Consider the following 460336-nt stretch of genomic DNA (forward strand, 5'->3'; position numbering starts at 1 on the left):
TCCGGCGGCTCGGCGGTGCCGGTCGCCCGTCGGGCCTCCTGCTCGCGGCGGACGCGCCGGGCCGAGGCGTCCGCCCGGGCCTTGCGCAGGTCCGGCACGGCGGCGGCGGCCACGACGGCGGCGCACCCGGCCTTGGCCCAGCCGCGCGCGGTGCGCGACCGGATCAGGTCGGGGGTGGCGTAGTAGGCGGTGGTGGCGGCCCCGGTCACCGCGGCGACGAGCACGCGGGAGGCCGGCGGGGTCGTCGGCATGACGGTCCCTCCTGGTCGGCTGGTGGGTCCGTGCCACGCTAGCCCGGCCCCCGGGCGCGGGCATCCGCCTCCGGGTGGAGGTCGTGCGCCGTCAGGCGGAACCGGTCAGCGGCAGGGCGCGGACGGACCGGAACCGACGCGGCTGCCCGTCGACCGGGTCCGTGAACGCCACCTCGGCGGCCAGCAGCTGGAGCGGGTGCCGGAAGTCGTCGACCTCGACGTCCCGGACCTCGGGGTACAGCGGGTCGCCGACGATCGGGATGCCGAGCCCCAGCAGGTGCAGCCGGAGCTGGTGCGTGCGGCCCGTGCGGGGCGACAGCCGGTAGACCCCGAGCCCGTCGACCTCCTCGACCAGCTCGACCCGGGTCTCGGCGTTCACCGGCGCCCCCGGCACGACCTCCGCCTGCCACGAGCCCCGCTCCTTGCGGATGTGGTCCCGCACCACGACCGGCAGCTCCAGGTCCGGGCGCAGCGGCGCGAGCGCCCGGTAGGTCTTCTCGACCGCGCGCCGCTCGAACGCCGTCTGGTACGGCGCGCGCCAGCGGGCCTCGGTCGCGAGCAGCAGCAGGCCGGACGTCACCCGGTCCAGGCGGTGCAGCGGCGACAGCTCGGGCAGGCCCAGCTCCTCGCGCATCCGCACGACGACGCTCTGCCGCACGTGCCGCCCGCGCGGGATCGTCGACAGGAACGGCGGCTTGTCGACGACCACCAGGCGCTCGTCCCGGTGCACCACGTGGACCTCGCCGGGGACCTCCGGCTCCTCGCGGAGGTCGCGGTGGAAGAACACGAACAGGTGCGGCAGGTACGGGTCGTCCTCCCGGAGCGCGCGGCCGTCCTCCGCGACGAACCGCCCTGCCGCCAGCATCGCCGGCACGTCGACGTGCTCGGGCAGGCGATCCCGCAGCCACGCGCCCATCGTCGACCACGTCACCGGGTGCGCGCGGTCGCGGTCGGGCGTCCGGACCCACGCGGCCCCCAGCCCGTGGCGCGGCGGGAGCGGTGAACGGGGAGGCACGGGGCGATCGTACGGTCGCCTCCCGGACGCCGGCCGCGCCCCCTCCCGCAGCGCCCCCTCCCGTCGCGTCCCCTCCCGTCGCGTCCCCTCCTGCAGCGCCGAGACAGGACCGGCGCGTCGAGACAGGGCGCTCGGGGGCCCTGTCTCGACGCGGAGGTCCTGTCTCGGCATCGCCGCACCGAGGCCCACGGCACTAGTTGGCGATACCAGGTAGTGGGCGCTACCGTGGAGCCATGGCCCCACCCGTCCGCGACAGCCAGCTCCTCAAGGGCGTCCTGCCGATGCTCGTCCTCGCGGCGCTCACCGAGCAGGAGTCCTACGGCTACCAGCTCGTGAACCGCCTCCACGACGCCGGTCTCACCGACCTCACCACCGGGACCGTGTACCCGGTGCTCAACCGCCTCGAGCGCGACGGGCAGATCCGCTCGCGGCTCGTCCCGTCCACCTCCGGACCCGCCCGCAAGTACTACCGGCCGACCGACGACGGCGCCGACGAGCTGACCGCCGCGTCCGCCGCCTGGGACGCCCTCGACCGCACGGTCCGCACGGTGCTGTCCGCCGCCCGCACCCCCCACCACGAGGAGACCCGATGACCTCCCTGCGCGACCGCCTGCATCGCGACCTCACGATCACCCGGTTCTCCTGGGCCGTGCAGGACCACCCGCAGTCCCGGCACCTCACCCGCGAGCTGCGCCGCGAGCTCGACACCACCGCCGCCGAGATCGGGATGGCCCGCGCGATCGCCGACCTCGGCAGCCCCCGCGCGCTCGCCGACGGCCACCTCGCCGAGCTCGACGGCCCGGCGCCGCGCTGGACGGCGGGCGCGGTCTGGGGCGGGATCGTCCTCGCGTTCGTGCTCTACACGCAGATGGCCTACGCGTTCGGCACCCTGGACGCGCTCGCCGGTCTCGCCGGGACCGACACCCTGACCGCGCACCGCGAGGTGGTCGGCGCCCGCATCACGTTCGAGGCCGGCCCCGACGGGCTGATGTCGACGCTGCGCCCGTCCTGGGGCTGGTTGCTGCTGCACGTCCTCGCGTTCACCGTGCCGTTCCTGCTCGGCGCCCGGGTCTGGCGGGTCCGGCCCGCGCGCCGGCGTCCCGCGGTCCGACCCGCGACCGGCGACGCTCGGGCCTGAGCACGACGCCCGGACCGGGGCGGTCCGACCGGAGGCTGACGCGTCACCGACCTGCGTCTCCGTAGCGTCGTGGCCCGTGAGCCACCCCCGCACCCGCCCCTCGTCCGCCCGCTCCCGGCGCCGCCGGCGCGCCTGGACCGCCGCCGCCGCGGTGGTCCTGGTGGTCGCCGGCGCCGCCGTCTGGGGGGTCGGGCGCTACGGACCGCGGTTCGGCGTGTACCTGGTGCCGCCGGGCCCGCAGCGGTACGCCGACGTCGCGCTCGACCTGATGTCCGGCGGCTACGCGGCGGACGGCCCCGCGTGGGAGGCGGCGCAGGAGGCCGTCCGCGCCGCCGCCGCCCAGGCCGACGACGTCGCCGACCTGCACGCCGTGCTCGCGGAGGCCGTGCGGGTCGCGGGCGGACCGCACTCGGCCTTCCTCACCCCCGACGAGGCCGCGGCGACGCAGACCGCCGCCGACGAGGCGCCCGGCCCGACCGTCACCACCACCGGCGGCGTCACCACGCTGGTCCTCCCCGAGCTGGCCGGCGGCTCCCCCCGGACGCAGCAGCGGTACGCCGACACCCTCGCCGACGGGATCGCGGCCGCCGCCCCGGCGACCTGCGGCTGGGTCGTCGACCTGCGCGGGAACACGGGCGGCACCATGTACCCGATGCTGTCCGGCGTCTCCGCGCTGCTGCCGGAAGGGCCCGCGCTCTTCTTCAGCGACCGGCACGGCCGGACGACCGCCCAGGTCACGGTCCAGGAGGACGGCGCGGGCCTGAACGGCCGGACCACGACCCGCGTCCGGGCGACCCCCGGGGTCTCCGGCGCCGTCGCCGTCCTCCAGGACGAGCGCACCGCCTCGAGCGGGGAGGTCGTGCTCACCGCGTTCCGCGGGCTCGACCACGTCGCGACGTTCGGGGCGCCCAGCGCGGGCTACACCTCCGCGAACACGCCCTACCGGCTGTACGACGGCGCCGAGCTCGTCGTGACCGAGAGCGTCTACGTCGACCGCGACGGCGTCGTCCTCGACGAGGTCCCGCTCCCGGCCGCCCACCCGACCGCCGGCCCCGACGCCGAGGCCGCCGGGCGCGCGTGGCTCGCGGAGCAGGGGTGCGCCGCGGGGTGACGGGTCAGCCGTCGGCCTCGACTTCCGCGACCTGGCCGTCCTCGACGTGCCACCGCCGGGTCAGCCGGACGCTGTCGAGCATCCGGCGGTCGTGGGTCACCAGCAGCACGGTCCCGTCGAACGCCTCGAGCGCCTGCTCCAGCTGCTCGATGGCCGGCAGGTCGAGGTGGTTCGTCGGCTCGTCGAGCACCAGCAGGTTGACCCCGCGGGCCTGGAGCAGCGCCAGCGCGGCCCGGGTGCGCTCGCCCGGCGACAGCGACGACGCCGGGCGGGCGACGTGGTGCCCGCCGAGCCCGAACTTCGCCAGCAGGGTCCGCACGTCCGCCGTCGTCCAGTCCGGCACGACGCGGGAGAACGCGTCGGCGAGCGGGGTGTCGCCCTCGAACGCCGCGCGCGCCTGGTCGACCTCCCCGACGAGCACGCCGGAGCCGAGGTCGACCCGGCCGTCGTCCGGCGCGAGCCGGCCCAGCAGCAGCCCGAGCAGCGTCGTCTTCCCGGCGCCGTTGGGTCCGGTGATCGCGACCCGGTCCTGCCAGTCCAGCTGCAGGTCGACGGGCCCGAGCACGAACGCGCCCCGACGGACCGTCGCCGCCCGGGCCGCCGCGACGACCGTCCCGGACCGGGGCGCCGCGGCGATGGTCATCTGCAGCTGCCACTCCTTGCGGGGCTCGTCGACGACGTCCAGGCGCTCGATCAGCCGTTCCGTCTGCCGGGCCTTCGCCGCCTGCTTCTCCGAGGAGTCCGCGCGGAACTTGCGGCCGATCTTGTCCTTGTCCGTCGACTTCCGCCGGGCGTTCTTCACGCCCTTGTCCATCCACGCGCGCTGCATCCGGGCACGCGCCGACAGCGCGTCGCGGCGGGCGGCGTAGTCCTCGTAGGCCTCCCGGGCCTGGCGGCGGGCGGTCGACCGCTCCTCCAGGTACGCGTCGTACGAGCCGCCGTACACCGCGACCCGCTGCAGGCTCCGGTCGATCTCCACGACCGAGGTCACCGTGCGGCTGAGGAACTCCCGGTCGTGGCTGACCACCACCACCGGGGCGTCCACCCGGTCGACGAACTCCTCGAGCCGCGCGAGCCCGTCGAGGTCGAGGTCGTTCGTCGGCTCGTCCAGCAGGTACAGGTCGTACCGGGACAGCAGCAGCGCCGCGAGCCCCACCCGGGCGGCCTGCCCGCCGGACAGCGCCGTCATCGGCAGGTCCAGGTCGACGTCCAGCCCGAGGTCCGCGAGCACGGACCCGGTCCGGGAGTCCAGGTCCCCGCCGCCCAGGCCCATCCACCGCTCCAGCGCGTCGCCGAACGCGTCGTCCGCGCCCGGCTCACCCGCGGCCATCCGGTCCGCCGCCGCGTCCATCGCGACCTGCGCGGGCCCGACACCGGTCCGCCGCTCCAGGTGCTCGCGCACCGACTCGTCCGCGCGCCGCTCGATCTCCTGCGCGAGGTACCCGAGCCGCGCGTCCTGCGGGGACACCGCCACCGACCCCGCGTCCGGCGCGCGGTGCCCCGCGAGGATCCGCAGCAGCGTGGACTTGCCGGCGCCGTTCGGGCCGACGAGCCCCACGACGTCCCCGGGGGCGACCACGAGGTCCACCCCCGCGAACAGCTGACGGTCGCCGAAGCCGGCCCCGACTCCCCTGGCCTGCACGGTGGCGCTCATGGGGCCATTGTCGCGGGTCACGGCACGCGCAGGATCCGCACCGGGTCACGACGGGCGGCGAGCACGGCGGACGGCACCGCGCCCACGACCCCGACCACGCCGCTGAGCACCACCACCCCCGCCGCGAACCCCCACGGCAGCACCCGCCCCGACGTCTGGAGCACCAGGAGCGTGCCGGCCGCCGTCCCTGCGACCGCACCGGCTGCCCCGGCCACGGCGCTCTGCAGCACGACGAGCGCGACGATCGCGCTGCGGGACGCCCCGAGCGCGCGCTGCCGACCCAGGTCCCGTCGGCGTCCGGCGACCCCGGCCGCGGTCGTCAGGGTGACGAGCAGCAGCCCGACCACCAGCACGGTCGCCATCAGCTGGCGTGACGACTCCCCCAGCGCTCCGGACAGCACCTCCCGCAGGTCGAGCGCCCCCTGCGCGACCTCGACGTCGACCGCCGCCGGGGTGCCTGCCGGGACCACCGCCGTCACGAGGTCGGCCACCGCCTGGACGTCGTACCCCGCCGCGACCCGCAGGTAGACGTAGCGAACGGTCGTCGTGCCCGGTTCGGCGCTGCTCACCAGCACGCTGTCGGCGAGCGCGGCCAGGGGTTCCACGGCGGCGAACGTCCCGACCACGGGCACGACCCCGCCGGCCACGCCGGCCGCCCCCGAGCCGGTGCCGGGGGCGAGACCGAGCTTCCGCGGCGGCCCGGGTCCCGGCCACCGCCTCGCCGGCCCGCGCCGCGCGGCCCGCGGTCAGGCGGAGGTCCGGGGGCAGGTCGCCGAGCACGTCCCGGGCGGTCACGGGCACCCCGGTGCGGGTGCCGCCGACACCCGGCAGCGTGGCGTCGGCGGCCGGGCCGAGCGCGAAGGCCCACTCGACGCCGTCGACCGCCCGGACGGCGTCCACCACGTCGGGGGCGATGCGCGCGGACCCGGTGCTGTCGGTCACGGTGACGAGGCGGGTCCCGAGCTGGTCGACCGTCGACAGCACCTGGTCCTCGGTCGCCGCCGTGCGTCCGGTCGTCGCGACGGTGACGAGGCACACGAGCGCGATCACCAGCCCCGGGGTCGAGGACGTCAGCGGTCGGGCACGCGACGCGGCCCAGGCCTCGGCGAGGAACGCCCGGGCGGCCTTCACAGGACCACCCGGTGGTCGGCCTGCCGCGCGAGGTCCGCGTCGTGGGTCGCCACCACGACCGTCGCACCCGCCGCGGCGAGGTCGGTGAGCGCGCCCCACACCACCCCCGCCGACGTGGGGTCGAGGTTGCCGGTGGGTTCGTCGCCGAACACGAGCTCCGGCTCGGTGAGCAGCGCCCGGCACAGGCCGACCCGCTGGGCCTGGCCCCCGGAGACCTCACCGGGACGGTGCCCGGCACGGTCGCCCAGGCCGAACCGCTCGAGCAGGTCGCGCGCCCGGCGGCGCGCCTCCTGCCGGTGCAGCCCGGCGAACACCGCGGGCTCGCACGCGTTGTCCAGGACGGTGCGCGCCGGGTCGAGCATCGCGTCCTGGAAGACGAAGCCCGTGGTCGAGGCCCGCCAGGCGGACCGGTCCGCGTCGGCCAGGGCGGCCACGTCGAGCCCGTCCCACAGCACCCGACCGGCCCGTGGCCGCAGCAGCCCGGCCAGCACGTACAGGAGCGTGGACTTGCCCGAGCCCGACGCCCCGGTGAGGACGGTGACCGCCCCGGCCGGGAACCGCAGGTCGACCCCGTCCAGCACCGGTGGCGCGGACCGCCGGTACGCGAAGGTCACGTCCGCGCACACCAGCCGCGCGCCGGTCACGACGTCCCGCCCTCGCGCGACACCGTGAGGATCTGCTGACCGACGACCACCCCGTCCACGACCGCGCGCGACCCGTCCGTCACCAGCACCGTGACCGGGAGGTGGGCACCGTCCGGCGTCGACACGACGTAGCCGCCGGTGGCGTCCTGGCCGAGCGCCGCCACCGGGACGACAGGACCGGACGCCTGCGGGACGATCTCGACCTCGGCGGTCAGGCTGCCCGCCGAGGGCTGGAGCGGGAGCACCGCGCAGTCGCCACCGCACACCGGGCCCCCGTCCGGGCCGACGAGGGCGAGGACCGTCGTCGCACGCTCGTCCTCGGCGGGGAGCGCGGGCCCGACGACCGCCGCCCAGACGTGGTCGAGGTACCGCACCTCGACGGGCGCGCCCTCCCGCGGGACCGTCGAGGTGTCGTCCACCGTGACCGTCAGCATCGGCTCGTCCAGGACGACGTCCACGGTCGCCGTCGACTCGTCCACCCGGCGTCCGACCACCACGTCCTCGCCGAGGACCACCCGCGCCGGGACCTGCGGGGCGAACACCAGGTCACCCGCGCGCACCTCGCCGGTCGGCTCGAGACCCAGCGACCGCTGCCACGCCCGGACCGCCCGCTCCGTGCGTGCGTCGAACGAGCCGTCCGTCGCACGGGTGAGCAGGCCCTCGCCGCGCAGCAGGCCCTGGAGCTGCGTCACGTCCTGGCCGGTGTCGCCGCGAGCCAGGCCACGGAACGCGGGCACCTCGCCCGCAGCCAGCACCACGGGCCGTTCGTCGAGCCGGAACAGGACCGCCCCCGCGTCCACGGACGACCCGGACTCCACCGCGATCCCGGTGACCGTGCCCGACGCGGGGGCGACGGCCACGGTCCGACGCGGCCAGGTCACCCCCACCCGGAACGTCGACGTCCGTCCCACCACCGCCTCCTGGACGGTGTGGACGACGTCCGGCTGCACGTCGGCCGCGGCCTCCGGCGGGACGAGCGTGGCGCGCCCCGCGACGAAGCCCGCGGTCGCGAGCACCCCGGCGACGACGACCCAGCCCGCCAGGACCCGGACCCGGCGCCTCACGAGACGCCCCCGAACGTCCAGCGCTCGGGGCACACCTCCTGGAGCTCCGCGATGGCCTGCTGCCCGAGCGGGACCAGCGCCGGGTCGCCGTAGGGCCACCACGGATCACCGACCGGCTCGCCCGCCTGCGCCGCCAGACCCTCCTCCACGTACCGGTCGACCGACGGCGGGCGACGCTCCAGCTCGACGCCCTGCGCCACCAGGCAGGCGTGGGTGTCGACGTCGTACCGGTACATCGCGCGCAGCGTCTCCGCGGTCAGCGGCTCGGAGACGAAGGACGTGTCGATCCCCTGCTCCACCAGGCACGCGTCCCGGTCCGCACCGGCGCGCTCGGCCTCTGCCTGGGACGCGAACGGCTCCGCGAACCCGGCCGACTCGTCCACCGTCAGCTGCCACCCCCGCCCGTCCATGCAGGCCTGGAGCCGGACGACGAACTGCTCGGCGCGCTGCGCCTGCTCCGCCATCCAACCCGGCTCGGACCACGACGCGTCCGGCGCCGGGGTCGTCGGGCTCGGTGCGCACCCGGCGACCACGAGGGCGACCAGCGCCGGCGCGGCGAGGTGGTGTCTCACGTCGGATCCTCTCGGTGCGCGGTCCCCCGGGCGTTCGAGGTCGCAGCACAGTCCTAGCCCGTCGAGGACCACTCACCCGGGGCGCGCACCCGCGGCCCCGGACCCGGGTAGGTGGTGACCCGCCCCGTCAGCCGACGGCGTCCAGCGCCGCGAGGAACGCCAGCACCCGCTGCGTCGCGACCGCCGCGGCGGCGGGCTCGTGGTCCGGGTGCCCGGGCTCGGCGAAGAGGTGCCCGGTCGCCGGGTACACGAACAGCTCGGCACCGGGGACGTCCGTGCTGAACTCCTGCTCGGCGTCGACCTCGCGCCACGGGTCGCCGTCGGCGACGTGCGCCTGCGCCGGCACGCCCGGGGGCCAGGTCGCGCCCCACCACGACGGCGCGACGGCACCGGAGAGGAAGAAGGCCCCGCGCGCGCCGGGTCGGGCGAGCACCTGCTCGGCGGCCCGGGCCGCACCGAACGACACCCCGCCGTAGACGACGTCGGCCGGCAGGTCCTCGACCGCCTCGGCCGCACGCCGCGCGAACACCGCCTCGCCGAGCGTCTCGACGTGCGCCACCCCGTCGGCGACGTCGGCGAACGTCGCCCCGTCGAACAGGTCCGGCGTGTGCACCGTGCGGCCGGTGACCCGCAGCAGGTCGGCGAACGCGTGCACGTCCGGGGTGAGCCCGCCGGAGTGGTGGAACAGGACGACGTCGACCATCCGCCGAGGCTACGCGGGGCGCTCGCAGCCGGCGCGCCGCAACGCGCTCACGGGGTGACCGGCCCGCCCGTCCACGCGTCACCGTCCCGCGTGAGCAGCACCCGCTCCTGCGGGTCGGCGGAGACGTCGAGCCGGTCGACGGCGTCGACGCGCACCTCGACCCAGGCGAACCGGTCGAACCAGGCGTCGTCGGGTTCATCGACGCCCGCGGCCGTCGTTGTCGCGTCCGGCGCGAGCGGCGCGCCAGGGGGCGTCGGGGACGCGTACGCGCGGCGGGTGTGCGCGCCGAACCCGGCCCACCGGCGGCGCCGCTCCTCGGGATCGGTCACGACCGTGGCCCGTCCCGTCAGCCGCAGCTGCACGCCGGTGGCGTCGTCGTAGACCGTCACCGCGACCCGCGGCTCCACCCGCAGCTCGTGCACCTTCGCGGAGCGGACGTCCGTGGCGAACGCGACCGTGCCCCGGTCCGGGTCGCACGCCCGCAGGATCACCGACCGCACCTGCGGGGCGCCGGTCGGGTCGACCGTGGCGAGGGCCGCGAGGGTCGAGCCGGTGCGGCGGGAGGTCGCCTCCGTCAGGGTCCGCCAGGTGGCCGCGAGCGTCGCGGGCACGTCGGGACCGGTCGGCTGCGCGGTCGTCATGCGTCCAGCATGCCGGGGTGCGCCACTGCCGCGTCCCCCGGGACGGTTTGCGTCATATCTGATGCATGTTCTCGTTGGAAGCCCGATGAATCACTCATGATTCGATCGCCCCCTGGACCGGACACCGCCTCACACATCGCGCGCCGCCGATCCCTTGCGTCCGGGACCGTGGCACCCTCTCGCGTTCGGCCGATCGCCTCCCAGGCAGCAGTGCCTCAGGCCCCCTCGGCCCGCCCCTCGCGCCAGTACCCCATGAACGCCACGGACTTCCGGTCCACCCCACAGGTCCCGACGAGGTGCCGCCGCAGGGTCTTGATCGCCCCGGCCTCCCCCGCGAGCCACGCGTACAGCGCGGTGGACTGCCGCAGCGGCTCGCCGGTGGCGTGGTCCACGGGGACCTCCCACAGGATGCCGCTGTCGATGTCGACGTCCTCGAGCTCCATGCCCTCGGGCAGCGGGGCGTCGTGCGGGATGAGGCGCTTGCACGCGGCCTGCACGGCGGGGACGAGCAGCGAGCCGTGGGCGGCGCCGTCGCGGGGCAGCCACCGGACGGTGACGCCGGCGGGCGCGTCGACAGGGATGTGGTCGCCGGCGTGCGGGACCTCGATGACGGCCTCGCCGCGGGCGTCGCGGGGCAGCCGGTCGAGGATGCCGACGATCGCGGGGGCGGCGGTCTCGTCTCCGGCGAGCAGCAGGCGGTCGGCGTGGGCCGGCGGGACGAAGTCGATGCCACCGGCGGGGCCGTCGTGCTCGCGGTTCGGGCCGAGGACCACCAGGGTGTCCCCGACCTGCGCGCAGCCCGCCCACCGGGAGGCGGGGCCGGCGTCGCCGTGCAGCACGACGTCGACGTCGAGCTCGCGGACGTCGTGCCGGACGCCGCGGGCCGTGTAGGTGCGGATGGGGTGCCGGAGCTCGTCGGGGAGCTCGCGCCAGTCCAGGTACCAGGACTCGCCCTGGGGGACGACGTCGTAGCCGCAGGGCAGCGGGAGCAGCAGCTTGATGCGCTGGTCGTACCCGTTGTCGGCGAACTGGTCGAGGTCGTCGCCGGTGAACGTGAACCGGCGGAACGACGGGCTGAGGTCGGTGATCCGCGCCACGCGGACGGCGAAGAACCGGAACGGCGTCGTGACGGCCGGGGCGGTGGTGGACGCGGTCATGCGATCACCGTACATCGAAGGTAAGGCTTACCTCTATGAGGTGTCCCACACCGTGGGCACCGCCGGTCAGGCGACCGACGTGCCGAACGCGAGACCCAGGAGGTAGGTCGCCGCCGCGGCGCCGAGGCCGATCGCGAGCTGGCGCAGCGCGCGCTTCGCGGGCGACGACCCCGACAGCACGCCCACCGTCGCGCCGGTGCCGAGCAGGGCGATGCCGACCAGCGTCGTCGCGACGCCCACGGCGAGCCAGCCCTCGAGACCGAACAGGTACGGGAGCACGGGGATGATCGCGCCGCCGGCGAAGAAGCAGAAGCTCGCGGCCGCCGCGCCGACCGCGCTGCCCACGGACTCGTGCTCGTCGACCTCCGGCGCGCCGTCCTCGGGCGCGTCGCCGCCGCCGAGGTCGCTGGCGAGCACGGGCGACGCCGCGTCCAGCAGCGCCGCGCGGGCCAGGACCTCGCTCGCGCGCGCGGCGGCCTCGTCCGCGGACATGCCCCGGGCCCGGTAGACCAGCGCCAGCTCGTTGGCGTCCAGGTCGAGGTGCGGCAGCGCCTCGCGGGCCTGCGCGCTGGGCCGGGACGCCTCCAGCAGCTCCCGCTGGGACCGCACCGACACGTACTCGCCCGCGCCCATCGACAGCGCACCGGCGAGCAGCCCCGCGAGTCCGGTCAGCAGCACGGTCGAGGTCGCGACGCCGCTCGCGCCGATGCCGAGCACCAGCGCGAGGTTGCTCACCAGGCCGTCGTTGGCGCCGAACACCGCGGCGCGGAACGTCCCGGAGATCCGGTTGCGGCCCCGCATCGCGAGGCTCCGCACGACCTCCTCGTGGATCCGCTCGTCGGCGGCCATCGTCGCGGTGGCGTCGACGTCCTGCTCGTACGCGGACCGGGCCTCGGCGCGCTGGGCGAGCGCGAGCACGAACACCCCGCCGAACCGGCGCGCCATCCAGCCGAGGCCGCGCGACCGGATGTCGCCCGGCAGCGGGCGGCCGACCTGGTCCCCCAGGAGGTCGAGCCAGTGCTGCTCGTGCCGCTTCTCGGCGTCGGCCAGGGCGAGCAGGATGGCGCGCTCCTCACCGGTACGGCGCGAGGCGAGGTCGCGGTAGGCGGCGGCCTCGGCGCGCTCGTCCGCGAGGTAGCGGCGCCAGCGGCGGACCTGGCGGGCGGTCGGGGTGGCGGAACGGGCGCCCGCAGGGCTGTCGGTGGGTGGCACGGTGATCCATGGTGCGTGCAGCCAGACGCCGAGTCACGCGATCCGGGCCGATTCGGGCGCCCGAATCGACCCGTCCGCACGACCCCGGCGCGCGCGGCCGGACGCCCTCGCAACCCCGGCGTTGCTCAGACGTCCGGTTGCGCAACCACCGGGCTCAGGACGACGGGGCCGCGGCGCGGAGCTTGTCCAGCAGCGGACCGGCCGCCTCGTCCAGGAACCGCTGCTGGGCCGCGTCGCCGACCTGCACCAGCGCGATGTCGGTGAACCCCGCCTCCCAGTACGCGGACACCGCCTCGACGACCGCGTCCAGGTCGGGGCCGCACGGGATCGTCTGCGCGACGTCGTCCGGCCGCACGAACTGGCTGGCGGCGTCGAAGCCCTCCGTGGTCGGTAGGTCGGCGTTCACGTGCCAGCCACCGGCGAACCAGCGGAACTGCTCGTGGGCCCGCCGCGTCGCGACCTCGGCGTCCGGGTCCCAGGAGATCGGGATCTGGCCGATCTTCCGCGACGGCGCGGGGGTGCGGTCGCCCGCGGCCTCGGCGCGGGCGTCGTCCCAGCCCTGGATCAGCTCGGCCTTCGGCTCGGTCGCGACCAGGTGGTCGACCAGCGGGGCGAACCGGGAGATCGACTGCGAGCCGGAGACCGCGACCGCGAGCTCGACCGGGTCCTCGGGGAGGTCCCAGAGCCTCGCGGAGTCCGTGCGGAAGTGCACGCCGTCGAACGTGAGCCGCTCGCCGTCGAGCAGGGCGGAGATGATCTCGACGGCCTCCTCGAGCATGTCGTGCCGCTCACCGACAGCGGGCCAGCGCTCCCCGACCACGTGCTCGTTGAGGTTCTCGCCGGCGCCGAGGCCCAGCGTGAACCGGCCGTCCGACAGCACGCCGACCGTGGCGGCCTTCTGCGCGACGACGGCCGGGTGGTAGCGGACCGTCGGGCAGGTCACGTACGTCATCAGGTCCACCCGCGACGTCGCGTGGGCGACCGCCCCGAGCAGCGACCAGGCGTACGGCGCGTGGCCCTGCTCGTCGAGCCACGGGAAGTAGTGGTCGCTGGACACCTCGAAGTCGAAGCCGACCTTCTCGGCGTCGACGGCGTACCCCACGAGCTGCTTCGGCCCGGACTGCTCGGTCATGAGGGTGTACCCGAATCGCGTCATCCCCCGACTCTCACACCGCACGGCCGCTCCGGCACCCGGAGGCGCCGGCCGCCGCTCGGCCGCCGAGACAGGACCGCCGCGCCGAGACAGGGCGCCCGGAGGCCCTGTCTCGGCGGCACGGTCCTGTGTCGGCGCGCCCGGGTCAGGCCGCGAGCGCCGCGCGGAGGGCGTCGACCAGCGGCGTCGTCGGGCGGCCGATCAGGCGCGCCAGCGTGCCGTCCGACTCGGCCAGCAGGCCGTCGCGGGTGTTCTCGTCGAGCGCGACGACGAACCCGGCGGTGCCCTCGTCGAGGCCCGCGGCGACCAGACCGGCGTGGCGCTCCTCGGAGGTCACGGCGCGGTAGACGACCGGGCGGCCCAGCACCTCGGTCGCGGCGGCGGCGAGCTCGTCGTAGCCCCACGCGTAGTCGCCGGCGAGCTCGTAGACCGCGCCGTCGTGCCCCTCGGTGCGGAGCACGACCGCGGCGGCGGCCGCGAAGTCGTCGCGGGGCGCGCTGGCGACGCGGCCCTCGCCGGCGGCGGCGACGATCTCGCCGGTCTCACGGGCCTGCTGCAGGTCGCCGAGGTAGTTCTCGGTGTACCAGCCGTTGCGCAGGATCGTGAAGGTCAGCCCGGACGCGCGCAGCACCTCCTCCGTGGCCTTGTGCTCCGGCGCGAGCACCAGGGCGCTGGTGTCGGCCTTCGGCGCGGAGGTGTAGACGAGGCGGCCGACGCCGGCGCGGACGGCCGCGTCGATCACGGCGGTGTGCTGGGCGACGCGCTGCCCGACCTCGCTGCTGGACACGAGCAGCACGGTGTCCGCGCCCGCGAGCGCCGCGTCGAGGGTCTCGGGGGCGGCGTAGTCGACGGCGGCGACGCGGACGCCCCGCTCGGCGAGGTCGGCGAGGCGCTCGGTGCGGCGGCCCGTCGCGACGACCTGGTCGGCGGGGACGCCGTCGGCCAGCAGGTGCTCGACGACGAGGCGGCCGAGGTGGCCGGTGGCACCGGTGACGACGATCGACATGGGGGTTCCTCTCGGTGGTGCGTGCGTGATCACCCCGTGCAACCGCCGACGCCCGGGGTGCCTTCCGGATCGCCGGTACCCACTTTGACGTAAGGTACTGGCGTGAGCGTAAGCATGCAGGCCACGGCCCCGCAGGTGCAGGAATCCGTCCTCGCCGGACTGATGACGGGCGGCGTGCTGCCCGCCGCCTGCCCCAGCCGCGTCGTCCTGGACCACGTGACCAGCAAGTGGGGCGTCCTCGTGCTGGTGGCGCTGTCGGAGCGCACGCTGCGCTGGGGCGAGCTGCGCCGGCTCGTCGAGGGGATCAGCGAGAAGATGCTGGCCTCGACGCTGCGCACCCTGGAGGCCGACGGCCTGGTGCTGCGCGAGGCGACCCCGTCGATCCCGCCGCGGGTCGACTACTCCCTGACCCCGCTCGGCGACGAGCTGGCCGCGCACCTGCTGCCGCTGATGGCCTGGATCACCCGGCACGCGGACACCATCGTCGCCCGTCCCTGAGCACTGCACGGGACCACCACCTACTCACCCCGGCGGCCACATCCGGGGCGCCTACGATGGCCGCGAACCCCACGACCCCGAACGAAGGACGAGCACGTGCGCCGCACGGCCACCGCCACCCTCCTCGCCGCCTCCCTGGTCCTGCTCGCCGCGTGCAGCGGCGGGTCCTCGGACGCGGACCCCACCCCGTCCGCGACGGCCTCCGCCGCCGCGACCGCGAGCGCCGCGGACGTCGCCGCCCTCGAGGCCGTCACCGTCACCGGCGAGCCCGGCGCGGAGCCGACCCTCGAGTTCGACCAGCCGTTCACCGTCTCCGCCGACGTCGCGCGCATCGCCGTCCCCGGCGACGGCGAAACCGTCGAGCGGGGCCACCAGGTGATGCTCAACATCGCCGCGGTCTCCGGCACCGACGGCTCGGCCCAGGGCGGGACCTACGGCGCCGAGCCGCAGGCCTACGTCATGGAGGAGGGCAACGTCCCCGACGCCCTGCTCGACGTGCTGGTCGGCGCCCAGGTCGGCGCCCGCGCGCTCTACGCGAGCCCGGCCGCGGAGGACGCCATCCTCATGGCCGTCGAGATCATGAGCACCGAGGCGATCCCGACGCGCGCCGAGGGCACCGCGGTCACCGACATCCCCGCGGGCCTGCCCACGGTCACCCTGGCCGAGGACGGCGCCCCGTCGATCGAGACCGTCGAGGGCGAGCCGCCGGCCGAGCTCGTCGTCCAGCCGCTCATCCAGGGCGCGGGCGCCGCGGTCGAGGCCGGCCAGACGCTCACCGTGCAGTACTCGGGCTGGCTGTGGGACGGCACCCCGTTCGACTCCTCCTGGGAGCGCGGCTCGGCCTCGTCGTTCCAGCTGAGCGGGGTCATCCCGGGCTGGCAGCAGGGCCTCGCGGGGCAGACCGTCGGCAGCCAGGTGCTGCTCGTCATCCCGCCGGACCTGGGCTACGGCGCCGAGGGCAACGACTCCATCCCCGGCGGCTCGACGCTGATCTTCGTGGTGGACATCCTGTCCGCCTCCTGAGCCCCGGCTCCTCGGGAGGGCCCCCGGTCGCACACCGCGACCGGGGGCCCTTCTGCGCGTGGACCCGCGCCGATAACCTGGCGGCCTGCGGTGGTCTGCGGCACACAGGAGGCCCGGATGGACACGGCGACGACGCCGACGGTGCGCGACGTGGCGCTGGTGGGCCACGGCGGTGCGGGCAAGACGACCCTGGCGGAGGCGCTGCTGCTGCGGGCGGGGGCCGTCCCCCGGGCCGGCCGTGTCGCCGACGGCACAGCCGTGTGCGACCACGAGCCCGAGGAGGTCGCGCGCGGCTCGTCGGTCGCGCTCGGCGTCGCGGACCTCGACTGGACGTGCAGCCGGGGCTGCCCGCACCGGATCACGCTGCTGGACGCCCCGGGGTCGCCGGACTTCGCCGGTGCGGTGGACGCGGCCCTGGCCGTCGCGGACCTCGCGGTGGTCGTCGTGAGCGCGGTCGACGGGGTCCAGTCCGGCACCGAGGCAGCGTGGCGGCGGTGCGACGAGGCCGGGCTCCCGCGGCTGGTGGTCGTCACCCAGGAGGACCGCGCCCGCGCGGACTTCCACCGGGTGCTCGACCAGGTCCGCGACCTCGCGGCGCGCACCGGCCACGACCCCGCGGGCGTGCTGCCGCTGGAGCTGCCGCTCGGGGAGGAGCAGGCGCTGCACGGCGTCGCGGACGTCCTGTCCGGCCGGGCCCTCGACTACGACCCCGACGGGCGGCACCACGACGGCGACCTGCCCGCGGACGTCGCCGGGCAGGAGCGGCTGCTGCACGACGCGGTGACGGAGGAGATCGTCGCCCACGACGACGAGCAGCTGGAGCGCTACCTCGCGGGCGAGGCGCCCGGCACCGCGGACCTGGTCCGGGCGCTCGCCCACGAGGTCCTCGCGGGCGACGCGATCCCGGTGCTGGTCGCGTCGGGGACCACCGGGGTGGGCGTCGACCGCCTGGCGGACCTGCTGTGCGAGGTCGGTCCGGCGCCCGCGGACCGGCCGGCGCGGGTGCGGGTCGGCGGTGACGGCGCGACCGCGGAGACCACCCTGCCGGCCGACCCGGACGGCGAGCCGGTGCTGCACGTGTTCCGGACGGTCGCGGACCCGTTCGTCGGGCAGGTGTCGGTGTTCCGGGTGCTGTCCGGCACCGTGCGCCCGGGCGACCACCTGGTCAACACCACCACGGGCGTCACGGAGCGGCTGCACGGGCTGTTCCGGCTGCGCGGACGCGAGCACGTGCCGACCGACGTGGTCCGCGCGGGCGACATCGCCGCGGTCGCCAAGCTCACCGGGACGCCCACGGGCAGCCTGCTCGCCGGGCGCGCCCAGCCCGTCCGCCCCGCGGACCTGCCGGCCCGTCCGCCGGTGCTGGCGGTCGCGGTCGCGCCGGTCAGCCAGGCCGACGACGACCGGCTGTCGGGTGCGCTCGCCCGGCTCGTCGCCGAGGACCCGACGCTGCACGTCGACCGGACAGCGCACCAGACCGTGCTGCGCGGGCTCGGCGACGCGCACCTCGCCGTCGCGGTCGAGCGGCTCGCGCGGGTGTTCGGCGTGCACGTCACCACCGAGCCGGTCCGGATCTCCTACCGGGAGACGCTCGCCGGACCCGCGGCGGCCGAGGGGCGGCTGAAGAAGCAGTCCGGGGGCCACGGGCAGTTCGCCGTGGTGCAGCTGCGCCTGACGCCGCTGCCGGCGGGTACGGGGTTCGCGTTCGTCGACTCCGTGGTCGGCGGGGCGGTGCCGCGGTCCTACCTGCCGGCCGTCGAGCGCGGAGCGGCCGAGGCGCTGGCGGCGGGCGGTCCGCTGGGCCACCCCGTCGTGGACGTGCAGGTCGAGGTGCACGACGGGCGCGCGCACGCCGTCGACTCCTCGGACATGGCGTTCCGCACGGCCGCCGCCGCCGGGGTGCGCGCGGCGCTGGCGTCGGCGGGCACGGTGCTGCTGGAGCCCACCCTGCACGTCGAGGTGCTGGTCCCGGCGGCCGCGCAGGGGGACGTGCTCGGCGACCTCTCCGGGCGGCGCGGCCGGATCAGCGCGACCGGCACCACCGACGACGGCCGGGTCCGGATCGAGGCGGTCGCCCCGGAGGCCGAGCTCGCCCGGTACGCGCTGGACCTGCGGGCGCTGACCGGCGGGTACGGGGAGGTCGTGTTCACCCCCGGGCCGTACGAGCTGCGGCCGGGGCACCTGGCCCCGGCCTGAGCGCCGGCCGGCGTCAGCCCGCGACCGCCTCCGGCACCGGGACCCCGCTGCCGAGCCGGCCCTCGTACACGTCGATCTTCAGCTGGATCGCCGCCAGGTGCTCCGCCGCCTCGGCGAGCTGGGCCCGGACGGCGTCCCGGTGCGCCTGGAGCATCGCGAGCCGCTCCGGCTCCGTGCTCTCGCCCCGGCGGACCAGGTCGGCGTAGGCGCGGATCTCCCGGATCGGCATGCCCGTGGACCGCAGCCGGGTCAGCAGGTGCAGCCACGCGAGGTCGCGCCGGGTGTAGCGGCGGTGCCCGGACGACGCCCGCCCGACGTCGTCCAGCAGCAGCCCGTCGCGCTCGTAGTACCGCAGCGTGTGCGGGGTCAGCCCGGTCGCCGCCGCGGCCTCGGCGATGGTGAGCGTGCGGGTGTCGTCGGTCACGGCACCCAGCATGCGCCCGCTCACCGCCCGATGCTGCTCATGTCGGGGTACCGGTCCCCGGCGACGGCCTCCGGCGGGACGGCGGCCGCGAGCGCCGCGAGGTCCTCGGCGGTGAGCCGGACGTCGGCCGCGGCGACGTTCTGCTCGAGGTAGCGGACCCGCCGGGTGCCGGGGATCGGCACGACGTCCTCGCCCTGCGCGAGCACCCAGGCCAGCGCGAGCTGCGCGGCGGTGACCCCGCGGTCCGCGGCGAGCGCCTGCACGCGCTCGACCAGCACACGGTTCGCGTCGAACGCGTCACCCGAGAACCGGGGGTTGGCACGGCGGAAGTCGTCGTCGGCCAGGTCGGTCGCGGCCGTGATCGACCCGGTGAGCATCCCGCGGCCGAGCGGCGAGTACGGGACCAGGCCGATGCCGAGCTCCCGCAGGGTCGGCAGCACGGCGTCCTCGACGTCGCGGGTCCACAGCGAGTACTCGGTCTGCACCGCGGTGACCGGGTGCACGGCGTGCGCGCGCCGGATGGTGTCCGCGCCGGCCTCGGACAGGCCGATGTGCCGGATCTTGCCGGCCGCGACCGCCTCGGCGAGCGCCCCGACGGTCTCCTCCACGGGGACCTGCGGGTCGACGCGGTGCTGGTAGTACAGGTCGACGTGGTCGACGCCGAGCCGCTGCAGGCTCGCGTCCAGCGCGGCCCGGACGTACTCCGGGCGGCCGTCCACGCGTCGCGCGCCCGCCGCGTCGGGGTCGCGCACGACGCCGAACTTGGTCGCGAGGACCACCTCGTCGCGCCGTCCGGCGATCGCCCGGCCGACCAGGCGCTCGTTCGTGTGCGGGCCGTAGATGTCGGCGGTGTCGAGCAGGGTGACGCCCAGGTCGAGCGCCCGGTGGATCGTGGCGACGGACTCACGCTCCTGGTCCGAGCCGGGCGCGGACGTCGCGCCGTAGAACTCCGACATGCCCATGCAGCCGAGGCCGAGGGCGGAGACCGTGAGGGCGGTGCCGTGCGCGGCGCTGCCGAGGGTGCGGGTGCTGAGGCTCATGGGTGCGACCGTCCTCCTTCGAGCGCGCTCGAAGTCAAGCCGGACCGCGAACGCGCTGCGGACCGGGCCGACCGGTCGTAGCGTCGGAGCACCACCCGCTCGTCGAGGAGGACACCCCGTGAAGCTCCGCCATCTCCCCGTCCGGCTCGGTGCCGGCGCGTACATCCTCAGCTTCCGGCGTCGACAAGCTCAGCGCCGACGAGCAGGCCGCCGCCGGCTACCACGGCATGGCCGCCGGCGCGTACCCGTTCCTGGAGGACGTCGACCCGAAGACGTTCACGAGGGCGCTCGCGGCCACGGAGATCGGCCTCGGCGTCGCCCTGCTGGTGCCGGTGCTGCCGCGCGTCGCCGTCGCGACCGGGTTCACGGCGTTCTCCGCGGGCCTGGTCGGCATGTTCTGGCGCACCCCGGCGCTGCGGCGCGGCGCGAACGACCCCCGCCCCAGCCCGGACGGCATCGGCGTCGCGAAGGACGTCATCATGCTCGGCGCCGCCGCGTCCTACCTGGTCGACGCCCTGACGTCCTCGGCGAAGAAGGCCGGCGTCAAGGCCACGAAGAAGGCGAGGAAGGCCGTCCACCACTGACTAGGCTCGCCGGTGCCCCACCCGCCGGAACCGAGGAGCCACCCGTGCGTCAGCCCACCCGCTGGGAGCAGATCGGCCGGCAGAACCCCGACCGGTCCACCTGGTACGTCGAGCGGTTCCGGACGATGGCCGCCGAGGGCGCCGACCTGGCGGGCGAGGCGCGGACGGTCGACGCGATGCTCCCGCGGGGCGCGCGCGTGCTCGACGCCGGCTGCGGGCCCGGCCGGGTCGGCGGCGAGCTGGTCCGTCGCGGGCACACCGTGGTCGGCGTCGACGTGGACCCCGTCCTCGTCGAGGCCGCCCGCGCCGACCACCCCGGCGGGGACTGGCACGTCGGCGACCTCGCGGAGCTCGACCTGCCGGCGGCCGGCGTCACGGAGAAGTTCGACGTCGCGGTGATGGCGGGCAACGTGCTGACGTTCGTCGCGCCCGGCACGGAGGTCGAGGTGCTCCGCCGGATCCGCGCGCACCTGGTCCCCGGGGGGCGGCTCGTCGTCGGCTTCGGCGCCGGGCGCGGCTACGCGTTCGAGTCGCTGGACGACGACGCCCGCGCGGCCGGGCTGCGCGTCCAGCAGCGGTTCAGCACCTGGGACCTGCGGCCGTTCGAGCCCGACGCGGACTTCCTGGTCGCGGTGCTGGGCTGACCGCTCACGGCACCCGCAGCACCCGCACGGGGTCGGACCGCGCCGCCACCACCGCGGGGACGACGGCGCCCGCCACGGTGCTGAGCACGGTGAGCACGAGGAGGGCCGCCAGGAAGCCCCCACCCGGCGGGCGGCCCGCGGCCTGGGCGGCCACCCCCGCCCCCACGACCACGCCGAGCAGCGCACCGCCGGACGCGGCCGCCCCGGTGTGCAGCAGCGCGAGCGCCACGACCGCGGACCGGGTGGCCCCGAGGGCACGCCTGCGGCCGAGGTCGGTACGCCGGGCGAGCGTGCTCATCCACGACACGACGAACGACACGACCGCACCCCCGCCGAGGACCGTCCCGAGCAGCAGCAGCGCCTCCCGGTCGAGCCGCCTCGCCAGCGCGTCCCGGAGCGCGACCACCCCCTGCGAGGTCTCCACGGTCACCGTCCCGCCCCCCGCAGCCTGCTCCGGCAGCAGGCTCCGGACGCCCTCGGCCACCGCCGCCACCGACTCGGGACCGTCGGCCCGGACGTAGACGTGCAGGAGCCGGGTGGCCGCGGGGTCCCCCTCGGGGACGAGCAGCGCGAGGTCGGCGAGCCGGTCCAGCGGCCCCTCGGCGGTGAACCCCCCGACGACCGCGACCCGCCGGTCACCCGACGCGAGGGTCCCGGACGGTGCGGCCATACGGAGCGCCGCCTGGGCGCGCTCGCCCACCCACGCCTCACCCGGCTCCGGGGCCCGCCCCGCACGCGGCGCGAGCTCGGGCGGCAGCCTCCCGACGACCGGGCGCAGCGGGACGCCGACGGCCCCCACCCGCAGGCCGGCGTTCTCGACGTCGACGACCGGCCCCAGACCCAGCACCCACGCGACGCCCTGCACGCCCGAGGCGGCCGCGACGAACCTCCCGTCGATCACCGGCTCGGCGCCCCCGTCGCTCACGACCACCAGGGCCGACCCCAGGCCGTCGACGGTGTCCAGGACCGCCCGGCGCGAGGCGTCGGACCGCCCGGCGCTCGCCGCGGCGAGCAGGGCGACGGTCCCCGCGAGCACCGCGAGCAGCACGCTCGTGACCCTCTGCGCGCGCAGGCTGCGTACCGCCTCCGTCGCGACGGTGCGACCCGTCCGGGGACGGTCGACGGGCGCAGCGGGCTCGGATCGCCGGCTCACGGGCGGGCACCCTCGAACAGCACCAGCACCTGCCCGGCGACCACCCCCTCGACCACGGCGCGTCCGCCGTCGTCCGCGAGCACGCGAACGGCCACCTCCGTGCCGGTGTCCAGCGCGACCGACACCTCGCCGCCCGGGTCGGTGCGCAGCGCGGCCACCGGGACGACCGGACCGCGCGCCTCGGGGACGACGACGACCTCGGCGGTCAGCACGACGACGCCCGTCGACGACGGCACCGCCGCGCACTGCGCCCCGCAGACCGGGCCGCCGTCCGGCGCGAGCAGCGGGACGGTCGCCCGGCCGCTCGCGTCGGTCACCGCGGGCCCCGTGACCGCGGGCCACCGGGCGTCACCGAGGACGACGACCACCTGGTCACCGGGCTCGGGAAGCCGCCGCTGCCCGTCCTCGGCCACGAGCGCGATCTCCGGGTCGCCGGCCCACGCGGTCCCCAGCGGCGCACCCTGCTGGATCGGGACGCCGACGGCGACCGCCTCGTCCAGCTCCACCCGCGCGGGGAGGGCCGGGCTGAACACCACGTCGCCCGCGCGCACGACACCGTCCGGCGGGACGCCGAGCGACCGCTGCCAGGCGCGCACCGCCCGCACCGTCGACGGCCCGAGCTCCCCGTCCGCGGCCGCCGTCAGGAGCCCGACCGCGCGGAGGTGGCGCTGCAGCTGGCGGACGTCCTCGCCGGTGTCCCCGAGCGTGAGGTCGCGGTAGGACGGCACCACGCCGTCCAGCACCACCACGGGTCGTTCGTCCACGCGCAGCAGGACCGTCCCGGACTCCACGACCTCGCCGGGTCGCGGGCCGTGCCCGGTCACCACACCGCTGCCGGACGCGACGCCGAGCGGGACCTGCTGGCGCGACGCGTGCGCCGTGTACGAGGCCGTCCGCCCGACCGACCCGTCCTGCACCCGGTAGGTCAGCCGGTCGGTCCCGTCCTCCGCGGGAGCCGGCGGCGGCCCGAGCAGCTGCCAGCCCGCGACGACCCCCGCGCCGGTACCCAGGGCGCACGCCAACGACCACGCCGCAGCGGTCCCGCGCGCCCGGCCGGTGCGCCTCACTCGGCCCACCACGGCTCCGGGCAGGTGTCGGCCAGCGCGTTCATCTCGGCAGCGGACAGACGGACGGGAAGGTCTCCGTAGGGCCCCCAGACCGTCACGCCCGCACCGTCTGCACCAACGGCACCGGTGATCTCCTCGACGAACGCCTCCTGGGACGGGGGCGCCGGCACGTCGTGCCCGGCATCCAGCACGCAGCGCCAGGTGTCGACCTGACGCTCGTAGACCAGCTCGGCGCGGTCGCGGGACAGCGAGGTCGGCGAGGTCCCGAGCCCCATCTCGGCCCGGCACGCGTCCCGGTCGGACTCCCAGCGCGGGAAGTCCGCGTCGTCGAACGGCTCGACCACGCCGCCGAACTGGTCGACCGTGACGTTCCAGCCCTTCCCGGCGACGCAGCCCTGCAACGCCTCCCGGTGCTCGGCCTGCCGCTGGGCCTGGTCCGCCATCCACCCCGGCCGCTCGAACGGCACCCCGCCGACGTCATCCCCGGCGCCGGCGCACCCGGACAGCGCGACCGCCGCGCACGCGACCAGGACGGCCCCGCGCGCGGCGGCCGCTCGCGGCGTCACGGGCACCTGGTCCCCGCCGAGTAGATGCTCGTCGTCGCGTGGACGCTCGCACGGACGACGTACTGCTGACCCGTGTACGTCGTCGCGCCGGAGTTGGTCTTCTCGCCCTTGTCCCAGGACTTCCCGTCGGCACCGTGGGTCGTCCGGCCGGTCGTCTGGGACGCGATGACGACCTCACGGAGGGGGCAGCCCCGCTCGTACATGGTCTGGGTCGACGCCGCCTGCGCGACCGTCGCCCCGGCGAGGGCGAGCGCGCCGCTCAGCGCGGCGACGCACAGAGCACCGACGGCGGGGCGTCGGGTCAGAGGATGCTGCACGAGTCACCCCCGGTCGTGACCGTCCCGGAGACGATCTGCCAGGTGTAGGCCGCCTCCGACCCGGTGCGGGTCGTCCGGGTCGCGTTCGTTCCGGTCCCCTTGTCCCAGGACCTGGCGTGGGTGAGGTCGCGGTGCGTCGTCGCGCCGCTGGTGTGCGAGGTGATGACGTGCTGGAGCCCGCTCGGGCACCTCGCCGCGTCGCCCCGCTTCTCGTCGGCGGCCGCGGGCAGGGCGCCCGTGCTGCCGAGGATCAGGAGCGCTCCTAGGGCCCCCGCTGAGACCGAGTGTCGAGCTCGCATGTCGGATCATTCCTTCGTCGTCGGCGGATATGACGCGCGGCTGACCCGACGGGTGGATTTCTTTCTCCCCGCCGGCCGAAAATCAACGTATCCACACCGGCGCACAGGGCACAACCCCAAGATTCCCCGGTCACATTTCGGGCATTTCCTCTCGAATTGGTGCGGCCTCGTGCGCCCCTTCGACCTGCCGCGACCGCCGCCCACGTCCTACGCTCGGCACATGGCCCGGTACCTCGACGTCCACCCGCACGACCCGCAGGCACGGTCGGTGGCCCAGCTGGTCGCCCTGCTGCGCGACGACGCGCTGATCGCCTACCCGACGGACTCGGGCTACGCGCTCGGCTGCCGTCTGGAGAGCCACGCCGGCGCGGACCGGATCCGGTCGATCCGGCACCTCGACGACCGGCACCACTTCACGCTGATGTGCGCGGACTTCGCGCAGCTCGGCCAGCTGGTCCGGCTGGACAACGCGCCGTTCCGCGCGATCAAGGCCGCGACCCCGGGCCCGTACACGTTCATCCTCCCGGCGACGAAGGAGGTGCCGCGCCGGCTCGCGCACCCGAAGAAGAAGACCGTCGGCGTGCGCATCCCGGACAGCCGGGTGGTGCAGGCGATCCTGCGCGAGCTCGGCGAGCCGCTGCTGTCCTCGACGCTGATCCTGCCGGGGCGCACCGAGCCGGAGACCGACGGCTGGACGGTCAAGGAGGAGCTGGACCACCTGGTCGAGGCGGTCGTCGACGCGGGCGAGTGCGGCACCGAGCCGACCACGGTCGTCGACTGGTCGGACGGCTACCCCGAGGTCGTCCGCGTCGGCGCGGGCGACCCGGACCGCTTCGCCTGACGGTGCCGTCGGTGCACCCGGACCCCGCACCCGCCGGCCCGCCCGGCGACCCCGGCCGGCCCGAGGACCCCGGGTTCCCCGCGGCGGCGGCGGCGCGGGCGCTCGACCTCGCCGAGCTCGACGGGAGCGTCGTCGAGTGCCGGGCGTGCCCGCGGCTGGTCGCGTGGCGCGAGCACGTCGCGACCGTGAAGCGCGCGGCGTTCCGCGACGAGACCTACTGGGCCCGGCCCGCGCCGGGGTTCGGGGACCCCGACGCCGGGGTGCTGGTGGTCGGCCTCGCGCCGGCCGCGCACGGGGCGAACCGCACCGGCCGGATGTTCACCGGCGACCGGTCGGGCGACTTCCTGTTCGCGGCGATGCACCGGGTCGGGATGGCCTCGCAGCCCACCTCCGTGCACGCGGGCGACGGCCTGACCCTCACCGGCGTCCGGATCACCGCACCGGTGCACTGCGCCCCGCCGGACAACAAGCCCCTGCCGGAGGAGCGGCACCGCTGCGGTCCGTGGCTGGCGCGCGAGCTCGAGCTGGTGCGGCCGCGGGTGGCGGTGGTGCTCGGCGGGTTCGGCTGGGACGCGCTGCTGCGGACCCTCGCCGAGCAGGGCTGGGCGGTCCCGCGCCCCCGCCCGCGGTTCGCCCACGGCGCCGAGGAGGTGCTCCACCGCCCCGGCACCGGGGAGCGGCTGATGCTCCTGGGCTGCTACCACGTCAGCCAGCAGAACACCTTCACGGGCCGCCTTACCCCCGCGATGCTGGACGCCGTCCTGCGCCGCTCCCTCACGCTCGCGGGCGGGTGAGGGGGCCGAGGTCGAGGGTTTCGTGCTGGAAGGCCCGCTGAAACCCTCGACCTCGCGCGAAACCCTCGACCTCGCCCGGCGAGTCAGCCGACGATGCGGCCGCCCGTGACGACGATGCGCTCGCCCGTGATGTAGCTGGCCTCCTGGCTCGCGAGGAAGACGTACGCGGGGGCGAGCTCCGCGGGCTGGCCGGCGCGGCCGAGCGGGGTGTCGCCGCCGAACTCCTTGACCTTCTCACCCGGCATCGTGGCCGGGATCAGCGGCGTCCAGATCGGCCCCGGCGCGACGGCGTTGACCCGGACGCCCTGCTCGGCGACCTGCTGCGCGAGCGCCTTCGTGAAGTTGAGGATCGCCGCCTTGGTGCTGGCGTAGTCGATGAGCTGCGGGCTCGGCTCGAACGCCTGGACCGACGTCGTGCTGATCACCGAGGACCCGGGGCGCAGGTGCGGCAGCGCGGCCTTCGTGATCCAGAACAGCGCGTAGACGTTGGTCTTCATCGTCCGGTCCAGCTGCTCGGTGGTGAGGTCCAGCAGGCCGCCGTCCTGGGCCATCTGGTAGGCGGCGTTGTTCACCAGCACCTCGAGGCCGCCGAGCTCCGCGACGGTCCGCTCGACGACCTCGGCGCAGAACGCCTCGTCGCGGATGTCGCCGGGCAGGGCGAGCGCGCGCCGGCCCGCGGCCTCGACCAGGCGCACCGTCTCCTGGGCGTCGGGCTCCTCCTCGGGCAGGTAGACGATCGCGACGTCCGCGCCCTCCCGGGCGTAGGCGATCGCGACCGCGCGTCCGATGCCCGAGTCGCCGCCGGTGATGAGCGCGCGCTTCCCCTCGAGCCGGCCGGAGCCGACGTAGGTGTCCTCGCCGTGGTCCGGCTGCTGCTGCATGTCGCCGGTGAGGCCGGGGTGCGCGATGTCGCGGTCGGGCTGCTGGGGAGCGGGGTGCTGGGTGGTCGGGTCCTGGGGTGTCGTCTGGTCGCTCATACCTCTCCATGCTCCGGGTCCTGCCGCCGGGCGCCACCGGAGGGGTGATCTCGCTCCCCCGAGTTGCCGCACCGGGCGCCGCCCGCGCACAGTGGCCCCCGGCCACCCGCGCCACCCCGCCCCGCGTCCGCGCAGGAGAACGTGCACGACGCACGCACACCCGCCGCACAGGGTCCGCGCAGGTGGCGCCCTAGGGTGTCGACCCGGACATGACGGCAGGAGCGGACGTGAGCGACGACGAGCAGTACGTCGAGATCTGGGGTGACCGGGTGTCGATGCGGGACCTGGTCGTCGCGCTCGCGGCGTGCGCGGCCGCGACGGTCGCCGCCGTGGTGCTGGGGCGCGTGCTCGGGCAGTCCGAGTTCTTCTGGGGGCTCGGCGGCGCGGTCGTCGGGTTCGCCGCCGCGGTCGCCCTGGTGCGCCCGAAGCGCGACGTGCAGATCGTCGCCGACGACGACCCCGCCGCCTGAGCCCGGCCGTGGACCTCACCCTGCTGCTGCCGATGGTCGGCGCCGCCCTCGCGGCGGTCGCGCTCTACACGCTCATCGGGTTCATCCCCGGCACCGACGAGACCTCCGTGCTGCTGCCGGTCACGCTCGCCCTGGTGCTGGCGGGGACGGACCCGCAGGTCGTGCTGGCGTTCTTCATCGCCGCCGTCGTGACGCTGAACCTCACCAACTCGATCCCGACCGCGCTCGTCGGCCTGCCCGGCGGGGTGCTGTCGGCGCCGATGATCGACCACGCGCTGCACCTCAAGCAGCAGGGCCGGGCCGCGGAGACGATCCGCAAGATGGCCGCCGGCTCGGTCGTCGGGACGCTGATCTCCGTGCCGCTGGCGCTGCTGATCGCCGGGGCGATCACCCCGTTCGCGGACCAGCTGCGCGAGTACGGGTCGCTGCTGTTCGTCGGCGGCGCCGTGGTCCTGGCGCTGCTCGGCCGGAACAAGGTGCTCTCGCTGCTGGCGATCGTGCCGCTGGGCCTGCTGTTCCAGGGGGTGCAGGCGCTCTACCGGCAGCAGGGAGTGATCCCCGAGGACGGCACGATCACCGTGTCGTTCTTCCTCGCGATCACCGCGGGTCCGCTGCTGCTGTCGCTCACCACGCTGCTCAACCCCACGCTGCGCGCCGCGCTCCCCCGCGCCGGCCGGACGCCGGTGCGGATCACCCGCACGGAGCTGCAGGGCGCACCGCTGAGCCCGCGGCGGCTGCTGACCCGCGCCGAGCTCGGCACCAGCGCCGCGGTGTCCGCCGCGTCCACGCCGCTGTTCTTCCTCAGCCCGGTCGCCCTGACCCTGCTGATGGGCGAGGCCGCGGGCAGCCGCGCGAAGGACCCGGTGCAGCGGTCGTCGCGGGTCATCACGGCGATGGCCGCCCTCGCGCACTCGACGTACCTGGCCGGGGTCATCATCCCGCTGCTGGCGATCGGGCTGCCGCTGTCCCCCGTCGCGGTCGGCCCGGCCAACGCGCTGTTCAACGCGCCGCCGGTGCTGACCCTCGACCAGAACCTGCACCACCTGCTGTCGACGTCGCAGTTCGTCGTCGCGGTGCTGGTCGGCGGGGTGCTCGCGCTGGTGCTGTCGTACGTGCTCGCGGTCCGGTACTCGTTCCGGCTGACCGCGATCGTGACCCGGTACGTGCCGCACGAGGCCGTGCTGGCGCTGTTCGTGGTGTTCGTCCTGCTGCTGGCGTACCTGGACGCGGGACTCGTGAACGTCTTCGCCGTGCTGCTCGTCGGGCTGACGTGCGGCACGCTGAACCGGTTGGGCGTCAACTTCGGGGTGCAGTTCATGTCGCTGTACGCGGCCCCGTGGTTCGTCCTGCACCTGATGTGAAGGAGCCGACCATCCCGAGCCCCGTGCCCAGCCGCACCCGCGGCACCGGCAGCACCCGCGCCAAGGCGATCCTCGTCGGCGAGCACGCCGTCGTGTACGGCGAGCCCGCCATCGCGCTGCCGCTGGCCAGCCTGCCGATGCGGGCCACCGCGCGCCGCGAGGAGGGGCCGCTCGTGCTGGAGTCGGTGCTGTACTCGGGGACCCTCGCGGACGCCCCCGAGGTGCTGGCCGCGCCGCGGGCCGCGATCGAGGCGACCCTCGACCACCTCGGCCTGCCGCACACCGGCATCACGCTGTCGACGGAGTCGACGATCCCCGCGGCCCGCGGCCTGGGGTCCAGCGCCGCGACCGCCGGTGCGCTCGCGCTCGCGCTGGCGGACCTCGCCGGGCGGACGCTGACCGCCCAGGAGCACTTCGACCTCGTCCAGGTCGGCGAGCGCGTCGCGCACGGCAACCCGTCGGGGCTCGACGCCCGCACCACCGCCTCCACCGAGCCCGTCTGGTTCCAGGCCGGGGAGATCCGGTCCCTCGACCTGCGCCTGCAGGCGCACCTGGTCGTGGCCGACACCGGTGTGCACGGGCGGACCCGGGTCGCCGTCGCGGACGTCCGGTCGTTCCGGGAGCGGCACCCGGCCCGGGGGGCGGAGCTGATCGCCGAGCTCGGGCAGATCACCCGGGACGTCGTCGACGACCTCGCGCTGGACCGGCCGACGGAGCTCGGCGTGCGGATGACCCGCGCGCACCGGGCGCTCGCCGAGCTCGGGGTGTCCTCCGTCGAGCTGGACCGCCTGGTGGACGCGGCCCTCGACGCGGGCGCCCTCGGGGCCAAGCTCACCGGCGGTGGCCAGGGGGGATGCCTGCTCGCGCTCGCGACCGACGCGGACGCCGCTGGTAAGATCGCCGCTGCCCTGCGCCGCGCGGGCGCGGCGCGCACCTGGTTGCACCGGACCGACGTGCGGCTCCCCTCCGCCCCCTCCGCCCAGGTGTCCCCCGGATGACGAACTCCGCGACCGCGGTCGCGCACGCCAACATCGCGCTCGCCAAGTACTGGGGCAAGCGCGACGAGACCCTGGCGATCCCCGCGACGTCCAGCCTGTCCCTCACGCTCGACGCGTTCCACGCGACGACGACCGTGACCGTGGGCGGCGACGCCGACGCCGGCACCCTCGACGGCCGGCCGATGTCCGACGGCGAGCTGGGCCGGGTCAGCGCGTTCCTCGACCTCGTGCGCGAGCGTGCCGGGTCCACCGAGCGGGCGACCGTGACCTCGACCTCCACCGTGCCGACCGGCGCGGGCCTGGCGTCGTCCGCGAGCGGGTTCGCCGCGCTCGCCGGTGCCGCAGCGGCCGCGTACGGGCTGGACCTCGACCCCCGGGACCTGTCCCGGCTGGCCCGACGCGGCTCCGGCTCGGCGTCCCGGTCCGTGTTCGGGGGCCTGGTCGTCTGGCACGGCGGCACCGACGACGCGACCTCGTACGCCGAGCCCGTCCCCGGCGGCGAGGCGGGCGGCCCCCTCGACCCCGCGATGGCCGTCGTGGTGCTGGACGCGGGCCAGAAGGCGGTGTCCAGCCGCGTCGCGATGCGCCGCACCGTCGAGACCTCCCCGTACTTCCCCGCGTGGGTCGACGCGACCGAGCGCGACGTGACGCTGATGCTCGACGCCGTGGCCGCGGGCGACCTCGCGACGCTCGGCGGGCTCGCCGAGTCGAACGCCCTGCGGATGCACGCCACGATGCTCGGCGCCCGTCCGCCGGTCCGGTACTGGACCGCCCACACCGTCGCGGTGCTGGACGAGGTCCTCGCGCTGCGGGCCGAGGGCCTGCCGTGCTGGGCGACCATCGACGCCGGCCCCAACGTCAAGGTGCTGTGCGCCGCCGCCGACCTCGACGTGGTCGCGACCGCCCTGGCCCGCGGGCCCGGCGGGGACGAGGCACGCCGCGTCGTCACCGCCCGCCCGGGCCCGGACCTGCGGGTCGTCCCCGGCGCCGAGGCGCCGTCCCCCACGGAGGTCCCCGCGTGATCGAGGTCTGCGCGTCCGGCAAGCTGTTCGTCGCCGGCGAGTACGCGGTGGTCGAGGCCGGCTACCCGGCGGTGATCGTCGCCGTCGACCGGCACGTCACCGTCCGCCTCGACCGCGCGGAGGGCGCCGGGTCGATCGCGTCCGACCAGTACGGCCGGATGCCCGTCGTCTGGCGCCGGGACGGCGACCGCGTCGTGCTCGACCACGACAGCCGCCCGTTCGACTACGTGCTCGCGGCGATCGACGTCGTCGAGCGGTTCGCCGCCGAGCAGGGCCGCACGCTCGGGTTCTACGACATCACCATCTCCAGCGAGCTCGACGACTCGTCGGGGCGGAAGTTCGGCCTCGGGTCCTCCGCCGCCGTGACCGCCGCGACCGTGCGGGCCCTCGACCTGTTCTACGAGCTGGGGCTGCCCACCGAGCGGCTGCTCAAGCTGGCGCTGCTCGCCACGGTCCAGGTCAACCCGATGGGCTCCGGCGGCGACGTCGCGGCGAGCCTCTACGGCGGCTGGATCCGGTACGCCGCGCTCGACCGGGACTGGCTGCGCGCCGCGATCGCCGCCGGCGGGTCCGGCACGACCCCGCTCACCGACCTGCTCGACGCCGACTGGCCCGGCCTGTCGGTGCGCCGGCTGCCGATGCCGCAGTCGATGCGCCTCGTCGTCGGCTGGACCGGCGTCCCCGCGTCGACGACCCGCCTGGTCGAGGCGATGCAGTCCCGCAAGGGCGCCGCCGAGAGCCACTACCCCGACTTCCTCGCCGCCTCGCGGGAGTGCGTCGACGCGCTGTCCGACGCCATCGAGCGCGACGACGCCCCGGCCGCCAAGGCCGAGATCCGCCGGGCCCGTGGGCTGCTGACCTCGCTGGCCCGGGCCGCGGGCGTCGACATCGAGACGCCCGCGCTGCGCACGCTGTGCGAGACCGCCGAGAGCGTGGGCGCGGCCGCGAAGTCCTCCGGGGCCGGCGGCGGCGACTGCGGGATCGTCCTGGTCGACGCCGACACCGACCTCGAGCCGATGCTGCGCGACTGGGAGCTCTCGGACGTGCGGCACCTGTCGCTGCGGGTCCAGCCGCCGCGGGAGCCGCGCCCGTGAGCCCCGCCCAGGACCCGGGTCCCGCCGAGCAGGACGCGCGCCGCAAGGACGACCACGTCCGCCTCGCGTCCGCCCAGCACGCCGAGCCCCGCGCGCACGACTTCGACCACGTCCGGCCGCTGAACCACCCGCTCGCGGCGGGCGACCGGTCGCGGGTGTCCCTCGCGACGCACGGCCGGGTGCTGTCCTGGCCGGTGCCGCTGTACATCAACGGCATGACGGGCGGCACCGCCCACACCGCGACGATCAACCGCGCCCTCGCCCTCGCCGCCCGCGAGACCGGCGTCCCGATCGCCTCCGGGTCGACCGGCATCCTGCACCGCGAACCGGCCGCGATCCCGTCGTTCCGGGTGCTGCGCGAGCTCAACCCCGACGGGTTCGTGCTCGCGAACGTCAACCCCAACCTCACGCCCGCGCAGGCCCGGCGGTCCGTGGAGATCCTCGAGGCCGACGGCCTGCAGATCCACGTGAACCCCGCGCAGGAGATCGTGATGCCCGAGGGCGACCGCGACTTCACGCGGTGGGTCGACAACATCGCGGCGGTCGTCGCCACCGTCGGCGTGCCGGTGGTCGTCAAGGAGGTCGGCGCGGGCATGACGCGCGGGACCGTCCAGCAGCTGCGCGACCTCGGCGTCGCGGCCGTCGACGTGTCCGGCCGCGGCGGCACCGACTTCACCGCCATCGAGTCCGCGCGGCGCGACGACGGCGGCATGGACTACCTCGCCGGCTGGGGGCAGTCGGCGGTCGAGGGCCTGCTCGACGCGGCGTCCGTGGACGGCGTCGACCTGCTGGCCTCCGGCGGCGTGCGGCACCCGCTGGACGTCGTGCGGGCGCTCGCCCTGGGCGCCACCGCGGTCGGCGTCGCCGGCGGGTTCCTGCGGGTCCTGCTCACCGAGGGCGAGGCCGCGCTCATCACGCGGATCCAGGCCTGGCTCACGCAGATCGGCGACATCATGACGCTGCTCGGCGCGCACACCGTCGAGGACCTGCGGTACGTGGACCTGCTGATCACCGGCCCCGTGCGGGAGTTCTGCGAGCTGCGGGGCGTCGACGCGGTGTCCTACGCCCGCCGCAGCGGCCGCTGACCCCCGCCGCGTCCGCACCGGATGCGCCGTTCCGCTCAGCACGGGGCCCCACCCGGCCGATAAGTCCTCGGGGTGGTGACGCGATGGTCCAGGGGAACGGTGCAGGGCACCGCACGGCGCGACGCGCACGGCGGCTGACCCGCTGGTGGGGCGCTGACGCGCGCACCTCCGACGTGCCCCGGGCGCGGTCCGGCGCCGACGCCCCCGACTCGTGGTTCGACGACTGGCTCACCGGCACCCCCGCCGACAGCGCCGGGACCGGCCGCGCGCTCGCGCAGGCCGCCGCGTCCGGCTGGGTCACGCTCAGCGGCCTGAACCGCCCCGGCAGCACCCGCGCGACCGTCGAGCACCTGGCCGTCGGCCCCGGCGGCATCGTCGTCGTCGAGACGCTGCACTGGGACGGCGAGGTCTCCGTCGCCGGCGGCACGCTCCGGCACCGCGGCTACGGCCGCACCCCCGACGTCGCGGAGGTCGCCGGCGCCGCCGGTGCCCTCACCGCGCTGCTCGCCCCCACGCACCGCCGCGCCGTGCACGCCGTCGTCTGCCTCGCGGGCCGGGACCTCGAGCCGGTCGCCGTCTGCGGCGGGGCCGTCGCGGTCGGCGAGCACCAGCTCGCGGACTACCTCACCGCCCTGCCGCAGCGCCTGGTCGCCGCCGACGTCCCGCTGGTGGTCGACTACCTGACCGCGGAGCTCGCCGGTCCCGCCAGCCCCGAGCTGCTGACGGTGGACGACGTGTTCCGCCCGGCGGTCGTGTGGGACGCGCCGACCGTCCCCGCGGGCGCACCGGCCCGGACCGCGCTGCCCGCCGAGCCGTCCCACGACGCCCCCGGGTACGACCAGCCGGACAACGTCCACCCCGAGGGCCACCCCGACCAGGACGTCGACCGCCCCGCGCCGAGCGTCGCCCCCGACCGGCGCCGCCCCGCGGTCGGTGACGGGCTGCTGCGGCTCGGCATGCTCGTGCTGGGCCTGCTCACGGTCGGCAACGTCCTCCTGGCCTGGCTGGACGCGACGCACTGACACCCGCCGGGCGCCCTGCGCGACCCGGGTCTACGGTGACGCGCATGGACGGACGGCTGACCGCGGACCAGTTCCTCGCCGCCGACGGGGTCGGTGACTGGCGGGTGGTGCACGGCACCGCCTGCACCCGGTTCCGCACCGGGTCGTTCACGGCCGGCGTCGAGCTGGTCGAGGCCATCGGCGAGCTCGCCGACACCGCGGGCCACCACCCGGACGTCGACCTCCGCTACGGGAGCGTGACGGTCCGCCTGGTGTCGCACGACGTGGGCGGCCTCACCACCCGGGACAGCGACCTCGCCCAGCAGATCTCCGCGGTCGCGCGCGAGCTCGACGTCCCCGCCGCCCCGCAGGAGGTGCTGCCCGCGCCGCCGTCCGACGACGTCCGCCACGACGAGGAGGGCCGACCCGAGATCCCCCTGGACGGCGACGAGCTGGACACCCTGGTCGGGTTCCTGGAGTTCCACCGCGCGACGCTCGAGTGGAAGACCCGGGGGCTCGACGCCGCCGGACTCGGCGCGACCCTGCACCCGACGACCATGACGCTCGGCGGGCTGCTCAAGCACCTCGCGTACGTCGAGGACGACTGGTTCTCCCGCACCCTGCACGACCACGAGCGCGCCGAGCCGTGGCGGTCCGTCGACTGGGCCGCCGACCGCGACTGGGACTGGCACTCCGCCGCGGACGACTCCCCCGAGCAGCTGCGCGCGCTCTGGCAGGCCGCGGTCGAGCGGTCCCGCGCGCTGCTCGCGGAGGCGCTGGCGGTCGGCGACGCGGGGGCGCTCGCGCGGCGACGCCTGCCCGACGGCAGCGCGCCGAGCGTCCGGTGGATCCTCGCGCACATGGTCGAGGAGTACGCGCGGCACAACGGGCACGCGGACCTGCTGCGGGAGGCCGTGGACGGGTCGACGGGGGAGTGACGTCCCGGGTACGGGCAACTCTGCTAACGGTAGCGTAGCGACTCTGCTAACGGTAGCGTAGCGACTCTGCTAACGGTAGCGTAGCGACTCTGCTAACGGTAGCGTAGCGACTCTGCTAACGGTAGCGTAGCGACTCTGCTAACGGTAGCGTGAGGGCATGTTCCCGTACGAGCGCCGCGTCGTCGACACCCTGCTCGACGACCTCGTGCCCCACCTTCCCGCGCTCGCGCTCCAGGGGCCGAAGGGCGTCGGCAAGACGGCCACGGCACGCGAGCGGGCGCGCTCGGTGCTCCGACTCGACGACCCGGCCGACCGGGCGCTCCTCGAAGCCCGACCCGACCTGCCGACCACCCTGCCTGCCCCCGTGCTGATCGACGAGTGGCAGCGCCACCCCGACGTGTGGGACACGGTGCGGCGCGACGTCGACGACCGCGGCATCCCCGGCCGCTACCTCCTGACCGGGTCCGCCACGCCCGCCGGAGTCCCCACGCACTCCGGTGCCGGGCGGATCGTCCCGCTGCGCATGCGACCCCTCTCGCTCGCCGAGCGAGGGATCGAGACCCCCACCGTCTCGCTCGCCGACCTCCTCGCCGGCGAGGCCACCCCCGGGGGCCGGACGACCGTCGGGCTCGCCACCTACGTCGAGGAGATCGTCGCCTCCGGCTTCCCGGGCATCCGGCCGCGGCCGGGGCGGGCCCGCCGCCAGCTGCTCGACGCCTACCTCGACACGGTCGTCGAGCGGGAGTTCGCCGAGCAGGGGCTCGCCGTACGGCGACCTGAGCGGCTGCGCGCCTGGCTCCGTGCGTTCGCGGCGGCCACCAGCACGACCGCCAGCTACAACGCGATCCTCGACGCCGCGACGCCCGGCGAGGTCGACAAGCCCGCGAAGACCACGACGATCGCGTACCGCGACGTGCTCGCCTCGCTGTGGCTGATCGACTCCCTGGACGCCTGGCAGCCGGGCACGAACGACCTCGGGCGCCTCGCCGGCGCCCCGAAGCACCAGCCAGCCGACCCCGGGCTCGCCGCGCGGCTCCTCGGCCTGGACGCCCGCGCGCTGCTCGCGACCGGGGACGACGGTCCCAGCCGGGGCGCCGTGCTCGGCGGCCTCTTCGAGCACCTCGTCGCGATGTCCGTCCAGACCTACGCGCAGGCCGCCGAGGCGTCGGTCCTGCACCTGCGCACCCGCAACGGCGATCGCGAGGTCGACCTGATCGTCCGACGGCCGGACGGGAGGGTCCTGGCGATCGAGGTCAAGCTGACCCGCGTGGTCACCGACGCCGACACCCGGCACCTGCGCTGGCTCCGGGACCGGGTCGGGGACCAGCTCGTGGACGCGGTCGTCGTCAGCACGGGCGCCGACGCCTACCGCCGTCCGGACGGCGTCGCGGTGGTCCCGGCCGCACTCCTGGGCCCCTGACCCGCCCGCAGCCGGCGCCGGCCCCGAGGTCGCACCTCCCGGCCGAGGTCGCCCGCCACGAGCAGCGACCTCGGCTGCGAGGGGCGACCTCGGCGGTGGCGACCTCGGGCGGTGGTGGTCGGGCGGGAATGCGCGCCCCGCCGGGGCGGTTCGTCCCGGGTGTGAGCCTGCTGATGAGCCCCCTGACCCTGCGCGGCACGACGTTCCGCAACCGCGTCTGGCTGGCCCCGATGTGCCAGTACTCCGCCGGACCCGACGGCGTGCCCACCGACTGGCACCTCGCCCACCTGGGCGCGCGGGCCGTCGGCGGTTTCGGCCTCGTGATGGCGGAGGCGACCGCCGTCGTCCCCGAGGGCCGGATCTCCCCGCAGGACGTGGGCCTGTGGGACGACGCCCAGGTCGCGGCGTGGCGCCCGATCACCGCGTTCGTGCGCGGGCGCGGCGCCGTCGCCGGGGTGCAGCTCGCGCACGCGGGCCGCAAGGCCTCCACGTACCGCGGGTTCGGCGAGGGCTCGGGCACGGTCCCGGTCGACGACGGCGGGTGGGAGACGGTCGGCCCGTCGGCCGAGGCGTTCGCCGGCTACGCCGCGCCGCAGGAGCTCACGGCCGCGCAGGTCGCCGACGTCCCGGGGCAGTTCGCCGCCGCGACCCGGCGGGCGCTGGACGCCGGCTTCGACGTGGTCGAGGTCCACGCGGCCCACGGCTACCTGCTGCACCAGTTCCTGTCCCCGCTGTCGAACCACCGCACGGACGCGTACGGCGGCCCGCTCGAGGCCCGCGCGCGCCTGCTGCTCGACACGGTCGACGCGGTGCGCGGCGTCCTGCCCGAGGACCGGCCGCTGCTGGTCCGCGTCTCGGCAACCGACTGGACCGAGGGCGGCCTCACCGTCGAGGACGTCGCCCGGGTGGCCGCCTGGCTCCGGGAGCACGGCGTCGACCTCGTGGACGTGTCCACCGGCGGGAACGTGCACGCGACGATCCCCGTCGGCCCCGGCTACCAGGTCCCCGCCGCCGGGCAGATCCGGGCGACCGCCGGGGTCGCGACCGCCGCGGTCGGGCTCATCACCACCGCGGAGCAGGCCGAGCAGGTCCTCGCGGAGGGCGCCGCGGACGCCGTCATGATCGGGCGCCCGGCCCTGTTCGACCCGAGCTGGCCGCTGCGGGCCGCGCACGCGCTGGACGACAAGACGCCCGCCCTGGACCACCTCGGCGACCCGGGCGCGACCGTCCGCCCGGGCGAGCCCACGGGCTGGCCCGTGCAGTACGCGCGCGGCTCCTGGGGCTGAGGGCCCCGGTCAGGTGCTGGTGAGCGCCCCGCTCACCAGCACCAGGACCATCGCCGCGACGCCGAGCGCGCCCGCGATGATCGCGAACACCGCCCGCCCCCGGCCGTGCCCGCCCCGGCGGCCGACGCGCAGCGCCCAGAAGCCCAGCCCGATCGCGACCACACCGAGCGGCCACAGCAGCAGCGAGAACAGGCCCACGTAGCCGGCGACGATCGACTGCCACGAGCGGCCCACGGGTGCGATCCAGTGCAGCGCGTCGGTGGGGTGCGCGCCGGGGCGCTCCGGCGCGGGCTGCCACGACGTGACCGCGGGCTGGGCCGCGTAGCCGGCGAACCCCGCGTGCGCGGCGTACCCGGCCGACGGCGCCCCCGGCCCGGCCGGGGCGGCGTACGGACCGCCGGCCGGGGCGGCGTACGGACCGCCGGCCGGCGCCGCGACGGGGGCCGCGGGTGCGCGGCGGGCGTGGGCGGGCGCCTGCTGCCCCGACGCGGAGTGCGCACCGGGACCCCGCACGGGCGCCCAGGAGGCGGCGTCCTCAGCCGTCGCGGGGCCGCCGGGCGCCGCGCGCCCGGGCCCGGGGACGGGGACGGGGCGGGGCAGGACGGGAGCCGGCGCGGCCGCAGGGTCGGGCGTGACCTGCTCGGTCCACCCCGCACCGTCGAACCACCGCAGCACCCCGGCCGTCACGCCGTCGGGGTACCACCCGGGCGCAGGCAGGGGCAGCGACTCCGTCATGGAGTGGGGGTCGGCAGATCGCGGCCCGGTGATGACCCCCGACCTCGACCGTCCCCCGTTCGGCCCAGTCCCCGGACGGGTCACCGACGCGTGATCCCGCGGGGGCAACCGGTTCCCGGGGAGAGCCCCCGCGCCCGCCGGCGCGACACACCCCGCCCCGTAACCCCCCGGACACCTCCGCCGCGTACCGTCCGTCCACCGGCCGCACCGAGGCGCGCGGCGCACCGCAGGACCCGACCGATCGACAGGGGGCACGCCGCGTGTTCGAGCACGTCGACCCGTTCATCGGGACCGAGGCCACGGCCCTGCCGCCGCAGTCCGGGCTGGCCGCGACCTGGTGGTGGCCGAAGCCGCAGGTCGGCAACACCCACCCGGGCGCCACGTACCCGCTGGGGATGGTGAGCGCGTGCGCGTACTCGGGGGCGTACCCGACGGGGTACGGGCGGTACGACCTGTCGACGGAGGGCCGGCCGCCGGAGCTGCACACGTCGCAGCGGGCGTCGGGGTTCACGCACTTCCAGCAGTCGGGGACCGGCGCGATCCGCAAGTACTACAACTACGTGCGCGTGACGCCGATGCTCCAGCCGCTCGACGACCTGGGCCGGCTGTGGGACCTCACCGACGAGACCGCCGAGCCCGGCTACTACGCGGCCACGCTCGAGTCGGGCATCCGGTGCGAGGTGACGGTCGGGCCGAAGTCGGCGGTGCACCGGTACACGTTCCCCGCCCACCGGGACGCGCGCCTCGTCATCGACCTCAGCCTCGGCGGCCTGGACATCCCGTACGGCCGGACCGTGCCGCTGCGGGCGCACCTCGAGTCCCTGGCACCGGGCGTCGCGCAGGGCGAGATCACCGTGGAGGGCGCGCCGCTGGCGGTGCACGTCGAGTGCGACGCACCCGGTGCGGCCCAGTGGCGGCAGCTGCTCTGGTACGACCGCCGCCTGATGCCCGGCGGGACCCGGCTCGACTTCGACCGGATCCGCCCGACGACCCTGCGGCCGTTCGGCCTGATGTGGGCGGGCCGGGCCGAACCGGGGCAGGTCGTCGAGCTGCGGTTCGGGTTCTCGCTGCGCGGCGTGGAGCAGGCGCGCCAGAACCTGGTCCGCGAGTGCGGGCCGGGCCCGTCGTCGTTCTCCGAGCGGCGGGCGCGCACGGCGCACACGTGGCGGCAGCACCTCGCGAAGGTCCAGGTCGACACCCCGTCGGCGGACAAGCAGACGGTCCTGTCGACCGCGCTCTACCACTCGCTGGTGAAGCCCTGCCTGGCGCCGGACGAGAGCCCGTTCTGGCCGACCGACACCCCCTTCGCGTACGACATCGCGACCATGTGGGACATCTACCGGACCCAGCTGCCGCTGCTGACCGCGCTGGTACCGGACAAGGCGGTCGAGCTGGCGACGGCCATCCTGCACATCGCCGAGGAGGAGGGGAACTTCCCGATCGGCTACCGGATGGCCCGCGGGGCGGACCGGTTCTCCCGGCAGGGCAGCGCGCTGGCGCACACGTTCTTCGCCGACCTGTGCGCCCTCGGGCTGCCGCTCGACTGGGACTGGGCGCTGGTGCACCTGCACAACGACCTGCGCCGGACGTACGGCGAGGAGTTCCTGCTGCACGGCCGGACCCACCCGATCAGCCACACCCTGGACCTCGCGTTCGGGTACTTCTGCACGTCCGTGATCGCCCGGCACGTCGGCGACCGGACGCTCGTCGACCAGTTCGCGCCGCTGGCCGCGCGCTGGCGGAACGCGTTCGACCCCGCGACCGGTCTGCTGGTCGACTCCACGTTCTACGAGGGCGGCCGGTGGAACTACTCGTTCCGGCTGCTGCACGACATGGCGGCGCGGATCGAGGGCGCGGGGGGCGACGACGCCTTCGTGGGTCTGCTCGACCGGTTCTTCGGGTTCGGCGCCGACCCGGTGCGGCAGCCGGGCCTCGCGCCCACCGAGGACGAGATGCTCGCCGGCTACGGCCTGCACCGGTTCGAGGGCCTGAACAACGAGCCCGACATGGAGGCCCCGTGGGCCTACCAGTACGCCGGTCGCCCGGACCGCACCGCCGAGGTCGTGCACGCCGTCACCCAGCAGCAGTTCGGCACCGGACGCGGCGGGCTGCCCGGCAACGACGACTCCGGCGGGCTGTCGTCCTGGTACGTCTGGGCGAGCCTCGGCCTGTTCCCCGTCGCCGGGCAGAACCTGTTCCTGCTCAACGCGCCGGCCTGGCGCGAGGCGCGGATCGACGTGGGCGGCCGGCCGTTCACGATCGAGACCACCGGGTTCGTCGAACCCGAGCCGGACCGGCCGGCGCAGCACGTCCAGCGGATCCGCCTCGACGGCGTCGAGCTGGACCGCACCTGGCTCACCGGCACCGAGCTGCACGCCGGCGGGCGCCTCCAGGTCGACCTCGGCCCGGAGCCCGGCCCGTGGAACGCCGCCGCACGACCCCCCTCGACCAGCACCTCGTCCGCCGCGCAGCCCGCGCCGCACCCCCTCGGAGGCACGCCGTGACCGACACCACCCTGCGCACCACCGAGGACGCCGCCGCGCCCCGGCGGGTCGACCGCCGCCTGGTCATCGTCGTGCGCGCCGACCCGGTGATCTGCGGGCACTCCGGCGAGGCCCGGAACCTCGCCGAGGCGGCGCTGGACCGCGGGTTCGACGAGGTCCGGATCGTGACGTGGCCGATCGACCGCCTGCAGGCGGCCGGGCTGCCGCTGAAGCCGCTGGACCGGGTGCTGCCGTACCGGGACGGCGTGGTCGTCGAGCGCCCCGACCCGGTCGGTGACTACAAGGTCCCGGACGGCCGGTACGTCGCGGGGCTCATCGGCCGCCTGGTCGAGCTGTTCACCGACGGCGTCCCGACCGTCGCGCTGTCGCTGTACCTGAGCCCGCACGCCACCGCCGTCGCGGACGCCGTGCACGTCGCCCGCCGCACCGGCCTGCCCGTGCAGGTCACGACGGTCGCGGAGGCCGTCGGGTCGGACGTCACCAACGTGGTGCGTGCCGCCGTCGAGGCCGACCGGTTCGGTGCCGCCGCGCACGTGCTGACGTCCTACCTGGCCCACGACGTCTGCCTCGCGGTCTCGGAGTACACCCGCGACCTGATCGTGTCCGAGGCGGAGGCCGTCGACGCGAAGCACGGCACCACGTTCGCCGCGCAGTGCCGCGAGCGCGTGCGGATCTCCTACCCCGCGGTCGACGTGCAGCAGTACCTGTCCCGCGACGACGCCGAGACCGACGCCGCGCTCGCCGCGCGCGGGCTCGACCGCGACGGCTACGTGCTCTACCTGTCGCGGCTCGCGGCGGCGAAGGGCGTCGACGACCTGATCGACGGGTACGCCGCCAGCTCGGCGCCCGGCACGCACCGCCTGGTCATCGCCGGGAACGGCCCGGAGGCCGCGGTGCTCCGGGCGCACGCCGCGGCGTCGCCGGTCGCGGACCGGGTGCTGTTCCTCGACGACGTGTCCGACGACGAGAAGCCGCACCTCATGGCCGGCGCCGCCGCCTACGTGCTGCCCAGCAAGCCGCGCCCCGAGTTCGTCGAGACGTTCGGCATCGCGCTGGTCGAGAAGATGCTGTCCGGCGGCGGGCCGGTCATCACGACCGACACGGGCGGCATCCCCGAGGCCGTCGGCGACACGGCGCTGATCGTGCCCGTGGAGGACCCGGCCGCCATCGCCGCGGCCCTCGACCGGGCGCTGGGCGTCTCCGCCGAGGAGCGCGAGGCGTGGGCCGGGCGGTCGCGGGAGTTCGCGCTCCAGTTCGACCGGTCCGTCGTGCTCGACAAGATCCTCGAGGCGGTGGACGCGCTCACGCCGGCGGGGTGAGCGCGTCGCGGGGCCTCAGCCGCAGGTGTCGCAGACGCCCGTCGCGGGGAGGATCGTGAAGCACGTCGGGCAGGCGATCTCGACCGGCTCGCGCTTGACCGCGCGGGTGCTGGTCGTGGACCCCGCGCGGGGCTTGGCGGGGGCCTTGGCCCGGGGCGCGCGGGCGGGCGCGGCCGCACGCTCCGGGACGGGGACCGTGAACCCGCGGCGCCCGAGCAGCGCCTGCGCGGACGTCTCGCCGCCGTGGAACTCGTCGGCGGTCGCGAGCCGCCCGGTCGCGAACCGGTGCGCGACGCCGAGGATCGCCAGGGTCGGGTACTGCTTGCCCTCGTGCTCGAACGTGGCCGTGTCGGTGCCCCCGAAGCCGTAGACGCCGAGGAAGTCCTCGGCACCCCGGGACCGGTGCTCGGCGATCGCCTGGAGGATGTGCTGACGCGTCACCGCGGAGAAGGTTGCCACGTGGCGGCAGTCTACGTCGCCGCCTCCCGGCGACCGTCCGCCGGGGTCCCTCGCGCCGGTCCCCGCAGGCCCTCCCACCGCGCGGACCAGGCCCGCAGCCGGTAGGAACGACGTCATGACCCGCGTCGGATTCCACAACTCGCACGAGCAGGTCCACCCCTCCGCGCTCCTCGCGGCCACCCAGCACGCCGAGCAGGCCGGCTTCGACGCCGCGATGTGCTCGGACCACTGGGCCCCGTGGAGCGTCCACCAGGGCCACTCCGGGTTCGCCTGGACGTGGCTGGGCGCCGCGATGGCGACGACCAGGCTGCCGTTCGGCGTGGTCAACGCCCCCGGGCAGCGGTACCACCCGGCGATCATCGCGCAGGCCGCGGCGACGCTCGGGGCGATGTTCCCGGGCCGGTTCTGGGTGGCCCTCGGGTCCGGCGAGAACATGAACGAGCACATCACCGGTGACGCCTGGCCCCCCAAGGCCGAGCGCGACGCCCGGCTGCGGGAGTCGGTCGAGGTCATCCGCGCGCTGCTCGCCGGGGAGGAGGTCACCCACCACGGGCTCGTCACCGTGGACCGGGCGCAGCTGTGGACGCTGCCCGAGGTGCCGCCGCGGCTGGTCGGCCCCGCCGTGTCCGTCGAGACCGCGCGGGCGCACGCCGACTGGGCTGACGGCCTCGTCACGGTCAACCAGGAGCCCGGGAAGCTGCGCCGCGTCGTCGAGGCCTACCGCGAGGCCGGCGGTCGCGGGCCGATCTCCCTGCAGGTGCACGTCTCGTACGCGACCGACCCCGCCGAGGCCTGGCGGCTCGCCCGCGAGCAGTGGGCGGGCAACGCCGCGGGGCCGCCCCGGGCGTGGGACATCGCGACCACCGAGGAGTTCGACCGCGTCGCGCAGACCGTCGACGACGACACCCTCGGCACCTCGGTGGTGATCGAGCACGACCCCGCGCGGCTCCGGGACCGGCTGGTCGACCTGGTCGAGATCGGGTTCGACGAGGTCTACCTGCACCAGGTCGCGACCGACGTCCGCCCCGACCACCACAAGCACGCCGACGCCACCCCCACGGTCACCCACCCGCCGTCGTCGCTGGACGCGTTCATCGACCTCGCCGCCGAGCACCTGCTGCCCGCCCTGCGCCAGGTCGACGCCGGCACCGAGGGGGCGGCCGCGTGAGGATCCGCGACACCGGCGACCTCTGGTGGAAGAACGCCGTCGTCTACTGCCTCGACGTCGAGACCTACATGGACTGGAACGACGACGGAGTCGGCGACCTGCCCGGCCTCGTCCAGCGCCTCGACCACCTGGCCGAGCTCGGCGTCACCTGCCTGTGGCTGATGCCCTTCTACCCGACCGCCGACCGCGACGACGGCTACGACATCACCGACTTCTTCGGCGTCGACCCGCGCCTCGGGGACGCCGGCGACCTCGTCGAGCTGATCCGCACCGCCCGCGACCGCGGCATCCGGGTCATCGCGGACCTGGTCGTCAACCACACCTCCGACCGGCACCCCTGGTTCCGGTCCGCGCGCAGCAGCCCCGACAGCCCCTACCGGGACTTCTACGTCTGGCGCACCGACGAGCCGCCGCCCACGGGCGACGAGGTGATCTTCCCCGACCAGGAGGACGGGATCTGGACGTACGACGAGACCGCCGGTGCCTGGTACCGGCACCGGTTCTACCGCCACCAGCCCGACCTCAACACCGCGAACCCGCAGGTCCGGGACGCCATCGCGAAGGTGGTCGGCTACTGGTCCGAGCTCGGGTTGTCCGGGTTCCGGGTCGACGCCGTGCCGTTCATGCTCGCCGACGCCGCGAACAGCCCCCACGACGACATCGAGCACCCGCACGAGTTCCTCAAGGCGCTGCGGTCGTTCCTGTCCCGCCGGGTCGGCGACGCGATCCTGATGGGCGAGGTCAACCTCCCGTACGACGAGCAGCGGCAGTTCTTCGGCGACCAGGACGGCGACGGCTCCGCCGAGGGCGACGAGCTCACGCTCCAGTTCGACTTCATCGCGATGCAGCAGATGTACCTCTCGCTCGCCCGGCAGGACGCGGGCCCGATCGCCCAGGCGCTGCGCGACCGCCCGGAGATCCCGCACGACGCGCAGTGGGCGACGTTCGTCCGCAACCACGACGAGCTGACCCTCGACAAGCTGTCCGACGACGAGCGCGCCGAGGTGTTCGCCGCGTTCGGCCCCGACGAGGACATGCAGCTCTACGGCCGCGGCCTGCGCCGACGCCTGCCCCCGATGCTCGGCGGCGACCCGCGCCGGGTGCGGATGGTCTACTCGCTGCTGTTCACGCTGCCCGGCACGCCCGTGCTGTTCTACGGCGAGGAGATCGGCATGGGCGAGAACCTCGCCGCCGACGGCCGCCTCGCCGTACGGACCCCGATGCAGTGGACGTCGGGGCGCAACGGCGGCTTCTCCGCCGCGGAGCGCCGGCGCCTCGCCGGGCCCGTCGTCGAGGACGGCTACGCCCCCGAGCACGTGAACGTCGCCGACCAGCGGCGCGACCCCGACTCGCTGCTGACGTTCCTCCAGACGCTGATCCGCCGGTACCGGGAGTGCCCGGAGCTCGGCTGGGCGACCAGCACCGAGATCCTCGACCAGCCGCACCCCGCCGTCCTCGCCCACCGGGCGACCTGGCAGGACGCGTCGATGGTCGCGCTGCACAACCTCGGGCCCGACGCCGTCACCGTGCCGCTGCGGCTCGCGGACCTGAAGCGCGACCCCAGCGACCCCGGACCCGCCGACGGCACCGCGTCGACCCGCAGCCACGCCGCCGACGACCGGTCCGTGCGGCTCGTCGACCTGCTCGAGGACGGCGCGTACCCCGTCGGGGAGGACGGGCGGGTGGACGTCGAGCTGCCGGGGTACGGGTACCGGTGGCTGCGGGTGGTGCGGCCGGGGTCGCGGCGGCTGCTGTGAACGCGAGCCGGCTGCCGTGAGCGCCCGGCGGCGCGCGTGAGTGGTCGGCGCAGCAGCACCTAGGCACGTTCCCGGGTGGCCGCGGTGCTGGCAGGCTCGTCCGGTGATCCGTGCGTTTCTCGACGAGTCCGAGTCCAACGGCGCGAAGGACCCGCACACGTACCTGGTGGGTGCCGCGGTGCTGCTCGAGGAGCACGTGGCGGAGGTCTGCGACCGCATCGCGACGTTCAGGCTCCCCGGCCAGGCGAAGCTGCACTGGCGTGACGAGAGCGACCGACGTCAGCGGTCGATCATCCGCGCGATCGGGGCGATGCCGGTCGAGGCGGTGCTCGCGGTGCACGTCGGTCCCCGACGGCGCCCCGAGGCCCGTCGGCATCGTGCCCTCCGGACGCTGCTCCCCGAGCTCGCGGCACTGGGCGTGAGCCGGCTCGACGTCGAGTCGCGCGGCGCCAAGGCCGACCAACGGGACCGCGCGCTGCTCGACCAGATGCGCCGGTCGCGGATGTTCGACACCGCGCAGCCGGCGATGCGGATGGATCACCCGGTGGGACGCTCGCAGCCCGGGCTGTGGCTCGCCGACTCCATCTGCGGGGCCGTCGTCGCCGCGCGCTGCGGCGACACGCAGCACGCGGAGGCGCTCGGCACCCGGCTCCGCGTCATCGAGGCGCCCTAGACGCGCGAAACCCCGGGCCCTGTCGTCCGGCAGGATGTCCCGGGGTTCACTTCCAGCCGCTCCGCGGATGGGCTGGCATCGACCTTCATCGTAACCAGGTCCACGCCCCACCCGCTACCTCACCCTCGGGTGACCGACCACCGCCCCGCCGCGAGATCCACCAGGCGCGGCAGGATCACGTCGCCGGCGGCGCGCAGCCCGTCGTGCAGGTACTCGTTGGTGACCCAGACCTGCGCGTTGCCGACCGCGTCCGCGGTGCCGAGCGCCAGGTCGAGGTCCACGTACGGGTCGTCGACGTACTGCACCGCGGCCAGCGGCACGTCGTTGGCCGCGAGGCGGTCGGGGTCGTACAGCGCGGGCCACGACGTCCGGGCCGCGAGCGCCTCCGCCGCGCCACGGAACGGCCGCAGCGCCCGCACGTCGGCGAACATCCACGGGAACACCGCCTCACCGGTCAGACCGAGCGGGCGCGCGGCGGGGTCGAGCCCGGGGCGCCGGTCCAGCTCGGCCTGCGCGGCCCAGCCCCCGGCACGCTCGCCCTGGTGGTAGATCGTCTCCTGCAGGACCGCGTACAGCGGGTTGGCGTCGAACCCGGTCTGCGTCTGCACGGCCAGCGCGAACGCGTCGTCCGGGGTGCCGTCGGCGTCGGCGTCGAGGGTGTCGAGCAGCCAGTGCAGGCCGTCGACGCCGGTGCTCATGCCGAGCGGCATCCCGAGCGTCTGGAGCCGCGGGACGGTGAGCACGTCCCCGTCGGGCAGCCGGACGTCGCCCGCGGCCAGCCGGTCCGCGAGCGCCGACAACCGGGCCACGTCGTCCGGGTACCGGCGGGCCGACGCCGCGACGCGGGCCTCCTGGCGCGGGAACGTGCGCGCGTAGACGTCCTCGGCGGTCGCGGTCGTGCCGGGCAGGCCGCCGGTCACGTAGCAGGCGGTCAGCGCCTCCGGGTGCCGCGACAGGTACGTCAGCGTGAGGAACCCGCCGTAGGACTGGCCGAGCGTCGCCCACCGCCGCCCGCCGTAGACCGCGTGCCGCACCGCCTCGGCGTCCTCGACGACCGCGTCCGCGCGGAAGCACGCGAGGTAGTCGGCCGCGTCGTCCGCCGTGTCGAACCAGGCCATCGTCCGGCCGTCGACCCGGCCCGACCGGCCTGTGCCGCGCTGGTCGAGCAGCACCACGCGGTGCGTGCGGAGCGCGGTGGTCCACCAGCCGCCCCCGAGGGGGCGCGGCGACATGCCGCCCGGACCACCCTGGAGGAACAGCAGCAGCGGCAGGTCCTCGCCGTCGCGCGCCGGGTCCACGAGCTCGCGGGCGAACACGTCGATGTCCCGGTAGCGCGTCGGGTCAGCGCGGTCGACGGGCACCCGCACCCGGTGGTCGCGCACCAGCACCGGCGGCACCGCGAGGGGTCCGGTCGTCGTGGCGCCGGGACGGGTCGCGGCAGGGCGGGCGGCGGGCGCGGGCGACGAGGTCACGACCAGCACCCTAGGACCCCCGGCGGGACGGTCAGGGGACGGGCGTGTTTCGGTGGCGTCACCGCCCGCCCCGGCGGGTGACACCTGCGTGAAATCCTGCCCGGCGTCCTTGTCGGGCCCGATCCCGGCCGCCGAGACTCGCCGCAGCGCGCCCGACGACGGGCGCGGAGACGCGAGACACCCGGGGGCAGGTGGCGATGACGACCGACGACACGCTCGGGAGCACCGGGCTCGCGGACCCGGACCCGCCGTTCGGCCTGCTGCCGGTGGGCGCGCCGGCACCGCGCTGGCTGCACGCCGCGCTCTGCGACGCGTGGGGCTGGGACCCGGTGCGGACGGCCGTCGACCTCGTCGGGCTGTCGCACAACGCGACGTTCCGCGTCCGCGTCGGCGCGGTCCCGGTCGCCATGACCCGGGTCGCGCACCCCGCCTACATGGAGGACACGGCGGCCGCGGAGTCGGAGATCGCCTGGCTGCGGGCGCTGGCGGTCGACGGGACCGTCCGCGTCCCCACGGTGGTGCCGACCGCCGACGGCAGCGGCGTCGCGATGGCCACCGACGACCGCGAACGGCACTGGATGTGCCTGACCACGACGTTCACCCCCGGGCTGCCGCTCGACGAGGTGCTGCCGACCGCGCCCGACCCCGCGGCGCTGCACCGGCGGGTCGGACGGACGGCGGCGCTGCTGCACGACCACGCGCTGGCGTTCCACCGGCCCCGGGACTTCGTCCGCCCGACCTGGGAGCCCGCCGACCTGGTCGGGCCCGACAGCCGCTGGGGCCCGTGGGAGGCCGCTGCGCTGCCGGACGCCGACCGGGCGCTGCTGCTTCGCGCGCGCGACGCCGCCCTCGCGGTGCTGGACGACGCGTCGCGGGCACCCGACGTCTGGGGCCTCGTGCACGCCGACCTCCGACCGGGGAACCTGCTGGTCGACGGCGACGACCTCACGGTGATCGACTTCGACGACTGCGGGTTCTCGTGGTTCGTGCTCGACCTCGCCGCCGCGCTGTCCTACGTCGAGCACCTCCCCGACGCCCCGGACCGCGCCCGGGCGTGGGCGGAGGGCTACCAGGAGGTCCGGCCCCTGACCGCCACCGACCAGCGGATCGCCTGCGCGCTGTCGATGCTCCGCCGCCTGCAGCTGCTCGGTCGCACCGCCACGGACCCCCGCGGTGGCCCGTCCGGTGCGCTCCGCGCCGAGCAGCCCGCCGGGACGGTGCTGGTCGCGGAGCGGTACCTCGCGTCGCCGACGTGGCTGCTGACGTGACCGCGGCTGCGCCCGCCCCGGCCCCGCTGCGCCGCCGACCCCGCTGGGCCACCGACCCCCCGCTGCGGACGCCGAGACAGGTCCGGCGCGCCGAGGTAGGACGTGCGCAGGCCCTGTCTCGACGCGGAGGTCCTGACTCGGCGTCGGAGCGGTGGCAGGGTGGGGCGATGAGCGACGCGCACCCCGGCACCGGCGACCTCGCCCGCCTGACCGACCTGATCCGCGAGTTCAGCGTCGAGCGCGACTGGGTGCAGTTCCACGACCCGAAGTCGCTGGTGCTCGCCCTGGTCGGGGAGGTCGGCGAGCTCGCCGAGCTGGTCCAGTGGCTCCCCGCCGACGCCGCCGCCGAGCACTTCGCCGACCCCGACCGGCACCGGCGCGCGGGCGAGGAGATCGCCGACGTCCTCGTCTACCTGCTGCGGCTCGCGGACGTGCTCGGCGTGGACGTGCTCCAGGCGACGCTCGACAAGCAGGCGGAGGCGCGGCGGCGGTTCCCGGTCGACTCGGTGCGCGGGATCGCGCCGCACCGGGACTGACCCCGCTCGGGACGCGGCCACCGAGCCCTCCACAGGCGACGTCCCCGCGCGTCGTCCCCAGACCGGGCCTCCGCCCCCGGCGGACGCGACCCCCGCGGTGTCAGGGTCGGCCCGACGCGGCGCGCACGGCACCGCCCGGACGACGGGAGAGCCCCACGATGACCCCCCACGCCACCAGCACGCCCAGCGCGTACCAGAGCAGGTCGAGCGGCCCGAACGTCGTACCGAGCAGGTACCGCAGCGGCGGCCAGGCCTCGACCGCCCGCGCCGGCCCTCCGGTGGCCTGCGCGACCTCGACGGCCCAGCACACACCGACCGCGAGGGCCGCGTGCGCCGCCGACGACCACCGGGGCAGCGCCCACCGGAGCAGGAGCAGCACCAGCACCGCGTACAGCGCGTCGCCGAGGGCGTCCCCGACCGCGCCCGAGCCGAACCGCGCCGTCGCCAGGCCCGCGGCGACGACCGCGGCCCCGGCGAGCACGGTCGACCGCCACGGGCGCACCGGTCGGAGCCGGCGCACGCGACCGGGAGCTGCACCGACCCCGGCACGACCGGCACCGGCACGAGCCGCACCGGCGCCGCGCTCGGGTCCTGAGTCGCCCACGCCACCTCCCGCGTCCACGGCGGCGCGCCTCGTGCCCCCACCGTCGACGACGCTAGGGGACGCGCACGCCCGCCGGGCGACGCGCCGGGCGGCAGCCGGAGGAGGTGCTGTGTCGGTGCCGTGTGCGACGGTTCCGCGGTGAGTCGCGCCACCCGTCCCCGCCGCCGCACGTCCGCACCACCGCGCCGGGGGCGCCGGCTCGGCTGGGTGTGGCTCGTCCTGGTCCTGGCCGTCGGGCTCGGCACCGGGCTGCCCGTCTGGTCGGAGGCGCGCGAGTCGGCGCGGTTCCCCGTCACCGCCGTCGACCTGGACCGAGCGCGGGCGGAGCTGGACGGGCTGACGGTGAAGGGCCGCGCGCCGCGCACCGGCTACGACCGGGACCAGTTCGGGCCCGCGTGGGCGGACGTGGACCGCAACGGCTGCGACACCCGGAACGACGTCCTGGCCCGGGACCTCACCGCGGTCACGTTCCAGGAGGACACCCACGACTGCGTCGTCCTGTCGGGCACCCTGGACGACCCGTACACGGGGGAGGCGATCGACTTCGTGCGCGGGCCGGCCAGCGCGGCCGTGCAGATCGATCACGTCGTCGCCCTGTCGGACGCGTGGCAGAAGGGCGCGCAGCAGTGGGACGCCGAGACGCGCCGGCAGTTCGCGAACGACCCGGCGAACCTGCTGGCGGTCGACGGCCCGACCAACGGGGCGAAGGGGGACGGCGACACCGCGACGTGGCTGCCGCCGAGCACCGGCTACCGGTGCGCGTACGTCGTCCGGCAGGTCCGGGTGAAGGCCGCCTACGGGCTGTGGGTCACCGAGGCCGAGCGCGCCGCGATGGACCGCCAGCTGGACCGGTGCGTCGTCGCCGGCTGACGCGTCAGAGCAGCGGTCGCTGCAGGATCCACGACCCGCCGAGCACCAGCGCCCCGACGCACACCACCAGGAACGCCCCGACCCAGAACCCGCCCGGCAGCGGTGTCAGCCGCCCGAGCACGTCCGCGTCGGAGGTGCCCCGCCCGCGGGTCCGCCGCCGCTGCGACTGCATCTCCAGCACCGCCCGCGGCGCGCCGAGCAGCAGGTACCAGGTGACCGCGTACGCCACGGCGACCTGCACCGGGGCGCTCCCCCACCAGCTCACGCCGACCAGCACGACCCCGGTCACCAGCACCGACCACAGCCCGTACCAGTTCCGGATCTGCACCAGCACGAGCACCAGCGCCAGCAGCAGCCCCCACAGCAGCCCGACGGCGTAGCCCTGCCCGAGCACCCACGCCGCCCCGAGCCCGAGCACCGCGGGCCCGACGTACCCGGCGAACGCGGTGGCGACCATCCCGGGACCCCGGGGCTTCCCGACGGACACGGTCAGCCCCGAGGTGTCGGAGTGCAGCCGGATCCCCGACAGCCGACGGCCGGACAACACCGCCACGAGCCCGTGCGCCGCCTCGTGGACGATCGTCAGCACGTGCCGGGACAGGTGCCACAGCGTCGGGACCGCGAGCAGGGCCAGCGCCACCAGCAGCGTGCCGACCAGCACCACCTGTCCGGGCGCCGGTTGCACGGTCGTCGCGCGGTCCCAGATCTCCCCGGGCAGCGACCGCAGGGTGTCGAGCACGCCGCTCACAGCTGGTCGAGGGTGATGTCGTCGAGCTCGACCACGAGGTGCAGGCCGTCCGCGGCGACGGTCGCCCCGGTGATCGAGGCGCCGGCGGGCAGCTCGTCGACGACCCCGAGCTCCGCGAGCCGCCCCGCGATCCCGTCCGGGAGCGACCCCGCGTCGATCGAAAGCCCCGCGAGCGTGGCACCGGTGATGGTCGCGGTCAGCCCTTCGGCCCCGGCGGGCGCGACCGTGAGCCCGACCGAGACGGGCACCCCGGCGAGCGACCCGCCGGCGACCAGCGTCTCCCCGTCCACGGTGAGCTCGAGGTCCCAGCCGGTCTTCTCCCGCAGCAGCGTCTGGAGCACGGCGGTGGGCACGGTCGCGGTCGCCACGACGTGCTCGGCGCCACGGGTCCCGCGGATCGCCACACCCGACGCGGCGACGTCGAGGTCGGTGACCTCGAGCCCCTGGAGCACCGCGCCCGACGCGGCGAGGTGCACGTCGTCGAGCGTGCCTCCGACGACCTGGGTGAGGAACGGGAACCCGTCGATGCGGACCGCGAGGTCCGTGGCGGACAGCCGCGAGCGCACGGCGTCGGCGGCGGCGTCCTCGGCGATCCCGTGGGTCACGCGGTCGGCGAGCAGCGCGCCCCCGACGACGACCAGGACGGCGAGCGTGGATCCGATGAGGCAGCCGAGGCGGCGGCGAGGAGAGCGGGTCACGCCCCGAGGGTACGAGGCGCGGCGGGGCGGCGGCTGGGAACGCGACGCTCCTCGCCCGGTTGCGGGCCCCCGCTGCCCGACGTTGACTTCCAGGGAGCAGGGGCACGCAGCGGCACCGAGCGGACGGGAGCGCCAGCATGGGCATCGGGGACTTCGTCGACAAGGCCAAGAAGGCCGTCGCGGGCAACGAGGACAAGATCGCCGGCGCGATCGACAAGGCGGCGGACGCCGTGAAGGCGCGCACCGGCGACTCGACCGACCGGAAGATCGACCAGGCCACCGACAAGGCCCGGGACTTCCTGGAGAAGCAGAAGCGGGACGCCGCTGACCGCCCGCCGGTCCGCCACGACGAGCGCCCCGACCCGCCCGCCCTGTAGAGAGGAACCGCGTGAGCGACACCGGACAGCCGGACCCCACCACCCCCGACCGACCGGTGCTGCTCGTGCTGCACGGCGCGCGCGGCGACCTCGCGCAGCGCATGGTCTACCCCGGCCTGGCGGCGCTCGCCGCGGGCGGGCTGATGCCGGAGCGCTGGCTGGTCGTGGGCACCGGCCGCAAGCCGGTCGGCGACGACGAGATCGCCGACCTCGTGCGGGACTCCCTGCGCGAGCACGGCGACCCGGAGCACGCCGACGCCCTCGACGGCCACGTGCGGTACGCGACGACCTTCACCGAGGACGAGCCGGGCGAGCTCGTGGACGCGATCCGCGACGCGACGCGGGAGCTCGCGGGCGACGAGGGCGCGGACGTCCTCGTCGTGCACTACCTCGCCGTACCGCCGTCGGCGTTCGCGCCGACCACCCGCGCGCTGCGGGTGCACGACCTCGCGGACGGCGTGCGCGTCGTGTTCGAGAAGCCCTACGGCACCTCCCCGGAGTCGTTCGAGGAGCTCGACGCCCTGGTGCACGAGGTGCTCGACGAGGAGCAGGTGTTCCGGATCGACCACTTCCTCGGCAAGGAGGCGACCCAGAACCTGCACGTGCTGCGGTTCGCCAACGAGCTGTTCGGCGGGGTCTGGTCGCGCGAGCACGTCGCGCAGGTGCAGATCGACGTCCCGGAGACGCTGGACGTCGCCGACCGTGCGGACTTCTACGACGAGACCGGCGCCGCGCTCGACATGCTGGTCACCCACCTGTTCCAGGTGGCGGCCGAGGTCGCGATGGAGCCGCCGGCCCGGATGGACCCGGACCACCTGGCCGCCGCCCGCGAGGACGTGATCCACCGGTTCCGGCCGCTGGACCCGACCGAGGACGTGGTGCTCGGGCAGTTCGACGGCTACCGGGGCATCGAGGGCGTCGCGGACGACTCGACCACCGACACGTTCGTCGCCGCGCGCCTGTGGGTCGACGCCGACCGGTGGCGGGGCGTGCCGTTCCTGCTGCGAACCGGCAAGCGGATGGCCGCGCAGGCGCAGCGGGTCACGCTGGTGCTGCGCACCCCGGACGAGCTGTTCGGCGAGCCCGCCGGCCCGGGCCGGATCAGCGTCTCCCTGGCCGGGGACGGCGCGATCGACATCACCACCACCGTGAAGATGCCCGGGCCCGACCTGCGGCTCGCGACGGGGACGGCCTCGCTGGCCCTGACCGACGTCGAGCCGGGCGACCCGCTGCCCCCGTACGCGTCCCTGCTGCACGACGTGCTGGTCGGGGACCGGACGCTGTTCACGACGCCGGAGGGGCTGCGGTCCGCGTTCGCGGCGTTCGCCCCGCTGCTCGGCCCGGACCGCCCGGACCCCGAGCCGTACGCGCCGGGGTCGTGGGGTCCCGCCCGGGCCGACGCGCTCGCCGGCCCGGACGGGTGGGTCCTCACTCGTAGCTGACGGCGTCCAGCACGCGCATCCGGGCGGCACGGGTGGCCGGCCACACCGCGGCCAGCACACCCACGACCACCGCGAGCACCAGCATCCCCGACAGGTTGCCCCACGGGATCACCAGCTCGGACAGGCCGTCCTCGGCGTAGACGGTCGGCAGGGTCGCGGCCAGCGACACCCCGACCGCCAGCCCGACGACGGTGCCGAACACCGCGGTGAGCACCGACTCGACGACCACCGTCCCCGCGAGCTGCAGGCGCCCGAGGCCGACCGCGCGCAGCAGCCCGATCTCCCGGGTCCGCTCGATGACGGACAGCGCGAGGGTGTTGACGATGCCGAGCACCGCGATCACCACGGACAGCCCGAGCAGCGCGTACAGGATCACGAGCACCTGGTTGACCTGGTCCGCGAGGTTGGACACGAACTCGTCGCGGGTGAGCACGGACACGACCACGTACGGCGAGACCGTCGCGGCGACCGCGTCCTTCAGCTCGGCGACGTCGACGCCGTCAGCGGCGGAGACGAGCACCGTGTCGACCGTCTGCTGCTCCGCGGGGACCAGCGCGTCGAGCGTGTCCTGCGCGACCACGACGCCCGCGCCGAGCACGTTGCTGGAGAACACCGCGCCGATCGTGAGCTCCTGCTCGCCTGCGGGGGTGGTGACGACGAGCGTGTCGCCGACCGACCAGCCCTGCGTCTCCGCCGCAGACTCCTGCACCACGGCGTCGCCGTCGGCGATCGTCGCCAGGTCGCCGTCGATCGTCTCGGCGTCGACGGACCGGCCGAACATGTCCTCCGGCACGCCCGCCACGTACTGCACCCCGGCGTCGGTCCCGTCCCCGGAGGTCACGGTCAGCGGCGCGAAGGCCATCGCGTCCGCCTCGCCCACCTCGGGCAGTGCGGCCACGTCGGCGACCGCGCCGGCCGGGATCGCCCGGGTCGCGGACTGCAGGACCAGGTCGGCGTGCGTCTGGGACTCGACCACCCCGGCGACCGACTCCTGCGCCGACACCGCGATCACGGACACGCCGCCGACGAGGGCCATACCGATCATCAGCGCGCCCGCGGTGTTCGCGGTGCGGCGCGGGTTGCGCACCACGTTGCCGCGCGCGAGCCGCCCGACGGGGCGCAGCAGCCGCACGAACGGCCACGCCAGCACCGACAGCACGCTGCGCGCCAGGCTCGGCGCGAGCGCGAGCACCCCGAGCAGCACCCCGGCCGCGCCGGCCCCGAGCGCCGTGCCCGCGGCCTCCGCCTCCGGGTTCAGCACCGCGGCGAGCACCCCGGCGACCCCGAGGCCCACGAGCACCAGGCCGCCGAGGGCCCGCACCCGCATCGAGCGCTCGGGCACCGTCACCTCGTCCCGCATGGCCTCGACCGGCGGCACCAGCGCGGCACGTCGGGCGGGCACCGCGGCGGCGAGCACGCTGACCAGCGTCCCCACCGCGAGCGAGACGCCGATGGTCGCGCCGTCGACGGGGATGTCGCCGCCGAGGTCCATGCCCGCCGACGCGAGCACGGCCTTCAGGCCCTGGACCAGCCCCAGCCCGCCCGCCACGCCGATGGCCGACCCGAGCAGACCCACCACCGCGGCCTGCACCAGGATCGACGCGAACACCTGCGCCGGCGACGCGCCGACGGCCCGCAGCAGCGCGAACTCCCGCATGCGCTGCCGCACCGACATCGCGAAGGTGTTGGAGATGATGAACGCGCCCACGAACAGGGCGATCGCCGCGAACACCAGCAGGAACGTCGTGACGAACCCGAGCATGTCGTCGATCGCGGCCTTGGAGTCGTCGCGCAGCTCCTGCCCGGTGACCACCTCGGCGCCGGTGGGCGCCAGGGGCGTCAGCCGTTCGACGAGCTGCTCCGGGGTGGTGCCGTCCGCCGCGTACACCGCGATGTCCGCGACCCCGTCGTCCGGGGCGAACAGCGCGTACGCGGTGTCGGCGTCGATCAGCACGATCGTGGCGCCCGCCATCGGGCCGCCCATGTCGACCCGGCCGACCACCTCGACGTCGGTGACCTGACCGCCGATCACGGCCTGGGTGTCGTCCCCGATCGCCAGGCCGGAGGACTCCAGCGTGGCCGTCTCCAGCGCGACCTCCCCGGCGCGCTCCGGGCCGCGGCCCTCGACGACCTCGACCGCCGGGTCCTCGTCCAGGTACGGGAACGCGAAGCTGGGTGCCTGGGTGCTCTGCACCGCGGTGCCGTCGGCGCCGACCAGGACGATCGGGCCCTGCACCTCCGGGATGGCCTGCCGGACGCCGTCGACCCCGGCGACCTCGGTGGCGAGGTCCCGCGGGACCGTGCCGGTGACGGCGCCGTCCTCCACGAGGGACGCACCCTCGGCGGGGGTCGGACGCAGGTACGCGTCCGCGGGGGCGGCGGCGTCGACGATCCCGGAGAACGTCCCCGACATCATCGCCCGCAGCGAGAAGGTCCCGGCCACGAACGCGACGCCGAGGGCGACCGCGAGCAGCGAGAGCAGGAACCGGACCAGGTGCGCGCGGATCCCGCGCAGGGCGACTCTCAGCATCAGCCGGCCACCGCGGCGGCGGGACGCAGCGCGGCGAGCGCCGCGAGCACGGAGTCGGGCGTGGGGTCGGTCAGCTCGCCGACCAGGTCCCCGTCCGCGAGGAACAGCACGCGGTGCGCGTAGGACGCCGCCGTCGGGTCGTGCGTGACCATGACGACCGACTGGCCCAGCTCGTCGACGGACCGGCGCAGGAAGCCCAGCACCTCGCCGGAGGACGTCGAGTCGAGGTTGCCGGTGGGCTCGTCCGCGAACACCACGGACGGCCGGGACACCAGGGCGCGCGCGCACGCGACGCGCTGCTGCTGCCCGCCGGACAGCTCCGTCGGCTTGTGGTCGAGGCGGTCCGCGAGCCCGACGGCCTGCACGACCGCGTCCAGGTGCGCGCGGTCGACCGGGCGGCGCGCGATGTCCAGGGGCAGCGTGATGTTCTCGAGCGCCGTCAGGGTCGGGACCAGGTTGAACGCCTGGAAGATGAAGCCGAGGTGGTCGCGCCGCAGCCGGGTCAGCTGCCGCTCGGGCATCCCGCTGACCTCGAGGCCGTCGACGACCACGGTCCCGGAGTCCGCGCGGTCCAGCCCCGCCATGCAGTGCATGAGCGTCGACTTGCCCGACCCGGACGGGCCCATGATCGCGGTCAGCTCGCCGCGGCCGAAGTCCACGTCCACCCCCGCCAGCGCGCGCACGGTGGTGTCGCCCCTGCCGTACGTCTTCACCAGTCCGCGTGCGCTGGCGATCGGTGTGACCTCGTTGGTCGTCATGGTCCTCAGTTCCTCGGTTGCGGGTGCGGCCCGTCGATCGTCCCGTGGGCCCCGTGACCGGCGGCATCGGTGAAACCCCTGGTCGGCCCCTGATCCTCCCCCCGGGGTGCAGCCGGGGTCCGGGACCCGGGGGGCCTGCTGGCGCTGTGGCGCGCGTCACACCTGCGTCCTAGTGTGGGGCACGAGGTGCTCCGATGGTGTGGTCCCTGCTGCTGTGGCTGACCCTGCCGGCGCTGACCTTCGCGCTCGCCCTGCGGCTGCTCGGCGGCGGCTGGTCGACGTCGCGCCGCCGCACGGGCCCGACCGCCCGGCTGCGCGCGCGGGTCGCCGGTGCGCTCGACGGGGTCGCGTCCCGGGTCCGGCACGGTCGGCACCCCGCACCCGACTCCGACCCGTTCGACGCCCTGCACGTGCAGGTGCGGCTCGGGATCGTCGCGGACCACCTGCGCGAGCTCGAGGACGACACCCACGCGTGGGCGCGCGCGGAGCGGATCATCGCGAGCCAGCTCGCCTACGACGCGCTGCTCGCGGACGCGTGCCGGCTCGCCGGGGTGGAGGTGCTGCCCCGCGCGAAGGGCGACCCGTGGGAGCGGCTGCGCGAGGAGGTCGAGCTCGCCGCACGAGGGTGGACCTGGTGAGGGTGGACCTGGTGAGGGTGGATCTGGTGCGCGTGGACCTGGTGGGCGTCAGCCCGCGACGACCGTGAGGGTGCTCGACCCGTCGCCCCGCCGCCGGACCTCGATCCGCTCGGCCACCGCCTGCTTCATCGCCTCGACGTGCGACACCACCCCGACCACGCGACCGCCGGCGCGGAGCCGCCCGAGCTCGCCGAGCACGGCGTCGAGCGTGTGCGGGTCGAGGCTGCCGAACCCCTCGTCGATGAACAGCGTGCCGAGCTCGACGCCGCCCGCCTCGGCGGTGACGACGTCGGCCATCCCGAGCGCCAGGCACAGCGCCACGTAGAACGTCTCGCCGCCGGACAGCGTCCGCGGGTCGCGCCCGGCGCCCGTGGTGTGGTCGAGCACCCGCATCGCCAAACCGGTGCGCCGGCTGCGGACGTCCTCCTTCTCGTCGCTGCGCTCCAGCTCGTAGCGCCCGTCCGACATCTCGCGCAGCCGGTCGTTGGCCGCGGCCACCACGTCCTCGAACCGGCGGACCAGGACGTACGTCGCCAGCGACAGCGCGCGCGCGTTGTCCGCGTCGGCGCCCCCGGCGAGCCGGGCCATCCGCGTGACCGGGCCGGCGGCGGCCGCGGCGGCGGTGAGCGCGGCGGTCGCGGCGCCGACGTGCACGGCGGCGGCCTCGGCCCGCTCGGCGCGGTCCTGCACCGAGCCGAGCGCGGCCGCGGCCACCTCCGCCTCGGCGCGGGTCCGGGCGAGCGCGCCGTCGAGCTCCGCGACCTGGCCCGCGACGGCGGCGGGGTCCTCGTCCGCGACCGCGGCGACCTCGGGGTCGGCCAGCCCGTCGGCGACCCGCGCGACCGCGGCCCGGTGGGCCTGCACGGCCCGCTCCGCGGCGGCGGCGTCGGTCCCGGCGGCGACCGCGGCGCGGGCCGCGTCCTCGTCCGCGAAGCCCTGCTCGTCCAGCAGCCCGGCGAGCTCCTCGGCCCGGGCGGTCACCGCACGGTCGGCCTGGGCGCAGCGGTCCAGGGCGGCGAGCACCCCGGCGGCGCCGTCGACCCGGGCCTGCTCCGCCCCCTGCCGGGCGAGCACGGTGGGGTGGTCCTCGCGGGCCTGCTCGACCTCGACGCGGTCCGTGGCGATCTGCTGCTCCGCGCGCGCCAGGGCGTGCGACGCCTCGACGTGGGCGTCCCCGAGGCGCACCCGGTCGGACCGCAGCTGCTCGGTGTCGCGGTCGTGCTCGGCGACGGACGCCTTCAGCCGGTCCCGCGCCAGGGCGGCGGCCTCGGCCTCGGCGAGGTCGTCCCGGCGGAGCCGGACCCGCTCGGCAGCGGCCTCGGCGAGATCCGCGGCGTCCTCCGCCGCCGGCAGCCCCTCGATCCGCTCGCGCAGCCCCGTGCACCGGGCGGTCAGCGACACCACGGTCCCGTCGCACGCGTTGACGGCCTGCTCCGCGGTCCGGCGGTGCTGCTCGGCGGCGGTGACGTCCTCCTCGCGGACGTGGTCCGCGCCCAGCGGCGCGGGGTGCGGGTGCTCCGCGCTCCCGCACACCGGGCACGGCTCGTCGGCGACGAGGCCCGCCGCGAGCTTCCCCGCGAACCCGTCCAGGCGGGCGGTGCGCAGCCGCGCCTCCTCCTGGACCGCCGACCGGGCGGTGGCGGCGGCGGCCGTCCGCGCCTCGACGGCCGCCGCCAGGTCCTGCTCGGCGGCGACCAGGTCCCGGACCGCGCCGAGCACGGCCTGCGCGTCCGCGAGGTCCCGCGCGCGGGCGGGGGCCGTCGCCGCGAGGTCGGTGGCGGCGTCCAGCTGCTCGACCAGCGTCGCGCGCCCGGCGGGCCGGTCCGCGAGCAGCGCGTCGGCCTCCGCCATCACCCGCACCCGGGTCTCGAGCTCGTCCCGGAGCCGCTCCCGCTCGCGCTCCCGGCGGGGCAGGGCGTCCTCGATCGCGACGACCCGGGCGAGCGTGGCGACCAGCGCCGCCCCCGCCTCCCGCACCGCGTGCAGCGCTCCGGGCAGGCCCGGGTCCGCCAGGGCGGCGTCGGCGTCACCCGGCGCGAGACCGGTCGGCGCGGCGTCCAGCGCCGCCCGCAGCTCCTTGCGTGCCCCCGACCGGGCGCCCACGGCGTCGTCCAGGCCGCGCAGCGCCGGGCGCACGACAGCGGCCCGGCGGGCCACGTCCACCCGCGCCACGTCGGCGGCGTGCTGCTCGGCGGCGGACTCCAGCCGGAGCTGCTCGTCCAGCAGGGCCACCCGTCGCTGCACGAGCCGGAGGCGGTCGGCCGCCGCCTGCGCCGCGGTCCGCACCTCGGCCGCGTGCGCGGCGGCGCGGGTCGCGAGCAGCCGCGCCTCGTCGACCTGCTGCCGGAGCGCGGCGAGCCGCTCCTCGACCAGCGCCGGCACCGCCGCGGTGTCGTCCGCCGCGGCGTCGCGCAGCACGGCGACCGCGTCCTCGTCCGCCCCCGACGCCCCCGCGAACCGCGCGACGCACTCCTGCAGGTACGCCCGCGCGTCGGTGACGCCCCGCTGGGCCTCGCGACGCAGCTCGTCGAGCCGCTGCTGCACCTGCTCGTAGACCTCGGTGCCGAAGATCCGCTGCAGCAGGCCGCGGCGCTGCTCGGGGTCGGCGCGCAGGAACGCCGCGAACTCGCCCTGCGGCAGGACCATCGTCTGGACGAACTGCGCCCGGTCCAGGCCCACCACGCGCGTGAGCTCGGCACCGGCCTCGTCCAGCCGCGTCGACAGCAGCTCCCCCGCCGGCGGCTCGTCGCCGTCACGCGGGAAGCTGGGCGCCCCGGTCAGCCGCCACAGCTGCACGGTCGCCTGCTGCCGGGCGCGGCCGGTGCCCCGGCGCTTGGCACGCTCGTAGGCCGGCGTGCGCCGCACCCGGTAGACGCCCGCCCCGGTCTCGAACACGAGCTCGACGACGGTCTCCGTGTCGTCCGCCGCGAACGCCGAGCGCAGCCGGTCCTCGCTGGCCGACGCCGACGCGACCTTCCCGTAGAGCGCGAACACGATCGCGTCGATCACCGTCGACTTGCCCGCCCCGGTCGGACCCTCGAGCAGGAACAGCCCGCCCGCGGACAGCGCGGCGAAGTCGACGACGTGCCGGCCCGCGAACGGCCCGACCGCCTGCATCGTGAGGTGATGCAGCCGCATCAGGCGCTCCGACCCGCGGCGGCGACGTGCTCGTAGGCGCGACGCAGCACCGCGGCCTCGGCCTCGGAGGGGCGCCGGCCGCTCACGTGCTCGACGAACTCGGCGGCGACCTCCAGCGGGTCGCGCGCGGCGGTGACCTCCGCGGCGCGGGGCGCCCCGACGCGGGCGGGCGGCTGGTGCTGCACCACGAGGGCGTGCGGGAACCGGCCGCGCACCCGGCGGTACAGGTCGGTCGGGCGGTGGTCGTCGGTCACGGTCACCCGGACCCAGTCGGCCACGTGCGCGTCGCCGGCGGGGCCGAGCAGGTCCTCGAGCGGGCCCGTCAGGTCGGTGAGCCGCCGCGGCACCGGCGCCGGGACCAGCCGGACCTCGGGCGCGCCGACGCCGCCGAGGTCGACGAGCGCGGTCGACTTGGCCTGCCGGGCCTCCGAGAACGAGTACGCCAGCGGCGAGCCCGAGTACCGCAGCACCGTCGGGCCGTCCGGGTCGCCGACCCGCTGCGCGCCGTGCAGGTGCCCGAGGGCGACGTAGTCCACCCCGTCGAACACCGCCGCCGGCGCGTGGTCCACGCCACCGACCCGGATGTCCCGCTCCGACTCGCTGGCCGCGCCCCCGACGACGAACGCGTGCGCGAGCACCACGGACCGCGGGGCCGCACGGCCGGCGGCGACGGCGGCCGTGGTGCGCGCGGCCAGGTCGGCGCGCACCCGGTCCATCGCCGCGCCGAGCACGGCGGCGTGCGACCGGGCCAGCGGCTGCTCCGCGTCGGGGGCGGCGAGAGCCCGGCGGGCGGCGTCGGGGTCGAGGTACGGCAGCCCGTAGACGAGCACGTCGCCGTCGGGGCCGCTCAGCTCGACCGGCCGGTCCACGTCCTCCACCCGCGCGAGCACCCGCACCCGGTCCTGCATCACGGCCGCGCCGAAGCCCAGCCGGATCGCGGAGTCGTGGTTGCCCGGCGTCACCACCACGACCGCGTGCTCGGCGAGCCGGCGCAGCGCGTCGGACAGCTGGGCGACCGACTCGACCGGCGGGATCGCGCGGTCGTAGACGTCGCCGGCGACCAGGACGACGTCCACGCGCTCCTCGCGCACGACCTCGACCAGGTGGTCGAGGAACGCCTGCTGGTGCGCCGTCAGGTCGACGCCGTGCAGGGTGCGGCCCAGGTGCCAGTCGGAGGTGTGCAGGAGCCGCATGCGTCGAAACTAGCCGGGACCACCGACATCCCCGCACTTCCCGGGCATCGCCTGTGGACGACGGGCGTGGCGGGAGCCCGTCAGGCGATGGCGCGCTCGGGCTCGACCTCGATCACACCGGCCATGCCGAGCATGTCGAGCTTGTCGAGCACCTCCCGGTGCGGGTCGCGCAGGGTGACCGGCTGCCCGGTCTCGGTCGCCGCCAGGTGGAGCTGCAGCACGAACGCCAGGCCGGAGGAGTCGATGAACGTCACGTCACCGGCGTCGACCACCACCGGGTCGGTGCTCGTCAGGGCCTGCGCCATCGACGAGCTCGCCTCCGCGCGGAGGGCGCCGTCGACCTCGCCCCACAGCCGGACCACCGTGCGCCCGGCGACGGGCAGCACCTCGATGCCCCCGATCGGGGCGGGCTGGTCGGTCGGGTCCATCGGTTCTCGTCTTCTCTCGTCCTGGGGTGGTGCCGTGCGTGCCCTCGGGGGTGGCTGCCCGGGGCCGTGCGCGGGGCCGCGGAGATCATGGACCGCTGCGGAGCGGTGCGCACCCGGAGGTGTCCCGCTCCCGTCGGCCGGCACTGGCTCACGTCGGTCCTGCTCGGGCGCTTCTGCCGTGGTCAACGCGGCCGGGCCGCCGTTCGTTCCCGTGCGCGGGTGATCTTTGACCGTCCCTTGACCGTACGCGTGGCGGCGGGGCGGTGCACGGCGGTCAGCCGGCGTCCTGGGGCATCGGGTCAGTGACGTCCGCCACGGTCGCGTCGAGCACGCGCACGAGGTCGTCCCCCGCCACCGTCGCGCCGACCCCGTGGCCGCCGCCGCCGATCGACGCCGGTCGCCCCGGCACCCGCGCGTCGGCGACCACGGGCCACGCCCGCAGCGAGCCGAACGGCGTGATCGTGCCGCGCTCGTAGCCCGTCACCTCGCGGGCGGTCGCGGCGTCCGGCATCGACATCCGGCTGACCCCCAGCAGCGTGCGGAAGCTGGGCCACGAGATGGTCCGGTCGCCCGGCACGAGCACGAACAGGTAGTCGTCGTCGCCGCGCCGCACGACCAGCGTCTTGACGATCCCCGAGGGGTCGACGCCCCGGGCGGCGGCGGCCTCGGCCAGCGACCCCACGCGCCCGTGCCGGGTGATCGTGTGCGCGATGCCGGACGCCGCGAGCGCGTCGGCGGCCCGCCGCTCGCCCTCGGCCGGTCCCGCCCCGTCGTCCTGCCCCGTGCTCGTCATGGCCGCCACCCTACGAGCCACCTACGACACGAGCCCGCCGTCCACCACGGCGACCGTCGACCCGTGCCACGTCCGCCGCAGCCAGCGGTCGTGCGACGCGACGACCACCGCACCCGGGGCCTGCCGCAGCGCCTCGGCCAGCTCGTCCGCGAGCGCCAGCGAGATGTGGTTGGTCGGCTCGTCCAGCAGCAGCACGTCCGGCGCCTGCGCGACCAGCAGCGCGAGCACCACCCGGCGCCGCTGCCCGACCGACAGCTCCCGCAGCGGCCGGTCGACGTCCCGCGGCGCCACGAGACCGAGCTCCACCAGCGGGACGACGTCCGGCACCCCGTCGGTCACCAGGCCGTAGACCGTCCGGGGCGTGCGCGCGTCGTCGGACAGCCCGACGTCCTGCTCCAGCAGCGCCACCCGGGCGCCGCGGGCCCGGTGCACGACCCCCGCCCCGGCCGCCACGTCACCGGCGAGCAGGTGCAGCAGCGTCGACTTCCCGGAGCCGTTCGGCCCCGTGACCAGCAGGGCGGTGTCCCGGTGCACGTCGAGCGCGGCCACCGCGAGCCGGCCCGCGACCCGCGCGTCGCGCACCGCGAGCAGCGCACCGTCCGCCGCGGTGCCGGTCGCGGTGCCGCCGGTCGTGAGCGTGCCCCGGAACCGCAGCGGACGCGGCGGGCGCGGCACCGGCGCGGCCTCGATGTCGTCGAGGCGTCTGCGGGCGTCCCGGACCCGGCGGGACACCTGGTGCGCGACCCGGTCCGCGTAGCGGCCGTAGGACATCGTGTTGCGGTCCGTCATCGCCCGGCCCGGCGCGACCGACCGCGCGGACCCGTCCGAGCCCAGCGACGCGCGCAGCGCCGCGACCTCGTCGCGCTCGGCCTCCCACCGCTCCTGCCACTGCCGGCGCGCCACCCGCTGCGCCTCCCGGTAGTCCGCGAACCGACCGCCGACCACGCGGACGCCGCCCAGCACCGGGTCGAGGTCGAGCACCTCGGTCGCCACCTCGTCGAGGAACACCCGGTCGTGGCTCGCGAGCACGACGGCGCCCGGCAGGTCGACCAGGGACGCCGCGAGGAACTCCGCGGCCGCGTCGTCGAGGTGGTTGGTCGGCTCGTCCAGCAGCACGGCGCCCGGGCGTCGGACCAGCACCGCCGCGAGCGCCAGCCGGCTGCGCTGACCGCCGGACAGGGTGCGGCTCGGGCGCGCGGGGTCCACGCCCGCCAGGCCGAGGCCCGCGAGGACCCGCTGCGCCCGGGCGTCGGCGTCCCAGACCTCGGCGGCCTGCGCGCGGGCGAGCGCGAGGTCGTAGCGGGTCGCGGGGTCGTCGGCGCCGTCGGCGCCCTCGGTCCCGAGCGCCGCCGCGGCGTCCTCGAGCTCGGCCGCCACCGCCCGGACGGCCGCGAGCGCGTCCTCGACGACGTCGTGCACCGTGGCCTCCGGCCCGAACGGCGGCTCCTGGTGCAGGTGCGCCAGGTCGTCGGGCCGGTGCACGGCACCGGAGTCGGGTCGGTCGGCTCCGGCCAGCAGCCGGAGCAGGGTGGACTTGCCCGCGCCGTTCTCGCCGACCACGGCGAGCCGGTGGCCCGGCGCGACGGCGAGGCTGACGTCGGTCAGCACGCGGCGGTCGCCGAACAGGCGGGAGACCCCCACGGCGCGCAGGACCGGGGAGTCGGGAGGACGGACGGGGTTGCCGGGTACCGGCATCGCAGATCACCACCAGGAGCACCGGGGCCGCGTCGGCGGCGTCGGCGCGAGTCGGGACAGGACTCGGGGCGGCTCAGATCCACATGACGCCGACCGTACGGTCGTCCGGTGCCGGCCGTCGACCTGTTTCCGGCGTCGCCGGGGCCGCTCGGCGTCCACGGACGCCGCCGAGACAGGACCGCCCCGCCGAGACAGGACCCGCAGACGTCCTGTCTCGGCGCGGAGGCCCTGTCTCGGCGAGGCCGTCGGCGCGGACCGGGCCGGGGGCGGGGCGGGAGCGGGGCGGGAGCGGGGGCGGGGCGGGAGCGGGGGCCCGGGATCCGCCCTCGGCGAATCGAGATCGCGTGGACGGGGCGGGTGCGGTGACAATGGACCGCCGTGACTGCCGCCGACCCCACCTCCCCCGCTCCCGCCCCTCGTGGCGGGGACGCCGGCGACGGCGCGGGTCGGCCCCGGCGTCGACGCGGCGGGCGCGGCCGACGCCCGGCCACCGCCACGTCGCAGCAGCCCGACCGGCAGCGCCCGGCCCGCGGTGACCAGACCCGCGGTGACCGGCCCCGCGGTGACCGGACCCGCCGCCTCGCCGCGCTCGCCGACGCCCGCCGCGCCGCCGTCCTCCCGCCGGTCACCTACCCGGAGCAGCTGCCGGTCTCGGCCCGCCGGTCGGAGATCGCCGCGGCGATCCGGGACCACCAGGTCGTGATCGTCGCGGGCGAGACCGGCTCCGGGAAGACCACCCAGCTGCCGAAGATCGCCCTCGAGCTCGGTCTCGGCCGGGACGGTCAGATCGGCCACACCCAGCCCCGCCGGATCGCGGCGCGCACGGTCGCGGAGCGGATCGCCGAGGAGCTCGGCACCAGCATCGGCGAGCTGGTCGGCTACCAGGTGCGGTTCACCGACGAGTCGTCGGAGCGGACGCTCGTCAAGGTGATGACCGACGGCATCCTGCTCGCGCAGATCCAGCGGGACCCGGAGCTGCGGGCGTACGACACGCTGATCATCGACGAGGCGCACGAGCGGTCCCTCAACATCGACTTCATCCTCGGGTACCTGGCGCAGCTGCTGCCGCGGCGCCCGGACCTGAAGGTCGTCATCACGTCCGCGACGATCGACTCGGCGCGGTTCGCGGCGCACTTCGCCGGTCCCGCGGACGCCGAGCACCCGGATGGCGTGCCCGCGCCGGTGGTCGAGGTCACCGGCCGCACGTACCCGGTGGAGATCCGGTACCGCCCGCTGTCCCCGGACGTCCCCACGGACGACCCCGACGACCCGACGCCCGCGCGTCCGGCGAAGGGCCCGGGCCGGGGCGCGCCCGCGAAGACCCCGCCGCCGCCCGAGGACCGCGACCTGATGACCGCGATCTGCGAGGCGGTCGACGAGCTCAGCGCCGAGGGCCCGGGCGACGTCCTGGTGTTCCTGTCCGGCGAGCGGGAGATCCGCGACGCGGAGGAGGCCCTGCGCGGCCACCTGGGCGTGCGGGTGCAGGACTCCCGCCGGCCGGACGCGGTCGAGCTTGCTGCCGCTGTACGGGCGGCTGTCCGCCGCGGAGCAGCACCGGGTGTTCCAGCAGCACGGCACGCGACGGGTCGTGCTGGCCACGAACGTCGCGGAGACGTCGCTGACCGTGCCGGGCATCCGGTACGTCGTCGACCCGGGCACGGCGCGCATCTCCCGGTACTCGAAGGCCACGAAGGTCCAGCGGCTGCCGATCGAGCCGATCTCGCAGGCGTCCGCGAACCAGCGGTCCGGCCGGTGCGGGCGCGTCGCCGACGGCATCGCGATCCGGTTGTACTCCGAGGACGACTTCGGTTCCCGGCCCCGGTTCACCGAGCCGGAGATCCTGCGCACGTCGCTGGCGTCCGTGATCCTGCAGATGATCTCCGCGGGCGTCGCGACCGGGCCGGACGACGTCGCGGCGTTCCCGTTCGTCGACCCGCCGGACACGCGGGCCGTGCGCGACGGCGTGCAGCTGCTCACCGAGCTGAACGCGCTGGACGCGGGACCCGCCGGCACGCGGCTCACCGACACCGGCCGCGCCCTGGCGCAGCTGCCGATGGACCCGCGGCTCGCGCGGATGATCGTCGAGGGCGGGCGGCGTGGTGTCGCGCGCGAGGTCATGGTCATCGCGGCCGCGCTGTCGATCCAGGACCCCCGCGAGCGTCCCGTCGAGAACCGCGCGCACGCCGACCAGCTGCACGCGCGGTTCGCCGACCCGTCGTCGGACTTCCTGTCGTACCTGAACCTGTGGCAGTACGTGCGGGACGCCCAGCGCGACCTGTCCGGGTCGGCGTTCCGGCGGATGTGCAAGGCGGAGCACCTCAACTACCTGCGGCTGCGGGAGTGGCAGGACGTCGTCACGCAGCTCAAGGAGATGGCCAAGCCGCTCGGGATCGCCGTGAACCCCCCGCGGCAGACCGACCGGGACCTGGCCGCCGACCGCGACCCGGCCACCGAGGGCCGCGGCGCGCTGCGCCTCGAGTGGGACGGCGACCGCGTGCACGTGGCGCTGCTGGCCGGGCTGCTCTCCCAGATCGGCATGCAGGAGGCCTCCGACCTCACCGGCGGCGGCGCCGCGAAGGGCCGTCAGCAGGGCGGTCGCGACGGCCGCGCCCCGGACCGTCGGGGCCGCAACGAGTACCTGGGCGCGCGCGGTGCCCGGTTCGCGATCTTCCCGGGCTCGGGCCTCGCGAAGAAGCCGCCGGCCTGGATCATGGCGGGCGAGCTCGTCGAGACCTCGCGCCTGTGGGCGCGGGACGCCGCGCGCATCCAGCCGGAGTGGGCGGAGGACCTGGCGTCGCACCTGGTCAAGCGCTCCTACTCCGAGCCGTCGTGGTCGTCCAAGCAGGGCGCCGCGATGGCCGTCGAGCGGGTGATGCTCTACGGCGTCCCGATCGTCACCGGCCGCCGCGTCCTGTTCGCCAAGGTCGACGCCGAGCACGCGCGCGAGCTGTTCATCCGGCACGCGCTCGTCGAGGGCGACTGGACCACCCACCACGCGTTCTTCGCGGAGAACCGCCGGCTCCTCGACGAGGCGGAGGACCTGGAGGCCCGGTCCCGTCGCCGCGGCCTGGTCGTCGACGACGACGCGCTGTTCGCGTTCTACGACGAGCGCATCCCCGAGGACGTCGTGTCGGCGCGGCACTTCGACCAGTGGTGGAAGGGCGCCCGGCGCGAGCACCCGGACCTGCTGACGTTCACGCGCGAGCTGCTGGTCGCGGACGACTCCGGTGTCGACGAGTCGTCGTTCCCGTCGACGTGGCCGCAGGGCGACCTGGAGCTGCCGCTGACCTACCAGTTCCAGCCCGGCACCGACGCGGACGGCGTCACCGTGCACGTGCCGCTCGTCGCGCTCGCACGGGTCCGGCCCGAGGGGTTCGACTGGATGGTCCCGGGGCTGCGCGAGGAGCTGGCGACCGCCACGATCCGCGCCCTGCCGAAGCCGGTCCGGGTCCAGCTCGTCCCGGCGCCGGACGTGGCGCGCGACGTGGTGGCCTGGCTGGACGCGCACGCCGCCTCCTGGGCCGACACGGTCCGGGCCGCCGACGCCGCGCCGTCGTTCCACGACGCGTTCCGGCAGGCGGTGCGGGCGCTGCGCGACGTCGACGTCCCGGCGGACGCGTTCGACGCCGAGAAGCTGCCCCCGCACCTGCGGGTCACGTTCCGCGTGGTCGACGACCGGGGTCGGGTCGTCGACGAGGGCAAGGAGCTGGCCGTGCTGCAGCGCCGGCTCGCCGCGCGCACCCAGGACGCGGTGAGCAGCGCCGTCCGCACCGCGGTCCGGGACGCGATGGCGGACGCCCGCGCAGCCGGCGGCGCCGCACCGGCACCCACGGCTCCGGTGCCCGGCCGACGACCCGCGCCGACCCCGGCCCTGCCCGGCTTCGACGGCACCGACCTCACCACGTGGCCGGACCTGCCGGGCGGCGCGCTGCCCGAGCGGGTCGAGACCCAGGACCCGAGCGGCCTGACCGTCCGCGGCTACCCCGCGCTCGTCGAGCACGGCGGACCGTCCGGCGTGCGGGTCCGGGTGGAGGTGCTGGCCGACGCCGGCGAGCAGGCCGTCCGGCACCGCGCGGGCCTGCGCCGGCTGCTGCTGCTCGACGTCGGCCTGCCCGCGGGCCGGATCACCAGCCGGTGGACGGGGACGCAGGCGCTGACGCTCGCAGCCAGCCCGTACCCGAGCACGGACGCGCTGGTCACGGATGTGCAGCTCGCCGCCGTCGACCGGCTCCTGACCGCGCACCTCGGCGACCGCCCGGCGACCTCGGTCCGCACCGCGGACACCTACGCCGCCGCGCGCACCGCCGTCCGGGCCGGGCTGGAGGACACGGTGCACGGCGTCGTCGGCGACCTCGTCGCGGTGCTCGCCGCCGCCCGGGACCTCGACGGCGCGGTCCGCGGCACCCGGTCGCTCGCGCTGCTCGGCGCGGTCCAGGACGTGAAGCAGCAGGCCGAGGCGCTGGTGCACGACGGGTTCGTCGCCGAGACCGGGGCCGAGCGGCTGCCGCACCTCGCCCGCTACCTGCGCGCCGCCGCCCGCCGCCTCGACAAGGCCGGCGACAACCCGGCGCGCGACGAGCAGCTCGCCTGGCAGGTGCGCGACCTGGAGCAGCTGCTCGGCCAGACCCGGGCCCGCGTCACGTCCCGGACGCTGGTCCCCGCCGACCTGGCCGCGCTCGACGAGGTCCGCTGGCTGCTCGAGGAGCTCCGCGTCAGCCTGTTCGCCCAGCAGCTCGGCACCCCGACGCCGGTCAGCGAGAAGCGCATCCGCAAGGCCCTGTCCGCCCTGGCGTGAGGCGCGGTCCGGGGTCTGCGTAGGTGGTCGGAGCGCCCGCCCGTCCCCTCATCGGGCCGATACGGTCACGGGATGCGGGTGGGCATCTACGTGGACGGGTACAACCTCTACTACGGGGGGCGGCATCTCGCTGCGTCGAGCACGGCGCGCTGGAAGTGGCTGGACGTCCGCAGCCTGCTGTCGGACGTCGTCGGCGCCCAGCGCGGGTGGCCCGGGGCGTCGATCGAGCGGATCGTGTACTGCACGGCGCGCATCGACGCACGGATCAACCCCGAGGGCCACGCCGAGCAGGACGTCTACCTCAAGGCGCTGCTGGCCTCCGCGAGCGTCGACCACATCGAGTACGGCAAGTACGTCACCGGGGTCCGTGCGCGTCCCCTGGCCGTCAGGGGCCCGACGCCCGCGGCGGCGCCGACGCTCGTGCGGGCGGACTGGCCGATCATGGTGCAGTCGGCTCTCGGCACCGCGCAGCCGGACGCCCTGTTCATGGTGTCGACCCTCCACCAGGAGGAGAAGGGCAGTGACGTCAACGTCGCCTCGCACCTCCTGGTCGACGCGCTGAGCGGGCGGATCGACGCCGCGGTCGTGGTGTCGAACGACTCGGATCTGAAGTACCCCGTCCAGCTCGTCCGGACCCGCATCCCACTCGGCGTGGTGAACCCGCGAGGAGGTCACCACGCCGGCGACCTCCGAGGCCGCCCGGACGACGGCGCCGGGCGGCACTGGTGGCGGCGCCTCGGCCTCGCCGACTTCACAGCGCACCAGCTCCCGGAGACGGTGGGCGGGTACACGCGCCCACCGAGATGGTGAGGTCGCCCGCGGCCGATGGTCCTGTATAGTGGTGCACATAACTCACCCGGTCCCTCGTGGGCCGGGTTTTTCTCTGCCTTCCCGGCCCACGAGCGCGGTGCCGGACGTGCCGGTGGGCGCGGACCGCGCGGCCTCAGCCCTCGTGCGAGAGCCGCGCGTAGTCCTGGTCCTTCGTCTCCTTGGACAGGAGCAGCGCGACCAGGGTGAGGACGCCCATCGCCGACAGGTACACGCCGACCAGCCACGTCCCGCCGTCCGCCGCCGCCCACAGGGCCAGCGCGACGATCGGCGCGAGCGCCGCACCGAGGATCGACGACACGTTGTACGCGACCGCCGAGCCCGTGTAGCGGACGTTGGTCGGGAACAGCTCGGGCAGCAGCGCGCCCATCGGGCCGAACGTCGCGCCCATCAGCATGAACCCGAGCACCAGGAACGCCTGCGTCAGCGCGCCGGTGAAGACCAGGTCCTCGCGGACGGTCAGGAACAGCCCGAACGACAGCCCGAACACGATGATCAGCGACGTCACCCCGATGAGCAGCTCGCGCCGGCCGACCCGGTCCGCGAGCGGGCCGGACAGCATCGTGAAGATGCCGAAGAAGATCACGCCGATGATCTGCATGAGCACGAAGTGCACGTAGGGGATGCCGAGGCCGCCGGGCTCGCCGTCCTCGGGCGCGACCGCGCGAGTGCCGAACGTCAGCGTGAAGTTCGTCATCAGGTAGAACAGCACGTAGGTCGCCAGCATGATGAACGTGCCGAGGATCGTCTCGCGCCAGTGGTACCGCAGCGTCGTGCCGAGCGGGATCTTGGTGATCCGGCCCTTCTTCTCGGCCGCGGAGAACGCCTCCGACTCGACCAGCCGCAGCCGGACCCACAGGCCGATGATCACCATGACGGCCGAGAACAGGAACGGCACGCGCCAGCCCCACGACATGAACGCCGCAGAGCCCTGGCCGAGCACGCCGTTGATGACGAGGAAGATGCCGTTCGCGATGATGAAGCCGAGCGGGGCGCCGAGCTGCGGGAACGTGCCGTACCAGGCGCGCTTGCCGGCGGGGGCGTTCTCGGTGGCGACCAGCGCCGCGCCGGACCACTCGCCGCCGAGCGCGAAGCCCTGGGCGAGCCGCAGCACCAGCAGCAGCACCGCCGCGGAGACGCCGATGTGGTCGAACGTCGGCAGCACGCCGATCAGGAACGTCGCGATGCCCATCGTCAGCAACGAGTAGACGAGCGTCGTCTTGCGGCCGCGCCGGTCGCCGAGGTGGCCGTAGAACACCGCGCCGACGGGCCGGGCGATCATCGCGGCGCCGAACACGGCGAACGACGCGAGCAGCGCGGTGGTGTCGTTGCCGGTGGGGAAGAACAAGCTTGGGGAACACGAGCACCGCGGCGGTCGCGTACACGTAGAAGTCGTAGAACTCGATGGTGGTGCCCACGAGGCTCGCGGCGATGACGCGCGACGGCGAGTTCAGCGGCCGGCTCTCGGCCGGCGTGGCGGTGGGCGCTGCGGTGGCGGACATGCGGGTCGACTCCGGTGGTGCGGCGGTGGCGGGCACGCCGGCACCGGCGGACGTCGGTGACGGTCGGCTCGCAGGTCGGCCCCGGGACGGTCGGTGCTCCAGCGCGTCTGCGACCTTACGCCGTCTCAGCCAGCAGACAGAGCGCGTCCACGGAATGGACGGTGCCTCCGCGGGCGTCCACAGCCACTCGGAGCGCGAGGGCTGTGCGCGCACGGGCGGGCGTGTCGGGCCGGTGCGGCAGAGTGGCAGCCATGACCAGCACCGACGCCCTCGACCCCGGACCCGTCGCCCCGGCACGCCGCTGCTTTGGCGACGGCGACCCGCTGTACGAGGCGTACCACGACGACGAGTGGGGCGTGCCCGTGCACGGCGACCGCGCGCTGTACGAGCGGATGACCCTCGAGGCGTTCCAGTCCGGTCTCGCCTGGATCACGGTGCTCCGCAAGCGCGAGGGCTTCCGGGCGGCGTTCGCGGACTTCGACGCCGAGGTCGTGGCCGGCTACGACGAGCACGACGTCGAGCGGCTGATGGCCGACACCGGCATCATCCGGAACCGGGCGAAGATCACCGCCGCGATCGCCAACGCCCGCGCGCTGCTGGACCTGCACGCCGCGGGCCGCACGCTCGACGACGTGTTCTGGTCCGCCGCGCCGCCGCGCGACGAGGCCGACCGGCCGCGCTCGTTCGCGGACGTCCCGGCCAGCACGCCGGAGTCGGTGGCGCTGGCCAAGGAGCTCAAGCGGCTCGGCTTCCGGTTCGTCGGCCCGACGACGGCCTACGCGGCGATGCAGGCGTGCGGGATGGTCGACGACCACCTGGCGGGGTGCCCGGTCGTGCTGGCCCGCACGGGCGACTGACACCACACGCCCGTCAGGGACGGGCAACGTCCCGCACGCGGTCGACGCGCGTGTCTAGTGCGGAATTGCCTTGCAAGTCTACCCCAGGGAGGACTACCCTGATGAAGCGGACGGCGGTGCTGCGTCGCATCCAGCGCGCGGCGAAGTCGGCGGGCCTGCCCTACCGGACGGTGGAGCTCACCAACCACACGGGCGTCGTGGTGGGCGAGGTCCGGTCGACACTCGGCCGGCACTCCGAGATCGACGACGTCACCGCCCGCCGGTTCTTCGGCCAGTTCGCGGACGTGCTCGGGAAGGGATGGTGGCGATGACCCGGTACACGGTGACGGCCGAGCGGGGCCGACGGTGGTGGCTGCTGCAGTGCGTCGAGGTCCCCGGAGCCCTGTCCGAGGTGGCCCGGCTCGACCAGGCGGACGACGCGATGCGTGAGGCCATCGCCTTCGTCGCCCAGGTCGAGCCGAGCGACGTCGAGATCGTCCTCCAGCCGGTGGTGCCGCCCACCGTCGACGAGCACGTCGAGCTCGCCGCCCGCTACCGCGAGCAGGCGCAGCGGGCGAACAGCGCGGCAGCGCGCGAGTCGAGGGCCGCAGCCCGCGCGCTGCGCGAGGCCGGGCTCTCGGTCCGGGACGTCGGCACGGTGCTGGGCGTGTCGCACCAGCGCGCGCACCAGCTGCTCACCGCCTGACGCGCGCCCCGGCGCAGGGGTGCGCGTGACCGCCCGTCAGTACGAGGCGGTCAGCGACGAGATGACGACGGACACCACGATCGTCAGCGCCAGCGCGCCGAGCCCGACGAACAGCCCCCAGCGCCACCACCAGGCCACCGTCACCTCGCGGTCCGCACCGGACGCGGCGACCTCCTCCGGGGACAGCGGCCGCGTGGCCCACCCCTGGTCGGTCGCGGTCGCGAGCGCGTACCGGTACCCGAACGCCACCTGGAACAGCCAGAAGAAGTGGAAGTACCCGTAGTTCAGCACGAGCGCCTGCGTCGGGCTCACCTGCCGCGACACGTTCTTGCGTCCCCAGCCGAAGAAGATCACTGCCACCCCTGTCGTCGACGGCCGCGGCCGGCGCCGCGCCGGGGCGACCCTAGCGGGATCCCGACCGCGGCGGCTCCGCAGTCACCCGCGCGGCGGCACGCACCCGCACGGCGCGCACCGGCCGGCTCAGCGCGCCGCGACGTCCTGGAACGCGCGCACCGGCGACCCGTCGACGTCCACCGCGAACCGCAGCACCGCCCCACCCAGGCGCTGCTCCGTGTTCGGGGGACCGGGCAGGGCGTCGCCGCCCGTCCCGGACCCGCCGGTCGACGCCGTGGTGACGAACAGGTCGCCGGACCCGGGCGCGCCGAACCCCGCGCACGTGACGTTCGGCGTCGGCACCGCGTACGCGCCGCGCGGGGTGCCGTCCGCGTCGAACCGGAGCACGTGCCCGCCGCCGTACAGCGCCACCCACAGCCCGCCCTCGGCGTCGACGGTGGTGCCGTCCGGACGCGGCCCGCCGTCCGCGAGCGCCAGGAACGGCTCCGGCGTGCCCGGCACCCCGGTTCCCCCGTCGTACGTCGCCCGGTAGACCACGCGCGTCCAGGTGTCGGTGAGGTAGAGCGTCCCGCCGTCGGGGCTCCACCCCAGGCCGTTGCCGATCCCCACACCGGTGAACGGCGTCTCGACCCGCAGCACGCCCGGCCCCGCGTCCGGGTCCGGGTCCGCGACGACCCGGTGCACCACGCCGTCCCCGGCGACACCGGCGCGGGGCATCGTCGTGATCCAGAGCCGCCCGGCCCCGTCGCACGCGCCGTCGTTGAACCGGTAGTCCGCGGGCATGCCGTCCGGTCGGGTCAGCGGACCGAGCCGGGTGCCGTCGTGCACGCCGAGCCCGTCGGCGGTGGCCAGCAGCAGCCCGCCCGACGCGGCCGGCCACGCGAGGCCCACCGGCGACGGGGTGCTGAGGACGCCGTCCCGGTCGGGGTCGGCGTCCGCCCAGCGGTGCACGGCGCGACCGTCGATGTCGACCCAGACGAGCGTCCCGGTCCGGGCGTCCCAGAGCGGGCGCTCGCCGAGCTCCCGCGCGCTGGTCGCCCACCACCTCCCCGTCGGTCCGGGCCCCCGTCGTCAGGTCGCGGACGTCGAGGCGGTCGCGGGCGGCGGGACGGGGCAGCGTGGACAGGTCGACGGGAGTCATCCCCCGCACGATGGCACGGGCTCGGCGGTCCCGCGCCTCAGACGCCCGACCAGGCGGTGAGCTTCTCCGGGTTGAGCACGATCCACACGTCGACGACCGCCCCGGCCGCGACGCCGACGGACACCACGCCCAGCAGCAGTCCGGCGTGCCGCAGCAGGAGCACGGGACCGTCGACCGACGCCGCCGGCTCGAGTGCCGCCCCGGGGTTCTTGGCCAGCACGCCGAGCAGGAACCGGGCGACCCGGTCCGCGCCGACCACGGGGCGGCGGGCGGCGGACACGTGCCCGCCGCCGTCGGCCCGCAGCTCGACCGCCGGGTCGAGCAGCGCGACGAGCGCACCGAGGTCACCGCCGGTGGCCGCTGCGGCGAACGCGCGGGTCACCTCCGCGTGCGCGGCGGGTGCGGTGTCCAGGGCCGGGTGCGCGTGCACCTTGCGGCGCGCGGACGTCGCGAGCTGCCGGGTCGCCGCGGACGACCGGCCGACCACCTCCGCGATCTCCGCGAACGGCGTGCCGAACACGTCGTGCAGGACGAACGCCACCCGCTCGGCCGGGGTCAGCCGCTCGAGCACGACCAGCAGCGCGCTGCCGACCGCCTCGTCGAGGGTGACCCGGTCCGCGGGGTCGACCGCCGGCGCGCCCGCGAGCGGCGCGGCGCCGGGCAGCGGCTCCGGCAGCCACTCCCCGACGTACCGCTCGCGGCGTGCCCGGGCCGAGCCGAGGACGTCCAGGCACACCCGCCCGGCCACGCGGGTCAGCCAGGCGCGCGGGGACACCACGGCCTCGCGGTCGCGCGGGTCCATGCGGTACCAGCGGACGTAGGTCTCCTGGACCGCCTCCTCGGCGTCCGCGAGCGTGCCGAGCATCCGGTAGGCCAGGGCCAGCAGGTGCCGCCGCTCGCCCTCGACCGCGGCCACGAGGGCGTCGTCGTCGGTCACCGGCTCAGCGTGCCCGAGCGGCGAGCCAGGTGGCCAGGGTCGTGGTGGCGGTCCGGACCGCCACCCCGGCGTCGGGCGCGTCGGACGGCACCAGCGCACCGGGCGTGCCCCCGGTGCCGAACGGGTCCGCCGCGGGGTCGACCTGCACCTCGCGGGGGTCGCCGGCGGCGGTGAGCACCCGGCGGACCCAGACGTCGGTGGGCATCCGCTCCGGCCCCGCGACGTCCACCCGACCCGCCTGTCCGCCCGTGCCCGTCGCCAGGTCCGCGAGCACGTCGACCACGTCGTCCACCGCCACGGGCCGCACCACGTCGGCCCCGACCCGGACCCGTCCGTCGACGGTGCCCTGGTCCGCCACCGCGTCGGCGAACTCGAAGAACTGCGTCGCCCGCAGCACCGTCGTCGGGACGTCCCCGGCCACCGCCGCCCGCTCCTGGGCGACCTTCGCCGCGAAGTACGGGTTGCCCGGCACCCGGTCGACCCCCACGACCGACAGCAGCACCGACCGCCGCACCCCGGCGCCGGCCGCGGCGTCCGCGATGTGGACCGCCGACGCCGGGAAGAACTCGCCCGCCCGGGTGAAGTCGGGGGTGTTCGTCGCGTCCACGACGACCTCCGCCCCGGCCACCGCCGCGGCGAGCCCGGCACCCGTCCACGTGTCCACTCCGGTGCGGCGCGACGCGGCCACGGCGTCGTGCCCCCGCCCGCGCAGCACGGTCACCAGCCGCGCCCCGACCAGTCCTGCTCCCCCGACCACCACGATCCGCATGTCCGGTCCCTCCGTCGTGCGGGCCCGGCGGGCCCGCTCACCCCCTGGACGACGCAGCGGCCCACGATGTGAGCGGGTGTGACGCGCGCCACCACTACGTGACGCGTCAGGGGCACTGGACGCCCCGCCGGAGCCGCCCTACTGTGGCCGCACCATCCAGAGCGACCGAGAGACCTGGCTCGACGACGTCGCAGCAACCCCCCTCCCCGTGAGGGTGTGGGTGCTTCCGCCAGGTCCGATGGAGCTGACGATGAGCAGTCACGACGTACCCGTGCACCCGCACGACCTCGACCACCCGCGCGCCGCCGTGGTCGACGGCCTCGGCGCCGTCGACCGGCCGACCGTGTCCTTCGAGCTGTTCCCGCCCCGGAACCCCGACGCCGCGCCGCGGCTGTGGTCGACCGTGCAGCAGCTCGCCGCCGTCCGGCCCGACTTCGTCTCGGTCACCTACGGCGCGTCCGGCAGCACGCGGGACACCACCCGCGCCCTCGTCCGCCGCCTGCTGCGGGAGACCTCGCTGAACCCGATCGCCCACCTCACGTGCGTCGCCGCGTCGCGGGAGGACCTGGCCGCGACCGTCGAGGAGTTCCTGGACGAGGGCGTGCGGTCGTTCCTGGCGCTGCGCGGCGACCCGCCCGCCGACGGCTCCTGGGCCCCGCACCCCGACGGCCTGCCCACCGCGGCCGCCCTGGTCCGCCTGCTCCGCGAGGTCGAGGCCCGTCGCTGCGCGAGCAGCCCCGCGCAGGCGGTCCGCGCCGCGACCCGGCACCTGTCCGTCGCCGTCGCGGCGTTCCCCCGGGGCAACCCCGGAGCCGGCAGCACGCGGGAGCAGGACGTCGCGGCGCTGCTGGCCAAGCAGGAGGCCGGCGCGGACTTCGCGATCACCCAGGTGTTCTACGACGCCGCGTCCTACCGCGAGCTGCTGGAGCTCGCCCGCGACGCGGGCGTCACGATCCCGGTGATCCCGGGGATCATCCCGATGACCGACCCCGCCCGGCTGCGCCGCGTGGCCCAGCTGACCGGGGTGCCCGTCCCCGCGGACGTCCTGGACCGGCTCGACGCGTTCGACGGCGACGACCCCGCGGACGTCGCGCGGCGGCACCGCGTGGGCACCCGGCTCGGCGTCGACCTCGCGCACGCCGTGCTCGACGGCGGCGCGCCGGGGATCCACCTCTACACGTTCAACACCCACGGCCCCGCGCTCGACCTCCTCGAGGGCGCCGGCCTGGGTGGCGACGGGCCGCCCGCGCGCGCCGCCGTCGCGACCGACGACCACCTGACCCCTGTCCCCACCACCTGAGGCGAGAGATGACCGAGCAGACCCACCCCTTCCCGTCCGGCACCGTCCTGGGCTACCCGCGCATCGGACCCCGCCGGGAAGCTGAAGAAGGCCCTGGAGGCGTTCTGGGCCGGCCGCGCGAGCGCCGAGGAGGTCGAGGCCACCGCCGCGGACCTGCGCCGCCGGACCCGCACCCGGCTCGCGGAGCTCGGGCTCGACACCCGGCTCCCCGCCATCCCGAGCGCGTTCTCCTTCTACGACCAGGTGCTCGACGCGACCGCCGTGCTCGGCGCCGTGCCGGAGCGGTTCGCCGACCTGGCGACCGACGGCGCCCTGGACCTCGCGGGCTACTCCACGGTGGCGCGCGGCCGCGGCGACGACCTGCCGCTCGAGATGACCAAGTGGTTCGACTCGAACTACCACTACCTGGTCCCGGAGATCGGCCCGGCGACGGCCTTCCGGTACGCGAGCGACCGCCCGGTGCGCGAGTTCGCCGAGGGCCTCGCCGACGGCGTGCTGACCCGACCGGTGCTCGTCGGACCGGTGACGTACCTGGCGCTCGCGAAGCCCACCGAGGACGCCCCCGAGGGCTTCCACCCGCTGGACCGGCTCGCCGACGTGCTGCCCGTGTACGTCGAGCTGCTCCGCGACCTCGCGCGGGCCGGCGCGACCTGGGTGCAGCTGGACGAGCCGGCGCTGGTGTCCGACTCCACGGGTGTGCCCGCCGACCGCCTGCTCGCCGCCGCGGCGGAGGCGTACCGCGTGCTCGCGACCGACCTGCCCGCCGCCGAGCGGCCCGCGGTGCTGGTGGCCGCCCCGTACGGCGACCTGCGCGACGCGCTGCCGGTGCTCGCGGCCACCGACGTCGAGGGCCTGGCGCTCGACCTCGTCCGCGGCTCCGTCCCGGCGGGACCCGTCCCCGGGCTGGCGGGCAAGGTGCTGGTCGGCGGCGTCGTCGACGGTCACAACATCTGGCGCGCGGACCTCGACGCGGCGCTCGGCGGCCTGGAGCGGCTGGAGGGCCTGGGCGCCCGCCAGGTCGCGGTCGGCACGTCCACGTCGCTGTTCCACGTGCCGCACGACGTCGAGGACGAGCCGCAGCTCGACCCGACGCTGCGGTCCTGGCTCGCGTTCGCCGACCAGAAGACCGTCGAGGTCGTCACGCTCGCGACCGGCCTGACCGAGGGCCGCGAGGCCGTGCACGCCGAGCTGCTCGCGGCCGCCGACGCGCGCCGCTCGCGTGCCGAGGCGCCCGGCGTGGTCCGGCCCGAGGTCCGCGACCGGCTCGCCGGCCTGTCCGCCGACGCGTTCCGCCGCGGCGACTTCGAGACCCGTCGCGCCGCGCAGGCCGAGCGGCTCCGGCTGCCGGCGCTGCCGACGACGACGATCGGCTCGTTCCCGCAGACCCCGGAGATCCGGCACGCCCGCGCCGCGTTCACGCGGGGTGACCTGACCACCGAGCAGTACGAGGACGAGATGCGCGCCGAGGTGCGCCGCGTCGTCGAGCTGCAGGAGCAGATCGGCCTGGACGTGCTGGTGCACGGCGAGCCCGAGCGCAACGACATGGTGCAGTACTTCGCCGAGAACCTCGACGGGTTCGCGGTCACCCGCAACGGCTGGGTGCAGTCGTACGGGTCGCGCTGCACCCGGCCGTCGATCCTCTGGGGCGACGTGTCCCGCCCGGCGCCGATCACCGTGCCGTGGACCACCTACACCCAGTCGCTCACCCCGAAGCCGGTCAAGGGCATGCTCACCGGCCCGGTGACGATCCTCGCCTGGTCGTTCGTCCGCGACGACCAGCCGCTGGCCGACACCGCCAACCAGGTCGCCCTGGCACTGCGCGACGAGATCGCCGACCTGGAGGCCGCGGGCACCGCGATCGTGCAGGTCGACGAGCCCGCCCTGCGCGAGCTGCTGCCGCTGCGCGCCGACGACCACGCCGCGTACCTCGACTGGTCGGTGGCGTCGTTCCGGCTCGCGACCGCGGGGGTGCGCCCGGACACGCAGATCCACACGCACCTGTGCTACTCGGAGTTCGGCGAGATCTTCGCGGCGATCGACGGCCTGGACGCCGACGTGACGTCCATCGAGGCAGCCCGGTCGAAGATGGAGATCCTGGCCGACATCGCCAGCGAGGGCTACCCGCGCGGCATCGGCCCCGGCGTCTACGACATCCACTCCCCGCGGGTGCCGTCCGAGGCCGAGGTGACCGAGCTGCTGGCGGCGGCGGTGCGCGTGGTCGACCCCGCCCAGCTGTGGGTCAACCCCGACTGCGGTCTCAAGACCCGGCGCTACGCCGAGGTCACCCCGTCGCTGGAGCACGTGCTGGCGGCGACGCGCACGGTCCGCGCGTCGCTGGCGGTGCCGACCGCCTGACCCGGTCCCGCCGACGCGCCGCGGCCCCGGTCCCCCGTCGTGGGGGCCGGGGCCGCGGTCGGTGGGCCGACAGGTCGGTCGGCCGTCAGCCGGCCGCGTGCTGCGGGGTCTCGCTGCCGGCCTCGATGGTCGTCTGCGCGGATCCGGTCGCGACCTCGATGCGGCGCGGCCGGGCCTCCTCCGCGACGGGGATCGTCAGCGTGAGGACGCCGTCCGCGTAGGACGCCGAGATCGCGTCGAGGTCCAGGCCCCGGCCGACGGTGAGCTGCCGCGCGTAGGTCCCGACCGGGCGCTCCTTGGCCAGCCACTGCACGCCGTCCTCGGTGCGCGCGGTCCGCTGCGCCCGGATCGTCAGGGTGCGGTCGTCCACGCTCACGTCGATCGAGCCCGGGTCGGCACCCGGCAGGTCGACGTGCAGGACGTAGTGGTCGCCGGCGCGGTACAGGTCCATCGGCATCGAGGCCGACGCGCGCTGCGCACCGAGCACCTGCCCCATCAGGCGGTCCATCTCCTGGAACGGGTCGAATCGCGTAGCCACAGCCCGTCACCTCCCTCACGAGCGTGGTCCCGGGCGGTCCGGGACCGGGTACTCCCCCGGCGCCTGGTCGCACCGGAAGGGGCTACGCGACCTGTTCTAGCACTCGAGGGTGCCGAGTGCGAGATCGAGCGGCCGTCTGTTCGCTGAGAGATGAACGCCCTGGTCAGGACCGGTGCGTGGCGGCCAGGGCCTCGACGATCCGCACGTCCGCGTCCAGCCAGGGCACCGTGAGCCACCGGCCCGCCGGCAGCCAGCGCAGCGCGTCGTGCTCGACCAGGGGCTCCGGCTCCCCCGCCACGAGCTCCGCGCGCCACAGCCGCATCGTGTACGTCGGCGTGAGACGCCAGCAGCCGTCGTCGGGCCCGACCAGCTCGTCGCCGAGACCGACCTCGACGCCCAGCTCCTCGCGCAGCTCGCGGTGCAGCGCGTCCTGCGGGTCCTCGCCCGGCTCGACCTTCCCGCCCGGGAACTCCCACCGGCCGGCCAGGCTCGCCGGCGACCGGCGGCGCGCGGCCAGCAGCGTCCGGGGCGCGTCGAGGTCGTCGACGATCGCGGCGGCCACGACGAGCACGGGAATCATGCGCGCAGTCTGCCAGCGGCGCCGGGTCAGGTGGCGAGCACCGGGCCCGTCAGGTGGCGAGCACCAGGCCCGTCAGGCTGACGCCGGCGGCCACCGCGGTCGCGATGCCGCCGAGGAGGACCGGTCGACCCCCGGTGCGCACGAGCCGGCCGACCCGGATCTGGGTGCCGAGCGCCACCATCGCCGCGCCGAGCGCGAGCGTCGTCACCGGCTTCACCGCCGGGAGGACGGCGTCGGGCACCAGGCCGGCGGACCGCACGAGCACGGCGACCAGGAACCCGACCACGAACAGCGGGACCAGCGGGCCACCACGACGCGCGGGCGCCTGCTCCGGGACGGCCGCGTCCGCCCGGGCGGTACGGCGCCGCCGCACGATGCCGGTGCCGGCGACCAGCGGCGCCAGGAGCACGACGCGCGCGAGCTTCGCGACGACCGCGACCGTCAGCGCCGCCGCCGACACCGTCCCGGCGGCCGCGACGACCTGGGCCACCTCGTGCACCGACATCCCGGCCCACAGCCCGGCCGTCCGGTCGCCGAGGCCGAGCACCCGCGCGGCGACCGGGATCACCAGCAGCGCCAGGGTGCCGTAGAGCGTGACGAGCGCGACGGCCGTGGCGACGTCGTCCTCCTCGGCGTCGGCCACCGGGCTCATCGCGGCGACGGCGGCGGCCCCGCAGATCGAGAACCCGGTCGCGATCAGCAGGGTCAGCGCCCGGCCGACCCGCAGCCGCGGACCGAGCCACAGCGTGACGCCGAACGTCGCCGCCACCGTGACCAGCAGGACCGCGACCTCCCGCAGGCCGAGCCCGAGCAGGTCGCCCAGGGACAGCTGCAGCCCCAGCAGCACCACCCCGGTGCGCAGCACGCGGCGTGCGGTCCACGCCAGGCCCGCGTCGAGCACCGCGGGCACCAGGCCGACCGCGCGGGCCGCCGCACCGAGGACGATCGCGACCAGCAGCCCCGGGACGACCGGCACCGCCGCCGTCAGCGCGACGCACCCGGCGGCCAGCAGCAGCGCCACCAGCACCCCCGGCGCCAGCCCCCGGGCCCCCGGTGCCGCGGTCGCGGCGGGGCGCGTGGTGTCGGCGCGCGGGGAGGCGGGGCGCGGGGCGGCAGGGCTGGGCACGGGTCCACGGTGCCGGTCGGGGGCTCGCGCCGGAACGCCGACCTACCTGGCGGGCCCTAGCCTGAGGCTATGGCAGACCCGCGGCCCGACGGCCCGACCGCACCCCCAGCACCCCCCGCGCGTCGGGTCCCGCTCGGCGCCCTGGAGCTGCTCGAGGCCGTCGACGCCCACGGCTCGCTGTCCGGGGCCGCGCGGTCGCTCGGGCTGGCGCAGCCGTCGGTCAGCACCGGGCTGCGCCGCCTCGAGCGGCAGACCGGCCTGACCCTGGTCGCCCGGTCGGCGTCCGGCACCCGGCTGACCGACGCCGGCGCCGCCGTGCTGCACCGGGGAAGGGACGTGCTGGCCGCGTCGGACGCGCTCGAGCAGGAGGTCCAGGCGCTGCGCACGGCCAGCGGCGCGCGGGTGCGGGTCGCCGCGAGCCTGAGCATCGCGGAGTACCTGGTCCCGGGGTGGCTCGCGGCGCGCCCGGCCGGCGCGGCGGTGGTCGACCTCGAGGTGGCGAACTCCCGGGACGTCGTGGACGCCGTGCTGCACGGGCGCGCGGACCTGGGGTTCGTCGAGGGCCCGGACGTCCCCGACGGCCTGCACGCGCGTGCCGTCGGGGACGACGAGCTGGTGGTCGTCGTCGCGCCGGGGCACCCGTGGGCACGCCGGCGGCGACCCGTGACCGCGGCCGAGCTCGCCGCCGCGCCGCTCGCCGTGCGCGAGGCCGGCTCCGGCACCCGGGCCGTCCTGGAGCGGGCGCTGGCCGCCGCCGGGCACCCGGTCACGGGGTCGCCGGCGCAGCTCGGGTCGACGTCGGCGGTGAAGGCCGTGGTGCGCGGCGGGTCCGCGGCGGCCGTGCTGTCCCGCCTGACGGTCGCCGACGAGATCGCCCGCGGCGACCTGCGCCGGGTGCCGGTCGAGGGCGTCGACCTGCGGCGGACCCTGCGGGTCGTGTGGGCGCGGTCGCGGCGCCCGTCTCCGGCCGCCCGCGAGCTCGCCGAGCACGTGCTGCGGTCCACCGCGCCCGGCTGACGCGCCCGCGGACGACGAGGGCCGCGCTCCCGCCGAGGTGGCGGGACGCGGCCCTGCGTCGTGGCGCCGTCCCCCGGGGGGAGGGGACGGCGGGTCGGTCAGCGGATGCCGGCGGCCTTCGCCCAGGCGACCGCCTCGGCGCGCGTGGAGACGCCGATCTTGCGGTACACCGAGCGGACCTGGGACTTCACCGTGTTGCGGGTGACGAACAGGCGACGCGCGATGTCCTCGAGGGTGACGTCCTCCCCGAGCTCCGCGAGCACGACCCGCTCACGCGTCGTGAGCGGCTCGCCGAGGATGCTGGTGGTGGACGCGGTCGGTGCGAGCTCCAGGGTGGCCATGCTGTCCTCCGGTGTACGTGTGGCGAGTGACCGGCTGCTGGGGGGTCCGGCGGCCTATGACCGCTTGATCGGCAAGTCTGGGCACCGGCATCGCAGTTCGGATCTCACCCGCCTGAAAGTGGGCCGGAAGGAATGCGTATTACCGCCGGACGTGCTAGGGCCAAAGGCCTGGTCACCACCACCGGGAAGCGATATCCGGCTCCCGGGGCCGAAACCACCCGAACGGACTAACGCGGAGCGGCCCCGTCTCAGTCCGTGATCCGCGCCGCGTACTCCTCCGCCGACAGCAGCTCGCCCGTCGAGGTCACGTCGACGCGGAACAGCCAGCCCGCCCCGTAGGGGTCGCCGTTGACCACGGACGGCTCGTCGACGGCGTCCTGGTTGACCTCGACGACCGTGCCGGTGACGGGCGAGAACAGCTCGGACACCGACTTGGTCGACTCGACCTCGCCGACCACGGCACCGGCGGTGATCTCGCTGCCGACCGTCGGCAGCTCCAGGTAGACGATGTCGCCGAGGGCGTCGGCGGCGTTCTTCGTGATGCCGATGGTGGCCGGCGACGCGCCGTCGATCCACTCGTGCTCGGCGGTGTACTGCAGGGTGCTGGGGATCTCGCTCACGGGTCTCTCCTCGGGGGAAGCGGGGTGGGGGTCAGGCGCGCCGGTAGAAGGGCAGGGCGACGACGCGGACGGGCTCGCGCCGGCCGCGCACGTCGACGGCGAGCTCGGTGCCGACGGCGCTGACCTCGGGGGTCACGTACGCCATCGCGATCGGGGTGCCGAGGGTCGGGGACGGCGCCCCCGAGGTGACCCGGCCGACCGTCGCGGCGTCGGGCTCGGTGGACGCGACGACCTCGTAGCCGTGCCGGGCCGCGCGCCGGCCGGAGCCGACCAGGCCGACCAGCACCCGCGACGGGGTGGCGTGGGCGCGGGCGGCCAGCGCCTCCCGGCCGACGAACGGCAGGGGTGCGCCGTCGGCGTCGACCTTGTCCAGCCGCACCACGCGGCCGAGGCCGGCGTCGTGCGGTGCGGTCGTGGTGTCCAGCTCGTTGCCGTACAGCGGCATGCCCGCCTCGAGCCGCAGGCTGTCGCGTGCGGACAGCCCGGCGGGCACCAGGCCCAGCGGGGCACCGGCGGCCAGCAGGTCCCGCCACAGGCCGGGCGCGGCGTCGGCGGGCACGAACAGCTCGTACCCGTCCTCGCCCGTGTAGCCGGTGCGGGCGACCAGCGCCTCGACGCCGCCGACCGTCGCGGCCAGGCCCGCGTAGTACTGCACGTCCCGGACCGCCTCGACGTGCGCGGGGTCCGTGAGCCCGGTGACGATCTCCACCGCGCGGGGGCCCTGCACCGCGATCAGCGCGGTCTCCAGGGACCGGTCGGTCAGCGAGGCGTCGACGTCGGCCAGCCGCGCGGCGAGCGCGTCCCGGACGACCGCGACGTTCGACGCGTTGGCGACGACGAGGTACTGCTCCTCGCCGAGCCGGTAGACGATCAGGTCGTCGAGCACGCCGCCGTCGGGCTGCACGATCATCGTGTAGCGGGCGCGGCCGACCGCCAGGCCGGAGATGTTCCCGACCAGCGCCAGGTCGAGGCCCGCGCCCGCGCCCGGGCCGTCCACGTGCAGCTCGCCCATGTGGGACAGGTCGAACAGGCCGGCGGCGGTGCGGACCGCCTGGTGCTCGGCCAGGTCGGACGTGTAGCGCAGCGGCATCGTCCAGCCGGCGAACGGCACCATCGTCGCGCCGAGCGCCAGGTGCTCCGCGTGCAGGGGCGACAGCACGGCGTCGGTCGCGGTGTCGGTCGCAGGGGTCTCGGTGGCGGCGGTGGTGGTCAGGTCGCTCACAGCGCGGGCTCCTCGGCGTAGGCCTCGATGGGCGGGCAGGCGCAGACGAGGTTCCGGTCCCCGTGCGCGCCGTCGATCCGCCGGACCGGCGGCCAGTACTTGCCGGCGCGCAGGGCGGCGACCGGGTAGGCCGCCAGCTCGCGGCCGTAGGGCTTGTCCCAGTCGTCCGCGACCAGGGCGGCCGCGGTGTGCGGCGCACCGCGCAGCGGCGACTCCGCGACCGACCAGCGGCCGGCGGCGACGGCGTCGATCTCGCCGCGGATGGCGACCAGGGCGTCGACGAACCGGTCGAGCTCGGCCACGTCCTCGCTCTCGGTCGGCTCGACCATCAGCGTGCCGGCGACGGGGAACGACAGCGTCGGGGCGTGGAACCCGTAGTCCATCAGCCGCTTGGCGACGTCCTCGGCGGTCACGCCCGTGTCCTTGGTGATCTGCCGCAGGTCGAGGATGCACTCGTGCGCGACGAGCCCCGCGGGCCCGGTGTAGAGCACCGGGAAGCTCGGGGCGAGCCGCGACGCGAGGTAGTTGGCGGACAGCACCGCGGTCTCGGTCGCGCGGCGCAGCCCGTCGCCGCCCATCAGCGCCACGTACGCCCAGGAGATCGGCAGGATGCCGGCCGACCCGAACGGCGCGGCGGACACCGCGGGGGCCGCCCCGCCGTCCGCGACGCCGGTGAACACCGCGTCGGTCGCCGGCAGGTACGGCACCAGGTGCGCCGCGACGCCGATCGGGCCGACGCCCGGGCCGCCACCGCCGTGCGGGATGCAGAACGTCTTGTGCAGGTTGAGGTGCGAGACGTCGCCGCCGAACTCGCCCGGCCGGGCCAGGCCGACCAGGGCGTTGAGGTTCGCGCCGTCGATGTAGACCTGCCCGCCCGCGGCGTGCACCAGGTCGCAGACCTCGCGCACGTCCTCCTCGTAGACGCCGTGCGTCGAGGGGTAGGTGATCATGATCGCCGCGACCCGGGGGCCGTGCTGCTCGAGCTTCGCGCGCAGGTCGTCCAGCTGCACCGAGCCGTCCTCGGCGGTCGCCACGACGACGACGCGCATCCCGGCCAGCGCGGCCGACGCGGCGTTGGTGCCGTGCGCGGACGCGGGGATCAGGCAGACGTCGCGGACCGGCACGTCCTGCTCGCCGGCGGCGAGCGCCTCGGCCCGGCGGCCCTCGTGGTACCCGCGGATCGCGAGCAGCCCGGCGAACTCGCCCTGCGACCCGGCGTTCGGCTGCACGGACACCGCGGCGTAACCGGTGATCTCCGCGAGCCACGCGGTCAGGTCGCCGATCAGCTCGGCGTAGCCCGCGGCCTGCTCGGCGGGGACGAACGGGTGCAGACCCGCGAACCCGGGCCAGGAGATGGCCTCCATCTCGACGGTCGCGTTGAGCTTCATCGTGCAGGAGCCCAGCGGGATCATCGTCCGGTCCAGCGCGAGGTCCTTGTCGGACAGCGCGCGCAGGTACCGGAGCATCGCGGTCTCCGACCGGTGCCGGTGGAACACCGGGTGGGTCAGGTAGGCGGTCGTCCGGCGCAGGGCGGCGGGGATCGCGGGGGCGTCGAGGCCGTCGGCCGCCGCGCCGGGGTCCACGGTCGCCGCGAAGGCCGCCAGCACCTGCTCGACGTGCGCCTCGGTGGTGACCTCGTCGCAGGTGACCTGGACGTGGTCGTCGTCGGCCGCCCAGACGTTGATCCCGCGGGCCGCCGCCGCCGCGACCACCGCGCGCGCCCGGCCGGGCACCACGGCGCGGACGGTGTCGAAGAACTGCGCGTGCTCGACGGTCACGCCGCCGGCGCGCAGGCCGTCCGCGAGCGCCACGGCCCGGGCGTGCACGCGCTCGGCGATCTCCCGCAGCCCGTCGGGACCGTGGTAGACGGCGTACATCGACGCGACGATCGCCAGCAGCGCCTGCGCGGTGCAGATGTTGCTGGTCGCCTTCTCGCGGCGGATGTGCTGCTCGCGGGTCTGCAGGGCGAGCCGGTAGGCGCGGGCCCCGTCGGCGTCGATCGACACCCCGACGAGCCGGCCCGGCAGCGAGCGCTCCAGGCCGGTCCGCACCGCCATGTACGCGGCGTGCGGGCCGCCGTAGAACAGCGGGACGCCGAACCGCTGCGCCGAGCCGACCGCGATGTCCGCGCCGAGCTCGCCGGGCGGGGTGATCAGCGTGAGCGACAGCAGGTCCGCGGCGACCGTGACGAGCGCGCCGGCGTCCTTCGCGGCCGCGACCAGCGGGCCGAGGTCGCGGACGGCACCGGACGCACCCGGCGCCTGCAGCACCAGGCCGACCAGCGCCTCGCCGCCCAGGTCGGGCAGCCCGGTCGACAGGTCCGCGACCCGCACGGCGAGGCCGGCGGCCTCCGCGCGCCCGAGGGTGACGGCGAGCGTCTGCGGCAGGCAGTCCGCGTCCAGCACGACGACGCCGGTCCGGCCCTTCGCGCTCCGGTGCATCAGCGCGACGGCCTCGGCGACCGCGGTGGCCTCGTCGAGCAGCGACGCGTTCGCGACCGGCAGCGCGGTGAGGTCGGCGACCACGGTCTGGAAGTTCAGCAGCGCCTCCAGCCGGCCCTGGGAGATCTCCGGCTGGTAGGGCGTGTACGCCGTGTACCAGGCGGGCGACTCCAGCACGTTCCGGCGGATCACCGGCGGCGTCACGGTGTCGTGGTAGCCCAGGCCGATCATCTGCGTGAGCACGGTGTTCTTGTCGGCGATGGCCCGCAGCGCCGCCAGCACCTCGGACTCCCCGCGCGCGGCGGGCAGGTCCAGCGGGCGGTCGGTGCGGATGCTCGCGGGGACGGCGGCGTCGATCAGCGCGTCCAGGCCGGGCCAGCCGGCGCCGACGTGCGCGAGCATGCCGTCCAGGTCGCCCGGGCGCGGGCCCACGTGCCGGTCCGCGAACCCGCGGGCGGCGTCGGTGCGGGCGTGGTCGGGCGCGGGCGTGCCGGCGTCGGTCGCGCGGGCGTCGGTCGGGAGGATCTCGAGGTGGGTCACGCGGCAGCTCCGGGCAGGACGGGCGGACGGGGGCGGACGTGCGGGGGTGGCGCGTCTCCCCGCTCTGTCATCCGCCGCGCACGGGCCAGGGCCCGGTCGCGCACGACCTGAGAGTTTTGCCGGTCCGCCGTGCCCGCGAGGGCCGGGGCGCGCCGACTTGCACCGTCGGTGGACCGGGCCCGCAGCGGGCCGGTCGCTTTCCAGAGTTGCCTCGCCGCGACGGTACGGGGGCCTGAGAGTTTCCCGGGGAGGGTTGCTCCTTCGGCGCCTCGCGCGGCCGACGACGGGGGTCGGCGGCCGGTGCGGGAGGGCTCTCCCGCCGCGGTTCGAGCAGCGTGTTGAGTTGTCTGGGTCACAGCGTAACCGCGCCGCCGCACGGGGTCGTCACCCGTCCGGTGCGCGGAGGTCAGGGCCTCGCGGGCTCGGGGTCGGGCAGCGGGAGCACGACGGTCGCGGCGGACACCGCGCCGCGGGCCCGGGCGTCCGCGACCACCCGCTCCACGTCCGGCAACCCGCCCTCGACCAGCACGGGCTGACCCGCAGCCGGGTCGCCGGACCAGCGCACCGCGGTCCCGCCCGGCGGGACGAACCCCCCCGACGACGCCGGCAGGTGCACCACGGCCGCCGCACGGACCTCCGGGTCGTCCGCCGCGCGCACCTGCACCGCCCGCACCACCGCCAGCCGCCGCACGGTGCGGACCAGCAGGCGCTGCCGGCGCTCCGTCGCGGAGAACGTCACGACGATGAGGCCCTCGCCGTCGACCGCGTGCCCCGTCGCGAGGGAGTCGAAGGACACCCCGCGGGTCGAGAACACCCCGGCGAGCGCGGTGAGCGTGCCCGTCGCGTCGGCGCCCCGCAGGAACGCGACCCAGCGCCGGTCGGTCGGCGCGGGCGGCGCGGTGGTCGCGGCCGGGACCGTCGTCACAGCGACACCCCCGTCCCGGAGGCCAGGCCCCAGGGCCGCAGCATCGCGTCCACCCGCGCGGCGGTCGTGTGCAGCCGGCGCGCCTCGTCCGGCTCGGGCTCGTCCAGCAGCACGCGCGTCCAGCCCTCCGGGCCCAGCACGACCGGGACGCCCAGCACCCCGCGCAGCGGTTCCCCGGCGACGTCCACCTCGCCGTCCAGCGCGACCTGCCCGGCGACGACGATGTCCCGGCCGTCGAGGATCGTGTCCACCAGGTCGACGGTCGCGTTGGCGGTCGCCGCGGCGGTCTTCGCGCCGCTCTGGTGGGTCAGCCACGGCCGCGCGACGCCCCGCAGGTCCGGCGGCCACGTCTCCACCAGGTCGAACGCCGCCGCCACGTCGTCCGCCATCAGGCCGGCGAGGGTCTCCTTGGCCGCCTCGATCTCCGCGCCGAACCCGTCCAGGCTCCGGCCGCCGCGCAGCCCCGCGACCGCGCGCCGGCGCTCGTCGGCGTCCAGCCCGCTGATCCGCACGGTCGACCACAGCGGCACCAGGTCGTCGCCGTGCTGGCCGGCCACGAACCCGCCGACCCGGTGCCGCCGGACCCCGAGGGACACGGCCACCTCACGGCGGAACCGCAGCGTGTCCAGCCACGCGCCCATCCCGATCACCCGGTGCCGGCCCAGCTCGCGCGCGACCACGGCCACGCCGAGCTCGACCGGGTTCGACACGACGACCACGACCTCGTGGCCCGAGCCGTTGCGGGCGATGGCCCGCGCATACGACTCGAACACCGCGTGGTTCTCGGCCGCGAGCGCCGCGCGGTCCGTGCTGGCACCCGCGCGCGCCGGGGCCGTGCGCCCGGCGGCGAGCACGACGACGTCCGCGACCACGTCCTCCGGGTCGAGCGCGACGTCGATCAGCGGGGCGTGCTCGTCGTAGGCGTCCACCAGGTCCGCCCGCAACCCGTACGACGCCCGCCCCGACGACCCCCCGGGCCGACCGACCAGCTGGAGCCGCGACGACGTCGGCAGCACCCGCCGCTCGATGAGCTGGGCGCACACCTGGCGCCCCACGTCCCCTGTCGCACCCAGCACCGCCACGTCCACGGGCCCGACCCTAGGGCAGGCACGTGTCCGGGGCGTTGCCGGGCGGGGTGCGGCTCAGTCGAAGTCGAGCAGGTCGCCCAGCCAGGACTCGCGCTTCTTCTTCTTGCCGTACGGGTAGCGCGGGTCGCGGCGGTCGTCGTAGCGCGGGCGGTCGTCGCGGTAGCGGTCGTCGCGGTAGCCCTCGCGGGGCCGGTCGTCGCGGTACCCGTAGCCGGGCGCGGGGGCCGGGGTGGCCGGAGGGTAGCCGGGGGCGGGCGGGTACGCCGGGGCCGGCGGGTAGTCCGCGAACCGCGGGTCCGGGCCGGGGTCCGGCGCGGCCGACGACGCGCTCGGGACCCCCGCGGCGCGGTCGAGGATCTTGTCGAGCTCGCCGCGGTCCAGCCAGATGCCGCGGCACGACGGGCAGTAGTCGATCTCGACGCCCTGGCGCTCGGCCATCACCAGCTCGGCCCCGTCGGTGGGACACCTCATGTCGGACTCCTCGCCTGCTCGTGGGTCGTGCTGCTCCCTGCGCTGGCGAACGAACGGGACGATCCCGCGGTTCCGGCCGGCACGGTTCCGGCCGGCACGGGCCGTGTCAGAGCCGCGCGCGCCAGTCCGCGATCCGGTCGACCGCCTCCCGCACCACCGCGGGGGACGACGCGAACGACAGCCGCACCCAGTCGTGCCCGTCGACGTGGTCGAAGTCCGTCCCCGGCGTCAGGGCCACGCCGGCCTCGTCCAGCAGCCGCGCGCACCAGGTCCGCGAGTCGAGCCCGGAGGACGACACGTCCGCGTACACGTAGAACGCCCCGTCCGCGGGGGCGACCCGCGTCCAGCCCAGGTCCGGCAGCCGGTCCAGCACGGTCCGGCGGGACGCCGCGTACTGCGCGACGTTCGCCTCCGCCGCGGCGTACCCCTCGGGCGTGAACGCCGCGACGCCCGCGTGCTGCGCGAGCGCCGGCGGGCAGAGGGCGACGTTCCCGGCGAGCGCGTCCACCGGGCCGGCGAGGTCCTCGGGCAGCAGCAGCCAGCCGAGCCGCCAGCCCGTCATCGCCCAGAACTTCGAGAACGAGTTCACCACCACCGCACCGCTGCCCAGCGCGGTCGCCGCGGTCGGGGCACCCGCCGGACCGGGTTCGCCGGCCGCGTCCCCGTAGGTGATGCCGTGGTAGATCTCGTCGGACACCAGCCGGACCCCGTGGTCGGCGCACCACGCCGCGAGCGCGTCCAGCGACGCCCGGTCGACCAGCGTCCCCGTCGGGTTCGCCGGCCCGGCGACGACCAGCCCGTCGACCGGCGCGTCCAGGGCCTCCAGCTGCTCGACGGTCGGCTGGTAGCGGGTCTCCGGACCGCACGCGAGCTCCACGACCTCGCAGCCCAGCGCCGCGAGGATGTTCTTGTACGCCGGGTACCCGGGCCGGGCGAGCGCGACCCGGTCGCCGACGTCGAACGCCGCGAGGAACGCGAGCATGAACCCGCCCGACGAGCCGGTGGTCACCGCGACCCGCGCCGGGTCGACCTCGACGTCGTACCAGGCGCGGTAGTGCCCGGCGATGGCCGCCCGCAGCGCCGGCGAGCCCAGCGCCTCGGTGTACCCGAGGTCGCCACCGGACAGCAGCTGCACCGCGCGCTCGCGCACCACGTCGGACGCGCCGGTCGCCGGCTCCCCGACGCAGAGGTTGAGCACCGACTGCCCCGCCGCACGGCGGGCGTTGGCCGCCGCGACGATGTCCATCACGGCGAACGGGGGCACCTGCGACCGCACGGAGACCTTCATCCACCCATCCTCCCCCGCCCCGCCCGCTCCCGCCGGACCCCGCCCTTCGCCCGCCACTGGGCGCCGAGATAGGACTGCCGGGCCGAGACAGGGCCTCCGACGGTCCTGTCTCGGCGCGGAGGTCCTGTCTCGGCGGGGCAAGCGGGCGGCGTCGGGGGCCGGGTCGGGCGGGTCAGCCGGTGGCGAGGGCCGCGCGGACCGCGTCGACGACGCCGTCCGCGGCCGCCTCGATCTCGTCCAGGCAGGACTCGAAGTTCTCGGGCCCGCCGTACCAGGGGTCGTCGACGTCGAGCAGGTGCTCGTCGCGCGCGTCCGCCACCGCGGGGGCGGCCGGGTCGAAGGTCCGGAACATCACGACCCGCTCGGCCTCGGCCGGGTCGGCCGCGAGCCGCCGCAGCGCCCGCGCGTGGGACGCGGTCATCGCGAGCACCAGGTCCCGCTCCGCCAGGTCGCCCGCGCGCACCTGCCGTGCCGCGCGGTCGGGCACCGGGTAGCCGCGGGCCGCGAGCGCCGCGCGGGCCCGGCGGTCGAGGGGGTTCCCGTGCTCCTCGTCGCTGACGCCGGTCGAGTCGACGACCACGCGGTCCCCCAGCCCGGCGGCCTCGAGCCGGTCGCGCAGCACCACCTCGGCCATCGGCGACCGGCAGATGTTGCCCGTGCACACCGTCATCACGCGGTACCGGCCCTGGTCGTCCGTCATCGGTGCTCCTGTTCCTCCGGGGTGTCGCAGCAGCACACCCGCGCCGCCGTCGACGTCGATGCCCGCCCGGCTCATCCTCACACCACCGACACCACCGACACCGCCAGCCACGTCCCCGAGTCAGGGCCCGCGCGTCGAGACAGGACCGCGGGACGTCCTGTCTCGACGCGCCGGTCCTGTCTCGGCGGCCGGGGCGGGGTGGGGTAGGGGGGCGGGGCGCGGCGGGATGGCCGGTCAGCGCGTGCGGCTCAGCGCGGGAGGGTGCCGGCGAGGCGGCCGAAGCGGGCGGCGCTGTCCGGGTCGAGGCCGGTGACGACCGCCGTCTTGCCCTTCGCCGCGTAGCGGGTGGTGATCGCGTCGAGCGTGGCGACGGTCGACGCGTCCCAGACGTGCGCGCCGGACAGGTCGATGACGACGCGCTCCGGGTCGCCGGCGTAGTCGAACTGGTGCACGAGGTCGTTGGACGACGCGAAGAACAGCGCCCCGGTCACGGCGTACACGCGCTCGCCGTCGTCGGAGCCGTCGACCCGCGTCACCGTCGTGAGGTGCGCGACCCGGCGCGCGAACAGCAGCGTCGCGACCAGCACCCCCGCGACGACGCCGTACGCGAGGTTGTGCGTGGCGACGACCACCGCGACGGTGACGACCATGACGGCGGTCTCGCTGAGCGGCATCCGGCGCAGCGTCGACGGGCGGATCGAGTGCCAGTCGAACGTGGCGACGCAGACCATCACCATCACGGCGACCAGCGCGGCCATCGGGATCGCCCCGACCACGTCGCCGAGCCCGACGACGAGCGCCAGCAGGAACGCCCCGGCGAGGAACGTGGAGATGCGGGTCCGCGCGCCGGAGACCTTCACGTTGATCATCGTCTGGCCGATCATCGCGCAGCCGCCCATGCCGCCGAACAGTCCGGACAGCACGTTCGCGGCGCCCTGGCCCCAGGCCTCGCGGGTCTTGTCCGAGTGGGTGTCCGTGATGTCGTCGACGAGCTTGGCGGTCATCAGCGACTCGAGCAGCCCCACCAGGGCCATCGCGACCGCGTAGGGCGCGATGATCCGCAGCGTCTCGACCGTGTACGGGACGTCGGGCAGCAGGAACGACGGCAGGGAGTCCGGCAGCGCCCCCTGGTCGCGGACCCGCGGCACCGCGAGCCCGGCGACGACGGTCACGGTGGTCAGCAGCACGATGGCGACGAGCGGGGCGGGCACGACGGTGGTGAGCCGGGGCAGCAGCGCGATGACACCGATCCCGACGGCCAGCAGCGGGTAGACCGCCCACGGGACGCCGATCAGGTGCGGCAGCTGCGCCACGAACACGAGGATCGCGAGGGCGTTGACGAACCCGACCATGACCGACCGCGGGATGAACCGCATCAGGCGCGCGACCCCGAGCAGGCCGAGCGCGACCTGGACGACGCCGCCGAGGACCACGGTCGCGAGCAGGTAGCTGAGACCGTGGTCCCGCACGACGGGCGCCACGACCAGCGCGACCGCACCGGTGGCGGCGGAGATCATCGCCGGCCGACCGCCGAGGAACGCGAGCGACACCGCCATCACGAACGACGAGAACAACCCGACCCCCGGGTCGACGCCCGCGAGGATCGAGAACGAGATCGCCTCGGGGACCAGCGCGAGCGCAACGACCAGGCCGGCCAGCACCTCGGTCCGCAGCCGCCGCGGCGAGCGCAGCGCGGCCCGGACGGAGTGCGCCTCGTCGGCCTCGGGGACCCGCGGGTGCACAGGGGCGGGCGTCGGTTCAGCGGGCACGCGGGATCCGTTCGGGCGCGATGGTGGGGGCTGCCGCACTCTACTCTCACGTCACGTCAGGGTTGCCCGTCGCCCGCGCGAGGCCGGACGACTACCGTCGCTGCCACCACCTGGTGACGAGGAGACGCATGGACGACGAGCTGATCGTGGTGACGGGCGCGTCCGGACGGGTGGGTCGCCGCCTCGCGGTGCGCCTGGCCGCCGAGGGCGCGCACCAGCGGCTGGTGGTGCGCGCCCCCGACCGCGCCCCCGAGCTGCCCGGCACGGAGACCGAGGTCGCGCTGAGCCCCGGCTACCAGGACGTCGCGTCGATGCGGGCGGCGTTCGCCGGGGCGCGCACGGTGTTCCTGGTGTCCGGCCGCGAGTCCGCGCACCGGGTCGACGAGCACCGGGCCGCGGTGGACGCGGCGGTCGACGCCGGGGTCGAGCGGGTGGTCTACCTGTCGTTCATGGGCGCCGCCCCCGACGCGACGTTCACGTTCGCCCGCGACCACTGGGTCACCGAGGAGCACCTCCGCGCCTCGGGCCTGCGGTTCACGTTCCTGCGGGACTGCCTGTACCACGACGCGATCATGCGGTTCGTGGGCGAGGACGGCGTGCTGCGCGGCCCGGCGGGCGACGGCCGGGTGGCGGCGGTCGCGCACGACGACGTCGCGGACGTGGCGACCGCCGTGCTGCTGGACGAGCGCGCGCACGACCACGACGGTCAGGCCTACGACGTCACCGGCCCGGCCGCGTACTCCCTGGCCGAGGCGGCGGAGGTGCTGTCGCGGGCGACCGGCCGGGCGATCACCTACGTGCCCGAGACGCTCGAGGAGGCGTACGCGTCGCGCGCGGGGTACGACGCCGAGCCGTGGGAGGTCGAGGGCTGGGTGTCGTCCTACGCGGCGATCGGCGCCGGCGAGCTGGCGGCCACGTCCCCGACGGTGCGACGGCTGTCGGGGCGGCCCGCGCAGTCGTTCGACCACTGGCTGACCGTCAACCCCCAGGAGTGGGCGCACCTGCGCGCCTGACCGACGAGGGTCACCCCGCCCGGCGTGGGGGTGGGGACGACGCGCGACCTCCCCCGAGCGCGCGCCGCCCCCACCCGGCTCAGTCGCCCGCGGGCAGGTCCGCGTGCAGGTCGGCGTGCACGCCGACGGGCGCCGACCGTCGCCGCGCGAGCAGCACGCCGCCCGCGCCGAGCGCGACCAGCGCCCCGGCGACCCCCGCCAGCGCACCCGCACCGGCGGACCCGGTCACCGCGAGCGAGCCGTCCGCGCGGACGACCACCGTCCGCCACACCACCCGGCCGCTGACCTGGCCGACCAGCGCCAGCCGGTGCGTGCCTGCGTCGAGGGAGGCGGGCAGCGTGACGGACCCGGACACGGTGCCGTCGGCGGCGGCGCGGAGGTAGCCGAGGTCGGCGGGCGCGGAGAACAGCCGGACCAGCACCCACTCGCCGGGCGTGAACCCGGTGGCGGACACGGTGACCCGCCCGCCGGGGACCAGCGCGCCGGTGACCGTGATCCGACCGGCGTTCCCCGGGACGAGGTCCGCGGCGGACACGGTGCGCAGCGGCGTCGCCGGCGGGGTCGCGCCAGCGCCCGGCGCGGGCTGGGCGGGTCCGGGCTGCGCAGGTCCGGGCTGGGCGGGCGCACCCGGCCCACCCGGCGTCCCCGGGGTGCCCGGCGTCCCGGGCGTCCCGGGGTCGACCGCGAACAGGTCCGCCGCCGTGCCGAGGTCGAGCAGCACCGTCTCGCCGGTGGCGTCGTCGAGGCCGTCGTTGTCGGTCACCGCGTAGACGCGGCCGTCGCCGCCGACCGTGAGCCCCTCGAGCTTCTCCTGGGTCCAGCCGCGGGTGGCCCGCAGCGCCGGCAGCACGTCCACCGCCAGGGTCTTGGTGACCGGCACGACCGCCGCCTGGCCGGGCGTCGCCGCCGGCAAGTCCACCTGGTAGACGGCCTTCACGGCGGCGTCGGGCCCGTTCAGCTTGTCCCGCTCGACGACGGCCACGGAGTCCGCGTCCAGCGCGACGACCTCGGACAGCCCGATCCAGTCGCCGGCCGCGCCGGTGCTGGTCAGCGGGTACGCGAACCAGGTCCAGGTGCCGCCGGTGACGTCGTACCGGCCGATCCGCGCCGTGCCGCCGAGCCCGCCGGGGTCGGAGGTGAGGCCGCGCTGGAGGGCGACGAGGACGTGCTCGCCGGTGGCGTCGACCGTGGTGCTGACGCCCTCGACGCCCCACTTCGTCAGTCCGGCGGCGACGTCGGCGGGCAGCGGCACCGTCTCCTGCACCGCCCCGGTCGCGTCGAGCCGGACGAGCTGGTTGCCCGCCCCCGTGGCGCCCTCGACGCCGAGCCAGAACCCGCCGTCCGCGCGGGTGGCGACGCCCTCGGCGTCCAGCGCGACGGGCGCGCCCGCCCGGGTCACGGTGATCTCGCGGTCGATCACCGCGGGGCTGGTGGACACGTCGAGCGACAGCAGCCGGGTCTCGGCGAACGCCGCGTCGGTGGCCGTCCACAGCCGGTCCGGGTCCGTCACGTCGGGGGCCAGCGCACCGAGCGCGCCCCAGCCGATCGGGCTCCCGGCGGCGTCGTCGGCGGACACCACGGTCGGGAACTGCGGGGTCCCGCCCTGCGCGGCCCACGCCGGGCCGCGCCCGAACACCGTGACCGCGGACCGGACGCGCGCGTCGGCGTCGTCGGTCTCGGAGGAGACGACCAGCAGGTCGCGGCCCGGCACCGGCAGCAGGCCCTCGGGCCCGTTGGTGGTGGCGAGCACCTGGACGAACCGCGGCGCGGCCGGCGCGGAGACGTCGTAGACGGCGACGAAGTTCGACCGCTCCGACCCGACGAACGCGTAGGGCGTGCCGCCGAGGGTCGCGACGGCCAGGCCCTCCATCTCGACGCCCTTCTTGCCGGCCCGCTTCTCGGCGTGCAGGCCGGTGCGGACCGCGAGGCGCTCGAGCTCGGCGCCCGCGTCCCAGACCACGGCGCCGGTCGTGGCGTCGAACACCGACCAGCCCCGGGTGCCGCCCTTCCAGTCGCCCTCGTTCGCGGTCGCCACGTGGGTGTCGTCCAGCCAGCCGATCGCGTCGGGCTCCCGCGGGGTCGCGGGGATCGAGCCGGTCTGGTCGATCCGACCGTCGTCCTCGACGTCGATGCCGGACACCGCGACCGAGCCGGCGCTGAACGCCGAGGTCACCGCGCGGGTCGCCAGGTCGATCAGCACGACGCCGTTGTTCTCCTGCAGGGTGACCGCCAGGGTCGTGCCGGAGGGGTTCACCGCGACGTACTCGGGCTCCGGGTCCTGCGGGGTGTCGAGGCCCGCGAGCTGCGGCAGCGGCGAGCCGTCCGGCTGCACGAGGTCGACGCGGTGGGTGGTCCAGGCGGCCACGTCGGGCGCGGACAGGTCGAGCAGCTGGACGAACCCGGCGGGGAGCTGCGGGAGGTCGCCCTCGTCCCCGCCGGCAGGGGTGGCCTCCTCGTCGCGCTGGTTCTCCATCGCGATCGCGGCCGTCGCGCGGTCCGGGGTCAGCACGATCGAGTCGGGCTGCCCGTCCAGCTCGATCGTCCGCAGCGCGGCGTGCGTGCGCAGGTCGGCGACGACGAGCGCGCCGGTCGGGTGCAGGTAGTCGGCCGACGTGTCGACGACGACCAGGACCCGGTCGCCCACGACGGCGACGGAGGTCGGCGACGCGTGCCCCGGCAGCCCGAGCGCGGCGAGGTCGAGCCTCCCCCGGCCCTGCGGGGCGGCGGGGTCGGTGATGTCGACGAACCCGATCCGGCGAGCGGCGGCGTCGGTGTGCACGAACGTCCTCCCGTCGTCCGAGATCGCGGAGATCTCGGCGACCGTCTCGTCCGCGGCGTCCGTCCCCGCCGGGCGGTTCAGGTAGACCGGGTACGTGGACAGCCGGTGGAACGTCTCGTCGGCCGCGGGCGAGGTCCACGCCGCCGGCGCACCGGCCGGTGCCGTCGACGCGACGGGCGACGCGACGGCGGCCGTGGCGACGAGGCCGGCGAGCCCGGCGACGAGCGCCGTGCAGGTGGTCAGGGCGAGGCCGCGCCGGACGGGCACAGGCAGCATCGAGAGCTCCTTCGGTCGGGTTGACCGCAGGCTGCTGCGCCCCGCTGGCCGGGGTCCGTCGGGCGGGTGAACGACCGGCGTCCACCGGGCGTCGATCCGCCGGTGTCAGCCCTTCCGGGCGGTGAGCACCAGCGGCCCGTCGGGCGTGATCGCCACGGTGTGCTCGGCGTGCGCCGCGCGGGAGCCGTCGGCGGTCCGGATCGTCCAGCCGTCGCCGTCGACCGTGTAGCCGTCGCCCCCGGCCATGAACCAGGGCTCGATCGCGATGACCAGGCCCGCCCGGAAGCTTCATGCCGGTGCCGCGGCGGCCGAGGTTGGGGACGTGCGGGTCCTCGTGCATCGTCCGGCCGACGCCGTGCCCGCCGAAGTCCGCGTTGATCCCGAGCCCCGCGGCGCGGCCGACCTCGCCGATCGCCGCGGAGATGTCGCCCATCCGGTTGCCGGGACGCGCCTGGGCGATGCCGGCCGCGAGCGCCTCCTCCGTGACCCGGATCAACCGCTGGGAGTCGGGGTCGGGGGTGCCGAGCTGGAAGCTCAGCGCGGAGTCCGCGACCCAGCCGTTCACCTGCGCGGCGAAGTCGATGCTCAGCACGTCCCCGTCGGCGAGCACCTGGTCGGACGGCAGACCGTGCAGGGCGGCGTCGTTCACGCTGGTGCACAGGACGCCCGGGTACGGCATGGCGCCGAACGACGGGTGGTACCCGAGGTAGACGGAGTGCGCGCCGGCCTCGTCGATGAGCCGGTGCGCGTGGGTGTCGAGCTCCTTCGTCGTCATGCCCACCCGGGCCACGTCCTGCAGGCTGCTCAGCACCCGGGCGATGAACGCGCCCGCCGCCCGCATCTGCTCGATCTCCCGGGGTGTCTTCAGCTCGACCACCCGACCCACCCTAGTCGCGGGTGCCCGGGTCCCCGCCCAGCCCCGCGACCCCCGCCGCGAGCATGTCGACCAGCACCCCGAAGCTGTGGTCGAGGTCGTCGGGCAGCCGGAACCCGCCGCCGAGCTCGAGCATGACGAACCCGTGCACCCCGGCACGCAGCGCCCGCACGGCGTCGACGGCCCGGGCCTCCGGCAGCGCGAACCCGCGCAGCACCGCGACCATCAGGCCGACGACCTCCGCCGCGGTGGCGGCGAGCTCGGCGTCGGCGGGGTCGTCGGGGTCGGGGGCGGTCTGCACGGCGGCGTACCGCCCGGGGCGCGCGTGCGCGTAGTCCCGCATCCCGTGCGCGAGCGCGCGCAGCGCGTCCGGGCCGGACCGGCCGAGCGTGCGGTCGACGAGCTCGGCCCGGAGGTCGCGTGCCGCCACGACGGCCACCTCGCGGCGCAGCGCGGCGAGCGAGCCGACGTGCTTGTACAGGCTCGGGGTCGCGACGCCGGCCTCGGCCGCGACCTTGGCGAGCGTGAGGTCGGCGAACCCGGTGGTCCCGCCGGCGTCGACCAGGTCGAGCGCGATCCGGACGACGGCGTCGTGCGACAGCCCGGCCCTAGGCACGGGCCACCTCGCCGAGCAGCGCGAGCACGGCGTCGGCGACGACGCCCGGGGTCTGGTGCTGCGGGTAGTGCGCCGCGTCGGCGACGAGCAGGGTGCGGGCGCCGGTCGTGGCGCCGATCCAGGCGAGCTCCGCGGCGGGGTCCGACCAGTCCGGGTCGAGCGCGCCGACCACCGCGAGCGCCGGGGCCTGCACCCGGGGCAGCCGCCGCTCCACCACCGCGTGGTCGAGCCCGAGGGCCAGCCGGCGGAACGCCGCGAGGTACCCCGGGCGGCGCAGGCTCGCGCGCAGGGCCGCCCGGTGCTCGGTGAGCCGCGGGGCCCGGGTGCCCTTGTTCAGCGTGCCGTAGTACGCGGCCCACGCGGCGGCGCCCCACGGCGCGGCCAGCATCGCCCGCAGCACCAGCCCGAGGACCGCCTTCTTGGCGGCGCCGCCCGCGGGGTTGCGCAGGAACGGGCTGAGCAGCACGAGCGCGCGGACCAGGTCGGGCCGGTCGGCGGCGACGACGGTGACCGCCGAGGCGCCCATCGAGTTGCCGACCAGCACGGCGGGCTCGGCGCCGAGGTGCTCGACGAGCGCGATGACGTCCTGCGCGGTGGCCTCGTCGCCGTCGGTGGCGAACCCGGTGCTCGACTCCCCGTGCCCACGGAGGTCGGTGGTGACCACCCGGTACCCCGCGGTCAGCAGGGCGGCGCGCAGCTCGTCGTAGGTGGATCGCAGGTCGCCCATCCCGGGGACCGCCACGACGAGCGGGCCGGTGCCGGCGTCGTCGTAGGCGATGACCCCGTCGGGCCGCTGGAGGTGCTCCGTGCGTCGCTCGATCATGTCCATAGCCCAAAGGCTAATGCCATTAGCCTCGGCGTGCAAGAGGTGTCTGCGATCCTCGACGCGTGCAGCACGACCTCGCCCTCGAGGGCCACGGAGTCCGCCTCGTCCCGCTCGACACCACGCACGCGCCCGCGCTGGCCGCGTTCGTCGACGACCGCATCTGGGCCGGGATGTCCACGCCGCTCCCCGCGGGTGACGACGCGTGGCGCGCCGAGGTCGCCACGGCGCACGCCACCCCGGGCCGCTACGCGTTCGCCGTCCTCGACGCCGGCACCGGCGAGCTCCGCGGCAGCACGTCGTTCTACGACCGGGACACCCGCGTCCCCCGCGTCGAGATCGGGCACACCTTCTACGCGCCCCGCTGGTGGGGCGGCGGCACGAACCCCGCCTGCAAGCTGCTGATGCTCACGCACGCGTTCGAGGTCTGGGGCTGCGCCCGGGTCGCGCTGCGCGCGGACTCGCGCAACACCCGGTCGATCGGCGCGATCACCCGGCTCGGCGCCACGCCGGAGGGCGTGCTGCGGCGCCACCGGCTCGCGCCCGACGGGACCCTGGCGGACACGGCGTACTTCTCGGTCGTCGCCGAGGAGTGGCCCGCCGTGCGGGCGGGGCTGCTCGCGCGTCTCGGCGCCTGAGCCGGGCCGGGCAGGCGGGGGCGGGCAGGGAACAGCCCGTGGGCCGGTCCTCCTGATGGAGAGGTCCTGCCGCGAAGGACGAGGTCGCGGCTCCCACGGGCTGCGGTGACCGCCGTGGACTCGCTCGCCACCCTGCCGGTGCTGACCGGCGGAGCGTGCGGGCGGATCGGGCAATCCGTCCGATGTGCTCGGGCGACTAGCGGGCAGTCACCTCACGCGTCCTGGAGAACTTCATGTCCTGGACCACCTCCTTCCCGTGTGCCTCGAACCTACGTCCGGCCCCCGGGCCCGGCAACGGGTTTTCGGCACCGTTCCCGCATCGCGGACACCCGTCGCGGTGACCAGGAACAACGGCGGCCCGCCGCGAGTTGCCCCGGCATGACCACGATCGGATTCATCGGCTCCGGCCACATCGGCAGCGCCCTCGCGCGCCTGGCCGTCGAGCACGGCCACGCAGCCGTCGTCAGCAACTCCCGCGGCCCGCACACGCTCGTGGACCTCGTCGCCGAGCTCGGCGACAACGCCCGCGCGGGCACGGCCGAGGAGGCCGCCACGGACGGGGACGTCGTCGTCGTCACCGTCCCGTTCAAGGCGTTCCGCGACGTCCCCGCCGCACCGCTGGCGGGCAAGGTCGTCATCGACACCAACAACTACTACTGGGAGCGCGACGGCCACGTCGCCGCCCTCGACGACGGCAGCACCACCAGCTCCGAGATGCTCGCCGAGCACCTCGCCGGCGCCCGGGTCGTCAAGGCGTTCAACCACATCACCGCCGCCGACCTCGGCACCCGCAGCACTCCCGCCGGCACCCCCGGCCGCCGCGCGCTGGCCATCGCGGGCGACGACGCCGAGGCGAAGGCCGTCGTCGCGGAGCTCATCGACCGGTGGGGCTTCGACGTCGTCGACGCGGGCCCGCTCGCGGAGGGCCGCCGCTACCAGCGCGACCTGCCGGCCTACGGCCCGGACCTCGACGCCGACGCCCTCCGCGCCGCCCTCGCCGAGGCCTGACGCCCCGCCCGGCCTGACGAGAGGTCACGACACGCGAGCGCCCCGACCGGCGTGCCCGCGAGTCGTGACCTCTCGTCAGCTCGTCAGTCGTCCGTGGCGTCGCGCTGGGCCGGGACCCGCGGGTCCGGGGCCAGGAGGTAGCCGAGGCCGCGGACCGTGCTGATGCCACCCCGGCGGCCGAACCGGTCCGCGAGCTTCCGGCGGAGGTTCGCCATGTGCACCTCGATGCTCCGGCGGTCCGCGTCGGTCGGGCTCGGCACCGCGTGCGGGCCGTGCACCGCGACCGCGACGGCCAGCTCGTCCTTCGAGACCGGCTGACCTGCCCGCTCCGCGAGCGCCACGAGGATCTCGAACTCGCTGCGGGTCAGCTCGACGGGTTCGTCCGCCACCCGCACGCACCGCGCGGGCACCTCCACCACGAGGTCGCCGCGCACCAGCGTCTGCCCGTCCGTCCGGCCGGGTCCTGCCCCAGTCGTCATCGCCCCACGGTACGGCGGACCGCGCCGCACGGCACGGGGAGCGTCGAGGCGGCCCCCTGGGTGCTGGCACCCCCTGCTCGGGTACTCGAACCTCAAGATCCCTGACACGGCCGCCACCCCGGTCGATCAACGCTCCGTCCAGACAGGAGCGGGGTCGCATCCCCGTCCGAGGAGGGGGATCCCCAGTGCACGCAGTGCGAGAGAAGCGGCGGGGCGGGGCACGTCCCGCCGCGTTGGCGGTCGCGGTCATCGCGGCCATGCTCGTCCCGGCAGGCGCCGCAGCCGCCGACACCATCAGCCCGACCGAGGACTCCGGCGTCGTCGCGGAGCAGCCCGCGGCCGAGCAGCCCGCGGAGCCGGTCGCCGCCGAGCCCGCCACCACCGAGCCGGTCGCCACCGAGCCCACGACCACCGAGCCCGTCGCCGCCGAGCAGCCGGCCACCACCGAGCCCGTCGCCACCGAGCCCACGACCACCGAGCCCGTCGCCACCGAGCAGCCGGACACCCGGTCCGCGGTCACCACCAGCTCGACGACCACGACCTCGTCCACCGAGCAGGTCACCACCAACGGCGGCGGTCTCGAGACCATGAGCGGGTCGTTCTCCTTCACCGGGGTCCAGTACGACCCCGAGGAGGAGTGGACGACCGCGAAGGTCGGCACCCGCGTCGACGCCGTCCCGTCGGGCGAGTGGCCGTCGGACGCCTCGTACGACATCGACTGGTACACCGACGGCGGCACCTGGGTCGGCAACGGCCTCTGGTACAAGCCCACGCAGGCCGACGCCGGCAAGGACCTCAGCATCGCCTGGACCGTCACCGCGCCCGGGTACGAGGACGCCAACGGCGGCATGTCCGTCGCCCAGGAGGTCCTGCCCGGGGCGCTCGACACGATGTACGGCCAGCTGGTCGTCGGCGGGGCCGGCAGCGAGAACGGCGAGCAGGTCGCGTACGTCGACCGCACCCTGACCGTCGCGCTCGACGCGCAGTGGCCCGCCGGCGCGGACGTCACCTGGATGTGGGAGGTCGGCGGGATCCTGCGCTCGACCACCAGCAGCTTCACCCCCGACGTCTCGGACATGGGTCGGGACGTCTGGGTCTACGCGGACGTGTCCGCGGCGGGCTACGAGCCGCGCTTCACCGGTGTCCGGGTCGCCGACTTCGTCGTCGAGGCGCCCCCGGTCCAGCAGGGCACCGTCACGTACCCGGGTGCGACCCAGTACGAGATCGCCCTCGGCGGCGCGCTCTCGGTGGGCCTGAACGGCTGGCCGTCGGGTGCCGACGAGACGATCGTCTGGTACGTGAACGGCGACGTGCGCGCCGAGGGCCGCACGTTCACCCCGACGGCCAAGGACCTCGGCCGGGAGGTCGACGTCTTCGTGAAGGTCACCGCGGCCGGCATGAACCCGTACCTCGACCACCGCTGGATCGGCACCGTCGTCACGACGCCGACCGTGTCGGTGCCGTCCTCGACGATCGCCGCCGGGGACACCGCCGTGATCCCGGTCAAGGTCACCGGTCCCGCGAACGGGCCGGTCGTCACCGGCGCGGTCTCCGCCGTCCTGACCCCGAAGGCCGGCGGCCAGCCGGTCGCACTGCACCCCGTCACGCTCGTCGACGGCGTCGCGACCTTCTCGGTCCCGCACCTGGCCGCAGGCACCTACACGGTCGACGCGTCCTACGTGTCGAAGTCGACCATCTGGGCCCGCATCTCGATCCAGGACATCGGCGGCAGCCGGGCCTACCTGCCCGCGACGGGCACCGGCACGCTCAAGGTCGTCGCCGCCACCCCGACGCTCTCCGCGCCGGGCACGGTCCAGGTCGCCGTCGCGACCCGGGGCGCCTTCGACGCGACCGTCACCACCCAGGGGCAGCCGCTGCCCGAGTCGTGGACCGTCCGCGAGGGCGGCTCGATCCTGGTCCAGGGCGAGGTCCGCAAGGGCGGTGCCATCTCGGTGACGCTCCCGGTGCTCTCCGTCGGCACCCACACCCTGGTGCTCTCCGTGCCCGCGACCGAGCTGACCGTGGCCACCTCCCGCACGATCACGGTCACGGTGACGGGCGAGCCCGCCCAGGTCGGGACCACGCCGACCGTCGGCACCGTCCTCGCCACCCCGAAGGCCGCGACGGTCCCCGGGCAGCAGATGGAGCTCGTCGCCGAGGGCTTCGAGCCCGGTGAGACGGTCGCGTTCTACCTGCACTCGGAGCCGATGTTCCTCGGCACCGCGGTCGCCGGCGCCGACGGCGTCGCCCGTCTGCTGGCGACGGTCCCCGCGGGTGCCCCGGTCGGGTCGCACACGGTCATCGCGACCGGTGGCACGAGCGGCCGCTGGGCCACCCTGGCCGTCGAGCTGGCCGTGCCCGCCGCCGTGACGCCGGTCGCGAACCCCGTGGTCGCCGCCCCCGCGGCCACCGCGGCGGCGTCGCCCGCCCTCGCGGTGACGGGCTCGCAGTCCGGCACCCTGATGGCCGGCGCGTGGCTGATGCTGCTCGTCGGCGGCGGCCTCGTGCTCGTCGCCCGCCGGGTCCGCGCCACCCGCTGACCCGCACCCCGCACGACGCGATCCCCGCAGCACCCAGGACCTGGGGGCTGCGGGGATCGTCGCGTCCGGGGGCGGCGGTCCGGGACGTCACCACTCCCGGTACTCGCCGATCGGCGCGACGTCCCGCCACCCCGCGAACTCCTGCACCACCGCGCCCTCCGCACCGCAGTCCGGCAGGTTCAGGAACGTCCGGTAGTCCCGCACCCGGTGCTCCGGCGCCTCCAGACCGAGCGCCGCGAGCTCGGCCACCTCCTGCTCCGACACCGGCGACAGCGTGATGTCGACGAGCATCGCCTTGACGATGGAGGGCACGTATCGGCTCCCGTCGGCCTTCATCACCTGCGGCCGCCAGTCCTGGCACGTGTGCACCGTGACGACGTCCGCGTCCTCCGTCACCGACAGCACCACTGCGGGCGTCGGCCCGATCGGCACGGTGACGCGCAGGGCGCTCCTGCGCGGGTCGAGCCCGATCGACACCGGATCCGAGGACAGGTCGATGTGCTGCGTGAACTGCGCGAAGTCCCCCGAGTCCACCAGATCGGCCCACGCGAGCACCACCCCGGTCGTGCGGAACTGCCGCACCGCCGGGTGATCCTCGTGCTCGGACACCTCGGGGGTCACCGCCTCGGCCGGCACCAGGTCCGGGATCGGCGCGTGCGGGTGCACGACCGGCGTCGGCTCGACGCGTACCGGGTGTGGCTTCCCGGGCGCGCAGGCGGTCAGGACGACCGCACCGGCCAGCACCAGCGCGGCCCACCACCGCGCACCACGGGCACGGACCCCGGCACTGCTCACCACTGCCGGTACTCCCCGATCGGGGCGACGTCACGCCAGCCGGCGAACTCCTGCACCACCGCACCCACCGCACCGCAATCCGGGAGACCCACCGGGGTCCGGTAGTGCCGCACCCGGTACTCCGGCGCCTCCAGACCGAGCGTCGCGAGCTCGGCCGCCTCCTGCTGGGAGAGCGGAGACAGCGTGATGTCGGCCAGCATCGCCTCGTCGATGGAGGGCACGTACGGACTCCCGTCGGCCTTCATCACCTGCGGCCGCCAGCCCTGGCACGTCTGCACGGTGACCACGCCCGCGTCCTCCGCGACCGATAGCACCACTGCCGGCGTCGGCCCGATCGGCACCGTGGGGTGCCGGGCGCTACGCGAGTCCAGCCCGATCGTCACCAGACCCGACGAGGGGTCGATGTGCTGCGTGAACTGCGCGAACTCCCCCGAGTCCACCAGGTCGGCCCACGCGACCACCACCTCGGTCGTGCGGAGCTCCGCACCGCCGGGTGACCCTCGTGCTCCGACACCTCAGGCGCCACCGCCTCGGCCGGCACCAGGTCCGGGATCGGCGCGTGCGGGTGGACGACCGGCGTCGGAACGGACACCACCGGGTGCGGCTTGCCCGGAGCGCAGCCGGTCAGGAGGGCGCCCGCGCAGGCGACGAGAAGGGCGCGCGACCCCCAGCGATTCACGGCATCGCCCCGCGGTTGCGGGGCTGGTCCTCCCCGAGGACGCGGACGTCGAGGGCGGCGCTCCCCGCGCGGTTGCTGTACGCACTGGCGACGGTGCCGTAGTCGAGGGCGAGCTGCCCGACGACCTCCGCCGCCGGGACGGGTCGACCGTCGTCGCGGGTGTACGGCGGGTCGATCTGGTCCCACCCCGCGGTGAGGGCGTCGGCGAACGCGGCCATCGCGACCTGACCGGAGTCGAGGCCCCGGTCGATCACCGCGTCGAGCTCACCGTCCGCCAGCACCCCCGGCATCCGCGCCGCGCCCACCTGGCCGAGTCCGACCTGTGCCACCTGGGCCAGGTAGTCGACGACCCCGCTGCCCGTCGAGAATCCCGGCACGAGGGCCGCCAGGGTGAGGATCGCGTCGAGGTCGCGGCGTGCCCGGTCGCTGACCTCCTGCGCCTGCAGGTGGCCCTCCAGCGAGTAGGACGCGTACGTCAGGCCGTACAGCGCGCCCACCTGGCCGAGCAGCGCGGCGGCCTCGGCGGCGGCGGGGTGGGTCGGGCCGGTCAGGTGGTCGCGGACGCGCGTCGCGTACTCGGCGACGTGGCCGCCGTAGACCGCGAGTGCCCCGGGGTCGAGCGTCGCGATGCCGAGCAGGCGGGAGAGGTTGCCGGCACTCACGTCTAGGCGTGGCGCCGTGGCCGCCATCCCGTCCGGTCCGATGATGGTGAAGAAGTGCGCGTTCAATCCAGGCTCCGCCACCCCCACCAACCCCGCCGCCGTCTCCCCCGCGTACGCCCCCAGCGCCGCCGCGATCCCTCGCGCCGCGTCGGGCGACACCGTCCCGACCCGCAGCGCGAGGTTCCCGCCGAGCGCCTCGAACGCCCGCGACGCGAACCCCGTCACGGCCACCCAGGCGTCGCCGACGGGGACGCTGTGGTGCGCGGCCTGGGCCGTCGGGCTGTTCACCACCGCGTCCAGGACCGCGGCCGGCGCCGCGAACCGGTTGCCGGACCAGTCGTGCTGCCCGAACCAGTAGGTGGTGACCTCGGCCGGCCGGGACGCGAAGAAGTCGAGCGCGTCGTCGGGGATCCGGGCGACCTGCGCGAAGACCGACGCGGCCAGGCTGATCGACCGGTGCGCGAAGATCCCCGAGCCTGCGTCGTGCCGGCCGGAGGTGTGGGTGAGCAGCACGAACCGGTCGGGGTCGTGGACCCGGATCTCCTCGACGCGCTCGAGCGCCCCGAGCGCGACACGGGGCGCGAGGCCGGCCACGGACAGCAGGTGCGCGACGACCTGCACGCCGACGACGTCCGCGCCCGGGTGGTCCGTGACACCGGTCCCGGTCGCGTCGACCAGGGTCCGGCCGAACCAGTGCTGCTCGGCGGGCGGCCAGGTCCGGGAGGCGGTCGCGAGCCCGGTGGCGAGCGCGGCGGCGAGGTCGGTCGCCGCGACCTCGCGGCGCGGGAACCCGCCGCCACCGGTCGCGGCGAACGAGTTCATCAGCCCGACGAGACCGGCGGGCCCGAGCCCGGCGACGAACGCGGACATGACCTCCGGGTCGCTGGAGTACAAGGCGAGCAGCTGCGCGACCAGGTCGTGGTCCCGCCCGGTCAGCTCCCTGCCGCCGCGGAGCCGACGCAGCACCTCGGCCACCACGTCCGCCACGGGCCGCTGCGTCCCGTTGCCCCGGAACGCCACGCCGGCCCAGGCCTGCGCACCGGGACCCGCCGCGTCGAGCAGGTCGGCGGCGGTCCGCTGGTCCTGCCGCGCACGGTCCCGGCCGATCTCGTCGAGCTCGAGCAGGCGCGCGTCGATGGTCCGCTGCGTCTCGGCGATCAGCCGCGTGAGCGCGACCACCCGGCCGGCGCTGGAGCCGTCGCCGCTCAGCACCTCGGCCTTCGCCCGGGCGAGGCGCCGTCGGTGGTCGTCCAGGTCGTCCTCCGCGACCCGCAGCCGCGAGCGCACCCCGTCCGCCTCGTCCTGCACCAGTGCGAGGCGGCGCGCGTACGTCGTCAGCGCCTCGGACACCCGACGCCAGGAGTCGACCGCCGCTTCGGCGCGCCGGCGCGTGTCCGCCACGGACTCACGGAAGGCGTCGGCGCCCTGCCCGGACCAGGTGTACTCGTCGGCGTCGCCCGCGTACCGGTCGACGTCCCACGACGCCTGCGCGAGCGCGTCCGCCAGCCGGTCCACCTCGGTGGCCGCCGCGCCGCAGACCTCCGGCACGCCGTGGTCGGGGTACCGCTGGTCGCTCACCGTGCCTCCGCCGCGAGCGCCGCGTCCGCCCGGACGAGCGCGGCCAGGCCCTCCTCGCCGCGCCGGGCGACCTCCACCCAGCCGGCCCACGCGTTCGCGTCCTGCTGCTCGATCATCCGGAACGCCTGGACGAAGGCCTCGATCACCTCGTCCGACCCGCACAGGCCGATCGCCGGTGGCACCCGGTCGGGCTCGACGTGCTGCCCCACGGCCCGGATCGACGTCAGCACCTCCTGCACCGTGTCGACGTCCGCCACCAGCTCACCCATCGTCACCACACCCGTCCGCGTCGCCGACCAGCAGTCCCGTCGACGCTAGGGCGGGGCCACCACTCAACCGACCACTCACGGCGCACGGTCGGCCCAGCGCTGAGTAGTCGTCGGCCCGGGCGCGGTCAGCAGGTCGCGAGCACGTACCCGTCGTCGGCGGGCGTGCGCAGGTCGCGGTCCCGCAGGACGGTCGACGTCGGCCGCTGCGGGTCCGCGCACCCGTCCGGGAAGGGCTCCGCGTCGTACTCGACGTCCAGCACCGCGTCTCCGTAGACGTCGGTGTACGCGGCGCACTCGTCGTACGCGAGGCACTCCTCGGCGACGGCGAAGTCGAACCCGGCCTCGTCGCGGCCGCGGGAGCCGATGTCGGGCGCGTTCTTCTGGGCGACGGCCAGGCCCGCGGCGTGCGCCACGTCGACCAGCCGTGCGGCGAGGTCGACGGCGTCGTCCTCGGTGAGCCGCCCGTCGGACCGGGTCCACGAGTCGAGGTTGTCGAGCTCGACCGCGTCGAACCCGCGGTCGGCGCACCGGGTGACCTGCGCGCCGACGACCTCCGCGACGGCCGCGCGCTTCGCCCCGGTCGACGTGTCGAGCAGCAGCTCGTCGGGCCAGCCCGGGTCGACCACCGGGTCGCCTGCGTCGTCGCGCAGCACAAGATCGGGGTGCTGGGCGAGCCAGAAGTCCCGCTCGGCGGGCTGGGTCTGGAACCCGTTGACGTAGCAGCCGGACCACCGGTCGGGGTCGGGGGCGTCGGTCACGTCGCGGACGACGCCACCGATCCGGTCGGGCGGCGCGTACCCGCCGCCGAGCTGGTAGTCGACGACCACCCCGGCGGGCGGCAGTCCCGGGCGCGCCGGCGCGGGCCCCGAGCACCCGGCGACCGCCAGCAGCGTCGTCGCCGCGACCGCGCACCACCCGACGCTCGACCGGCCCACCGCCCCACCTCTCGTCCTCGGACGAGCAGTATGTCCGCATGGGCATGCTCAACGACTACTTCACCGCGCCGTCGGACGAGGACGCCGCCCTGGCTCTCGACCTCCCGGGCGGACCGGGCGCGCCGGTCGAGGCACCGCCGGTGCGGGGGATGCTGTTCGGCTCCACCCCGGCGGCGACGCCCGGGCCGTCGCGCTTCCCCACCGTCCCGGGCTACCGGATCGACCCGTTCATCCAGATCGCGACGCTCGAGGCGCTGCTCACCGGGACGACGTACGACGCGGTGCGCGCAGCCCGGTCCGGGGAGCAGCCGGTCGCGCTGTCCGACGACGGCGACTGCGTGGTGCTGCGGCTGCCGGACACCCTCGGCGCGGCGCTGGCGGACGCGTCCGACGCACGGCTCGCCGAGGTCGCCGTCCCGTGGTCGCGGACCGACGAGCTCGCCGGGACGGACCCGGGTGAGCTGCACGCGTTCCTGGTCCCGCTGGCGGCGGTCGCGCGCGCCGGCCGGGCCCGCGGCGAGGCCCTGTACTGCTGGACGGCCGTCTGAGCCGGTCGCGTCAGAGCACGGTCGCGAGCCGGTCGAGCGCGGCCAGCGGGTCCGGTCCGGCGGGCGCCAGCACCACGGAGTCGGTCCCGGCGGCGTGGATCGCGGCGAGCCGCGCCCGGACCTGGTCGCGGGTGCCGACGACCGCGAGCTGGTCCACCCACGCGTCCGGCAGGGCGGCGGCGAACTCCGCGCGGTCCGGGGTGCGCTCGCGCAGGGCCCGGAACTCCGCAGCGAACGGCATCGGGTCGATGTGCGGCGCCCAGCCCGGGTCGCCGATGTACGCGAGCGCGGGACGGACGAGCGCGCGGGCCTCGGCCGGGTCGTCGGCCACGGCGCCCACGTCGTACGCCGCCACCCGGTGCCCGGGGACGTCGCCGATCTGCGCACGCGCCGCGCGGGAGTACTCGGGGCCGACCGGCTCGGCCAGCACCGTCCCGTCGGCGACCCGGCCGGCCGCGGCGAGCGACTTCGGCCCCCGGACCCCGGCGAGCACCGGCGGCACCACCGCCGGCGGCGACTCCAGCCGCACGGCGTCGAGCTGCACGTACCGGCCGTCGACCGTGACCTCCTCGCCGCGGAGCAGCGCACGCAGGGCCGTCACGTACTCCTCGAACGCCGTCAACGGGCTCGCGGGCCACGCACCGGCCTGGCGCATCCAGTCCGGCATGCCGTGGCCGACCCCCAGGTGCAGGCGCCCCGGGAACAGCTCCGCCACGGTGGCGACCTCCATCGCGGCGAACGCCACGTTGCGCGCCCCCACCGGCAGGATGCCGACACCGACCCGGATCCGCTCGGTCACCGCGAGGGCCGCCGCGGCCTGGGCGATCCCGCCCCGGAACCCCAGGTCCTCGACCACCCACAGCTCGGCGAACCCGAGCGCGTCGGCGCGCCGCGCGTACGGCAGCACCTGGTCGGCGGGCAGGTCACGGGGCAGCAGCACACCGACGTCGGGCAGGGTCTCAGCAGCGGGACTCATGAGGACGACTGTACGCAGCCCGTGACCAGCGTGTTCACCGTCCGGGCGTCGCGTGCGAGCCGGGTGTGCTCTGCTGGGCCCCGACACCGCGAGGATGCAGGGCCAGGCTCGTGTACACCGCGGCCACCAACGAAGGGACCCAGGCCGGCCATCTGGCTTGGGTGGGCGCGGGCCACGGACCTCGCGACCCTCCGGCCACAGGCCATCTCGGGCTCAACGAAGGCCTCGGCCGCGACAGTTGCGTCGAAGCTCAGCATCGTCACTGCTCACCCGGTGCAGGCGCCCACGGGTTCTCGAGCAGGTAACCCGTGGGCACGTCGAGGACGCGGCCGAGACGGCCCAGGAGCGATCGCTGCTCCTCACTCACCTCAACGTCGTACTCGTACGTCTGGGTGCAGAGCGTCTCGAGCGCGAGCCGCCGCTCGCCGGCATTGATCAAGACCGCAATCGAGTCAACGTCGCTCGCAGGCAGTCCAGCTGCGCCTTCAAGCGCCCGTCGCAACTCGCTGGTCACAAGGTTCAAGTCCATCGCTTCTCCCGTCACGGCAGCGGGAATCCGGTGATGATGCCCTCGCCACCGGGCTCGATGATCACCCGGATCGGCACACCCTGGCGCACCCCGTCGACGATCTACCGAACTGGCGCACCGTTCTTCGTGAACTCGGCCCCCACCTTCCCCGTCTGCTGAATCCACTGGAGACCGGGATCTGTGGCGACGTCAGACACGTTGTGCATGATCTGTTGTGGCGACCAGGACCTCGGGAACAACGTGTCACCCAACTCGCCCGGCGGCATGTGGCCGTCGAGTATGTGGCTGGTGCGGGGCCAGACCCTATCGTCGCCGACGTAGAACTCGGTCCCGGCCTCAGCGGCCAGCCCAGCCGCAACCACGAAGATCGCCGGCTCCCGAGCCTTGCGTGAGCCGACCGACCGCGCTGTGGATCGCTCCACCGACAGGTGCACGTACTGTCGTCCCATCGGACGTAGCCCTTCGAGCCGAACGATCTCGGCGGCGGCCAGGGACGTCCCGTGGAACAACTCTGCTGGTGGCGACGCGGGCGCCCGCACGACTCGGCCCGGCACCGAGTGTCCATAGAGCGCCCGGATCCTCCCGTCCCGCATCTCGTGGCGTCGCTTGCTCGCCCCGGCCACCATCGTCTCGACATCAGCCACAGTCAGCGACGACAAACCACGCTCTAGGCGCAACGCCTCGACGAGGGATTGCACCGACGACCAACCCGCCTCGTCCAGCTCAAGCTCGTACAGCCAGGGTTCATGGCGCAACGCGTGGGACACCAGACGACTCAGGTCAGTCAAAGTCGATCAAGTCCTCGACGGCCTGGCGGAGCCAGGCGTAGAAGTCCGGATACTCACCGCGACCCTCCCAACCAGGAGAAGCGAAGTCATGGATGACTACCACCCGCTCGCCCCCGAGGACCAGGTCCCAACAGGCCACGTCGTCGTTGTCCTGGCGAGCAGCAAAGGGGACGAGCTCCCGAGAAGGGAACCGCCGGGCCAAGCCGTCCCGGCGCTCACAGAGCGCCTCACCCTCAAGGACATGCCACGGCTCCAGGTTCGTCAGCCCCAGCTGCACCACCCTCACGAACGAAGACGGGTACCAGAAGCCGGGAGGTAGATCCTCCTCCGGCAGAAGATCAGGCACTAGTTGCCGCTACATCTCGTGATCGACGAGCCATAAGGGTTCGCCGCGCGGTAGCCCGCGCTCCGCTGGTCGGCGGGCAGGTCGCGGGGCAGCAGCACACCGACGTCGGGCAGGGTCTCAGCAGCGGGACTCATGGGGACGACTGTACGCAGCCCGTGACCAGCGTGTTCACCGTTCGGGCGTCGCGTGCGAGCCGGGTGTGCTCTGCTGGGCCCCGACACCGAGAGGCTGCACGGCCAGGCTCGTGTACGCCGCGATCACGTCGCTGGACGGCTACGTCGCCGACGCCGACGGTCGCTTCGACTGGAGCGTCCCCGACGAGGAGGTGCACCGGGCCGTCAACGACGTGCAGCGCACCATCGGCACCCACCTCTATGGCCGCCGGCTCTACGACGTGCTGGTCGCGTGGAGCACCGAGACCGTCGCTCCGGACGCCCCCCAGCGCAGGCGAACAAGCGCGCTCTCACCCTGATCTGCCTGCAGCACCACATGAAAAGGCAGCGCGGAGCGGTCCCACCACTCACCCGAGTCGATTGCCTCGGCGTAGGTCTCGGCGGCGTGAGCGATGACGCTCACCAGCGTGCCTCAGCTCCGCTTCGGACTCGTCGGACAACACCTCGATCGCATCGAGGACGACAACGACGAATCCGACGCGAGACGGCGACCACTCCATGTCGGCGAGGCACTCATCGAATGCCGACCAGTTCTCGCCGAAGTAGTGCGGGAACTGGAGCGCAGCCGATACCTCGTCGAACAGCCTGTCCACAGTTCGCATCTTGTGCCCACGAACGAACCACACGGTCAGGCCCGTCTTACGCCACGCGCACGCCTCTACGGCAGTTTGCTTCGGGTCACCGTGGAAGAGCATCAGCGGCGCCGAGCCGTGAATCTTGAGCAGAGGTAGCGAGTCCATCAGGCACCGGAGCCGAACTGGGTGAAGGTGGCGTAGTGATCGCCAGTGTAGTAGGCCGACCCGTCGCTGCCGGTCACTATCCGCTCAGGTCCGCGCGGGACGCCCTTGACGGTCGGGTCAACGTCCCACTCCCGGTAGGTGATCGGGTCCCACCCGCCGGTCGACCGAGGCAGGACCTCATTGCCAGGCTTCCCGTGGTTCGAGAACGTCGACCCACCCTTGTACCCGGGCAGTGGTGAGCCCTTCGACTGCACCCGGCTGAACGTCGCCCACGCACTCTCAGGCGCCGGCCCGAAAGCCACTTGTGCTGGACCGGCTGCCGTGTTTGCGGCCGAAGTCTCCCTTCCCCGCCGAGGCGAAGAAGTTGACCGACCCCCGGTCGGCCCCCGCAGCCACCGCCGTCGCGACCCGGCTGCGCACCGTAGCCGCAGCCGCTCGTGCGCCGGACGTGATAGCCCCGGACGCGCGTGACGCCGCCGCTGCCACCGCAGCGGTGCCGCGACGCACGACGGGTGCAGCCACGCTTCCCAGTCCCGCGGTCAGAGCGCCGACGGCACCCCCGATGACGGTGTCCCGCACCAGGCTCCCCCACGAGAACTTCTGGGTCTTCTGGACCTGCGACCTCCACAGGTCCGTCGCGGCCCCGGCCGCCGCACCGCCGAGCGCTGCGCACCCGACACTCCCGGCGCCCGCGGTCAGGGCCAAGCACGCGGCGGTCACCACCGGGTTGTTGTCCGCTTACGAGTCCGCCCCCCACCGCGTGCTCGCCGCACCGACCGTGCTCACCCTGCTGCGGGCTCGACACGTCGAACACGGGGTCGACCGATACGAACCGCCCGATCTTCGCGTCGATGGCAGCGAGGATCAGGGGAGCCCTAGTCGCGCGCAATCTGGTTCACGGAAGTGCCGGATGGCAGCTTCAGAACACCACGGCGGAGCTGCCCACAGATCGACCAGTAGACACTCATGTCGCTGAGCTCGAGGTTCTCGACCTCGTCCTGACCGCCGAGGAACAGCGGGACCTGGTAGCCCACGCACTGATCGCGCCTCAAGGGTCCGGACTGGTCCGATTCCGACCAGGCCCTGAAGAACGCCGCCGCCAACGCAGCATCCGCGTACTCGATCAGCTCCTCCTCATGCAGGGCCGAGAACGGCAGCGGGATCTCGAGAGCCCCCCCGTTCCTGGCTCCAGCAACAACACGAGGGGTTGTCCCGCGTGAATCCGCCCCGAGTCGATGGCGAACTGCCGACCAAGCCAGTCGTACCCGAAGGGACACACTCGTTCGGCGAATTCCGGGAAGGCCTCCGCGACGAGAGCAAGCGCCTCGGGACCAGTCTGGGCGTCGTGCACCCGATAGAGGCCGTCGCCGAACGAGGCGCCAGCGAACTCAGCCATGAACTCGCCGTAGCCCTCGACGGCCGCGAACCTCGGGTGGTCCCACGCAGACCCGGCCGTGTCGGGGTCGCGACGTGAGACGTACTGCGCGCGGAAGCGTTCGAACATCCGATATCTCCTCAGCGGTTCCTGCTGCCACGACACGCGTCCCGAGCTCAACTCCACGCAGCTGCCACCTGATCTGCGAGCCGCAGGCTCCGGTTCACCGACGCGTCGAGAGGACTCACGTTCGCGATGTCATCGAAGCCGCCGAGCTGCAGATCAATCGTGTCACGCGGAACATGACCGCCCGCGCGCTGGTACCTCGACGACGCCGACGTCCCCGACCGCTGAGCCGTCGCGACCCGAAGATCGCCCGCCAGCGCCGCATCATTCACTGCCGCCACCTTCCCGTCTGCGACAGCCTGCTGAGCCGGGGTCCAACCAGGCTCGTACCTGAGCGACAGGCCCACCTCGTCACCCGCGGTGCTGACGGCCGACCCCCGGTCGGCCCCCGCAGCCACCACCGTCGCGCCCCGGCTGCGCGGCCGTAGCCGCAGCCGCTCGTGCGCCAGACGGCTCAGCATCGTCACGCTCACCGGTGTTGTCGAGCCTCGGTGCCGATCCAGCGGACCTCTGAAGACGTCGATCTGACGCCCCACCCCGGTTCCGTCGCGCCTCGGGGAAGCGAGCTCGTCACCGAGCGCCGGGTGGACGCCTCGATCCCTGGGATCACGTCGTCCCAGTCAGGATGTGCCCCGGAAGTGCCCGAGCACGGCTGCCGGCCAACGAGATCGGCTGCCCCATACGATTCGCCGCGTTCTTGATCGACGAGGTGGTCCCTGGGTGGAGAAGTCCGACCCGTCGATCCCGGTCACCATCCGCTCCGGGCCCGCTGGTGCCCTCGCTCCCGGGTCGTTCGGGCCACTCGACCTCCCAGCCGCACTCCTCGAAGTACCTGGCTACATCTGCGGGAGACTCGCCCCAGGAGTCGTGTGCCTCACCTGAGCGGTCGCTGTTCTCATGGGTCAGGAGCAAGAACCCGCCGGTGGCGAGGAGCTGCCGCAATCCGTCTGCGCCGCGATGGACGCCGCTTCCCGATCGGCCGGTCTCGGCGTAGCCCTCACCGACCCACCTCGGCCGCGGGCGACGCGATGCGGAGCTGGCCGAGCGCCACCCACCCGCTCGGTCCGAGCTCGTGCCGTCGTCACCCCAGCACCGGGAACGACAGGTGCGTCACCCGCCGCCCCGGCACGACGGTCGTCGGGTCCCCGAGCACCGCCGGGAACCCCTCCGTCCCGGTGAAGTACGGCCGCCCCGACCCGAGGACGACCGGCACGAGGTCCACGTTGACCGCGTCCAGCAGCCCCGCCCGCAGCACCTGGGTCGCGATGGTGCCCGCGGCGACCCCGACCACCTTGTCGCCCGCGATCTCCTGCGCGGCCGCGACGGCCTCCCCGACGCCCTCGTGCATGACGACGAGGTCGGGCGACCCGAGCGCGGCCGACGCGGTGACGGGTCGGTGGGTGAGCAGCACGAACGGCACCCCGAGCGGGTGCGTCCCGCCCCAGCCGTCGGTGAGGTCGAAGAGCTCCCGGCCGACGACGAGCGCGCCCAGCGACTCCCGCCAGGCCAGCCAGTGGTCCGCGGACGCCTGCGTCAGCCGGAACGGCGGCAGGTCGCCGGCGTTCTCGACGACGACGTCGCCGTTTCCGTACCAGTCGAAGAGCTCCTCGACCCCGTGGTCGTGGCGTGCGATGAAGCCGTCCAGCGACGCGGTCGCGGACGCGATGACCTGGCCCATGCGCCGACGCTAGCCCCGGAGCTTCCCGGACCAGAAGGGGATCAGACCTTCGCGTGCTTCGCGCGGCCGAACCCGTAGACCCCGTACCCGGCGAACCCGAGCGCGACCAGCGTCAGCAGCACCGCGCCGAACGGCAGGCCGGCGAGCGCGTGCAGCGCCGCGTCCAGGCCCTCGGCCTTCTCGGGGTCGCTCTGCACCGCGGCGACGACCAGCAGCACCCCGACCACGCCGAGCGCGCCGCCCTTGCCGATGTAGCCGATCTTCCCGGCCCGGCGCACCCAGGTCTCCGGGCTGCTCTCGAGGTCCTCGAGGAACTTCTCCGTCCAGCCCTTCACCACGTGGTAGACCCCGACGCCGATGACGACCAGGCCCGCGACCCCGACGGCCACCCGCCCGAGCCCGGACGACATCAGCCCCGACGTCGCACCGCCGGACCCGCCGCCGCTCGACCCACCCAGGACGACCGACCCGGTCGTGACCGCCAGCACCGCGTAGGTCGCGGCCTTCGCGGCCGCCTTCGCGCGGTCCTTCGCCTCGCCCCACGCGACCGCCTCGGTCGCCTGCCACAGCGCCAGCAGCACGAACCCGACCAGCAGCACCCAGAGCAGCGCCTGCCCGAACCCGTTCCCCGCGAGCTGCTGGAGGGCGCCCGACTGGTCGGCCTGCTCCCCACCGGACGTCCACGCGAGCTGGATCGTCACCCAGGCGAGCAGCAGGTGCAGCACACCGCTGGCGCCGTAGCCGAGGCGGGCGCCCTTCTCGAGGACGGGGTGGTCCCCCGCGCGGGAGGCGGCCTGCTGCACGTGTCCGGTCATGGGACGAGCGTGGCATCGGCCGGGCCGCTCCGCCCGTCGGCGGCGGCCCGACCCGATGTTCCACGTGGAACACCAGGTCGGGCCGTGTGCGTCAGTACGTGAACGCCTCCACGTCACCCCGCAGCGACGCCGCGAGGCGCGCGAGCTCCTCCACCGACTCGCCCTGCTCGGTGACGATCGCGGCCGCCCCCGACGCCGCGGACGCGACCGCCGTGATGCTGGTCGCGATCTCCCCCGAGCCGGTCGCCGCCTCCTGCACGCCGCGCGACATCTCGTCGGTCGTCGCCGTCTGCTCCTCGACGGCCGAGGCGATCGTCAGCTGGTAGTCGTTGATCGACGCGATGATCTTCGAGATCTCGCTGATCGCGGTGACCGCGTCGCCGGTGTCGGACTGGATGGTCTCGACGCGGCGCGCGATGTCCTCCGTGGCCTTCGCGGTCTCCTGGGCGAGCTCCTTGACCTCGCCGGCGACGACCGCGAACCCCTTGCCGGCCTCCCCGGCGCGCGCGGCCTCGATCGTGGCGTTCAGCGCCAGCAGGTTGGTCTGCTCGGCGATGCTCGTGATGACCTTGACGACGTTCCCGATCTCCTGCGACGACGCCCCCAGCCGGGCCACGTGGTCGTTCGTGGCGACGGCCACCGCGGTCGCCTGGGACGCCACCCGCGCGGCCTCGGTGGAGTTCCGCGCGATCTCCTGGATGCTCGCGCCCATCTGCTCCGCGCCGGCCGCGACCGTCTGGACGTTGCGCGACACCTGCTCGGCCGCCGCGGCGACCACCCCCGCCTGGTCGCCCGTGGCGCGCGCGCCCGACTCGACCTGCGCGTTCGCCGCGGCCATCTGCTCGGCCGCCGCCGACAGGGTCTGGGCGCGCTCGACCACGCCGGCCATCGTGCGCCGCAGCGACGCCTGCGCGACGGCGAGGTCCGCCGCCATCAGCCCGATCTCGTCGCGGCCGCGCACCGGGGCGCCCACCGTCAGGTCGCCGTGCGCCATCGCTGCGAGCGCCCCGCGCACCCGCTCCACGCTGCGGCGCATCGACGTCGCGACGCCGAACGCCAGCCCGAGCACGACCACCAGCGCCGTGCTCAGGCTGGCCACCAGCAGCAGCGTCGAGGTCCGCGACTGGTCGGCCGCCTCGTCGGCGAGGTCGGTCGCGATCGCCGTGAGGTCCGCGTCCAGCTCGTCGAGGTCCCCGGCGAACACGGTCGCCAGCGGCACCGAGACCTCCTGCAGCAGCGTCCCGTACTCGTCGCTCGCGGGGCTCGCCAGGGCCGCCGGCTCGAGCTGCTCCTCGCGGACGTCCAGCCACGCGGCGTAGTCGGTCTGGAACGCCTGCCACGCGTCGAGGTCCGCGTAGGCGGTGGCGTTGAACTCGTCGATCTTCTCCTGCATGCCCTCGTCGTTGGCCTGCTGCTTCGCGAGCCAGTCGTCCTTCGCCTCGGGGGTGTGCACCGCGGCGAGGTTCGCGAGCGTCATGCGCGCGCCCTGCTGCTTGATGTGGATCTGGCTGCGCAGGTACACGGGCCCGGCCTGGAGCGCGGCGATCTCCGCCGTGGTGTCCGCGAGCGACCGCAGGGACTGGACCGCGATCACGCCGGTGCCCGCCGCCACCACCCCGAGCAGGGCGACGACCGCCAGGATCTTCGTGCGGATCGACCAGTCGCGCGGGTGCAGGCCACGCCCTCGGTCGGTCGCGGGCGTGGTGCGGGCGGTGCTCATGCGGTTCTCCGTGTTCGTCGGGCCGGGCTGGCTGCCCGACACCGCGCCGATCGCGCGGGCGTCCTCGGACCTGAGGGGTCGAACCGCTTCGCTTCCGCCGATCGGAGGCCCACGTCCCCGGTGAGCGCGCTGCGACGCTCGCGCAAGGGACCTCGGGGCCCGTCCGGGGTGAACTCCGGCACGTCCGCGGAGGGCCCGCTGTCTCGTCCGTCACGTCCGGGTCCGCGAGCGCCCTGCGGGTTTGACCCCGCCCCACCCCTGAGGAGCAGGGTGAGCCCCGTGCACCAGGAGGACCCGTCGCCGCACGGCGACGTCATCGAGCAGGCGCGGCACCGCGCCGAGGTGGTGCGGGACCACGTCGAGCAGGCGCTGGCCCTCGCCGAGGAGCAGGGCGGACCGTTCGACTTCCTGTCGGTCGCGATCGCCGCGCACTGCTCCGTCGGCTACCTGCGCCAGCACCGCGAGTTCGCCGACCGGATCCGCCGGCTGCAGGCCACCGTCCCCGCGGACCCCGCCCTCGACGACCGCGACACCGCGCTGCGCCGGCGGCTCGCCCGCTCCGAGCACCAGGTCGCCGCGCTCCGGGAGCGGGTCGCCGCGCTGGAGGGCGAGAACGCCCGGCTCCGCGACCGCCTGGCCGCGGCCGCCCGGTCGCTCACCGCGCCCCGGCTCGGGCCGGGGGTCCGCCGGCCGGGGACGCTGCGCCGGCTGCCGTGAGGCCGCGACGTGGACGGCCAAGGCCCAGCACACCAGCGGGTCCGCAGGTCAGACTGCAGAAATAGGAAACCCCCGGCCGGAGACTCTCCGACCGGGGGTTCCCCGTCCTACCTGTGTGGCTTGTTCGGCTAACTCTCCGACCAGCCGGTACGTATCCGCAGTTCAGCGCGTGTGTACAGGCTGAGGGTGGCGTTGTGTACAGGCACCCGCTTCTGCTCGGTGATCACCGCGAACAAGTACGCCACGGTGAGGCCGAGGCAGTCTGCACACCTTGGCCTCACCGTGGTTGTACGTCACGTCGTGGGTGCTTCAAGCTCCCACAGGTCGGCGTGGATCTCGAGGTCGTGGCCGATCTCGACCTGGAGCCGCTCCTGAAGCGACTCCGCAAGCCGCGCGTGAGTGCGCTCGGCTTCGTCGGAGTCCCACCTCGTGTACGGGTCGTAGTGATCCTGGAAGTGCTGCGCCCAAGCGCGAACGTCCGCTTCCAAGTTCGCATTCAGCCCCAGGACATTCGGCTCTGCTTGCTGCCCTTCGACCCACCAGATCGGCCACCGGCACGCGTAGTCGTTCATCAGCCGCACGCCGGCGTGCCCGTCTCGCATCAGCAACCTCCGCCCGGGAACGCCGTGACGACGTACCTGTTGTTCGCCGAGATGACGATCGTCGGCTCGAACTCCACCACGGGGATCATGTCACCGTACATCAGGATGACAGGCGTCGTGTAGCAGAGCTTGCCGCTGCCTTCGTCGACGATGCGCTCCGGGCTGAGGAGGGCCTGCAGCGCCGTCCAGAACATAAAGTCGTCCCAGTTCGACCCGGCACCGCCGACCTGCGCGAGGCGGTCTCGCCACTGCCCCTCGTGACGGTCGCGGATGTGCCGGTAGCCGTAGCTCTCGTTGCCGCACGTGAGGCTGATGCTGCCGCCGGTGAACGACGAGTAGTACTTGACGTCGTCGATTCGGCGGATCTCGTGCCCCGTCTTGTTGAGAGCGTTGCAGGCGGTGAGGTCGACCGGGTCGAGCAGGAACGGCGTGACGACGTCGTCATCCTGAGGTGCACTGAGCAGCGCCTCGATGTCCGAGCCGGCGGTGTACTCACCGTTGACTACTACGCCCCACCCGCTGGGGACAGCATCGACGATGGGTGCGGGCTCAGCGGCCGCAGCCGCCGAAGTGAGTGTGGCGGTGAGTGCGGCGCAGGCAGCGAAGACGGTCAGGCGCCGGAAGTGCTTGTTCAATCGAACCCCCTACTAGGGCAGGGGGAAGCGACGTCGCGCGTACAAGCCCCCTGCTTGACTACTTCGAGTGGCGACTGTGCCGCAACCAGTCGATGACGAATACATGTAAGCACCGAACCTCCACCAGACGGACGTGGGGAACTTCACCCGCAAATCAGGCCCGTTCGAGCCGTTCGTAAGGCAGAGCCCGTCTCTGCGGGCAACGAGGTTTCGACGGAGCCCCGCTGGGAGCGCGAACTCGACGACTACCGTCACGGTCATGGCCCTCGATCTCACGTGGCTTCCCGACCGTCACCTGCCGGTGGCAGCGACCCTCGCTCACGCCGACGACCTCATCGGCGAGGTTTCGCGCGTCGCAGATGCGTACGCGGAGTGACCTGCCTTACGGCTCGGTTACCACTGTCACCTACTCATGCAGCAGACCCACCGCCGACGGCTACAAGCGGTACGCCGCGACGATCATCTCGGGCATCAGCGGAGGCACCACCGGTTGCCTCGGCGAGGACTACACCAACAGGCGCTGCAGCGCGACCGTCTTCAGCACCTCTGTGTCCGGTGCGATGGGCGCGACCGGGTGGGCCCTGCAGGTCCTCAACTGATCGACCGATGCAGCCACGGCGACGGGTGTACTCCCTTCCGGAGTGCACCCGTCGCTGTTCAGCTCACAGTCTCGACGCTCACACGGTCCGCGGCGACGCTTTCGGTGACGCAGCCGACGACCCGATGAACGTCGTCGAGGGATGCATCGCTCACCATCTGGAGGGCGGAAGCGGTAGAAGGAGCGGACGCGGTCTGCGTCATCACTGCGATTGCCTCGTCATCAAGACAACTCTCGAAGCTACTGGGGTCCGCCGCAACGCCGATGAGCCAGGGACCCTGCTCGGGAATGTCGACCGATCGCGAAGAGCTCGCGATGAACACCGCGATCGCTGCAACAGCGACGACCACGGCCCCGATCGCGACCTGAACCCGACGCTTCCGCATGCTGCTCCTCCCAAGCGGCCGTACGCCGGCACTGACGGCGCCACCAACGCATCCCATCGTCCTGCCCTGCAGGCTCGACGGCAGGGGCCGTCTGGGTGACCGCATCCGAGCAAGAGCCATGAGTCCACGTCCTGCCGACGTTGTCGCCGGGGTCGGGGTGGAACGCCGAGGTGTTCCTCGACGTGCACCACGAGACGTTCGAGATAGTGGTCGAGGACGACTGGGTCCTCGTCCATCTGCATCACACAGGGACGCGCCCGCCGCAACCACGCGGTGATCACGTCCGGTCTCGTCGGCATGAACGTCCGGATGATCCGTGACTGGCACCGCGTCCGCCTGACCACCGATCCCTGGCTCGCTTCCCTGCCCGGTACGGTCAGCGACGACGGCTCGCAGCTCGCCGAGAAGCACGAGAACCGCAAGCGCCACCCCCGGGTCCGCGTTCTCCCCGAGAAGCTCAGGCAGCAACCCCACGACCTTCGCGTCCGCGCCACCCGGAAGTCCCTAGCGGACTTCGGCCGCCGCCCACTCCCCTCATCCGCCTTCGGACCGCCCCACACCAGCCCGGCTGACCCGCCCGGGCGCCGCTACTGCGGCGGCATCACCACACCGCACCTGTCCCGGGAAACCGGGTCAACCTCCCCCCAGGCTCCGTCGGAGTCGGGCATGCCGTTCGCGACGCGCCAGCGAAGTTGAGAGGCGGCTGGCGTTCGCTGGACACGAGGAGATCCTGGAGGCCGTCGGCGAACGAGCCCGAGGAGCGCTGGTAGCGCTCCAGGACGCCGCCCGCGGTCGCAGTCCGTGCCCGCTCGCGGATCGCAATCAGGTCGTGACCGACGAGCTGGAAGTCGGGGTCGTCGTCAGACACGCGGCCCCGCCTCCGGCAGCTCGTCGATCGCGACGACCGGTGTCGTGCGCCGCAGGGTCACCGGTGATGGGGTCGATCTGGGTTGACGGTGGTCTGTTGTCCGACGCCCTCCCCGAGCATCTGCGCAACCTCCCCGGGTTCAGGCTCGGCTTGACCGTCGAGGACAAGATCGCCCTGCAGTCCCAGTACGACGAGCGCGCCCCGTACGCGTTCGCACCGTTCGGGGACGTCAACACGGAACGCGGCACGCAGCGGTGGCGCGGCCCCGGGCTGAGGAAGCTGGTCCGCTGCGCGAACGACCCCGAGTCGATGCGGGGTTACGACCACCCGACGACGACCTGCAAGCCCGCGCACACCGACCCGGTCACCGCTAAGAGGGTGGTCTCGTGCGGCTGCTCCAAGACCGTGACCGTGTCGATGGACGAGTACGCACGCGAACGCCAGCGGCTGCTCTACGGCACGACGATCTGGCACGCGTCCTACGGCCGGCGCACCGCAATCGAAGCGGTGAACTCCGAGATGCGCACCCACCGCGGCATGCAGTTCCGCCGCGACTGGTGCCGGGTCCTTGGCGCCGCCCGCACCCACGCCTTGGTGACGTTCGGTCTCGTCGGCGTGAACGTCCGCCTTCTGCGCGACTGGTACACCACCCGCGGCCAAGCCGACCCGTGGATGGTTGCGATCGGTGACACCACGGACCCCGACTTCTCTCTGGTCCACGCTCGCCGCACCGCCAAGCCTCGCGGCACCGCCCTGCACGTCCGCTTCACCACCGGTGACATCCCCCGCCGCACCGAACCCCGCCCCAAGTACCCGTTCGTGCCCAAGCACCTGCGCCCCAGGCACCTGCGCGCGGCCGCGGACATCACCGCCGCGGTCGAGTCCGAGAGCGCCGGCATCGCCCACGACACCGGCGGCCACACTCCGCCGCACCAGCCCGGCTAGCCCGACCGGCGGGCGCCCCGCCCGCACGAACTGAACAGCACCACCCGCGCAGCCCGCTGACCAACTCGGTCAGCGGGCACTGTGGCGTGCACGCTCAGCGGCGGCGTAGGCCCCGTGTCCGCAGGTCCAGCACACCAGCGTGCTAACGAAACCGCAGGTCAGACCAACAAACAAGGAACCCCCGGCCGGAGACTCTCCGACCGGGGGTTACCCGAACTGCTCTGCCTGTCCTAGACGAACAAGCCTGTGTGCGCGAGGCGGGATTTGAACCCGCACGCCCTTTCGGACACTGGCACCTGAAGCCAGCGCGTCTGCCGTTCCGCCACTCGCGCGCCGCAGAAGATTAGCACGATCCGGGGGTGGTCCATGACCACCCCCTCGACGGCCCGCCCGGACCCCCCGCACACCGCTCCCCCACGGTCCCCCGCAACCCTTTCACCAGGTCCGCGCCGCCTCGCCGTCCCCAGGTCGAGGCCCCGGACCCGCCGCGTGGCTACCATCTACGCAGGAAGTCGGGTGCCGTCCGGGCGCTCGGCGCTACGCGCGTGCGGTGAGGAGGTGGTGGACGTGGGCATCCTGGACCGGTTCGAGCACGGTGTGGAGCGCGTCGTGAACACCGCGTTCGCCAAGGCCTTCCGCAGCGAGGTGAAGCCCGTCGAGCTGGCGAGCGCGCTGCGCCGCGAGGTGGACGACCGTGCCGCCGTCGTGGGCCGCGACCGCACGGTGGTGCCGAACGAGTTCACCGTCGAGCTGTCGCCCGGCGACTACGACCAGGTCGAGGCCTGGGGCGCGGAGGCGCTGGCGGACGAGCTGGCGGCGAACGTCACCGAGCACGCCACCGGTCAGCGGTACGCGTTCGTCGGCCCCGTGACCGTGGCGTTCCACGAGTACGAGGACCTGGAGACCGGACGGTTCCGCGTGAAGTCGGCGACGGTGCGCGGCACGGCCGCCCCCGCCACGACCGCGGCGCCCAGCCCCCGCCACCCCCTCATCGACATCGACGGCCAGCGGTACCTGCTGACCGGACCGGTGACGGTGATCGGCCGCGGCTCCGAGGCGGACATCGTCGTCGACGACCCGGGCGTCTCCCGTCGGCACCTGGAGATCCGCGTGTCCTCGCAGGGCGTCGTCGCCTCCGACCTCGGTTCCACGAACGGGCTGTTCGTGGAGGGCCACCAGGTCCCGGCCGCGACACTCCTCGACGGGAACACCCTGACCATCGGTCGGACCCGCATCATGTTCTGGACGGGCGACGGCGACGGACAGGACCTGGACGAGTGAGCGGCTCCACGATCGGCACGCATGAGTGAGCTGACGGTCACGCTGCTGCGGCTCGGGTACCTCGTGCTGCTGTGGGCGTTCGTGCTGTCCGCGATCGGGGTGCTGCGCCGCGACCTGTACGGCACCCGGATCGTCAGCCGCAAGCGCCCCGCGACGACGCCGGCGGCGACCCCCGGCACCCCCGCGGCGCCGGCTCCCGCCCCGCGCGGCCGCAGCCGCCGGAGCGGGCCGACCCGGCTCGTCGTCACCGAGGGCCCGCTGCGCGGGACGACGCTGCCGCTGGGTGCGTCGGCCGTTCTGATCGGCCGCGCGCCGTCCTGCACGCTGGTGCTCGACGACGACTACAGCTCCTCCCGGCACGCCCGGGTGTTCCCCGAGGGCGACCAGTGGCTGGTGGAGGACATGGGCTCCACGAACGGCACGTTCCTCGACGACCAGCCGGTGACGGACCCGGTCCCGGTGAACCCGGGTGCGCAGATCCGCATCGGCCAGAGCGTCCTCGAGCTGCAGGGGTAGCGGGGACCGTGAGCATCGCGCTGCGCTACGCCGCCCGGTCCGACGTCGGTCTGGTCCGGTCGAACAACCAGGACTCCGCCTACGCGGGCCCGCACCTGCTGGTCGTCGCCGACGGCATGGGCGGGCACGCCGGCGGCGACGTGGCGTCGTCCGTCGCGATCGCCGCGCTCGCGCCCCTGGACGGCGAGTCGCACGGCCCCGACGACGCGCTGGACGAGCTCGAGCGGGCCCTCGAGGAGGCGCGCGAGGAGATCATCACGCGCTCCGAGGTCGAGCCCGAGCTCGCCGGCATGGGCACGACCGTCACCGCGATCCTGCGCGCGGGCAACAAGCTCGCGATGGTGCACCTGGGCGACTCCCGCGGCTACCTGCTCCGCGACGGCGTCCTGACCCAGGTCACGACCGACCACACGTTCGTCCAGCACCTGGTGAACACCGGCAAGATCACGCCGGAGGAGGCCGAGCACCACCCGCAGCGCTCCGTCGTCATGCGGGTGCTCGGCGACTTCGACGCCGACATCGCCCCCGACCTGTCCGTCCGCGAGGCGCGCGCCGGCGACCGGTGGCTGCTGTGCTCCGACGGGCTGTCGGGCTTCGTGAGCGGCGAGACGATCGCCCGCACCCTGCACGAGATCACGGACGTGGACACCTGCGCCGACCGGCTGGTCCAGCTCGCGCTGCGGGCGGGTGGCGGCGACAACGTCACCGTCGTGGTCGCGGACGTCCTCGAGCTCGACCAGGTCCGCGACGGCGCCGGTCCCACGACCAACGCCGCCGTCGTCGGCTCCGCCGCGATCTCCCGGAACCGCCCGACGTCCGCGCAGGACGGCCCGGCGGCGCGCGCCGCGGAGCTGTCCCGCCAGGCCGCCGCGAGCACGCCGGGCGGCGGGGTGGCCGTCGTCGACGAGACCGCCGACGACGACGCGGACGAGCGGCGCACCCGTCGCCGCCGCCGCGTGCGGGCGCTCGTGCTCTGGCTGGTGGGCCTGGCGGTCCTCGCCGGGGCGGCGTTCGGGTTCTACCGCTGGACGCAGACCCAGTACTACGTGGGCGTCGACGGGGAGGCGGTCGCCGTCTACCGGGGCATCCCCCAGTCCGTGGGCCCGCTGAGCTTCTCCGAGGTCGTCGAGACGTCCGACGTGCTGGTCGAGGACCTGCCGCCGTTCGTGCGCGACCGCGTCGAGCAGACCATCCACTCCGCGTCGCTCGCGGACGCACGGGACCGGATCGACACGCTCGCCGACGACGTCGCGCAGGCCCAGCAGGACGCCGCCGCCGAGCAGGCCGCCCAGGAGCAGGCCGCGCTCGACGCCGCCGCCGCCGAGGCCGCAGCCGCGGCCGCTGCGACCACGCCCCCCGTCGAGCAGCCGGCGGCGCCCTGATGGCGACGGTCGAGGCGCACCGCGTGCGCGCCGGTCGTGGCACGGAGCTCGGGCTGATCGTCGTGGCCCTGGCCATCGCGATCTCCGCGTACGCGCTGGTCGGGCTCGGCGCGACCGACGCGCTGCCCGCCGACGTGCTGGGCTACGGCGCGGGGATGGCCGGCCTGGCGCTGGTCGTGCACCTGGTGCTGCGCTGGCGCGCGCCCTACGCCGACCCGGTGATCCTGCCGGTCGTGATCGCGCTGAACGGCATCGGCCTCGCGATGATCTACCGCATCGACCTCGCCCGCGAGGCCCGCGGCGGCACGGAGATGTTCGCCGGCCGGCAGCTCGCGTGGTCGGCGATCTCGGTGCTGCTCGCCTGCGGGGTGCTGATCGTCCTGCGCGACCACCGGACGCTGCGCCGGTACACGTACACGGCGATGGTCGCCGGCCTGGTGTTCATCCTGCTGCCCCTGATCCCGGGCCTCGGCGTGCAGATCAACGGCGCGCGCATCTGGGTCCGCGCGCTCGGGTTCTCGCTCCAGCCCGCCGAGCTCGCCAAGATCGCGCTCGCCGTGTTCTTCGCCGGCTACCTGGTCACGCACCGCGACACGCTCGCGCTCGCCGGCCCGAAGGTCCTCGGCCTCCAGCTCCCGCGCCTGCGCGACCTCGGGCCGATCGCCGTGGTCTGGGCCGCGTCGATCGCCGTCCTGGTGTTCCAGAGCGACCTCGGTACCTCGCTGCTGCTGTTCGGCCTGTTCGTCGCGATGCTCTACGTCGCGACCGAGCGGCTGTCCTGGATCATCATCGGGCTGGTCATGTTCGCGGGTGGCGTCGTCGCCGCGACCACCGCGTTCGGGCACGTCGCCGCCCGGTTCCACATCTGGCTGCACGCGCTCGACCAGGACGTCTTCGACCGCGCGCCCGGCGGATCCGGCCAGCTGGTCCGCGGCCTGTTCGGCCTGGCCAGCGGCGGGCTGTTCGGCACCGGCTGGGGCCAGGGCCGCCCGGACCTCGTGCCGTTCGCCGAGTCGGACTTCATCATCGCGTCGCTCGGCGAGGAGCTCGGCCTCACCGGCCTCATGGCGATCCTCGTGATGTACCTGGTGCTCTGCCAGCGCGGCCTGCGCACCGCGATCGGCGTCCGCGACGGGTTCGGCAAGCTGCTCGCCGCCGGCCTGGCGTTCGTCATCGCGTTCCAGTGCTTCGTCGTCGTCGGCGGCATCACCCGGATCATCCCCCTGACCGGACTCACCACGCCGTTCCTCGCGTACGGCGGGTCCTCCCTGCTCGCGAACTGGATCGTGGCCGCCCTGCTCCTGCGCATCTCCGACGACGCCCGCCGCCCCGCACCCGAGGTCACCGGCATGCTGCTGCAGACCCCGGCCGGCGGCATCCCGCTCGACGACGAGGCCCGCAACCCGGTCGCCGTCGCCGGCCCCGGTGACGACCAGCCGACCGAGCAGCTGCGCCGCACGACCGGGGGTGGTCCCGCGTGAACACCGCCCTGCGCCGCCTCGCGTCGGTCGTCGTCGTCATGTTCCTGGTGCTGCTCGGCGGCACCACCTGGGTGCAGTTCGGCCAGGCGTCCGCGCTGAACAACGACTCCCGCAACGTCCGCACCCTCTACCGGGAGTACGGCAAGCCGCGCGGGCCGATCATCGTCGCCGGGCAGCCGGTCGCGCAGTCGACCGCCGTCGACGACCCGTTCGGGTACCAGCGGTCGTACACCCAGCCCGAGCTGTACTCCTCGGTCACCGGCTTCTACTCCGTGGTCCACGGCGGCACGCAGCTCGAGCGGTCGATGAACGACGTCCTCACCGGCCAGGCCGACTCCCTGTTCTGGAGCCGGATCCAGGACCTCGTCACCGGCGCGCAGCCGCGGGGGTCCTCGATCGAGCTGACCATCGACCCGGCGGCCCAGCAGGCCGCTGTCGACGCGCTCGGCGGGCAGCAGGGCGCGGTCGTCGCGATCGAGCCGGCCACGGGGAAGATCCTCGCGATGGTGTCGACCCCCGGGTTCGACCCCAACCTCATGGCCACGCACGACACCACGGCCGCGAACGCCGCGTACCAGCAGCTCCTGGCCGCCGAGGGCAACCCGCTGAGCAACAAGGCGATCCGCGAGAACTACCCCCCGGGGTCGACGTTCAAGCTGGTCACCGCCGCGGCCGCCCTCGAGTCCGGGGCCTACACGCCGGACTCCGTGCTCGCCGCGCCGACCGTGCTGACCCTGCCCGGCACCCGCACCGACCTGCCGAACTTCGGCGGATCCTCCTGCGGCGCCAACGACCAGGCCACCCTCGCCGAGTCCCTGCGGATCTCCTGCAACACCGCGTTCGCGCAGCTCGGCGCCGACCTCGGCGACGACGCCATCCGTCAGCAGGCCGAGCGGTTCGGCTTCGACTCCGCCGACCTCACGGTGCCGATGGGCGTCGCCGCGTCGACCTACCCGGCCGACCTGAACGCCGCGCAGACCGCGCTGTCGGCGATCGGCCAGGACTCCGTGCGCGCGACCCCGACGCAGATGGCGATGGTCGCCGCGGCGATCGCCAACGGCGGCTCGCTGATGACCCCGTACCTCGTGCAGACCGTCCGCACCGCCGACCTCGACGTCGTCAGCGAGGCAGAGCCGTCCGAGCTGTCCGAGGCCGTCTCCCCGACCACCGCGCAGCAGCTCACGGACATGATGGTCGGCGTCGTGGAGTCCGGCTCCGGCACCGCCGCGCAGATCTCCGGCGTGACCGTCGCCGGCAAGACCGGCACCGCCCAGACCGGCGTCGACGGCGAGGCCCCGCACGCCTGGTTCACCGGGTTCGCGCCCGCCGAGAACCCGCAGGTCGCCGTCGCGGTGATCGTCGAGCACGGCGGGTCCGTCGGGTCCGAGGCCACCGGCGGCAAGGTCGCCGCGCCCGTCGCCCGCGCCGTCATGCAGGCGGTGATCGGGCAGTGAGGGCCGCACCCCAGGTCGTGCTCGGCGGCCGCTACCGGCTGACCCGCCAGATCGCCGTCGGCGGCATGGGCGAGGTCTGGGCCGCGCACGACGAGTCCCTGCAGCGCGACATCGCCATCAAGGTGCTGCGCGAGGAGTTCGCCGGTGACGTCGGGTTCCTCGAGCGGTTCCGCACCGAGGCCCGGAACGCCGGCAGCCTGTCGCACCCCGGCATCGCCGCGCTGTTCGACTACGGCGAGCAGGACGGCTCCGCGTTCCTCGCGATGGAGCTCGTCGTCGGCGAGCCCATGAGCGACCTGCTGGAGCGCGAGCCCGTGCTGCCGCCGCGCCGGCTGCTGCCGATCCTCGCGCAGACCGCCCGGGCCCTGCACGCCGCGCACCTGGCCGGCGTCGTGCACCGCGACGTCAAGCCCGGCAACATCCTCATCACACCGACCGGCAAGGTGAAGATCACCGACTTCGGTGTCTCCCTGTCGAGCAACCAGGTGCCGATGACCGCGACCGGCATGGTGATGGGCACCGCGCAGTACCTGTCCCCCGAGCAGGCCGTCGGCGGACCCGCCACCGCCGCGTCGGACATGTACGCGCTCGGCATCGTCGCGTACGAGGCGCTCGTCGGGCACCGGCCGTTCACCGGGCCCACGGCCGTCGACATCGCCGTGGCGCACGTCAACACGCCGGTCCCGCCGCTGCCGTCCTCGGTCGACCGGCCGATCGCGCAGCTCGTGATGCGCCTGCTGTCGAAGGACCCGAGCGAGCGGCCCGGCGACGCCGAGGAGCTGGCGCGGATGTTCGACGCCCTCGTGCCGCACACCCCCGCGGGCGGGAACGCGCCCGTGTCGATCGTGCCCGGTCGGTCCGCGTCCCGTGGTGCTCCGGCGCCCGCGTCGCCCCGGCGCGGCGCCCCGACCGGCGGGCGACCGAGCGAGGCCGGCGCGCAACGCGTCCGCGGTTCCGCGGCACCGCCGTCCCGCGCGCACGACGCCGCCCCGCCCTCGTTCGACCCGCGCACGGGCCGCCCGACCGGTGCGGCCGGGGTCCCCGCCCCGACCTACCGCACCCCCGGCGCGCACAGCCACCCGACGACCCGCGCGCACGCCCGGGTCCAGCCCGGCGCCGGGCAGGGCCGCTTCCACGTGCGCTGGCCGCTGCTCGTGCTGGCCGTCCTCGTGGTCGCCCTCCTCGGCGCGGCCCTCGCGGACCGCCTCACGGGCGCCACCGGCCTCGACGGACCCCTCGGCGACCCGGGATACGCCCGCGCCGAGCCCGCAGGTGGGATGATCTCTCCGCACGTGCCCGGCGCAACCGCACCGGACGCGCGAACGACGACAGCGAAGGACGCCTAGTGGTGGACGACGGATCCCGGATCCTCGCCGGACGGTACGAGGTCGGTGAGCTCATCGGCCGCGGCGGCATGGCCGAGGTGCACATCGGGCACGACACGCGCCTCGGGCGCACCGTCGCGATCAAGATCCTGCGCTCCGACCTCGCCCGGGACCCCTCGTTCCAGGCCCGGTTCCGACGCGAGGCCCAGGCCGCGGCCGCCCTCAACCACCCGGCGATCGTCGCGGTCTACGACACCGGCGAGGACGTCTACACCGAGCCCACCGGCGCTGTCGCGCACGTGCCGTTCATCGTCATGGAGTACGTCGAGGGCCACACGGTCCGCGACATCCTGCGCGACGGCCAGGCCGTGCCGATCGAGGAGGCCGTCGAGATCACGGCGGGCGTGCTGTCCGCCCTCGAGTACTCGCACCACGCGGGCATCGTGCACCGCGACATCAAGCCCGCGAACGTCATGCTCACGCCGACCGGCGCGGTCAAGGTGATGGACTTCGGCATCGCCCGCGCCATCGCCGACTCCGCCGCGACCATGACCCAGACGCAGGCCGTCATCGGCACCGCCCAGTACCTGTCCCCCGAGCAGGCCCGCGGCGAGACCGTGGACACCCGCTCCGACCTGTACTCCGCGGGCTGCCTGTTCTTCGAGCTCCTGACCGGCCGGCCCCCGTTCATCGGCGACTCCCCCGTCGCCGTGGCCTACCAGCACGTCCGCGAGATGGCGCCCGCGCCGTCGTCCGTCGCGTCCGACGTGCCCGAGGTCCTGGACCGCATCACCGCGAAGGCCCTCGCCAAGGAGCGCGACGCCCGGTACTCGACTGCGGCGGAGTTCCGTGCCGACCTCGAGGCGGCGATGCGGGGCGGTCACGTCAACGCGCCCGCCGTCGCTGCCGTCTCGACCGGCCCCGCCACCCAGGTGCTCGGTGCCGAGGGGGCGGCCACCCAGGTCATGCCCGGCGCCGCGCCCGCGTGGGCGCCCACCGGCCCCGGCACCTCCGTGCTGCCCGCCCAGACGACCCCCGAGGACGAGCCCGAGGAGAAGTCCCGCCGCTGGCTCTGGATCACCCTCGCGATCGTCGCCGTGCTCGCCGTCGGCGGCATCGTCGCCCTGCTCATGCAGGACCGCACGCCGCCGGTCGAGACGACGGCCGTGCCGAACGTCGTGGGCCAGGTCGAGGCCGATGCCGCGGCCGCGCTCACGGCCGACGGGTTCGAACCCGCGCGCCAGGCCGAGGCCAGCACGGACGTGCCCGAGGGCACCGTGATCCGCACCGACCCGGCCGCCGGTGAGCAGGCGGAGGACGGCTCCCGGGTCACGATGTGGGTCTCCACCGGCCCGACCTCCGTCGAGGTCCCCGACATCAGCGGGCTCACCCAGGACCAGGCCCGCGGGCAGATCGAGGAGCTCGGCCTCACCGTCGGCGAGGTCCAGCAGGAGAACCTGCCCGACCAGCCGGCCGGCCGCGCGCTGCGCACCGACCCCGCGGCGGGCCAGTCCGTCGCCGACGGCTCGTCCGTCGTCCTCTACATCTCGTCGGGCAACGTCGAGCTGGGCGACCTCCGCGGTCAGGCCCAGGACGCTGCGGTCGCCGAGCTCAACCGGCTCAACCTCGGGTCGACGATCGTCCAGCAGGAGACCGCCGAGGCCGCCCCCGGCACCGTGATCGACCAGGACCGCAGCGGTCTGCTGCAGCAGCGCACCTCCGTGACGCTCACCGTCGCCGCGGCCCCGACCACGGTCGTCATCCCGAACGACATCGTCGGGAAGTCCGAGGCCGACGCCACGGCGCAGCTCACCGCCCTGGGGCTGACGGTCGACTCGGTGGCCTCGGACGGCGCGTCCAGCCAGCCCGTCGGCACCGTCATCTCGTCCGACCCGGCCCCGGGCCGCACCGTCGACATCGGCAGCTCGGTGACGCTGATCCTGTCGCCGGGCAACACCGGCAACAACGGCAACGGCAACGGCAACGGGGGCGGCAGCACCGGCGGCACCGGCACCAACGGCTGACCCCGCCTGCCGACCCGCAGTCGCCGACCCGCAGTCGCCGAGGTAGGACCGCCGCGTCGAGTCAGGACCTCCCGAGGCCCTGTGTCGGCGCGGCGGACCTGTCTCGGCGCGGGGTGACGCGGAGCGCGGCGCCGATGCGGGCGGTCGTCGCGGCGGGGGCCGACAGGTCGCGCCAGTCCACGCGCAGGACCCGCCAACCCGCCTCCTCGATCACGTCCTGGCGCCGCTTCTCCGCGAGCACCGCCGAGGCAGCGCCGACCGCCGTCGCCCCGTACTTCCCGGCACCGTCGAACTCCACGGCCAGCCGGTGCGAGCGCCACCCCAGATCGACCCACCGCCAGCCGACCCGCGTCCGGATCGGCACCTGCAGGTCGGGTGCCGGCAGTCCCGCGCCGAGCACCACGTAGCGCAGCAGCGACTCGCCGACGGACTCGGCGCGGCCGTCGCCGAGCGCCAGCAGCTCGCGCACCCGCCTGATCCCCCGGACGCCGGGCGACGCGGACACGATCGCGTCGATCAGCTCCAGGTCGGCCCCGATCCTCAGGGCCGAGTCGAGCAGGACGATCCCCTGCTCGCGCGGGAAGCTCCGCGACACCGTCGACCACGGCGCACTCGAGCGTGCTCACCGGCAGCCCGCCGACCCGCTCCACGTGCGCGAGGCGCACCGGCGAGGCCGTCCACCGCGGCCGGACGCCGGCGACCGTGCCGCGCACGTGCGGGACGACGCGTGCGGTCACGTCGACGGCCCGGGGCAGCCGGACCAGGGCGCACCCGTGCAGCAGCGCCGCCGTGCCGTGGCTGAACCAGTGCTCACCCGTGCGGGTGCGGTGCGCGGCAGCGACCCGGGCCAGGAACAGGTGCCGCTCCCGCTCCCAGGGCGGACCGTCCGGCGGCCGCGGCGCGTACCAGCCGCGCAGCACGCGGACGAGCTCGCCCGATCGGTGCCGTGCTCGCAGCACGTCGGGCGGCAGCGAGGCCGCGGAGAGCACCGGGGGCGCCGCGGGCCGCTCGACCACCGGCCGCGGACGCGCCGGGGGTTCCGCGCCCGGCGCCGGTCCGACCCGAGCAGTCGCGCGCGGCGCGGTCGAGGTGGTCGTGGTGGCGGCGGGAAGGCTGGTGAGCGGTGTCATCTCCCCACCATGTCGCAGCCCTCACGACACGCCGGGCCGTCGTCCCCAGCTCAGCCCTGCCGGGACGGCGGACCCGCACCGCGACCGGGGCCCGGGCGTCGGCCCGGGCGTCGGTCGGGCGTCGGCCGCACCCGCGGACCGGACGCCGAGACAGGTCCTCCGCGTCGAGACAGGGCGTCGGGAGGTCCTGTCTCGGCGGGAAGGACCTAGCCTCGACGCAGGCGCTGGGCGCACAGAGGCCGGGCGCACAGAGGCCGGGCGCACGCTGGTCGGGCGCGCGGGGGTCGGCGTCAGGGGCGGACGAGGGGGTGCAGGCCCGCGGAGCGCTCCACCGCGTCCGTCAGGCCCGTCAGCGCCAGCCAGTTGGCGAACAGCCGGTGCCCGCCCTCGGTCAGCACCGACTCGGGGTGGAACTGGACCCCGTGCAGCGGCAGCTCGCGGTGCTGGAGCCCCATGATGATCCCGTTGGCCCGCGCGGTGACCACGAGGTCGTCGGACACCGTCCCGTCCACGACGGCGAGCGAGTGGTAGCGGGTGGCGGTGAACGGCGTGGGCAGGCCCGCGAGGACGCCCTGGCCGTCGTGGGTCACCTGGCTCGTCTTGCCGTGCATGAGCTCGGGCGCGTGCGTGACGGTGCCGCCGAACACCTCGCCGAGCGCCTGGTGGCCGAGGCACACGCCCAGCATCGGCGTGCCCGACGCGGCGCAGTCGCGGATCACCTGCATCGAGGCCCCCGCGCCGGCGGGCGTGCCGGGGCCGGGCGACACCAGCACCCCGTCGTACGCGGCGCGCTCGGCGGCGGACGGGACGGCGTCGTTGCGGACGACCTCGGTCTCGGCGCCGAGCTGGTCGAGGTACCCGACGATCGTGTAGACGAACGAGTCGTAGTTGTCGACGACGAGGATGCGGCTCACGGGTCTACTCCCCCACGGTGGTGTCGTTGAACGGCATGAACGGGGCGAGCCAGGGGAACACCCAGACGAAGCACGCGGCCAGCACGGCGGCGGCGAGCACGAGCAGGAGCAGCACCCGGACGACGGCGGGCCCGGGCAGGTGCCGCCACAGCCAGCCGTACATCAGGACGCCTCCAGGAAGCTCGGCGGGGACGCCCTCGGAGACGGGCGCCCAGTAGTCCAGCACACCGTGCACGATGAAGCGCTCCCGGGCGGAGAACATCGGGTGGCAGGTCGTGAGGGTGATGAACCGCTCGGTGGGTTCCGCGCCGGGCTCGCCGGGTACGGGTGCGATGACCTCGACCTGGTGGGGCAGCACCACCCGCGAGGACGTGACGCGGTAGACGTACCAGGTGTCCTCGGTCCAGACGACCACCGGGTCGCCCTCCTGGAGCTCCTCGATGCGGTTGAACGGCTTGCCGTAGGTGGTGCGGTGCGCGGCGAGCGCGAAGTTGCCGACGCCCCCGGGCATCGCCGTGCCCTCGTAGTGGCCGACGCCGAGCGGGTTGAGCACCCGGGGCCGGTCGGTGCCCTGCGTGATGGTCCGGGTCGGCTCGCCGTCCCACCGCGGCACGCGCATCGACGCGAACGTGGTGAGGTAGGGCGGCTCCTCCAGCACGGGCGGGTCGTCGTACCGGGGCGTGACGACCGCCGGCGCCGGCTCGGTCAGCGAGGCGAGGGGCGCGTCCCAGCCCTGCTCGCGGACGACCTCGGCCTGGGCACGGTCGGCCACGACGTCCGTCCACCACAGCTGCCAGGCGAGGAACGCGAGCAGCAGCACGCCGGCGGTGATGAGGAGCTCGCCCAGCACGCCGACGGCGCCGAGCAGCACGCCACCGCCCCGCCGGGGTGCACGCGTGCCCCGGTCACGTCCTCGCGGGGCGTCGACGGCCTGGCCGGTGCCGGTCATCCCCCGGTGCCCTGCCGCCGCGTCTGGGTGCTGGTGGCGGTGCTCTCCCCTGCGACGAGCCCGGGCAGGATCTCGGTCCCCTCGGGCACGCTGGCGTACCGCATGTCCACGGACCCGTCGTACGCGGGCACCTCGAGGTCCCCGGCCGGGCGGCCGACCTCCCAACCGAGTCCCACGGCGTCGACCCAGGACCGGTACGCGCGGACCGCGGGGTCGGCGTCGAGCGCCGCGAGCAGGTCGGCGGGGTCACCCACGGCCGTGACGACGTACGGCGGCGAGTACCGCCGGCCCTGGAGGGACAGCACGTTCCCGATGCACTGGAACGCGCTGGTGGAGATGACCCGCTGGTCCATCAGCGCCATCGCCTCGGCTCCCCCGGCCCAGAGCGCGTTGATGACGGCCTGCAGGTCCTGCTGGTGCACGACGAGGTCGTCCGGCCCGGTGCCGGCGGGCCGGGGGCCGTCCGCGGGCGCGTCGTCGAGGCTGACGGTGATGCCGGTACCGGTGACGGCGAGCTTGCCGGAGGCGATGTCGAACGCCTGACCCGCCGACTGCCACTCCAGGCCCGCGTCCGTCTGCTGCTGGGTGAGGTCGTCGACGCGGGCGCGCAGGTCCGCGACCTGGTCCGCGAGCCGCTCCCGCCGGGCGTCCTCGTTGGCCTGGAGGCCCGCGAGGTCCTGCGGCTGGCGGGCGTCGGTGCCGCGGGCGAGGCGGGCGTTGGCGGTGAACAGGGCGCCCGACAGGGCCATGACGAGGCCGATCGACACGGTCCCCCGCAGGGCGCGCCCGCGGCGCTGCCGGGCCAGCCGGTGGGCGGCCCGGGCGCGCGCGTCGTCGAGGCGCGCCGACGGTGCAGCTGCCTCGGGTCGGCCCGCCGCGTGGGCGCCGTGCACACGGCGCTCGGGGTGCTGGTCCGGCACGCTCGTCCCCCTCGCTCTCGCCACTACGCTAGGCCACGTCACGCGGCTCCGTGCGTTCGTCCACAGATGATGTCCCCGGCGCCGGACGAGGTCAGACGGACGAGGTCAGGAGCATCCCGTGCCCAAGTCGAGGACGCGGCAGAAGTCGCACTACACCGCACCCCAGGAGCGGCCGAAGGGACCGCAAGTGAGCCCGCCGTGGTTCGTCCCCGTCCTGGTGGGCCTGCTGGTGCTGGGCCTGGTGTGGATCGTCGTCACGTACCTGTCGAACTTCGACTACCCCGTCCCGGGCATCGGCGCCTGGAACCTGGGTATCGGCTTCGCGTTCGCCCTGGTGGGCATGGGGATGGCGACCCGCTGGAAGTGACCGGGTCGGCCCTGCCCCCGCCGTCGCGGCGGGCGGGGTCGTCCTCGGGGCTCCAGGTCGACACAGGTTCGTCCCCAGGTCGGGCCCGGTTGTCAACAGGCGCCCGTCCAGCGTGACCGCGTCGCACGGGGCCGCTGTCCCCAGGGGTGCACAACCCTGTGGATAACTACACCGGTGTAATTCCACAGCTGTGAGCAACGCTGGGGACGCCGCTCAGACCAGCGCGTACTTGAGCGCGGACGCCGCCACCAGCAGGACGCCGACCGCGACGCACGACCCCACCGCGACCGGCAGGCGCCGCTCCCGCGGGGCGTACGCGAACGCCGCACCGAGCCCCGCACCCACGAGCAGGCCGCCGAGGTGGGCCTGCCACGCGACGCCGGGCAGCACGAAGCCGAGCACGGCGTTGACGACGAGGACGCCGACGATGCCGCCCGCGCTGCGCCCGACACGCCGCAGCACCACGAGCACCGCACCGAACAGGCCGAACACCGCACCGGACGCGCCGACGAGGATCGTGTACCAGGACAGGGCGTCGGGGCTCGCGAGCAGCAGGTACATCACCGAGCCGCCGACGGCGCTCAGCAGGTACAGCGCGAGGTAGCGCCACCGCCCGAGCGAGTGCTCGAGGAACGGCCCGACGGACCACAGCGCGATCATGTTGAACGCGATGTGCAGGATCTGGTTCGGCGAGTGCAGGAACGCCGACGTGAGGAACCGCCAGGGCTGCGCCTCCCCCACCACCGGCACGAACGCGAGGTCGGTGGTCCACGTCGGGCTGATCCGCTGCAGCCCGAAGCTCACGACGCACAGCACGATGAGCGTGATCGTCACGACGGGCCGGCCGCCGGTGACCCGGCCGCCGAACGCCGTGCGCGCGGGGCGCTGGTTCCGCTGCGCGTCCCGCACGCAGTCGACGCACTGGATGCCCACCGCAGCCGGCCGCTGGCACTCGGGGCAGGTCGGCCTGCCGCACCGCTGGCACCGCACGTAGGCGATGCGGTCGGGGTGCCGCGGGCAGACCGGCGGGGCCTCGGGGCCGGGGACCGGCTGCGGGTGGGTCATCGAGGTGTCAGGACTCGAACGACACCGACTCGATCACCACGTCCTCGACCGGGCGGTCGCCCGGGCGGACCGGCGTGGTGGCGATGGCGTCCACGACGGCGCGGCTCTCGTCGTCCAGGACCTTGCCGAAGATGGTGTGCTTGCCGTTCAGGTGCGGGGTCGCCGTCACGGTGATGAAGAACTGCGAGCCGTTGGTGCCGCCGACCTGGCCGGTGACCGGGTCGCGACGCAGGCCGGCGTTCGCCATCGCGAGCAGGTACGGCTCGGAGAACCGCAGCTCGGGGTGGATCTCGTCGTCGAAGTTGTAGCCCGGGCCGCCGGTGCCGCGACCGAGGGGGTCGCCGCCCTGGATCATGAAGCCGTCGATGACGCGGTGGAAGATCACGCCGTCGTACAGGGGGGAGGTGCGCTTCTCGCCCGTCGCCGGGTCGGTCCACTCCTTCTCGCCGGTGGCGAGGCCGCGGAAGTTCTCGACGGTGGTCGGGGCGTGGTTCTCGAAGAGCTCGAGCCGGATGTCGCCACGGTTGGTGTGCAGGGTCGCCTTCATGGTCGTCATCCTGTCACGGCCCCCGGGGGGCCCGCCTGTGACGGGACGGGGTGGATCCTGCGCTCTGAGCGGACGTGCGTGCCGTTCTCACCTGCTGCCACCTGCGCGGGAGGCCGGACGGTGGCAGAGTGGGAGGCCACCGGACCAGCTGTGAGCAGGAGTGTGTGGACATGGCCTTCCTGACCCGACGGAGCAAGCTCGAGACCGTCACCGACCACCTGACCGCCGAACGCCTCAAGGGCAGGGCCGCCGACGTCGGCGCCGTCCTCGCGGACGCGGGCGGCAAGGCGGGTGACGGGGCCGGCAAGCTGGCCGCCGCCGCCAAGGTGCAGGCCGCCGACGCGGGCGTCGCGGCGAAGAGCGCCGCCGAGCACGCCGTCGAGTGGACCCAGCCCCGCGTCGAGGCGGCGATCGAGTGGCTGATCCCGCGGATCGACCACCTGTACAAGGAGAGCGTCAAGGCCGCCGCGCCCCGCGTGGAGAAGGCCGCCACCAAGGCGACCCCGGTGATCGACACGGCGCACGACAAGCTCGTCGAGGACCTGCTGCCCAAGCTGGTCCAGGCGGTCAACGACGCGGCGTCGCGCGCCGGTGCTGCCGTCGAGGACGTGGCCGACAAGGCTGCTGCCAAGGGCGGCGCGGTCGCCGCCGCGACCGCAGCCGCCGCGAAGGCCGCCACGAAGGAGAAGAAGTCCCACACGGGCGCCAAGCGCTTCTTCCTCGTCGCGACCGTGGTGGGTGCCGGTGCCGCGGTGTTCGCGTGGACCCGGTCCCGGACCACCACCGACCCCTGGGCCGAGCCGTGGGAGCCCGAGGCCCCGACCGCCGAGCAGCTCCGCGCCCGCGCGGGTGACGCCGCGCAGGCCGTCGGCCAGGCGGCGGGCGAGGCCGTGGCCCGCGGCCGCGAGGCGACGCACAAGGCCGCCGAGCGGGTCGCGGAGGTCCGCGAGGACGTCGAGGAGCGGGTCGCCGACGCCACCGAGAAGCTTCTCCGAGGCGACCGAGAAGGTCACCGACGCCGCGAAGAAGGCCGCGCCCCGTCGCGCGGCCCCGAAGAAGCCCGAGACCCCGGCGACGGGCGAGGGCACCGCGGTCTGACGACCGCCTCACGTCACGAGGGCCCGGCACCGCGAGGTGCCGGGCCCTCGTGCTGTCCCGGTCCCTGAGCGCTCGCCGCGGTACGGCGGACACCCCGTGGACGACAAAGGACCCGGCACCCTCGTGGGTGCCGGGTCCTCCGGGCCGTGCTGGTGGAGCCAAGGGGACTCGAACCCCTAACCCCCTGCTTGCAAAGCAGGTGCGCTACCAATTGCGCCATGGCCCCGTCGGTGCCGCGGTGAGCACCCGGATCGGGCCACGTGCGGCGGGGGAGCGTCCTACTCGACGGTGTCGGTGACCTCGGCCCACAGGTCGCGGTCGTCGCGCTCCGCGGCGTACCGCGTCCAGGCGACGTAACCGACGGCGGCGACCGCCGCGAGGAGCAGGAGCTTCTTCATCAGTCCCCCAGGGAACTCGGGAGTGGGCCTAAGAGGACTTGAACCTCTGACCTCTTCCTTATCAGGGAAGCGCTCTAACCGTCTGAGCTATAGGCCCTCCGCACGCGCTGGGCGTGCCGGACGAGACTACCCCAGCAGGGGCCGCCCGCCCAAACCGTGCGTCACTCGTCGGTCATAGTGACGTGCACGCCGCCGACCAGGGCGGCCGTGATGTTGTAGAGGAACGCCCCGATCGTGGCCAGCGCCGTGATGAGCAGCACGTCGACGACGGCCACCAGCACGGACACGGAGATCACCCGGTCGAACTCGACGTACTGCATGAGGTCGATGCTCGAGTCCGCGAGGATCTCGGTCACGAGGCCGTTCACCGTGGCGAACACCTGCAGCGAGTCGAGCGTCAGCCAGACCACGGACGTCGCGACGACGATCATGATGCCGATCGCCACGGACATGAGGAACGACAGCTTCATGACCGACCAGGGGTCGACCCGGGAGATCGCGAGCCGCACCCGGCGCGGGCCGGACCCGCTGCTCAGCGACGAGCTCGCGGTCGACGACGTCGCAGCGGGCTTCGCGGGAGCCTGCTGCGCAGCGGGCGGCTTGCCCTCGGACGCCGTGCCCGAGGTGGACCCGGTCCGGGGCGCGGTGCTGGTCGCGGCGGCGCCGGCCGGCTTGGCCGTGCCCGGCTTGGTCGCGGTCGACGAGCCCGTTCCGGGCTTCTCGCCGGCCTTCGGGGTCGTGGCGGTGCCGCGGGCGCTCGTGTCGGTGGCCGTGCGGCCGCCTGCGGGCTTGGCGGTGCCGGGCTTCTTGCCCTGACCCGACGACGTGCGGGGCGGGATGGACGGCGGCGTGTCGCTGCTCACGCATCCTCCTGGGAGGTCTCGTCAGCCGCCGGTGCGTCCGGGGCCGTGGTGGAGCTGGGGTCCTCGAGGGCCGTGGACGTCTCGTCCGGCTCGACCGACTCGCCCACGGTACCCGCCTCGTCGGCCAGGTGACGCTCGATGTTGCGGGCGACCGCGATGATCCGGTCCCCGTTGTCGGGCTTGGCGAAGATGACGCCCTGCGTGGTGCGGCCGGTGGCGTTCACCTCGGACGTCGCGGAGCGCACGATCTTGCCGCGCTCCATGATCACCAGCACCTCGTCCTCCGGGTCCGTGACCAGCGCGCCGACCAGGTCGCCGTTGGCCTCGGGGAGGTTGGCGACCTTGATGCCGAGGCCGCCGCGGCCCTGGACGCGGTAGTTCTCGACCGTGAGGGCGGTGCGCTTGGCGATGCCGCCCTGCGTGACGGTGAAGAGGAACGCCTCCTCGCGGACGACGTCCATCGCGAGCAGCTCGTCGTCGGCGCGGAACTTCATGCCGGTGACGCCGGAGGTCGCGCGGCCCATCGGGCGCAGGGCCTCGTCGGTCGCGGTGAACCGCAGCGACTGGCCCTTGCGGGACACCAGGATCAGGTCGTTCACGGAGTCGACGATCCGCGCGGACACGAGCTCGTCGGGGAGGCCGTTCTCGTCCTCGCGCAGGTTGATCGCGATGACGCCGCCGGACCGGTTCGAGTCGTACTCGGTGAGGCGGGTCTTCTTGACCAGGCCGCGGGCGGTGGCGAGCACCAGGTACTCGGCCTGGTCGTAGTCCCGCAGGTCGAGGACCTGGGCGATCTTCTCGCCCGGCTGGAACGCCAGCAGGTTCGCGACGTGCTGGCCCTTGGCGTCGCGGCCGCCCTCGGGCAGCTCGTAGGCCTTCGCGCGGTACACGCGGCCGAGGTTCGTGAAGAACAGCAGCCAGTGGTGCGTCGTCGTGACGAAGAAGTGGTCGACGATGTCGTCCTCGCGCAGCTGGGCGCCGCGGACGCCCTTCCCGCCGCGCCGCTGGGCCCGGTAGTTGTCGGACCGGGTGCGCTTCGCGTAGCCGCCGCGGGTGATGGTGACGACCATCTCCTCCTCGGCGATGAGGTCCTCGACGGACACCTCGCCGTCGAACGGCAGGATCGTGGTGCGGCGCTCGTCGCCGTACTTGTCGACGATCTCGTCCATCTCGTCGCGGACGATGCCGCGCTGCCGCTCGGGGGACTCGAGGATCGCGCGGTAGCCCTGGATCTCCTGCTCGAGCTTCGCGTAGTCGTCGAGGATCTTCTGGCGCTCGAGGGCCGCCAGCCGGCGCAGCTGGAGCGTGAGGATCGCGTTCGCCTGGACCTCGTCGATGTCCAGCATCGCCATCAGGCCGGTGCGGGCCTCGTCGGCGTCGGGGGAGCGGCGGATCAGCGCGATGACCTCGTCCAGCGCGTCCAGCGCCTTGAGGTAGCCGCGGTAGATGTGGATCTGCTCCTCGGCCTTGCGCAGCCGGAAGCTGGTGCGCCGGACGATGACCTCGAGCTGGTGGGTCGTCCAGTGCCGGATGAACGCGTCGAGGCTGAGCGTGCGCGGCACGCCGTCGACCAGCGCGAGCATGTTCGCGCCGAACGTGTCCTGCAGCTGCGTGTGCTTGTAGAGGTTGTTCAGCACGACCTTCGCGACGGCGTCGCGCTTGAGCACGACCACGAGGCGCTGGCCGGTGCGGCCCGACGTCTCGTCGCGGATGTCCGCGATGCCCTGCACGCGGTTCTCGCGGACCAGGTCGGCGATCTTCTTCGCGAGGGTGTCCGGGTTGACCTGGTACGGCAGCTCCGTGACGACGAGGCAGATCCGGCCCTGGATCTCCTCCACCTCCACGACCGCGCGCATCGTGATGGAGCCGCGACCGGTGCGGTACGCCTCCTCGATGCCCTTGTGGCCCAGGATCGTCGCGCCGGTGGGGAAGTCGGGGCCCTTGACCCGGGTCAGGAGGGCCGCGAGCAGCTCCTCCTTCGACGCCTCGGGGTTGTCGAGGTGCCAGCGGACGCCCTCGGCGACCTCGCGCAGGTTGTGCGGCGGGATGTTCGTCGCCATGCCGACCGCGATGCCCGCGGAGCCGTTGACCAGCAGGTTCGGGAACCGCGACGGCAGGATCGACGGCTCCTGGGTGCGGCCGTCGTAGTTGTCCTGGAAGTCGACGGTGTCCTCGTCGATGTCCCGGACCATCTCCATCGCGAGCGGCGCCATCTTGCACTCGGTGTACCGCGGGGCGGCCGCCGGGTCGTCGCCGGGGGAGCCGAAGTTCCCCTGGCCGGCGACCAGCGGGTACCGCAGCGACCAGTCCTGCACCAGGCGGACCAGGGCGTCGTAGATCGCCGTGTCGCCGTGCGGGTGGTACTTGCCCATGACGTCGCCGACGACGCGGCTGCACTTGGAGAACTGCCGGTCGGGGCGGTAGCCGCCGTCGTACATCGCGTACAGGACGCGGCGGTGCACCGGCTTGAGGCCGTCGCGGACGTCCGGGAGCGCGCGGCCCACGATGACGGCCATCGCGTAGTCCAGGTAGGACCGCTGCATCTCGAGCTGCAGGTCCACCTGGTCGATGCGGCCGTGCTCGATGTTGTCGCCGGTCAGCTCAGTCACAGGTCAGGTCCTTCGGTGGGACTGGACGCGGCGCGTGGCGCGCGCCGCGAGGTCGGGGAGTCGGGGGAGGTCAGATGTCCAGGAACCGCACGTCGCGCGCATTGCGCTGGATGAACGAGCGGCGGGACTCGACGTCCTCACCCATGAGCACCGAGAAGATCTCGTCGGCGGCCGCGGCCTCGTCCAGCGTGACCTGCAGCAGCGTGCGGTGCTCGGGGGACATGGTCGTCTCCCAGAGCTCCGAGTAGTCCATCTCGCCCAGACCCTTGTAGCGCTGGATCGAGTTCTCCTTGGGGATCCGCTTGCCCTTGGCCTGGCCGTCGGCCAGCACCGCGTCGCGCTCCCGGTCGGAGTACACGTAGTCGTGCGGGGAGTTCGACCACTTGATGCGGTAGAGCGGCGGCTGGGCCATGTAGACGTGGCCCTTGAGGATCAGCTCCGGCATGTACCGGTAGAGCAGCGTCAGCAGCAGGGTGCGGATGTGCTGGCCGTCGACGTCGGCGTCGGCCATGAGCACGATCTTGTGGTACCGGAAGCTTCGAGATGTCGAAGTCCTCGCCGATGCCCGTGCCGAACGCGGTGATGAGCGCCTGGACCTCGGCGTTGCCGAGCGCGCGGTCCAGCCGGGCGCGCTCGACGTTGAGGATCTTGCCGCGCAGCGGGAGGATCGCCTGCGTCTGCGGGTTCCGGCCGCGGACGGCCGAGCCGCCGGCCGAGTCGCCCTCGACGATGAAGATCTCGCACTCGGCGGGGTGGTTGGACTGGCAGTCCTTGAGCTTGCCGGGCATCGAGTTGGACTCGAGCAGGCCCTTGCGGCGGGTCGCCTCGCGGGCCTTGCGGGCCGCGAGCCGGGCCTGCGACGCCTGGATGGCCTTGCGGATGACGTCCTTGGCCTCGTTCGGGTGCGAGTCCAGCCAGTCGGCGAGCTGCTCGTTGACGACGCGCTGCACGAACGTCTTCGCCTCGGTGTTGCCGAGCTTGGTCTTGGTCTGGCCCTCGAACTGCGGCTCGCCGAGCTTGATCGACACGACGGCCGTCAGGCCCTCGCGGATGTCGTCGCCGGTGAGGTTGTCGTCCTTCTCCTTGAGGATGCCCTTGTCGCGGGCGTAGCGGTTGACCAGCGAGGTCATCGCCGCGCGGAAGCCCTCCTCGTGGGTGCCGCCCTCGGTGGTGGAGATGGTGTTCGCGTAGGTGTGCACCGACTCCGAGTAGGCGCTGGTCCACTGCATCGCGACCTCGAGCGACAGCCGGCGCTCGGTGTCCTCGGCCTCGAAGTCGATGACGTCGGGGTGCACGAGGTCGACCTTCTTGGCCGAGTTCAGGTGCTTGACGTAGTCGACCAGGCCGCCGTCGTACTTGTACGTGACCGACCGGAACGGCTGCGGGGTGGCGTCGGTGGCGTCCGTGCCCTCGCCCGCGACCTCGTCCTCGGTGTCCGCGTGCGCGGGGCGCTCGTCGGTCAGCGAGATCTGCAGGCCCTTGTTGAGGAACGCCATCTGCTGGAACCGGGACCGGAGGGTCTCGAAGTCGTACTCGACCGTCTCGAAGATGCTCGGGTCGGCCCAGAACGTCTGCGCCGTCCCGGTCTCGTCGGTCGCGTCGCCGCGGCGCAGCTCGCCGTTCGGCTTGCCGCCGTCGTGGAAGTCCTGCTCCCAGGTGTAGCCGTCGCGCTTGACGACGGTCTGGACCTTCGTCGACAGGGCGTTGACCACGGAGATGCCGACGCCGTGCAGGCCGCCGGACACCGCGTACCCGCCGCCACCGAACTTGCCGCCGGCGTGCAGGATCGTCATGACGACCTCGACCGTCGGCCGGCCCTCGGTCGGGTGGATCGCGACCGGGATGCCACGGCCGTTGTCGACCACGCGCACGCCGCCGTCGGCGAGCAGGGTGACCTCGATGTGGTCGCAGTAGCCGGCGAGGGCCTCGTCGACCGAGTTGTCGACGACCTCGTAGACGAGGTGGTGCAGGCCGCGCTCGCCGGTCGAGCCGATGTACATGCCGGGACGCTTGCGGACCGCCTCGAGACCCTCGAGGACCGTGATCTGGGAGGCGTCGTAGGCGGGAGTCCCGTTCACCGTCCCCCCGGGTGCGTCCTGCGCGGGAGTCGGTCCGGTGGAGGGGCTCTGGTCAGCCACGGGCGGAAGTGCTCCTCAGTTCTCACACGCGGCGGAGGCGCCCGTCCTCCCGCTGGGAGAGCAGATCACTCCACGACGACGGAGATCGTGCGTCCTGGACCGGCGCAGACGCGCCAGAGATGTCGATTCCCAGTGTACCCGCCCCCGGCCCGGAAGCCCCGGATTCGCGGCCCTCCTGGGGACGACGGCCGGCGCGGCGCCCGCGCGGTCAGCCCCAGGTGTCCCGGGCGCCCCGCCCGCGGACCGAGCGCTTGCCCTTGCCGAACCCCGGACCAGCCGGTCCCAGCACCCGCACCTCGCGCACCACGCCCTCGCCGACGTCCTCCGACAGCCGCCTGACCAGCTGCGGGGCGAGCATCTTCAGCTGCTGCGCCCACGCCGACGAGTCGGTCCGGACCACGAGCACGCCCTCCGCGAAGGTCTCGGGCGTGCAGTGGTCGGCGATCTGGTCGCCCACCACGTCGCGCCAGCGGCCGACGACCCCGCCGACCGACACCTCCTGCACCCAGCCGCGGTCCCGGAACAGGGACGCCATCGTGCTGGACACCGTCTGCGGGTCCCGCGCGTGCGCGCCCGGGCCGCCGCGCTCCGTCGGGGACAGGGGAGAGCGGCCGCGCGCCTTCTCGCCGGGCCGGTAGCCCTTCGACCGGGCGACCGAGCGGAACCGGGCCAGCGACATCCGCGCCATCTGCGCACCCGGGGTGACCTCGAGCTGCTCGCAGACGGGCACGGTGGGGTCGACGGCCGGGACGGCGGAGGCGTCCAGGTCGGGAGTGGGGGAGACCTCGTCAGCCGGCACGGGCGACCTCGGACGCCAGCACGTCGAACCGTGCCCCCGCGAGCCGCTCGGGCACGTCGCCGGGCACCGCGGCGGTGACGAACACCTGCCGCGCACCGGCGACCATCTCGGACAGGCGCTGCCGCCGCTTCGCGTCGAGCTCGGCGAACACGTCGTCGAGCATGAGCACGGGCTCGCCGTCGGGGCCGGAGTCCGCCACCCAGAGCCGGGCGGCGTCGTCGGGCGTGCCCGCCTGCGGGCCGTGGGTCAGCAGCTCGTACGACGCCAGGCGCAGGGCCAGCGCGAACGACCAGGACTCGCCGTGGCTCGCGTAGCCCTTGGCCGGCAGCTCGCCGAGGGTCAGCACCAGGTCGTCGCGGTGCGGACCCACCAGGCACACGCCCCGCTCGAGCTCCTTCGGGCGCACGCGCGCCAGCGCCTCGAGCATCTGCGCCTCGACGACCTGCGCGGTCGCGCCCGCCCCGGACGCCGCACGCTCCTCGGGCGGCAGCCGGTCGGCGTCCGGGCCGTCCAGCACCGCGGTGAGGGAGGACCGGTACGTGACCCGCGCGTCGCCCTGCCCGTCGCTGACCCGCTCGTAGGCGTCGGCGACGTACGGGCCGAGGGCGGTGACGACGGCCTGCCGGGCGACGATCACCTGCGCCGCGAGCTCCGCGAGCTTCGCGTCCCAGACGTCGAGGGTGCTCAGGTCCAGGTTCGACCGCGAGCCGCGGAACCCGGCCGCGGACTTGAGCAGCGCGGTCCGCTGCCGCACCACCCGGTCGTACTCGCTGAACACCCCGGCCAGCCGCGGCGTGACCTGCACGGCGAGCTCGTCGACGAACCGCCGCCGGCCGTCGGGGTCGCCCTTCACCAGCGCCAGGTCCTCGGGCGCGAACAGCACCGACCGCAGGGCGCCGACGACGTCGCGGGACCGCGCGGCCGTGCCGTTGAGCTTGACCCGGTTCGACCGGCCCGACCCGAGCTGCAGGTCGATGACCAGCGCGCGCTCGGACCCGTCGTCCTGCGCGCGCACGATCCGGGACCGCACCACCGCCGCCGACGCCCCGGCTCGCACGAGCGGGGCGTCGGTCGGCACGCGGTGGCTGGAGAACGTCGAGACGTAGCCGATCGCCTCGACGAGGTTGGTCTTGCCCTGCCCGTTCGGCCCCACGAGCGCGGTGATCCCGGGCTCGAAGGTGAGGTCGACCTGGTGGTACGACCGGAAGTCCGTCAGCGACAGGTGCGAGACGTACATCGAGCGGCGTCAGCCCTCCGAGCGCACGCCGGGGGGCGTGGCACCGGAGACCGGGGCGCCCGCCGCCCTCACGGCGTGGCCGCCGAACTGCTGCCGCAGGGCCGCGACCGCCTTCATCGCGGGGGACTGCTCCTGGCGGGACTGGAAGCGCGCGAACAGCGCGGCGGTGATGACCGGCAGCGGCACGGCGGCGTCGATCGCCTCGTCCACGGTCCAGCGGCCCTCGCCCGAGTCGGCGACCCAGTCGTCGATCGCCTCGAACGCCTGGTCCTCCTCGAGCGCCTTGACCAGCAGCTCCAGCAGCCAGGACCGCACGACGGTGCCGCGCTGCCAGGCCTTCATGGTGCCGGCGACGTCGGTGACGATGTCCTTCGCGGCGAGCAGCTCGTAGCCCTCGGCGTACGCCTGCATGAGGCCGTACTCGATGCCGTTGTGCACCATCTTCGCGTAGTGGCCCGCGCCGACCTCGCCGGCGTGCACGAAGCCCTCCTCGCGGGGGCCCTCGGGGCGCAGCGCGTCGAAGACCGGCATGACACGCTCGACCTGCGCGGCGTCGCCGCCGACCATGAGGCCGTAGCCGTTCGCGAGGCCCCAGACGCCGCCGGAGACACCGACGTCGAGGAAGTGGACGCCCTTCGCGCCGAGCTGCTGCGCGTGGCCCTTGTCGTCGCCGAAGTACGAGTTGCCGCCGTCGATGACGAGGTCGCCCTCGCCCAGCAGGCCGCCGAGCTCCTCGATCACCGCGTGGGTCACGGCACCCGCGGGGACCATCACCCACACGACGCGCTCACCGGCGGGGAGGGCCTGCACCAGGTCGGCCAGCGACGCGACGTCGGAGACCTCCGGGTTCTGGTCGTACCCCGTGACGTCGATCCCTGCGCCCCGCATCCGGTCGCGCATGTTCGCGCCCATCCTGCCGAGACCCACCAGGCCGATCCGCATCGCTCCACCTCTCCTCGCCCGACCGCCGGCGGGTGGTCCTGCGTCCCGCGGCGACATCTGTCGCCCGCCATTGTCCTGCTGCGGGCTGGTCCTGACGAACGAGACGGGCGTCTCGCCGGTCACACCCCGGGCGCCGGAGCGCCCGGGTCAGGAGGCGAAGCGGATGGGGACCAGGAGGTAGCGGTACTCCTTGAGGTCCTCGCCCTCGAGCGACTCCTGGCCGGTGAACTCGACCGGCTTGTTCGGGTGCGTGAACGACAGGCGGACGAACGACGTGGTCAGCGCCCCGAGCCCGTCCAGCAGGAACTGGGGGTTGAACGCCACCGCGATGTCGTCGCCGACCAGCGTCGCCTCCAGCGCCTCGGACGCCTGGGCGTCGTCGCCCTGGCCGGCGTCGAGGACGACCTGGCCGTCGGTGAACGTCAGCCGGATCGGGGTGTTGCGCTCCGCGACCAGGGCGACGCGCTTGGCGGCGTCGGCCAGCAGCTGCGTGTTGACCACGGCGTGGATCGGCGACTCGTCCGGGAACAGGCGGCGCACGGCGGGGTAGTCGCCGTCGACCAGCAGCGACGTCGTGTGCCGGCCGCCGGCCTCGAAGCCGACGAGGTCGACGCCCTGGCCGGCTGCGAGGCCGACGTTCACCGAGCCGGAGGCCCCGAGCGACTTCGCCGCGTCGGACAGCGTGCGGGCGCGGACCAGCGCGACCTGCGACGCGTCGGGGAACGCGGGCTTCCAGGTGAGCTCCCGCAGCGCGAGGCGGTACCGGTCGGTCGCGAGCAGCGTGACCTTCTCGCCCTCGATCTCGACGCGGACGCCGGTGAGCAGCGGCAGGGTGTCGTCGCGGCTCGCGGCGACGGTGACCTGGGCGACGGCCTTGGTCAGCTCGTCGCCGTCGACCGTGCCCGTCAGCGGGGGCATCGACGGGAGCTGGGGGTAGTCCTCGACCGGCATGGTCAGCAGCGTGAACCGGCTCGCCCCGCAGGTGACGGTGACCTTGGTGCCGTCGAGCTGCACGTCGACCGGCTTGGCGGGCAGGGCGCGGGAGATCTCCGCGAGCAGCCGGCCGGAGACCAGGACGGTGCCGGGCTCGCTGACGTCGGCGGGGATCTCCGAGCGGGCCGAGACCTCGTAGTCGAAGCTCGCGAGGCGCAGCGTGCCGTCGGTGTCGGCCTCGATGCGGACGCCGGCCAGCACGGGGACCGGGGGACGGGTGGGCAGGCTGCGAGCGATCCACGTGACGGCTTCTGCGAGGACGTCACGTTCGACGCGGAACTTCATGCCCCACCCTCTCGGTCTGGGGGATCACGCGGATCCCGTGCGGTGCGTAGCGGTGCTGGTGCGAGGACCCGCCGCGGACCCGGGAGGGTCGGCAGCAGTAGCCCCGAACACTACGCGAGAGGCCAGGCCTGGCGGTACCGATGTGGGGACGGGCTGTGGACGAGGTCGGTGGGCCTGGATCGTTCGTCAGGAGCCGTCGTGCGGGCGAGGACGTCGTGGTCCTCGGCGTCGTTCGGCCGGTCTCGGCCGGCCGGTCGTCGGATCGGCTCGGCAGAGCACTGACGGCCTGTGGATCTTCTTCCTAGGGATCAGTCGTCGTCATCGTCGGTTCTGTGAATCCTGGGGACGACGCGTCCAGGCGCAGGTCCGGGCACCTTTTCGGTTGTGCACAGCCCCTGTGGACCCGCTGGGGACGACGAGCGCGAACGTGGACGACGCTCCCGGCGTCCTTCTGCGTCCACCGAGAGCCCACGATGCGTCCACACGAATCCTGGGGGTCGTCCACCGGTATCCACAGGTGCGTCCACAGGTGTGAGTAATCGTCCCAGGCATGTTTCAGGCAGCGGTTGAGGTCGAGGTCCGAGGAACGGCGAAGGCCCGCCGCCGGCGTACCGGGGCGGGCCTTCACGAGCGGGTCCGGGTCGTTCAGACCCGGCTCTCCTGCTTGATGCGGTTGGTGAGCTCCGTGACCTGGTTGAAGATCGACCGGCGCTCCGCCATCAGCTCGCGGATCTTGCGGTTCGCGTGCATCACCGTCGTGTGGTCGCGGCCGCCGAACGCCTGGCCGATCTTCGGCAGCGACAGGTCGGTCAGCTCGCGGCACAGGTACATGGCGATCTGCCGCGCCGTCACCAGCACGCGGGACCGCGACGAGCCGCACAGGTCCTCGATGCTCAGCCCGAAGTACGCGGCCGTCTGGCCGATGACGGCGGTGGCCGTGATCGTCGCCTGGTCGTCGTCGGTGATCAGGTCCTTCAGCACGATCTCCGCCAGCGACAGGTCGACCTGCTGCCGGTTGAGGTTCGCGAACGCCGTGACCCGGATCAGCGCGCCCTCGAGCTCGCGGATGTTGGTCGAGATCTTCGACGCGATGTACTCCAGCACGTCGTGCGGGGCCTGCAGCTTGTCGTTCGCCGACTTCTTGCGCAGGATCGCGATCCGCGTCTCGAGGTCCGGCGGCTGCACGTCGGTGATGAGGCCCCACTCGAACCGGGAACGCATCCGGTCCTCGAACCCGTTCAGCTGCTTGGGCGGCAGGTCCGAGGTGATCACCACCTGCTTGTTCGCGTTGTGCAGCGTGTTGAAGGTGTGGAAGAACTCCTCCATCGTCTGTTCCTTGCCCTGCAGGAACTGGATGTCGTCGATGAGGAGGACGTCGACCTCGCGGTAGCGGCGCTGGAAGGCACCGGCCTTGCCCTCACCGATGGAGTTGATGAAGTCGTTGGTGAACTCCTCGGAGTTCACGTACCGCACGCGCACCGAGGGGTACAGGTTCCGGGCGTAGTGCCCGATCGCGTGCAGCAGGTGCGTCTTGCCCAGCCCGGAGTCGCCGTAGATGAACAGCGGGTTGTACGCCTTCGCGGGCGCCTCCGCCACGGCCACGGCCGCCGCGTGCGCGAACCGGTTGGACGACCCGATGACGAACGTCTCGAACAGGTACTTGGGGTTCAGGCGCGCGGGCTCCACGCTCGGCGTCGGGCCGGCGGGCTCGCGTCGGAAGCCCTCGGAGCGGACCGGGGCGTCGAGGTGCGCGCTGTCACCGGTGCTCGGGTGGCCGGTGGCGGCGAGCGCGGGAGCGACCGGCTCGTCGTCGGTCGGTCGGGCGGGCGGCGGGGACGCGGTCAGCGCGGCATCGGCCGAGCCCGTCTCCAGCGAGGGGTCCACGGTGATCGCGAACCGGGCCTCGCGGCCCAGGGCCGACGCCAGGGCGTCCGAGACCTCCTGACGCACGCGCGTCTCGAGGTAGTCCTTCGTGAGGTCGTTGCCGACCGCGAGGAGCATCGTGCCGTCGAGCAGCCCGAGCGGCTTCGCCAGCCGTACGAACGCGAGCTGGCGCGGCGTGATGTCCGGGCTCGCGTCGAGCTGAGCCATCGCGGCCGACCAGACCTGGCTCAGCTGATCGTCCTGTCCTGACACCTGTACCTCGCTGCCGTCGTGTGTCGCGGTGGTCGAGTGTCGCACGCCGCGGTCGGGCGTCCACAGACTTGTCCACACCTGTGCGTGACGGTCGGTCGCGCACGATCCCGGCGATGCCGGGGTCGGACCGGGGTCCGCGGTGCGGCGTTGTCCACAGCCCTGAACGGCTCTGTCCACCGGGTGGGGAGAGGCGGTCGCTGCGGGACGCTCGACGGACGATGCTAGTAGCCGCGACGGGCACGCGGGAGAGGGGCCGGGGCGTCGATCGTGCTCCGGTGGGCGGCGGGTTTGACCCTCGCGCGCTCCCGACGTAACGTTGTGCAGCCTTCCTGATGGCTCCTGCTGGCGTGCCCTGACGCTAGACCCGTCTTGCGACGTGGGTACCGGAGCAGTCGAGCACGGCACAGACCTGGCTGCACGCGCGCGTGCAGTCGACGCACCGAAGTACGTGGAGACCATCGTGAGCAAGCGGACCTTCCAGCCGAACAACCGGCGTCGTGCCAAGACGCACGGTTTCCGTCTGCGTATGCGGACGCGTGCCGGCCGCGCGATCCTCGCCGCCCGTCGGCGCAAGGGTCGCGCCGAGCTGTCGGCCTGACACCACCTGACGCGGTGCTGCCCGCCGCACACCGGATGCGCCGGTCCGCCGACTTCGAGCGGACCGTGCGCAGCGGTGTGCGCGCCGGGCGGAACACGCTCGTGGTGCACCTCGTGACGCGAACCGACCCCGGACCTGGTCCGGCGGTCGGTTTCGTCGTGTCCAAGGGTGTCGGCAACGCCGTGACGCGCAACCGGGTCAAGCGGCGCCTGCGGGCGCTGGCCACGGAGCGCATCGGTGCGCTGCCCGCGGACGCCGACCTGGTCGTCCGGGCCCTCGGACCCGCCGCGACGGCCGACTACGCCACGCTGGGCCAGGAGCTCGACGGTGCCCTGCGCACCGCTGGACGTCGCCGCGCCGAACGCGGACGTGGCGCTGCCGGCACCGCGCCCGAGGGTCGGCGATGAGCACCCCGCGCGGCGCCGCGGCGCTGCGTGGCGTCCTGCGGTTCCCGCGTCGGCTGCTCGTGCTCGCGATCCGCGGGTACCAGCGGTTCCTGTCCCCCCTCACCCCGCCGACCTGCCGGTTCTACCCCTCGTGCAGCCAGTACGCCGTGATCGCCCTCGAGCGGCACGGCGTCCTGCGCGGGACGCGGCTGGCGGTCTGGCGGGTCCTGCGCTGCAACCCGTGGAACCCGGGGGGCGTCGACGACGTTCCACCGGCGGGGCCGCACCGTCGACACCCGCACCGCGCGGTCGCCTCCGCGCACTGACCTTCCCCTGGAGAGTTCCCCGATGAGCTGGTTCGACGGCCTGCTGTATCCGATCATGGTCGCTGTGGCCTGGATCATGGTCCAGTTCCACAGCCTGTTCGACTTCCTCGGCCTCGACCCGGCCGGTGGTCTGGCGTGGGGCCTGTCGATCGTCGGCCTCGTGATCGTGATGCGGATCATCCTGATCCCGCTGTTCTTCAAGCAGATCAAGGCGTCGCGCGGCATGCAGCTGCTCGCGCCGGACATGAAGAAGATCCAGGCGAAGTACAAGGGGAAGACGGACCCCGCGTCCCGCGAGGCGATGAGCCGCGAGACGATGGAGCTGTACCGCAAGCACGGGACCAACCCGTTCTCGTCCTGCCTGCCGATCCTCGCGCAGTCGCCGATCTTCTTCGCGCTGTTCCGCGTGCTCAACTCCCTGCCCGCGCTGGCGTCCGGCGACTACGTGCGGGACAACCTCGGCCCCCTTACCCAGGACCTCGCGTCGCAGGCCGAGCAGGCCAGCATCTTCGGCGCCCCGCTGTCGGCGACCTTCATGAACGCGGCCGAGTTCGGTGACGCCGCCGTGCACGTCCGGATCGTCACCATCCTGCTCGTCGTCGCGATGTCCGCGACCACGTTCCTCACCCAGCGCCAGCTGACGATGAAGAACATGCCGCCGGCCGCCCTCGAGGGCCCGATGGCGCAGCAGCAGAAGATGCTCATGTACGTCTTCCCGCTGATCTTCGCCTTCTCCGGCGTGAACTTCCCGATCGGTGTGCTGCTCTATTGGACCACCACCAACCTGTGGTCGATGGGGCAGCAGTTCTACACGATCCGCCGGATGCCGGCGCCGGGCTCGCAGGCCGAGAAGGCGCTCAAGGCGCGGCAGGCCAAGAAGGCCGCGCACAAGGGCATCACGATCGAGGAGGACCGCCCCACGATCGAGGAGCGTCCGGTCTCGGGGCAGCGGCAGCAGCCGGTCGGCAAGGCGCGCGCGAAGAAGCAGCAGCCCCGACCCGCGGCCTCCGCCACGGCGACCACCTCCGCCGGCGCGGCCGCGTCGAGCTCAGCCGAGGAGTCCCCGTCCGGGTCCACCGCGTCCCCGGAGCCGGGCGCGACCGGCGGCCCCGCACCGGCGAAGAAGAAGCGCAACGGCACCGGCGGCGGCACGGGCGGCAGCACGCCCGGCGGCACTCCGGACGCCGGCTAGACCTCGCGTCCCGACGCGCACCCCGTTCCCCCAGCAAGGAGCAGAGATGACCACTCCCACCGGCGCCACCGGCGAGGCCGGCACGGCGTCCGCGTCGCGCCTCGAAGAAGAGGGCGAGATCGCCGCGGACTACCTCGAGGAGCTCCTCGACATCGCGGACCTCGACGGTGACATCGACATCGACGTCGACCACGGTCGCGCTGCTGTCGAGATCGTGGCGGAGGAGGGCACCGAGCGTGCGCTCCGTCGGCTCGTCGGCGAGGACGGCGAGGTGCTCGACGCCCTCCAGGAGCTGACTCGGCTCGCGGTCCAGGCGAAGACCGGCGACCGCAGCCGGCTGATGCTCGACATCGCCGGCTACCGCGCCGGCCGCAAGGTCGAGCTCGTCAAGGTCGCCGAGGAGGCGATCGCCCGCGTGCGCGAGTCCGGCGACGAGGTCGCGCTCGACCCGATGAACCCGTTCGAGCGGAAGGTCGTGCACGACGCCGTCGCCGCTGCGGGCCTGACGTCCGACTCGGACGGTGTCGAGCCGTCCCGGTTCGTCGTGGTGAAGCCCGCGAGCTGATCTGGACGCCTTCGTCCGAAGGCACTGAGAGGCCGGTTCCGTTCGGGACCGGCCTCTCGCGTCGTCTGCGGCTCTCTCAGGATGGATCTGAGCGAAGTAGTTCCCGTGTGAACGAATGGCGGTATGTGGTCGTGCGCTGAATTGGTGCCACGGCATCCGCCCAGCTCGTCGGAGAGGCGAAAGGACGCCCGGCCGCCGCGGACCGGCGAGCCGCGACCGGTGCTCGTTTCCGCAGGCTCCCACGTCTCGGCCAGTCGGTCTCGAGGCGGACTTGGGCCCGCGACGGGCCTGGCCGTCGACTTCCTGTCGAAGTGCTCGTGCCATCCGGGCTGCACGGCGGGCGGTCCCGCGGAATAGACACGTGCACGGCTCGGCGCCCGGCGGTCGCGGTCTGAGGTGCGCGCCGCGGACGCGTGTGGCCGGATGGTCCCTCAGGCACGTCGGCAGACGCGGGCGGGCGGCTGGCGACGTCCTGGCCGGCCCGGGCGCCGATGGCGCGACGGGTCCGGGGCCGGAGCGTCCGCTGTGATGAGGTCGACTGTCGGTCGGCGTCGACCGGTCCCGTGTGGTCGAGCCCGGTCCACCCCGGTGCCCGACGCGGGTGCGGTGCGGGTTGCGGGGGAGCGGCACCGTGCCCGACGAGGCCGCTGCCGTCGAGTGGCTGCGCACGCCGGCGGGGAGGTGGCTCGACGGGTCCGGCTGGTCGTGCCGTGGCGCGGGCGCAAACCCGGAGCACCCGCCGAGGTTCCACGTGGAACGTCCCGGTGGTGCTGTGCTCCCCGGGGGCAGTTCGCGTCGAGACGTGGTCTGGAGCCTGGAGTCCCCGGCCCGCCGGGTGACGCTGTGACGCGCTAGGGCTGCTGGCGGTGGACGGCGCGACGTGTGCCTGCCGGCGCGCTTGCCGAGGCGACGCCGGGCGCTCTGCGTGAGGTGCGCCGCGCGCGCTCGGAGATTCACGTGGAACGTCAGGGGTCACGCGGGCCGTAGCGCGGTGGTGTGGTCGGTGTGGGCGGGGCGTAGGGACGTTCGGTAGCCGCGCGGGGAAGTCCGTCCTCGGAGACGCCGGTGCGCTGGTGCCTGGCGCGGCGCGACCCATGGGCGTGCAGGTCAAGCGGGCAAGCGGAGAGCATGGCGGGCTGGGACCGGCGGGGGGAGCGCCGCACGCCCAGCCAGGCGGGAGTGGGCCGGCGGGAGCCAGGCAGTGCGCGTCGGGCGGCGCGAGCGGGGCGGAGCTGCCGGATCGGCGTAGCCAGCCCGCTACGACCGGGTCGGCGCGCCTGCGGGGGAGTGGTGATCGAGGGTGGCTCGGCCCCGGGTGGGCGCGACCGGGGCGGCTCGACCGAGGCGGCGCGCCTGAGGCATGCGGCACCGTGACTGTCGCCGCTGGGGTCTGCGGGACGGTGGTCGCCGCGCCCGATCGCGAGATGACCGGCGTAGGTGCGCCCCAGAGCGGCGGAACGGCGCGCGAGCTGGCGAGCCTCGGACGGCGGGAGGCGGCCGAGTACGCGGGCGGCCACGCCCGGTGGGTGCGGTGCACTCCCTGAGGCTCGCTCGCCTCCCACGGCGTACCGCCCAGCGTCAGGGGGCGGGTCCCCGGGTTCGCGGGCGGTGCGTGCGCAGGGGAGTGGGCTGTTCCGATGGACCGCACGGTTTCACGTGGAACGGGGTGTGCTCCGGCGCGTGTGCGGCCGGTCGCTCGAGGCGTTCGTGCAGGATGCTGGCCTGGCTTCGATGCCCGTACGGCGAGGCAGTAGCCACGCGACGAGACCAGGTCCGCGGAGTCGGCGCGGTCTGGTCTCTCGGCACGGCCCCGCGGGAGCCCGCGTGCGGGCGCGTCTATGGGGTTGGATGAGCGGGCCTACCAACGTGGGGGAGTGGGGCCCGCCAGCACCCGGCGAGGGCGGCGCGCCACGAAGGGGTGCGAGGCCGGGGTCGTCCGCTGTCTGGTCCCGGGGGCGCGAGACCGCCCAGCGGCCTGACAACGGGCAAGGCTCGTGGTCGTGGTCGTGGTCGTGGTCGTGGTCGTGGTCGTGGGCAGATGTGCGCGGATCGTCGCCGCACGAGCGCTGGCAGGGCGAGTGACATCGCGGCGCTGTCTGTTCCACGTGAAACCACCACGTGGACGGGGCGAGGCAGGGCGGGCGAGCAGGGCGGGCGCGCGGGGCAGGGCGGGGAGGGCGAGCAGGACGGGGCGAGGCAGGGGAGGGCGAGGCAGGGGAGGGCGAGCAGGGCGGGCGAGCAGGGCGGGCGAGCAGGGCGGGCGCGCGGGGCGGGGCGAGGTGGGGCGGGGCGAGGTGGGGCGGGGCGAGCAGGACGGGGCGAGGCGAGGTGGGGCGGGGCGAGCAGGACGGGGCGAGGCGAGGTGGGGCGGCCACTGCAGCGATGCCCTCGGGTCGCTCGAAAGGACCGACCACCGCACCGTCCCGCCAGGCGCTCATGCCCACCGCGTCGCTGGATGCGCCGCCGGAGCGCACGCAGGACTCGCGCGCACGCTCGCTGGCCCCGCCCCTCCGGGCCGGCGTTGCTCTGCCACGTGGCGAGCCGATAGCCGGAACGGGCTAGGGGGCGCGACGCGCGAGGCGGACCGGGCGCACGCAGCTTCGAAGCGGCTGGTGTGCGCTCGGCCGGTCCGGGGCGTGGATTCCACGGTTCCACGTGAAACCACGGACGATGGGCCCTGGAAGGCGCAGGCCGCTCTGTCGTGCTCGTACCGTCGCTGATCGCGTCAGCATCGGTGCGCTGAGCGCCCCGGAGCGGCACCCGTTGCGCTGAGCCCTCCCGGGCGCCGCCTCTCACTGCGGTGGCAGCGGCCCGGCGCTCCGCCGCGACGCATCCGGCGAGACGCACGGGCGGTTCCGGTTCCACGTGAAACACGCGCCGCGCGCCCCTGTGGACGACGACGGAGGACAGGGTCGTGCGGGGTACCGTTGGGGGTGCGCGCCGCACCCTCCCGGTGACAGCGCGCCCCACCACGTACCGAACCAGGGGAGAGCTGTGCGGTCTGAGTCGGTGTCCCACCAGGACCGTGACCCGCGCGCGCCCGAGGTCGACCCGCTCGACGGCGACGACCGTCTTCCCGCCCTCTTCGGGCCGTCCTGGCCCGCGATCGAGCGCTTTCACGCGAAGCTGCGTGACCAGGGCGTCCTCCGAGGCCTGGTCGGCCCTCGTGAGGTCGGCCGCCTCTGGGAGCGGCACGTGGTCAACTCCGCTGCTGTCGTCCCGTTCCTCCCGGAGTCGGGTCGGATCGTCGACGTCGGCAGTGGCGCGGGGCTCCCGGGAGTGGTGATCGCGGCGATGCGGCCTGCGTGCGAGGTGATCCTGCTGGAGCCGATGGAGCGCCGCACGGACTGGCTCTCCGAGGTGGTTGACGACCTCGGTCTCGACAACGCCCGGGTGCTCCGCGGGCGTGCTGAGGACCTGGCGGGGGAGGTCGATGCCGACGCGGTGACGGCACGGGCCGTTGCCTCGCTGGACAAGCTGTACGGGTGGACCCTGCCGCTCCTGCGGGTCGGCGGTCGGATGGTCGCGCTCAAGGGTGGCCGCGCGCAGGTCGAGGTCGAGGAGGCGGCGTCCATCGGGAAGCGACTCGGCGGGGGAACCGCCGAGATCCTGACCGCTCCGACGCTGGCGGGCCTGGACCCCACGAGCGTGGTCGTCGTCGAGAAGACCACACCCGGCACGTCCACGGCGAAGCCTGTTTCACGTGGAACAGAGAGCGGGTCGCGGCGGTCGCGACGCTCGACGAAGGGATCGCGCCCGTGACGACGGACCCCACCCGCTGGACTGACGACGGGGAGGAGCGCCGTCGGGCCGCACTCGTGGAGAGCCTGCCGTCGGCGGACGAGGACACGCCCCTGATGGCGGAGCTCCGCCTCGACGCGCGTCGTCGCATCGAGCTGCGGGGGAGGGTGTTCCCGAAGCCGGACCGGACCCGCGTCATCACCGTCGCGAACCAGAAGGGCGGCGTCGGCAAGACCACGACCACGGTGAACCTGGCGGCCGCGCTCGCGCAGTCCGGGCTCCACGTGCTCGTGATCGACAACGACCCGCAGGGCAACGCCTCGACCGCGCTCGGGATCGACCACCGGTCGGGGATCACCTCGGTCTACGACGTGCTCGTCGACGGCGCCCCGATGGCCTCCGCCGTGCACCCGTGCCCGGATGTCCCGAACCTCTGGTGCGTCCCCGCGACGATCGACCTGTCCGGCGCGGAGATCGAGCTCGTCTCGATGGTGGCGCGGGAGACCCGCCTGCGGAACGCCCTGAGCGCGTACCTCGAGCAGCGGGAGCGCGACGGCGAGCCCCGGATCGACTACGTGCTGGTCGACTGCCCGCCGAGCCTCGGCCTGCTCACGGTGAACGCGTTCGTCGTCGGCGACGAGGTGCTGATCCCGATCCAGTGCGAGTACTACGCCCTCGAGGGTCTCAGTCAGCTGCTCAAGTCGATCGAGCTGATCCAGGCCCACCTGAACCCGGTCCTGCACGTGTCGACGATCCTGCTCACCATGTACGACGGACGGACCAACCTCGCGCAGCAGGTCGCGCGGGAGGTGCGGGAGCACTTCCCGACGAAGACGCTGCGCACCACCGTGCCGCGGTCGGTCCGCGTCTCGGAGGCGCCGTCCTACGGGCAGACGGTGCTGACGTACGATCCGGGCTCGAGCGGTGCGCTCGCCTACCTGGAGGCAGCGCGAGAGCTCGCCGAGCGCGGCGTCGTCGCGGACCGGCAGAAGGAGGACGTGTGAGCGAGAAGCGGCGTGGGCTCGGACGGGGCCTGGGGGCCCTGATCCCGACGGGTCTGGAGACCCGGAGCGGCGAGGGCAACCGACCCGTCGACGTCTTCTTCCCCGACCGGAACGCGGAGCGGGCGGAGGAGGCGGCGCGAGAGGCCGCCGACAAGGCTCTGAACAGTGCAAACGCCGCGCAGTCCGCTCCCGAGCGCGGCGCGGTGTCCAGCGCGGACGACGCCGAGGTGACCGCGACGGCGCCCTCCGCCGACAGCGACGGCCTGCTGCCCGTCCCGGGCGCGACGTTCGCCGAGCTTCCCGGTCGGTACCATCCGACCGAACCACAAGCAGCCGCGCTCGGTGTTCGACGAGGACGCGCTGGAGGAGCTCGTCGGGTCGATCCGCGAGATCGGCGTGCTCCAGCCCGTCGTGGTGCGTGACGTCGGCGACGGCTACGAGCTGATCATGGGGGAGCGGCGCTGGCGCGCGACCCAGGCGGCCGGCCTGACGACGATCCCCGCGATCATCCGGCAGACCGACGACTCCGACCTGCTCCGCGACGCGCTGCTGGAGAACCTGCACCGGTCCCAGCTCAACCCGCTGGAGGAGGCGGCCGCGTACCAGCAGCTGCTCGACGACTTCGGGTGCACCCACGACGAGCTCGCGACCCGGATCCACCGGTCCCGTCCGCAGATCTCCAACACGCTCCGCCTGCTGCGTCTCCCGCCGCTCGTGCAGCGCCGGGTCGCGGCCGGGGTGCTGTCCGCCGGCCACGCCCGCGCCCTGCTCGGCCTGAGCGACGGCGCCGCGATCGAGCGGCTGGCTCAGCGGATCGTCGCCGAGGGTCTGTCCGTCCGCGCTGTCGAGGAGATCGTGTCGCTCGGTGGCGAGGGCGGGACGCCGAAGCCGAAGCGCCGCACCCGCGCCGGGGTGCGCAACGAGGCCCTCGACGAGCTCGCGAGCCGGCTCTCCGACCGGTTCGAGACCCGCGTCAAGGTCGACCTCGGCAAGCAGCGGGGCAAGCTCACCGTGGAGTTCGCCTCGGTGCAGGACCTGAACCGCATCCTGTCGAGCCTCGCCCCCGAGGACCCGGGCGTGTTCCGGGGCTGACCTCCCGGTCAGGCGTCGGCGAGGCCTGCCTCGACCAGCTCCCGGTACAGCGTGGGGAGGTGGTGCCCGCCGGCCTCCGCGGCCTGCGGGAACAGCGACGTCTCGGTCATCCCGGGCGCCACGTTGACCTCGAGGAACCAGGGCCGGCCGTCGGCGTCCACGATCAGGTCGGTGCGGGACAGATGCCGCAGGCCGAGTGCGCGGTGCGCGGCCACGGCGACGTCAGCGGCACGAGCGGCGACGTCCTCGGGCAGCCGTGCGGGTGCGAAGTACTCGGTCCGACCGGGGTTGTAGCGCGCGTCGTAGTCGTAGGGGCCGTCGGTGACGACCTCGACGGCGGGCAGCGCCACGGGCTCGCCGTCGAGGTCGACGACGCTGATCGCCAGCTCCGTGCCCTCGACGGCGCGCTCGATCAGCGCGGTGTCGCCGTAGGCGAAGCACGTGACCATCGCCCGGGGCAGGTCCTCGGCGGTGCGGACGAGGGTGACGCCCAGCGCCGAACCGCCGCGCGACGGCTTCACGACGAGCGGCAGGCCGAGGCGGGCGACGACGGCGTCCATGACCCGACCGGCGCCGAGTCCCGGAACAGGCTCTGCGGGAGCGTCACGAACTCGGGGGTGTCGATCCCGGCACGGGTCACCGACGTCTTGGCGATGGGCTTGCTCCACGCGACCCGGCTGGCGCGCGGGCCGGTGCCGAGGGCGCGCAGGCCGAGCAGCTCGAGGACGTCCCGGACAGCCCCGTCCTCGCCGCTGGCGCCGTGCAGCAGCGGCCACACCAGGTCCGGCCGGGTCTCGGTCAGCGCGGGCACGAGGTCCGCGTCGACGTCGTGCACCGACACCTCGGCGCCCGCGGAGCGGAGCGCCTCCGCGACCCGGCGTCCGGACCGCAGGGAGACGTCACGCTCGTGGGACAGCCCGCCCGCGAGGACGACGACGCGCGGGGTGGCGGGGACGGAGTCGTGCGGCACGGGTGGAGGCCTCCTGGGCGGGTGGCGGCACAGGCGGCCGCCGCTGCGGGTGGGTGCGGGGTGGAGCCGGACCGGTGGACGCGGTCAGGCCAGGTCGGGACCGGGTGACTGCACGTCGTCGCCGGCGCGCGCCCCGCCGGTGCCGAACAGCGACACGAGCTCGCTCTCGCCGGCGACCACCCCGGCGAGCCGGCGCACGCCCTCGCGGATGCGGTCGGGCGTGGGGAAGCAGAACGACAGGCGCATGTGGTCCGCGCCCTGCCCGTCCGCGTAGAACGCGGTGCCGGGCACGTAGGCGACCCGGGCGGTGACGGCGCGCGGCAGCATCGCCTTGGCGTCGAGGCCGTCGGGCAGGCGGACCCAGGTGTAGAAGCCGCCGTCGGGGACGGTCCACGTGGCGTCGGGCAGGTGCTCGGCGAGCGCGCCGATCATGGCGTCACGCCGCTCGCGGTAGAGCTCGCGGAACGCCTTGACCTGGCCCTTCCAGTCGCAGGTGGCCAGGTAGCCGCTGATCGCGAGCTGGGAGGCGTTGGACGGGCAGAGGATCGCCGACTCCGACGCGAGGACCAGCTTCTCGCGCACCGCGTGCGGTGCCACAGCCCAGCCGACCCGGTAGCCGGGGGCGAACGTCTTGGAGAACGACCCGAGGTAGATGACCCCGTCGTCGTTCGTGGACCGCATGGCGGGCAGCGGGTCGCCCTCGAAGCCCAGCAGGCCGTACGGGTTGTCCTCGATGACGAGCACGCCGTAGCGCTCGGCGATCTCGAGGACCCGGGGCCGGCGCTCCAGCGACAGCGTGACGCCCGCCGGGTTGTGGAAGTTCGGGATCGTGTAGAGGAACTTCACGCGGCGTCCCTCGCGCGCCAGGGACGCCAGCGTCTCCTCGAGCGCCTCCGGGACGATGCCGTGGGCGTCGAGGGGGACGTGCACGACGTCGGCCTCGTAGGCCCGGAACACACCCAGGGCGCCGACGTACGAGGGTGCCTCCGCGACGACCACGTCGCCCGGGTCGATGAACAGCCGGGTCACGAGGTCGAGCGCCTGCTGCGAGCCGGTGGTCACGACGACGTCGTCCGGGTGCGCGTCGATGCCCTCGAGGCGCATCACCTCGAGGATCTGCTCGCGCAGCCCCTCGTCGCCCTGGCCGGAGCCGTACTGCAGGGCCGTGGTGCCGCGGGTGGCGACGACGCGCTGGGCGAGCTCACCGATCACGTCGAGCGGCAGGCCCTCGAGGTACGGCATGCCCCCGGCGAGGGACACGACCTCCGGGCGGTTCGCCACGGCGAACAGCGCGCGGATCTCGGAGGCGCGCATCCCGTGGGTGCGCTGCGCGTAGGCGCCGAGCCACCGGTCCAGACGGGTTCCGGCGGCGGGGGTCGGGGTGGGGCCCGACACGTCGCCGGGCCGCGGGGTCGCGGTCATCTCCCGAGTGTCGCACGGCGCCCGCACGCCCCCGGGGTGCGTCCACGACGGGCGCGCCGCACGTCCACGGGACCCCCACGCGGACGGCCGGGTGTGCTCAGCCCGCGGCGATCTCCGCGAGGGCGGCGTCGAGCTCGGCCGCGTACGCGCGCTTCTCCCGCGCGCCGACGGCGGTGCGCACCAGCTCGCCCTCGTGGAACACGTACAGGGTCGGGATCGACACCACCCCGTAGCGCCGGGCGAGCTCGGGCTCGGCCTCCGTGTCGACGGCGACGAACCGCAGCCGTCCCGCGTACACGTCCGCGAGCTCGGCGAGCACCGGGGACACCATCCGGCAGGGCACGCACCAGGCGGCCCAGAAGTCGACGACGACCGGGAGCGGTGACCGGAGGACCTCCTGCTCGAAGGTCGCCCCGGTCACCGCCGGCGCGGTGCTCATCGTGCGGTCAGTGCCCGGCGGCGGCCGCGGCCGCGGCGGTGTCGGCGCCCTGGGCGGCCAGCGCGTCCGCGCCGTCGACGTCCGCGGACGCGACGGCGGCGGGGATCTCCGACGGCGACGCGGGGTCCACGTCGCCGAGCGCGGCCAGGAAGTGCTGGGCGTCGAGCGCGGCGGCGCAGCCCGAGCCGGCGGCGGTGATGGCCTGGCGGTAGGTGTGGTCGACGGCGTCACCGGCCGCGAAGACGCCGGGGAGGTTGGTCCGGGTGGAGCGGCCCTCGACGACGATGTAGCCGTTGTCGTCCAGGTCGACCTGCCCGACCAGCAGCTCGGTGCGCGGCACGTGGCCGATCGCGACGAACACGCCGGTCGCGTCGTGGTGCCGGGTCTCGCCGGTCACGGTGTCGCGCAGGGTGACGCCGGTGACCTTGTCGGCGCCCTCGATGCCGACGACCTCGCTGTTCCAGGCGAACTGGATCTTCGGGTCCGCGGCGGCGCGGTCGGCCATGATCTTCGACGCCCGCAGCTCGTCGCGGCGGTGCACGATCGTCACGGACTTGCCGAACCGGGTGAGGAACGTGGCCTCCTCGACGGCCGAGTCGCCGCCGCCCACGACGATGATGTCCTGGTCGCGGAAGAAGAAGCCGTCGCAGGTCGCGCACCAGGAGACGCCGCGGCCGGAGAGCCGCTTCTCGTCGTCCAGGCCGAGCTCGCGGTAGGCGGAGCCGGTCGACAGGATCACCGCGCGGGCGCGGATCGTCTCGCCGCCGCCGGTGACGATCGTCTTGACCGGGCCGGCGAGGTCGAGGGACACGGCGTCGTCCCAGAGGACCTCGGCGCCGAACCGCTCGGCCTGCTTCTGCAGGTTGTCCATGAGGTCCGGGCCGAGGATCCCGTCGGGGAAGCCCGGGAAGTTCTCGACGTCGGTGGTGTTCATCAGGGCGCCACCGGCGGTGACGGAACCCGCGACGACGTACGGGGCGAGGCCGGCGCGCGCGGCGTAGATCGCCGCGGTGTACCCGGCGGGGCCGGAACCGACGATGACGATGTCGCGGACGGGGGTCTCGGTCACGGTGCTTCCCTCGGAGGTCGGGGTCGGGCTGATGCCCGGACAACAGATGCCGCGCGCGGTCTGTTCCGCGCCCGGGTGCGGTCAGGAGACCGCGAGGCCGGAGATCTCGATCTTGTTCGCGCCGTCCGGGGTCTGGGACAGCGAGGTGAACCACAGCACGATGCTCTGGGTCTCGGTCGGCTGCGCCAGGGTGAGCACGGTCTGCGGGCTGGCCAGCGCGCCGCCGGCGAGGACGTCGCCCGCGGTCGGGTTCGCGGCGTCGGTGGCCCGGACCTCGACGTTGCCGCCGGTGCCCGTGCCGTCGATCGTGATGGTGCTGACGGTCGCCGGGGCCTGGAGCGTGATGACGAGGCCGACCGCGTCCTTGAAGCCCGCGAAGTCCGCACGGTTGTAGGTGTGCGTGTACCAGGTGGTCGCGGGGTCGCCGTCGGTGATCCTGCCGACCAGCTCCTCGTGCTCGCCGTCGCCGTCGGAGGGGTCGATCGAGTTCACCCCGACGACCACAGGCGGCGCGGTCGCCGGTGCGGGCTCGGCCGCGCCGTCGTCCGCGCCGTCGGCGGGCGCCTCGGCCGGCGGCGCGGTGGCGGTGACCGCGGGCGTGCTCTGCGCGGTGCCGTCGTCCGAGCGGAACGGCTTGAACACGTTGCCGACCGCGATGACCACCCCGATCACGACGGCGATCGCGACCGCGCCGAGCACCCACCGGGTCGGGTCGAACCGCTGGCGGCCGGGCCTGTCGCCGGGCTGCTCCGCGGAGAAGGGCAGGTCCCAGTCGGGGCGGTCCGGGCCGCCGCCGTCGGTGCCGGGGGCGGCGGCGACGACCGCCGGAGCGGCGGGCGCCTCGTCGCGGGGTGCCGGTTCGGCGACCTGCGTGCCGGTGGCCGGGGTCGTCGCGGTGCCCGCGGGTGTCGCACGCCCGAGTGCGGACGTGGAGCGGCGCACCGGGGACGGCGCCGGGGTGGGCGGCTCGACGGCGCGCGGGGTCGCGTCGGGCGTCACCGAGGTGATGCCCGCGACGGCGAGGTCGGCGGGGCGGGTCTCGTCCGGCGCGGCGGGAGGCGTCGCGGGCTCGGCGGCGGCGCCGGACCGGGCGGGCGGGATCGCAGGGGGCGCCCCGGCGTCCGCCGGGGCCGAGGTCCCGGACGACGGCACCTCGGGTGTCGGGCGGGTGGGGGTCCGACCGGTCCCCGCAGCCGGCGAGAACGACGCGGACGTGGGGATCGCGGGCGGGGGCGTGCCGGGGCGGCGGGTGCCGGGGCCCTGGGGCCCGCCGAAGGCGGACCGCACGGACTGGCGGGCGACACCGGCCGCTGCCGCACCGCCGGCCGCGGCGGCAGCGGCTCCGGCGGCTCCCGCGGGGCCGGCGGGGTCGGACGGCGTGGTCGTCGGCTCCGGGCTGGTGCCGGTCGTGTCGTCGCTCATCGGGCTGCTTCCCGTCGGAGGTGCGGTGGTCGTGCCGGTGGTCCCCGGGGCGGGGTCGTCCGGGCGTGCGCCCGGGTCGGGGAGGGCGGGCCAGCGGCCCGCGTCGGCGGCGCGGAAGATCTCGTCGGCGCGGACCGCGCGCCAGGGCTCGAGCTCGCGCACGAGCTCGGCAGGGCTGTGCGGCCCGTCTTCGTGCGGGCCCAGGGTCACGGCGCACAGCGTGTCGAGGTCAGCGGGCACGGAGGCGAGCAGGTCGACGGGCGGCAGGGGTGCGCCGTCGTGCTCGGGCGCGTCCGGGAGGTCGGCGCTCAGTCGCCCCGCGCCGTCACCGGCTGCGGGCCCCGCGGACCGGGCCGCGGACCACTCCTCGAAGCTGCGCAGCGGCGCCGGTCCGCTGCCGGACGGCGTCGCGGGCCACCGCCCCGTGAGCGCGGCGTACAGCACCCGCACCAGGCCGACGGTGTCCGCGCGGCTCATGGCGTGCGCGCCGCCGGTCGCGGCACCGATGAGCTCGCCGTCGACGGCCAGACCCTCGAGCACCACACGACCGTCGGCGGTGACGATGACGGACCCGGGTCGCAGCGCGAGGTGGTGGACACCGCGACGCCGGGCGGCCTCGAGCGCGCCGGCGGCCTCCCCGACGACTGCGCGGGCCTGGTCGGCGCCGAGCGGCGCGCGGCCCGCGAGGTCCGCGAGCGTGCGTCCCTCGACGGCGGCGCTGACGACGTAGCCGGTGCCGTCGGCCTGACCGACGTCGAGGATCCGGGCGAGGCGCGGGTCCACGACGAGCGCGGCACGGCGGGCCGCGTCGAGCACCGCGGAGGTCCGGTCACCCGTGACGAGCGTGACCGTGACGGGTCGGGCCAGGATCTGGTCGGTCGCGGACCACCGCTGGGCGCCGGGCAGGGCGGCGGCACGGGGCTCGTCCAGGCGGTAGCGGCCGGCGACGACGGCGCCCGGGCGGCCGGTGGACGTACCGGACCGGTCGACGGGCGTGGGGTCGCCGGGGCGGGACTGCACCACGTGGTCCTCCGTCCGGTCGTCGGGGCGGCCCGGGGGCCGCCGTGCTGTGCGCGGAGCCGGGCCCGCCGTGGGCCAGGGGCTCCCCGTCATGCTAGACGGGACGCGGCCCCGCGGGTCCGTCGACGCCCGTGCCTGGGGACGACGAGCGGCGCGTCGCGGGTCAGCGGCGGCGCACCCGACGCAGCAGCGGGGAGACCAGGCTGCGCAGCTCGGGGGTCCGCAGCAGCGCGAGCACGCCGACGTACACCACGGTCATCACGACCGCCCCGAGCACGCACGCGACGATCCCGTCCCGCACGTCCTGCACCGGGCCGAGCGCCGCCAGCAGCCCGAGACCCGCTGCGGCGGCGAGCACCGCACCGGCGGCGGCCTTGAGGTGCAGCCCCAGGACGCGGCGACCGTCCACGCGCCCGAGCCGCCGGCGCACCGCCACCAGCGCCACCGCGGCCCCGACCAGGTAGGACAGCGCCATCGAGGCGCACGCGGCGGCGACCCAGTACTGCTGGTCCAGCAGCACGCGGCCGAGCTCGGTGCCACCGACGACGAGCGCGGCCATCAGCACCTGCACGGGCACCATCCCGCGGGCGTCCTCGTACGCGTAGTAGACCCGCTGGCACAGCGACCAGATGCCGAACGGGACCAGCCCGAGCACCAGCACCACCACCGCGGTGGCGAGCGCCTGCACGCCCGTGTCCCGCTCGTCCCAGAACATCACGCGGCTCAGGGGGTAGGCCAGCACGGCGAGCCCCGTGGTCGCGAGCACGGTGAACACCCCCACGGTCCGCAGCCCGAGCGACAGGTCCCCGCGGACCCCGGCGGTGTCGCCCGCCGCGGCACGTCCCGACAGGCGGGTGAACAGGGCCGTGGCGAGGGACACCGTGACCAGCGAGTGCGGGAGCATGAAGATCAGGAACGCCCGGTCGTACACGCCGTTGCCCGCGACGCCGGCGTCCGTCACCGAGCTCGCGACCACGCTGATCCGCCACACCCCGACCTGCCCGATCAGCAGCCCGAGGAACGTCCAGGTCGCGACCCGGCCCGCGCTGCCGAGACCCGAGCCGCGCAGGCCCCAGCGCGGGCGGTACCGGAACCCGCTGCGGTACAGCGGGACCAGCAGCACGAGCGCCTGCACCACGATCCCGAGCGTCGCCGTCCCGCCCAGCGCGGCGCTCTGGGCGGCGCTCCAGCCACCGACGGGGCTCGACTCGTCGACCCGGCCGTGGACCTGGACGAGCACGACCAGGCCCGTGATGAACACGATGTTGTTCACGACCGGGGCCCACATGTACGGGCCGAACGAGCCGCGGGCGTTCAGCACCTGACCCAGCAGCGAGTACAGGCCGTAGAAGAACACCTGCGGCACGCACCAGTACGCCAGCGTCGTCGCGATGGCGGTCACCCGGGGGTCCGCGAAGTCCGAGTACAGCAGCACGAGCAGCGGCGCCGCCGCCGTCAGCACGACGGCGAGACCCCCGAGCAGCACGACGCCGACCGTGAGCAGCCGGTCCACGTACTGCTGCCCGTCGGCGCGCCGGTAGGCCCGCACCACCTGCGGCACGAGGACGGCGTTGAGCACGCCGCCGGCGATCAGCAGGTACAGCGTGTTCGGGAAGCTTGTTCGCGACCGAGAACGCGTTCGCGAAGGCGCCGGTGCCGCCGATGGCCCAGGCGAGCAGCATCGTGTTCAGCACGCCCAGCGCCCGCGAGGCGGCAGTGCCCGACGCCATGATCAGCGACGACCGGCGCAGGCCCGAGGCAGCCGGGGGGACGGCAGCCGGGTCGGTGCCGCCGCCGGCGGTGGTCCCCGCGGCGGTGCCGTCCGGGTCGGCGGCGTCCGCGGGGGTGGCGGGGGTGCTCATCAGGTGTCCAGTCGTCCGGGAGGGTCGGTGGGGTGCGCGGCGCCGTCCGTCTCGGCGGCGTCGGGGGCGACCTTCGCGCCGCGCCGCGACGTCTGGCCGCGGCGGACGGTGCGCCAGATGCCGAACGCCAGGGTGAGGGCGAGCAGCGCGCCGACGACGACCGCGCCCACGCTCTCGATGGTCGGCGCCACCCGGGCGGAGAACTGCACCTCGTCCGCGAGCACCCGTCCCTGCTCGGAGACCAGGCTCACGTCCACGGTGACGTCGCAGTTCGCGCTGGCACGCAGCGTGAGGAGCACGGTGGTGTCGGAGCCCGCCGCGACCGTGGTCAGCCCGGAGCGCGCGGTGTCGAGGCAGCCCTTCTGCGGGCGCAGCTCGACGCGGACGCGCGCGTCCTGGTCCAGCTCGTTGCGGACGGCGACGCTGATCTGCGCGGAGCTGGAGATGACGGTGAACTGCTCGTTGAGCAGCACGGACAGCCCGGACTGCCGTCGCGTGGCCTGCGCGAGGGCGCCGTTCACCGCGGTGGTGCGGCCGTCGGGGTCCAGCCGCCAGGCGACGCCGAGCGGCGCCACGAGGTCCGCGTCGAGCCCCGCGAGCAGCGCGTCCGGGTCGTCGACCACCGCGGCGAACTCGCCTGCCGCACGCCAGCCGGCCGCGAGGGCGTCGACCCAGGCCGGCGTGAGCTCGGCCTCGGACCGCTGCGACGCGGGCAGGTCGGCCCGCTCGGCCCCGTCGCCGGCGGCGTCCCCGGCCCGGTGGGCGTCGAGGATCCCCGCGACGGAGGTGGTCTCCACCCAGGGCGCGGCGTCGAGCGCGACGAGCTGCGCCCGGGAGATCGCGGTCGGCGCCCAGTCGCGGGGCAGCGCGGCGAGCAGGTACGTGTCGGCCGCGTCGTCCGAGCGCGCGAGCACGGCGGTGTCCGCGAGCACGCGCTGCGCGGCGGTCGCGGCGGTCACGCCGGGCTGCACCGCCGCGGGGTCGGCCAGCAGGTCGCTCAGCGGCTCGTCGGGCACCAGGGCGGTCACCGCGCCCGCCGCGGTGCTCACCGTCGACGGCGCGCTCGGTGCCTGGGAGTCGTCGGCGGGGAGGCTGTCGGGACCGACGACCAGCGGCACACCCGGGGCGGTCGCGGCGGCGCGGGCGGCGGTCGCGGCGTCGGTGACCGGGTCCGCGGACCAGAGCAGCGGGTCGGCGTCGGCGAGCAGCGTGCCGGCGGTCTGCCCGCCCCGGACGCCGAGCGCGACGTCCAGCAGGTCGGCGCCGGGCTCGGGCGCGCCGGCGTGCGCGACGGCGGCCAGGTCCGTGTCCGCCCACGGGAGCCGGAGCAGCTCCCGGCCGTCCGCGGCGCCCGTCAGGGCGGTGAGCCACGACTGGGCACCGCGCTCGCCGTCGGCGGCCTGGTCGACCACCGCGGGGTCGACGGCCCAGCTCACGAACGGCAGGTCGGCGGTGGCCTGCAGCAGACGCCCGAGACGCCCGCCCGAGGCGGTGAGCGCCGCGAGCGCGTCGTCGGACGCGGAGTCCTCGGCCTGCTCGGTCGGCTCCTCGGTCGCCGCGGGGCCCGGGGTGCCGCCCGGCGCCTGGGTGGCGCCGGCGGTGGGAGTGCCCGTCGGCGACCCGTCGGGGGCGGTCGTGTCCGCGGGGTCCTCGTCCGGCACGGCCGCGGGACCGACGACGGGCGCGAGGACGCCGACGTGCGTCTGCGGCACCTCCTGCGCCGACCCCCAGAGCAGGAACGTGCGGTCGACGCCGACGCGGGTGCGCCCGTCGCCGACGTCGAGGGTCAGGCCGCGCGGGCCCCAGGCGTCGTCGTTGCGCAGCAGCCGGATGTCGTCCGCGGGCACGACGACCTGGACGGTCGCGGTCGCGCCGGGGGCGAGCGGCTGGTCGAGCACGGTCGTCGCCGCCACGTCGCCGATCGGGCTGGTGGTGCCGGCCTCGGCCCAGGCGGCGACCTCGTCGCGGGACGTCATGCGGTACCGGTAGATGCGCACCGACGCGCGGGGTGCCTCGACGACGCGCTCGCCGTCGTTCCGCAGCGTCGCGGTGACCGTGAGGTCCTGACCCGGCTGGACCACCTGCGGGGAGACCTGGGTGACGGCCACGCTCACCGGCAGGGACGACGTCGACGGGGCCGCAGGGGTCGTGACCGAGGCGGGAGCGTCCGCGACCACGGTCGCGGGTGGGCTCGAGGCGAGGGCCGGCGCACCCGTCAGCGCGAGCAGGCACGCCGCGACCGCCGCTGCCGCTGCCGCCCGTCCGCGCGCCACCGTGCCGCGCAGCCTCATGCCTCGCCGACGAGGACGACGTGCGCGGACTCGGCCAGGCGCCGCTCGTTCGGGTACGCCAGCCGGCCCGGGAGGTCGAGCACCGGGACCCACGCCACGTCCTCCGCCTCGCCGTCCGGGTCGTCCTCGACGGTGAGCTCGCCGCCCACGGCCCCGAGCAGGAAGTGGTGCACCATCTTGTGCACACGCCGGTCGTCGCCCGTGAACCAGTAGTCGATGACCCCGAGGCGTCGGACGATGCGCCCCACGATCCCGGTCTCCTCCGCGATCTCGCGGACCGCGGCCTGCTCCGGCGTCTCGTCGCCCTCGAGGTGGCCCTTCGGCAGGCACCACTCGAGCCGGCCCGCCCGGTTCCGCCGCGCGATCACGGCCGCGACGTGCACACCCGAGTCGATCCGGACCACCAGGCCGCCGGCCGAGGTCTCCTCGACGACGGGCAGGTGCGGCTGCCGCGGACGCGACGACCGGGGGTCGATCCGCAGCGCGTGCCCGCCCGGGGGCGCGGGGACACCTGCCGGTGGCAGGGCACGCGCGGGCTCAGGCATGCAGGCCACTGTAACGACTCCGCCCTGCCCAGCGGCCCGGACGGGGGTGCGGGCCCGGGGGAGGACCCGTGCGCGCGCTCCTCCCGACGCGGTGGATCTGGCAGGCTTGGGCGCCGTGCCGTCCGACGACCTGACCCCCGCCCCCGCCCCCGGAGCCCCCCAGGGTGCGCCGTCCGACGGCCCCGCGGGCGACGTCGACACGGAGGCCCTGGTCGCGCTGCAGAAGCGCGCCCTCGGCGTGATCGCCGGGCTCGCCCCCGCGGCCCTCGAGCTCGGCGACCTGTTCGCCCGCGCCGGCCACGAGCTCGCCCTGGTGGGTGGCCCCGTGCGGGACGCGTTCCTCGGGCGGGTGTCCGCGGACCTCGACTTCACCACCTCCGCGACCCCCGACGAGAGCGAGCGGATCCTCGCCGCCTGGGGTGACGCGCACTGGGACATCGGCCGTGCGTTCGGGACGATCGGCGCCCGGCGGCACGCGCGCCGCGGCTCCGAGGACGTCGTCGTCGAGGTCACGACGTACCGCACCGACGCGTACGACCCGACCTCCCGCAAGCCCGAGGTCGCGTTCGGCGACTCCCTCGAGGGCGACCTGTCCCGCCGGGACTTCACCGTGAACTCGATGGCGATCCGGCTGCCGGGCCTGACGTTCGTCGACCCGTTCGACGGGCTCCGGGACCTCGCGCGCGGGGTGCTGCGCACGCCGGTCGACCCGCGGCAGTCGTTCGACGACGACCCGCTGCGGATGATGCGGGCGGCCCGGTTCGCCGCGCAGCTGGGCTTCCGGGTGGACGACGCGGCGCTCGCGGCGGCGACCGACATGGCGGAGCGGATCTCGATCGTGTCCGCCGAGCGGGTGCGGGACGAGCTGGTGAAGCTGCTGCTGTCCCCGCAGCCGCGGCCCGGCCTGCGGGTCCTGGTCGACACCGGGCTCGCGGAGCACGTGCTGCCCGAGCTGCCGGCGCTGCGCCTGGAGATCGACGAGCACCACCGGCACAAGGACGTCTACGAGCACTCCCTCACCGTGCTGGACAAGGCGATCGCCCTGGAGACCGGGCCGGACGGGGCCGTGCCGGGGCCGGACCTGGTGCTGCGGCTCGCGGCGCTGCTGCACGACATCGGCAAGCCGGCGACGCGCCGGTTCGAGTCGGGCGGCGGCGTGAGCTTCCACCACCACGAGGTCGTGGGCGCGAAGATGGTCGGCCGCCGGCTCAGGGCGCTGCACCTCGACAAGGCCACCGTGCAGGCGGTCGCACGCCTCGCCGAGCTGCACCTGCGGTTCCACGGCTACGGCGAGGGCGCGTGGACGGACTCGGCGGTGCGCCGCTACGTCACCGACGCCGGCCCGCTGCTCGAGCGGCTGCACCGGCTGACCCGGTCGGACTGCACCACCCGCAACCAGCGCAAGGCCCGACGGCTGTCCGAGGCGTACGACGACCTCGAGACCCGGATCGCCGAGCTCCGGGAGCAGGAGGAGCTGGCGTCCATCCGTCCGGACCTGGACGGCACGCAGATCATGGAGATCCTGGGCATCGGCCCGGGTCGCGAGGTCGGCGCGGCGTACAAGCACCTGCTGGAAGCTCCGGATGGAGCACGGCCCGATGAGCCCGGACGAGGCCCGCGCGGCGCTGCTCGCCTGGTGGGCGGACCAGCCGCACCCGTAGGGGGCCGCCGCTCGCGCGCCGGCCCGCCCGCGCCGCCGAGACAGGACCTCCGCGGCGAGACAGGACCTCCGGGCGCCCTGTCTCGGCGCGGAGGCCCTATCTCGGCGCTGCCGACGGGGACGGGGACGGGAAGAGGGTCGGCGTCGGGGTCGTCGGGCGGGTGCGGTAGACCAGCGCCGCCGCGAGGTACGCGACCGCGATCGCCGCGAACACCCCGCGCGACCACCCGGTGTCCGGCAGCGCCACGGCGGCCAGCGCGGCCGCGCCCACGAACGCCGCGTTGTACAGGACGTCGTACAGCGCGAACGCCCGGCCGCGGAACCGGTCGTCGGTGTCCCGCTGCACGATCGTGTCGACGGCGATCTTCGCGCCCTGCGCCGCCAGGCCCAGCACCAGCGACCCGGCGAGCACCGCCGGGAGCGCCACGGTCAGCACCAGCAGCAGCTGCGTCGCGGCGGCCACCAGCAGGCACACGACGATCCACCGGTGCGGCCCGAGGACGGGCGCCACCAGCGGCGTGACCACGATCGCCAGGGCGAACCCGACGCCCGTGAACGCCGCGACCGTGCTGAACATCAGCAGCCCCGCGCGCGGGTCGGCCGGGTCGGACAGCAGGTTGCGGGAGATCAGCAGGCTCGCGATGAACACCGCCCCGTACAGGAACCGGTGCACCGCCATGACGCCGAGCGCGCGGCCGGGGGTGCCGCGCCGCACGAGGTAGCGGGCGCCGTCGACGAGGCCGTGCGCGAGCGTCGACAGCGCGCGGCGGACCTCGGCGGTGCCCACCAGCGCGTCCGGCCCGAGCCGGTCGCGGCCGAGCCGGGTCGCGACGACCGCGGCGGTGCTCATCAGGGCGGCGGCCACGACCAGGGCGGCGGCGTCCTTCGGCCGACCGTCGGGGAGCACCAGCCCGAGCAGCAGCCCGACGCCGGCGCCGATCCCGGCGGAGACGGTGCCGAGCGTCGGCGTGATCGAGTTGGCCGTCAGCAGCAGCGGCCCGTCCACGACGCGCGGCAGCGACGCCGACAGCGCCGACAGCAGGAACCGGTTGACCGACAGCGTCACCAGCGCCAGGACGTAGACCAGCGGGCCGACACCCGCCGTCGCCATCGTCAGCGCCACGACCAGCGTGAGCCCGGTGCGCACGAGGTTGCCGACCAGCAGCACCTGCCGGCGCCGCCACCGGTCCAGCAGCACACCCGCCCACGGCCCGACGACCGTGAACGGCAGCAGCAGCACCGCGAACGCGGCGGCGACCCCGGTGGCGGTGGTGGCGTTCTCGGGCGAGAAGAAGAACAGCGTCGCCAGCCCGGCCTGGAACAGCCCGTCGGAGCACTGGCTCACCAGGCGGACCGTCAGCAGCCGCCGGAAGTCCACGAGGGGCCAGAGCTGCTTCAGATCCGCGACCACCTGCACCGGGACAGGCTAGCCGGGACCGCCACCTAGACTCGGCGGACCCCCGGAACCGAGGAGACGCATGACCACCGACCCCCAGGACGCCGCCCCGCTGCCGGCGGGCTGGCACCTGATCCCGCCGGAGGCGCTCGGCACCGCGGGCATCGCGTTCGCCGCCGCGCACGAGACCCCGGACGCCGGCTTCACCGCCAACGTCACCGTGGGCGTGCAGCGCTCCGACGACCCGGGTCTCGCGGTCGAGCTGGGCGCGGAGGCCCTCCGCGCGATCGAGGCGACCGAGCAGGACGTCGCGCTCGCGCGCCGCGAGCAGTCCGGCGACCTCGCGGTCGCGCAGGAGGTGCACTTCACCACGACCGTCGACGGCGTCGCGGTGCCGATGACCCAGGTCCAGGAGTTCGTCGCCGTCCCCGGCGCGGACGGCGGGCCCGTGACCGTCTGGACCGTGTCCGCCACCACGACGCGGGCGCAGGCCGAGGTGCTCGCGGACGGGCTGGCGGAGCTGCTCGGCGCGCTCCGGTCCGAGATCGCCGGCGCCTGATCCGATCGGGGACTTCTGGTCCGCAGGGTTCCCCTGACCACGGTGGTCGGCACGGTCGTTGCTAGCCTCGCCGGACCGATGAGCAGGGGGTGCACGTGGCGGGCGGATCGATCGACGTCGACCCGGACGAGCTGGACGGGGCGAGCGTCGTCGTCGGCGGGTCGTCGACAGCCACGGGGAGACCGAGCTCGCCATCGGCGCGGCCGACTACGGCCACGACGGCCTGAAGGCGGCCGCTGCCACGTTCGGCACGCAGACCGGACTCGCCGTCGGTCAGCTCACGACCACGCTCGACGTCCTCGCGGTCGAGCTCTCCACCCAGGCCGAGGCGTACCGCGCCGCGGACGCGCGGGCGGATGGCACGTTCACCGGGCTCGGGTCGAGCCTGCTGCCGACGCCCAGCCCGTCGCCCAGCCCGTCGCCCGGCCCGGCGCCGACCCCGTCCGGCTCGCGCTGATGGCCGCGCTCGGCAGCACCAGCGACCCGAAGGCGCTCGTACCCGGCGACCCCGACGCGGTCCGCGCCGAGGCCGAGCTGGTACGCACGCTGGCGTCTCCGGGACCCTGCTCAAGATCGACCCGGAGACCGGCGAGCGCAAGATCGGCCTCGTCACCGCCGACGGCTCGGCCCGGAGGGTCAGCTGGTGCTCAAGAGCGCGTTCACGGCGACCAGCAGGCAGGCGCCGTCGCTGCTGCCGGCGTTCCAGCAGTTCGTCGCGAGCCTGCAGGTGGTGGCGGAGGACTGACGGGGCTCAGCCGATGTTGCCCGTGACCGAGCCCCAGATCGCGAGACCGACAACCACGGGCAGCCCGACCCCCGCCAGGACGGCGAAGAACACGCCCACCTTGGCCGGCGTGTTCCATCGCTCGGACCACCCCAGTGCCTTCGCAGGCTCGCGGATCATCCGCTGCCCCTGCGAGGCGTCGAACACGTAGTCGACGACCACGTCCGGCTTCTTGGTCTCGGCGTCGACGCCGATCGTCTTCTCGAACGAGTACTCGAACATCACGCGGCCGGTGGTCCGGCGCCGCTCGCCGGAGGCGACGAGGCGGGGCACCCGCCCGCCCTGGACGTCCGCGACGGCGTCCCACCGGACGTCGTAGAGGTCGTCGAGGACCACGTACTTCATCCGCGGCTCGTCGAGCGTGACCCGGTGCTGCACCACGCGCTTGCGGCCGGCCGTGCCGAGCAGGCCGTACCAGCGGGCGTCCGCCAGCTCGATCCGCAGGTCGAACCCGTCCGGGGTCTCGACCATCTGGTACGGGGTGCCGGCGACACGCTCGGCGACCGATCGGCGCAGCGCCTCCGCCGCAGGTCCGCCGCTCATGCGCCCGCGCCCTCGTCCATGACGTCGTCGTCGACCTGGATGCCGAGCGACACGTCGTCCCCGTCCACCGCGGTGGCGGTGACGGTCAGCCCGATCGAGGACCCGCCGGAGGTGAGGACGCACCGGACCTCGGCGCCCTCCTTCGCCTCGAGCGCGTCGGGACAGTCGACCGCGTCGGGCTCCTGACCGACCTGCTCGGCGAGACGGGCGCCGACCTGCTGCTCGAGGTCGTCGGGCGCGACGGCGGCCGACCCGACCGAGACGGAGCAGGCACCGACCGAGAGCACGAGCAGCGCGGCAGCTGCCCCCAGGACTTCCGCATGCGCGGATCCTGCCTCAGCGGCCGGCGTGCCGGGCGCCGCCGCAGGCGGTCGGGCGCCGTCGAGCCGCTCACGCCCCGGCGCGCATCGCGAAGAAGACGATCAGGGCGACGGCCAGCACCGCACCCGAGCCCCCGGCAATGCCACCGATGAGCGCGGCCCGCCGGTCGGGACTGCGCTGCTGGGTGGTCTCGGCCTGCGGGAAGCTCGGGGAGGGAGTCGTCGTCACGCCTTCTATCGTCGCAGGCCGGACGCACCGAGGCCCCGGCGACCGGGTGGGTCGTCGGGGCCTCGGTCAGGAAGCGGAGATCAGCGCTGGATCTCGTGGTCGCGCCGATCCTGCGCTCCGCTACGGGCGGGCCGCTCGCTGCGCTCGCGCCCCACCCTCCGCTGCACTCCGGATCAGCGCTCGATCTCGCCGCGGATGAACTTCTCCACGAGCTTCCCGGCCGTGCTGGTCCTCGTGCTGGACCGGCGGGGACTTCATGAAGTAGGTCGACGCCGACAGGATCGGGCCGCCGGTGCCCCGGTCGAGCGCGATCTTCGCGGCGCGGACGGCGTCGATGATGATGCCGGCCGAGTTGGGGGAGTCCCAGACCTCGAGCTTGTACTCGAGGTTCAGGGGCACCTCGCCGAACGCGCGACCCTCGAGGCGGACGTACGCCCACTTGCGGTCGTCGAGCCAGGCGACGTAGTCCGACGGGCCGATGTGGACGTTGCGGTCGGCCTTCTTGCCGGCCAGCGGGCCGTCCTCGATGTTCGAGGTGACGGCCTGGGTCTTCGAGAAGCTTCTTGGACTCGAGGCGGTCGCGCTCGAGCATGTTCTTGAAGTCCATGTTGCCGCCGACGTTCAGCTGGTACGTGCGGTCCAGCACGACGCCGCGGTCCTCGAACAGGCGGGCGAGCACGCGGTGCGTGATGGTCGCGCCGACCTGCGACTTGATGTCGTCGCCGACGATCGGGACGCCGGCGGCCTCGAACTTCGCGGCCCACTCGGGGTCGGACGCGATGAACACGGGCAGGGCGTTGACGAACGCGACGCCCGCGTCGATGGCGGCCTGGGCGTAGAACTTGTCGGCCTCCTCGGAGCCCACCGGGAGGTAGGACACGAGGACGTCGACCTTGGCGTCCTTGAGGGCCTGGACCACGTCGACCGGCTCGGCGTCGGACTGCTCGATGGTCTCGGCGTAGTACTTGCCGATGCCGTCGAGGGTCGGGCCGCGCTGGACGGTCACGCCGAGCGGCGGGACGTCGGCGATCTTGATGGTGTTGTTCTCGGACGCCACGATGGCCTCGGAGAGGTCGAAGCCGACCTTCTTCGCGTCGACGTCGAACGCCGCCACGAACTCGAGGTCGCGGACGTGGTAGTCCCCGAACTGGACGTGCATCAGGCCGGGCACCTTGGTGCTCGGGTCGGCATCGGCGTAGAACTGCACGCCCTGGACCAGCGACGAGGCGCAGTTGCCGACACCGGCGATCGCGACGCGGATGGAGGTCATCCTCGCTCCTTCTCAGAGGGTTGTGCCGCGACGATGGAGTCATCCTCGACAGCTTCTGTGCGGGCGTCGGTCGGCTGACCGGCGTCCTGGGGACGGGCGCTGCGTGCGCTGCGCTCGTGGTCGATGAGGTCGTCGAGCCAGCGGACCTCGCGCTCGACCTGCTCGAGCCCGTGACGCTGGAGCTCGAGGGTGTACTCGTCCATGCGGACCCGGGTCCGGCTGACGGACTCGGTGATCATCTCGACGCGCTCGGCCATGCGGGTGCGCCGGCCCTCGAGGATCCGCAGGCGGGTCTCGCGGTCGGTCTGGCCGAAGAACGCGAACCGGAACCCGAAGGTCTCGTCCTCCCACGCGGCCGGGCCGGAGGACGCCAGCACGTGCTGGAACTGCTCCTTGCCGTCGGCCGTGAGCTGGTAGACGATCCGGGCGCGCTTGCCGGCGAGGCCGTGCGCGGGGGCGTCGTGCGGGTCGGACCCGATGATGAGACCGCGGGCGACGAGCGACTTGAGGCACGGGTACAGCGACCCGTACGACAGGGCGCGGAACGACCCGAGCAGGAGGTTGAGCCGCTTGCGCAGCTCGTACCCGTGCATCGGGGAGTCGTGCAGCAGACCGAGGATGGCCGACTCGAGCACGTCGGAACGTCCGCGCACGCTGGCCTCCCTCGGTCGTCGTGGAACCTCGATGTATCGAACTGATACATCGAGGAGGTTAGGGCGAACCGGGCGATCCGGGCAACACCTGGTTCCGGACCGGCGCGTCGCGGCCGGGAGGGCCTCGTGGCGATCACGTGAAAGTCCACGGTCGGGGGCCTCGCGGCAGCGGCAGGACGAGGTGCCTCGCGCATACTGATCCGGGCTCGGTCGGCGCACGCCGCACCCGACGCCGCAGGGAGCCCGGAGGCAGTCCAGAGGAAGGCAGTGCGTTGGCAGGCTCGACCCGACGGTCCACGGGACCCGCCCCGCGCGGCGCAGCGCCCCGCGACGGCGGTCGTCGCCGGTTCTTCGACTACCCCCGGCGCGGGTACACCGGACTGCACCGCTGGCTGCCCTCCTGGCGGTTCGTGGTGGGCAGCTTCCTCGCGCTCGTGTTCCTGTGCCTCGGCGTCGGGGTCGCCGCGTACGCCCTGACGGACGTGCCGGACCCGGACAGCTTCGCCGAGCAGCAGGCGTCGACCGTGACGTTCTCCGACGGGTCCCCGCTGGGCACCTTCCCCGGACCCGACCGCACGATCGTCGACTACGAGACGCTGCCGGCGTTCATCGGCCAGGCCGTCGTCTCCGCCGAGGACCGGACCTTCTTCGAGAACCAGGGCGTGTCGATCACCGGCATGGGCCGCGCGCTGCTGAACAACCTGCGCGGCGGCGACACCCAGGGCGGCTCGACGCTGACGCAGCAGTACGTCGAGCGGTTCTACGTGGGCGAGACCACCACGAGCTACGTCGGCAAGGCCAAGGAGACGCTGCTCGCCATCAAGATCGGGCAGACCGAGACCAAGGAGCAGATCCTCGGTCGCTACCTCAACACCATCTACTTCGGCCGGGACGCGTACGGCATCGAGGCCGCCTCCCAGGCCTACTTCGGCCGGCCCGCCGCCCAGCTCACCGTGTCCGAGGCCGCTGTCCTCGCCGGCCTCATCCCGTCGCCCAACAACTGGGACCCCGCGGTCAGCCCGGAGAAGTCCCAGCAGCGGTGGGCCTACGTGCTCGACGGCATGGTCCGCGACGGCTACCTCACGCAGGCCGACCGGGACGCCCTGGTGTTCCCCACGGACACGCTGGTCGCGTACTCGCGGAGCGACACCTACGGGGGCACCAACGGCTACCTGCTCCAGTACGTGAAGCAGGAGCTCACCGCGACCGGCTCGATCACCGAGGAGATGCTCGGCACCGCGGGCCTCACCATCACCACCACGATCGACCCCACCGTCCAGAACGAGGCGGTCGCGGCGGTCGGCCGGCTGCGGACCGGTCAGCTGTCCGACGGCGCGACGCCCGACCCGGCCCTGAAGGTCGGGGTCGTGTCCGTCGACCCCGCCAACGGCGGCATCGTCTCCCTCTACGGCGGCGAGGACTTCCTCGTCGACCAGATCGACCGCGTCAGCCGCGACCGGATCCAGGCGGGCTCCACCTTCAAGCCCTTCACGCTGATCGCCGGGCTCGAGAACGGCGTCCCGCTGACCAAGAGGTACGACGGGCGGTCCCCGCAGGACTTCCCCGGCTGGGACAACGTCCGGAACTTCGGCGGCACCGACTACGGGCGGATCGACCTGGTCAAGGCCACGGAGCAGTCCGTGAACACCGTCTACGCGCAGCTCAACCTCGAGGTCGGGCCCGAGAAGACGGTCGACGTGGCGTCCCGGGCCGGCATCACGACGCCGGTGGAGTCCGTGCCGTCGAACGTGCTCGGCAGCGCCACCGTCCGACCGCTCGACATGGCGTCGGCGTACGCGACGATCGCCGCCCAGGGCGTCTACCACAAGCCGTTCATGGTCCGGCAGGCCGTCTACCCCGACGGTGCCGTCGCGTACACCGGCGAGACCGCCCCGACCCAGGTGTTCGACGCCGCGGTCATGGCCGACACGACCTACGCCATGACCCAGGTGGTCGAGGAGGGCTCGGGCGAGCGGTACGTCAAGCCGCTGGGCCGCGAGATCGCGGGCAAGACCGGCACGTCCACCGACAACAAGTCCGCGTGGTTCGTCGGCTTCACCCCGCAGATCGCGACCGCCGTCGCGTTCAGCCAGGTGGGCGAGAACGGCAAGGACCAGGTGACCATCACCCCCTGGGGCCGTGGCGTGGAGGAGATCACGGGCTCGACCTGGCCCGCGGCGCTCTGGGCGTCCTACATGGGACCGGTGTTCACGCTGCCCGCCTACGTCGACGAGGTCGCGTTCCCGCCGCGGGCGAACGTGAACAAGGCGGTCGAGCCCACGCAGGCGCCGACCACCCAGGCCCCCGTCGAGACGACCCCGCCCGCGCCCGAGCAGCCGACCACGGTGGCCGTGCCGTCGGGGGTGGAGGGCTCGCTCGTGGGCGACGCCCAGGCAGCGATCACGAACGCGGGCCTCGTGCCGGCCGTGACGGAGGAGTACAACGCGCTCCCGTCGGGCACCGTGATCGCGGTGAGCCCGGGCGCGGGGTCGCAGGTCGCGCCCGGCTCGACGGTGACGCTCCGCGTGTCCCGCGGGCCGCAGCCGCAGCAGCCGGCGCCGACGCAGAGCCCGGCGCCGCCCGCGCAGGGCCAAGGCCAGGGCCAGGGCCAGGGCCAGGGCAACGCCGGCGCGCCCGGCGCCAACGGCTGAGCCGCGGTCATCCGGCACCGCCCGGGCACGCTAGACTGACACGCTGCTGTGCCCGTCCGGGTCGCCGATCGACTCCGGCCGCGGGAGCAGCGACGCACGAGACACCCTCCTGCCACGGAACGACCGTGGCCGCCGAGACCAGAGGAGGTGGGTATGAGCCTGCGTCAGTACGAGATCATGATCATCCTCGACCCCGACATCGAGGAGCGCACCGTCGCTCCCTCGCTCGACAAGTACCTGTCGGTCATCAAGACCGACGGTGGCAGCGTCGACAAGGTGGACATCTGGGGCCGTCGCCGCCTGGCGTACGACATCCAGAAGAAGTCCGAGGGCATCTACGCCGTCGTGGACTTCTCCTCGACGTCGGACACCGCCAAGGAGCTGGACCGTCAGCTGGGCCTGAACGAGGCCGTCCTCCGCACGAAGGTCCTCCGCCAGGACGCCTGAGTGTCGGAACGCGCGCGTACCGTGCGACGACCACCACCCCCTGTGACGAGAACGAGGAGCTGGCATGGCTGGTGACACCACCATCACGGTGATCGGGAACCTGACCGCCGACCCGGAGCTGCGGTTCACGCCGTCCGGTGCCGCGGTCGCGAACTTCACCGTGGCGTCCACGCCGCGCACGTTCGACCGCCAGAGCAACGAGTGGAAGGACGGCGACACGCTGTTCCTCCGCTGCTCGATCTGGCGGGAGGCGGCCGAGAACGTCGCGGAGTCCCTGACCAAGGGCACGCGCGTGATCGTGAGCGGCCGGCTCGTCCAGCGGTCCTACGAGACCCGCGAGGGTGAGAAGCGGACCGTCTACGAGCTGCAGGTCGACGAGGTCGGCCCGTCGCTCCGTTACGCCTCGGCCAAGGTCACCCGGACCCAGCGGTCCGGTGGTGGCGGTGGTGGTGGCTTCAACGGTGGCGGCGGCGGTGGCGGCGGCTTCAACCAGGGCGGTGGCGGCGGGTTCAACGGCGGCGGTGGCGGCCAGGCGCAGGACGACCCGTGGGCGACGCCCGCGGGTGGTGCCGGTGCCGGTGGCTACTCCGACGAGCCCCCGTTCTGATCCACCCGGTCTGAGCACCGCCGGCCGCACCGGTCGGCACCACCACGGGCGCGCGCCCGCACAGCACATCCCATCCCGGGGCATGGCAACGCCCCGGGCTCCAGCCTGAGACAAGGAGCACCACGATGGCCAAGGCCGTTGTCCGGAAGCCCAAGAAGAAGCAGAACCCGCTCAAGGCGGCGAAGATCGAGTCGGTCGACTACAAGGACACCGCCCTGCTGCGGAAGTTCATCTCCGACCGCGGGAAGATCCGCGCCCGTCGCGTGACCGGCGTGACCGTCCAGGAGCAGCGCGCGATCGCGCGGGCCGTGAAGAACGCCCGCGAGATGGCCCTGCTGCCGTACTCGTCGTCGGCGCGCTGAGAAGGAGCACACACATGGCCAAGCTCATCCTGACCCACGAGGTCACGGGTCTCGGCGCTCCTGGCGACGTCATCGACGTCAAGGACGGGTACGCCCGTAACTACCTGGTTCCCCGTGGTCTCGCGACCGCGTGGAGCAAGGGAGCCGAGAAGGAGGTCACGGCGATCCGCCGTGCCCGCAAGGTCCGCGAGATCGAGACCCTCGAGGAGGCGCGCGCCGTGCGTGACTCTCTCCAGGGCAACCCGGTCACCGTGTCCGCCAAGTCCGGCGACTCGGGCCGCCTGTTCGGTGCCATCACCACCGCCGAGATCGCGGACGCGGTCAAGGCGGCCGGTGGCCCGTCGATCGACCGCCGCAAGATCGAGGTCGCCCAGCCGATCAAGGCGACCGGCGAGTACGAGGTGCAGGTCCGCCTGCACGCCGAGGTCTCCGCGAAGCTGACCGTCAAGGTCGTCGCGGCCTGATCCGACGCACCACGAACGCCCCGCCCCGGTCCTCCGGGTGCGGGGCGTTCGTCGTCCCGTAGCGTGGCGTGATGGCCGAGACCCCTGACGAGCCGGAGCCCGCCCGCGACCGCGGAGGCTACCGGTCGGTGTTCCTGCCCATCGGGATCACCTTCTTCGTCCTCGGCCTCATCGGCCTCGCCTCGCAGTCGATGCGTCCCTCGGGGTTCGCGTTCCTGCCGATCGGGATCACGTTCCTGATCCTCGGCCTCATCACGCGCGACGACGAGGCGGACGACGACGACGTCCCCGAGCCCGCCGGCCCGGACGTCACGCCCCGGTGACCATCCACCGGTCGCCACGGGCGCGCCAGCCCGTGGTCGCCGCGCGCGCGAGCATGAACACCCCGGCGAACGCCGCCCACAGCCACGCCAGCCCGGCCCAGCCGTCGGGCGCCCAGGCCCGTACCGCGAGGGCGACCGGCAGGTAGGCCACCAGCGTCAGCATCCCGGCTCCGGCGAGGAACCGGCCGTCCCCGGCGCCGATCAGCACGCCGTCGAGGACGAACACCCACCCGGCCATCGGCATCAGCACCGCCGCGACCACCAGGCTCACCGTGACGGCGTGCCGGACGTCCGGGTCGGACGTGAACGCCGCCGACAGCCACCAGCCCGCGGCCCCCGTGACGACGCCGAGCACCGCTCCCGCGCCGACGCCCCAGGCGAGCGTGCGGCGCAGCAGGGCCCGGACCAGGGGCACGTCCCCGGCGCCGAGGGCGTGCCCCACCAGCGCCTGCGCCGCGATCGCGAGCGCGTCCAGGGCGAACGCGACGAACCCCCACACCGCGTTGACCACCTGGTGCCCCGCCAGCGCGACCGGGCCGAGGCCGGTGGCCACCCACACGGTCAGCAGGATCGCGGCCCGCAGCGACAGCGTGCGCAGCAGCAGCGGCGTCCCGGCGCGGATGCCGGCGACGACGCCGCCGACCGCCGGGGCCAGCGACGCGCCGGCGGCTCGCGCACCGCGGACCACCACCGCCACGAGGACGGCGCCCATGCCGAGCTGCGTCGCCGCCGTGCCGAGTCCCGAGCCCGCGATGCCCAGGCCCGCGCCGTGCACCAGGACGACGTTGAGCACCGCGTTCACGGCCGCCCCGGCCCCGGCGACCACGAGCGGCGTCCGGGTGTCCCGGAGGCCCCGCAGCGCGCCCGTGGCGGCGAGCACGAGCAGCATCCCGGGCAGGCCCGGGGCGGAGGCGCGCAGGTAGGTCGTCGCCTGGTCGGCGACGGCCCCGGTCGCGCCGAGCGCCCCGACGGCCCAGGGCGCGACGAGCAGGGTGACCGCGGCCAGCAGCACCCCGAGCCCGGCGGCCAGCCACAGTCCGTCCACCCCCATCTGGAGGGCGCCGGCCCGGTCGCCCGCACCGGAGCGCCGCGCGACGGCGGCCGTGGTCGCGTAGGCGAGGAACACGCACAACCCGACGACCGTCACGAGCAGCGTCGACGCGAGCGACAGGCCGGCCAGCTCGGTGGTCCCCAGGCGGCCGACGACCGCGGAGTCCACGAGCACGAACAGCGGCTCCGCGACGAGCGCGCCGAGCGCCGGGACGGCGAGCCCGAGGATCTGGCGGTCGACGGTGGACGGGATCTGTCCGAGGCGTGACATCCGGGCCAACTTCTTTCCTGTCCACACCGGTTGACGGTGTTCGTGCGGGTGAGAGGGCCGTGATGACGCGGTTGTCCGGCTTCATCCACACCTGTGTCCACGACCTGTGGACAAACCCCCGGTGCGGTCCACAGCCTTCCACAACGTCGTCCCCAGCCCCTGTGGACGTCTCGCTTGATGGGAGTCCGGGACGGGCCTACTCTCGCGTCGCGCGGGAAGCCCTCCGGGGGTCGGCGTGTCGGATGCCGGTGCTACACCTGGTGGCGGCGGTGGAGGCAGGACGACGAGGGCGGGCGAGCACGTGACGATCGAGGACCTGGAGTACGGGGCACCGGCGGGCCAGGGCCGGGCGGCGTTCGACCGCACCCCGCCGCAGGACCTGGACGCCGAGCAGAGCGTGCTCGGCGGCATGATGATCTCGAAGGACGCCATCGCCGACGTCGTCGAGGAGATCCGCGGCAGCGACTTCTACCGCCCCGCGCACGAGGCCGTCTACGACGCGATCCTCGACCTGTACGGCCGCGGCGAGCCCGCCGACGCCGTCACCGTCGCCGACGAGCTCACCAAGCGCGGCGAGATCGGCCGCGTCGGCGGCGTCCCGTACCTGCACACCCTCATCTCGATGGTGCCGACCGCCGCGAACGCCGGGTACTACGCCCGCATCGTGCGCGAGCGCGCCGTCCTGCGGCGGCTCGTCGAGGCCGGCACCCGCATCGTGCAGCTCGGCTACGCGACCGACGGCGGCGACGTCGAGGAGATCGTCAACAACGCCCAGGCCGAGGTCTACGCCGTCTCCGACCGGCGCACCACCGAGGACTACCACCGGCTCGGGGAGGTCGTCGCCGGCACCCTCGACGAGATCGAGTCCGCCGGGCACCGCGGCGAGGGCATGGTGGGCGTGCCCACCGGGTTCGCCGACCTCGACCGGCTGACCAACGGACTGCACCCCGGTCAGATGATCGTCATCGCGGCGCGGCCGGCAATCGGAAAATCCACTTTGGCTTTGGATTTTGCACGCGCGGCTTCTATCAAGCACGGACAGGCATCGGTGGTTTTCTCGCTCGAGATGAGCCGGTCCGAGATCACCATGCGACTGCTCTCCGCCGAGGCCCGCGTGCCCCTGCAGAAGATGCGCAACGGCTCGATGGGCGACGAGGACTGGCAGAAGCTCGCGCAGATCCAGGGCAAGCTCACCGAGGCGCCGCTCTTCATCGACGACTCGCCGAACATGTCCCTCATGGAGATCCGCGCGAAGTGCCGGCGGCTCAAGCAGAAGCACGACCTCAAGCTCGTCATCATCGACTACCTGCAGCTGATGTCCTCGGGCAAGCGCGTCGAGTCCCGTCAGCAGGAGGTCTCCGAGTTCTCCCGTGCGCTCAAGCTCCTCGCCAAGGAGCTCGAGGTCCCCGTGATCGCCCTGTCCCAGCTGAACCGTGGCCCCGAGCAGCGCACCGACAAGAAGCCCGCGATGAGCGACCTGCGTGAGTCCGGGTCCATCGAGCAGGACGCCGACATGGTCGTGCTGCTGCACCGCGAGGACGCGTACGAGCGGGAGTCGCCCCGAGCGGGCGAGGCCGACCTGATCGTGGCCAAGCACCGTAACGGGCCGACGGACGTCATCACCGTGGCGTTCCAGGGGCACTACTCGCGGTTCGTGGACATGCAGGCCTGAGGTCGGCTGTTGCCGCGGGTCGTCGAGATCGGGAGTCGACGGTGTACGTGCAGATGACGCGCGACGAGGCGGAGCGCAGGTTCGCCGAGTGGGTGGGGGCTGAGGACGACCGCCGCGCCATGCTCCACGCGCGGGTCGCTGCCACGGGCGGCCCGGTCCTGGCGCCGACGCTCGACAGCCTGCGTCCGCTGAACGTCTGGTACCACGCGCGAGCCGTGGAGGCGCAGGAGGACCCGTCGCCGGGTCGTCCGCCGTGGGCGCCGCCGCCGAACCCGGACTTCGTGCCCCGGCCCGGGGGACCGCGCCCGGCGAGCGACGCCGTCATGCGGCTGTGGGACCTCGTCACCGTCCACGTCGCCGACGTCCTGCGCGCGCAGCTACCCGGTTCGACGTGGATCTGCTTCCGCAACGGCGACCGGCGCGACGACCGCAACGGCAAGCCGATGCTGGACATCGGCTGGCCCGACAACCCGGTGGACGTCATCGTGCTCGCGCACGGCAGCGTCCCGGCGGCGGTGAGCAGCGGACGACCGTTCGTGCCCGACGACCTGCACGACAAGGTCGTGCGGACCCTCGCGCAGTTCGAGGCGTATCGGAGCGCCCGTGGCTGAGGAGCTCGTCCTCGCCGCGGGCCACCCGGACGACTTCCTCGTCGGTGTCCTGCCCGCGCTCGACGAGCCGCTCGCCCACACGCTGCTCAGCGCGCTGGGCGTGGACGTCTCTGCTGCGCCGGAGGGGATCCTCGACGCCGGTGGGGGCACGGTCTTCTGGCAGGTCGCCCTCGAGACCGACGCGCAAGGGGTGCTCAAGCAAGCTCGCGGGCGAGGTGTACGGCGACCCGCCGGTGGCCCGGGAGGACGTTCGTGCCCTGTGGGTGACGTTGCAGGACCTGGCCGCCGCGCTGGGCGCACGTGCGTGGGTGCGCATCGGGGGAGCTGCGGAGCCGCTGACCGAGGGCCTGCTGGCCGCGGTGGTGGGAGCGAGCAGCGATGATCATGGCTGAGGCGGGTAACCGTGGCAGGCGTGCTGCGGCCCGCGGCCCCGACCCCAGGCGACGGTCGAGAGCGTGTGGACGAACTCGTCGACGACGTCCTCGACGCGCTCGCCGGTAGCTCGGAGGTTCTCTCGTCCCATGTCCGTGTAGACGACCCGATAGCCTCCCTCGGGAGCACGTTCGAGGATGACGAGCTCGCTGCTGAAGGCCGTGTCGAATCCCTCGACGTAGAAGTCGAGTCCGTTGCGGTACCCCCTGGAGACGGCCTCCCGGAAGGCGACCCCGAGCGCGGGGTCTGGTTCGACCGCGGCGTTCACCGTGCCGACCTCCTCAGGTCCGGGTCGGGAAGGCTACCGCGCTCGTCGAGGACCGGATGACTCGATCCCGGGGGTGCCGGGACGGGGCGTGGCGGCCGGGGCAGCGACCCGTGGGCGTGCGCCGCGCCCTTGAAGCTCCGGATCACCGGGGCGGTCTCGATCTGCTGGACGCCGGGCAGCGCGGCCAGCGGTCCGGTGAGGTACGTGTACAGCGCGGTCGTGCTGCTCGGGACGATGCTGGCGTAGAGGTTGGTCCGCCCCGTCGTCGCCGCCGCGAAGGCGACCTCCGGCTGGGCGGCCAGGGCCCGACCTGCCGTCGCGATGTCGCGCGGTGAGACGGTCAGCCAGACCAGGGTCGGGACGCCCGCCCCGAGGGTGCTGCGGTCGTAGTCGATGTCGAAGTAGAGCACGCCGCTGGCGCGCAGCGCGGTGACGCGGCGTCGGACGGTGCTGGCCGGGGTGCCGGTCCGGGCGGCGAGGTCCTCCACGGAGGTCCGCCCGTCGGCGGCCAGCAGGGCCAGCAGGGCGCGGTCGGTGTCGTCCAGGTCGGCCGGCCGCTCGGTGTCCACCGGCGGGACGCCGGCCTCGAGCAGCCGTACCTGCTCGTCGGTGAGCAGGCCCGCCTTGAGCAGCGGGCCGGCCGCGTAGCCGAAGAAGACGTGCAGCAGCTGCTGCGCGCTGACGTCGACGATGCGCTGCGTCCGCGGGAAGCTTGGTCAGCAGCAGCGCGTCCGTCTCCTGCAGGTCGCGGGCGCGGGTCGAGCAGACGACCTCCGTGCCGCCGGAGGTGATGCTGACCCAGGAGGTGTCCGGTCGGCGTGCCAGGGCCTCGGCGATCGGCACCGCGGCGTCCGGGGTGGTCCGCGCGCGGACGAACCACGACACCTCCCCGAGGCGCTCGGGGTGGGTGAGCCCGACGATCCGCACCCGGCCCGACGCGCGCATGCGACCGCACCGGCGCGCCACCGTCTGGTCGGAGGTCCCGAGGACGTCGGCGACGTGCCGGAACGGGGCGCGGGCGTCGATCTGGAGGGCGGCGAGGATCTGCTGGTCGAGGAGGTCGAAGGTGTCGAGTCTCACCGTCGACACGGTAGCGGTGTCGATATCCGCCGTGATGCGACGCCCGGCTGGGGGTAGGGCGGAGCGGCGCCGAGGGTGGCGGCAGCGGCGACGGACGCCGCACCTGACTCGTGAGGATCCTCGATGCGCAAGTGGTCTCCGCTCGTGGCCGTGTGCCTCGGCACGTTCATGCTGCTCGTCGACGTCACCATCGTGAACGTCGCCCTCCCCTCGATGGCGCTGGCCCTCGACAACTCCTTCACCTCCCTGCAGTGGGTCATCGACGGCTACGCCCTCTCCCTGGCCGCCCTGCTCCTCGTCGCGGGGTCGCTGGCCGACCGCTACGGCCGGCGCGGCGCCTACGTGGTCGGGCTGATCGTGTTCGCCCTGGCGTCGCTGGCCTGCGGGCTCGCGCCCTCCGCCGGGGCGCTGATCGCCGCCCGGCTGGTCCAGGGCGTCGGGGCGGCGGCGATGTTCGCCGCGACGACCGCGCTGCTCCAGAGCTCCTACAGCGGTCGTGACCGCGGGACCGCCTTCGGCGTCTGGGGCGCGGTCAACGGCGCGTCCGCGGCCGCCGGCCCGCTGCTCGGCGGCGTGCTGACGCAGGGGATCAGCTGGCGCGCGATCTTCCTGGTGAACCTGCCCGTGGCCGTCGTCGCGGTCGTGCTCGCGCTGCGGGTCCTGCCGGAGACGAAGAGCACCAGCGGCCGCGTCGACGCCCTCGGTGGGCTGACCTTCACCCTCGCGACGGCGGCCGCGGTGTTCGGGCTGATCAGCGGCGGCGAGCACGGGTGGGGGGACACGACGACCGTGGCGTCCTTCGCGGTGGCCGCGGCCGCGCTGGCCGGTTTCCTCGTCGTCGAGCGGCGCGGCGCGCACCCGCTGCTCGACCTCGGCCTGTTCCGCCGGCCGTCCTTCGTCGTGCTGATGCTGACCGCCGTGATCCTGTCGGCGGCCGCGTTCGGGCCCTTCGCCTACACGTCCATCTGGTTGCAGTCCCTGCTGGGGCTCGGCCCGATCCGCGCGGGGCTGGTCGTGCTGCCGCTGAGCGTCGCGTCGTTCGCCGTGTCCGCGTTCCTCGGCCGCCTGCTGCACGGACGCTCGCCCCGGCTGCCGGTGGGCGTCGGGATGCTGCTCATCGGCGCGGGCTCCCTGCTGATGATGCTCGTCGCGAGCACGTCGGGCTGGGTCGTGCTGCTGCCGGGGCTGGTCGTCTCGGGGCTCGGTGTCGGCCTGGCGACGCCGGTGCTGGTCTCCGCGGTGCTGGCGACGGTGCCCGGTCACCGGACCGGGATGGCCGGGGGAGCGGTGACCACCTTCCGTCAGCTCGGGATGGCCGTCGGCATCGCCGTGCTGGGCACGGTGTTCGCGGGACGCATCGCGGACGTCGTCGCCGGCGGCTCGGTCCCGGACCCCGGTGCCGTCGCCGGGGGGCTGTCCAGCGGCGGAGCGGCGCAGGTCCTCGCCGCGGCTCCCGCCCCCAACCGCGCGGCCCTCACGGCGCTGGCGCACCGGGCGTTCGCGTCCGGGCTGGACGACGTGTTCCTGGTCTGCGGGGTGAGCGCGCTGGTGTGCGGGGTGCTCGTCCTGGCTGTCGTCCGCGACAGCCGGGCGGACGCCGAGCAGCCCGCGCCGACGCCGGTGGCGACCGGCGCGCCCTGAGCCGTGCGGACCTCGGACCCGCGGTGACTCACCCGTCCACCGCCCGGGTCAGGTCGAGCACCGCCGCCGCCAGCGCGCCGGGCGCCTCCAGGGCGACGTGGTGCCCCACCCCCGGCAGCAGCACGGAGGTGAGGTCCCCGCTGACGACCTGCCGGAGCGTCGCCGCCGTGAGCTTCGCCCCCGGAGCCGCCGACCGCGAGGGCCGGGACGGCGACCGGGTGGCGGCGCGCGATCTCCTGGTTCTGCGCTCCTTCGGCCAGCATCGACCGGTACAGGCCGGCGGCGCCGCGCCAACCGCCGGGTCGCGCGAACGTGCGCGCGAGCTCGTCGAGGTCGGCCTCGGTGACGGCGCCCGCGACGGCGGTGGTGGTCGGGAACCACCAGCCCAGCAGGTCGCGCTCGCGGCCGGTGAGCAGCAGGTCGGCGATGCCCGGTGCCGCGAGGGCGCCGATGTGCCAGGAGCCGCCGCGGGTGACGTCGGCGAACGCCTCCAGCCCGAAGCCCGCGAGGCCCATCTCGACCGCGGTGAGGCTGGCGACGTCCTGCGGGTACGCGGTCGCGAGGCGCAGCAGGGTCCCGCCGGCGATGTCCTGACCGACGAGGTGCACCGGCCCGGCGCCGAGGGCCGCGATCAGCTGGTGCAGGTCCTCGGCGGCGACCGTGCTCGTGACGGTGTCGTCGGCGACGGCGGAGTCGCCGAACCCGCGCAGGTCGACGGCCACCACGCGGTGGTGCTCCGCGAGCAGCGGGACCAGCCGGTGGAACGCCCACCAGGTCTCGGGGAACCCGTGCACGAGCAGGACCGTGGTGCCGCGGGTGCCGGCGGTGACGTGGTGCAGGGTCGTGCCGTTGACCTCGGTGCGGTGGTGCTGGACCGGGGGGATGGTCGCGGTGGGGTGGGACATGGTCTTCTCCTCGATAGACAACGTGGTTGTCAGTCTCTGAGTGCGCAACCTTGTTGTCAATGCCCCGGGGTCGACCTAGCATCGGGGCATGGCGACGAGCGGGAGCGGGGTGCGCCTGGCGCGCCTGCTGATCGAGGGGTTCGAGGCGCTGGTCCAGGAGGTCGTCGCAGAGCTTGACCGCCGCGGCCATCCCGGGGTCAGCGCGCACCTCGAGTTCGCGCTCTCCGCGATCACCGAGGGCGCGGACAACGCCTCCGACCTCGGGCGGGCGCTCGGGGTCAGCCGGCAGGCAGCGGCGAAGTCGGTGGCGACGCTGGAGCAGCTGGGCTACGTCGACCGCGTCGCCGACCCCGCCGACGCCCGGCTGAAGCGGCTGCGGGTGACGCCGCGCGGTGTCGAGATGATGGCGATCGGCGCGGCCACGTTCGACGAGCTGCGGACCCGGTGGGTGCGGTCCCTCGAGCCGGGGCGAGCGGAGCTGGTCGAGGACGCGCTCGCGCGGCTGACCCCCCGGGCGGGCTGACTCCGCGCCCGCGCCGCGACACCGCGCCCGCGCCGCGGTCGAGCGCGGAACCGCCCCCGCGCCGGCCGCGCCCCCGCTAGCGTGCCGCCATGTCCTCCCGCACCCGGCTCGCGGTCACGGCCGCCCTCGCCACCGCGGTCGTCCTCACCGCCTGCGCGAGCCCGACCGACCTGGGCGAGGAGGTCGCGAGCGACGCGGTGCAGGGGTTGCTGGCCCCGGCGGTGTTCCACTCGTACGCGCCGGACGTCGTGGAGTTCGCCGAGCACGTCCAGGGAGCGACGCAGGACACCGGGATCGTCATGTTCGCCGTCGAGGAGGGCGACGCGGCCGCACGGGACGACGGCGAGGCGATCGGCTGGATCAGCCTCGGCCTGACCGTCTCCGACACCCGGGCGCCGACCGGCTACTGGGAGTCCGAGCGCGAGCAGGATCCCGGTCCGTACTGCTACCGGGTGGCGTTCGACCACTGGGGCGTCGAGGACATCCGGGGGACCGACTGCCCGGAGCGGCTGGTGGCGGTGCCGGCGCCGCCGTCGGAGCACCCGGAGGTCGCGACGAACGCCGAGGACGCCGTCTGGTCCGTCCTCTCGGCGCTGCCCGCGGACCTGCCGTCCGGGTCGACGATCGCCCAGCGGGTCACCGCGGCGCTGGAGCCGCACGCGAACGGCGTCACGCCGCTGGCTGAGGTCACGGTGGAGGTGCAGGACGGGGTGGTCGCGGTGGCGACCGGGGACGACGACGACTGCGTGCTGGTCGCGCGGTACGCCGACGGGGTGGTCGAGGACGTGTACGTCCCGTCGGTGTACCTGATGCCCGGGGAAGCTGGGTGCCGGGCGTCGACGGCGTTCGCGGACCTGCGCCCGCCGCACTGACGCGTCACGCGCCGATGAGGTCCGGCGCGCCGCGGTGCTCGTCCCAGTGCCGGGCCAGCCAGTCGACCTGCCGGTCGCGCAGGTGCACGGTCAGGGGCTCGTCGTGCAGGCGGGCGTACTGCGGATAGGCCGCCAGGTCCGGAGCGACGTCCACCCGCAGGTCGGACGGGTCGACGGCCAGGGCCCCGTCGTCGAACAACCGGTGGATGTCCCGGCGGAGCATCAGGCCGCCGTGCTCGTCGTGGGTGCCGAGCTGCGCGTAGCTGTACAGGTGGCCGGCCTCCAGCACGCGAGCGGGAGCGTCGCCGGTGAAGGCGCAGACGCTGCCCTGGCTGGCGAGGAGATGGTCCCGGAACTGCCGCTGACCGCGTCGGACCCGGACGAGGGCGTGGCCGAATCCCTGCGGGATCTGGATCCGGACGCCGGGCGGCCCCCAGCTCAGGTCGACCCGGGCCGCCACCCGGTCGACGGCCCGCCGGGCACCCCTGGCGACGAGCGCCTCGTGGAACCGGGGCCAGTCGAGCGGTCGCATCGCGTTGAACTCGCGAGGGTGCACGGTGAGGGACCGGATCTCGGGGCCGTCGAGGAGGCCGTCCAGGCTGGTCCAGGCTGCGTCGTACCGCGCCTGGTAGCGGACCACGTCGACGACGTCGGCGCGGGCGACCTCGAACGCGTGCCCGCACTTCATGCACCGGTACCGCGGCAGGACCGTGGCACGGTCGGAGATGCGGGTGGTGTCGCACCGGGGGCAGCGGTTCAGCACCTTGGTGCCGGCGGAGGTCGCGATCTCCTCGACGACGGAGACGCCGAGTAGCCGCCGCTTGTCCCACAGGGCCACCGGGTCACCGACGCGGATCTGCGTGTGGTTCGGGACCTTGCTGTCCCAGGAGTAGAACGAGTCGACCTGGTCCGCGTAGCCGTCGTTGCCTCCGTGCCCCCGGTCGCTGCCGGCGGCCATCAGCAGCCACGCACGCTCCTGCTCGGCGCCTCGCACGAGTCACAGCTTCGCACGGCGAGGCGCTGAGCAGGAGCACCGTGGCTCACCGCGCCGACGCCGACCACCACGACCTTGCCGTGCACCCGCCCGGCCTCGGCTTCCGCGTGGATCGCGGGCAGCTCCCTCAGCGGCAACCGGTCCGCCGCGGGCGTGTTTCTCGGGGAACCCCTCGACCCGGCGCACTGCGTCGCCGACCGTGTCGCCGGTCATCCGGGCGACGATCGAGCGCCTCGAGGCTCTCCTCATCCAGGCTGGTGACCGCCGTGCCGCGGCCCTTGTGTCAGGTTCCGCTCGGCCCCGAGCAACGCATCGAGGTCATGGATCTCTTCGGCTTCTGAGCGCTGCGACTCCAGCTCGCGACGGTGGCCATCCCAGTCGGCATACCGCTCAGCGACGATCTGCTCGACGTGGCTGTGTGCCACCGATCCGGCGCCGGTCAGCACGGGATACTCGTTGAACTCGATGAACCGGTCCGTCTGCACGGCCCAGTCCGCCATCGACGTCGTCTGACGGCGTCGGGCCCGGCCCTCGGCGAAGTCCAGGAACTGGGTGGTCAGCAGGTTCAGATCGCTGACCTCTGCCTCGGTGAGGTAGTTCTTCGCCACGGTGGCGTCGGCCTTGCGCGGCCGGTTGCCCTTCCACGTCGTCAGGCCCAAGGTGCCCGACGCCGGGTTGCAGCGCTCCCGGATCAGCTCGCCAGCGGTGCGGCCCGTCACAGCGTGCAGGAGCTTGTTCTGGATGGTGGCGAAGAAGGTCCGCGCGGTGTCGCTGGTGCTGTCGTAGTCCGCGCTCGTGGTTGCGAACAGGTCGCGGACCTTGAGGTAGAATCGCTTCTCCGAGGCCCGGATGTCCCGGATGCGCTCGAGCAGCTCGTCGAAGTAGTCCGCGCCCGGGTCCTTGAGACGCTCGTCCTGGAGTGCGAAGCCCTTGACGAGGTACTCCGTCAGCACCGTCGTGGCCCACTGACGGAACTGGACCGCACGGGGCGTGGTCACCCGGTACCCGACCGCCAGAACCATGTCGAGGTTGTAGAGGTCGACGCGGCGCCGGACCTCACGTGTGCCCTCCTGGCGAACCAGAAACTCAGACTTTCGGGTTGCCTCGCCGACCTCGCCGTCGGCGAGCACCCTCGCGACGATCTGCCCGACGTTCTGCGGTGTGGTGCCGTAAAGGTCTGCCATCTCTGTGCGTGTGAGCCACACCGTCCCGCCGACCGCGCGCAGCTGAACGACCGCACCGCCGTCGTCGGCGCGGTAGAGGATCAGCTCACCGGCGGGTTCGCTCACGCGTCGACGTCCTCCATGAACTCGGCAGCCATGTCGACAGGATCATCGCCCATGGCACTGACATCGGCTGTGAACCCGTCCGGACCCAGGAGCTCGATCTCGTGGTGCGCGGTCGATGGGGGTCGTCGTCATGGGAGACGACGAGCGGGGGTCGCGGACTCCAGCCTTGCCGCCCGAGCGTTCCAGGTCGGGCGTCCGGGACTTGCCCTACGGGTGGACGGGCGGGCCGCGGCGGCGGTGGCACCGGTGTTCGCCCCCCGCCGGGTTCGACGACTGGCACATGTCGGCGGGGCTCGCGACGCGGCAGGCGACCGGCACCGGGGTACCGCGGACGCGGTAGTGCGGATCGTCGCGGTGGACGATTCGCCGCGCGGCGCGCTCGGGAAGCCTGGAGGACGTCCCCAGCCGTCCTGCCCCAGGAGTCCCCATGTCCACGTTCCTCTCACGCGTCGGGCGCTTCAGCGCCCGCCACCGGCTGGTGGTGGTCGTCGCCTGGCTGGCGGTCTTCGCCGCGCTCGCCGGGATCCTCGCCGTCAACGGCTCGGGCGAGAGCGCCCAGGAGACCATCCCGGGCTCCCGCGCCACCCAGGCGCTCGACCGGATGGACGACGCGTTCCCCGCCGCCGAGCCGACCGGCGACACCCTGCAGCTGGTGGTCGCCCCCACCGACGCGCCCGTCACCGACCCGGCCGTGGTCGCCCAGGTCGAGGCCCTGCTCGCGCAGGCCGCGCAGCTGCCCGGCGTCGAGGCGGTCAGCGACCCGTACGACGCGGCGCAGCCGTTCGTGTCGCCCGACCAGGAGGTCGCGGTCGCGACGGTCACCTACGGCGCCCTGTCCGAGACCGGCCAGGAGGACGCGTACGCGGCGGCGCTCGCGTTCCAGCAGGACGCGCCCGAGGATCTCGGTGTCGAGCTCGGCGGGAACCTCGTCCCGCTCGGCGCCCCGGACCCGGGGATCGGCGAGGGCGTGGGCGTGCTGGTCGCGTTCCTGGTGCTGATGCTGACGTTCGGCTCGCTGCTCGCGGCCGGGGCGAACCTGCTGATCGCGGTGTTCGGCGTCGGCGTGGGCGTCGTGGGGGTGCTCGCGTACGGGTCGCTGACCCCGATCGGCGAGAACTCCATCATCCTGGCGTCGATGCTCGGCCTCGCGGTGGGCATCGACTACAGCCTGTTCATCCTGTCCCGGTTCCGCACCGAGCTGCGTGGCGGTAGGTCCGTCGAGGACGCGATCGCGCGCGCCGCCGGGACCGCCGGGACGGCCGTGGTGTTCGCGGGCCTGACGGTGATCGTCGCGCTGGTCGCCCTGATCGTGGCGGGCATCGGGTTCGTCACCGAGATGGGTGTCGCCGGGGCGTTCGGGGTGCTCGTCGCCGTCGCGCTCTCGCTCACGCTGCTGCCGGTGCTGATGCGCTCCCTCGGGCACCGGGCCCTGTCGACCAAGCACCGCCGCGACCTCGCCGAGGGGCGGACCTGGCACGAGGGCGACCACGCGCGCCGCGGGTTCCTCGCGGCCTGGGGCTCCGCGGTGGTGCGCCGCCCGGTGCTCGCGGTGCTCGCGGCGGTGGGTGTCCTGCTCGTCGTCGCGTCGCCGATGCTCAGCATGAAGACGGCGTTCAGCATCCCCGGCGGCACCGACCCGCAGTCGACCGAGCGCGCGGCGTACGACCGGGTCGTCGCCGAGTTCGGCGGGATCCAGAGCCCGCTGATCGTGCTCGCGGAGGGCGACGACGTGGCCGACGCGACCGCCACCGTCGAGGCGCGGCTCGCGGACCTGCCCGGGGTCGCCCGGGTGCTGCCGGCCGAGGTCGCGGCGAGCGGGGACCTCGCCCGCGTCACCGTGATCCCCACCGGTGGCCCGATCGACGACTCGACCACCGAGCTCGTGCACCTGCTCCGTGCGGACGCCGACACGGTCGCCGGCGTGCACCTCGAGGTCACGGGGGAGACGGCCGTCGGCGTCGACCAGACCGCCGCGCTGAACACCGCCCTGGTGAAGTACCTGGTCGTGATCGTGCTGATCTCGCTGGCGCTGCTGGTGCTGCTGTTCCGGTCGCTGCTGATCCCGGTGGTCGCGACGCTCGGCTACCTGCTGTCGGTGGGCGCCTCGTTCGGGGCGAGCACGGCTGTGTTCCAGTGGGGCTGGCTGCCGCAGCTCATCAACGCCCCGCAGGGCGACCCGATGATGAGCCTGCTGCCGATCCTGCTGGTCGGGGTGCTGTTCGGGCTCGCGATGGACTACCAGGTGTTCCTGGTGTCGCGGATCCAGGAGATGCACCACCGGGGTCTGACGCCGAAGCAGGCGGTGCTCGAGGGGTTCTCCCGGTCGGCGCCGGTGCTGGTGGCCGCGGCCACGATCATGACGGTGGTGTTCGCCGGGTTCGCGACCAGCACGTTCTCGGTCGCCGCGTCGATCGCGTTCGGCCTGATGGTCGGCGTGCTGGCCGACGCGTTCGTGGTCCGGATGGTGCTGATGCCCGCGCTGCTGTCGCTGCTGGGCCGGTCGGCCTGGTGGATCCCCGCGTGGCTCGACAAGGCCCTCCCGCACGTCGACACCGAGGGCCACGCGCTCGAGGCGACGGACGCCGCCCCCGCCCGCGAGTCCGTCCCCGCCTGACCGGCGGCGGCGCGCGGGGTCACGGCGGGAAGGACGCCCGCAGGTACCCCGCGTAGCCGCCGGGGGTGCGGCCCGTCGTGCGGCCGGAGGTCAGGACGTCCGCGGCGTCGGACGGCCGCACGTCCACCCGCGGGTCCGCGCGCAGCCGCGCGACCAGGTCGACGTCCTCGTGCTCGGGCAGGGTCGCGAACCCGCCCGCGCGCAGGTACGCGTCGGCGCGCACGCCGAGGTTCGCGCCGTGCACGTGGCCGTTCGGCCGGCCGGGCACACGGGTGGACCGCCACGCCGCCACCTGGCGCCCGGTCAGGTCCCGGGGGTCCGGGGTGACGGTCCCGACGACCACGTCGGCGCCGTCGTCCGCGAGCGCGCGCTGCACCGCGAGCCAGTGGACGGGGACCACCGAGTCGGCGTCCGTGCACGCCACCCAGACCGCGGCCGGGTCGTCGGTGCCGAGCGCGAGGGCGTGCCGGACGCCGGCCGCGCGGGCCGCGCCGACCGCCCGGTGCCGCACCTCGAGCACGGTGCACCCGGTCGCGCGGGCGATCCGTGCGGACCCGTCCCGGCAGTCGTCGAGCACGACCACGACGTCGACCGGCAGGTCCACCGCGCCGCGCGCCGCGGCGACCGACGCGAGGCACGCCGGCAGCAGGGCCTCCTCGTCGTGCACCGGCACGACGACCACCAGCCGGGCCAGCGGCGGCCGGGTCGTCACGGCGCCAGCCCCTCGCGCTGCGCGACCGACCTCGGGTCGGCGGACCAGACATCGAGCGCGACGTCGAGGTCCCGGTAGGTGGACAGCCGGGTCAGGCCGAGCGCGCGGTCGAGGGTGCGGTGCACGTCGTCGCCCGGCTGGGTGTAGTCCGCGACCGGGTGCCGCCAGTGGCACGCCAGCACGGTGCCGCCCGACGTCAGCGCGGCGCGGACCCGGCCGGCCAGGGCGATCAGCTCCGGGCGGGTGAGGTAGTACCCGACCTCGGACAGGACGACCAGGTCGTGCGGGCCGCCGGGCACGCCGGTGCGGACGTCGTGCTGCTCGACCGTGACGTGCGGGGCGTCCGCGAGCCGCGCGCGGGCCGACGCGACGGCGGGCTCGACGAGGTCGGTCGCGAGCACCCGGTCCGCGCGACCCGCCAGGTCGGCGGTCAGCACCCCGACGGAGCAGCCGACCTCGAGCACCGCGACGTACCGGGGGTCCGGCAGCGCGGCGAGGGTCAGGGCCCGCTTGCGCTCCTCGTACCAGCGGGTCGCGAGCCGCCACGGGTCGGCGCGGCGGGCGTAGACGGCCTCGAAGTGCTCGGCGCCGACCCCCGCCGGCGGGGGCGCGGACGCCACGTACGCCTCGACGTCCCGGTCGGCGCGCCGCAGCTGCTCCGGGTGCAGCGGGGCGGCGTCCTCGGGGGCGGACGACCACGGCTGGGTCTGGGTGACGTGCCGGGCCAGGGCGCGCCGCTTCGCGGTCACGTCCGCGTCGTCGAGCGGCAGCACCCGCAGGTCGTCCCACGGCACGTCCGGGTGGTCGGGCGTCGCCCAGTGCCACAGCCACACCGGGTACTCCAGCAGCCGCGCGCCGAGCTCGGTCGCGAGCACCGCACCGATCTCCCCGGCGACCCGGTGGTCGCGGTGCCCGTCGCCGCGCCACGGCACGACCAGGGTGTCGACGGGGTCGGTGCCGATCGCCGTGCGCAGCGCCGCGGTCAGGGCGTCGCGGTCCTCGCGCACCGAGCCGTCGCGGAAGCCGAGCAGCCGGACCGGCGACGCGGGGGACAGCGACGCCACCGCGTCCGTGACCTCGGCGGCGCGCAGCCGGGTCAGCTCCGTCGGCGGCAGGGTGCGGGACCCGGGGTGCGACCCGGAGCCGTCGGTCAGCACCACCACCTCGGCCGGGCGGCCCGTGACCGCGAGCCGCCGCAGCAGGCCGCCCGCGCCGATCGTCTCGTCGTCGGGGTGCGCGGCCACGACCACCGTGCGGCCGGCGGGCAGCGCGAGGCCCGGGAGGTCCGCGAACCGCTCGCTCGCCTCCCACACCGCGGCGGGTGTCCCGGCCGCCCGGCCGTCGAACGTCACCACGGCGCGGGCCCCGCGGCGAGGGCGGCGCCGAGCGACGCGTCGTCGCGCTCGGCGTGCTGCTGGCGCACGTACACCTCCAGGTCGGCGACCCGCTTGGCGTGCTCCGGCTCCTGGGTCAGCGGTCCGGGGCCGAGCGCGTGCGCGGCGATCCGGAGCACGTCCTCGCAGGTCCGGGCGACGGTGGCCCGGACCCGCTTCGCCAGCAGCCGGCCCTCGGCGCGCGCGGCGTCGTCCTCGGGGTCCCGCCCCAGCCGGGTCGCGGCCCCCGACGCGTCGACCCGCAGCGCCGCCGCGGCCAGCGTGGTGCGGGCGGCGGTGAGCCGCTCGTCCAGGGCGCCCAGGTGCATCGCCAGCAGCCGGTCGTCCGGCCGGGTCGCCACGTGCGCGTGCACCCGACGCGCGAGGCCGACCGCGCCGCCGTACCAGCACGCGGCGACGCCGATCCCGCCCCACCAGAACCCCGGCCGGTTCAGGTACCACCCGGCGTCCGCGACGAGCGTGGCCCGCGCCCGGTCGAACCGGACCGGGGTGCTCGGGATCTCCACCAGGCCGCGGGCGGACCACGGCTGGTCGACGGGCACCACGCCGGGTCCGCGCAGGTCGACGGCCAGCAGCACGCGGCCGCCGTCCCCGGCCGGGCCGGTGACGGGGGCGGTGACCGGGGCGGTGACGAGCGCGGCGTCGAGGTCGGCGGCCAGCGAGCACCACGGCTTCACGCCGTCGAGCAGCCAGCCGTCGCCGTCCGGCGTCGCGACCAGCGTCGCGCCCGGTCCCTCGGCGGCGTACACGCCCCAGGTCGCTGCCACGCCCACGGTCGACGGCAGCGCCGGGGCGCCCGCCTGGTCGAGGACCGCGCGCGCGTCCAGGTGCGGCTCGGCGGCCCGGGCGACGGCGAGGTCGTGCGCCGCGAGCGTCGCGAGGTGCTCCCACAGCGCGGTCGTGGCGCCACCGCCGGGTCGCAGGTCGTCGGACCAGCCGGGCACGGCGCGCAGCGCGTCGGTCACGTCCGCCGGGACCGGCGGCGCCGGGGCGGCGGGTGCCGTCGTGCCGATGCGGACGGTGCGGGTGCCCTCGGACATGCGTCTCCTCGCCGGAGGTCGGTCAGGGCCGTGGGCTGGACCCGGGGCGCCGATCATCGCCCGCGACGGCGACGGCTGCCAGCGGGGCGCCGGCCGGCGGGCGCCGGGTGCTCGCCGTCGCGCCGAGCACCATCGCCCCGAGCACCACGGCCACGCCCACGACCTGCCGGCCGGACAGCGTCTCGGCGGCGAGGACCGTGCCCAGCAGCACGCCGGTGACCGGGTTGAGCAGGCCCACGAGCCCGACGGTCGCCGGCCCGAGCCGGCGCAGGGACGCGAACCACGCGACGTTCGCCAGGGCCGTCGCCACCAGGGACACGTACGCGAACCCGAGCAGGGCGGTGCCGTCGAGCGCGGGCGGTGCGCCCTCGACCACCACCGCCGCCGGGAGCAGCACCAGCGCGCCGGCCACCAGCTGCCACGCGGTCAGGGGCAGGACGTCGACCTCCCCGCGCCAGCGGGTGGCCAGCACGTAGCCGACCGAGGACAGCAGCATCGCGGCGACGGACGCGAGCACCCCGCCCGCGTCGAGACCCCCGCCGGTCCCGCCGCCCCCGCCGAGCATGACCGCGACCCCGGCGACGCCCAGCACGCCGCCGACCACCGCGCGGAGCCGGGGGCGCTGGCCGAGCAGCACCCACGCGGCGAGCATCATGGCGACGGGTCCGACGGCCATCACCGTCGAGGCGATGCTGGTGGGCAGGGTCTGCGCGGCGACGTAGACCAGGGCGAAGAACGCGCCGGTGGTCAGCGTCCCGAGCACGGCCGAGCGCCACCACCAGTCCCCGTGCGGCAGCCGCCGACCGAGCGCGAGCAGCAGCAGCCCGGCCGGGAGCGCGCGGATGACGGCTCCCCAGAGCGGGCTGTCGGCGGGCAGCGCGTGCCGGGTGACGTAGTAGGTGGTGCCCCACAGGACGGGGGCGAGCGCGGCGACGGGGATCCAGCGGCGGGTGTCTTCCACGGAAGCGATACTACCTTCCCCGGAAGGTAGTATCGCCGCATGAGCCCGACGCCCGACCACGTGGACCGCATCCAGCAGGAGTGGGCCCGTGAGCGACCCGACGTCGACGTCCGCCCCCAGGGCGTCATCGGCCGCCTGCACCGGCTCGCCCTCGCGCTGACCGACGAGATCACGGTCGTCTACCGGGAGCACGGGCTGGGCGAGGGGGAGTTCGACGTCCTCGCCGCCCTGCGCCGGGCCGGTGCGCCCTACGAGCGGGCCCCCGGGGAGCTCGCCGCCCACACGATGGTCACCACCGGCGCGATGACCAAGCGGGTCGACCGGCTCGAGCGCGCCGGCCTCGTCACCCGCCGGCCCAGCGCCACCGACGGCCGCGGCCGGGTCGTCGCGCTCACCGACGACGGGCTCGCCCTCATCGACCGGGCGTTCACCGCGCACATGGCGAACGAGCGGCGGCTGCTCGACCTGGTCGGCGAGCAGGACGCCGCGGCGCTGGAGCGGGTGCTGCGCCGCTGGCTCGCCGCGCTGGAGGACGTGCCTACGCTGACCCGGTGACCGCACCGCACGACCGCACCGCCGTCGACCTGCGCGACCGGCTCCGCGCCGGCGAGACCGGGCCCGAGGAGCTCACCGCGCACTACCTCGACCGGATCGCCACCGGCAACGAGGCCGTCGGCGCGTTCGTCACCGTCGCGCCCGACCTCGCCCGAGCGCGGGCGGCGGCGCTCGCGGCCACGGGACCCGACGGCACCGCCGTGCTCTGGGGGCTGCCCACCGGGGACAAGGACCTCACCGACCGCGCCGGCGTGCCGACAGGGTTCGGGTCGCGGGCGTTCGCCGGCGCCCACCGGTACGTGCCCGAGGTCAGCAGCGACGTGACGCAGGTGCTCGACGCCGCCGGCGTCGTCTCGCTCGGCAAGACCGCCGCCCCCGAGCTCGGCTTCCCCTCCTACACCGAGAGCCTCGCCGGGCCGCCCGCCCGCAACCCCTGGGACCGGACCCGCGGCACCGGCGGGTCCAGCGGCGGCGCCGCGGCGGCGGTCGCGGCGGGCCTGCTGCCCGTCGCCCCCGGGTCCGACGGCGGCGGGTCGATCCGCATCCCCGCCGCGGCCTGCGGGCTCGTCGGCCTCAAGACCACCCGCGGGCTGCTGCCCGCCGGCGGGGGAGTCGACTCCCTGGGCGGCCTCGTCGTGCACGGGCCGCTCGCGCGCACCACCGCCGACGCCGCGCTGCTCCTGGAGGGGTTGCTGCCGCGGACCGCGGACGGCACCGTCGACCACCCGCGGACGCTGCGCACCGCCGCCGGGCCGCGCGGGTCCTACCTCGACGCCGCGCAGCGCGGGCGGACCCCCGACGGCCCGCGCGCGATGCGGGTCGGCGTCAGCACGTTCAGCGCCTGGGAGGGCGCATACGACATCGTGCTCGGACCCGAGGCGCGCACCGCGCTCGACGTCGCCGCCGACGCCCTCACCGACCTCGGGCACGCCGTCGACGCCACCGGTCCCTGGGAGCCCGACCCCGGGTACGCGCCCGCGTTCCGGACCCTGTGGATGGCCGGCGCCGCGGCGGTGCCGCTCGACGACCCGGAGCGCCTCGCCCTGCTCGAGCCGCTGACCCGCTGGCTCGTGGAGCGCGGCCGGGCGGTCCCCGCCCGTGACCTGGTCGAGGCGGTCGGGGCGCTCGCGGCGTTCGAGCGCACGATGGTGGAGCGCGTCTCCCGCTACGACGCGGTGCTGCTCCCGGGCATGGCGATGACGCCGCGCCCCCTGGGCTGGTACGACGCCGGCGACCCCGAGCGGAACTTCGCGCAGCAGTGCGAGTACACCCCGTACACGTCGATGATCAACGTCTGCGGGCTGCCCGCCATCGCGCTGCCGGTGCACTGGGCCGACCCCGACGACACCGCGCCCGCGGGGCTGCCGATGGGCGTGCAGCTGGTCGGCCGACCCGGTGGCGAGCACACGCTGCTCGCGCTCGCCGCGCAGCTCGAGGACCGGCTCCGCTGGGCCGACCGTCGGCCGCCCGTCTGGTAGCCGGCCGCCGTCTGGTCGCCGGCCCGGGTCTGGTCGCCGGCCGCCCGTCTGGTCGCCGACGCGGGCCCGGTGGTGCGAGCGCCGCGTGCTCAGGCCGCGCGACCGCGACCGGCACCCCGCCGTGCCGCGTACGCCGCGGCCATCTGGTCGAACTCCTCCCGCGTCAGGCCCATCGCCTCGATGAGCTCGCCCCGGAGCCGGTCGTACGCGATCAGCTCGGCCGGCGTCCGGGGCGGCGGGGTCGCACGGAAGCGATCGCTGACCTCGGTCAGCCGGGCGTGATCGATCGGCCGGGTGCTCATGGGACGCACCGTACGGGCGGGGTCTGACACGGACCTGTGCCCAGTCGCCTCACCCCGCCAGGTGCGCCACCAGCCGGTCCAGCAGCTCGACCTGCGCGGTCACCAGGAGCGGCCGTGCCTCGTCGACGGTGAGCCACCGCAGCTCGCCGAGCTCGGGGAACGTCACCGTCCGGCCGCTGCGCGGCGGCCAGGTGATCGTCGCCTCGCTGACCGGGCCGCGGGTCGCGGGCAGCGCGTCGAGGTCGAGGTCCGCCTCCCGCGCCCAGGCGCGCACGACCTTGCCCGCGCGCTGCCGGACCTCGCCGAGGTCGACGTCGGGCCGCACCCCGACCGGGGCCGGGACGCCCACCTCCTCGGCGAACTCCCGCAGCGCGGTGGCGTGCGGGTCCTCGCCGGGCTCCGGCTCGCCCTTCGGCACGGTCCACGCGTGGTCGCGGCGCGCCCAGAACGGCCCGCCCATCCGCCCGAGCAGCACCTCGGTCCCGCCCGTCCCCGGTCGGTGCAGGAGCAGCCCCGCGCTGGTGGCGGTGGCTCGACCGGGGACCGTCAGCAGCCCGCCTCGTCGTAGCGGCACAGCAGCTCCCACGCCGTCTGCGCCTGGGTGGTGGCGTCGGTGCGGGCCGTGCCCACCAGGCTCTCGCCGCCCTCCGACCCGACCAGGGTGATCGCGGTACCGCGGCGTGTGACCGCGAGGTAGCTGCCGATGGCCTCGTCGAGGGGCGCGGAGGCGGACGACCCGTAGTAGTCGGTCGCGAGCCCGGCACCCTGCGCGCCGACGTCGAGCGGCTCGACGACGTACGTCGTGCTGGTGTCGGAGGCGTACGTGGTGCACGCCGTCAGCGCCGCGGTGATCCGGTCGGCCTCCGCGACGGCCGCGTCGGCGTCCGCGAACACCGCGACCTGCTGCACGCCGATGGCGGCCTCGGCCTCGCCGTCGCCCTGGGACACGGACCGCATCGCGGTCGCGGACTCCGGGGCGCCGGTGTCGCACGCCTGGGGGAACCGCCAGGCCACGACGCCCGCCGACTCCTGCCGCTGCCCGGGGTCGGCGTGCCACGCGGACTCGGGCAGCAGCACCTCGGTCGGCAGGTCGGCGGCGACGTCGCCCGTCCCGGTGGCCGGGGCGGACGGCTCCGCCGGGGTGGTCGGGTCGGCGGTCGGGGCCGCCGACGTCGCGGCAGGGTCGGCGTCGGCGCTCGCGCAGCCGCCGAGGGCGAGCGCGCCCACGGCCAGCAACGTCGTCGTCCGGGTCCGTGTCCAGGTCAGCATGGATCCACCCTGCCGAGGATCCCGCGGCGCCGCATCCCGTCCCGTCCCGCGCCGCGCCGCCGCGGCCCCGCGAGAGGTCACGACACGCCGGCCCGGTCCCCCGCGGACCAGCGTGTCGTGACCGCTCGACGAGCGAGGGCCGGGTCAGTCGGCGATAAACGCCAGGATGTCCTGGATCAGCGTGCGCTGGTACTCGCCGGAGATGCCGTGCGGCGCCCCCGGGTAGACCTTGAGCGTGCCGAGCTTGACCAGGTCGATGGACTTGTACGCGGCCGCCGCGATCGGGACGATCTGGTCGTCGTCGCCGTGCGCGATGAGGATCGGCACGTCCAGGGCCCGGAGGTCCTCGGTGAAGTCCGTCTCCGAGAACACCGCGACGCAGTCGTACGCGGCCTGCAGCTCGGCCAGCATGCTCTGCCGCCAGAAGTCGTCCCGCAGGCCCTGGCTGATCGACGAGCCGGCGCGGTTGGCGCCGAAGAACGACTCCGACAGGTCCTGGTAGAACTGCGACCGGTCCGTCAGGACGCCCTCGCGGATCCCGTCGAACACCTCGATCGGCGTGCCCTCGGGGTTGGTCGCGGACTGGACCATGACCGGCGGGACGGCGCCGACGGTGACGACCTTCGCCACACGCCCCTTGCCGTGCTGCGCGGCGTAGCGGACGACCTCGCCGCCGCCGGTGGAGTGGCCGATCACGGTGAGGTCCGTGAGGTCCAGCTGCTCGACGAGCGACGCGAGGTCGCGGGCGTAGGTGTCCATGTCGTTGCCGCCGGTGGTGCGGGACGACCGGCCGTGCCCGCGGCGGTCGTGCGCGATGGCGCGGTAGCCGGCGTCGGCGAGGACCTTGAGCTCGTAGGCCCAGGCCTCGGAAGCTCAGCGGCCAGCCGTGGCTGAGCAGGACGGGGCGGCCCTGGCCGTAGTCCTGGTAGAAGATCTCGGCGCCGTCGGGCGTGCTGACGTAGGGCATGGTTCCTCCTCGCGTGCGGGGTCCGGACCGACCTGCCGCAGGCGCTTGCCCCCGGCGTCCGTCCCCACCACGATGAGACCGCGCAGCGCCGCGCGGGCACCAGGAAGAAGACCGGCAGAACTCGCACCCCGCGGGTGCGGCCGACGGGGGAGACGGGCGGTCACGTGGGCGAGACGGACCTCGGGGCGCTGCTGCGACGGCACCGCCAGGGCGCGGACCTGACCATCGAGGAGCTGTCCGCGGCGTCCGGGGTGAGCGACCGGGGCATCGGGGACATCGAGCGCGGGGTGAGCCGCGGCCCCCAGCGCCGGACCGTCGAGGCGCTCGCGGACGCGCTGCACCTGACCGCCGACGACCGCGCGCTGCTGCTGCGGGTGGCCCGCACCGGGCGCCGACGCCCCGGGACCGGCACCCCGCACGCGCTGCCGCTGCCGCGTCGGGTGCCGGACTTCGTCGGCCGCGCGGCCGAGCGGGCCGCCCTCGCCGCCGCGCTCGGCGGCGCCCGGCCGGGGGAGGCGGCGCCGGTGGCCGTCGTCACCGGGCCGCCCGGGTTCGGCAAGTCGACGCTCGCGGCGCAGGTGGCCCGCGACCTGCGGGACCGGTTCGGCGAGCAGCTGTTCCTCGACCTGCGGGGCGTCGACCACGAGCCCGTCGCCCCCGACACCGCCGTGCGTCGGGTCGCGGAGGCGCTCGCGGCCGGGACGGTGCCGCCCGACCCCGCGGCCGCCGTCGAGCACGTGCGGTCGCTGCTGGCCGGGCGGGCGGTGCTGCTCGTGCTGGACAACGCCGCGTCCGAGGAGCAGGTCCGCCCGCTCGTCCCCGCGGAGGGCCCGGCCGCGGTGCTCGTGACCAGCCGCCGGGCGCTGGCCGGGCTGGACGGGGTGCACCGGTCCGCGCTGGGCCGGCTCGCGCCGGAGGACTCCGTCGCCCTGCTCGGCGAGATCCTGCCGGGGCGGGGCGACGACGGCGACCTCGCCCGGCTCGCCGCGCTGTGCGACGACGTGCCGCTCGCGCTGCGGATCGCGGGGAACCGGCTCGCCGCCCGTGCCGGCTGGTCGATCGGCGGGCTGGTGCGGCGGATGGCCGTCGACGAGCGTCGGCTGGACTCCCTCACGGCGGGCGACCAGCAGGTCCGCGCGGCGTTCACGTCCTCCTACGAGCAGCTCGGGCCGGGCGCCCAGCGGCTGCTCCGCCGGCTCGGGCTGGTGGACGCCCCGACGATCGGTGCCGGGCTCGCGGCCGCCCTGCTCGGGGAGACGCTGTGGCGCACCGAGGACCTGCTCGACGAGCTGGTCGACCTCAGCCTCGTGCAGCACCTGCCCGGCGACCGCTACCAGCTGCACGACCTGCTGCGCCTCTACGCGCGCTCGGAGCTGGACCTCCAGGAGGACGCCGCGGCGCGCGCGCAGGCCCGGGACCGCGCCGACGACTGGCTGCTGACGACGACCGTCCGCGCCGGCCGGCGGTTCGAGCCCGAGCACGCGGCCGACCCGGACCACGGACGCGTCGACGCACCGGGCGGGGACGTCGACCTGGGGGACCCGGACGCCGCCCAGCGCTGGCTGCGCGCCGAGTCCGCGAGCTGGCTCGAGGCGCTGCGCCGGGCGTCCGCCGCGGGCGCGCACGCCCGGGTCGCGGAGGTCGCGGACGCCCTGCACTGGTTCTCCGACCTGTGGGCGACGTGGGACCGGTGGGCCGAGGTCTACGACCGGTCCGCTGACGCCGCGACGGCCCTCGGCGAGGACCACCTGATCGCCGTGCACGAGGGCTACCGGGCGTGGGCGCAGGCCGTGTGCCGCGGTGACCTGCCGCGCGCCCGGGTGGCCGCGGACCGCGCCCTCGCCGCGGCGCGCCGGTGCGGTGACACGGCCCAGGAGGGCTGGGCGCTGAGCTACCGGTCGTGGATCTGCTCGCAGCTCGGCGACCTCCGCCCGGCCGAGGCGGACGCCCGGGCGGCCGTCGCGTGCATGCGGGCCGCCGGCGACCGGGAGGGCACCCCGCAGGCGATGCTGTCGCTGTCCAAGGCGCAGGCCCGGCTCGGCCGGCACGACGAGGCCGTCCGGACGATCCGCGCGACCATCGCCCGCGTCACCGACCCCGCGACCCGGCCCCGCGCGCAGGTGGCGGCGTTCACCGAGGCGAACGCCTACACCCACCTCGCGAGCACGCTCGCCCAGGTCGGGCGGTGGCCGGAGGTGGTCGAGGCGGCCGAGCAGGCGCTCCGCCTGGCCGCCCCGCTCGGGGTGCCGCGGATCGTCTCGGCCGCGCACCTGGCGCGCGGGCGGGCGCGGGTCGCGCTCGGGGACCCCGGCGCCGCGGTGGGCGACCTGGAGATCGCGGTCGCGCTGCGCAGCGAGCTCGGCGACGGCGCCCTGCTGGCTGCGGCGGCGGCCGACCTCGACCGGGCGCGGGCGTCGCTGGCCGGCGCCGGGACCGTCGCCGCGGGCTAGGGTCGACGGCATGTCGACCGTTCGCCTCGGAGTCCTCGGTGCCGCCCGGATCCTGCACGACGCGGTGGCGGTCCCCGCCGCGTCCGTCCCGGAGGTCGAGGTGACGGCGATCGCCGCCCGCGACCGGTCGCGGGCGCAGGCCACCGCCGACGCGGAGGGCATCCCGCGGGTGCTCGACGACTACGACGCCCTGCTCGCCGACCCCGACGTCGACGCGGTCTACGTCCCGACCCCCGCGGCGCTGCACGGACCGTGGATGCGCCGGGCGATCGCCGCCGGCAAGCACGTGCTGTGCGAGAAGCCGTTCACCGCCAACGCGGCGGAGGCCGAGGAGATCGCGGCGCTCGCGGCGGGCTCGGGCCTGGTCGTGATGGAGGCGTTCCACTCCCAGCACCACCCGTCGTGGGCCCGGCTGCGCGCGCTGCTCGCGGACGGTGCGGTCGGGGACGTCGTGTCCGCCGAGGCGGACTTCTGCGTGGAGATCGCCGACCGGTCGGACATCCGCTGGCAGGAGTCGATGGCCGGCGGCGCGCTGATGGACCTCGGCGTGTACCCGCTGCGCCTGCTCACCCACCTGTTCGGCACGCCGACCGTGCGCGCGGCCGAGGCCGTGGACGTCGACGGCGTGGACGCCGAGATCGTCGTGCACCTCGACCTGCCGGGCGGTGTCCCGGGCACCGTCCGCGCGTCGATGGTCGCGACCGGGCAGGACCAGAGCGTGGTCGCTCGGATCACCGGCACCGCCGGGACGATCACCGTGCACGCGCCGTACGCCCCGCAGAACGGCGGCCGGATCGTGGTCGAGCGCGACGGGGTCGAGGTCGAGGAGCCGGTCGACCCCGAGGGCTCGTACGTGTGGATGCTGCGCTCGTTCGCCGGGGCGGTGCTGCGCGGGGAGGACCCGGTGTCGGGGACCGCGCAGGCGGTCGAGGCGATGCGCGTCGTGGACGCGGCGTACCTGGCCGCGGGGATGCGGGTGCGGGAGCCCGCGCCGCTGGGCTGAACCCGGTCGGCGGAGGGCCTTGACGCCGCACTTGCATTTTGCAAGTGTCTACGCATGAGCCTCTTCATCACCTGCCCGGTCGAGGACGTCGAGCGCTCGACCACCTTCTACACCGCCCTGGGCTGGACGCTCGACCCGGCCATGTCGGACCACCAGGTCTCCTGCTTCGCGATCGCCCCCGGCCAGTACGTCATGCTCGGCAGCCGCGAGATGTACGCGAGCGTCGGCGGCTCGGAGGACCTCGTCGGCGGGCCCGGCACCCCCTCGAAGGTCACCGTCTCGTTCGACCTCGACAGCCGCGAGGCCGTGGACGCGCTGGTCGAGCGCGCCGCCGCCGCCGGTGGGCGCGTCGGCGACACCGACGACTACCCGTTCATGTACCAGCGTCAGTTCGACGACCCGGACGGCTACCACTACTCGCCGTTCTGGATGAAGCCGGACGCCGCCCCGACCGCGTGAGCGACCTCGCCGCCGCCCTCGACGTCGTCGGGGCGCGCTGGGCGCTGCTCGTCGTGGAGCGCCTGCTCGACGGCCCGCAGCGCTACGGCGACCTCCAGCGCGACCTCGGCGTGCCGACCAACGTGCTCGCGACCCGCCTGCGCGAGCTCGAGGCCGCCGGCGTGCTCACGCGCCTGCCCCTGCGGAGCAAGACCCGCGCGTACGCGCTGACCGACCGCGGGCGCGCGCTGCAGGAGGCCGTCGACGCGCTCGCACGCTGGGGGGCCGAGGGGTCCGGGCCCTAGTCCTCCTCGCCCGGCGCCGGGTACAGGTCCGGCGGCCCCGGCGGGTCCTCGCCCACGACGCCGTCGACCACCTCCCGGTACAGGTCCGCGTGGCCGGTGTGCCGCGCGTACTCCTCGATGAGGTCCACCAGGACCCGGCGCAGGCTCGGGCGCGGGGCGTCGTCGTCCTCCGACCAGACGTTGCGGTGGTCGAGGCCGCCGGCGGCGAGCGCCTCCGCGACGCCGGCGCGCGCCCGGACCACCGCGGTGCGCCAGAGCGCGTAGAGCTCCTCGGGCGTGTCGTCCTCCGCGGACGTCCACGGCCAGTCGGGCTCGTCGTCCCAGTCGACGTCCTCCCACGGGGCGCCGGGGCGGTGGCCGAGCAGCCGGGTCTGGAACGTCAGGGTCTCGGTCCACGCGAGGTGCTTGACCAGCCCGCCGAGCGTCATCGTCGACGCACCGACCCACGTGGACAGCGCCGGACGGTCGAGGCCGCCGACCTTCCACGCGAACGTCGCGCGCTGCCGCTCGAGCGAGCCGAGCAGCGTGCTCACCTCGTCCCCGGCGAGCGGCGGTCCGGACACGCGCAGGGGGTCGGTCTCGTCCGGCACGGCAGCCTCCCAGGGTCGGGCCCGATGCGCCGACGGTACGCCGGGGCGCGGCCCGCCGACAGGGGTCGCGTCTTACCTACCGTTTGGTAGGTTTGGGTCCGTCGACGGGGACCGGCCCCCAGCGCTGGCGGCCCGCGGCGACGCGTCCCGCCCGTGACGACCCCCGGAGGCGCCCCGTGCGCAACCCCCTGATCCCCGGCTTCCACCCCGACCCCAGCGTCTGCCGGGTCGACGGCACCTACTACCTGGTCACCTCGACGTTCGAGTACCTGCCGGGCATCCCCGTGTTCCGCTCCGACGACCTCGAGCACGTGGAGCTGATCGGGCACGTCGCCGTCCGCGACGGCCAGCTCGGGACCACGGGCGTCCCGACCGGCGGCGGCACCTGGGCGCCGACCATCCGGCACCACGACGGCCGGTTCTGGGTCGTCGTGCCCGACATGATGGGCACCGGCCGCGGCAACGTGCTGTTCACCGCCGACGACCCCGCCGGGCCCTGGTCCGACGGCGTCGTCATGGACGTGTTCGGCATCGACCCCGACATCGCGTGGGACGCCGACGGCACCTGCTACGTGACGATGTCCGGGCTCGGCATCGAGGACGACGGCTCCATGAAGCACCTCGGCATCACGCAGGTCCGCCTCGACCCGGAGACCGGCGCCGCGCTCAGTGAGCCGATCCCGCTGTGGTCCGGCACCGGCGGCATGTTCCCCGAGGCCCCGCACCTGTACGAGGTCGACGGCACCTGGTTCCTGATGATCGCCGAGGGCGGCACCGAGCGCGGGCACAGCGTGACCATCGCGCGCGGCCCCTCGCCCGAGGGCCCGTTCGAGGGCGCACCGCACAACCCGCTCGTCACCGCACGCGGCAGCGACCGGGCCGTGCAGAACACCGGCCACGGCGACCTCGTGCAGCGCGCGGACGGCACCTGGGCGATGGTGCTGCTCGGCACCCGACCCCGGTCGATGACCCGCGCGTTCGCGCCGATGGGCCGGGAGACGTTCGTCGTCCCCGTGACCTGGGACGACGCCGGGTGGCCGCACGCCGAGCCCGTGCTCCTCGACAACCGGCACGCACCCGTCGACCGGACGATCACGTTCCCCACCGAGGCGCCGGCCGCGCTGGACGGCTTCGACGGCGAGGTCGTCGCCGTGCGTGCGTTCCCCCGGGACGTCGCCGACCTGACCGCCCGCCCCGGGTGGGCGCGCCTCACCGGCCGCGGTGTCGGGATGGCGGACGAGCACCCCGTGTTCCTGGGGATCCGGCAGTGCACCGAGGCGGCGGTCGTCACCGTGACGCTCGACGTCTCCGCCGGCGTCGGCGGCCTCACTCTGCGGTACGACGAGCACTCGCACCTCGACGTCGAGGCCACCGCCGACCTCGTGACCATGACGATGACCGCCCGCGGGCTCCAGCAGTCCTGGGCGCGCCCGCGCACCGGGGGCGGCGAGGTCCGGCTGCGGGTCGTCGCCGACCCGCCGCCCGTCGGCCGGTCGGTGCTCGGTTCCTCGTGCGACCGGCTCACCGGGCTCGTCGAGGACGGCGGCGCCTGGGTCGAGCTCGGCGGGGTCGACGGGGCGTTCCTGTCCTCGGACTTCACCGAGTCGTTCACGGGGCGCGTCGTCGGGCCGTACGCCCGCGAGGGCGTGGTGGACGTGCGGGCGATCGACTACACCGGGCAGGACGTCCAGCGCTGAGGGGGGCGGCCGGGTCAGCGTCGCGGGGTCGGCCGTCCGGCGAGCAGGGTCGGGACGCTCGACGCCCGGGCGATCCACTCCCGCAGGTCGGGATCCACGAAGCCGGCGACCGTCATGAGGTCGTCGTGGCGGGTCGCGCAGGGCAGTGCCCAGACCCGGTGGTGGTGGCCGATGCGGTTCCGCAGCTCGCGCAACCCCGAGACGCGGCGTGCGACGGTCTCCCTCCGGCGGTCGGGAGCGTGGGGAAAGGCGTCCGCGAGGTCCGGCCAGAGGTTCGTCCACCGCTTCGACACGAGCTGGTGCCAGAGGCGGAACGAGGTCTCCGAGAGCACCTGTCCGTGGCTGAGCGGCTTCCGGTTCTGCCGGACCCGCCGGCGGGCCGCCTCGATGTCCGCGAACGGCTGGCGGTGCAGCCGCGATCCGGCTGTTCCACTCGTACGACCGGAGCGCGAGGTCGCGGTCGCCGCCCGCAGCCTGCAGGTAGACGTGCATCCTGTCCGCGCCGAACCGGTGCTCCAGGAGGTCGAACGCGGGGTGCTTGCCGACGGTCGGTGCGTCGGATAGCGTGCTCGACAACACCCCGGAACCGTCCCTGTAACTCGCTCGCGAGTCGATCACACGGCCGGGGTTTCGTCGTGTCCCCGGTGTCGCCTCGCTGACCATCGTCGCCTTCCGGGTCGGGCCTCCAGATCCGGCGACCGTATCCCCCCGTGCTCTGACCCGCGCAAGCCCCGTCTCGCGTGCCCTCGGGACGGCGAGGCCCCGCGCCCGACGAGCGGGTGCGGGGCCTCGTGCGGCCGCTGCGCGGCGGTCAGGCCGGGAGCGTGAAGGTGTTCAGGCTCCGGGCTCCGTCAGGCCGTGGCGAGCTCGTGGTCGATGGCATCCCGGATCACCTGGCTGCGGGTGCGGTGCTCCCGCTCCGCCAGGGCGTCCAGCGCCCGCAGCCTCTCGGGGTCGAGCCGCACGGGGACGACGACGCCCGGGTCGCGCCCGATGCTCCGGGCGCGACCCGGGCGCCGTCGTGCCTCCAGCCACGCCGGGTCGTAGCCGGCCTCGGCCTCGGCGGCGGCCGTGTCGAGCGCCGCGATCTCGTCCGGCGTCAGGTCCGAGGTGTCGTTCGGGTTGGACACGTCACTCCTCGAGTAGTCGGTAGTAGCCGGCGCGCAGGCGCATCGCGTGGATCAGGACCGGTTCGCCACGGACGTGCATCACGACCACCTCCAGCGGGCGAGCCATGCGGTCGAAGCCGATGACGAGCGTGCGGACGGGGTCTTCGCCGAGCGGAACGACCGTCGTACCCCGGTGGGCTACGTGCTCGGCGTCCGCGCGGTCGATGCCGTGACGGTCTGCGGACGGGTGAAACCTCAACGGATATACCGTAATACGGAAACCGGACCCCTGCTAGCCGGTTCTGACGGGTACTGCGTTCGCGCGCTGACCATCGACACCTCCCGGGTTGTGCCCCCCCCGGACCCGGCGACCGTATCCCCCCGTGCTCTGACCCGCGCAAGCCCCGTCTCGCGGGCCCTCGGGACGACGAGGCCCCGCGCCCGACGAGCGGGTGCGGGGCCTCGTGCGGCCGCTGCGCGGCGGTCAGGCCGGGAGCGTGAAGGTGTTCAGGCTCCGGGCCGCGAGGGTCGCGGTGAACGCGCGGGTGGTGTCGGCCGGGTCCTCGAACGAGAACTCCTCCGCGCGGTCGAGCGCGTTCTGCACGACGACGACGAGCGAGCCGTCCGGGTTGGCGTACGCCGAGCCCTGGGCGCTGAACCGGCCGGTGACGCCGAGCGGGACGGCGCCGGGTCGGACTGCGGACGAGTAGTGCTTGAGCACGTAGTACTCGGGGTTGCGCGTGAACGTGCCCGCGGCGGTATCGACGGTGAGCAGGGAGTTCTGCGGCCAGCCCCAGGTGCTCAGCCCGCCGGGCTCGAGCGCCGTGTTCCAGTACGTGTACCCGGTCGCGCCGTGCTGCAGGTAGTGCCGGACCAGGTGGAAGACGTACTCCGCCTCCTCCCAGCTGTTGTCGCCGAACCCGCACTCCGACTCGGTCTGCATGATCTCGAGCTCGGGCCAGGCCTCGTGGGTGCGGGCGACCGCGTGCTGGCCGGCCCACTGGTAGCCGACGCCGGCGATGTACCGGCGGGCGTCGTCGTCGAACAGGATGTTGTCGACGAACCGCGCGTAGTTGGTCAGCGCCTGCCCGGTCGCGGTGAAGGTCATGTCCTCCGGGCCGTTCAGGGTGCCCAGGAAGATCGCCGTCGTCAGGCCCGCGTCCTCGAACGCGGGGCCGAGGTGGTCGCGGATGAACACCCGCAGCTGCTCGGACGTCCACACGCAGGACGGGAACTTCTGGTCGGCGAACACCTCGTTCTGCACGTGGATCTGGCTGACCGTGATGCCGCGCTCGGCGTACGCCTGGACGAACCGCACGAAGTACCGCGCGTACGCGTCGAGGTTCTCGGGGGTCATGACCAGGGTGCCGGAGTTGTAGACCGGCGGGTTCTTCATCCACGTCGGCGGGCTCCACGGGGAGCAGTGCAGGACCATCTCGTCCTGGTACCGCTGCGCCTGCCGGATGAACGGGATGACCCGCTCCTCGTCCCGCTCGACGGAGAAGTGCTCGAGCGCGTAGTCGCCCGGCGTCTCGTCGTAGGAGTACCAGGAGGTCGCGAAGTCGTTCGCGCCGACGGCGGATCGGTTGACCCGGAGGTTCAGCTCGTCGGGGCTGAACAGCTCGCGGTAGATCGTCTCCTGGTCGTCCTCGGGCAGGGCGCTGATCGCGCGGTGGCCGAGCTCGTTGAACGTGCCGCCGAACCCGCGCAGGGTCTGGCCGCGCGTCCCGGTCAGGGTCAGCCCGCGGGCGGACGTGGCCCCGGCGGCGGGGGTGCCGCCGTCGGCCCACAGCGCGTCGGCGGTGGACACGGTCCAGGTGGGCGCGCTCACCGGACGCCCTTGATCCGCGTGATGAAGAACGCGCCGAGCAGGGCCGCGGCGATCGACACCGGGAACACGAACCCGTACCCGCCGGTCGCGACGACGATCGCGGAGGTGAGGAGCGGGCCGACGGTCTGGCCGGCCGTGGTCGACAGGTTGAGGATGCCGAGGTCCTTGCCGGCCTCCTCCTCGTTCGGGAGGACGTCGACGTTGAGCGCCTGGTCCACGGAGGTGTAGACGCCGTAGCCGAAGCCCGCGATGCCGGCGAACAGGAACATGCCGGCGGGGGTCGGGTAGATCCACGGCATCGCGATGCCGACGGCGAACAGGACGCTGGACACGACGACCGGGAAGCTTGCGGCGCCCGATCAGGTCGGACACGGGGCCGGAGACCACCGACCCGACGAGCGACACGACCAGGGTGATGACGGCCATCGTCGCGATCGTCTTCGCGGACTCCGCGGTCGTCTGCCCGACGTGGTCCTGGACGATGTACAGCTGGTAGGCCATGACCATCTGGTACGAGACCAGCATGAACAGGCGGCCGGCGAACGCGAGGTAGAAGTCGGGGGCCTTGCGGGGCGGGCGGAACGACTTGAGCAGCTCGCCGAACCCGGCGGCGGCGGGCGGCAGGTCCGCGGCGGACGTCTCGCGCGGCCACACGATCAGCGCGATGACCGCCGATCCGGCCATCAGGGCGCCGCCGAGCACGAAGCCGGGCAGCGCGTGGGTGAGGAACGCGGCGCCGACCAGCGAGCCGACGGGGGCGCCGCCGGCGAGGCCGCCGCCGTAGAACGCGGACATGGTGCCGCGCATCCGCCCGGGCACCCGGTCGGCGAGGACCGCCACGGCCGGGGCGAGCATCATGTTGAGGCCGACCATGCAGACGCAGTAGACGAGCGTGATGAGCGCGGGGCTGGTCAGGACCCCGATCGCGAACAGGGAGACGCCGCCGATGAGGCCGCCCGCGAGGATCCACGGGGCGCGGCGCCCGAACCGGCTGCGGGTGCGGTCGGACAGGTTGCCGAACACGAGGTTCGAGACCAGCGAGACGACCGCGGTGATCGCGCTGATCGAGCCGAGCAGCGTCTCGGGCGAGTCCACGCCGATGTCCCGCAGGCGCTGCGGCAGGAGCACGGCCGCGACGATCTGCAGGCCGACGATCCACAGCAGCCCGTAGACGAAGAACCCGGCACCGAACCTGAGCGTGCGGGCCCGGGTGAACGGCGTGCCGGTGTCGGGGGCGATGTCGTCCCGTGCCGAGGAGGGGGACTCCTCGGGGGCGACCGCTGCCTGCGCTTCCATCTGAACCTTCTTCGGTCCTGGGAGTCGGACGGCTCCACGTCGAGACGTCGTGGTGCCGGCATCGCGTCGTCGTCGGCGCCACCACTACCTACCGTTTGGAAGGTAGTGGAGAAATTACGACCGGGCGGTCGGGATGTCAACACGCCTGGTCGTCGGGGGTGAGTGGCGCCTAGGGGCGCGGCGGGTACACGCCGGTCAGGGCGATGAGCGCGCGGATCCGCAGGTACGGGGGCAGGTTGTTGTGCGGCAGGCCGGAGCCCGTGACCGCGGTCGCGTCCGGCATCAGGACGTCCGCGGGGCCGGTGCCGTACAGCGCGCGGCGGGTCCGGCCCTGCTGCGCGACCGCCCACGACGCGCCCGACGGGTTGCCGGTGGTGCCGCGGGTGCCCGCGGCCGCGGTCGCGACGGCGTGCCCGTGCGCCGGGAGCTGCTGCTCGGTGAGCGTCACGGCCGCCTGCCCGCCGACCTCGCCCGGGGACCTGAACCGGTCGGGGCTGTTCCGCCGGGTGTGCACGGGCGTGCGGTCCCGCAGGTCCGGGAGCCGGAACTCGTTCGTGCCGTTGCCGCCGAACTGCACGCCCAGCACGGAGTACAGGGCCACGTTCTGGGTGATCGGCACCGACTGGCCGTTGCACTCGGCCCAGCCGCCCGGCGTCCGCAGCCCGGCGTACAGCCGGATCTCGCCGACGAACGCCTCGAACGTCGCGTCGGTGTCCTCGTTCGGGTACACCCCGGCGACCGCGATCGCGTACGTCATCGCCAGGTACGGCGGCATGTTGTCGTGCGCCTCGTTCGCCCCGGCGATCGCCACCGTGCCGGCCATCGCCACCTGGGCGGACGGCCCGTAGTGGGGCTCCTCGGTCGCGGCCCAGCGCGCGCCCGCCGGGTCGGCCGTGGTCGCCGGGGCCGCCGTCGCCCGAGCGGCGTGCCGGTGCGGCGGGACTCCGCCGTGGTCAGCCGGTGGGTGCGCTCGCCGCCGACCTCGCCCGCGGTCCCCGAGCCGGTGTGCACCACGACCCGGCCCCGCAGGTCCGGGAGCCGGAAGGTGGTCTGACCGTCGCCCCCGTAGACCGTGCCGATCAGGCTGAACAGCGCCTGGTTCTGGTTGATCGCGAGGATCTGGCCCTCGCACGGCACCCACCCCTTCGGCACGGAGCGCGTCGGGAACAGCCGGATCTCGGCGAGGTACGGGTCCATGACGTCCTGTCAGCTCGGGGAGGGGTAGACGCCCACGACCGCGATGATGAAGTGCACGGCGAGGTACGGCGGGAGGTTGTCGTGGGCCGCCGACCCGCCGGTCGTCGCGAGCGCGTCCGGTGCCATCGCGAGCGGCGTGCCCGTGACCGCACCGGGGGCGTAGCCGGGCTCGGTGGTCGCCGCCCACACGCCGCGGTCCGGCGAGGTGGCCGTCGCGGCGGCGGCGGACCCCAGCACCCCGTGGGTGTGCGCGGGGAGCTGCGCGGCGGTGAGCGTCACCGTCTCGGAGCCGCCCCGGGCGCCGAGCGGCAGGTCCGGCGCGGTGTGCACGGGCCACCGGCCCTGCAGGTCGGGCAGCGCGAAGGTCTCGACCCCGTCCCCGCCGTACGTCGTGCCGATCACGGCGTACAGCACGTCGTTGTCCGCGATGCGGAGCAGCGAGCCGTCGCAGAACAGCCAGCCCGCCGGCGCGAACGTGCCGCCGAACATGCGGATCTCGCCCAGGTAGGGGTCCACGGGTGCTCCTCTCCCGCCCTCAGGCGGACCGGACGACGACGGCTTCGAGCACCGTGCCCGCGCCACCGACCGGCTCGGTGTGCAGGAGGAGGTCGCCGGTGGCGTGCGCGAACGTCCGGGTGGCTCCGGGGAGGTCGACGGGCCGGTCCGCGGTGAGCTCCAGCCGGAACGCGTCCTCGCGCGCCGCCGTGCCCCGCAGGCCGGTGACCGCGCTGAGCGTCAGGTCGGTGCCCTCGGTCGCGAACCGCGTGCCGACCAGGGGCAGCAGCGCGGCGAGCGTCAGGTCCAGCGCGGGCCGGCGGGTCGCCAGCGCCACGCCCCCGGTGCCGGCGGCCGCCAGCGCAGCGGCGGCGGCGCCGGCCTTTAGCACGGTGCGACGGGTCGGCACGGGACTCCTGGACCTTGCGGGGACGACGGGACGGGCGTGAGCCTATGAGGATTCACCCGGATGACGGGTCTGCCAGACGGGTGAAACGCCTAGTCTTCGTCGCGTGCACCCCCTCGGACCCGCGCTGCGGCGCGCCTGCGCGACCCTCGCGCTCGTCGCCGTCACCGCCGCCACCGGCCTCGCCGCGACCCCCGCGGTGCTGCCGCGCGCGCTCGCCGCGGAGCCGGTGCCGATCGCCGTGGACGTCCCCACCGACGCGCCGCTGACCGCCGGGTGCTCCGACGGCGCGGCCGGGACGACGCTGCGCGAGGCGCTGTGCCAGGCCGCGGCGGTCCCCGACGCGGTCGTCACCGTCCCCGCGGGCACCCGGACGACGCTCGTCGCCGGGCCGCTGACCTACGCGCCGGGCGCACCGGCCACGCTGCTGGTGACCTCCCCGGGGACGTTCACCGTCGACGGCGACGGCCGCCGGGTCCTCGACCTCGACCCCGGCCTGGTCGGCGGGGTGGACGTCACGCTCGAGGGCGTGACCCTGACCGGCGGCGTGCCCGACGCCACCGACGCCGCGACCGCACCGGGTGGCGGCGCCGTGCTCGCGGGCACGGGCGACCCCGGGTCGCCCGACGCGCTGACGCTGCGGCGCTGCACCGTCACGGGGAACGCCAACGGCCCCGGCGGCGCGTGGGCCCCCGGCGGCGCCGTCCAGATGAACGGCGGCGACCTCACCGTCGAGGACTGCACGTTCAGCCAGAACTCCGCCACGGGCGCGCCCGGCGGCGCGGTCGCGGTGGTCGGCGGGTCGGCCGCCGACCGGGTCCGGGTCGTCCGGAGCACGTTCGACCAGAACGTCGTGACCGGCGACGCCGGCTCCGGGATCCTCACCGGCGGCGCGCTGCACGTCGTCGGCGCGACCCTCACCGTCGAGGACTCCGTGCTCACCGGCAACCGGGTCACCACCGTCGCCCCGTCGACCGCCCGCGGCGCCGCGGTGCACGCGACCGGGACGACCACCGTCGTCGGGACGCGCGTCGAGGCCAACGTCGCCACCGGCGCCGGCGCGCCGACGGACGGCGGCGCGCTCTGGCTGACCGCCGGGTCGGTCACGGACTCCGTGCTGGTGGGCAACACCGACACGCTCACCGGGGGCGCGCGGCCGGCCGCCGTCGTCGGACCCGTGTCGGCCACCCGGAGCTGGTGGGGTGCCGCGGCGACGGCCCCCGCAGCGCAGATCGGCGCGATCGGGACGACGGCGGTGGACCCCCGCGCGGTCCCGCAGGTCACGGCGGAGCCCCAGCAGCCCCGGACGGGCGGCGCGGTGACCGCCACGGCCGGCGTCGTGCTCAGCGACGGCGGAGCCGCGGCCGCTCGGCTGCTCGCCCGCCTGAGCGGCACGGCCGTGGTGTGGGACCTCGGCGGCGGCGTCGCCGACGGAGCACCGACCACGGACGCCACGCTCCGGGCCGACGGGACCGCCACCGCGCGGTTCGTGCGGTCGGCGACCGCCACCGGCTCCGTGCAGGCGACGGTCGGCGGGGTCGCGACGAACCGCGTCGACCTGGCCCAGCCGGTCCCGCCGACCGTCGGCCGACCCGCGGACGTGGACGTCGCCGAGGGCGGCGCCGCGACGTTCACCGCGACCGCCTCCGGCGTGCCCGCCCCGACCCTGCAGTGGCAGCGCGCCGCGCCGGGCACGTCGGTCTGGGCCGACGTGCCGGGCGCGACCTCCGGCAGCCTCACGCTGACCGCGGCCAGGGCCGACGACGGCGCCCGTTACCGCCTGGTCGCGACGAACACCGAGGGCGTCACCCTCGGCGCCGCCGCGTCCCTGCTCGTGCGGTGGGGACCCGAGATCACCGCAGCGCCGCAGGACGTCGCGCTGCCCGACGGCGCCACGGCACGGTTCACGGTCGCCGTGGCCGGGACGCCCGCGCCGACCGTGCAGTGGCAGCAGCTCACCGGCCCCGGCACCTGGACGGACCTGCCCGGGGCCGTCGGCGCGACCTACGACCGGGTCCTGACCCCGCAGGACGACGGCGTGCAGCTCCGCGCACGGGCGACCGGCACCACGGGGACCGTCGACAGCGCCGCCGCGACCGTGACGATCCGCACCCTGCCGGTGATCACGACCGACCCCGTCGACGCCCGCGCGCTCGAGGGTGCCGCGGTCGGCTTCGACGTCGTCGCGAGCGGCGTGCCGACCCCCACGATCCGCTGGCAGCAGGCCGCCGCCGGCACCGACGCGTGGACCGACCTGCCCGGTGAGGTGGCCCCACGGCTGACCGTCACCGCGGACCGGGCGCTCACCGGCACCCGCTACCGCGCGGTCGCCGAGAACGCCCTCGGGTCGGCGACCAGCGCCCCCGCGACGCTCGTCGTGGACTGGGCCCCGCAGATCACCCGCGATCCCGCCGCGACGACCGTGCTCGACGGTGCCACCGCCCGGTTCGAGGCCGCGGGCGACGGCTCGGCGCCCCTGGCGTGGCAGTGGGAGGTCCGCACCCGCGGGGGCGCCTGGACCCCGGTGCCCGGCGCCGTCGGCCCGGTCTACGAGCGGACCGTGACGCTCGCGGACGACGACGCCGAGGTCCGGGTGACCGTGACGAACCCCGTCGGCAGCCGGACCAGCGCCCCCGCGGTGCTCACCGTGCACCGGGCGCCCGCGTTCACCACCGACCCGGCCGACACCGTCGCCGACGCCGGGACCGACGCCGTCCTCACCGCGATCGCGGACGGGAACCCCGCCCCGACCCTGCGCTGGCAGAGCCGCGTGCCCGACGGCGCCTGGACCGACCTGGCCGGCGCGACGACGGGGACGCTCACCGTCGCGGCGACGGCCGTGCTCGACGGCACGCAGTACCGCGCCCTCGCGTCGAACGCGGCGGCCGCTGACGTGCCGAGCGCCGTCGCGACGCTGCGCGTGCTCACCGCGCCCACGGTCACCGACCCCGCCGACGTCACCGCGGCGGCCGGGACCGACGCCCGGTTCGTCGTCCGGACCACGGGCCGGCCGGCGCCGGTCGTCACCTGGCAGACCTCCCCGGACGGGCTCGCCTGGACGGACGTGCCCGGGGTCGCCGGACCGGAGCTGCTGCTGCCCGCCACCCCTGCGACGGACGGCGTGCGGGTGCGGGCCGTCGCCACGTCGACGCTCGTCGGCGGTCCGGCCTCGGCGACCAGCGCCGCGGCCGTCCTGACGGTGCTGCCGCTGCCCGAGGTCGTCCGGGTCCCGGACGGGGTGACCCCCGACGGGGTGCTCACGACCCGGGTCGGCGACCCGCTGCGGCTGTCCTGGGTCGTCGACGGCGAGCTCGCCACCGCCACCGGGCAGGCGTCCCGCGACGGCGGCCGCACCTGGGGTGCGCTGCCCGACGGTGCCCGGGTCGCCCAGGAGCCCGCGACGCCGGGGACGTTCCGGGTCGCGGCGCTGCTCGCGGCGACCCCCGCGTCCGGTCCGACCCGGTACACGCTGACCTACACGCCCACGGCGGCGGACGACGGGCTGCAGCTGCGGCTCAGCATCACCAACCCCGCGGGGACGACGACCACCGAGCCCGTGACGCTGCGGCTCGCGGGGGCGACGGCGGTCCCGCAGCCCGGTCGGCCCGCCGCGACGGGGCCCGCCGCACCCGGGGGCACCCCGAGCGCCGGGGGTGGCCGCGACCGCCTGGCGGTCACCGGCGACGACGCCGCGGTGCTCGCGGTGACGGCGCTCGCGCTGGCGCTGGGCGGGGCCGGGTTGCTGACGGCCCGCCGTCGGCGCGGCCGGGCCTGAGCGGCGCCGCGACGACGGAGCCCCGCCCGGCGCGCGGGTCGCGTGCCGGACGGGGCTCGTCGGTGTCCTGCGGGGCGGTCAGCCCGCGATCGTCGTGCCCGCGGGGATCGTGCCGGGGGCACCCTCGGCGGTGACGGACGCCGCGCCCGTGGCGACGACCCCCTCGCCGAACGTCCAGTCGCCCTGGACGGTCAGCGACTGCGCGTCGCGCAGCGACGGGGCGCCCGCGGCGAACCGCTCCTCGAACTTCGCGACCGTCTTGTAGACCTTCGTGTCGAGGTCCACCAGCGGCGCCTTCTCGACCGCGAGGCGCAGGGTCGAGTCGTCGGCCAGGTCGTAGGCGTCCGACCGGATCAGCAGCAGGTCGTTGGTCGTCTTGACCGGGAGGAACCGCTCGCGGCCCACCACGATGGCCGTCGCGCCCTCGAAGACCTCGATCGCGGCGCCCATCGCCGACTCGATCTGGAACACCTCGGGGGAGGACGCGTCGGTCGGGTCGACCGTCTTCACGTTGCGGATCAGCGGCAGGCCGAGCACCGCGCCGCGCTCCTCGAGGGCCGCGGCGATCTGCTCCAGGTCGAACCACAGGTTGTTCGTGTGGAAGTACGGGTGCCGGTGCTCGTCGGTGAAGTAGTCCATCTCGTCCGGCGGGGTCTGCGCGGTGTCGCGCAGGATCAGCCGGCCGTCGGACTTCCGGACCGCCAGGTGGCCGCCCTTGCGGTCGGCGGCGGTGCGGCGGCACAGCTCGGCGGCGTACGGCGCGCCGGACGCGGCGAACCAGCCGGCGATCGTCGGGTTCGGGGCCGCGCCGAGGTTGTCGGAGTTGGACACCGAGGCGTACCGGAAGCCGGCGTCGAGCAGCTGGCGGAGCACGCCCGACGCGAGCAGCGCGGTGTACAGGTCGCCGTGGCCCGGGGGGCACCACTCGAGCGTCGGGTCCGCGGGCCACGACACGGGCGTCAGGTCCGAGGTGAGGAGCTTCGGCTCCTGGTTCTGCAGGAAGTCCAGCGGCAGGCCGTCGACCGCGAGGCCGTCGTGCCGGGCGAGCGCGGCCAGCGAGTCGTCCTGGGTGCGGAACGAGTTCATCAGGATCAGGGGGAGCCGGGCGCCGGTCTGCGCGCGGGCGTGCTGGACCTGCTCGACGATGAGGTCGAGGAACGACTTCCCGTCGCGGACCTGCAGCAGCGACTTCGCCTTGTCCATGCCCATCGACGTGCCGAGGCCGCCGTTGAGCTTGATGACCGCCGTCTTCGCGAACGCCTCGCGCGCGGCCTCGTCGTCGATGTCGACGTCCGCCAGCCGGGGCGGGTCGAGCAGGGGGTCGATGGTGTCCTCGGGGATCAGGCCGGTCGCGCCGGCCTCCAGCTCCCGGTAGTAGTGGGTGAACACGTCGATGGCGGTCGGGGCCACCCCGGCGGCCGCCATCTTGTCCTGGGCCTGCCGCAGTCCGGTGTCGCTCATGGGACCGATCCTAGGAACTGCGGGCGAGGTGCCGCGACCACACCGCGCTGTGACGTCGTCGCGGGACGCCGTCAGCCCGCGACGTACCGGCCGTAGCGCTGACGCGCCGCCTCGCCGGACGTGCCGACCAGTGAGCCGATCTCCTTCCACGGGATCCCCGCGCGTCGCGCGGCGGCGACCGCGTCGGCGAGCTCCCGCTCGGCGGTCGCGCGGTGGGTGGCGGCGAGCCAGAGAGCGGTCGTCGGGGAGACCGTGGTGCGGTCCTGAGGTGCGGGGTCGTAGGACTCGAAGCGGTCGGCGAGCTCGTCGGACCGGGCGAGGATGTCGTCGAGGGAGCGGGGCACGAAGGTCACCTCCGGAAGAACCTGGCGCGCGCGGGGCGCATGGCGTGGACGACGCACCTGCCCTGGTAGAGCTCCACCACGCCGACCTCGATGAGGGTGCCGGTGCGGTCGGGGCCGATCACCATCGTCATGCCCTCGCCCACGTCGAAGGCGTCGACGTGGAGATCCAGGGCGTGCCGGATGTCCTCGTCGTGCACGCCATGTCGGTGTGCGCTGCCGAGGACGAGGGGCTGCTCGTCCGAGAGCCAAGTTACCTTGGTGATCACAGAAGGTCCAGGGGGTGGTGCGCGGTACGGGTCATGGTCGTGACCGTAGGTGCGGTGATGGCCTGTCTCGCGGTCGTCCACAGGTCGGGTTTCTCGGCCCGGATCAGTCGCGCGGGAGCGCCCCTCGCACCGGCTCCAGGGCCCTGTCCAGCAGGTCGGGCAGCCGGGTGCGTCCCGCCCCCGCGTGGGCCCACGCCTCGACCGCGGCGACCAGCGCGCCGGCCCAGGCGGCCCCGGCGACGCGTGCGTGCAGGGGCTCGACGCCCCGGCCGGTCGCGTAGTCGCCGATCGCGGTGCCGAGGTCGGCGGCGCGGCGGGCGGCGGCCAGGCGCAGGTCCTCCCCGAGGCCCATCGTGTCGGCCTGGGTGAACGCCAGCGCCACGTGCTCCGCGGGGAGGTCGGCGGCGAGCGTCCGCAGCGCGCCGGCGACCACGTCGGCGGCGCTGCCGGCCGGGTCGCGCGCGTCCTCGGCCAGGGTCGCGCGCAGGGTGGTGGCGCGCTCGTCGAACCCCGCCCAGAGCAGGTCGGACTTGGCCGGGAAGTAGTTGAAGAACGTGCTGCGCGAGACGCCCGCGCGCTGGGTGATGTCCGCGACCGAGGTCGCCGCGTAGCCCCGCTCGAGGAACAGCTCGCCGGCGGCCTCCTCCAGCATCGCCCGCGAGGAGGCGTGCGGGCGGCCGGAGCGGCGCGGGGCGGGCGGGGTCACGGCGCCCATGCTAGGGCGGCCGTGGGACGGGGATCACACCCCGCGGCCTGGGGTGACGCCCGGCGCGGGCCTATTGTTGGACGCAGTGCAACAACCAGGACCGCAGCCGGCCGGGTCGACCCGCGCCGGACCACGACGCCTCGAAGGTGGACCCGTGCCCCACGCCCTCCGTCCCGCCCGCGCGCGCACCGCCGCCGCCCTCGCCGCCGCGGCCGCCCTCGCGCTCGCCGCCTGCAGCGGCGGGTCGGACGGAACCGACGGCGCGTCCGCCCCGACCGACGGCGGCACCCTCGTGTACGCCACGGGCGACGCGGAGCCGACCTGCCTCGACCCGCACGTCGGCGGCAACTACCCGCAGGCGCTCCTCAGCACCCAGTACCTCGAGCCGCTGGTCGGCCGCGACGCCGACGGGACGATCCTGCCGTGGCTCGCGACGGACTGGACCGTCAGCGACGACGGCCTCACCTGGGACTTCACGCTCGCGCAGGACGTGACGTTCACCGACGGCACCCCGTTCGACGCCGAGGCGGTCAAGGTCAACGTCGAGCACCTGCAGGACCCGGACACCGGCTCCTCCACGGGCTACCTCGCCGTGCAGAAGGTCGCGTCCGTCGAGGCGGTCGACGCCACGCACGCCCGGTTCCACCTGACCGAGCCCGACTCCGCGCTGCCGGAGTCGATGAGCCAGCAGTGGACCGCGATCCAGTCGCCCGCGGGCATCGCGCGCGGCCAGGAGGACAACTGCGCCGCCCCGATCGGCACCGGCCCGTTCGTCGTGCAGTCCTGGACGCCGCAGCAGCAGGTCGAGCTCGTGCGCAACGAGGACTACGCGGGCCTCGACCCGCAGGCCGAGCACGACGGCGCCGCCCACCTCGAGAAGATCGTCTGGCGGTTCATCCCCGACGCCGCCACCCGGTACGCCGCCCTGCGGTCCGGCGAGGTGCAGGTCATCGACAACCCGCAGCCCGACGCGATCGCCCAGGCCGACGCGGGCGGGGACATCGCGCACATCGACGCCCCGCGTCCCGGGTCGGTGAACCGCATCGAGCTGAACAGCGCGCAGCCGCCGTTCGACGACGTCCGGGTCCGGGAGGCCTTCGTGCGCGCCGCCGACCCCGGCCCCGGCATCGAGACGCTGTTCGCCGGCACGACGACGCGCTCGTACTCGCCGCTGTCCAGCGTCGAGCCCGCGGCCTACGCCGACGAGGACCTGTTCGCCACGGACGCCGACGCGGCCGACGACCTGCTCGACGCGGCGGGCTGGACCGAGCGCGACGCCGACGGCTACCGGACCCGCGACGGGCAGCGCCTCACCGTGCGGTTCCCGGTCAGCACCAACCAGTCGGTCGCCGCCGAGCAGTCGCTGTTCGAGCAGATCCAGGCGAACGCCAAGGCCGTCGGGTTCGACGTCGTGCTCACGCCGCTCGACCTGTCCGGCTGGTACGGCGCGCTCGGCGCCCACGAGTACGAGGCCGTCTCCGCGCCGTACACGAAGGTCGGCCCCGACGTGCTGCGGATCCTCTACCACTCGGACGGCACCGTCCCCGCCCCCAGCGGCTACTTCGCGAACCACGCCGGCGTCACCGACCCCGCGCTGGACGCCCTGCTCGACCAGGCGTCGGCGACCGCGGACGAGGCCGAGCGCACCGAGCTGTACCGGCAGGCCCAGCAGATCGTGCTCGAGGGCTGCTACGTGCTCCCGCTGTACGACCAGCAGAACCACTTCCTCACCTCCGGGGTGACCGGCGTGCGGACGCTCGACACCGTGTCGACGCCCACGTTCCTCGACGCGCGGCTGGGGGCCTGACGACCCGGGTGCCCGGCCCCGCCTGGCTGCGCTGGCTGCTCGGCCGGCTCGCGTCCGCGGTGCTGGTCGCGTGGGTCGTGGCGACCGTGGTGTTCTTCGCGCTGCGGGCGTCCGGGGGCGACCCGACCGAGGCGATCCTCGGCGGACCCGGGTCGCAGGCCGGGCCGGAGGCGGTCGCGCAGGCCCGCGCCCAGTACGGGCTCGACCAGCCGCTCGTCGTGCAGTACCTGGTGCAGCTCGGCCGGGTGCTGACCCTCGACCTCGGCGACTCGTACGCGCGCAAGGTGCCCGTGGCCGACCTGCTGCTGGACCAGCTGCCCGGCACGATGCTGCTCGCCGTGCTGTCCCTGGTGCTCGCGTGGGTGCTGGCGCTCGCGGTCGCGACCGCCGCGGTCCGCGCGACCGGGCCGGTCGGCCGGGCGTGCGCGGCGGCGCTGCGGGGCGTCGAGGTGGTCGCCGCCGTCGTGCCGCACTTCTGGCTGGGCGCCGTGCTGATCGTGGTGTTCTCCTCGACGCTCGGCTGGTTCCCGGCGACCAGCAGCGGCACCGACCCCGCCGGCCTGGTGCTGCCGACCGTGACCCTGGCGGTGCCCGTCGCGGGGTTCCTCGGCCAGGTGATGCGGGACTCGCTCGCCGAGGCGACGGCCGCGCCGTTCACCACCAGCGCACGCGCCCGGGGGGCGTCGCCGACCCGGGTGCTCTGGCGGCACACCCTGCGGCACGGCGTGCTGCCCGCGGTGTCGCTGTCCGGGTGGGCGTTCGGGTCGCTGCTCAGCGGGGCCGTGGTCGTCGAGACCCTGTTCGGGCGCCCGGGCCTCGGCCGGCTGCTGCTCGACGCCACGATGCAGCGCGACGTGCCGGTCGTCGTCGGCGCGGTGGTGGTGGTCGCGGTGGTCTACGTGCTGGTCATGGTGCTGGTCGACGTGGCCGAGCGGCTGCTCGACCCGCGGCTGGGCGGCACCCGCGCCGCGGCCCCGGTGCCCCGGGCCGGCGAGCCGGCGGTGCTCGGGTGACCGCCGTGACGTCCGCCGCCGGCCCCGTCGGCGCGGGCCCCGTCGGCGCGGGTCGGTTCGGCGCGGGCCGGGTCGGCGCCGTGCTGCGCGGGCTCGGCGTCCCCGGCGTGCTCGCCGCGGCGGCCGTCCTCGTGATGGCGGTGGCCGTGGTCCGGCCGGAGCTGCTCGCGCCCGGCGACCCCAACGCCATCGACCCGCGGGCGGGCTTCGCCGAGCCCGGCGCCGCGCACTGGCTCGGCACCGACGAGTCGGGTCGCGACGTGTGGACGCGCGTCGTGCACGGCGCCGCCGCGTCCCTGGGCATCGGCGCCGCCGCGACCGCCATCGGCGTCGGCGCGGGCCTCGTGCTCGGGTTCGCCGCCGGGCTCGGGCCCCGGTGGCTCGACGCGGCGGTCAGCCGGGTGCTCGAGGTGCTGTTCGCGCTGCCGACCCTCGTGCTCGCCCTGCTGCTCGTGGCGGTGCTGGGCGCGGGCGTGGAGGCGTCGGTGCTCGCGGTGGGCGCCGCGACCGCCCCCGGGTACGCGCGGATGCTGCGCGCCCGGGTCCGGTCCGTCGTGACCAGCGGGTACGTCGAGGCCGCCCGGCTGGAGGGCCACGGGCCCGCGCGGGTGCTGGTCCGGCACGTGGTGCCGAACACGCTCTGGCCGCTGGTGTCCGTCGCGACGCTGGGCATCGGGCAGGCCGTGGTCTGGGTGTGCGCGCTGAGCTTCCTCGGGCTCGGGACGCTGCCGCCGTCGCCCGAGTGGGGCGCGATGCTCAACGCCGGGCGGGTCTACATCGACAGCGCGTGGTGGCTGACGGTGTTCCCCGGGCTGGCGATCACCGTCACGGCGGCCGCGCTGACCGTCCTCGGCCGGCGCATCGGGGCGGTGGCCGCGTGACGGCGCCCGGGGTCGACGTGCCCGGGGTCGACGTGCCCGCGCCGGTGCTCGACGTCGTCGGGCTGCGGGTCGCCTTCCCGCGGGGTCGGCGCCGCGACGGCGGCGGCGAGGTGCTGCACGGCGTCGACCTGCGCGTCGCGGCGGGGGAGTGCGTCGCCGTCGTCGGCGGCTCGGGCGCGGGGAAGTCCGTGCTGGCGCGCACCCTCGTCGGCCTGGCGGGCGAGGGCGGCCGTGCCGACGTCACCGCGTCCCGGTTCCGCCTGCTCGACCGGGACGCGACGACCTTCGGCGTCCGCGACTGGCGCGCCGTCCGCGGGCGGGACGTCGGCCTCGTGCTGCAGGACGCCCTCGGCTCGCTCGACCCGCTGCGGACCGTCGGGGCGGAGGTCGCCGAGGCCCTCGACGTGCGCCGGCCCCGGGCACCCCGGGTGGACCGCGCGGAGCGCGTGCTGGCGGCGCTCGCGGACGTCGGGCTGCCCGACCCCGCGGTCCGCGCGCGGCAGCGGCCGGGCGAGCTGTCCGGGGGGATGCGGCAGCGCGCCCTCATCGCGTCGGCGCTCGTCGCGGGGCCGCCGCTCCTGGTCGCCGACGAGCCGACCACCGCCCTCGACGCGACCGTCGGCGCGCGGGTGCTCGACCTCCTCGCGGGGCTCCGCGACGCCGGCACCGCGATCGTCCTGGTGACGCACGACCTCGGCGCCGTCGCCCGGGTCGCGGACCGGGTCGTCGTGCTGCGGGACGGCGTGGTCGTCGAGGAGGGCCCGACCGCCCAGGTGCTGGCCGCGCCGCGGGAGGAGTCGACGCGGGCGTTGGTCGCTGCGGCGCGGCTGCCCGACGGTCCGGGCGAGGTACCCCCGCCGGGGGAGCCGGTGCTCACCGGGCGCGGGCTGGTCCGCACCTTCGACCTGCCGGGCGGGGGGCACGTCGACGCGGTCGCGGGGGTCGACGTCGAGGTCCGGGCGGGCGAGGCCGTCGGGCTGGTCGGGGAGTCCGGGTCGGGCAAGACGACCCTGGCGCGGCTGCTGCTGGCGGCCGACGCGCCCGACGCGGGGGAGGTGCTGCTCGACGGCGCCCCCTGGTCGGCGCTGCCCGAGCGGGCCCGTCGCCCGGCGCGGTCGGGGATCCGGTTGGTCCCGCAGGACCCGCTCGGCACCGTGGACCCGCGCCTGACGGTGCGCGCGGTGCTGCGCGCGGCCCTGGCGACCGGCCCCCGACCCCCGGGCCGGGCGGAGCGGGACGCCGCCGCGGCCGACCTGCTGGCCCGGGTGCACCTCGCCCCCGAGGTGCTGGACCGACGCCCCCGCACGCTGTCCGGGGGTCAGCGGCAGCGCGTCGCCATCGCCCGCGCGCTGGCGTCCGACCCCCGGGTGCTGGTGCTCGACGAGCCGGTGTCGGCGCTCGACGTGCAGGTCCAGGCGGCGATCCTCGACCTGCTCGTCGAGCTGCGACGCGCGCAGGGCCTCGCGCTGGTGCTCGTGTCGCACGACCTCGGCGTGGTGCGCCGCGTCTGCGACCGCGTCCTGGTGCTGAGCGCGGGCCGCGTGGTCGAGCAGGGTCCGGTCCGGGAGGTCCTGACGACCCCGACGCACCCCCTCACCCGCGCCCTCCTCGAGGCCCGCGCCCTCTGACCCCCGCGCGGGTTCCCCCCGCGAGGGCGTACGCGACACCGCGAGGGCGCATCCCGCGGAGTACGCCCTCGTGGTGGCGGATGCGCCCTCGCGGGACGGGGACTACACGCGGACGACGATCTTGCCGCGGGTGTGGCCCGTCTCGAGGGCGCGGTAGGCGTCGGCGGCGTGGTCGAGGTCGAACGTCTCCGCGACCTCGACGCGGACGGTGCCCCGGGCCACGAGGTCGGCGAGCTCGGCCAGGCCCTCGGGGTCGGGGCGGACCCAGACGTAGTGGCCGCCGAGCTCGTCGCGGGCGCGTGCGTCGGTGATGGACACGACGGTGCCGCCGGGGCGCAGGAGCTCCGCGGCGGTGTCGATCGCCTGGCCGCCCACGTAGTCGAGGATCACGTCGAACCCGTCGGGCGCGACCTCCCGCGCGGCGGCGACCAGCCCGTCCCCGTACGCGACCGGCTCGGCGCCGAGCTCGCGCAGGAAGTCGTGGTTGCGCGGCGAGGCGGTGCCGACGACGCGCGCCCCGGCGTGGACCGCCAGCTGCACGGCGATCGACCCGACGCCGCCGGCCGCGGCGTGCACGAGGACCGTCTGGCCCTCGGTGACGCCCGCGCGCCGGATCGTCTGCAGCGCGGTGAGCCCGGCGAGCGGCAGGGCGGCGGCCTCCTCGAACGACAGCCCGGCGGGCTTCTTCGCGGCGGTGCGGACGGGGACCGCGACGTACTCGGCGAGGGTGCCGTCCGACACGGTGTCCTTGCGGACGTACGCGAGCACCTCGTCCCCGACGGCCAGCTCGGGGGTGTCCAGCCCGGGCTTCACGACGACGCCCGCGACGTCCCAGCCCGGCACGGCGGGGAGCGTGGTGTCGAGCAGCCCCTCGAGGTAGCCCTCGCGGATCTTGTAGTCGACGGGGTTGAGACCCGCGGCGACGACCTTGACCAGGACCGTGTCCGGGCCGACGTGCGGCTCGGGGCGGTCGACGACGTGCAGGACCTCGGCCCCGCCGAACTCGGAGTACGTGACAGCCTTCATGTCCTGCCCGAACCCCGGTCGGCGTCCAGGAATTCCGGTCGCGGCCGCCCCGCGGCGGCGAGCAGCTGCCGACCGACGAGCCCGACGAACGCCAGGCCGCAGACCATCTGCACCGTCACCGCCACCCGCGCGGCCTGGCTCACGGGCGTGATGTCGCCGAATCCTCGCAGTCAGGCCGTGAGGACGTGCCCGACCGGGTGCACGGGGGTCTCGAACCACACCGTCTTGCCTCGGCCGGGGTGCAGCTCGATGCCCCAGCGGGTGGCGAGCGCGTCGACGATCCGCATCCCGTTGCCGCCCGCGCGGCCGGCGCTCCCCGGCCGCACGACGGGCAGCGTCAGGTCGGTGTCGGTGACCTCGACCCGCACGCAGTCGTCGTGCTGCAGCGCCGCGAGGGCGATCCGCTCGTGCGCGCGGGTGTGCACGACGGCGTTGGTCAGCACCTCGCTGGTCAGGAGCTCGAGCGTGCTGGACGCCTCCGCGTCGGCGTGCGCCCGCACGGCCTGGCGCAGCGCCCAGCGCCGCCCCTCGGCCACGCAGCGGGTGTCGGGCTCCAGGACGAGCCGGTCGATCGCGTCGGTCACCGCGCCTCCCCGTTCGTCGTCGGTCCTCGTCGGTCGTCCCCGGTGGAGATCCGCCGGTGGGACCAGGGTGCGGCCCCGGGCGCGGTCGCGCATCCGGTGGCGCGGCGCGTGGCGGGGCCGTGACCAGCGGCGGGAGGACGTCCCTGCTGGTAGAAGGCGCTTTCCCGACCGGTCGGTCACCCGGTCGGGTGGGCCTCCCCGGCGGCGTCGTCCGGCGGCGGCAGCACCCGCACCCGGGCGATCCGCCGGCCGTCGACGGCGGTCACCTCGATCCGGTGCCCGTCGACCTCGACGCCGTCGCCGACCGCTCCGAGGCGGCCGAGCCGGGCGATCACGAACCCGGCGACCGTCTCGTACGGCCCGTCCGCCAGGCGCACGCCGGTGAGCTCCGTGAACTCCTCGATGGTGATCCCGGCGTCGTACGAGCCCGGCGCCCCCTCGCGGGCCTCGGCCCCGGACGACCCCGGCATGTCGTACTCGTCGCGGATGTCCCCGACCAGCTCCTCGACCAGGTCCTCGAGCGTCACGATCCCGTCGGTGCCGCCGTACTCGTCGACGACGACGGCGATGTGCACGCCCTCGCGGCGCATGCGGGACAGCGAGGGGAGCAGCTTGTTGGTGCCCGGCAGCACGACGATCTCGCGCATCACGTCGCGCACCCGGGCGCCGTCGCGGTCGGTGGCCTCCAGGAGCTCGCGGATGTGCAGGAACCCGAGCACGTCGTCGAAGTCCTCGCCCGTCACGGGGTACCGGGACCACGGCTGCGCCCGCACCCGGACCAGGGCCTCGGCGAGCGTGAGGTCCGCCTCGAGGAAGTGCACCTCGCCCCGGGGGCGCATCACCTCGGCGACGGACCGGTCGGTCGCCTCGAAGACGTCGCCGAGGATGCGCCGCTCGTCCTCGGGCAGGCCCTGGTGCGCGATGACCAGGTCGCGCAGCTCCGCCTCGGACATCTCCTCCCCGGTGGCCTGCGGGTCGCCGCCGAACAGCCGGACCAGCAGGTTCGTCGAGGCGGACAGCAGCCAGATCACCGGCCGCATCAGGGTGGCGAACCGGTCCAGTGGGGGCGCGACGGCCAGCGCCACCCGCCCGGACTGCTGCAGGGCGATGCGCTTGGGGACGAGCTCGCCGAGCACCAGCGAGAGGTAGGCGATCACGAGCGTCAGGACGACCAGCGCCAGCGTGGCGGCGAGCTGGTCGGGCACGCCCAGCGCCGCGATCACGGGCGCGAAGTCGGGGGCGATCGTCGAGGCGCCGTACGCGGCGGAGAAGAACCCCGCGACGGTCACGCCGATCTGCACGGCGGCGAGGAACCGGTTCGGGTCCCGTGCGACGGAGGCGACCCGGGCGCCGCGCGCGCTCTGCCGCTCGAGGTGGTTGATCTGGCTCTCGCGGAGGGAGACCAGCGCGATCTCCGTCCCCGCGAACACGCCGCCCACGAGGATGAAGGCGAGGACGAGGGCGATGCTGCCCCAGGTCTCGGCGTCCATCAGCGGGTGCACCGCTGGCGACTGCCGGGCGGGTCGGACGGGGGCGGCGGTGAGCTCATGTCCCCATTGCAGGCACCACGTCCGTACCCGTCAACCGGACGGGCACGCACAGCACCCGCACAGATCCGTCGCGAAACCGGGTCCCGATCCGCCCGCCCGGCGGGGCCCCGTTCCCTAGGCTGGCGCAGGTCAGCGAGGGGACGTCGATGGGGAGCAGCTCGGTGCGCAGGGGGACGGCAGTGACGGGCACGGGAAGGGGCACAGTCGCCGTCGCGGCGCGGCGCGGCGCGCGCGCGTCGGTCGCGGTCGGGGCGGTGGCGGCGCTGGTCGTCGTGCTCGGCGCGTGCACGGGTGGCGGCGAGGACGAGCGGCAGCAGGCGGCGGACGCGCTCGCCGCGGCGATCGGCTCCGGCGACTTCGCCGACGTCCCGCTCGACGGCGCGACTGCGGCGGAGGCGGCGGAGCAGCGCACGGCCGCCTACACCGGGCTCGACCCGTGGGTCCCGCAGGTCGAGGCGGGCGACGTCGTGGTGCCCGAGGGCGTGGACGACGCGGCGTCGGTCGAGCTGGCGTTCACCTGGGACGTCGACAGCAGCGACGCCGACTGGACCTACACGACGCACGCGAACCTGGCTCGTGGCGAGGACGGCTGGCAGGTCCGCTGGACGCCGATGCTGCTCGCGCCCGACCTCGCGCCGGGGGAGGCGCTGACGGTGCGCAAGGAGCAGGCCGAGCGGGCGGACGTGCTCGGGGCCGGCGACGCGGTGCTGGTGACCTCGCGACCGGTGTCCCGCGTGGGCATCGACAAGACCCGGGTCGACGCGGCCGCCGCCGACGGGGCCGCGCGCGGGCTCGCCACCGCGCTCGGCCTGGACGTCGAGGCGTACGCCGCCCAGGTCGCGGCGGCGGGGGAGAAGGCCTATGTCGAGGCGATCGTCGTGCGCGACGGCGACCCCGCGTACGACGTCGCCGCGCTGGCCTCGCTGCCGGGCGTCAACGTGCTCGCGGACACGCTGCCGCTGGCCCCGACCCGCGCCTTCGCGCGGCCGGTGCTCGGCACGGTGGGGCAGGCGACCGCGGAGATCGTCGAGGAGTCGTCGGGGGCCGTCGCCGCGGGCGACCTCACCGGGCTCGGCGGGTTGCAGCGCCAGTTCGACGAGCAGCTGCGCGGGCTGCCGGGCCTGACCGTCGCGGCGACGGCCGGCGGGTCCCAGTCGCGCGAGCTGTTCCACGTGGAACCGCAGGTGGGGCAGCCGCTGCGCACGACGCTCGACCCCGGCCTCCAGCAGGCCGCCGAGGACGTCGTCGCGACCGTCACCGCCAGCGCGAGCGCGGTCGTGGCCCTGCGTCCCTCGACCGGCGACGTGCTCGCGGTGGCCAGCGGACCCGGCGGCGGCGGGATGTCCACCGCGACGCTCGGCCTGTACGCACCGGGTTCGACGTTCAAGGTCGCGTCGTCGCTGGCGCTGCTGCGCGCGGGGCTGACCCCCGACAGCACCGTGACCTGCCCCCCGACCGCGACCGTCGACGGCCGTGAGTTCCAGAACTACCCGGGCTACCCGGCGTCCGCGCTCGGCGACATCCCGCTGCGCACCGCGGTCGCGGAGTCCTGCAACACCGCGTTCCTCACCGCCGCCGACCAGGCCCCGCAGGCGGCGCTCGCGTCCGCGGCGCAGGCGCTCGGGCTCGCGGACGACGCCGAGCTCGGGTTCGCCGGGACGCTGGGCGTCGTGCCGGCGGACGCGACCGGCACCGACCACGCGGCGTCGATGATCGGCCAGGGCCGGGTCCAGGCCACCCCGCTCGGCATGGCGACCGTGGCCGCGTCGGTCGTCGCGGGGTCGCGGGTCACCCCGCGCCTGGTGGTCGACGACCCGGACGCCACCGCAGCCCCCGCACCCGGGGCGCCGCTGACGGCGACCGAGGCCGACGCGCTGCGGCAGATGATGCGGGCCGTCGTCACGGAGGGGGGCGGCGACTTCCTGCAGGACGTCCCGGGGCCCGAGGTGATCGCGAAGTCCGGGACGGCGCAGTACGGGTCCGGTGCCGAGCTCGCGAACCACGCGTGGATGATCGCGGCGCAGGGCGACCTCGCGGTCGCGGTGTTCGTCGAGACCGGCGACTTCGGCTCGACGACGTCCGGGCCGCTGCTGGAGACGTTCCTGCGGGCCGCGGCGGTCCCGGCGGGCTGAGCGGCGCCGACGGACCACCCGGTCGGGATGTCCGTTCTGTCCTGAGTGGGTGAAATGCTCGGACTTCTGCGTCTGGTCGGCGGAACCCCCTTCCGCCCGAGCTGCACCCCGGCCTACAGTCAGCGGGTCAGCGACAAGAGCAAACCCTCCGCGAGGAGGGGACGCAAAGCCACGGGACCCTCGACGGTCAGCCGGGCTGCCGAACGAAGGACTCCGTCATGGACCAGCGCGGCTTCTACGAGCCCACCGACCGCGATCGCAGCGGTTCCGACCTGCGGCCCGAGGTCAGCACCTCCCGCCTCGCGACCTGGTCGCGCATCGCCACGGCGCGTGCCGCGCGCGCCGACCTGGTGCCCGCCCAGCGCGAGTGCACCTCGGCCTCCTGAGGGCAGTCGTCGTCCCGGCTAGAGCTCGCCGACGCGCTGCAGGTAGCGCATCGAGGCCCAGCCCACGGGGATCCGCAGCCAGTAGGTGAGCACCCGGAACAGCACGGCGACCGAGGTCGCGACACCGGGGTTCACGCCGACCACGGACAGCGCGCCGGCGAGCGCGATCTCCGTGGTGCCGATGCCGCCGGGCGTCGGGGCGACCGACCCGGCGGTGTTGCCCGCGAGGAACACCACCGCGACCTGCACCAGCGACAGCTCCTGCCCGAACGCGCGCAGGCAGACCTCGAACGCCAGCACGTAGCCGAAGGTCGTCAGCACGTTCCCGGCGATGCCGATGGCGAGGCGCGACGGCTGGCCGACAACCTCGATCAGCCGGGGCCAGGTCTGGCGCAGCGTCGGCAGCGTCTTGGTCGCCACCCACTGCCGGACGCGGGGGACCAGCAGGGCGCCGGCCGCCAGCGCCGCCAGGACGCCGATGACAACTACGACGACCGGCGACACCGTGAACCGCTCGAGCTGGTTGGTGCCGGACGCGACCGAGAGCACGAGCAGCAGCAGCATCGTCACCACGAACTGCGCCACCTGCACCAGCGCGACGGTCGCCGTCGCCAGCGAGGCCGAGGTGCCGCGCCGGGTGAGCAGCCGCAGGTTCAGCGCCGCCGGGCCGATGCCCGCCGGCGCCGCGAGGGCCACGAACGTCGCGGCGGACTGCGCGACCGTCGCGCGCCACAGCGACAGCCGCACGGGCGAGAACGCCACCAGGGACAGGGCCGCGCCGAACAGCGTCGCCATGCCGAGCACGAAGGCCAGCACGCTGAGCCGCCAGTCCGTCGTGGACAGCGCGTCGAGGATCGTCCGCAGGTTGATCGACGTCAGCAGGATGATGACGGCCGCGGTGGTCAGCAGGATCGTGAGCACCGTGCGCGCGCCGAACCGGATCAGCTGCTGCGGCTCGACGTCCGCCTCGGGCAGGCGCGCGACGAGCGCGGACCGCAGCTCGGCCAGCACGTCCTTGTGGGCACGCAGCTCCTCGCGGGTGCGGCGCGGCAGGGCGATGGGCTGCAGCAGCGGGCCGATCGCGGCGATGTCGCTCTCCGGCAGCACGGCGACCGCGGACTCCAGGGCGCGCGCGGGTCCGACGCGGAGCGCGAGCAGCGCGACCAGCTGGGTGCGGTCCATCCGGCGCGCGAGGTCGGACGACGCGACGTCGCCCTGCTCCCACCCGACCACCCAGACCGTCGGTCGGCCGTCGCCCGGCGCCACCAGGATCGTGTCGCTGGTCAGGGTGCGGTGCGCGAGCCCGGCCTCGTGCGCGGTGCCGATCTGCGCCCAGATCTCCTCGAGGACGGCGTCGGTGATCTCCTCGGGCTCGAGGTCGGCCAGCGGGACCGCGTCGGGCACCCGGTCCTGGACGAGGATCATCGACGACTCGGCCTCGCCGAGCCCGCGCAGCTGCGGCGTCCGCACCCCCGCGGCGGTCGCGGTGTACGACAGCAGCGCGGCGCGCTCGGCGGCCTGCCGCAGCGACACCACCGAGCGGCCGTCGAGCCCACGCAGCCGCAGCGACCGCCACAGCCGGCTCAGCAGGCCGACCACCTGGCGGTCGCCGTCGAGGACGACCACGTCGAGCATCCGGCCGTCGTCGGTCGTCATCTCGTACACGCGGTGGTCGGTGGACCGCGCGATGCCGCGGGCGGCCGGGGTCCCGGCGGTCGCGCCCGGCCCGGGGACCTCGACCTCCTCGTCCGGCACCCGCACCAGCAGCAGCGGGTGCCAGCCGGCGCGCCGCACCCCGGCGACCAGGCTCGCGCCGTACGCCCGCTCGGACCGGACGCCCGACACGTACCGCACCGCGAGCCCGCTGGCCCGGCCGATCAGCAGCGCGACCGCGACACCGGGCAGCGAGACGCCGGAGGTGATCACGAGGATGCCGACCGCCACCCAGACCAGGTTCCAGGACCAGGCGACCGTGCGGCGCCGGTTCCGGGGCCCGGTCGCGGTGAGCAGACCCGCGATCAGCGCCATGTACCCGGGGATCGTCAGCGTGAGCTGCCCGGCGAGCCGGACCGACAGGCCCGCCACCAGCTGCTCCGACCCGACGTGCTCGATCAGCCACGCGGCGCTCGACGCCACCAGGACCGCGGCGATGGCGGCGACCGAGGCCTCGACCATCTGCCGGCCCAGTCGTCGGGCGGCCAGCTCGACCAGCACCGCGATCGGGACGATGAACGTGACGACGCTCTCCAGCAGCGCCACCGGGACGATCAGCAGCTGGCGCAGCAGCGTCGCGAACCCCTGCACGTCCTCGGCGACGCCGGTGGTCGTGTTGTGCGCGTACGTCGCGAGCACCATCACCGCGACCGCGCCGAGCAGCGACAGCACCACGCCCAGGAGGTCGCTGGGGTGGTGCACCCGGACCTCGGGGGAGTCGACCACCTGCGGGCGGCCGAGCCCGTCCGTCGCGGGGCCGTCGGCAGCGGGTGCGCCTGCGGGCGCGTCGGCGGCCGGCCCGTCGGGTCGACCGGGCGCCGCCGGCGCGTCGGTCGAGGCGTCGGACATGGTGTGGAGTCTAGGCAGCGCGACCCCCGCGAGGGGGCCCGGTGGGGGTCTGCGCGCCGGATTCGGTCCCCGGGGATGACCCCGCGCGCGGGCTGCTCCGTCGCGAGGATGACCCGCCGGGTCTAGCGTGACCCGCACGGAGCGTGACCAGCACGGACAGAGGTGGAGACGCACGTGGCGAAGGACCTGGACGGCCGGGTGGCGGCGGTGCTGCGCTCGGTGTGGTGGCTGCCGCTGCTGCGCGGCGTGCTGATGGTGGTGCTCGGCCTGCTGCTGCTGGTCGAGCCGCTGGGGACGCTCGTCGCCCTGGTGTGGGTGTTCGGCGTGTTCGCGGTGGTCGACGGCGTGGTCGTGCTGCTGCAGGCGCTGCTGGCGCGCGGCCGCCCCGGGAAGCTCGTGGCTGGTCGCGGAGGGGCTGGTGAGCGTCGGGTTCGGCGCGCTCATCATGCTCTGGCCGGGCGTGACGGCGCTGGTGCTGTTCTACCTGCTGGCCCTGTGGGTGCTGGTGCTCGGGGTGACCGCGGTGATCGTCGCGGTCACGCAGTTCCGCGCCCGGGACCTCGCGTGGTCGGGGACGCTGGTGTTCGGCCTGGTCGGGTTCCTGTTCGGCCTGCTGCTGGCGATCAAGCCGCAGGGCACGGTCGACGTGATCCTCACCGTGTACGGGCTGTTCGCGTTCGTCGCCGGGGTGGTGCTCGTCGTGTCCGGGCTGGCGACGCGCTCGCTGGCCCGGCAGCTCGACGCGGCGCGCGGTGGTGGCACGGGGTCGTCGGGTCCGGGGTCGTCCGGGCCGGCGTCGTCGGGGCCGGCGCCGGCCGCGGGCGTCAGGTGATGCCGAGGGCCTCGCGCCAGGCGGCCGGGACCAGCGCGTAGCCGACGAACGCGACCACGTCGAGCACCGTGTGCGCGACGACCAGCGGCATCGTCCGGCGGCGTCGGCGGAAGTACTCCGCGAACACCAGGCCCATCACGACGTTGCCGACGAACGGGCCGATGCCCTGGTACAGGTGGTAGGAGCCGCGGACCAGGGCGCTCGTGACGAGGATCGCGGGGGTCCGCCACCGCAGGTCGCGCAGCCGCTCCATGAGGTAGCCGACGACGACCACCTCCTCGAGCAGGGCGTTCTGCAGCGCGGACAGCACCAGCACCGGGACGGTCCACCACGCGGCCCCGAGGGCGGCGGCCTGGACCTCGACGGTGATGCCCAGCGCCCGCCCCGCCACGTACAGGCCGAGACCGGGCAGCCCGATCAGCGCCGCCAGCCCGACGCCGACCGCCAGGTCACGGAGCGGGCGCGTGCGGTCCAGGCCGATCCGGCGCACCGCGCTGCGCCCGTTCGCGGACAGCAGGTACAGGGCCAGGGCGACGGGCACCAGCGCGAACCCGATGGACAGCAGCTGGTAGGTGAGGTCGAGGTACAGCCGGGCCGAGCGGCTGGCGTTCAGCGTCGCCGTCTGCTGGCCGAGCGGCGTGCTGTCGGTGAGCCGCGCGACGATGTTGACCAGCGCGTACACGCCGGACTTGCCGAGCGACAGGCCGAGCACGATCCAGACCTCGACGGTGAGGCGTCGGCGCCAGGCGCGGTCGGACACGGGCGGGGTGCCGGGCGTGCTGGGGCCGGGCGTGCTGGGGCCCGGCGTGCTGGGGCCGGGCGCGCTGGTGCCAGGCGCGCTGGTGCCAGGCAGGGCGGGCTCCGGTGCGTCGGTCACGGGCGGCAGCGTAGGGCCGTTCGCTGGGTGGCGCCTGGACGGGGCCTGGACCGCGCGGCTGACCGCACCGCCGGGACTCGGCGCGGGTTGCCTCCCGGTCTTGCCAGCGAGTACTTTGCGACGCAAAGTCGTTGGCATCCCGTCGGCGGCCGAGAGAGGACCACCGATGACCCCGCAGCCCGCCGAGACCCCGGACGCCGCCGACGGTCCCGGAACCCCGGACGCCCCGCTCGACCTCGCCGCCGCCCGCGCGATCATCGAGGCCCAGCGCACCCGGGTCCGCACCACCGCGTACACGGACGACCGCGTGATCTTCGCGATCTGGTCCACCGCGTGGACCGTCGGCTACGGCGTCCTGTGGGCGACGAGCCGCGACGGCGTCGACCGGATGCCGGGCTGGGCCTGGGGGGTGTTCGGCGCGCTGATCCTCGCCGGCGTCGTCACCACCGTCCTGCACTCGCTGCGCCGGATGTCCGGCCTCGACGGGGTCAGTCGCCGCACCGGCGCGCTGTACGGCTGGTCCTGGTTCGTGTCCTTCGTCGCCGCGCAGGTGCTGATCGGCGGGCTCGCCCGCGCCGGGCTGCCGGACGAGGGCGTCGCGCTCGCGGCCAACGGCATCTCCGCGCTGATCGTCGGGATCCTCTACATGGCGGGCGGCGCGCTCTGGCAGGACCGCGCGCAGTTCGTCCTCGGCGTGTGGATGGCGCTCGTCGCGGGCGTCGCCACGCTGGTCGGGCTGCCCGGCACGTTCGCGGTCATGTGCCTCGCCGGCGGCGGCGGGATGGCGGTCGGCGTGCTCGCCGCGCACGTCGCCCAGCGCCGGGGCCGGGCCGCCCGCCGCGGAGCGGTGGCATGACGGACGCGGACCTCGACCCCGTCATCCACGCCCAGTCCCGGCTCCGCGTCGTCGCGACGCTCGCGGCGCTGGCCCCCGGCGACCGCCTCACCTTCCCCCGGCTGCAGCAGCTGCTCGAGATGACCGCCGGCAACCTGTCCACCCATCTGCGCAAGCTGGAGGAGGCGGAGTACGTGACCGTCCAGAAGACCTTCGAGGGCCGCACGCCCGCCACCTACGTCGAGCTGTCCGGGCAGGGCCGCGCCGCGTTCGAGCGCTACACCCGCGCGCTCGCCGAGCTGCTCGGCGGCGCGCTGTGACCGCCGCCGTCGGGGCGCCGCTGGTCGAGCTCGACCGGGTCACCCGACGCTACGGCGACGTCACCGCCCTCGACGACGTCTCCCTCACCGTCGGGGCGGGGGAGATGGTCGGCCTGCTCGGGCCCAACGGCGCCGGGAAGTCGACGCTGCTGTCGCTGGTGAGCGGCCTGCGCCGCCCCGACACCGGCACGGTGCGCCTCTGCGGCCTCGACCCCCGCGACCCGGCGGCGCGTGCCGACCTCGGCAGCACCCCGCAGGAGACGGGACTGCCCGAGACGCTGAAGGTCGGCGAGGTCGTCGACCTCGTCGCCGGCCACTACCGGTCGCCGATGCCCCGCGGCGAGCTGCTCGAGCGGTTCGGCCTCACCGACCTCGCGCGCCGCCAGACCGGTGGTCTGTCCGGCGGTCAGCGCCGGCGGCTCGCGGTCGCGCTGTCGCTGGTCGGCCGGCCCCGCCTCGTGCTGCTCGACGAGCCCACCACCGGCCTCGACGTCGAGGGCCGGCACGTCCTGTGGGGAGCGCTGCGCGACTACCAGGCGGACGGCGCGACCGTCGTCGTCACCAGCCACTACCTCGAGGAGATCGAGGCCCTGGCCCGCCGGGTCGTCGTGATCGGCCAGGGCCGGGTCCTCGCCGACGACGACCTGGCGACGGTGCTCGCGATGGCGTCCGCCCGGCGGGTGCTGCTCGCCGTACCGCCCGCGCACGACGCCGGGCTCGCCGCGCTGCCAGGGGTCCTCGACGTGCAGCGCGAGGGCGACCGGACGGTGCTGCTCGTCGCGGACGCCGACGCCGTGGTGCGTGCCCTGGTCCGCGCCGACGTGCCGTTCCGCGACCTCAAGGTGCGCGGCGCCTCGCTCGAGGAGGCCTTCCTCGCCCTGACCGCGACCGCCACCACGCCCACCCAGGAGCCCCGATGACCGCCCCCGCCCTGCGCGCCGCCCCCGTCACCCGGTCCTGGCTGCACCTGGCGTGGCTGCACACCCGGTTCCAGCTGCTGGAGACCGTGCGGGTGCCGATCGCCGTCATCGGGAACCTGCTGTTCCCCGGGGTCGCCCTGCTGTTCTTCGTCGTGCCGCAGCCCGCCGTCGCCGGTGAGCCGCTCGTCGCCGTCGCGGCGGTCGCGCAGCTCGGGACGTTCGCGGTGATGTCCGCGTGCCTGTTCTCGCTCGGTGCGGGTGTCGCGGAGGACCGGGCCCGCGCGTTCGACCCCTACCTGCGGACGCTGCCCGCCGGCGCCGGGCCGCGCCTGACCGGCCGGATCGTCACCGGCGTCGTGTTCTGCCTCGCGGCGCAGGTGCCGGTGATCGCCATCGCCGTGCTGCTCACCGAGGCGTCCACGTCGCCGTGGCGGCTGCTCGGCGGGATCGGGCTGGTGCCGCTGATCGCGGTGCCGTTCCTGCTGCTCGGGCTCGCGATCGGCTACGCGATGACCGCGAAGGCGGCGCTCGCCGTGGTGCAGGCCGTGCTGTTCCCGCTCGCGTTCGCCGGCGGGCTGTTCCTGCCGCCCGAGGCGTTCCCCGGCTGGCTGGACGCCGTCTCGCACGCGCTGCCGTCCCGCGCGGCCCGGGACCTCGCCGTCCAGGTGACCACCGGGTACGGGCCGTCGGCGTCGGCGCTGCCGGTGCTGCTCGGGTGGACGGTCGTGTTCGCGGTCCTCGCGGTGCTGGCCTACCGCCGCGACGAGGGCCGCCGCTTCCGCTGACCCCCTGCACCCGCGCACCCCGCCCCCCGCCCCCCCGCACCCGCGCACCCCGCCCCCCCGCCCCCCCGCCCCTCGCCCCGCGGCGACGAGTGGTCACGACACGCGGGTGCGGTGGGCTGCACGCCAGCGTGTCGTGACCACTCGTCGACCGGGCGGAGGCGCGGAGGGGCGGGCGGAGCGTCGACCGGGTGGAGGTGGGGCGGGTCGCGGGGCCTGCGGGCGGTGTGGGCGCGCGGCGGCTACGCGTCGCTGGGCTGGACGCGGGCCAGCGCGGCGACGGCGTCGGCGACCACGGCCGGGTCGGTCACCGTGTACCCGGCGGTGCCGCCGCCCCCGGGGCCGCCGTCGTCCGTCACGGGTCGGCCGGCGGACAGGTGCACGGCGTCGACGCCGGCGGCGACGAGGGCGCCGATGTCGACCGGCCGGACCCCGCCGCCCGCCATCACCTGCACCGCGCCGGCGGTGTGCTCGACCATCGCGGCCAGCCGGCGGACGCCGTCGATGCTGCGGTCCGCGCCGCCCGAGCTCAGCACGCGCGTGACTCCCGCGGTCGCCAGCGCGTCGAGCACGGCGAACGGGTCCTCGACCGCGTCGACCGCGCGGTGGAACGTCACGTCCCGGCCCGCGGCGGCCTCGACCAGGGCGGTGAGCGCCGCGGTGTCGACGTGCCCGTCGGCCGTCAGGACGCCGACGACGACCCCGTCGGCCCCGGCGTCGACGGCCGCGCGCACGTCCCGGACCTGCACGTCGAGCTCGTCGGCGTCGTACACGAACGACCCGGGCCGGGGTCGCACGAGGACGTGGACGCCCGGCGGCGTGGCGCCGGTGGCGGCGCGCGCGTCCCGCTCGGCGACCAGCGCGGCGAGGAGCCCGGCGCTCGGCGTGAGGCCGCCCGTCGCGGCGAGCGCGGCGCAGAGGCTCGACCCGGACGGCGCCGGCGTCGGCGGCCACGCGGAAGCCCGCGAGGTCCTGCACGGCGATCTCGAGGACGGGACGCGACACGGCAGGGGCTCCTTCGGCAGCAGGACGGCTCTGGTACCGAACCGTAGCCGCTGCGGACGGCCGCGGGCGGGACCCCTCACCCCTCGGCCCGGCGCCCCCGCCGGGTGGGGCGGGGGCGCCGTCGTGCGCGGTCAGGAGAACCGGCGCAGCCGCAGGGAGTTCCCGACGACGAGCACCGAGCTGAACGCCATCGCCGCGCCGGCGATCATCGGGTTCAGCAGCCCGAGCGCCGCGAGCGGGATCGCCGCGACGTTGTAGGCGAACGCCCAGAACAGGTTCTGCTGGATGACCCGGAGCGTGGACCTGGACAGCCGGACCGCCTGCGCGGCGGAGCGCAGGTCGCCGCGGACCAGCGTCACGTCGGCCGCCTCGATGGCGACGTCCGTGCCGGTGCCCATCGCGAGCCCGAGGTCGGCGGACGCGAGGGCCGCGGCGTCGTTGACGCCGTCGCCGACCATCGCGACCCGGTGGCCCTCGGCCTGCAGGCGCTGGACCACGTCGACCTTGTCGGCGGGCAGCACCTCGGCGATGACGTCGTCCGCGTCGATGCCGACCTCGCGGGCGACGGCGTGGGCGGCACCGGCGTTGTCGCCGGTCAGCAGCACCGGGCGCAGGCCGAGCGCCCGCAGGTCGGCCACCGCCGCGCGGGAGGTCTCCTTGACCGGGTCCCGCAGGACGAGGACGCCGCGCGCCGCGCCGTCCCAGGCCACCAGGACGGCGGTGGCGCCGTCCGCCTCCGCGGCGGCGAACCGGTCCGCGAGGCCGGGGTCGGCCTCCGCGCCCTGCTCGGCGACCCACCCGGGCCGCCCGACGAGGACCCGGCGGGACAGGCCGACGCCGGAGTGGGCGGTCCGGACGACCCCGCTGACGCCGCGGCCGGGCGTGGCGAGGAAGTCGTGCACCTGGTCCGAGCCGATCGCGACCCCGTCGCCACCGACCCCGTCCCCACCGGCACCGTCGGGTGCGTCGGTCGTGGCTGCCGCAGCGGCCGCCTCGGCGACGGCCCGGGCGATCGGGTGCTCGGCGAGCTGCTCGACCGCCCCGGCGTACCGGAGCACCTCGTCGGCCTGCGCGGGGGCGGACCCCGCCGGGACCAGGACGTCGACGAGCGCCATGCGGCCCTCGGTGACGGTGCCGGTCTTGTCCAGGACGACGGTGTCGACGGTGCGGGTCTGCTCCAGCGTCTCCGGGCCCTTGATGAGCACGCCGAGCTGGGCGCCGCGGCCGGTCCCGACCAGCAGCGCGGTGGGCGTGGCCAGGCCGAGCGCGCAGGGGCACGCGATGATGAGCACCGCGACCGCCGCCGTGAACGCGGCCTGCGCGGACCCGCCGGTCAGCAGCCAGCCGGCGAGCGTGCCGAGCGCGAGCACCAGCACCACGGGGACGAACACCGTGGAGATGCGGTCCGCGAGCCGCTGGACCGGTGCCTTGCCGGTCTGGGCGGCCGCGACGAGCCGGCCGATCTGCGCCAGCCGCGTCTCGTCGCCGACGCGGGTGGCGCGCACGACCAGGTGGCCGCCCGCGTTGATCGTCGCGCCGGTGACCTCGTCGCCGGGGCCGACGTCGACGGGCACCGGCTCGCCGGTCAGCAGGCTCGCGTCGACGGCGCTGGTGCCGGACACCACGACGCCGTCGGTCGCGACCTTCTCGCCCGGGCGCACGGCGAACTCGTCGCCGACCCGGAGCCGCTCGACCGGGACGCGCTGCTCGGTGCGACGGCCGTCGGGGCCGGTGACCAGCAGCGCGACGTCCTTCGCCCCGAGGTCCAGCAGGGCGCGCAGGGCGTCGCCCGCCCGCCGGCGCGACCGGTGCTCGGCGTACCGGCCCGCGAGCAGGAACGTCGTCACGACGGCCGCGACCTCGAAGTACAGCTCGGGCATGTGGCCGCCCATGTCGGCGGCGGGCCAGAGCGTGGGCTCCATCCGCATGCCGAGCTGCCCGGCGCCGCCGAGCAGCAGCGCCCACAGGGACCAGCCGGTCGCCGCGACGATGCCGATCGACACCAGGGTGTCCATCGTCGACGCGCCGTGCCGGGCCGCGCGGGCCGCGGCGCGGTGGAACGGCCAGGCCGCCCAGGTGGCGACCGGCAGCGCGAGCGCCGCGACCAGCCACTGCCAGCCGCGGAACTGCGTCGCGGGCACCATCGACAGCACGAGCACGGGCAGGGTCAGCACGGTGGCGACCCGCAGCCGGCGGCGCAGGTCGGTCCCGCGCGCGTCGGTGGGGGCGGAGGTGTCCTCGTCCGGGTCCATGTCGTGGCCGGGCGCCATGCTGTGGCCGGACAGCGCGTGCTCGCGGGGGTCCGTGCCGGGCGCGTCGTGGCCGGCGCCGTCGTGGCCGGCGCCGACGTGGGCAGCGCCGTCGTGGCCGGCCGCGTCGTGGTGCGCGTGCGCGGCGGCGGGCGCGCGTGCCGACCCGGCCGGGGCGTCGAGCCCGCGGGCCGCCGTCACCCGGGCGTCGTACCCGGCCTTGCGCACCGCCTCGACGAGCGCGTCCGTGTCGGCGGTCGTGCCGTCCTCGGCAGGGCGGACCTCGACGTGCGCGCTCTCCAGCGCGAGGTTCACGGTCGCCTGGGCGCCGGGGACGCGGTTCAGCCGCTTCTCCACCCGCGCGACGCAGGACGCGCAGGTCATCCCCTCGACCGCCAGGTCGACGGTGGCGACGGGCAGCGTGGGGACCGCGGGGCGCGGCCGGTCGTCGGCTGTCACAGCAGCGACCCGCGCGGGGTGACGGCGTACCCGGCCTCGTCGACCGCGCCGGCGATGGCCTCGGGGGACAGCGGGGCGTCGGAGGTGACCGTCACGGGGGAGGACCCGCCCGCGACCAGGTCGACCTGCACGTCGGTCACACCGGGCAGGGCGGTGAGCCTCCTCGGTGACGTGCCGGACGCAGTTGCCGCAGGTCATGCCGTCGACGGCGAAGGTGGTGGTGCTCATGGGGGTGTTCCTCTCAGGGGGTGGGTGCGCTCAGGAGCGGACGAGGCGGGCGATGGCGTCGGCGGCCTCGCGGACCTTGGCGGCCCCGGCCTCCTCGGACTCGCGCGCGGCGTCGACGACGCAGTGGCCGAGGTGGTCCTCGACCAGGCCGATGCTCACGGCCTGCAGCGCCTTGGTGACGGCGGAGATCTGGGTGAGCACGTCGATGCAGTAGACGTCCTCGTCGACCATGCGGGCGATGCCCCGGACCTGGCCCTCGATGCGCTTGAGGCGCTTGAGGTAGTCGTCCTTGTCGCTGGTGTAGCCGTGCACGTCGCGCTCCTCCCGTCCGGGCGCTCGGGTGCCCGTCCTCGAGAGGAACGCTATACCCCCTGGGGGTATTCCGGAGCGGGCCGGACGTCCTGCCGGGAGCGCCGACCCGGTCGGAGGGTCAGATGCGCTCGCTCGTCCTCCGGCCGCTGCGGACGAGCTCGTCCTGCAGCTCCTGGAACCGGGCGTCGAGCTGGGCCCGCAGCATCTCGACCCACTCGTGCTGCTCGTACATCCACGGCTCCCACGGCCGGCCTGCGGAGTCGGTCCGGGTCTCAGTCCGGGTCTCAGTCCGGGTCTCAGGCCGGGGCTCGACGGTCATGGCGATGCTCCTCGTCGTCGTCGGAAGTGGCGGAGTCAGGGGCCAGCGGATCCAGCAGTGAGCGGGCCGCGGCGGTCTGGATCACAGTCTCGGCTTGCGCCGCGAGCACCTGCAAGAGCAGTTTCTCGCCGTCGCGCAGCGGCTCGGGGTGCGCCCAGCGGTCGGCGCGGGCCAGCCGGTAGGCGTCCCACCACTGCTGGTCCCGGCGCGCGACGAGGTCCGCTCGCCGTCGCTCCTGGCGTCGCCGCGACTCGTCCCGGGTCTGGCGTCGCCACTGGGCGAGCGCCACCATCGCGGCTCCGGCCGCGGCACACCCGCCAAGCCCGGGGCTGCGGACGAACGAGTCGGTCCACGTGAGCACGGCGAGGATCACCTGGCGGGTCGACTCGTCCCGCACCCCCGACGCGACGAGTGCGACGAGCAGAGTGGTGAGGGTGCCGACGACGCCCGAGGCCCACGTCGCACTCGTCCGCCGTCGCCTCCGTCTGGTCTCCATGCCACCGCCTCCCCGGGTGCCGAGCCACCACCGTCGCACCCGACACGCCGGGAGCGGTCGTCGTCCCCAGGCCCGGTTCCGCCGCCGGGGGCCGCAGACGCCGCGAGGGCGCGCCCCCGACGGATCGGGTGCACGCCCTCGCGGGTGCGGGTGCCTCAGACCAGCGCGCGCCAGGCCTCGCGGCGGGTCGCCTGCTCGACCGGGTCCGGCACCGGCAGGCTCGCCAGCAGCCGGCGGGTGTACTCCTCGCGCGGGGCGCCGAGCACCTCCTCGCCGGTGCCCTCCTCGACGAGCCGCCCGCGGTGCAGCACCGCGATCCGGTCGGCGAGCAGGTCGACCACGGCCAGGTCGTGGCTGATGAACAGGCAGGCGAACCCGAGGGACTCCTGCAGCTCGGCGAACAGCTCGAGCACCCGGGCCTGGACCGACACGTCGAGCGCGGACGTCGGCTCGTCGGCGATCAGCAGCTCCGGGTCCAGCGCCAGCGCCCGCGCGAGCGACGCCCGCTGGCGCTGCCCGCCGGACAGCTCGTGCGGGTACCGGTCGCCGAACGCCCGCGGCAGCTGCACCGACTCGAGGAGCTCGTCGACCTTCGGCCGGGCGGCCCGGGCGTCGCCGGCCCGCCCGTGCACGACCAGCGGCTCGGCCACGCACTCGGCGATGGTGAGCAGCGGGTTGAAGGACGTCGCCGGGTCCTGGAACACGAACCCGACCCGGCTGCGGATCGGCCGGATGCGGCGCTCGCGGACGCCGTTCATCTCGACGCCCAGCACCTGCAGCGACCCGCCGGTGACGGTGGTCAGCCCCGCGATGGCGCGCCCGATGGTGGTCTTGCCGGAGCCGGACTCGCCGACCAGGCCGACCACCTCGCCGGGGCGGATCGCCAGGGAGACCCGGTCGACGGCCTTGAACCCGGGCTGCCGGAGCCGGCCGGGGTAGGTGATCTCCAGGTCCCGCGCCTCGACGACGGGGGTCTGCTCGGCCCAGCCGGGCGCGCGGGCGGCGGCCCGGGCCCGGGCGTGCGCGCCGCCGGTCCCGATCCGCGGCACGGCGTCGAGCAGCGACCGCGTGTACGGGTGCTGCGGGTCGGCGAACAGCTCCCGGACGGGGGCCTCCTCGACGATCTCCCCGGCGTACATCACCGCGACCCGGTCGGCGAGGTCCGCGACGACGCCCATGTTGTGCGTGATGAGGACGATCGCGGCACCGAACTCGTCCCGGCAGCGGCGCAGCAGGTCGAGGATCTCGGCCTGCACGGTCACGTCGAGGGCGGTGGTCGGCTCGTCGGCGATGATGACGCCGGGGTCGAGGACCAGCGCCTGGGCGATGACGATGCGCTGCTTCTGCCCGCCGGAGAACTGGTGCGGGTAGTGGTCGATCCGGTGCTCCGGGTCGGGGATGCCGACGCGGCGCAGGATGTCGACGGCCTTGGTCCGGGCCTCGGCCTTGCTGAGCCGCCCGTGGGCGCGCAGGCCCTCGATGATCTGCCAGCCGACGGTGTAGACGGGGTTGAGCGAGGTCGACGGCTCCTGGAACACCATCGCCGCGTCCCGGCCGCGCACCCGGCGCAGCCCCGGCTTGTCCAGGCCGAGCACCTCGCTGCGGGACGTGCCGTCCTTGGAGGACAGCAGGACGGCGCCGCGGGTGGTGGCGGTCGACGGCAGCAGCCCGAGGATCGTCTTCGCGGTGACGGACTTGCCCGAGCCGGACTCGCCGACGACCGCGAGCACCTCGCCGGCGCCGACGGACAGGGTCACCCCGTCGACGGCGCGGACGTTGCCCGCGTCGGTCGCGAACGACACGGACAGGTCGGTGATCTCGACGACCGGCGCGGTGCCGGTCTGCTGGTCGGCGCTCATCGGCCGCCCTCCGTCCCGGGCTCGAGGCCCTCCAGCCCGCCGGGCGCGGTGAGCGCGCCGCCGGGGACCACCGAGGTGGCGGACACGTCGCCGGCGACGTCCGCGGACGCCCGCCGGGTGCGCAGCCGCGGGTCCGCGAGGTCGTTCAGCGACTCACCGACCAGGGTCATGCCCAGCACGGTCAGCACGATCGCGACGCCGGGGAACACGGAGGTCCACCAGATGCCGCTGGTCACGTCCGAGATCGCGCGGTTGAGGTCGTAGCCCCACTCGGCGGCCTGGCTCGGCTCGATGCCGAACCCGAGGAACCCGAGGCCGGCGAGCGTGAGCACGGCCTCCGACGCGTTGAGCGTGATGATGAGCGGCAGGGTGCGGGTCGCGTTGCGCAGCACGTGCTTGATCATGATCCGGCCGTTGCTGGCGCCGATCACGCGCGCGGACTCGACGAACGCCTCGGACTTGATCCGGATGGTCTCCGCGCGCACCACCCGCAGGTACTGGGGTGTGAACACGACGGTGATCGACAGCGCCGCCGCGAGCACACCGCCCCACATGTCGGACTGCCCGCCGCTGATGACGATGGCCAGGACGATCGCGAGCAGCAGCGACGGGAACGCGTACACCGCGTCGGCGATGACGACGAGCACCCGGTCCAGCCAGCCGCCGAAGTAGCCGGAGACCAGGCCGAGCAGCACGCCGATGAACAGCGACGCGACGATCGCGATGACGATGACGAGCAGCGCGGTCCGCGAGCCCCAGATCACGCGGGACAGCACGTCGTAGCCGCCGACGGTGGTGCCGAACCAGTGCTCGGCGGACGGGGGCTGCTGGGCGCCGAACCGGCCGTCGGCGTCGCGGAGCTGGCCGTAGCCGTAGGGCGCGAGCAGCGGGGCGAGCGCCGCGCCGATCACGAGGAACGCGGTGAGCACGAGGCCGGTGACGAGCATGCCGCGCTGCAGGCCGACGCTCTGCCGGAGCTGGTGGACGACGGGCAGCCGCCGCCAGCCGCGGCGCGGGGCCGCGGGGGTGGTGGTCGTGGTCATCTCAGTACCTCACCCTCGGGTCGATCAGCGCGGCGATGACGTCCACCAGGAAGTTGGTGACCGCCACGATGACCGCGAGCATCACGACGATGCCCTGCACGGCGACGAAGTCGCGGGCCTGCAGGTACTGGGACAGCTGGAACCCGAGGCCGCGCCACTCGAACGTCGTCTCGGTGAGCACCGCGCCGACCAGGAGCATCGCGACCTGCATGCCGATCACGGTGACGATCGGGATGAGCGCGGGCCGGTAGGCGTGCTTGCGCAGCAGCCGGGACTCGCGGACGCCGCGGGACCGTGCCGCGTCGACGTAGCCGGAGCCGAGCGTGCCGATCACGTTGGTGCGGACCAGCCGCAGGAACACGCCCGCGGTCAGCAGGCCGAGCGCCAGCGCGGGCAGCACGGCGTGCTGGAGCACGTCCGCGATCACGTCGGGGTTGCCGGTGCGGAACGCGTCGATCAGGAAGATGCCCGTCGGGTCGTCCAGCTGCCGCATCTCGATCTCGGAGCGCGTCGACGCGCGCCCGGCGACCGGCAGCCAGTCGAGCTGGACGGCGAACACGAGCTTGAGCAGCAGGCCGGCGAAGAACACGGGCGTGGCGTAGCAGGCGATCGCGAACACGCGGAGCACGGCGTCCGGCACGCGGTCGCGGAAGTACGCGGCGGCGAGGCCCAGGGGGATGCCGACGACGAACGCGACGAGCAGCGCGTAGAACGCGAGCTCGAGGGTGGCGGCGCCGAACGTCGTGAGCACCTCGGTGACGGGGCGGCTGTCGCTCAGCGTGGTGCCGAAGTCGCCGCGCAGGAGCTGGCCGAGGTACTCCCCGTACTGCACGAGCACCGGCCGGTCGTAGCCGGCGGCGTGGATCCGCTCGGCCAGCTGGTCGGCCGGGAGGCGGCCGCCCTGGGCGGCGGTGATGGGGTCGCCGGTCGCGCGCATCAGCACGAACACGACGGTGACCAGGATGAACACGGTCGGGATGATCAGCAGGAACCGCACGAGCAGGTAGCCGCCGAGCCCGCCACCGGTGCGCTTCTTCTTCGGCGCGGCGGGGGTGGGGGCGTCGGGTCCTGCGCTGGTGGTGGGCTGCAGCGGTCCTGCGGTGGGGGTGGAGGTCATGTCGCTCGCTCTTCGTCGCCCGGTGACGCCCCGACGCGGGCCGCTCGGTGGTGCTGAGCGACCCGCGCCGGGCGTCGGGAGTGGTGGATCAGCCGATGGCGAGTGCGCCGTAGCGGAACTTGAACGAGGCGTCGAGGGTGTCCTCGGCGCCGGTGACGTCGGCGCCGACCACGGCCACCTGCGCACCCTGGAGGTACGGGACGGTGGACAGGTCCGCGGCGACCGCGTCCTGGATCTGCTCGATGAGCGCGGTCCGCTCGGCCGGGTCGACGGTGACGGCCTGCTGCAGGATCAGGTCGTTCACCTCCTGGTTGTCGTAGTGGTTGCCCAGGAAGTTGTCCGTCAGGAAGAACGGCGTCAGGTAGTTGTCCGCGTCCGAGTAGTCCGGGAACCAGCCGAGCTGGTACGACGGGTAGACGTCGGAGGTGCGGTCCTTGGCGTACTGGACCCACTCGGTGGTCTGCAGGTCGACCGTGAACAGGCCGGTGGACTCGAGCTGGTCCTTGATGAGCGCGTACTCCTCGCCGGAGGACGGGCCGTAGTGGTCGTTGCTGTACTGCAGCGACAGCTGGACGGGGGTCTCGACGCCCGCCGCCTCCAGGCGCTCGGCCGCCGCGTCGGCGTCCGCGCCGCCCTCGCCGTCGCCGTACAGGCCCTTGAGCGAGTCGGTGGCACCGGTCAGGCCCTCGGGGACGTAGGAGTACAGCGGCGTGTAGGTGCCCTTGTAGACCTGGTCCGCGATCTCCTCGCGGTCGATCAGGTCGGCCACCGCGCCGCGGACGGCGAGCGCCTTGGCGGGGTCGGCCTCCGGCGTCGTCGCGCCGTACGGCTGGGTGTTGAAGTTGAACGTGATGTAGCGGATCTCGCCGCCGGGGCCGTCGACGACCTTGACGTCGTCGTCGCCGCGCAGGTCCTCGATGTCCGTGGAGGACAGGCTGCGGAACGCGACGTCCACGTTGCCCTGCTGCACGTCGAGCTTCAGGTTGGAGGCGTCCGTGTAGTATTGGACGTTGATCTCCTCGGTCTTCGGCGCGCCGAGCAGGCCCTGGTAGTCCGGGTTGGCCTGGTAGGTCAGCAGGTCGTTCTGCGCGTAGTCCGTCAGGACGTACGGGCCGGCGAACGCGTTGCCGGCGACGATCTCGTCATCCGGGGTCAGCGCGTCGGCGGCGAACACGTCCTCGTCCACGATGGGGCCCGCGGGGCTCGACAGGATCTGCGGGAACACCTGGTCGTCGGGGGACTTCAGGGTGAACACGACGGTGGTGTCGTCCGGCGCGGCGACGCTGTCGAGGTTGTAGAGCAGCGAGCCGGGGCCGTTGCCGTCGTCGGCGCCGGACTCGAAGATCGCGAGCTGCCGGTCGAACGTGAACTTCACGTCGGAGGACGTGAGCGCGTTGCCGTTCGCGAAGGTCAGGCCGTCCTTGAGGGTGACGGTGTACTCGGTCGGCGAGGTGAACTCGGCCGACTCGGCGATGTCCGGCTCGACGTCCGGGTTGCCGTACGTGGTGTTCATGAGGAACGGGTAGACCTGGTTCATCACCGCGAACGAGCCGTTGTCGTACGAGCCGGCCGGGTCGATGGTCGTGATCTTGTCCGTGGTGCCGATCAGCAGGGCGCCGCCGCCGCTGTCGCCGCCGTCGGAGGCGCCGTCGTCGTCGCCCGACCCGCCGCACGCGGCGAGGACCAGGGCGGTGGCGACGAGGCCGGCGCCGGTCGCGAAGCCGCGTCGGCGGCCGTGGGGAACCGCAGTCATGCGTGTACCTCTTCCCTGAAGTGCGGGCTCGGGGTGCCCGTGGCGGTGTCGGTTGCCGGACGCCCGCGCAGCGACATCGTCTCTCGCCGCGAGATGAGAAGTCCGGCGGGTGAGACCGCCGTGATGTGGCTCATAGGATTAGCACAGTCTGCGTCCGAGTTCGGCACCCGCGTGTAACGCCCGCGTTACCGGGAGGTCACGATGCAGGTCAGGCGGGTACGACGACGCGCCCGGCCGCCGGAGCAGCCGGGCGCGGTCAGGGGCGCGGGACCCGCGGGTTCAGGCAGCCGGTGCGGTCGCAGCGGCCGCCGCCCGGGCCGCCGCGGGCAGCGCCCGGACCACCCGGTCGAGGGCGTCGTCGTCGTGCGCGGCGGACAGGAACCACGCCTCGAACGCCGACGGCGGCGCGTAGACCCCGTCGCGCAGCAGGCTGTGGAAGAACGCCGGGTAGCGCCACGACTCCGACGCGAGCACCTGCGCGTAGTCCCGCGCGCCCGCGTCCGTGCCGAGCACCGTGCTGAACAGGTTGCTCGCGCGCTGCACGGTGTGCGCCAGGCCCACCGCGGTGAACGCCTCCGACACCGCGGCCTGGACGGTCGCCGACGCCGCGTCGACCCGGGCGTACACCGCGTCGTCCGCGAGCCGCAGCGTCGCCAGCCCCGCGGCGGTGGCGACCGGGTTCCCGGACAGCGTGCCCGCCTGGTAGACGGGCCCCAGCGGTGCGAGCGCGTCCATCACGTCGGCGCGACCGCCGAGCGCCGCCACCGGCAGCCCGCCGCCGATGACCTTGCCGAACGTCAGCAGGTCCGGCGACCAGCCCTCGCGCTGCGCCTCCAGCCCCCACCAGCCCGCGGGGCCGACGCGGAACCCGGTCAGCACCTCGTCCTGGATCAGCAGGGCGCCGTGGGCGTGCGCGATCCGGGCGAGCGCGGCGTTGAACCCCGGCTCCGGCGGCACGACGCCCATGTTCGCGGCCGCGGCCTCGTAGATCACCGCGGCGATGGTGGCGCCGTGCTCGGCGAACGCCGCCTCGACGGCGGCGAGGTCGTGGTACGGCAGCACGATCGTCTCGGCGGCGATCGACGCGGGCACGCCCGCCGAGCCCGGCAGCGCCAGCGTGGCGACGCCCGAGCCCGCGGCCGCGAGCAGGCCGTCGGAGTGCCCGTGGTAGTGCCCGGCGAACTTCACCACGCGGTCGCGTCCCGTGACGCCGCGGGCCAGCCGGATCGCGGTCATGGTCGCCTCGGTCCCGGTGGACACCAGGCGCAGCCGCTCGACGGCGGGCACGCGCGTCCGCACGGCCTCCGCGAGCTCGACCTCGGTCAGCGTCGGCGCGCCGAACCCGAGCCCGCGCGCCGCGGCCTCGTGCACGGCGGCCAGCACCTCGGGGTGCGCGTGACCCAGCAGCGCCGGGCCCCACGACCCGACCAGGTCGACGTACTCGCGGCCCTCGACGTCCGTCACGTACGCGCCGCGCGCCGACGCCAGGAACCGCGGGGCGCCGCCGACCGACCCGAACGCGCGCACCGGCGAGTTCACGCCACCGGGCACGACGCCCAGCGCCCGCTCGAACAGCTCCTCGGACGTGGTCGTCCCGGACTCGCTCATCGCCACTCCTCCCGCAGCCAGCAGGCCAGCTCCACGGCCCAGTAGGTCAGCACCTGGTCGGCGCCCGCCCGGCGGATGCCCAGGACCGACTCCGTGATCGCGCGGCGCCGGTCGAGCCACCCCTGGGCGGCGGCGGCCTCGACCATCGCGTACTCCCCGGACACCTGGTACGCCGCGACGGGCACCGTGCTCGCGGCGGCGACGTCGGCGAGCACGTCCAGGAACGCCCCGGCGGGCTTCACCATGACGACGTCCGCGCCCTCGGCGATGTCGAGGTCGACCTCGAGCAGGGCCTCGCGGCGGTTCGCCGGGTCCATCTGGTAGGTCCGGCGGTCGCCGTCCAGCGTCGACTCCACGGCGTCGCGGAACGGGCCGTAGAGCACGCTCGCGAACTTGGCCGCGTACGCCAGCACGGCGACGTCGTGCCGGCCGGCCGCGTCGAGCACGTCCCGGATCACGCCGACCTGGCCGTCCATCATCCCGCTGGGCGCGACCATGTGGGCGCCGGCCTCGGCCTGGGCCAGGGCCATCTCCGCGTACCGGACCAGCGTGGCGTCGTTGTCGACGGTGCCGTCCACCCGGAGCACGCCGCAGTGGCCGTGGTCGGTGAACTCGTCCAGGCACAGGTCGGCCTGGATGACGAGGGCGTCCCCGACCTCCGCGCGGACGTCCGCGAGCGCCAGGTTGAGGATGCCGTCCGGGTCGGTCGCGCCGGAGCCCACCGCGTCCCGCACCAGCGGGACGCCGAACAGGTTGACCCCGCTGACGCCGGCCGCCGCGGCCTCGGCGACGGCCCGCCGCAGCGAGTCGCGGCTGTGCTGGACGACGCCCGGCATCGACGCGATCGGCTGCGGCTCGGTCAGGCCCTCCTTGACGAACACCGGCAGCACCAGGTCGGCGGGGTGCAGCCGCACCTCGCTCACGGAGCGGCGCAGCGCGGCGTTCCCGCGCATCCGGCGCGGGCGCACCCGGCCGGGGCGCGCCGCGGCGACCGCCTCGGCCGCGAGCGCGGCGGCGGACAGGGTGGGGGAGGTCAGGGCGGGGGAGGTCGGGGATCCGGCCGGGTGCGAGGTCATGCGTGCTCTCCGTCGGGGTGGGGTGGTGCGGTGGTGCCGGGCGCCGCCGCGTCGGGGGCCGCGAGCCGTGCCTCGACCAGCGCCGCGACGAGACCGCCGGGCGTCTGGTCCTCGGCGACCGCGTGCACGGGCAGGCCGGCGCGCCGCGCCTCGGTGGCCGTCGACTCGCCGATGCAGCACACGAGCGTGCCGGCGGGCGGGGCGCCCAGCATGGTCAGCAGGTTCCGGGCGGTGCTGCCCGAGGTCAGCAGCACGGCGCCGATGCCGCCCGCGGCCCAGGCCGCGCGGACCTCGGGCTCGGGCGCGGGGCCGCGCACGGTGCTGTACGTGACGACCACGTCCACCGGCCAGCCGTGCGCGCGCAGACCGTCGGCCAGCGTCGGGGCGGCGAGGTCGCCGAGCGGCAGCAGGACGCGCTCGGGCTCCTCGCCCGCGGGCGGCCACGCGGCGAGCAGCGCGACCGCGGAGCTTGCGGCCCCGGGGCACGAGGTCGACCCGCACCCCGGCGTCGCGCAGGGCGCGTGCCGTCGTGCCGCCGACCGCCGCGACGCGGACGTCCGCGAGCAGCTCCGGCAGGGTGTGGCCGGTCTCCTCGGCGCGGTCGACCAGCACCGGCACGGCGGCCGCGCTGGTCACGGCGACCCAGCCGTAGTAGCCGACCTCGAGCGCGAGCAGGGTGTCGTCCAGCTCGGTCGGGTCGTGCGGCGGCACGGTCTGGATCAGCGGGACCACCTCGGGGCGCGCGCCGGCGGCGTGCAGCGCGATCACCAGCGGGTCCGGGCCGGGCGTCTCGCGCGGGACCAGCACGGTCAGGCCGGCGAGCGGGCCTGAGGCCGGGGTGGAGCCGGTCACGCGTCTGCCCCGGTCGAGCCCGCCCCGGTCGCGCTCAGCCCGGCGAGGTCCGCGGCGCCCGCGTCCAGCAGCGTCTCGGCGAGCCGCGTGCCCAGGGCCGCCGCCGCGAGGGCGGTGCGCGCCGGGTCGCCCTCGGGGTCGCCGGCCGGTCGGGAGCCCGCGAGCGACACCGACTCCGAGCGGCGCAGCGTCGCCGAGCCGTCGGGGCGGAGCACGACCGCGTCGAGCGTGAGCACGTCGTCGTCGCCGAGCCGCGCCTGCGCCCCGATCGGCGCCGCGCAGCCGGCCTCGAGCCGGGTGAGCAGCGCGCGCTCGGCGAGCACGGCCAGGTGGGTCGGCCGGTGGTCGAGCGCGGCGAGCGCGAGCGCCAGCGGGGAGCCGTCGGCGGCGTCCTCGACCCGGACCTCCACGGCCAGCGCCCCCTGCGCGGGGGCCGCGAGCATCACCTCGGGCGGCAGCGCCTCGGTCACGGCGTCGAGCCGGTCGAGCCGGGCCAGGCCCGCCCGGGCCAGCACGACGGCGTCGAGGTCGTCCTCGATCCGGCGCAGCCGGGTGTCGACGTTCCCGCGGATGTCGACCACCCGCAGGTCGGGGCGGGCGGCACGCAGCTGGGCGGCCCGGCGCGGCGACCCGGTGCCGACCGAGGCCCCCGCGGGCAGCGTCGCGAGCGTCCAGCCCTCGCGGGCGCACAGGGCGTCGCGCGGGTCCTGCCGGACGGGGACCGCCGCGACCACCAGGCCGGGGGCCACCGCGGTCGGCAGGTCCTTGAACGAGTGCACCGCGACGTCGCAGCGGCCCTCGAGCAGCGCGTCCCGCAGCGCGGTGACGAACACCCCGGTGCCGCCCAGCGTCGCGAGCGAGCCGGTCAGCCGGTCGCCGTCCGTCCGGACCCGCACCAGCTCGTGCTCACCGCCGCCGAGCGCCGTGAGCGCGTCGGCCACGTGCCCCGTCTGCGTCAGGGCGAGGGCGCTCGCGCGGGTGCCGACACGGACGGGGAGGGGCATGGCCCCAGTCTCGGTCACCTCGCTCGGCGTTGTCGAAACGCGGGCCGCCACGCCTCAGGCCCCCGCGGGCGTCGACGGGGACGACGGCGCGGTGACCAGCGCGGCCGCGGTCGTGCGCGCGTCCGGCACCACGGACGCGAGCCCGTTGCCGGCCACCCACGCCCCGACCACCGCGAGCCCGGGCACGTCCGCGACGGCCGCGCGGACGGCCTGCACGGTCCGCCGGTGCGCGGGGCTCGGGACGGGCAGTCCCTGACGCCAGCGCACCCGCGCCGACGCCCGCACCTGGTCGGGCCGCAGCGGCACGCCGAGCACGGCGGACGCGTCGCGCAGCGCCAGCGCGGTGAGGCCGGCCAGGTCGCCGGGCAGCGCCTCGCCGCCGGCACCGTCCGCCGCCGGGCGCCCGTGGCCCGGGCGCCCGTCACCCGCAGGCCCGTCGCCCGCGCGGCCGTAGGACAGCCGGACCACGTGCCGGCCCGGGCCCGCGGCCGCGGCGAGCCACGCCCACTTCGCGGTGGCGTGCGTGAGCGCCTTGGCGCGGACGCCCTCGACCCCGCGGGCCACCAGCACGCCGGTGCCGCGGGGGGCGTCGTCGAGCGCGGGCGCGTCGAGCACCAGCGTCGCCAGGACGATGTCCGCGCCGGGGTCGGTCGGCAGCCCCGCGACCGCGGGCGCGACCTCCGCGAGCAGGTCGGTGGCGCGCGGGGTGGCGACGACCAGGCGGCGGGCGCGCAGGACCTCGCGCGCGCCGTCACGCTCGACCGTCACGTGGAACACGCCGTCGCGGCGCCCGACGGCCCGGACCGCCGTGCCCGTGCGCACCGCGCCGCCGTGCGCGGTCAGGTCCGTCACCAGCGCGTCGACCAGCACGTGCAGCCCGCCGCGGAACCCCGCGACCGCCGACCCCGCGGGCGCCAGGGCGCGCTGCGCGCGGACCGCGCCGCCGAGCGACCCCTCGCGCCGGACCGCGGCGGCGAGCCCGGGGGACACCGCGTCGACCGACACGTCGTCGGGCTCCGCCGCGTGCACCCCCGCGACCACCGGCCGGACCAGGCGGTCCAGCACCCGCCGGCCCGCGCGGGCCCGCACCAGCGCGCCCAGCGAGCCGCCCGGACGCGTGCCGACCGACCCCGGCAGCACCCGGTCCAGCGACGCCCGCAGCGCGCCGGCCGTGCCGATCGTGCGCCGGACGTCCGGGGCCCACGGGTCGGCGGGGATCCCCAGCAGGCCGGTGCGCGGCAGCGGGCCCGAGCCGTGCGGCAGTCGCACCCACGCGCCGTGCGGCTCCGGGACCACCACCCGGTCGCCCAGGCCGAGCTCCTCGGCGAGCGCGGCGACCGCCCCGCCGCGGGTCGCGAACGACTCCGCGCCCGCGTCCAGGCGCAGGTCGTCGACCTCGTGCCCCGCGACGACGCCGCCCGGTGCGCGCCACGCCTCCACGACCAGCGGACGCAGGCCCCGCAGCGCGAGCTCGCGCGCCGCGACCAGGCCGGCGACCCCGCCGCCGACCACGAGGGCGTCGAGGGGTGCCGGGGCCGTGGTGATCTCGTGCTCGCTCGTGGCTGCTCCTGCCGCTCGTCGCTCGTGCCGGCGGCGTCCGCCGTCGTCGACCAGGGTGCCCGTCCGCGACGCCGCGCGCCCGGGACCCCCCGGGTCCTGCCGTCGTCAGATCGTGTGGACCAGCTCCACCACGCGGGTCAGCACCGTCGGGTCGGTCTCCGGCGGCACGCCGTGCCCGAGGTTCACCACGTGCCCGGGCGCGACCGCGCCGCGCGCCACCACGTCCCGCACGTGCGCCTCCAGCACCGGCCAGGGCGCCGCGAGCAGGGCGGGGTCGATGTTGCCCTGCACCGGCACGCGGCCGTCCAGGCGCCGGACCGCCTCGTCCAGGCCGATCCGGTGGTCCACCCCGACGACGTCCGCGCCCACGTCGCGCATCGCGGCCAGCAGCTCGCCGGTGCCGGTGCCGAAGTGCACCCGCGGGACGCCGAGGTCGGCGACGTGGGACAGGGCCCGGGTGGAGGCCGGTGCGACGCGCTGCGTGTAGTCGGCCAGCGACAGCGAGCCCGCCCAGGAGTCGAACAGCTGCGCGGCGCTGGTCCCGGCGAGCACCTGGGCCCGCAGGAACGCGCCGGTGAGGTCGGCCGCCCACCGGGTCAGCGCCTCCCACGTCCCCGGGTCGGCGTGCATCAGCGTGCGCGCGGCCAGGTGGTCGCGGGACGGGCGGCCCTCCACCAGGTACGCGGCGAGGGTGAACGGCGCGCCGGCGAACCCGATCAGCGGGGTGCTGCCCAGCGCGGCGACCGTCAGGCGCACGGCCTCGGTCACCGGCGCCAGCACCTCGGGGGTCAGCGAATCCGCGGGGCTCTCGGCGACCAGCCGGGCCACGTCGTCCGCCGTGCGCACCGCGCGCCCGAGGACCGGGCCGACACCGGGCTGGATCTCGACGTCCACGCCGGCCAGCCGCAGGGGGATCACGATGTCCGAGAAGAAGATGCCCGCGTCCGTGCCGTGCCGGCGCACCGGCTGCAGCGTGATCTCCGAGGCCAGCTCCGGCGTGAGGCAGGCGTCCAGCATCGCGGTGCCCTCGCGGGCGCGCCGGTACTCCGGCAGGGACCGGCCGGCCTGGCGCATGAACCACACCGGGCGGCGGGACGGCGTGCGGCCGCGGTACGCGTCCACCAGGGGCGAGCCGGCGGTCCGGCCGTCGACCAGCGGGTGGTCGGCGGGCAGGCCGGTGCCGTCCGGGAGCGACGGCAGCGGTGCGGTCGACGGGGCGGTGGGCGCGTGGGTGCGTGACGAAGCAGACATCAGGGCGATTGTGCCCCCTCTTCCCTGGAGTGATTAAATTCTGGACGTGGTGATGCTGTCGTTGGTGGCGAGCCATCACGACCTCGACCTGTCCGTGCTGGAGCGGCTCTCCGCCGACACGCACGCTGTCGGACGGGAGATCGTGACGGGCTGCGACTCGGTCGCGGGGGCGGTCGTCCTGGCGACCTGCAACCGCTTCGAGCTGTACCTGGACGTCGACGACGCCGCCGACGCCGAGTCCGCCCGGGACGCCGTGGCCGCCACCGTCGCCGCCCGCTCCGGCTACCCCGCCCAGCGCGTCGCCGCCTCGCTCGTGCCCGCCACCGGCCAGCGCGTCGTCGAGCACCTGTTCGCGGTCGCGTCCGGGCTCGAGTCGATGGTCGTCGGCGAGCGCGAGATCGCCGGCCAGGTGCGCCGCGCGCTGACCGCCGCCCGCCGGGACGGCACCACGACCTCCGACCTCGAGGGCCTGTTCCAGGCCGCGTCCCGCGCGTCGCGCGCCGTCGAGCACGGCACCGGCCTCGGCGCCGCCGGCCGCTCCGTCGTGGGCGTCGCGCTGGACCTCGTCGAGGACGGCCTGCCGGTCTGGTCCGACGTGCGCTGCCTGCTGATCGGCACCGGCTCCTACGCCGGCGCCAGCCTCGCGGCGCTCAAGGCCCGCGGCTGCGCGGACGTCGTCGTCTACTCCGCCAGCGGCCGGGCCGGGCAGTTCGCCGCCCAGCGCGGGGTCACCGCCGCGACCGACGACCTCGCCGCCGCGCTCACCGGCGTGGACCTCGTGGTCGCGTGCAGCGGTGCCGCGGGCGCGGTGCTCGACGTCGACGCCCTGATCCGCGCCCGGTCCGCCGAGGCGTCCATCGGCGCCCGCCCGCTCGCCGTGCTCGACCTGGCGCTGCAGCACGACGTCGACCCCGCCGTCGGCGAGCTGCCCGGCGTCCGGCTGGTCAGCCTCACCACCGTCGCGGACCAGGCGCCCGACGGGCACTCCGCGACCGTGGCGGAGGCCCGCACGCTGGTCGCCGCGACCGCCGCCGCGTTCGAGCGCACCCGGCGCACCCGGCAGTGGAACCCCCCGGTGGTCGCCGAGCGGCGTCGCGTGCTCGAGCAGCTGGCGACGGCCGTCGACCGGCTCGACGAGCGTGCCGCCCGGCGGCTGCGGCGCGAGGTCCGGTCGGCGCTGCACGGCCCGACGGTCCGGGCCCGCGCGGCCGCTGCCGACGGCGACGCCGCGGCGTACGCGTCGGCGCTCGCGGACCTGGCCGCCCTGGCGGTCCCACCCGCTGCCGCGCCCGCGCCCGCCGTCGAGCCCGCCCCCGCCGGCTCGCCGAGATAGGACCGTCGCGCCGACTCAGGGCGTCCGGCGGTCCTGACTCGACGCGGACGCCCTGTCTCGGCGCCGGCAGGCGCGCGCCGGCAGCCCGGCAGCCCGCAGCGGGTCAGGCGTCGAGGTACGTCACCAGCGACGCGGCCAGGCCCGTGTACGTCGCGGGGCTCAGGGCCTGCAGGCGCTCGGCCACGTCGGCGGGCAGGCCCAGGCCGGCGATGAACTCGCGCATGTCGTCGGCGGTCAGCCGGCGGCCGCGGGTGAGCTCCTTGAGCCGCTCGTACGGGTTCTCCATCCCCGTGACCCCGGCGACGGCGGCGGCGCGCATGGCCGACTGGACGGGCTCGCCGAGCACCTCCCAGTTCTGGTCGAGCTCGCGGGCCAGCAGGTCGCGGTCCACCGACAGCGCGCCGAGCCCGCGGCGCACGTTGTCGATCGCCAGCAGCGCGTGCCCGAACGCCGGGCCGATGTTGCGCTGCGTCGTCGAGTCCGTGAGGTCGCGCTGCAGGCGGCTGGTCACCAGCGTCGCGGACAGGGTGTCGAGCAGCGCGCAGGACAGCTCGAGGTTGGCCTCGGCGTTCTCGAACCGGATCGGGTTCACCTTGTGCGGCATCGTCGACGAGCCGGTCGCCCCGGCCACGGGGATCTGGGTGAACACCCCACGGGAGATGTCGCTCCACACGTCGGTCGCGAGGTTGTGCAGCACCCGGTTGAACCGGGCGACGTCCGCGTACAGCTCGGCCTGCCAGTCGTGGGACTCGATCTGGGTGGTCAGCGGGTTCCAGGTCAGGCCGAGGTGCTCGACGAACGCGCGGCTCACCGCGGGCCAGTCCGCCCCGGGGACCGCGACGACGTGGGCGCCGTAGGTGCCGGTCGCGCCGTTGAGCTTGCCGAGGAACTCCGCCCCGGCGACGCGGCGCAGCTGGCGGCGCAGCCGGTGCGCGAGGACGGCGAGCTCCTTGCCGAGGGTGGTCGGCGTCGCGGGCTGGCCGTGGGTGAGCGCGAGCATCGGCACGTCGGCGAGCGCGTGCGCCTGCGCAGCGAGGTCGTCGACCAGGCCGGTCGCGGCGGGCAGCCACACGTCGTGCACCGCGCCGCGGACCATCAGCGCGTAGGACAGGTTGTTGACGTCCTCGCTGGTGCAGCAGAAGTGCACGAGCTCCGCGACCGACGGCAGCACCGTGTCGCCCAGCACCTCGGGCGCGGCGGCGATCTTCTCCTTGAGGAAGTACTCGACGGCCTTCACGTCGTGCACGGTCGTGCGCTCCAGCTCGGCGAGCCGCGCGACGTCCTGCGCGCCGAAGTCGGTGACGACCGCGCGCAGGTAGGCCTGCTCGGCGTCCGACAGCGCCGGTGCCCCGGGCACCACTCCGTGGGAGGTGAGGTGGATCAGCCACTCGACCTCGACGTGCACCCGCTCGCGGTTCAGCGCGGCCTCGGACAGGTGGTCCACGAGGGGGGCCACGGTCCGGCGGTAGCGGCCGTCCAGCGGTCCGAGGGCGATGGGCGGCTCCACCTCGGCGAGGGACGCGCGGGGGGCGGGGGCGGCGTGCGCGGGCATGGGTCGCATCCTCCCACGCCCTCCCGCGCTGGTCGTGGCCCTGTCCGCGTCGGGTTCGGCCGCATCCCTCAGGCAACCGCCTCGCCTGCCGATCGGAGGACCACTCAGGGGGAGCCGTGCGGGACAGCTGCGGCATGCGGCGGGTGAGCACGGCGGGCGACGAGGAGATCGACATGGCTGGACTGCTGGGGCGACGGGCCAGGACGGTCGACACCGCGCCGGCCGTCGACGTGCGCCGCGAGCTGCGCGCGCTCGACGAGGTGGTGCGCGCGCTCGGCGAGATGGGCGGCACCCGGGACCTGCGGGACGTGGTCGACACGATCCGCCGCGGCCTGGGCTTCGACTACGCCTCCGCGTGGCAGGTCGACGAGCGGCGCGGCGAGCTGACGTTCCTCGCCCAGACCGGTGAGCTGTCCGCCGAGCTGACCGCGATGACGCCGGACTGGCGGATGGCCAAGGGCGTGGGCCTGTGCGGCCTGGCCTGGCAGCGCGACGGCGTGCTGCCGGTCGCGGACCTGCAGGACCACGCCCCGACCTGCGCGCGCGGCGAGGTGTTCCTGCGGGCCGGGGCGCGCGGGGCGATGACCATGCCGCTGTGGCGCGACGGCACGGTCGTGGCGGTGCTGGACTTCCTGTCCCGCACGCCCCGCACCGAGGGCCCGGACCAGGTGCTCGTCCTCGACGTCCTCGCCCGCACCGTGTCGCAGGCCCTCGAGGCGCAGCACGCCGCCGAGGAGATCGCCCAGACCGCCCGCGACCAGCAGGCCGTGACCACCTCGGTGGCCAAGGTCGGCGCGTGCCGCGACGAGGAGCAGGCGCTGCGCACCGCGCTGGACACGGTCCGCGAGGAGTTCGGCTGGGACTACGGCTCGTTCTGGGCGGTGGACACCGAGGCGCGGGTGCTGCGGTTCGCCGTCGAGTCCGGGACCGCCGGCGAGGAGTTCCGCCGCGTGACGCTGGCCGCGAGCTTCGCCGAGGGCGTCGGCCTGGCCGGGCGGGCGTGGCGGGCCCGCGACCTGGTGTTCGTGCGGGACCTCGGCGAGCTGACCGACTGCGTCCGGGCCCCCGCCGCCCAGCGCGCCGGCGTGCGGTCCGGGGTGTGCATCCCGGTGATCGTCGGCGACGAGGTCCTCGGCACGATGGACTTCTTCACCACCCAGACCATCGAGCTCAGCGACAGTCGCCGGGGCTCGCTGCGCAACGTGGCCCAGCTCGTGTCGCAGCGGCTCGACATCCTCCGGGCGGCGTCGCGGGACCGGGCCGCGTCCGAGGCGCTGCTCGGCAGCGTCGCGCAGCTCTCGGAGAGCGCGTCCGAGGCCGTGCGGGTCGCCGAGGAGGCGGTCGCCCAGACCGCCGCGATGGCCGACGAGGTCCGCACGCTCGAGGCGTCGTCCTCCGCCGTCGGCGACGTCATCCGGGTCATCTCGACGATCGCCGACCAGACCAACCTGCTCGCGCTGAACGCCACCATCGAGGCGGCGCGCGCGGGTCAGGCGGGCCGTGGGTTCGCGGTCGTCGCGACCGAGGTCAAGGACCTCGCGGGCGGCACCTCCGCGGCGACGTCGCGCGTGGAGCAGCAGGTCGCGGACATCCAGGCGAACACCGCCGCGGTGTCCCGCGGGATCGACTCGGTGAGCACGACGATCCGGCGGATGGACGAGGTGCAGGCCCGGATCGGCGAGGTGCTGGACCAGCAGCGCGAGATGGCCCGCAGCTTCCGCGCGGGCTGACCGCCGCCCGGCCCCGGGGTCAGCGGTCGCGGCTGCGGGGGATCGCCACGCTGAGGACGAACGACACCACCGACACGATCAGCGCGCCGATGAACGCGTCCCCGAACCCGTCGATGCGCAGGCCCCAGGACGTCTGCTCGGTGATCCACGCGGTGAGCAGCAGCATCAGCGCGTTCACGACCAGCGTGAACAGGCCGAGCGTGAGGATGTACAGCGGGATCGACAGCACGTGCACGATCGGCTTCACCACGGCGTTGATCACGCCGAACACCAGCGCCACCGCGAGGATCACGACCGCCTGGCCGCCCGGGGTGTCGGCGCCCACCACGGTGATGCCGGGGAGCAGGACCTCGGCGAGCCAGAGGGCGACGCCGCTGATCAGGACACGCAGCAGGAAGCTCATGCGCCGATCCTGCCACCGCCGCAGCGCCCACGCACCGGTCACGCGGGCCGGGCCCGCGCCGCTCGGTGGCAGGATCGGCGCCGTGAAGCACGTCCCCCTGCGCCCCGCGCTCGCGAGCCTGCCGCCCTACGTCCCGGGCGCCCGCGTCCCCGTCGGGGCGGCCGCGTACAAGCTGTCGTCGAACGAGAACCCGTACCCGCCGCTGCCGTCGGTGGTCGCGGCCATCGCGGACGGCGCGGTCGACGTCAACCGGTACCCGGACATGTACGCGACCGACCTGGTCGAGGCGGTCGCCGGGCACCTGGGCGTGCAGCCCGCGCAGGTGGTCGCCGGCTGCGGGTCGGTGGCCGTGCTCGGGCACGTCCTGGCGGCGTTCTGCGACGCGGGCGACGAGGTCGTGCACCCCTGGCGGTCGTTCGAGGCGTACCCGATCGCGGTGACCCTCGCGGGTGCGACCGGCGTCCCGGTGCCCGTGCACGCCGACGGGCGGCTGGACCTGCCGGCGCTCGCGGCGGCCGTGACCGACCGCACCCGCGTCGTGCTGGTCTGCACGCCCAACAACCCCACGGGCCCGGCGGTGCACGCCGACGAGCTGGCGGAGTTCCTGGCCGCCGTGCCGCGCGACGTGCTGGTGGTGCTGGACGAGGCGTACGTCGAGTTCGTGCGCGACCCCGACGCCGCCGACGGGCTCGCCGTGCTGGCCGCGCACCGGAACGTGGTGCTGCTGCGCACGTTCTCCAAGGCCTACGGGCTCGCGGGCCTGCGGGTCGGGTTCGCCGTCGCGCACGAGCGCCTGGCCGCGGGCATCCGCGCCGCGTCGACCCCGTTCGGCGTCTCCCACCTGGCCCAGCTGGCGGGCGTGGCGTCGCTGCGCGCCTCGGACGAGCTGCTGGCGCGGGTCGACCGGATCGTCGACGAGCGGACCCGGATGCTCACCGGCCTGCGCGACCTCGGCTGGGACGTCCCGGACAGCCAGGCGAACTTCGTCTGGCTCGGCATCGGGGACGACGCCGCGCGGTTCGCGCAGGAGGCGACGGCGGCCGGGGTGGTCGTGCGGCCGTTCGCCGGTGACGGGGTGCGGATCAGCGTCGGCGAGCCGGAGGCGACGGACGTGGTCCTCGCGGTGGCGCGCGACACCCGCCGCTGACCGGCGCGCGCACCGTCCCGGCGTGCGCTGCCGCAGGTCGCGCATATGCTGCCTGCAGCCGACAGTGGGGGACCGGGTGACCGAGAGCACGAAGCCGGACGGGTCCGCCCTGTCCGGGCACGGTCGCGCGGGTGACCCGTCCGGGCGCCTCGACCCCGAGACGCTGACCGTCCTGCTCGTCGAGGACGACGACGGCGACGCGCTCCTGGTCGAGGAGCACCTGGCCGACGCCGGTCTCGACGTGCGGCTGCGGCGCGCCCGCACGCTCGACGAGGCCACGGCCCGGCTCGACGTCGACTGCGTCCTGCTCGACCTCGGCCTGCCGGACTCGGTGGGGCTCGGCGCCCTGGAGCGGCTGCTGGCCGCCGGCGCCCCGGCCGTCGTCGTCCTGACCGGGCGCACCGACACCGACACGGGGCTGCGCGCGGTGTCCGCGGGCGCGCAGGACTACCTGGTCAAGGGCGAGGTCGACGGCGAGCTGCTCGGCCGGTCCGTGCGGTACGCCGTGCAGCGCCGCCTGCTCCAGGAGGCCGACCAGGAGCTCTACCGCAGCGAGGTCCGCGCGCAGGAGACCGTCCGCCTGGAGAGCGCCCTGCTCCCGCGGCCGTCCGTCGCCGACGACCACCTGGAGGTCCTGGTCGGCTACCGGGCGGGCCGCGACGGCGTGCTCGGCGGCGACTTCTACGACGTGGTGCAGCGCCCGGACGGCACGGTGCTCGCCGTCGTCGGCGACGTCTGCGGCCACGGGCCCGACGAGGCCGCGCTCGGCGCGGTGCTGCGGACCGCCTGGCGCACGCTCGTGCTCGCGGACGTCCCGACGCCCGACCTGCTGCCCCTGCTCGAGCGCGTGCTCGTCGCGGAGCGGGCGCGCGAGGAGGTCTTCACGACGATGTCGATGATCGAGGTCGCCGCCGACCGGACCGCCGTGCACCTGTACCTGGCGGGCCACCCGGTCCCGTTCCTGCTCGGGGACCCGGCGGCCGGCCGCGCGTCGCGGCTGCTGCCGACCGACGCGCGCGGCCGGGCGCTCGGCATCCCGGTCCCCGGCACGTGGGAGCCCCTGCGGCTCGAGCTCGGGGAGCGCTGGCGCCTGATGATGTACACCGACGGCGTCCTCGAGGCGACGGTCGCGGGGACCCGGGACCGGGTCGGCGACGCCGGTCTGCTCGCCGTGGTCGACGACGCGCTGCGCGCGGGCTCCGCCGACCTGGTCGACGACGTCCTGCGGGAGGTGCGTCGCCGGCACGGGGGCGACCTCGTGGACGACACGGCCGTGGTCGTCGTCGGCTGGGCGGGGGAGACCGCGTGAGCGCACCCCTGCGCGCGCGTGCCACCCTGCGGCACCGCCTGGGCCTCGCGCTGACCGCGGCGGGGATCGTCCTCGGCCTGGTGCTGGTCGGCTCCGGCGTCGCGCTGTGGCGGATGCTCGACACCCAGGACCTCGTCACCGAGCGGTACTTCACCGCGATCACGGACGCGGAGACCTCCTACACCCGGCTCGTCGACGCCGAGACGGCCGTCCGCGGGTACGCGCTGACCGGGTTCGACGGCACGCTCGAGCCGTACGAGCGGGCGCAGGACGCGGTCACGGCGTTCGAGCGGATGGCCGACCCGGCGACCGGTGCGAGCGAGCCCGTGCGCGAGGCGGCGGCCCAGGCCGTCGACGCCGCGGAGCGCTGGGACGCCCGGTTCGCGCAGCCCGTGATCGAGGAGGTCGCCGCGGGCGGTCCCGCCGCCGTCCCCGGCGAGCAGATCGAGCAGGGCCGGGTGCTGTTCGACGAGACCCGCACCGCCGTCGAGGCCTACATCGACCTGCTGCGCGAGCGCCGGCTCGCCGCCGCGACCGACCTCGCGACGTGGACGCAGGTGGTGATCGGCTCGCTGGTCGCGCTGGTGCTGGCCGGCGGGGTCGCGGGCGTCGTGCTGTGGCGCACACTCCGGCGCTGGATCACCGAGCCGCTCGAGGCGCTGGGCGCCGACGCGCACGCGGTCAGCACCGGCGACCTGCACCACCCCGTGACGTCGACGGGGCCCGGCGAGATCGCGGACCTGGCGGCGACCGTCGAGCGGATGCGCCTGGCGCTGGTGGCCCAGGTGCAGGAGGTCGAGGCGTCCCGCGCGGCGATCGCCGAGGCCCACGACCGGCTCGCCGACCAGGCCGAGGAGCTGCGCCGCTCCAACCGCGACCTCGAGCAGTTCGCCTACGTCGCCTCCCACGACCTCCAGGAGCCGCTGCGCAAGGTCGCGTCGTTCACCCAGCTGCTCCAGAAGCGCTACGGCGGCCAGATGGACGAGCGCGCCGACCAGTACATCGCCTTCGCCGTCGACGGCGCCAAGCGCATGCAGCAGCTGATCCAGGACCTGCTCGGCTTCTCCCGCGTCGGGCGCCTCGGCGGGGAGCTCGCGGACGTCCCGCTGGGCGACGCGGTCGCGGACGCCCTCGAGAACCTGGAGCAGCTGGCCGACGACACGGGCGCGGTGATCGAGGCCGACGGGCTCCCCGTGGTCCGCGGCGAGCGGCCCCTGCTCGTCCAGCTGCTGCAGAACCTCGTCGGCAACGCGATCAAGTTCCGCGACCCCGAGCGCCCCCCGGTGGTCCGGATCACCGCCACCCGGGTGGGAGACTTCTGGGAGCTCGAGTGCCGGGACAACGGGATCGGCATCGACGCGCAGTACGCGGACCGGGTCTTCGTGATCTTCCAGCGGCTGCACCCGAAGGACGTGTACGAGGGGACGGGCATCGGCCTGGCCCTGTGCAAGAAGATCGTCGAGTACCACGGCGGTCGCATCTGGCTCGGCGAGACCGACGGACCCGGCACCAGCATCCGCTGGACGCTGCCGGCCGTCGCCGTCGACGCCGCGGGGGCCGACCGGCCCGAGGGAGCGGAGTGAACGTGGCACGTACCGGCAAGGTCATCGACGTCCTGCTCGTGGAGGACGACCCGGGTGACGTCCTGATGACCCGCGAGGCGTTCGAGGACAACAAGGTCGCCAACCGGCTCCAGGTCGTCGCCGACGGCGTGAGCGCGCTCGCGTTCCTGCGCAAGGAGGGCGAGCACGCCGACGCGCCCACCCCGGACCTGGTGCTCCTCGACCTCAACCTGCCCCGGATGGACGGGCGCGAGGTCCTCGAGGCGATGAAGAGCGACGAGAAGCTGCGCAGCATCCCGGTCGTCGTGCTCACGACGTCGGAGGCCGAGGAGGACGTCGTCCGCTCGTACTCGCTGCACGCGAACGCCTACGTCACCAAGCCGGTGGACTTCGAGCGGTTCATCGAGGTCGTCCGGCAGATCGACGAGTTCTTCGTCGAGGTCGTCCGCCTGCCCCAGCGCTGAGGCGCCACCTACCCGGGTGCGCCCGGCGTCGACGGCGGTCGGTTGAGTGGTGGCAGGGCGCGCCATGCTCGCCGCATGAGCGATCTTTCCGATGCCGCCGCGGTCGTCTCCTTCGTCGCCACCGTCCTCCTGCTCTGCTCGGGCGTGCAGGTGCTGCAACGCGCCGGCTACTCGGCGTGGTGGGTCCTGCTGCTGCTCGTCCCCCTCGTCAACCTGATCGCCGTGGTGGGGTTCGCGTTCACCACCTGGCCGATCGAGCGGCAGGCGGAGGAGGCGAGCCTTCGCCTGCGCCACCACGAGTACGGCGCCGGGTGCGGCCGGCGACCCTCGTAGACCCCACCTACCCAGCGGCGGGCGAGTCCGGCCGGTGGCGTCGTGAGTGGTGCGCCCGGCGCCAGGATCGGGGGATGAACAGCTCTGGCGACCTCTTCGGTGTGGTCATCTTCCTCGTGGCCCTCCCGTTCTTCCTGTGGGCCTACTCCCGCATCGCGTCACGCGCGGGGTTCTCGCCCTGGTGGGCGCTCGCCGTCCTCGTCCCGCTGGTGAACGTCGTCGTCGTCCTCGTGTTCGCGTTCTCCGCCTGGCCGGTCGAGCGGCGGGCCGAGGAGGCCGAGCGTCGGGTCCGCAGCCTGGAGGACGCCGCTCGACGGGAGCGGCCGCTCGGGTTCGGTCGCTGAGCGCCTACAGGTACCGCACCCCGGTCAGGTCCTCGGCGAACGCCCACAGCCGGCGCGCGAACGCCGGGTCGGCGGCCGCGCGGACGAACCGCGTCGCGTGCACCCGGTCGTCGTGCGTGCGGCCGGGTCCGAGGAGCCGGTCCGCCGGTGCCCCCGCGTCGGTCGCCGCGTAGAGCAGCGGCAGCACGCCCTGGTCCGCCGGGCGGCCGTGCCGGGCGGCGAGCAGCCGCGTCACCAGCGCCAGCACCCGGGACGACGCCTGCGGCGGGGTCGAGGCCGTGCCGGGGTGCGCGACCAGGCTGCGGACGACGGCCCTGCCCGAGTCCGTCGTGCCGCCGATCGTGCCCGTCCCCGCGTCCCCCACCAGGCGACGGTCGAGCTTCCCGGGCCCACGCGGTGACCGCGGCCTTGGCCCGCAGGTAGGCGATGCCGCCGGCGTGGGGGCCGGTGCCGCGGAGGGCGTCGAGGTCGTCGCCCGGGACCCGCCGGTACAAGGTCGACCCGACGGTGACGACCCGGGGCCCGGGGCCGGTCGCCTCGGACGCGCGCAGTGCCGGCAGCAGCCGGCCGGTCAGGGCGAACGGGCCGAGGACGTGCGTCGCGAGCCGGCTCTCGTGGCCCTGCGGGCTCAGCCGGTCGGGCTGGTGGGCGACGCCGGTGTGGTTCACCAGCACGTCGAGCGGGCGGCCCGTGTCGAGCCAGTCGTCGGCGAACCGGCGGACCGAGTCCTGGTCGGCGAGGTCGAGCCGGCGGACCTCGAGCCGCTCGGCCAGGTCGGTGCCGGTGCCGCGGGCGAGGAGCTTCCGCGCGGGCCGCCGTGGCCTTCGCCTCGTCCCGGGCGGCGAGGACCACGTGCGCGCCGAGCGCGCCGAGGTGGCCGGTGAGCAGCAGGCCCGGACCGCTGGTGGCTCCCGTGACGACGACGGTGCGCCCGCTGAGGTGGGGGGCGTCGGCCTCGGTCCAGGTCAGGGGGAACCGGGTCGTCGTGCTGGTCGGGGGCGTGGCGGTCAGGGTCATGGGCATGCTCCGCTCCGGGTGGTGCTTGAGTGGTTCAGGTATCGATCGTTGAGCAACTCAATGACTCTGTCAAGGGATACGATCGCCTCATGTCCGACCCCGACTCAGCCGACATCGCCTACCTCGTGGCGCAGCTGCACGCCGCCACGACCGAGCACATGCGGCCCCTGCTCGACGAGCTCGGGCTCACCGGCGCGTGCGCGAACCTGCTCTGGCTGGCCGACGGCGACCGGGAGCCGCAGCCCCTGCGGCAGCTCGCCGGGCAGCTCGGGTGCGACCCGTCGAACGTCACGCTGATCGCCGGCCGCCTCGAGGAGACCGGCCTCGCGCGCCGCGTCCCCGCCGCCGACGACCGCCGCGTCCGCACGCTCGAGCTCACCGAGGAGGGCCAGGCCGCCCGCGCCGCCCTGCTCGACCGCGCGGCCACCCTCCCGGGCGTCCAGGCGCTGGCCCCCGCCGAGCGCGCCCAGCTCGCGGCGCTGCTCGCCCGCGCCACCACCCCCTGACCCCTCCCTCCCCCCGGCGCCTCGGCAGCCGAGGTCGAGGGTTTCGCGCGAGGTCGAGGGTTTCCGGGCCCCGTCCGGTCATGAACCCTCGACCTCGACCGCCGCGGGAGCGCCGGGAGCGGGGGTTGTCGGGAACGGACAACGGGGGAGCGCCCGTCTTGACGGCGGGCGGGGGGCTGGACCTACGGTTGCGTAGCCTACGCTGGCGTAGGTTAGACAGGCTCCCGGCGCCCGGGGGCACCCCCAGGCGAAGGAGAACCGCGTGAGCCCCAGCGGTCCGCTCACCGACGACGGCCTGGTCCAGCTGCTCACGCCCACCGGCGAGCGCGTGGACCACCCCGAGTACAGCCCCCGCGTCGCCCACCTCGACGGCGACGCCCTGCGCGGCCTCTGGCGCGACATGGTGATCGTGCGCCGGTTCGACACCGAGGCGACGGCCCTGCAGCGCCAGGGCGAGCTCGGTCTCTGGGCGCAGTGCCTCGGCCAGGAGGCCGCGCAGGTCGGCTCCGGCCGCGCGCTGGCCCCGCAGGACTATGTCTTCCCGTCCTACCGCGAGCACGGCGTGGCGCACACCCGCGGCCTCGACCTCACCCGCGTCCTGCGCCTGTTCCGCGGTGTCGACCACGGCGGCTGGGACCCCCAGGAGTTCAACTTCCACCTCTACACGCTGGTGATCGGCTCGCACACGCTGCACGCCACCGGGTACGCGATGGGCGTCCAGCGCGACGGCGCGGTCGGCACCGGCGACCCCGACCGCGACACCGCGGTGGTCACCTACTTCGGCGACGGCGCGACCGCGCAGGGCGACGTCAACGAGGCGCTCGTGTTCGCCGCGGTGAACAACGCCCCCCTCGTCCTGTTCTGCCAGAACAACCAGTGGGCCATCTCCGAGCCGACGACCCGCCAGGCGCGCGTGCCGATCGCGGACCGCGGCCCCGGCTTCGGCGTCCCGAGCGTCCGCGTCGACGGCAACGACGTCCTCGCCTGCTACGCCGTCACCGCCGAGGCGCTCGAGCGCGCCCGGTCCGGCGGCGGCCCCACCCTCGTCGAGGCGTTCACCTACCGGATGGGCGCGCACACCACGTCCGACGACCCGTCCCGGTACCGCTCCTCCGCGGAGGAGGACTACTGGCGCCGCCGCGACCCGATCGACCGGCTCGAGGCGCACCTCGCCGCGACCGGCGGGCTCCCGGACACGTTCCGCGCCGAGGTCGCCGCGGAGGCCGACGCCCTGGGGGAGCGGATCCGCACCACCGTCCGCGCGCTCGGCCGGCCGGAGACCAGCACGATGTTCGAGCACGTGTACGCGACCCCGCACTCCGTGGTGGACGCCGAGCGTGCCTGGTTCGAGCGCTACGAGGCCTCGTTCGCCGGAGGTGAGAAGTGACCCAGCGCCTGACGTTCGCCAAGGCGATCAACACCGGGCTGCGCAAGGCCCTCGAGCGCGACCCCAAGGTCATGCTGATGGGCGAGGACATCGGCGCGCTCGGCGGCGTGTTCCGCGTGACCGACGGCCTCGCGAAGGACTTCGGCGAGGACCGGGTCGTCGACACCCCGCTCGCCGAGTCCGGCATCATCGGCACCGCCATCGGCCTCGCGCTGCGCGGCTACCGACCGGTCTGCGAGATCCAGTTCGACGGGTTCATCTTCCCGGCGTTCGACCAGATCACCACGCAGCTGTCGAAGATGCACTACCGCTCCGGCGGCCGGCTGAACCTGCCCGTCGTCATCCGCGTGCCCTACGGCGGCGGCATCGGCGCGGTCGAGCACCACAGCGAGTCGCCCGAGGTGCTGTTCGCGCACACCGCCGGCCTGCGCGTGGTCAGCCCGTCCGACCCGCAGGACGCGTACACGATGATCCAGCAGGCCGTCGCGTCGCCGGACCCCGTGATGTTCTTCGAGCCCAAGGGCCGGTACTGGGAGAAGGGCGACGTCGACACCGACGCCGACCCGCTCGCCGCGGCCTCCACGCTCGACGGCGCCCGCGTGCTGCGGGCCGGCACCGACGTCACGCTCGTCGCCCACGGCCCGACCGTCGCCACCGCGCTGAAGGTCGCCGACGCGGCCGCCGCCGAGGGCCGCAGCGTCGAGGTCGTCGACCTGCGCGCGATCTCCCCGCTCGACCTCACGACCGTCGCCGCGTCCGTGCGCCGCACCGGCCGGTGCGTCGTCGTCCACGAGGCCCCCGTGCTGTACGGCACCGGCGCCGAGGTGGCCGCGCGGGTCACCGAGGAGTGCTTCTACCACCTGGAGGCGCCGGTCCTGCGGGTCGGCGGGTTCCACACCCCGTACCCCGTCGCCAAGCTCGAGCACGAGTACCTGCCCGGTCTCGACCGCGTCCTCGACGCCGTCGACCGCGTGCTCGCGCACTGACCGACCTCCCGCACCACCGACGAGGAGCAGCACCCGTGCCGTCCTACCAGCAGTTCCGCCTCCCCGACGCCGGCGAGGGCCTCACCGAGGCCGAGATCGCCGCGTGGCACGTCGCCGTCGGGGACACGGTCGCGATCAACCAGACCATCGTGGAGATCGAGACCGCGAAGTCGCTGGTCGACCTGCCCAGCCCGTTCGCCGGCGTCGTCACGCGGCTGATGGTCGCCGAGGGCGAGACCGTCGAGGTCGGCACCCCGATCATCGAGATCGACACCGACCCGACGGGGGAGGCGCCCGCCCCCGCGGGCACCGGGCCCGAGGTCGCGGTGTCCGGGCCGACGTCGGACGCGGACCCCGTGGCGGCGCCCGTCGCGGCCGACCCGCGCCACGAGACCGCCGACGAGCCCGCCGACGAGCCCGGTGGTGCGGTGCTGGTCGGCTACGGCACCGCCGCGGCGCCGACCCGCCGCCGGGCGCGGTTCACGTCCGCCGAGGGCGACCCCGCCGTGGGTGGATCCACCCCGGCCCCGGCCCCGGCCCCGGCCCCGACCCCGGCCCCGCCGGCCCCCGCGCCCTCGCCCGCCACCACGGCCGCGACCGGGCAGCGTGCGCTCGCCAAGCCGCCGGTCCGCAAGCTCGCCCGGGACCTCGGCGTGGACCTCGATTCCATCCAGGCGACCGGCCCGGGCGGGATCGTCACCCGCGAGGACGTGCTCGCGCACCAGGCCTCCGCCGAGGCCCGCACCCTCGCCACCTACCCCGGCGACGACCAGCCGTGGCTCGCGTCCGGCACCGTCTCGCCCGACGGCCGCCAGACCCGCGTCCCGGTGAAGTCCGTGCGCAAGCGCACCGCGGAGGCGATGGTCACCTCCGCCTTCACCGCCCCGCACGTCACGGTGTTCTGCACGGTCGACGTCACCAAGACCATGAAGCTCGTCGCCCGGCTGCGCGAGGACCGCGAGTTCGCCGACGTGCGCGTCACCCCGCTGCTGATCGCCGCGAAGGCCCTGCTGCTCGCGGTCCGCCGCCACCCGGACATCAACGCGTCCTGGGACGAGGCCGCGCAGGAGATCGTCTACAAGCACTACGTGAACCTCGGCATCGCGGCGGCCACCCCCCGCGGGCTCGTCGTCCCGAACATCAAGGACGCGCACACCCTCGGGCTGCACGACCTCGCCGAGGGCCTCGCCGCACTGACCTCCACGGCCCGCGCCGGCAAGACCACGCCCCGCGACATGTCCGACGGCACCATCACGATCACCAACGTCGGCGTGTTCGGCATCGACACCGGCACCCCGATCCTCAACCCCGGCGAGGCCGCGATCCTGGCGTTCGGCGCGATCCGCGAGCAGCCGTGGGTGCACAAGGGCAAGATCAAGGTCCGGCACGTCACCCAGCTCGCGCTCAGCGTCGACCACCGCCTGGTCGACGGCGCCCTCGGCTCCCAGCTGCTCGCCGACGTCGCCGCCGTCCTGGAGAACCCGGCCCAGGCGCTCGTCTGGGGCTGACCCCCACCCGCCTCGCCGAGGCCGCCCCACGCGGCCGAGGTCGCACCGTCCTGCGGGCGACCTCGGCCGGAGGTGGCGACCCCGCGGGCGGACCGGGCCGGGGCGGGGTGGGCCGGGGCGGTCAGCCGTCCAGGCGCGCCGCGACGTCCGCCGGGAAGCCGCCCGTCGCGACGGGGCTCCAGCGGGTCGGCGTGACCCGGATCAGGCTCTTGCCCTGCACCCGCATCGCGGCGCGGTACTCGTCCCAGTCGGGGTGCTCGCCGGCGATGCACCGGTAGTAGTCGACCAGCGCGTCCTCCGCCTCGGGCATGTGCAGCACCTCGGCGTCGCCGTCGACCTGGACCCACGCGCCGTCCCACTCGTCCGAGAGCACGACGACGGACACCCGCGGGTCCCGAGCGGCGTTCACCGTCTTGGCGCGGCCGGGGTAGGTCGAGACGACGATCCGGCCGTGGTCGTCGACCCCGCCGCTGACCGGCGACACCTGGGGCCGCCCGTCGCGGCGGGCGGTGACCAGCAGCAGGTGGTGCCGCGGGCGGACGAAGTCGAGCAGCTCGGGCAGGTCGACGGTGCGGTTCGTGGCGATGGATCGGGGCATGGTCCCGACAGTAGGGCGCGCGGGCGGCGCCGGCTCAGCGGCCCGCGGCGTCCGCGAGGAGCGCGACGGTCAGCGGGGCCAGCGGCAGCGCGGCGGCCTCGGCGGGGGTGACCCAGACGGCCTCGGCGATCTCGGCCGTCGGGACCGCGTCGGTGACGCCGTCGACCGCGAAGACGTGCGCCTCGAGCCGGTGGCCGGGCTCGTTGGCGGCGGGGGCGTCGCGTCGGCCGAGGTCACGGACCTGGTGCGGGGCGACGGCGACGGCGATCTCCTCGCCGACCTCACGCACCACCGCGTCGCGCGGGTGCTCGCCGGGCTCGATCTTGCCGCCGGCCTGCATGAACGCGCTGGTGCCGCGCTTGCGGACCAGCAGCCAGCGCCCGTCCCGGTCGACGATCACCGCGGCGGCGATCCGGATGACGGGGGCGGGCGGGGTGACGGCGGGGGTCGGCTCGGGCACGGCGCCCATCCTGCCCCCGCCGCGCGCTCACCCCGCACCCGCCGCGGCGCTCGCCCACCCGTCGCCCGTCAGCACGAGGTGGTCGAGCAGCCGCACGCCGCAGTGCGCACCCGCCTCGGCGACGGCGGCGCCCACGGCGCGGTCGACGGCCGTGACGCCGGGCGCACCCGCCTCGTGCCGGTGCACCAGCCCGAGCGTCTCCCCGCCCCGGCGCAGCGTCTCGGCCAGCACCTCGCGCACGGCGACCGGCACCGCGTGCGCGTCGACCCCCGCGACCACCGCCGCGCCGACCAGCCGCGACGCCCGGTCCCCGACGACCGCGACGAGGCGCCCGTCGACGGGTCCGTGGAGCAGGGGCGTCGCGAGCCGCACGAGGTCGGCCGGGGTCCGGATCGTCGCGCGCCGGTCGGTGGAGGTGCCGAGCCGCCGGGCGAGCGCGAGGGCCGCGACCAGGCGGGTGGCCTTGGCCGGGCCGATGCCGGGCGCGTCCAGGAGCCCGCCCGCGCCGGAGCCCGCGAGTCCGCGCAGGCCGCCGTGCGCCACCAGCAGCTCCCGGGCGGTGTCGAGCGCGCTGGACCCGCGCCGGCCCGACCCGAGCAGCAGCGCGACCAGCTCGACGTCCGACAGCGCGTCCGCGCCGAGCCGCAGCATCCGCTCCCGCGGGCGCTGGTCCGGGTCGAGGTCGGCGAGCATCGGTCGGGTCACGCCGTCGAGCCTAGGAGCGGTTCCGGCCGTCACCCCCGTCGTCCACAGGCCCGGTCCGGGTGCGGGTGATCCGGGCCACCCGGCGGGCGGTGCGGCGCCCGGGCGGGAGATGATGGGCCGGTGATGTCCCCCGAGCCCCGGTCCGACGCGCCCGTGCGCACCGCCCCCGACCGTCGCCGCCCGCGCGCGGTGGCCGCCCCCGCACCGTCCCTCGGCCGCGTCGCCGCCGTGGTCCTCGCGGTGCTGCTCGCGATGGCCGCTGTCCTGCTGCCGGCGGGCCGCGCCGACGCGCACAACACGCTGCAGGGGACCGACCCCGCCGACGGCTCGACCGTCGACGCCCCGCCGGCGCAGATCACGCTGACGTTCGACCAGCCCGCCCAGGCCCTCGGCACCGAGGTCGTCGTGTTGGGCCCCGACGGCGCGACGGTCAGCACCGGCGACGCGCAGCTCGTCGACAGCTCGGTCACCCAGGCGCTCGCGGCCGACCTGCCCGCCGGCGCCTACACCGTGCAGTGGCGCGTGACCTCCGCGGACGGGCACCCGCTGTCGGGCGAGCTGGCGTTCACCGCGTCGAGCGGCGCCGCGCCCGCCGCGGCCGAGCCCACCGCCGAGGCGACGCCCGAGCCCGAGATGACGACCCAGACCGTCGAGCCCGCGCCGGTCACCGAGACGGTCGCCCCGGCGGAGGAGCTCGCCGAGGACGAGGACGCGGGCCTCGCCGCCGGGATGGTCGTGGCGATCGTCGTGGCCGTGCTCGCGGCCGGTGCCGTCGGCGTGTTCGTCGTCCGCGAGCGTCGTCGGTCGAAGGACGCGCGGTCGGAGGACTGATGCCCCCCGCCGTCACCGCGCCGCCGACCGGCGCACGCCCCGCACGCCCGGACCGCGGCAGCACCGCCGCCGGCGACGGCGCCAACGCGCTGCGCCTCGTCGCGCTCGCCGTCGCGGCGCTCGCGGCCGTGGTCGCGGGCGTCGCGTTCACCGGTGCCGCCGCGCCGACCGCGCTGCGCGACCCGGGCGCGCTCGTGCGCTGGGGCCTGCCGGTGGCGTCGACGACGTCGGAGATCGCCGCGTCGGCGACCCTCGGCGGCCTGCTGCTGCTGGTGACGGTGCTGGTGCGCCGCCAGGACGGCGGGATCGTGCGGGCGGCGTCGGGCGTGACGGCGGTCGCGGCGGCGGTGTGGACGCTGGCGGCGGTCGTCGAGCTGGTGCTCACCTACGCGAACGTGGCGGGCCTGCCGCTCACGGACCCGGCGTTCGGCGGCGAGCTGGGCAGTTCGTCACGCAGTTCGAGCTCGGTCGGGTGCTGCTGGTCGTCGCGGTCGCGGCGGCCGTCGTCACCGCGCTCGCGCTGATGACCACCTCGCCCGCCGGGGCCGCCGGGACGGCCGTGCTGGTCGTCGTCGCGCTGTGGCAGGCCGCCCAGACCGGCCACGCGGCCGGCGCGGCGAGCCACGACCTCGCGACGTCCTCGATGTTCCTGCACCTGGTCGGCGCGGCGGTCTGGATCGGGACGCTCGTGGCGCTGTCCCCGCTGGCGCACCGGTTGGGCCACGACCTCGCGCCCGCGGTCGCCCGCTTCTCCACGATCGCGGCGTGGTGCTTCGTCGCCGTCGCGGTGTCCGGCACCGTCAACTCGGTGATCCGGCTCGGCAGCTGGTCCGACCTCACGACGTCCTACGGCGTGCTGCTGCTGGTGAAGATCGGCCTGTTCGGCGTGCTCGGCCTGCTCGGGCTCGCGCACCGCCGCCGGGTCGTCGGCCGGCTCCGCGGCGAGGATCGCGCGCCGGCCACCTGGCTGTTCTGGCGCCTGGTGCTGGTCGAGCTGACCGTGATGGGCGCGGTGTCGGGCGTCGCCGTGGCGCTCGGCTCGTCGCCGCCGCCGGTGCCCGACGACCCGATCGCCGACCCCACGCCCGCGGAGATCGTCACCGGCCACCCGCTGCCGCCGGAGCCCACGACGCTGAGCTGGGTCACGCAGTGGCGCTGGGACGTGCTGCTGGCGTGCGCGGCCGTCGCGGGGCTGGTGGTCTACCTGCGCTGGGTGCTGCGGCTGCGTCGTCGCGGCGACGCGTGGCCGTGGCCGCGCACCGCGTCCTGGGTGGTCGGGATGCTGCTGTTCTTCTGGACGACGTCGGGCGGCCCGGCGATGTACGGGCACGTCCTGTTCAGCGCCCACATGGTCGAGCACATGATCCTGGCGATGGTGGTCCCGGTGCTGCTCGCGCTGTCCGCGCCGGTGACTCTGGCCCTGCGCGCGCTGCCCGCCCGCGGTTCGCGCGCCGGTGCCGGTCGGCTCGGGCCGGACACCTCCCGCGGTCCCCGCGAGTGGCTGCTCGTGCTGGTGCACAGCCGGTGGGGGCGGTTCGTCGCGCACCCCGTGGTGGCCGCGGCGAACTTCGCCGGGTCGATGGTCGTCTTCTACTACACCGACGTGTTCCGCTGGGCCCTGACGTCCGAGGTCGGGCACTACGCGATGGTCGTGCACTTCTCGCTCGCGGGGTACCTGTTCGTCAACGCCCTCGTCGGCATCGACCCGGGGCCGAGCCGGCCACCGTACCCGCAGCGGCTGCTGCTGCTGTTCGCGACCATGGCGTTCCACGCGTTCTTCGGCGTCGCCCTCACGACCGGCGACGTGCTGCTGGTCCCGGACTGGTTCGGGCTGCTGGGCCGCGAGTGGGGCCCGAGCGCGATCGCCGACCAGCAGCGCGGCGGCGGCGTCGCGTGGGGCATCGGGGAGCTCCCGACGCTCGCGCTCGCGGTCGCGGTGGCCATCGCCTGGTCGCGCGACGACGACCGCACCGCGAAGCGCCGGGACCGCAAGGTCGCGCGCGACGGCGACGTGGAGATGGACGAGTACAACGCGATGCTCGCGCGGCTGGCCGCGCGCGACGGCGGCGCGAGCCGACCTGGGGACGACGGGGACCGGCACCCCGGGGCGTGATAGACCGGACGTGTGACCAGTGACGCAGCCCCGCAGACCGAGCCCACCCCGCCGCCCACGCCGTTCCACGACCTCGACGCGTACGTCGCGCTGCCCCGGATGTCCGGCCTCGCGCTGTCCCCGGACGGCACGCGGCTCGTCACCGCTGTGTCGACGCTCGACGCGAAGCGGACCCGCTACGTCACCGCGCTGTGGGAGGTCGACCCCGAGGGCGTGCGGCCCGCGCGGCGCCTGACCCGGTCCGCGAAGGGCGAGTCCGCGGCGCGGTTCGCGTCGACCGGGGACCTGCTGTTCACGTCCGCCCGCCCCGACGTCGACGGCGACGCGGAGGACGACGCGCCGGCGGCGCTGTGGCTGCTGCCCGCCGACGGGGCCGAGGCACGGGTCGTCGCGAGCCGGAAGGCCGGCGTCGACGGAGTCGTCGTCGCGCAGGACGCGCCCGTGGTGGTCCTGCCGTCCGACGTGCTGCCGAGCGCCGTGGACGACGCCGACGACGAGCGGCTGGTGAGCGCCCGCAAGGACGCGAAGGTCGCCGCGATCCTGCACACCCAGTACCCGGTGCGGTACTGGGACCACGACCTCGGGCCCGCGCAGACGCACCTGTTCGTCGGGGACCTGACGACCGTCGCCGCGTCCCCCGACGCCGGCGCCCCCGCCCCGCGGCTCGCGCTGCGCGACCTCACGCCCCGGCCCGGCGTCGGCCTGGGGCACCAGGACGCCGTGCTGTCGCCCGACGGTCGCACGCTGGTGACGACCTGGACGCTCCCTGGTGCCCGCGGCGCGGTGCGCCAGGTCCTCGTGGCCGTGGACGTCGTCACCGGGGCGCAGCGCACGCTCGTCGACGACCCCGGCGCGGACGTGTCGGGCCCGGTGGTCTCGCCGGACTCCCGTCGTGTCGCGTACCTGCGCGAGACCGTGAGCAGCCCGACCGAGGCGCCCCGCGTCGAGCTGTGGGTGCTCGACCTCGAGGTCGCGCGCGCCGAGCCGCGTCGCGCCGCCGCCGCCTGGGACCGCTGGCCGCACGAGGTCGTCTGGACCCGGGACGGCACGGGGCTGCTGGTGCAGGCCGACGACCTGGGCCGCGGCCCGGTGTTCCACGTCCACCTCGCGACCGACGCGGTGACGCGGGTGACGGCGGACGACGCGGTGCTGAGCGACCTGCGCCTGAGCCCCGACGGCCGCACGCTCTACGCGCTGCGGACGTCCTACGCCGCGCCCGCCCACCCGGTGCGGGTCGACCTCGCCACCGCGATCGCGTCCGGCACCCCGGTCGAGGCGGTCGCGCTGCCGGCACCCGCGCCGCTGCCCGCCCTGCCCGGCACGCTCACCGAGGTGACGGCGACGGCCGAGGACGGCGCCGAGGTGCGGTCCTGGCTGGTGCTGCCCGAGGGCGCGTCCGCCGCCTCGCCCGCGCCGCTGCTGCTGTGGATCCACGGCGGGCCGCTCGGGTCCTGGAACGCGTGGTCCTGGCGGTGGAACCCCTGGATCATGGCGGCCCGCGGCTACGCGGTGCTGCTGCCCGACCCCGCGCTGTCGACCGGCTACGGCCAGGACTTCGTGCAGCGCGGCTGGGGCGCCTGGGGCGCCGCGCCGTACACGGACCTGATGGCCGCGACCGACGCGGCGGTCGCGCGCGACGACGTCGACGAGACCCGCACCGGGGCCATGGGCGGCTCGTTCGGCGGGTACATGGCCAACTGGGTCGCCGGGCACACCGACCGGTTCCGCGGCGTGGTCACGCACGCGAGCCTGTGGGCGCTCGACCAGTTCGGCCCGACCACCGACCACGCGTTCTACTGGGAGCGCGAGATGACGCCCGAGATGGCGCTCGCGAACTCCCCGCACCTGTCGGTCGAGCAGATCCGCACCCCGATGCTCGTCGTGCACGGCGACAAGGACTACCGGGTGCCGATCGGCGAGGGCCTGCGGCTCTGGTACGAGCTGCTGTCGCGGTCCGGGCTGCCCGCCGACGAGGAGGGGCGCACCCCGCACCGGTTCCTGTTCTTCCCGGACGAGAACCACTGGGTGCTCAGCCCGCAGCACGCGAAGGTCTGGTACCAGGTGGTGGACGCGTTCCTCGCGGAGCACGTGCTCGGCCTGGCGGGCGACGACCTCCCGCCGCTCCCGGACGTGCTGGGCTGACCGGACGCGACCAAGCCCCGGGGGTTGCGCACCACCACGGTTGCGCAACCCCCGGGTTCGCGCCGGCGGGGTACCGAGGAGGCGTCGCCCGGACGGGTGACGCCGCCGTTCGACGCGCGCGATCGGCCGTCCGTGTCCAGACTCAGGGGCAGATCCGGGCACCGGGCCCGGCGACGGAAGGAACCACCATGGGCATCGGCGGCGGCATCGCCCTGATCGTCATCGGCGCGATCCTCAGCTTCGGCGTGCGCGACAGCATCGACGCGATCGACCTCACGGTCATCGGCTACATCTGCATGGGGGCCGGCGCGCTCGCGCTGATCCTCGCGCTGGTGATCAACAACCAGCGGGCCCACACCTCCCACCGCGAGGTCGTCGAGCGGTACGACGACCGCACCCCGCCGCCCGCGACGCGCTGACCCGCCCGCGCGCAGCGCTCCCGGCGCGCCCCCCGCGCCCGACGCACACGTCCGTCCGTCGGGCGCGGGGGAACGCCGCGGCGCGCGGTCGTGTTCACTACTGCCGTGAGCACCAGCACCCGTCTCCCGAAGGTCCGCGCGTCCGAGCTCGTCGGCCGCGGCTGGCTCAACACCGGCGGCCAGGACGTCGCGCTCGCGGACCTCCGCGGCAAGATCGTCCTGCTCGACTTCTGGACCTTCTGCTGCATCAACTGCCTGCACGTCCTCGACGAGCTGCGCGAGCTCGAGGAGCAGTACCGCGACGTCCTCGTGATCGTCGGCGTGCACTCGCCGAAGTTCGTGCACGAGGCCGACCCGGTCGCCCTCGCCGCGGCCGTCGAGCGGTACGAGGTGCACCACCCGGTGCTGGACGACCCCGAGCTGGTGACCTGGTCCGCGTACACCGCGCGCGCCTGGCCGACCCTGGTCGTCATCGACCCCGAGGGCTACATCGTCGCGCAGATGGCCGGTGAGGGTCACCAGAGCAACGTCGCGCGCCTCGTCGCCGACCTGGTGGCCGAGCACGACGCCAAGGGGACGCTGCACCGCGGCGCCGGCCCGTATGTGCCGCCCGAGCCCACCGCGGGGACGCTCCGGTTCCCCGCCAAGGTCGTCGCGCTGCCGGACGGCTCGCTGCTCGTCGCCGACGCGGGCCACCACGCGCTGGCGCACCTGGCCGCGGACGGCGAGACCCTGGTCCGCCGGATCGGGTCGGGGGAGCGCGGGCTGGTCGACGGCGGCCCGGACGAGGCCCGGTTCAGCGAGCCGAACGGGCTCGCGCTGCTGCCGCCCGACGTCGCGGAGGCCGTCGGCTACGACCTGCTGGTCGCGGACACCGTGAACCACGCGCTGCGCGGCGTCCGGCTCGCGGACGGGCACGTCACGACCGTCGCGGGGACCGGTGCCCAGTACCTGGTCGGCGAGCCGACCGTGCCCGCGCCGCTGCCCGGCCGCACCGACCTGTGGCGCGCGGCGGGCACCCGACCGGCGATCACCGTCCCGCTGTCCTCCCCGTGGGACGTCGTCTGGTCCCCGCAGACCGGCACCGCCCTGGTCGCGATGGCCGGCAACCACCAGCTGTGGGCGTTCGACCCGCGCACCGGCGTGATCGAGCCGGTCGCCGGCACGATGAACGAGGGCCTGACCGACGGCGACCCGCGCGAGGCGTGGTTCGCGCAGACCTCCGGCACCGCGCTGGCTGCGGACGGCCGGGTCTGGCTCGCGGACTCCGAGGTCTCGGCGCTCCGCTGGATCGACCCGGGCACGCCCGCCGCTGCCGCCCCCGCCGCCCCTGCTGCGCCCGTGCTCGTCGGGGCCGGCGCCGCGATCGCCGCCGCGCGCACCACGCCCACGGGCCCCGCGGACGCCTGGGCGGGTGCCACCGTCGGCACCGCCGTCGGCGCGGGGCTGTTCGACTTCGGCCACCGTGACGGGTCGGCGGACCAGGCGCTGCTGCAGCACCCGCTGGGTGTCGCCGTGCTCCCGGACGGCTCGGTCGTCGTGGCCGACACCTACAACGGCGCCGTGCGGCGCTGGGCGCCCGAGGACTCCGGCCCGGGCCGGGTCAGCACGCTCGCGACCGGCCTCGCCGAGCCGAGCGGCCTGCTCGTCCAGGTCGACCCCGACGCGGGCGGCGTGACGCTGGTCGTCGTCGAGTCGGCCGCCCACCGGCTGACCCGGGTCGCGCTGCCGGCGACGCTCGCCGGCGAGGTGCTGGACTCCGGCGCGCACCGCACGCAGCGCCCGGTCACGGACATCGCCCCCGGCGAGCTCGCGCTCGACGTGGTGTTCACGCCGGCGGCGGGCCAGAAGTACGACGACCGGTACGGCGACTCGACGATGCTGCGCGTGTCCGCCACCCCGCCGGAGCTGCTGCTCGACGGTGCGGGCGACGACGTCCCGCTGACCCGGACGCTGCGGATCAACCCGGCGGTCACCGAGGGCGTCCTGCACGTCACCGCCCGCGCGGCCAGCTGCGACGCGGACCCCGCGATCGAGTTCCCGGCGTGCCACCTGAACTCCCAGGACTGGGGGGTGCCGGTCCGGGTCGCCGACGGCGCACCCGCGGTGCTGACGCTGCCGCTGCACGGCTGAGCCGGTCGGGGCCGCACAGCCGGCACCACCGGCGCGGCCCTGCCGGTCAGACCGCGCCGAGCGCCGCCAGTGCCACGAGAGTCTGCAGGGTCGTGGCCGCGGTCGGGTCGTCGGCGGGCAGGGTCGACTCCACCGTGACCGTCCAGGGGGAGCGGTGCAGCTCGACCTGCCGCATCCCGCTGACGTGCAGCGAGGACGTGCCGCCGCGCGCCACGACCACCGCGTCGCCGTCACCGAGGTCCCGGGCGACGGACCAGCCGGACCCGCCCATCGCCTCGGACGCCGCGGCCCCGAGGGCGCACAGCCGCGACAGCACGGCGGGTCCGGAGCCGGCGAGCGCGGTCACGGTCGCGGACACCGTGCGGCCGAGCACGGCCCCCGGGTCGTCGGCGCGGTACTGCCGGGCGCGCGCCGCCGCGTGGCTGCGCTTCGCGTGGTACTGCGCGGCGTCGGCCCGCCGGAACAGCGACCGCGGGGTGACGGGTGCGCCGAGCGCCCCGCGCGCGGAGGACGCGATGCCGTAGGAGATCGAGGCGCCGTGGGGGAGCGTGCTGTCGCCGACCGTCGCGTCGACGACCTGCACGACCGTGGACCGGGGGATCCCGCTGACCACGATGCAGAACTCGTCGCCGCCGATGCGCGCGGCGGTCGACCCGGGCAACCCGCCGCTGGCCCGGCGGAGCACGCCGGCCACGCTGCGCAGCAGCTCGTCGCCGGCGTCGTGCCCGAGCTCGTCGTTGACCCGCTTGAGGCCGTTGACGTCGCACATGACGATGCAGGTCTCGTCGCCCGAGTCGATGGCGCGGCGCGCGGCGGCGTCGGCGACCCGGCGGGTGCTGAGCCCGGTGAGGGCGTCGTCGGAGACGAGGTGCCGGACCTGCTCCGCGAGGTCGAGCCGGGCGACGTGCGCGCCGACCAGGGCGCCGAGCACCTCGCCCCGGGCGGCGTCGTCGGGCCCGAAGACGGCGGCGCGCTCGTCGCGGACGGCGCACAGCAGGCCCCACAGCTCGCCGTTCACCACGACCGGGGCGACGAGCACGGGGTGCGGCCGGGTCGGGTCGTCTCCGGGTGCGGACAGCCACGTCTCGCGGCGGCGGACCAGCGCGCGGACGGCGTCGCCGCCGGCGAGGGCGTCCTGGACGGCGGGCAGCTCGTCGCTCGGGTCGGCGGCGACGACGTGCCAGTCGTCCTGCTCGATGCGGGCCAGCGCCGCCACGCCGGCGTCGAGGAGGTCCCGGGCGGCGGCGACCCCGGCGTCGTGCACCTCGTCGAGGGCGGCACACCCACCGAGCCGGTGCGCGAGCAGGGCGAGGACCCGGGCGTCGTCCCCGTCGCGGCGGGGGGCGCTCGTCCGGCCCGGCGGCGTCGCGTCGGTCACCGGGACATCATCGCCTGCCGGGGACGCGTCCACACACGGGGGCACCGGGGGTCACCCGCGCGGGTGAACGGGCCGCGACGCGCCGCGTCAGGCGACAGCAGGCTCCGCCTCGCGCATCCGGGCCCCGTCGCCCAGCTGGTCGCCCGCGCCGACGGCGCGCAGCACGAACAGGACCGTCGACTCGACCGCCCGCTCCCGCTCGGTCGGGTCCTCGGGCAGCGTGCGGCTGCTCAGGCAGGCGTTGACCAGGGAGACGGTCGTGCCGAGGTCCTGCTCCGGGAACGCGCCGGACTCGATCCCGGCCGCGAGGATGCGCCGCAGCATCGCCTCCACGAGGACCACGTGCTCGCGGACCCGCTGCTGGGTGCCGCGCGACAGCACGGAGCGCAGGTCGGGCCCGGGGGCCAGGTGGTAGTCGCGCTTGAGCGCGCACTGGGCCCGGACGTAGGCGCCGAGCTGGTCGGTGGGGTCGTCGACGCCCGCGATCTCGGTCTCCAGCGCGGCGACGTACTGCTCGGTCTCGTGCATGATGAAGCCGACCAGCATCGACTCCTTGTCCGCGAAGTGGTTGTACACCGCGGTGCGGCCCACACCGGCCGCCTGGGCGATGTCCGCCAGGGTGATGGCGTCGAACCCCCGCTCGGCCATCAGCTGCGACATCGCACCGAACAGGCGGAGCCGGGTCTGCTCGCGGTGCTCGTGCAGCGAGCCGCCGATGATCTTGGGCATGCTGACATTCTGGCACGAGATGTCAGCACCCGGGTGGGACGCCCCGCGACCGGGCTCCCGGTCGGACCGCGGTCAGGCGGCGCGGTGCCGGTCGCCGAGCTCCGCGAACAGCGCGCGGTTGTGCCGGAACGCCGCCCGGGCCTCGGCGACGACGGCCTCCCGCTCGTCGTCGGACAGGGGGAGCGCGTCGACCCGGGACCGGTACAGGTCCTTGAACGGCTTCGGCCTGGGCACGGCCGGGAACGCGTAGAACCCGACCCCCTCGTCCGCGACGCCGTAGTGCCGCTGGACCATCCGGCCGATGACCTGGCCGCCTGACAGGTCCCCGAGGTACCGGGTGTAGGAGTGCGCGACGTAGGTGCCGGCCTCGGTGCCGATCGCCCGGACGCGCGCGACGTAGGCCGCGGTGGCGGGCAGCACCTCGGCCCCGTCGCGCCAGCCCGGGCCGAGCAGGTGCGCCAGGTCGGCCTCGAGCGCCGGTACCCGGCGCAGCTCGTCGAACACCACGCCCGCGCCCAGCGGCGTCGCGGCGACGGCGTCGCCCACCTCCTCGAGCGCGGTGTAGACCGCGTGCAGCTGGAGGGCGAGGTCGGCGTAGGCCTGCACGGTCAGGTGCCCGCCGAGCAGCTCCTCGACGAACCGGGCCCCCTCCGCGGCCTCGTGCTCGGCGCGGGTGCCGTCGCGCAGCAGCGTCGACAGCGGCACGGCGGGCGCGTCGTGCAGGGTGGTCATCGCGGCTCCTGGCGAGTGCGGGCGGGTGCGGGCGGCGTCGATCTGACGTCGTGTCAGAACGTACGCGACGGACGCGGGTCTGCCTACCTCCTGCGCCGTCGCGCCCTGGGGCAGACCGCCCGTGCCGCGCCGGGTTACGGTGCGGGCGTGACCGACACGCCGCACGAGCCCACGGACGACTACCGGCCCGCCACGCCGGACGACAAGGACTGGACCTGGGTGCTGACCCGGCGGTGCGACGAGTGCGGGTTCGCCGGCACGGACGTCGCCGGGCCGGACGTCGCCGCGACGATCCACGACCTGGTGCCCCGCTGGCGCGCCGCGCTGAACCGGCTCGATGTGCGGGAGCGCCCCGCGCCGGGCACCTGGTCCGCGCTCGAGTACGGGGCCCACGTCCGGGACGTGCACCGGGTGTTCGAGGAGCGGCTGCGGCTGATGCTCGAGGAGGACGCCCCGCAGTTCCCGAACTGGGACCAGGACGCGACCGCGGTGGCCGAGCGGTACGACCTGCAGGACCCGGGCCGCGTCGCCGACGAGCTCGCCGACGCCGCCGCGGCGCTGGCCGCCCGGTTCGCCACGGTGCGCTTGGACCAGTGGGACCGGCCCGGGCTGCGGTCGAACGGCTCGTCGTTCACCGTGGCGACGCTCGGCGGGTACTTCCTGCACGACGTGGTGCACCACCTGCACGACGTCCGGGCCTGACCGCCGCTCCCGCCGCCCCCGTCGTCCACAGATCCTGTCCACAGGTCTGTGGACGACCGGTCCGACAGGCGGGGCCGGGTGTGGACGACGTGTGGACGAGTCGTTGTCCACAGGGTCGCCCACATGTCCACAGCCACGGCTCACCCGCACGGCCGCGACCACCACCCGAACGGGCGATATGTCCGACCCTGTCCACAGGAGTTGTCCCCACCCTGTGCGCGGCCCCGTGGATCGAGCGGGTGAGCGGGCGACCTACCTGTGGACACGGTGTGCACGACCCGACCCGCCCCCCGGCTCGTCGTCCACAGGTGGCGGTCAGCCCGGCGTCGCGACCGGGTGCAGGTCGACGGACACCTCCGGGCGTGCGCCGCCGCCCTCCGTGAAGATCACGCCCCGCAGCGGCGGCACGTCCCCGTAGTCGCGCCCCCAGCCGAGCACGACGTACCGGTCGCCGACGAACTGGTCGTTCGTCGGGTCGACCTCCACCCACCCCGCGCCCGGCAGCCACGCCGACACCCAGGCGTGCGACGCGTCGGCCCCGCGGATCTTCGGGCGCCCGGGTGGTGGCAGCGTCTCGACGTACCCGCTGGTGTACCGGGCCGGCAGGCCGAAGGCCCGCAGCGCCGCGATCATCAGGTGCGCGAAGTCCTGGCAGACGCCGGCGCCGGAGGCCAGCAGCTCCGCCTGGGTGGTGGCGATCGTCGTCGAGCCGGACCGGTACGTCAGCCCGGTGCGGATCCGGTGGGCGAGGTCGGCCAGCACCGCGCCCGCGGGACGTCCCGGGACGAACGACGGGGCCGCCCAGTCCCGCACCGCGCCCGACGGGTCGACGTGCCGGGACGGCAGCACCGCCTCCCGCAGGTCGACCGGCGTCGTCGGATCCGCGAGGCCGGGCATGACCGCGCCGGCCGCCACCAGCGCGGCGACCTCCTCCCACGGCACCGGCGGCAGCTCGGCGACGCGGGCGGGCCGCCGGCTCACCTCGAGCGTCGACGTGGCGGTCACCGTGAGCGCCGTGTGCGGCGTCGTCACCGCGTAGTAGACGGACGTGTTGCCGAACCAGTCGCGGTGCCGGGCCGAGTCCGACGGCGCCGGGTCGACCGTCACGTCGGCGGCGAGCCGCCGCTGGTCCGGCAGGTCCCGGGGCAGCAGCACGGCCCGGCCGTACGACGTCGACACGGGCGCGGGGTAGCGGTACGTGGTGCGGTGCACCAGCTCGTAGCGGCGGGCCGTCACCGGTCGCCCCCCTCCGGCTCCCCGGCCCGCGGCGAGGCACCGACGCCCCACTCCTCGTCGACCGCCCGGGCCGGCGAGAGGTGCGCGACGTGCGCCCGGGTGATCTCGTCGGCGACCGCGCGCAGCCGCCACCCCACGGAGTCGAGCACCTCCGCGAGCCGGGCCCGCCGCGGGTCGTCCGGCGCCGCGCCGACCGGGACGTCGCCCGGGCCGGGTCGCAGCGGCGGCTCCGTGGCGACGGCCACCGGGTCGAGCTCCGCGAGCAGGTCGACCACGTCGGCCAGCAGCCGGTCCTGCTCGTCCGTGGCGCCCGGGGCCGCGGGGACGTGCGCGAGGTCGTCCCGCAGCCGGGCCACCTGGTAGGCGAGCGAGCGCGGGTTGTCGGCGTCGAGCAGCAGCAGGTCCAGCACGCCGGGGACCGTCGGCCGGGCGCGGTACCGGCGCCGGTACGTCACGGCGGACTCGTGCGCCAGCAGCACCGACTCCAGCACCAGCGCCTCCACCTCCGCCGGCCGCGGGGTGGTCGCCGTCGCCGCGAGCGCCGCGACGACCGCCTGCGCCCGCTCGACCCGCCGTCCGGCGTCGAGCAGCCGCCAGCCGACGTCGCGGACCAGCCCCTCGCCCTCGATGCCGGCGACCGCCAGCAGCGCCTCCAGCATCCGGTCCAGCCCGGCGCGCAGGTCCACCGGCCGGGCGGTGCCCCCGGCGGCCACCCGGCGGTGCGCGGCGAGCGTCCGGGCCATGCTCGCGAGCGGCAGCCACAGGTCGGCGGACATCTGGTCGCGGACCACGGCCTGCGCCTCGGCCATCCGCCGGACCGCCCACGCGACCGTGCCGGGGCGGCCGCGGTCCACGAGGAGGTCGTGCAGGTCGGGCCGGTCCGCGCGGTCGTGGGCGGGCGAGTCCGCCTCGCCCGGCCCGCGGGCCCCGACGGCGTCGAGCAGCACGGCCAGCGCCCGCCCGCCGGGGTCGGCCGGTGCGCGGTGGAAGTCGTCCCAGCGGTCCGCGACCGCGCGCAGCAGTCGGACGGTGCCGTCGGCGCGCTCGGTGTACCGGCCCAGCCAGAACAGGCTCTCCGCCGACCGCGGCGCGATCCCGCTGACCGGCCCGCGGGCGGCGTGGTCCGGGACCGACCCGTCCCCGGGGTCCGCGAGCCGGACGGGCTCCGCGTCGGGTCGGCGCCCGGCGTCGGGTCGGGTCTCCGCGTCGGCCAGCACCCACACGTCGCGCGCCTCGGACGTCGGGGCGTCCACGTCGGTGCGTGCCAGGCCGCCGGTCATCACGCGGTAGCCCTCGGGCGTGGCGACGGCGAACGTCCGCAGCACGGCCGACGGCCCCGCTCCCGCGACGTCCCTGGCGGGATCCTGGCCGACCCACCCCGCGGGGTCCGCCTGCACGCGCGCCCGCAGCCGCCCGAGGCCGGCCGCGTCGAGCGTCCAGCCGCGCACCGGCCCGGCCCCGCCCGCGGCCCGACCCACCGGCACGAGGAGCAGCCGGTCGAGGTGGTCCAGCACCGTCGCGAGCCCCGCGGGCCGCCCGCACCACGTGGTGCGCGCCTGGGGGAGCAGCAGGTCGGCGCCGAGGACCGTGCGCGCGAGCCCGGGGAGGTGCGCGAGCAGCCCCGCGTCCTCGAGCACGGAGGCGCCCAGGGGGTTGACCACGCCGACGGTGCCCGCCTGCACCGCCCGCACCAGTCCCGGGACCCCGAGCCGACTGTCGGACCGCAGGTCCAGGGGGTCGCACCAGTCGGCGTCGACCCGCCGGAGCACGACGTCCACCGGCTCCGGGCCGCCGAGCCCGCGCAGCCAGAGCCGGCCGTCGCGGACCACCAGGTCGCTGCCCTCGACCAGGGGCAGCCCCAGCACCGACGCCAGGTAGGCCTGGTCGAACGCCGTCCGCGACGCCGGGCCGGAGGTGAGCAGCACCGCGCGGGGCTCGTCCGACCCGGGCGGCGCCGCGCGCGTGAGGGCCTGGCGCAGCGCGTGGAAGAAGGGACCGATCCGCTGGACGGGGGTCTGCCGGTAGACGTCGGCGCGCACCTGCGCGACGACGCGCCGGTCCTCCATCGCCCAGCCCGCGCCGGCGGGGGCCTGTGTGCGGTCCGCGACCGCCGTCCACGCGCCGTCCGGCCCGCGCCGCAGGTCGGTCGCGGTCAGGACGAGGTCGCGGCCGCCGGGCAGGTGCAGGCCGTCGACGGCCCGGAGGAACCCCGGGTGGCCGAGCACGAGCTCGGGCGGCAGCACGTCCTGGCGCAGCAGCAGGCGGGGGCCGTACAGGTCCGCGAGGACGGCGTCGAGCAGCTCGGCGCGCTGCGCGAGGGCGGCCTCCAGCGGCGCCCACTCGGCCTCGTCCAGCAGCACCGGGCGGGGGTCGAGCCGCCACGGGGCGGTGGGCTCGTCGGGGGACCCGGGCACTCCGGCGACGCCGGACCCGTCCGACGGCTCGCCGACGCCGGACCCGTCCGACCCGTCGGTCACCCCGTGGTCGGCGAGCAGGCGGTCCGTGGCGTCCCGCAGCGCGGCGAGGTCGTCGGGGGCGTCGGCGGCGGGCAGGTCGGCCCCGGCGCTCGACAGCACGTCCGTCATGCACCGCCTCCGCCCCGCCACCGGTCGGACCTCGCGATCCCGCCGGAGCGGGACCGGGTCGTGGTCGCCGCGACGCGGCACGCGGACCAGTGTGGCAGCGACCGGGCGCGCGGGCCGGGACGTCGTCGGCACCGGCCCGTCAGGCCGCGGCGAGGGTGACCCGCAGGTCGAGCGCGATCTGCTCGGCGTGCGCCATCAGCTCCGGGTACCGCTCGCTGCTGCGGGTGTCGAACCGCAGCTCGACCGCCTGGGTCGACCCGGGCGGGAACACCGTCCAGATCACCTCGTGCCGCTGCACACCGAGGCTGCGCTGCGTGACGACCGCGCTGCCCGCGGGCACCTCGCGCACGTCGACCCCGTGGTAGGAGAGCCGGGTCGCGGCGCGGCGCGTGCGGTAGATCTTGCGACGGATCCGGCGCAGGTGCGTCGAGGGCGGGTCGTCGACGGCCTGGGCCTCGACCAGGAGCTCGCAGGCGAGCCCGCCCACGACGTCCCCGGAGGGGTCGGGCACCCAGACGCCGGCGCGCACGTGCCGCGCGTTCTGCTCGACGACCGCGCGGTCGACCGCGGCGAGCGCCGACCGCAGGCGCGCGTCGGCGACCGGTGAGCGCGTGAGACCGGCGGCGGCGCGGCGGGCGATCCGCGCGACGTCGCCGGGCCGCCAGCCGCACCACCGCTCGGGGAGCCGCAGGTCGATCGAGGAGATGTGGGTGTTCACCGGGGTCCTTCCGTCGTCGCTGGCGTCGGCACGCTAACGACGACAAGGAGGGGTCCCTGCCGGTTGAGTAGGGGAAATCACTGCGACTGAGGGGTGCGCCCGGTCGCACCTCCCCGGGGACGACGAAGGCCAGGTGCGGACGGATCCGGACCTGGCCTCCTGCTGAGCGGGTGACGGGAATCGAACCCGCGCTATCAGCTTGGGAAGCTGAAGTTCTACCATTGAACTACACCCGCGTGACCGCCCCGTGGGCCGGTCGCACGCCGTCCCGCGGAGGGAACGGCCCGACCAGCATAGCGGCTCCGACGCCGAGGTCGGCACGTCCGGCCGAGGTCGCCACCTGCAGGGGGCGACCTCGGCCGGGACGGGCGACGTCGGCGCAGCCGCTAGACCAGGACCTCGACGACCACCGTGCTGCCCGCAGGGGCGTAGGGGACCGTGCGGCCCTCGATCGGCGCGCCGTCCACGACCAGGCGGCCGCGGGCTCCGGGCTCGCCGGAGTTGGTCACCGTGATCTCGTACCGGGCGCCGCGCGCGACGCGGGTGACCGTGTACGCGGGCACGTCCGGGCCGATCTGCGGGTCGACGACCAGACCGTCGTGGTCGGGCCGCACGCCCAGCAGGTACTGCGAGACGGCCACGAAGTTCCACGCGGCGGTGCCGGTCAGCCACGAGTTCTTCGCCTCGCCGTGCCGGACGGCCTCCTTGCCCGCGATCATCTGCGCGTACACGTACGGCTCGAGCTTGTGCACGTCGGAGATGTCCTCGCGGTACGCGGGGGTGATGCGCCGGTAGTAGTCGAACGCCTTCTCGCCGCGGCCGAGCACGGTCTCGCCGATGATGACCCACGGGTTGTTGTGGCAGAAGATGCCGCCGTTCTCCTTGTAGCCCGGGGGGTACGTGGAGACCTCGCCGAGCTCGATCTGGTAGCTCGTGTAGGCCGGCGACTGCAGGACCATGCCGTGCGGGGTGGCCAGGTGCTCCGCGACGGAGTCCAGCGCGCGCACCGCCGGGGACGTCGGGTCCGCGGGGTTCGCCGGGTCGACGCCGATGCCCGCCATGACCGCGAACCCCTGCGGCTCGATCCAGATCTTGCCCTCGGGCTTCGCGTCGGTGCCCACGGGGTTGCCGTAGAAGTCGTACGCGCGCAGGAACCACTCGCCGTCCCAGCCGTGCTCGAGCACGGCGGCGCGCATCTTCTCGACCTCGGCGCGCGCGGCGGCGGCGACCTCGGGCAGGCCGCGGCGCTCGGCGAGCTCGGCGTACTCCGGGCCGATGTGCACGAACATCGCGGCGATGAACACCGACTCCGCGACGCCGCCGGCCTGGTTCTCGGTCGTCTGGAACGACTCGCCCGGCTCGGTGGAGAAGCAGTTGAGGTTGAGGCAGTCGTTCCAGTCGGCGCGCCCGATCAGCGGCAGCGCGTGCGGGCCCTGGTTCTCGACGGTGAACTCGAACGACCGGGTGAGGTGGTCGAACAGCGGCACCTCGGAGCCCGGCTGGTTGTCGAACGGCACCAGCTCGTCGAGGATCGCGGCGTCGCCGGTCTCCTTGATGTAGGCCGCCACGCCGAGGATCAGCCACAGCGGGTCGTCGTTGAAGCCCGAGCCGATGTCGTTGTTCCCGCGCTTCGTCAGCGGCTGGTACTGGTGGTAGGCCGAGCCGTCGGGGAACTGCGTCGACGCGATGTCGATGATCCGCTCCCGGGCGCGCTCCGGGACCAGGTGCACGAAGCCCAGCAGGTCCTGGTTGGAGTCGCGGAACCCCATGCCGCGGCCGATGCCGGTCTCGAAGTACGACGCCGAGCGCGACATGTTGAACGTGACCATGCACTGGTACTGGTTCCAGATGTTGACCATCCGGTCCAGCTTCTCGTCGGTGGACGTCACCGAGTAGGTGGACAGCAGCCCGGCCCAGTGCGCGCGCAGCGCCTCGAACGCCGCGTCCGTCTGCTCCTGGGTGGCGAACCGGGACAGCAGCGCGTGCGCGCGCTCGCGGTTGACCCGCTGCATCGGCAGCTCGCCGTCCGCGGCCGGGGCCCACTTGGTCTCGTGGTCGTTCTCGACGTAGCCGAGCACGTAGGTCAGCGACCGGCTCTCGCCCGGCGCGAGCGTGACGTCGACCTGGTGCGAGCCGATCGGGTACCAGCCCGACGCGATCGACCCGGCGGACTTCCCGGCGCGCGGCACGGCGGCCTCGCCCAGGCCGTTCCACGGGCCGACGAACGTGTCGCGGTCGGTGTCGAACCCGTCGACGCGCGTGTTCACGCCGTAGACGGCGTAGTGGTCGCGGCGCTCGCGGTACTCGGTCTTGTGGAAGATCGCGGAGCCGTGCGGGCCGTCCTGCTCGACCTCGACCTCGGCCAGCGACAGGTTGCGCTGGTAGTTGGTCTGGTCGTCCTGGGCGTTCCACAGGCAGAACTCGACGAACGAGAACAGGCTGACGGACTTCTCGGCGTCGGTCGTGTTGGTGAGCGTGACCTGCTGGATCTCGGCGGTCTCGCCGAGCGGCACGAAGAACAGCGTGTCGACCTGCAGGCCGCCGCGGGTGCCGGTGATCCGGGAGTAGCCGAGGCCGTGGCGCGCCTCGAAGTGGTCGAGGTCGGCCTTCACCGGCAGCCAGCCGGGGGTCCAGACGTCGCCGCCGTCGTTGACGTAGAAGTACCGGCCGCCCTCGTCGGTGGGGATGTTGTTGTACCGGTACCGGGTGAGCCGGCGCATCTTCGCGTCCCGGTAGAACGAGTACCCGCCCGCCGTGTGCGAGACCAGCGAGAAGAACTCCTCGGAGCCGAGGTAGTTGATCCACGGGTAGGGCGTGTGCGGCGTCGTGATGACGTACTCGCGTGCCTCGTCGTCGAAGTGGCCGTACCGCATCGTTGCGCCTCTCGGTCGGTGGTGTCTCCGCTGCGGGAGCGCTCCCACGCGGCGTGCGACGGTCAGCATAGCGTCCGTCCGCACGGGCTCGGACGGGCCCGCGGTCCCAGACGGGACCGGTACGCCACCGGCGCGGTCAGGCGGTCCGGTCGAGCTCCGCGAGCCAGCCGCGCAGCAGCGCGGTGACCCGGACGGGCTCCTCCTCGGGCAGGTAGTGGCCGGCGCCGGCCAGCATCTCGAACCGGTACTGCGCGCCGAGCTGACGGGCGACGGCGCCGTCCGCCATCGCCCGCGACACCGGGTAGCAGCCGTCCGACCCGCCGTGCACCTGCAGCGTCGGCACGGCCGCTGCCGACCGCAGCGCCTGCGCGTGCCGGCCGCCGTCGGCGCGCACGCCCGAGCGGTACAGCCACCGGACCTGCTCCAGCGCGGAGTGCGCGGCGAACGGCACCTGCACCGCGCGCCGGTACAGGGCCAGCGCCGCGGGGTCCGGCCAGCGCGGGCCGCCCCACTCGCGCAGCAGCCGCGCGACGAGGTCGCCGCCGGTCATCGCGCGCTCCGGCAGGTACGGGACCTGCATCGCGGCCACCCGCCGGGCCGCGCGGGCCCGCAGCCCCGACCGCGGGTCGGCCCGGCGCAGCAGCGGGTGCGGCGACGACAGCACGGCGACCGCCCGCGTGAGGTCGGGGTGGTACGCGGGCATCGCCCACGCGACGTCACCGCCCCCGACCCCGTGGCCGACCACCACCGCGCGCTCGCAGCCGAGCGACCGCACCACGCCCGCGACGTCCCGCGTCAGCGTCGGCACGTCGTAGCCGATCGGCGGCTTGTCCGACCCGCCGGTGCCGCGCAGGTCCATCGCGACGACCCGGTAGCCGTCCTCGGCGATCGCCGGCAGCTGGTGCCGCCACGCCCACCACAGCCCGGGCAGGCCGTGCAGCAGCACCACGAGCGGGGCGTCGCGGTCGTCGGGACCGGCGACGGCCACGTGGAACCGGGCGCCGTTCGCCGGGACGAAGTGGTGCCGCCACGGGCCGTCGAGCAGCAGGGCGGAGGAGTCGACGGTCATCGGGGCAGAACCTACCGCGTCCGGACGGGCACCGGGCGGGACACCGGCGCGCCGTCGTCCAGCGGGCACGGAGCCGTCAGGCGTCCGCGGAGACCTCGGCCGGGGAGGGCGAGCCCGATCCGTCGCCGCCGCGACGGTCCTTCGGCGGGTCGAACCGGTAACCCACGTTGCGCACGGTGCCGATCAGCTGCTCGTGCTCCGGGCCGAGCTTGGCGCGCAGGCGCCGCACGTGCACGTCGACCGTCCGGGTGCCCCCGTAGTAGTCGTAGCCCCAGACCTCCTGGAGCAGCTGCGCCCGCGTGAACACCCGGCCCGGGTGCTGCACGAGGTACTTGAGCAGCTCGAACTCCTTGTACGTGAGGTCGAGCGGGCGGCCGCGCAGCCGGGCGGTGTACCCGCCGGCGTCGATCATCAGCTCGCCCGACGAGATCTCCTGCGGCGCGTCGTCGTACGAGGACGCCGCGGCGCGCTCGATGACCAGGCGGAACCGGGTCTCGACCTCCGCGGGCGTCGCGTGCTCGAGCACGATGTCGTCCGCGCCCCACTCCGCGGTGACGACCGTCAGGCCGCCCTCGGTGAGCACGAGCACCAGCGGCACCGTCAGCCCGGTCGCGCGCAGCAGCCGGCAGGTGGTGCGCGCCGTGACCAGGTCGCGGCGCGCGTCGAGCACGACGATGTCGGCGTCCGGGGCGTCGACCAGGGCGGACGGCTCCACCGGGAGCACGCGGACCCGGTGGGACAGCAGCCCGAGGGCAGGCAGCACCTGGGACGAGCCACCGGACGCGGGCGTGAGCAGCAGCAGGTCGGCCACGTGTCACCTCTCCCCGTCCGAATTGGGGGACACGGTACCCCGTGGATGTCACGCCAGATGTCACGGCCCGCGGACGCGCGATGCCGGGCCGCCGCCGTCCGTCTGCGAGGATGGCGGACGTGCCAGCGTCGAGTAGAGCCGTGACCACGGCGGTCCTGGCGACGCTCGTCGCCGTAGCCGGAGTCCTCGGGGACGTGTCGGTCGGCGGGCGGGACGGGGTCGTCCTCGCCGCCCTCCTGGTCGTCCTCGCCGTCGTGTTCGCGATCGGCTGGCCCGTCGTCGCCGGTCTGCCGTCCCGGGTGGGCAGCGGCGTCGTCATCGGCCTCGCGGGCGTCGCCGCCGTCGTCGTCGTGCACCTCACCACGAGCGAGCCGCTGCTCGGCGCCGTGCCCGCGGTGTTCGCCTGCGCGGTGCTCGCGTCGTTCGTCGCCGAGCTCGCGCGCCGCGACGGCCGGGTCCGCCTCGTGGAGTCGGTGGCCGGCACCGTCGCCGGGTCGCTGGCGCCCGTGTGCGCCGCGGGCTGGCTCGCCGCCGAGCGCACCGGCGGGGGCGACGCGGTCGTCGTCACCGGCGCCGTCGCGCTCGCCGTCGCGTCCGCGCTGAGCGTGCTCCCGCTGCGCGGCTGGGCCGCCGCGGGCGCGACCGTCGGCGCCGCGACCGCCGCGGGCCTGGTGGCCGGGGCGGCGCTGCCCGTCGTCGGCCTGCTGTCGGGTGTGCTGCTCGGCGCGGCGGTCGGCGTCCTCGTCGCCGCGGGCGACGTGCTCTTCGACCGGCTGCCCGCCCTGGAACGTCGTCTCGCGGGCTGGGCGGTGGCTGTCCTGCCCGTCGCGGTCACCGGCATCCTGGTCTACGTCGTCGGACGCGTGCTGGTGGGCTGAGCCCCCGGCCGACCCCCGGGGGGTGTCGTGGAGCTGCGGGTGCTGCTGGTGCTGGGCGTGCTGCTGCTCGCCGGCGCGCTCGGGACCGTGTGGCGGGCCCGCAACGGGCGGTTCGCCGCCGCGCACCCCGGCGCCGCGACCGCGGTGCTCACCCCCGCCGACCTCGGTGCCCCGCTCGGCCGCCGCGCGACCTTCGTGCAGCTGTCGTCCGCGACGTGCGCGCCGTGCCGGAGCACCGCCGCGGTCCTGGGCGAGCTCGCCGCAGCCGACGCCGGCCTCGCCCACGTCGAGCTGCCCGCCGAGGAGCGGCTCGACCTGGTCCGCCGGTTCGACGTCCGGCGCACCCCGACGGTCCTCGTGCTCGACCGCGCGGGCGCCGTGCGCGGCCGGATGTCCGGCGCCACCACCCGGGCCCAGGCCCTCGCCGCGCTCGACCCGACGTCCGGGAGGACCCCCGCGTGACCGCACCCACCCCCACCTCCGCCGCCGGCCCCGCCGCCGCGCCCGCCGGCATCGACCCCCGCGGCCCCCGGTTCGGCGCGGCCCTGACCGCCGTGCTGCTCGTCGTCGTCCTGCTGCTCCCCGGCGCCGCCGGGACGGTCGGCCTCGCGGTGGTCGCGGCGCTGTTCGCCGTCGGCGCCGTCCGCGGCGCGCAGGGCTCCGTCCAGGGGCTGCTGTTCCAGGCGCTCGTCCGTCCCCGGCTCGCGCCGACCGCCGAGCGCGAGGACCCCCGGCCGCCGCGGTTCGCGCAGGTCGTCGGGCTGGTGATCACGGGCGGCGGGGTGCTGCTGGCCCTGCTCGGCGTGGGGGCGGCGGTGCCGGTCGCCGCGGCGCTCGCGCTGGTCGCGGCCACGCTGAACGCGGTGTTCGGGCTCTGCCTCGGCTGCGAGCTGTACCTGCTCGGCGTCCGGCTGCGCGCGGCCCGGCACGCGTGACCGCGGACAGCGGGGGCACGCCGGCGATCCGTCGTTAGGATCGGCACATGCAGGCACTCGAGATCTTCTTCATCGGCTTGCTCGTCGCGGCCACCGTCGCGATCGGCTGGTTCGCGCTCCTCGTCGTCGTCCGGCTGTTCAAGGGACAGCGCTGACATGGCGTTCACCCTCCCCGAGGGACTCGCCCCCGAGATGTACCCGCTGGCCTGGCTGGTCGGCCGCTGGCACGGCGAGGGCGTCGTGGGGTACCCGGGCATCGAGGAGACCGCGTTCACGCAGGACGTGACCTTCGACCACGACGGCGGGCCCTACCTGTCCTACACCTCCACGATCCGGCTCGTCGTCGCGCCGGACGACGCCTCGGCGCTCGCGGACGGCACGGACGGGACCGACGGCACCGACGCCGCGGGCGAGTCCCCGGTGTGGGCCACGGAGCAGGGCTACTGGCGCATCCCGCCGGAGCGGCCCGAGGGCATGGGCTCCGAGCTGCACCCCGTCGAGCTGCTGCTCGCGGACCCCTCGGGGCACGTGGCGGTGTACGTCGGCGCGACGGGCAACGGGCGGATCGACCTGGTCAGCGACCTGATCGCGCGGACCGCGACCGGCGCGGAGGTCACCGCGGGCAAGCGGCTGTACGGCCTCGTCCAGGGCGACCTCATGTGGGCGCACGACCTCGCCGCGTTCGGGCACGAGCTGCAGTCCTACGGCTCGGCGCGGCTCAGCCGGGTCCTGGACTGACGTGACCGCGCAGCCGACGACCCCCGACGCCGACGCGACCGCCCCGGTCGAGCCCCGGCACCGCAGCCCGCTGCTCGACCGGCACGGCGCGGTCGCCGGCTCCGGCCCCGACGCGGGCGTGGCCTGGCACTACGGCGACCCGACCGCGGAGCAGCGCGCACTGACCCGCGGCGGCGGCGTCGTCGACCAGTCGCACCTCGGCGTGGTGCGCGTCGCGGGCCCCGACCGGCTGTCGTGGCTGCACTCGATCACCTCGCAGCAGCTCACCGACCTGGCCCCGCGCACGTCCACCGAGACGCTCGTGCTCAGCCCCCAGGGGCACGTCGAGCACGCGGCGGCCGTGGTCGACGACGGCGAGGCGACCTGGCTCATCACGGAGAGCGCGCCCGAGCTGGCCGCCTGGCTGGACCGGATGCGGTTCATGCTGCGCGTCGAGGTCGCCGACGTGACCGACGACTGGGCCGCGATCGGCGAGCCCGTGGACGCCGAGGGCGAGCCGGGCGAGCCCGTCACCTGGCGCGACCCCTGGCCCCGGACCCTGCCCGGCGGCACCCGCTACGGTCTGCCCGACGACCAGCACCCGGGCGCCGACCGGGCCTGGCGCCTCGTGCTCGTCCCGCGCGCGGGGCTCGTCGACGCCGTCCGTGCCCGCGAGGCGTCGGGGTGGCCGCTCGTCGGCACCTGGGCGAGCGAGGCCGTCCGCGTCGAGGCCTGGCGCCCGCGGTCGGGCCGCGAGCTCGACCACCGGACCATCCCGCACGAGCTCGACTGGCTGCGCACCGCCGTGCACCTGCACAAGGGCTGCTACCGCGGGCAGGAGACCATCGCCCGCGTGCACAACATGGGACGGCCGCCGCGCCGCCTGGTGCTGCTGCACCTCGACGGGTCCGGCCACCTGCTGCCCGAGGCCGGCGCGGTCGTGCGCGACCTCGGCGACCTGCTCACCACCGGCGAGCCCGGCCGCGAGATCGGCCGCGTCACCACCGTCGCCCGGCACCACGACTCGGCCCCGTCGCGCTCGCCGTGGTGAAGCGGTCCGCGCCGGTCGACGCCGACGTCGTGGTCGAGTGCGACGGCGGGGTCATCACCGCCGGCCAGGAGATCGTGGTCCCCGGCGACGGCGTGTCCGTCGACCGGCCCGCCGCACACGGCCCGCTCACGCGCGGCCTCGGCGGCCACCCGATGCTGTGACCGGCGCCCCGGCCCCGCGGACGACGGCCGGGCCGTCGGCGGTGCGGGTCCAGCTCGCCGCGCGCGCCCGTCAGGGCCGCGCCCGGGTGCGGACCGCGTTCGTCCCCGTCCTGCAGGCCGTGATCGCCGCAGGCGTCGCGTACGCCATCGGGTACTACCTGCTCGGGCACAGCGCCCCGTTCTTCGCGCCCGTCAGCGCCTGGATCGCCCTCGGGTTCACCGCCGACCGCGACCTGCGGCGGGTCGCGGAGCTCGCCGTCGGCGTCGCCCTCGGCGTCGGCCTCGGCGACCTCGTCGTGCACGGCATCGGCACCGGGCCGTGGCAGGTCGCGCTCGTCCTCGGGGTCGCGGCGCTGGTCGCCCGGTTCCTGGACCGCGGTCCCATGCTCACCACCCAGGCCGGCGTGCAGGCGATCGTCATCGTCGGCCTGCCCGCCGTCGGCGCGTCCGGCGGACCCGTCGGCCGGTGGACGGACGCCCTGGTCGGCGGCGCTGTCGCCCTCGCGGTCGCCGCGCTGACCCCCAGCGACCCCCGCCGCCGCCCCCGCGCCCAGGGCAGGGCCGCGGTCGTCGAGCTGGCGGGGATGCTGCGGCTGCTCGCCCGGGGCCTGCGGACCCGCGACCCGCACGACGTCGAGGACGCCCTCATCCGCGGGCGCGCCTCCCAGCCCGCGCTCGACGAGTGGCAGGACGCCGCCCGGTCCGCCCGCGACCTCGCGCGCGTGTCGCCGTCCGGCCGGCGCCACCGGACCGAGCTGGCGTGGATCGGGCAGTCCGCGGTCCGCGTCGACCGCGCCGTCCGGAACTCCCGCGTGCTGGCCCGGCGGTCCCTCGCGACCGTCGAGGCCGAGCAGCCGCACGACCTCGGCCCCGTCGCCGACGCGGTCGACCGGATCGCCCTCGCCGCCGACACCCTCGCCGCCGCCCTCGGGTCCGGGACCGAGCCGCTGCGGTCCCGCGAGGAGCTGCTGCGCCTCGCCGCGGAGCTCGACCCGTTCACCCTCACGCCCGACGACTGGCAGGCGCAGAGCCTCGTGCTGCTGGTGCGGTCGCTGGTCGTCGACCTGCTCGAGGCCAGCGGCGTCGACGCCCGCACGGCACGGGAGACCCTGCCCGAGCTCTCGAGTGGTCCCGCGCCCCTGCGGACCGGTCGCCGTGCACCGTAGGCTCGGCCCGTGATCTTCGGCTCCGTGCAGCTCATCCTGTTCCTGCTGTTCAGTCTCGTCATCCTCGTGCTGACGGTCTGGGCGCTCGTCGACGCCCTGCGCCGGCCCGCCCGCGCGTTCGCCGCGGCGGGCAAGCAGACCAAGCAGATCTGGTCGATCATCCTCGGGATCGCGACCGCGGTGGCGTTCTTCACCGTGCCGCCGCCGCTCGGGCTCGGGGCGTTCCCGACGTTCCTGGGCCTGCTGAGCGCCGTCGCGGCGATCGTCTACCTGGTCGACGTGCGGCCCGCGGTCGCCCCGCACTCCGGGCGCGGGGGTCGCGGGGGCTCCGGGCCGACCAGCGGCGGGTGGTGACCGTGCCGGGCACCCGACCGGGCGGACCGCACCTGACCGGGCGGCTGCAGGGCGAGGTCGCACCCGCGGGACCGGACGCGGCCGCCGAGGCCCCGGACGCGGCCGCCGAGGCGCTGGACGCGGCCCGGGCCGTCGCCCGCGAGGCCGCCGCCACCGACGTCGCGTCCGCCGCCGTGCCGCTGGCCCGCGTCGTCCGGGGTGAGCTCGTCGAGTCCGTGCACACCGGCCACCTCGTCGTGCTCGCCCCCGACGGGTCCGTGCGGCTCGCGCTCGGCGACCCCGAGGTCACGATCCTGGCCCGGTCGTCGCTCAAGCCGCTGCAGGCCGTCGGCATGCTGCGCGCGGGGCTCGACCTCGACGGACCCCACCTCGCGCTCGCCTGCGCGAGCCACGACGGCACCCCGGAGCACCTGCGGGTGGTCCGCGAGACCCTGCTGCAGGCCGCCCTCAGCGAGACCGCGCTGGCCAACACCGCCGACCTGCCGCTGGACCCGGAGGCCGCGTTCGCCTGGCGGCAGGACGGGCACGGCCCGGAACCCGTCACCCAGAACTGCTCCGGCAAGCACGCGGCGATGCTCGCCACCTGCGTCGCGCACACCGACGAACCCGGGTGGGAGCCCGACCGCTACCTCGACGCCGAGCACCCGGTCCAGGTCGCGTGCCGCGCGGCGGTCGAGGAGCTCACCGGCACGCCCGCCTGGCACGTCACCGTCGACGGCTGCGGTGCGCCCCTGTTCTCCACGACCCTCGTCGGCCTCGCCCGGGCCTTCGCCCGGGTGGCGTCCGCCCCGCGCACCGAGCCCGGGACCCCGCTCGCGCGTGTCGCCGACGCCATGTCGCAGCACCCGGAGCTCGTCGGCGGCGCGGCCCGCGACGTCACCCGGGCCATGCGCGCCGTGCCGGGCCTCGTCGCGAAGGACGGGGCCGACGGCGTCTACGCCGCAGCGCTGCCGGACGGGTCGGCGCTGGCGTTCAAGATCACCGACGGAAGCGGCCGGCCGCGCCCCGCCGTCCTCGCCGCCGCGCTGCGGGTGGCCGGCGCGCCGGACGTGCCGGGCGTGGACCTCGTGGCGCTCGACGCGCTCGGCACCACCCCGGTGCTCGGCCACGGCGAGCCCGTCGGGGCGGTCGTGGCGGCGTTCGAGGGCGGGGGCCCCGCGTGAGGGCGGTCGTCCAGCGTGCGACGCGCGCCTCGGTCACGGTCGACGGCGCGGTGGTCGGGTCGTTCGACGGCGAGGGGCTGGTCGTCCTGGTCGGCGTCACTCCCGGCGACGGCCCGGCGCAGGTCGAGCACATCGCCCGCAAGGTCGCCGAGCTGCGGATCCTGCGCGACGAGCGGTCGGCGGTCGAGGCCGGTGCGCCCGTGCTCGTCGTCAGCCAGTTCACGCTGTACGGCGACGCGCGCAAGGGCCGGCGCCCCACCTGGAACGCCGCCGCACCGGGCCCGGTCGCCGAGCCCCTGGTGGCCGCCGTCGTCGCGGACCTGCGCGCGCGGGGGCTCACCGTGCCGACCGGGGTGTTCGGCGCGGACATGGCCGTCGAGCTCGTCAACGACGGCCCGGTGACCCTCCTGCTGGAGTCGGTGCCCGACGCCGGCTGAGCGGCGCGCTCAGGTGAGCCGCAGCACCAGCCGCTCCTCGGACTGCGTGGGGTCGCGGGTCAGCTTGTGCCGCTCCTGCGTCCGGACGAAGCCCGCGCGCACCACCAGGTCGCCCGCCGCGTGGTTGCCGTCCACCACCCACAGGGACACCGTCGCCGCGCCGTCCGCGAGCGCCGCGGCCCGGACCGCGTCCAGCAGCGACCAGCCGATGCCGTGCCGCCGCGCCTCCGGGGCGACCCACAGCTGGACGACGTGCCGGTCGGACTTCGGCGAGCCGGGCTCCTCGATCATCCCGACCAGCCCGCGCGCGGTGCCGCCGGCGTCGAGCGACACCCACGTGCGGGCGCTGCGCAGGCGCATCCGCCAGTGCGTCTCGGCGAACATCTCCTCGCGGGCGAGGGACGAGCCGAACACCTCCGGGTCCTCGCGGAGCGCGCGCAGGCGCACGTCGCGGACCGTCTGCCAGTCGTCCTCCTGCATCTCCCGGATCTGCACGCCGACCAGCATGCCTCACGACCACCGCAGCGGTCGCCCCCACCGGCGGACCCGCCGGGGGTGAACACCGTCAGCCGAGCACGCGGTGCAGCGTGCGGAGCTCCGCGGCGAGGCGCCGGCGGGCGAACGCGACGCCCGCCCGACCCTCCGGGCCGTAGCCGCGCGGGGCTCCCTCCACGGTCATGATCAGGCACAGGTACGCGCGGTAGAGCGTCAGGCGCAGCTGCGCGTCCGTGCCGAGGTCCAGGGGCTCGCCCGCCTCCGCCGCGTACCCGGCCAGGAAGTCCGTCGCCTGCGCGGGGTCGCGGAACAGCGACGTCGACACCAGCTCCGCGAGCGGGTCGCCCCAGAACGCCCGCTCCCCGTCGACCACCGCCTCCAGGTGCGGCGCGCCGTCCTCGCCCGGCGCCACGAAGACGTTGCCCTCCCACAGGTCGAAGTGCGTCAGCACCGGGACCGGAACCGCGGCGTCGAGCACGTCGGCGGCGGCCGTGACCAGGTCCGGCAGCCCGCGCGCGCGTCCCGACAGCCGCACCCGGTAGTGGTCCGCGTCCACCACCAGGGCCTCGACCATCGCGCGCAGCGCCCCGGACCAGGTGGCGGCGGACAGCGAGCCGTCCGGGCGGTCGTAGCCGAACCGGGTGCCCGTCACCGCGCGCAGCCGTGCGACCGCCGCACCGAGCTCGCGCTGCACCGTCGCGGCCTCGGCGGCCGGCAGTTCGCGGCGCACGGACTCCAGCGGCGTGCCGCGCAGGTGCTCCATGACCAGGACGTCCCGGTCGACCCGGGACCGCGTCAGGTCGACGCCGAGCACCGCGGGCACCGGGACCACACCCGCGGCCCGCCGGTAGAAGTCCACCTCGGCCCGCATCAGGTCGCGCTCGTACGTGAGCACCGGCGTCCCCGGCGGCGGGGCGACCTTCACCACGACGGCCGTGCCGTCCCCGAGGTCGACCCCGTAGGCGGCGTTGAACATCCCGTCCGTGAGCTCGCGCACCCGGGTCACGGGGGCGTCGGCGCCCAGCACCTCGCGCACGAGGAGGTCCAGGACGGGGCGGTCGACGTCGACCTTGGTGCGGCTCTGCATGGACCCCGACGTTAGCGCAGGTCAGCGGGCGCGCGGGCCTGCCCGGGGGTCAGGGCCGGATCTGGTCCGGGGTCGGTCCGCCGTGCCCGGCGGGGTCCGGGACGGCGCGGGCGACGTCGGCCACGTCCTCCTCGGGGCGCGGCGGGACGGTCTCGTCGTACTCGAGCTCCGGCACGTCCTCGTGTCCGACCGGCACCGGCTCGGTGCCGTCGGGGCCGGTGGGGACCGGCTCGGTGGGGATGGGTACGGTCACGAGGTCCTCCCGGGGTCGGCGCTGTCGGCCCACCGTAGGACGGACCGCCGCGGCGCGCGCGACGATGGGGTCGTGCGCATCGAGGCCGTCGCCGGCGACATCACCGTCCAGGACGTCGACGCGGTGGTGAACGCCGCGAACTCCTCCCTGCTCGGCGGGGGCGGTGTCGACGGCGCGATCCACGCCGCCGCGGGCCCCGGGCTGCTGGCGGCGTGCCGCGAGCTGCGCCGCACCACGCTGCCGGACGGCCTGCCGACCGGGGACGCCGTCGCCACCGGTGCCGGTCGGCTCCGCGCCCGGTGGGTCGTCCACACCGTCGGACCGGACGCCCGCGCCGGTCAGACCGACCCCGCCCTGCTGCGGTCGTGCTTCACGCGGTCGCTCGACGTCGCCGCCGGGCTCGGCGCCCGGACCGTCGCGTTCCCGGCCGTCAGCGCGGGCGTCTACGGCTGGTCGGCGGACGCCGTCGCCGCGCACGCCGTCGCAGCCGTGCGCGGCTGGGCGGACGTCCACCCCGACGGCGTGGACCTGGTGCGGTTCGTGCTGTTCTCGCCACGGGTGCTCGGGGCGTTCGAGGTCGCGCTCGCGGGCGCCGACCGCGATCGCGGTACGACCACCTACACGTAGGGCGGAAGCTGGGGGAGCACGGTCGCCGCGAGGTCGACGATCCGTTCGCAGAGCGGCAGGTCGGCGCGGACGTCCTCACCGCGGGCACGCAAGCTCGTTGAGGTAGTCGCCGTCGTTGCGGGCACGGCGGATGCGCTGGTACGGCGCGAGCCGCGGCCCCAGCGGCGGGTGCAGCTGGGCGTGGACGGCCTCGTACACCGCGACATGACCCCCGGCACGCGTCGGACGGAGTCCCTGGGCCAGCAGGACGGCGGTCAGCGCCTTGCGGTTCGCCGCGTGGAGCGCGTCGTACGCGAGCTCGACGTCGTCATCGGCGAGCAGCGCGGCCGATCGGAGGTGGACCCGGGCCTTGGCGAGCGGCGCGCCGGCACCCTCGGGGTCGGCCGGCACGGGCTCGAGGGTGCCGCGGACGATCATCTGGTCGATCGAGGCCCGACCCTGGCCCCACCCGTTCACCGGGCAGCCTCCTGGTCGTCCGCGCCGAGGGCCAGACGGACCCGCGGTCGTGCGCGGACCTGGCGGACGAACGGGTCGTCGTCCCGTGTCCAGCGTTCCTCGGTGAGGTACGTCGCGTTGACCTCACGCCCGAGGACGGCCTCGGCCTCCAGGAGCGCGGCGTCGACCGACCCGCGATCGGGTGACCCGACGACCAGCACGTCGATGTCCCCGGGCGGGCCGCCTGGTTCGCCGTGGAACCGCGCCGCCCAGGAGCCGTGCACGTAGGCCTCGTCGATCCCCGCGATGCCCGTCAGTGCCACCTCGAGCAGCCGGGACGGGCCGAAGGTGACGATGAGCAGCTGACGCAGCGGCGGGATCGCCGGGTTGTCCTCGGCGGGACGGAGCAGGACCGCACGTCCGACCCGCTCGCCCCGCAGCAGGCCCGCGTCGAGCAGGCGCCGTGCCTCGCGGGAGACGGTGGGCTCGGGGGCGTCGAGCGCTCGGGACAGCTGGGTCGCCGTCAGGCCGACGTCGCTGGTGAGCACGCGCAGCAGCAGACGGGCTTGGGTCGTCGACCGGAAGATGGGCAGGAGCGGGGGGGCCTCGGTCCTCATATGGCGAACGTTATCCCTCGTCATATGAGGGCGTCACGGGTGCCCGCCCCGGCAGCCTCGACAGCCCCGTCCGGAGGTCGTCGGCCGTGGCGGTCAGCGAGATCCGCGCCCAGCCCTCGCCCCGCGGGCCGAACGCCGACCCGGGCGCGACCGCCACCCCCGCCGTCCGGACCAGGTCCTCCGCCCAGGCCGCGACGTCACCGTCGGTGGCGTGGGAGACGTCCGCCCACAGGTAGATGCCCCCGGCGGCGGGCAGCCAGGGGATCCCGGCCGCGTCCAGCAGGCCCGTCGCGAGGTCGCGGTGCGCCCGGTACGTGGCCCGCGCGTGGTCGACGGCGTCCTGCGGGCCGGTCAGCGCCGCGAGCGCCGCGTACTGCGCGGGGGTGTTCACGCACGAGATCACCGACTCCTGCAGCCGGGGCATCAGCGGGGCCATCGCGTCCGGCACCACCAGCACCCCGACCCGGAACCCGGTCATCGCGTGCGTCTTGGAGAACGTGTGCAGCGTCAGCACCCGGCCGTCGGTGTCGAACCGCGCCGCCGGGACGTGCGGGGCGTCGTACGTGAACGCCGCGTACGCCTCGTCGGACAGCACCCACAGGTCGTGCCGCCGGGCGACGTCCACCAGCTCGGCGACCAGGTCGGCCGGGAGCACCGTGCCCAGCGGGTTCGACGGCGAGTTCAGCAGCAGGACCCGGGTGCGGTCGGTGATCGCGGCCTCCACCGCCGCCGGGTCCGGGAGGAACCCGTCCTCGGGGCGCAGCGCGTACGGCTGCGGCTCGGCCTGGAGCAGCCGGGTGGCCATCGTGAACGGCGGGTACCCGGGGTCCGGGACCAGCACCCCGTCGCCCGCGCCGACCGTCAGGCTCAGCGCGAGGTGCAGGGCCTGCGCACCCCCGGCGGTGACCCACACGTTGTCCCGGCGCACCGCCGGCGCGTGCTCCGGGTCGAGCCGGGCGGCCACCGCGTCCCGCAGCGGGGCGATGCCGCCGTTCGGCGTGTACCGGGTGTCGTCGCGGTCGAGCGCGTCGCGGGCCGCGGCCAGGACGTGCGGCGCGGTCGGCAGGTCGGGCTCGCCGACGCACAGCACCACCGCGTCCGGGCGGGTCCACGCGAGCTCGAGCACCCGGCGGATGCCGGAGGCGGGGACGGCGCGGGCGTGGGGGGCGATGCGGGGCACCGCCGCAGGCTAGCCCCGGCCGATGACGGTCGCGTGACGCACCGGCGCCGGCGGGCGCGGGTTGGCAGGATGGGGTGCGTGAGTGCCGCACCCCGGGTCCCGTCCGTCCTGTCCACCGACGTCTCCGGCACCGTGGTCCGGGCCCTCGTCGGAGCCGGGGTCGCCGCGTCCGGCGGGTGGCTGCTGTGGTTCGGCGCGCACGAGTGGCGGACCGTCTCCTGGGAGTGCGCCGCCGGGACGTGCGCGACCGACGACTTCGCCGGGGCCGCGCCCGTGCTCGGCATCCTGGTCCTGGCCGCGGCCCTGGGCGTGCTGGCCCCGCTCACCCGGCGGGCGACCCCCGGGCTGGTGGTCGCGGTCGGCAGCGCCGCGTGGCTCGCGGGTCTGCAGGCCGCGGTGCGCGACCACCTCAACACCGAGCAGGGCGTCCGCCGCACGAGCATCGTCCTCGGCGTGGTCCTCGCGCTGGCCGTCGTCGCGGCCGTCGCCGGTGCCGTGCGCAGTCTCGGGCCGTCCACGGTCGCCCGCGCCCGCGGGCTCACCCGGACCTGGGCGCGGGTCACCGACTACGAGGACGTCGACGGCACTCGGTGCCGGGCGACCGTGCACTTCGACGACGACCGCGGCGTGCGGCACGCCGTCCGGACCGAGGTGCCGCGCGACGCGTTCCGGCACGCCCCCCGTGCCTGGTACGACCCCGCGCGCCCCGACGACGCGGAGCGCATGCGGGTGGTCGTGCCCGGCCAGCCGCTCACCGCCGCCACCCGGACCGCGCGCGACGAGGCCGTGCGGGCGCTGCTGCCGCTGCCGGGCGACCGTCACGTCGGCCGCGACGGTGACCGGCCGCGGGCCCGGTCGGCCAGTGCCCCGTCGGCGTCGTCGCCGCGGCCGTCCGCTCCCGCCGGGACCGTCGTCGACGACCTGGAGCGCCTCGACCGGCTGCACCGCGACGGCGCGCTCACCGACGAGGAGTTCGCCACCGCCAAGGCCCGGCTGCTCGCGGACGGCCGCCGCTGAGCCCCGCCCGAGCGCGCGCCGCGTCCCGTGACCGGGCGCGGGACGGCCGACGGGCGGATAATGGGCTCATGCCCGACCTCGACGTGGTGGAGATCGCGGCGGTGCTCCGGGAGCGCCGGCGCGAGGCCGTGGCCCGCCTCGCGGGCACCGACGCCGAGCGGGACGCCGTCGTCTCCGCCGCCCGGGAGTCCGTCACCGACGACGAGCACGACCCCGAGGGGTCGACGATCGCCTACGAGCGGCGCATCCTCGACGCCCTCACCCACGACATGCGCGAGCGGATCGCCGAGGTCGACGCGGCCCTCGCCCGGATCGACGCCGGCACCTACGGCACGTGCACCCGGTGCCACCGCCCCGTCCCCGCCGAGCGCCTCCAGGCCCTGCCCACCGCGAGCACCTGCGTGGCCTGCGCCGGCCGCTGAGCCGTTCGGGGCACGCGGCGTTACCGCTGCGTTACGGCTGCGGCCGGGGCGTGGTCAACGGCCGCGGCGCCTGGCACAGTGCGTTCTGGGTCGATCGACCCACTGGTCGGCCGCCCCCGAGGAGACCCGTCATCGCCCCGCACCCCCGCCCCGTCGCCGTCGTCACCGGCGCCTCGTCCGGCATCGGCGCCGAGTTCGCGCGCCGGTTCGCCGCCCGCGGGTACGACCTCGTGCTCGTCGCCCGCCGCGAGGACCGGCTCGTCGAGCTCGCCGCCCGGCTCGAGGCCGACCACGGCGCGGCGTCGACGGTGCTGACCGCCGACCTGGCCGACCCCGCCGCCCCGGGTGCGCTCGTCCGCGAGCTGGAGAGCCGCGGCGTACTCGTCGACGCGCTGGTGAACAGCGCCGGATTCGGCACCTACGGCCCGTTCGAGGGCGAGGAGCCCGACCGGGTCGCCGCGGAGATCCAGGTCAACGTCACCGCCCTCACCCTGCTGTCCCGGCTGCTGCTGCCCGACCTGGCTGCGTCCCGGCGCGGCATCCTGGTCAACATCACCAGCACCGCCGCGTACCAGCCCGGGCCGTCGTTCGCCGTGTACGCGGCGACCAAGGCGTACGTGCGGTCCCTCACCGAGGCCCTGTGGGCCGAGCACCGCGGCGGGCGGCTCCGGGTCCTCGCCCTCGCGCCCGGCCCCGCGGAGACCGAGTTCTTCGACGTCGCCGGGTCCGACGGGTTCCGGATCGGGCAGGTGCTGCCGGTGCCGCAGATCGTCGACGTCGCGTTCCGCGCGCTCGACCGGCGCGACCCGCCCCCGTCGGTCGTCGCCGGGCTGCGGAACCGCGTGACCGCCGTCGCCGCCGGACTGGTGCCCCGCCGGGTCGTCCTGCACGTCGCGCGCCGGCTGGCCCGCGAGCCGGAGGTCGGCTGACATGCCCCGGATGGCCGTCGAGGACCGGCGCCGCGCCCTCGTGGACGCCACCGTGCGGGTCATCGCACGGGACGGCGTCGCCGGTGCCACGACCCGAGCCGTCGTCGCCGAGGCCGGCATGTCGCTCGCGAGCCTCCACTACGCGTTCCCGTCCCGCGAGCACCTGATGGAGGCGGTGATCGCCGAGGTCACCGCCCAGGAGCGGCGCACCGCCGAGGCGGGCCTCCTGCCGGTCGCCGCCGCGCCGGGCGACGACGAGCCACCCGCCCTCGTCGACGTCCTGCGCGACGGCCTCGACCGGTACGTGACCCTGCTCGCCGCCGACCCCGCCCGTGAGCAGGCGCTGCTCGAGCTCGCCCTGTACGCCATGCGCACCACCGGGCAGCGGGCGTCGCTCGTCGGCCAGTACGACGTCTACCGCGCCTCCGCCCGCGCCAGCCTGTCCGCCGCGGCGCTCGCGGCCCGCAGCCGGTGGACCGTCCCCCTCGACGAGGTCGCACGGGCGCTGGTCATGGTCACCGAGGGGCTCACCACCACCTGGCTCGCCGACCGCGACACGGCCGCCGCCCGGACCACCGCGCGGTTCGCCGCGGGGGCGCTGGCGTCGCTCGCCGAGCCGGTCGGGGCCACCACCGACCACCAGGAGGACGACCGTGCTCACTGACACCGACCCGCGGGTCGCCGCGCACGTCAACCTGCTCGCCGTCCTCGGCACCCTGCCCGAGCTCGTGCGTCGCGTCCCGGAGGCCCGCGCGCTGCTCGCCGCCGACCCGCGGCCGGTGTCGCTCGCGTTCGTCGTGCGGGGCGGCCCGCGCGCGGTGCTCGCGTTCCGCAACGGGCAGGTGCGCGTCGTCCCGGACCGCGCCGTCGCCACCGTCGTGCTGCCGTTCGCCTCGCCCGCCGCGTTCAACCGCGTCATCGCGGGCGACGCCCGACCCGTGCCGGTGACCGGGTTCCACCGGGTGCCGTTCCTGCTGCACGTGTTCGCACCGCTCACCGAGCTGCTCACCCGCTACCTGCGGCCGTCCGGCGAGGACCTCGCCGACCCGGGGTTCCGGGCGACCAGCACCGCGCTGACCCTGCACGTCGCGGTCGCCGCCGCCGCCCAGGTCGCCAACGAGGACCGCGCCGGCCGGTTCAGCGCGCACCTGATCGGGGACGGGGACGTGGCGCTCGAGGTCACCGGCGCGCTCGCCTACACCCTGCGGGTCCGCGACCACCGGATGACGTTCCTGCCCGAACCGTCCCCGCACCCGCGCGCCGCGCTCACGTTCGCCGACCTCGACACCGCGGGCGCGCTGCTCGCGGGCCGGGTCAGCGCGATGGCGTGCCTCGGCGACGGCCGGATGGCGATGCGCGGCACCGTCTCGATGGTCGACAACGTCAACCGCGTCCTCGACCGCGTCGGCCAGTACCTCGGAGAGTGAGCGCGATGACCACGACCCCGTACACCTACGCGAAGAGCCGCGAGGCGTTCGACCGCGCGCTGCGCGTCGTCCCGTCCGGCATCTACGGCCACCAGGGACCCGCGGAGGGCTGCTACGTCCCGACCACCGCGTTCCCGCTGTTCTCCCAGCGGGCCGAGGGCACCCGGTTCTGGGACGTCGACGGCAACGAGTACATCGACTACATGTGCGGCTACGGGCCCAACGTGCTCGGGTACGGCGACCCCGACGTGCGCGCCGCCGCCGAGGCCCAGGCCCGCCTCGAGGACGTCGTCACGATCCCGTCGACGATCATGGTCGACTTCGCCGAGCTGCTCGTCGACACCGTCGCGAGCGCCGACTGGGCCTTCTTCGCCAAGAACGGCGGCGACACCACGACCCTCGCGGTCATGACGGCCCGGGCCGCCACCCGGCGCAAGAAGATCGTGTTCTTCGACGGGTTCTACCACGGCGTCGCGCCGTGGACGCAGAAGCTCGACTACCCCGGCGTCCTCGAGGAGGACGTCGCCCACAACCTCTACGCGCCCTGGGACGACCTGCCCGCGCTCGAGCGGCTGCTGTCCGAGCACCGCGGCGAGATCGCGGGCCTGATCGCCCAGCCGTACATGCACGGCAACTTCGTCGACAACCGGCTGCCGAGTCCCGGGTTCTGGCAGGCCGTGCGCCGGCTCTGCGACGAGCACGGCATCGTGCTGATCGTCGACGACGTGCGTGCCGGCTTCCGGCTCGACCTCGCCGGCTCCGACCACCACTTCGGGTTCCAGGCCGACCTGATCTGCTTCTGCAAGGCCCTCGCGAACGGGTACAACGTCTCCGCTCTCTGCGGCCGGGACTCGCTCAAGGACGTCGTCAGCAGCCTGTCGTACACCGGTTCGTACTGGATGAGCGCCGTCCCGTTCGCCGCCGGCATCGCGACCCTCACCAAGCTCCGCGAGATCGACGGGCCCGCCCTGTTCGACCGGCTCGGCACCGAGCTCACCACCGGGCTCGTCGCGGCGGCGGCCGACCACGGGATGCGCCTCGTCGCGTCCGGCGCACCCGCGCTGTTCTACCTGCGGCTCGCCGAGGACGACTCGCTGATGCTGCACCAGGAGTGGGTCGCCGAGTGCGTGCAGCGCGGCGTGTTCCTCACGTCGCACCACAACCACTTCATCAACGCGGCCCTCACCTCCGCGGACATCGCCCGGACAGTCGAGGTCGCGCACGAGGCGTTCGGGATCGTGCGGGCCCGGCACCCCGAGCTCGGCGGCTGACGCGGCTCCACCTGATCCACGGCTCCACGGATCCACGGCTCCACGGCTCCACCAGCACGGTGACACGCAGACGACGGCCCGACGACGCGCCGCCCCGGACCGAGGACGAGCGGGCGAGGACGGATGGGCACGAGAGAGCTGACGGGAGCCGCGCGGGTCGCGGTCGCGGCCGCGTACGCCGCGCAGGGCTTCGGCTACGCGACGGTCGTGACGGCACTACCCGCCGTCAAGGAGCGGCAGGGCATCGACGACACCGCGGTGTCCCTGGTCGTGCTGCTCGTCTGCCTCACCGCCGCCGCGGGGTCCGTCGTCGCGGAACGCGTGGCCGTCCGGCGGGGGAGCCGGGTCGCGCTCCTCGGCGGGCTCGCCGCGCAGGCGGTCGCCCTGCCGGTCGCGGCGCTGTCCACGCCGCTGGTGCCGTTCGTCGCAGGGCTGGGGCTCTACGGCCTCGGGCTGGGCCTCGTCGACGCGGCCGGTGGGATCCAGGGCGTGCTCGTGCAGCGACGGGTCGGGCGGCCGGTGATGTCCGGGTTCTTCGCCTGCTACACCGCGGCGGCCGTCGCCGGGGCGCTCGTCATGTCCGCGCTGGTCGGGGGCACCGGGGTGCCGGGCGCAGCCGGGGCCATGCTGCTCGCCGCGGCGCTCCTGGCCGGCGCGCTGGTGCTCGGCCGGGGCCGGCTCGTGCCCGTCGACGTCCCGCTCGCCGGCGGAGGACCCGCGGTCGCGCCGTCGCCGCGCGTGCCGTTGCCGGCCCGCGGGATCGTCGTGTTCGGCAGCGTGGTGCTGGCCGCGTTCGTCGCGGACTCGGCGGTCAGCACCTGGAGCACCGTGTACCTGCACGACGTGCTGCTCGCCTCGGCGGGCACCGCCCCGCTCGGCTACGCCGCCTACCAGGCGTCCGTGCTGGTCACGCGCCTCGTCGGTGACCGGGCCGTGCGACACGTCGGGCGCGCACCCGTCGCCGCCACGACCGCGACCGCGGCCACCCTCGGGCTGGTCCTCGTCGCACTCGTGCCGAGCGCCGTCGCCGCCGTCATCGGGTTCGCGGTGGTCGGCGTCGGCGTCGGCGCACTGGTGCCGCTGGCGTTCTCCGCCGCCGGCGAGCTCGACCCGGCCCGCGTGGACGAGGTGGTCGCCCGGGTCAACCTCTTCACCTACGCCGGGGCGGTCCTCGGGGCGGTCGCCGTCGGGCTGCTCGCCGACGGGCCGGGTCTCGCGCTCGCGTTCCTGCTGCCGGCCGCGCTCGTCGCGCCGACCGTCGCCACCGCACGCCGGTTCGCGCTCCCCGGAGCGGTCGCGGTCGGGGAGCGGACGGGCCGCCCCGCCGCGCGCTGAGGGCGGGGCCTGACGGCGAGCGGGTGCCGAGCCGTCCACAGGTGCGGGGGTCGCGCGTCGTCCCCAGGTCGGGCCGTCGGGGGCACCCGGTGCCGGGGCGGGGTGCCTACGGTCGGTGGCATGGCAGCAGACGGGCAGGAGCACCCGGGGGACACGCCCGCCGGCGCGTACCCCGCTGGCGCCCGTGACGGCGCGCCCCACCCGTACCCGTTCGGGTCGAGCCTCGTCGCGCGCACCGCAGCGCGGGAGGCCGCGCAGGCCGCCGTGCGGGCCGGTGGTCCCGGTCCCGACTGGGACGCGCTGCCGGTGCCGCCGGAGGTGCGCGAGCGGTGGCGTGCCGTCCCGGCCGAGGACCCGTCTGCCCGGTCCCACGACCGCATCGGGCAGGAGACCCGCCGGCAGGTCGCGCTGCTCGAGGCCGCCGTCCCCGGGGTCGAGCTCGCGGACTGGCTGGACCGGGTCGACCCGGACGCGCTGCCGTCCGCGGTCATGGTCGAGGCCGTCGTTGCCGCGGCCCGGGTCGAGGCGTGGGCGCACGCCCGCACCGCCCGGTGGGCGGCCCGCCTCGCGGCGTGCCCGGAGATGGACCCCCAGTGGAGCCGCCTCGCCGGGCCGCCCCCGGCACAGCGGTCGGTCGCCGGCGACGAGCTCGCGATCCGCATGGCCACCTCCCGGCTCGCCGCCAACCGCCTCGTGCGCGAGGGGGTCGCCTACGACCAGACGCTGCAGGCCACCGGAGCCGCCCTGGCCTCCGGGGACGTCGACCCCGCCCGTGCCCGCCTCCTGGTCGACCGGCTCGCGGACCTGCCCTGGCAGGTCGCCACCGCCGTCGAGGACCGGGTGCTGCCCGGAGCGGGACGCCGGACCCTGGCCCAGCTCGAGGGTGACGTCACCACGGCGCTCCTCGAGGTCGACGCCCACGGCGCCCAGCACCGCGAGGACGCCGCCCGCGCCGCGCGGCGCGTCGGTCGACCCCGGGCGATGCCCGACGGGATGGCCTCGATGTCGCTGCTGCTGCCCGCCGAGGACGCCCTGCGGGTCGACGGGGTGCTCCAGCACGCCGCGGCCGCCGCGAAGAACCTCGGCGACGAGCGCACGCTCGACCAGCTGCGCGCCGACGGGCTGCGGGACCTGGTGGTGGGCGCGCCCGCGGTCGTGGACACCTCCGACGCGGCCACCTCGTCGGACACCGGATCGGACACCGCGCCCCCGGTCCCCGGCCTCGACCCGCTGGCCCTCGGACCGCGACCCGGCGTCACCGTCTGGGTCACCGTCTCCGCAGACACCCTGCTCGACCTCGACGACCGGCCCGCGCACCTCGACGGGTACGGCCCGGTCGCCGCCACCCGCGCCCGGGCCCTCGCCGCCGGCGGCACGTGGCGGCGCCTCGTCACCGACCCCGCCTCCGGCGCGGTGCTCGACGTCGGGCGGACCCGCTACCGACCACCCACCGCGCTCGCCGAGCACGTGCGGCTCCGGGACAAGACCTGCGTGCGCCCCGGGTGCACCCTGCCCGCGCGGCACGCCGAGCTCGACCACACGCGCGGATACCGCCGCCGGCCCGGCGACCCGCCCGGCACCCCCCTGGGCACGACCAGCGCCGACAACGTCGCGCCCCTGTGCCACCGGGACCACCGCCTCAAGACCGACGGCGGCCACACCCTGCACCAGTACGCCCCGGGACGGTTCCAGTGGGTGACACCGACCGGACACACGTACCGCACCCGGCCCGGCACCGACGACACCCTCCGCACCACCACCCGCCACCCCGACGACGAGCCACCGCCGTTCTGACCGGTGCTCGCGACCCCGGGGAGCACACTGGGTCCACCCGAGCCGAGGAGGCCCCCGTGCAGACCCGCGTCCACCCCTTCCTGTGGTTCGACGACCAGGCCGCCGAGGCCGCCGACCTGTACGTCTCCCTGATCCCGAACTCGCGCGTGCTCGACACCCGGACGTACCCGGACGGGGCCCCGGACGTCGCGCCGGGCACCGTGATGTCGGTGTCGTTCGAGCTCGACGGGCTCCCGGTCGAGGCCCTGAACGCCGGGCCGCAGTTCCGGTTCACCGAGGCGTTCTCGTTCTTCGTGTCCGTCAGCACCCAGGAGGAGGTCGACGCACTCTGGGACGGGCTGGTCGCCGGCGGCGGCGAACCCTCGCGGTGCGGGTGGCTCAAGGACCGCTTCGGGCTGTCCTGGCAGATCGTGCCGACCGCGCTCGGGGAGCTGCTCCAGGACCCGGACCCAGGGCGCGCGCAGCGGGCGATGCAGGCGATGCTCGGGATGCAGAAGATCGACATCGCGGCGCTGCACGCCGCGGCTGACGGGTGAGGTCCCGCGACCGGGGTCGGTCCGCAGGTCGGTCCGCGACGTCCGACCTCCGCCGGACCGTGTCGGCGGCCGGACGTAGTGTGCGCGGGTGACCGAGCAGACCGGGGCCCGACGGCCCGACCCCAGCACCGTCGCCCAGTTCCTCGGCATGGGTGTCGTGTGGGGCGCCAGCTTCCTGTTCATGAAGGTCGCCCTGGACGGCACCACGCCGTTGCAGGTCGCGTGGACCCGGCTGATGCTCGGCGCGCTCGCGCTGGGCGGCGTCATGCTGGCCACCCGCAGCCCGCTGCCGCGCTCGGCGGCGATGTGGGGTCACTTCGTCGCCGTCGGGTTCCTCGGCTGCGCAGCCCCCTACACGCTGTTCGCGTGGGCGGAGCAGCACGTCTCCTCGGGCATCGCGTCGGTGTACAACGCCACGACCCCTTTGATGACCGTCCTCGTGGTGACCCTCGCGCTCCGGGTGGAACGCCTCACGCGCGACCAGGTCGTCGGCGTGGTCGTCGGGCTCGCGGGGGTCGTCGTGCTGAGCGCCCCGTGGCGGCTCGCGGGCGAGGGCGCGGTCGACGAGATCGCTGGTCAGGTGGCGTGCCTCGGGGCCGCCCTCTGCTACGGGCTCACGTTCGGCTACCTGCGGCGCTTCGTCACCGGCCGCGGCGTGCCCGCGGTCACCACAGCGTTCCTGCAGATCGCCTGCGGCGCGCTGGTGATGCTGCTGGTCACGCCGTGGGTGGTGACCTCTCCCGTCGAGCTCACGCCCGCGATCGTCGGGAGCCTCGTCGTGCTCGGCGTGCTCGGGACGGGGATCGTCTACATCTGGTACATCCACGTCCTGCTGCGGTGGGGACCGACGGCGACCAGCACCGTCACGTACATCACGCCCGTCGTCGGCGTCGCCCTCGGGGTTCTGGTGCTGGGTGAGCGGCTCGGTTGGCACGAGCCCGCGGGCGCAGCCCTGGTGCTGATCGGCATCCTGCTCGCGCAGGGCCGTCTGCGCCGTCGCCGGGCGGTCCCGACGGAGCCCGCCGTCGCGGTGGCAGCCCCGGAGCGCGGCCTACCCTGATCCGGTGACCGACCCCGCTGCCCCCACCCCTCGCCGCGGACGCGTGACCATGCAGGTCCGGTGGTCCGACGTCGACCTGTTCGCGCACGTCAACAACGCCGCCTACCTGCGGTTCCTGGACGACGCGCGGTTCGCCCTGTTCCCGTCGATGGGCGTGGACCCGGCGGGTCGGCCGACCGCGTCGCTCCTCGTCGTGGTCAAGCACGAGATCGAGTACCTCGCGCCGCTGGCCTTCCGCCCGGAGCCGGTCGCGGTCGACGTGTGGGTGCCGCGGATCGGGCGCTCGTCGGTGGACTTCGGCTACGAGGTGCTCGACGCGCCCGCGGCGGACCGCCGCACCGCCTCTGGCGCCGAGCCGGTCGTCTACCTGCGCGCACGCTCCCGCATGGTCCAGCTGGACCGCGAGAGCCACGCGCCGCGGCCGTTCAGCGACGAGGAGCGTGCGGTGTTCGAGGCGTACGCCGGTGATGAGCCCGTCCTGCACGGGTGGTGAGGCGCGAACGCAGGCGGCGGGCGTCCCGCCGGTGCTCGTCGCACCGGCGGGGCGCCCGCCGTGGTCCTGCGGGTGGGGTCAGCCGACCTTGTTGTCCAGGAAGGACATGGCCGTGCCGCTCACCGCGAGCTGGCCGGTGTCGAGGCGGCCGGTGGCGTGGAAGGTGCCGGCCGTCGTGGAGGTGACCTTGGCCTCGTAGGTGCCCTTGACCGGGGTCTCGACGAACGGGGACACCGACAGGCCGGTAGTGGCCGCTCCCTGAGCACCGGAGAGCGTGATCGTCACGGGCATGGCCGACCCGGCCTTGCCGGTGATGATCTTGCCGGCGGCGTCCTTGAGGTTCACGACGATCGTGTGCGCGTCGCGGCCGTCGGCCAGCTTGGAGCCGGCCAGGACCTTGGTGCTCGACGTGGACCGGTCGGCCTGGCCGGGGACGTACTCGCTGAACTCGGCCTTGTTGGTGGCGCCGATGGCCTTGCCGTCGAGGGTGACGTCGACCGACACCACGCCGGGCTCGGTCGAGGTGAGGTAGGCGTAGTAGGTGCCCTTCGCGGCGCTCTCGATGAACGAGCCGACCTTGGCACCGGACGCGTTGAGGGTGGTCGTGGCGGGGAACTTCGCGCCGGCGAGGCCGGTGACGGGGTTGCCCGCTGCGTCCTTGAGGGTGACCGTGACGGTGTGGGTGGCGGTGCCGTCACCGAGCACGGTCCCGCTGGCGATCCGGCTCGTCGACCGGGTGGTGTCGACGATGCCCGTCGCGGCGGGCCCGTAGGTGAACACGGAGGTCCCGGTCGGGATCTGCGACCCGTTGAGGTGGCCGTAGACGACGAAGGTTCCCTGGGTGGTCGAGGTGACGGGCATCTCGTAGGTGCCCTTGGTCGAGGTCTCCTTCCAGGTGGACGTCGTCAGCTTGTCGGTGGCGACGTAGGTGGTGCCGACCTTCTCCTTGAAGGTGACGTCGATCGGGAAGCTGCGCGGCCTGGCCGGTGACGGCCTTGCCCGAGGCGTCCTTGAGGATGACGGTGACGGTGTGGGCCTGCTTGCCGTCCGGGAGCTGGGAGTCGGACGTGACGCGGATGCTGGACTTGCTCTTGTCGGCCTTGCCCGGCACGTACTGGCTGAACTCGGCGAAGACGGGCGTACCGATCGCGGTGCCGTCCAGGGAGACGGTGATGGTCGCGGTGCCGGCCTGCGTCGAGGTGACGTACGCGTAGTACATGCCCGATCCGCTCTCCCTGAACGCGCCGATCTTCGCGTCGATGCCGGCGACCTTCACCTCGGCGGGGAACTGCGCGCCGGCCAGGCCCGTCACGGCGTCTCCGTTGGCGTCCTTCAAGGTGACCGACAGGGTGTGGGTCGCGGTGCCGTCACCGAGCACGACCCCCGAGGCGATCCGCGTGGTGGACGCCGTGGCGTAGGGCACGCCCGCGGCGGGGACGGCCGGCTCCGGCTCCGGCTCCGGCTCCGGCTCCGGCTCCGGGTACGTGGAGGTGTCGAGCACCTGGGCGACGATCGAGCCGAGCTCCTGGTCGCGCGTGTCACCCGAGAGGTCCCAGATGATGGCGCCGCCGTAGTTGTTCTTCTTGATGAAGTCGACCTTCGCCTGCACCGAACGCGGGTCGTCGTAGGTGAAGAACTGCTTGGTCGAGGCGTTGTACAGGTACGGGACCTTCGCCTCGTCGTCCCAGTACTTCGTGTACGCGGGGTCCTGCTCCATGCGCTTGAGCACGTACCAGGGGTTGGAGCCGGTGTAGAGGCCGGAGTCGTCCCAGGCGCCCTGGACGGTGGCCGTGCCGGGCGCGCCGAGGCCGGGCAGGCCGGGGATCAGCTCGGTGGGCTCGACGTCGCCCCAGCCGCGGCCGTAGTAGGGCACGCCGACGAGGAGCTGGTTCTTCGGGACCCCGTGGACCTCGTGGAACTCCGTGAAGGTCCCCTCGAGGCTGAACTTCTGGTCCGCGGCGAGGGAGCCGGCGTTCAGCGGGGCGTTGTGACCGGTGACGGGGTCGAAGGCGCCGTGGTAGTCGTACGACATCACGTTGATCGCGTCGACGAGGTCGATCATCGCCTTCGGGTGGATGAAGTCCATCTTGGTGTGGTTCGGACTGACGGCGATGGTGAGCGGGTAGTAGTCGTCGTTCGCTCTGCCGAGCGCGGTCAGCTTCGCCTTGACCTGCCTGATGAGCCGCTCGAACTGGACGCCACCCTGGGCGTCGGACGGGTACTCCCAGTCGATGTCGAGGCCGGTGAACCCGTGCTCGACCATGAAGTCGACCATCTTCTGGGCCAGCGCCTCGGACCTCGCCTCGGTGGCGGTCGCGGCCTCGAACTCGCCGTTCTCCGAGTTGGTCCAGCCGCCGATGGACAGCATGTTCTCGACCCCCGCCGCGGCGGTCGCCTTCGCGACCTTGCCGTACAGGTCGTGGCCGCCGCCGTCGGGCAGCGCCGCCCACGGGTCGGCAATACCGAGGTACCACTCGCCCTGGGCGTCCTGCTCGAGCAGGGCGAACCCGTAGTTGAGGTGGGTGATCTTGTCCATCGGGATGTCCGAGACCATGTAGTTCTCGTGGCCGTCGTAGATGCCCCACTCGGGGAAGTACCCGACGATCTTCTTCTGCTCGATGCTTGCCCGGCGGGATTCGGCCTGGAACGCGGTCGCGGTCGCGCCGGACCACGGCGTGAACTCGAAGGTGCCCACGACGCGGATGTCGAGCTTCTTGACGAGCGTCCAGACCTCGTTCGAGCCCGGGGCCTCACCGGGGTTCGCGTACCACTTGTTCGACCAGATCGACCCGTCGTGGCTCACGAGCGTGTGGGGGGTGGCGTAGCTCGCCGCCGCGACGTACGGCGTCGCGGCGAGCGCGGTCGCGTCGAGCTCGGCGACGACGACCGAGACGGTGCCCGTGAACTGCAGGTCGGGGGCGCCCTGCGACCAGCTCCGCCGCCGTCGGTGGACCACATGTGCTGCGCGGTCAGACCGGCGATGGTGTTGCGGAGGTCGTCGGCGACGAGCGCGTTGGTCAACGCGGTGGCGCCGACCGCGAGGACCGACCCGAGTGCGAGGCTCGAGACGAGGGCGGCGCCGAGGCCGCGGCGGATCAGGCACGCGCCCGTCTGCCGTGCGTCGCGTGGGGGACGTGTCGTGGTCATGGGAGTCTGCCTTCTCTCTCGCGGGGCTCTCGGGCGGCGCCGGCCGGTCGGAGCCGGCACGCCGTCGTCGTCGAGCGGATGCGGGAGATGCTCCCGGGGGAGGGGAGCACCACGACCACCTCGTCCTGCATGTTGGGTGGCAGCCACGCGCGGCTGAGTGGCTTTGGGGCGCTCCACTCAGCCGCGGGTAGGTGGTGTGGTCCGGGAGCGCGGGGTGTCGCGCTGACCTGCATCGCTGCCCGCGTCTTCCCGGTCGGGTCAGCCGGGGATCGTCATCCCGAGGGCTGCGGCCACCGTCCGCACGACGCCGTTGCGGGTGTTCGCCGGCACCACGTACCGCGCCCGCGCGCGCACGTCCGGGTGGGCGTTGTCCATCGCGCAGGACCAGTGCGCGGCGTCGAGCATCCCGGCGTCGTTGAGGTAGTCGCCGAACGCCATCGTCTGCTCGGCGGTGACGCCGAGGCGGTCCTGCACCCGGCGCAGGGCGTGCCCCTTGTCGGCGTCGGGGTTCATGACATCCAGCCAGTGCTGACCGGACACCACGACCCGCAACCGCTCGGCGAGGTCTGCGAAGGCCGGGGCGGTGACCTCCTCGACGGAGCCGAAGTCGAACACCGCGATCTTCAGCACCACGTCGTCGACGGCGGTGAGGTCGTCGACCTGCTCCAGCCACGCGTAGTGCCGGGCGGCGTGCTCCTCGAACGCCCCGTCGCCCCGCTCGATGTACCCGGCGCGCTGCCCGCACAGCACCATGCCGACGTTCCCTCCGGCCGCCGCGAGGTCACGGACGTGCTGGATGACGACGGGCACGTCCGACTCCGGGAGGGGGTCGGTCGAGACCGGCTCATCGCCGTGGACGACGTAGGCGCCGTTCTCCGCGATGTAGGTGAGGTCGGCGCCGCGGTCGCCGAAGAGCTCCCGCAGGTTGGCGTACTGGCGGCCGCTCGCGGGCACGAACGCGATGCCCCGTCGGTCCATCTCCGTCAGCAGGGGCCACAGCTGCTCGGGGACACGTCCGCGCTCGTCGAGGAGCGAGCCGTCCATGTCGCTGACGACCAGCCGGATGTCGGCGTCGAGCGGCAGGGCGGGCGGGTCGAGCACGGGCAGGACGGCGGCGGTGCGGGGATCGGACACCCCGCCATCCTCGCAGGGCGTGACGCCGGTCCTGGGTGAGCCTGCCCGGTTCCGCTGAGCACCGCTCGACGCGCACCGATCCGACGGGGGTCGGGGGACGGAGCACGGAAGGTCGGGAGAACACCATGGGCGAGGTCACGAGGCGCAGCCGGTGGACGGGTGTGCGGGCCAAGGTGCTGGGTGTGGCGGCGGTCGGTGCGGTCACCGCGGTGGTCGCGGGCATCGGGTCGCAGGTCGCTTTGAGCCAGGTCGCGGGGGCGAACGAGCGGCTCGCGGAACTGCAGCAGGTGTCGACGGAGGTCGGCGAGGTCCGCACGATGAATGCGGACGTCTCGGGCTGGCAGGTCGCGTACGCCTGGGACACCCGGCGGATCGGCGCCGCTGCGGCCGTGTCGGCCGACAACCCGAACCGGGCCGGCTACCTCGACTCGGTCGAGACGCTGCGCGGGGCCCTCGCGGACGTCGACCCGACGCTGCTGACCGAGGACGAGCGTGGGTCGTTCTCGCAGATCGAGGCGCTGTGGGAGGACTTCTTCGCCGCCGACGACCGGGTGGTCGCCGCGTACGAGGAGGGCACGCCCGCGTCGCTGGACGCCGGGGACGCGCTGGTCGTCGGGGACGCGTACGACGTCTACTACGCGATCGGCGACGCGACGACGGCGCTGCTCGACTCCCTGCGCGCCCGGACGGTCGAGGCCACCGAGGCCGCGGCGTCCGCGGCGGCGACCGGCCGGATGGTCACGGGCGTGATGCTGGTGGTCGGCGTGGCGGCGGCCCTGCTGCTCGGGTTGCGCACGGCGGGCTCGATGGCCCGGGCCGCGGGCCGGGTGCGCGCGACCGCCGAGGCGATGGCCACCGGTGACCTGACGCGCGTGCCCGAGGTGCGGTCGCGCGACGAGCTCGGCGAGATGGCCGGCGCGCTCGCCGCGGCGCAGACCAGCCTGCGGGCGACGATGGCGGGGGTCGTCGAGACCGCGCACGCCGTGGCGACCGCCGCGGAGGAGCTGTCTGCGGCGTCGGCTCAGGTCTCGGCGGGTTCGGACGACACCTCGGCGCAGGCCGGTGTCGTGGCGGCCGCGGCCGAGCAGGTCTCGCGCAACGTGCAGACGGTCGCCGCGGGCGCGGAGGAGATGGGCGCCAGCATCCGGGAGATCGCGCAGAACGCCTCCCAGGCGGCGAAGGTCGCCGGCCAGGCCACGGACGTGGCGGCGGCGACGAACGAGCAGGTCACCCGCCTGGGCGAGTCCAGCCAGGAGATCGGCAACGTGGTCAAGGCGATCACGAGCATCGCCGAGCAGACCAACCTGCTGGCCCTGAACGCGACCATCGAGGCCGCCCGCGCCGGTGAGGCCGGCAAGGGCTTCGCGGTCGTGGCCGGTGAGGTCAAGGAGCTGGCGCAGGAGACGGCGAAGGCGACCGAGGACATCGTCCGCCAGCTGACGATCGCCTCGGCGGTGGAGGAGCAGACGGCGACCACCACGGAGATGTCGCGGTCCGTGGCCGAGGCCGCGACGGGGTCCGGAGAGATCGCCGCGAACATCACGGGCGTCGCGGCCGCGTCCAGCACGTCGTCGCAGACGGTCGGGCAGATGGGCGACGCCGTCGCCGACCTCGCGCGCATGTCCGAGGACCTGCGCGGGCGGGTGTCCCAGTTCACCTACTGAGGCCCTGTGCGCGTCCGATCAAGGCCCGCTGGGGCTCACCCCCGCCCGCGAGGAGACGACCGACTCCGAGACCTACCGTGGTGCGTGGTTCTAGGCTCACCCCCGCGTCTGCGGGGATGAGCCCATCGGAGAGCGAGACCAGGGCGTCGCTGGTGGGTCCGCTCCCCGCCCGCGGGCTTGAGCCCGCACCCACGGTGGCGTCGCCGGGACGCCGCTCCACCGTGCCGGCGCACGAGGCAGGCTGCTGCCCGCGAGAGGCCACCCGCCCTGTCAGGTGCCGTTCAGCGTCGCCTCGCGACACTCGTCCCATGAGCCACGACGACCTGAACCCGCAGACCCCCCACCAGCCCTCGCACCAGCCCCCGACGCAGGCCCTCGGGCACGTGCCCACCGCCCCTGCCCGCCGGTCCCGCCGCGCCTGGTGGGTGGCGGGCGGTGCGGTGGCCGGCCTGGCCCTTCTCGGCGGCGGGGTCGGTGTCGGCGCGCTGGTGGCGGACGCCCGTGACGACGGCACCGTGGTGGTGCAGCGAGCGGCCGACGCGGGGGCGCCGGCGCCGGTCGCCGGGTCCACGACCACGGACCAGGGCACGAGCACCGCGCCCGGCAACGCCTCCGGCACGGCTCCGGCCACCGGCACCGCCCCCGCGACCGGCACCGCACCGGGCACCGGCACCGTCCGGGTCGACCAGGACGACATCGAGCTCGCCGGCACGGTCCTCGAGCAGGCCACCGCCGCGGCGGTGTCGGCGGCCGGTGGTGAGGGCGTCGTCACGGAGGCCGAGCGCAGCGACGACCCGACGCACGCGTACGAGGTCGAGGTCACCCGTGCGGACGGCACGCAGATGCACGTCTACCTGGACGACGCGTTCGGCGTGGTCGCCACGGAGACCTGGCACCGCGACTGACCCGCGCGCGGCGGACGGGGCGGCACCGGAGATCCGGTGCCGCCCCGTCCGTGCGTCCGGGAGGGCGTTCAGCGCTGCGGGTCGGCCGGGAGCACCAGCCGGAGCCGCGCGCCGCCGCCTGGGGCGTCCAGCACCTCGACGCAGCCGCCGTGGGCGACCAGCACGTCGTGGACGATCGCCAGCCCGAGCCCGGAGCCGCCGCCGTCCCGGGCGCGGGCGTCGTCGAGCCGCACGAACCGCTCGAGCACCCGCTGCCGGTCGGCGGGGGGCACCCCGGGTCCGTCGTCGTCGACGTCGAGCAGCGCCCACCGGCCGTCGGGGGACACCGTGACGGCGAGCGCCACCCGGCCGCGGGCGTGCCGGACGGCGTTGTCGACGAGGTTGCGCACCGCGCGGTCGAGCAGGGCCCGGTCCCCGGTGACGGCGACGGGTCGGACGCCGGACGTGTCGACGCGCAGGTCGGTGGTGGAGCGCAGCCGGGCCGCCTCGGCGAGCAGCACGTCGTCGAGGTCGACCGTCGTCGCCGGGCCGCGGCGCAGCCGACCCTCGTCGGAGCGCGCGAGCAGCAGCAGGCCGTCGACGAGGTGCTGCATGCGCTCGGCCTCGGCGAGGGTGCCGCGCGCGAGGTCGGCGGGGTCGACGCGCTCGGGGTAGCCGATCACCAGCTCGGCGTTCTGCCGGACCACGGCGATGGGGGAGCGCAGCTCGTGGGAGGCGTCGGACACGAACCGCCGCTGGGCACGCGCGGCGTCGTCCAGCCGCGCGAGCATGGCGTTGAGGGTGTGCGCGAGCCGGGCGACCTCGTCGTCCCCGCCGGGCTCGGGCAGGCGCGCGGCGAGGCTGGTGTGGGAGATCCGCTCGGCCTGCTCGCGCATCCGGTCGACGGGCCGCAGCGCGCGCCCGACGAGCCACCACGTGACCGCGGCGACCAGGCCCAGCAGCAGCGGGAGACCCACGGCGAGCGCCACGGCGACCGCGAGGGACACGGACCGCACGTCGTCGAGGGCGGAGCCGACGACGACCAGACCGTCGGCCAGCCGCGGGGCGTCGTCGTCGATCTCCGCAGCGGCGACGACGAACGGGGTCGTGCCCTCCTCGTCGGGGTCCTCGACCTCGACCCGCAGCCCGTCCGCCCCGGCGAGCGACGGCAGGCCGCGGGCCGTGGCGCTGGACGCGCTGACCGCGCCGTCGGCGTCGAGCACCTGCACCAGCTCGTCCTCGTCGTCGAGGTCGACCAGGGTGAGCAGGTCCCCGCCGCGGGCGATCTGCTCGGCGAGGGCCTCGGCACGGGTCTGCGCGACGGTCCGCTGCGCGTCGTGCAGGGACGCGTCGAGCGCCTGCTGCGCGGCCACGCCGCCGACGGCGAGGACGGCCCCGACGACGGTGGCGGACACGATGGTGGCGCGCAGCCTCACGGACGCCTCAGCCACCCTGGCCGTCCAGCAGGTAGCCCGCGCCGCGGACGGTCCGGATGGCGGACCTGCCGAACGGCTCGTCGACCTTGAGCCGCAGCCGCCGCACGTAGACCTCCACGATGTTCGGGTCGCCGTCGAAGTCGTCGTCCCACACGTCCGCGAGGATCTCCCGCTTGCTGAGCGCCTCGCCGGCCCGGCGGATGAGCAGGTGCAGGACGGCGGCCTCCCGCGCGGTGAGCCCGAGGTCCTGGTCGCCCCGGCGCGCGACCCTCGACGCGGGGTCGTAGGTGAGGTCGCCCGCGGTCAGCACGACCGGGCGCTCGCGCTCGCCGCGACGGGCCAGCGCCCGGACGCGCGCCACGAGGACGGGGAACGCGAACGGCTTGGTCACGTAGTCGTCGGCACCGAGCTCGAGCCCTTCGACCTGGTCCTCGGGTTCGCCGAGCGCGGTGAGCATGAGCACCGGCACCCAGCATCCGGCCTCCCGGAGCCGCCGGCACACCTGGTAGCCGTCGAGCCCGGGCAGCATCAGGTCGAGCAGCACGACGGCGTACGGGTTCTCCTGCGCGAGCCACAGCCCGTCGACGCCGTCGTGGGCGACGTCGACGGCGAAGCCCTCCGCCTCCAGCCCGGTCCGCAGCCCGGCCGCGAGCCGGACCTCGTCCTCGACCACCAGGACCCGCACGCCCACCTCGTCTCCGCCGCGCCGCGCGCGCGAGCCCGTCCACTGTCCCAGGTCGCCGCTGAACCCCTCCTGAACGGCCGGGCGCGAGGGCCGTCGCGCGCGCCGTCACGCCAGGGGCGAACACGGGACGCCCTGGCCACCGGCCGCCGTTAGCATCGAACAACGCCGCCTCGCCGTGCGTGCACCCGGGCACCTGAGCCCGACCGCGCCGGCGAGCACGCCGCTCGTGAGGAGTGCACATGTTCGAGAGATTCACGGACCGAGCCCGTCGCGTGGTCGTCCTCGCCCAGGAAGAGGCGCGGATGCTCAACCACAACTACATCGGCACCGAGCACATCCTCCTGGGTCTGATCCACGAGGGGGAGGGTGTCGCGGCCAAGGCCCTGGAGTCGCTGAACATCTCGCTCGACGCGGTGCGCGCCCAGGTGCAGGAGATCATCGGCGAGGGCCAGCAGGCCCCGAGCGGGCACATCCCGTTCACGCCGCGTGCCAAGAAGGTGCTGGAGCTGTCGCTGCGCGAGGCCCTGCAGCTCGGCCACAACTACATCGGCACCGAGCACATCCTGCTCGGCCTGATCCGCGAGGGCGAGGGCGTCGCCGCCCAGGTCCTCGGCAAGCTCGGCGCGGACCTGAACCGCGTCCGCCAGCAGGTCATCCAGCTGCTGTCGGGCTACCAGGGCAAGGAGCCCGTCGCCGCCGGCGGTCCGCAGGAGGGTCAGCCCTCGGGCTCCGCCGTCCTCGACCAGTTCGGCCGGAACCTGACGCAGGCCGCCCGCGAGGGCAAGCTCGACCCGGTCATCGGGCGCGAGAAGGAGATCGAGCGGGTCATGCAGGTGCTGTCCCGCCGCACCAAGAACAACCCGGTGCTGATCGGCGAGCCCGGCGTCGGCAAGACGGCGGTCGTCGAGGGCCTCGCCCAGGACATCGTCCGCGGCGACGTGCCGGAGACGCTGAAGGACAAGCAGCTCTACACGCTGGACCTCGGCGCCCTGGTCGCCGGCTCCCGCTACCGCGGTGACTTCGAGGAGCGCCTGAAGAAGGTGCTCAAGGAGATCCGCACCCGCGGCGACATCATCCTGTTCATCGACGAGATCCACACCCTCGTGGGTGCGGGTGCCGCCGAGGGCGCGATCGACGCCGCCAGCATCCTCAAGCCGATGCTGGCCCGCGGCGAGCTGCAGACCGTCGGCGCCACGACGCTCGACGAGTACCGCAAGTACGTCGAGAAGGACCCGGCCCTCGAGCGCCGGTTCCAGCCGATCCAGGTGTCCGAGCCGAACCTCACGCACGCCATCGAGATCCTCAAGGGCCTGCGCGACCGGTACGAGGCGCACCACCGCGTGTCGATCACGGACGGCGCCCTCGTGGCCGCCGCGACGCTGGCCGACCGGTACGTCAACGACCGGTTCCTGCCGGACAAGGCGATCGACCTGGTCGACGAGGCCGGCGCCCGCCTGCGGATCCGCCGCATGACGGCCCCGCCGGAGCTGCGCGAGCTCGACGAGCAGATCGCCGAGACGCGCCGCGACAAGGAGTCGGCGATCGACGAGCAGGACTTCGAGAAGGCCGCGCGCCTGCGCGACCAGGAGAAGCAGCTCGGCCTCAAGCGCCAGGAGAAGGAGAAGGCCTGGAAGTCGGGCGACCTGGACGCGGTCGCCGAGGTCGACGAGGAGCTCATCGCCGAGGTGCTGGCGCTGGCCACCGGTATCCCGGTGTTCAAGCTCACCGAGGAGGAGTCGAGCCGCCTGCTCCACATGGAGGACGAGCTGCACAAGCGGGTCGTCGGCCAGGAGTCGGCGATCAAGGCCCTCTCCCAGGCGATCCGCCGCACGCGCGCAGGGCTCAAGGACCCGAAGCGCCCCGGTGGCTCGTTCATCTTCGCCGGTCCCACCGGCGTCGGGAAGACCGAGCTCGCCAAGGCGCTCGCGGAGTTCCTGTTCGGTGACGAGGACGCCCTGATCCAGCTCGACATGTCCGAGTTCTCGGAGAAGCACACCGTGTCGCGGCTGTTCGGCTCGCCCCCCGGCTACGTCGGGTACGACGAGGGCGGCCAGCTCACCGAGAAGGTGCGCCGGAAGCCGTTCTCGGTCGTCCTGTTCGACGAGGTCGAGAAGGCGCACGCGGACATCTTCAACTCGCTGCTGCAGATCCTCGAGGACGGTCGCCTGACCGACTCGCAGGGCCGGGTGGTCGACTTCAAGAACACCGTCATCATCATGACCACGAACCTCGGCACGCGGGACATCGCCAAGGGCGTCCAGACCGGCTTCCAGGCCGGCGGCGACCTGTCGACGTCGTACGAGCGCATGAAGGGCAAGGTCAACGACGAGCTCAAGACGCACTTCCGTCCGGAGTTCCTCAACCGCGTCGACGACGTGGTCGTGTTCCCGCAGCTCTCGCAGCCGGAGATCTTCCAGATCGTCGACCTCATGATCGCGAAGCTCGACGCCCGTCTGCGCGACAAGGACATGGGCATCGAGCTCACCGAGGCGGCCAAGAAGCTGCTCTCGGAGAAGGGCTACGACCCGGTCCTGGGCGCCCGGCCGCTGCGTCGCGCGATCCAGCGGGAGATCGAGGACGCCCTGTCCGAGAAGATCCTGTTCGGGGAGCTGCACGCGGGCCAGCAGATCATCGTGGACGCGCACGGCGAGGGCATCCTCGGCGAGTTCGTGTTCCGCGGCGAGGAGCGGACCGCCCGTCCCAAGGAGCCGGTCGCGGTGGGGTCGCACTCCGCCGGGACGCCGGGCTCCGGCACGGACGTCCCGCCGGCGCCGCCGATCGCGTCGTCCGGTGACGGCGGCACGGGCCTGATGCCCGCCTGACGCCCGGCACCACCCCCGGAGGGCCGGGTCGCACCTGCACGGTGCGACCCGGCCCTCCGTGCGTGCGGGTTCGACGGCGCGCCCGCGATACTGGCCCGGTGTACGCCGAGCGCCCGTCGCGGCTGATCCCGGGCGCCGTCCTGTGGACGGTGCGCGACGCCGACCCCGGCGGTCGCGTGCTCCCGGACGGCTGCATGGACCTGCTGCTCGTCGACGGCCGGCTGCTGGTCGCGGGCCCGGACACGGTCGCGCACGGCTCCGCGCCGGTGCGACCCGGGGCCCGGGTGAGCGGGCTGCGGCTGCCGCCCGGCGCCGCTCCCGTGCTGCTCGGCGTGCCGGCGCACGCGCTGCGCGACGACCGGCCCGAGCTCGCCGCCGTCTGGGGCGACGCCGCTGCGCGGTCCTGGGCCGCGACGGTGGACGGCGGGCTCGACCGGCTCGAGCGCCTGACCGCGGACCGGCTCGCCGCCCGGGGCGGGCGGTCGCGCGAGGTCGCCGCGGCGGCGGCGCTCCTCGGCGCGGGGGCGGGCGCCGCCGACGTGGCCGACCGGCTCGGGGTCACCGCGCGCACGCTGCACCGCCGGTCGCTGGACGCGTTCGGGTACGGTCCGCGCACGCTCGGGCGGGTGCTGCGCCTGCAGCGCGCCGTCGGCCTCATGGGTGGGGGGCTGCCGCTCGCCGAGGTCGCCCGCCGGGCCGGGTACGCCGACCAGCCGCACCTGGCGCGCGAGACCAGGTCCCTCGCGGGCGCCACCCCGTCCGAGCTGGCCGCGGAGCACGCCCGGGCCTGAGCCGTGCCGGCCGGCCGAGGGCTCAGGCCCCGCCGGCCGGCTGGTCGGCGAACAGGTCCACGGCAGTGCCGTCCGGGTCGACCAGCACGGCGTACCGCTGGCCCCAGAACGCGTCCCACGGCGGCAGATGGCCGGTGTGCCCGGCGTCCACCATGCGGCGGTAGGTCGCGTCGACGTCCGCGGGGGAGTCGCACCGGAACGCCAGTGACGCCCGGTGCCCGCCGGTCGGCGCCTGCCACGCGGGGTCGAACGAGCGGATCACCTCGACGGTGTCCCACGCGAGGCGCAGGCCGCCCGGGAGGGTCACCTCCGTGTGCGGGGCGTCGTCGGCGTCCGGGGGCAGGTCGAGGCCGAGGGCGCGGTAGAACGCGAGCGAGCGGGGCATGTCGGCGACGACGAGGCCGACCAGGTTCAGCAGGGTCATGAGGCGACCGTAGGGCGCGCGCCGGGGTGCGTCGTGGACGTTCCGGACATCTCCGGCACCCGAGGATGTCGCCTCACGCAATGGTCGGTGCAGACCGTCAGGAATACGGGCATTCCGGGAGGTGCGAGCACCCAGAATCGCCGGAAAGCGCTGCGAGGAATACGCCTACCCTGACGTCATGCCAGGCCAGGTGACACTCAGCGACGTGGCGAGGGAGGCCGGGGTCTCGCTCGCCACGGCCTCGCGCGCGCTCAACGGCAGCGCCAACCGGACCGTCGGTGAGGAGCTCCGCAAGCGCGTCGAGGCCGCCGCGTCGCGGCTGCGGTACTCGCCCGACGGGATCGCCCAGGCGATGGCCCGTGGTCGCACCACCTCGCTCGGTCTGGTCGTGCGCGACATCGCCGACCCCTACTACGCCGCGATCGCTGCCGGGGTCGCGAGCGCCGCGGAGGCCGGCGGCCTGATGGTCACGCTGGCAGCGACCGGTGGGGACCCGCAGCGCGCGGTCGAGGTCGTCGGGCGGATGGAGCGCCAGCGGGCCCGCGCGGTGGTGATCGCCGGCGGGCGGCCCGGCGACGCCGCCGAGGACGCGGCGCTGCGCGCTGCCCTCGACTCGTTCCGGTCGGTCGGCGGCGCGGTCGCGGTGATCGGCCGGCCCGCCGAGGGCGTGGACTCGGTCGTCGTCGGCAACGCCGAGGGCGCGGCCGACCTGGCGCGGGCGCTGCACGGGCGCGGGTACCGGCGGTTCGCGGTGCTGACCGGCCCCGCGGGCAGCGCGACCGCCGCGGACCGGACCGCGGGGTTCACCGGTGCGCTCGCCGCGCTGGGCTGCACGGTGCCGTCCGAGCGCCTGGTCCCCAGCGAGATGACCCGGGACGGCGGGCACGCCGCGATGCGGCGGCTGCTGGCGGACCGCGGCGACGTGGACCTGGTGTTCGCGGTGAGCGACGGGGTCGCGGTGGGGGCCCTGGCCGCGGCGCGGGAGGCGGGCGTCGACGTGCCCGGCGATCTCGCGCTGGCCGGGTTCGACGACATCGAGGCGGTGCGCGACATGACCCCGGGCCTGACGACCGTGCGGCTGCCGCTCGGCCGGATCGGCGCGGAGGCCACGCGCCTGGTGCTCGAGCAGGAGTCCGGCGCCCCGGTGCTCGCGCCGGTGGCGGGCGAGGTCGTGCTCCGCGGGTCGACGCCGGGGCGCTGAGCACGGGGCGGCGGGCCCCGGGCTCGTCCGTCCCGCCGGGACGTCGGACCCGGCTCCCGGGCCCGGTCGGCGCTACCGTTCCGGTCATGGCCGCCGAGGAGACCGCGCACGCACCGCAGCACGGTGGCGCGGGCCCGGACGGGACCGGCGACCCCGGCGACGTGACGGAGGTCGTCGCGGCGGGTCTGCACGTGGACGTCACGGGCGCGGGGCCGACGCTGGTCCTGCTCCACGGCAACGGCGAGGACGCCCTGTCGCTCGCGCCGGTCGCCGCGCTGCTCGGGCACGACCACCGGGTGCTGTCCGTCGAGGCGCGCGCGCACGGCCGGTCCCCGCGCGGGTCCGCGCCGCTGACGATCTCGACGATGGCCGACGACGTCGCCGCGGTGCTCGCCGAGCTGGCGCCGGGCGAGGCGGTGCGCGTGGTCGGCTACTCCGACGGCGGCAACGTGGCGCTGATGCTCGCGCTGCGGCACCCCGAGGTGGTGCGGTCGCTGGTCGTCTACGGCGCGAACGTCGACCCGGGCGGCCTGGCTCCCCGCACCCGTGCGGAGGTCACGGCCGCGTGGGCGGCGCTGCGGGTGCGCGGCGCGGTGGACCCCGTGGCGTTCGTGCGGGCCGAGGTCGCGGACCTGATGGTGCACCAGCCGCGGATCCCGCTGCGGGCGCTGGGCCGGATCACGGTGCCGGTGCTGGTGGCGGCCGGCGAGCTGGACGTCGTCCGCCCGGCGCACACCGCGGCGATCGCCGCGCACCTGCCGGCCGGTGAGCTCCGGGTGGTCGAGGACGCGGACCACGGGCTGCCGCTCGCGGACCCGGCCCGGTTCGAGACGCTGGTGCGGGAGCTCCTCGACCGCGCGTGAGACCGCGCCGCGACGGATCGCCCGGAATGTCCTCGGTGGTCTTGGGTATTCTGCAGAATGACCACTGAGGACAATCTGGACATCTTGTCCTGACATTTGACAGTTCCCCTGTGGCCTGCGCTAACGTCGGTCCTGCGCGTTTCCACCGGGGCAGTCCAGGGTCGCGCAGCGCCTTCCGGAGCCGCACGTGCCGCGCGAGACCATTCGCCGGAACGACCGGGAGCGCGTTTCTTTCCACGATGTCGTCACGGCCGTCGCGCCGTCGATCTCGCACGCCCGCGGAGCGACTCCTCCGTGCGTGCACGGGGGTGAGCGGTGAGTCAGGTCGAGGGACAGACAGGGCGACGCGTCCGCGCACGCGTCGCGATGGTGCTGGTCGTGGCGTCCGTCGCGGCGCTGCTGCTGACGGTGCACGGCGGGCCCGGCGCCCGGACCGACGACGCGGCCACCGCGGGCACCGTCGTCCTCGACGTGGGGCTGGTCAACGAGGACCGCGGCGTCGACACCGGGGGCGAGCAGGTCAACCTCGGGCGTGGGTACGTCCGGCAGATCGAGAGCGACACCTCGGCGGCGTGGCACGTCGTGAGCAGGGGCGTCGCCGAGCGGGCCCTCGCGCACGGCAGCTACCACCTGCTCGTCATCATCCCCACGGACTTCTCGGCGAAGCTCCTCGACCTCGCGTCACCCGACCCCGACCCGATCGGGATCACCTACCAGGCCAACGGCGCGGGCGACGCCCGGCTGGAGGCGGTCGCGGAGCGACGCGGGCAGCAGATCGTCGAGCAGCTCAGCGGGCAGCTCGTCGACGTGTACGTCGCCTCGATCCTCGGCAACCTGCGCCGCGCCCAGGACGACATCCAGGTCGTGGTCGCGGCCGAGGCCCAGCACGCGGGGGTGCTCGCCGAGGAGGTCGATCCCGCGGCCCGGGCGCTCGGCACCGGCCTGGGCGGTCTGACGCAGGACGCGGACGGCTCGCTCGCCGCGAACGGCGGCCTCGTCGACGCGCTCGGCGGTCACGCGGACGGGCTGGACGAGGTCGCGGCCGAGCATGACGCGCACGGCGTCACCCTCGCCGGGCTGGTCGCCCAGCGGCAGGAGGGGGCGCTCTCGCACGCGGCGTTCCTCGAGGCGGCGCTCGCGATGGACGCGCGCCTGCTCGGCGCGGAGGTGCAGGGGATGCACGACGGGCTCGACGCGACCGGCCGGGCTCTGGCCGCGCAGCTCGAGGACGAGGGCGACCCGGCGAACCACGCGGCGGCGGTCGCGGGACTCGACGCCCTCGTGCGCGAGGTCGAGGCGTCGGTGACCGACCGCGTCGGCGCGCTCGCCGCACTCGACGCGGCCGCGGTGCTGAGCACCCACGCGCCCGGCGTCCGGGCGGGCCTCGACGGCGACGGCGACGGTGCGGTGACGCTGGCCGACGTGCTCGCCCGCAGCGCAGCAGGGCACGCCGAGCCGCCGACCGCCGAGCCCGCGCTCGCCGCCGTGCTGCGTGCCGCGGCCGCGGAGCAGGTCGCGGTGCTGCCCTACCGGGACGCCGACGCGCTGGCCGAGGCGGTCGACGCGGGGGTGCTCGACCGTGCGGGGACGGCGGTCGCGGACCTGGCCGGCCAGATCGGCGCCGACCTGGCGACCGTGCTCGACTGGGAGGGGCACGCGGACGTCCCCGTCGACCCGGACCGGGTCGTCGGGGCGGACCTCGCGGACCTGGGAGCGGCGCTCGGGGGGAGGTGGTCGGCCCACCGGACGGGCTCGAGTCCGGACCGGGAGCCGAGCCGGGCCGGACGGACACCGCGGGCGGCCCCGAGGACCCGCAGGTCGCGCACGCCCGAGCCGCCCTGTACGGCGCCCGCGTGGCGCAGGTCGCGGACGCGTACCGCCGGGCGGCCGACCTCGTGCGGCTCGTCGCCGCCTGCGCGCAGGACTGCGGGCTCGCGCCCGGCACCGACGTGACCGCAGCCGTCGACGCGGTCCTCCTCGACGCAGTGGCGCGCCAGGTCGCCGCCGAGCGGGAGCACCTGACCGCCGCACAGGGCCTCACGGAGCGGTTGCAGTCGTCCGCCGCCGCGCTGACCGAGGGCCGGGACCGGCTCCGTGCGACGTCGCGCGGGCTCGCGGCGCAGGTGGACGCGCACCTCGACCAGCTCACCGGGCTGCGAGCGGCGTCCGCCGGCGTGGTCGCCGCCGAGCGTCCGGTGGCGCAGTCCGCCGTCGCCGTCGACGCGACCACGCGCGACCTCCTCGCCGAGGCGTCGACGCTCACGGCGTCGAGCGCCCTGCTGGCCGCCGACGCGCGGTCCGGCGCCGACCAGGCCGCGGCCCTCGGCGACCTGCTGGACCTGCTCCGCGCCGACGTCGCGCGGCTGGGGGAGGACTCCGCGGACCTCGACGGCCGGTCCGCGGCCCTGACGACCGCGCTCACCGCCCAGGTCGCGGGCTCCCAGGAGTTCGCGGACGCCTTCGCCGGCGTGCTGCCGCACGCGCACAGCGCCGGGGTCCTCAACGAGCGGCTCCTGCGGTTCCTCGTCGAGCCCGTGGAACCCACCCCGCGCGCCGCGGTCGCCGCGGTCGACGTCGGGCGACCCCTGCCGTGGGTGCTGATCGCGTTCTCGCTCTGCTTCCTGGCCGCGTACCTCGTCGCGCACCTCGGCACGGGCCGGTCGCGGGAGGTGTCGGGCTTCGACCGCGCCCGGACCGCCTGGTTCCGGGCGAACGCGCGCGCCGCGGGGCGGTGCGCGCTGGCCGGCGTGGCGCTCGGCGCGGCCCTGGCCGTCGTGAGCGCCGTCGACCTCGGGGTGCCGCGCGAGACGCAGGTGCCGTGGGTGACCGCGGTCGTCCTGATCTGCTGCGGGCTGACGCTGCTGGCCCACTGGCTCGTCGCGCAGTGCCGGGCGCTCGGCGTCGGGCTGTGCGTGGTCCTCCTCGTCGGCCACGTGCTGGTCACCGACGCCGTCGGCAGCGGCGCCCCGTCAGGCGCGGCGGGGGTGCTGGCCGCCGTGAACCCGCTGGGCAGGGCCGAGTCCGCGCTCGGCAGCCTGCTCGGCACCGACCCCGCGGGGCTGGTGGTCGCCGGTCCGCTGGTGGTGGGCGTCCTCGCGGTGCTCCTGCTCGACCTGGCCGTGGTGGACCCCGCGCGCCTCGTGCCGCGGCGGTGGCGGGCGGTGCCGGCATGAGCGGGGGCCGGTCCGCAGGGTGGCGCGCCTCGTGGGCGCGGGTGCTCCGGGCGCTCGCGCCGGGCGTGCTCGGCGTGGTGGGTGTCGTCGGCGTGGTCGCGGCGGGGACGGCGACCGCCGCGCCCGTGGACGACCCGACCGGCCCACGCCGGCACGACCTGGTGCTGCGGGTCGACCGCCTGGAGCGCGCCGAGCAGAGCGACGCGTCGGGCTCCGCGCGCAGCGCGATGCTGTTCGTCCCCGACGACTCGGCGGCGATCGCGGCGGCGGCACGCGCCCGGGCCGACGCACGACGCTCCGGGACCGCCGAGCTGTTCCTGGCCGACCCGGTGCCGTTCCGGGAGGGGCGCACGACGACGCACCTGTTCCCGGCGCGCGACGCCGACCCGAGCGCGGCGCGTCGCACGGGCGCCGCCACGCCCGTGTCCGACGGGCGCGGCGCGGCGGCGGGTGCTCGCGTCCCGGGCCCCGCAGCGGGCGGCATCGGCGCGCTGGTCGTCGCCGGTGGCGTGGCGTCCTGGCGGTTCGGCGCCGGGTCCACCCCGGGAGGCCGACCGTGATGACCCACCTCGACGTGACCCTGCTGGCCGGCGGCCACCGGCGCGACCTGCGGATCCCCGCGCGCACCACGGTGCGCCGTCTGGTGGTCGAGCTCGCGCGGATCTTCCCGGGCCTCGACCACGGGCTGCCCAAGTACCAGCTGCGCGTGCGGGCGAAGGGCCTGCTGCTGACCGAGGAGGACGTGCTGGCGATGCACCCGGTGACCGACGGGGACCTGATCGAGCTGATCGCGGGAGGACCGGGTGCGCACTGACACCACCATCGAGATCGAGGGGACGGAGCACCTCGTCGAGCAGGACGGCGACACGTGGACCCTCGTGCTGCCGCGGTCGCTCGCTCCCGTCCGGGACCCCGCGGAGCTCGACCTGCTCGCGCACGACGACGACCGCCTGCTCCCGTGCCGGACCACGTGCACCAGCGACACCGTGACCCTGCACCTGACGCCCGGGGACGGGCTCGTCCCATGGTCGGAGGTCCTGGCGATGTCCCGGGCCGAGCGGCTGCGGGCGCTCGTGAACGTCGGCGCCTGCGCGGGGCTCCTGGAGCGCGGGTATGTCGTGGTGCTGCACCCCGGCAACGTCCTCGTCGACCGGAACCTGCGGCCCCGGCTGGTCTACCGGGGTCTGCGCGGCGTGATGCCGCCCCGCGAGGCCGACGAGCCGCACCTCCTGCGGCAGTACCAGGCGCTGGTGCTCAGCACTCTCGACCCGAGGACGCCGTACGCGACCCTCGTCGCCGGAGCGCTGACGCTGCGCCGGTCCAGCCGGTTCGAGCAGGCCGTGGTGAGGGCGGGCTCGGTCGCCGACCTCGCCGCCTACCTGACCCGGTGCTACGACGAGGCGGTCGCCGACGAGCGCGACCGCCTCGTGCGGGTGAGCCGGCGCGCGCACACCGCGGCCCGGCACGCGGCGGTGTGGCTCGGCGTGGTCGCCCTCGCGGCCGGTGCGGTCGCGGGCTGGGCGACGTTCGTCCGGGCCCCGTTCGACGCGCGCATGCTGGAGGCGGACCGCCGGTTCGTCGTCATGGACTACGACGGCGTCATCGAGACCCTGCGGACCGTCCCCGAGGAGCAGCTGCCGCTGACCCAGCGGTACGCGCTCGCGTACAGCCACCTGCGCGGAGCCGGCCTCAGCGAGGAGCAGCGCGCCGCGGTCGAGAACACGTTGTCGATGCGGGCCGAGCGGGACGTCCTCACCTACTGGGTGCAGGTCGGCCGGGGGAGCTGGCGAAGGCGCTCGACCTCGCCCAGGGGCTGAACGACGTCGACCTCGTCCTGTACGCGCTGACGCTGCTCCAGGAGCAGGTCGCCGCGGACCCCGACCTCACGGGCGCCCAGCGGGAAGCACGGCTGGCCGAGCTGGAGGCGTCCTACGACACGTACCTCGAGCGGCGCACCACGGCGGTCGAGGAGGGCCGGGCGGCCGACGTGGACGCGCCGGACGGGGCCGCGTCGGACGGGGCCGCGACCGACGAGCCCGGCGACGAGGGGACGGCGCCGTGACGGCGGGTCGGGTGGCGGTGGTCGTCGTCGACGGGGTCCGGTTCCGTCGGGCCGTCGGGGACGGCGCGTCGCTCACCCTCGGGCACGCGGCGGGCTGCGACGTGCACCTGCCCCCGGCGCTCGACGTGCCGCCGGTGGTCGTCGGGCTCCACGACGGGACCGTCACGCTGACGGCCGGCGACGTCGAGGCGCACGGCCCCGCGTCGGCCACCACCGTCCTCGACGTCCCCGCCGGTCGGGTCGAGGCGCGCGTCGTGGCGGCGTCCGGGCGCACGGTCTACGACCTGCGCGGGGTCGACGAGCTCGTCGTCGGCGTCTGGCCCGGCGCGTCGCTGACCGTCGCCGACCCCGAGCACGCGGTGACCGCCCGGCGGCGCGGCGACGGGCGCTGGGACGTGTCCGTCCTCGGGGACGACGTGTTCGTCGACAACGTCCGGGCGTCCCGCGGTCGCGTCGTGCTGCACGACGGCGACCACCTCGGGCTCGGCGGCCACGACCTGGTGCTCCTCGACGGCGAGCTGCACGTCGACGACGGCGCCGTGGTCGGCGCCCGGCTGCCGCGGCGGGCGTCCTCGGACCGCACCCCGCCGCCGGGCTACCCGGAGGTGCGCCGGTCCCCGCGCCTCGTGCACCGGCCGCCCGAGGGCGCGCTGACGGTCGGGGCCGTCCCGGCGGACGGGGCGAAGCGCACCGGTCAGCTCGCCAAGCTCGTCGTCCCGCCGCTGGTGATGCTCGCGGTCACCGGCGCGATGGCCCTGGTCAACGGGAACGCCCTCATGGTCCTCACCTCCGCCGCCACCTCGGTGGTGACGCTCGGGTTCTCCGTGCACGGGTACCGCAAGGACCGTCGCACCCAGCACCGCGAGCGAGCCGAGGCGGAGGAGACCTACCGGGCGCACCTCGACACGCGTGCCGCGGAGGTGTGCGCAGCCGCCGACGCCCAGCGCCGCGGCGCGCTGTACCACCACCCGGCGCTCGCGTCGCTGGTCGAGCTCGCGGACGCGCACAGCCCCCGGGTGTTCGAGAAGGCGCCCCAGCACCACGACTTCCTGCACTACCGGCTGGGGCTGGGGACCGTGCCCGCGTCGGTCCGGGTCCAGCACGCCGACCCCGACGGGGTTCCCGACGGCACCGAGCTCGACGCCCTGTCCCGCGAGCTGTGCGCCGGTGCGGACGCGCTCGAGCAGATGCCGGTCGGCGCCGACCTCGTGCACGGCCCCGTCGGCTACGTCGGCCCGCGCCGGCTCGTCGTCGAGCAGCTCCAGCTCCTGGTCAACCAGCTGGCGTTCTTCCACAGCTACCACGACGTCCAGCTCGTGGTCGTGCTGCCCGAGCAGGAGCTCGTCGACTGGGCGTGGATGCGCTGGTTCCGGCACGCGGCGCTCCGGGACGTGAACCTGCGCGGGCTCGTGCACGACCAGCGGTCGCGTGACCAGGTGCTGTCGACCCTCAACCAGGTCCTGAAGGCCCGGCGCACCGCGCGCGCCGAGGTCCGCGGTGGGCAGAGCACGACCTTCACCCCGCACTACGTCGTGCTGATCCTCGACGAGACGCTGGTGCTCGACCACGTCGTGATGGAGTTCCTGCGCGGCGACCCCACCGACCTCGGGTGCAGCGTCGTGGTCGTCCAGGAGACGATGTCCAGCCTGTCCGACGCGGTGACGACGGTCGTCGACATCCGGGACCGCGACACCGGCGTGCTGGTCCTGGAGCGCGGCGAGCTCGTGAACAGGCCGTTCGCGCTCGACCACGTGCCCGACGGCCTCGACCTCGAGCGGCTGCCGCGCACCGTCGGGGCGCTGGTGCACCTGCAGGACCTGCGCAGCAGCATCCCGGAGTCGGTGACGTTCCTGGAGATGTACGGCGTCGAGCGCGTCGAGGAGCTCGGCGTCGCGGCGCGGTGGGCCGCGAACTCCCCGCACCGGACGCTGGGCGTGCCGCTCGGGCTGCGCGGCCCCGACGACGTCGTGAGGCTCGACCTGCACGAGAAGGCCCACGGTCCGCACGGCCTGGTCGCGGGGACCACCGGGTCGGGCAAGTCCGAGATCGTGCAGAGCTACATCCTGAGCCTCGCGGTGAACTTCCACCCGCACGACGTCGCGTTCCTGCTCATCGACTACAAGGGCGGGGGCATGGCGAACCTGTTCGCCGACCTGCCGCACCTGCTCGGCACCATCACGAATCTCGACGGCGCGCAGAGCATGCGCGCGCTGGTGTCCATCAACGCCGAGCTCAAGCGCCGGCAGCGCGCGTTCTCCGAGCACGGCGTGAACCACATCAACCAGTACCAGAAGCTCGTGAAGAGCGGCGACGCGGCCGAGCCGATGCCGCACCTGTTCCTCATCTCCGACGAGTTCGCGGAGCTGAAGTCCGAGCAGCCCGAGTTCATGGACGAGCTGATCTCCACGGCCCGCATCGGCAGGTCCCTCGGGATCCACCTGATCCTCGCGACCCAGAAGCCGTCCGGCGTCGTCAACGACCAGATCTGGTCGAACTCGAAGTTCAAGCTTCGCGCTCAAGGTCGCGGACCGCTCGGACTCGATGGAGATCATCAAGACCCCCGACGCCGCGGAGATCACCCTGCCCGGGCGCGCGTACCTGCAGGTCGGCAACAACGAGATCTACGAGCTGTTCCAGAGCGCGTGGAGCGGCGCGGACTACCGCCCCGACCGCGAGGACGACCCGACCGAGGACCTCGCGGTCTACGCGATCAACGACCTCGGGCAGTACGAGATCCTCACCCAGGACCTGTCGGGCCTCGACGGGACCGAGGACCTGCGGCAGGCACCGACCGAGCTCGAGGCGGTCGTCGCCGAGGTCGGGCGGGCCGCCGTCGCCGGTGGGGTCGCGGCGCTGCCCCGGCCCTGGCTGCCGCCGCTGCCGGAGCGAATCTGCGTGACCGACCTGCACGACGTGGACCCCGCCGTCGCCTGGGCGGAACCGAAGGCGCCGCTGCGGCCCGTGATCGGGACCGTGGACATCCCGTCGATGCAGGCCCAGGAGACGCTGCGGCTGGACCTGACCGGCGACGGGCACGTGGCGGTGTTCGCCAGCCCCGGGTACGGCAAGTCCACGTTCCTGCAGACCCTCGTGATGGACCTCGCCCGGACCCACAGCCCCGAGCACCTGCACGTGTACCTGCTGGACTTCGGGACGAACGGGCTGCTGCCGCTGCGCGGGCTGCCGCACGTGGCGGACACGGTCACGCTGGACGACACGCAGAAGACGCGGAAGCTCGTCGAGCGCATCGAGGTCGAGATCAAGCGCCGCAAGCAGCTGCTCAGCGGGTACTCCGTCGCGAACCTCTCCATGTACGAGCGCGCCTCCGGTGAGGCGCTGCCGCACGTGCTTCTGGTGGTGGACGGGGTCGAGGCGCTGAAGGGCGAGGCGAGCGAAGAGGTCCTCACCACCCTCATGTACGGGGTCGCGCGCGAGGGCGCCGGGCTCGGGATGCACCTCGCCCTGTCGACGGGGCGCCAGACGACCCTGCGTGGCAATGTCGCGGCGAACATCAAGACCCAGCTCGCGCTCAAGATGAACGACGACGTCGAACCGGTCTCGATCGTGGGGCGGACCACGCTGCGGGTCGACGACCTGCCCGGCCGCGGACTGGTCCACCACGGGCAGCCCGAGCTCTTCCAGGCGGCCCTGCCCACCCCCGGTGCGGACATGCTGGAGATCGTCGACGCGATCCGAGCCGAGGCTGCGGGCATGGACGCCCGGTGGCAGGGGGCCCGGCCCGAGCACATCCCGGTGATCCCGGAGACGCTGGAGCTGGACGATCTGCTGGCACGGCCCGGGACGGCCCGACTCGTCGCCGAGGGCACGGTCCCGGTCGGGTTGGACCTGGACTCCGTCGAGCCGACCGGCCTGGCCGTGAGCAGACAGCGTCGGGTGCTCGTCCTGGCCGAGGACGGCGAGTCCGTGGGTGCGCGCATCGCCCTGCTCTGGCGCGCTGGATCGCGCGCGTTCGCTGCGGGGGCGTTCGTGATCGACGACGACGACGGGAACCTCCGCGCCCTCGTGCGGGAGACGCGAGGCGGCGCGACGACGGTGCACGACACCCTCGACGAGGCGATCGCCGAGCTCGACCTGCGCGGGCAGGCGTACGAAGCCGCCCGGGCCGCCGCCGACCCGCCCTCGGCCGCGGAGTTCGGGCGGTCGCTCGACCGCGCGCTCGTGATCGTCGGTGACGTCTCCTCCGTCGCCACGCAGCTCGGTGAGCAGCGTGCCGCCGGCCTGCTGCGGCTGATCTCCGACGGGCCCCAGCTCGGGATGCCCGTCCTGCTCGGTGGCCGGCTCGGTGCGGCGGGCAAGGGCCCGGGCGACCTCGCCAAGGCCACCAAGGACGTGACCGCGGGCGTCGTGGTCGGCCGCATCGCCGACCAGTCCGTCCTGCGTGCTTCCAACCTCCCGTACAAGGAGCCGTTGCTGGGGCCGGACGGGGCGTGGGTGGTCGCCGACGGGAAGGCGGTGTCGGTGAAGATCCCCGCGCCGTCCTGAGCACACCAGATGTGGGGCCCGCTCGGGCCTCGACCCGATGTCCCCGGAACCGGGGGCTACCGAATGGATGGAGAGAGTTCATGGCCACGATCAAGCTCACCCCGGACGAGCTGCGCACGTCCGCCCAGAAGTACACGACCGGCTCCGAGCAGATCGACGAGATCCTCTCGAGCCTCACGGCGGAGCAGGGCGTCATCGCCGACAACTGGGAGGGCACCGCGTTCGACAGCTTCGAGGAGCAGTTCAACGAGCTGTCCCCGAAGATCCGCGACTTCGCGGAGCTGCTGCAGTCGATCAACCAGCAGCTCAACAAGGTCGCCCAGATCATCGAGCAGACCGACGCGGACATCGCGTCCCAGATCCGGAGCTGACCCCACGGTGCCGACGACCCGGGGCGTCCGCGCCCTTCGTCGTCGGCACCGTGACCGGCTCGGCAGTGCAGGCGACCACGGTGGAGGTACGAGAACGATGACGGAGAACGAGAGTCGACCGGCCGCAGGTGGGCAGGCGGGTGCGGCATGAGCGTCCTGGTGGATGTCGGTGCCGTGCAGGAGACCGGCGCGCGGTTGCGGTCGGCAGCCCCGGCGATCCCCGACCCTGTCGCAGGCCTGGGCGAGTCGTCGGGGAGTCCGGGCGTGGACGAGTCCGTTGACGACTTCGTCCGATCGACCGGGCACTGCCTGGTGGGTGCGGCGACCGCGGTGTACACCCTCGGTCAGGACGCCGTGAGCGCCGCGGCGGAGTTCGTCGCGGCGGACCGGCAGGTCGCGTCATGAGGTGGACCGCGGATGATCCCGGTGCGGGAGACGTGCAGGGTGTCAGGGCTGCCGGTCGGCGGTTGGACTCGGCGGTGCGCTCGTTGGCCGATGTGCACTTCGGGGTCCGGTCGGACTCCGGCACGTTGACCGCGGCGGCGTGGGAGGGCCAGGCGGGCGACGGGTGGCGCGAGCAGAGCGACGCGTGCGTGCGTGACCTGGGCGGGCTGATCGAGGCGCTCGCGGGGGGCAGCGGCGCGCTGACGGCGTACGCCAACGCGGTCGAGGGGATCGCCGAGGAGGTCGTGCTCGTACGGGCGCGGCGAGTCGCGGCGGGCGCCGATCTCGCGCGGGCGATGCAGCAGCTGGGGATGCCGACGACGCTGCCGAAGAACGGCGTGGCGACGCCTGCTGAGGTGGCGCGCCAGGAGCGGGTGCGTCGGCAGGCGCGCGACGTGGCGCAGGTCGCGGTGGATCAGGCGGACCGGGAGATGGCCGAGCTGGTCGATCGCCGGGTCGCTGCTGACAACACGGTGCAGGCGGCGTTGGGTGTGGTCGACGTCGCTGACTGGCGTGCGGTCGGTCGCGCGAGCGCCGCGGCGGGCCTGATGAGCCCGGACATGATCGGCGGCGACGCGACACGGGAGGTGCTGGTGTCGCTGGCGCTGGATGTGCTGGACGGGAACGCGTCGATGGCTGATCTGGCGCGGTTGTTGGCTGCGTGGGGTCGTGATGAGGAGGTGCTGAGCGGGTTCTTCTTGTCGTTGGGTGGGGGTCGCACGGTCGCGTTGGTGGAGGCGCTCTCTGACGACCTGCACACCTCTGCGATCGGCGAGAGTGCTGCCCGGATCTACGCCGAGAAGCTCGTTGGTGCGATGTCAGTGGCATCCGCCTCGTGGACCCGGCGACAGGCCGAGGAGTTCGTCGGGCAGATGGACCGGGGTGACCACCGATGGCAGGGCGCGCTGGGCTTGTTCTTCAGCTCGGCGCCGACAGCCCCGATGGGGGAGCAGTTCACGCTCGCAGCGGCGACATTCCTCGACTCCTACGAGCGGCTCGACCACTACAGCTACTCGTGGGAGCGCCGTGGCGGGCACGAGCTAGCAAACCTCCTGCATCCGGAACGACCCGGGCGTGGATCCGAGCCCATGTCGGGGGTTTTGGAGACCTTGGGGCGCTACCCGAAGGTGGCACTCGACTGGCTCATGGAAGGTGCTCGCGGATCGACCGTCCCGCGGATCGATTACTGGGTCGGTCAGCGTGATTGGCGGATCGACGGGTATCTCGGGGTCAGTGCATTGTGGTCCGGACTGCAACTGCATCCTGGTGGACCGCTGGACGTTGCTCACTACGACCCGACGGCGTGGCTGCATTTGGCCGCAGCAAACACCGCGTTCGGGCGCGGCCTCGCGAATAATCCCGAGTCGTTTACGGAGAGTCTCTCTGTTGAGGCTCACGTGCATCTCGCGACCGCGCTCGGGCGGTTGATGCCACAACTGGCCTACGGCATCGAACGCAACCCTGATGGCGGCGGTCTGGTCTTTTCTAACGAGATTTGGGTGTGGGGAGGCGGCGGTGAGATCGGCCGGAGTGAGCGGCCGATTCCGCACCTGGATCAGAAGACGATCGCTGGACTTTTCGCGCTGGCGTCCTCGTCTCAAGAGGGCGTGACCGTTCTTGCGGCGGCCGTGCGGCATACGCAACAGGCGCTCGTCCATGCCGCGTTGTCGACGCCCGGGTTCGATCCGGACTTGGCGCTGCGGCAAGTGTCCGACCTGCAGGCCGTCCTGGACGGGGCCCGCGTCGGGTCGATGGAGGGCATCCGCCGACGTGCCACCGAGAGTGTCACAGAGCTCGTCGATGGCGCGTTCGTCCTGATCGATCTAGTGCCGGTCCCGGGCAGTGGTACAGCTGCCGACTGGCTGGCCGGCAAAGCCGGGCCGGCGATAGGAGAAGAACTAGCTGGTTGGGTCGCGAAGACTGTTGTCAGTAGGACGACGGGCGCGGTGCGCTCGGGGGCGCATGATGCGATTGAGCAGTGGCTCACGGATGACGCAGTCCGTGACGCCTTGGAGGGGACGTGGCTAGGTGACGACGCGGCGCCGAGCTGGCCCGAGACGCGCGACTCCCTTCGCGCGCTACTAGATGAGTGGATCGTGGTCCTGGACGGCGTAGAGGCAAACGCTGCAGGTGAAGCGACTCGTCATGTCGATGTGGACTCAGGAACGCTCACGGGTTCCTATCAGGCGCTCTGGGATTTGGCCCGGTTGCAGGCGGAGGCCAAGTGACTGCCCCGCCGTTGTCCGGGAATATCTCGCGAACCCAGCTGGCGCAGTGGCAAGACCAATACCGGCGCCGTCGACGGCGCCGGTGGTGCGTGATCGGGGCACTGGTCGCAGTGGTGGCCGCGACTTGGAGCGGGATGCACCTGCGCGGGCGAGCGCAGCATGAGGCGGTGTCCCAGCCTGTTCGACAGGAGGCTCGTGCCGGAGATCCGTGGATCCCGGCGGTGGTGTGGCCACGAGGGCTGCCGGATCACGGCGTGTGGGCCGATGACCCGTGGGTCCGCGCGCTCCGGGAGTTCCACCTGGTGCATGCCGCGGCATTCAACAGCGGTCGGATCGATGGGCGCACGGATCTCCTACGGTTGGCCTCGCCCCGCCGGGTGATGGAGCAGCAACGCGGGCTGGAGAGTGCTTGGTGGAACGCGCATCGCGACGGCACCACGCCAGCGCTGTTCCCAGGCCCAGCGCCGTTCGAGGTTCTTGACGTCGTGACGGACGAGCAGGGGGACGAAGCCGACGTCCTGATCTGCATCGTCAGGGTCGATGGTGGAGCCCGGGCAGACGTCCCTGCGGATGTGCTCGGGCGCGTCGAGGGGTCTCGAAGGCTCTGGCGGATGGTGCGGGGCGCTGACGGGCACATCCGGAACGTGTTCGTCCAGGACGACCCTGCTCGCGGCGCCAGTGAGCAGACGTGCACGATCTCCGACGTCCACTACGGGATCTTCGATCCGCAGCCGGAGCCACTGGTCGAGCTGCCGCGCGATGTGGGGCTGGGGCCCGCCGGCGACGTCGAACTCCGGATCGGGGAAGCTCGAGACGCCCGAGGACGTGGCGCGGTACCTCGATGAGCTGATGAGTGAGGGCGACCGGCTCCGCGAGATGGCAGAGCGGGAGGCGCGGCGATGACCGGGAGGGCGGTGACGTGCGCCGAAGAGGGTGCGCGAGGGGGTGGCGGACCGGTGGGTGCGGCGACCGCGGTGTACACCCTCGGTCAGGACGCCATGAGCGCCGCGGCGGAGTTCGTCGCGGCGGACCGGCAGGTCGCGTCATGAGGTGGACCGCGGATGATCCCGGTGCGGGAGACCTGCAGGGTGTCAGGGCTGCCGGTCGGCGGTTGGACTCGGCGGTGCGCTCGTTGGCCGATGTGCACTTCGGGGTCCGGTCGGACTCCGGCACGTTGACCGCGGCGGCGTGGGAGGGCCAGGCGGGCGACGGGTGGCGCGAGCAGAGCGACGCGTGCGTGCGTGACCTGGGCGGGCTGATCGAGGCGCTCGCGGAGGGCAGCAGCGCGCTGACGGCGTACGCCAACGCGGTCGAGGGGATCGCCGAGGAGGTCGTGCTCGTACGGGCGCGGCGGATCGCCGCGGGCGCCGATCTCGCGCGGGCGATGCAGCAGCTGGGGATGCCGACGACGCTGCCGAAGAACGGCGTGGCGACGCCCGCTGAGGTGGCGCGCCAGGAGCGGGTGCGTCGGCAGGCGCGCGACGTGGCGCAGGTCGCGGTGGATCAGGCAGACCGGGAGATGGCCGAGCTGGTCGATCGCCGGGTTGCTGCTGACAGCACGGTGCAGGCGGCGTTGGGTGTGGTCGACGTCGCTGACTGGCGTGCGGTCGGTCGCGCGAGCGCCGCGGCGGGCCTGATGAGCCCGGACATGATCGGCGGCGACGCGACACGGGAGGTGCTGGTGTCGCTGGCGCTGGATGTGCTGGACGGGAACGCGTCGATGGCTGATCTGGCGCGGTTGTTGGCTGCGTGGGGTCGTGATGAGGAGGTGCTGAGCGGGTTCTTCTTGTCGTTGGGTGGGGGTCGCACGGTCGCGTTGGTGGAGGTGCTGGCTGGTCGGGTCTACCGGGGTGAGGGGACTGAGGTCGAGGCGCGTGCGCAGGCGTTGGCGTTGGTGTCGGCGTTGTCGGTGGGGTCGGCGTGGTGGTCGTCGGGGCAGGCGGCTCGGTTCGTGGAGGAGATGACCGAGCACGGGCGGTGGCCGGGGGCGGTGGGGTTCTTGTTCGGGTCGGCGCAGACGGCGCCGATGGGGGCGAGCTTCACGGTGGCGATGGCGAACCAGATCGACACGTTCGAGCGGGTCAACGGCTCGCCCGCCTACTGGGAGCCGTCCGACGGGCACGTGCTCGCGAACCTGCTGTTCCCCGACCGGGCGGGGCGAGGGACCGACCCGATGTCGGGAGTGCTGGAGACGCTCGGGAAATACCCAGGGGCCGCGCTGGACTGGTTGCTGGAGGGCGCGACCGAGACGAACGTTCCGCGGGTTTCCTATTGGGTCGGTGAGCGGGAGTGGCGGGCGGACGGGCACCTCGGAATCGCCGCGTTGTGGTCAGGACTTCAGGTGCAGCCGGGCGGGCCGCTGGATGCGACGCAGTACGACCCGGAAATATGGCGACGGCTCGCCGGTGCCAATACGGCTTTCGCTGCGGCGCTGCTCGCGAATCCGGCGGTACTGCCTGAAAGTCTGTCCGTTGAGGCGCAGGTTCACCTCGCTGCCGCCCTGGGTCAGATGTTGCCTTTGCTCGCATACTGCCTGGAGAGTGACCCAAAGATGTACGTGGATGAGAGTGGCGTCCTCGCCGGGATAGTTCGCGACGAGCGCATCTTCATCCGCGATGGAGCAGTTTCCCGGTACGAGGCGCGCGCACTCCCGTTGTTGGACCGTGAGAGCATCGGAAAGCTATTTGGTCTGGCCGGATCGACGAGTGAGGGTCGCGAAGTCCTACGCCAAGGCGTGCTTCACGCGCAGAACGGTCTGGTTGCTTCGGTTCTCCCCGGTGCCAGTCCCGATGTCGATTCGGCGCTTCTTCGCGTGGGCGCGCTCCAGGCGGTTCTGGACGGAGCCCTCGTGGGGTCAGTCGAAGGAATCGCCGATCGCGCCGCCGAGCGAGTGCGCCAGCTGGTGACAACGGCCTTCTACCTCATCGATCTTGCTCCAGTCCCGGGGTCGGGGATTGTCGCCGACCAGGTCGGAAGGCTCATCAATGACGCGCTGAGTGATGAGATCGCGGCGATGGCCAGCAGTGCAGCGGCGGAGGCGGCCTCTCGAGCAACCTGGGCGGGTGCGAGCGCGAGCGTCGGGAATGCCAGCAGCGGCACGCGAGATTCGCTGGTTGATTCGCTGAGGCCGTGGATCGATCGAATCGACGTATCCCGTTCTGCTCTTTTGGCACAAAAGGGCGGGGATGTCGAGTTGTACCTCGAGTCCCTGACCGGAAACTACGACAGCATCGTGAAGGAGGCGAGGGATGAGGCAGGGGATGTGTGACTCTGATCAGTTAGCTTCCGACGCTGGCGGATGCCGTGTCGACCTTATGATGCGCGGTGTTCGGTGATGAGGCGGTCCGATGATCGAGACGTCTGACGTTCCGGAGTCTGGGTCGCGGCCAGAGTTGTCGCTGTCGGAGAGGCGCCGCGAATACGAGTCCAATCGTCGTCGCCTTTGGTGGCGGGCCGGCGCATTGGTCGGAGTCGTCTCAGTGGCTGCCGGAGCGGTGTCGGGGGTCGCAGAGTTGCGTGCCCGCGCCGCACACGATGCGGTGTCGCAGTTGGTGCGTCAGGAGGCTCGAATGGGGGACCCGGCCGTACCGGCGGTGGTCTGGCCGCGCGGACATCCCGATCATGGCCGGTGGGCTGACGACCCGTGGGTGCGGGTGCTTCGGGAGTTTCACCTGCTTGAGGCGGCGGCGTTCAACAGTGGCCGGATCGAGGGACGCGCCGATTTGCTGCGTCTGGCTGAGCCGGATCGCGTTGATCAGGGACAGGACTTTCTGCGGGACGCGTGGTCGAGGGTGTCCGAGTCTGACGACCCGCCGGTGTACTTCGGTCCGGCGCCGTTCGAGGTCCTGGATGTCAAGCCGAACGGGGAAGGGGACGGTGCCGAGGTGCTCGTGTGCATGTTCATCCCGCTCAGCGTGGACGAGGGGGACTCCCCCGACGAGGTGCTGGGCCGCACCGCGGGGTACCGCAGGGTGTGGCAGATGGTTCGTGGTCAGGACGGACTCATCCGGTACAGGACGCACCATCGCGACCCGGACCGCGAGTGGGGGGACCAGGGGTGCGAGATCTCGGACGTGCACTACGGAAGATTCGATCCGACGCCGACGAGGCTCGAGGAGCTTCCGACGGACGAAGGAGCGTGGCCGGCGGGGGTCGGTGCCGGGCTTCGCCTCAAGGACCTCGAAGACGCCGACGACGTGTCGGAGTACCTCGATGAACTCACGGGGACGTACGACCGGATCCGCGAGCAGGCAGAGCGAGGAGCCCGGCGGTGAGTCGACGCGTGCGCGGCGGCGAGACGGGTGGGCCGACATCGCTCGGCCCGCGTCAGCAAGCGCCGTATGTGGCGAGCGTGGCATCGGAGTACGACGGGATACAGCGTGAAGCGCGGTCGGAGGCTGCACGAGATGGTCGATGAGCGATGGGCCGGCGGAGGATCGACCGATGCGATCTCGCTCAGTGAGCGCATACTGCGGCTCGGCCGCGACCAGAAGCGCACGCGGCGCAGGTTGGTCCGCATCGCTGTGCTGTCGGTTGCTGTCGCGTGCGTGGTCGCGGTGTGCGGGGTGCTGGGCGGTCTCGCGGCCAGGGAACAGAGGAGCGAGGCGTGGGAAGCCGCGCATCAACCGACTCGGACGGCAGCCCGCCCCGGAGACCCGGCGATCCCGGCGATCGACTGGCCGAATGGAATACCGGACCACGGCGAGTGGAACGAGCACCCCGCGGTCCTCGCGGTCCGGGAGTTCGAGATGGTCGCTGCTGCGGCGCGGGCGGCCGGTGACGCGCGGGAGAAGCTCGGACCTCGCGCTCCTCGCCGCGCCGGACTTGGTGACGCTCCCGTGGTTCTACGCCGACGTGACCCGAGGCGGTTCACTGAGCGGCGGGGACGTCGGCTGGGTGGTCGACTACCCGGGGCCGCGGCCGTTCGAGGTGCTGTCGGTGGAAGACGGGGCCGACGGCCCGGTCGTCACAGCATGCACTCCTGAGGTGGTCGGACTTGGGGAGGCGAACTCCGCGGACGAGCGGATGCAGAACCGCTCCGGCCTCGTGTTCGCGTGGACGCTCGAGCGCGTCGGCGGACGATTGAGGGTCGCCGACATCAGCGCGTCCGTTCCGTGCACGATCGAGGACTTGCACTACGGGCTCTTCGCAACACCGGTGGAGCGTGACGCCGGATCGGGAGGCCTTGAGGGTCAACTCGGGTCACTCCAGGCTTTGTTGGACGGCGCGCTGAGTGGTGCTGCTCTCGGGATAGAACAGTGCACCGAGGAGCGATATCGGAAACTCGTGGATCTCGCGGTCGGCGTGACCGACATGGTGCCGCTCCCTGGGAGTGGAAAGGCGGCTGATGTGTTGTCGCACGCGGCCGCCGACGCAATATCCGAGGCGGCGCGCCGATGGGTCGAGCACGGTGTAGAGGAACTTGAGAACCTAGCCAGAGAGCGCATGCTCGAAGCGATCTCCCTGGCGACGTCTGGCGGCAGCTCTTCGGTCGGATCCGGAACGTGGGCGGCCACCCTCGACGCAGCTTCTGCGGGCGGAGGAGGAACCCGAGAGTCGCTCATCGAGTCTCTCAGTGTCTGGAACGGGCTGCTCGAGATGGCGAAGCCGGAGCGGCCGGCGCCCCTGGGTGGCGTTGATCAGTACCTCCTCACGATCACCAGCAACTACTCAAACATTTACGATTCGGCTGAGAGCGCGGCGGCAAATCATGCGAAGTGAATGGCGGGTGCGATGGGCGAGGCGGCGTAGGAGGCGCGCCGGTTCGAGTACCCGGAGGTCGACCGCCTTGCCCTGCCCGTCGCGCCGCGCATCGCCGGTCGCCTTGGTGATCGCAGTCCTGATCGCTGGTTCGTGGTGGTGGGTCGACCAGGATCGACGTCAGTGGCACGCGGCTCACGCGATGGCAGTCGAGCCTCAGAGCGTGCGTCCGTCGATCCCGTCGATCGTGTGGCCAAAGGGTGTCCCGCACGATGGCAGGTGGGAAGGCGATAGATGGGTTCGAGCGCTACGCGATTTCGCAAAGATCCATTCCGTCGCTCTTTACTCTGGCCCCCTGGAGGAGAGTGATGAGCTGAAGCGGGCGGCTTCTCCCGAGCTGATCATCCGACTGCAGAACTTCGCGGCGTCGAATCTCCGCAGGGCTGAGCGCGGTGACGAGCCCGGGCTCGTGGCGTTCTACCCCGGCCCGATGCCGTTCGAGGTCAGGAAAGTCGAGGTTAACGACGCAGAAACGACAGCGGTCGTCGAGACGTGTGCGCCAGAGGTCCTGGGATATGACCACCAGGAGGATCCGCGCGAGGTGATGGCCCGGGACTTCGGCATTGTGGTTCGTTGGGAGATGAGGCAAGTAGGCAGTCGCAATATTCAGGTCGCGGACGTCCGCTACGGAGCCCTGTGTGATATTGAAGATGTGCACTACGGAATTTTCGACCCGGAGCCGCAGCAGGCATTGCCGACACGGCCGCCGCACGCAACCGACCCACCTGGCCAGCAATCGGACGTCGCGCGGCCCTTCCCGGACCTGGGCCCCAACGACGTGACCGCGTTTGACGACGGTGTGCTCGACGATGTGGACACGGATCCGATCGCCGAGCTCACGCGACAGGTTGACCTGGACGCCGAGGCCAGCAGTGCAGCGGCGGAGGCGGCCCCTCGGGCAACCTGTGCGGGTGCGAGCGCAAGCATCGGGAATGCCAGCAGCGGCACGCGAGATTCGCTGGTTGATTCGCTGAGGCCGTGGATCGATCGAATCGACGTATCCCATTCGTCTCTCGTGGAGGGCACGTGGCTCGGTCGCGCCGAGCCGCCGGAATGGGAGGAGACGCGCGCAGATCTCATGGCATTCCTGGACGAGTGGATCCTGGTGCTCGACGATGCGGACACGGGACCGGTCACCGAGCTCACGCGTCATGTGGACCAGGACGCCGAGACGCTGACGGCCAGCTACGAGGGGCTGTGGAAACTGGCTCGGACGGCGGCGAGCTCGATGAGATGGCGAGCTTCGGAGACCGATGTCACCCCAACAGCATCCGGCTATTCACTCGCCGAACGACGCCGTGCGCACGAACGTCGTCGACGCGCTCGCTGGCTGGCGCTGGGGGCCGTGGCTGGCGCGGCTGCGGTGGCGCTGGGCGTGATGCAGTTCCGCGAACATGTCGCGCACGAGGCGTTGTCGGCGCCGGTACGACAGGAGCCGCGCGAGGGTGATCCGCAGGTTCCGGCGGTGGTCTGGCCTCGTGGTCTGCCGGACCACGGGGCGTGGGCCGACGACCCCTGGGTGGACGCGCTGCGTGAGTACCACCTGGTCTTCCCCGCGGCGTGGAACAGCGGTGTAGTCGCTGGGCGACGAGATCTGCTGCGGGCGGCGGTGCCAGACATCGTGGACCAGGCGCAGGGGAGCCTCGACATGTACTCGCGGGCGACGTGGTCCGGTGATGACATTCCGGTGTATTTCGGACCGATTCCCTTCGAGGTGCTCGAGGTAGACGTGAACGACGACGGGATGCGTGCCGCGTTGCTGGTGTGCTCGTTCGATTCCAGCAGCACTGACGAGAGTGACGACGCGGAGTCCATTCAAGGACGGGTCCAAGGGGAGTTGGCCGACTGGCGGATGGTTCGAGGCGAGGACGGCCGGATCCGCGTGTGGGGTTCGTACGGGAAGGGACGAACTGCGGATCAGCGAGCCTGCACGATCTCGGACCCGCACTACGGCCTGTTCGACCCGGTGCCCACCCGGCTGATCGCGCCTCTGCCCGACGTCTGGTCGCTGGAGGCCGAGGCAGAGCCCGGCCTCCGGCTGGAGGACATCGAGGACGAGGCCGACCGGCAGGAGTACCTGGACTCGCTCCTGGAGCGGTACGACGCGCTGCGGGAGCTGACTCAGCGGGAGGCGCGTCGGTGAGTCCACCGCTCTCAGGACGCCGCGACGAGGCAGAACGACACGAGAGGCCGGAGCCCTCGTTGAGCTGGGTCACGCGCGCAGGCCTGGCGTCGTCGCGCGCGTTGGCGATCGCGGCGCTGGTGGTCGCGGTGTGCGGCCTGGTCCTGGGCGACACCGGCCTGCGGATGTTCGTCGCGGGTCCGGTCTCGGTGATTCTCGCCCTGCCGGCGCTCGCACTGGCGGTCCGGGCCCATCGGCGACTCGCGGATGAGCGGACGCGGTCGTTGCGCGCGCTGGCGATCGGCGCGTCGGTCGCGGCCGCGGTCGCGGTGGCTCCGCTCGTCGTCTGGGTCGTCGTGGTGTCGACGGTCGGAGCGGTGTGACGCGGCCTCGGGGTCAGGGACTCGGTGCCGACCCCGACGACGACCCGCCCTACCGGAACGCCCCCACCGCCTCCGGGTACGCCTCAGCGATCCCCCGCGTGTCCTCGTGCTGCGGGTCGGTGAGCAGCTGCCGCAGCGTCCCGGTCTCGACGACCCGCCCCTCGGCGAGGACGTGCACGGTCGCGGCGAGCCGGTCGACCATCCGCAGGTCGTGGGACACGACGAGCAGCCCGACGCCGGAGTCCGCGAGGGACACGAGGGTGTCGGCGACGGCGTCGCGCAGCGCGGGGTCGAGGGCGGTGGCGGGTTCGTCGAGCACGAGGATCTCGGGCCGGGTGGCGAGGGCGTCGGCGAGGACGACGCGCTGGCGCTCGCCGCCGGACAGCGAGTACAGGGTGCGGTCGAGGTAGCGGGGCTCGAGGCCGACGCGGGCGAGGACGTCGGCGGGCTCCTGGCCGGTCGCGCGGCCGGCCTTGCGGGCGTCGTTGAGGGTGCCGGTGAGGAGCTTGGCGACGGTGGCGCGGGGGTCGGCGCCGGACAGGCCCTCCTGGTGCACGGCGCGGACCGCGGACCGGAACGCCTTGGTCTCCTTGCGCGACAGCTTGGTCACGGGGCGGGCGCCGTAGGTGGCGCGGCCCTGGGTGGCCTTGTGCCGGCCGAGCAGCACCTGGACGAGCGTGGACTTCCCGGCGCCGGAGCGGCCGATGACGCCGACGGTCTCGCCGGGGGTGACGGTCAGGCTGGCGCCGGCGAGGACGGGCTGGCCGCCGTAGCCCGCCCAGACGTCCTGGGCGGTGAGCGCGGTGCCGCTCATCGGCCGGCCTCCGCCCGGTGGTCGGTGTGCGCGTGCTGCTGGTGCGGCGTTCCCACGGTGCGTCCTCTCAGGGTGATGACCTCGGTCGCTGAACGGCCGAGCCCCCCGCGAAGTTTCCGCGAGGGGCTCGGTCCGGGGCAAGCCGGGTGGTCAGGCGCGGGCCTTGCGCTGCCGGGCGGGCGGCAGGTCCTCCATGTCCTCGAGCTCGACGCCCTTGGTCTCGGGGACCTTCCCGAGCACGAACACGAACGACAGGCCGGCGAAGATCGCGTACATCAGGTACGGGCCGGTGGCGCCGAACGCGTCGAGCATCGGCGGGAACGACACCGTGATGAGGAAGTTCGCGATCCACTGGGCGGCGGCGGCGACGCCGAGGGCGGCGGCGCGGATCCGGTTCGGGAACATCTCGCCGAGCAGCACCCACACCAGCGGGCCCCAGGAGGCGCCGAAGAACACGACGAACGCGTTGGCGGCGACGAGCGCGATCGGGCCCCACGGCGACGGCAGCGACACGTTGTCGCCGGAGCCGGTGGACTGCGTGAACGCCAGCGCCATGATCGCCAGCGAGATCGTCATGCCCGCGGAGCCGGTCAGCAGGATCGGACGGCGGCCGATCTTGTCGATCAGCGCGATGGCGATGAACGTGACCGCGACGTTGGTGACCGCGGTGATGGTGGAGACGAGGAACGACTGGCTCTCGTCGAACCCGACGGCCTGCCACAGCGTCGTCGAGTAGTAGAAGATCACGTTGATGCCGACGAACTGCTGGAAGACGGACAGCAGGATGCCGACCCACACGACGGGCAGCAGGCCGAACCGCGGGCCGCGCAGCGTGGCCTGGGCCTCGAGCTTCTTGTCCTTCTCGATGGTGCTCTCGATCTGGGCGACGCGGGCGCGGGCGTCCTCGTCGGGGCCGAGGACGCCGCGCAGGACGGCGACGGCATCGTCGTGGCGGCCCTTCGCGACCAGGTAGCGCGGCGACTCGGGGATCCGCAGCGCGAGGAAGCCGTAGACGGCCGCGGGGATCACGGCCACCAGGAACATCCACCGCCACGCCTCCCAGCCGAGCCACAGCTCCTCGGCGGCGCCGCCCGCGGACTCCGCGAGCAGCTGGTCGGACAGCAGGGCGGCGAAGATGCCGAGGGTGATCGCGAGCTGCTGGAGCGAGCCGAGGCGGCCGCGCAGGGCGGCGGGGGCGATCTCGGCGATGTACGCGGGGGCGATCACCGAGGCGATGCCGATGCCGACGCCGGCGAGGACGCGCCAGATGATGAGGTCCCAGGCGCTGAACGCGATCGCCGACAGGATCGACGACACGAAGAACAGCACCGAGCCGAGGAGCATCACCCTGGTGCGGCCCCAGTGGTCCGCGAGCTTGCCGCCGGCCCACGCGCCGAACGCGCAGCCCAGCAGGGCGACGGCGACCACGAGACCGGTCACCGTGGACGACAGCGCGAACTGGCCCTGGATCGCGTCGACGGCGCCGTTGATCACGGACGAGTCGAACCCGAACAGGAACCCGCCGACCGCGGCCGCGACGGCCAGGCCGATCGCCTTGTTGTGCGAGGGGTGCTTCCCCGTCGCCGCTGCTCTGCCTTCGGCCATGACCTGTCTCCTTGCTCCTGCTCCCAGACGCGGGGACGACCTAGCGAGCCGGGACACGTCGTCGGGTGCCGGTCGAAGGCGTACCCACCTTTCACCTGCCTGGCACCGGGCGCACGCGGAACGGGTCCGCGGGCGCGGTGCGCAGGGGAGCGTATGCCGGTTCACCGGCGCGCGCCCGCCGGGCACGGGGCGGACAATCGGGGGTGTGACGCACGACTCCGGATCCTCCCGTCCCCGCTTCCGCCGCCCCGCGATGCTCGACCCCCGCGACGCCGACGCCCTGCCGGGGGACATGGACCCGGCCCTGCGGTCGGAGGTGGCGCACACCACCGCCGCGGCGATCGTGCACGGCGGCCGGTCCCAGGGCGAGGAGGACCCGGCGCTGGTCGAGCGGCTGGTCGGGCTCGTGGAGACCGAGGGCCTGGACGTGGTGGCGGCGCTGTGGTCGGACAGCCCGGCGACGACCCTGCCGGGCACGCTGTGGCGGCTGTACGTGCTGCGGGAGTGGGTGCGCCGCGACCCGGCGACGCTGGCGGACCGGTACCGGCTGGGGCTGGAGGCGGCCCCGGTGCACCACGTGGTGGTGGGGGTGGTGAGCCCGCCCGGGCCGGAGGAGCTGCGGGTGCTCCTCGACCAGGTGCTGTCCGGCGTGTGGACGGGGGACCTGGCGGTGACGCTGGAGCGCGGTGCGGCGTTCTGCCGGGTGCTGGGGACGGGCGCCGCGTTCGACGCGGACCACCTCGACCACGTCACGGACGACTCGTCGGCCCGGTTGACCCGCAGCGCGGGCTCGCTGGTGCGGACGGCGGAGGAGCTCGAGCACGCGGCGGCGCTGTGGCGGGCCGGCTCGCTGGAGTGACGCCGTTCCCCCGGGTGGGCGTGGCGATCGTCACGCCGCCGCCCGGGACCTCCTGCCCAGGCGGGCGTACGATGGACGGCGACGTCGGGCCGCGGTAGCCCCGGGCTCCATCTTGAGCCGCTTCGAGCGGCCTCGCGCCGAGAGGCGCTCCCGGTCCGGCGTCGCCTCCGTCCCCCGGCCCCTCACCGTCGAGGGCGTGCCGGGGTCCCGCACCGCACCACGCTCACCTGTGCGACGCTGTGGGTTCACCGTGGGTTCACCTGCGGCCACCACCGGGGTTGTGAGTTCACCCGGCGTCTGCCCTAGCCTGAGCCTGACCGAGCCCTTCTCTAGCGGAGCCTCCCGTGCGCCTGCGCCTCACCCCGCGCGACACCTCGTTCTTCGACCTCCTCGCCGCCTCGGCGGCGCACCTCGTCACAGGCGCGAACCTGCTGGCCGAGCTGCTCGGAGCCGACCGCCCCGCCCGCAAGGCACTCGCGAAGCAGATCAACGAGGTCGAGCACCTCGCGGACGAGGCGACGCACACGATCATGCGGCGGCTGAACCAGACGTTCGTCACCCCGTTCGACCGGGACGACATCTACGGCCTGGCGTCGGCGCTCGACGACTGCATGGACTTCATGGAGGAGGCGGCCGACCTCATCGTGCTCTACAAGCTCGACGAGCTGCCGGCGCGGGTCTCGGACCAGGTCCAGGTGCTGCAGCGCTCCGCCGAGCTGACCGCCGAGGCGATGCCGCGGCTGCGCTCGATGGACTCGCTGTCGGAGTACTGGGTCGAGGTCAACCGCCTCGAGAACCAGGCCGACAAGTCGCACCGCAAGCTGCTCGCGCAGCTGTTCGACGAGATCACCGACCCCATCCAGCTGATGAAGCTGAAGGAGGTCGTCGAGAAGCTCGAGGACGCCGCCGACGCCTTCGAGAAGGTGGCGAACACCGTCGAGACCATCGCGCTCAAGGAGTCCTGAGCACCGGTGGAACTCGCTCTCGTCGTCGTCGTCGTCGCGTTCGCGCTCGGCTTCGACTACACCAACGGATTCCACGACGCGGCGAACGCCATCGCGACGTCGGTGTCGACGCGGGCGCTGACGCCCCGCGCGGCGCTGATCATGGCCGCCGTGTTCAACCTCGTGGGTGCGCTGCTCGGCACGCACGTCGCGACGACCATCGCGCACGACATCATCCAGATCAGCGACGTCGGGGCCCACGAGGGGCTCGTGATCGTGCTGTCCGCGCTAATCGGCGCGATCACCTGGAACCTCATCACCTGGTGGCTCGGGCTGCCCTCGTCGTCCACGCACGCCCTCATCGGCGGCCTGGCGGGCGTCGGCGTCGCGTCGAGCATCACCGTGCACTGGGACGCGATCCTCGAGAAGGTCGTCCTGCCGATGGTGATCTCGCCGCTGCTCGGCTTCGCGGCCGCGTTCGGCGTGATGGTCGGGGTGCTGTGGCTGGTGCGTCGCGCGTCGCCCGCGCCCGCGCAGCGGCGGTTCCGGATCGCGCAGACCGCCTCCGCGGCGGCGATGGCCCTCGGGCACGGATTGCAGGACGCGCAGAAGACGATGGGCGTGATCGTGCTGGCCCTGGTCGCGGGCGGGTTCCACGACGGGGACTCGATCCCGCTGTGGGTCAAGCTTCTCGGCGGCGGCGGCGATCTCGCTCGGCACGTACTCCGGCGGCTGGCGGATCATGCGCACGCTGGGGCGCAAGATCATCGAGCTGGACCCGGCGCGCGGTTTCGTGGCCGAGTCGGTGTCCGCGGTGGTCCTGTACGTGAACGCGTACTGGCTGCACGCGCCGGTGTCGACGACGCACACGATCACCTCGGCGATCATGGGCGTCGGCGCGACCAAGCGGCTGTCCGCGGTGCGCTGGGGCGTGGCGAAGAGCATCGGCCTCGCGTGGGTGCTGACCATCCCCGCGGCGGCGCTCGTCGGCGGCGGCGTGTACCTGGTGCTGCGGCTGTTCCTCGGCTGATCCGCGCGACCCGGTTGGACACTGTCCGGATTGTCCGGTTGGCTCGGACCCCGTGACCGTGAACCCCGCCGCCCGCCGCGTCGTCGTCCCCGTGGCCGCCGCGCTGCTCCTGCTCGGCGGGTGCACCGCGTCCGGGGCGGGCGAGCCGTCGACGCCGTCGGCCCCCGGTGCCGCGTCGGCCGCGGCGGCGTCCGCGGGCCCGGACCTGCGGATCGGCGACTGCCTCGACATGGGCGGCCTGCTGTCCGCGGCGGCCGACCCGGCGTCGCTCGTGACCGCGCGCTGCGACGAGCCGCACGACGCCGAGATCTACGCGGAGCAGAACGCGGCCGGCGCCGACCTCGACGGCCTGGAGGCGCAGGCGCAGCGGTTCTGCGCGGCGAAGTTCGAGGACTTCACCGGGTCGCCGTACGGCGAGACGACGCTCGAGGTGACGTACCTGCGGCCGACCGAGGAGTCCTGGGCCGCGGGCGACCGGTCCGTGCAGTGCATCGCGATGTCGGTCGACGGCCCGGTGGACGAGTCGTTCGCCGGCGGCGCGGGCTGACCCCGGCGGCGGTCAGCCCAGCGGGGTGTGCACCTCGACCGCCTCGACGCACGGGTCGCCGGGTGCGCCCGTGACGTGGCAGACCAGCACCTGACCCGGCTTGAGGAACGGGTCGGACTCCGGCAGCAGCGGTCGCACCCGGCCGCGGGTGTGCTCCGCGATGACGCCCAGCACCGTCGGCAGCACGGGGCGGTGCGTGCACAGCGCGAGGTCGGTGCCGGTGCGCAGCACGTCGGCGACGGTGCCCGCGGTGGTCGCGGGGGCGTCCTGGTGGCTCGCCTCGGTGAGGGGGTCGTCGTCGATCGCCGTCAGCCCCGCCGCCTGCGTGTACGGCGCCACGGTGTCGTGGCAGCGGGTCCACGGGCTGGTGACCACCTGCGCGACGCCGTACGCGGACAGCACCGGCACCAGCGCCGTGGCCTGGTGCCGGCCGGTCTCGGTGAGCGGGCGGGTGCCCTCGCCCTGGTCCCAGGCGGCGCGGCGGCGCGCGCGGCCGTGCCGGACGACCAGCAGCGCGCGGGTGTCGAGCCGGCCCCTGCCGTGCGCCTCCACGAGCGCGGCCAGGGGCTCGCGGTCCTCGGCCCGGGTCAGCCGGCGGTGCGCCTCGTCGGCGTCCATCCAGCGCACCAGGTCGATCTCGTCCTTCGACGCGTGCTCGGCCGGCGGGCGCGCGTGCACGGCCGGTCGGTCGGGGCGGCCCGCGACCTGCGCCGCCCAGTAGTGCACCCGCTTCTGCCGGCCGTCCGCGAGGGCGTACTCGAGGCCGGGCAGCGGACGGCCGAGCACGATCTCCAGGCCGGCCTCCTCCTCGACCTCGCGCACCGCGGCGGTCACCGCGTGCTCGCCCGGCTCGAGCTTGCCCTTCGGCCACGACCAGTCCTTGTACCGCGGCCGGTGCACGAGCACGACCTGGAGCCGGCCCTGGCGGACCCGCCAGACCAGCGCGCCCGCGGCCTCGACGACGACGGGTCCGGCCCTCACCGGCTCGCGCCCAGCCGCCGGCGCTGGCGGTAGATCAGCACCGACTGCAGGTCGCGCAGCGGGCCCTGGTCGCCCTGGGCGTGCCGCGTCCACGCGCCGTCCTGCCCGAGGTGCCAGGAGGACGTCTCGTCGGACATCGACTCGTCCAGCAGGTCGACCAGCTCGGCGACCTGGTCGGGGTCGGCCAGCCGCACCAGCGCCTCGACGCGGCGGTCGAGGTTGCGGTGCATCAGGTCGGCGGAGCCGATGTAGACCTCGGGGCCGGGCTGCCGGTCGGCCTCGTCGTCCCGGCCCACGTCGGCGACCTCGCGGGGGACCCCCGCGTCGGCCGCGAACGCGTAGATCCGCGCGTGCTCCAGGAACCGGCCGAGGATCGACCGCACCCGGATCGTCTCGGACAGGCCGGGGACCCCGGGGCGCAGCGCGCAGATGCCGCGCACGCACAGGTCCACGTCGGCGCCCGCCTGCGACGCCCGGTACAGCGCGTCGATGATGGCCTCGTCGACCATCGAGTTGACCTTGATCTTCACCCAGGCGGGGCGGCCCTCGCGAGCGGCCTGCGCTTCCCGATCGATCCGCTCGATCAGGCCCGCGCGCACCGAGCGCGGTGCGACCAGCAGGCGGTGGAACCGGGACTTCGGGGCGTACCCGGACAGCTGGTTGAACAGCCGGGTCAGGTCCTGGCCGACGTCGGGGTCCGCGGTGAGCAGCCCGAGGTCGGTGTAGATGCGCGCCGTCTTCGGGTTGTAGTTGCCCGTGCCGACGTGGCAGTACCGACGCAGCCCGTCGGACTCCTGTCGCACGACCAGGGACAGCTTCGCGTGGGTCTTCAGCCCGACGATGCCGTAGACGACGTGCACGCCCGCCTGCTCGAGCTTGCGGGCCCACTCGATGTTGGCCTGCTCGTCGAACCGCGCCTTGATCTCGACCAGGGCCAGGACCTGCTTGCCCGCGTCGGCGGCCTCGATCAGCGCGTCGACGATCGGGGAGTCGCCGGACGTCCGGTAGAGCGTCTGCTTGATCGCCAGGACCTTCGGGTCGGCGGCGGCCTGCTCCAGGAAGGTCTGCACCGACGTCGAGAACGAGTCGTACGGGTGGTGCAGCAGGATGTCGCGCCGGCGGATCGCCGCGAACACGTCCGTCGGCGTCGAGCTTCTCCACCTCCGCGAGGAACCGGTGGGTCGTCGGCACGAACCGCGGGTACTGCAGGTCCGCGCGGTCCAGGTCGGCGATGACGTTCAGGCCCGTGTGGTCCAGGGGCGCGGGCAGCTCGTAGACCTCGTCCTCGACCACGTCGAGCTCGCGCACCAGCAGCTGGCGGATCCGCGGCGTGATCGAGTCGGCGATCTCCAGGCGCACCGGCGGGCCGAACCGGCGGCGCAGCAGCTCCTTCTCCATCGCCTGGAGCAGGTTCTCGGCGTCGTCCTCCTCGACCTCCACGTCCTCGTTGCGGGTCACCCGGAACGTGTGGTGCTCGCGCACCTCCATGCCGGGGAACAGCTGGTCGAGGTGCTGGGAGATGACGTCCTCGACGGGCACGAACGACATCGGCCCGCGGTCCGTCGGGGCCTGCGCGGTCGCGGCGCTCGGGCGGCCCCGCGCGTCGACGGCGATGTACCGGGGCAGCAGCGGGGGCACCTTCACGCGGGCGAAGTGCTCCTTGCCGGTCGCCGGGTTCACCACGACGACGGCCAGGTTGAGCGACAGGCCCGAGATGTACGGGAACGGGTGCGCCGGGTCGACGGCCAGCGGCGTCAGCACCGGGAAGATCTGCTTGCGGAAGTACTTGCGCAGCCGATCCTGCTCGGCCTCGCCGAGCTCCTCCCAGCGCACGAGCGTGATGCCCTGGGTCGCGAGCTCGGGCTGCAGCGCCTCGGCGAACACCCGGGCGTGCCGGGCGGCGAGGTCGTGCGCGCGGGCGCTGATCGTCTCGAGCACCTGGCGCGGGCTCAGCCCGGACGCGGCGGTCACCGCCAGACCCGTGGCGATGCGGCGCTTCAGGCCCGCGACCCGGACCATGAAGAACTCGTCGAGGTTGGACGCGAAGATCGCCAGGTAGCGCACCCGCTCCAGCAGCGGCTGCGTCGGGTCCTCGGCGAGCTGCAGCACGCGCTCGTTGAACGCCAGCCAGCTGACCTCGCGGTCGAGGAACCGGTCGGCGGGCAGCGGCTCGAGCTCGGTGACCGCGCCGTCGACCTCCGGGTCGCCGACCGGGGCCACCGGCGCGATGTGCTCGGCGATGTGCGCGGCCAGCTCGGGCGCGAGCGGCCGCGCGCGGGTGGACGTCGCGGACGTCGCGGGGGCGGCCTGGGTGGTGCGCCGGGCGGCGGTGCCCGTGGCGGTGCGGGAGGCGGCCGGCGCCGCGCCCGCGGCACGCCGGGTGCGGCCCGTGGCCGCGCCGTCGGAGGGAGTGGCGTCGCTCATCGGGACATGGTGTCACCAGGACGTGTCCGACGGGTGACCGAACGGCGACCCGCAGGTGCGGAGCGGCGGGTCGCTCGTGCCCAGGGGGTCACGAGAGCAGCGTGGCTCTGATCGCGCGGCAGTACCGGGCGAGGCGCTCGTCGCCCCGGCGGGGCCACCCGGGCAGACCGGGGTGGACGAGGTTGTCGGTCAGCAGGTCGTCATCGACGGTCGCCCAGGCCGAGGTGAGCTCGTCCTGGCGGTCGGGCACGAGCATGGCGCGCGCCTCGGTGACCAGGAGTCGCACCGCCGCCTCCTGGACGTCCATCTCGCTCGCGATGAGGAGGTCGTGCCCGGCGGGCGAGTCGTAGAGGGTGTCGAGGCGATCACCGTCCTGCTGGTACCAGAAGAGGGCGGTCGCGAGATCGGTGGCGTCCTTGTACTGCCCGTCGGCGGAGCGATCTGCCCACGCCTTGAGCTTGAGGGTGGTGTAGCCGGCGATGCTGGGCAGCCGTACGGTCCGGCCGCTCTCGAGCCGCACCTGACCTGCGCGGGCCCAGACATCCTGGAACCCGAACACGCTCATCGGCTCGTCCCCGGGTTGCCGCGCGGCGACCGTGCCGTCCGGCGACTCGACCGGCTCCCCGAACGGGACGACGTCGACGGTGATCCCGGCGATCCGGTAGCGGATCCTCGAGCTGCGGCCCTTGACCCGCTCGAGCGACCCGGTGATGGCGTCGTAGTGCTGCCACCCGCTGACCGCGACGGCGATGTCGAGGTCGTCGGTGCTGCGCAGGTGGGAGGGGTCGTGACCGGCCGACCCGTGGAGGAAGTCTCGGCAGACCGCCCCCACGACCATCACGTCGGGGAGGCCCGGGCTGATCGCGTGCAGCGCCTCGGCGACGGGACCGACCGTGAGGTCGAGCGCCGCGAGCACGTCGGTCCGCTCGGTCACAACTCACCTCGCATCGTCCCGGCCACCTCACGCTGGCGCGGGTCGTTCGAGGCGAGCAGGTCCGCGTAGACCAGCAGGGGTGGTGCGGTCTCGACCCCGGGCTCCTCGTCCCACCTCCCCGGCTCGGTCCAGAAGGCGTGGCGGACGATGATGTTCGCGGGCTCGTCCGGTCCGGGGCGACGCCAGCGCGACATGATCGCGGCGCGGGGATCGAGGTCGGCCGCGTACAGCACGAGGTCCGGCCCCGAGATCCCGTGTGCTCCACGCTCGCCGCTGACGTAGACCCGGTGACCGAGCGCGGGCCAGGCGTCTGGTGCCGGCTCGCCGGCGTACCGGGCCCGCTCGGTCGCGCGCCCCAGGCCGAGCGGGTAGGAAGCCGCCCACAGGTCGATGAGCTCGTCGCGTCGCACCAGCCGTCGCGAGCTCGTCAGGTAGCGCTCCTCCTCGAGCAGCTGCATCGTCTGGTGCGCGGCGGCGGTCGAGACCCCTGCCGCCTGGCCGATCTCCCGCAGCGAGCGCGTCAGGAGCGTCGGCCAGGTGAGTACGGCGAAGATCGCCTGCGCGCGTCCTGCGCTCATCAGGTTGCGCGAGGTGGCCGCTGGTGGGGTGGTGCCGGCCAGGGGGGCGAGTGCGCGCGCGCTCACGTCGACGAGCACGCCGGGACCGCGCAGGTACACGTTGCCCGAGGTGTCCGCGTACCAGCCCCCGGTGTCCCGGATCAGCCGCGCGACGGCAGGCGTGACCCGGGCCGCGAGGTAGACGCACTCGCGCGGCCCCGGGCGGCGGTGCCGGAGCGCGTGCGCAGCCCCGGACGGGGGCAACCAGGCGACGTCCCGCGTCAGCCGGTGGCCGTCGAGCTCGAAGGTGGCGGTCGTGCCGTCGGCCTCGAGGTGGATCCCGTGGGACTGCAGCGCTCGGGCGATCGCGTCGAGCGTCTCCTCGGCCTCGTGGTCCTCCATCGCGCGAGCGTACATCGAAAATGGACGTCCACTCCCAGTGAACGCCTCGTCGTCGTGGGTCCACGCCGCCAGGAGCGGACGTCAGGACAGCCGGAACACCGCGTCGACCGCCGACCGCTCGAACCCCACCGCCCGGTAGACCCGGATCGCCGTGGCGTTGTCGCCCTCGGTGTAGAGCACGACCCGCGGCACCCCGCGGTCGGCGAGGTGCGCGAGCATCCGCGCGGTGAGGGCGGGGCCGAGCCGGCGGCCCTGGGCGTCGGGGTCGACGCCCAGGGCGTAGACCTCGCCCTCGGTGGCGTCCGGCACCTTGGTCCAGCCGAAGCCGAGCAGCCGGCCGTCCTCCTCGGCCAGCAGCAGCCCCGCGGGGTCGAACCACGGCTCGGCCTCCCGGTCGGCCAGGTCCGCGCGGGTCAGCCGGCCCTGCTCGGGGTGGGCGGCGAACGCGCGCGCGTTCACGGCGACCCACGCGTCCTCGTCGCGCCCGGGCTCGAACGCCCGGATGGTCACCCCCGGGGGCAGGTCCGGGACGGGCGGGACGACCAGCGGGTCGAGGGCCATCTGCCAGAGCTCGCGGACCTGCGGGAGGCCGCGCGATGCCGCCAGCGCGCGGGCGGGCGGGAGCGCGCCGTGCGCCCAGACCGAGACGCCGTCGGCGCCGCGCGCGCGGGCTGCGTCGAGGGCCGCGTCGAGCAGCGCCGTGCCGGTGCCGCGGCGGCGGGCTCCGGGTGCGGCGACGACCTCGGCGGTCGCCAGCGCCGGGTCGCGCAGGTCGACCTGGGCGTACCCGACCGGCGCCGTCGTCGGCCCGGCGAGCAGGTGCACGACGCCCTCCGCGCCGCCCGCCAGCCACAGCAGGGGCTGCTCCGACAGCGGCGGCACCCCGTCCGCGCGGGCCGCGTCGGCGGCGAGGTCGCGCACCGCGGCGGCGACGTCGGGGGGCAGGGGGCCGGTGCGGACGTCGACGGCGGGCGGGGTCGGGCGGGGGTCGGTCACCGGTCCATCACACCACTGCGCACCGCCCCGCGCGGCGGGGAGCTCCACCGCCCCGCGCGGCGGGGAACGCGGGCAGGCCGGGCAGCGTTGGTCCTAGAGTGCTGGAGATGACCTCGACCCCCGCCCGCGCGGACGTCGTGGTCGTCGGAGCCGGGCAGGCGGGCCTCGCGGTCGCCGCCCACCTGGCACGGGCCGGGTTCGTGCCGGCCGACGCCCCCGGCTCCGGCGCACCCACCTACGTCGTGCTCGACGCCGCCCCCGGACCGGGCGGTGCCTGGCGCGAGCGCTGGCCCGGGCTCACGATGCGCACCGTGAACGGCGTGTTCGAGCTGCCCGGGCGGCCGCTGCCGTCCTTCGACGCCGACGAGCCCGCCTCCCGCGCGCTGACCCGCTACTTCGGCGAGTACGAGCGCGACCTCGGGTTGCCGGTCCGGCGGTCGGTGCAGGTGCGGCGGGTCCGGGACCTCGGCGGCCCCGAGCACCTGCTCGCCGTGGACGCGGTCGAGGAGGCCGTCCTGCCGACGCCCCGACGGCCCCGCGACCCCGGGCTGGCCGCGGTGCCGCCCGCGACGCCCGACGACCGGCTCGGCGGCGGGGCCGGCGCGGACCGGCCCGCACCGGCGGCCGTGCCCACCCGGGTCGAGCCCGCCCGCGCCGAGCCCGCCCGCGCCGAGCCCACCCGGGTGGCCCGCACCTGGCACACCCGCGCGCTGGTCAACGCCACGGGCACGTGGACGAAGCCGTTCTGGCCGTCGTACCCGGGGGTCCGGGAGTTCGCGGGACTCCAGCTGCACACGCACGACTACCGGGGGCCGGAGCAGCTCGCGGGCCGGCACGTGCTGGTCGTCGGCGGCGGCATCTCGGCGGTGCAGCACCTGCTCGCGATCCAGGACGCGGCGGCGTCGACCACCTGGGTCACCCGCCGCCCGCCGGACTGGCGCGACGCGACGTTCACGCCCGAGCTCGGCCGGGACGCCGTCGCGCGGGTCGACGAGCGGACCCGCGCGGGGCTGCCGCCGCAGAGCATCGTCGCGGCGACCGGGCTGCCGATGACGGAGGCGTACCGGGCGGGCATCGAGGCGGGCGTGCTGCGGGCGCGGCCGGCGTTCGAGCGGCTGGTCGCGGACGGCGCGCGGTGGTCGGCCGCGGCCGCCGGGGGTCCGCTCGCGGACGGCTGGGTCACCGGCCCGGAGCACGAGGTGGCGGACGCGGTGCTCTGGGCGACCGGGTTCCGTGCCGCGCTGGACCACCTGCGCCCGCTCGGGCTGCGGGACGCGGGCGGCGGGATCGTCATGGACGGCACCCGCGTGGTCGCCGACCCCCGCGTGCAGCTGGTCGGCTACGGCCCGAGCGCGAGCACCGTCGGCGCCAACCGCGCCGGCCGCGCCGCGGTCCGCCAGCTCCGCCGCCTCCTGGGCGTCTGACCGTCCGCGCACGCCCCGCGAGGTCGAGGGTTCGTGACGGATCCGGCCCGTGAAACCCTCGACCTCGCGTGAAACCCTCGACCTCGACCGGCGAGATCAGGGGGTGGGCGGGCAGCCGCAGCTGGCGCGGCGGACGACGCGGACGTCGAGGCGGTGGGACTCGGGGGGGCTCGCCGGGGCGCCGGCGTGGCGGACGAGGACCTGGACCGCGAGGCGGCCCATCGCGGCCATCGGCTGCCGGACGGTGGTGAGCGTCGGGGTCGCGAGGCGGCCGGCGAGGATGCCGTCGAACCCGGTGACCGCGACGCGCTCGGGCACGGGGACCCCGCGGGCGGTCAGCAGGTCGAGGACCGCGAGGGCGAGCTGGTCGCTGGCGCAGACCAGGGCGCGGGGGAGCCGGTCGGCGGCGACCAGGTCCGCGAGCACGGAGAACCGGCCCGGCTCGGCGAGGTCGGTCGGGTCGAGGGGGTCGGCGGGGACGGGCAGCCCCAGCGCGCCGAGGGCGTCCTGGAACCCGGCGAACCGCTCGGCGTAGTCGGGGGTGGTGAGCCGACCGACGAACCCGAGGTCCCGGACGTCGTGGTCGCGGGCGAGGTGCTCGACGAGCTCGCGCATGCCTGCGCGGTTGTCGACCGTGACGTGGTGCAGCCCGTCGGCCACCGGCGGCATGCTGAACGCGACCACGGGGATCCGGCGGGCGACCTGCTCGAGGGTCTCGACGTGGGTGGGCCCGGGGAACAGCGCGAGGCCGTCGACCCGGCCGGCGACGTCGGTGACGGAGGCGCCCGAGCCGGTGCCGCTGCTGAGCAGCAGGGCCTGGCCGCGCTGCCAGCACTCGATCTCGAACCCGCGCTGCACCTCGTCCACGTAGAGCGGGAAGGCGCGGGGGTCGACGTCGTCGTCGGCCGGGTCCGCGGGGGCTGCCGGGTCGGCGGGGGCGGTCGCCGCGTCGGACCCGCGCTGGGGTGCGGCGAGCAGCAGGTCGAACGAGTAGAGGCCGAGCGCGCCGGTGCGCCCGTGGGCGAGCCCGCGGGCGCTGGCGCTGGGGACGTAGCCGAGGTCGCGGGCGGCGACGAGCACGGCGGCGCGGGTCGCCTCGCGCACCCGCTCGGGCTGGCGGAACGTGAACGACACCGTCGCGATGGACACGCCGGCGCGCTCGGCGACGTCGTAGACGGTGGGACGACGGGGCACTGCTCACCTCCGGTGCGGGCGCGTTCGATCGTAGGGGGTCGAGCGCGGCGGCGCGTCGCCGGCGCCAGCGGTTGCGCACGGGCGTCTATGCGCTTAACATCACACACGATCTAAGCGCATAGAAAGACTGCGCGGCGCTCCGTGGCGCCGGTCAGCCGCCGCTGCTCGTCCGTTCGAGGAGGAACGAACCATGATCCGTCCCGCTGCGCGCGTCGCCCTGGTGACCGCGCTCGCCCTGACCGCACTCACCGCCTGCGGCCGCTCCGACGACACCGGCTCGTCGGGGAGCACCGACGCGTCCACCCTGTCCGCGGGGGAGGCCACCGGCGACCTGACCGTGTGGGCCATGGGTGCCGAGGGCGAGGCCCTGCCCGACTTCGTCGACGAGTTCGTCGCGGCCAACCCCGACGTGAACATCGACGTCGTCCCGATCCCCTGGGACGCGGCCCGCGACAAGTTCCAGACCGCCATCGCCGCCGGCACCACGCCGGACCTCGCGATGATGGGCTCCACCTGGATGGCCGAGTTCGGCGACGCGTTCGCGCCGGTGCCCGACGGCATCGACACCAGCGACTTCTTCGAGGGCCCGCTCGCGACCACCGAGCTCGACGGCACCGCGGTCGGCGTGCCCTGGTACGTGGACACCCGCGTGCTCTACTACCGCACCGACCTCGCCGAGCAGGCCGGCTGGACCGAGCCGCCGGCCACGCAGGCCGACCTCAAGCAGATGGCCGCGGACATCCAGGAGAAGGCGGGCACCGACTACGGCATCCGCCTGCAGTCCGCCGGCAACGACTCGTTCCAGGGCTCGCTGTGGGCCGCGTGGTCCAACGGCGCCAGCCTGACGAACGACGACGCCACCGAGTGGACGCTCGACACCCCCGAGATGGTCGAGTCCTACGAGTACTACACGTCGTTCTTCTCCGACGGGGTCGCCGACGCCCAGGCCGACCGGACGCCCGGCGCCCAGGAGGCCGAGTTCGTCGCCGGCACCACGCCCATGCTGATCGACGGCCCGTTCATGATGGGCGCGCTCGAGCAGCTCGGCGGCGAGGAGTTCGGCGACCTGTACGCCACCGCGCGGATCCCCGCCGGCGAGTCGTCGACGTCCTTCGCGGGCGGCTCGAACCTCGTCGTCTTCAAGGACTCGGACAACGCGGACGCCGCGTGGAAGCTGGTCGACTGGCTGACGCAGGCCGAGACCCAGGTCTCCTGGTACGACGCGACCGGCGACCTGCCGTCGCAGCAGGCCGCGTGGGACGACCCGACGCTGGCCGACGACGCCAAGCTGGCCGTCTTCGGCGAGCAGCTCGAGGACACCGTCGCCCCGCCGGTCACCACGACCTGGGTGCAGGTGAACGCGGCCGCGGACTCCGTGCTCGAGCGGATGACCGTCAGCGGCGAGGACCCCGCGAAGGCGCTCGCCGAGCTCCAGCAGCAGGCGACGTCGATCGGCATGGGCTGACCTCCATGTCGACCACAGCCACCCGTGCGGCCGGGGCCACCAGCCCCGGCCGCACGGCCCGGGCCTCGCGTGGCCCGGCCGCCGCCCGGCGCCGCCGCCAGGGGTACGTCGCCTGGCTGTTCGCCGCACCGTTCGTCCTGGTGTTCGGGTTCTTCATGCTGGTCCCGCTGGTGTCGTCGTTCGCGATGTCGTTCACCGACTTCACCTCGCGCGACGTGCGGACCCCGTTCGCCGTGAACTTCGTGGGCCTGCAGCAGTACCTCGACCTGTTCGGGGACGCGCGGTTCCTCAAGTCCCTCACCGTCACCGGCACGTTCGTGGTCGTGGGCATCCCCGTCACGATGGCCATCGCCCTGGCGCTGGCCGTCGCGCTCAACTCGGGCGTCAGCCGGTTCCGGTCGGCGTTCCGCGTCGGGTTCTACGCCCCCGTGGTGACCAGCATCGTCGCCGTGTCCGTCGTGTGGCGGTACATCCTGCAGCCCGACGGCCTGCTCAACACCGCGCTCGGCTGGGTCGGCATCGACGGGCCCAACTGGCTGAACTCGACCACCTGGGCGCTGCCGTCGCTGATGATGATGGCCGTCTGGCGCAACGTCGGCACGCTCATGGTCATCTTCCTGGCCGGCCTGCAGGCCGTGCCCACCGAGGTGCAGGAGGCCGCCGTCATGGACGGCGCGAGCCCGTGGCGCCGGTTCGTCAGCGTCACGCTGCCGCTGCTGCGCCCGACCCTGCTGCTCGGCGCCGTGCTGATCTCGGTCGGCTACCTCCAGTTCTTCGAGGAGGCGTTCGTCATGACCCAGGGCGGGCCCCTCGACTCCACGCTGTCCACGGCCTTCTACACGTTCGAGCAGTTCGGCTTCGGCAAGTACGGGTTCGCCTCCGCGGCGTCCTACGTGCTGTTCCTGGCCATCGCGCTCCTGAGCCTGCTGCAGTTCCGGCTGCTGCGTTCGAAGGACTGAGGCACATGGCACTCGCCACCCCCGCGGCCCCGAACCCGGCCGTCGACCGGCTCGCGCAGCCGGCCCCCCAGCGCCGTCGCCGCCGGTTCACGACCGGCCGCGCGCTGACCTACACGGTGCTGACCGTCGGCGTCGCCGTCTGGCTGCTGCCGTTCGTCTGGATGGTGCTCGGCTCCGTCAAGACGCAGCGCGAGATCCTCATCAAGCCGCCGACGATCTGGCCCGAGAACCCGACGGGGGACAACTTCGCCCGCTGGTTCACGGACCTGAACTTCACGCAGTTCTTCACCAACTCGGTGGTCGTCGCCGTGGTGACGGTGCTCGGCAACCTGGTGTTCTGCTCGATGGTCGGCTACGCGCTGGCCAAGATGGAGTTCCCGGGCAAGAAGCTGCTGTTCACGCTCGTCATGGTGATGCTGATGGTCCCGGGCGTCGTGACGTTCGTGCCGCTGTTCGTGCAGGTCACGTCGCTGGGGCTGCTCAACACCTACCCGGCGCTGATCCTGCCGTTCCTCACCCAGCCCATCGGGGTGTTCCTGATGCGCCAGTTCATGCTGGGCATCCCGGAGCCGCTGATGGAGGCCGCGCGCATCGACGGCGCCGGCGAGCTGCGGGTGTTCGCGCGGATCGTCATGCCGCTGTGCGGGCCGCCGCTCGCGACGCTCGGCATCCTCACGTTCCTCGGCTCGTGGAACAACTTCCTGTGGCCGCTCGTCGCGGCGCAGAGCCAGGACATGTACACGCTGCCCGTCGCGCTGTCGCTGTACTCCACGGGCCAGCAGGCCACCGACTACGGGCTGCTGCTCGCCGGCGCGGTGCTCATCATCACGCCGATCCTGCTGCTGTTCGTCGCGCTGCAGCGGTACTTCATCCAGGGCGTCGCGACGGCCGGCCTGAAGTAGCCGGTCCCGCCGCACCCGCCCTGCCCGCACCCCGCCCTGCCCGCACCCCGCTCGCACCACCGAGGTGACTCCGCCATGCCCCGCACCACCACCCGCCCCCGCCGCCTGCCCGAGCGCGTCGCCGCGCTGCGCACCCCGACCGGCCTGGAGGTCGAGCCGCCCCCGCCGGGGACGTGCGGACGATCCGGGCCGCGGGCGGCCTGCTGGTGAACCAGTACGTCCCGGGGCCGCACGACGCGGCCACGGGTGGGCTGCACCTGCGCCGCACCACCGCGGCCGGGACCACGACCGTGCCGCTGACCGGCGCGCGGTCGACCGCCGCGCACGCGACCGGCGCCGGCTGGGCCCGGTGGGACGGTGCGGGGCTGGGGGCGCGGTGGACCGTGCACCTGGTGCTCGACCCGGAGCAGAGCGCCTGGGTGTGGCGGGTCGACCTGCGGCCGGTCGACGTCCCGGCGGGGGCCGTCTACGACGTCGCGGTGCTGCAGGACCTGGCGCTGTCCCCGGAGGCCGCCGCGCAGTCGTCCGAGCCGTACGTCAGCCAGTACGTCGCGCACCGGCTGGAGACCGACCCCCGGTTCGGCCGGGTCGTGCTGTCCCGGCAGACGATGACGACGGCCCCCGCGCTGCCGCTGGTGGCGACGGCGCTGGCCGAGCGCGCGCGCTCGGCGGGCACGGACGCGTTCGACCTGCTCACCCCGCGGGTCCGGTCCGGCGGCGTCCCCGCGTTCGCGACCGGCGGGCCCTGGCCCGACCGGGTGCGCCAGCACGAGATGGCCACGGCCGGGCTGCTGTCCCGGCCGACCGACCTCGCCGAGCCGTGGACGCTGCACGCCCTCGCGCGGTTCTGGCCGGACCGCCGCGGGGAGATGACCGCGGCGCTGACGGACCTGCCGGCGCTCGCGGACCGCCTGGTCGCGCGGGCGGCGACCGCGGCCGGGGCGTCCGTGCCGGCGGCCCCGGGCCGGGACGAGCGCTCGCTGCTCGCGACCGCCCCGCTGGTCACCGGGGACCCGCTGCCCGAGGCCGACCTGGCGGCGCTGGCCGACGCGGTCCGGTTCCCCGAGCACGACGCCGGCGGCCGCCTGCTGTCGTTCTTCGGCACCGACGGTCGGCACGTGGTCCGCGGCGACAAGGACCAGCTGCTCGACCGCCCCCACGGGCACGTGCTGCTCAGCGGCGACGCGCTGTCGCCCGACCGGCCCACGCTGTCGACCACGGTGTTCGCGCACGGGGTGGTCGGCTCGCACACGGTGCTCGGCAACACCTCGTTCGACCGGTTCGCCGGCGTGCACCGCAACCACCTCAACCTGCTCCGCTCGAACGGGGTCCGGGTGCTGGTCCGCCGCGACGGCGACGCCCCGTGGGGGCTGCTCGGGCAGCCGTCGGCGTTCGTGCTGGACGTCGGCGAGGCGCGCTGGCTGTACCGGCTCGGCGACCTGGAGGTGCAGGTCCGCACGACGGCCGCCGCCGACCGGGCGCTGCTGCTCACCGAGGTCACCGCGTCCCACGACGTCGACCTCCTGGTCACGACGGACGTCGACCTCGGCGCGGGCGCGTGGCACGTGCAGGACGTCGACGGCGGGCTCGCGTTCCGCGCGGACCCCGGCACCGACGTCGCCGCGCACCACGCCGCTCTCACCTACGTGCTCGCCGCGCAGGCGCGCGGTGCCGCCGGGCCCGCCGTGGTCGCGGGCGACGGCGCGCTGTTCGCGGACGCCGAGGACCGCGGCACCACCGTGGTCACCGTCCGCGCGACCGGGCGCCACCTCGCGCTGGCCGTGACCGCCGACCTCGCCGACGGCGCCGAGGCCGCGCCGCTCGCCGCCGCCGGGCTGCGCGACGGCCTGGACGCCGCCGAGCACGCCGCGCAGCACCGCCGCACCCTCGACGCGCTGACCCGCGGCCTGCGCGTCGGTGCCGGGTCCCGGTTCGCCGAGCTCGAGACGCTGCTGCCCTGGTGGGCGCACGACGCCCGGGTGCACTTCCTGGTCCCGCACGGCCTCGAGCAGTACTCCGGTGCCGCGTGGGGGACGCGCGACGTCTGCCAGGGTCCGCTGGAGCTGCTCCTCGCCGCGGGGCGGCGCGACACCGTCCGCGACGTGCTGCTGCGGGTGCTCGCCGTGCAGGCCGTCGACGGCACGTTCCCGCAGTGGTTCATGTTCGACGACTACGCCGAGGTGCTCCAGGACCACGCCCACGGCGACGTCGTCGTGTGGCCGCTGTTCGCGCTCGGCCAGTACCTGCGGGCCTCCGGCGACGTCGGGGTGCTCGACGCGGTCGTGCCGTTCCGCGACGGCGCCCCGGCCACCGTCCGGGAGCACGTCGAGGCGGCGCTCGCGCACCTGCGCAGCCACCAGGTCCCCGGCACCGCGCTGCCCGCGTACGGCGAGGGCGACTGGGACGACACCCTCCAGCCCGCCCGGCCCGAGATGCGCGAGCGGATGACCTCCACGTGGACGTCCGCCCTGACGTTCCAGGCGCTGACGCTGCTCGGCGACGAGCTCGCGACCGCCGACGCCGACCTGTCCGCCCGCCTGGTCGCGACGGCCGACGCGCTGGTCGCGGACGTCCGCCGGCTGCTGATCCCCGACGGGGTCGCCGCCGGGTTCGCGACGGTCGACGACGGGGAGGTGCAGCCGCTGATCCACCCGCGCGACGGGTCCACCGGGCTCACCTACCGGCTGATCGCGATGACCCGGCCGATCATCGCCGGGCTGTTCGACGACGAGCAGGCCGCCCGCCACGAGCAGCTCGTCCGCCGGCACCTGCACTTCCCCGACGGCGTGCGCCTCGTCGACCGGCCCGCGCGGTTCGCCGACGGGGAGGTCGAGTCGTTCCTGCGCGCCGAGCAGGCCGCGTTCTTCGGGCGCGAGGTCGGCCTGATGTACGTGCACGCGCACGTGCGCTGGGTCGAGGCGCTCGCCGGGCTCGGCCGCGCCGCCGTCGGCGAGGAGCTGCTGCGCCTGTCCCCGATCGGGATGCGCGACCGGGTGCCCAGCGCCCTGCCCCGCCAGCGCACCTGCTACACCTCGTCGTCCGACGCGACGTTCCCCGACCGGTACACCGCCGCCGCCGGGTTCGAGGGCCTGCGCACCGGCCAGGTCCCGACCGCCGACGGCTGGCGCGTGTACTCGTCCGGCCCGGGCATCTTCATCCGGCAGGTGCTGCACGGGCTGCTCGGCCTCGAGGAGCGCGCGCACGTGCTGGTCGTCGACCCGTCGCTCGCGCCGTCCGACGACGGCCTGGAGGTCGACCTCGTCGTGGGCGGGCGGAGCCGCCGCGTGCGGTACCGCGTCGACCCCGCCGCCACCGGCGTCCAGGTCCGTGCCGACGGGGCGGCGGTGCCGTCGACCCCCGCACCACGCCGCTACCGGGCCGGGGGCGCCGTGCTGGCGCTCGCGGACCTCGGCGACGCGGACGTGCTCGACGTCGTCACGCCGCCCGGGTCCTGACCGGACCACCTCCCCGACCCCCGACCGAGAGGACCCCCGCATGACCACCCGACGCTTCCCCGAGGGCTTCCTCTGGGGTGCCGCGACCGCCGCCCACCAGATCGAGGGCAACAACGTGAACTCGGACTGGTGGGCGCGCGAGCACGCCCCCGGCACCGACCTGCGCGAGCCCAGCGGCGACGCCGCCGACAGCTACCACCGCTACCCCGAGGACATCGCGCTGCTCGCCGACCTCGGCATGAACACCTACCGGTTCAGCGTCGAGTGGGCCCGCATCGAGCCCGAGCGCGGCTTCGTGTCCCGCGCCGAGCTCGCGCACTACCGGCGGATGGTCGACACCTGCCACGAGCACGGCCTGACGCCGTCGGTGACGCTGCACCACTTCACGCACCCGCGCTGGTTCGCCCGGCTCGGCGGCTGGCGCCACCCCGAGGCCGCGGACCTGTTCGCCCGGTACACCGAGGCCGTGCTGCCCGTGCTCGGCGACGACGTCGAGTGGGTGTGCACCATCAACGAGCCCAACATGGTCGCGATGACCCGCGGCGAGGAGGGCACCGAGATGACCGCCTCCCGGCTGCCGGCCCCGGACCCGCAGATCACCGACGCGCTGATCGAGGGCCACCGCCGGTCCCGCGAGGTGCTGAGCCAGCTCGGCCAGGTGCGGTCCGGCTGGTCCGTCGCCACGCAGGCCTACCACGCGATGCCCGGCGCTGAGGAGGCCACGAAGGCCTACGGGTACCCCCGCGAGGACATCTTCCTGGACGCCGCCGCGGGCGACGACTGGATCGGCGTCCAGGCGTACCTGCGGACGTTCATCGACACCGAGGGCAACCCGGTGCCGGTCGCGGACGACGTCGAGAAGACCCTGATCGGCTGGGAGTACTTCCCGGCGGCGCTCGGCATCGGCGTCCGCAACGCCTGGGAGCGCACCGGCGGGGTGCCGGTCGTCGTCACCGAGAACGGCATGGCCACCCAGGACGACGCGCGCCGCATCGACTACACCCACGACGCGCTGGTCGGCCTGCACGACGCGATGGCCGACGGCATCGACGTGCGCGGCTACCTGCACTGGTCCGCGCTCGACAACTACGAGTGGGGGTCGTACGAGCCCACGTTCGGCCTGATCGCGTGGGACCGCGAGACGTTCGCGCGCACCCCGAAGCCCAGCGCCCACTGGCTCGGCGAGGTCGCCCGCACGGGCACCCTCACCCACCCCACCCGCTGACCCACCCGCGGACCCACCCGCGGACCCACCCGCCGAGGGCGCATGAGACACCGCGAGGGCGTACGCCACGGAGTACGCCCTCGTGGTGTCGCGTACGCCCTCGCGGGTGGGGTCACGGGGGAGAGCTATGGCTTCGGGGTCGCCAGGCCCTTCTCGATGAGGTCCATCACCGAGGAGTCGGCCAGGGTCGTCGCGTCGCCGACCTGCCGGTGCTCGGCGACGTCCCGCAGCAGGCGCCGCATGATCTTCCCGGACCGGGTCTTGGGCAGCTCCGGGACCACCAGGATGGTGCGGGGCTTGGCGATCGGGCCGATCTGCCGGGCGACGTGCGCGCGCAGCTCGCTGGCGACCTCCTCGGCGGTGCCCGCCACCGCGTCCCCGCGCAGGATGACGAACGCGACGACCGCCTGACCGGTGGTGTCGTCGCGGGCGCCGACCACCGCGGCCTCGGCGACCGACGGGTGTGACACCAGGGCCGACTCGATCTCGGTCGTCGACAGCCGGTGCCCGGACACGTTCATCACGTCGTCGACCCGGCCGAGCAGCCAGATGTCGCCGTCGTCGTCCTTCTTGGCGCCGTCGCCCGCGAAGTAGATGTCCCGGAACCGCGACCAGTACGTGTCCCGGAACCGCTGCTCGTCGCCCCAGATGCCGCGCAGCATCGCCGGCCACGGCTCCGTGAGCACCAGGTAGCCGCCGCCGCCGGGCGGGACGGGGTGCGCCTCGTCGTCGACCACGTCCGCGGCGATCCCCGGCAGCGGGGTCTGCGCCGAGCCCGGCTTCGCGACGGTGACGCCGGGGAGCGGGCTGATCATGATCGCGCCCGTCTCGGTCTGCCACCAGGTGTCGACCACCGGGGTCCGGTCGCCGCCGATGACCCGGCGGTACCAGGTCCACGCCTCGGGGTTGATGGGCTCGCCGACGGAGCCGAGCACCCGCAGGCTGCTCAGGTCGAACCCGGCGGGCACGTCCTCGCCCCACTTCATGCAGGTCCGGATCGCGGTCGGGGCGGTGTAGAGGATCGAGACGCCGTACTTCTGCACGATCTCCCACCAGCGACCGCGGTGCGGGGTGTCGGGGGTGCCCTCGTAGATCACCTGGGTCGCGCCGTTCACCAGCGGCCCGTAGACGACGTACGTGTGCCCGGTGACCCAGCCGACGTCCGCGGTGCACCAGTAGACGTCAGTCTCCGGCTTGAGGTCGAAGACGTTGAGGTGCGTCCACGCGGCCTGGGTCAGGTACCCGCCCGTGGTGTGGAAGATGCCCTTCGGCTTCCCGGTCGTGCCGGAGGTGTAGAGGATGAACAGCGGGTGCTCCGCCTCGACGGCCACGGGCTCGTGCTGGTCGCTCGCGCCGTCGACGGCGTCGTGCCACCAGACGTCGCGGCCCTCGGTCCAGGCGACGTCCTGCCCGGTCCGGCGTACGACCAGCACGTGCCGGACCAGCTCACCGGACCCCTTGGCCAGCGCCTCGTCGACGGTGGGCTTGAGCGCGCTGGCGGCACCGCGCCGGTAGCCGCCGTCCGCGGTGATGACGACCGCGGCCTCGGCGTCGAGGATCCGGGTGTGCAGCGCCTCGGCGGAGAACCCGCCGAACACCACGGAGTGCGGCGCGCCGATCCGGGCGCAGGCGAGCATCGCGACGACGGCCTCGGGGATCAGCGGCAGGTAGATCGCCACCCGGTCGCCGGTGCGGACGCCGAGCGCGGTCAGGGCGTTGGCCGCCCGGGAGACCTCGCGCTGCAGGTCGGCGTAGGTCAGCGTGCGGGTGTCGCCGGGCTCGCCCTCGAAGTGCAGGGCGACGCGGTCCCCGTGCCCGGCCTCGACGTGCCGGTCGACGGCGTTGTACGCGGCGTTCAGGCGGCCGTCGGCGAACCAGCGGGCGACCGGTGCGCCGGACCAGTCGAGGACCTCGTGGAACGGGTCCGACCAGTCCAGCAGCGACCGGGCCTGCTCGGCCCAGAACTCCAGCGGGGAGGCGTTGGCCCACGCGTACAGCTCGGCGTGCGCGTTCGCCTGGGCCGCGAAGGCCGGGTCGGGCGGGAACCGGCGGTCCTCGGTGAGGAGGTTCTCGAGCCCCGGTGTCGCGGACGACGGCGGGCCGTCCCCGGGCTCGGCGGGGCGGGGGGTGGAGAGGTCGAGGCCCACGTGTCCTCCAGCGCAACGACGTCGGTGCGATCCGGCGCGGGAGGGGCCCGCGTCTGCCACCGCACTCTAGTAGGACTTTCGTCCCGTGCCCGGCGAACGCGGAGGTGGGGCGCGGTGCCCCGCGGTCAGACGCGGGGCAGCCACCGGCGGCGCGCCACCGCCAGCACCAGGCCCGCCACCAGCAGCAGCGCACCGACCACGAACACCGTGCCCGACGTCGCCGTCACGGTCGCGCGCACGACGGACCCCCGGGTGGCGTCGGTGGCGAACCAGCGGACGACGTCCACGTGCGTCGTGGCCGGGACGTACAGCAGCACCACGCCGACGACCGAGGCCACCAGCCCCGCGGTCAGGGGCACCGCCGGCGACCACAGCCCGAGCCCGAGCACGACGGCGAGCACCAGCACGCCCGCGGTCACCAGCAGCACGCCGACCACGTCGTAGGACGCGTCCCAGCCCGGCGCCTGCGCGGCCAGCACCCGGGACTGACCGAACACCACGGTCCAGACCCCGACCGCCCCGACCAGCAGCCCCACCAGCACGCCCGCGAGGTGCCGGCCCACGCCGCCACCGGGTCGGCGCGCGGGCGTCTCGACGACGGCGTCCCGGCGGGACCGGGTCTCGGGGGCCTCGTGGCGTGCGGCGCCGGGCGGCACGGCGGCACCGGCCGGCACGGCGGGCAGCGGCTCGCGCGGCGTCGCCGGGGCCGACGGGTCGCCGTAGGGGACCGACGCGTCGGACGGGCCGGTGCCGGGCAGCGCGGCGGTGTCGAGCGTGTCGGTGCCGGGGGCCGGGGCGAGCGGGTCGTCGTCACCGTGCGGGGCGGCCGGGGTCCCGGTGACCAGCACGGCGGCGGCGCGGGCCTCGGCGCCGCGGAAGCTCGTGCGGCGCACCGCCTCCGCCGGCGGGACGGGTGCCGTCGGGGTCGCCGGGCTCGCGGTGGGGGCCGCCGGGGGCGTGCCGGTCGCGGCGGGCAGGGGGGCCGTCGGGGCGCCCGAGCCGTCCGACACGACCGCGGTCGTCGCCGCGGTGGTGGCCGGCAGGACCGGGGGCGCGGGGTCCTCGGGTGCGGGAGGCACCGGCGCCGGGCGGGAGGCGCGGTGCGCGCTCGTGCCGCGGGACGGGGTCGCCGGGGTGGGGCGCGGGTCCGTGGTGCCGGGGCCGTCTGCGGCATCGGGCGTGGCGACGGAGGACGGCGCGGCCGTGGCCCGCGGCGTGCCGGCCGCGTCCGCGGCGTCGGTCGAGGTCGGTACGGGGCCCGGGCGGGTCGTCGTCTCGGACCCGGTGCCCGCCCCGGTGCCCGCCCCGGTGCCGGCGTCGGTGGCGCCCGTCGCCGGGGCGGCGTCGTCCTGGTGCTCGCGGTCCGGCGTGCTGCTCATGGCGTTCTCCCTCGTGGCCGTCCGGCGCCCGCACGGCGGCAGCGCCGGCGTCGCCCGCGCCCGCCCCGCGAGGCGGGTCCGGTCTCTGCGACGTCACCGGTCAGGTCACGTCCGTGCTCGGTACGACCGTAGAGCGCGCGTGCCCGGTCCGCCGGGTGGCGCGCCCGGAATGCCCGATCCCGCGGGGTTCTCGCGCGGAGCCCACCACGCCGGGTCGGCGCAGGGAGAGCGGGTCAGCGCGGGGTGGGGACCGCGTCGGCGAGGGCGGGGGGAGCCGCGACGGCGGGCTCGGCCGGGGTGGGCTGCGGGTCGGTCGTCGCGCGCGCCGGTGCGGCGGCGACGGCGTTCGCCGCGCCCACCAGCAGGCCGCCACCGACGAGGTTGCCCAGCCCGACGAACAGCACGTTCCGGGCGAACTCGACCACCGTCGCGTCCGGCATCCCGCTCATCAGGCCGAGCGAGAACGTCGTCATGTTCGCCACCACGTGGTCGAACCCGGAGGTGATGAAGACCATCACGCACGCGAAGATGACGACGATCTTCGCGATCTCGGTCTGCAGCCGCCCGGCGCACCAGATGGCCAGGCAGACCATGAGGTTGCACATCACGCCGCGGAAGAACAGCTCGGTGCCGGTCTCGGCGGCCTTGTGCTCGATCATCGAGGCGATCATCCGGCCGGCCGGGGTGTCGGGACCGAACGCCCCCGACAGCCGCAGGACCGCGGCCAGCAGGATCGCGCCGAGCAGGTTGCCCGCCAGGCACGCGAGGAGCGTCGCGCCGGCGCGGCCCCACGAGATCGCGCCGCGCATCGCGCCCTGGGTGAAGACCATCATCGCGGAGGTCGCGAGCTCGCCGCCCGCCACGACCACGATGGTCAGCGCGACGCCGAACACCAGGCCCTGGACCAGGGGGGTGAAGCCCGAGCCCGCGTCGGCGAGCGGTCCGCCGGCGGTCGCCATGATGACGACGCCGAGGCCGATGTACAGGCCGGCGAGCATGGTGTTCACCAGGTAGACGCCGGGTCGGCGGGCCAGGTCGGACTTGGTCCGCGCCGCGTGCGTCTGGTACTCGAGGGCCTCGCCGACGGTCAGCATGGGGTCCAGCCTGCCGTCGGCGTGCGCCCCGCACGTGGGACGAAAGACCGCGCCCCGGTCAGGCGCGGGTGAGGGCGACGACCGCCTCGTAGTGGCCCGTCTGCGGGAACATGTCGAGCACGCGCCCCTGGGTCGGGCGCAGCGACGGCATCGCCGCGAGGTCGCGCGCCAGGGACGCCGCGTTGCAGCTCGAGTAGACGACGTCGCGCACCCCCGACGCCTCGAGCCACCCGGCGAGCGCGGGCCCGATGCCCCGGCGCGGCGGGTTCACGATCACCAGGTCCGGGGGCGCGTCCGCGGCCAGCGCGAACGCGGTCGCGTCGCCCGCCGCGAACCGCACCCCGGCCAGGCCGAGGTCGTCGCGGCTCTGCTCGGCGCTGGCGACCGCCTCGGTGCTGGTCTCGATCCCGACGACCTCCCGGCCCGCGCCCGCGACGTGCAGGGCGAACCCGCCCACGCCGCAGTACAGGTCCCAGACCGTGCGCGGCGCGGCGTCGTCGACCAGGTCCCGGCCGATCCGGTAGAGCGCGGCGGCGACCGCGGTGTTCGTCTGGAAGAAGCTCTGCGGGCGCAGGTGCAGGTCGATGTCGTTGACCCGCATCCGCAGCGTCGCGCGCTCGGTGAGCACGACCTCCTGCTCGCCCTCCAGCACCGCCTTGTGCTCCGGGAGCAGGTTCGCCGACACGACCACCGCGCGCGGCAGCGCCCCCAGCAGCCACGGCAGGTGCTTGCGCAGCCGGGGCAGGGCCTCCGTGGACCGCAGCACGAACCGCACCATCAGCTCGCCGTCCGGCGACTCGGTGACCAGCACGTACTTCAGCTCGCCGCGGCGAGTCGGGACGTCGTAGGGGACCAGCCGGGCGAGCGACACGAACGCGGCGACGACCGGCAGCGCCGCCTGGAGCGTCGCCGGGTACAGGCCGCAGTCCCGCAGGTCGACGCCCGCGCCGCCGGGGTCGAGGATCCCGAGCGTCGGCGCGTCCACCGTGCCGCCGACGGCGAGCTTCGCCTTGTTGCGGAACCCTCTCTCGGCGCTCGCGACCGGTGCCCGCCAGTCCACCGGCCCCACGGGCGCGAGCAGCTCCGCGCACCGCTGCTGCTTGGCGGCGAGCTGGTCGGCGTACGGCTGCTCGATGAGGGTGCAGGACCCGCACCGGGCGGCGTCGAAGTGGTGGCACTGCACCGGTCGATCGTACGGCGCGGGCCGGTCGCGACCCCGGGGGCCGCCGGCGCGGGCGGTGCCGTCAGGTCCGCGGGGCGGGCACCAGCGCGACCGCGCCGGTCTCGGGGCGGACCTCGCCGCCGCTCGCCACGTGCGCGACGGCGGCGGCCACCGTCGAGGCGACGTCCGGGTGGAACACGCTGGGGATGATGTACGCCGGGTTCAGCTCGTCGTCGGTGACCACGGAGGCCAGGGCGCGCGCCGCGGCGAGCAGCATGTCGTCGGTGATGACGTGCGACCGCGCGTCGAGCAGACCGCGGAACACGCCCGGGAACGCGAGCACGTTGTTGATCTGGTTCGCCACGTCGCTGCGGCCCGTGCCCACGACGGCCGCGTGCTGCGCCGCGACCACGGGGTCGACCTCCGGTCGCGGGTTCGCCAGGGCGAACACCACGGAGTCCGGGGCCATCGTCGCGAGGTCGTCGCCGGTGAGGATGTTCGGGGCCGACACCCCGATGAACACGTCGGCGCCGGCCAGGGCGCCGCGCAGCTCGCCGGTCACCCCGCGGGGGTTGGTCCGCTCGGCGATCCAGCGCAGCTCCGGGGAGGCCAGCGCCCGCCCCGGGTGCACGATCCCGTCGACGTCGGCGACCACCACGTCCCGCACCCCGGCCGAGAGCAGCAGCTTGAGCACCGCCGTCCCCGCCGCGCCCGCGCCGGACAGCACGACCCGCACGTCCTCGATCCGCTTGTGCACGACCTTCAGCGCGTTGGTCAGCGCGGCGGTGACGACGATCGCGGTCCCGTGCTGGTCGTCGTGGAACACGGGGATGTCGAGCCGCTCGCGCAGCCGGCGCTCGACCTCGAAGCACCGCGGTGCCGAGATGTCCTCGAGGTTGATCCCCGCGAACACCGGCGCGACCCGCACGACCGTCTCGACGATCTCGTCGACGTCCGTGGTGTCGAGCGCGAGCGGGAACGCGTCGATCCCCGCGAACCGCTTGAACAGCGCGGCCTTGCCCTCCATGACCGGCAGCGCGGCGAGCGGGCCGATGTTCCCCAGCCCGAGCACGGCGGTGCCGTCCGTGACCACGGCGATCGTGTTGCGCTTGATCGTCAGGCGGCGGGCGTCGTCGGGCCGCGCGGCGATCGCCTCGCAGACCCGCGCGACGCCCGGCGTGTAGGCCATCGACAGGTCGTCGCGGTTGCGCAGCGGCACCTTCGACTCGATCGACAGCTTGCCGCCGAGGTGCATGAGGAACGTCCGGTCGCTGACGCGCTCGACGTCCACCCCGGGCAGCTCACGCAGCGCGGCGGTGATCTGCGCGGCGTGCTCCTCGCCGCTGGTCGCGCACGTCACGTCGACCGTGAGGCGCTCGTGGCCCGACGCCGTGACGTCGAGCGCGGTGACGATGCCGCCGGTCTGCTCGATCGCCGAGGTCAGCTCGGACACGGCGGTCGGGCGGGCCTGGACGTGCAGGCGGGCGGTGATGGACGAGGACACGCTCGGCGTCGAGGGCATGGGGTCAGTGTGGCCCGGATCACGCTCCGACGCCCACGCCTGACGCGTCCGGCCGGCCTCGTGGCGAGCGCCGGCGCCGCCGCGGGCACCTCGTAGGGTGGCGCGCGTGCTGCCCCTGCCCCCGCGACGCGCCCCCGCGGCGGACGACCCGCTCGCCCCGCTGCTCGACCTCCCCGGCGTGCGCGAGGCCGTCGACCGGGCGCGGACCGCGTGCGAGGAGCTGCGCTGGCACGAGGCGTTCCGCCGCCGGTGGCGGGAGGTGCGCGCGGAGGCCGACCTGCGGGCCGCCCGGGCCAGCGCCGCGGTCGACGGCGCCCGGGTCCCGCTGGACGCGCTGCGCGGGGTCGCGACGGGGGAGGCGCCCGGGACGGACGGTGCGGCGCGGGTGGCCGCGGGGTCGCTGCGGGCCACCGTGCTCGCGGCCGGCTGGCGTCCGGACCTCGGCGGCCGGGCGGAGCCGGTGGTGCCGCCGCTCGGCCAGGTGCTGGCGCGGCTGCACACCGCCGCCGGCGCGGGGTGGCTGCCCGACGCCGACCTGGGCCGGGTGCGCGGCGCGGGGGTCGACCCGCGGGACCTCGGCGGTCTCGGGGCGGCCCCGTCGGGCGCGGAGGTCGCGGACCGGCTGGCGCTGCTGACCCGTACCGTCGCGGCGACACGGGTCCCGGCGCTGGTCGTCGCCGCGGTCGTGCACGGCGAGGTGCTGGCGCTGCGCCCGTTCGTCGCGGGGAACGGCCTCGTGGCGCGCGCGGTCGCCCGGATGCTGCTCAGCGGCCGCGGGCTCGACCCCACCGGGGCCGTGGTGCCCGAGGTCGCGTGGACGGCGACGCCGCACCCCTACGTCGCGGCTGCCGCGCGGTTCGCGACCGGGACGCCCGAGGGGGTCGCCGGCTGGGTGGCCGCGGCGTCCGGGGCGGTGGTCGCCGGGGCCGCCGAGGGGCGCGCCGTCGCGGACGCGGTCCTGGCCGGGCGGCTGGGCGGCGCCTGACCTCGGGTCCACCGGTCCGGGCACGACGACGGCGTCCTCGCGGACGCCGTGGCCGAACCGAACGGCACGAGGGGTATCAGGCGTGCAGGGTGTTCGTCGGGACGGGTCGAGCCCGTCCGACGCGTCCTATGCGTGGACGGATCGCGCGTGGGTTCCTTCGTGTCGTTCAGTTGTGCCGCCCATCACACCCCCGGTGCGGGCGCGCGCGGAAGAGTGTCGGGCGAACTCGCAGGTGGACGCCGCCCCCGTGACCGCGGTGCGAGACCGCTGTCCGACCCGTGGGACGGCCGTCGTGCGGAGACCGGCGGCGTCCGCGCGCCACGACGACCGCGCCCGCCGCCACGGCGGCCGCCGCGAGCGCCACGACGGCGACCAGGCCGGCGGGCCGGGCGAGGACCCGGACCGCCAGGGGCCGGTGCAGCTCGACCGACGCCCAGCCCTCGCGCTCGGCCAGCCGGCGCAGCGCGCGGTCGGGGTGCACCACGACGCCGTGGCCGACGGCGGCGAGCATCGGCGCGTCCGTCGCGGAGTCCGTGTACGCGGTCGACCGCGCCAGGTCGTAGCCCCGGCGCTCGGCGAGCGCGCGCATGGCCGCCGCCTTGGCCTCGCCGTAGGCGTAGAACGCGATCGCGCCGGTGTACCGGCCGTCCGCGACCTCCATGCGGCTGGCGATCACCTCGTCCGCACCCACCAGCGCGGCGATCGGCCGGACCAGCTCCTCGCTGGACGCCGACACCACCACGACGTCGTGCCCGGCCGCGTGGTGCTCCGCGATCAGCTCGAGCGCCCGGGGCGACAGCACGCCGTCGACCGCCTCGTGCAGGTGCGCGGCGACCACGGCGGACACCCGGGCGACCTCCCACCCCGCCACGGCCGCGGACAGCCGGGCACGGACCCGCTCCGTCCGGCCCTCGGTGGCGCTGCCCAGCACGAAGGCGACCTGCGACGCCGCCGACCGCAGGACCGCGCGCCGGGTCAGCAGGCCGCCGCGCAGGAACGGCCGGGCGAACGCGGTGGCCGCCGAGGTCGACAGCAGGGTCTTGTCCAGGTCGAAGAACGCGGCGGCGCGGCCGCGCCCGCCGCGTGCGTCGGGGGGCTCCGCCGTCGGGGCGCTGCTGCTGCTGCTCATGGGCCCGATCCTCCTCGATCGACGATATCGAGCCCCGCCGAGCCCTCCACAGGCAGGGAGGCCGCGCGTGGTCCCCAGGACGGGCGCGGGTCGGTGGCGCCGGGGCGCGGAGGGCGGGAGCGTCGGGGCCCACGGGTGCGGCGACGAGGAGGACGGCGATGACGGAGCGGGGTCGCAGGGTGGGTGGCGCGGGGTCGGGCAGGGCGAGGCCGGGCGGGGCGGGGTCGGGCGGGGCGGGGCTGGTCGGCGTCGTGGGGGCGCGCGGCGGGGCGGGGGCGACGGTCGTGGCGGCACTGCTCGCCGCGCGGCTGGCCCGCCGCGGTCCCACCGTGCTGGTCGACACCGGGCCGGGGCCGTCGCTGGACACGGCGCTCGGTATCGAGGACCAGCCCGGGCTGCGCTGGCCCGACCTCACCGGGGCGATCGGCGCGGTCGACCCCGACCAGCTCGCCGGCACGCTGCTGCGCTGGGACCGGTGCGCCGTGCTGCCGACCGACGACGCCCGCCCCGGGTCGCCGCCCGCCGCCGTGCTCCCGGACGTGCTCGACGCGCTCGCGGACGCGCACCGGTCCGTCGTTCTCGACCTCGACCGCTCCGCGGTGCTGGCGGCGCGGGCCGGACCTCCGGGCGTCGAGGACGCGCTGCACCGTGCGTGCGACTCGGTGCTGGTGGTCACGCCGCGGGACGTCCCCGGGACGGCGGGCGCGCGGCTGCTGCGCGATGTGCTCGTCGACGACGGGCGCCGGGTCGCGATGGTGCTGCGGGGTCCCGCGCCGGGCGGGCTGGGGGCCACCGAGATCGGTGAGTCCGTGGGCCTGCCGGTGCTCGCGACGCTGCCCCGCGCGAGGAGCGTCGCCGCCGCCGTGGACCGGGGAGCCGGGCCGGTGGCGCCCGCCGGGCTGCTGCGGGCGGTCGAGCGGCTCGCGGCTCGGCTGGTCGACCTGCCCCGGGAGCGCCGCGCATGACCGTCGGCAGCGGGCCGCCCGACGCGGACCTCGTCGCGGACGTCCGCCGGCGCCTCGTCGACGAGGGCGGACCCGTCACCGTGGAACGGGTCGCCGCCGCGCTGCGGGCCACCGGCCGTGTCCTCGGCCGGACCGCGCTCGCGGAGCTCGAGGCCTCCGTGCACGCCGAGATCCGGGGCGCCGGGCCGCTCCAGCCGCTGCTCGACGACCCCGACGTGACGGACGTGCTCGTGAACGGACCGCGCGACGTCTGGGTCGAGCACGCCGGCCGCCTCGTGCGCACCGACGTCGACCTCGGCGACGCCGGGCGCGTGCGCGACCTCGCGGTGCGGCTCGCGACCGCGGGCGGGCAGCGGCTCGACGACGCGCGCCCCGCCGTGGACGCCCGGCTGCCCGACGGCACGCGGCTGCACGCCGTCCTGCCGCCGGTCGCCGACGGCTGCACCCTGCTGTCGCTGCGCGTCGTGCGGCACCGGCCGTTCGCGCTCGCCGACCTCGTGCGGTCCGGGACGGTCGCCCCCGGCGTCGACGAGCTGCTGCGCGGTCTCGTCCGCGGTCGCGCGAACCTCCTGGTCTCCGGCGCGACCGGCACCGGCAAGACGACGCTGCTGTCGACGTTGCTCTCCCTGGCCGACCCGGGGGAGCGGATCGTCTGCGTCGAGGAGGCCGGGGAGCTCGCCCCGCAGCACCCGCACGTCGTGCGGCTGCTCGCCCGGCGGGCGAACGTCGAGGGCGCCGGTGCCGTCGACCTGGCGGACCTGGTCCGCGAGGCCCTGCGGATGCGGCCCGACCGCGTCGTCCTCGGGGAGTGCCGCGGGGCGGAGGTCCGGGAGGTGCTGAGCGCCCTGAACACCGGGCACGACGGCGGGTGCACGACCGTGCACGCCAACGCGGTGGCCGACGTGCCGGCGCGGCTCACGGCCCTGGGGGCGCTCGCGGGCCTGTCGCGTGACGCCGTCGCCGCGCAGGCCGCCAGCGCGTTCCACGCGGTGCTGCACCTGCGGCGCGACGGCGGCCGTCGGCGGGTCGCCGAGGTCGGGGTGGTCGACCGGCTCGACGGCGCGGGCGGGCTGCACGTCCGGACCGGGCTCGTCGTCGCGGCGGACGGCCGGGTCGGTGCCGGACCGAGCTGGCCCGCGCTCGCCCGACGCGCGGGACTCACCGGCGACCGCACGCCCACGGGCCCCGGGTGATCCGCGCCGCCCCCGGTCTGGGTGGGTCCGTGCTGGTCGGGGTGCCCGTCGCCGCCGCGGTGCTCCTCGCCGGCGGGACCGGTGCCGCCCGCACCCGGGTGCGGGCGGGTCCGGTGCGGGGCCCGCGCGGCGCGGCACCCCGAGGCCGTCGCGTGCCGCGGCGCGACCCGGGCGCGGCGCTCGCCGCGGCGGTCGCGACGGCGGCGGCCGAGCTCCGGGCCGGGCGGTCGCCCGCCGGGGCCTGGCAGGTCGCGCTCGGGATCCCGGTGCCCCCCGACGGGGTGCCGCTGCTCGACGACGCGGTCGCCGCGCTGGTGGGCCCGCCTCGGGCCGGCGGCGCGAGGAGTGTCCGGTGGGCGGGGGTACCCGACGGTGGCGCGGCCCTGGAGCGGCAGGTCGCGGGCGTGCTCGCCGCCACCCGGCTGGCGACCGTCCTCGGAGCCCCGCTCGCCCAGGTCCTCGACGCGGCCGCCCGCACCCTCGCCCAGGACACGGAGGTCGAGGCGGGGATCCGCGCGGCGCTCGCGGGCCCCCGGCAGACGACGCGCCTGCTCACCGGTCTGCCGCTCGTCGGGGTCGCCCTCGGGTCGGTGCTCGGCGCGGACGTCCTGGGCGTGCTGCTCGGCGGAGGCCCGGGCACCGCCGCCGGCCTGCTCGGGCTCGTGCTCGTCGCCGCGGGGCGGAGGTGGGTGGCGGTGATGACCGCTGCTGCCCGGCGTGCCGGGGACGCGGCGCGGGCCGGGCACGCGCAGCGCGGGAGCGGGTGACGTGCGCGCCGTGCTGCTCGTCCTGGCCGTGCTCGCCGCGTCCGCCCACCTGCGCCCCCGGGCGCGGCGGCTCCCGGGCCCGGGGGCGCTCTCCGGGCGGGGCAGGGCCTCGGGCGGGGATGCGGTGCGCGGCGGGGACCGGGGGACCGGTCGGGGCGCCCGGCCGGGTGCCCGACGCGGGCCCGTGGCCGGTCCGGCGGACCCGCGTCGACGCCCCGGACCCGCCCCGGACTCCGTGACGATCCTCGACCTGCTCGTGGTCGCGGTGGAGGCGGGCGCGTCGGTGCCCGACGCCGTGGGCGCGGTCGGCGACGTCCTCGTCGACCCCGTCGGCGCGGACCTGCGCGCGGCGGCCGGTGCCCTGCGCCTCGGCGCCCCGTGGGCCGCCGCGTGGGCCCGGGCACCTGGGTTCGGCGAGGCGCTGGCACCGCTGGAGTCCGCGTGGAGCACCGGCGCGGGTGCGGCCCCGGCTCTCCGCGCCGCCGCTGCCGGTCTGCGTCGTGAGCGTGAGCGCGCCGCGCGCGAGGCGGCGGCCCGGCTCGGGGTGCGGATCGTGCTGCCCCTCGGGCTGTGCTTCCTTCCGGCCTTCGTGCTGATCGGTCTGGTCCCGGTCCTGGTGTCGCTCGCCGGGACGCTGCTGCGGTGAGCAGCAGATCCGTGCGGCTCGTCGCGGCCCGTGGGACAGGCGGCGTGCGGGCGCCGAACCCTCCACAGGCCGGTCGCCCGCGCGTCGTCCCCAGGATCGCGCGCTCGGGACCAGGAGCGCCGAGCCGACGGCAGCACAGTCGGAGTGCGGGCGGCGACGGGCTGCCCGGCGGACTCGAGGAGGACACGATGGCTGACGGCACGGGTGACCGGGTGGACGGACGGGGAGCGCGAACGGCGCGCGCGGTTCGGGTCGTGCGTCGGCGCCGTCGGGGAGCGACGGACCGGGGACGAGCTCCCGGTCGGTCGTCGGGGGTGGTCCGGTTCGCGAGGCACGTCCGGCGCGGACGCCTCGGACGCGCGGTCGCGGCCCGGGCGCGCGCGGTCCGCCGGGGGGTGCCGGGCGTGCCGGCCGACGCGGGGATGGCCACCGCCGAGTACGCGATCGTGATGATCGCGGCGGTGGGGTTCGCCGGCCTGCTCGTCGTCATCCTCACGAGCCCGGAGATCCGCGAGGCCCTCACGTCGCTGGTGCGCGGTGCGCTGTCGGTGTGAGGCGGGCGAGCCACGTGCCCCCGGGCCGTCCCGGGTGCGCCGCCGTCCCGACGGTGACGAGGGCTCGGTGACCGCGGAGATGGCGGTCGTCCTGCCGGTCGTCGCGCTGCTGGTCGGTGTGGTCGTCGCCCTCGCGTCGATCGCCGCGACCCAGCTGCGGTGCGCTGACGCCGCCCGGTCGGGTGCGCGGGCCGCGGCGCTCGGCGAGGACGACGCTGCCGTGGCCCGGGTCGCACGACGCATCGCCGGCGACGGCGCGCAGGCCGCGGTCGGACGCGGCGACGGGTGGGTCGTCGTGACCGTGGAGGTGGCGGTCGGGCCGACGGTGCCGCTGCTCGGCGGCGTCGTGGCGCACGGGACCGCGACCGCACGGGAGGAGCCGTGACGGCTGGCTGGCGGGCCGACCGGGCGACCCCCCGTACCGACCGTGGGAGCCCGCTCGACCGGGCGACTCGTTCCGACCGGGCGACCCGCCCCGACCGCCGCGACCGTGGCTCGGCGTCGGTGCTCGTGCTCGGGCTCCTGGCGGTCGTGGCCGTGCTCGCCGGGGCGCTGGGGGCGCTCGCGGGCGCGCAGGCCGCCCGGTGGCGGGCCCAGACGGCGGCGGACCTCGGTGCGATCGCGGGCGCACAGGCGGCGCGGCGGGCCGTCGAGGACGCGTGCGCCGTCGCCGGACTCGTCGTCGGGCGGAACGGTGCCGACCTCGCCACCTGCGGCGTCCGGGCGGGCGGGGTGGTCGAGGTGCGGGCGACGGTGCCGTTCGGCCCGGGGGAGGCCTCGGCCACCGCGCGGGCGGGCCCGCAGGCGGCCCGGGTGAGGACGGTGGCGGACCCGTGAGGTCCTGCGGCTGGACCCTGCCACCGTGTCAGGGTGTGGGGTCATGGACATGACCCGTTCCGAGGCGAGGCTGTTCACGATCGGGGAGTTCTCCCGGCTGACGCGGATCAGCGTGCGGATGCTCCGGCACTACGACGACCACGGGCTGCTGCCCCCGGCCGCCGTCGACCCGTTCACCGGGTACCGCTCGTACTCCCCGGAGCAGCTGCGGACCGCGGCGCGCGTGTGCGCGTTGCGGGACGCGGGCTTCGCGGTCGCGCAGATCGCGCGGCTGCTGCCGGAGGACCGCGCCGCGGTCGTGCGGCAGGCGCTCGACGACCAGCGCGCCCGCCTGGAGGCGGACGCGGACGACGTCCGTCGGCGCATCGAGCGGGTCGACCACCTCATCACCGCGCTGGAGGAGTCCGTCATGTCCGTCGACGTCCGTCGCACCACCCTGCCCGGCATCCCCGTCGCCGCCTTGCGCGGCACGATCCCCACCTACGCCGACGAGGGGCTGCTCTGGCAGCGGCTCGGCGCGGCGCTCGGGGCGGCGCGAGCCGTCCCCGTCCCCGGAGGCTGCGCGGGGGCGACCTTCCACGACGACGGCTTCCGGGAGCGCGACGTCGACGTCGAGGTGTGGCTGGAGGTCGCCGGCCCGTTCGGCGGCGCGGACGACCTGCGGTTCGTCGAGCTGCCCGACCGGGACGTCGTCACGGCGACGTTCACCGGCCCGTACGACCAGGTCGGTGCGGTGACCGTCGCCCTCGGCGACTGGATCGCGGCGCACGACCTGGAGATGGACGGGCCGATGTTCGACGTCTACCGGGTCGGCCCGGCGCAGGAGCAGGACCCGTCCCGCTGGGTGACCGAGGTGTGCCAGCCGGTGCGCGACCGCTGACCGGTCCGGTGCCGGGGCCGGGTCAGGCCGTTGGGGCGTGCGACAGGACGACGTCGAGCAGGCGCACGGCCGCGGCCTTCTCCAGCGGGTTGTTGCCGTTCCCGCACTTGGGGGACTGCACGCACGCCGGGCACCCGGTCCGGCACGGGCAGGTCGCGATGGCCTCGCGGGTCGCCCGCAGCCAGGTCGCGCCGAGGGCGTAGCCGCGCTCCGCGAAGCCCGCGCCGCCGGGGTACGCGTCGTGCACGAAGACCGTCGCCTGCTCGGTGTCGACGTGGAGCGCGGTCGACACCCCGCCGAGGTCCCAGCGGTCGCACGTCGCGAGCAGCGGCAGCAGTCCGATGGACGCGTGCTCGGCGGCGTGCAGGGCGCCGGGCGCGGTCTCCAGGGTCACGCCGGCGCGCTCGAGCACCTCGGCCGGGGCGGTCCACCAGACCGCGGTGGTCGGCAGGGTCCGGGCGGGCAGGTCCAGCAGCTCCGAGCCGAGCACCTCCATGTCGGGGATGCGCTTGCGCTGGTAGCTCAGCACCTGCGTGGTGACGTCGACCGCCCCGAACCCCCAGGTCACCGGGCCCCACCGCCGCTCGTGGGTGGTGGACCGGATCTCGGTGGACGTCACCCACCGGGCCCAGGTCCCGTAGTCGACGTCGCGACGGTCCACCAGCGCGACGCCGTCCGCCAGGTGCAGCTCGGACACCACGTACGTCGCGCCCTGGTGGACGTAGACCGCGCCGGCGTGGACGGTCGAGTCGGCCGCGGCGGAGTCCACGGTCCCGAGGAGCCGGCCGGTGGACGCCTCGACGACGCGCACGGGGTCACCACCGGTCCCGCGGAGGTCGGTGAGCCGCGCGGCCTGCTCCGCGTGCGTCCAGTACCAGCCGGACGGGCGCCGGCGCAGCGCCCCCCGGGCCACGAGGACGTCCAGCAGCTCACGCGTCCCCGGGCCGAACAGGTCGAGCTCCTCGGTGCGGATCGGGGTCTCCGCGGCGGCGGAGCACAGGTGCGGCGCGAGCACGTACGGGTTGGCGGGGTCGAACACGGTCGCCTCCACCGGGGCGTCGAGCGCCGCCTCGGGGTGGTGCACGAGGAACGTGTCGAGCGGGTCCTCGCGGGCCACCAGGACGACGAGCCCGTCGGCGCCCGCGCGGCCCGCACGCCCGGCCTGCTGCCACAGGGAGACGCGGGTCCCGGGCCAGCCGGCGATGACCACGGCGTCCAGCCCGGAGATGTCGACGCCGAGCTCGAGCGCGTTCGTGGTGGCCAGGGCCCGCAACCGCCCGGTGCGGATCGCCTGCTCCAGGGCGCGGCGCTCCTCCGGGAGGTAGCCGCCGCGGTAGGCGGCGACGGCGGCGGCCAGCTCCGGGTCGACCTCGCGCAGGTGCTCCCGGGTGACGGTCGCGACCGACTCGGCGGCCCGCCGCGACCGGGTGAACGCGAGGGTCCGGGCGCCGGCGGCGGTGAGGTCCGCCAGCAGGTCCGCGACCTCGGCGGTGGCGGATCGGCGGGGCCGGTCGGGGTCGTCGGCGACCAGGTCCTCGCCGGTGCCGAGCGGTCCCGACCCCTCGCGGGCGGGCCCGACCGACCCGGCGTCGGGGCCGGTGGCCGGTGCCGCGGTCGCCGCGTCCGGCCCACCGGGCGCGACCGGGTCCGACGCCCCGCCCGCCCGGTCGACGTCCACCGGCGGCTCGTCGAGCGGCAGCGCCCACGGATCGTCCTCGGGGAGCAGCCCGCTCCACGGGCCCTCGGCGGCCGGGACCTCCGGCGGCTGCCAGAGCGCGATCGTCTTGCGGCCGGCGGGGGAGGCGTCGTCGGCGACGGAGACGACGTCCTGCGGCAGCACGCCGATGAGCCGCGCGGCGCTCGCGGCGGGCTCGGCGGTGGTCGCGGACGCCAGCAGGAACACCGGGTCGGCGCCGTAGATCCCCGCGACGCGGCGCAGCCGGCGCAGCACCGCGGCGACGTGGGCGCCGAACACCCCGCGGAACGCGTGGCACTCGTCGAGCACCACGTACCGCAGGGAGCCGAGCAGCCGGGCGTACCGGCGGTGCTGGGGCAGCAGGGCGAAGTGCAGGAAGTCCGGGTTGGTCAGCACCACGTCGGCGTGCTCCTGCACCCACCGGCGCTCCTCCTGCGCGGTGTCGCCGTCGCAGGTCGACACGCGCACTTCCCGCACCCGGGCGGCCCGCAGGACGCCGTCGAGGGCGTGCAGCTGGTCGGCGGCGAGCGCCTTGGTCGGGCAGAGGTACAGCACGGAGCCGCGGCGGGCGACGGTCTCGATCCGGCCCGGGTCGAGGGTGCGGGCGGCGGCCTGCGCGCGGACGGCCGACAGCGAGGGCAGCCAGAACGCCAGCGACTTGCCCGACCCCGTGGAGGTCGACAGCACGGTGTGCCGGCCGGACCAGGCTGCCTCGGCCGCCTCGGCCTGGTGGCGCCACGGCCGGTCGACGCCCAGCGACCGGTACCCGGCGACCAGGTCCGCGTCCGCCCACGTGGGCCAGTCCACGGCGGTCCCGGCGCGGGCGGGCAGGTGCCGGACGTGTGTGAGCCGGTCCGCGCGCCGCCCACCGGCGAGCAGCACGTCGAGCAGCTCACCGGTCGCGACCACGGCACCATCCTCGCCCCTGCCGACGCGGTCCGCGGACGACGCCGAGCGGGGGACCGTGGACGGCGCCGCGGGGCAGGATGGGGCCGTGGCTGCGCACACCGACCTGAACTGCGACCTCGGCGAGGGCTACGGCCCCTGGACGCTCGGCGAGCCCGGCACGGACGACGCGCTGCTCGACGTGGTGACCAGCGCGAACGTCGCGTGCGGGTTCCACGCGGGCGACCCGGCGATCATGGCGGCGCGCTGCGCGACCGCCGTCGCGCGCGGCGTCGCGGTCGGTGCGCACGTCGGGTACCGGGACCTGGTCGGGTTCGGGCGGCGCGCGCTGGACGTGCCCGCCGACGTGCTGACGGCGGAGGTCGCGTACCAGGTGGGGGCGCTGCAGGCGGTGGCGCGGGGCGTCGGCGCCCGGGTCGGGTACGTCAAGCCGCACGGGGCGCTCTACCACCGGGTGGTCGGCGACGACGAGCAGGCGCGCGCGGTGGTGGCCGGGATCGTCGGGACCGACCCGGGTCTGGCCGTCGTGGGGATGCCGGGGTCGGCGGTGCTGCGGCACGCGTCGGCCGCGGGCCTGCGGACGGTGCCCGAGGCGTTCGTGGACCGGGGGTACCGGGCGGACGGGACGCTCGCGCCGCGGGGCACCGCCGGGGCGCTGGTCACGGACCCCGAGGAGGCCGCGGCCCGAGCCGTCCGGCTGGTGCTCGAGGGCGTCGTGCGTTCGGTCGACGGGACGGAGGTGCCGGTCGCGGCGGACTCGCTGTGCGTGCACTCCGACACACCCGGCGCGGTGCCGGTGGCACGGGCGGTGCGCGCGGCCCTGGAGCGGGCCGGCGTGGTGCTGCGGCCCGCGGCGCCGTGACCCACCGCGCCGTGCCCGACCGCGCCGTGCCCGTCCGCGCCGTGCCCGTCCGCGCGGTGCCGTACGGCCCGGACGGGGTGCTCGTCGACCTGCCGGACCTGGACGCGGTGCGTGCGCTCGACGAGGTGCTCCGGGCCGACCCGCCGCCGGGTGCCGTCGACGTCGTGCCCGCCGCGCGCACGCTCCTGGTCCGGTTCGCGGACCGGTCGTGGGTGGCGCGCGGGCTGGTCGCGCTGACGGCGACCGCCGGTGCGCTCGCGGCGACCGGTGCGCTCGCGGCGACCGGTGCGCTCGCGGCGACCGGCGGTCCACCGGCGCACCCCGCGCCCGCGGCGACCGGCGGTCTACCGACGCACCCCGCGCCCGCGGCCCCGCCCGTCGAGCTCCCCGTCCGCTACGACGGCCCGGACCTCGCCGAGGTCGCCGCGCTGACCGGCCTCACGGAGGCGGAGGTCGTCCGGCGGCACGCGGCGGCGACGTACACGGTGGCGTTCGGCGGGTTCGTGCCCGGGTTCGCCTACCTCAGCGGGCTCGACCCCGCGCTGCACGTCCCCCGCAGGTCCTCGCCGCGCGAGCGCGTCCCGGCGGGGTCGGTGGCGGTCGCGGGGAAGCTCGCGGCGGTCTACCCGTCGGCGACGCCGGGCGGGTGGCGGCTGCTCGGCACCTGCGACGTGCCGCTGTTCGACGTCGACCGCGACCCGCCGGCGCTGCTCGCGCCCGGCACGCGGGTGCGGTTCGTCCCCGCGGGGTCGCCGGCGGCACCCGTCGCCGCGCGAGTCGCCGTTCGCACGCCGACGCCGCCGACCGGGGGCGTCGTCGAGGTCCGCGACCCCGGCGTGCTCGCCCTCGTCCAGGACCGGGGCCGCCCGGCCCTGGCCGCGGTCGGCGTGGGGCGGTCCGGCGCCGCGGACGCCCGTGCGGCGCGTCAGGCGAACCGGCTCGTCGGGAACTCCGGGGACGCGGCCGTCCTCGAGGTGCTGCTCGGGGGCGTCGAGCTGGGCTTCCCGGCGGGTGGGGTGCTGGCGCTGACCGGGGCCGAGGTCCCGGCCCGGCTCGACGGGCGCCCGGTCGCCCCGCGGACCGCGACCCGCGTCCCGCCCGGGGCGGTGCTGCGGACCGGGCACGCGGTGCACGGGCTGCGCGTGTACGTCGCGGTGCGCGGTGGCCTGGAGGTGCCGGCGGTGCTGGGGTCGCGGTCGTCGGACCAGCTGTCCGGGATCGGCCCGCCACCGGTGCGCGCCGGCGACGTGCTCCCGGTCGGCGCCCGGGTGGAGGCGGCCGCGCAGCCGTGGCCCGACCCGCCGTCGCCCCGGTCGGACCCGGCGGAGCTGGCGGTGCTCCCGGGCCCGCGGCCGGACTGGTTCGCGCCGGGCGGGCTCGCCGCCCTGGGCCGGCGGGTGTACACCGTCACCCCCGCGAGCAACCGGGTGGCGCTGCGGCTCGACGGCCCGCCGGTCGAACGGGTGAATCGTGGCGAGCTTCCCGTCGGAGCCCCTGGTGCCCGGCGCGGTGCAGGTCCCGCCCGACGGCCGACCGGTCGTGTTCGGCGCGGACCACCCGGTGACCGGCGGTTACCCGGTGCTGGCGGTGCTGACCGACGCGGCCCGGGACGTCGCCGGTCAGCTGCGTCCGGGCGACGCGGTGCGGCTGGTCCCCCGGGGATGACCGCGGTCCCGGGGCCCGGTCGGACACGCGCCCGGAGCAGAACGCCGTCGCACGCCCCACGGTCTGTTTGAATGCTCCCAGCGGGAGGGGAGCCCAGGTGGACGTGAGCGTGGCCAGCAGGACCGTGGACGGTCGGACCGTCGTCGACGTGTCGGGCGAGATCGACGTGTACACCGCGCCTGCCCTGCGCGAGAAGCTCACGTCCCTGGTCGACCAGGGTCACGTGGACCTGGTCGTGAACCTGACGGACGTGCGGTTCATGGACTCCACCGGCCTCGGTCTGCTGGTCGGCGTGCTCAAGCGCGTCCGCGGCGCCGACGGCCGGCTGCAGCTGGTGATCGACTCCGAGCGGCTGCTCAAGGTCTTCCGGATCACGGCGCTGACCCAGGTGTTCACCATCCGCGAGACCGTCGACGCGGCGCTCGCGGACCAGCCCGCCGACTGATCCGCGACCGCCCGGGGTCAGGGGACCAGGCTCGTCAGCGAGCCGTCGGCGCCCACGGCGACGAGCGTGCCGTCGACCTCGTGCACCTGGACCGTCGGGTCGAGCGCGAGCTCCCAGGCGACGGATCCGGTGCGGAGGTCGACCGCCCGGAGGCCCGCGAGGTCGTCGACGACCAGGCGCTCGCCGTCCACCCCGACGATGTTCCCGGCCGGCGTGCGCCAGAGCTCCGTGCCGGTCGTGGCGTCGACGGCGACGAGCTCCTCCTGGCCCACGAGCACCACGGTGCGGCCCGCCACGGCCTGCACGGCGGTGGTGCCCGGCACGGACCAGACGACCTCGCCCGACGCGGGGTCGACCGCGCGCACGCGCCGGTCGGCGGAGTCGGCCGGATCCGGCCACACGAGCAGGGGCACGTCGAGGTCGGGCGCGGGCGCCCACACCCCGGGCGTGGCCGCGTACCCGGCGGGGAGCGTCAGGTCCCGCCCGTCGGGGCCCGCGGCGTGCAGGTTGCCGTCGGCCGCGTACCCGGTCACCCAGCCGTCGGGGCGCACCCCACCCGGTCGGTTCAGCGACCCGCCGACCTGGCGCCCGCTCCTCGCGTCGACGACGAACGAGTACTGCGGCGCCTCGACGAGCACGTACGCACCCGCGCGTCGCCACTGGACCACCCCGTCGCCGACCCCGTCGCCGGCGGCACCCGGCAGCGTGAACCCGCCCCGCACGGCGCCCGTGACGAGGTCGCGCACCTCGACGAGCACGTCGGTGCCGGTGACGGCGTGCACGACGACGGCGTCGGCGGCGAGAGCGATGCCCGACCCGCCCGGTCCGGCCTCCCGGACCACTTCCCCGGTCCCCGGGTCGCGCAGCTGGACCACGCGGGCGCCGTCGCCGCCCCCCTGGCAGACGAGGAGCCCGTCGTGGACGCCGGCGCACGCGTCGACCGCGTCGCCGGGCGGTCCGTCCAGGGTCCAGCGGACGGTCCCGTCGTCCGCGCCGAGGCCGACGAGGTCCTCGTCCTCCGGGATGCCCGCGGCGACCAGCCACGTCCCGCCTGCGGCGAGGGCGCGGAACGCCGGGTAGGAGTGCGGGGAGGCCGTCACGTCCCCGAGGAGGGGCAGCGCGCCCGGGTACCCCGACGCGGCGGGCCAGATGCTGCTCGGCGGCACGGTCCAGGCGGCGCGGGGGGCGGACGGGTAGGACCGCAGGACGCCGGTGGTCCCGGTGACGTCCGGCGCCGTCGGGGGCGCGCTCGTCACCGGGCTGCTCGGCGTGGGATCGGGCGTGGGGTCCGGAGCGGGGGTGGGGGTGGGGGTCGACCGCGTGGGCGACGTGGTCGGGGTGCCCGCCGGTCGGGGCTCGGGCCGGTCGGCCAGCGCGGACCCGGTGAGGACCAGGCTGGTCACCGCCGCGATGCCCGCGACGGTGGTCAGGGCCCCGCGCCGTCGGCGTGCGCGGCTCGACTGCCGCGTGATCGACGACACGGACAGCCCGTCGCCGCGGCGCTGCCGGTCGATCTGCTCGTCGGCGGCGCTCCGGGCGAGGTCGCCGAAGCTGGTGTGCAGGTCGCGCTCGTTCATCGCCGGTCCTCCGTCGTCGCTCGCACCTCGACCGTCTCGTGGGCGGCGGACGCGTCGCCCATCAACGCCCCGAGGCGTCTCGTCCCGTCCGACAGGTACCGCTTGACCGCGCCCTCGGAGAGCTGCAGCCGCGCCGCGATGCCCGCGACGGTGAGGTCCTCGTAGAACCGCAGCACCACGCACGCCCGCTCCCGGGGGCTCAGGTGCCGCAGCGCCGACGCCAGGTCGGCGGCCACGTCGGTGGCGGCCTCGCGCGCCGGCTCGGACTCGGGGGTCGCGAGCAGGTGCACGCGCCGCTGCCACAGCCGTCGTCGCCGGTACTGGTCCAGGTACGTGGACAGCACGGCCCGGCGCACGTACGCCTCGAGCGACTCGATGTCCGCACCTGCCCGCCACCGGGACCAGGCCTTCGCCAGCGCGTCCTGGACCAGGTCCTGGGCGCTGTCGTGGTCACCCGTCAGCAGCCGGGCGTACCCGACGAGGGCCGGCCCCCGTTCCGCGACGAACGTCGCCACCTGCTCCTGCCACGCCACGTGGTCCCCCTCGTCGTCCGCCCGCGTCCGCGGGTGGTCCCGGTGATCCTGTCGTGAGGTGGGACGAGCGCCTCGGGCGGAACGTTGGGGGCCGGCGGCGGTTCACCCGGTCGGCGCACCCGGGCCCGCCGACCGTGCTGGCGGGCCCGGGTGCCCGGTCACCCGACGACGAGCGTGGCGCGTCCGGCGGGCACGGACGCCCACAGCACCTCCTGGGGTCCCGCCACCGGCATGACCTCGACGGCGATGACGACCTCGTAGGTGCCGGCACCCAGCGGGACGTCCGAGGTGTACACGGGCTCACCCGGGACGCAGGCGACCGGCTCGTACACGGGCTCCGTGAAGTCCAGCGGGAGGCCGCCGGCGAGCTCGTAGAGCGCCCCGCCCTCGTAGTACAGGGGCGTGTTGCCGACGATCCGGCCCTCGCTCAGGGCCAGGAGGTGGACGGCGCCGACCATGATCGTCATGCGCCCTCCGCCCTCGTAGGTGAGGCTCGACGTGACCGAGGCGAGGTCGGCCGGGGTCAGCGTCGCCCCCACGAGGTCGGAGGACAGGTGCACCGGGTTCGCGGGGTCGGCCACCGGAGCGGGGTCGCCGCAGGTGAGCGGCGGTGACGCGACCGGTGCGCGCGGGGGCTCGCCGGCGAAGGGCAGGGGTGCCATCGCGTCCGCGGTCCCGGTGACCGTGATCGTCGTCGGCGTGCCGACGGCGGTCGCCGGGGTGCCCAGCTCGGCGACCAGGTCCTCGGCGTCGCGCCGGACGCCGTCGGGGCCGGTCAGCGCCTCCCAGGACGACCCCAGGGCGACCACGTCGGACCACGGCAGGATCTCGTAGTCCCCGGCCGGCAGCGGGGCGCCCGCGCTCACGCCCGGCTGGGTCTCGGGGCCGCACACGGCCAGGGGGAGCCAGTCGACCCCGATCGGGACGTCCGACCCACCGTCCTCGTCGACGACCCAGGTGTCGCGCCCGACCGACGTGCTGCCGACGACCACGCCGTCCCGCAGCACGGAGACGCGCGCCCCGCCGGGGTGGACGGCGCCGTACCTGCCGTACTCGCCGACGCCGACCTCCGAGGTCACGGCGACCGCGCCGCCCGCGACGGCGGAGGTCACGTACGGGACGGCGGTGGCGGAGAACGCCGGGTCGACGGGGGCCGCCGGTGCGGAGGTGGCGAGGGACCCGCACGCGCCGAACGGCAGCGTCGGGTCGCCGGTGGGGAGGACGACGGCGGGCGTCTCCGGCGTGGCACTCGGTGTGGGGCTCGGTGTGGGCGTCGGCGTCGGCGCCGGGGTGGTCGAGGGCACCGGGGTCGGCGCCGCGGGCTGCGGGGGGGCCTCCTGCGCGAGCGCGAGTCCCCCGAGCACGACGCCGGTGAGGACGACCATGCCGCCCACGGTCCCGGCGGCGGCCCGGACGGCGCGGCGGCGTCGGACGCGACGGACGGTCGGGGGCAGCAGCGTGCCGGCGCCCGCGGTGGCACGGGCGCGGTGCGCGCCGGCCGCGTCGGCGGCGAGGTCGCGCAGGGCGGTCTCCAGGTCCTGGTTCATCGTGCGCCGCCCTTCGCGGTCGGGAGGTCCTCGGCGGTGAGCCCGGGCTGCTCGCCGAGCAGCGGGGCCAGGGTGCGGTTCGCGTCGTGGAGGTAGCGGCCGACGGCGCCGTCGGAGAGCTCCAGCCGGACGGCGATGTCGTGCACGGGCAGGTCCTCGTAGAACCGCAGGACCACGCACGCGCGCTGCCGCGGGCTGAGGTGGGTGAGGGCCCGGAGCACCGCGTCGCGGTCGTCCGCACCGCGGTCCGCGTCGCCGGAGAAGCTCGGGCGCGGCGACCAGGTGCGCGACGTCGTGCCACCGCCGCGACCGGCGTCGGCCGTCGACGAACGCGTGCAGCATGCAGCGGCGCACGTACGCCTCGAGCCACGCGACGTCGGCACCGGCGCGTCGGCGCGTCCAGGTGCGGACGAGCCCCTCCTGCACGAGGTCCTCGGCGGCAGCGAGGTCGCCGGTCAGGAGGTAGGCGTACCCCACGAGCGCGTCACCCCGCTCCCGCACGAAGTCCTCGAGCTGTCGTTCCCAGGCCACGGCCGTCCCCCCTGTCGTCCTCTGCACCACCTTGTCGCCCGCTCAGACGTCCCGCGGCACCGGAACCTTGGGGGTGTCACCCGAACGGCGCAACGAGGACCGAGGACGTTCTTCCCTTTTCCGGACAACCCGGACGCGTCTGGCTACAGTGGCCCCCTCACGCGGCAACGGAGCGGCGTGTACCCACCGGCCGCGGCCTGTGCAGGGCCCGCGGCTGCGTCCGAGGAGGATGCATGGTCGAGCTCGGGTCCGGCAGTCTCGTGGTCGTCGCCGTCATCGCCGCCCTGGCGGTCGCAGCCCTGGTCGTCGCGGTGGTGCTCCGCCGTCAGGTGCTCGCGGCCGACGAGGGGTCGGCGTCGATGCAGGCGATCGCCGCCGCCATCCAGGAGGGCGCGTCGGCGTACCTCGCCCGCCAGCTGCGGACGCTGGTGCTGTTCGCGGTCGTCGTGTTCGCGCTGCTGTTCCTGCTGCCCGGCGACGCGGGGGTCAAGATCGGCAGGTCGGTGTTCTTCCTGATCGGGGCGGGCTTCTCGGCGTCGATCGGCTACCTCGGGATGTGGTTGGCGACGCGCGCGAACGTGCGGGTCGCGGCGGCGGCGTCGCTGCCGGGCGGTCGGGCCGAGGGGGCGCGGATCGCCCTGCGGACCGGTGGCGTCGTCGGGATGTCCGTCGTCGGCCTGGGCCTGCTGGGCGCGGCGGTCGTGGTGCTGCTGTACCGGGGCGAGGCGCCGGCGGTGCTGGAGGGCTTCGGGTTCGGCGCGGCGCTGCTGGCGATGTTCATGCGGGTCGGCGGCGGGATCTTCACCAAGGCGGCCGACGTCGGCGCCGACCTGGTGGGCAAGGTCGAGCAGGGCATCCCCGAGGACGACCCGCGCAACGCCGCGACGATCGCGGACAACGTGGGGGACAACGTCGGCGACTGCGCGGGCATGGCCGCGGACCTGTTCGAGTCGTACGCGGTGACCCTGGTGGCGGCGCTGATCCTCGGGCGGGCGGCGTTCGGCGAGCAGGGGCTGGTGTTCCCGCTGGTCGTCACGGCGATCGGCGCGCTCGTCGCGGGGCTCGGGGTGCTGGTGACGCGGGTGCGCGGCGACGAGAGCGGGCTGACCGCGATCAACCGCGGGTTCGCGATCGCGGCGGTCGCGGGCGCGGTGCTGGCGGCGGTGGCGGCGTTCGCGTACCTGCCGTCGTCGTTCACCGAGCTGGCGGGCACGGCCGGGCTGGGCGCCGACGACGGCGACCCGCGGGTGGTCGCCGCGGGCGCGGTGGCGATCGGTGTCGTGCTGGCCGGCCTGATCCTGTGGGTCACCGGGTACTTCACCGGGACGACGTCCAAGCCGACGATCCACGTCGCGCGGACCTCCCAGACGGGCGCGGCGACGGTCGTGCTGTCCGGCATCGGCGTCGGGTTCGAGTCGGCCGTCTACACCGCGGGCATCATCGCGGCGGCGATCTGCGGGGTGTTCCTGCTGTCCGGCGGCTCGATCGCGCTGTCGCTGTTCGCGGTGGCGCTCGCGGGCTGCGGGCTGCTGACGACCGTCGGGGTGATCGTCGCGATGGACACGTTCGGACCGGTGAGCGACAACGCGCAGGGCATCGCCGAGATGTCCGGCGACGTCACCGAGGAGGGCGCGCAGATCCTCACCGACCTCGACGCCGTCGGGAACACGACGAAGGCCGTCACCAAGGGCATCGCGATCGCCACCGCGGTGCTCGCGGCCACGGCGCTGTTCGGCTCCTACGCGGACGCCGTCGCGGGGGCGGTGTCGCGGCTGTCGCTGACCGAGGTGCCCGGCGACATCGTCCTGGCGATGACGGACTACCAGGTGATCAGCCCGGTGACGCTCGTCGGGGTGATCCTCGGCGGGGCGACCGTCTTTCTGTTCTCCGGCCTGGCGATCGACGCGGTGACCCGCGCGGCCGGCGCGATCGTGTTCGAGGTGCGCCGCCAGTTCCGCGAGCACCCCGGGATCATGACCGGCGCCGAGCGGCCCGAGTACGGCAAGGTCGTCGACATCTGCACCCGGGACTCGCTGCGCGAGCTCGCGACGCCCGGGCTGCTCGCGGCGTCCGCGCCGGTGGCGGTCGGGTTCGGGCTCGGCATCGGGCCGCTCGCGGGGTTCCTGGCCGGGGCGATCGGGTCGGGCGTGCTGATGGCGGTGTTCCTCGCGAACTCCGGCGGCGCGTGGGACAACGCGAAGAAGCTCGTCGAGGACGGCCGGTACGGCGGCAAGGGCTCGCCCGCGCACGCCGCGGTCGTCATCGGCGACACCGTCGGCGACCCGTTCAAGGACACCGCGGGCCCGGCGATCAACCCGCTGATCAAGGTGATGAACCTGGTCGCGCTGCTGATCGCCCCGGCCGTGGTCACGGTGAGCATCGGCGACGACGCGAACCAGGTGCTCCGGCTGACCATCGCGGTGCTGGCGGCGCTGATCGCGTTCGGGGCGGTCGTGGTGTCCCGGCTGCGGGCGGCGCGCGTCGACGAGGAGGCGCGGCTCGAGCGGGAGGTCAGCCTGCCGGCGTGACGTCTGGTCGACGTCCGGGCGTGCGTCCGGCAGGGTGGGTGGCATGAGCCGACCGCGCCGCTCCACCCCGCCCGTCGCCCGCCGCGCCCTCGTCGGGGTCGCGCTCGTCGGGCTGCTCGTCCCGCTGGCCGCCTGCTCCGGCGGGGGCGACGCCCAGGCGTTCTGCGAGGGCGGCGAGGACGCCATCACCCAGATCGACGCCGCGGGGTCCCTCGGCAACGACCCCGAGGCGTTCGCGGCGGCGATCGGCGAGGCGCGGGACAAGTTCGAGGCCGTCGAGGCGCCGGACGAGATCGCCGACGACTGGCAGGTGTTCACGGACATGTTCGGGCAGCTCGACGACGCCCTGTCCGACATCGACGTCACCGACCAGGAGGCCTTCACCGCGGCGATCGCGGAGTTCTCCCAGAGCGCCGACTCCGAGGACCTCACGACCGCCGGGGACGACCTCAGCACGTACATCACCGAGAACTGCGACGCCTGATCCCGTGCGCCTGCACCTCGTCCGGCACGGTCAGACCGGCTCGAACCTCGTCTCGGCGCTGGACACCGCCGCGCCGGGCGCGCCGCTGACCGCCGAGGGCGAGCGCCAGGCGCGGGCGGTCGGCGACGCGTTCGCGTCCGAGCCGCTGGAGGCGGTCTACGCCTCGCACCTCGACCGGGCCCGGGCCACGGCCGCCGCCGTCGCCCGCCCGCACGGCCTGGACGTGCAGGTCCGCGAGGGCCTGCGGGAGGTCGCCGCCGGGGAGCTGGAGATGCGGACCGACCCCTCCTCCGTGGAGCGGTACCTGCGGACGATGCTCGCCTGGGCGGGCGGCGACCTGTCCGCGCGGATGCCCGGCGGCGAGACCGGCCGCGCCACGCTCGACCGGTTCGAGGCGGTCGTCGAGGAGATCCGCGCCGGCGGGGCGTCGACCGTCGCGGCGGTCAGCCACGGTGCGGTGATCCGGCTCTGGGCGATCACCCGGGCGGCGAACCTCGACACCGGGGTGGCGGCCGTGCGGGTGCTGGACAACACCGGCGTCGTGACGCTCGAGTCCGGCGGCCCGACCGGCTGGTACGCGACGCGCTGGCAGGACGAGCTGGTGCCGCACACCCCGTACGCCCCGCACGGGCGCGGCGACGGCGACGGCCCCGGCGGCGAGCCCCTCGCCCGACCCGCTTCGCCCACCCCGCCCGCTGCGCCCACCCCGCCCGCTGCGCCCACCCCGCCTGCTGCGCCGACCCCGCCTGCTTCGCCGAGATAGGGCGCTCGCGCCGAGACAGGGCGTCCGGCGGCCCTGACTCGGCGCGGGGGTCCTGTCTCGGCGCCGATCGGGCTCGACCGCGTGCCTCGGCCCGGCGCGGGGGAGGATGGGCCGGTGGACACGCCGACCCCCTCGACCGCCGAGCCCCTGACGACCGACCCGGCCCTGCTGGCCGCCCTGCGCGCCGACCTCGGGGCCACCGGGTTCACGGTCCCGGGTGTCGAGGACCTGCTGGGCCCGGTCGCCGCCGCCGCGCTGCACCGCGAGGAGCCCGTGCCCGCGCTGCGCGCCACCGCCGACGCCGCCGACCCGCGGGCGGTGCTCGTGCGGGCGTTCGTGCTCGGCGTGCCCGTGCCCGGGCGCGCGCTCGCGGCGGCGCTCCCGTCGCTCGGCGTCCCCGGGGCCGAGCGGCTCGGGCTCGTCACGACGGCCGGGTCGGGCGCCGACGACGAGGTCCGTGCCCGCGTCGACCTGCGCCCCTACGAGGCCGAGGACGGCGCCGGGACCGTCGACTGGTGGATCGCCTCCGACCTCGGGGAGCTCGCCACCGGCGGCGCGCTGCGCACCGACCACGTGCTCGGCGTCGGCGGCGCCTCGACCACCCTCGCCCAGGTGACCGTGCGCGACCCGCGCGGCCGGACCCTCGACCTCGGCACCGGCTGCGGCATCCAGGCGCTGCACGCGTCGCGGCACTCGGGCGCGGTCGTCGCGACGGACATCTCGGCGCGGGCGCTCGGGTTCGCGCGGTTCAACGCGGGGCTCGCGGGGCTGGACCGCCTGGACCTGCGGCTCGGCTCGATGCTCGAGCCGGTCGCGGGGGAGCGGTTCGACCTGGTGGTCAGCAACCCGCCGTTCGTCATCACCCCGCGCGCCTCGGGGGACGTCCCGACGTACGAGTACCGCGACGGCGGCCGCACCGGCGACGCCATCGTGTCCGACCTGGTCACGTCGGTCGGCGCGGTGCTCGCGCCCGGGGGCGTCGCGCAGCTGCTCGGCAACTGGGAGGTGCGGCGCGGCGAGTCCTGGGACGAGCGCGTCGGGGCGTGGCTGGACGCGTCCGGGCTGGACGGCTGGGTCGTGCAGCGCGAGCTCCAGGACCCCGCGCAGTACGCCGAGACCTGGATCCGCGACGGCGGCACTACGCCGGACCGCGACCCCGCCGCGTGGCGCGCCCGGTACGCGGCCTGGCTGGACGACTTCGGGTCCCGCGACGTCGAGGCGATCGGGTTCGGGGTCGTCACGCTGCGCCGGCCCGAGCAGGACGCGGGTCCCCGGCTGCGGCGGCTCGAGGAGGTGACCGGCACGGTCCGCCAGCCGCTGGGTCCGACCCTCGGGGCGAGCCTCGCCGCCCACGACTGGCTCCGGGCCCGCGACGACGACGCCCTCGCCGCCGAGCGCCTGCGCGTCGCCGAGGACGTCACCGAGGAGCGCTACCTGCGCCCCGGCGACGCGGACCCGCAGATCGTGCTGCTCCGGCAGGGCGGTGGCCTCGGCCGGACGGTCCAGGTCGGCACGGCGCTCGCGGGCCTCGTGGGCGCCTGCGACGGCGAGCTGACCGTCAGCCAGATCGTCGGCGCGCTGGGTGCCCTCCTGGACGTCGACGCGGGCGCGGTCGCCGCCGACGTCCTCCCGGACGTCCGAGGCCTGCTCCGCGACGGTCTCCTCCTGCCCGCCTGACGCCGGTCCGCCGCCACGCCACCGGGTGGATCCACTTCGCTGCCGGTGCGCCGGGTGGATCCACCCCGCTGCGGCGTGGACGATTCCCGTTCGCCACGCCCGGCGAGTCGCTCCGGGTGGATCCACCCCGGGGAGGGTCGGCCCTCCGCCACCGCGACCAAGCCCCCGTCGCCCGCCCACCCCCACGTTGGTCGCGGTGTCGCCGGGCTCTGCGCCGCCTCGCCCCGCCCGGCTACGCTCGCGAGTCAGGGGACGTCCGCCGCCCCGGCCCCGCGACCCCCAGGAGCACGCATGACCTCGACGGCACGACCCCACACCGCGGTCCTGGGCGGGGGTGTCATGGGCGAGGCGCTCGTGACCGCGCTGCTGGCGGCCGGGTGGACGGCGGACGACGTCGACGTCACCGAGCGGAGCGCGGCGCGCGCCACGGAGCTGTCGGGGCGGTACGGCGTGCGGGCGGCGGACCCGAACAAGAAGGCCGCGAGCCGCGCGGGCCTGGTGCTCGTGGCGGTGAAGCCGCAGGTGGTGCCGGAGGTGCTCGCGGAGATCGCGCCGGCGCTGAAGCCCGGGACGCTCGTCGTCTCGGTGGCCGCGGGCGTGCCGGTCGCCGCGTACGAGGCGGCGTTGCCCGAGGGCACGCCGGTCGTGCGGGTGATGCCGAACACCCCGGCCCTGGTGGGCAAGGGCGCGAGCGCGATCGCGCCGGGCACGCACGCGACCGACGAGCACCTGGACCTCGTGGAGCAGGCGCTCGCGGCGACCGGCCTGGTGGTGCGGGTCGCGGAGAAGGACCTGGACGCGGTGACCGCGATCTCGGGCTCCGGTCCGGCGTACGCGTTCTACCTGATCGACGCGATGGCCGAGGCGGGGGTGCTGCTGGGTCTGACCCGCGACCTCGCGACCCGGCTCGCGGTGGCGACCGTCGAGGGCTCGGCGGCGCTGGCGAGCAGCACGGGCGACCACCCGGTGGTGCTGCGGGAGCGGGTGTCGTCGCCCGGCGGCACGACGGTCGCCGGGGTCGCGCAGCTCGACGCCCACGGGGTGCGGGCGGGCGTGGTCGCGGCGGCGCGCGCGGCGTACGAGCGGTCGCGGGAGCTGGGCCGGGCCGCGCTGCCGGCCGAGCCGACCCAGGACCGGTAGGCCCCGGTGTCCGGCACCCCGGTGCGCCCGCCGGCCATGAGCGACGTCGCCGCGCTCGCGGGCGTCTCGCACCAGACGGTGTCGCGGGTGCTCAACGACCACCCGAGCGTCCGGCCCGAGACCCGGGAGCGCGTGCTGTCCGCGATCGCCGAGCTGGGCTACCGGCGCAACAGCGCCGCGCGGGCCCTGGTGACGCGCCGGTCGGGTGCGTTGGGCGTGCTGACGACGGCGTCGGCGGACCACGGGCCCACCAGCACGCTGCTGGGGCTGGAGAGCGCGGCCCGGGAGGTCGGCTACTACGTGAGCGTCGCGGCGATCGACCGGTTCGACGCGGGCACGATGCGCGCGGCGCTGGACCACTTCCTCGACCAGGCGGTGGAGGGCATCGCGATCATCGCCCCGCAGGTCGACGTCGCGGAGGCGGTGACGGCGTTCGCCGCGCCGGTGCCGGTGGTGACGGTGACGTCCGGCGCGCACGTGGCCGGGCCGGGCCGGGTCGTCGCGGTGGGGGTGGACCAGCGGGAGGGCGCCCGCGCGGCGACCCGGCACCTGGTCGACCTCGGGCACCGGGAGGTCGTGCACCTCGCGGGCCCGCAGGACTGGTTCGACGCGCAGGAGCGGCTGGCGGGCTGGCGGGAGGCGTGCGCGGCGGCGGGCGTCGCTGCGCCGGACCCGGTGGAGGTCGACTGGTCGGCGGAGTCCGGCTACCGCGAGGGGCTGCGTCTGGTGGACGCGGGGCTGCCGACGGCGGTGCTGGCGGCGAACGACCAGCTCGCGCTCGGGCTGCTGCGCGCGTTCTGGGAGCGGGGGGTGCGTGTCCCGCAGGACGTGTCGGTGGTGGGGTTCGACGACGAGGCCGGTGCCGCGTACTTCGTGCCGCCGCTGACGACGGTCCGGCAGGACTTCCCGGCGCTGGGCCGCTCCGCGATCGACGCGCTGGTCCGTGCGCTCGCGGGCGAGGACGTCCCGCGCACCCTCCTCCCGGCCACCCTCGTCCCCCGGGCCAGCACCGCCGCGCCCCGCCCGAGCGCGACCTCCCGGCCCGCGCGCGCACGAGAGGTCACGACACGCGGACCGGAGGAGCCCGAGGTCAGCGAGTCGTGACCTCTCGCCCGTCCGGCGCGACTTCCGCGCGAGAGATGTGAGCGCTAACATCGAGAGCAGGGTGCCGCGCCGGACGGGTGCGGCACGGGGTGGACGGCCTGGGCAGCGACGCCCGGGCGCAGAGGACGGAGCGACGCGATGACGCAGCAGCAGCAGGACGACCTGCGGGCGGCCCTCGCCGAGGGGCGCACGTCCCTCGGCATCGAGCTCGGGTCGACCCGGATCAAGGCCTGCCTGGTCGGACCGGACCACGCGCCGGTCGCGACCGGCAGCCACGAGTGGGAGAACCAGCTCGTCGACGGGGTGTGGACGTACTCGCTCGACGCCGTGTGGGCGGGCCTGCAGGAGGCCGTCGCCACGCTGCTGGCCGACGTCGAGCAGCGGTACGGCGTGCGCCCGACGACGTTCGGCGGCCTCGGCGTCTCCGCGATGATGCACGGCTACCTGGCGTTCGACGCGGACGGTGAGCTGCTGGTGCCGTTCCGCACCTGGCGGAACACCTCGACCGGGCGCGCGGCGGGCGAGCTCACCGACCTGCTCGGGTTCAACATCCCGCTGCGGTGGTCGATCGCGCACTACTACCAGGCGGTCCTCGACCACGAGGCCCACGTGCCGCAGGTCGACTTCGTGACGACGCTGGCCGGGTACGTGCACTGGCGCCTGACGGGCCGCAGGGTCCTCGGCGTGGGCGACGCGTCCGGCATGTTCCCCATCGACCCGGCGACGCGCGACTACGACCGCGGCATGGTCGCCCAGTTCGACGAGCACGTCGCGTCCCGCCGGCCCGGCCTGCGCCTGACCGACCTGCTGCCCGAGGTGCTCGTGGCCGGGGCGGACGCCGGCAGCCTGACCGCCGAGGGCGCCGCGCTGCTCGACCCGACCGGCACCCTGTCGGCCGGCATCCCGCTCTGCCCGCCCGAGGGCGACGCCGGCACCGGCATGGTCGCGACCCACTCGGTCGCGCCGCGCACCGGCAACGTCAGCGCCGGGACGTCGATCTTCGCGATGGTCGTCCTGGAGAAGCCGCTGACGCGGGTGCACCACGAGCTCGACGTCGTCACGACGCCCGCCGGCGACCTGGTCGCGATGGTGCACTGCAACAACGGCGCGAGCGAGCTCAACGCGTGGGCGGGCCTGTTCGGCCAGTTCGCGACCGGGCTCGGGGCGACGGCGTCCGCGGACGACGTGTTCGGCACCCTGTTCCGGGCCGCGCTCGAGGGCGACGCCGACGGCGGCGGGCTGCTGGCCTACAACTACCTGTCCGGCGAGCCGATCACCGGTCTGGACGAGGGCCGGCCGCTGGTCGTGCGCACCCCGGACAGCCGCCTGACGCTGGCCAACTTCATGCGGACGCAGATCTACTCCGCGTTCGGCACGCTGAGCCTCGGCATGCAGGTGCTGGCGGGCGAGGGCGTCGCGATCGACACGATGTTCGCGCACGGCGGCATGTTCCGGACGGCGGGCGTCGCGCAGCGGCTGCTGGCCGCCGCGATCGACGCGCCGGTCGCCGTCGGCGAGACCGCGGCCGAGGGCGGCGCGTGGGGCATCGCCGTGCTGGCCGCCTACCGCTCCGCCGGCGACGGGCTGTCCCTCGACGAGTACCTGGGCACCCGGGTGTTCGGCGCGGCGGAGCTCGACGTCGCCGAGCCCGACGCCGCCGACGTGGCGGGCTACGCCACGTTCCTGGACCGCTACCGCGCGGGCCTCGCCGTCGAGCGCGCCGCCACCGCGGCGCTCTGACCCGACCACCGGAAGGACACCCCTGAGATGACCCGGACCCTCGCCGACTACCCGGCCGAGGTGCAGGACGCGGTCGCGCGCACCCGCGAGGTGGTCGCGACGCTGCACGCCGAGCTGCCCCGCTGGGAGCTGATCGTCTGGACGGCGGGCAACGTGTCGCAGCGCGTCGTCGTGTCCCCGGACGGCGTGCCGTCGGCCGACGACCTGCTCGTGATCAAGCCGTCGGGCGTCACCTACGACGAGCTGACCCCGGAGTCGATGGTCGTGTGCGACCTCGACGGCACCCTGGTCGACGGCACCCGCAGCCCGTCCTCGGACACCGCCGCGCACGCGTACGTGTACACGCACATGCCCGAGATCGGCGGCGTCGTGCACACGCACTCGACCTACGCGACGGCCTGGGCCGCCCGCGCGGAGCCGGTGCCGTGCGTGCTGACGATGATGGCCGACGAGTTCGGCGGCGACATCCCCGTCGGCCCGTTCGCGCTGATCGGCGACGACTCGATCGGCCGCGGCATCGTCGAGACGCTGCGGGACTCGCGCAGCCCCGCGGTGCTGATGCGCAACCACGGCCCGTTCACGATCGGCAAGGACGCCAAGGCGGCGGTCAAGGCCGCCGTGATGGTCGAGGAGGTCGCCCGCACGGTGCACATCTCCCGCCAGCTCGGCGAGCCGACCCGCATCCCGCAGGCCGACGTCGACTCCCTGTACGCCCGTTACCAGAACGTCTACGGCCAGGGCAGTGCTGCCCCCGCCACCACCACGAAGGAGCAGGACGCATGACCAAGCCCTACGCCGACCGCGAGGTCTGGTTCTTCACCGGCAGCCAGGACCTGTACGGGGAGGAGACCCTCCGCCAGGTCGCCGAGCAGTCGCAGGAGGTCGCGCGCCAGCTCGACGCCGCGTCCGACGTGCCGGTCACGGTCGTGTGGAAGCCGGTGCTGAAGGACTCCGCGTCGATCCGCCGGGCGATGCTCGACGCGAACTCCGACGACCGCGTGCTGGGCGTCATCACCTGGATGCACACGTTCAGCCCCGCGAAGATGTGGATCGCCGGCCTGGACCAGCTGCGCAAGCCGCTGCTGCACCTGCACACGCAGGCGAACGTCGAGCTGCCCTGGGACAGCATCGACATGGACTTCATGAACCTCAACCAGGCCGCGCACGGCGACCGCGAGTACGCGTACATCGCGACCCGCCTGGGCGTCGCCCGCACCACGGTCGTCGGCCACGCGTCCAACCCGGCCGTCACGAAGCGGGTCGGCACCTGGGTGCGCGCCGCCGCGGGCTGGGCCGCCACGCACGAGCTCACGCTCGCCCGGTTCGGCGACAACATGCGCAACGTCGCCGTCACCGAGGGCGACAAGACGGAGGCCGAGCTGCGGTTCGGCGTCACGGTCAACACCTGGGGCGTCAACGAGCTGGTCGCCGCGGTGGACGCCGTCGCGGACGCGGACGTCGACGCCCTGGTCGCCGAGTACGAGGACCTGTACGACGTCGTGCCCGAGCTGCGCCGCGGCGGGGACCGCCACGAGTCGCTGCGCTACGCGGCCCGGCAGGAGGTCGCGCTGGAGACGTTCCTGACGTCGGTGGGCGCGAAGGCGTTCACGACCAACTTCGAGGACCTGGGCGCGCTGCGCCAGCTGCCGGGCCTCGCGGTGCAGCGGCTGATGGCCAAGGGCTACGGGTTCGGTGCCGAGGGCGACTGGAAGACCGCCGTCCTGGTGCGCGCGGCCAAGGTGATGGGCGAGGGGCTGCCCGGTGGCGCCTCCCTGATGGAGGACTACACCTACGACCTGACGCCCGGTGCGGAGAAGATCCTCGGCGCGCACATGCTCGAGATCTGCCCGTCCCTGACGACGTCGAAGCCGAAGGTGGAGATCCACCCCCTCGGCATCGGCGGCAAGGAGGACCCGGTCCGCATGGTGTTCGACGCGGACCCGGGCGAGGGCGTCGTCGTCTCGATGGCGGACATGCGGGACCGGTTCCGGCTGACCGCCAACGTCGTCGACATCGTGCCCCCGACGCAGGAGCTGCCGAACCTGCCGGTGGCCCGTGCCGTGTGGGAGCCGCGTCCGGACTTCGCCACGTCGGCGGAGGCCTGGCTGACCGCGGGCGGCGCGCACCACACCGTCATGTCGACGGCCGCGGGCGTCGAGGCGTTCGAGATCTTCGCGGAGATCGCGGGCACCGAGCTGCTGGTGATCGACGAGCACACCACCCGCCGCGGCTTCCGCGACCAGGTGCGCTGGAACCAGGTGTACTACCGCGTGGCGCAGGGCCTGTAGCCCCGTCCGACCCCGGCCGACGGCCCGCCACCCCCGCGCGAGGGGTGGCGGGCCGTCGTCGTGCTGGGTTCAGGCGGACCGGGGTGGGAGGCGGCTTCCCGCGGCAGGGAGCCACCCGAACGGCGTAGTGGGTTCGGGAAGCGAACTCAACGTCGAGCTCGCCCGCGGTCTCCGGGGGTGCCGGACGAGGCCGGGTGACATCTCCGGAACGGCCGTGACCTGCACGGATACCGGTGTCTGTAGGTAGCCGCGGCGCCGTTACCCATCTGCAACCTGCGCCCTGCACCTATGGCTTGACTTCTTGAACACAAGGCCGGGAGAGTGTGCCTGTGCTCGCCGACGACGGGGTTCGCCCCCGCGAAGCGGCGTAGGGCAAGGACGGGCGAAGAGGCTTTCACGAGCCCGCAGACGACGAGGTCAGCAACCCTCTCGAGGAGGAGAAGGACATGAAGAGCATCAAGATCGTCGCCCTCGGCGGCGTTCTCGCGCTCGGCCTGGCGGCGTGCTCCGGCGGCGGCGCCGGCAGCAGCAGCAGCGACGAGACCGGCGGGGGCGACCCGGCCGACATGACGATCGGCGTCGCGATGCCGACCGAGACCTCCGAGCGGTGGATCGCCGACGGCGACGCCGTGAAGAGCCAGCTCGAGGAGGCCGGCTACTCGGTCGACCTGCAGTACGCGGCGGACGACATCCCCACGCAGTCGCAGCAGATCGACCAGATGATCACCAAGGGCGTCGACCTGCTGATCGTCGCCTCGATCGACGGCACCGCGCTGTCGAACCAGCTGCAGGCCGCGGCCGACGCCGGCATCCCGGTGATCGCGTACGACCGCCTGATCCGCGACACCGAGAACGTCGACTTCTACGTCACGTTCGACAACTACAACGTCGGCGTCCAGCAGGCCACCTCGCTGCTCGTCGGCCTGGGCATCCTCGACGAGGCGGGCGCCGAGCTCGGCGCCACCGGCCCGTTCAACATCGAGCTGTTCGCGGGCTCGCTGGACGACAACAACGCGCACTTCTTCTTCAAGGGCGCGATGGACACGCTGCAGCCGTACATCGACAACGGCACGCTCGTGGTGAAGTCCGGCCAGACCGAGATCGAGCAGGTCGCCACCCTCCGCTGGCTCCAGGAGACCGCCCAGAAGCGCATGGAGGACGTCCTGACGTCCACCTACTCGGACGGCTCCAAGGTCGACGGCGTGCTCTCGCCCTACGACGGCATCTCCCGCGGCATCATCACCGCGCTGCAGAACGCCGGCTACGGCGACAGCATCGAGGCCGGCCTGCCGATCGTGACCGGCCAGGACGCCGAGATCGCCTCCGTCAAGCTCATCCAGGACGGCGTGCAGTTCTCGACGATCTTCAAGGACACCCGCAAGCTCGCGGAGCAGGCCGTCATCTCGGCGCAGGCGTTCCTGGAGGGCGAGGAGCCCGAGGCGAACAACACCGAGGACTACGACAACGGCGTGAAGGTCGTCCCCAGCTTCCTGCTGGAGTCCGACATCGTCTACGCCAACAACATCCAGGCGCTCCTGATCGACTCGGGCTACTGGACCGAGGAGGAGGTCGCGGCCGGTCAGGCCTCCTGACCCGCTCGACCCCACCGCGTGACCGACGCGGGCCGGCCGGCACCCGAACCGGTGCCGGCCGGCCCCGCGGCGACGTGATCCATCGCCCGACACGACTGAGGACGGTCGAGGCCGCATGAGCGACCACATCCTGGAAATGCACTCCATCACCAAGACCTTTCCCGGGGTCAAGGCTCTGCAGGACGTCAACCTGAACGTCAAGCGGGGAGAGATCCACGCGATCTGCGGGGAGAACGGGGCCGGCAAGTCCACCCTCATGAAGGTGCTGTCGGGCGTGTACCCGCACGGCACCTACGAGGGTGAGATCCGCTTCGACTCGGAGACGGTCGAGTTCGGCTCGATCAACGACTCCGAGGACAAGGGGATCGTGATCATCCACCAGGAGCTCGCCCTGGTGCCGTACCTCTCGGTGGCGGAGAACATCTTCCTCGGCAACGAGCGCTCGCGCGGCGGCGTGATCGACTGGAACAAGGCGAACTCCGAGGCGGCCGTGCTGCTCGCCCGGGTCGGCCTGGACGAGAACCCGGTCACCCCGATCGGCCAGCTCGGCGTCGGCAAGCAGCAGCTCGTGGAGATCGCCAAGGCGCTGTCCAAGAAGGTCAAGCTGCTCATCCTCGACGAGCCCACGGCCGCGCTGAACGACTCGGACTCCGAGCACCTGCTCACGCTGCTCCGGCACCTCAAGGGCCAGGGCATCACCTCGATCATGATCTCGCACAAGCTCAACGAGATCGCCGAGATCGCCGACTCCACCACGATCATCCGCGACGGCAAGACGATCGAGACCCTCGACATGGTCGAGGACAAGGTCACGCAGGACCGGATCATCAAGGGCATGGTCGGCCGCGACCTCGAGCACCGGTACCCGCCGCACGAGGGCCACCCCGGCGAGGAGGTGTTCCGGGTCGAGGACTGGCACGTCGAGCACCCCACGCAGCCGGGCCGCGTCGTCGTCGACGGCGCCAGCTTCAACGTCCGCGCGGGCGAGATCGTCGGCATCGCCGGACTGATGGGCGCCGGGCGCACCGAGCTCGCCATGAGCGTCTTCGGCCGCTCCTACGGCCGCAACATCTCGGGCAAGGTCTTCCTGCACGGCAAGGAGATCAAGACCCGGACCGTCCGCGAGGCGATCGACCACGGCCTCGCGTACGCCACCGAGGACCGCAAGACGTACGGGCTGAACCTCATCGAGGACATCCGCCAGAACATCTCCGCGGCCGCGCTCGGCAAGCTGTCGAAGGCCGGCTGGGTCAACGGCAACGAGGAGATCAAGGTCGCCGAGGAGTACCGGCGGTCCATGAACATCAAGTCGCCGACCGTCATGGCGCTGACCGGCAAGCTTCTCCGGCGGCAACCAGCAGAAGGTCGTCCTGTCCAAGTGGATCTACACGGACCCCGAGGTCCTGATCCTGGACGAGCCGACCCGTGGCATCGACGTCGGTGCGAAGTACGAGATCTACACGATCATCAACAAGCTCGCGGACGCGGGGAAGGCCGTCGTGGTCATCTCCTCCGAGCTGCCCGAGCTGCTCGGCATCTGCGACCGCATCTACACGCTCGCGTTCGGCCGGATCACCGGCGTCCAGGAGCGTGCGACGGCGACCCCGGAGAGCCTCATGGAGCTCATGACGAAGGAAAAGGACACGGTTCGATGACGGCTGTTGCAGGCCTGCGGGACATCTTCACGAAGAACCTGCGGCAAAGTGGTATCTACATCGCGTTCATCGCGATCATCGGACTGTTCGCGATCCTGACGGACGGCGTGCTGCTCTCCCCGGGCAACCTCACCAACGTCGTCCTGCAGTACTCGTACATCCTGATCCTCGCGATCGGCATGGTGATCGTCATCATCGGCGGGCACATCGACCTGTCGGTCGGGTCCGTCGTGGCGCTCACCGGCGCGGTCTCCGCGATCGTGGTGATCAAGGAGGGCCACCCGTGGTGGCTCGGCATCCTCGCCGCGCTGGCGGTCGGCCTCGTGGTCGGCGCCTGGCAGGGCTTCTGGGTGGCGTACGTCGGGATCCCCGCGTTCATCGTGACGCTGGCCGGCATGCTGCTGTTCCGCGGCCTCACGCTGCAGGTGCTGAACAACATCTCCCTGTCGCCGTTCCCGCAGACGTACCAGAAGGTCGCCGGCGGCTTCCTCAACGGCCTGCTCGGCGGTGACGGGTACGACGCGTTCACGCTGATCATCGCGGGCATCGCGGTCGCCGGTTACGCGTTCTCCGCCTGGCGCTCGCGCATGGGCCGCGTCCGCTACCAGCAGTCCGTCGAGGCGCTGCCGCTGTTCGTCCTGAAGATCGTCGCCATCGCGGCCGTCGTCATGGCCTTCGCCTGGCAGCTCGCGCACTCCCGCGGCCTGCCGATCGTGCTGATCATCCTGGCCGTGCTGATCCTGGTCTACAACACGGTCACGACCCGCACGGTGTTCGGCCGCCACGTCTACGCGATCGGTGGCAACCTGTCCGCCGCCCAGCTCTCCGGCGTGAAGGTCAAGCAGGTCAACTTCTGGATCTTCGTCAACATGGGCTTCCTGGCCGCCGTGGCCGGTGCGGTCTACTCGTCCCGCTCGAACGGCGCCCAGCCCGGCGCCGGCAACATGTTCGAGCTCGACGCGATCGCCGCCTGCTTCATCGGTGGCGCGTCGACGACCGGTGGTGTCGGTCGCGTGACCGGCGCGATGGTCGGTGGCCTGATCATGGCCGTCATGTCCAACGGCATGCAGCTGATGGGCGTCGACCAGTCGGTGCAGCAGATCGTCAAGGGCCTCGTGCTCCTGCTGGCCGTCGCGTTCGACATCTTCAACAAGCGCCGCGCGAGCAGCGCCCGCTGATCGCACGCAGCACGCCCACGGGGGCCGGGACGGACGATCCGTCCCGGCCCCCGTGCGTGTGCGTCACAGCCAGCGGTTGCGGCGGAAGGCCCGGTGCAGGGTGAGGCAGGCCCCGACGATGACGGCCAGGACCACGTAGTAGCCGTAGCGGGTGCCGAGCTCGGGCATGTGGTCGAAGTTCATGCCGTAGATGCCCGCGATGGCGGTCGGCACCAGGGCGATGGCCGCCCACGCCGAGATCTTGCGCATGTCCTCGTTCTGCCGCAGGGCGACGCGGGACTGGCCGGTCGTGACGCGCGCCGTGTTCGCCTGCAGCACGTCCGTGAGCTGCCGGTCGATCACCTCGATGGCGTCCACGGCCCGCAGCAGGTGGTCCAGCACGTCGCGGAAGTACGGCCGCGCCGCCTCCGGCACGTGCGGCACCTCGCCGGCAGCGAGCCGCTCCAGCGGGCGCTGCAGCGGCAGCATCGCCCGGCGGAACTCGGCGACCTCCTGCTTGAGCTTGTAGATCCGCTCCGCGTGGTCGTCCTCACCGGGCCCGAACACCAGCCGCTCGATGTCGTCGACGTCGAGGTCGATGTGCCCGAGAGCCTCCTCGTAGGCGTCGACCACCCGGTCCGCGGTCCGGTACAGCACGCCCGCCGGGCCGAAGTCGAGCTCCGGCGGCACGCCCGCGTCGAGCTCGGCGCGCACCTGGCGCAGCACCCCGCCCTCGCCGTGCCGCACCGAGACGACCGCGTGCGGGCGCAGGAACATCGCGATCTCGGTGACGTCGACGACCTCCACGTGGTCCACGTAGCGCACCGGCTTGAGGACCACGAACACGACGTCGTCGTCGATCTCGAGCTTGGGGCGCTGGTGGGCGTGCACCGCGTCCTCGACGGCCAGCGCCGGCAGCGCGAACTCCGCGGCGACCTCGGCGATGTCGGACTCCGTCGGCTCCCGCAGGCCGATCCACACGAACCCGTCGGTGCCCTGCGCGGCGTCCCCCGCCCGGTCCAGCGGCACCCGGCCCGGGACGCGCTGCCCGCGCGTGTACAGACCGCAGTCGCCGATCGCCGCGTCCGCCCCGACCCGCTGCGCGCGTGCCCGCGCCTGCCCCGTCCCCGCTCCCACGTCCGTCACCCCCACACTCTAGGGACGCTGCCCGCGCCCGGCCCGCGCTCACCCACCCGCGCTCACGCACCCTCGGCCCGCGCTCACCCACCCGCGCTCACGCACCCTCGGCCCACGCTCACCCACCCGCGGCGGGTGGATCCATCCCGCGCGACACGCCGGCGTGTCGCCCCGTGTGGATCCACCCCGCGAGTGGCGCCGCCGGCCCGATGTCCGGGGTGGATCCACTCTGCTCGACACGCGGGCGTGTCTCCCCGGATGGATCCACTCGGGGGAGAAGGGGGAGGGAGCAGGAGGGTGGGCGGTCAGGGGGTACGGCGGAGTGCCACGACCGTGATGTCGTCCGGGCGGGGGTCGGTGACGGCCGCGAGGCGCAGCAGCCGCTGGACGGCCTCCTCGGCGCTCGGGCAGTGCAGGAGCTCGCCGGCGAGCAGCGGGATGCAGCGCAGTGACCCGTCGAACAGGTCGAGCACCCCGTCGCTGAACGTGACCAGCAGGTCGCCGGGGTCGAGGTGGGTCTCGCCGAGCTCGCGGGTGGCCTCGTCGGTGACGCCGAGGGGCAGGCCGAGCGCGTCCAGGCGCTCCCAGGTGCCGTCGGCGCGCACGACCAGGGTCAGCCCGTGGCCCGCGTCGGCGTAGGTCACGCGGCCGGTGGCGGGCTCGAGGCGCGCGTGGAACGCGGTGGCGAACAGGCCGGAGTCGGACAGGTCGGTGTGCAGGACGGCGCCCGCGTGCAGCATCGCGCGGTCGACCCCGTCGCCCTGGGCGGACCCGCGCAGCACGGCGCGGACGGCGGCCGCGAGGATCGCGGCGGCGGGGCCCTTGCCCATCACGTCGGCGAGGGTCAGCACGACGCCGTCGCCGGCCGGGTACCAGTCGTAGAAGTCGCCGCCGACGCTGCTGCTCGGCAGGCACGCGCCGGACAGCTCGTAGCCGTCGACCCGCGGGGCCTCGCGGGGGAGCAGGCCCATCTGCACCTGCTGGGCGCGGGCGAGCTCGGCGTCGACCGCGAGCTCCTTGGCGACCCAGTGCGCGAGGTCCCGCAGCAGCGCGGACTGGTCGGCAGTGAACCGGCGGGGCTTGGTGTCCGCGATGCACAGGGTGCCGATCCGGCGGCCGTCCGGGCCGACGAGGGGGTGCTCGGCGTAGAACCGCAGCCGGGCGTCGGGGCCGCGGTCCTCGATGACGGCGGTGTCGCAGTGCAGGCCCGGCGCGGGGGCAGCCCCGGCGACCTCGGCGGGCGCGGCGGGCGGGGCCTGGTGCGCGGGACCGCCGGCGCCGATCAGCGAGACGGTCGCGCTGGGCACGTCGAACAGCTGCGTGGCGAGGCGCACGACGCGGTCGAACCGGGGCTCGGGGTCGGCCTGCACGGCGCCGGTGCGCTCGAGCGCGGCGAGGCGGCGCGCCAGGCCCGGGGCGTCGGTGAGGTGGTCGGCGGCCGGGCGCGGGGACGGCAGCGGGTCGGTCGCGGAGGGCACGAGGTCCGGGGCGGACGGGGGAGCGGTCCGGGACTGCGGCACCGGGCACCTCCCGCTCGGTCGCGAGCCGCTCCGGGCGAGTCGGCTGCTCTCCCTTGATCATCGGCATCCTGCGCCGGGAGATGAGCGGGTGAGACGTGCCGCGGCTCACCCGGGCCGGACGGCCCCCTCCGGGACGGCCCGCCCCCGGACAGCCCCCGCCAGGACGGCGTCGCGGGCGAGCAGCAGCGCGCCCCGTGCGGGTGCGGCCGCGCCGAGCACGCCGGCGACCACCTCGACCACGTCCCCCGAGGTCACGGAGGTGCGCTCGGCCAGGACCTCCCGGAGCGGGTCGAGCAGGACGTCGCCGGCGGCGGCCAGCGACCCGCCGACCACGAGCACGTCCGGGTCCAGCACCGTGCACACCGACGCGAGGGCGGTGCCGAGGTGCCGGCCGACGTCGGACAGCACCCGGCGGCACCCGGGGTCGCCGTCGGCGGCGCGCGCGAGCAGCTCGGGCACGGTCATCGGCCCGTGGCTGCCGGCGAGCAGGCCGAGCACGGCGGGGGAGCCGACGTACACCTGGAGGCAGCCGCGGTTGCCGCACGAGCAGACCGGGCCGTCGGGGTCGATGGTGAGGTGGCCGAGCTCGCCGGCGGTGCCGCTGCGCCCGTGCACGACGTCCCCGGCCACGACGATGCCGCCGGACACGCCCTCGCTGACGGCGACGTGCACGACCGAGCGGCGGCCGCGCCCGGCGCCGACGCGGGCCTCGGCGAGGGCGCCGAGGTTGCCGTCGTTGTCGAACACCACGGGCACCCCGGGGGCGGGGGCGAGCAGGCCCGGCGCGGCGACCATGACGCCCCAGCCCTCGCGGACGCCGGCGCCCGCCACCCGCCCGGAGCGGACCTCGACGGGTGCGGGCACGCCGACGCCCACGCCGGCGACCGCGGCGGGATCCGTCCCGGTGTCGCGCAGCGCCCGGTCCAGCAGGGCGCGCGCCTCCCGCACCGCGTGCTCGGCCCGGTGGCCGCTGCGCAGCGGCGCGGTGTGCTCCACGGGGACCCCGTCGCCGAGGTCGAGCAGCACGCGCACCTCGTCGAGGTAGCAGTGCACGCCCGCGAGCACGCCGCCCGCGGTGGCCAGCCGCACCGAGCGCGCCCGCCGGCCGGACCGGGTGGTCGTCGTGACGCGGACCAGCCCCTCCGACTCGAGCGCCGCGACGGCCGCGGACACCGTCCCGGGGGACAGCGCGGTCGCGCGCGCGAGCTCGACCTGGGTGCGGCCGTCCTCGCGGCGCAGCGCGGCGAGCAGCAGGCCGCGGCTGTCCCGGGGTGCGGTCGGACCGGGCTCGGTCCCGCTCACGGCCGGGCGGCGAACCGCTCGAGCAGCTCGGCGTGCCCGGAGACGATCAGCAGGTCGTTCGCGCCGATCCGGGTCTCGGGGGTCGCGTAGACGAAGTCGATGCCCGGCGACTTCACGCCGATGATCGTCACCCCGTACCGCTCGCGGACCTTCGACTGCCCGATGGTGAACCCCTGCGTCTCGCGCGGCGGCTTCATCTTGACGATCGTGAAGCCGTCCTCGACCTCGATGTAGTCGAGCATCTTGCCCGACACGAGGTGCGCGACCCGCGAGCCGGCGTCGGCCTCGGGCAGCACGACGTGGTGCGCGCCGATCCGCTGCAGGATGCGGGCGTGCTCGGCGCTGACGGCCTTGGCCCAGATCTGCGGGGTGCCGAGGTCGACGAGGTTGCCGGTGATCAGCACCGACGCCTCCAGGTAGGACCCGACACCGACGACGGCGACCGAGAACTCGCGGGCGCCGAGCTGCTCCATCGCCTCGGGGTTGGCGGCGTCGGCCTCGACCAGCGGGATCCGCCCGGTCCACTGGGCGACCAGGTCGGGGTCGCGCTCGACGGCCAGCACGTCCTGGCCGAGCCGGTCGAGCGTCGACGCGATCGCCGAGCCGAACCGGCCCAGCCCGATCACGAGGATGCCCGCGTCGCGCTTCGGCGTCTTGGCGGCCTTCCCGGGCCGTGGGGCGGTGGTGTCGTCCCGCGACGCGTCGCGGGGGCCGCCGATGGGGGTCAGGCCGGTCGCGCCGGTCCTCGTCAGGTCATCCAATGATCGGCCTCTCCTCGGGCAGCCGGATGACACGGCGACGGCTGCGCAGCGCGAGTGCCGCGGCGAGCGTCATCGTGCCGGTCCGGCCGATGAACATCAGGACGGTGAGCACGTACTTGCCCGCGTCCGGGAGCGTCGGGGTGAGCCCGGTGGACAGCCCGCAGGTCGCGAACGCCGAGATCACCTCGAACAGCACCACGTCCAGCGTCTCGCCGGTGATCGCGAGCAGCAGCAGGCTGGCGACGAGCACGACGGTCGCGCTGACCAGGGACACGGCGATGGCGACCTGCAGCGCCTCGCGCGGGATGCGCCGGCCGTAGGCCTCGACGTCCCGGTCGCCGCGGGCCTCCGCAACGATGGCGAGCAGCATGACGGCGAGCGTGGTGACCTTGATGCCGCCGGCCGTGGACGCCGAGCCGCCGCCGACGAACATCAGCGCGTCGTGCAGCAGCCAGGTGCCCTCGTGCATGTCGCCCACGTCGACCGTGGAGAACCCGCCGGAGCGGGGCATCACGCCGGCGAACAGCGCGGCGAGCAGCGTCTCCGACCAGCCGATGCCGCCGAGCGTGCGCGGGTTGGTCCACTCGAACGCGGCGACGACGACGGCGCCGAACGCGACCAGCGCCGCGCTCGTGGTCAGCGTGAGCTTGGAGTGCAGGCTCCAGCGCCGCGGCCGGCGCCAGGTGCGGGCGACGTTGAGGATCACCGGGAAGCCGAGGGACCCGATGAACACGCCGATGATGATCGGCAGCAGCACCCACCAGTCGGCGGCGTACGGCGCCAGGCCCTCGCGGGTGGGGATGAACCCGGCGTTGTTGAACGCGGAGACCGCGTAGAACGCGCCGTGCCACAGCGCCTCGGACCAGGTGTCGCCGAGGATCCGCAGCCGCGGGACCAGCAGCAGCGCGATCGCGACCTCGAGCGCGGTGGAGGTGACGATGACCGTGCGGACCAGCGAGCCGACCTCGCCGAGCCGGGTGGTCTTGGTCTCGGAGGTGACCAGCAGCTTCTGGGTCAGGCCGATCCGGCGGGACACCGCCAGGCCGAGGATCGACGCCAGCGTCATGACGCCGAGGCCGCCGATCTTGATGGCGACGAGGATCGTGGCCTGGCCCGCGGTGGACCAGTAGGTGCCGGTGTCGACGGTGACCAGCCCGGTCACGCAGACCGCGGAGGTCGCGGTGAACAGGGCGTCGACGAACGGGGCCCGGGTGCCGGACGCCGTGGCCCACGGCATCGACAGCAGCGCGGTGAACACGGCGATGACGCCGGCGAACACCCCGAGCGCGAGCCGGGCCGGCGACTGGCGCGCGAGCCGGTCCACGAGCTCGCGGCCGGACCACAGCAGGCCGGGCACACCGCGTGCCATCCGTCCTCCTGCCGCGTGCGGGTCCGCGGGCCCGTGCGGGCGCGCGCGGGACACGGTAGCCGCCCCGTGGCCCGGTCCCCACCCCGCAGCGACTACCGTGGGCCCATGACCGGGGCCGTGCGTGTGGTGTGGGCCCCGGAGCTCCTCGAGTACGACTTCGGCGCGGGTCACCCGATGGCCCCCCTGCGGCTCGACCTGACGATGCGCCTGGCCCGGTCCCTGGGCCTGCTGGACCTGCCCGGCGTCGAGGTGGTGGGTGCCGACCCCGCGACCGACGCCCAGCTCGGCACCGCGCACGAGGCCGCGTACGTCGCGGCGGTGCGGCGGGCCTCCGAGGGCGGCGCGGGCGACCCGGCGCGGGGCATCGGCACCGAGGACGACCCGGTCTTCCCGCACATGCACGAGGCCGCGGCCCGGATCGTCGCGGGCAGCCGCGAGTCGGCGCTGGCCGTCTGGGCGGGGCGCAGCGCGCACGCGGTGAACCTGACCGGCGGGATGCACCACGCGATGCCGGGCGCCGCGTCCGGGTTCTGCGTCTACAACGACGCCGCGGTCGCGATCCGGGCGCTGCTGGACGCCGGTGCCGAGCGGGTGGCGTACGTCGACGTCGACGCGCACCACGGCGACGGCGTGCAGCGCGCGTTCTGGGACGACCCGCGGGTGCTGACGGTGTCGGTGCACGAGAGCGGCGCGACCCTGTTCCCCGGCACGGGCTTCCCGGACGAGACGGGCGGGCCCGGCGCCGAGGGCACCGCCGTGAACCTGGCGCTGCCGTCGCACACCGGTGACGCCGCGTGGCTGCGCGCGATCGACGCGGTCGTGCCGGCGGTGGTCCGGGCGTTCGCTCCGCAGGTGCTCGTGTCCCAGCACGGCTGCGACGCGCACGTGGAGGACCCGATCGCGAACCTCGACGTGTCCGTGGACGCGGAGCGCCTGGTGTCGTCGTGGCTGCACGACCTGGCGCACGAGGTCGCGGACGGCCGGTGGCTCGCGCTCGGTGGCGGCGGGTACGCCGTGGTGGACGTGGTGCCGCGCGCGTGGACGCACCTGCTGGCGATCGCGGCGCACCACCCCGTCGACCCGGCGACGCGGCTGCCGGAGGACTGGCGCGCGCAGGTCGTGGAGCTCTACGGGCGGCCTGGCCCGGGGACGATGTCGGACGGCGCGGACCTGGTGTGGCGGCCGTGGTCGGCGGGGTTCGACCCTGCGAACGACGTCGACCGGGCGGTGCGCGCGACCCGGGCGGCGAGCTTCCCGGCCCTCGGCCTGGACCCGCTGCACGACTGACCGGGTGGTCCCACCCGCCTCCCCTTTCACAGCAGCCTCACCAGGCTCTAAGGTGACGTCGCGGCACCTGTGCCTCGACCCCACTCCCGCGCACGTCCGTGCGCGCACGAACGAGAAGAGCGGCCATGACCAGCGAGCAGCCCGGGCGCGTGCGGTTCCTCACCGTGGCCGAGGTCGCCGAGGTGATGCGGGTGTCGAAGATGACCGTGTACCGCCTGCTGCACTCCGGCGAGATGCCCGCCGTGCGCGTCGGCCGCTCGTTCCGCGTCCCGCAGGACGCGCTCGACCACTACCTCGCCACGGCGCGCCTCGACCTGGTCGCCGACGACGAGGACGAGGCCGGGCCGCGCGCCGGCCGCCTGTCCTCCTGACGCCCCGACGCCGACCGGCGCCACCCGTCCGGCGGCCCACGTCGCGGGCGCCCTGCCGGATCGCGTAGGGTAGGGACCGGACTTTCCCGTGCGTGGGCGTTCCTCGGGGCTGGACCGGCTGGTGATGACACGAGCCGGGACGGCCTGGCCGACCGGTCGTGCCGCGCGTCGATCGACCACGAACCGGCGGACGCCTGCGCGCTCGCCAACAGGAAGCGAGTGAGGACCCATGGGCTCCGTCATCAAGAAGCGCCGTAAGCGCATGGCGAAGAAGAAGCACCGCAAGCTGCTGCGCAAGACGCGTCACCAGCGTCGCAACAAGAAGTGACGGCTGCCGCTCCCAGCGGCGTCGTGGAAGGGCCCGGCACGGACGTGCCGGGCCCTTCGTCGTGCCCGCGGGGGTGCGGCGCGGCCCCTTGACGCGTCCCGTTCGTCCTGATTCACTCCACTCGGTCTTCAACGATGAAAACTGCTGGTCGGGCGTCCGCGTCCGACCCGTCCGAGGAGGGGTCGACGATGATCTCACGTGCTCGTGGAGGTCCGGGCGGTCCGGTGGTCAGCCGCCGGTCCGTCCTCAAGGGAGCGGCCGCCGGCGCGGGTGCGCTGGCCGGCGCGTGGGCGCTGAGCGGGTGCGCCACCGGCACCGCGGGCGCCGCGTCCCCCGCGACCCGCATCCAGATGTGGCACCTGTTCACCGGCGGTGACGGCGGCATCTTCCAGCAGATGCTCTCCGAGGTGCAGGAGGAGAACCCCGCGGTCGGCATCGACCCGGTCGTCCTGACCTGGGGGGCGCCCTACTACACCAAGCTCGTGATGGCGTCGGTCGGCGGCCGCTCGCCCGACCTGGCCGTCATGCACCTCACCCGGGTCGCCGGCTGGGTGCCCGGCGGCGTCCTCGACCCGTGGGACCTGGACACCCTCGCCGAGCACGGCGTCACCGAGGAGATGTTCCCGCCGGCCCTGTGGGACCGCGCCGTCATCGACGGGCAGCTGTGGGCCGTGCCGCTCGACTTCCACGCGTTCCTGCTGTTCTACGACCGGGGCCTCGCCGACCAGGCCGGGCTGCTCGGCCCGGACGGGCTGACCGGCGTCGACTCGCCCGAGGGGTTCCTCGAGGCCGGCCGCGCGATGGCCGAGGTCACCGGCTACGCCGGCGTCGGCTACGGGTACACCGGCGACGGCGCCCAGATGTCCCGGATGCTCTGGGGCCTCTACGGCCAGACCGGCGCCGAGGTGGTGCTGAACCCCGGCGAGCGCGCGCAGGTCGACCGGGACGCGCTCGTCGAGGTCGTCACCTACGTGCAGTCGATGCTCGACGACACCGTGGCGATCGCGAACAGCGACTACCCGTCGGCGGTCGCGAACTTCTCGACCGGCCGCGTCGGGATGTGCTTCAACGGCAACTGGGAGCTGCAGTCGTTCCTCACCGCCGGGGTCGACGTCGACGCGATGCCGATGCCGACGCTGTTCGGCAGCCCCGCCACCTACGGCGACTCGCACGTGTTCGTGCTGCCGCACCAGGTCAACGTCGACCCGGACCGGCGCGACGCCGCGTACGCCACCGTCGCCGCGATGCTCCGCAAGTCGCTGCTCTGGTCCGACGGCGGCCACATCCCCGCCAACCGGGAGGTCACCGAGTCCGCGGAGTACCAGGAGAAGGTCCCGCAGTCGCACTACGCGCGCGCCAGCGAGGAGGCCGTCTTCGACCCGCAGGCCTGGTTCACCGGCTCCGGGTCCGACTTCCAGGCGCGCGTCGGCGAGGCGCTGCAGGGCGCCTGGCTCGACAAGTCGTCCCCCGAGGCCGCCGTCGACCGGCTCGTCGGGGCCCTCGACGCCGCCCTCCAGACCAAGCCGCCGGCCTGACGGAAGGGATCACCGCGATGAGCACCGTCACCACCCCGTCCCAGTCGCAGGCCGCGTCGGTACCGCCCCGCAGCCCCGAACCTCCCCGCGCCCGGCGCGGCCGCAGCCGGCGGGAGGGGAGCGGCTGGCTGTTCGTGCTGCCGTTCGTCGTCGTCGCCGTGCTGTTCCTCGTGGTCCCGACCCTCTGGGGCCTCGGGCTGAGCTTCACCGAGCAGTCGCTGATGGGCAACGGCGGCTGGGTCGGCGTCGACAACTACGCCGAGGCGTTCGGCGACTCGACCATGTGGTCCACGCTCGGCAACACCGTCGTGTTCACCCTGATGAGCACCGTCCCGCTGGTCCTCGTGGCGCTCGCGATGGCGCTGCTGGTCTACACCGGGCTCCCCGGCCAGTGGGTCTGGCGGCTCGCGTTCTTCGCCCCCTACATGCTGCCCGTCGCCGTCGTCGTGCAGATCTGGGTGTGGCTCTACCAGCCGGAGATCGGCTTCTTCAACTACTGGCTGGACCGGCTCGGGCTCGACAAGGTCGGCTGGCTGACCGACACCTCGGTCGCGATGTGGTCGATGGCCCTGCTGACCCTGTGGTGGACCGTCGGCTTCAACTTCCTGCTGTACCTGTCCGCGCTGCAGGCGATCCCCGACCAGATGTACGAGGCCGCGGCCCTCGACGGCGCGGGCGCCTGGCGGCGGCTGTGGTCGATCACCATGCCGCAGCTGCGCGCCACGACCATCCTCATCACGGTCCTGCAGGTGATCGCCTCGCTGAAGGTGTTCGACCAGATGTTCATCGCCTTCAACGGCGGCAGCGGGCCGGGCGGCGTGACCCGGCCGATCCTGCAGTACATCTACGACACCGGGTTCACCGGCTACCGGATGGGCTACGCCTCCGCGATGTCGTACATCTACTTCGCGCTCATCATCGTGGTCGCCGTCGGGTTCCAGGTGCTGACCACGTCCCGCCGGAAGGAGCAGCGCCGTGGCCGTTGAGACGATCGAGGCCCCCGCGACCGGGGGCTGGCGCCGCGCGTACGCCGAGCGCCGCGACGAGAACCGCCGCACCCGCAGCCTCGTGCTCGGGCGCAGCCGGACGGCCACCGTGCTGGCCGTCGTCCTGCTGGTGGTGCTGGCGGTCACCTGGCTGCTGCCGCTGCTCTGGGCGGTCGACACCTCGTTCAAGACCGAGGCGCAGGCCCAGTCGGTGCCGCTGCAGTGGTTCCCCGACGGCGGGTTCACGCTGGAGAACTACCGGTCGGTGTTCGAGCGCGGCGAGGTGCCGCGCTGGATGGCGAACACGCTGCTGATCGCCGGGTCCGTGACGGTCCTGACCGTCGGGGTGTGCGCCCTGGCCGGCTACGGGTTCGCCCGCACCCGGTTCCGCGGCAAGAACCTGCTGTTCGCGGGGACGATCGCGCTGATCGCGGTGCCCGGCCAGATCCTCATCGTGCCGCTGTTCCGGCAGATGGAGGCCATCGGGGCGGTCGACACCTACCAGGGCGTGATCCTGCCGCAGCTGGTCGCCCCGGTGATGGTCTACATCTTCTCGAAGTTCTTCGCGGAGGTGCCGCAGGAGATCGAGGACGCGGCCCGGGTCGACGGGGCGGGGCACTGGCGGACGTTCTGGTCCATCGTGCTGCCGATCTCCCGGCCCATCGTGTCGGCCGTCGCGATCTTCGTGTTCATCGGCGCGTGGAACAACTTCCTGTGGCCGTTCATCGTCACCAACAACCCCGACCTCATGACGCTGCCCGTCGGGCTCTCGACGGTGAAGAACGCGTACGGCACGATCTACGCGCAGACGATGGCCTCGGCGGTCATCGCGGCCCTGCCGCTGATCCTGCTGTTCATGCTGTTCCAGCGGCAGATCGTCAAGGCGGTCGCGACCACCGGGCTCGGCGGACGGTGACCGGCTGATCCGCGGCGGAACCCGCCACCGCCGACCGCGCCGCGCCCCTACGCTGGGGCGCGGCGCGGTCCGTGGGGCCGCAGGAGCACCAGTCGACGAGCGGGAGAGGTGGTGGCGGTGGCCGGCAAGCGCGCGGGCGTGACGATGCACGACGTCGCGGCGATCGCCGGGGTGTCCATCAAGACCGTCTCCAACGTCATCAACGGCTACCCGTACATCCGCGCCGAGACCAAGGAGCGCGTCGAGCAGGCCATCGAGCAGCTCGGCTACCGGGTGAACATCTCCGCGCGGAACCTCCGGCAGGGGCGGACCGGGATGATCGGGCTGGCCGTGCCCGAGCTGAGCCTGCCGTACTTCGCCGAGCTCGCGGACTCCGTGATCCGCGCCGCCGAGGAGCACGGCGTCATCGTGCTGATCGAGCAGACCAACGCCAGCCGGGAGCGCGAGCTCGAGGTGCTCACCAGCCAGCGCCGGCACCTCACGGACGGGCTGATCTTCTCCCCCTGGCGCTCGGCACCGACGACCGCGAGCAGTTCGCCGTCGACTACCCGATGGTGCTGCTCGGCGAGCGGATCTTCGGCGGCCCCGCCGACCACGTCACGATGAGCAACGTCGAGGCCGCCCGCGCCGCCACCCAGCACCTCATCGCGACCGGCCGGCGACGGATCGCGCTGATCGGCTCGCACGAGGGCGAGACGGTCGGGTCCGCCGCCCTGCGCCAGCGCGGGTACGAGCAGGCGCTCGAGGAGGCCGGGCTGCCCGTCGACCCCGCGCTGGTCGTCGAGGCCGGCCTCTGGCACCGCGCGACCGGCGCCGAGGCGATGGAGCGGCTGCTGGACGCCGGCACCGAGATCGACGCCGTGTTCGGCCTCAACGACGCGCTCGCCATCGGCGCCCTGCACGTGCTGCACGACCGCGGGGTGGCCGTCCCCGAGGACGTGGCCGTGATCGGGTTCGACGACATCGAGGACGCCGCCTACGCCACCCCGCCGCTGTCGTCCGTCGCCCCCGGCCGCGAGCAGATCGCCCGGACCGCCGTCGACCTGCTGCTGGCCCGCGTCGCCGGCACCGCCCCCGCGGGACACGTCGAGGTCATCACCGACTTCGCGGTCGTCCCCCGCGAGTCCACCACGGGCGCCTCCCGCACCCCCCACCCCCGGACCACCCCCCGCACGGTCGTGGCCTGACCCCGGGCTGGGCCGGCCCCGTTGGCCCCGAGTGGATCCACCCGGTCCGACTCGCCGGGCGTGTCGTGCCGAACCTTCCACTCTGCGGGTCCGGCCGGGGTGGGACGGGGCGGCTGGGGTCAGAACGGGGTGCCGGTGCGGAGGAACGTCACGGCCGCGGTCGCTGACGGGGAGTCGGCGAGGCCGCCGTGCACGCCGTCGGGGAGCACGGCGAGGTGGCCGCCGAGCAGCTCGTGGGCGTGCCGGGCCCAGGCCGCCGGGGTCACGGTCTCGTGCTCGTGGCCGACGACCTGGAGCTGGTCGTGCGGGCCCGCTGCGACGGGGAACGGCTGGGGGGCGAGCGGCCAGCCGGAGCAGGCCGAGGTCCCGGGCAGCTCCCCGGACACCGGGCTCTGCGTCCGGACCTGCGGGTCGGTGCCGAGCCGCGCCGCGCGTGCCACGTGGTCCGCCCAGACCTGCTGCGCGTCGGCGGCCCCGCTCACCGAGTTGCACACGAACGCGGTCCTGGCGCTCGCGCTGAGGATGCGGAACGCGGGCAGCTGGATGGCCGCGTCGTCGGACCCCGGGAGCCCGGAGGCGGCGGAGGTCGCGGCGACGTCGTCGAGGGCGGCCGGGGCGTCCTGCCGCAGGTCGGCCATGCTGTCGAGCAGCATCGCCTCCACGCGCTCGGGGAACAGGGACAGGTACGCCGCGCCCAGCTCCGTGCCCCACGAGACGCCGAGGTAGCGGACCCGGTCCACCCCGATCGCCTCGCGGACCAGGTCGAGGTCGCGGGCGGCGTCCTGCGTGGTGAGGTGCGCGAAGAACGCGGGGTCGCCGGCGACGCACGCCTCGTTCGCGGCGGACAGGCGCGTGGCGGCCGCCGCGGCCGAGTCGGCGGTGACCTCCGCGTCCGACGCGCCGGCGCCCTCGTCCGGCTCCGCGCAGTCGACGCTGGTGGACCCGCCGGTGCCCCGCACGTCCACGCCGACCAGGGTCAGGTCGTGCGCGAGGTCCGCCATCCCGGACGCGGCGAGCAGCGCGGGCATCGTGCGTCCCTGGAGGCCGGGCCCGCCCGGGTTGGTGAGCACGACGCCGGTGCTCGCGACCTCCGGGAGCAGGCGGCTGACCGCCAGCCGGATGGTCCGGCCGCCGGGGTCGGCGTGGTCGAGCGGCACCTCGACCTCGGCGCACTGCAGCCGGTCCTGCCACCGGGTCAGCACGGGCTCCTCCTGGAGCAGCTCGGCCACCTCCCGCTCGTCGCGGACGAGGTCGTCGCAGGACGTCCAGATGCCGTCGTCGGGTGGGGTGCTGCGGGTGCTCCCGGCGGTCGGGTCGGGGGTGGGGCCCGCGCAGGCGGTGAGCGCCAGCAGGGCGGTGAGCAGGGCGGACGTGGTGACGGTGCGAGGTCTCATGCGGGCAGTCCAGCAGCGGGCGGGTGCTGCGGTCGTCGTGCCCCGGTCCGGTCCCGGAGGTGGCGTGCTCCACCCCCGGGAGCCACCTACGCAAGCCCGGGGGATGACCGGGGGCGCGTCGGCCTCGCACACTCGTCGTGGTACGGAATCCCGGGCGGCTAGTTGACTGTTCAACCACACGTGCCGCACGATCGGGACGTCGACGAACCGGAGGAACCGCGCATGACCGCCCTGCAGCTGGGACTGGACACCTTCGGCGACGTGCCGACCGACGACGCCGGCCGCGTCCTGACCCACCCCGAGGCGATCCGCCAGGTCCTCGACGAGGCCGTGCTCGCCGACCAGTCCGGCATCGACGTGATCGCGCTGGGCGAGCACCACCGGCCCGAGTACTCCGTGTCGTCCCCGGAGACCGTGCTCGCGGGCATCGCCACCCGCACCGAGCGGATCACCCTCGCGTCCGGCGTCACCGTGCTGAGCTCCGACGACCCCGTGCGCGTGTTCCAGCGGTTCGCGACCGTGGACGCGCTGTCCGGCGGGCGCGCGCAGGTCATCCTCGGGCGCGGGTCGTTCACCGAGTCGTTCCCGCTGTTCGGCTACGACCTGGCCGACTACGACGTGCTGTTCGAGGAGAAGATCGAGCTGTTCCACCAGCTCCTCGCCGAGCAGCCGGTCACCTGGTCCGGCACCACCCGCCCGGCGCTCGCGGACGCCGACGTGTTCCCGAAGACCGCCGGCGGGCTCGACACCTGGGTGGGCGTCGGCGGCTCCCCGCAGTCCGTGGTCCGCGCCGCGCGGTACGGCCTGCCCCTGATGCTCGCGATCATCGGCGGCGAGCCCGAGCGGTTCCGGCCGTACGTGGACCTGTACCGCCGGGCGACCGAGCAGCTGGGCACGCCCGAGGGGCGGATCGGGATGCACTCGCCCGGGTTCGTCGCGGACACCGACGCCGAGGCGCGCGAGACCTACTTCCCGAGCTACCAGAAGATGCGCAACACCATCGGCGCGCTGCGTGGCTGGCCCCCGCTGCGCCGCGCCGAGTTCGACCACGAGATCGAGAACGGCTCGCTGTACGTCGGGTCGCCGGAGACGGTCGCGCGGAAGATCGCGGCGTCCGTGGACGCCCTCGACGTCAGCCGGTTCGACCTGGTCTACACCGCGGGCCCGCAGACGGTCAGCGCCCGGCTGCGGGCGGTCGAGCTGTTCGGCACGCAGGTGGCGCCGATGGTGCGCGACCTGCTCGCGTCCCGCGCCGGGTCGCCCGCGTGACGGCCGACGTGCGGGCGGCCGGGATCCGGACCGTCGGGATCCTGGGGGCGGGCAAGCTCGGCACCGTGCTCGCGCGGCTCGCGGTCGCCGCCGGGTACGAGGTGCTGCTCGCCGGCTCGGGGGACCCGGACCGGATCCGGCTGATCGTCGAGGTGCTCGTCCCCGGCGCCCGCGCGACCACGACGGCTGACCTCGCCGCCCGGTCCGACGTCGTGGTGCTCGCGATCCCGCTGGGTCGCCTGCCCGACGTCCCCGCCGACGCCCTCGCCGGGACGCTCGTGGTCGACGCGATGAACTACTGGTGGGAGGCCGACGGCGAGCGGCCGGACCTCGCGGACCCGGCCGTGGCCACGAGCGAGCTGGTCGCGGCGGCGCTGCCGGGCGCGACGGTCGTGAAGGCCTTCAACCACATGGGCTACCACGACCTCGACGAGGGACCCCGGCCGGCGGGCGACCCGGGCCGGCGCGCGATCGCGGTCGCGGGGGACGACGCCGCGGCCGTGGACCGGGTGTCCGCGCTGGTGGACGCCCTGGGATTCGACCCCGTCGCCGCCGGGACCCTGCACGGCAGCGTGGCGCTCCAGCCGTTCGCCGAGGCGTTCGGCGCGAACGAGGACGCGGCGACGCTCCGGGCGGTGGTCGACCGCTTCCCGGTGACGGACCGCGGCCGCGCGGTCGCGGCGGCGCGGGCGGCGGCGCGCGAGCCGGACCCGACAGCGGCGCGGTAGGCCGACGGCGTCCACCGCCTGCCGCCCCACCGCCTGCTGCCCCCGCCCACGCCTGCGCCGAGACAGGACCCGCGCGCCGAGACAGGACGTCCGGGCGTCCTGTCTCGGCGCGGAGGTCCTGTCTCGGCGGGCGCAGCGGCGCGCGCCGGGTCAGCGTGCCGGGTCAGCGCGCCGGGACGGTCTCCTCGATCCGGTCGAGCCGTCGGTCCACGACCACGCCGGTGAGCAGCAGCGCCGCGGCGACGCCGACCAGCGGGAGCAGGACGGTGAGGTGCCAGCCGACGAACCCGATCGCCCCCAACGTGACCAGCACGGCCAGCGCCGTCCCGGGCGAGGTCGGCGGCGCGAGCACCAGGAACCGCCACGTGCGGCCGAACGGCTCGTCGTAGCGCCGGGTGACGGGGACGAACCACGCGCCGAGCACCAGCACCGCCGCACCGAGCAGCAGCAGCCCCGCCGCGGCGACGGCCGCTGCGCCGGTGGACCCGGTCGACGCCGCCAGGTACGGCAGCGCCAGCGCGTCCGCGGCGAGCAGCACCGTCGCGACCAGCAGCGGCGACCCGAGCCGGTTGAGCCGGCGGAAGTCCGCGCGGTAGGACGCCCAGAACGCGCGCCACACCGACTCCGGCGGGTCACCGGTGGCGACCGCGGCGAGCACGGTGCCCCCGGCCCCGAGCGCGGGCAGGGCGCCGAGCAGGACCACCCCGGCGAGCGTCCCGAGCAGGACCAGCAGGTTGACCTCGACCAGCCGCACGGCCACCCGCAGCCAGCGCATCACGGCACCGGCCCAGCCGCCGACGTCCTCGCCGCCCTCGAGGACGGGCACGCGCACGGCTCGCCGCGTCGCCTCCCGGGCCACGTCGCGGGACCCCGCCTCGCGAGACCCCGCCGCGCCCGGACCGCGGGACCCCGCGGCACCCGCCGTCCTCGCACCCGGTCCGCGGGTCGCGGCCGGGGCGGTCACGGCCGGCCCCCGTCGGCCGTCGTCGCGACCTGCGTCCCCACGGTCACGACCCCGGTCCCGGTGTCGATCGCCGCGAACGACAGCGCCGGGCGCTGCCGGACCGCGTCCCACGACGGGTGCACGACGACCTCGACCGTCTCACCGGCGGCACCGGCGGCACCGGCGGCACCGGCGGCACCGGCGGCACCGGCGGCACCGGCGGCACCGGCGGCACTGTCGGCACCGTTCCACGTGAATCGTCCCGACCCGAGCGGGACGAGCCCATCGAGCTCCGTCGCGGTGACGGTGCGCGGGACGGCCTCGGTGAGCACGTCGCCGCGGTCGTAGGTGACGACCTCCCAGACGCCCGCGAGCCCGGCCGTCGACGCGGGCCAGGTCGACTCGTCGTCCTGCTCGAGGGGGCCGGCCCACGGCTGCGCGGCCACGAGCGGCGACCCGGTCGTGGTCCACACGATCCGCCGGACCTGCGCCTCGTGCTGCGTCGGGTCGGCGGCGTCGCGGACGTGGTGCACTAGCAGGTGCCGCTCGCCGCCGCCGGGCCGGGACTCGGTGAGCACGGACGCGTGGCCGGGGGCGAGCCGCCCGGGGCCGCCGGGGAACCGGTGCCCGGCGAGCACGACGCTGCCGACGGGGTCGGCGTCGACGTCGGTCGCGAGCCGGCCGGCGAGGTCGCGGAACGGCCCGACCGGCTCCGGCCCGACCGCGACCCGCAGGTGGTAGGTGTTGAACAGCGAGTCGAACGAGCTGAGCAGCGCCCAGCCGCCGTCGGGCCGCCGGAGCACGAACGCCCCCTCGATCGCGGCCTCGACCGCGTGCGGGCGCCGGGCCAGCAGCAGCCCGGGTCCGGGGCGCGGGCGACCGCCGGACCCGATGACGAACCCCGTGACGGGGTCGAGCTCGAGGGCGTGGATGCCGCCGAAGAACGAGCCGTAGACCAGCCAGTGCCGTCCCGCGTCGTCGACCACGGCGTTCGCGTCGATGGCGTTGGGGCCGTCGACGTCGTGCCGGCTGGTGACGACCAGGCCGCGGTCCTGCCACGGTCCCGAGGGGTGCGGGGCGGTCGCGAGGCCGATCGCGGAGGTGCGGGACCCGAACGACGACGCGGACCAGTACATTCGCCACCGCTGGTCGCCGGGGACGTCGACGGCGTCCGGCACCCGGACCACGTCGGGGGCCCACAGGCCCTCGGCGCCGGCCCAGGCGACCGCGTCGGCGGGGACGCCGTCCAGCGCCCAGCCGTGCAGCTCCCAGGTGACCAGGTCGAGCGAGCGGCGGATCGGCACCCCGGCGCGGGGGAGCGGGCCGTCCGCGTAGGCGTCGGTGGAGAACAGCCAGTAGACGCCGTCGTCGTCGCGGACCGCGGTGGGGTCGTGGGCGTGCCGGGCGCCCCAGGTGCTGGTGTCCACGACGGGCTCGGTGGCGGTCATCCCTTGGCCCCGGTCAGCGCGACGGACTCGATGATCTGCCGCTGGAAGATGAGGAACACGATGAGGATCGGCAGCAGCGCCACGAACGACGCCGCCATGATGAGCGGGTAGTCGCGCTGCGTGGCGTACTCGACGTTGAGGTTCGCGATGACGACCTGGAGCGTCTGCTTCGACTCGGTGTTCAGGTACAGGATCGGCGCGAGGTAGTCGTTCCAGATGGTCATGAACCAGAGGATGAACTGCGCGGCGATGGCGGGGCGGATCAGCGGGAACACCATCTTCCCGAAGATCTGCAGGTAGGAGGCGCCGTCGATCTTCGCGGCCTCGATCATCGAGTCCGGGACGCTCGACAGGTACTGCCGCAGGAAGAAGATCATGATGATGTTGCCGAACAGCAGCGGGATGATCAGCGGCAGCAGGGTGTCGACCCAGCCGATCTTCGAGAACATGACGAACTGCGGGATCATCAGCGTGGGGTAGGGGATCATCAGCCCGCTCAGCAGCGCGATGAAGATCGCGTTCTTGAACGGCAGGCGCATCTTCGCCAGCGCGAACGCGGCGAGCGAGGACGTCACCGACCCGACGACCGTGACCGTCCCGGCGACGACGACGGAGTTCTTGAAGCCCGACAGGATCGGGGCCTCGGTCCACATCCGCGTGAAGGTGTCCCACTGGGGCGCCTCGGGGATCCAGACGGGGGGCAGGGCGAAGACCTCGCCCTTGGTCTTCAGCGACGTGGAGATCATCCACAGCAGCGGGGCGATCATCACGACCGCGCCCAGGGCCAGCACGACGAACAGGACCGTGTTGACGAGGCGGTTCTGCGACGTGACGCTCATCGGTGTTCTGCGGCTCATGGTTGCTCCTGGCCCCTCAGTCGATGCTGAACGAGTTGCGCCGGTTGAGGCGGAACTGGATGAGGGTGATGACGAAGACGATCAGCCCGAGCACGACGGACATCGCGGTGGCGTAGCCCATCTGCTGGTACTTGAACGCCTGCCGGACGATGTAGTAGACGATCGACGCGGAGCTGAACTCGGGTCCGCCGGTCGGCGTCATGATGTTGATCTCGGTGAAGATCTGCGACCCGGCGATGACGTTCGTGACGACGAGGAAGAACGTCACGGGCCGCACCATCGGCAGGGTGATCGAACGGAACCGCTGGTAGCCGTTGGCGCCGTCGAGCGACGCGGCCTCGTACAGCGAGCGGGGCACGGACTGGATGGCCGCCAGGTACAGCAGCATCGAGTAGCCGAGGCCCTTCCAGACGGCCATGAGGATGATCGCGGGCTTCACGGTCGCGGTGTTCTGCAGCCAGTCGGGCCCGTCGATCCCGAACCACGCGAGCACCTGGTTCACGAGGCCGAAGTCGCCGTTGTAGGCGAACTGCCAGACGATCGCGATGGCGGCGAGCGAGGAGATCACCGGCACGTAGTAGATGGTGCGGAAGGCCGTCTGGCCGGGGATCTTGCGGTTGAGCGCGATGGCGAGCAGGAGCGCGAGCACCAGGCCGATCGGGATGCCGATCATGTAGAACGCCGTGTTCCACAGCGTCTGCAGGAAGTACGGGTCGCTCAGCAGCCGGGTGTAGTTCTCGAGCCCGATGAACTGCGGCGCGGTGAGGCCGTTCCACCGGGTGAGCGACGCGTAGAGCGCGTAGCCGAGCGGGTACAGCGTGAAGACGAGGAAGCCGAGCACGGGCGCGGCGATGAACGCGGCGGCCCAGCGGTGCTCGGTGCGGTGCAGCCGGCGCATGGCCTGCTTGGCGCGCTGCTCGGTGCTGCCCCCGGTGCCGCCCGGGGCGGGCGTCGCGGCGGCGGCGGGGACGGCCGTCGGCGCGGTGGTGGACGTGGTGTGGGACATGCCGGTGCTCCTTCGCGGGTGCCCCCGCCGGTGCCGGGCGCTGGTCGTGCGCGCCCGGCACCGGCGGGGAGGCCGGGGGTGGGGTCAGGCCCCGCCGCCCGCCATCTCGGCGTTGGTGTTGGACTCGTCGAGCAGCGCCTGCATCTTGGGCTGGACCTCGGCGAGGTAGTCGGCGGCGGTCTGCTTGCCGTCGAGCACCGGCTGGATGTTCACCCAGAAGCTCGTCGTACCACTGGGCGCCGTAGGTGTACGCGGCGGGCATCGCGCGGCCGTAGTCCTCGACGATGTCCAGGAACTCCTGGCGGTTCGCCGGCTTCGCGTCGGGCGCGGCGGCCCACTCGGCGGCCATGTCCTTGAGGTTCGGGACCTGGATGTTCGCGTCGACCAGCGTCTGCTGGGCCTCGGCGTCGGTGGACAGGTACGTCGCGAGCTGGACGGCGGCCTCCGGGTTCGAGGTGGTGTTGGAGACGCCGATGCCGAGGCTGCCGACCCAGGTCGCGGACTCGCCGGTGGAGCCGGCGGGCCAGGGGATCAGGTCGTACTCGAAGTCCAGGTCGTTGTAGACGCTGACGTCCCACGGGCCGACGGGGAAGAAGCCGATCTCGCCGGCCATCCACCGCTGGTAGGTGTCGAGCGTGGCGGCCTCGGACGAGCTGGGGGTGACGCCGTCGACGTTGGTCAGGTCGGCGAAGTACTGCAGCGCCTCGGCGAACTCGGGGGTGTCGACGGTGACCTCGGTGCGGTCCTCGTTGGTCCAGTCGCCGCCGTTGCTCCAGACCAGCGACTGCACGTTCCACTGCACGTTGAGGCCGGTGCCCCACTGGTCGAGCGCGCCGTCGCCGTCGGTGTCGACGGTGAGCTGCTTGGCGATGTCGCGGAACTCGTCGAGGGTGAGCGGGACGTCCTTGTCGGGCAGCGGGATGCCCGCGGCCTCGAGCATGGTCTTGTTGTAGCCGAACGCGAACGGGCCGACGTCCTTGGGCAGGCCGTACAGCGCGCCGTCGGGGGTGCCCTGGAGGGTGCCGTCGAACCGGTAGGAGTCGACGCCGTACTCCCAGATGTTGTCGAGGTCGACGCCGGCGTCCTCGACCTGCTGGGTGATGTCCATCAGCACGCCGGACGCGACGTAGGACTGCAGGTTGGCCTGCTCGATGTAGAACACGTCGGGCACCTTGTTGCCGGACACGGCGGCCTGGAGCTTGGTGGCGTACTGGTCCGCGTCGGTGACGGTCATCTTCACCTCGACGCCGGTGTCCTCGGTGAACTTGTCGATCGCGGCCTGGTAGGCGGCCTTCTCGTCGGCGCCGCCGCGGAACATGAACGTCAGCGCGTCGCCGTCGCCGCCGCCCTCACCGCCGCCGCCGGAGCTGCACGCGGTCAGGGCGAGGGCCCCGGCCAGGACGAGGGCCGCTGCCCGGAGAGTCTTCGTGGTCATTGCGCCATTGCCTCCACTCGTGGTTCGGCGAGGTCGAGGGCGCGTCGGGCAGCCGTCGTCGGCTGGCCGGGGGTGCGGGTCGGCTCTGACCTCGTGGTTCTACATCGTTGAACTACAACGTTGGAGAGAGTGGCACGGGTCACGTCGTCCGGTCAAGCAACGGTTTGGTCACGGCGCGACGGTGCTGATCGGGCGGGTGTTGACGGCGCCGCACCCACCGGGCACGATGGCTCTACAACGATGTAGAGGCTTGTCAGCGAAGGAGCTGCCCGCATGCCCACCGTCACCCTGACCATCGACCCCGCGTTCCGGGTCGGACCGGTCCGCCGCCGCACCTTCGGGGCGTTCGTCGAGCACCTCGGCCGGTGCGTCTACACCGGCATCCACGACCCCGAGCACCCCTCCGCCGACGCCGACGGGTTCCGCCGCGACGTCATCGACCTCACCCGCGAGCTCGGCGTCTCCTCCGTCCGGTACCCCGGCGGCAACTTCGTGTCCGGCTACCGCTGGGAGGACGGCGTCGGCCCCCGCGACCAGCGCCCCCGCCGGCTCGACCTCGCGTGGCACTCCACCGAGCCGAACCTGGTCGGCGTCGACGAGTTCATGCGCTGGACGCGGGCCTCCGGCACCGAGCCGATGATGGCCGTGAACCTCGGCACCCGCGGTGTCCAGGAGGCGCTCGACCTCCTCGAGTACTGCAACGTGCGCGGCGGCACCGCGCTGTCCGACCAGCGCCGGGCCAACGGCGCGCCCGACCCGTACGGCATCCGGATGTGGTGCCTGGGCAACGAGATGGACGGCCCCTGGCAGATCGGCCACAAGACCGCGCACGAGTACGGCCGGCTCGCCGCCGAGACCGCCCGCGCGATGCGGATGATCCAGCCCGACCTCGAGCTCGTGGCGTGCGGGTCCTCGGGTGTGCCGATCCCGACGTTCGGCCAGTGGGAGCAGACCGTCCTGTCCGAGACGTACGAGTACGTCGACATGGTCTCGGCCCACGCGTACTACGCGGAGGAGGACGGCGACCTCGGGTCGTTCCTGGCGTCGGCCGTCGACATGGACCACTTCATCGACTCCGTCAGCGCGGTCGCCGACGGCGTCCGGGCGCACAAGAAGGTCGCCAAGCGCATCCACATCTCGTTCGACGAGTGGAACGTCTGGTACCAGAAGCGCGCGGAGTCGGTCCCGCCGTCCGGCGACGACTGGCCGGTCGCCCCGGTGCTGCTCGAGGACAAGTACAACGTCGCGGACGCCGTCGTCGTGGGCAACATGCTCATCTCCCTGCTGCGGCACACCGACCGGGTGCACTCCGCCTCGCTCGCCCAGCTGGTCAACGTGATCGCGCCGATCATGACCGAGCCCGGCGGCCGCATCTGGCGCCAGACGACGTTCCACCCGTTCGCGCAGGCCTCGGCGCACGCGCGCGGCGAGGTGCTCCAGGTGGCCGTCGAGGCGCCCACCTACGAGACTGCGAAGTTCGGCGACGCGCCGCTCGTCGACGCCGTCGCCACCCGCGACCCGGAGACCGGCGCCGTCGCGCTGTTCGCCGTCAACCGGTCGCAGACCGAGACGGTCACCCTCGAGGTCGACACCCGGTCGATCCCCGGGCTGCGGGTCGTCGAGGCGACCACGTTGTCCAACCCCGACCACACCTGGTCCGCGACCGCCGACGACGACACCTCGGTGCTGCCGCGCGCCAACGACTCGGCCGCCATCGACGGCGGCCGGCTCACCGTCCAGGTGCCGCCGGTGTCCTGGAACATGGTCCGGCTCGGTGCCTGAGACCACCCGCCCCCACCGCCGCCGTCGACGGGTCGCCCTCGTCGCGGCGGCGGTGGTCGTCGTGCTCGTGGCCGCAGGGGGCGTCGCGATCGCGGTCCTGGGTCGTGCCGGCGGCCCGCCCGTCGCCACCGCGCTGCCGGTGGCCGGCGACGTCGCCGTGCACGACCCCGCGCTGGTCGCCGGGGCGGAGGGCGAGCCCTGGTACGTCTACTCCACCGGCGACGCCCGCGAGAACGCCGGCGCGATCCAGGTCCGGCGGTCCACCGACGCGGGCGCCACCTGGGAGTACCTCGGGACCGCGTGGGGGCCGTCCGACTCGCCCCGGTGGGCGCAGGAGGCCGTCCCCGGCGTCACGAACTACTGGGCGCCCGAGCTCTACGAGCACGACGGCACCTGGTACCTCTACTACGCGGCGTCGACGTTCGGGTCCAACCGCTCGGTGATCGGCCTGCGGACCAGCCCCACCCTCGACCCGGAGGACCCCGACTACGGCTGGGTCGACCGCGGCGAGGTCTGGCGGTCCGAGCCCACCGACGACTACAACGCCATCGACGCCGGGATCGTCGAGGACGCCGACGGCACGCCCTGGATGGTGTTCGGGTCGTACTGGTCGGGGATCCAGGTGGTCGAGCTTGCCTGGCCCGACGGACTGCCCGTCGCCGGCGCCGAGCCGCAGCCGCTCGCGTCGCGCCTCAGCAGCCCGCACGCGATCGAGGCCCCGTACGTCGTGCCGCACGACGGCTGGTTCTACCTGTTCGTGTCCCAGGACGCGTGCTGCCAGGGCGTCGACTCGACCTACACGGTCGCCGTCGGCCGCTCCCGGGACGTCACCGGCCCGTACCTCACCCGCGACGGCACGGACCTGCTGGTCGACGGCGGCGACGTGCTGCTGTCGACCGACGGCGACGTCATCGGTCCCGGCGGCCAGAGCGTCTCCCGCGGGGTGCTGGCGTTCCACTACTACGACGGCGCCACCGGCGGCACCCCCACCCTGGCCCTCCGCGAGCTCGCGTGGGACGACAGCGGCTGGCCGGTCCTCACCACGCAGTGACCGGTCAGAGGGGGTGGTGCAGGACCTGGTCGTGGTGCTGCTGGGTGCCGACCTGGAAGGTGCGGGTGCCGACCGGCGTGAAGCCCGACCTCAGGTAGAAGCGCTGCGCGCGGGTGTTCTCGCCGTTGACGCCCAGCCAGACGCCGGCGGCGCCCCGCGACCGGGCGGCGTCGAGGCTCGCGGCCATCAGGGCGTCCGCGACGCCGCCGCCGTGCCGGCCGGGCAGGACGTAGCACTTGCTCAGCTCGACGGTCGGGCGCAGCGGGACCGCGGCGGCGACGTCGGCGGCGGACGGCTCGCCCGCGACCAGCATCGTGTAGCCGACCAGCTCGCCGGCGTCGTCCGCGACGAGCAGGTCCCGGTCGCCGTCGGCCAGGTAGGCGGCGAACCGCTCGGGGGTCAGGTGCGCGGCCACGAACGCCGCGTGGTCCGCCGGGGTCGACGACGGCGGGCAGGCCAGCGGGAACGTCACGGCGGCGAGGGCGGCCAGCGCGGGGACGTCGGCGGCACCGGGCCGGCGGACCGCGACCGGGCTCACGCCCAGCCCCGGTGCGCCCGTGCTCACACCCCGCCCCAGCGCGACCGGATCCGGCGCCGCACGGCCCGGATCGCGAGGCCGACCACCCACGCGGACCCCGCGACGGTGGCGGCGTCCACCCCGCGGCGGGTCGCGTTGCGGCGGCCGCGGAACTCGCGGACCGGCCAGCCGACCTCGGCGGCGTGCTTGCGCAGCCGGCCCTCGGGGTTGATCGCGCACGGGAACCCGACCTCGGACAGGATCGGCACGTCGTTCAGGGAGTCGCCGTACGCGAACGACCGCGACAGGTCGAGGCCCTCCTTCTCGGCGAGGGTGCGCACCGCGGCGGCCTTGGCCTCGCCGTGCAGCAGGTCCCCGACGAGGCGGCCGGTGTAGAACCCGTCCGTGTGCTCGGCGATGGTGCCCAGCCCGCCGGTGGTGCCGAGCCGGCGGGCGATGATCTCGGCGATCTCCACGGGCGTGGCGGTCACCAGCCAGACCTCGTGGCCCGCGCGGATGTGCTGGTCCAGCAGCCGCTGCGTGCCGGGGAAGATCCGCAGCGACAGCACCTCGTCGTAGACGTCCTCCGCGATGGCGACGAGCTCGGCGACGGACCGGCCGTGCATGATCTCGAGCGCGCGGGACCGGACCTCGTCGATCTGCTGGCGGTTCTCGCCGAACGTCAGGTAGCGGATCTGGTGCACCGCGAACCGCACCAGGTCGGCGCGGCGGAAGAAGCCCCGGCGGTACAGGCCGACGGCGAGGTGGAACGAGCTCGCGCCGCGGATGATCGTGTTGTCGACGTCGAAGAACGCGGCCACCTTGCCCGGCTGCGCGGGGTCCCCGGGGGTGGGTGCGATCGGCTCGGGCACGCCGCCACTGTAGTCAGATGCCTAGGCTCGTGCCGTGCCGACCTCCGATGTCACCCCCGGCCCCGCGCCGCGCACCGTGCTGTACGTCCGCGCGGGCTGCCACCTGTGCGACGCCGCCCGCGAGGTGGTGGCGCGCGTGACCGCGTCCCGGGGCGAGACGTGGCGGGAGGTCGACGTCGACGCGGGCGGCACCGCGGCCGACGGGCGACCGCTCGCGGCGGCGTACGGGGAGCTGCTGCCGGTGGTCGAGGTGGACGGTGCACGCGTCGGGTACTGGGAGATCGACGCGTACCGCCTGGCGGACGCCCTCGCGGGGCCCCCGACCGCCTAGTCTGTGCAGGTGCGTGCCCTGCCGCCGACCACCGTCGCCCGCCTCCCGGGATACCTGCGTTCCCTCGGCGGTCTCGCGTCCGAGGGCGCGAGCACCACGTCCTCGGAGCAGCTCGCCGAGCTGGTGGGCGCGTCGCCCGCGCAGCTGCGCAAGGACCTGTCGTACCTGGGGGCCGGCGGCCGGCGCGGTGTCGGCTACGAGGTCGACCACCTGCGCAAGCAGATCGCCCAGGCGCTGGGGATGACGCAGGAGCGCAACGTCGTCATCGTCGGGATCGGCAACCTGGGGCACGCCCTGGCGACGTACTCGGGGTTCGCGGACCGCGGGTTCGTGCTGGTGGGCCTGTTCGACGCGGACCCCGACGTCGTCGGCACGACCGTCGGCGGGCACCGGGTGCAGCACGTCGACCGGCTGGAGGACGTGATCGCCGCGGCGGACGCGAGCATCGCCGTGGTCGCGACCCCGGCGTCCGTCGCGCAGGCCACGACCGACCGCCTGGTGGCGGCGGGCGTCACGGGCATCCTCAACTTCGCGCCGCGCACCGTGCGGGTGCCGGACGGCGTCGACGTCCGCGAGGTCGACCTCGGCTCGGAGCTGCAGATCCTCGGCTTCCACGCCCGTCAGCGGTCGACCCGGCCCGAGGACGCGGCCCCGGCCGACCCGGCCTGACGTCGCGCGGCCAGGGCCGCGCGGTCCCGGGACGGAAGAAGGGCCCGATCGCGGCAGGGGGTGCGCGATCGGACCCTTCGGCCCGGGTGCCCCGTCAGGGGCGTCGAGGTCAGGCGGCCTTGATGGCCGAGACCTCGAGGTTGATGACGACCTTGTCGCTCACCAGGACGCCGCCGGCCTCGAGGGCCGCGTTCCAGGTGATGCCGAACTCCTTGCGGGAGATCGTCACGGAGGAGGAGAAGCCGGCGCGCTGGTTGCCGAACGGGTCGGTGGCCGCGCCGCCGAACTCGGTGGCCAGGTCGACGGACTTGGTCACGCCGTTGATGGTCAGGTCGCCGGTGACGACGTAGTCCTCGCCGTCCGCGCGGACCGCGGTCGAGGCGAAGGTCCACTCGCCGAACTTCTCCAGGTCGAAGAAGTCGGCCGACTTCAGGTGGCCGTCGCGGCCCGCGTCGCCGGTGTTGATGGTCGACGGGTCCAGCGCGGCGGTGACGCCGGAGAGCGTGAGGTCCTCGGCGACGGTGATGGTGCCGGAGGTCACCGCGACGGTGCCGCGGACCTTGGAGATGCCCGCGTGGCGGACGGTGAAGGACGCCTCGGTGTGCGAGGGGTCGATCGTCCAGGTGCCGGCGGTGAGGGCGGTGGGGAGCGTGGTGGTCGACATGCGGTGCCTCCTGCGAAGGTTGAAGCGTCAACTGCGGTTAGTTGAGATTTCTACTACAGTGTGGGGAGCGACGCAAGGGCTGTGGGACGATCAGCGACCCACGTCACAGCGCGCCCCCAGGAAGGACACGTCGATGACCGCCACGACCAGCACCCCCGGCCCGACCCGCGAGCCGCGGGCGCACGACGACGTCCGCTGGCTGACCGCCGACGAGCAGCGCGCGTGGCGGGCCTGGCGGGACGGCGCCGCGCGGCTGCTCGACATCCTCGGGCACGAGCTGGAGCAGGACTCCGGCCTGTCGCTCGGGGAGTACGAGGTCCTGGTCCGGCTGTCCGAGGCGCCCGGCCGCACCCTGCGGATGTCCGAGCTCGCCGGCGAGCTCGCCCACTCCCGCAGCCGCCTCACCCACACCGTCCGCCGGATGGAGAACGCCGGTCTGGTCGAGCGCGCCCCCTGCCTCGAGGACGCCCGCGGTGTGAACTGCACCATGACCGAGGCCGGCTGGCGGCGCCTGGTCGACGCCGCACCCGCGCACGTCGAGTCGGTCCGCGCGCACCTGGTCGACGTGCTCACGCCCGCGCAGCTGCAGGCCCTCGGGGACGCGATGGGCGTCGTCGGTGCCGCGCTCCAGGCCGGCTGCGCGCAGGCCGTCGCCGCCGCCGAGGAGCGGTAGGGGTCCGAGCACCCAGCAGGGTTTGCGAGACTGACCCCATGGTCGCCACCACTGTCCACCTGATGCGGCACGGCGAGGTGCACAACCCCTCGGGCGTGCTCTACGGCCGGCTGCCCGGATACCACCTCTCCGAGCGGGGGGTGCAGATGGCCGACCGCGTCGCCGCGCACCTCGCCGGGGACCTCGACGGACCGCGCCGCGACGTCACCGCGCTGTTCGCGTCCCCGCTGCAGCGCGCGCAGGAGACGATGGCCCCGATCGCCGCGGCGTTCGACCTGCCCGTCACCACGGACGAGGGCCTGCTCGAGGCCGAGAACAAGTTCGAGGGCCTCACGTTCGGGGTCGGCGACGGCTCCCTGCGGCACCCCCGGCACTGGCCGCTGCTGGTCAACCCGTTCCGGCCGTCGTGGGGCGAGCCCTACCGCCAGCAGGTCGGCCGCGTCCTGTCCGTGGTCGACCGCGCCCGCGACGCCGCGCGCGGCCACGAGGCCGTGCTCGTGCTGCACCAGCTGCCGATCTGGGTCACCCGGCTCGCGCTCGAGGACCGCCGGCTGTGGCACGACCCGCGCCGCCGCCAGTGCTCGCTCGCCTCGCTGACCTCCCTGGTCTACGAGGACGACCGCCTGGTCCGGATCTCCTACACCGAGCCCGCCGCGGACCTGCTGCCCGGCGCGTCCGCCGTGGCGGGCGCATGACCGCGAGCCGTCGCCGTCGGGCCGTCGCGGCGCTGGTCGCCGCGGGCACCGCGCTGACCCTCGCCGCCTGCTCCGGGGGCGGGACGTCCGACGACGCCGACGTCGCCGGCCAGGGCTACGTCTCCGGCGACGGCTCGTTCACGCAGTGGGCCGCCGACGACCGCAAGGGCCCGGTCGAGATCGCCGGGACCGACTTCGCCGGCGCGGCGGTCGACCTCGCGGACTGGCGCGGCGACGTCGTCGTCCTCAACACCTGGTACGCGGAGTGCCCGCCCTGCCGGGCCGAGGCACCCGACCTGGTGGACATCGCGACCGAGTACGCCGACCAGGGCGTCCGGCTGCTCGGCATCAACGGCGTCGACGACGCCGGGGCCGCCGAGTCGTTCCAGCGCACCTTCGACGTGCCCTACCCGAGCATCGACGACCGGGACAAGGGCGCGGTCGCCGCGCTCCAGGGCATCGTGCCGATCCAGGCGACGCCCACGACCGTCGTCCTCGACCGCGAGGGCAAGGTCGCCGCGCGCATCGTCGGGCTCGCCGAGGGGTCCACGCTCCGGGCGCTCGTCGACGAGGTGCTCGCCGAGCCCGGCGCCGGCTCGTGATCGCCGACGTCGGCGACTCGTTCGCGCAGGCCGCGTCCTCCGGGTCGCTGCTCGCGGCCGTCCCGGTCGCGGTGCTCGCCGGGCTGGTGTCGTTCGCGTCCCCGTGCGTGCTGCCGCTCGTCCCCGGGTACGTCGGGTACCTCGGCGGGATGTCCGCGGCGTCCGCGCCCGGGCGCTCGCGCGTGCGGGTGGCCGCCGGGGCCGCCGACGGGCCCGCCCTCGACCTCGCCGCGCACCTGCCGGCGCAGCCCGGCGCGCTGGGCCTGCCGGCGCAGCCGGGCGCGTCGGGCTCGGTGCCCACGCCGGAGGCGCCCGCCCCGTCCCGCGGTCGCCTGGTGCTCGGCGTCCTGCTGTTCGTCGCCGGCTTCACCGCGGTGTTCCTCGCCTACGGCTCGCTCGCCGGGTCGCTCGGGTCGTTCCTGCTGCGCTGGCAGGACCCGGTGTCCCGGGTGCTCGGCGTCGGCGTGATCGTCATGGGCCTGGCGTTCCTGGGGCTGCTGCCGTTCTTCCAGCAGGACCGCCGGAACGTCCTGACCCCGCGCGCCGGGCTGTGGGGCGCCCCCGTGCTCGGCGTGACGTTCGGCATCGGCTGGACGCCCTGCATCGGACCGACCCTCGCGGCGATCCTGCTGCTCTCGCTCGACGGCGGGTCCGCCGGCCGCGGCGCGGTGCTCGCCCTGGCGTTCTGCGCCGGCCTCGGGCTGCCGTTCGTGCTCGTCGCGCTCGGCCTGCAGCGCAGCCGCCGCGCGCTCGACTGGCTGGGCCGGCACCGGCTCGCCGTGATGCGCACCGGCGGCACGCTGCTGCTCCTGCTCGGCCTGGCCCTGGTCACCGGCCTGTGGTCCACCTGGTCCGCGTGGCTCCAGGGGCTGCTGACCGGGTCGACCCCCTTCATCCCGGCGGTGTGACATGACGCGCGACGACACGACCTCGACGGCCCCCACCGGGCGCTACACCCCCGAGGGCCTCGAGGACGCGTTCAGCACCGGCGCCGACCAGCAGGCGCCCGGCGGCGACGCCCCGCAGCTGCCCGCGCTCGGCGTCGTCGGCTGGCTGCGGTGGGCCTGGCGGCAGCTGACGTCCATGCGGGTGGCGCTGCTGCTGCTCATGCTGCTCGCCGTCGCGGCGGTGCCCGGCACGATCTTCCCGCAGCAGTCCCAGCAGCCCGAGGAGGTCGCGACCTACCTCGTCGACCACCCCGACCTCGGCCCGCTGCTGGACCGCCTCGGGTTCTTCGACGTCTACTCGTCGATCTGGTTCTCGGCGATCTACCTGCTGCTGTTCGTCTCGCTGGTCGGCTGCATCCTGCCGCGCAGCCGCACGCACCTGTCGGCGCTCGGCGGGCGACCGCCGCGCACCCCGCGCCGGTTCGACCGGTTCCCCGCGCAGGCGTCGTTCACGTCCGACGGGACGCCGCAGGAGGTCGCCGAGCGTGCCGCCGTCGCGCTCGGCGGGCCCCGGTGGGCACGCCGGTTCCGGGTCGACGTGCGCGACGAGGGCGCCGGCGCGTGGTCCGTCGCCGCCGAGCGGGGCTACCTCCGCGAGACCGGCAACCTGGTGTTCCACCTCGCGCTCGTCGGCCTGCTCGTCTCCGTCGCCACCGGCCAGCTGCTGCACTACCGCGGGCAGGCGATCGTCGTGGCGGACCGCGCGTTCGCGAACACCCAGAGCGACTACGACACCTTCGAGTCCGGCGCGGGGTTCCGGCCGTCCTCGCTCGAGCCGTTCTCCCTGCGCCTCGACTCGTTCGAGTCCCGGTTCGACCCGCAGACGCTGCAGTCCCGCGACTTCACCGCGCACGTCACCGTCACCGAGCCGGGGGAGGAGGGCGTCGCGGACACCATCCGCGTCAACCACCCTCTCGACGCGGGCGGCGCGAAGATCTACCTCCAGGGCAACGGGTACGCGCCGCAGGTGACCGTCCGCGACGCCGCGGGCGAGGTCACGTTCGCCGGTGCCGTGCCGTTCCTCCCGCAGGACACCGTCTACACCTCGCAGGGCGTCATCAAGGTGCCCGACGTCACCAGCGGCCCGCAGATCGGGCTCCAGGGGGTGCTGCTCCCGACGGCCGAGCAGGTCGGCGAGGGCATCTGGCGCTCGACGTACCCGCAGCCCACCGACCCGCTGCTCGCGCTCGCGGTCTGGACCGGCGACCTGGGCCTCGACGACGGGGTCCCGCAGAACGTCTACCAGCTCGACGAGACCGGCCTGGAGCAGCGAGCTCGACGCCGACGGCCGACCCGTGACGCTGTACGTCCGGCCCGGCGAGACGGTCGACCTCCCCGACGGGCTCGGCACGCTGACCTTCGACGCCCTGCCCCGGTTCGTGGCCCTCGACCTGCGGCACGACCCGTCGCTGGCGTGGGTGCTGACCTTCGCGCTGCTGGCGTTCGCCGGGCTGGCCGCGTCGCTGTTCGTGCCGCGTCGGCGCGTCTGGCTGCGGGCGCGTCCGGCCACCGGTTCCACGGGGGACGAAGGTCCCGGATCTGGCCGTACAGTGGTGACCGCCGCGGCTCTGGCGCGCGGTGACGACGTGGGCCTCCAGGCGGACTCGACCGGGCGGTGGACCGGCTCCGCGCGGGCGAGGCCCGAACCGGAAGGTAGAACGACATGCCCCTCGGCGACATCAGCACCCTGCTCGTGTGGGGGGCGGCCACCGCGTTCACGATCGCGCTCATCGCGTACTCCGCCGCCCTCGCCCGGGTCGCCGACGCGTCCTCGCGCGAGCACCGGGCCGCCCGCGCCGCGAAGGTCGCCGCCGCGAAGCAGGCCCGCGCCGCCGCGCGGCAGCCTGTCGGCGCCGGCGGGCCCGCGGCGCCCGTCGCGTCCGTGCCCGCCGAGTCCGTGACCGCCGAGTCCGTGACCGCCGACGCCGCCGCCGGCCCGGCCGCCGCCGACGGGTCCGCGGACCCCGACCTCGGCCCGTCGCGGAGCACCGGCATCGCCCGGTCGACGACCTACCTCGGCGTCGTGCTGCTGCTCGCCGGCATCGTGCTGCGCGGCCTCGCCGCCGGGCGCTGGCCCACCGCGAACATGTACGAGTACACCCTGGTCGGCACGTTCGTCGCCGCGGTGGTGCTGGCCGTCGTGCAGCGCCGCCGGGTGATCCCGTTCCTCGGCGTCGTCGTCATGGGCATCGGCGTGCTCGCCCTGGTCCTCGGGCTCAACGCGTTCTACGTGCAGGCCGAGGAGGTCCAGCCCGCCCTGCAGAGCTGACTGGCTGGTGCTGCACGTCGGCGTCGCGATCATCGCCACCGGCATCTTCACCGTCGCGTTCGCGACCGCCGTGCTCCAGGTGCTCCAGGACGGTCGCGAGACCGGCCGCTCGCACCTCGACCACGCGTGGGGCCGGTTCGACGGCCTGCGCCGCCCGCTCGCCCGGTGGCGGGTCACCGGCCCCGCGTGGTCCTGGCTGCGGACCGTGCCGTCCGCCCGCAACCTCGAGGCCCTGTCGTTCCGCCTGAACGCGATCGGCTTCGTGCTCTGGACGCTCACGCTCATCGGCGGCGCCATCTGGGCCGAGCACGCGTGGGGCCGCTACTGGGGCTGGGACCCCAAGGAGGTCGGCACGTTCGTCGCCTGGGTCGTGTACGCGGCGTACCTGCACGCCCGCACCACCCGCGGCTGGGCCGGCCGGCGGGCCGCGTACTTCGTGTACGTCGGCTACGCGGTGGTGCTGATGAACTTCACCGTCGTGAACCTCTTCGTCACGGGCAAGCACTCGTACTCGGGCCTCTGACCCACCCGCGGCCCACCGCTGCTTGCCGCCCCCCTGCCCGCCGCCTTCGCCGAGATAGGTCTGCCGCGGCGAGACAGGACGCCCGGGGCCCCTGTCTCGCCGCGGCGGTCCTGACTCGACGGGACCGGCTCGCGGACGCGTGGGGCTCGGGCCGGTCCGATCGGTGCGCGCGTCCCTGGTCGCCCGGCGCCCGCGTGCGCTGCTGCTCTCGCCGAGACAGGGCCTCCGCCTCGAGACAGGACGTGCGCAGGCCCTACCTCGGTGCGCGGGTCCTGTCTCGGCGGCGGGCGGCGTGGCGGGGCGGCGGGTGGTGCGCGTCAGCGGGGCGCGGCGCGTCAGCCGCGGGTGCCCTCGTCGGAGACGTCGTCGCCGGCCGGGCGGGGGTCGTCATCGCGGCGGGGGTCGTCGTCGCGGCGGGCCTCGCGCTCGCGGCGGAGGCGGTCCTGCTCGAGGCGCCAGAGGAACTCGGGGTCGTCGTCCGGAGCGACCGGGCCGCCCCGTCGGGGGCCCGCGGGTCCGCCCGGTCGAGCCGTCCCGCCGCCGCCCGCAGCGCCACCACCGGCAGCGCGCTGGGCCCGGCTCGACGCGATCCACACGACCGCCCCGACCACCGGCACCAACGCGACGACCAGCCAGACGCCCCGGGGGATCCCGCGGCGGGCGTGCTCGTCGCTCGAGGCGATGTCCGCGAGCGCGTACACGGCCAGGCCGATGATCACGAGGAACAGCAGTGCGCGGGCCATGCCGTCCACCCTAAGCCGCCGCGCGGTGCGGGCCAGCGGGCGCCCGTACGCTGAGGGGGTGCCCGTCGTCACCTACTCCCTGCTCCGGCTCGCGCTGTTCGTGGTGTGCCTGGTCGCCCTCGTGCTCGCGGGGACCGGCTACCTGTTCGGCGTGATCGGCGCGGCCGTGCTGGCCGCACTGCTGTCCTACCTGCTCCTCCAGGGCCCCCGGGTGCGTGCCGCCGAGTGGCTCCAGGCGCGCGCGGCGGCCCGCGGCGACCGCCCCCGCCTGTCCCGCAGCGCCGCGCAGGACGCCGCGGCGGAGGACGCGGCCGTCGACGCCGCCGACCACGGCCCGGACGGTCTGCCCCCCGGCCGCGTGCTCTGACCGGACCACCCGGCGCCCTGACCGGTCGCCCCGGCGGCCGAGGTCGCCCCTCCCGGCCGGGGGAGGGCGTCCCCGATACCGACCTCGGCCCGATCGTGCGACCTCGGTGCCCGAGCCGGACTCGCCCGGAGGGTCAGAGCGCCAGGCCGAGGCCCAGCAGCACGCCGAAGCCGAGCTCGTACATCCCCGTGCCGGCGAGCACCGGCACCAGGGCGATCCCGCGGGCGCCGACCAGCACGGTGAACGCCAGGATCCCGGCGGGCAGCGCGAGCAGCATCACCAGCAGCGCCCAGGGGTTCGCGAGCGCGCAGACCAGCCCGAGCACGACGGGCAGGATCACCATCGCCGCGTAGGCGATCCGGGCGCGGCGCTCGCCGAGCCGGACCGCGAGAGTGCGCTTGCCGACGAGGGAGTCGGTCGGCACGTCGCGCAGGTTGTTGACCATGAGCAGGGCGCAGGCGATCAGGCCGACGGCGACGGCGCCGACCCACGCGGGCCACGT

General features: G+C 74.9%; 414 protein-coding genes, 4 tRNA genes, 26 pseudogenes and 3 riboswitches (2 of these 447 running past the window's edge). Of the genes and pseudogenes, 218 read left to right on the forward strand and 226 right to left on the reverse strand.

Annotated features, from left to right (window positions below):
- Nucleotides 1-251, reverse strand: partial view of a hypothetical protein gene (locus AC1VL8_RS04325; protein ID WP_483074279.1) — the start only. The gene continues 265 nt to the left of window position 1, outside the view; 251 of the gene's 516 nt are visible here — the first part of the coding sequence; it begins with the start codon at nt 249-251; its stop codon lies off the left edge, out of view.
- Nucleotides 252-342: 91 nt separating this feature from the next.
- Entirely contained in the window at nt 343-1266 is a 924-nt protein-coding gene (locus AC1VL8_RS04330) for a pseudouridine synthase (RefSeq protein WP_483074280.1), read from the reverse strand.
- A 233-nt stretch (nt 1267-1499) separates the two neighbouring features.
- Here AC1VL8_RS04330 and AC1VL8_RS04335 point away from each other — a divergent pair, with 233 nt between their 5' ends.
- The 3 genes from AC1VL8_RS04335 (at nt 1500) to AC1VL8_RS04345 (ending at nt 3515) form a co-directional block, all read left to right on the forward strand.
- A complete protein-coding gene (locus AC1VL8_RS04335; protein ID WP_483074281.1) occupies nt 1500-1859 on the forward strand; it encodes a PadR family transcriptional regulator in 360 nt (119 codons plus the stop codon).
- Entirely contained in the window at nt 1856-2404 is a 549-nt protein-coding gene (locus tag AC1VL8_RS04340; RefSeq protein ID WP_483074282.1) for a hypothetical protein, read from the forward strand. Before AC1VL8_RS04335 ends, AC1VL8_RS04340 begins: the two co-directional genes overlap by 4 nt.
- 76 nt (nt 2405-2480) lie before the next feature.
- A complete protein-coding gene (locus tag AC1VL8_RS04345; protein ID WP_483074283.1) occupies nt 2481-3515 on the forward strand; it encodes a S41 family peptidase in 1035 nt (344 codons plus the stop codon).
- A 4-nt stretch (nt 3516-3519) separates the two neighbouring features.
- Here the strand turns inward: AC1VL8_RS04345 and AC1VL8_RS04350 are convergent, their stop codons facing one another.
- The 11 genes from AC1VL8_RS04350 to AC1VL8_RS04400 form a co-directional block, all read right to left on the reverse strand.
- Nucleotides 3520-5169 carry an ABC-F family ATP-binding cassette domain-containing protein gene (locus AC1VL8_RS04350; protein ID WP_483074284.1) on the reverse strand — a complete coding sequence of 550 codons (1650 nt, stop codon included), beginning with the start codon at nt 5167-5169 and terminating at the stop codon, nt 3520-3522.
- Between the two features lie 17 nt (nt 5170-5186).
- Nucleotides 5187-5795, reverse strand: a complete 609-nt coding sequence (locus AC1VL8_RS04355; RefSeq protein WP_483074285.1) for an FtsX-like permease family protein — start codon at nt 5793-5795, stop codon at nt 5187-5189.
- A gap of 501 nt (nt 5796-6296) precedes the next feature.
- Nucleotides 6297-6944: an ABC transporter ATP-binding protein gene (locus AC1VL8_RS04360; protein WP_483074286.1), complete on the reverse strand. Its 648-nt coding sequence runs from the start codon at nt 6942-6944 to the stop codon at nt 6297-6299.
- Nucleotides 6941-8008 carry a peptidoglycan-binding protein gene (locus AC1VL8_RS04365; RefSeq protein WP_483074287.1) on the reverse strand — a complete coding sequence of 356 codons (1068 nt, stop codon included), beginning with the start codon at nt 8006-8008 and terminating at the stop codon, nt 6941-6943. The genes AC1VL8_RS04360 and AC1VL8_RS04365 overlap by 4 nt, the downstream gene beginning before the upstream one ends.
- Nucleotides 8005-8580, reverse strand: a complete 576-nt coding sequence (locus AC1VL8_RS04370; RefSeq protein WP_483074288.1) for a hypothetical protein — start codon at nt 8578-8580, stop codon at nt 8005-8007. The genes AC1VL8_RS04365 and AC1VL8_RS04370 overlap by 4 nt, the downstream gene beginning before the upstream one ends.
- Nucleotides 8581-8707: 127 nt before the next feature.
- On the reverse strand, nt 8708-9283 hold the full coding sequence (locus AC1VL8_RS04375; protein WP_483074289.1) for a dienelactone hydrolase family protein: 576 nt from the start codon (nt 9281-9283) through the stop codon (nt 8708-8710).
- Nucleotides 9284-9330: 47 nt separating this feature from the next.
- Nucleotides 9331-9924, reverse strand: a complete 594-nt coding sequence (locus tag AC1VL8_RS04380; protein ID WP_483074290.1) for a pyridoxamine 5'-phosphate oxidase family protein — start codon at nt 9922-9924, stop codon at nt 9331-9333.
- A 215-nt stretch (nt 9925-10139) separates the two neighbouring features.
- Nucleotides 10140-11081: a siderophore-interacting protein gene (locus AC1VL8_RS04385; RefSeq protein ID WP_389234367.1), complete on the reverse strand. Its 942-nt coding sequence runs from the start codon at nt 11079-11081 to the stop codon at nt 10140-10142.
- Between the two features lie 66 nt (nt 11082-11147).
- Nucleotides 11148-12293, reverse strand: coding sequence for a VIT1/CCC1 transporter family protein (locus tag AC1VL8_RS04390; protein ID WP_483074291.1), 1146 nt, complete (start codon nt 12291-12293; stop codon nt 11148-11150).
- A 154-nt stretch (nt 12294-12447) separates the two neighbouring features.
- Nucleotides 12448-13449, reverse strand: a complete 1002-nt coding sequence (locus AC1VL8_RS04395) for a TIGR03557 family F420-dependent LLM class oxidoreductase (RefSeq protein WP_483074292.1) — start codon at nt 13447-13449, stop codon at nt 12448-12450.
- Between the two features lie 142 nt (nt 13450-13591).
- The gene (locus tag AC1VL8_RS04400) at nt 13592-14452 is read right to left on the reverse strand and encodes an SDR family oxidoreductase (RefSeq protein WP_483074293.1); all 861 of its coding nucleotides are present in this window, start codon (nt 14450-14452) and stop codon (nt 13592-13594) included.
- Between the two features lie 162 nt (nt 14453-14614).
- Between AC1VL8_RS04400 and AC1VL8_RS04405 the strand changes: the two genes are divergently transcribed.
- The 3 genes from AC1VL8_RS04405 to AC1VL8_RS04415 all read left to right on the forward strand — a co-directional run bounded on the left by AC1VL8_RS04405 (nt 14615) and on the right by AC1VL8_RS04415 (nt 18169).
- Nucleotides 14615-14950: a winged helix-turn-helix transcriptional regulator gene (locus AC1VL8_RS04405; RefSeq protein WP_483076186.1), complete on the forward strand. Its 336-nt coding sequence runs from the start codon at nt 14615-14617 to the stop codon at nt 14948-14950.
- Between the two features lie 96 nt (nt 14951-15046).
- Entirely contained in the window at nt 15047-15973 is a 927-nt protein-coding gene (locus tag AC1VL8_RS04410; RefSeq protein ID WP_483074294.1) for an FKBP-type peptidyl-prolyl cis-trans isomerase, read from the forward strand.
- Nucleotides 15974-16090: 117 nt separating this feature from the next.
- Entirely contained in the window at nt 16091-18169 is a 2079-nt protein-coding gene (locus tag AC1VL8_RS04415) for an elongation factor G (protein ID WP_483074295.1), read from the forward strand.
- Nucleotides 18170-18182: 13 nt separating this feature from the next.
- Here the strand turns inward: AC1VL8_RS04415 and AC1VL8_RS04420 are convergent, their stop codons facing one another.
- Nucleotides 18183-18593 (reverse strand): MerR family transcriptional regulator, encoded by a 411-nt coding sequence (locus AC1VL8_RS04420; RefSeq protein ID WP_483074296.1) that lies wholly within the window; start codon nt 18591-18593, stop codon nt 18183-18185.
- A 20-nt stretch (nt 18594-18613) separates the two neighbouring features.
- Nucleotides 18614-19633 (reverse strand): aldo/keto reductase, encoded by a 1020-nt coding sequence (locus AC1VL8_RS04425; protein ID WP_483074297.1) that lies wholly within the window; start codon nt 19631-19633, stop codon nt 18614-18616.
- A 149-nt stretch (nt 19634-19782) separates the two neighbouring features.
- On the opposite strand from AC1VL8_RS04425, the gene AC1VL8_RS04430 reads away from it, so the two are divergent.
- Together AC1VL8_RS04430 and AC1VL8_RS04435 are read left to right on the forward strand one after the other, a co-directional pair.
- On the forward strand, nt 19783-20217 hold the full coding sequence (locus AC1VL8_RS04430; protein ID WP_483074298.1) for a hypothetical protein: 435 nt from the start codon (nt 19783-19785) through the stop codon (nt 20215-20217).
- A gap of 44 nt (nt 20218-20261) precedes the next feature.
- The gene (locus AC1VL8_RS04435; RefSeq protein ID WP_483074299.1) at nt 20262-20861 is read left to right on the forward strand and encodes a class I SAM-dependent methyltransferase; all 600 of its coding nucleotides are present in this window, start codon (nt 20262-20264) and stop codon (nt 20859-20861) included.
- 4 nt (nt 20862-20865) lie between these two features.
- Here AC1VL8_RS04435 and AC1VL8_RS04440 read toward each other — a convergent pair whose 3' ends face one another.
- From AC1VL8_RS04440 to AC1VL8_RS04460, 5 genes are all read right to left on the reverse strand, one after another.
- Nucleotides 20866-21909 carry an FtsX-like permease family protein gene (locus AC1VL8_RS04440; RefSeq protein ID WP_483074300.1) on the reverse strand — a complete coding sequence of 348 codons (1044 nt, stop codon included), beginning with the start codon at nt 21907-21909 and terminating at the stop codon, nt 20866-20868.
- Between the two features lie 101 nt (nt 21910-22010).
- Complete coding sequence (locus tag AC1VL8_RS04445) at nt 22011-23081, reverse strand: peptidoglycan-binding domain-containing protein (RefSeq protein ID WP_483074301.1); 1071 nt, start codon at nt 23079-23081, stop codon at nt 22011-22013.
- Nucleotides 23078-23647, reverse strand: coding sequence for a hypothetical protein (locus tag AC1VL8_RS04450; protein WP_483074302.1), 570 nt, complete (start codon nt 23645-23647; stop codon nt 23078-23080). Before AC1VL8_RS04450 ends, AC1VL8_RS04445 begins: the two co-directional genes overlap by 4 nt.
- Entirely contained in the window at nt 23644-23964 is a 321-nt protein-coding gene (locus AC1VL8_RS04455) for a hypothetical protein (protein WP_483074303.1), read from the reverse strand. Before AC1VL8_RS04455 ends, AC1VL8_RS04450 begins: the two co-directional genes overlap by 4 nt.
- A complete protein-coding gene (locus tag AC1VL8_RS04460) occupies nt 23949-24263 on the reverse strand; it encodes a hypothetical protein (RefSeq protein ID WP_483074304.1) in 315 nt (104 codons plus the stop codon). Before AC1VL8_RS04460 ends, AC1VL8_RS04455 begins: the two co-directional genes overlap by 16 nt.
- 220 nt (nt 24264-24483) lie before the next feature.
- On the opposite strand from AC1VL8_RS04460, the gene AC1VL8_RS04465 reads away from it, so the two are divergent.
- Both AC1VL8_RS04465 and AC1VL8_RS04470 read left to right on the forward strand, forming a co-directional pair.
- On the forward strand, nt 24484-25104 hold the full coding sequence (locus tag AC1VL8_RS04465) for an L-threonylcarbamoyladenylate synthase (protein ID WP_483074305.1): 621 nt from the start codon (nt 24484-24486) through the stop codon (nt 25102-25104).
- Between the two features lie 11 nt (nt 25105-25115).
- A complete protein-coding gene (locus tag AC1VL8_RS04470; protein WP_483074306.1) occupies nt 25116-25898 on the forward strand; it encodes a uracil-DNA glycosylase in 783 nt (260 codons plus the stop codon).
- An 83-nt stretch (nt 25899-25981) separates the two neighbouring features.
- Here the strand turns inward: AC1VL8_RS04470 and AC1VL8_RS04475 are convergent, their stop codons facing one another.
- Entirely contained in the window at nt 25982-26875 is an 894-nt protein-coding gene (locus AC1VL8_RS04475) for an SDR family oxidoreductase (protein WP_483074307.1), read from the reverse strand.
- Between the two features lie 227 nt (nt 26876-27102).
- Here AC1VL8_RS04475 and AC1VL8_RS04480 point away from each other — a divergent pair, with 227 nt between their 5' ends.
- From AC1VL8_RS04480 to AC1VL8_RS04525, 10 genes are all read left to right on the forward strand, one after another.
- Nucleotides 27103-27345, forward strand: coding sequence for a hypothetical protein (locus tag AC1VL8_RS04480; RefSeq protein ID WP_389234405.1), 243 nt, complete (start codon nt 27103-27105; stop codon nt 27343-27345).
- 8 nt (nt 27346-27353) lie between these two features.
- Entirely contained in the window at nt 27354-28706 is a 1353-nt protein-coding gene (locus AC1VL8_RS04485) for a tripartite tricarboxylate transporter permease (RefSeq protein ID WP_483074308.1), read from the forward strand.
- 23 nt (nt 28707-28729) lie between these two features.
- Nucleotides 28730-29704 (forward strand): mevalonate kinase, encoded by a 975-nt coding sequence (mvk, locus tag AC1VL8_RS04490; protein WP_389234411.1) that lies wholly within the window; start codon nt 28730-28732, stop codon nt 29702-29704.
- Nucleotides 29701-30726 carry a diphosphomevalonate decarboxylase gene (gene mvaD / locus AC1VL8_RS04495; protein ID WP_483074309.1) on the forward strand — a complete coding sequence of 342 codons (1026 nt, stop codon included), beginning with the start codon at nt 29701-29703 and terminating at the stop codon, nt 30724-30726. The genes mvk and mvaD overlap by 4 nt, the downstream gene beginning before the upstream one ends.
- Nucleotides 30723-31820, forward strand: a complete 1098-nt coding sequence (locus AC1VL8_RS04500; protein WP_389234417.1) for a phosphomevalonate kinase — start codon at nt 30723-30725, stop codon at nt 31818-31820. Before mvaD ends, AC1VL8_RS04500 begins: the two co-directional genes overlap by 4 nt.
- On the forward strand, nt 31817-32905 hold the full coding sequence (fni, locus tag AC1VL8_RS04505) for a type 2 isopentenyl-diphosphate Delta-isomerase (protein WP_483074310.1): 1089 nt from the start codon (nt 31817-31819) through the stop codon (nt 32903-32905). Before AC1VL8_RS04500 ends, fni begins: the two co-directional genes overlap by 4 nt.
- Nucleotides 32906-32988: 83 nt before the next feature.
- Nucleotides 32989-33927 (forward strand): nuclease-related domain-containing protein, encoded by a 939-nt coding sequence (locus AC1VL8_RS04510; RefSeq protein ID WP_483074311.1) that lies wholly within the window; start codon nt 32989-32991, stop codon nt 33925-33927.
- Between the two features lie 44 nt (nt 33928-33971).
- A complete protein-coding gene (locus tag AC1VL8_RS04515; RefSeq protein WP_389234425.1) occupies nt 33972-34844 on the forward strand; it encodes a mycothiol transferase in 873 nt (290 codons plus the stop codon).
- A gap of 157 nt (nt 34845-35001) precedes the next feature.
- Entirely contained in the window at nt 35002-36264 is a 1263-nt protein-coding gene (locus tag AC1VL8_RS04520; RefSeq protein ID WP_483074312.1) for an ATP-binding protein, read from the forward strand.
- 173 nt (nt 36265-36437) lie between these two features.
- Nucleotides 36438-37550: an NADH:flavin oxidoreductase/NADH oxidase gene (locus tag AC1VL8_RS04525; protein ID WP_483074313.1), complete on the forward strand. Its 1113-nt coding sequence runs from the start codon at nt 36438-36440 to the stop codon at nt 37548-37550.
- Nucleotides 37551-37559: 9 nt separating this feature from the next.
- Here AC1VL8_RS04525 and AC1VL8_RS04530 read toward each other — a convergent pair whose 3' ends face one another.
- Nucleotides 37560-38285 (reverse strand): DUF2510 domain-containing protein, encoded by a 726-nt coding sequence (locus AC1VL8_RS04530; protein WP_483074314.1) that lies wholly within the window; start codon nt 38283-38285, stop codon nt 37560-37562.
- 260 nt (nt 38286-38545) lie between these two features.
- On the opposite strand from AC1VL8_RS04530, the gene AC1VL8_RS04535 reads away from it, so the two are divergent.
- The gene (locus AC1VL8_RS04535) at nt 38546-40789 is read left to right on the forward strand and encodes a glycoside hydrolase domain-containing protein (RefSeq protein WP_483074315.1); all 2244 of its coding nucleotides are present in this window, start codon (nt 38546-38548) and stop codon (nt 40787-40789) included.
- Nucleotides 40786-42108 carry a glycosyltransferase gene (locus AC1VL8_RS04540; RefSeq protein ID WP_483074316.1) on the forward strand — a complete coding sequence of 441 codons (1323 nt, stop codon included), beginning with the start codon at nt 40786-40788 and terminating at the stop codon, nt 42106-42108. The genes AC1VL8_RS04535 and AC1VL8_RS04540 overlap by 4 nt, the downstream gene beginning before the upstream one ends.
- Nucleotides 42109-42123: 15 nt before the next feature.
- Here the strand turns inward: AC1VL8_RS04540 and AC1VL8_RS04545 are convergent, their stop codons facing one another.
- A complete protein-coding gene (locus AC1VL8_RS04545) occupies nt 42124-42567 on the reverse strand; it encodes a ScoMcrA-related endonuclease (RefSeq protein WP_483074317.1) in 444 nt (147 codons plus the stop codon).
- 115 nt (nt 42568-42682) lie between these two features.
- Between AC1VL8_RS04545 and AC1VL8_RS04550 the strand changes: the two genes are divergently transcribed.
- The 3 genes from AC1VL8_RS04550 to AC1VL8_RS04560 all read left to right on the forward strand — a co-directional run bounded on the left by AC1VL8_RS04550 (nt 42683) and on the right by AC1VL8_RS04560 (nt 46165).
- Nucleotides 42683-43735, forward strand: coding sequence for a TIGR03885 family FMN-dependent LLM class oxidoreductase (locus AC1VL8_RS04550; RefSeq protein WP_483074318.1), 1053 nt, complete (start codon nt 42683-42685; stop codon nt 43733-43735).
- Nucleotides 43732-45492, forward strand: coding sequence for an alpha-amylase family protein (locus tag AC1VL8_RS04555; RefSeq protein ID WP_483074319.1), 1761 nt, complete (start codon nt 43732-43734; stop codon nt 45490-45492). The genes AC1VL8_RS04550 and AC1VL8_RS04555 overlap by 4 nt, the downstream gene beginning before the upstream one ends.
- A gap of 103 nt (nt 45493-45595) precedes the next feature.
- The gene (locus AC1VL8_RS04560; RefSeq protein ID WP_483074320.1) at nt 45596-46165 is read left to right on the forward strand and encodes a hypothetical protein; all 570 of its coding nucleotides are present in this window, start codon (nt 45596-45598) and stop codon (nt 46163-46165) included.
- A gap of 119 nt (nt 46166-46284) precedes the next feature.
- Here AC1VL8_RS04560 and AC1VL8_RS04565 read toward each other — a convergent pair whose 3' ends face one another.
- The gene (locus AC1VL8_RS04565) at nt 46285-47637 is read right to left on the reverse strand and encodes an alpha/beta fold hydrolase (protein ID WP_483074321.1); all 1353 of its coding nucleotides are present in this window, start codon (nt 47635-47637) and stop codon (nt 46285-46287) included.
- Between the two features lie 197 nt (nt 47638-47834).
- On the opposite strand from AC1VL8_RS04565, the gene AC1VL8_RS04570 reads away from it, so the two are divergent.
- Together AC1VL8_RS04570 and AC1VL8_RS04575 are read left to right on the forward strand one after the other, a co-directional pair.
- Nucleotides 47835-48905 (forward strand): phosphotransferase enzyme family protein, encoded by a 1071-nt coding sequence (locus AC1VL8_RS04570; RefSeq protein ID WP_483074322.1) that lies wholly within the window; start codon nt 47835-47837, stop codon nt 48903-48905.
- A gap of 167 nt (nt 48906-49072) precedes the next feature.
- Nucleotides 49073-49441, forward strand: a complete 369-nt coding sequence (locus AC1VL8_RS04575; RefSeq protein WP_483074323.1) for a nucleotide pyrophosphohydrolase — start codon at nt 49073-49075, stop codon at nt 49439-49441.
- Nucleotides 49442-49541: 100 nt separating this feature from the next.
- On the opposite strand, the gene AC1VL8_RS04580 is transcribed toward AC1VL8_RS04575, so the two are convergent.
- Nucleotides 49542-49961 carry a DUF2809 domain-containing protein gene (locus AC1VL8_RS04580; RefSeq protein WP_483074324.1) on the reverse strand — a complete coding sequence of 140 codons (420 nt, stop codon included), beginning with the start codon at nt 49959-49961 and terminating at the stop codon, nt 49542-49544.
- Nucleotides 49962-50183: 222 nt separating this feature from the next.
- Between AC1VL8_RS04580 and AC1VL8_RS04585 the strand changes: the two genes are divergently transcribed.
- Nucleotides 50184-50915: an HNH endonuclease family protein gene (locus AC1VL8_RS04585; RefSeq protein ID WP_483074325.1), complete on the forward strand. Its 732-nt coding sequence runs from the start codon at nt 50184-50186 to the stop codon at nt 50913-50915.
- 4 nt (nt 50916-50919) lie between these two features.
- On the opposite strand, the gene AC1VL8_RS04590 is transcribed toward AC1VL8_RS04585, so the two are convergent.
- Together AC1VL8_RS04590 and AC1VL8_RS04595 are read right to left on the reverse strand one after the other, a co-directional pair.
- The gene (locus AC1VL8_RS04590) at nt 50920-51663 is read right to left on the reverse strand and encodes a M50 family metallopeptidase (RefSeq protein ID WP_483074326.1); all 744 of its coding nucleotides are present in this window, start codon (nt 51661-51663) and stop codon (nt 50920-50922) included.
- Nucleotides 51660-52361, reverse strand: coding sequence for an LmeA family phospholipid-binding protein (locus AC1VL8_RS04595; RefSeq protein WP_483074327.1), 702 nt, complete (start codon nt 52359-52361; stop codon nt 51660-51662). Before AC1VL8_RS04595 ends, AC1VL8_RS04590 begins: the two co-directional genes overlap by 4 nt.
- A gap of 137 nt (nt 52362-52498) precedes the next feature.
- Between AC1VL8_RS04595 and AC1VL8_RS04600 the strand changes: the two genes are divergently transcribed.
- Both AC1VL8_RS04600 and AC1VL8_RS04605 read left to right on the forward strand, forming a co-directional pair.
- The gene (locus AC1VL8_RS04600) at nt 52499-52738 is read left to right on the forward strand and encodes an antitoxin (RefSeq protein ID WP_483074328.1); all 240 of its coding nucleotides are present in this window, start codon (nt 52499-52501) and stop codon (nt 52736-52738) included.
- A gap of 11 nt (nt 52739-52749) precedes the next feature.
- The gene (locus AC1VL8_RS04605; RefSeq protein WP_483074329.1) at nt 52750-54180 is read left to right on the forward strand and encodes a glucose-6-phosphate dehydrogenase; all 1431 of its coding nucleotides are present in this window, start codon (nt 52750-52752) and stop codon (nt 54178-54180) included.
- Here AC1VL8_RS04605 and AC1VL8_RS04610 read toward each other — a convergent pair.
- Both AC1VL8_RS04610 and AC1VL8_RS04615 read right to left on the reverse strand, forming a co-directional pair.
- The gene (locus AC1VL8_RS04610) at nt 54167-56710 is read right to left on the reverse strand and encodes an ABC transporter permease (RefSeq protein ID WP_483074330.1); all 2544 of its coding nucleotides are present in this window, start codon (nt 56708-56710) and stop codon (nt 54167-54169) included. The two genes, AC1VL8_RS04605 and AC1VL8_RS04610, sit on opposite strands and share 14 nt — an antisense overlap.
- Entirely contained in the window at nt 56710-57468 is a 759-nt protein-coding gene (locus AC1VL8_RS04615) for an ABC transporter ATP-binding protein (protein ID WP_483074331.1), read from the reverse strand. Before AC1VL8_RS04615 ends, AC1VL8_RS04610 begins: the two co-directional genes overlap by 1 nt.
- Before the next feature lie 194 nt (nt 57469-57662).
- Here AC1VL8_RS04615 and AC1VL8_RS04620 point away from each other — a divergent pair, with 194 nt between their 5' ends.
- Nucleotides 57663-58106 carry a hypothetical protein gene (locus tag AC1VL8_RS04620; RefSeq protein ID WP_389234487.1) on the forward strand — a complete coding sequence of 148 codons (444 nt, stop codon included), beginning with the start codon at nt 57663-57665 and terminating at the stop codon, nt 58104-58106.
- Nucleotides 58107-58154: 48 nt separating this feature from the next.
- Here the strand turns inward: AC1VL8_RS04620 and AC1VL8_RS04625 are convergent, their stop codons facing one another.
- From AC1VL8_RS04625 to AC1VL8_RS04645, 5 genes are all read right to left on the reverse strand, one after another.
- Nucleotides 58155-61244: an AAA family ATPase gene (locus tag AC1VL8_RS04625; protein ID WP_483074332.1), complete on the reverse strand. Its 3090-nt coding sequence runs from the start codon at nt 61242-61244 to the stop codon at nt 58155-58157.
- The gene (locus AC1VL8_RS04630) at nt 61244-62437 is read right to left on the reverse strand and encodes an exonuclease SbcCD subunit D (RefSeq protein WP_483074333.1); all 1194 of its coding nucleotides are present in this window, start codon (nt 62435-62437) and stop codon (nt 61244-61246) included. The genes AC1VL8_RS04625 and AC1VL8_RS04630 overlap by 1 nt, the downstream gene beginning before the upstream one ends.
- Nucleotides 62438-62517: 80 nt before the next feature.
- A complete protein-coding gene (locus tag AC1VL8_RS04635) occupies nt 62518-62865 on the reverse strand; it encodes an STAS domain-containing protein (RefSeq protein ID WP_389234496.1) in 348 nt (115 codons plus the stop codon).
- Nucleotides 62866-63139: 274 nt separating this feature from the next.
- Entirely contained in the window at nt 63140-63658 is a 519-nt protein-coding gene (locus tag AC1VL8_RS04640; RefSeq protein ID WP_483074334.1) for an aminoacyl-tRNA deacylase, read from the reverse strand.
- A 21-nt stretch (nt 63659-63679) separates the two neighbouring features.
- Nucleotides 63680-65353, reverse strand: a complete 1674-nt coding sequence (locus tag AC1VL8_RS04645) for an ABC-F family ATP-binding cassette domain-containing protein (protein WP_483074335.1) — start codon at nt 65351-65353, stop codon at nt 63680-63682.
- Nucleotides 65354-65731: 378 nt separating this feature from the next.
- Between AC1VL8_RS04645 and hrpA the strand changes: the two are divergent.
- Both hrpA and AC1VL8_RS04655 read left to right on the forward strand, forming a co-directional pair.
- A pseudogene (gene hrpA / locus AC1VL8_RS04650) lies at nt 65732-70148 on the forward strand (ATP-dependent RNA helicase HrpA).
- Nucleotides 70149-70220: 72 nt separating this feature from the next.
- On the forward strand, nt 70221-70958 hold the full coding sequence (locus AC1VL8_RS04655) for an NYN domain-containing protein (RefSeq protein ID WP_483074336.1): 738 nt from the start codon (nt 70221-70223) through the stop codon (nt 70956-70958).
- Nucleotides 70959-71091: 133 nt separating this feature from the next.
- On the opposite strand, the pseudogene AC1VL8_RS04660 reads toward AC1VL8_RS04655, so the two are convergent.
- Nucleotides 71092-72478: pseudogene (locus AC1VL8_RS04660) on the reverse strand (MFS transporter).
- Nucleotides 72479-72729: 251 nt separating this feature from the next.
- Between AC1VL8_RS04660 and AC1VL8_RS04665 the strand changes: the two are divergent.
- The 3 genes from AC1VL8_RS04665 (at nt 72730) to AC1VL8_RS04675 (ending at nt 74020) form a co-directional block, all read left to right on the forward strand.
- Complete coding sequence (locus tag AC1VL8_RS04665; protein WP_483074337.1) at nt 72730-73335, forward strand: DNA-3-methyladenine glycosylase I; 606 nt, start codon at nt 72730-72732, stop codon at nt 73333-73335.
- A 101-nt stretch (nt 73336-73436) separates the two neighbouring features.
- Complete coding sequence (locus AC1VL8_RS04670) at nt 73437-73646, forward strand: ribonuclease PH (protein ID WP_483074338.1); 210 nt, start codon at nt 73437-73439, stop codon at nt 73644-73646.
- Nucleotides 73643-74020, forward strand: a complete 378-nt coding sequence (locus AC1VL8_RS04675; RefSeq protein ID WP_389234518.1) for a hypothetical protein — start codon at nt 73643-73645, stop codon at nt 74018-74020. The genes AC1VL8_RS04670 and AC1VL8_RS04675 overlap by 4 nt, the downstream gene beginning before the upstream one ends.
- A gap of 36 nt (nt 74021-74056) precedes the next feature.
- On the opposite strand, the gene AC1VL8_RS04680 is transcribed toward AC1VL8_RS04675, so the two are convergent.
- The 4 genes and pseudogenes from AC1VL8_RS04680 to AC1VL8_RS04695 form a co-directional block, all read right to left on the reverse strand.
- Nucleotides 74057-74380: a hypothetical protein gene (locus tag AC1VL8_RS04680; protein WP_483074339.1), complete on the reverse strand. Its 324-nt coding sequence runs from the start codon at nt 74378-74380 to the stop codon at nt 74057-74059.
- Nucleotides 74381-74500: 120 nt separating this feature from the next.
- Nucleotides 74501-75382, reverse strand: a pseudogene (locus AC1VL8_RS04685) (SMP-30/gluconolactonase/LRE family protein); the annotation flags it as partial.
- A gap of 170 nt (nt 75383-75552) precedes the next feature.
- A complete protein-coding gene (gene sigJ / locus AC1VL8_RS04690) occupies nt 75553-76452 on the reverse strand; it encodes an RNA polymerase sigma factor SigJ (RefSeq protein WP_483074340.1) in 900 nt (299 codons plus the stop codon).
- Nucleotides 76453-76456: 4 nt separating this feature from the next.
- Nucleotides 76457-77221, reverse strand: a complete 765-nt coding sequence (locus tag AC1VL8_RS04695) for an SDR family oxidoreductase (RefSeq protein ID WP_483074341.1) — start codon at nt 77219-77221, stop codon at nt 76457-76459.
- A 149-nt stretch (nt 77222-77370) separates the two neighbouring features.
- A riboswitch (SAM riboswitch) is annotated at nt 77371-77466 on the forward strand.
- Nucleotides 77467-77471: 5 nt separating this feature from the next.
- Here AC1VL8_RS04695 and AC1VL8_RS04700 point away from each other — a divergent pair.
- Together AC1VL8_RS04700 and metE are read left to right on the forward strand one after the other, a co-directional pair.
- Complete coding sequence (locus AC1VL8_RS04700) at nt 77472-78521, forward strand: methylenetetrahydrofolate reductase (protein WP_483074342.1); 1050 nt, start codon at nt 77472-77474, stop codon at nt 78519-78521.
- 8 nt (nt 78522-78529) lie between these two features.
- Nucleotides 78530-80876: pseudogene (gene metE / locus AC1VL8_RS04705) on the forward strand (5-methyltetrahydropteroyltriglutamate--homocysteine S-methyltransferase).
- Nucleotides 80877-80961: 85 nt separating this feature from the next.
- Here metE and AC1VL8_RS04710 read toward each other — a convergent pair.
- The 3 genes from AC1VL8_RS04710 to AC1VL8_RS04720 all read right to left on the reverse strand — a co-directional run bounded on the left by AC1VL8_RS04710 (nt 80962) and on the right by AC1VL8_RS04720 (nt 83120).
- The gene (locus AC1VL8_RS04710; protein ID WP_483074343.1) at nt 80962-81414 is read right to left on the reverse strand and encodes an Hsp20/alpha crystallin family protein; all 453 of its coding nucleotides are present in this window, start codon (nt 81412-81414) and stop codon (nt 80962-80964) included.
- A gap of 163 nt (nt 81415-81577) precedes the next feature.
- Nucleotides 81578-81994 (reverse strand): (deoxy)nucleoside triphosphate pyrophosphohydrolase, encoded by a 417-nt coding sequence (locus AC1VL8_RS04715; RefSeq protein ID WP_483074344.1) that lies wholly within the window; start codon nt 81992-81994, stop codon nt 81578-81580.
- A gap of 49 nt (nt 81995-82043) precedes the next feature.
- Entirely contained in the window at nt 82044-83120 is a 1077-nt protein-coding gene (locus tag AC1VL8_RS04720) for a YeiH family protein (protein ID WP_483074345.1), read from the reverse strand.
- A gap of 69 nt (nt 83121-83189) precedes the next feature.
- Between AC1VL8_RS04720 and AC1VL8_RS04725 the strand changes: the two genes are divergently transcribed.
- On the forward strand, nt 83190-84137 hold the full coding sequence (locus AC1VL8_RS04725) for a LysR family transcriptional regulator (RefSeq protein WP_483074346.1): 948 nt from the start codon (nt 83190-83192) through the stop codon (nt 84135-84137).
- Nucleotides 84138-84235: 98 nt separating this feature from the next.
- On the opposite strand, the gene AC1VL8_RS04730 is transcribed toward AC1VL8_RS04725, so the two are convergent.
- The 10 genes from AC1VL8_RS04730 to AC1VL8_RS04775 form a co-directional block, all read right to left on the reverse strand.
- Nucleotides 84236-84478 carry a LuxR C-terminal-related transcriptional regulator gene (locus tag AC1VL8_RS04730; protein ID WP_389234550.1) on the reverse strand — a complete coding sequence of 81 codons (243 nt, stop codon included), beginning with the start codon at nt 84476-84478 and terminating at the stop codon, nt 84236-84238.
- Nucleotides 84479-84726: 248 nt separating this feature from the next.
- Complete coding sequence (gene gcvH, locus AC1VL8_RS04735; RefSeq protein WP_389234553.1) at nt 84727-85098, reverse strand: glycine cleavage system protein GcvH; 372 nt, start codon at nt 85096-85098, stop codon at nt 84727-84729.
- Nucleotides 85099-85129: 31 nt separating this feature from the next.
- Nucleotides 85130-86311, reverse strand: a complete 1182-nt coding sequence (gene gcvT / locus AC1VL8_RS04740) for a glycine cleavage system aminomethyltransferase GcvT (RefSeq protein ID WP_483076187.1) — start codon at nt 86309-86311, stop codon at nt 85130-85132.
- A 5-nt stretch (nt 86312-86316) separates the two neighbouring features.
- Complete coding sequence (gcvP, locus tag AC1VL8_RS04745) at nt 86317-89301, reverse strand: aminomethyl-transferring glycine dehydrogenase (protein WP_483074347.1); 2985 nt, start codon at nt 89299-89301, stop codon at nt 86317-86319.
- Nucleotides 89302-89511: 210 nt separating this feature from the next.
- Nucleotides 89512-89630, reverse strand: a riboswitch (glycine riboswitch).
- 77 nt (nt 89631-89707) lie between these two features.
- Nucleotides 89708-90226: an ACT domain-containing protein gene (locus AC1VL8_RS04750; RefSeq protein ID WP_483074348.1), complete on the reverse strand. Its 519-nt coding sequence runs from the start codon at nt 90224-90226 to the stop codon at nt 89708-89710.
- Entirely contained in the window at nt 90223-91314 is a 1092-nt protein-coding gene (locus AC1VL8_RS04755; protein WP_389234562.1) for a lactate/malate family dehydrogenase, read from the reverse strand. Before AC1VL8_RS04755 ends, AC1VL8_RS04750 begins: the two co-directional genes overlap by 4 nt.
- 54 nt (nt 91315-91368) lie before the next feature.
- A complete protein-coding gene (locus AC1VL8_RS04760; protein WP_483074349.1) occupies nt 91369-91785 on the reverse strand; it encodes a TFIIB-type zinc ribbon-containing protein in 417 nt (138 codons plus the stop codon).
- Nucleotides 91786-91891: 106 nt separating this feature from the next.
- The gene (locus tag AC1VL8_RS04765; RefSeq protein WP_389234568.1) at nt 91892-93073 is read right to left on the reverse strand and encodes a pyridoxal phosphate-dependent aminotransferase; all 1182 of its coding nucleotides are present in this window, start codon (nt 93071-93073) and stop codon (nt 91892-91894) included.
- A gap of 172 nt (nt 93074-93245) precedes the next feature.
- Nucleotides 93246-93773 carry a low molecular weight protein-tyrosine-phosphatase gene (locus tag AC1VL8_RS04770; protein WP_389234571.1) on the reverse strand — a complete coding sequence of 176 codons (528 nt, stop codon included), beginning with the start codon at nt 93771-93773 and terminating at the stop codon, nt 93246-93248.
- A 248-nt stretch (nt 93774-94021) separates the two neighbouring features.
- Nucleotides 94022-95515 carry a SulP family inorganic anion transporter gene (locus AC1VL8_RS04775; RefSeq protein WP_483076188.1) on the reverse strand — a complete coding sequence of 498 codons (1494 nt, stop codon included), beginning with the start codon at nt 95513-95515 and terminating at the stop codon, nt 94022-94024.
- Nucleotides 95516-95670: 155 nt separating this feature from the next.
- On the opposite strand from AC1VL8_RS04775, the gene AC1VL8_RS04780 reads away from it, so the two are divergent.
- A complete protein-coding gene (locus AC1VL8_RS04780) occupies nt 95671-96555 on the forward strand; it encodes an SDR family oxidoreductase (RefSeq protein WP_483074350.1) in 885 nt (294 codons plus the stop codon).
- 79 nt (nt 96556-96634) lie between these two features.
- On the opposite strand, the gene AC1VL8_RS04785 is transcribed toward AC1VL8_RS04780, so the two are convergent.
- The 4 genes and pseudogenes from AC1VL8_RS04785 to AC1VL8_RS04800 form a co-directional block, all read right to left on the reverse strand.
- Complete coding sequence (locus AC1VL8_RS04785; RefSeq protein ID WP_483074351.1) at nt 96635-99610, reverse strand: esterase-like activity of phytase family protein; 2976 nt, start codon at nt 99608-99610, stop codon at nt 96635-96637.
- Between the two features lie 105 nt (nt 99611-99715).
- Nucleotides 99716-100487, reverse strand: a pseudogene (gene map / locus AC1VL8_RS04790) (type I methionyl aminopeptidase).
- A gap of 10 nt (nt 100488-100497) precedes the next feature.
- Nucleotides 100498-101100 (reverse strand): TetR/AcrR family transcriptional regulator, encoded by a 603-nt coding sequence (locus AC1VL8_RS04795; RefSeq protein WP_483074352.1) that lies wholly within the window; start codon nt 101098-101100, stop codon nt 100498-100500.
- On the reverse strand, nt 101093-101929 hold the full coding sequence (locus AC1VL8_RS04800) for an alpha/beta fold hydrolase (protein ID WP_483074353.1): 837 nt from the start codon (nt 101927-101929) through the stop codon (nt 101093-101095). The genes AC1VL8_RS04795 and AC1VL8_RS04800 overlap by 8 nt, the downstream gene beginning before the upstream one ends.
- A 59-nt stretch (nt 101930-101988) precedes the next feature.
- On the opposite strand from AC1VL8_RS04800, the gene AC1VL8_RS04805 reads away from it, so the two are divergent.
- Together AC1VL8_RS04805 and AC1VL8_RS04810 are read left to right on the forward strand one after the other, a co-directional pair.
- A complete protein-coding gene (locus tag AC1VL8_RS04805) occupies nt 101989-102561 on the forward strand; it encodes a GNAT family N-acetyltransferase (RefSeq protein WP_483074354.1) in 573 nt (190 codons plus the stop codon).
- Between the two features lie 378 nt (nt 102562-102939).
- Entirely contained in the window at nt 102940-103569 is a 630-nt protein-coding gene (locus AC1VL8_RS04810; protein WP_483074355.1) for an NADPH-dependent F420 reductase, read from the forward strand.
- An 83-nt stretch (nt 103570-103652) separates the two neighbouring features.
- On the opposite strand, the gene AC1VL8_RS04815 is transcribed toward AC1VL8_RS04810, so the two are convergent.
- Nucleotides 103653-104048, reverse strand: coding sequence for a winged helix-turn-helix domain-containing protein (locus tag AC1VL8_RS04815; protein WP_483074356.1), 396 nt, complete (start codon nt 104046-104048; stop codon nt 103653-103655).
- Nucleotides 104049-104305: 257 nt separating this feature from the next.
- Here AC1VL8_RS04815 and AC1VL8_RS04820 point away from each other — a divergent pair, with 257 nt between their 5' ends.
- Nucleotides 104306-106588: a hypothetical protein gene (locus AC1VL8_RS04820; protein WP_483074357.1), complete on the forward strand. Its 2283-nt coding sequence runs from the start codon at nt 104306-104308 to the stop codon at nt 106586-106588.
- A gap of 87 nt (nt 106589-106675) precedes the next feature.
- On the opposite strand, the gene AC1VL8_RS04825 is transcribed toward AC1VL8_RS04820, so the two are convergent.
- From AC1VL8_RS04825 to AC1VL8_RS04845, 5 genes are all read right to left on the reverse strand, one after another.
- A complete protein-coding gene (locus AC1VL8_RS04825) occupies nt 106676-107383 on the reverse strand; it encodes a hypothetical protein (protein ID WP_483074358.1) in 708 nt (235 codons plus the stop codon).
- Nucleotides 107380-107844: a hypothetical protein gene (locus tag AC1VL8_RS04830; RefSeq protein WP_483074359.1), complete on the reverse strand. Its 465-nt coding sequence runs from the start codon at nt 107842-107844 to the stop codon at nt 107380-107382. The genes AC1VL8_RS04825 and AC1VL8_RS04830 overlap by 4 nt, the downstream gene beginning before the upstream one ends.
- A 214-nt stretch (nt 107845-108058) precedes the next feature.
- On the reverse strand, nt 108059-110302 hold the full coding sequence (locus tag AC1VL8_RS04835; protein ID WP_483074360.1) for a hypothetical protein: 2244 nt from the start codon (nt 110300-110302) through the stop codon (nt 108059-108061).
- Nucleotides 110299-110571, reverse strand: coding sequence for a hypothetical protein (locus AC1VL8_RS04840; protein ID WP_483074361.1), 273 nt, complete (start codon nt 110569-110571; stop codon nt 110299-110301). The genes AC1VL8_RS04835 and AC1VL8_RS04840 overlap by 4 nt, the downstream gene beginning before the upstream one ends.
- A 125-nt stretch (nt 110572-110696) precedes the next feature.
- On the reverse strand, nt 110697-111506 hold the full coding sequence (locus AC1VL8_RS04845) for an endo alpha-1,4 polygalactosaminidase (protein ID WP_483074362.1): 810 nt from the start codon (nt 111504-111506) through the stop codon (nt 110697-110699).
- Nucleotides 111507-111544: 38 nt separating this feature from the next.
- On the opposite strand from AC1VL8_RS04845, the gene AC1VL8_RS04850 reads away from it, so the two are divergent.
- A complete protein-coding gene (locus AC1VL8_RS04850) occupies nt 111545-112054 on the forward strand; it encodes a hypothetical protein (protein ID WP_483074363.1) in 510 nt (169 codons plus the stop codon).
- Between the two features lie 10 nt (nt 112055-112064).
- Here AC1VL8_RS04850 and AC1VL8_RS04855 read toward each other — a convergent pair whose 3' ends face one another.
- The 5 genes from AC1VL8_RS04855 to AC1VL8_RS04875 all read right to left on the reverse strand — a co-directional run bounded on the left by AC1VL8_RS04855 (nt 112065) and on the right by AC1VL8_RS04875 (nt 114827).
- A complete protein-coding gene (locus tag AC1VL8_RS04855) occupies nt 112065-113030 on the reverse strand; it encodes an LLM class flavin-dependent oxidoreductase (protein WP_483074364.1) in 966 nt (321 codons plus the stop codon).
- 259 nt (nt 113031-113289) lie between these two features.
- Nucleotides 113290-113574, reverse strand: a complete 285-nt coding sequence (locus AC1VL8_RS04860) for a MafI family immunity protein (RefSeq protein WP_483074365.1) — start codon at nt 113572-113574, stop codon at nt 113290-113292.
- Between the two features lie 86 nt (nt 113575-113660).
- Nucleotides 113661-114326 (reverse strand): RNA 2'-phosphotransferase, encoded by a 666-nt coding sequence (locus AC1VL8_RS04865; protein ID WP_483074366.1) that lies wholly within the window; start codon nt 114324-114326, stop codon nt 113661-113663.
- Between the two features lie 13 nt (nt 114327-114339).
- Nucleotides 114340-114693, reverse strand: a complete 354-nt coding sequence (locus AC1VL8_RS04870; protein WP_389234630.1) for a hypothetical protein — start codon at nt 114691-114693, stop codon at nt 114340-114342.
- Nucleotides 114693-114827, reverse strand: coding sequence for a hypothetical protein (locus AC1VL8_RS04875; RefSeq protein WP_483074367.1), 135 nt, complete (start codon nt 114825-114827; stop codon nt 114693-114695). The genes AC1VL8_RS04870 and AC1VL8_RS04875 overlap by 1 nt, the downstream gene beginning before the upstream one ends.
- Nucleotides 114828-114937: 110 nt before the next feature.
- Between AC1VL8_RS04875 and AC1VL8_RS04880 the strand changes: the two genes are divergently transcribed.
- Nucleotides 114938-115165, forward strand: coding sequence for a hypothetical protein (locus tag AC1VL8_RS04880; protein ID WP_483074368.1), 228 nt, complete (start codon nt 114938-114940; stop codon nt 115163-115165).
- Nucleotides 115166-115213: 48 nt separating this feature from the next.
- Here AC1VL8_RS04880 and AC1VL8_RS04885 read toward each other — a convergent pair whose 3' ends face one another.
- The 8 genes from AC1VL8_RS04885 to AC1VL8_RS04920 all read right to left on the reverse strand — a co-directional run bounded on the left by AC1VL8_RS04885 (nt 115214) and on the right by AC1VL8_RS04920 (nt 121320).
- Nucleotides 115214-115606: a barstar family protein gene (locus AC1VL8_RS04885; RefSeq protein ID WP_483074369.1), complete on the reverse strand. Its 393-nt coding sequence runs from the start codon at nt 115604-115606 to the stop codon at nt 115214-115216.
- Entirely contained in the window at nt 115606-115908 is a 303-nt protein-coding gene (locus AC1VL8_RS04890) for a ribonuclease domain-containing protein (RefSeq protein ID WP_483074370.1), read from the reverse strand. Before AC1VL8_RS04890 ends, AC1VL8_RS04885 begins: the two co-directional genes overlap by 1 nt.
- Before the next feature lie 573 nt (nt 115909-116481).
- On the reverse strand, nt 116482-116709 hold the full coding sequence (locus AC1VL8_RS04895; protein WP_483074371.1) for a T6SS immunity protein Tdi1 domain-containing protein: 228 nt from the start codon (nt 116707-116709) through the stop codon (nt 116482-116484).
- Between the two features lie 20 nt (nt 116710-116729).
- On the reverse strand, nt 116730-117146 hold the full coding sequence (locus AC1VL8_RS04900; protein WP_483074372.1) for a hypothetical protein: 417 nt from the start codon (nt 117144-117146) through the stop codon (nt 116730-116732).
- Between the two features lie 11 nt (nt 117147-117157).
- On the reverse strand, nt 117158-117574 hold the full coding sequence (locus AC1VL8_RS04905) for a hypothetical protein (protein WP_483074373.1): 417 nt from the start codon (nt 117572-117574) through the stop codon (nt 117158-117160).
- A gap of 614 nt (nt 117575-118188) precedes the next feature.
- A complete protein-coding gene (locus AC1VL8_RS04910) occupies nt 118189-118785 on the reverse strand; it encodes a dihydrofolate reductase family protein (protein WP_483074374.1) in 597 nt (198 codons plus the stop codon).
- 41 nt (nt 118786-118826) lie between these two features.
- Nucleotides 118827-119600, reverse strand: a complete 774-nt coding sequence (locus AC1VL8_RS04915; RefSeq protein WP_389234654.1) for a DUF1206 domain-containing protein — start codon at nt 119598-119600, stop codon at nt 118827-118829.
- Between the two features lie 91 nt (nt 119601-119691).
- Complete coding sequence (locus AC1VL8_RS04920) at nt 119692-121320, reverse strand: methyl-accepting chemotaxis protein (protein ID WP_483074375.1); 1629 nt, start codon at nt 121318-121320, stop codon at nt 119692-119694.
- A gap of 270 nt (nt 121321-121590) precedes the next feature.
- On the opposite strand from AC1VL8_RS04920, the gene AC1VL8_RS04925 reads away from it, so the two are divergent.
- Complete coding sequence (locus tag AC1VL8_RS04925; RefSeq protein ID WP_483074376.1) at nt 121591-122037, forward strand: coiled-coil domain-containing protein; 447 nt, start codon at nt 121591-121593, stop codon at nt 122035-122037.
- A 293-nt stretch (nt 122038-122330) separates the two neighbouring features.
- Here AC1VL8_RS04925 and AC1VL8_RS04930 read toward each other — a convergent pair whose 3' ends face one another.
- The 4 genes from AC1VL8_RS04930 to AC1VL8_RS04945 form a co-directional block, all read right to left on the reverse strand.
- Nucleotides 122331-122609: a hypothetical protein gene (locus AC1VL8_RS04930; protein ID WP_483074377.1), complete on the reverse strand. Its 279-nt coding sequence runs from the start codon at nt 122607-122609 to the stop codon at nt 122331-122333.
- 29 nt (nt 122610-122638) lie between these two features.
- The gene (locus AC1VL8_RS04935; RefSeq protein WP_483074378.1) at nt 122639-123274 is read right to left on the reverse strand and encodes a hypothetical protein; all 636 of its coding nucleotides are present in this window, start codon (nt 123272-123274) and stop codon (nt 122639-122641) included.
- Between the two features lie 657 nt (nt 123275-123931).
- Nucleotides 123932-124258, reverse strand: coding sequence for a hypothetical protein (locus AC1VL8_RS04940; protein WP_483074379.1), 327 nt, complete (start codon nt 124256-124258; stop codon nt 123932-123934).
- Nucleotides 124259-124859: 601 nt separating this feature from the next.
- Complete coding sequence (locus AC1VL8_RS04945) at nt 124860-125126, reverse strand: hypothetical protein (RefSeq protein ID WP_483074380.1); 267 nt, start codon at nt 125124-125126, stop codon at nt 124860-124862.
- Between the two features lie 96 nt (nt 125127-125222).
- Between AC1VL8_RS04945 and AC1VL8_RS04950 the strand changes: the two genes are divergently transcribed.
- Nucleotides 125223-126071, forward strand: a complete 849-nt coding sequence (locus AC1VL8_RS04950; protein ID WP_483074381.1) for a transposase — start codon at nt 125223-125225, stop codon at nt 126069-126071.
- Nucleotides 126072-126320: 249 nt separating this feature from the next.
- Here the strand turns inward: AC1VL8_RS04950 and AC1VL8_RS04955 are convergent.
- A tRNA-Leu gene (locus AC1VL8_RS04955) sits at nt 126321-126403 on the reverse strand.
- Between the two features lie 235 nt (nt 126404-126638).
- Between AC1VL8_RS04955 and AC1VL8_RS04960 the strand changes: the two genes are divergently transcribed.
- From AC1VL8_RS04960 to pknB, 7 genes are read left to right on the forward strand one after another with little or no spacing between them, the layout of a single operon-like run.
- A complete protein-coding gene (locus tag AC1VL8_RS04960; protein ID WP_389234853.1) occupies nt 126639-127352 on the forward strand; it encodes an FhaA domain-containing protein in 714 nt (237 codons plus the stop codon).
- 21 nt (nt 127353-127373) lie between these two features.
- The gene (locus AC1VL8_RS04965) at nt 127374-127868 is read left to right on the forward strand and encodes an FHA domain-containing protein FhaB/FipA (protein WP_483074382.1); all 495 of its coding nucleotides are present in this window, start codon (nt 127374-127376) and stop codon (nt 127866-127868) included.
- 8 nt (nt 127869-127876) lie between these two features.
- Nucleotides 127877-129250, forward strand: coding sequence for a Stp1/IreP family PP2C-type Ser/Thr phosphatase (locus AC1VL8_RS04970; protein ID WP_483074383.1), 1374 nt, complete (start codon nt 127877-127879; stop codon nt 129248-129250).
- Nucleotides 129250-130731, forward strand: coding sequence for an FtsW/RodA/SpoVE family cell cycle protein (locus AC1VL8_RS04975; RefSeq protein ID WP_483074384.1), 1482 nt, complete (start codon nt 129250-129252; stop codon nt 130729-130731). The genes AC1VL8_RS04970 and AC1VL8_RS04975 overlap by 1 nt, the downstream gene beginning before the upstream one ends.
- Nucleotides 130728-132185, forward strand: a complete 1458-nt coding sequence (locus AC1VL8_RS04980) for a peptidoglycan D,D-transpeptidase FtsI family protein (protein WP_483074385.1) — start codon at nt 130728-130730, stop codon at nt 132183-132185. Before AC1VL8_RS04975 ends, AC1VL8_RS04980 begins: the two co-directional genes overlap by 4 nt.
- Complete coding sequence (locus tag AC1VL8_RS04985; protein ID WP_483074386.1) at nt 132182-133531, forward strand: serine/threonine-protein kinase; 1350 nt, start codon at nt 132182-132184, stop codon at nt 133529-133531. The genes AC1VL8_RS04980 and AC1VL8_RS04985 overlap by 4 nt, the downstream gene beginning before the upstream one ends.
- Nucleotides 133531-135534, forward strand: coding sequence for a Stk1 family PASTA domain-containing Ser/Thr kinase (gene pknB / locus AC1VL8_RS04990; RefSeq protein WP_483074387.1), 2004 nt, complete (start codon nt 133531-133533; stop codon nt 135532-135534). Before AC1VL8_RS04985 ends, pknB begins: the two co-directional genes overlap by 1 nt.
- Nucleotides 135535-135595: 61 nt before the next feature.
- On the opposite strand, the gene AC1VL8_RS04995 is transcribed toward pknB, so the two are convergent.
- From AC1VL8_RS04995 to AC1VL8_RS05010, 4 genes are all read right to left on the reverse strand, one after another.
- Nucleotides 135596-136129, reverse strand: a complete 534-nt coding sequence (locus AC1VL8_RS04995; RefSeq protein ID WP_483074388.1) for a hypothetical protein — start codon at nt 136127-136129, stop codon at nt 135596-135598.
- Nucleotides 136130-136954: 825 nt separating this feature from the next.
- Nucleotides 136955-137578, reverse strand: a complete 624-nt coding sequence (locus tag AC1VL8_RS05000; protein ID WP_483074389.1) for an aminodeoxychorismate/anthranilate synthase component II — start codon at nt 137576-137578, stop codon at nt 136955-136957.
- Nucleotides 137579-137582: 4 nt separating this feature from the next.
- Complete coding sequence (locus tag AC1VL8_RS05005; protein ID WP_483074390.1) at nt 137583-138527, reverse strand: class E sortase; 945 nt, start codon at nt 138525-138527, stop codon at nt 137583-137585.
- Nucleotides 138524-139447 (reverse strand): DUF881 domain-containing protein, encoded by a 924-nt coding sequence (locus AC1VL8_RS05010; RefSeq protein ID WP_389234703.1) that lies wholly within the window; start codon nt 139445-139447, stop codon nt 138524-138526. Before AC1VL8_RS05010 ends, AC1VL8_RS05005 begins: the two co-directional genes overlap by 4 nt.
- Before the next feature lie 118 nt (nt 139448-139565).
- On the opposite strand from AC1VL8_RS05010, the gene AC1VL8_RS05015 reads away from it, so the two are divergent.
- Entirely contained in the window at nt 139566-139814 is a 249-nt protein-coding gene (locus tag AC1VL8_RS05015) for a cell division protein CrgA (protein WP_483074391.1), read from the forward strand.
- Nucleotides 139815-140027: 213 nt separating this feature from the next.
- Here the strand turns inward: AC1VL8_RS05015 and AC1VL8_RS05020 are convergent, their stop codons facing one another.
- Nucleotides 140028-140723 (reverse strand): rhomboid family intramembrane serine protease, encoded by a 696-nt coding sequence (locus AC1VL8_RS05020; protein ID WP_483074392.1) that lies wholly within the window; start codon nt 140721-140723, stop codon nt 140028-140030.
- A gap of 163 nt (nt 140724-140886) precedes the next feature.
- Nucleotides 140887-141426, reverse strand: a complete 540-nt coding sequence (locus AC1VL8_RS05025; RefSeq protein ID WP_389234711.1) for a peptidylprolyl isomerase — start codon at nt 141424-141426, stop codon at nt 140887-140889.
- A 170-nt stretch (nt 141427-141596) separates the two neighbouring features.
- Here AC1VL8_RS05025 and AC1VL8_RS05030 point away from each other — a divergent pair, with 170 nt between their 5' ends.
- Complete coding sequence (locus AC1VL8_RS05030) at nt 141597-142592, forward strand: hypothetical protein (protein WP_483074393.1); 996 nt, start codon at nt 141597-141599, stop codon at nt 142590-142592.
- Between the two features lie 82 nt (nt 142593-142674).
- Here AC1VL8_RS05030 and AC1VL8_RS05035 read toward each other — a convergent pair.
- From AC1VL8_RS05035 to dnaA, 11 genes and pseudogenes are all read right to left on the reverse strand, one after another.
- Nucleotides 142675-142750 (reverse strand) — tRNA-Ala (locus AC1VL8_RS05035).
- A 52-nt stretch (nt 142751-142802) separates the two neighbouring features.
- Nucleotides 142803-142922 (reverse strand): DLW-39 family protein, encoded by a 120-nt coding sequence (locus tag AC1VL8_RS05040; RefSeq protein ID WP_389234717.1) that lies wholly within the window; start codon nt 142920-142922, stop codon nt 142803-142805.
- A 23-nt stretch (nt 142923-142945) separates the two neighbouring features.
- Nucleotides 142946-143019: transfer RNA gene (locus AC1VL8_RS05045), tRNA-Ile, on the reverse strand.
- Between the two features lie 64 nt (nt 143020-143083).
- Nucleotides 143084-143785 carry a DUF3566 domain-containing protein gene (locus AC1VL8_RS05050; RefSeq protein ID WP_483074394.1) on the reverse strand — a complete coding sequence of 234 codons (702 nt, stop codon included), beginning with the start codon at nt 143783-143785 and terminating at the stop codon, nt 143084-143086.
- Nucleotides 143782-146394, reverse strand: a complete 2613-nt coding sequence (gyrA, locus tag AC1VL8_RS05055) for a DNA gyrase subunit A (protein WP_483074395.1) — start codon at nt 146392-146394, stop codon at nt 143782-143784. The genes AC1VL8_RS05050 and gyrA overlap by 4 nt, the downstream gene beginning before the upstream one ends.
- Before the next feature lie 70 nt (nt 146395-146464).
- Nucleotides 146465-148472, reverse strand: a pseudogene (gene gyrB, locus AC1VL8_RS05060) (DNA topoisomerase (ATP-hydrolyzing) subunit B).
- A gap of 268 nt (nt 148473-148740) precedes the next feature.
- Entirely contained in the window at nt 148741-149331 is a 591-nt protein-coding gene (locus AC1VL8_RS05065; protein WP_483074396.1) for a DciA family protein, read from the reverse strand.
- On the reverse strand, nt 149321-150568 hold the full coding sequence (gene recF / locus AC1VL8_RS05070) for a DNA replication/repair protein RecF (protein WP_483074397.1): 1248 nt from the start codon (nt 150566-150568) through the stop codon (nt 149321-149323). Before recF ends, AC1VL8_RS05065 begins: the two co-directional genes overlap by 11 nt.
- Nucleotides 150569-150577: 9 nt before the next feature.
- Nucleotides 150578-151510, reverse strand: a complete 933-nt coding sequence (gnd, locus tag AC1VL8_RS05075; RefSeq protein ID WP_483074398.1) for a phosphogluconate dehydrogenase (NAD(+)-dependent, decarboxylating) — start codon at nt 151508-151510, stop codon at nt 150578-150580.
- Nucleotides 151511-151657: 147 nt separating this feature from the next.
- Entirely contained in the window at nt 151658-152788 is a 1131-nt protein-coding gene (gene dnaN, locus AC1VL8_RS05080) for a DNA polymerase III subunit beta (RefSeq protein ID WP_483074399.1), read from the reverse strand.
- A gap of 645 nt (nt 152789-153433) precedes the next feature.
- Complete coding sequence (gene dnaA, locus AC1VL8_RS05085; protein WP_389234737.1) at nt 153434-154879, reverse strand: chromosomal replication initiator protein DnaA; 1446 nt, start codon at nt 154877-154879, stop codon at nt 153434-153436.
- A 505-nt stretch (nt 154880-155384) separates the two neighbouring features.
- Between dnaA and rpmH the strand changes: the two genes are divergently transcribed.
- The 8 genes and pseudogenes from rpmH to AC1VL8_RS05125 all read left to right on the forward strand — a co-directional run bounded on the left by rpmH (nt 155385) and on the right by AC1VL8_RS05125 (nt 163828).
- A complete protein-coding gene (gene rpmH, locus AC1VL8_RS05090; RefSeq protein WP_010849920.1) occupies nt 155385-155522 on the forward strand; it encodes a 50S ribosomal protein L34 in 138 nt (45 codons plus the stop codon).
- Nucleotides 155523-155536: 14 nt separating this feature from the next.
- Entirely contained in the window at nt 155537-155929 is a 393-nt protein-coding gene (gene rnpA / locus AC1VL8_RS05095; protein ID WP_483074400.1) for a ribonuclease P protein component, read from the forward strand.
- Entirely contained in the window at nt 155926-156234 is a 309-nt protein-coding gene (yidD, locus tag AC1VL8_RS05100; RefSeq protein WP_483074401.1) for a membrane protein insertion efficiency factor YidD, read from the forward strand. Before rnpA ends, yidD begins: the two co-directional genes overlap by 4 nt.
- Nucleotides 156235-156256: 22 nt before the next feature.
- Nucleotides 156257-157426, forward strand: a complete 1170-nt coding sequence (gene yidC, locus AC1VL8_RS05105; RefSeq protein WP_483074402.1) for a membrane protein insertase YidC — start codon at nt 156257-156259, stop codon at nt 157424-157426.
- Nucleotides 157427-157472: 46 nt separating this feature from the next.
- Nucleotides 157473-157991 (forward strand): Jag family protein, encoded by a 519-nt coding sequence (locus tag AC1VL8_RS05110; protein WP_483074403.1) that lies wholly within the window; start codon nt 157473-157475, stop codon nt 157989-157991.
- A 3009-nt stretch (nt 157992-161000) separates the two neighbouring features.
- Entirely contained in the window at nt 161001-161753 is a 753-nt protein-coding gene (gene rsmG, locus AC1VL8_RS05115) for a 16S rRNA (guanine(527)-N(7))-methyltransferase RsmG (RefSeq protein WP_483074404.1), read from the forward strand.
- A complete protein-coding gene (locus AC1VL8_RS05120; RefSeq protein WP_483074405.1) occupies nt 161750-162736 on the forward strand; it encodes a ParA family protein in 987 nt (328 codons plus the stop codon). The genes rsmG and AC1VL8_RS05120 overlap by 4 nt, the downstream gene beginning before the upstream one ends.
- Nucleotides 162733-163828: pseudogene (locus AC1VL8_RS05125) on the forward strand (ParB/RepB/Spo0J family partition protein). Before AC1VL8_RS05120 ends, AC1VL8_RS05125 begins: the two are co-directional and overlap by 4 nt.
- An 8-nt stretch (nt 163829-163836) precedes the next feature.
- On the opposite strand, the pseudogene AC1VL8_RS05130 reads toward AC1VL8_RS05125, so the two are convergent.
- The 8 genes and pseudogenes from AC1VL8_RS05130 to AC1VL8_RS05165 all read right to left on the reverse strand — a co-directional run bounded on the left by AC1VL8_RS05130 (nt 163837) and on the right by AC1VL8_RS05165 (nt 174868).
- Nucleotides 163837-164798 (reverse strand): annotated as a pseudogene (locus tag AC1VL8_RS05130) (D-alanine--D-alanine ligase family protein).
- 84 nt (nt 164799-164882) lie between these two features.
- Nucleotides 164883-166220 carry an aminotransferase-like domain-containing protein gene (locus AC1VL8_RS05135; RefSeq protein ID WP_389234764.1) on the reverse strand — a complete coding sequence of 446 codons (1338 nt, stop codon included), beginning with the start codon at nt 166218-166220 and terminating at the stop codon, nt 164883-164885.
- Nucleotides 166221-166317: 97 nt separating this feature from the next.
- Nucleotides 166318-166659, reverse strand: coding sequence for a thioredoxin (trxA, locus tag AC1VL8_RS05140; protein WP_483074406.1), 342 nt, complete (start codon nt 166657-166659; stop codon nt 166318-166320).
- Nucleotides 166660-166666: 7 nt separating this feature from the next.
- Nucleotides 166667-167728 carry a thioredoxin-disulfide reductase gene (gene trxB / locus AC1VL8_RS05145; protein WP_389234770.1) on the reverse strand — a complete coding sequence of 354 codons (1062 nt, stop codon included), beginning with the start codon at nt 167726-167728 and terminating at the stop codon, nt 166667-166669.
- Between the two features lie 81 nt (nt 167729-167809).
- A complete protein-coding gene (locus AC1VL8_RS05150) occupies nt 167810-170173 on the reverse strand; it encodes a protein kinase family protein (protein WP_483074407.1) in 2364 nt (787 codons plus the stop codon).
- A gap of 160 nt (nt 170174-170333) precedes the next feature.
- A complete protein-coding gene (gene murJ, locus AC1VL8_RS05155) occupies nt 170334-171749 on the reverse strand; it encodes a murein biosynthesis integral membrane protein MurJ (protein ID WP_483074408.1) in 1416 nt (471 codons plus the stop codon).
- Between the two features lie 282 nt (nt 171750-172031).
- Nucleotides 172032-174323 (reverse strand): DUF6049 family protein, encoded by a 2292-nt coding sequence (locus tag AC1VL8_RS05160; RefSeq protein ID WP_483074409.1) that lies wholly within the window; start codon nt 174321-174323, stop codon nt 172032-172034.
- The gene (locus AC1VL8_RS05165; protein WP_389234781.1) at nt 174320-174868 is read right to left on the reverse strand and encodes an NUDIX hydrolase; all 549 of its coding nucleotides are present in this window, start codon (nt 174866-174868) and stop codon (nt 174320-174322) included. Before AC1VL8_RS05165 ends, AC1VL8_RS05160 begins: the two co-directional genes overlap by 4 nt.
- Nucleotides 174869-175076: 208 nt before the next feature.
- Between AC1VL8_RS05165 and AC1VL8_RS05170 the strand changes: the two are divergent.
- A pseudogene (locus tag AC1VL8_RS05170) lies at nt 175077-176529 on the forward strand (CCA tRNA nucleotidyltransferase).
- 96 nt (nt 176530-176625) lie between these two features.
- Here the strand turns inward: AC1VL8_RS05170 and AC1VL8_RS05175 are convergent.
- Nucleotides 176626-177945, reverse strand: a complete 1320-nt coding sequence (locus tag AC1VL8_RS05175; protein ID WP_483074410.1) for an MFS transporter — start codon at nt 177943-177945, stop codon at nt 176626-176628.
- 61 nt (nt 177946-178006) lie between these two features.
- On the opposite strand from AC1VL8_RS05175, the gene AC1VL8_RS05180 reads away from it, so the two are divergent.
- Nucleotides 178007-178483, forward strand: a complete 477-nt coding sequence (locus AC1VL8_RS05180) for a hypothetical protein (RefSeq protein ID WP_483074411.1) — start codon at nt 178007-178009, stop codon at nt 178481-178483.
- 751 nt (nt 178484-179234) lie between these two features.
- Here the strand turns inward: AC1VL8_RS05180 and AC1VL8_RS05185 are convergent.
- The 5 genes and pseudogenes from AC1VL8_RS05185 to AC1VL8_RS05205 form a co-directional block, all read right to left on the reverse strand.
- The gene (locus AC1VL8_RS05185; protein WP_483074412.1) at nt 179235-179810 is read right to left on the reverse strand and encodes a hypothetical protein; all 576 of its coding nucleotides are present in this window, start codon (nt 179808-179810) and stop codon (nt 179235-179237) included.
- The gene (locus tag AC1VL8_RS05190; RefSeq protein ID WP_483074413.1) at nt 179807-180097 is read right to left on the reverse strand and encodes a DUF4333 domain-containing protein; all 291 of its coding nucleotides are present in this window, start codon (nt 180095-180097) and stop codon (nt 179807-179809) included. The genes AC1VL8_RS05185 and AC1VL8_RS05190 overlap by 4 nt, the downstream gene beginning before the upstream one ends.
- A 103-nt stretch (nt 180098-180200) precedes the next feature.
- Nucleotides 180201-180359 (reverse strand): hypothetical protein, encoded by a 159-nt coding sequence (locus AC1VL8_RS05195; RefSeq protein ID WP_483074414.1) that lies wholly within the window; start codon nt 180357-180359, stop codon nt 180201-180203.
- A gap of 173 nt (nt 180360-180532) precedes the next feature.
- Nucleotides 180533-181629 (reverse strand): annotated as a pseudogene (locus tag AC1VL8_RS05200) (inositol-3-phosphate synthase).
- Nucleotides 181626-182282 (reverse strand): PadR family transcriptional regulator, encoded by a 657-nt coding sequence (locus AC1VL8_RS05205; protein WP_389234808.1) that lies wholly within the window; start codon nt 182280-182282, stop codon nt 181626-181628. The pseudogene AC1VL8_RS05200 and the gene AC1VL8_RS05205 overlap by 4 nt, the downstream one beginning before the upstream one ends.
- A 272-nt stretch (nt 182283-182554) precedes the next feature.
- Between AC1VL8_RS05205 and AC1VL8_RS05210 the strand changes: the two genes are divergently transcribed.
- The 6 genes from AC1VL8_RS05210 (at nt 182555) to AC1VL8_RS05235 (ending at nt 187136) form a co-directional block, all read left to right on the forward strand.
- On the forward strand, nt 182555-184933 hold the full coding sequence (locus AC1VL8_RS05210) for a transglycosylase domain-containing protein (protein ID WP_483074415.1): 2379 nt from the start codon (nt 182555-182557) through the stop codon (nt 184931-184933).
- 153 nt (nt 184934-185086) lie between these two features.
- Nucleotides 185087-185380 carry a 30S ribosomal protein S6 gene (rpsF, locus tag AC1VL8_RS05215; RefSeq protein WP_389234814.1) on the forward strand — a complete coding sequence of 98 codons (294 nt, stop codon included), beginning with the start codon at nt 185087-185089 and terminating at the stop codon, nt 185378-185380.
- A 64-nt stretch (nt 185381-185444) separates the two neighbouring features.
- Entirely contained in the window at nt 185445-185987 is a 543-nt protein-coding gene (locus AC1VL8_RS05220; protein ID WP_483074416.1) for a single-stranded DNA-binding protein, read from the forward strand.
- Nucleotides 185988-186112: 125 nt separating this feature from the next.
- Nucleotides 186113-186349 carry a 30S ribosomal protein S18 gene (gene rpsR / locus AC1VL8_RS05225; protein ID WP_122149621.1) on the forward strand — a complete coding sequence of 79 codons (237 nt, stop codon included), beginning with the start codon at nt 186113-186115 and terminating at the stop codon, nt 186347-186349.
- A gap of 14 nt (nt 186350-186363) precedes the next feature.
- Entirely contained in the window at nt 186364-186813 is a 450-nt protein-coding gene (gene rplI / locus AC1VL8_RS05230) for a 50S ribosomal protein L9 (protein ID WP_389234821.1), read from the forward strand.
- Nucleotides 186814-186884: 71 nt separating this feature from the next.
- A complete protein-coding gene (locus AC1VL8_RS05235; protein ID WP_483074417.1) occupies nt 186885-187136 on the forward strand; it encodes a hypothetical protein in 252 nt (83 codons plus the stop codon).
- On the opposite strand, the gene AC1VL8_RS05240 is transcribed toward AC1VL8_RS05235, so the two are convergent.
- Nucleotides 187123-188457: an MATE family efflux transporter gene (locus tag AC1VL8_RS05240; protein WP_483074418.1), complete on the reverse strand. Its 1335-nt coding sequence runs from the start codon at nt 188455-188457 to the stop codon at nt 187123-187125. The two genes, AC1VL8_RS05235 and AC1VL8_RS05240, sit on opposite strands and share 14 nt — an antisense overlap.
- 301 nt (nt 188458-188758) lie before the next feature.
- Here AC1VL8_RS05240 and dnaB point away from each other — a divergent pair, with 301 nt between their 5' ends.
- From dnaB to AC1VL8_RS05255, 3 genes are all read left to right on the forward strand, one after another.
- Nucleotides 188759-190129, forward strand: a complete 1371-nt coding sequence (gene dnaB, locus AC1VL8_RS05245; RefSeq protein ID WP_389234830.1) for a replicative DNA helicase — start codon at nt 188759-188761, stop codon at nt 190127-190129.
- Nucleotides 190130-190182: 53 nt separating this feature from the next.
- Nucleotides 190183-190740: a hypothetical protein gene (locus tag AC1VL8_RS05250; RefSeq protein ID WP_483074419.1), complete on the forward strand. Its 558-nt coding sequence runs from the start codon at nt 190183-190185 to the stop codon at nt 190738-190740.
- Nucleotides 190741-190955: 215 nt separating this feature from the next.
- Nucleotides 190956-191132, forward strand: coding sequence for a hypothetical protein (locus tag AC1VL8_RS05255; protein WP_483074420.1), 177 nt, complete (start codon nt 190956-190958; stop codon nt 191130-191132).
- On the opposite strand, the gene AC1VL8_RS05260 is transcribed toward AC1VL8_RS05255, so the two are convergent.
- The 3 genes and pseudogenes from AC1VL8_RS05260 to AC1VL8_RS05270 all read right to left on the reverse strand — a co-directional run.
- Entirely contained in the window at nt 191123-191440 is a 318-nt protein-coding gene (locus AC1VL8_RS05260) for a hypothetical protein (RefSeq protein ID WP_483074421.1), read from the reverse strand. The genes AC1VL8_RS05255 and AC1VL8_RS05260 overlap by 10 nt on opposite strands.
- Nucleotides 191437-192009 (reverse strand): Lrp/AsnC family transcriptional regulator, encoded by a 573-nt coding sequence (locus AC1VL8_RS05265; protein ID WP_483074422.1) that lies wholly within the window; start codon nt 192007-192009, stop codon nt 191437-191439. The genes AC1VL8_RS05260 and AC1VL8_RS05265 overlap by 4 nt, the downstream gene beginning before the upstream one ends.
- Nucleotides 192010-192421: 412 nt before the next feature.
- Nucleotides 192422-192529, reverse strand: a pseudogene (locus tag AC1VL8_RS05270) (AsnC family protein); the annotation flags it as partial.
- Between the two features lie 114 nt (nt 192530-192643).
- On the opposite strand from AC1VL8_RS05270, the gene AC1VL8_RS05275 reads away from it, so the two are divergent.
- Nucleotides 192644-194161, forward strand: coding sequence for an MFS transporter (locus AC1VL8_RS05275; protein WP_483074423.1), 1518 nt, complete (start codon nt 192644-192646; stop codon nt 194159-194161).
- 335 nt (nt 194162-194496) lie between these two features.
- Here AC1VL8_RS05275 and AC1VL8_RS05280 read toward each other — a convergent pair.
- Nucleotides 194497-195066: pseudogene (locus AC1VL8_RS05280) on the reverse strand (alpha/beta fold hydrolase); the annotation flags it as partial.
- A gap of 88 nt (nt 195067-195154) precedes the next feature.
- Here AC1VL8_RS05280 and AC1VL8_RS05285 point away from each other — a divergent pair.
- Together AC1VL8_RS05285 and AC1VL8_RS05290 are read left to right on the forward strand one after the other, a co-directional pair.
- Nucleotides 195155-195589, forward strand: a complete 435-nt coding sequence (locus AC1VL8_RS05285) for a MarR family winged helix-turn-helix transcriptional regulator (RefSeq protein WP_389233990.1) — start codon at nt 195155-195157, stop codon at nt 195587-195589.
- An 89-nt stretch (nt 195590-195678) separates the two neighbouring features.
- A complete protein-coding gene (locus AC1VL8_RS05290; protein WP_483074424.1) occupies nt 195679-196461 on the forward strand; it encodes a hypothetical protein in 783 nt (260 codons plus the stop codon).
- Nucleotides 196462-196465: 4 nt separating this feature from the next.
- Here AC1VL8_RS05290 and AC1VL8_RS05295 read toward each other — a convergent pair whose 3' ends face one another.
- Both AC1VL8_RS05295 and AC1VL8_RS05300 read right to left on the reverse strand, forming a co-directional pair.
- Entirely contained in the window at nt 196466-197455 is a 990-nt protein-coding gene (locus AC1VL8_RS05295) for an HNH endonuclease (RefSeq protein ID WP_483074425.1), read from the reverse strand.
- Between the two features lie 245 nt (nt 197456-197700).
- Nucleotides 197701-198744 (reverse strand): virulence RhuM family protein, encoded by a 1044-nt coding sequence (locus AC1VL8_RS05300; RefSeq protein ID WP_483074426.1) that lies wholly within the window; start codon nt 198742-198744, stop codon nt 197701-197703.
- Between the two features lie 427 nt (nt 198745-199171).
- Here AC1VL8_RS05300 and AC1VL8_RS05305 point away from each other — a divergent pair, with 427 nt between their 5' ends.
- Nucleotides 199172-201358: an MMPL family transporter gene (locus tag AC1VL8_RS05305; protein WP_483074427.1), complete on the forward strand. Its 2187-nt coding sequence runs from the start codon at nt 199172-199174 to the stop codon at nt 201356-201358.
- 19 nt (nt 201359-201377) lie between these two features.
- Here the strand turns inward: AC1VL8_RS05305 and AC1VL8_RS05310 are convergent, their stop codons facing one another.
- Genes AC1VL8_RS05310 through AC1VL8_RS05325 form a run of 4 tightly spaced genes read right to left on the reverse strand, consistent with a single transcriptional unit; the run spans nt 201378 to nt 205465 of the window.
- Nucleotides 201378-202070: a glycosyltransferase family 2 protein gene (locus AC1VL8_RS05310; protein WP_483074428.1), complete on the reverse strand. Its 693-nt coding sequence runs from the start codon at nt 202068-202070 to the stop codon at nt 201378-201380.
- Complete coding sequence (locus AC1VL8_RS05315; protein WP_483074429.1) at nt 202067-203425, reverse strand: PIG-L family deacetylase; 1359 nt, start codon at nt 203423-203425, stop codon at nt 202067-202069. Before AC1VL8_RS05315 ends, AC1VL8_RS05310 begins: the two co-directional genes overlap by 4 nt.
- On the reverse strand, nt 203419-204504 hold the full coding sequence (locus tag AC1VL8_RS05320; RefSeq protein WP_483074430.1) for an acyl-CoA dehydrogenase: 1086 nt from the start codon (nt 204502-204504) through the stop codon (nt 203419-203421). The genes AC1VL8_RS05315 and AC1VL8_RS05320 overlap by 7 nt, the downstream gene beginning before the upstream one ends.
- 22 nt (nt 204505-204526) lie before the next feature.
- Nucleotides 204527-205465 carry a DMT family transporter gene (locus tag AC1VL8_RS05325; protein ID WP_483074431.1) on the reverse strand — a complete coding sequence of 313 codons (939 nt, stop codon included), beginning with the start codon at nt 205463-205465 and terminating at the stop codon, nt 204527-204529.
- 39 nt (nt 205466-205504) lie between these two features.
- Here AC1VL8_RS05325 and AC1VL8_RS05330 point away from each other — a divergent pair, with 39 nt between their 5' ends.
- Together AC1VL8_RS05330 and AC1VL8_RS05335 are read left to right on the forward strand one after the other, a co-directional pair.
- Nucleotides 205505-206020 (forward strand): MarR family winged helix-turn-helix transcriptional regulator, encoded by a 516-nt coding sequence (locus AC1VL8_RS05330; protein ID WP_483074432.1) that lies wholly within the window; start codon nt 205505-205507, stop codon nt 206018-206020.
- Nucleotides 206017-207498 (forward strand): amidase, encoded by a 1482-nt coding sequence (locus AC1VL8_RS05335; RefSeq protein ID WP_483074433.1) that lies wholly within the window; start codon nt 206017-206019, stop codon nt 207496-207498. The genes AC1VL8_RS05330 and AC1VL8_RS05335 overlap by 4 nt, the downstream gene beginning before the upstream one ends.
- 89 nt (nt 207499-207587) lie before the next feature.
- On the opposite strand, the gene AC1VL8_RS05340 is transcribed toward AC1VL8_RS05335, so the two are convergent.
- The 4 genes from AC1VL8_RS05340 to AC1VL8_RS05355 form a co-directional block, all read right to left on the reverse strand.
- Complete coding sequence (locus tag AC1VL8_RS05340) at nt 207588-207800, reverse strand: hypothetical protein (protein WP_483074434.1); 213 nt, start codon at nt 207798-207800, stop codon at nt 207588-207590.
- A gap of 49 nt (nt 207801-207849) precedes the next feature.
- Nucleotides 207850-208374 (reverse strand): NUDIX hydrolase, encoded by a 525-nt coding sequence (locus tag AC1VL8_RS05345; protein ID WP_389233935.1) that lies wholly within the window; start codon nt 208372-208374, stop codon nt 207850-207852.
- A complete protein-coding gene (locus AC1VL8_RS05350; RefSeq protein ID WP_483074435.1) occupies nt 208347-209069 on the reverse strand; it encodes a hypothetical protein in 723 nt (240 codons plus the stop codon). The genes AC1VL8_RS05345 and AC1VL8_RS05350 overlap by 28 nt, the downstream gene beginning before the upstream one ends.
- A gap of 144 nt (nt 209070-209213) precedes the next feature.
- Nucleotides 209214-209885, reverse strand: a complete 672-nt coding sequence (locus tag AC1VL8_RS05355) for an alpha/beta fold hydrolase (RefSeq protein ID WP_483076189.1) — start codon at nt 209883-209885, stop codon at nt 209214-209216.
- A 315-nt stretch (nt 209886-210200) separates the two neighbouring features.
- Here AC1VL8_RS05355 and AC1VL8_RS05360 point away from each other — a divergent pair, with 315 nt between their 5' ends.
- From AC1VL8_RS05360 to AC1VL8_RS05375, 4 genes are read left to right on the forward strand one after another with little or no spacing between them, the layout of a single operon-like run.
- Complete coding sequence (locus AC1VL8_RS05360) at nt 210201-212486, forward strand: helix-turn-helix domain-containing protein (RefSeq protein ID WP_483074436.1); 2286 nt, start codon at nt 210201-210203, stop codon at nt 212484-212486.
- Between the two features lie 10 nt (nt 212487-212496).
- Nucleotides 212497-213489, forward strand: a complete 993-nt coding sequence (locus tag AC1VL8_RS05365) for a Gfo/Idh/MocA family protein (protein ID WP_389233925.1) — start codon at nt 212497-212499, stop codon at nt 213487-213489.
- A gap of 54 nt (nt 213490-213543) precedes the next feature.
- Nucleotides 213544-213948, forward strand: coding sequence for a VOC family protein (locus tag AC1VL8_RS05370; RefSeq protein WP_483074437.1), 405 nt, complete (start codon nt 213544-213546; stop codon nt 213946-213948).
- Nucleotides 213945-214232, forward strand: coding sequence for a winged helix-turn-helix transcriptional regulator (locus tag AC1VL8_RS05375; RefSeq protein WP_483074438.1), 288 nt, complete (start codon nt 213945-213947; stop codon nt 214230-214232). The genes AC1VL8_RS05370 and AC1VL8_RS05375 overlap by 4 nt, the downstream gene beginning before the upstream one ends.
- Here AC1VL8_RS05375 and AC1VL8_RS05380 read toward each other — a convergent pair.
- A complete protein-coding gene (locus AC1VL8_RS05380) occupies nt 214229-214822 on the reverse strand; it encodes a mycothiol transferase (RefSeq protein WP_483074439.1) in 594 nt (197 codons plus the stop codon). The two genes, AC1VL8_RS05375 and AC1VL8_RS05380, sit on opposite strands and share 4 nt — an antisense overlap.
- A 176-nt stretch (nt 214823-214998) precedes the next feature.
- Between AC1VL8_RS05380 and AC1VL8_RS05385 the strand changes: the two genes are divergently transcribed.
- Nucleotides 214999-216519, forward strand: a complete 1521-nt coding sequence (locus AC1VL8_RS05385) for a glycoside hydrolase family 43 protein (protein ID WP_483074440.1) — start codon at nt 214999-215001, stop codon at nt 216517-216519.
- A 14-nt stretch (nt 216520-216533) separates the two neighbouring features.
- Here the strand turns inward: AC1VL8_RS05385 and AC1VL8_RS05390 are convergent, their stop codons facing one another.
- From AC1VL8_RS05390 to AC1VL8_RS05425, 8 genes are all read right to left on the reverse strand, one after another.
- Nucleotides 216534-216851, reverse strand: a complete 318-nt coding sequence (locus AC1VL8_RS05390) for a hypothetical protein (protein WP_483074441.1) — start codon at nt 216849-216851, stop codon at nt 216534-216536.
- Nucleotides 216852-217370: 519 nt separating this feature from the next.
- Entirely contained in the window at nt 217371-217649 is a 279-nt protein-coding gene (locus AC1VL8_RS05395) for a CopG family ribbon-helix-helix protein (RefSeq protein ID WP_483074442.1), read from the reverse strand.
- A gap of 1 nt (nt 217650) precedes the next feature.
- Nucleotides 217651-217887, reverse strand: a complete 237-nt coding sequence (locus AC1VL8_RS05400; RefSeq protein WP_483074443.1) for a toxin — start codon at nt 217885-217887, stop codon at nt 217651-217653.
- A 225-nt stretch (nt 217888-218112) separates the two neighbouring features.
- Nucleotides 218113-220755 (reverse strand): MFS transporter, encoded by a 2643-nt coding sequence (locus tag AC1VL8_RS05405; protein ID WP_483074444.1) that lies wholly within the window; start codon nt 220753-220755, stop codon nt 218113-218115.
- Between the two features lie 169 nt (nt 220756-220924).
- On the reverse strand, nt 220925-221578 hold the full coding sequence (locus AC1VL8_RS05410) for a phage tail protein (RefSeq protein WP_483074445.1): 654 nt from the start codon (nt 221576-221578) through the stop codon (nt 220925-220927).
- Complete coding sequence (locus AC1VL8_RS05415; protein ID WP_483074446.1) at nt 221509-221952, reverse strand: phage tail protein; 444 nt, start codon at nt 221950-221952, stop codon at nt 221509-221511. Before AC1VL8_RS05415 ends, AC1VL8_RS05410 begins: the two co-directional genes overlap by 70 nt.
- A gap of 9 nt (nt 221953-221961) precedes the next feature.
- The gene (locus tag AC1VL8_RS05420; RefSeq protein ID WP_389233899.1) at nt 221962-222468 is read right to left on the reverse strand and encodes a phage tail protein; all 507 of its coding nucleotides are present in this window, start codon (nt 222466-222468) and stop codon (nt 221962-221964) included.
- A gap of 19 nt (nt 222469-222487) precedes the next feature.
- Nucleotides 222488-222856, reverse strand: a complete 369-nt coding sequence (locus tag AC1VL8_RS05425) for a DUF6916 family protein (protein WP_389233896.1) — start codon at nt 222854-222856, stop codon at nt 222488-222490.
- 103 nt (nt 222857-222959) lie between these two features.
- Here AC1VL8_RS05425 and AC1VL8_RS05430 point away from each other — a divergent pair, with 103 nt between their 5' ends.
- Nucleotides 222960-226628 (forward strand): hypothetical protein, encoded by a 3669-nt coding sequence (locus tag AC1VL8_RS05430; protein ID WP_483074447.1) that lies wholly within the window; start codon nt 222960-222962, stop codon nt 226626-226628.
- Nucleotides 226629-226706: 78 nt separating this feature from the next.
- Here the strand turns inward: AC1VL8_RS05430 and AC1VL8_RS05435 are convergent, their stop codons facing one another.
- The 4 genes from AC1VL8_RS05435 to AC1VL8_RS05450 all read right to left on the reverse strand — a co-directional run bounded on the left by AC1VL8_RS05435 (nt 226707) and on the right by AC1VL8_RS05450 (nt 229405).
- A complete protein-coding gene (locus tag AC1VL8_RS05435) occupies nt 226707-228089 on the reverse strand; it encodes a UTP--glucose-1-phosphate uridylyltransferase (protein ID WP_483074448.1) in 1383 nt (460 codons plus the stop codon).
- Between the two features lie 71 nt (nt 228090-228160).
- On the reverse strand, nt 228161-228433 hold the full coding sequence (locus AC1VL8_RS05440) for a hypothetical protein (protein WP_483074449.1): 273 nt from the start codon (nt 228431-228433) through the stop codon (nt 228161-228163).
- 5 nt (nt 228434-228438) lie between these two features.
- Entirely contained in the window at nt 228439-228630 is a 192-nt protein-coding gene (locus tag AC1VL8_RS05445) for a hypothetical protein (protein ID WP_483074450.1), read from the reverse strand.
- A gap of 172 nt (nt 228631-228802) precedes the next feature.
- Complete coding sequence (locus tag AC1VL8_RS05450) at nt 228803-229405, reverse strand: TetR family transcriptional regulator (RefSeq protein WP_483074451.1); 603 nt, start codon at nt 229403-229405, stop codon at nt 228803-228805.
- A 154-nt stretch (nt 229406-229559) separates the two neighbouring features.
- Between AC1VL8_RS05450 and AC1VL8_RS05455 the strand changes: the two genes are divergently transcribed.
- The 4 genes from AC1VL8_RS05455 to nikE are packed head-to-tail and all read left to right on the forward strand — an operon-like array spanning nt 229560 to nt 234734.
- Nucleotides 229560-231212 carry an ABC transporter substrate-binding protein gene (locus AC1VL8_RS05455; RefSeq protein WP_483074452.1) on the forward strand — a complete coding sequence of 551 codons (1653 nt, stop codon included), beginning with the start codon at nt 229560-229562 and terminating at the stop codon, nt 231210-231212.
- Nucleotides 231213-231220: 8 nt separating this feature from the next.
- Complete coding sequence (locus AC1VL8_RS05460; RefSeq protein WP_389233878.1) at nt 231221-232225, forward strand: ABC transporter permease; 1005 nt, start codon at nt 231221-231223, stop codon at nt 232223-232225.
- Entirely contained in the window at nt 232222-233106 is an 885-nt protein-coding gene (locus tag AC1VL8_RS05465) for an ABC transporter permease (RefSeq protein WP_483074453.1), read from the forward strand. Before AC1VL8_RS05460 ends, AC1VL8_RS05465 begins: the two co-directional genes overlap by 4 nt.
- The gene (nikE, locus tag AC1VL8_RS05470) at nt 233103-234734 is read left to right on the forward strand and encodes a nickel ABC transporter ATP-binding protein NikE (RefSeq protein WP_483074454.1); all 1632 of its coding nucleotides are present in this window, start codon (nt 233103-233105) and stop codon (nt 234732-234734) included. Before AC1VL8_RS05465 ends, nikE begins: the two co-directional genes overlap by 4 nt.
- Nucleotides 234735-234836: 102 nt before the next feature.
- Here nikE and AC1VL8_RS05475 read toward each other — a convergent pair whose 3' ends face one another.
- The 4 genes from AC1VL8_RS05475 to AC1VL8_RS05490 all read right to left on the reverse strand — a co-directional run bounded on the left by AC1VL8_RS05475 (nt 234837) and on the right by AC1VL8_RS05490 (nt 237834).
- A complete protein-coding gene (locus AC1VL8_RS05475; protein ID WP_483074455.1) occupies nt 234837-235760 on the reverse strand; it encodes an NADP-dependent oxidoreductase in 924 nt (307 codons plus the stop codon).
- A complete protein-coding gene (locus AC1VL8_RS05480) occupies nt 235757-235930 on the reverse strand; it encodes an ion channel (protein ID WP_483076190.1) in 174 nt (57 codons plus the stop codon). Before AC1VL8_RS05480 ends, AC1VL8_RS05475 begins: the two co-directional genes overlap by 4 nt.
- On the reverse strand, nt 235931-236344 hold the full coding sequence (locus AC1VL8_RS05485) for an ATP-binding protein (RefSeq protein ID WP_483074456.1): 414 nt from the start codon (nt 236342-236344) through the stop codon (nt 235931-235933). It lies immediately after the preceding gene.
- 176 nt (nt 236345-236520) lie between these two features.
- The gene (locus AC1VL8_RS05490; RefSeq protein WP_483074457.1) at nt 236521-237834 is read right to left on the reverse strand and encodes a hemolysin family protein; all 1314 of its coding nucleotides are present in this window, start codon (nt 237832-237834) and stop codon (nt 236521-236523) included.
- A 314-nt stretch (nt 237835-238148) separates the two neighbouring features.
- Here AC1VL8_RS05490 and AC1VL8_RS05495 point away from each other — a divergent pair, with 314 nt between their 5' ends.
- Nucleotides 238149-240026, forward strand: a complete 1878-nt coding sequence (locus AC1VL8_RS05495) for a penicillin-binding transpeptidase domain-containing protein (protein ID WP_483074458.1) — start codon at nt 238149-238151, stop codon at nt 240024-240026.
- A gap of 128 nt (nt 240027-240154) precedes the next feature.
- Nucleotides 240155-240230: riboswitch (cyclic di-GMP riboswitch) on the forward strand.
- A gap of 14 nt (nt 240231-240244) precedes the next feature.
- Nucleotides 240245-240412 (forward strand): hypothetical protein, encoded by a 168-nt coding sequence (locus tag AC1VL8_RS05500; RefSeq protein ID WP_483074459.1) that lies wholly within the window; start codon nt 240245-240247, stop codon nt 240410-240412.
- An 18-nt stretch (nt 240413-240430) separates the two neighbouring features.
- On the opposite strand, the gene AC1VL8_RS05505 is transcribed toward AC1VL8_RS05500, so the two are convergent.
- Nucleotides 240431-242974 carry a flippase-like domain-containing protein gene (locus tag AC1VL8_RS05505; RefSeq protein WP_483074460.1) on the reverse strand — a complete coding sequence of 848 codons (2544 nt, stop codon included), beginning with the start codon at nt 242972-242974 and terminating at the stop codon, nt 240431-240433.
- A 252-nt stretch (nt 242975-243226) separates the two neighbouring features.
- On the opposite strand from AC1VL8_RS05505, the pseudogene AC1VL8_RS05510 reads away from it, so the two are divergent.
- Together AC1VL8_RS05510 and AC1VL8_RS05515 are read left to right on the forward strand one after the other, a co-directional pair.
- Nucleotides 243227-243304, forward strand: a pseudogene (locus tag AC1VL8_RS05510) (HdeD family acid-resistance protein); the annotation flags it as partial.
- A gap of 88 nt (nt 243305-243392) precedes the next feature.
- Nucleotides 243393-243806, forward strand: a complete 414-nt coding sequence (locus tag AC1VL8_RS05515) for a DUF308 domain-containing protein (protein WP_483074461.1) — start codon at nt 243393-243395, stop codon at nt 243804-243806.
- Here AC1VL8_RS05515 and AC1VL8_RS05520 read toward each other — a convergent pair.
- Nucleotides 243799-244566, reverse strand: a complete 768-nt coding sequence (locus AC1VL8_RS05520; RefSeq protein ID WP_483076191.1) for a CPBP family intramembrane glutamic endopeptidase — start codon at nt 244564-244566, stop codon at nt 243799-243801. The genes AC1VL8_RS05515 and AC1VL8_RS05520 overlap by 8 nt on opposite strands.
- A 283-nt stretch (nt 244567-244849) precedes the next feature.
- On the opposite strand from AC1VL8_RS05520, the gene AC1VL8_RS05525 reads away from it, so the two are divergent.
- From AC1VL8_RS05525 to AC1VL8_RS05540, 4 genes are read left to right on the forward strand one after another with little or no spacing between them, the layout of a single operon-like run.
- Nucleotides 244850-245539, forward strand: a complete 690-nt coding sequence (locus AC1VL8_RS05525) for a hypothetical protein (RefSeq protein ID WP_389233845.1) — start codon at nt 244850-244852, stop codon at nt 245537-245539.
- Nucleotides 245536-245838 (forward strand): transcriptional regulator, encoded by a 303-nt coding sequence (locus tag AC1VL8_RS05530; RefSeq protein WP_389233842.1) that lies wholly within the window; start codon nt 245536-245538, stop codon nt 245836-245838. Before AC1VL8_RS05525 ends, AC1VL8_RS05530 begins: the two co-directional genes overlap by 4 nt.
- Entirely contained in the window at nt 245835-246758 is a 924-nt protein-coding gene (locus tag AC1VL8_RS05535) for an ABC transporter ATP-binding protein (protein ID WP_483074462.1), read from the forward strand. The genes AC1VL8_RS05530 and AC1VL8_RS05535 overlap by 4 nt, the downstream gene beginning before the upstream one ends.
- A complete protein-coding gene (locus AC1VL8_RS05540; protein ID WP_389233836.1) occupies nt 246755-247543 on the forward strand; it encodes an ABC transporter permease in 789 nt (262 codons plus the stop codon). The genes AC1VL8_RS05535 and AC1VL8_RS05540 overlap by 4 nt, the downstream gene beginning before the upstream one ends.
- A gap of 239 nt (nt 247544-247782) precedes the next feature.
- Here AC1VL8_RS05540 and AC1VL8_RS05545 read toward each other — a convergent pair whose 3' ends face one another.
- The 16 genes and pseudogenes from AC1VL8_RS05545 to hemE all read right to left on the reverse strand — a co-directional run bounded on the left by AC1VL8_RS05545 (nt 247783) and on the right by hemE (nt 265731).
- Nucleotides 247783-248625 carry a copper homeostasis protein CutC gene (locus tag AC1VL8_RS05545; RefSeq protein ID WP_483074463.1) on the reverse strand — a complete coding sequence of 281 codons (843 nt, stop codon included), beginning with the start codon at nt 248623-248625 and terminating at the stop codon, nt 247783-247785.
- Nucleotides 248626-248676: 51 nt separating this feature from the next.
- A complete protein-coding gene (locus AC1VL8_RS05550) occupies nt 248677-251253 on the reverse strand; it encodes a heavy metal translocating P-type ATPase (protein ID WP_483074464.1) in 2577 nt (858 codons plus the stop codon).
- Nucleotides 251250-251481: pseudogene (locus AC1VL8_RS05555) on the reverse strand (heavy-metal-associated domain-containing protein). The gene AC1VL8_RS05550 and the pseudogene AC1VL8_RS05555 overlap by 4 nt, the downstream one beginning before the upstream one ends.
- Nucleotides 251482-251511: 30 nt before the next feature.
- Entirely contained in the window at nt 251512-251793 is a 282-nt protein-coding gene (locus AC1VL8_RS05560; RefSeq protein WP_389233827.1) for a metal-sensitive transcriptional regulator, read from the reverse strand.
- Nucleotides 251794-252089: 296 nt separating this feature from the next.
- The gene (locus tag AC1VL8_RS05565; protein ID WP_483074465.1) at nt 252090-252608 is read right to left on the reverse strand and encodes a hypothetical protein; all 519 of its coding nucleotides are present in this window, start codon (nt 252606-252608) and stop codon (nt 252090-252092) included.
- A gap of 155 nt (nt 252609-252763) precedes the next feature.
- Nucleotides 252764-254467, reverse strand: coding sequence for a dipeptide ABC transporter ATP-binding protein (locus tag AC1VL8_RS05570; protein ID WP_483074466.1), 1704 nt, complete (start codon nt 254465-254467; stop codon nt 252764-252766).
- Nucleotides 254464-255510 carry an ABC transporter permease gene (locus AC1VL8_RS05575; protein WP_483074467.1) on the reverse strand — a complete coding sequence of 349 codons (1047 nt, stop codon included), beginning with the start codon at nt 255508-255510 and terminating at the stop codon, nt 254464-254466. The genes AC1VL8_RS05570 and AC1VL8_RS05575 overlap by 4 nt, the downstream gene beginning before the upstream one ends.
- Before the next feature lies 1 nt (nt 255511).
- Nucleotides 255512-256627, reverse strand: a complete 1116-nt coding sequence (locus tag AC1VL8_RS05580; protein ID WP_483074468.1) for an ABC transporter permease — start codon at nt 256625-256627, stop codon at nt 255512-255514.
- Between the two features lie 88 nt (nt 256628-256715).
- Nucleotides 256716-258380: an ABC transporter substrate-binding protein gene (locus tag AC1VL8_RS05585; RefSeq protein WP_483074469.1), complete on the reverse strand. Its 1665-nt coding sequence runs from the start codon at nt 258378-258380 to the stop codon at nt 256716-256718.
- A 279-nt stretch (nt 258381-258659) separates the two neighbouring features.
- On the reverse strand, nt 258660-259988 hold the full coding sequence (hemL, locus tag AC1VL8_RS05590) for a glutamate-1-semialdehyde 2,1-aminomutase (RefSeq protein WP_483074470.1): 1329 nt from the start codon (nt 259986-259988) through the stop codon (nt 258660-258662).
- Nucleotides 259985-260941 (reverse strand): porphobilinogen synthase, encoded by a 957-nt coding sequence (gene hemB / locus AC1VL8_RS05595; RefSeq protein ID WP_389234067.1) that lies wholly within the window; start codon nt 260939-260941, stop codon nt 259985-259987. The genes hemL and hemB overlap by 4 nt, the downstream gene beginning before the upstream one ends.
- Nucleotides 260942-261060: 119 nt before the next feature.
- Nucleotides 261061-261519, reverse strand: coding sequence for a uroporphyrinogen-III synthase (locus tag AC1VL8_RS05600; protein WP_483076192.1), 459 nt, complete (start codon nt 261517-261519; stop codon nt 261061-261063).
- 82 nt (nt 261520-261601) lie between these two features.
- Nucleotides 261602-261916 (reverse strand): annotated as a pseudogene (locus tag AC1VL8_RS05605) (uroporphyrinogen-III synthase); the annotation flags it as partial.
- Nucleotides 261913-262920, reverse strand: coding sequence for a hydroxymethylbilane synthase (hemC, locus tag AC1VL8_RS05610; protein WP_483074471.1), 1008 nt, complete (start codon nt 262918-262920; stop codon nt 261913-261915). The pseudogene AC1VL8_RS05605 and the gene hemC, both read right to left, overlap by 4 nt.
- Before the next feature lie 54 nt (nt 262921-262974).
- Nucleotides 262975-264432, reverse strand: a complete 1458-nt coding sequence (locus AC1VL8_RS05615) for a protoporphyrinogen/coproporphyrinogen oxidase (protein ID WP_483074472.1) — start codon at nt 264430-264432, stop codon at nt 262975-262977.
- A 153-nt stretch (nt 264433-264585) separates the two neighbouring features.
- Nucleotides 264586-265731 (reverse strand): uroporphyrinogen decarboxylase, encoded by a 1146-nt coding sequence (gene hemE / locus AC1VL8_RS05620; RefSeq protein ID WP_483074473.1) that lies wholly within the window; start codon nt 265729-265731, stop codon nt 264586-264588.
- A gap of 64 nt (nt 265732-265795) precedes the next feature.
- On the opposite strand from hemE, the gene AC1VL8_RS05625 reads away from it, so the two are divergent.
- On the forward strand, nt 265796-267064 hold the full coding sequence (locus AC1VL8_RS05625; RefSeq protein ID WP_483074474.1) for a glutamyl-tRNA reductase: 1269 nt from the start codon (nt 265796-265798) through the stop codon (nt 267062-267064).
- Between the two features lie 103 nt (nt 267065-267167).
- On the opposite strand, the gene purB is transcribed toward AC1VL8_RS05625, so the two are convergent.
- Nucleotides 267168-268616: an adenylosuccinate lyase gene (purB, locus tag AC1VL8_RS05630; RefSeq protein WP_483074475.1), complete on the reverse strand. Its 1449-nt coding sequence runs from the start codon at nt 268614-268616 to the stop codon at nt 267168-267170.
- A gap of 173 nt (nt 268617-268789) precedes the next feature.
- Between purB and AC1VL8_RS05635 the strand changes: the two genes are divergently transcribed.
- Complete coding sequence (locus AC1VL8_RS05635; protein ID WP_483074476.1) at nt 268790-270346, forward strand: GAF domain-containing protein; 1557 nt, start codon at nt 268790-268792, stop codon at nt 270344-270346.
- A gap of 19 nt (nt 270347-270365) precedes the next feature.
- Here the strand turns inward: AC1VL8_RS05635 and AC1VL8_RS05640 are convergent, their stop codons facing one another.
- The gene (locus AC1VL8_RS05640) at nt 270366-270749 is read right to left on the reverse strand and encodes a phage holin family protein (RefSeq protein ID WP_389233784.1); all 384 of its coding nucleotides are present in this window, start codon (nt 270747-270749) and stop codon (nt 270366-270368) included.
- 82 nt (nt 270750-270831) lie between these two features.
- On the opposite strand from AC1VL8_RS05640, the gene hisC reads away from it, so the two are divergent.
- From hisC to AC1VL8_RS05670, 6 genes are all read left to right on the forward strand, one after another.
- On the forward strand, nt 270832-271896 hold the full coding sequence (hisC, locus tag AC1VL8_RS05645) for a histidinol-phosphate transaminase (protein WP_483074477.1): 1065 nt from the start codon (nt 270832-270834) through the stop codon (nt 271894-271896).
- Nucleotides 271897-271972: 76 nt separating this feature from the next.
- Entirely contained in the window at nt 271973-273205 is a 1233-nt protein-coding gene (locus AC1VL8_RS05650) for a PP2C family protein-serine/threonine phosphatase (protein WP_483074478.1), read from the forward strand.
- Nucleotides 273202-274788 (forward strand): sensor histidine kinase, encoded by a 1587-nt coding sequence (locus AC1VL8_RS05655; protein ID WP_483074479.1) that lies wholly within the window; start codon nt 273202-273204, stop codon nt 274786-274788. The genes AC1VL8_RS05650 and AC1VL8_RS05655 overlap by 4 nt, the downstream gene beginning before the upstream one ends.
- A gap of 2 nt (nt 274789-274790) precedes the next feature.
- Nucleotides 274791-275231 (forward strand): response regulator, encoded by a 441-nt coding sequence (locus AC1VL8_RS05660; protein ID WP_389233773.1) that lies wholly within the window; start codon nt 274791-274793, stop codon nt 275229-275231.
- A gap of 75 nt (nt 275232-275306) precedes the next feature.
- Nucleotides 275307-275564 (forward strand): hypothetical protein, encoded by a 258-nt coding sequence (locus tag AC1VL8_RS05665; protein WP_483074480.1) that lies wholly within the window; start codon nt 275307-275309, stop codon nt 275562-275564.
- 74 nt (nt 275565-275638) lie between these two features.
- Nucleotides 275639-275908, forward strand: coding sequence for a hypothetical protein (locus AC1VL8_RS05670; protein ID WP_483074481.1), 270 nt, complete (start codon nt 275639-275641; stop codon nt 275906-275908).
- 4 nt (nt 275909-275912) lie between these two features.
- On the opposite strand, the gene AC1VL8_RS05675 is transcribed toward AC1VL8_RS05670, so the two are convergent.
- Nucleotides 275913-276272 (reverse strand): hypothetical protein, encoded by a 360-nt coding sequence (locus AC1VL8_RS05675; RefSeq protein WP_483074482.1) that lies wholly within the window; start codon nt 276270-276272, stop codon nt 275913-275915.
- Between the two features lie 742 nt (nt 276273-277014).
- Between AC1VL8_RS05675 and AC1VL8_RS05680 the strand changes: the two genes are divergently transcribed.
- From AC1VL8_RS05680 to AC1VL8_RS05695, 4 genes are all read left to right on the forward strand, one after another.
- Nucleotides 277015-277431 (forward strand): MarR family winged helix-turn-helix transcriptional regulator, encoded by a 417-nt coding sequence (locus AC1VL8_RS05680; protein WP_389233767.1) that lies wholly within the window; start codon nt 277015-277017, stop codon nt 277429-277431.
- Nucleotides 277432-277693: 262 nt separating this feature from the next.
- Nucleotides 277694-278818, forward strand: a complete 1125-nt coding sequence (pdhA, locus tag AC1VL8_RS05685; RefSeq protein ID WP_483074483.1) for a pyruvate dehydrogenase (acetyl-transferring) E1 component subunit alpha — start codon at nt 277694-277696, stop codon at nt 278816-278818.
- A complete protein-coding gene (locus AC1VL8_RS05690; RefSeq protein WP_483074484.1) occupies nt 278815-279804 on the forward strand; it encodes an alpha-ketoacid dehydrogenase subunit beta in 990 nt (329 codons plus the stop codon). The genes pdhA and AC1VL8_RS05690 overlap by 4 nt, the downstream gene beginning before the upstream one ends.
- A gap of 35 nt (nt 279805-279839) precedes the next feature.
- Nucleotides 279840-281312, forward strand: a complete 1473-nt coding sequence (locus AC1VL8_RS05695; protein WP_483074485.1) for a dihydrolipoamide acetyltransferase family protein — start codon at nt 279840-279842, stop codon at nt 281310-281312.
- 121 nt (nt 281313-281433) lie between these two features.
- Here AC1VL8_RS05695 and AC1VL8_RS05700 read toward each other — a convergent pair whose 3' ends face one another.
- Genes AC1VL8_RS05700 through AC1VL8_RS05710 form a run of 3 tightly spaced genes read right to left on the reverse strand, consistent with a single transcriptional unit; the run spans nt 281434 to nt 283075 of the window.
- The gene (locus AC1VL8_RS05700; RefSeq protein WP_389233755.1) at nt 281434-281910 is read right to left on the reverse strand and encodes a PPOX class F420-dependent oxidoreductase; all 477 of its coding nucleotides are present in this window, start codon (nt 281908-281910) and stop codon (nt 281434-281436) included.
- 34 nt (nt 281911-281944) lie between these two features.
- Complete coding sequence (locus AC1VL8_RS05705; protein WP_389233752.1) at nt 281945-282379, reverse strand: NUDIX hydrolase; 435 nt, start codon at nt 282377-282379, stop codon at nt 281945-281947.
- Between the two features lie 18 nt (nt 282380-282397).
- Nucleotides 282398-283075 (reverse strand): UPF0758 domain-containing protein, encoded by a 678-nt coding sequence (locus tag AC1VL8_RS05710; RefSeq protein WP_483074486.1) that lies wholly within the window; start codon nt 283073-283075, stop codon nt 282398-282400.
- Between the two features lie 123 nt (nt 283076-283198).
- Here AC1VL8_RS05710 and AC1VL8_RS05715 point away from each other — a divergent pair, with 123 nt between their 5' ends.
- The 6 genes from AC1VL8_RS05715 (at nt 283199) to AC1VL8_RS05740 (ending at nt 290713) form a co-directional block, all read left to right on the forward strand.
- Complete coding sequence (locus AC1VL8_RS05715) at nt 283199-283906, forward strand: copper resistance CopC family protein (RefSeq protein ID WP_483074487.1); 708 nt, start codon at nt 283199-283201, stop codon at nt 283904-283906.
- Entirely contained in the window at nt 283906-284430 is a 525-nt protein-coding gene (locus tag AC1VL8_RS05720; RefSeq protein WP_483074488.1) for a hypothetical protein, read from the forward strand. The genes AC1VL8_RS05715 and AC1VL8_RS05720 overlap by 1 nt, the downstream gene beginning before the upstream one ends.
- Nucleotides 284379-286019 (forward strand): bifunctional copper resistance protein CopD/cytochrome c oxidase assembly protein, encoded by a 1641-nt coding sequence (locus AC1VL8_RS05725; protein ID WP_483074489.1) that lies wholly within the window; start codon nt 284379-284381, stop codon nt 286017-286019. The genes AC1VL8_RS05720 and AC1VL8_RS05725 overlap by 52 nt, the downstream gene beginning before the upstream one ends.
- A 99-nt stretch (nt 286020-286118) precedes the next feature.
- Nucleotides 286119-288161, forward strand: a complete 2043-nt coding sequence (locus tag AC1VL8_RS05730; RefSeq protein ID WP_483076193.1) for an alpha/beta fold hydrolase — start codon at nt 286119-286121, stop codon at nt 288159-288161.
- Between the two features lie 188 nt (nt 288162-288349).
- Nucleotides 288350-288580, forward strand: coding sequence for a DUF6458 family protein (locus AC1VL8_RS05735; protein WP_389233740.1), 231 nt, complete (start codon nt 288350-288352; stop codon nt 288578-288580).
- Nucleotides 288581-288685: 105 nt separating this feature from the next.
- Nucleotides 288686-290713: an NHL domain-containing thioredoxin family protein gene (locus AC1VL8_RS05740; protein ID WP_483074490.1), complete on the forward strand. Its 2028-nt coding sequence runs from the start codon at nt 288686-288688 to the stop codon at nt 290711-290713.
- A gap of 46 nt (nt 290714-290759) precedes the next feature.
- On the opposite strand, the gene AC1VL8_RS05745 is transcribed toward AC1VL8_RS05740, so the two are convergent.
- The 3 genes from AC1VL8_RS05745 to AC1VL8_RS05755 form a co-directional block, all read right to left on the reverse strand.
- Nucleotides 290760-292091: a GGDEF domain-containing protein gene (locus AC1VL8_RS05745; RefSeq protein WP_483074491.1), complete on the reverse strand. Its 1332-nt coding sequence runs from the start codon at nt 292089-292091 to the stop codon at nt 290760-290762.
- A gap of 87 nt (nt 292092-292178) precedes the next feature.
- A complete protein-coding gene (locus AC1VL8_RS05750; protein ID WP_389233731.1) occupies nt 292179-292820 on the reverse strand; it encodes a TetR/AcrR family transcriptional regulator in 642 nt (213 codons plus the stop codon).
- A 72-nt stretch (nt 292821-292892) separates the two neighbouring features.
- Nucleotides 292893-293552 carry a biliverdin-producing heme oxygenase gene (locus AC1VL8_RS05755; protein ID WP_483074492.1) on the reverse strand — a complete coding sequence of 220 codons (660 nt, stop codon included), beginning with the start codon at nt 293550-293552 and terminating at the stop codon, nt 292893-292895.
- Between the two features lie 147 nt (nt 293553-293699).
- Between AC1VL8_RS05755 and AC1VL8_RS05760 the strand changes: the two genes are divergently transcribed.
- Nucleotides 293700-294254, forward strand: coding sequence for a DinB family protein (locus tag AC1VL8_RS05760; protein ID WP_483074493.1), 555 nt, complete (start codon nt 293700-293702; stop codon nt 294252-294254).
- A 315-nt stretch (nt 294255-294569) separates the two neighbouring features.
- Here AC1VL8_RS05760 and AC1VL8_RS05765 read toward each other — a convergent pair whose 3' ends face one another.
- The 7 genes from AC1VL8_RS05765 to AC1VL8_RS05795 all read right to left on the reverse strand — a co-directional run bounded on the left by AC1VL8_RS05765 (nt 294570) and on the right by AC1VL8_RS05795 (nt 303546).
- Nucleotides 294570-295490, reverse strand: coding sequence for a transglutaminase family protein (locus AC1VL8_RS05765; protein ID WP_483074494.1), 921 nt, complete (start codon nt 295488-295490; stop codon nt 294570-294572).
- Nucleotides 295487-298075 (reverse strand): circularly permuted type 2 ATP-grasp protein, encoded by a 2589-nt coding sequence (locus AC1VL8_RS05770; protein WP_483074495.1) that lies wholly within the window; start codon nt 298073-298075, stop codon nt 295487-295489. Before AC1VL8_RS05770 ends, AC1VL8_RS05765 begins: the two co-directional genes overlap by 4 nt.
- A 139-nt stretch (nt 298076-298214) precedes the next feature.
- On the reverse strand, nt 298215-298793 hold the full coding sequence (locus tag AC1VL8_RS05775) for a hypothetical protein (protein ID WP_483074496.1): 579 nt from the start codon (nt 298791-298793) through the stop codon (nt 298215-298217).
- A gap of 165 nt (nt 298794-298958) precedes the next feature.
- Nucleotides 298959-299029, reverse strand: a tRNA-Gly gene (locus tag AC1VL8_RS05780).
- A gap of 150 nt (nt 299030-299179) precedes the next feature.
- On the reverse strand, nt 299180-301666 hold the full coding sequence (locus tag AC1VL8_RS05785; RefSeq protein ID WP_483074497.1) for a glycoside hydrolase family 94 protein: 2487 nt from the start codon (nt 301664-301666) through the stop codon (nt 299180-299182).
- A 136-nt stretch (nt 301667-301802) separates the two neighbouring features.
- Complete coding sequence (locus AC1VL8_RS05790) at nt 301803-302735, reverse strand: alpha/beta fold hydrolase (RefSeq protein ID WP_483074498.1); 933 nt, start codon at nt 302733-302735, stop codon at nt 301803-301805.
- Nucleotides 302736-302811: 76 nt separating this feature from the next.
- Entirely contained in the window at nt 302812-303546 is a 735-nt protein-coding gene (locus AC1VL8_RS05795) for a winged helix-turn-helix transcriptional regulator (protein ID WP_389233707.1), read from the reverse strand.
- Nucleotides 303547-303686: 140 nt separating this feature from the next.
- Between AC1VL8_RS05795 and AC1VL8_RS05800 the strand changes: the two genes are divergently transcribed.
- The 9 genes and pseudogenes from AC1VL8_RS05800 to dtd all read left to right on the forward strand — a co-directional run bounded on the left by AC1VL8_RS05800 (nt 303687) and on the right by dtd (nt 310408).
- Entirely contained in the window at nt 303687-304424 is a 738-nt protein-coding gene (locus AC1VL8_RS05800) for a hypothetical protein (protein ID WP_389233704.1), read from the forward strand.
- A 27-nt stretch (nt 304425-304451) separates the two neighbouring features.
- Entirely contained in the window at nt 304452-304886 is a 435-nt protein-coding gene (locus tag AC1VL8_RS05805) for a thioredoxin family protein (protein WP_483074499.1), read from the forward strand.
- Nucleotides 304883-305359 carry a DUF4395 domain-containing protein gene (locus AC1VL8_RS05810; protein ID WP_483074500.1) on the forward strand — a complete coding sequence of 159 codons (477 nt, stop codon included), beginning with the start codon at nt 304883-304885 and terminating at the stop codon, nt 305357-305359. Before AC1VL8_RS05805 ends, AC1VL8_RS05810 begins: the two co-directional genes overlap by 4 nt.
- Before the next feature lie 156 nt (nt 305360-305515).
- Nucleotides 305516-306097 (forward strand): heme-binding beta-barrel domain-containing protein, encoded by a 582-nt coding sequence (locus AC1VL8_RS05815; protein ID WP_483074501.1) that lies wholly within the window; start codon nt 305516-305518, stop codon nt 306095-306097.
- A gap of 1 nt (nt 306098) precedes the next feature.
- Nucleotides 306099-307288 (forward strand): annotated as a pseudogene (gene ygfZ / locus AC1VL8_RS05820) (CAF17-like 4Fe-4S cluster assembly/insertion protein YgfZ).
- Entirely contained in the window at nt 307285-308454 is a 1170-nt protein-coding gene (locus AC1VL8_RS05825; protein ID WP_483074502.1) for an FUSC family protein, read from the forward strand. The pseudogene ygfZ and the gene AC1VL8_RS05825 overlap by 4 nt, the downstream one beginning before the upstream one ends.
- Nucleotides 308455-308463: 9 nt before the next feature.
- Nucleotides 308464-308808, forward strand: a complete 345-nt coding sequence (locus tag AC1VL8_RS05830) for a DUF2516 family protein (protein ID WP_389233689.1) — start codon at nt 308464-308466, stop codon at nt 308806-308808.
- Between the two features lie 113 nt (nt 308809-308921).
- Nucleotides 308922-309971, forward strand: coding sequence for an asparaginase (locus tag AC1VL8_RS05835; protein ID WP_483076194.1), 1050 nt, complete (start codon nt 308922-308924; stop codon nt 309969-309971).
- Nucleotides 309968-310408, forward strand: coding sequence for a D-aminoacyl-tRNA deacylase (gene dtd / locus AC1VL8_RS05840; protein ID WP_389233687.1), 441 nt, complete (start codon nt 309968-309970; stop codon nt 310406-310408). The genes AC1VL8_RS05835 and dtd overlap by 4 nt, the downstream gene beginning before the upstream one ends.
- Nucleotides 310409-310417: 9 nt before the next feature.
- Here dtd and AC1VL8_RS05845 read toward each other — a convergent pair whose 3' ends face one another.
- The 3 genes from AC1VL8_RS05845 to AC1VL8_RS05855 are packed head-to-tail and all read right to left on the reverse strand — an operon-like array spanning nt 310418 to nt 312243.
- The gene (locus AC1VL8_RS05845) at nt 310418-310915 is read right to left on the reverse strand and encodes a GNAT family N-acetyltransferase (protein WP_483074503.1); all 498 of its coding nucleotides are present in this window, start codon (nt 310913-310915) and stop codon (nt 310418-310420) included.
- A 58-nt stretch (nt 310916-310973) separates the two neighbouring features.
- The gene (locus AC1VL8_RS05850) at nt 310974-311990 is read right to left on the reverse strand and encodes a phosphotransferase family protein (protein WP_483074504.1); all 1017 of its coding nucleotides are present in this window, start codon (nt 311988-311990) and stop codon (nt 310974-310976) included.
- Between the two features lie 49 nt (nt 311991-312039).
- Nucleotides 312040-312243 carry a hypothetical protein gene (locus tag AC1VL8_RS05855; RefSeq protein ID WP_483074505.1) on the reverse strand — a complete coding sequence of 68 codons (204 nt, stop codon included), beginning with the start codon at nt 312241-312243 and terminating at the stop codon, nt 312040-312042.
- A gap of 72 nt (nt 312244-312315) precedes the next feature.
- Here AC1VL8_RS05855 and AC1VL8_RS05860 point away from each other — a divergent pair, with 72 nt between their 5' ends.
- Nucleotides 312316-312870, forward strand: coding sequence for an O-acetyl-ADP-ribose deacetylase (locus AC1VL8_RS05860; protein WP_483074506.1), 555 nt, complete (start codon nt 312316-312318; stop codon nt 312868-312870).
- Between the two features lie 75 nt (nt 312871-312945).
- On the opposite strand, the gene AC1VL8_RS05865 is transcribed toward AC1VL8_RS05860, so the two are convergent.
- Genes AC1VL8_RS05865 through AC1VL8_RS05875 form a run of 3 tightly spaced genes read right to left on the reverse strand, consistent with a single transcriptional unit; the run spans nt 312946 to nt 315102 of the window.
- Complete coding sequence (locus AC1VL8_RS05865) at nt 312946-313326, reverse strand: hypothetical protein (protein WP_483074507.1); 381 nt, start codon at nt 313324-313326, stop codon at nt 312946-312948.
- On the reverse strand, nt 313323-313922 hold the full coding sequence (locus tag AC1VL8_RS05870) for an ArsR family transcriptional regulator (RefSeq protein WP_483074508.1): 600 nt from the start codon (nt 313920-313922) through the stop codon (nt 313323-313325). The genes AC1VL8_RS05865 and AC1VL8_RS05870 overlap by 4 nt, the downstream gene beginning before the upstream one ends.
- 10 nt (nt 313923-313932) lie before the next feature.
- Nucleotides 313933-315102, reverse strand: coding sequence for a pyridoxal phosphate-dependent aminotransferase (locus AC1VL8_RS05875; RefSeq protein WP_483074509.1), 1170 nt, complete (start codon nt 315100-315102; stop codon nt 313933-313935).
- A gap of 78 nt (nt 315103-315180) precedes the next feature.
- Between AC1VL8_RS05875 and AC1VL8_RS05880 the strand changes: the two genes are divergently transcribed.
- From AC1VL8_RS05880 to AC1VL8_RS05930, 11 genes are all read left to right on the forward strand, one after another.
- On the forward strand, nt 315181-316119 hold the full coding sequence (locus AC1VL8_RS05880) for an SHOCT domain-containing protein (RefSeq protein WP_483074510.1): 939 nt from the start codon (nt 315181-315183) through the stop codon (nt 316117-316119).
- A 68-nt stretch (nt 316120-316187) separates the two neighbouring features.
- Nucleotides 316188-316541: a TraR/DksA family transcriptional regulator gene (locus tag AC1VL8_RS05885; protein WP_483074511.1), complete on the forward strand. Its 354-nt coding sequence runs from the start codon at nt 316188-316190 to the stop codon at nt 316539-316541.
- A 50-nt stretch (nt 316542-316591) separates the two neighbouring features.
- Nucleotides 316592-317470 (forward strand): SDR family NAD(P)-dependent oxidoreductase, encoded by an 879-nt coding sequence (locus AC1VL8_RS05890; RefSeq protein ID WP_483074512.1) that lies wholly within the window; start codon nt 316592-316594, stop codon nt 317468-317470.
- 1 nt (nt 317471) lies between these two features.
- Nucleotides 317472-318134 (forward strand): TetR/AcrR family transcriptional regulator, encoded by a 663-nt coding sequence (locus AC1VL8_RS05895; protein ID WP_483074513.1) that lies wholly within the window; start codon nt 317472-317474, stop codon nt 318132-318134.
- Nucleotides 318124-318897 (forward strand): hypothetical protein, encoded by a 774-nt coding sequence (locus tag AC1VL8_RS05900; RefSeq protein WP_483074514.1) that lies wholly within the window; start codon nt 318124-318126, stop codon nt 318895-318897. The genes AC1VL8_RS05895 and AC1VL8_RS05900 overlap by 11 nt, the downstream gene beginning before the upstream one ends.
- 5 nt (nt 318898-318902) lie before the next feature.
- Nucleotides 318903-320168 (forward strand): aminotransferase class III-fold pyridoxal phosphate-dependent enzyme, encoded by a 1266-nt coding sequence (locus AC1VL8_RS05905; RefSeq protein ID WP_389233655.1) that lies wholly within the window; start codon nt 318903-318905, stop codon nt 320166-320168.
- A 123-nt stretch (nt 320169-320291) separates the two neighbouring features.
- Complete coding sequence (locus AC1VL8_RS05910; protein WP_483074515.1) at nt 320292-321503, forward strand: MFS transporter; 1212 nt, start codon at nt 320292-320294, stop codon at nt 321501-321503.
- Between the two features lie 120 nt (nt 321504-321623).
- Nucleotides 321624-323297: an HNH endonuclease signature motif containing protein gene (locus AC1VL8_RS05915; RefSeq protein WP_483074516.1), complete on the forward strand. Its 1674-nt coding sequence runs from the start codon at nt 321624-321626 to the stop codon at nt 323295-323297.
- A 56-nt stretch (nt 323298-323353) separates the two neighbouring features.
- Nucleotides 323354-323833, forward strand: coding sequence for a VOC family protein (locus AC1VL8_RS05920; RefSeq protein WP_483074517.1), 480 nt, complete (start codon nt 323354-323356; stop codon nt 323831-323833).
- Nucleotides 323834-323921: 88 nt separating this feature from the next.
- Nucleotides 323922-324893, forward strand: coding sequence for a DMT family transporter (locus AC1VL8_RS05925; protein ID WP_483074518.1), 972 nt, complete (start codon nt 323922-323924; stop codon nt 324891-324893).
- Nucleotides 324894-324897: 4 nt separating this feature from the next.
- Nucleotides 324898-325386, forward strand: coding sequence for an acyl-CoA thioesterase (locus AC1VL8_RS05930; protein ID WP_483074519.1), 489 nt, complete (start codon nt 324898-324900; stop codon nt 325384-325386).
- Nucleotides 325387-325464: 78 nt separating this feature from the next.
- Here AC1VL8_RS05930 and AC1VL8_RS05935 read toward each other — a convergent pair whose 3' ends face one another.
- From AC1VL8_RS05935 to AC1VL8_RS05945, 3 genes are all read right to left on the reverse strand, one after another.
- On the reverse strand, nt 325465-326166 hold the full coding sequence (locus AC1VL8_RS05935) for an invasin domain 3-containing protein (RefSeq protein WP_483074520.1): 702 nt from the start codon (nt 326164-326166) through the stop codon (nt 325465-325467).
- Nucleotides 326081-328342: a glycosyl hydrolase family 18 protein gene (locus tag AC1VL8_RS05940; protein ID WP_483074521.1), complete on the reverse strand. Its 2262-nt coding sequence runs from the start codon at nt 328340-328342 to the stop codon at nt 326081-326083. Before AC1VL8_RS05940 ends, AC1VL8_RS05935 begins: the two co-directional genes overlap by 86 nt.
- A 449-nt stretch (nt 328343-328791) precedes the next feature.
- Nucleotides 328792-329667, reverse strand: coding sequence for a Cof-type HAD-IIB family hydrolase (locus tag AC1VL8_RS05945; RefSeq protein ID WP_483074522.1), 876 nt, complete (start codon nt 329665-329667; stop codon nt 328792-328794).
- A gap of 125 nt (nt 329668-329792) precedes the next feature.
- Between AC1VL8_RS05945 and AC1VL8_RS05950 the strand changes: the two genes are divergently transcribed.
- Both AC1VL8_RS05950 and AC1VL8_RS05955 read left to right on the forward strand, forming a co-directional pair.
- Nucleotides 329793-331331, forward strand: coding sequence for a methyl-accepting chemotaxis protein (locus tag AC1VL8_RS05950; protein WP_483074523.1), 1539 nt, complete (start codon nt 329793-329795; stop codon nt 331329-331331).
- A gap of 308 nt (nt 331332-331639) precedes the next feature.
- Nucleotides 331640-332236, forward strand: coding sequence for a PepSY domain-containing protein (locus tag AC1VL8_RS05955; RefSeq protein ID WP_483074524.1), 597 nt, complete (start codon nt 331640-331642; stop codon nt 332234-332236).
- 68 nt (nt 332237-332304) lie between these two features.
- On the opposite strand, the gene AC1VL8_RS05960 is transcribed toward AC1VL8_RS05955, so the two are convergent.
- The gene (locus tag AC1VL8_RS05960; RefSeq protein WP_483074525.1) at nt 332305-333651 is read right to left on the reverse strand and encodes a sensor histidine kinase; all 1347 of its coding nucleotides are present in this window, start codon (nt 333649-333651) and stop codon (nt 332305-332307) included.
- 7 nt (nt 333652-333658) lie between these two features.
- Entirely contained in the window at nt 333659-334336 is a 678-nt protein-coding gene (locus AC1VL8_RS05965) for a response regulator transcription factor (protein ID WP_483074526.1), read from the reverse strand.
- A gap of 239 nt (nt 334337-334575) precedes the next feature.
- On the opposite strand from AC1VL8_RS05965, the gene AC1VL8_RS05970 reads away from it, so the two are divergent.
- Together AC1VL8_RS05970 and AC1VL8_RS05975 are read left to right on the forward strand one after the other, a co-directional pair.
- Nucleotides 334576-337158, forward strand: a complete 2583-nt coding sequence (locus AC1VL8_RS05970) for an ATP-dependent Clp protease ATP-binding subunit (protein ID WP_389233619.1) — start codon at nt 334576-334578, stop codon at nt 337156-337158.
- A gap of 98 nt (nt 337159-337256) precedes the next feature.
- On the forward strand, nt 337257-337949 hold the full coding sequence (locus tag AC1VL8_RS05975; protein ID WP_483074527.1) for a helix-turn-helix domain-containing protein: 693 nt from the start codon (nt 337257-337259) through the stop codon (nt 337947-337949).
- A 22-nt stretch (nt 337950-337971) separates the two neighbouring features.
- Here AC1VL8_RS05975 and AC1VL8_RS05980 read toward each other — a convergent pair whose 3' ends face one another.
- Complete coding sequence (locus tag AC1VL8_RS05980) at nt 337972-338373, reverse strand: VOC family protein (protein ID WP_483074528.1); 402 nt, start codon at nt 338371-338373, stop codon at nt 337972-337974.
- Between the two features lie 178 nt (nt 338374-338551).
- On the opposite strand from AC1VL8_RS05980, the gene AC1VL8_RS05985 reads away from it, so the two are divergent.
- The 18 genes and pseudogenes from AC1VL8_RS05985 (at nt 338552) to AC1VL8_RS06070 (ending at nt 361483) form a co-directional block, all read left to right on the forward strand.
- Nucleotides 338552-339574, forward strand: coding sequence for a LacI family DNA-binding transcriptional regulator (locus AC1VL8_RS05985; RefSeq protein ID WP_483074529.1), 1023 nt, complete (start codon nt 338552-338554; stop codon nt 339572-339574).
- 86 nt (nt 339575-339660) lie between these two features.
- On the forward strand, nt 339661-340437 hold the full coding sequence (locus AC1VL8_RS05990) for an alpha/beta fold hydrolase (RefSeq protein WP_483074530.1): 777 nt from the start codon (nt 339661-339663) through the stop codon (nt 340435-340437).
- A gap of 366 nt (nt 340438-340803) precedes the next feature.
- The gene (gene esaA, locus AC1VL8_RS05995; protein WP_483074531.1) at nt 340804-342390 is read left to right on the forward strand and encodes a type VII secretion protein EsaA; all 1587 of its coding nucleotides are present in this window, start codon (nt 340804-340806) and stop codon (nt 342388-342390) included.
- Nucleotides 342291-343610, forward strand: a complete 1320-nt coding sequence (locus tag AC1VL8_RS06000) for a hypothetical protein (RefSeq protein WP_483074532.1) — start codon at nt 342291-342293, stop codon at nt 343608-343610. The genes esaA and AC1VL8_RS06000 overlap by 100 nt, the downstream gene beginning before the upstream one ends.
- Nucleotides 343607-344170, forward strand: coding sequence for a hypothetical protein (locus tag AC1VL8_RS06005; protein WP_483074533.1), 564 nt, complete (start codon nt 343607-343609; stop codon nt 344168-344170). The genes AC1VL8_RS06000 and AC1VL8_RS06005 overlap by 4 nt, the downstream gene beginning before the upstream one ends.
- Nucleotides 344170-344424, forward strand: a complete 255-nt coding sequence (locus AC1VL8_RS06010) for an EsaB/YukD family protein (RefSeq protein ID WP_389233598.1) — start codon at nt 344170-344172, stop codon at nt 344422-344424. Before AC1VL8_RS06005 ends, AC1VL8_RS06010 begins: the two co-directional genes overlap by 1 nt.
- Nucleotides 344414-345672: pseudogene (gene essB / locus AC1VL8_RS06015) on the forward strand (type VII secretion protein EssB). The gene AC1VL8_RS06010 and the pseudogene essB overlap by 11 nt, the downstream one beginning before the upstream one ends.
- 605 nt (nt 345673-346277) lie before the next feature.
- Nucleotides 346278-348170 (forward strand): annotated as a pseudogene (gene essC / locus AC1VL8_RS06020) (type VII secretion protein EssC); the annotation flags it as partial.
- A gap of 490 nt (nt 348171-348660) precedes the next feature.
- Nucleotides 348661-350175 carry an FtsK/SpoIIIE domain-containing protein gene (locus tag AC1VL8_RS06025; protein WP_483074534.1) on the forward strand — a complete coding sequence of 505 codons (1515 nt, stop codon included), beginning with the start codon at nt 348661-348663 and terminating at the stop codon, nt 350173-350175.
- A gap of 80 nt (nt 350176-350255) precedes the next feature.
- Complete coding sequence (locus AC1VL8_RS06030) at nt 350256-350546, forward strand: WXG100 family type VII secretion target (protein ID WP_389233589.1); 291 nt, start codon at nt 350256-350258, stop codon at nt 350544-350546.
- A 264-nt stretch (nt 350547-350810) separates the two neighbouring features.
- Nucleotides 350811-350951 carry a hypothetical protein gene (locus AC1VL8_RS06035; protein ID WP_483074535.1) on the forward strand — a complete coding sequence of 47 codons (141 nt, stop codon included), beginning with the start codon at nt 350811-350813 and terminating at the stop codon, nt 350949-350951.
- An 83-nt stretch (nt 350952-351034) separates the two neighbouring features.
- Entirely contained in the window at nt 351035-353218 is a 2184-nt protein-coding gene (locus tag AC1VL8_RS06040; RefSeq protein WP_483074536.1) for a hypothetical protein, read from the forward strand.
- 89 nt (nt 353219-353307) lie between these two features.
- Nucleotides 353308-354063 carry a hypothetical protein gene (locus tag AC1VL8_RS06045; RefSeq protein ID WP_483074537.1) on the forward strand — a complete coding sequence of 252 codons (756 nt, stop codon included), beginning with the start codon at nt 353308-353310 and terminating at the stop codon, nt 354061-354063.
- Between the two features lie 287 nt (nt 354064-354350).
- Entirely contained in the window at nt 354351-356486 is a 2136-nt protein-coding gene (locus AC1VL8_RS06050) for a hypothetical protein (RefSeq protein WP_483074538.1), read from the forward strand.
- A gap of 379 nt (nt 356487-356865) precedes the next feature.
- The gene (locus tag AC1VL8_RS06055) at nt 356866-357492 is read left to right on the forward strand and encodes a hypothetical protein (protein ID WP_483074539.1); all 627 of its coding nucleotides are present in this window, start codon (nt 356866-356868) and stop codon (nt 357490-357492) included.
- Nucleotides 357493-357901: 409 nt separating this feature from the next.
- A complete protein-coding gene (locus AC1VL8_RS06060) occupies nt 357902-358939 on the forward strand; it encodes a hypothetical protein (RefSeq protein ID WP_483074540.1) in 1038 nt (345 codons plus the stop codon).
- 106 nt (nt 358940-359045) lie between these two features.
- Nucleotides 359046-361121, forward strand: a complete 2076-nt coding sequence (locus tag AC1VL8_RS06065; protein WP_483074541.1) for a hypothetical protein — start codon at nt 359046-359048, stop codon at nt 361119-361121.
- Nucleotides 361122-361180: 59 nt separating this feature from the next.
- A complete protein-coding gene (locus tag AC1VL8_RS06070; RefSeq protein WP_483074542.1) occupies nt 361181-361483 on the forward strand; it encodes a hypothetical protein in 303 nt (100 codons plus the stop codon).
- Nucleotides 361484-361532: 49 nt separating this feature from the next.
- Here AC1VL8_RS06070 and AC1VL8_RS06075 read toward each other — a convergent pair whose 3' ends face one another.
- Complete coding sequence (locus AC1VL8_RS06075) at nt 361533-362297, reverse strand: ABC transporter ATP-binding protein (protein WP_483074543.1); 765 nt, start codon at nt 362295-362297, stop codon at nt 361533-361535.
- A 150-nt stretch (nt 362298-362447) separates the two neighbouring features.
- Entirely contained in the window at nt 362448-363902 is a 1455-nt protein-coding gene (locus AC1VL8_RS06080) for a sugar porter family MFS transporter (protein WP_483074544.1), read from the reverse strand.
- A 253-nt stretch (nt 363903-364155) separates the two neighbouring features.
- Here AC1VL8_RS06080 and AC1VL8_RS06085 point away from each other — a divergent pair, with 253 nt between their 5' ends.
- The 4 genes and pseudogenes from AC1VL8_RS06085 to AC1VL8_RS06100 all read left to right on the forward strand — a co-directional run bounded on the left by AC1VL8_RS06085 (nt 364156) and on the right by AC1VL8_RS06100 (nt 367282).
- Entirely contained in the window at nt 364156-364761 is a 606-nt protein-coding gene (locus AC1VL8_RS06085) for a hypothetical protein (protein WP_389234058.1), read from the forward strand.
- A gap of 344 nt (nt 364762-365105) precedes the next feature.
- The gene (locus AC1VL8_RS06090) at nt 365106-365726 is read left to right on the forward strand and encodes a DUF47 domain-containing protein (protein ID WP_389233561.1); all 621 of its coding nucleotides are present in this window, start codon (nt 365106-365108) and stop codon (nt 365724-365726) included.
- A gap of 6 nt (nt 365727-365732) precedes the next feature.
- Nucleotides 365733-366735 (forward strand): annotated as a pseudogene (locus AC1VL8_RS06095) (inorganic phosphate transporter).
- 52 nt (nt 366736-366787) lie between these two features.
- On the forward strand, nt 366788-367282 hold the full coding sequence (locus AC1VL8_RS06100; protein WP_483074545.1) for a septum formation family protein: 495 nt from the start codon (nt 366788-366790) through the stop codon (nt 367280-367282).
- Between the two features lie 12 nt (nt 367283-367294).
- On the opposite strand, the gene AC1VL8_RS06105 is transcribed toward AC1VL8_RS06100, so the two are convergent.
- The 5 genes and pseudogenes from AC1VL8_RS06105 to mshD all read right to left on the reverse strand — a co-directional run bounded on the left by AC1VL8_RS06105 (nt 367295) and on the right by mshD (nt 373576).
- Nucleotides 367295-368263, reverse strand: coding sequence for an NUDIX hydrolase (locus AC1VL8_RS06105; RefSeq protein WP_483074546.1), 969 nt, complete (start codon nt 368261-368263; stop codon nt 367295-367297).
- A pseudogene (locus AC1VL8_RS06110) lies at nt 368260-370687 on the reverse strand (RNA degradosome polyphosphate kinase). Before AC1VL8_RS06110 ends, AC1VL8_RS06105 begins: the two are co-directional and overlap by 4 nt.
- Nucleotides 370688-370775: 88 nt before the next feature.
- Nucleotides 370776-371621, reverse strand: coding sequence for a hypothetical protein (locus tag AC1VL8_RS06115; protein WP_483074547.1), 846 nt, complete (start codon nt 371619-371621; stop codon nt 370776-370778).
- Nucleotides 371618-372580, reverse strand: coding sequence for a type IV toxin-antitoxin system AbiEi family antitoxin (locus AC1VL8_RS06120; RefSeq protein WP_483074548.1), 963 nt, complete (start codon nt 372578-372580; stop codon nt 371618-371620). Before AC1VL8_RS06120 ends, AC1VL8_RS06115 begins: the two co-directional genes overlap by 4 nt.
- An 81-nt stretch (nt 372581-372661) precedes the next feature.
- A complete protein-coding gene (gene mshD, locus AC1VL8_RS06125) occupies nt 372662-373576 on the reverse strand; it encodes a mycothiol synthase (RefSeq protein WP_483074549.1) in 915 nt (304 codons plus the stop codon).
- Between the two features lie 107 nt (nt 373577-373683).
- On the opposite strand from mshD, the gene AC1VL8_RS06130 reads away from it, so the two are divergent.
- Nucleotides 373684-375000, forward strand: a complete 1317-nt coding sequence (locus AC1VL8_RS06130) for an NAD(P)-binding domain-containing protein (protein WP_483074550.1) — start codon at nt 373684-373686, stop codon at nt 374998-375000.
- Between the two features lie 96 nt (nt 375001-375096).
- Here AC1VL8_RS06130 and AC1VL8_RS06135 read toward each other — a convergent pair whose 3' ends face one another.
- Entirely contained in the window at nt 375097-376194 is a 1098-nt protein-coding gene (locus tag AC1VL8_RS06135; RefSeq protein WP_483074551.1) for a LacI family DNA-binding transcriptional regulator, read from the reverse strand.
- 190 nt (nt 376195-376384) lie between these two features.
- Here AC1VL8_RS06135 and AC1VL8_RS06140 point away from each other — a divergent pair, with 190 nt between their 5' ends.
- The 6 genes from AC1VL8_RS06140 to AC1VL8_RS06165 all read left to right on the forward strand — a co-directional run bounded on the left by AC1VL8_RS06140 (nt 376385) and on the right by AC1VL8_RS06165 (nt 384200).
- Nucleotides 376385-377659, forward strand: coding sequence for an extracellular solute-binding protein (locus AC1VL8_RS06140; protein ID WP_483074552.1), 1275 nt, complete (start codon nt 376385-376387; stop codon nt 377657-377659).
- Between the two features lie 5 nt (nt 377660-377664).
- Nucleotides 377665-378618, forward strand: coding sequence for a carbohydrate ABC transporter permease (locus AC1VL8_RS06145; protein WP_483074553.1), 954 nt, complete (start codon nt 377665-377667; stop codon nt 378616-378618).
- 5 nt (nt 378619-378623) lie between these two features.
- Nucleotides 378624-379520: a carbohydrate ABC transporter permease gene (locus AC1VL8_RS06150; protein ID WP_389233528.1), complete on the forward strand. Its 897-nt coding sequence runs from the start codon at nt 378624-378626 to the stop codon at nt 379518-379520.
- 75 nt (nt 379521-379595) lie between these two features.
- Nucleotides 379596-379730 carry a hypothetical protein gene (locus AC1VL8_RS06155; RefSeq protein WP_483074554.1) on the forward strand — a complete coding sequence of 45 codons (135 nt, stop codon included), beginning with the start codon at nt 379596-379598 and terminating at the stop codon, nt 379728-379730.
- On the forward strand, nt 379694-382975 hold the full coding sequence (locus AC1VL8_RS06160; protein WP_483074555.1) for a GH36-type glycosyl hydrolase domain-containing protein: 3282 nt from the start codon (nt 379694-379696) through the stop codon (nt 382973-382975). The genes AC1VL8_RS06155 and AC1VL8_RS06160 overlap by 37 nt, the downstream gene beginning before the upstream one ends.
- Nucleotides 382976-383015: 40 nt before the next feature.
- Entirely contained in the window at nt 383016-384200 is a 1185-nt protein-coding gene (locus AC1VL8_RS06165; RefSeq protein ID WP_483074556.1) for a glycoside hydrolase family 1 protein, read from the forward strand.
- A gap of 125 nt (nt 384201-384325) precedes the next feature.
- Here AC1VL8_RS06165 and acs read toward each other — a convergent pair whose 3' ends face one another.
- The 5 genes from acs to AC1VL8_RS06190 all read right to left on the reverse strand — a co-directional run bounded on the left by acs (nt 384326) and on the right by AC1VL8_RS06190 (nt 391504).
- On the reverse strand, nt 384326-386347 hold the full coding sequence (acs, locus tag AC1VL8_RS06170) for an acetate--CoA ligase (protein WP_483074557.1): 2022 nt from the start codon (nt 386345-386347) through the stop codon (nt 384326-384328).
- A gap of 125 nt (nt 386348-386472) precedes the next feature.
- Nucleotides 386473-387726 carry a hypothetical protein gene (locus AC1VL8_RS06175; protein WP_483074558.1) on the reverse strand — a complete coding sequence of 418 codons (1254 nt, stop codon included), beginning with the start codon at nt 387724-387726 and terminating at the stop codon, nt 386473-386475.
- Between the two features lie 233 nt (nt 387727-387959).
- The gene (locus AC1VL8_RS06180) at nt 387960-388820 is read right to left on the reverse strand and encodes a formate/nitrite transporter family protein (RefSeq protein ID WP_483074559.1); all 861 of its coding nucleotides are present in this window, start codon (nt 388818-388820) and stop codon (nt 387960-387962) included.
- Between the two features lie 58 nt (nt 388821-388878).
- Nucleotides 388879-390003 (reverse strand): 23S rRNA (uracil(747)-C(5))-methyltransferase RlmC, encoded by a 1125-nt coding sequence (rlmC, locus tag AC1VL8_RS06185; RefSeq protein WP_483074560.1) that lies wholly within the window; start codon nt 390001-390003, stop codon nt 388879-388881.
- A 61-nt stretch (nt 390004-390064) separates the two neighbouring features.
- The gene (locus AC1VL8_RS06190; protein WP_389233507.1) at nt 390065-391504 is read right to left on the reverse strand and encodes an NAD-dependent malic enzyme; all 1440 of its coding nucleotides are present in this window, start codon (nt 391502-391504) and stop codon (nt 390065-390067) included.
- Nucleotides 391505-391610: 106 nt separating this feature from the next.
- Here AC1VL8_RS06190 and AC1VL8_RS06195 point away from each other — a divergent pair, with 106 nt between their 5' ends.
- A complete protein-coding gene (locus AC1VL8_RS06195; RefSeq protein ID WP_483074561.1) occupies nt 391611-392489 on the forward strand; it encodes a cell filamentation protein Fic in 879 nt (292 codons plus the stop codon).
- 166 nt (nt 392490-392655) lie between these two features.
- Here the strand turns inward: AC1VL8_RS06195 and AC1VL8_RS06200 are convergent, their stop codons facing one another.
- A complete protein-coding gene (locus AC1VL8_RS06200) occupies nt 392656-393618 on the reverse strand; it encodes an HAD family hydrolase (protein ID WP_483074562.1) in 963 nt (320 codons plus the stop codon).
- Nucleotides 393619-393902: 284 nt separating this feature from the next.
- Between AC1VL8_RS06200 and AC1VL8_RS06205 the strand changes: the two genes are divergently transcribed.
- The 8 genes from AC1VL8_RS06205 to AC1VL8_RS06240 all read left to right on the forward strand — a co-directional run bounded on the left by AC1VL8_RS06205 (nt 393903) and on the right by AC1VL8_RS06240 (nt 399460).
- A complete protein-coding gene (locus AC1VL8_RS06205) occupies nt 393903-394583 on the forward strand; it encodes a CpaE-like family protein (RefSeq protein ID WP_483074563.1) in 681 nt (226 codons plus the stop codon).
- Nucleotides 394580-395776, forward strand: a complete 1197-nt coding sequence (locus AC1VL8_RS06210) for a TadA family conjugal transfer-associated ATPase (RefSeq protein WP_483074564.1) — start codon at nt 394580-394582, stop codon at nt 395774-395776. Before AC1VL8_RS06205 ends, AC1VL8_RS06210 begins: the two co-directional genes overlap by 4 nt.
- Entirely contained in the window at nt 395773-396543 is a 771-nt protein-coding gene (locus AC1VL8_RS06215) for a type II secretion system F family protein (RefSeq protein ID WP_483074565.1), read from the forward strand. Before AC1VL8_RS06210 ends, AC1VL8_RS06215 begins: the two co-directional genes overlap by 4 nt.
- A 10-nt stretch (nt 396544-396553) precedes the next feature.
- The gene (locus tag AC1VL8_RS06220; protein ID WP_483074566.1) at nt 396554-397189 is read left to right on the forward strand and encodes a type II secretion system F family protein; all 636 of its coding nucleotides are present in this window, start codon (nt 396554-396556) and stop codon (nt 397187-397189) included.
- A gap of 404 nt (nt 397190-397593) precedes the next feature.
- Entirely contained in the window at nt 397594-397743 is a 150-nt protein-coding gene (locus AC1VL8_RS06225; RefSeq protein ID WP_389233490.1) for a DUF4244 domain-containing protein, read from the forward strand.
- A gap of 67 nt (nt 397744-397810) precedes the next feature.
- Nucleotides 397811-398128 (forward strand): TadE family type IV pilus minor pilin, encoded by a 318-nt coding sequence (locus tag AC1VL8_RS06230; RefSeq protein WP_483074567.1) that lies wholly within the window; start codon nt 397811-397813, stop codon nt 398126-398128.
- Nucleotides 398125-398580 (forward strand): Rv3654c family TadE-like protein, encoded by a 456-nt coding sequence (locus tag AC1VL8_RS06235; protein WP_483074568.1) that lies wholly within the window; start codon nt 398125-398127, stop codon nt 398578-398580. Before AC1VL8_RS06230 ends, AC1VL8_RS06235 begins: the two co-directional genes overlap by 4 nt.
- Nucleotides 398581-398623: 43 nt before the next feature.
- Entirely contained in the window at nt 398624-399460 is an 837-nt protein-coding gene (locus AC1VL8_RS06240) for a MerR family transcriptional regulator (RefSeq protein WP_483074569.1), read from the forward strand.
- Between the two features lie 22 nt (nt 399461-399482).
- Here the strand turns inward: AC1VL8_RS06240 and AC1VL8_RS06245 are convergent, their stop codons facing one another.
- Nucleotides 399483-402065, reverse strand: a complete 2583-nt coding sequence (locus AC1VL8_RS06245) for a DEAD/DEAH box helicase (protein WP_483074570.1) — start codon at nt 402063-402065, stop codon at nt 399483-399485.
- An 85-nt stretch (nt 402066-402150) separates the two neighbouring features.
- Between AC1VL8_RS06245 and AC1VL8_RS06250 the strand changes: the two genes are divergently transcribed.
- The 3 genes from AC1VL8_RS06250 to AC1VL8_RS06260 are packed head-to-tail and all read left to right on the forward strand — an operon-like array spanning nt 402151 to nt 405034.
- Entirely contained in the window at nt 402151-402924 is a 774-nt protein-coding gene (locus AC1VL8_RS06250; protein ID WP_389233475.1) for a LamB/YcsF family protein, read from the forward strand.
- Nucleotides 402925-402935: 11 nt separating this feature from the next.
- Nucleotides 402936-404660 (forward strand): 5-oxoprolinase subunit B/C family protein, encoded by a 1725-nt coding sequence (locus AC1VL8_RS06255; protein WP_483074571.1) that lies wholly within the window; start codon nt 402936-402938, stop codon nt 404658-404660.
- A gap of 38 nt (nt 404661-404698) precedes the next feature.
- Nucleotides 404699-405034, forward strand: coding sequence for an STAS domain-containing protein (locus AC1VL8_RS06260; protein WP_483074572.1), 336 nt, complete (start codon nt 404699-404701; stop codon nt 405032-405034).
- Between the two features lie 17 nt (nt 405035-405051).
- On the opposite strand, the gene AC1VL8_RS06265 is transcribed toward AC1VL8_RS06260, so the two are convergent.
- The 5 genes and pseudogenes from AC1VL8_RS06265 to AC1VL8_RS06285 all read right to left on the reverse strand — a co-directional run.
- Nucleotides 405052-406611, reverse strand: a complete 1560-nt coding sequence (locus AC1VL8_RS06265; RefSeq protein WP_483074573.1) for an outer membrane protein assembly factor BamB family protein — start codon at nt 406609-406611, stop codon at nt 405052-405054.
- Complete coding sequence (locus AC1VL8_RS06270) at nt 406608-407144, reverse strand: sigma-70 family RNA polymerase sigma factor (RefSeq protein WP_483074574.1); 537 nt, start codon at nt 407142-407144, stop codon at nt 406608-406610. The genes AC1VL8_RS06265 and AC1VL8_RS06270 overlap by 4 nt, the downstream gene beginning before the upstream one ends.
- A 158-nt stretch (nt 407145-407302) precedes the next feature.
- Nucleotides 407303-408691, reverse strand: a complete 1389-nt coding sequence (locus tag AC1VL8_RS06275; protein WP_483076276.1) for a hypothetical protein — start codon at nt 408689-408691, stop codon at nt 407303-407305.
- The gene (locus AC1VL8_RS06280) at nt 408688-408912 is read right to left on the reverse strand and encodes an RNA polymerase sigma factor (RefSeq protein ID WP_483076195.1); all 225 of its coding nucleotides are present in this window, start codon (nt 408910-408912) and stop codon (nt 408688-408690) included. Before AC1VL8_RS06280 ends, AC1VL8_RS06275 begins: the two co-directional genes overlap by 4 nt.
- Nucleotides 408913-409051: 139 nt before the next feature.
- Nucleotides 409052-409252 (reverse strand): annotated as a pseudogene (locus AC1VL8_RS06285) (sigma factor); the annotation flags it as partial.
- 203 nt (nt 409253-409455) lie between these two features.
- Between AC1VL8_RS06285 and AC1VL8_RS06290 the strand changes: the two are divergent.
- The 12 genes and pseudogenes from AC1VL8_RS06290 to mmsB all read left to right on the forward strand — a co-directional run bounded on the left by AC1VL8_RS06290 (nt 409456) and on the right by mmsB (nt 425371).
- Nucleotides 409456-411750, forward strand: coding sequence for a sodium-translocating pyrophosphatase (locus tag AC1VL8_RS06290; protein WP_483074575.1), 2295 nt, complete (start codon nt 409456-409458; stop codon nt 411748-411750).
- Between the two features lie 43 nt (nt 411751-411793).
- Entirely contained in the window at nt 411794-412234 is a 441-nt protein-coding gene (locus tag AC1VL8_RS06295; RefSeq protein WP_389233449.1) for a hypothetical protein, read from the forward strand.
- 4 nt (nt 412235-412238) lie between these two features.
- Complete coding sequence (locus tag AC1VL8_RS06300; RefSeq protein ID WP_483074576.1) at nt 412239-412997, forward strand: histidine phosphatase family protein; 759 nt, start codon at nt 412239-412241, stop codon at nt 412995-412997.
- Between the two features lie 114 nt (nt 412998-413111).
- Nucleotides 413112-414674, forward strand: coding sequence for a DUF7059 domain-containing protein (locus tag AC1VL8_RS06305; protein ID WP_483074577.1), 1563 nt, complete (start codon nt 413112-413114; stop codon nt 414672-414674).
- Between the two features lie 291 nt (nt 414675-414965).
- The gene (gene proC / locus AC1VL8_RS06310) at nt 414966-415814 is read left to right on the forward strand and encodes a pyrroline-5-carboxylate reductase (protein WP_483074578.1); all 849 of its coding nucleotides are present in this window, start codon (nt 414966-414968) and stop codon (nt 415812-415814) included.
- A 36-nt stretch (nt 415815-415850) separates the two neighbouring features.
- On the forward strand, nt 415851-416918 hold the full coding sequence (locus tag AC1VL8_RS06315) for a LacI family DNA-binding transcriptional regulator (RefSeq protein ID WP_389233420.1): 1068 nt from the start codon (nt 415851-415853) through the stop codon (nt 416916-416918).
- A 138-nt stretch (nt 416919-417056) separates the two neighbouring features.
- A complete protein-coding gene (locus tag AC1VL8_RS06320; protein ID WP_483074579.1) occupies nt 417057-418658 on the forward strand; it encodes a xylulokinase in 1602 nt (533 codons plus the stop codon).
- Nucleotides 418659-418685: 27 nt separating this feature from the next.
- Nucleotides 418686-419441: an L-ribulose-5-phosphate 4-epimerase gene (locus AC1VL8_RS06325; protein ID WP_483074580.1), complete on the forward strand. Its 756-nt coding sequence runs from the start codon at nt 418686-418688 to the stop codon at nt 419439-419441.
- Nucleotides 419438-420946, forward strand: a complete 1509-nt coding sequence (gene araA / locus AC1VL8_RS06330) for an L-arabinose isomerase (protein ID WP_389233411.1) — start codon at nt 419438-419440, stop codon at nt 420944-420946. The genes AC1VL8_RS06325 and araA overlap by 4 nt, the downstream gene beginning before the upstream one ends.
- A gap of 446 nt (nt 420947-421392) precedes the next feature.
- Nucleotides 421393-422538, forward strand: coding sequence for a multiple monosaccharide ABC transporter substrate-binding protein (chvE, locus tag AC1VL8_RS06335; protein ID WP_389233408.1), 1146 nt, complete (start codon nt 421393-421395; stop codon nt 422536-422538).
- Between the two features lie 115 nt (nt 422539-422653).
- Nucleotides 422654-424193, forward strand: a pseudogene (gene mmsA / locus AC1VL8_RS06340) (multiple monosaccharide ABC transporter ATP-binding protein).
- The gene (gene mmsB / locus AC1VL8_RS06345) at nt 424190-425371 is read left to right on the forward strand and encodes a multiple monosaccharide ABC transporter permease (RefSeq protein ID WP_483074581.1); all 1182 of its coding nucleotides are present in this window, start codon (nt 424190-424192) and stop codon (nt 425369-425371) included. The pseudogene mmsA and the gene mmsB overlap by 4 nt, the downstream one beginning before the upstream one ends.
- Nucleotides 425372-425434: 63 nt before the next feature.
- On the opposite strand, the gene AC1VL8_RS06350 is transcribed toward mmsB, so the two are convergent.
- The 5 genes from AC1VL8_RS06350 to AC1VL8_RS06370 all read right to left on the reverse strand — a co-directional run bounded on the left by AC1VL8_RS06350 (nt 425435) and on the right by AC1VL8_RS06370 (nt 431439).
- A complete protein-coding gene (locus AC1VL8_RS06350) occupies nt 425435-426496 on the reverse strand; it encodes a magnesium and cobalt transport protein CorA (RefSeq protein ID WP_483074582.1) in 1062 nt (353 codons plus the stop codon).
- A 296-nt stretch (nt 426497-426792) separates the two neighbouring features.
- Complete coding sequence (locus tag AC1VL8_RS06355; RefSeq protein WP_483074583.1) at nt 426793-428007, reverse strand: PP2C family protein-serine/threonine phosphatase; 1215 nt, start codon at nt 428005-428007, stop codon at nt 426793-426795.
- A 105-nt stretch (nt 428008-428112) separates the two neighbouring features.
- Nucleotides 428113-429309 carry an ROK family transcriptional regulator gene (locus AC1VL8_RS06360; RefSeq protein ID WP_389233394.1) on the reverse strand — a complete coding sequence of 399 codons (1197 nt, stop codon included), beginning with the start codon at nt 429307-429309 and terminating at the stop codon, nt 428113-428115.
- Nucleotides 429306-429941 (reverse strand): potassium channel family protein, encoded by a 636-nt coding sequence (locus AC1VL8_RS06365; RefSeq protein ID WP_389234055.1) that lies wholly within the window; start codon nt 429939-429941, stop codon nt 429306-429308. The genes AC1VL8_RS06360 and AC1VL8_RS06365 overlap by 4 nt, the downstream gene beginning before the upstream one ends.
- A gap of 121 nt (nt 429942-430062) precedes the next feature.
- Entirely contained in the window at nt 430063-431439 is a 1377-nt protein-coding gene (locus AC1VL8_RS06370; protein WP_483074584.1) for a TrkH family potassium uptake protein, read from the reverse strand.
- A gap of 105 nt (nt 431440-431544) precedes the next feature.
- Here AC1VL8_RS06370 and AC1VL8_RS06375 point away from each other — a divergent pair, with 105 nt between their 5' ends.
- The 8 genes from AC1VL8_RS06375 to AC1VL8_RS06410 all read left to right on the forward strand — a co-directional run bounded on the left by AC1VL8_RS06375 (nt 431545) and on the right by AC1VL8_RS06410 (nt 438049).
- A complete protein-coding gene (locus AC1VL8_RS06375; protein WP_483074585.1) occupies nt 431545-432726 on the forward strand; it encodes an acetoin utilization protein AcuC in 1182 nt (393 codons plus the stop codon).
- A gap of 125 nt (nt 432727-432851) precedes the next feature.
- Complete coding sequence (locus AC1VL8_RS06380; RefSeq protein WP_389233385.1) at nt 432852-433097, forward strand: helix-turn-helix domain-containing protein; 246 nt, start codon at nt 432852-432854, stop codon at nt 433095-433097.
- Nucleotides 433098-433326: 229 nt separating this feature from the next.
- Nucleotides 433327-433425 (forward strand): 30S ribosomal protein bS22, encoded by a 99-nt coding sequence (locus AC1VL8_RS06385; RefSeq protein ID WP_003792170.1) that lies wholly within the window; start codon nt 433327-433329, stop codon nt 433423-433425.
- Nucleotides 433426-433613: 188 nt separating this feature from the next.
- Nucleotides 433614-434960, forward strand: coding sequence for an extracellular solute-binding protein (locus AC1VL8_RS06390; protein WP_483074586.1), 1347 nt, complete (start codon nt 433614-433616; stop codon nt 434958-434960).
- Between the two features lie 17 nt (nt 434961-434977).
- The gene (locus AC1VL8_RS06395) at nt 434978-435946 is read left to right on the forward strand and encodes a carbohydrate ABC transporter permease (protein WP_389233377.1); all 969 of its coding nucleotides are present in this window, start codon (nt 434978-434980) and stop codon (nt 435944-435946) included.
- Nucleotides 435936-436862, forward strand: a complete 927-nt coding sequence (locus tag AC1VL8_RS06400) for a carbohydrate ABC transporter permease (RefSeq protein ID WP_483074587.1) — start codon at nt 435936-435938, stop codon at nt 436860-436862. The genes AC1VL8_RS06395 and AC1VL8_RS06400 overlap by 11 nt, the downstream gene beginning before the upstream one ends.
- 117 nt (nt 436863-436979) lie before the next feature.
- Nucleotides 436980-437468, forward strand: coding sequence for a LacI family DNA-binding transcriptional regulator (locus AC1VL8_RS06405; protein ID WP_483074588.1), 489 nt, complete (start codon nt 436980-436982; stop codon nt 437466-437468).
- Entirely contained in the window at nt 437414-438049 is a 636-nt protein-coding gene (locus AC1VL8_RS06410) for a substrate-binding domain-containing protein (protein WP_483074589.1), read from the forward strand. Before AC1VL8_RS06405 ends, AC1VL8_RS06410 begins: the two co-directional genes overlap by 55 nt.
- 119 nt (nt 438050-438168) lie before the next feature.
- Here AC1VL8_RS06410 and AC1VL8_RS06415 read toward each other — a convergent pair whose 3' ends face one another.
- Nucleotides 438169-439443: an alpha/beta fold hydrolase gene (locus tag AC1VL8_RS06415; RefSeq protein WP_483074590.1), complete on the reverse strand. Its 1275-nt coding sequence runs from the start codon at nt 439441-439443 to the stop codon at nt 438169-438171.
- Between the two features lie 222 nt (nt 439444-439665).
- Between AC1VL8_RS06415 and AC1VL8_RS06420 the strand changes: the two genes are divergently transcribed.
- Together AC1VL8_RS06420 and AC1VL8_RS06425 are read left to right on the forward strand one after the other, a co-directional pair.
- Nucleotides 439666-440712: an LLM class flavin-dependent oxidoreductase gene (locus tag AC1VL8_RS06420; RefSeq protein WP_389233371.1), complete on the forward strand. Its 1047-nt coding sequence runs from the start codon at nt 439666-439668 to the stop codon at nt 440710-440712.
- Nucleotides 440709-441440: an NADPH-dependent F420 reductase gene (locus AC1VL8_RS06425; protein WP_483074591.1), complete on the forward strand. Its 732-nt coding sequence runs from the start codon at nt 440709-440711 to the stop codon at nt 441438-441440. Before AC1VL8_RS06420 ends, AC1VL8_RS06425 begins: the two co-directional genes overlap by 4 nt.
- A gap of 163 nt (nt 441441-441603) precedes the next feature.
- Here AC1VL8_RS06425 and AC1VL8_RS06430 read toward each other — a convergent pair whose 3' ends face one another.
- The 6 genes and pseudogenes from AC1VL8_RS06430 to AC1VL8_RS06455 form a co-directional block, all read right to left on the reverse strand.
- Nucleotides 441604-442272: a DUF624 domain-containing protein gene (locus AC1VL8_RS06430; protein WP_483074592.1), complete on the reverse strand. Its 669-nt coding sequence runs from the start codon at nt 442270-442272 to the stop codon at nt 441604-441606.
- Between the two features lie 128 nt (nt 442273-442400).
- Nucleotides 442401-443831, reverse strand: coding sequence for an arabinan endo-1,5-alpha-L-arabinosidase (locus AC1VL8_RS06435; RefSeq protein ID WP_483074593.1), 1431 nt, complete (start codon nt 443829-443831; stop codon nt 442401-442403).
- Nucleotides 443828-444688 (reverse strand): carbohydrate ABC transporter permease, encoded by an 861-nt coding sequence (locus AC1VL8_RS06440; RefSeq protein ID WP_483074594.1) that lies wholly within the window; start codon nt 444686-444688, stop codon nt 443828-443830. Before AC1VL8_RS06440 ends, AC1VL8_RS06435 begins: the two co-directional genes overlap by 4 nt.
- Before the next feature lie 16 nt (nt 444689-444704).
- Complete coding sequence (locus tag AC1VL8_RS06445) at nt 444705-445694, reverse strand: carbohydrate ABC transporter permease (RefSeq protein ID WP_389233357.1); 990 nt, start codon at nt 445692-445694, stop codon at nt 444705-444707.
- Nucleotides 445695-445778: 84 nt separating this feature from the next.
- A complete protein-coding gene (locus tag AC1VL8_RS06450) occupies nt 445779-445907 on the reverse strand; it encodes a hypothetical protein (protein WP_483074595.1) in 129 nt (42 codons plus the stop codon).
- Nucleotides 445908-446067: 160 nt separating this feature from the next.
- A pseudogene (locus AC1VL8_RS06455) lies at nt 446068-447129 on the reverse strand (ABC transporter substrate-binding protein); the annotation flags it as partial.
- Nucleotides 447130-447402: 273 nt separating this feature from the next.
- On the opposite strand from AC1VL8_RS06455, the gene arfA reads away from it, so the two are divergent.
- On the forward strand, nt 447403-448911 hold the full coding sequence (gene arfA, locus AC1VL8_RS06460) for an arabinosylfuranosidase ArfA (RefSeq protein ID WP_483074596.1): 1509 nt from the start codon (nt 447403-447405) through the stop codon (nt 448909-448911).
- Nucleotides 448904-449962: an arabinan endo-1,5-alpha-L-arabinosidase gene (locus AC1VL8_RS06465; RefSeq protein ID WP_483074597.1), complete on the forward strand. Its 1059-nt coding sequence runs from the start codon at nt 448904-448906 to the stop codon at nt 449960-449962. Before arfA ends, AC1VL8_RS06465 begins: the two co-directional genes overlap by 8 nt.
- Nucleotides 449963-449966: 4 nt before the next feature.
- Here the strand turns inward: AC1VL8_RS06465 and AC1VL8_RS06470 are convergent, their stop codons facing one another.
- Both AC1VL8_RS06470 and AC1VL8_RS06475 read right to left on the reverse strand, forming a co-directional pair.
- On the reverse strand, nt 449967-450527 hold the full coding sequence (locus tag AC1VL8_RS06470; protein WP_483074598.1) for a GNAT family N-acetyltransferase: 561 nt from the start codon (nt 450525-450527) through the stop codon (nt 449967-449969).
- Nucleotides 450524-451351 (reverse strand): HAD family hydrolase, encoded by an 828-nt coding sequence (locus AC1VL8_RS06475; RefSeq protein ID WP_389233342.1) that lies wholly within the window; start codon nt 451349-451351, stop codon nt 450524-450526. Before AC1VL8_RS06475 ends, AC1VL8_RS06470 begins: the two co-directional genes overlap by 4 nt.
- 34 nt (nt 451352-451385) lie before the next feature.
- Here AC1VL8_RS06475 and AC1VL8_RS06480 point away from each other — a divergent pair, with 34 nt between their 5' ends.
- Together AC1VL8_RS06480 and AC1VL8_RS06485 are read left to right on the forward strand one after the other, a co-directional pair.
- Nucleotides 451386-451682: a glutaredoxin family protein gene (locus tag AC1VL8_RS06480; protein WP_389233339.1), complete on the forward strand. Its 297-nt coding sequence runs from the start codon at nt 451386-451388 to the stop codon at nt 451680-451682.
- A gap of 9 nt (nt 451683-451691) precedes the next feature.
- Nucleotides 451692-452351 carry a redox-sensing transcriptional repressor Rex gene (locus tag AC1VL8_RS06485; RefSeq protein ID WP_483074599.1) on the forward strand — a complete coding sequence of 220 codons (660 nt, stop codon included), beginning with the start codon at nt 451692-451694 and terminating at the stop codon, nt 452349-452351.
- 109 nt (nt 452352-452460) lie between these two features.
- On the opposite strand, the gene AC1VL8_RS06490 is transcribed toward AC1VL8_RS06485, so the two are convergent.
- Nucleotides 452461-453015: a YceI family protein gene (locus tag AC1VL8_RS06490; protein WP_203668052.1), complete on the reverse strand. Its 555-nt coding sequence runs from the start codon at nt 453013-453015 to the stop codon at nt 452461-452463.
- 133 nt (nt 453016-453148) lie between these two features.
- On the opposite strand from AC1VL8_RS06490, the gene AC1VL8_RS06495 reads away from it, so the two are divergent.
- The 7 genes and pseudogenes from AC1VL8_RS06495 to ccsB all read left to right on the forward strand — a co-directional run bounded on the left by AC1VL8_RS06495 (nt 453149) and on the right by ccsB (nt 458724).
- Complete coding sequence (locus AC1VL8_RS06495; protein WP_389233332.1) at nt 453149-453688, forward strand: MarR family winged helix-turn-helix transcriptional regulator; 540 nt, start codon at nt 453149-453151, stop codon at nt 453686-453688.
- Nucleotides 453689-453726: 38 nt separating this feature from the next.
- The gene (locus AC1VL8_RS06500) at nt 453727-454383 is read left to right on the forward strand and encodes a histidine phosphatase family protein (RefSeq protein WP_483074600.1); all 657 of its coding nucleotides are present in this window, start codon (nt 453727-453729) and stop codon (nt 454381-454383) included.
- Complete coding sequence (locus AC1VL8_RS06505; protein ID WP_483074601.1) at nt 454380-454985, forward strand: TlpA family protein disulfide reductase; 606 nt, start codon at nt 454380-454382, stop codon at nt 454983-454985. Before AC1VL8_RS06500 ends, AC1VL8_RS06505 begins: the two co-directional genes overlap by 4 nt.
- 47 nt (nt 454986-455032) lie before the next feature.
- Nucleotides 455033-455893, forward strand: a complete 861-nt coding sequence (locus AC1VL8_RS06510) for a cytochrome c biogenesis CcdA family protein (protein ID WP_483076196.1) — start codon at nt 455033-455035, stop codon at nt 455891-455893.
- 199 nt (nt 455894-456092) lie between these two features.
- Nucleotides 456093-457151 (forward strand): annotated as a pseudogene (gene resB / locus AC1VL8_RS06515) (cytochrome c biogenesis protein ResB); the annotation flags it as partial.
- A gap of 76 nt (nt 457152-457227) precedes the next feature.
- Nucleotides 457228-457473, forward strand: a pseudogene (locus AC1VL8_RS06520) (cytochrome c biogenesis ResB family protein); the annotation flags it as partial.
- 122 nt (nt 457474-457595) lie between these two features.
- A pseudogene (gene ccsB, locus AC1VL8_RS06525) lies at nt 457596-458724 on the forward strand (c-type cytochrome biogenesis protein CcsB).
- 335 nt (nt 458725-459059) lie between these two features.
- On the opposite strand, the gene AC1VL8_RS06530 reads toward ccsB, so the two are convergent.
- Complete coding sequence (locus tag AC1VL8_RS06530; protein ID WP_483074602.1) at nt 459060-459467, reverse strand: PLDc N-terminal domain-containing protein; 408 nt, start codon at nt 459465-459467, stop codon at nt 459060-459062.
- Between the two features lie 58 nt (nt 459468-459525).
- Here AC1VL8_RS06530 and AC1VL8_RS06535 point away from each other — a divergent pair, with 58 nt between their 5' ends.
- On the forward strand, nt 459526-459834 hold the full coding sequence (locus AC1VL8_RS06535) for a DUF4229 domain-containing protein (RefSeq protein ID WP_389233315.1): 309 nt from the start codon (nt 459526-459528) through the stop codon (nt 459832-459834).
- A 133-nt stretch (nt 459835-459967) separates the two neighbouring features.
- Here the strand turns inward: AC1VL8_RS06535 and AC1VL8_RS06540 are convergent, their stop codons facing one another.
- A protein-coding gene (locus AC1VL8_RS06540) for a 1,4-dihydroxy-2-naphthoate polyprenyltransferase (protein ID WP_483074603.1) crosses the window boundary here: on the reverse strand, nt 459968-460336 show its 3' end. The gene runs 501 nt beyond the window's last position; 369 of the gene's 870 nt are visible here — the last part of the coding sequence; its start codon lies off the right edge, out of view; it ends in the stop codon at nt 459968-459970.

It is taken from the genome of Cellulomonas sp. KU4C, from assembly GCF_056868065.1.

Coding starts and splice junctions, on each gene's coding strand:
- AC1VL8_RS04335 (WP_483074281.1), top strand. CDS start 1,500: ATGGCCCCACCCGTCCGCGACAGCCAGCTCCTCAAGGGCGTCCTGCCG.
- AC1VL8_RS04340 (WP_483074282.1), top strand. CDS start 1,856: ATGACCTCCCTGCGCGACCGCCTGCATCGCGACCTCACGATCACCCGG.
- AC1VL8_RS04350 (WP_483074284.1), bottom strand. CDS start 5,169: ATGAGCGCCACCGTGCAGGCCAGGGGAGTCGGGGCCGGCTTCGGCGAC.
- AC1VL8_RS04375 (WP_483074289.1), bottom strand. CDS start 9,283: ATGGTCGACGTCGTCCTGTTCCACCACTCCGGCGGGCTCACCCCGGAC.
- AC1VL8_RS04380 (WP_483074290.1), bottom strand. CDS start 9,924: ATGACGACCGCGCAGCCGACCGGTCCCGACGTGCCCGCGACGCTCGCG.
- AC1VL8_RS04385 (WP_389234367.1), bottom strand. CDS start 11,081: ATGACCGCGTCCACCACCGCCCCGGCCGTCACGACGCCGTTCCGGTTC.
- AC1VL8_RS04395 (WP_483074292.1), bottom strand. CDS start 13,449: ATGACGCGATTCGGGTACACCCTCATGACCGAGCAGTCCGGGCCGAAG.
- AC1VL8_RS04400 (WP_483074293.1), bottom strand. CDS start 14,452: ATGTCGATCGTCGTCACCGGTGCCACCGGCCACCTCGGCCGCCTCGTC.
- AC1VL8_RS04405 (WP_483076186.1), top strand. CDS start 14,615: ATGACGGGCGGCGTGCTGCCCGCCGCCTGCCCCAGCCGCGTCGTCCTG.
- AC1VL8_RS04415 (WP_483074295.1), top strand. CDS start 16,091: ATGGACACGGCGACGACGCCGACGGTGCGCGACGTGGCGCTGGTGGGC.
- AC1VL8_RS04425 (WP_483074297.1), bottom strand. CDS start 19,633: ATGAGCCTCAGCACCCGCACCCTCGGCAGCGCCGCGCACGGCACCGCC.
- AC1VL8_RS04460 (WP_483074304.1), bottom strand. CDS start 24,263: ATGCGAGCTCGACACTCGGTCTCAGCGGGGGCCCTAGGAGCGCTCCTG.
- AC1VL8_RS04465 (WP_483074305.1), top strand. CDS start 24,484: ATGGCCCGGTACCTCGACGTCCACCCGCACGACCCGCAGGCACGGTCG.
- AC1VL8_RS04475 (WP_483074307.1), bottom strand. CDS start 26,875: ATGAGCGACCAGACGACACCCCAGGACCCGACCACCCAGCACCCCGCT.
- mvaD (WP_483074309.1), top strand. CDS start 29,701: ATGACGAACTCCGCGACCGCGGTCGCGCACGCCAACATCGCGCTCGCC.
- AC1VL8_RS04510 (WP_483074311.1), top strand. CDS start 32,989: ATGGTCCAGGGGAACGGTGCAGGGCACCGCACGGCGCGACGCGCACGG.
- AC1VL8_RS04515 (WP_389234425.1), top strand. CDS start 33,972: ATGGACGGACGGCTGACCGCGGACCAGTTCCTCGCCGCCGACGGGGTC.
- AC1VL8_RS04520 (WP_483074312.1), top strand. CDS start 35,002: ATGTTCCCGTACGAGCGCCGCGTCGTCGACACCCTGCTCGACGACCTC.
- AC1VL8_RS04525 (WP_483074313.1), top strand. CDS start 36,438: ATGAGCCCCCTGACCCTGCGCGGCACGACGTTCCGCAACCGCGTCTGG.
- AC1VL8_RS04530 (WP_483074314.1), bottom strand. CDS start 38,285: ATGACGGAGTCGCTGCCCCTGCCTGCGCCCGGGTGGTACCCCGACGGC.
- AC1VL8_RS04550 (WP_483074318.1), top strand. CDS start 42,683: ATGACCCGCGTCGGATTCCACAACTCGCACGAGCAGGTCCACCCCTCC.
- AC1VL8_RS04570 (WP_483074322.1), top strand. CDS start 47,835: ATGACGACCGACGACACGCTCGGGAGCACCGGGCTCGCGGACCCGGAC.
- AC1VL8_RS04575 (WP_483074323.1), top strand. CDS start 49,073: ATGAGCGACGCGCACCCCGGCACCGGCGACCTCGCCCGCCTGACCGAC.
- AC1VL8_RS04600 (WP_483074328.1), top strand. CDS start 52,499: ATGGGCATCGGGGACTTCGTCGACAAGGCCAAGAAGGCCGTCGCGGGC.
- AC1VL8_RS04610 (WP_483074330.1), bottom strand. CDS start 56,710: ATGCTGAGAGTCGCCCTGCGCGGGATCCGCGCGCACCTGGTCCGGTTC.
- AC1VL8_RS04615 (WP_483074331.1), bottom strand. CDS start 57,468: ATGACGACCAACGAGGTCACACCGATCGCCAGCGCACGCGGACTGGTG.
- AC1VL8_RS04620 (WP_389234487.1), top strand. CDS start 57,663: ATGGTGTGGTCCCTGCTGCTGTGGCTGACCCTGCCGGCGCTGACCTTC.
- AC1VL8_RS04625 (WP_483074332.1), bottom strand. CDS start 61,244: ATGCGGCTGCATCACCTCACGATGCAGGCGGTCGGGCCGTTCGCGGGC.
- AC1VL8_RS04630 (WP_483074333.1), bottom strand. CDS start 62,437: ATGCGGCTCCTGCACACCTCCGACTGGCACCTGGGCCGCACCCTGCAC.
- AC1VL8_RS04635 (WP_389234496.1), bottom strand. CDS start 62,865: ATGGACCCGACCGACCAGCCCGCCCCGATCGGGGGCATCGAGGTGCTG.
- AC1VL8_RS04640 (WP_483074334.1), bottom strand. CDS start 63,658: ATGACGAGCACGGGGCAGGACGACGGGGCGGGACCGGCCGAGGGCGAG.
- AC1VL8_RS04645 (WP_483074335.1), bottom strand. CDS start 65,353: ATGCCGGTACCCGGCAACCCCGTCCGTCCTCCCGACTCCCCGGTCCTG.
- AC1VL8_RS04655 (WP_483074336.1), top strand. CDS start 70,221: ATGCGGGTGGGCATCTACGTGGACGGGTACAACCTCTACTACGGGGGG.
- AC1VL8_RS04665 (WP_483074337.1), top strand. CDS start 72,730: ATGACCAGCACCGACGCCCTCGACCCCGGACCCGTCGCCCCGGCACGC.
- AC1VL8_RS04670 (WP_483074338.1), top strand. CDS start 73,437: ATGAAGCGGACGGCGGTGCTGCGTCGCATCCAGCGCGCGGCGAAGTCG.
- AC1VL8_RS04675 (WP_389234518.1), top strand. CDS start 73,643: ATGACCCGGTACACGGTGACGGCCGAGCGGGGCCGACGGTGGTGGCTG.
- AC1VL8_RS04695 (WP_483074341.1), bottom strand. CDS start 77,221: ATGCGGATCGTGGTGGTCGGGGGAGCAGGACTGGTCGGGGCGCGGCTG.
- AC1VL8_RS04700 (WP_483074342.1), top strand. CDS start 77,472: ATGAGCAGTCACGACGTACCCGTGCACCCGCACGACCTCGACCACCCG.
- AC1VL8_RS04715 (WP_483074344.1), bottom strand. CDS start 81,994: ATGATTCCCGTGCTCGTCGTGGCCGCCGCGATCGTCGACGACCTCGAC.
- AC1VL8_RS04725 (WP_483074346.1), top strand. CDS start 83,190: ATGGCAGACCCGCGGCCCGACGGCCCGACCGCACCCCCAGCACCCCCC.
- AC1VL8_RS04730 (WP_389234550.1), bottom strand. CDS start 84,478: ATGGCCACCCTGGAGCTCGCACCGACCGCGTCCACCACCAGCATCCTC.
- AC1VL8_RS04760 (WP_483074349.1), bottom strand. CDS start 91,785: ATGAGGTGTCCCACCGACGGGGCCGAGCTGGTGATGGCCGAGCGCCAG.
- AC1VL8_RS04765 (WP_389234568.1), bottom strand. CDS start 93,073: ATGAAGGTCTCCGTGCGGTCGCAGGTGCCCCCGTTCGCCGTGATGGAC.
- AC1VL8_RS04770 (WP_389234571.1), bottom strand. CDS start 93,773: ATGACGGACGACCAGGGCCGGTACCGCGTGATGACGGTGTGCACGGGC.
- AC1VL8_RS04780 (WP_483074350.1), top strand. CDS start 95,671: ATGGACGACGAGCTGATCGTGGTGACGGGCGCGTCCGGACGGGTGGGT.
- AC1VL8_RS04785 (WP_483074351.1), bottom strand. CDS start 99,610: ATGCTGCCTGTGCCCGTCCGGCGCGGCCTCGCCCTGACCACCTGCACG.
- AC1VL8_RS04800 (WP_483074353.1), bottom strand. CDS start 101,929: ATGGACATGATCGAGCGACGCACGGAGCACCTCCAGCGGCCCGACGGG.
- AC1VL8_RS04810 (WP_483074355.1), top strand. CDS start 102,940: ATGACCACGATCGGATTCATCGGCTCCGGCCACATCGGCAGCGCCCTC.
- AC1VL8_RS04815 (WP_483074356.1), bottom strand. CDS start 104,048: ATGACGACTGGGGCAGGACCCGGCCGGACGGACGGGCAGACGCTGGTG.
- AC1VL8_RS04820 (WP_483074357.1), top strand. CDS start 104,306: ATGCTCGTCCCGGCAGGCGCCGCAGCCGCCGACACCATCAGCCCGACC.
- AC1VL8_RS04840 (WP_483074361.1), bottom strand. CDS start 110,571: ATGGGTGAGCTGGTGGCGGACGTCGACACGGTGCAGGAGGTGCTGACG.
- AC1VL8_RS04850 (WP_483074363.1), top strand. CDS start 111,545: ATGGGCATGCTCAACGACTACTTCACCGCGCCGTCGGACGAGGACGCC.
- AC1VL8_RS04855 (WP_483074364.1), bottom strand. CDS start 113,030: ATGAGTCCCGCTGCTGAGACCCTGCCCGACGTCGGTGTGCTGCTGCCC.
- AC1VL8_RS04875 (WP_483074367.1), bottom strand. CDS start 114,827: ATGAGTCCCGCTGCTGAGACCCTGCCCGACGTCGGTGTGCTGCTGCCC.
- AC1VL8_RS04885 (WP_483074369.1), bottom strand. CDS start 115,606: ATGGACTCGCTACCTCTGCTCAAGATTCACGGCTCGGCGCCGCTGATG.
- AC1VL8_RS04910 (WP_483074374.1), bottom strand. CDS start 118,785: ATGGGCCAGGTCATCGCGTCCGCGACCGCGTCGCTGGACGGCTTCATC.
- AC1VL8_RS04915 (WP_389234654.1), bottom strand. CDS start 119,600: ATGACCGGACACGTGCAGCAGGCCGCCTCCCGCGCGGGGGACCACCCC.
- AC1VL8_RS04920 (WP_483074375.1), bottom strand. CDS start 121,320: ATGAGCACCGCCCGCACCACGCCCGCGACCGACCGAGGGCGTGGCCTG.
- AC1VL8_RS04930 (WP_483074377.1), bottom strand. CDS start 122,609: ATGAACGACTACGCGTGCCGGTGGCCGATCTGGTGGGTCGAAGGGCAG.
- AC1VL8_RS04940 (WP_483074379.1), bottom strand. CDS start 124,258: ATGCGGAAGCGTCGGGTTCAGGTCGCGATCGGGGCCGTGGTCGTCGCT.
- AC1VL8_RS04965 (WP_483074382.1), top strand. CDS start 127,374: ATGAGTGAGCTGACGGTCACGCTGCTGCGGCTCGGGTACCTCGTGCTG.
- AC1VL8_RS04975 (WP_483074384.1), top strand. CDS start 129,250: ATGGCGACGGTCGAGGCGCACCGCGTGCGCGCCGGTCGTGGCACGGAG.
- AC1VL8_RS05005 (WP_483074390.1), bottom strand. CDS start 138,527: ATGACCGGCACCGGCCAGGCCGTCGACGCCCCGCGAGGACGTGACCGG.
- AC1VL8_RS05025 (WP_389234711.1), bottom strand. CDS start 141,426: ATGAAGGCGACCCTGCACACCAACCGTGGCGACATCCGGCTCGAGCTC.
- AC1VL8_RS05030 (WP_483074393.1), top strand. CDS start 141,597: ATGGCCTTCCTGACCCGACGGAGCAAGCTCGAGACCGTCACCGACCAC.
- AC1VL8_RS05040 (WP_389234717.1), bottom strand. CDS start 142,922: ATGAAGAAGCTCCTGCTCCTCGCGGCGGTCGCCGCCGTCGGTTACGTC.
- recF (WP_483074397.1), bottom strand. CDS start 150,568: ATGTACGTCTCGCACCTGTCGCTGACGGACTTCCGGTCGTACCACCAG.
- gnd (WP_483074398.1), bottom strand. CDS start 151,510: ATGCGGATCGGCCTGGTGGGTCTCGGCAGGATGGGCGCGAACATGCGC.
- dnaN (WP_483074399.1), bottom strand. CDS start 152,788: ATGAAGTTCCGCGTCGAACGTGACGTCCTCGCAGAAGCCGTCACGTGG.
- dnaA (WP_389234737.1), bottom strand. CDS start 154,879: ATGGCTCAGCTCGACGCGAGCCCGGACATCACGCCGCGCCAGCTCGCG.
- yidD (WP_483074401.1), top strand. CDS start 155,926: ATGAGCACCCCGCGCGGCGCCGCGGCGCTGCGTGGCGTCCTGCGGTTC.
- yidC (WP_483074402.1), top strand. CDS start 156,257: ATGAGCTGGTTCGACGGCCTGCTGTATCCGATCATGGTCGCTGTGGCC.
- AC1VL8_RS05110 (WP_483074403.1), top strand. CDS start 157,473: ATGACCACTCCCACCGGCGCCACCGGCGAGGCCGGCACGGCGTCCGCG.
- AC1VL8_RS05135 (WP_389234764.1), bottom strand. CDS start 166,220: ATGACCGCGACCCCGCGGCCCGGCGACGTGTCGGGCCCCACCCCGACC.
- trxA (WP_483074406.1), bottom strand. CDS start 166,659: ATGAGCACCGCGCCGGCGGTGACCGGGGCGACCTTCGAGCAGGAGGTC.
- AC1VL8_RS05160 (WP_483074409.1), bottom strand. CDS start 174,323: ATGAGGCTGCGCGGCACGGTGGCGCGCGGACGGGCGGCAGCGGCAGCG.
- AC1VL8_RS05165 (WP_389234781.1), bottom strand. CDS start 174,868: ATGCCTGAGCCCGCGCGTGCCCTGCCACCGGCAGGTGTCCCCGCGCCC.
- AC1VL8_RS05180 (WP_483074411.1), top strand. CDS start 178,007: ATGACCACCGACCCCCAGGACGCCGCCCCGCTGCCGGCGGGCTGGCAC.
- AC1VL8_RS05185 (WP_483074412.1), bottom strand. CDS start 179,810: ATGAGCGGCGGACCTGCGGCGGAGGCGCTGCGCCGATCGGTCGCCGAG.
- rpsF (WP_389234814.1), top strand. CDS start 185,087: ATGAGCCTGCGTCAGTACGAGATCATGATCATCCTCGACCCCGACATC.
- AC1VL8_RS05220 (WP_483074416.1), top strand. CDS start 185,445: ATGGCTGGTGACACCACCATCACGGTGATCGGGAACCTGACCGCCGAC.
- rpsR (WP_122149621.1), top strand. CDS start 186,113: ATGGCCAAGGCCGTTGTCCGGAAGCCCAAGAAGAAGCAGAACCCGCTC.
- rplI (WP_389234821.1), top strand. CDS start 186,364: ATGGCCAAGCTCATCCTGACCCACGAGGTCACGGGTCTCGGCGCTCCT.
- AC1VL8_RS05235 (WP_483074417.1), top strand. CDS start 186,885: ATGGCCGAGACCCCTGACGAGCCGGAGCCCGCCCGCGACCGCGGAGGC.
- AC1VL8_RS05240 (WP_483074418.1), bottom strand. CDS start 188,457: ATGTCACGCCTCGGACAGATCCCGTCCACCGTCGACCGCCAGATCCTC.
- AC1VL8_RS05250 (WP_483074419.1), top strand. CDS start 190,183: ATGACGCGCGACGAGGCGGAGCGCAGGTTCGCCGAGTGGGTGGGGGCT.
- AC1VL8_RS05275 (WP_483074423.1), top strand. CDS start 192,644: ATGCGCAAGTGGTCTCCGCTCGTGGCCGTGTGCCTCGGCACGTTCATG.
- AC1VL8_RS05285 (WP_389233990.1), top strand. CDS start 195,155: ATGGCGACGAGCGGGAGCGGGGTGCGCCTGGCGCGCCTGCTGATCGAG.
- AC1VL8_RS05290 (WP_483074424.1), top strand. CDS start 195,679: ATGTCCTCCCGCACCCGGCTCGCGGTCACGGCCGCCCTCGCCACCGCG.
- AC1VL8_RS05305 (WP_483074427.1), top strand. CDS start 199,172: ATGTCCACGTTCCTCTCACGCGTCGGGCGCTTCAGCGCCCGCCACCGG.
- AC1VL8_RS05320 (WP_483074430.1), bottom strand. CDS start 204,504: ATGTCCGAGGGCACCCGCACCGTCCGCATCGGCACGACGGCACCCGCC.
- AC1VL8_RS05330 (WP_483074432.1), top strand. CDS start 205,505: ATGAGCCCGACGCCCGACCACGTGGACCGCATCCAGCAGGAGTGGGCC.
- AC1VL8_RS05340 (WP_483074434.1), bottom strand. CDS start 207,800: ATGAGCACCCGGCCGATCGATCACGCCCGGCTGACCGAGGTCAGCGAT.
- AC1VL8_RS05350 (WP_483074435.1), bottom strand. CDS start 209,069: ATGCTGACCTGGACACGGACCCGGACGACGACGTTGCTGGCCGTGGGC.
- AC1VL8_RS05365 (WP_389233925.1), top strand. CDS start 212,497: ATGTCGACCGTTCGCCTCGGAGTCCTCGGTGCCGCCCGGATCCTGCAC.
- AC1VL8_RS05370 (WP_483074437.1), top strand. CDS start 213,544: ATGAGCCTCTTCATCACCTGCCCGGTCGAGGACGTCGAGCGCTCGACC.
- AC1VL8_RS05405 (WP_483074444.1), bottom strand. CDS start 220,755: ATGGAAGCGCAGGCAGCGGTCGCCCCCGAGGAGTCCCCCTCCTCGGCA.
- AC1VL8_RS05410 (WP_483074445.1), bottom strand. CDS start 221,578: ATGGCCGGCACGGTGGCGATCGCCGGGGCGAACGAGGCGCACGACAAC.
- AC1VL8_RS05415 (WP_483074446.1), bottom strand. CDS start 221,952: ATGGACCCGTACCTCGCCGAGATCCGGCTGTTCCCGACGCGCTCCGTG.
- AC1VL8_RS05435 (WP_483074448.1), bottom strand. CDS start 228,089: ATGAGCGACACCGGACTGCGGCAGGCCCAGGACAAGATGGCGGCCGCC.
- AC1VL8_RS05475 (WP_483074455.1), bottom strand. CDS start 235,760: ATGAAGGCTGTCACGTACTCCGAGTTCGGCGGGGCCGAGGTCCTGCAC.
- AC1VL8_RS05490 (WP_483074457.1), bottom strand. CDS start 237,834: ATGGACGCCGAGACCTGGGGCAGCATCGCCCTCGTCCTCGCCTTCATC.
- AC1VL8_RS05500 (WP_483074459.1), top strand. CDS start 240,245: ATGGACCAGCGCGGCTTCTACGAGCCCACCGACCGCGATCGCAGCGGT.
- AC1VL8_RS05505 (WP_483074460.1), bottom strand. CDS start 242,974: ATGTCCGACGCCTCGACCGACGCGCCGGCGGCGCCCGGTCGACCCGAC.
- AC1VL8_RS05525 (WP_389233845.1), top strand. CDS start 244,850: ATGACCCCGCAGCCCGCCGAGACCCCGGACGCCGCCGACGGTCCCGGA.
- AC1VL8_RS05530 (WP_389233842.1), top strand. CDS start 245,536: ATGACGGACGCGGACCTCGACCCCGTCATCCACGCCCAGTCCCGGCTC.
- AC1VL8_RS05540 (WP_389233836.1), top strand. CDS start 246,755: ATGACCGCCCCCGCCCTGCGCGCCGCCCCCGTCACCCGGTCCTGGCTG.
- AC1VL8_RS05565 (WP_483074465.1), bottom strand. CDS start 252,608: ATGGAGACCAGACGGAGGCGACGGCGGACGAGTGCGACGTGGGCCTCG.
- AC1VL8_RS05570 (WP_483074466.1), bottom strand. CDS start 254,467: ATGAGCGCCGACCAGCAGACCGGCACCGCGCCGGTCGTCGAGATCACC.
- AC1VL8_RS05575 (WP_483074467.1), bottom strand. CDS start 255,510: ATGACCACGACCACCACCCCCGCGGCCCCGCGCCGCGGCTGGCGGCGG.
- AC1VL8_RS05580 (WP_483074468.1), bottom strand. CDS start 256,627: ATGACCTCCACCCCCACCGCAGGACCGCTGCAGCCCACCACCAGCGCA.
- AC1VL8_RS05585 (WP_483074469.1), bottom strand. CDS start 258,380: ATGACTGCGGTTCCCCACGGCCGCCGACGCGGCTTCGCGACCGGCGCC.
- hemL (WP_483074470.1), bottom strand. CDS start 259,988: ATGAGCGAGTCCGGGACGACCACGTCCGAGGAGCTGTTCGAGCGGGCG.
- hemB (WP_389234067.1), bottom strand. CDS start 260,941: ATGCGCGGGAACGCCGCGCTGCGCCGCTCCGTGAGCGAGGTGCGGCTG.
- hemC (WP_483074471.1), bottom strand. CDS start 262,920: ATGCCCCTCCCCGTCCGTGTCGGCACCCGCGCGAGCGCCCTCGCCCTG.
- hemE (WP_483074473.1), bottom strand. CDS start 265,731: ATGTCTGCTTCGTCACGCACCCACGCGCCCACCGCCCCGTCGACCGCA.
- purB (WP_483074475.1), bottom strand. CDS start 268,616: ATGCCCGCGCACGCCGCCCCCGCCCCCCGCGCGTCCCTCGCCGAGGTG.
- AC1VL8_RS05635 (WP_483074476.1), top strand. CDS start 268,790: ATGGCTGGACTGCTGGGGCGACGGGCCAGGACGGTCGACACCGCGCCG.
- AC1VL8_RS05640 (WP_389233784.1), bottom strand. CDS start 270,749: ATGAGCTTCCTGCTGCGTGTCCTGATCAGCGGCGTCGCCCTCTGGCTC.
- AC1VL8_RS05665 (WP_483074480.1), top strand. CDS start 275,307: ATGAGCGATCTTTCCGATGCCGCCGCGGTCGTCTCCTTCGTCGCCACC.
- AC1VL8_RS05670 (WP_483074481.1), top strand. CDS start 275,639: ATGAACAGCTCTGGCGACCTCTTCGGTGTGGTCATCTTCCTCGTGGCC.
- AC1VL8_RS05680 (WP_389233767.1), top strand. CDS start 277,015: ATGTCCGACCCCGACTCAGCCGACATCGCCTACCTCGTGGCGCAGCTG.
- AC1VL8_RS05700 (WP_389233755.1), bottom strand. CDS start 281,910: ATGCCCCGATCCATCGCCACGAACCGCACCGTCGACCTGCCCGAGCTG.
- AC1VL8_RS05705 (WP_389233752.1), bottom strand. CDS start 282,379: ATGGGCGCCGTGCCCGAGCCGACCCCCGCCGTCACCCCGCCCGCCCCC.
- AC1VL8_RS05715 (WP_483074487.1), top strand. CDS start 283,199: ATGTCCCCCGAGCCCCGGTCCGACGCGCCCGTGCGCACCGCCCCCGAC.
- AC1VL8_RS05720 (WP_483074488.1), top strand. CDS start 283,906: ATGCCCCCCGCCGTCACCGCGCCGCCGACCGGCGCACGCCCCGCACGC.
- AC1VL8_RS05730 (WP_483076193.1), top strand. CDS start 286,119: ATGTCCGGCCTCGCGCTGTCCCCGGACGGCACGCGGCTCGTCACCGCT.
- AC1VL8_RS05735 (WP_389233740.1), top strand. CDS start 288,350: ATGGGCATCGGCGGCGGCATCGCCCTGATCGTCATCGGCGCGATCCTC.
- AC1VL8_RS05750 (WP_389233731.1), bottom strand. CDS start 292,820: ATGCCCAAGATCATCGGCGGCTCGCTGCACGAGCACCGCGAGCAGACC.
- AC1VL8_RS05755 (WP_483074492.1), bottom strand. CDS start 293,552: ATGACCACCCTGCACGACGCGCCCGCCGTGCCGCTGTCGACGCTGCTG.
- AC1VL8_RS05770 (WP_483074495.1), bottom strand. CDS start 298,075: ATGACGGACGTGCTGTCGAGCGCCGGGGCCGACCTGCCCGCCGCCGAC.
- AC1VL8_RS05785 (WP_483074497.1), bottom strand. CDS start 301,666: ATGCGGTACGGCCACTTCGACGACGAGGCACGCGAGTACGTCATCACG.
- AC1VL8_RS05790 (WP_483074498.1), bottom strand. CDS start 302,735: ATGACCGTCGACTCCTCCGCCCTGCTGCTCGACGGCCCGTGGCGGCAC.
- AC1VL8_RS05815 (WP_483074501.1), top strand. CDS start 305,516: ATGGCGTTCACCCTCCCCGAGGGACTCGCCCCCGAGATGTACCCGCTG.
- AC1VL8_RS05845 (WP_483074503.1), bottom strand. CDS start 310,915: ATGCTGGTCGGCGTGCAGATCCGGGAGATGCAGGAGGACGACTGGCAG.
- AC1VL8_RS05850 (WP_483074504.1), bottom strand. CDS start 311,990: ATGCAGAGCCGCACCAAGGTCGACGTCGACCGCCCCGTCCTGGACCTC.
- AC1VL8_RS05870 (WP_483074508.1), bottom strand. CDS start 313,922: ATGAGGACCGAGGCCCCCCCGCTCCTGCCCATCTTCCGGTCGACGACC.
- AC1VL8_RS05885 (WP_483074511.1), top strand. CDS start 316,188: ATGCCCGACCTCGACGTGGTGGAGATCGCGGCGGTGCTCCGGGAGCGC.
- AC1VL8_RS05895 (WP_483074513.1), top strand. CDS start 317,472: ATGCCCCGGATGGCCGTCGAGGACCGGCGCCGCGCCCTCGTGGACGCC.
- AC1VL8_RS05905 (WP_389233655.1), top strand. CDS start 318,903: ATGACCACGACCCCGTACACCTACGCGAAGAGCCGCGAGGCGTTCGAC.
- AC1VL8_RS05910 (WP_483074515.1), top strand. CDS start 320,292: ATGGGCACGAGAGAGCTGACGGGAGCCGCGCGGGTCGCGGTCGCGGCC.
- AC1VL8_RS05915 (WP_483074516.1), top strand. CDS start 321,624: ATGGCAGCAGACGGGCAGGAGCACCCGGGGGACACGCCCGCCGGCGCG.
- AC1VL8_RS05950 (WP_483074523.1), top strand. CDS start 329,793: ATGGGCGAGGTCACGAGGCGCAGCCGGTGGACGGGTGTGCGGGCCAAG.
- AC1VL8_RS05955 (WP_483074524.1), top strand. CDS start 331,640: ATGAGCCACGACGACCTGAACCCGCAGACCCCCCACCAGCCCTCGCAC.
- AC1VL8_RS05970 (WP_389233619.1), top strand. CDS start 334,576: ATGTTCGAGAGATTCACGGACCGAGCCCGTCGCGTGGTCGTCCTCGCC.
- AC1VL8_RS05980 (WP_483074528.1), bottom strand. CDS start 338,373: ATGACCCTGCTGAACCTGGTCGGCCTCGTCGTCGCCGACATGCCCCGC.
- AC1VL8_RS05985 (WP_483074529.1), top strand. CDS start 338,552: ATGCCAGGCCAGGTGACACTCAGCGACGTGGCGAGGGAGGCCGGGGTC.
- AC1VL8_RS05990 (WP_483074530.1), top strand. CDS start 339,661: ATGGCCGCCGAGGAGACCGCGCACGCACCGCAGCACGGTGGCGCGGGC.
- esaA (WP_483074531.1), top strand. CDS start 340,804: ATGGTGCTGGTCGTGGCGTCCGTCGCGGCGCTGCTGCTGACGGTGCAC.
- AC1VL8_RS06005 (WP_483074533.1), top strand. CDS start 343,607: ATGAGCGGGGGCCGGTCCGCAGGGTGGCGCGCCTCGTGGGCGCGGGTG.
- AC1VL8_RS06010 (WP_389233598.1), top strand. CDS start 344,170: ATGACCCACCTCGACGTGACCCTGCTGGCCGGCGGCCACCGGCGCGAC.
- AC1VL8_RS06025 (WP_483074534.1), top strand. CDS start 348,661: ATGCAGGCCCAGGAGACGCTGCGGCTGGACCTGACCGGCGACGGGCAC.
- AC1VL8_RS06030 (WP_389233589.1), top strand. CDS start 350,256: ATGGCCACGATCAAGCTCACCCCGGACGAGCTGCGCACGTCCGCCCAG.
- AC1VL8_RS06060 (WP_483074540.1), top strand. CDS start 357,902: ATGGAATACCGGACCACGGCGAGTGGAACGAGCACCCCGCGGTCCTCG.
- AC1VL8_RS06075 (WP_483074543.1), bottom strand. CDS start 362,297: ATGAGCGGCACCGCGCTCACCGCCCAGGACGTCTGGGCGGGCTACGGC.
- AC1VL8_RS06080 (WP_483074544.1), bottom strand. CDS start 363,902: ATGGCCGAAGGCAGAGCAGCGGCGACGGGGAAGCACCCCTCGCACAAC.
- AC1VL8_RS06085 (WP_389234058.1), top strand. CDS start 364,156: ATGCTCGACCCCCGCGACGCCGACGCCCTGCCGGGGGACATGGACCCG.
- AC1VL8_RS06120 (WP_483074548.1), bottom strand. CDS start 372,580: ATGGAGGACCACGAGGCCGAGGAGACGCTCGACGCGATCGCCCGAGCG.
- AC1VL8_RS06130 (WP_483074550.1), top strand. CDS start 373,684: ATGACCTCGACCCCCGCCCGCGCGGACGTCGTGGTCGTCGGAGCCGGG.
- AC1VL8_RS06140 (WP_483074552.1), top strand. CDS start 376,385: ATGATCCGTCCCGCTGCGCGCGTCGCCCTGGTGACCGCGCTCGCCCTG.
- AC1VL8_RS06145 (WP_483074553.1), top strand. CDS start 377,665: ATGTCGACCACAGCCACCCGTGCGGCCGGGGCCACCAGCCCCGGCCGC.
- AC1VL8_RS06150 (WP_389233528.1), top strand. CDS start 378,624: ATGGCACTCGCCACCCCCGCGGCCCCGAACCCGGCCGTCGACCGGCTC.
- AC1VL8_RS06155 (WP_483074554.1), top strand. CDS start 379,596: ATGCCCCGCACCACCACCCGCCCCCGCCGCCTGCCCGAGCGCGTCGCC.
- AC1VL8_RS06165 (WP_483074556.1), top strand. CDS start 383,016: ATGACCACCCGACGCTTCCCCGAGGGCTTCCTCTGGGGTGCCGCGACC.
- AC1VL8_RS06175 (WP_483074558.1), bottom strand. CDS start 387,726: ATGAGCAGCACGCCGGACCGCGAGCACCAGGACGACGCCGCCCCGGCG.
- AC1VL8_RS06180 (WP_483074559.1), bottom strand. CDS start 388,820: ATGCTGACCGTCGGCGAGGCCCTCGAGTACCAGACGCACGCGGCGCGG.
- AC1VL8_RS06190 (WP_389233507.1), bottom strand. CDS start 391,504: ATGCCCTCGACGCCGAGCGTGTCCTCGTCCATCACCGCCCGCCTGCAC.
- AC1VL8_RS06200 (WP_483074562.1), bottom strand. CDS start 393,618: ATGAGCAGCAGCAGCAGCGCCCCGACGGCGGAGCCCCCCGACGCACGC.
- AC1VL8_RS06210 (WP_483074564.1), top strand. CDS start 394,580: ATGACCGTCGGCAGCGGGCCGCCCGACGCGGACCTCGTCGCGGACGTC.
- AC1VL8_RS06240 (WP_483074569.1), top strand. CDS start 398,624: ATGGACATGACCCGTTCCGAGGCGAGGCTGTTCACGATCGGGGAGTTC.
- AC1VL8_RS06265 (WP_483074573.1), bottom strand. CDS start 406,611: ATGAACGAGCGCGACCTGCACACCAGCTTCGGCGACCTCGCCCGGAGC.
- AC1VL8_RS06275 (WP_483076276.1), bottom strand. CDS start 408,691: ATGAACCAGGACCTGGAGACCGCCCTGCGCGACCTCGCCGCCGACGCG.
- AC1VL8_RS06290 (WP_483074575.1), top strand. CDS start 409,456: ATGGTCGAGCTCGGGTCCGGCAGTCTCGTGGTCGTCGCCGTCATCGCC.
- AC1VL8_RS06295 (WP_389233449.1), top strand. CDS start 411,794: ATGAGCCGACCGCGCCGCTCCACCCCGCCCGTCGCCCGCCGCGCCCTC.
- proC (WP_483074578.1), top strand. CDS start 414,966: ATGACCTCGACGGCACGACCCCACACCGCGGTCCTGGGCGGGGGTGTC.
- AC1VL8_RS06315 (WP_389233420.1), top strand. CDS start 415,851: ATGAGCGACGTCGCCGCGCTCGCGGGCGTCTCGCACCAGACGGTGTCG.
- AC1VL8_RS06320 (WP_483074579.1), top strand. CDS start 417,057: ATGACGCAGCAGCAGCAGGACGACCTGCGGGCGGCCCTCGCCGAGGGG.
- AC1VL8_RS06325 (WP_483074580.1), top strand. CDS start 418,686: ATGACCCGGACCCTCGCCGACTACCCGGCCGAGGTGCAGGACGCGGTC.
- araA (WP_389233411.1), top strand. CDS start 419,438: ATGACCAAGCCCTACGCCGACCGCGAGGTCTGGTTCTTCACCGGCAGC.
- chvE (WP_389233408.1), top strand. CDS start 421,393: ATGAAGAGCATCAAGATCGTCGCCCTCGGCGGCGTTCTCGCGCTCGGC.
- mmsB (WP_483074581.1), top strand. CDS start 424,190: ATGACGGCTGTTGCAGGCCTGCGGGACATCTTCACGAAGAACCTGCGG.
- AC1VL8_RS06370 (WP_483074584.1), bottom strand. CDS start 431,439: ATGGCACGCGGTGTGCCCGGCCTGCTGTGGTCCGGCCGCGAGCTCGTG.
- AC1VL8_RS06375 (WP_483074585.1), top strand. CDS start 431,545: ATGACCGGGGCCGTGCGTGTGGTGTGGGCCCCGGAGCTCCTCGAGTAC.
- AC1VL8_RS06380 (WP_389233385.1), top strand. CDS start 432,852: ATGACCAGCGAGCAGCCCGGGCGCGTGCGGTTCCTCACCGTGGCCGAG.
- AC1VL8_RS06385 (WP_003792170.1), top strand. CDS start 433,327: ATGGGCTCCGTCATCAAGAAGCGCCGTAAGCGCATGGCGAAGAAGAAG.
- AC1VL8_RS06390 (WP_483074586.1), top strand. CDS start 433,614: ATGATCTCACGTGCTCGTGGAGGTCCGGGCGGTCCGGTGGTCAGCCGC.
- AC1VL8_RS06395 (WP_389233377.1), top strand. CDS start 434,978: ATGAGCACCGTCACCACCCCGTCCCAGTCGCAGGCCGCGTCGGTACCG.
- AC1VL8_RS06410 (WP_483074589.1), top strand. CDS start 437,414: ATGGTGCTGCTCGGCGAGCGGATCTTCGGCGGCCCCGCCGACCACGTC.
- AC1VL8_RS06415 (WP_483074590.1), bottom strand. CDS start 439,443: ATGAGACCTCGCACCGTCACCACGTCCGCCCTGCTCACCGCCCTGCTG.
- AC1VL8_RS06420 (WP_389233371.1), top strand. CDS start 439,666: ATGACCGCCCTGCAGCTGGGACTGGACACCTTCGGCGACGTGCCGACC.
- AC1VL8_RS06435 (WP_483074593.1), bottom strand. CDS start 443,831: ATGACCGCCACCGAGCCCGTCGTGGACACCAGCACCTGGGGCGCCCGG.
- AC1VL8_RS06440 (WP_483074594.1), bottom strand. CDS start 444,688: ATGAGCCGCAGAACACCGATGAGCGTCACGTCGCAGAACCGCCTCGTC.
- AC1VL8_RS06445 (WP_389233357.1), bottom strand. CDS start 445,694: ATGTCCCACACCACGTCCACCACCGCGCCGACGGCCGTCCCCGCCGCC.
- arfA (WP_483074596.1), top strand. CDS start 447,403: ATGCCCACCGTCACCCTGACCATCGACCCCGCGTTCCGGGTCGGACCG.
- AC1VL8_RS06490 (WP_203668052.1), bottom strand. CDS start 453,015: ATGTCGACCACCACGCTCCCCACCGCCCTCACCGCCGGCACCTGGACG.
- AC1VL8_RS06495 (WP_389233332.1), top strand. CDS start 453,149: ATGACCGCCACGACCAGCACCCCCGGCCCGACCCGCGAGCCGCGGGCG.
- AC1VL8_RS06500 (WP_483074600.1), top strand. CDS start 453,727: ATGGTCGCCACCACTGTCCACCTGATGCGGCACGGCGAGGTGCACAAC.
- AC1VL8_RS06505 (WP_483074601.1), top strand. CDS start 454,380: ATGACCGCGAGCCGTCGCCGTCGGGCCGTCGCGGCGCTGGTCGCCGCG.
- AC1VL8_RS06530 (WP_483074602.1), bottom strand. CDS start 459,467: ATGGCCCGCGCACTGCTGTTCCTCGTGATCATCGGCCTGGCCGTGTAC.